389 protein-coding genes, 6 tRNA genes, 3 rRNA genes and 7 pseudogenes (2 of these 405 running past the window's edge) are annotated in these 461,373 nt (G+C 58.5%); 193 read left to right on the top strand and 212 right to left on the bottom strand.

Translation table 11 applies throughout. The annotated features are described in order from the left end of the window. Positions 1 to 593: the 5' portion of a hypothetical protein gene (locus KBP52_RS30620; protein ID WP_249122225.1), read on the bottom strand. It extends 97 nt beyond the left edge of the window; 593 of the gene's 690 nt are visible here — the first part of the coding sequence; its start codon is at positions 591 to 593; its stop codon lies off the left edge, out of view. 397 nt (positions 594 to 990) lie between these two features. On the opposite strand from KBP52_RS30620, the gene KBP52_RS28985 reads away from it, so the two are divergent. Then, a complete protein-coding gene (locus tag KBP52_RS28985) occupies positions 991 to 1,539 on the top strand; it encodes a cytochrome b (protein WP_077573681.1) in 549 nt (182 codons plus the stop codon). 3 nt (positions 1,540 to 1,542) lie between these two features. Here the strand turns inward: KBP52_RS28985 and KBP52_RS28980 are convergent, their stop codons facing one another. Both KBP52_RS28980 and KBP52_RS28975 read right to left on the bottom strand, forming a co-directional pair. Further along, positions 1,543 to 2,469, bottom strand: a complete 927-nt coding sequence (locus KBP52_RS28980; RefSeq protein WP_212621514.1) for a pyridoxal-phosphate dependent enzyme — start codon at positions 2,467 to 2,469, stop codon at positions 1,543 to 1,545. Between the two features lie 225 nt (positions 2,470 to 2,694). Continuing rightward, positions 2,695 to 4,734 (bottom strand): NADPH-dependent 2,4-dienoyl-CoA reductase, encoded by a 2,040-nt coding sequence (locus KBP52_RS28975; protein WP_212621513.1) that lies wholly within the window; start codon positions 4,732 to 4,734, stop codon positions 2,695 to 2,697. Between the two features lie 208 nt (positions 4,735 to 4,942). Between KBP52_RS28975 and KBP52_RS28970 the strand changes: the two genes are divergently transcribed. Next, the gene (locus tag KBP52_RS28970; protein ID WP_212621512.1) at positions 4,943 to 6,073 is read left to right on the top strand and encodes a nitrilase-related carbon-nitrogen hydrolase; all 1,131 of its coding nucleotides are present in this window, start codon (positions 4,943 to 4,945) and stop codon (positions 6,071 to 6,073) included. A gap of 3 nt (positions 6,074 to 6,076) precedes the next feature. Continuing rightward, the gene (locus KBP52_RS28965; protein ID WP_116030195.1) at positions 6,077 to 7,117 is read left to right on the top strand and encodes an AraC family transcriptional regulator; all 1,041 of its coding nucleotides are present in this window, start codon (positions 6,077 to 6,079) and stop codon (positions 7,115 to 7,117) included. Positions 7,118 to 7,474: 357 nt separating this feature from the next. Here the strand turns inward: KBP52_RS28965 and KBP52_RS28960 are convergent, their stop codons facing one another. Both KBP52_RS28960 and KBP52_RS28955 read right to left on the bottom strand, forming a co-directional pair. Then, complete coding sequence (locus tag KBP52_RS28960; protein ID WP_077573686.1) at positions 7,475 to 8,335, bottom strand: DUF2242 domain-containing protein; 861 nt, start codon at positions 8,333 to 8,335, stop codon at positions 7,475 to 7,477. A gap of 92 nt (positions 8,336 to 8,427) precedes the next feature. Continuing rightward, positions 8,428 to 9,327, bottom strand: coding sequence for a LysR family transcriptional regulator (locus KBP52_RS28955; protein ID WP_212621511.1), 900 nt, complete (start codon positions 9,325 to 9,327; stop codon positions 8,428 to 8,430). A gap of 118 nt (positions 9,328 to 9,445) precedes the next feature. Between KBP52_RS28955 and KBP52_RS28950 the strand changes: the two genes are divergently transcribed. Beyond that, positions 9,446 to 10,651 (top strand): MFS transporter, encoded by a 1,206-nt coding sequence (locus KBP52_RS28950; RefSeq protein ID WP_212621510.1) that lies wholly within the window; start codon positions 9,446 to 9,448, stop codon positions 10,649 to 10,651. Between the two features lie 339 nt (positions 10,652 to 10,990). On the opposite strand, the gene KBP52_RS28945 is transcribed toward KBP52_RS28950, so the two are convergent. The 12 genes from KBP52_RS28945 to KBP52_RS28890 all read right to left on the bottom strand — a co-directional run bounded on the left by KBP52_RS28945 (position 10,991) and on the right by KBP52_RS28890 (position 22,679). Further along, on the bottom strand, positions 10,991 to 11,362 hold the full coding sequence (locus KBP52_RS28945; protein WP_212621509.1) for a hypothetical protein: 372 nt from the start codon (positions 11,360 to 11,362) through the stop codon (positions 10,991 to 10,993). A gap of 351 nt (positions 11,363 to 11,713) precedes the next feature. Then, entirely contained in the window at positions 11,714 to 13,015 is a 1,302-nt protein-coding gene (locus tag KBP52_RS28940) for an IS4 family transposase (protein ID WP_077571455.1), read from the bottom strand. 268 nt (positions 13,016 to 13,283) lie between these two features. Next, complete coding sequence (locus tag KBP52_RS28935) at positions 13,284 to 15,155, bottom strand: SurA N-terminal domain-containing protein (RefSeq protein ID WP_116030197.1); 1,872 nt, start codon at positions 15,153 to 15,155, stop codon at positions 13,284 to 13,286. A gap of 228 nt (positions 15,156 to 15,383) precedes the next feature. Next, positions 15,384 to 15,656, bottom strand: a complete 273-nt coding sequence (locus tag KBP52_RS28930) for an HU family DNA-binding protein (RefSeq protein WP_003183171.1) — start codon at positions 15,654 to 15,656, stop codon at positions 15,384 to 15,386. 148 nt (positions 15,657 to 15,804) lie between these two features. Beyond that, positions 15,805 to 18,201, bottom strand: coding sequence for an endopeptidase La (gene lon, locus KBP52_RS28925; RefSeq protein ID WP_007917325.1), 2,397 nt, complete (start codon positions 18,199 to 18,201; stop codon positions 15,805 to 15,807). Positions 18,202 to 18,364: 163 nt separating this feature from the next. Then, entirely contained in the window at positions 18,365 to 19,648 is a 1,284-nt protein-coding gene (gene clpX, locus KBP52_RS28920) for an ATP-dependent Clp protease ATP-binding subunit ClpX (protein WP_003223632.1), read from the bottom strand. A 112-nt stretch (positions 19,649 to 19,760) separates the two neighbouring features. Next, on the bottom strand, positions 19,761 to 20,396 hold the full coding sequence (gene clpP / locus KBP52_RS28915) for an ATP-dependent Clp endopeptidase proteolytic subunit ClpP (RefSeq protein ID WP_007951559.1): 636 nt from the start codon (positions 20,394 to 20,396) through the stop codon (positions 19,761 to 19,763). Positions 20,397 to 20,489: 93 nt separating this feature from the next. Beyond that, positions 20,490 to 21,800, bottom strand: coding sequence for a trigger factor (gene tig, locus KBP52_RS28910; RefSeq protein ID WP_007917329.1), 1,311 nt, complete (start codon positions 21,798 to 21,800; stop codon positions 20,490 to 20,492). A 400-nt stretch (positions 21,801 to 22,200) separates the two neighbouring features. After that, positions 22,201 to 22,276 (bottom strand) — tRNA-His (locus KBP52_RS28905). Between the two features lie 77 nt (positions 22,277 to 22,353). Beyond that, a tRNA-Leu gene (locus KBP52_RS28900) sits at positions 22,354 to 22,438 on the bottom strand. Positions 22,439 to 22,494: 56 nt separating this feature from the next. Continuing rightward, positions 22,495 to 22,570: transfer RNA gene (locus KBP52_RS28895), tRNA-His, on the bottom strand. A 32-nt stretch (positions 22,571 to 22,602) separates the two neighbouring features. After that, positions 22,603 to 22,679, bottom strand: a tRNA-Arg gene (locus tag KBP52_RS28890). 275 nt (positions 22,680 to 22,954) lie between these two features. On the opposite strand from KBP52_RS28890, the gene folD reads away from it, so the two are divergent. Together folD and pbpG are read left to right on the top strand one after the other, a co-directional pair. Then, entirely contained in the window at positions 22,955 to 23,809 is an 855-nt protein-coding gene (folD, locus tag KBP52_RS28885; RefSeq protein ID WP_038362797.1) for a bifunctional methylenetetrahydrofolate dehydrogenase/methenyltetrahydrofolate cyclohydrolase FolD, read from the top strand. 230 nt (positions 23,810 to 24,039) lie between these two features. Continuing rightward, the gene (gene pbpG, locus KBP52_RS28880) at positions 24,040 to 24,978 is read left to right on the top strand and encodes a D-alanyl-D-alanine endopeptidase (protein WP_077573691.1); all 939 of its coding nucleotides are present in this window, start codon (positions 24,040 to 24,042) and stop codon (positions 24,976 to 24,978) included. A gap of 54 nt (positions 24,979 to 25,032) precedes the next feature. Here pbpG and KBP52_RS28875 read toward each other — a convergent pair whose 3' ends face one another. From KBP52_RS28875 to KBP52_RS28865, 3 genes are all read right to left on the bottom strand, one after another. Beyond that, entirely contained in the window at positions 25,033 to 25,239 is a 207-nt protein-coding gene (locus KBP52_RS28875; RefSeq protein ID WP_137219634.1) for a hypothetical protein, read from the bottom strand. A gap of 12 nt (positions 25,240 to 25,251) precedes the next feature. Next, positions 25,252 to 25,458 carry a DUF6021 family protein gene (locus KBP52_RS28870; protein ID WP_077573693.1) on the bottom strand — a complete coding sequence of 69 codons (207 nt, stop codon included), beginning with the start codon at positions 25,456 to 25,458 and terminating at the stop codon, positions 25,252 to 25,254. Between the two features lie 90 nt (positions 25,459 to 25,548). Next, positions 25,549 to 26,220, bottom strand: a complete 672-nt coding sequence (locus tag KBP52_RS28865) for a peptidase C39 family protein (RefSeq protein ID WP_077573694.1) — start codon at positions 26,218 to 26,220, stop codon at positions 25,549 to 25,551. Between the two features lie 234 nt (positions 26,221 to 26,454). On the opposite strand from KBP52_RS28865, the gene KBP52_RS28860 reads away from it, so the two are divergent. After that, entirely contained in the window at positions 26,455 to 26,625 is a 171-nt protein-coding gene (locus KBP52_RS28860; RefSeq protein WP_212621508.1) for a hypothetical protein, read from the top strand. A gap of 256 nt (positions 26,626 to 26,881) precedes the next feature. Here KBP52_RS28860 and KBP52_RS28855 read toward each other — a convergent pair whose 3' ends face one another. Then, positions 26,882 to 27,631 (bottom strand): TerC family protein, encoded by a 750-nt coding sequence (locus KBP52_RS28855; RefSeq protein WP_110719314.1) that lies wholly within the window; start codon positions 27,629 to 27,631, stop codon positions 26,882 to 26,884. Between the two features lie 29 nt (positions 27,632 to 27,660). Beyond that, complete coding sequence (locus KBP52_RS28850; protein WP_077573696.1) at positions 27,661 to 27,903, bottom strand: hypothetical protein; 243 nt, start codon at positions 27,901 to 27,903, stop codon at positions 27,661 to 27,663. 133 nt (positions 27,904 to 28,036) lie between these two features. Between KBP52_RS28850 and nhaR the strand changes: the two genes are divergently transcribed. Continuing rightward, complete coding sequence (nhaR, locus tag KBP52_RS28845) at positions 28,037 to 28,936, top strand: transcriptional activator NhaR (RefSeq protein WP_077573697.1); 900 nt, start codon at positions 28,037 to 28,039, stop codon at positions 28,934 to 28,936. Here nhaR and KBP52_RS28840 read toward each other — a convergent pair. Then, positions 28,931 to 30,094, bottom strand: coding sequence for an MFS transporter (locus KBP52_RS28840; RefSeq protein WP_077573698.1), 1,164 nt, complete (start codon positions 30,092 to 30,094; stop codon positions 28,931 to 28,933). The genes nhaR and KBP52_RS28840 overlap by 6 nt on opposite strands. A gap of 337 nt (positions 30,095 to 30,431) precedes the next feature. Between KBP52_RS28840 and sstT the strand changes: the two genes are divergently transcribed. Beyond that, positions 30,432 to 31,664 (top strand): serine/threonine transporter SstT, encoded by a 1,233-nt coding sequence (sstT, locus tag KBP52_RS28835; protein WP_077573699.1) that lies wholly within the window; start codon positions 30,432 to 30,434, stop codon positions 31,662 to 31,664. A 336-nt stretch (positions 31,665 to 32,000) separates the two neighbouring features. Here the strand turns inward: sstT and KBP52_RS28830 are convergent, their stop codons facing one another. Continuing rightward, on the bottom strand, positions 32,001 to 32,510 hold the full coding sequence (locus tag KBP52_RS28830) for a DUF1993 domain-containing protein (RefSeq protein WP_212621507.1): 510 nt from the start codon (positions 32,508 to 32,510) through the stop codon (positions 32,001 to 32,003). Positions 32,511 to 32,635: 125 nt separating this feature from the next. Between KBP52_RS28830 and KBP52_RS28825 the strand changes: the two genes are divergently transcribed. Further along, positions 32,636 to 33,283: a DUF480 domain-containing protein gene (locus KBP52_RS28825; protein WP_212621506.1), complete on the top strand. Its 648-nt coding sequence runs from the start codon at positions 32,636 to 32,638 to the stop codon at positions 33,281 to 33,283. Positions 33,284 to 33,399: 116 nt separating this feature from the next. On the opposite strand, the gene KBP52_RS28820 is transcribed toward KBP52_RS28825, so the two are convergent. Both KBP52_RS28820 and KBP52_RS28815 read right to left on the bottom strand, forming a co-directional pair. Further along, positions 33,400 to 33,918 carry a cupin domain-containing protein gene (locus tag KBP52_RS28820; RefSeq protein WP_212621505.1) on the bottom strand — a complete coding sequence of 173 codons (519 nt, stop codon included), beginning with the start codon at positions 33,916 to 33,918 and terminating at the stop codon, positions 33,400 to 33,402. A gap of 191 nt (positions 33,919 to 34,109) precedes the next feature. Beyond that, on the bottom strand, positions 34,110 to 34,928 hold the full coding sequence (locus KBP52_RS28815) for a shikimate 5-dehydrogenase (protein WP_212621504.1): 819 nt from the start codon (positions 34,926 to 34,928) through the stop codon (positions 34,110 to 34,112). Positions 34,929 to 35,184: 256 nt separating this feature from the next. Between KBP52_RS28815 and KBP52_RS28810 the strand changes: the two genes are divergently transcribed. The 3 genes from KBP52_RS28810 to KBP52_RS28800 all read left to right on the top strand — a co-directional run bounded on the left by KBP52_RS28810 (position 35,185) and on the right by KBP52_RS28800 (position 36,248). Continuing rightward, complete coding sequence (locus KBP52_RS28810) at positions 35,185 to 35,538, top strand: hypothetical protein (protein WP_077573703.1); 354 nt, start codon at positions 35,185 to 35,187, stop codon at positions 35,536 to 35,538. A 230-nt stretch (positions 35,539 to 35,768) separates the two neighbouring features. Next, on the top strand, positions 35,769 to 35,963 hold the full coding sequence (locus KBP52_RS28805) for a hypothetical protein (RefSeq protein ID WP_016984641.1): 195 nt from the start codon (positions 35,769 to 35,771) through the stop codon (positions 35,961 to 35,963). 102 nt (positions 35,964 to 36,065) lie between these two features. Beyond that, positions 36,066 to 36,248: a hypothetical protein gene (locus KBP52_RS28800; protein WP_016984642.1), complete on the top strand. Its 183-nt coding sequence runs from the start codon at positions 36,066 to 36,068 to the stop codon at positions 36,246 to 36,248. Here the strand turns inward: KBP52_RS28800 and KBP52_RS28795 are convergent. Continuing rightward, the gene (locus tag KBP52_RS28795; RefSeq protein ID WP_212621503.1) at positions 36,245 to 37,306 is read right to left on the bottom strand and encodes an AI-2E family transporter; all 1,062 of its coding nucleotides are present in this window, start codon (positions 37,304 to 37,306) and stop codon (positions 36,245 to 36,247) included. The two genes, KBP52_RS28800 and KBP52_RS28795, sit on opposite strands and share 4 nt — an antisense overlap. Positions 37,307 to 37,461: 155 nt before the next feature. Between KBP52_RS28795 and yegQ the strand changes: the two genes are divergently transcribed. Further along, positions 37,462 to 38,793, top strand: a complete 1,332-nt coding sequence (gene yegQ, locus KBP52_RS28790) for a tRNA 5-hydroxyuridine modification protein YegQ (RefSeq protein WP_212621502.1) — start codon at positions 37,462 to 37,464, stop codon at positions 38,791 to 38,793. A gap of 439 nt (positions 38,794 to 39,232) precedes the next feature. On the opposite strand, the gene KBP52_RS28785 is transcribed toward yegQ, so the two are convergent. Next, complete coding sequence (locus KBP52_RS28785) at positions 39,233 to 40,099, bottom strand: LysR substrate-binding domain-containing protein (protein WP_137219487.1); 867 nt, start codon at positions 40,097 to 40,099, stop codon at positions 39,233 to 39,235. A gap of 101 nt (positions 40,100 to 40,200) precedes the next feature. Here KBP52_RS28785 and KBP52_RS28780 point away from each other — a divergent pair, with 101 nt between their 5' ends. Beyond that, positions 40,201 to 41,097: a DMT family transporter gene (locus tag KBP52_RS28780; protein WP_212621501.1), complete on the top strand. Its 897-nt coding sequence runs from the start codon at positions 40,201 to 40,203 to the stop codon at positions 41,095 to 41,097. Between the two features lie 165 nt (positions 41,098 to 41,262). On the opposite strand, the gene KBP52_RS28775 is transcribed toward KBP52_RS28780, so the two are convergent. Together KBP52_RS28775 and KBP52_RS28770 are read right to left on the bottom strand one after the other, a co-directional pair. After that, the gene (locus KBP52_RS28775; protein WP_212621500.1) at positions 41,263 to 41,493 is read right to left on the bottom strand and encodes a hypothetical protein; all 231 of its coding nucleotides are present in this window, start codon (positions 41,491 to 41,493) and stop codon (positions 41,263 to 41,265) included. Positions 41,494 to 41,585: 92 nt separating this feature from the next. Beyond that, entirely contained in the window at positions 41,586 to 42,299 is a 714-nt protein-coding gene (locus KBP52_RS28770) for an FCD domain-containing protein (protein WP_212621499.1), read from the bottom strand. Positions 42,300 to 42,644: 345 nt separating this feature from the next. On the opposite strand from KBP52_RS28770, the gene KBP52_RS28765 reads away from it, so the two are divergent. Together KBP52_RS28765 and gudD are read left to right on the top strand one after the other, a co-directional pair. Further along, the gene (locus KBP52_RS28765) at positions 42,645 to 43,991 is read left to right on the top strand and encodes an MFS transporter (RefSeq protein ID WP_212621498.1); all 1,347 of its coding nucleotides are present in this window, start codon (positions 42,645 to 42,647) and stop codon (positions 43,989 to 43,991) included. A gap of 40 nt (positions 43,992 to 44,031) precedes the next feature. After that, on the top strand, positions 44,032 to 45,375 hold the full coding sequence (gene gudD / locus KBP52_RS28760; protein ID WP_102901669.1) for a glucarate dehydratase: 1,344 nt from the start codon (positions 44,032 to 44,034) through the stop codon (positions 45,373 to 45,375). Positions 45,376 to 45,503: 128 nt separating this feature from the next. Here the strand turns inward: gudD and KBP52_RS28755 are convergent, their stop codons facing one another. After that, entirely contained in the window at positions 45,504 to 46,376 is an 873-nt protein-coding gene (locus tag KBP52_RS28755; RefSeq protein ID WP_212621497.1) for a LysR family transcriptional regulator, read from the bottom strand. Positions 46,377 to 46,536: 160 nt separating this feature from the next. On the opposite strand from KBP52_RS28755, the gene ampC reads away from it, so the two are divergent. Beyond that, the gene (gene ampC, locus KBP52_RS28750; protein ID WP_212621496.1) at positions 46,537 to 47,703 is read left to right on the top strand and encodes a class C beta-lactamase; all 1,167 of its coding nucleotides are present in this window, start codon (positions 46,537 to 46,539) and stop codon (positions 47,701 to 47,703) included. 89 nt (positions 47,704 to 47,792) lie between these two features. Here ampC and KBP52_RS28745 read toward each other — a convergent pair whose 3' ends face one another. Next, a complete protein-coding gene (locus KBP52_RS28745; protein WP_007918666.1) occupies positions 47,793 to 48,059 on the bottom strand; it encodes a hypothetical protein in 267 nt (88 codons plus the stop codon). Positions 48,060 to 48,075: 16 nt separating this feature from the next. Then, entirely contained in the window at positions 48,076 to 48,402 is a 327-nt protein-coding gene (locus KBP52_RS28740) for a DUF6124 family protein (protein ID WP_077573717.1), read from the bottom strand. Positions 48,403 to 48,880: 478 nt separating this feature from the next. On the opposite strand from KBP52_RS28740, the gene KBP52_RS28735 reads away from it, so the two are divergent. Next, positions 48,881 to 50,014: an AAA family ATPase gene (locus KBP52_RS28735; protein ID WP_212621495.1), complete on the top strand. Its 1,134-nt coding sequence runs from the start codon at positions 48,881 to 48,883 to the stop codon at positions 50,012 to 50,014. Between the two features lie 176 nt (positions 50,015 to 50,190). On the opposite strand, the gene KBP52_RS28730 is transcribed toward KBP52_RS28735, so the two are convergent. Then, complete coding sequence (locus tag KBP52_RS28730) at positions 50,191 to 50,754, bottom strand: DUF4174 domain-containing protein (RefSeq protein ID WP_077573718.1); 564 nt, start codon at positions 50,752 to 50,754, stop codon at positions 50,191 to 50,193. 208 nt (positions 50,755 to 50,962) lie between these two features. Here KBP52_RS28730 and KBP52_RS28725 point away from each other — a divergent pair, with 208 nt between their 5' ends. Further along, positions 50,963 to 51,427 carry a GNAT family N-acetyltransferase gene (locus tag KBP52_RS28725; protein WP_212621494.1) on the top strand — a complete coding sequence of 155 codons (465 nt, stop codon included), beginning with the start codon at positions 50,963 to 50,965 and terminating at the stop codon, positions 51,425 to 51,427. 36 nt (positions 51,428 to 51,463) lie between these two features. Here KBP52_RS28725 and KBP52_RS28720 read toward each other — a convergent pair whose 3' ends face one another. The 4 genes from KBP52_RS28720 to KBP52_RS28705 form a co-directional block, all read right to left on the bottom strand. Further along, positions 51,464 to 51,790, bottom strand: a complete 327-nt coding sequence (locus KBP52_RS28720; protein WP_212621493.1) for a hypothetical protein — start codon at positions 51,788 to 51,790, stop codon at positions 51,464 to 51,466. A 7-nt stretch (positions 51,791 to 51,797) separates the two neighbouring features. Next, positions 51,798 to 52,583 carry a sulfite exporter TauE/SafE family protein gene (locus tag KBP52_RS28715; RefSeq protein WP_212621492.1) on the bottom strand — a complete coding sequence of 262 codons (786 nt, stop codon included), beginning with the start codon at positions 52,581 to 52,583 and terminating at the stop codon, positions 51,798 to 51,800. Positions 52,584 to 52,812: 229 nt separating this feature from the next. Further along, entirely contained in the window at positions 52,813 to 54,027 is a 1,215-nt protein-coding gene (locus KBP52_RS28710; protein ID WP_212621491.1) for an MFS transporter, read from the bottom strand. 176 nt (positions 54,028 to 54,203) lie between these two features. After that, complete coding sequence (locus tag KBP52_RS28705) at positions 54,204 to 54,953, bottom strand: hypothetical protein (protein ID WP_212621490.1); 750 nt, start codon at positions 54,951 to 54,953, stop codon at positions 54,204 to 54,206. Positions 54,954 to 55,231: 278 nt separating this feature from the next. Here KBP52_RS28705 and KBP52_RS28700 point away from each other — a divergent pair, with 278 nt between their 5' ends. The 3 genes from KBP52_RS28700 to KBP52_RS28690 all read left to right on the top strand — a co-directional run bounded on the left by KBP52_RS28700 (position 55,232) and on the right by KBP52_RS28690 (position 57,853). Further along, positions 55,232 to 56,380, top strand: a complete 1,149-nt coding sequence (locus tag KBP52_RS28700) for an aldose epimerase family protein (protein ID WP_137219499.1) — start codon at positions 55,232 to 55,234, stop codon at positions 56,378 to 56,380. Between the two features lie 155 nt (positions 56,381 to 56,535). Next, on the top strand, positions 56,536 to 57,357 hold the full coding sequence (locus tag KBP52_RS28695; protein WP_212621489.1) for an aldo/keto reductase: 822 nt from the start codon (positions 56,536 to 56,538) through the stop codon (positions 57,355 to 57,357). Positions 57,358 to 57,382: 25 nt separating this feature from the next. After that, complete coding sequence (locus KBP52_RS28690) at positions 57,383 to 57,853, top strand: DUF1810 domain-containing protein (protein ID WP_212621488.1); 471 nt, start codon at positions 57,383 to 57,385, stop codon at positions 57,851 to 57,853. Here the strand turns inward: KBP52_RS28690 and KBP52_RS28685 are convergent. Then, positions 57,818 to 60,178 (bottom strand): DNA polymerase II, encoded by a 2,361-nt coding sequence (locus tag KBP52_RS28685; protein ID WP_212621487.1) that lies wholly within the window; start codon positions 60,176 to 60,178, stop codon positions 57,818 to 57,820. The two genes, KBP52_RS28690 and KBP52_RS28685, sit on opposite strands and share 36 nt — an antisense overlap. Positions 60,179 to 60,376: 198 nt before the next feature. Here KBP52_RS28685 and KBP52_RS28680 point away from each other — a divergent pair, with 198 nt between their 5' ends. Further along, the gene (locus tag KBP52_RS28680; RefSeq protein ID WP_008084932.1) at positions 60,377 to 60,817 is read left to right on the top strand and encodes a CBS domain-containing protein; all 441 of its coding nucleotides are present in this window, start codon (positions 60,377 to 60,379) and stop codon (positions 60,815 to 60,817) included. Positions 60,818 to 60,949: 132 nt separating this feature from the next. Here the strand turns inward: KBP52_RS28680 and KBP52_RS28675 are convergent, their stop codons facing one another. Continuing rightward, positions 60,950 to 61,573 (bottom strand): glutathione S-transferase, encoded by a 624-nt coding sequence (locus KBP52_RS28675; RefSeq protein ID WP_095121155.1) that lies wholly within the window; start codon positions 61,571 to 61,573, stop codon positions 60,950 to 60,952. A 1,113-nt stretch (positions 61,574 to 62,686) separates the two neighbouring features. Between KBP52_RS28675 and KBP52_RS28670 the strand changes: the two genes are divergently transcribed. From KBP52_RS28670 to KBP52_RS28615, 12 genes are all read left to right on the top strand, one after another. Continuing rightward, the gene (locus KBP52_RS28670) at positions 62,687 to 63,493 is read left to right on the top strand and encodes an energy transducer TonB (RefSeq protein WP_212621486.1); all 807 of its coding nucleotides are present in this window, start codon (positions 62,687 to 62,689) and stop codon (positions 63,491 to 63,493) included. Between the two features lie 49 nt (positions 63,494 to 63,542). Next, positions 63,543 to 64,247: a MotA/TolQ/ExbB proton channel family protein gene (locus tag KBP52_RS28665; RefSeq protein ID WP_077573737.1), complete on the top strand. Its 705-nt coding sequence runs from the start codon at positions 63,543 to 63,545 to the stop codon at positions 64,245 to 64,247. Continuing rightward, positions 64,247 to 64,648: a biopolymer transporter ExbD gene (locus KBP52_RS28660; protein ID WP_007918272.1), complete on the top strand. Its 402-nt coding sequence runs from the start codon at positions 64,247 to 64,249 to the stop codon at positions 64,646 to 64,648. Before KBP52_RS28665 ends, KBP52_RS28660 begins: the two co-directional genes overlap by 1 nt. A gap of 206 nt (positions 64,649 to 64,854) precedes the next feature. Continuing rightward, entirely contained in the window at positions 64,855 to 67,566 is a 2,712-nt protein-coding gene (locus KBP52_RS28655) for a TonB-dependent receptor (protein ID WP_212621485.1), read from the top strand. Between the two features lie 148 nt (positions 67,567 to 67,714). Then, entirely contained in the window at positions 67,715 to 69,580 is a 1,866-nt protein-coding gene (locus KBP52_RS28650) for an extracellular solute-binding protein (protein WP_212621484.1), read from the top strand. A gap of 1 nt (position 69,581) precedes the next feature. Further along, a complete protein-coding gene (gene yejB, locus KBP52_RS28645) occupies positions 69,582 to 70,646 on the top strand; it encodes a microcin C ABC transporter permease YejB (protein WP_212621483.1) in 1,065 nt (354 codons plus the stop codon). Then, entirely contained in the window at positions 70,646 to 71,668 is a 1,023-nt protein-coding gene (locus tag KBP52_RS28640; protein WP_077573741.1) for an ABC transporter permease, read from the top strand. Before yejB ends, KBP52_RS28640 begins: the two co-directional genes overlap by 1 nt. 1 nt (position 71,669) lies before the next feature. Beyond that, positions 71,670 to 73,304, top strand: coding sequence for an ABC transporter ATP-binding protein (locus KBP52_RS28635; RefSeq protein ID WP_212621482.1), 1,635 nt, complete (start codon positions 71,670 to 71,672; stop codon positions 73,302 to 73,304). Between the two features lie 167 nt (positions 73,305 to 73,471). Beyond that, positions 73,472 to 73,993, top strand: coding sequence for a DUF3455 domain-containing protein (locus KBP52_RS28630; protein WP_077573743.1), 522 nt, complete (start codon positions 73,472 to 73,474; stop codon positions 73,991 to 73,993). Between the two features lie 164 nt (positions 73,994 to 74,157). Continuing rightward, the gene (locus KBP52_RS28625; RefSeq protein WP_212621481.1) at positions 74,158 to 74,691 is read left to right on the top strand and encodes a sigma-70 family RNA polymerase sigma factor; all 534 of its coding nucleotides are present in this window, start codon (positions 74,158 to 74,160) and stop codon (positions 74,689 to 74,691) included. Continuing rightward, the gene (locus KBP52_RS28620; RefSeq protein WP_212621480.1) at positions 74,688 to 75,380 is read left to right on the top strand and encodes an anti-sigma factor; all 693 of its coding nucleotides are present in this window, start codon (positions 74,688 to 74,690) and stop codon (positions 75,378 to 75,380) included. The genes KBP52_RS28625 and KBP52_RS28620 overlap by 4 nt, the downstream gene beginning before the upstream one ends. Before the next feature lie 132 nt (positions 75,381 to 75,512). Then, positions 75,513 to 76,031 carry a phage infection protein gene (locus tag KBP52_RS28615; protein WP_212621479.1) on the top strand — a complete coding sequence of 173 codons (519 nt, stop codon included), beginning with the start codon at positions 75,513 to 75,515 and terminating at the stop codon, positions 76,029 to 76,031. Between the two features lie 70 nt (positions 76,032 to 76,101). On the opposite strand, the gene KBP52_RS28610 is transcribed toward KBP52_RS28615, so the two are convergent. Continuing rightward, positions 76,102 to 77,193: a DUF1615 domain-containing protein gene (locus tag KBP52_RS28610; protein ID WP_212621478.1), complete on the bottom strand. Its 1,092-nt coding sequence runs from the start codon at positions 77,191 to 77,193 to the stop codon at positions 76,102 to 76,104. 292 nt (positions 77,194 to 77,485) lie between these two features. Between KBP52_RS28610 and KBP52_RS28605 the strand changes: the two genes are divergently transcribed. After that, a complete protein-coding gene (locus tag KBP52_RS28605) occupies positions 77,486 to 79,690 on the top strand; it encodes a TonB-dependent siderophore receptor (protein ID WP_212621477.1) in 2,205 nt (734 codons plus the stop codon). 283 nt (positions 79,691 to 79,973) lie between these two features. After that, positions 79,974 to 81,509 carry an FAD-dependent oxidoreductase gene (locus KBP52_RS28600; RefSeq protein ID WP_212621476.1) on the top strand — a complete coding sequence of 512 codons (1,536 nt, stop codon included), beginning with the start codon at positions 79,974 to 79,976 and terminating at the stop codon, positions 81,507 to 81,509. Between the two features lie 125 nt (positions 81,510 to 81,634). Here KBP52_RS28600 and hemB read toward each other — a convergent pair. Together hemB and KBP52_RS28590 are read right to left on the bottom strand one after the other, a co-directional pair. Then, a pseudogene (hemB, locus tag KBP52_RS28595) lies at positions 81,635 to 82,613 on the bottom strand (porphobilinogen synthase). Positions 82,614 to 82,863: 250 nt separating this feature from the next. Next, complete coding sequence (locus tag KBP52_RS28590) at positions 82,864 to 83,562, bottom strand: glutathione binding-like protein (RefSeq protein ID WP_212621475.1); 699 nt, start codon at positions 83,560 to 83,562, stop codon at positions 82,864 to 82,866. A gap of 315 nt (positions 83,563 to 83,877) precedes the next feature. On the opposite strand from KBP52_RS28590, the gene KBP52_RS28585 reads away from it, so the two are divergent. Then, on the top strand, positions 83,878 to 84,552 hold the full coding sequence (locus tag KBP52_RS28585) for a histidine phosphatase family protein (RefSeq protein ID WP_077573608.1): 675 nt from the start codon (positions 83,878 to 83,880) through the stop codon (positions 84,550 to 84,552). Positions 84,553 to 84,666: 114 nt separating this feature from the next. On the opposite strand, the gene mnmH is transcribed toward KBP52_RS28585, so the two are convergent. The 3 genes from mnmH to KBP52_RS28570 all read right to left on the bottom strand — a co-directional run bounded on the left by mnmH (position 84,667) and on the right by KBP52_RS28570 (position 97,568). Continuing rightward, entirely contained in the window at positions 84,667 to 85,770 is a 1,104-nt protein-coding gene (mnmH, locus tag KBP52_RS28580) for a tRNA 2-selenouridine(34) synthase MnmH (RefSeq protein WP_212621474.1), read from the bottom strand. Beyond that, the gene (gene selD, locus KBP52_RS28575; protein WP_212621473.1) at positions 85,770 to 86,804 is read right to left on the bottom strand and encodes a selenide, water dikinase SelD; all 1,035 of its coding nucleotides are present in this window, start codon (positions 86,802 to 86,804) and stop codon (positions 85,770 to 85,772) included. The genes mnmH and selD overlap by 1 nt, the downstream gene beginning before the upstream one ends. Positions 86,805 to 87,044: 240 nt before the next feature. Further along, the gene (locus KBP52_RS28570) at positions 87,045 to 97,568 is read right to left on the bottom strand and encodes an autotransporter-associated beta strand repeat-containing protein (protein ID WP_212621472.1); all 10,524 of its coding nucleotides are present in this window, start codon (positions 97,566 to 97,568) and stop codon (positions 87,045 to 87,047) included. A gap of 511 nt (positions 97,569 to 98,079) precedes the next feature. Between KBP52_RS28570 and KBP52_RS28565 the strand changes: the two genes are divergently transcribed. Together KBP52_RS28565 and KBP52_RS28560 are read left to right on the top strand one after the other, a co-directional pair. Continuing rightward, positions 98,080 to 99,039 carry a nucleoside-specific channel-forming protein Tsx gene (locus KBP52_RS28565; RefSeq protein ID WP_212621471.1) on the top strand — a complete coding sequence of 320 codons (960 nt, stop codon included), beginning with the start codon at positions 98,080 to 98,082 and terminating at the stop codon, positions 99,037 to 99,039. 15 nt (positions 99,040 to 99,054) lie between these two features. Then, positions 99,055 to 100,077, top strand: a complete 1,023-nt coding sequence (locus KBP52_RS28560; RefSeq protein ID WP_212621470.1) for a purine nucleoside permease — start codon at positions 99,055 to 99,057, stop codon at positions 100,075 to 100,077. Between the two features lie 122 nt (positions 100,078 to 100,199). Here KBP52_RS28560 and KBP52_RS28555 read toward each other — a convergent pair whose 3' ends face one another. The 3 genes from KBP52_RS28555 to KBP52_RS28545 all read right to left on the bottom strand — a co-directional run bounded on the left by KBP52_RS28555 (position 100,200) and on the right by KBP52_RS28545 (position 102,364). Continuing rightward, positions 100,200 to 101,156 (bottom strand): zinc-binding alcohol dehydrogenase family protein, encoded by a 957-nt coding sequence (locus KBP52_RS28555; RefSeq protein WP_212621469.1) that lies wholly within the window; start codon positions 101,154 to 101,156, stop codon positions 100,200 to 100,202. Between the two features lie 30 nt (positions 101,157 to 101,186). Beyond that, on the bottom strand, positions 101,187 to 101,360 hold the full coding sequence (locus KBP52_RS28550) for a DUF1427 family protein (RefSeq protein ID WP_007969534.1): 174 nt from the start codon (positions 101,358 to 101,360) through the stop codon (positions 101,187 to 101,189). A gap of 221 nt (positions 101,361 to 101,581) precedes the next feature. After that, a complete protein-coding gene (locus KBP52_RS28545) occupies positions 101,582 to 102,364 on the bottom strand; it encodes a helix-turn-helix transcriptional regulator (RefSeq protein WP_212621468.1) in 783 nt (260 codons plus the stop codon). A 136-nt stretch (positions 102,365 to 102,500) separates the two neighbouring features. Between KBP52_RS28545 and KBP52_RS28540 the strand changes: the two genes are divergently transcribed. After that, positions 102,501 to 102,728 carry a DUF6555 family protein gene (locus tag KBP52_RS28540; protein WP_034154602.1) on the top strand — a complete coding sequence of 76 codons (228 nt, stop codon included), beginning with the start codon at positions 102,501 to 102,503 and terminating at the stop codon, positions 102,726 to 102,728. Positions 102,729 to 102,767: 39 nt separating this feature from the next. After that, the gene (locus tag KBP52_RS28535) at positions 102,768 to 103,040 is read left to right on the top strand and encodes a hypothetical protein (protein WP_077573616.1); all 273 of its coding nucleotides are present in this window, start codon (positions 102,768 to 102,770) and stop codon (positions 103,038 to 103,040) included. Positions 103,041 to 103,065: 25 nt separating this feature from the next. Here the strand turns inward: KBP52_RS28535 and KBP52_RS28530 are convergent, their stop codons facing one another. The 4 genes from KBP52_RS28530 to KBP52_RS28515 form a co-directional block, all read right to left on the bottom strand. Next, positions 103,066 to 103,230: a metallothionein gene (locus tag KBP52_RS28530; protein WP_077573617.1), complete on the bottom strand. Its 165-nt coding sequence runs from the start codon at positions 103,228 to 103,230 to the stop codon at positions 103,066 to 103,068. 173 nt (positions 103,231 to 103,403) lie between these two features. After that, positions 103,404 to 104,705 carry an IS4 family transposase gene (locus tag KBP52_RS28525; protein WP_077571455.1) on the bottom strand — a complete coding sequence of 434 codons (1,302 nt, stop codon included), beginning with the start codon at positions 104,703 to 104,705 and terminating at the stop codon, positions 103,404 to 103,406. 1,296 nt (positions 104,706 to 106,001) lie between these two features. Then, the gene (locus tag KBP52_RS28520) at positions 106,002 to 106,454 is read right to left on the bottom strand and encodes a DMT family transporter (RefSeq protein WP_123595130.1); all 453 of its coding nucleotides are present in this window, start codon (positions 106,452 to 106,454) and stop codon (positions 106,002 to 106,004) included. A 3-nt stretch (positions 106,455 to 106,457) separates the two neighbouring features. Then, positions 106,458 to 106,943: a DMT family transporter gene (locus tag KBP52_RS28515; RefSeq protein ID WP_016987941.1), complete on the bottom strand. Its 486-nt coding sequence runs from the start codon at positions 106,941 to 106,943 to the stop codon at positions 106,458 to 106,460. Positions 106,944 to 107,056: 113 nt separating this feature from the next. Here KBP52_RS28515 and KBP52_RS28510 point away from each other — a divergent pair, with 113 nt between their 5' ends. Further along, a complete protein-coding gene (locus KBP52_RS28510; RefSeq protein ID WP_212621467.1) occupies positions 107,057 to 107,992 on the top strand; it encodes a LysR family transcriptional regulator in 936 nt (311 codons plus the stop codon). 208 nt (positions 107,993 to 108,200) lie between these two features. Here the strand turns inward: KBP52_RS28510 and KBP52_RS28505 are convergent, their stop codons facing one another. Together KBP52_RS28505 and KBP52_RS28500 are read right to left on the bottom strand one after the other, a co-directional pair. Beyond that, complete coding sequence (locus tag KBP52_RS28505) at positions 108,201 to 109,883, bottom strand: methyl-accepting chemotaxis protein (protein ID WP_123595127.1); 1,683 nt, start codon at positions 109,881 to 109,883, stop codon at positions 108,201 to 108,203. 197 nt (positions 109,884 to 110,080) lie between these two features. Next, the gene (locus KBP52_RS28500) at positions 110,081 to 111,397 is read right to left on the bottom strand and encodes a Na+/H+ antiporter NhaC family protein (protein WP_116030645.1); all 1,317 of its coding nucleotides are present in this window, start codon (positions 111,395 to 111,397) and stop codon (positions 110,081 to 110,083) included. Between the two features lie 255 nt (positions 111,398 to 111,652). Here KBP52_RS28500 and KBP52_RS28495 point away from each other — a divergent pair, with 255 nt between their 5' ends. Continuing rightward, on the top strand, positions 111,653 to 113,800 hold the full coding sequence (locus KBP52_RS28495) for a methyl-accepting chemotaxis protein (RefSeq protein ID WP_212621466.1): 2,148 nt from the start codon (positions 111,653 to 111,655) through the stop codon (positions 113,798 to 113,800). A 384-nt stretch (positions 113,801 to 114,184) separates the two neighbouring features. On the opposite strand, the gene KBP52_RS28490 is transcribed toward KBP52_RS28495, so the two are convergent. Genes KBP52_RS28490 through KBP52_RS28475 form a run of 4 tightly spaced genes read right to left on the bottom strand, consistent with a single transcriptional unit; the run spans position 114,185 to position 116,786 of the window. Further along, positions 114,185 to 115,498: a sensor histidine kinase gene (locus tag KBP52_RS28490; protein ID WP_212621465.1), complete on the bottom strand. Its 1,314-nt coding sequence runs from the start codon at positions 115,496 to 115,498 to the stop codon at positions 114,185 to 114,187. After that, the gene (locus KBP52_RS28485) at positions 115,495 to 116,163 is read right to left on the bottom strand and encodes a response regulator transcription factor (RefSeq protein ID WP_016986295.1); all 669 of its coding nucleotides are present in this window, start codon (positions 116,161 to 116,163) and stop codon (positions 115,495 to 115,497) included. The genes KBP52_RS28490 and KBP52_RS28485 overlap by 4 nt, the downstream gene beginning before the upstream one ends. A gap of 3 nt (positions 116,164 to 116,166) precedes the next feature. Beyond that, on the bottom strand, positions 116,167 to 116,478 hold the full coding sequence (locus KBP52_RS28480) for a PepSY domain-containing protein (RefSeq protein ID WP_064118601.1): 312 nt from the start codon (positions 116,476 to 116,478) through the stop codon (positions 116,167 to 116,169). After that, positions 116,478 to 116,786 (bottom strand): PepSY domain-containing protein, encoded by a 309-nt coding sequence (locus KBP52_RS28475; protein WP_137218751.1) that lies wholly within the window; start codon positions 116,784 to 116,786, stop codon positions 116,478 to 116,480. The genes KBP52_RS28480 and KBP52_RS28475 overlap by 1 nt, the downstream gene beginning before the upstream one ends. Before the next feature lie 246 nt (positions 116,787 to 117,032). Here KBP52_RS28475 and KBP52_RS28470 point away from each other — a divergent pair, with 246 nt between their 5' ends. The 8 genes from KBP52_RS28470 (at position 117,033) to KBP52_RS28435 (ending at position 129,776) form a co-directional block, all read left to right on the top strand. Next, entirely contained in the window at positions 117,033 to 118,112 is a 1,080-nt protein-coding gene (locus KBP52_RS28470; RefSeq protein WP_212621464.1) for a patatin-like phospholipase family protein, read from the top strand. An 85-nt stretch (positions 118,113 to 118,197) separates the two neighbouring features. Beyond that, positions 118,198 to 118,554 (top strand): 6-carboxytetrahydropterin synthase QueD, encoded by a 357-nt coding sequence (gene queD, locus KBP52_RS28465; RefSeq protein ID WP_007915588.1) that lies wholly within the window; start codon positions 118,198 to 118,200, stop codon positions 118,552 to 118,554. A 200-nt stretch (positions 118,555 to 118,754) separates the two neighbouring features. Then, positions 118,755 to 119,567: an alpha/beta hydrolase gene (locus tag KBP52_RS28460; RefSeq protein WP_212621463.1), complete on the top strand. Its 813-nt coding sequence runs from the start codon at positions 118,755 to 118,757 to the stop codon at positions 119,565 to 119,567. Positions 119,568 to 119,812: 245 nt separating this feature from the next. Then, a complete protein-coding gene (gene codB, locus KBP52_RS28455; protein WP_212621462.1) occupies positions 119,813 to 121,084 on the top strand; it encodes a cytosine permease in 1,272 nt (423 codons plus the stop codon). A gap of 15 nt (positions 121,085 to 121,099) precedes the next feature. Next, entirely contained in the window at positions 121,100 to 122,347 is a 1,248-nt protein-coding gene (gene codA, locus KBP52_RS28450; protein ID WP_212621461.1) for a cytosine deaminase, read from the top strand. Positions 122,348 to 122,578: 231 nt separating this feature from the next. Further along, positions 122,579 to 125,059, top strand: coding sequence for a type VI secretion system tip protein TssI/VgrG (gene tssI, locus KBP52_RS28445; protein ID WP_249122224.1), 2,481 nt, complete (start codon positions 122,579 to 122,581; stop codon positions 125,057 to 125,059). Next, entirely contained in the window at positions 125,056 to 128,460 is a 3,405-nt protein-coding gene (locus KBP52_RS28440) for a hypothetical protein (protein WP_212621460.1), read from the top strand. Before tssI ends, KBP52_RS28440 begins: the two co-directional genes overlap by 4 nt. After that, entirely contained in the window at positions 128,460 to 129,776 is a 1,317-nt protein-coding gene (locus KBP52_RS28435; RefSeq protein ID WP_077573768.1) for a T6SS immunity protein Tli4 family protein, read from the top strand. The genes KBP52_RS28440 and KBP52_RS28435 overlap by 1 nt, the downstream gene beginning before the upstream one ends. A gap of 15 nt (positions 129,777 to 129,791) precedes the next feature. Here the strand turns inward: KBP52_RS28435 and KBP52_RS28430 are convergent, their stop codons facing one another. Continuing rightward, positions 129,792 to 130,775: a diaminopimelate epimerase gene (locus tag KBP52_RS28430; RefSeq protein ID WP_212621459.1), complete on the bottom strand. Its 984-nt coding sequence runs from the start codon at positions 130,773 to 130,775 to the stop codon at positions 129,792 to 129,794. 236 nt (positions 130,776 to 131,011) lie between these two features. Between KBP52_RS28430 and KBP52_RS28425 the strand changes: the two genes are divergently transcribed. Continuing rightward, entirely contained in the window at positions 131,012 to 132,163 is a 1,152-nt protein-coding gene (locus KBP52_RS28425) for an MFS transporter (RefSeq protein WP_212621458.1), read from the top strand. An 85-nt stretch (positions 132,164 to 132,248) separates the two neighbouring features. Here KBP52_RS28425 and KBP52_RS28420 read toward each other — a convergent pair whose 3' ends face one another. The 14 genes from KBP52_RS28420 to KBP52_RS28355 form a co-directional block, all read right to left on the bottom strand. Then, complete coding sequence (locus KBP52_RS28420) at positions 132,249 to 134,675, bottom strand: TonB-dependent receptor (RefSeq protein ID WP_212621457.1); 2,427 nt, start codon at positions 134,673 to 134,675, stop codon at positions 132,249 to 132,251. A 98-nt stretch (positions 134,676 to 134,773) separates the two neighbouring features. Continuing rightward, complete coding sequence (locus KBP52_RS28415; protein WP_212621456.1) at positions 134,774 to 135,757, bottom strand: FecR family protein; 984 nt, start codon at positions 135,755 to 135,757, stop codon at positions 134,774 to 134,776. A gap of 88 nt (positions 135,758 to 135,845) precedes the next feature. Beyond that, positions 135,846 to 136,337: a sigma-70 family RNA polymerase sigma factor gene (locus tag KBP52_RS28410; protein WP_123595113.1), complete on the bottom strand. Its 492-nt coding sequence runs from the start codon at positions 136,335 to 136,337 to the stop codon at positions 135,846 to 135,848. A gap of 101 nt (positions 136,338 to 136,438) precedes the next feature. Continuing rightward, positions 136,439 to 137,044: an aminodeoxychorismate/anthranilate synthase component II gene (locus KBP52_RS28405; protein ID WP_212621455.1), complete on the bottom strand. Its 606-nt coding sequence runs from the start codon at positions 137,042 to 137,044 to the stop codon at positions 136,439 to 136,441. Next, positions 137,025 to 138,548 (bottom strand): chorismate-binding protein, encoded by a 1,524-nt coding sequence (locus tag KBP52_RS28400; RefSeq protein ID WP_212621454.1) that lies wholly within the window; start codon positions 138,546 to 138,548, stop codon positions 137,025 to 137,027. Before KBP52_RS28400 ends, KBP52_RS28405 begins: the two co-directional genes overlap by 20 nt. Positions 138,549 to 138,689: 141 nt before the next feature. Further along, positions 138,690 to 139,301 (bottom strand): glutathione S-transferase family protein, encoded by a 612-nt coding sequence (locus KBP52_RS28395; protein WP_137218740.1) that lies wholly within the window; start codon positions 139,299 to 139,301, stop codon positions 138,690 to 138,692. 91 nt (positions 139,302 to 139,392) lie between these two features. Beyond that, positions 139,393 to 140,274: a glutamate racemase gene (gene murI / locus KBP52_RS28390; RefSeq protein WP_212621453.1), complete on the bottom strand. Its 882-nt coding sequence runs from the start codon at positions 140,272 to 140,274 to the stop codon at positions 139,393 to 139,395. Then, positions 140,237 to 140,902: a LysE family translocator gene (locus KBP52_RS28385; protein WP_161986593.1), complete on the bottom strand. Its 666-nt coding sequence runs from the start codon at positions 140,900 to 140,902 to the stop codon at positions 140,237 to 140,239. The genes murI and KBP52_RS28385 overlap by 38 nt, the downstream gene beginning before the upstream one ends. 29 nt (positions 140,903 to 140,931) lie before the next feature. Next, positions 140,932 to 141,645, bottom strand: a complete 714-nt coding sequence (locus KBP52_RS28380) for a glutamine amidotransferase (protein ID WP_077573779.1) — start codon at positions 141,643 to 141,645, stop codon at positions 140,932 to 140,934. A 46-nt stretch (positions 141,646 to 141,691) separates the two neighbouring features. Then, positions 141,692 to 142,870, bottom strand: a complete 1,179-nt coding sequence (locus KBP52_RS28375; RefSeq protein WP_212621452.1) for a 4-hydroxybenzoate 3-monooxygenase — start codon at positions 142,868 to 142,870, stop codon at positions 141,692 to 141,694. A 117-nt stretch (positions 142,871 to 142,987) separates the two neighbouring features. Further along, the gene (locus KBP52_RS28370; RefSeq protein ID WP_116030947.1) at positions 142,988 to 143,362 is read right to left on the bottom strand and encodes a c-type cytochrome; all 375 of its coding nucleotides are present in this window, start codon (positions 143,360 to 143,362) and stop codon (positions 142,988 to 142,990) included. Positions 143,363 to 144,696: 1,334 nt separating this feature from the next. Beyond that, on the bottom strand, positions 144,697 to 149,166 hold the full coding sequence (locus tag KBP52_RS28365; RefSeq protein WP_212621451.1) for a hemagglutinin repeat-containing protein: 4,470 nt from the start codon (positions 149,164 to 149,166) through the stop codon (positions 144,697 to 144,699). Positions 149,167 to 149,275: 109 nt separating this feature from the next. Beyond that, the gene (locus KBP52_RS28360; protein ID WP_212621450.1) at positions 149,276 to 151,003 is read right to left on the bottom strand and encodes a ShlB/FhaC/HecB family hemolysin secretion/activation protein; all 1,728 of its coding nucleotides are present in this window, start codon (positions 151,001 to 151,003) and stop codon (positions 149,276 to 149,278) included. A gap of 108 nt (positions 151,004 to 151,111) precedes the next feature. After that, positions 151,112 to 152,245 (bottom strand): MFS transporter, encoded by a 1,134-nt coding sequence (locus KBP52_RS28355; RefSeq protein ID WP_212621449.1) that lies wholly within the window; start codon positions 152,243 to 152,245, stop codon positions 151,112 to 151,114. Between the two features lie 99 nt (positions 152,246 to 152,344). On the opposite strand from KBP52_RS28355, the gene KBP52_RS28350 reads away from it, so the two are divergent. From KBP52_RS28350 to KBP52_RS28340, 3 genes are all read left to right on the top strand, one after another. Further along, positions 152,345 to 153,109, top strand: coding sequence for a helix-turn-helix transcriptional regulator (locus KBP52_RS28350; protein ID WP_212621448.1), 765 nt, complete (start codon positions 152,345 to 152,347; stop codon positions 153,107 to 153,109). 96 nt (positions 153,110 to 153,205) lie between these two features. Next, the gene (locus KBP52_RS28345; protein WP_212621447.1) at positions 153,206 to 154,315 is read left to right on the top strand and encodes an HlyD family secretion protein; all 1,110 of its coding nucleotides are present in this window, start codon (positions 153,206 to 153,208) and stop codon (positions 154,313 to 154,315) included. After that, entirely contained in the window at positions 154,312 to 155,904 is a 1,593-nt protein-coding gene (locus tag KBP52_RS28340; protein WP_212621446.1) for a DHA2 family efflux MFS transporter permease subunit, read from the top strand. Before KBP52_RS28345 ends, KBP52_RS28340 begins: the two co-directional genes overlap by 4 nt. Positions 155,905 to 156,044: 140 nt before the next feature. Here the strand turns inward: KBP52_RS28340 and KBP52_RS28335 are convergent, their stop codons facing one another. Further along, complete coding sequence (locus tag KBP52_RS28335; RefSeq protein WP_212621445.1) at positions 156,045 to 156,485, bottom strand: carboxymuconolactone decarboxylase family protein; 441 nt, start codon at positions 156,483 to 156,485, stop codon at positions 156,045 to 156,047. 188 nt (positions 156,486 to 156,673) lie between these two features. Between KBP52_RS28335 and KBP52_RS28330 the strand changes: the two genes are divergently transcribed. Continuing rightward, on the top strand, positions 156,674 to 156,973 hold the full coding sequence (locus KBP52_RS28330) for a hypothetical protein (RefSeq protein ID WP_077573787.1): 300 nt from the start codon (positions 156,674 to 156,676) through the stop codon (positions 156,971 to 156,973). A gap of 142 nt (positions 156,974 to 157,115) precedes the next feature. On the opposite strand, the gene KBP52_RS28325 is transcribed toward KBP52_RS28330, so the two are convergent. Continuing rightward, positions 157,116 to 158,687 (bottom strand): diguanylate cyclase, encoded by a 1,572-nt coding sequence (locus KBP52_RS28325; protein WP_212621444.1) that lies wholly within the window; start codon positions 158,685 to 158,687, stop codon positions 157,116 to 157,118. Between the two features lie 273 nt (positions 158,688 to 158,960). Then, complete coding sequence (locus KBP52_RS28320; RefSeq protein WP_212621443.1) at positions 158,961 to 159,626, bottom strand: ribonuclease T2; 666 nt, start codon at positions 159,624 to 159,626, stop codon at positions 158,961 to 158,963. A 165-nt stretch (positions 159,627 to 159,791) separates the two neighbouring features. On the opposite strand from KBP52_RS28320, the gene KBP52_RS28315 reads away from it, so the two are divergent. Beyond that, positions 159,792 to 160,262 carry a hypothetical protein gene (locus tag KBP52_RS28315; protein ID WP_077573790.1) on the top strand — a complete coding sequence of 157 codons (471 nt, stop codon included), beginning with the start codon at positions 159,792 to 159,794 and terminating at the stop codon, positions 160,260 to 160,262. Between the two features lie 6 nt (positions 160,263 to 160,268). Here KBP52_RS28315 and KBP52_RS28310 read toward each other — a convergent pair whose 3' ends face one another. Then, the gene (locus tag KBP52_RS28310) at positions 160,269 to 161,123 is read right to left on the bottom strand and encodes a LysR family transcriptional regulator (RefSeq protein ID WP_212621442.1); all 855 of its coding nucleotides are present in this window, start codon (positions 161,121 to 161,123) and stop codon (positions 160,269 to 160,271) included. A 99-nt stretch (positions 161,124 to 161,222) separates the two neighbouring features. Between KBP52_RS28310 and KBP52_RS28305 the strand changes: the two genes are divergently transcribed. Both KBP52_RS28305 and KBP52_RS28300 read left to right on the top strand, forming a co-directional pair. Then, positions 161,223 to 161,864 (top strand): NAD(P)H-dependent oxidoreductase, encoded by a 642-nt coding sequence (locus KBP52_RS28305; RefSeq protein WP_212621441.1) that lies wholly within the window; start codon positions 161,223 to 161,225, stop codon positions 161,862 to 161,864. 103 nt (positions 161,865 to 161,967) lie between these two features. Beyond that, a complete protein-coding gene (locus KBP52_RS28300) occupies positions 161,968 to 162,759 on the top strand; it encodes a transporter substrate-binding domain-containing protein (protein ID WP_212621440.1) in 792 nt (263 codons plus the stop codon). Between the two features lie 3 nt (positions 162,760 to 162,762). On the opposite strand, the gene KBP52_RS28295 is transcribed toward KBP52_RS28300, so the two are convergent. After that, positions 162,763 to 162,975, bottom strand: a complete 213-nt coding sequence (locus tag KBP52_RS28295) for a hypothetical protein (protein ID WP_116030713.1) — start codon at positions 162,973 to 162,975, stop codon at positions 162,763 to 162,765. A gap of 178 nt (positions 162,976 to 163,153) precedes the next feature. Here KBP52_RS28295 and KBP52_RS28290 point away from each other — a divergent pair, with 178 nt between their 5' ends. Next, positions 163,154 to 163,522 (top strand): hypothetical protein, encoded by a 369-nt coding sequence (locus tag KBP52_RS28290; RefSeq protein WP_249122223.1) that lies wholly within the window; start codon positions 163,154 to 163,156, stop codon positions 163,520 to 163,522. 77 nt (positions 163,523 to 163,599) lie between these two features. Here KBP52_RS28290 and KBP52_RS28285 read toward each other — a convergent pair whose 3' ends face one another. Further along, positions 163,600 to 164,100, bottom strand: coding sequence for an Lrp/AsnC family transcriptional regulator (locus KBP52_RS28285; protein ID WP_093433799.1), 501 nt, complete (start codon positions 164,098 to 164,100; stop codon positions 163,600 to 163,602). Positions 164,101 to 164,219: 119 nt separating this feature from the next. Here KBP52_RS28285 and KBP52_RS28280 point away from each other — a divergent pair, with 119 nt between their 5' ends. The 3 genes from KBP52_RS28280 to KBP52_RS28270 all read left to right on the top strand — a co-directional run bounded on the left by KBP52_RS28280 (position 164,220) and on the right by KBP52_RS28270 (position 167,900). Further along, on the top strand, positions 164,220 to 165,254 hold the full coding sequence (locus KBP52_RS28280) for a histone deacetylase family protein (protein ID WP_212621439.1): 1,035 nt from the start codon (positions 164,220 to 164,222) through the stop codon (positions 165,252 to 165,254). A 50-nt stretch (positions 165,255 to 165,304) separates the two neighbouring features. Beyond that, positions 165,305 to 166,357, top strand: a complete 1,053-nt coding sequence (locus tag KBP52_RS28275; RefSeq protein ID WP_212621438.1) for an ornithine cyclodeaminase — start codon at positions 165,305 to 165,307, stop codon at positions 166,355 to 166,357. A 127-nt stretch (positions 166,358 to 166,484) separates the two neighbouring features. Next, a complete protein-coding gene (locus KBP52_RS28270) occupies positions 166,485 to 167,900 on the top strand; it encodes an amino acid permease (RefSeq protein WP_212621437.1) in 1,416 nt (471 codons plus the stop codon). 86 nt (positions 167,901 to 167,986) lie between these two features. Here the strand turns inward: KBP52_RS28270 and KBP52_RS28265 are convergent, their stop codons facing one another. Next, a complete protein-coding gene (locus tag KBP52_RS28265) occupies positions 167,987 to 168,343 on the bottom strand; it encodes a DUF6124 family protein (protein WP_212621436.1) in 357 nt (118 codons plus the stop codon). Positions 168,344 to 168,453: 110 nt separating this feature from the next. Here KBP52_RS28265 and KBP52_RS28260 point away from each other — a divergent pair, with 110 nt between their 5' ends. Next, positions 168,454 to 169,839 carry an IS4 family transposase gene (locus KBP52_RS28260; protein WP_212621435.1) on the top strand — a complete coding sequence of 462 codons (1,386 nt, stop codon included), beginning with the start codon at positions 168,454 to 168,456 and terminating at the stop codon, positions 169,837 to 169,839. 259 nt (positions 169,840 to 170,098) lie between these two features. Here the strand turns inward: KBP52_RS28260 and KBP52_RS28255 are convergent, their stop codons facing one another. Further along, positions 170,099 to 171,484, bottom strand: coding sequence for an IS4 family transposase (locus KBP52_RS28255; RefSeq protein WP_212621435.1), 1,386 nt, complete (start codon positions 171,482 to 171,484; stop codon positions 170,099 to 170,101). A gap of 209 nt (positions 171,485 to 171,693) precedes the next feature. Next, positions 171,694 to 172,395 (bottom strand): hypothetical protein, encoded by a 702-nt coding sequence (locus KBP52_RS28250; RefSeq protein WP_249122222.1) that lies wholly within the window; start codon positions 172,393 to 172,395, stop codon positions 171,694 to 171,696. A gap of 870 nt (positions 172,396 to 173,265) precedes the next feature. Here KBP52_RS28250 and KBP52_RS28245 point away from each other — a divergent pair. The 3 genes from KBP52_RS28245 (at position 173,266) to KBP52_RS28235 (ending at position 175,732) form a co-directional block, all read left to right on the top strand. Next, positions 173,266 to 173,481, top strand: a complete 216-nt coding sequence (locus KBP52_RS28245) for a hypothetical protein (RefSeq protein WP_212621434.1) — start codon at positions 173,266 to 173,268, stop codon at positions 173,479 to 173,481. A gap of 131 nt (positions 173,482 to 173,612) precedes the next feature. After that, entirely contained in the window at positions 173,613 to 174,614 is a 1,002-nt protein-coding gene (locus KBP52_RS28240) for a hypothetical protein (RefSeq protein ID WP_212621433.1), read from the top strand. Positions 174,615 to 174,811: 197 nt separating this feature from the next. Further along, complete coding sequence (locus tag KBP52_RS28235; protein WP_212621432.1) at positions 174,812 to 175,732, top strand: Cthe_2314 family HEPN domain-containing protein; 921 nt, start codon at positions 174,812 to 174,814, stop codon at positions 175,730 to 175,732. Between the two features lie 638 nt (positions 175,733 to 176,370). Here the strand turns inward: KBP52_RS28235 and KBP52_RS28230 are convergent. Then, on the bottom strand, positions 176,371 to 176,838 hold the full coding sequence (locus KBP52_RS28230; protein WP_212621431.1) for a DUF2441 domain-containing protein: 468 nt from the start codon (positions 176,836 to 176,838) through the stop codon (positions 176,371 to 176,373). Positions 176,839 to 177,428: 590 nt separating this feature from the next. Between KBP52_RS28230 and KBP52_RS28225 the strand changes: the two genes are divergently transcribed. The 11 genes and pseudogenes from KBP52_RS28225 (at position 177,429) to KBP52_RS28175 (ending at position 192,961) form a co-directional block, all read left to right on the top strand. Then, the gene (locus KBP52_RS28225; RefSeq protein ID WP_212621430.1) at positions 177,429 to 177,635 is read left to right on the top strand and encodes a hypothetical protein; all 207 of its coding nucleotides are present in this window, start codon (positions 177,429 to 177,431) and stop codon (positions 177,633 to 177,635) included. 422 nt (positions 177,636 to 178,057) lie between these two features. After that, positions 178,058 to 178,249, top strand: a complete 192-nt coding sequence (locus tag KBP52_RS28220; protein ID WP_212621429.1) for an ogr/Delta-like zinc finger family protein — start codon at positions 178,058 to 178,060, stop codon at positions 178,247 to 178,249. Between the two features lie 668 nt (positions 178,250 to 178,917). Continuing rightward, positions 178,918 to 179,889, top strand: a complete 972-nt coding sequence (locus tag KBP52_RS28215) for a DNA-processing protein DprA (RefSeq protein WP_212621428.1) — start codon at positions 178,918 to 178,920, stop codon at positions 179,887 to 179,889. A 41-nt stretch (positions 179,890 to 179,930) separates the two neighbouring features. Then, complete coding sequence (locus tag KBP52_RS28210; RefSeq protein ID WP_212621427.1) at positions 179,931 to 181,064, top strand: hypothetical protein; 1,134 nt, start codon at positions 179,931 to 179,933, stop codon at positions 181,062 to 181,064. 1,203 nt (positions 181,065 to 182,267) lie between these two features. After that, positions 182,268 to 183,521 (top strand): reverse transcriptase domain-containing protein, encoded by a 1,254-nt coding sequence (locus tag KBP52_RS28205; RefSeq protein WP_212621426.1) that lies wholly within the window; start codon positions 182,268 to 182,270, stop codon positions 183,519 to 183,521. A 196-nt stretch (positions 183,522 to 183,717) separates the two neighbouring features. Further along, a pseudogene (locus KBP52_RS28200) lies at positions 183,718 to 184,002 on the top strand (TolC family protein); the annotation flags it as partial. A gap of 144 nt (positions 184,003 to 184,146) precedes the next feature. Continuing rightward, the gene (locus tag KBP52_RS28195) at positions 184,147 to 185,517 is read left to right on the top strand and encodes an alpha/beta hydrolase (protein WP_212621425.1); all 1,371 of its coding nucleotides are present in this window, start codon (positions 184,147 to 184,149) and stop codon (positions 185,515 to 185,517) included. Between the two features lie 8 nt (positions 185,518 to 185,525). Next, positions 185,526 to 186,605 carry a serine protease gene (locus tag KBP52_RS28190; RefSeq protein ID WP_212621424.1) on the top strand — a complete coding sequence of 360 codons (1,080 nt, stop codon included), beginning with the start codon at positions 185,526 to 185,528 and terminating at the stop codon, positions 186,603 to 186,605. After that, positions 186,602 to 188,413, top strand: a complete 1,812-nt coding sequence (locus tag KBP52_RS28185) for a serine protease (RefSeq protein WP_212621423.1) — start codon at positions 186,602 to 186,604, stop codon at positions 188,411 to 188,413. The genes KBP52_RS28190 and KBP52_RS28185 overlap by 4 nt, the downstream gene beginning before the upstream one ends. Next, positions 188,410 to 191,514: an ATP-binding protein gene (locus tag KBP52_RS28180; protein WP_212621422.1), complete on the top strand. Its 3,105-nt coding sequence runs from the start codon at positions 188,410 to 188,412 to the stop codon at positions 191,512 to 191,514. The genes KBP52_RS28185 and KBP52_RS28180 overlap by 4 nt, the downstream gene beginning before the upstream one ends. 139 nt (positions 191,515 to 191,653) lie before the next feature. Next, positions 191,654 to 192,961, top strand: a complete 1,308-nt coding sequence (locus tag KBP52_RS28175; RefSeq protein WP_212621421.1) for an HNH endonuclease — start codon at positions 191,654 to 191,656, stop codon at positions 192,959 to 192,961. 337 nt (positions 192,962 to 193,298) lie between these two features. Here KBP52_RS28175 and KBP52_RS28170 read toward each other — a convergent pair. Together KBP52_RS28170 and KBP52_RS28165 are read right to left on the bottom strand one after the other, a co-directional pair. Next, positions 193,299 to 194,641 (bottom strand): annotated as a pseudogene (locus tag KBP52_RS28170) (IS1182 family transposase). A 185-nt stretch (positions 194,642 to 194,826) separates the two neighbouring features. Further along, entirely contained in the window at positions 194,827 to 195,528 is a 702-nt protein-coding gene (locus KBP52_RS28165) for a hypothetical protein (RefSeq protein ID WP_212621420.1), read from the bottom strand. 415 nt (positions 195,529 to 195,943) lie between these two features. On the opposite strand from KBP52_RS28165, the gene KBP52_RS28160 reads away from it, so the two are divergent. The 5 genes and pseudogenes from KBP52_RS28160 to KBP52_RS28145 all read left to right on the top strand — a co-directional run bounded on the left by KBP52_RS28160 (position 195,944) and on the right by KBP52_RS28145 (position 200,514). Beyond that, on the top strand, positions 195,944 to 197,212 hold the full coding sequence (locus tag KBP52_RS28160; RefSeq protein ID WP_212621419.1) for a phospholipase D-like domain-containing protein: 1,269 nt from the start codon (positions 195,944 to 195,946) through the stop codon (positions 197,210 to 197,212). Positions 197,213 to 197,428: 216 nt separating this feature from the next. Beyond that, the gene (locus tag KBP52_RS28155) at positions 197,429 to 197,779 is read left to right on the top strand and encodes a nucleotide pyrophosphohydrolase (protein WP_212621418.1); all 351 of its coding nucleotides are present in this window, start codon (positions 197,429 to 197,431) and stop codon (positions 197,777 to 197,779) included. Between the two features lie 10 nt (positions 197,780 to 197,789). Beyond that, entirely contained in the window at positions 197,790 to 198,986 is a 1,197-nt protein-coding gene (locus tag KBP52_RS28150; RefSeq protein WP_212621417.1) for a DUF3883 domain-containing protein, read from the top strand. 459 nt (positions 198,987 to 199,445) lie between these two features. Further along, positions 199,446 to 199,808, top strand: a pseudogene (locus KBP52_RS30615) (cupin domain-containing protein). A 250-nt stretch (positions 199,809 to 200,058) separates the two neighbouring features. Then, positions 200,059 to 200,514 carry a hypothetical protein gene (locus KBP52_RS28145; protein WP_212621416.1) on the top strand — a complete coding sequence of 152 codons (456 nt, stop codon included), beginning with the start codon at positions 200,059 to 200,061 and terminating at the stop codon, positions 200,512 to 200,514. A 324-nt stretch (positions 200,515 to 200,838) separates the two neighbouring features. On the opposite strand, the gene KBP52_RS28140 is transcribed toward KBP52_RS28145, so the two are convergent. After that, a complete protein-coding gene (locus tag KBP52_RS28140) occupies positions 200,839 to 201,963 on the bottom strand; it encodes a site-specific integrase (protein ID WP_212623172.1) in 1,125 nt (374 codons plus the stop codon). Between the two features lie 102 nt (positions 201,964 to 202,065). Here KBP52_RS28140 and dusA point away from each other — a divergent pair, with 102 nt between their 5' ends. Together dusA and KBP52_RS28130 are read left to right on the top strand one after the other, a co-directional pair. Continuing rightward, positions 202,066 to 203,076, top strand: a complete 1,011-nt coding sequence (gene dusA / locus KBP52_RS28135; RefSeq protein ID WP_212621415.1) for a tRNA dihydrouridine(20/20a) synthase DusA — start codon at positions 202,066 to 202,068, stop codon at positions 203,074 to 203,076. A gap of 75 nt (positions 203,077 to 203,151) precedes the next feature. Further along, a complete protein-coding gene (locus KBP52_RS28130; protein WP_212621414.1) occupies positions 203,152 to 203,523 on the top strand; it encodes a DUF2388 domain-containing protein in 372 nt (123 codons plus the stop codon). Here the strand turns inward: KBP52_RS28130 and KBP52_RS28125 are convergent, their stop codons facing one another. Then, positions 203,524 to 204,357, bottom strand: a complete 834-nt coding sequence (locus tag KBP52_RS28125) for an undecaprenyl-diphosphate phosphatase (RefSeq protein ID WP_110720582.1) — start codon at positions 204,355 to 204,357, stop codon at positions 203,524 to 203,526. 505 nt (positions 204,358 to 204,862) lie between these two features. On the opposite strand from KBP52_RS28125, the gene KBP52_RS28120 reads away from it, so the two are divergent. The 3 genes from KBP52_RS28120 (at position 204,863) to KBP52_RS28110 (ending at position 208,300) form a co-directional block, all read left to right on the top strand. Beyond that, a complete protein-coding gene (locus KBP52_RS28120; protein WP_116030854.1) occupies positions 204,863 to 205,603 on the top strand; it encodes a winged helix-turn-helix domain-containing protein in 741 nt (246 codons plus the stop codon). Between the two features lie 279 nt (positions 205,604 to 205,882). Then, a complete protein-coding gene (locus KBP52_RS28115) occupies positions 205,883 to 206,515 on the top strand; it encodes a helix-turn-helix domain-containing protein (protein WP_212621413.1) in 633 nt (210 codons plus the stop codon). 390 nt (positions 206,516 to 206,905) lie between these two features. Beyond that, positions 206,906 to 208,300, top strand: coding sequence for an undecaprenyl-phosphate glucose phosphotransferase (locus KBP52_RS28110; RefSeq protein WP_007950006.1), 1,395 nt, complete (start codon positions 206,906 to 206,908; stop codon positions 208,298 to 208,300). A gap of 1,430 nt (positions 208,301 to 209,730) precedes the next feature. On the opposite strand, the gene KBP52_RS28105 is transcribed toward KBP52_RS28110, so the two are convergent. The 6 genes from KBP52_RS28105 to galE all read right to left on the bottom strand — a co-directional run bounded on the left by KBP52_RS28105 (position 209,731) and on the right by galE (position 215,930). Further along, a complete protein-coding gene (locus KBP52_RS28105) occupies positions 209,731 to 211,809 on the bottom strand; it encodes a YjbH domain-containing protein (protein WP_212621412.1) in 2,079 nt (692 codons plus the stop codon). Further along, on the bottom strand, positions 211,806 to 212,564 hold the full coding sequence (locus tag KBP52_RS28100) for a capsule biosynthesis GfcC family protein (RefSeq protein ID WP_212623171.1): 759 nt from the start codon (positions 212,562 to 212,564) through the stop codon (positions 211,806 to 211,808). Before KBP52_RS28100 ends, KBP52_RS28105 begins: the two co-directional genes overlap by 4 nt. Beyond that, positions 212,564 to 213,229: a YjbF family lipoprotein gene (locus tag KBP52_RS28095; protein WP_123595040.1), complete on the bottom strand. Its 666-nt coding sequence runs from the start codon at positions 213,227 to 213,229 to the stop codon at positions 212,564 to 212,566. The genes KBP52_RS28100 and KBP52_RS28095 overlap by 1 nt, the downstream gene beginning before the upstream one ends. Positions 213,230 to 213,240: 11 nt before the next feature. Next, positions 213,241 to 214,302, bottom strand: coding sequence for a polysaccharide biosynthesis/export family protein (locus KBP52_RS28090; RefSeq protein WP_249122221.1), 1,062 nt, complete (start codon positions 214,300 to 214,302; stop codon positions 213,241 to 213,243). Positions 214,303 to 214,446: 144 nt separating this feature from the next. Beyond that, positions 214,447 to 214,683, bottom strand: coding sequence for a hypothetical protein (locus tag KBP52_RS28085; RefSeq protein ID WP_007910552.1), 237 nt, complete (start codon positions 214,681 to 214,683; stop codon positions 214,447 to 214,449). Between the two features lie 230 nt (positions 214,684 to 214,913). After that, positions 214,914 to 215,930, bottom strand: a complete 1,017-nt coding sequence (gene galE / locus KBP52_RS28080; RefSeq protein WP_212621410.1) for a UDP-glucose 4-epimerase GalE — start codon at positions 215,928 to 215,930, stop codon at positions 214,914 to 214,916. A 390-nt stretch (positions 215,931 to 216,320) separates the two neighbouring features. On the opposite strand from galE, the gene galU reads away from it, so the two are divergent. After that, positions 216,321 to 217,154, top strand: coding sequence for a UTP--glucose-1-phosphate uridylyltransferase GalU (gene galU / locus KBP52_RS28075; RefSeq protein ID WP_093433753.1), 834 nt, complete (start codon positions 216,321 to 216,323; stop codon positions 217,152 to 217,154). Positions 217,155 to 217,183: 29 nt separating this feature from the next. Beyond that, positions 217,184 to 217,588, top strand: coding sequence for a mannose-1-phosphate guanylyltransferase (locus KBP52_RS28070; protein ID WP_038362290.1), 405 nt, complete (start codon positions 217,184 to 217,186; stop codon positions 217,586 to 217,588). 142 nt (positions 217,589 to 217,730) lie between these two features. Here KBP52_RS28070 and KBP52_RS28065 read toward each other — a convergent pair whose 3' ends face one another. The 8 genes from KBP52_RS28065 to KBP52_RS28030 form a co-directional block, all read right to left on the bottom strand. Then, positions 217,731 to 218,861, bottom strand: coding sequence for a GDSL-type esterase/lipase family protein (locus KBP52_RS28065; protein WP_212621409.1), 1,131 nt, complete (start codon positions 218,859 to 218,861; stop codon positions 217,731 to 217,733). Positions 218,862 to 219,047: 186 nt separating this feature from the next. Then, a complete protein-coding gene (locus KBP52_RS28060) occupies positions 219,048 to 220,094 on the bottom strand; it encodes an acyltransferase (RefSeq protein ID WP_212621408.1) in 1,047 nt (348 codons plus the stop codon). Between the two features lie 12 nt (positions 220,095 to 220,106). Beyond that, on the bottom strand, positions 220,107 to 221,210 hold the full coding sequence (locus tag KBP52_RS28055) for a hypothetical protein (RefSeq protein WP_016986717.1): 1,104 nt from the start codon (positions 221,208 to 221,210) through the stop codon (positions 220,107 to 220,109). Beyond that, a complete protein-coding gene (locus KBP52_RS28050) occupies positions 221,201 to 222,433 on the bottom strand; it encodes a phosphoribosylaminoimidazole carboxylase (RefSeq protein ID WP_212621407.1) in 1,233 nt (410 codons plus the stop codon). The genes KBP52_RS28055 and KBP52_RS28050 overlap by 10 nt, the downstream gene beginning before the upstream one ends. Next, positions 222,430 to 223,542 (bottom strand): polysaccharide pyruvyl transferase family protein, encoded by a 1,113-nt coding sequence (locus KBP52_RS28045; protein WP_108225791.1) that lies wholly within the window; start codon positions 223,540 to 223,542, stop codon positions 222,430 to 222,432. The genes KBP52_RS28050 and KBP52_RS28045 overlap by 4 nt, the downstream gene beginning before the upstream one ends. 15 nt (positions 223,543 to 223,557) lie before the next feature. Next, the gene (locus KBP52_RS28040) at positions 223,558 to 224,640 is read right to left on the bottom strand and encodes a glycosyltransferase family 4 protein (RefSeq protein WP_095124333.1); all 1,083 of its coding nucleotides are present in this window, start codon (positions 224,638 to 224,640) and stop codon (positions 223,558 to 223,560) included. A gap of 40 nt (positions 224,641 to 224,680) precedes the next feature. Continuing rightward, the gene (locus KBP52_RS28035; RefSeq protein ID WP_077573817.1) at positions 224,681 to 226,909 is read right to left on the bottom strand and encodes a polysaccharide biosynthesis tyrosine autokinase; all 2,229 of its coding nucleotides are present in this window, start codon (positions 226,907 to 226,909) and stop codon (positions 224,681 to 224,683) included. A 39-nt stretch (positions 226,910 to 226,948) separates the two neighbouring features. Continuing rightward, on the bottom strand, positions 226,949 to 227,389 hold the full coding sequence (locus KBP52_RS28030) for a low molecular weight protein-tyrosine-phosphatase (RefSeq protein WP_077573818.1): 441 nt from the start codon (positions 227,387 to 227,389) through the stop codon (positions 226,949 to 226,951). Positions 227,390 to 227,682: 293 nt separating this feature from the next. On the opposite strand from KBP52_RS28030, the gene KBP52_RS28025 reads away from it, so the two are divergent. Together KBP52_RS28025 and tal are read left to right on the top strand one after the other, a co-directional pair. Continuing rightward, complete coding sequence (locus KBP52_RS28025; RefSeq protein ID WP_212621406.1) at positions 227,683 to 228,639, top strand: cellulase family glycosylhydrolase; 957 nt, start codon at positions 227,683 to 227,685, stop codon at positions 228,637 to 228,639. A gap of 202 nt (positions 228,640 to 228,841) precedes the next feature. After that, positions 228,842 to 229,768, top strand: a complete 927-nt coding sequence (gene tal / locus KBP52_RS28020) for a transaldolase (protein ID WP_038362268.1) — start codon at positions 228,842 to 228,844, stop codon at positions 229,766 to 229,768. 199 nt (positions 229,769 to 229,967) lie between these two features. Here tal and rssC read toward each other — a convergent pair whose 3' ends face one another. Both rssC and rssB read right to left on the bottom strand, forming a co-directional pair. Further along, on the bottom strand, positions 229,968 to 230,450 hold the full coding sequence (gene rssC / locus KBP52_RS28015; RefSeq protein WP_003226553.1) for an anti-sigma factor antagonist RssC: 483 nt from the start codon (positions 230,448 to 230,450) through the stop codon (positions 229,968 to 229,970). Beyond that, positions 230,450 to 231,631 carry a two-component system response regulator RssB gene (rssB, locus tag KBP52_RS28010; RefSeq protein ID WP_212621405.1) on the bottom strand — a complete coding sequence of 394 codons (1,182 nt, stop codon included), beginning with the start codon at positions 231,629 to 231,631 and terminating at the stop codon, positions 230,450 to 230,452. The genes rssC and rssB overlap by 1 nt, the downstream gene beginning before the upstream one ends. Before the next feature lie 275 nt (positions 231,632 to 231,906). On the opposite strand from rssB, the gene KBP52_RS28005 reads away from it, so the two are divergent. Beyond that, positions 231,907 to 232,206, top strand: coding sequence for a PilZ domain-containing protein (locus tag KBP52_RS28005; RefSeq protein ID WP_102902253.1), 300 nt, complete (start codon positions 231,907 to 231,909; stop codon positions 232,204 to 232,206). A 52-nt stretch (positions 232,207 to 232,258) separates the two neighbouring features. On the opposite strand, the gene KBP52_RS28000 is transcribed toward KBP52_RS28005, so the two are convergent. After that, complete coding sequence (locus KBP52_RS28000) at positions 232,259 to 232,948, bottom strand: VacJ family lipoprotein (protein ID WP_116030884.1); 690 nt, start codon at positions 232,946 to 232,948, stop codon at positions 232,259 to 232,261. Positions 232,949 to 233,146: 198 nt separating this feature from the next. Between KBP52_RS28000 and KBP52_RS27995 the strand changes: the two genes are divergently transcribed. After that, positions 233,147 to 233,767, top strand: a complete 621-nt coding sequence (locus KBP52_RS27995) for a phosphatase (protein WP_077573822.1) — start codon at positions 233,147 to 233,149, stop codon at positions 233,765 to 233,767. 108 nt (positions 233,768 to 233,875) lie between these two features. Beyond that, positions 233,876 to 234,139, top strand: coding sequence for a DUF4404 family protein (locus tag KBP52_RS27990; RefSeq protein WP_122596978.1), 264 nt, complete (start codon positions 233,876 to 233,878; stop codon positions 234,137 to 234,139). A gap of 173 nt (positions 234,140 to 234,312) precedes the next feature. Here the strand turns inward: KBP52_RS27990 and queF are convergent, their stop codons facing one another. Together queF and KBP52_RS27980 are read right to left on the bottom strand one after the other, a co-directional pair. Next, a complete protein-coding gene (gene queF, locus KBP52_RS27985; RefSeq protein ID WP_116030886.1) occupies positions 234,313 to 235,143 on the bottom strand; it encodes an NADPH-dependent 7-cyano-7-deazaguanine reductase QueF in 831 nt (276 codons plus the stop codon). A gap of 61 nt (positions 235,144 to 235,204) precedes the next feature. Continuing rightward, positions 235,205 to 235,732: a cupredoxin family protein gene (locus KBP52_RS27980; protein ID WP_116030888.1), complete on the bottom strand. Its 528-nt coding sequence runs from the start codon at positions 235,730 to 235,732 to the stop codon at positions 235,205 to 235,207. Positions 235,733 to 235,896: 164 nt separating this feature from the next. Between KBP52_RS27980 and KBP52_RS27975 the strand changes: the two genes are divergently transcribed. Together KBP52_RS27975 and KBP52_RS27970 are read left to right on the top strand one after the other, a co-directional pair. Beyond that, positions 235,897 to 236,577 carry a heavy metal response regulator transcription factor gene (locus KBP52_RS27975; RefSeq protein ID WP_212621404.1) on the top strand — a complete coding sequence of 227 codons (681 nt, stop codon included), beginning with the start codon at positions 235,897 to 235,899 and terminating at the stop codon, positions 236,575 to 236,577. Next, positions 236,577 to 237,926, top strand: a complete 1,350-nt coding sequence (locus KBP52_RS27970) for a heavy metal sensor histidine kinase (protein ID WP_212621403.1) — start codon at positions 236,577 to 236,579, stop codon at positions 237,924 to 237,926. Before KBP52_RS27975 ends, KBP52_RS27970 begins: the two co-directional genes overlap by 1 nt. Before the next feature lie 108 nt (positions 237,927 to 238,034). Here KBP52_RS27970 and KBP52_RS27965 read toward each other — a convergent pair whose 3' ends face one another. The 3 genes from KBP52_RS27965 to KBP52_RS27955 form a co-directional block, all read right to left on the bottom strand. Next, complete coding sequence (locus KBP52_RS27965; protein WP_077573828.1) at positions 238,035 to 239,279, bottom strand: lipoprotein-releasing ABC transporter permease subunit; 1,245 nt, start codon at positions 239,277 to 239,279, stop codon at positions 238,035 to 238,037. Between the two features lie 63 nt (positions 239,280 to 239,342). Further along, entirely contained in the window at positions 239,343 to 240,026 is a 684-nt protein-coding gene (gene lolD, locus KBP52_RS27960) for a lipoprotein-releasing ABC transporter ATP-binding protein LolD (protein ID WP_162835970.1), read from the bottom strand. Between the two features lie 7 nt (positions 240,027 to 240,033). Continuing rightward, entirely contained in the window at positions 240,034 to 241,284 is a 1,251-nt protein-coding gene (locus KBP52_RS27955; protein ID WP_077573829.1) for a lipoprotein-releasing ABC transporter permease subunit, read from the bottom strand. A 94-nt stretch (positions 241,285 to 241,378) separates the two neighbouring features. On the opposite strand from KBP52_RS27955, the gene KBP52_RS27950 reads away from it, so the two are divergent. Next, positions 241,379 to 241,960 (top strand): PilZ domain-containing protein, encoded by a 582-nt coding sequence (locus tag KBP52_RS27950; RefSeq protein ID WP_034156427.1) that lies wholly within the window; start codon positions 241,379 to 241,381, stop codon positions 241,958 to 241,960. 14 nt (positions 241,961 to 241,974) lie between these two features. Next, entirely contained in the window at positions 241,975 to 242,697 is a 723-nt protein-coding gene (locus KBP52_RS27945; protein ID WP_007910500.1) for a glycerophosphodiester phosphodiesterase, read from the top strand. A gap of 42 nt (positions 242,698 to 242,739) precedes the next feature. On the opposite strand, the gene sthA is transcribed toward KBP52_RS27945, so the two are convergent. Together sthA and KBP52_RS27935 are read right to left on the bottom strand one after the other, a co-directional pair. Further along, positions 242,740 to 244,134: a Si-specific NAD(P)(+) transhydrogenase gene (gene sthA, locus KBP52_RS27940; protein WP_007984277.1), complete on the bottom strand. Its 1,395-nt coding sequence runs from the start codon at positions 244,132 to 244,134 to the stop codon at positions 242,740 to 242,742. A gap of 197 nt (positions 244,135 to 244,331) precedes the next feature. Further along, positions 244,332 to 245,276 carry an FAD:protein FMN transferase gene (locus tag KBP52_RS27935; RefSeq protein ID WP_249122219.1) on the bottom strand — a complete coding sequence of 315 codons (945 nt, stop codon included), beginning with the start codon at positions 245,274 to 245,276 and terminating at the stop codon, positions 244,332 to 244,334. Between the two features lie 162 nt (positions 245,277 to 245,438). Between KBP52_RS27935 and KBP52_RS27930 the strand changes: the two genes are divergently transcribed. After that, positions 245,439 to 246,740 carry an MFS transporter gene (locus tag KBP52_RS27930; RefSeq protein ID WP_016986740.1) on the top strand — a complete coding sequence of 434 codons (1,302 nt, stop codon included), beginning with the start codon at positions 245,439 to 245,441 and terminating at the stop codon, positions 246,738 to 246,740. Positions 246,741 to 246,910: 170 nt separating this feature from the next. On the opposite strand, the gene KBP52_RS27925 is transcribed toward KBP52_RS27930, so the two are convergent. Next, positions 246,911 to 248,374, bottom strand: coding sequence for a glyceraldehyde-3-phosphate dehydrogenase (locus KBP52_RS27925; protein ID WP_077573831.1), 1,464 nt, complete (start codon positions 248,372 to 248,374; stop codon positions 246,911 to 246,913). Positions 248,375 to 248,728: 354 nt separating this feature from the next. On the opposite strand from KBP52_RS27925, the gene mfd reads away from it, so the two are divergent. From mfd to KBP52_RS27910, 3 genes are read left to right on the top strand one after another with little or no spacing between them, the layout of a single operon-like run. Then, positions 248,729 to 252,178: a transcription-repair coupling factor gene (gene mfd / locus KBP52_RS27920; RefSeq protein WP_212621402.1), complete on the top strand. Its 3,450-nt coding sequence runs from the start codon at positions 248,729 to 248,731 to the stop codon at positions 252,176 to 252,178. A 10-nt stretch (positions 252,179 to 252,188) separates the two neighbouring features. After that, positions 252,189 to 252,755, top strand: coding sequence for a CsiV family protein (locus KBP52_RS27915; RefSeq protein ID WP_077573833.1), 567 nt, complete (start codon positions 252,189 to 252,191; stop codon positions 252,753 to 252,755). An 11-nt stretch (positions 252,756 to 252,766) separates the two neighbouring features. Beyond that, a complete protein-coding gene (locus tag KBP52_RS27910; protein WP_077573834.1) occupies positions 252,767 to 255,457 on the top strand; it encodes a DEAD/DEAH box helicase in 2,691 nt (896 codons plus the stop codon). A 169-nt stretch (positions 255,458 to 255,626) separates the two neighbouring features. On the opposite strand, the gene KBP52_RS27905 is transcribed toward KBP52_RS27910, so the two are convergent. The 4 genes from KBP52_RS27905 to KBP52_RS27890 all read right to left on the bottom strand — a co-directional run bounded on the left by KBP52_RS27905 (position 255,627) and on the right by KBP52_RS27890 (position 261,556). Then, a complete protein-coding gene (locus KBP52_RS27905) occupies positions 255,627 to 258,920 on the bottom strand; it encodes a DEAD/DEAH box helicase (protein WP_212621401.1) in 3,294 nt (1,097 codons plus the stop codon). A 9-nt stretch (positions 258,921 to 258,929) separates the two neighbouring features. After that, complete coding sequence (locus KBP52_RS27900; RefSeq protein ID WP_212621400.1) at positions 258,930 to 259,667, bottom strand: S-methyl-5'-thioinosine phosphorylase; 738 nt, start codon at positions 259,665 to 259,667, stop codon at positions 258,930 to 258,932. 12 nt (positions 259,668 to 259,679) lie between these two features. Next, positions 259,680 to 260,690 (bottom strand): beta-N-acetylhexosaminidase, encoded by a 1,011-nt coding sequence (nagZ, locus tag KBP52_RS27895; RefSeq protein WP_007910482.1) that lies wholly within the window; start codon positions 260,688 to 260,690, stop codon positions 259,680 to 259,682. A 158-nt stretch (positions 260,691 to 260,848) separates the two neighbouring features. After that, the gene (locus KBP52_RS27890) at positions 260,849 to 261,556 is read right to left on the bottom strand and encodes a TetR/AcrR family transcriptional regulator (RefSeq protein WP_007910473.1); all 708 of its coding nucleotides are present in this window, start codon (positions 261,554 to 261,556) and stop codon (positions 260,849 to 260,851) included. 229 nt (positions 261,557 to 261,785) lie between these two features. Here KBP52_RS27890 and lexA point away from each other — a divergent pair, with 229 nt between their 5' ends. Then, on the top strand, positions 261,786 to 262,394 hold the full coding sequence (gene lexA, locus KBP52_RS27885) for a transcriptional repressor LexA (protein WP_003226590.1): 609 nt from the start codon (positions 261,786 to 261,788) through the stop codon (positions 262,392 to 262,394). A gap of 10 nt (positions 262,395 to 262,404) precedes the next feature. After that, entirely contained in the window at positions 262,405 to 262,878 is a 474-nt protein-coding gene (gene sulA / locus KBP52_RS27880) for an SOS-induced cell division inhibitor SulA (RefSeq protein ID WP_016986749.1), read from the top strand. Between the two features lie 94 nt (positions 262,879 to 262,972). Here the strand turns inward: sulA and KBP52_RS27875 are convergent, their stop codons facing one another. The 7 genes from KBP52_RS27875 to KBP52_RS27845 all read right to left on the bottom strand — a co-directional run bounded on the left by KBP52_RS27875 (position 262,973) and on the right by KBP52_RS27845 (position 271,371). Continuing rightward, positions 262,973 to 263,206, bottom strand: a complete 234-nt coding sequence (locus KBP52_RS27875; RefSeq protein WP_003226592.1) for a hypothetical protein — start codon at positions 263,204 to 263,206, stop codon at positions 262,973 to 262,975. Positions 263,207 to 263,312: 106 nt separating this feature from the next. Then, positions 263,313 to 263,837, bottom strand: coding sequence for a DUF6586 family protein (locus KBP52_RS27870; RefSeq protein ID WP_007910470.1), 525 nt, complete (start codon positions 263,835 to 263,837; stop codon positions 263,313 to 263,315). A gap of 143 nt (positions 263,838 to 263,980) precedes the next feature. Beyond that, a complete protein-coding gene (topA, locus tag KBP52_RS27865) occupies positions 263,981 to 266,611 on the bottom strand; it encodes a type I DNA topoisomerase (RefSeq protein WP_077573837.1) in 2,631 nt (876 codons plus the stop codon). Positions 266,612 to 266,725: 114 nt separating this feature from the next. Beyond that, positions 266,726 to 266,962 (bottom strand): DUF1653 domain-containing protein, encoded by a 237-nt coding sequence (locus KBP52_RS27860; RefSeq protein ID WP_007910467.1) that lies wholly within the window; start codon positions 266,960 to 266,962, stop codon positions 266,726 to 266,728. 98 nt (positions 266,963 to 267,060) lie between these two features. After that, positions 267,061 to 268,236 (bottom strand): acetyl-CoA C-acyltransferase FadA, encoded by a 1,176-nt coding sequence (fadA, locus tag KBP52_RS27855; protein ID WP_007910465.1) that lies wholly within the window; start codon positions 268,234 to 268,236, stop codon positions 267,061 to 267,063. 32 nt (positions 268,237 to 268,268) lie between these two features. Next, positions 268,269 to 270,416, bottom strand: coding sequence for a fatty acid oxidation complex subunit alpha FadB (fadB, locus tag KBP52_RS27850; protein WP_034156439.1), 2,148 nt, complete (start codon positions 270,414 to 270,416; stop codon positions 268,269 to 268,271). A gap of 517 nt (positions 270,417 to 270,933) precedes the next feature. Then, entirely contained in the window at positions 270,934 to 271,371 is a 438-nt protein-coding gene (locus KBP52_RS27845; protein ID WP_077573838.1) for a hypothetical protein, read from the bottom strand. Between the two features lie 103 nt (positions 271,372 to 271,474). Between KBP52_RS27845 and KBP52_RS27840 the strand changes: the two genes are divergently transcribed. After that, positions 271,475 to 271,912 (top strand): universal stress protein, encoded by a 438-nt coding sequence (locus KBP52_RS27840; RefSeq protein WP_077573839.1) that lies wholly within the window; start codon positions 271,475 to 271,477, stop codon positions 271,910 to 271,912. A 174-nt stretch (positions 271,913 to 272,086) separates the two neighbouring features. Here KBP52_RS27840 and KBP52_RS27835 read toward each other — a convergent pair whose 3' ends face one another. Further along, positions 272,087 to 274,009: an ATP-binding cassette domain-containing protein gene (locus KBP52_RS27835; RefSeq protein WP_077573840.1), complete on the bottom strand. Its 1,923-nt coding sequence runs from the start codon at positions 274,007 to 274,009 to the stop codon at positions 272,087 to 272,089. 214 nt (positions 274,010 to 274,223) lie between these two features. Between KBP52_RS27835 and KBP52_RS27830 the strand changes: the two genes are divergently transcribed. Further along, entirely contained in the window at positions 274,224 to 276,152 is a 1,929-nt protein-coding gene (locus tag KBP52_RS27830; RefSeq protein ID WP_077573841.1) for a transglycosylase SLT domain-containing protein, read from the top strand. 80 nt (positions 276,153 to 276,232) lie between these two features. Here the strand turns inward: KBP52_RS27830 and KBP52_RS30770 are convergent, their stop codons facing one another. Together KBP52_RS30770 and KBP52_RS27825 are read right to left on the bottom strand one after the other, a co-directional pair. Further along, positions 276,233 to 276,535 (bottom strand): Fic family protein, encoded by a 303-nt coding sequence (locus KBP52_RS30770; protein WP_349251746.1) that lies wholly within the window; start codon positions 276,533 to 276,535, stop codon positions 276,233 to 276,235. Then, positions 276,535 to 278,319 carry an ABC transporter transmembrane domain-containing protein gene (locus KBP52_RS27825; protein ID WP_077573843.1) on the bottom strand — a complete coding sequence of 595 codons (1,785 nt, stop codon included), beginning with the start codon at positions 278,317 to 278,319 and terminating at the stop codon, positions 276,535 to 276,537. Before KBP52_RS27825 ends, KBP52_RS30770 begins: the two co-directional genes overlap by 1 nt. Before the next feature lie 254 nt (positions 278,320 to 278,573). Here KBP52_RS27825 and KBP52_RS27820 point away from each other — a divergent pair, with 254 nt between their 5' ends. Then, complete coding sequence (locus tag KBP52_RS27820) at positions 278,574 to 278,753, top strand: PA1571 family protein (protein WP_038369402.1); 180 nt, start codon at positions 278,574 to 278,576, stop codon at positions 278,751 to 278,753. A 167-nt stretch (positions 278,754 to 278,920) separates the two neighbouring features. Here the strand turns inward: KBP52_RS27820 and pdxB are convergent, their stop codons facing one another. Further along, positions 278,921 to 280,063 carry a 4-phosphoerythronate dehydrogenase PdxB gene (gene pdxB, locus KBP52_RS27815; RefSeq protein WP_212621399.1) on the bottom strand — a complete coding sequence of 381 codons (1,143 nt, stop codon included), beginning with the start codon at positions 280,061 to 280,063 and terminating at the stop codon, positions 278,921 to 278,923. Positions 280,064 to 280,222: 159 nt separating this feature from the next. Between pdxB and KBP52_RS27810 the strand changes: the two genes are divergently transcribed. After that, positions 280,223 to 281,632 carry an MATE family efflux transporter gene (locus KBP52_RS27810; RefSeq protein ID WP_007910428.1) on the top strand — a complete coding sequence of 470 codons (1,410 nt, stop codon included), beginning with the start codon at positions 280,223 to 280,225 and terminating at the stop codon, positions 281,630 to 281,632. Between the two features lie 137 nt (positions 281,633 to 281,769). Here the strand turns inward: KBP52_RS27810 and tusA are convergent, their stop codons facing one another. After that, a complete protein-coding gene (tusA, locus tag KBP52_RS27805; protein WP_007910424.1) occupies positions 281,770 to 282,021 on the bottom strand; it encodes a sulfurtransferase TusA in 252 nt (83 codons plus the stop codon). A gap of 181 nt (positions 282,022 to 282,202) precedes the next feature. Further along, on the bottom strand, positions 282,203 to 283,276 hold the full coding sequence (gene rlmM / locus KBP52_RS27800) for a 23S rRNA (cytidine(2498)-2'-O)-methyltransferase RlmM (RefSeq protein WP_116030921.1): 1,074 nt from the start codon (positions 283,274 to 283,276) through the stop codon (positions 282,203 to 282,205). 222 nt (positions 283,277 to 283,498) lie between these two features. Here rlmM and acnA point away from each other — a divergent pair, with 222 nt between their 5' ends. Next, the gene (gene acnA / locus KBP52_RS27795) at positions 283,499 to 286,240 is read left to right on the top strand and encodes an aconitate hydratase AcnA (protein ID WP_212621398.1); all 2,742 of its coding nucleotides are present in this window, start codon (positions 283,499 to 283,501) and stop codon (positions 286,238 to 286,240) included. A gap of 346 nt (positions 286,241 to 286,586) precedes the next feature. On the opposite strand, the gene KBP52_RS27790 is transcribed toward acnA, so the two are convergent. After that, positions 286,587 to 287,402, bottom strand: coding sequence for an aminoglycoside phosphotransferase family protein (locus KBP52_RS27790; RefSeq protein ID WP_212621397.1), 816 nt, complete (start codon positions 287,400 to 287,402; stop codon positions 286,587 to 286,589). Continuing rightward, positions 287,389 to 287,877, bottom strand: a complete 489-nt coding sequence (locus tag KBP52_RS27785; protein WP_137218658.1) for an SRPBCC family protein — start codon at positions 287,875 to 287,877, stop codon at positions 287,389 to 287,391. Before KBP52_RS27785 ends, KBP52_RS27790 begins: the two co-directional genes overlap by 14 nt. Before the next feature lie 196 nt (positions 287,878 to 288,073). On the opposite strand from KBP52_RS27785, the gene KBP52_RS27780 reads away from it, so the two are divergent. Further along, positions 288,074 to 288,994, top strand: a complete 921-nt coding sequence (locus KBP52_RS27780) for an ADP-ribosylglycohydrolase family protein (RefSeq protein ID WP_123595132.1) — start codon at positions 288,074 to 288,076, stop codon at positions 288,992 to 288,994. Between the two features lie 57 nt (positions 288,995 to 289,051). Beyond that, positions 289,052 to 289,456 (top strand): lysozyme inhibitor LprI family protein, encoded by a 405-nt coding sequence (locus KBP52_RS27775; RefSeq protein ID WP_116030929.1) that lies wholly within the window; start codon positions 289,052 to 289,054, stop codon positions 289,454 to 289,456. Between the two features lie 73 nt (positions 289,457 to 289,529). Here the strand turns inward: KBP52_RS27775 and KBP52_RS27770 are convergent. Next, positions 289,530 to 289,871 (bottom strand): annotated as a pseudogene (locus tag KBP52_RS27770) (MerR family DNA-binding protein); the annotation flags it as partial. 32 nt (positions 289,872 to 289,903) lie between these two features. Here KBP52_RS27770 and KBP52_RS27765 point away from each other — a divergent pair. The 4 genes and pseudogenes from KBP52_RS27765 to KBP52_RS27750 all read left to right on the top strand — a co-directional run. Next, positions 289,904 to 290,149, top strand: a pseudogene (locus KBP52_RS27765) (nitroreductase family protein); the annotation flags it as partial. Between the two features lie 310 nt (positions 290,150 to 290,459). Further along, on the top strand, positions 290,460 to 291,047 hold the full coding sequence (locus KBP52_RS27760) for a hypothetical protein (protein WP_249122216.1): 588 nt from the start codon (positions 290,460 to 290,462) through the stop codon (positions 291,045 to 291,047). 28 nt (positions 291,048 to 291,075) lie between these two features. Further along, entirely contained in the window at positions 291,076 to 291,282 is a 207-nt protein-coding gene (locus tag KBP52_RS27755; RefSeq protein ID WP_007910409.1) for a helix-turn-helix transcriptional regulator, read from the top strand. 85 nt (positions 291,283 to 291,367) lie between these two features. Continuing rightward, entirely contained in the window at positions 291,368 to 292,039 is a 672-nt protein-coding gene (locus KBP52_RS27750; protein WP_212621396.1) for a hypothetical protein, read from the top strand. A gap of 48 nt (positions 292,040 to 292,087) precedes the next feature. Here KBP52_RS27750 and mrdA read toward each other — a convergent pair whose 3' ends face one another. From mrdA to KBP52_RS27720, 6 genes are all read right to left on the bottom strand, one after another. Then, on the bottom strand, positions 292,088 to 293,980 hold the full coding sequence (gene mrdA / locus KBP52_RS27745) for a penicillin-binding protein 2 (protein WP_116030939.1): 1,893 nt from the start codon (positions 293,978 to 293,980) through the stop codon (positions 292,088 to 292,090). Between the two features lie 222 nt (positions 293,981 to 294,202). Then, positions 294,203 to 294,318: ribosomal RNA gene (gene rrf, locus KBP52_RS27740) — 5S ribosomal RNA — on the bottom strand. 165 nt (positions 294,319 to 294,483) lie between these two features. Continuing rightward, positions 294,484 to 297,377, bottom strand: a 23S ribosomal RNA gene (locus tag KBP52_RS27735). Between the two features lie 247 nt (positions 297,378 to 297,624). After that, positions 297,625 to 297,700 (bottom strand) — tRNA-Ala (locus KBP52_RS27730). A 30-nt stretch (positions 297,701 to 297,730) separates the two neighbouring features. After that, a tRNA-Ile gene (locus KBP52_RS27725) sits at positions 297,731 to 297,807 on the bottom strand. A 162-nt stretch (positions 297,808 to 297,969) separates the two neighbouring features. Continuing rightward, positions 297,970 to 299,506 (bottom strand): 16S ribosomal RNA (locus tag KBP52_RS27720). The 16S, 23S and 5S rRNA genes sit together here with 2 tRNA genes alongside, the layout of an rRNA operon. A gap of 612 nt (positions 299,507 to 300,118) precedes the next feature. Here KBP52_RS27720 and rhtA point away from each other — a divergent pair. Continuing rightward, on the top strand, positions 300,119 to 301,006 hold the full coding sequence (gene rhtA, locus KBP52_RS27715; RefSeq protein WP_212621395.1) for a threonine/homoserine exporter RhtA: 888 nt from the start codon (positions 300,119 to 300,121) through the stop codon (positions 301,004 to 301,006). A gap of 168 nt (positions 301,007 to 301,174) precedes the next feature. Next, positions 301,175 to 301,457, top strand: a pseudogene (locus KBP52_RS27710) (hypothetical protein). A 1-nt stretch (position 301,458) separates the two neighbouring features. Here KBP52_RS27710 and KBP52_RS27705 read toward each other — a convergent pair. Then, complete coding sequence (locus KBP52_RS27705) at positions 301,459 to 302,022, bottom strand: TetR/AcrR family transcriptional regulator (RefSeq protein WP_077573861.1); 564 nt, start codon at positions 302,020 to 302,022, stop codon at positions 301,459 to 301,461. 91 nt (positions 302,023 to 302,113) lie between these two features. Here KBP52_RS27705 and KBP52_RS27700 point away from each other — a divergent pair, with 91 nt between their 5' ends. Together KBP52_RS27700 and KBP52_RS27695 are read left to right on the top strand one after the other, a co-directional pair. Beyond that, positions 302,114 to 302,842: an SDR family oxidoreductase gene (locus KBP52_RS27700; RefSeq protein ID WP_077573862.1), complete on the top strand. Its 729-nt coding sequence runs from the start codon at positions 302,114 to 302,116 to the stop codon at positions 302,840 to 302,842. 36 nt (positions 302,843 to 302,878) lie between these two features. Next, positions 302,879 to 303,475, top strand: coding sequence for a 2-hydroxychromene-2-carboxylate isomerase (locus tag KBP52_RS27695; RefSeq protein ID WP_116030585.1), 597 nt, complete (start codon positions 302,879 to 302,881; stop codon positions 303,473 to 303,475). A 43-nt stretch (positions 303,476 to 303,518) separates the two neighbouring features. On the opposite strand, the gene KBP52_RS27690 is transcribed toward KBP52_RS27695, so the two are convergent. The 4 genes from KBP52_RS27690 to KBP52_RS27675 form a co-directional block, all read right to left on the bottom strand. After that, positions 303,519 to 305,327 (bottom strand): aminopeptidase P family protein, encoded by a 1,809-nt coding sequence (locus tag KBP52_RS27690; RefSeq protein ID WP_212621394.1) that lies wholly within the window; start codon positions 305,325 to 305,327, stop codon positions 303,519 to 303,521. Positions 305,328 to 305,383: 56 nt separating this feature from the next. After that, positions 305,384 to 306,550, bottom strand: a complete 1,167-nt coding sequence (locus tag KBP52_RS27685; RefSeq protein WP_212621393.1) for an aminotransferase class V-fold PLP-dependent enzyme — start codon at positions 306,548 to 306,550, stop codon at positions 305,384 to 305,386. Positions 306,551 to 306,754: 204 nt separating this feature from the next. Beyond that, on the bottom strand, positions 306,755 to 307,369 hold the full coding sequence (locus tag KBP52_RS27680; protein ID WP_077573866.1) for a LysE family translocator: 615 nt from the start codon (positions 307,367 to 307,369) through the stop codon (positions 306,755 to 306,757). A gap of 101 nt (positions 307,370 to 307,470) precedes the next feature. Beyond that, positions 307,471 to 307,728: a hypothetical protein gene (locus tag KBP52_RS27675; RefSeq protein ID WP_212621392.1), complete on the bottom strand. Its 258-nt coding sequence runs from the start codon at positions 307,726 to 307,728 to the stop codon at positions 307,471 to 307,473. 389 nt (positions 307,729 to 308,117) lie between these two features. Between KBP52_RS27675 and msuE the strand changes: the two genes are divergently transcribed. From msuE to KBP52_RS27655, 4 genes are all read left to right on the top strand, one after another. Beyond that, the gene (msuE, locus tag KBP52_RS27670; protein WP_016985421.1) at positions 308,118 to 308,681 is read left to right on the top strand and encodes an FMN reductase; all 564 of its coding nucleotides are present in this window, start codon (positions 308,118 to 308,120) and stop codon (positions 308,679 to 308,681) included. A gap of 10 nt (positions 308,682 to 308,691) precedes the next feature. Next, positions 308,692 to 309,837, top strand: coding sequence for an FMNH2-dependent alkanesulfonate monooxygenase (gene ssuD / locus KBP52_RS27665; RefSeq protein ID WP_095113068.1), 1,146 nt, complete (start codon positions 308,692 to 308,694; stop codon positions 309,835 to 309,837). Positions 309,838 to 309,968: 131 nt separating this feature from the next. Next, positions 309,969 to 311,156, top strand: coding sequence for an acyl-CoA dehydrogenase family protein (locus KBP52_RS27660; RefSeq protein ID WP_212621391.1), 1,188 nt, complete (start codon positions 309,969 to 309,971; stop codon positions 311,154 to 311,156). Positions 311,157 to 311,192: 36 nt separating this feature from the next. Beyond that, positions 311,193 to 312,296 (top strand): sigma-54 dependent transcriptional regulator, encoded by a 1,104-nt coding sequence (locus KBP52_RS27655; RefSeq protein ID WP_077573869.1) that lies wholly within the window; start codon positions 311,193 to 311,195, stop codon positions 312,294 to 312,296. Here KBP52_RS27655 and KBP52_RS27650 read toward each other — a convergent pair. Further along, positions 312,293 to 312,646 (bottom strand): antibiotic biosynthesis monooxygenase, encoded by a 354-nt coding sequence (locus tag KBP52_RS27650; protein ID WP_077573870.1) that lies wholly within the window; start codon positions 312,644 to 312,646, stop codon positions 312,293 to 312,295. The two genes, KBP52_RS27655 and KBP52_RS27650, sit on opposite strands and share 4 nt — an antisense overlap. Positions 312,647 to 312,739: 93 nt before the next feature. Here KBP52_RS27650 and soxR point away from each other — a divergent pair, with 93 nt between their 5' ends. From soxR to KBP52_RS27625, 5 genes are all read left to right on the top strand, one after another. After that, on the top strand, positions 312,740 to 313,192 hold the full coding sequence (gene soxR, locus KBP52_RS27645) for a redox-sensitive transcriptional activator SoxR (RefSeq protein WP_077573871.1): 453 nt from the start codon (positions 312,740 to 312,742) through the stop codon (positions 313,190 to 313,192). A 103-nt stretch (positions 313,193 to 313,295) separates the two neighbouring features. Then, the gene (locus KBP52_RS27640) at positions 313,296 to 313,754 is read left to right on the top strand and encodes a VOC family protein (protein ID WP_077573872.1); all 459 of its coding nucleotides are present in this window, start codon (positions 313,296 to 313,298) and stop codon (positions 313,752 to 313,754) included. Between the two features lie 245 nt (positions 313,755 to 313,999). After that, positions 314,000 to 314,947, top strand: coding sequence for an IS110 family transposase (locus KBP52_RS27635; RefSeq protein ID WP_116033343.1), 948 nt, complete (start codon positions 314,000 to 314,002; stop codon positions 314,945 to 314,947). A gap of 231 nt (positions 314,948 to 315,178) precedes the next feature. After that, entirely contained in the window at positions 315,179 to 316,054 is an 876-nt protein-coding gene (locus tag KBP52_RS27630) for an alpha/beta fold hydrolase (RefSeq protein ID WP_123595363.1), read from the top strand. Positions 316,055 to 316,078: 24 nt separating this feature from the next. Further along, the gene (locus KBP52_RS27625; RefSeq protein ID WP_212621390.1) at positions 316,079 to 317,029 is read left to right on the top strand and encodes a LysR substrate-binding domain-containing protein; all 951 of its coding nucleotides are present in this window, start codon (positions 316,079 to 316,081) and stop codon (positions 317,027 to 317,029) included. Between the two features lie 126 nt (positions 317,030 to 317,155). Here KBP52_RS27625 and leuD read toward each other — a convergent pair whose 3' ends face one another. Next, the gene (leuD, locus tag KBP52_RS27620) at positions 317,156 to 317,770 is read right to left on the bottom strand and encodes a 3-isopropylmalate dehydratase small subunit (RefSeq protein WP_212621389.1); all 615 of its coding nucleotides are present in this window, start codon (positions 317,768 to 317,770) and stop codon (positions 317,156 to 317,158) included. After that, positions 317,767 to 319,185, bottom strand: coding sequence for a 3-isopropylmalate dehydratase large subunit (gene leuC, locus KBP52_RS27615; RefSeq protein WP_116030573.1), 1,419 nt, complete (start codon positions 319,183 to 319,185; stop codon positions 317,767 to 317,769). Before leuC ends, leuD begins: the two co-directional genes overlap by 4 nt. A 404-nt stretch (positions 319,186 to 319,589) precedes the next feature. Here leuC and KBP52_RS27610 point away from each other — a divergent pair, with 404 nt between their 5' ends. From KBP52_RS27610 to KBP52_RS27575, 8 genes are read left to right on the top strand one after another with little or no spacing between them, the layout of a single operon-like run. Further along, the gene (locus KBP52_RS27610; protein ID WP_137217729.1) at positions 319,590 to 320,792 is read left to right on the top strand and encodes a PepSY domain-containing protein; all 1,203 of its coding nucleotides are present in this window, start codon (positions 319,590 to 319,592) and stop codon (positions 320,790 to 320,792) included. Next, positions 320,789 to 321,331 carry a thiamine pyrophosphate-binding protein gene (locus KBP52_RS27605; RefSeq protein WP_077573878.1) on the top strand — a complete coding sequence of 181 codons (543 nt, stop codon included), beginning with the start codon at positions 320,789 to 320,791 and terminating at the stop codon, positions 321,329 to 321,331. Before KBP52_RS27610 ends, KBP52_RS27605 begins: the two co-directional genes overlap by 4 nt. Then, positions 321,328 to 321,669, top strand: coding sequence for a hypothetical protein (locus KBP52_RS27600; protein WP_212621388.1), 342 nt, complete (start codon positions 321,328 to 321,330; stop codon positions 321,667 to 321,669). The genes KBP52_RS27605 and KBP52_RS27600 overlap by 4 nt, the downstream gene beginning before the upstream one ends. After that, a complete protein-coding gene (locus KBP52_RS27595) occupies positions 321,666 to 322,241 on the top strand; it encodes a DUF6162 family protein (protein WP_212621387.1) in 576 nt (191 codons plus the stop codon). Before KBP52_RS27600 ends, KBP52_RS27595 begins: the two co-directional genes overlap by 4 nt. A gap of 35 nt (positions 322,242 to 322,276) precedes the next feature. Next, positions 322,277 to 323,206, top strand: coding sequence for a metal ABC transporter substrate-binding protein (locus KBP52_RS27590; protein ID WP_212621386.1), 930 nt, complete (start codon positions 322,277 to 322,279; stop codon positions 323,204 to 323,206). Beyond that, entirely contained in the window at positions 323,203 to 324,051 is an 849-nt protein-coding gene (locus KBP52_RS27585; protein WP_249122215.1) for a metal ABC transporter ATP-binding protein, read from the top strand. Before KBP52_RS27590 ends, KBP52_RS27585 begins: the two co-directional genes overlap by 4 nt. Next, a complete protein-coding gene (locus KBP52_RS27580; protein ID WP_007917717.1) occupies positions 324,051 to 324,950 on the top strand; it encodes a metal ABC transporter permease in 900 nt (299 codons plus the stop codon). The genes KBP52_RS27585 and KBP52_RS27580 overlap by 1 nt, the downstream gene beginning before the upstream one ends. Further along, positions 324,951 to 325,856: a zinc ABC transporter substrate-binding protein gene (locus KBP52_RS27575; RefSeq protein WP_212621385.1), complete on the top strand. Its 906-nt coding sequence runs from the start codon at positions 324,951 to 324,953 to the stop codon at positions 325,854 to 325,856. A 178-nt stretch (positions 325,857 to 326,034) separates the two neighbouring features. Here KBP52_RS27575 and KBP52_RS27570 read toward each other — a convergent pair whose 3' ends face one another. The 5 genes from KBP52_RS27570 to KBP52_RS27550 form a co-directional block, all read right to left on the bottom strand. Then, positions 326,035 to 326,259, bottom strand: coding sequence for an MbtH family protein (locus tag KBP52_RS27570; protein WP_064391340.1), 225 nt, complete (start codon positions 326,257 to 326,259; stop codon positions 326,035 to 326,037). A gap of 83 nt (positions 326,260 to 326,342) precedes the next feature. Further along, positions 326,343 to 327,755: an aspartate aminotransferase family protein gene (locus KBP52_RS27565; RefSeq protein ID WP_123595338.1), complete on the bottom strand. Its 1,413-nt coding sequence runs from the start codon at positions 327,753 to 327,755 to the stop codon at positions 326,343 to 326,345. A gap of 141 nt (positions 327,756 to 327,896) precedes the next feature. Continuing rightward, the gene (locus tag KBP52_RS27560) at positions 327,897 to 328,382 is read right to left on the bottom strand and encodes a GNAT family N-acetyltransferase (protein WP_077573885.1); all 486 of its coding nucleotides are present in this window, start codon (positions 328,380 to 328,382) and stop codon (positions 327,897 to 327,899) included. A gap of 215 nt (positions 328,383 to 328,597) precedes the next feature. Beyond that, positions 328,598 to 329,920 (bottom strand): ATP-binding protein, encoded by a 1,323-nt coding sequence (locus tag KBP52_RS27555; RefSeq protein ID WP_137217735.1) that lies wholly within the window; start codon positions 329,918 to 329,920, stop codon positions 328,598 to 328,600. After that, on the bottom strand, positions 329,920 to 330,600 hold the full coding sequence (locus tag KBP52_RS27550; RefSeq protein WP_007908710.1) for a response regulator: 681 nt from the start codon (positions 330,598 to 330,600) through the stop codon (positions 329,920 to 329,922). Before KBP52_RS27550 ends, KBP52_RS27555 begins: the two co-directional genes overlap by 1 nt. A 237-nt stretch (positions 330,601 to 330,837) precedes the next feature. On the opposite strand from KBP52_RS27550, the gene KBP52_RS27545 reads away from it, so the two are divergent. The 4 genes from KBP52_RS27545 to dsbG all read left to right on the top strand — a co-directional run bounded on the left by KBP52_RS27545 (position 330,838) and on the right by dsbG (position 334,988). Continuing rightward, entirely contained in the window at positions 330,838 to 331,530 is a 693-nt protein-coding gene (locus KBP52_RS27545) for a hypothetical protein (protein WP_212621384.1), read from the top strand. A gap of 97 nt (positions 331,531 to 331,627) precedes the next feature. After that, entirely contained in the window at positions 331,628 to 333,361 is a 1,734-nt protein-coding gene (dsbD, locus tag KBP52_RS27540; protein ID WP_212621383.1) for a protein-disulfide reductase DsbD, read from the top strand. After that, positions 333,361 to 334,242, top strand: coding sequence for a TlpA disulfide reductase family protein (locus tag KBP52_RS27535; RefSeq protein ID WP_212621382.1), 882 nt, complete (start codon positions 333,361 to 333,363; stop codon positions 334,240 to 334,242). The genes dsbD and KBP52_RS27535 overlap by 1 nt, the downstream gene beginning before the upstream one ends. After that, positions 334,218 to 334,988 carry a thiol:disulfide interchange protein DsbG gene (gene dsbG / locus KBP52_RS27530; protein WP_212621381.1) on the top strand — a complete coding sequence of 257 codons (771 nt, stop codon included), beginning with the start codon at positions 334,218 to 334,220 and terminating at the stop codon, positions 334,986 to 334,988. The genes KBP52_RS27535 and dsbG overlap by 25 nt, the downstream gene beginning before the upstream one ends. A gap of 94 nt (positions 334,989 to 335,082) precedes the next feature. On the opposite strand, the gene KBP52_RS27525 is transcribed toward dsbG, so the two are convergent. Further along, positions 335,083 to 335,907: an alpha/beta fold hydrolase gene (locus KBP52_RS27525; protein ID WP_212621380.1), complete on the bottom strand. Its 825-nt coding sequence runs from the start codon at positions 335,905 to 335,907 to the stop codon at positions 335,083 to 335,085. A gap of 183 nt (positions 335,908 to 336,090) precedes the next feature. Next, positions 336,091 to 349,089, bottom strand: a complete 12,999-nt coding sequence (locus tag KBP52_RS27520; RefSeq protein ID WP_212621379.1) for a non-ribosomal peptide synthetase — start codon at positions 349,087 to 349,089, stop codon at positions 336,091 to 336,093. 371 nt (positions 349,090 to 349,460) lie between these two features. On the opposite strand from KBP52_RS27520, the gene KBP52_RS27515 reads away from it, so the two are divergent. Beyond that, on the top strand, positions 349,461 to 350,015 hold the full coding sequence (locus tag KBP52_RS27515) for an RNA polymerase factor sigma-70 (protein WP_016985448.1): 555 nt from the start codon (positions 349,461 to 349,463) through the stop codon (positions 350,013 to 350,015). Between the two features lie 136 nt (positions 350,016 to 350,151). On the opposite strand, the gene KBP52_RS27510 is transcribed toward KBP52_RS27515, so the two are convergent. From KBP52_RS27510 to KBP52_RS27500, 3 genes are all read right to left on the bottom strand, one after another. Then, the gene (locus KBP52_RS27510) at positions 350,152 to 351,165 is read right to left on the bottom strand and encodes a GNAT family N-acetyltransferase (protein WP_116030559.1); all 1,014 of its coding nucleotides are present in this window, start codon (positions 351,163 to 351,165) and stop codon (positions 350,152 to 350,154) included. Positions 351,166 to 351,252: 87 nt separating this feature from the next. Then, positions 351,253 to 352,050, bottom strand: coding sequence for a transporter substrate-binding domain-containing protein (locus KBP52_RS27505; protein WP_077573894.1), 798 nt, complete (start codon positions 352,048 to 352,050; stop codon positions 351,253 to 351,255). Between the two features lie 92 nt (positions 352,051 to 352,142). After that, positions 352,143 to 352,766, bottom strand: a complete 624-nt coding sequence (locus tag KBP52_RS27500; protein WP_116030558.1) for a TetR/AcrR family transcriptional regulator — start codon at positions 352,764 to 352,766, stop codon at positions 352,143 to 352,145. Positions 352,767 to 352,950: 184 nt separating this feature from the next. Here KBP52_RS27500 and KBP52_RS27495 point away from each other — a divergent pair, with 184 nt between their 5' ends. The 8 genes from KBP52_RS27495 to KBP52_RS27460 all read left to right on the top strand — a co-directional run bounded on the left by KBP52_RS27495 (position 352,951) and on the right by KBP52_RS27460 (position 362,296). Continuing rightward, positions 352,951 to 354,735, top strand: a complete 1,785-nt coding sequence (locus KBP52_RS27495) for an acyclic terpene utilization AtuA family protein (RefSeq protein WP_212621378.1) — start codon at positions 352,951 to 352,953, stop codon at positions 354,733 to 354,735. Between the two features lie 12 nt (positions 354,736 to 354,747). Then, positions 354,748 to 355,617 carry an SDR family oxidoreductase gene (locus KBP52_RS27490; protein ID WP_116030556.1) on the top strand — a complete coding sequence of 290 codons (870 nt, stop codon included), beginning with the start codon at positions 354,748 to 354,750 and terminating at the stop codon, positions 355,615 to 355,617. Between the two features lie 3 nt (positions 355,618 to 355,620). After that, the gene (atuC, locus tag KBP52_RS27485; protein WP_212621377.1) at positions 355,621 to 357,237 is read left to right on the top strand and encodes a geranyl-CoA carboxylase subunit beta; all 1,617 of its coding nucleotides are present in this window, start codon (positions 355,621 to 355,623) and stop codon (positions 357,235 to 357,237) included. 30 nt (positions 357,238 to 357,267) lie between these two features. After that, the gene (gene atuD / locus KBP52_RS27480; protein WP_007908685.1) at positions 357,268 to 358,425 is read left to right on the top strand and encodes a citronellyl-CoA dehydrogenase; all 1,158 of its coding nucleotides are present in this window, start codon (positions 357,268 to 357,270) and stop codon (positions 358,423 to 358,425) included. Next, positions 358,422 to 359,219: an enoyl-CoA hydratase-related protein gene (locus tag KBP52_RS27475; protein WP_212621376.1), complete on the top strand. Its 798-nt coding sequence runs from the start codon at positions 358,422 to 358,424 to the stop codon at positions 359,217 to 359,219. Before atuD ends, KBP52_RS27475 begins: the two co-directional genes overlap by 4 nt. A gap of 112 nt (positions 359,220 to 359,331) precedes the next feature. Next, the gene (locus tag KBP52_RS27470) at positions 359,332 to 361,293 is read left to right on the top strand and encodes an acetyl/propionyl/methylcrotonyl-CoA carboxylase subunit alpha (protein ID WP_212621375.1); all 1,962 of its coding nucleotides are present in this window, start codon (positions 359,332 to 359,334) and stop codon (positions 361,291 to 361,293) included. Positions 361,294 to 361,363: 70 nt separating this feature from the next. Then, positions 361,364 to 361,906, top strand: a complete 543-nt coding sequence (locus tag KBP52_RS27465) for an exonuclease domain-containing protein (protein ID WP_123595308.1) — start codon at positions 361,364 to 361,366, stop codon at positions 361,904 to 361,906. A 105-nt stretch (positions 361,907 to 362,011) separates the two neighbouring features. Continuing rightward, a complete protein-coding gene (locus tag KBP52_RS27460) occupies positions 362,012 to 362,296 on the top strand; it encodes a pyrimidine/purine nucleoside phosphorylase (protein WP_003226701.1) in 285 nt (94 codons plus the stop codon). Positions 362,297 to 362,366: 70 nt separating this feature from the next. Here KBP52_RS27460 and KBP52_RS27455 read toward each other — a convergent pair whose 3' ends face one another. Continuing rightward, positions 362,367 to 363,173, bottom strand: coding sequence for an MOSC domain-containing protein (locus tag KBP52_RS27455; protein ID WP_212621374.1), 807 nt, complete (start codon positions 363,171 to 363,173; stop codon positions 362,367 to 362,369). 167 nt (positions 363,174 to 363,340) lie between these two features. Beyond that, positions 363,341 to 364,276, bottom strand: a complete 936-nt coding sequence (locus KBP52_RS27450; protein WP_038364198.1) for a chemotaxis protein CheV — start codon at positions 364,274 to 364,276, stop codon at positions 363,341 to 363,343. Positions 364,277 to 364,730: 454 nt separating this feature from the next. On the opposite strand from KBP52_RS27450, the gene KBP52_RS27445 reads away from it, so the two are divergent. From KBP52_RS27445 to KBP52_RS27435, 3 genes are all read left to right on the top strand, one after another. Beyond that, entirely contained in the window at positions 364,731 to 365,198 is a 468-nt protein-coding gene (locus KBP52_RS27445) for a hypothetical protein (RefSeq protein WP_212621373.1), read from the top strand. 486 nt (positions 365,199 to 365,684) lie between these two features. Continuing rightward, the gene (locus KBP52_RS27440; RefSeq protein ID WP_077573905.1) at positions 365,685 to 366,578 is read left to right on the top strand and encodes a sensor histidine kinase; all 894 of its coding nucleotides are present in this window, start codon (positions 365,685 to 365,687) and stop codon (positions 366,576 to 366,578) included. Next, complete coding sequence (locus KBP52_RS27435) at positions 366,575 to 367,234, top strand: response regulator transcription factor (protein ID WP_116030550.1); 660 nt, start codon at positions 366,575 to 366,577, stop codon at positions 367,232 to 367,234. Before KBP52_RS27440 ends, KBP52_RS27435 begins: the two co-directional genes overlap by 4 nt. Here the strand turns inward: KBP52_RS27435 and yegS are convergent. Then, complete coding sequence (gene yegS, locus KBP52_RS27430; RefSeq protein ID WP_077573907.1) at positions 367,218 to 368,135, bottom strand: lipid kinase YegS; 918 nt, start codon at positions 368,133 to 368,135, stop codon at positions 367,218 to 367,220. The two genes, KBP52_RS27435 and yegS, sit on opposite strands and share 17 nt — an antisense overlap. 314 nt (positions 368,136 to 368,449) lie before the next feature. Here yegS and KBP52_RS27425 point away from each other — a divergent pair, with 314 nt between their 5' ends. After that, complete coding sequence (locus tag KBP52_RS27425) at positions 368,450 to 368,758, top strand: hypothetical protein (protein ID WP_177412579.1); 309 nt, start codon at positions 368,450 to 368,452, stop codon at positions 368,756 to 368,758. Positions 368,759 to 368,819: 61 nt separating this feature from the next. On the opposite strand, the gene glp is transcribed toward KBP52_RS27425, so the two are convergent. Together glp and moaB are read right to left on the bottom strand one after the other, a co-directional pair. Next, positions 368,820 to 370,046: a gephyrin-like molybdotransferase Glp gene (gene glp / locus KBP52_RS27420; protein ID WP_116030549.1), complete on the bottom strand. Its 1,227-nt coding sequence runs from the start codon at positions 370,044 to 370,046 to the stop codon at positions 368,820 to 368,822. Beyond that, complete coding sequence (moaB, locus tag KBP52_RS27415; protein ID WP_007908664.1) at positions 370,030 to 370,569, bottom strand: molybdenum cofactor biosynthesis protein B; 540 nt, start codon at positions 370,567 to 370,569, stop codon at positions 370,030 to 370,032. The genes glp and moaB overlap by 17 nt, the downstream gene beginning before the upstream one ends. An 81-nt stretch (positions 370,570 to 370,650) precedes the next feature. Between moaB and mobA the strand changes: the two genes are divergently transcribed. After that, positions 370,651 to 371,253 (top strand): molybdenum cofactor guanylyltransferase MobA, encoded by a 603-nt coding sequence (mobA, locus tag KBP52_RS27410; protein ID WP_123595298.1) that lies wholly within the window; start codon positions 370,651 to 370,653, stop codon positions 371,251 to 371,253. A 78-nt stretch (positions 371,254 to 371,331) separates the two neighbouring features. Further along, positions 371,332 to 371,553 carry a YgdI/YgdR family lipoprotein gene (locus KBP52_RS27405; protein ID WP_007908660.1) on the top strand — a complete coding sequence of 74 codons (222 nt, stop codon included), beginning with the start codon at positions 371,332 to 371,334 and terminating at the stop codon, positions 371,551 to 371,553. 78 nt (positions 371,554 to 371,631) lie between these two features. On the opposite strand, the gene KBP52_RS27400 is transcribed toward KBP52_RS27405, so the two are convergent. The 3 genes from KBP52_RS27400 to KBP52_RS27390 all read right to left on the bottom strand — a co-directional run bounded on the left by KBP52_RS27400 (position 371,632) and on the right by KBP52_RS27390 (position 373,259). Continuing rightward, on the bottom strand, positions 371,632 to 372,522 hold the full coding sequence (locus KBP52_RS27400; RefSeq protein ID WP_137217750.1) for a pseudouridine synthase: 891 nt from the start codon (positions 372,520 to 372,522) through the stop codon (positions 371,632 to 371,634). 70 nt (positions 372,523 to 372,592) lie between these two features. After that, a complete protein-coding gene (locus KBP52_RS27395; protein WP_123466484.1) occupies positions 372,593 to 372,910 on the bottom strand; it encodes a transcriptional regulator in 318 nt (105 codons plus the stop codon). A 112-nt stretch (positions 372,911 to 373,022) separates the two neighbouring features. Beyond that, a complete protein-coding gene (locus KBP52_RS27390) occupies positions 373,023 to 373,259 on the bottom strand; it encodes a glutaredoxin family protein (protein WP_116030546.1) in 237 nt (78 codons plus the stop codon). Between the two features lie 208 nt (positions 373,260 to 373,467). Here KBP52_RS27390 and KBP52_RS27385 point away from each other — a divergent pair, with 208 nt between their 5' ends. Next, on the top strand, positions 373,468 to 375,180 hold the full coding sequence (locus tag KBP52_RS27385) for a monovalent cation:proton antiporter-2 (CPA2) family protein (RefSeq protein WP_212621372.1): 1,713 nt from the start codon (positions 373,468 to 373,470) through the stop codon (positions 375,178 to 375,180). Here KBP52_RS27385 and KBP52_RS27380 read toward each other — a convergent pair. Continuing rightward, complete coding sequence (locus tag KBP52_RS27380; protein WP_016985472.1) at positions 375,177 to 376,385, bottom strand: ammonium transporter; 1,209 nt, start codon at positions 376,383 to 376,385, stop codon at positions 375,177 to 375,179. The two genes, KBP52_RS27385 and KBP52_RS27380, sit on opposite strands and share 4 nt — an antisense overlap. A gap of 304 nt (positions 376,386 to 376,689) precedes the next feature. On the opposite strand from KBP52_RS27380, the gene KBP52_RS27375 reads away from it, so the two are divergent. From KBP52_RS27375 to KBP52_RS27340, 8 genes are all read left to right on the top strand, one after another. Further along, on the top strand, positions 376,690 to 377,004 hold the full coding sequence (locus KBP52_RS27375) for a DUF883 family protein (RefSeq protein ID WP_007908653.1): 315 nt from the start codon (positions 376,690 to 376,692) through the stop codon (positions 377,002 to 377,004). Between the two features lie 2 nt (positions 377,005 to 377,006). Then, positions 377,007 to 377,393: a phage holin family protein gene (locus KBP52_RS27370; protein ID WP_007908652.1), complete on the top strand. Its 387-nt coding sequence runs from the start codon at positions 377,007 to 377,009 to the stop codon at positions 377,391 to 377,393. Further along, positions 377,390 to 377,728 (top strand): hypothetical protein, encoded by a 339-nt coding sequence (locus KBP52_RS27365; protein WP_212621371.1) that lies wholly within the window; start codon positions 377,390 to 377,392, stop codon positions 377,726 to 377,728. Before KBP52_RS27370 ends, KBP52_RS27365 begins: the two co-directional genes overlap by 4 nt. A 123-nt stretch (positions 377,729 to 377,851) precedes the next feature. After that, a complete protein-coding gene (locus KBP52_RS27360) occupies positions 377,852 to 379,015 on the top strand; it encodes an EAL domain-containing protein (protein WP_212621370.1) in 1,164 nt (387 codons plus the stop codon). A gap of 76 nt (positions 379,016 to 379,091) precedes the next feature. Further along, positions 379,092 to 380,420, top strand: coding sequence for a deoxyguanosinetriphosphate triphosphohydrolase (locus tag KBP52_RS27355; protein WP_137217754.1), 1,329 nt, complete (start codon positions 379,092 to 379,094; stop codon positions 380,418 to 380,420). Positions 380,421 to 380,778: 358 nt separating this feature from the next. Continuing rightward, positions 380,779 to 381,405 carry a response regulator transcription factor gene (locus KBP52_RS27350; RefSeq protein WP_038364238.1) on the top strand — a complete coding sequence of 209 codons (627 nt, stop codon included), beginning with the start codon at positions 380,779 to 380,781 and terminating at the stop codon, positions 381,403 to 381,405. An 8-nt stretch (positions 381,406 to 381,413) separates the two neighbouring features. Further along, complete coding sequence (locus KBP52_RS27345) at positions 381,414 to 385,061, top strand: transporter substrate-binding domain-containing protein (protein WP_212621369.1); 3,648 nt, start codon at positions 381,414 to 381,416, stop codon at positions 385,059 to 385,061. A 47-nt stretch (positions 385,062 to 385,108) separates the two neighbouring features. Beyond that, complete coding sequence (locus KBP52_RS27340) at positions 385,109 to 388,054, top strand: HD domain-containing phosphohydrolase (protein ID WP_212621368.1); 2,946 nt, start codon at positions 385,109 to 385,111, stop codon at positions 388,052 to 388,054. On the opposite strand, the gene KBP52_RS27335 is transcribed toward KBP52_RS27340, so the two are convergent. Next, positions 388,055 to 388,537 (bottom strand): GAF domain-containing protein, encoded by a 483-nt coding sequence (locus tag KBP52_RS27335; RefSeq protein WP_077573920.1) that lies wholly within the window; start codon positions 388,535 to 388,537, stop codon positions 388,055 to 388,057. It abuts the gene before it with no gap. Beyond that, on the bottom strand, positions 388,534 to 389,424 hold the full coding sequence (locus tag KBP52_RS27330; RefSeq protein ID WP_077573921.1) for an ATP-binding protein: 891 nt from the start codon (positions 389,422 to 389,424) through the stop codon (positions 388,534 to 388,536). The genes KBP52_RS27335 and KBP52_RS27330 overlap by 4 nt, the downstream gene beginning before the upstream one ends. A 167-nt stretch (positions 389,425 to 389,591) precedes the next feature. Here KBP52_RS27330 and KBP52_RS27325 point away from each other — a divergent pair, with 167 nt between their 5' ends. After that, positions 389,592 to 391,913: a response regulator gene (locus KBP52_RS27325; RefSeq protein ID WP_116030540.1), complete on the top strand. Its 2,322-nt coding sequence runs from the start codon at positions 389,592 to 389,594 to the stop codon at positions 391,911 to 391,913. Here the strand turns inward: KBP52_RS27325 and KBP52_RS27320 are convergent. The 3 genes from KBP52_RS27320 to msrB form a co-directional block, all read right to left on the bottom strand. Then, positions 391,897 to 392,358, bottom strand: coding sequence for a MarR family transcriptional regulator (locus KBP52_RS27320; RefSeq protein WP_123595287.1), 462 nt, complete (start codon positions 392,356 to 392,358; stop codon positions 391,897 to 391,899). The two genes, KBP52_RS27325 and KBP52_RS27320, sit on opposite strands and share 17 nt — an antisense overlap. Continuing rightward, entirely contained in the window at positions 392,355 to 392,840 is a 486-nt protein-coding gene (locus KBP52_RS27315) for a glutathione peroxidase (protein ID WP_034155230.1), read from the bottom strand. Before KBP52_RS27315 ends, KBP52_RS27320 begins: the two co-directional genes overlap by 4 nt. Before the next feature lie 109 nt (positions 392,841 to 392,949). Further along, positions 392,950 to 393,345 (bottom strand): peptide-methionine (R)-S-oxide reductase MsrB, encoded by a 396-nt coding sequence (msrB, locus tag KBP52_RS27310; RefSeq protein WP_034155231.1) that lies wholly within the window; start codon positions 393,343 to 393,345, stop codon positions 392,950 to 392,952. A 224-nt stretch (positions 393,346 to 393,569) separates the two neighbouring features. On the opposite strand from msrB, the gene KBP52_RS27305 reads away from it, so the two are divergent. Together KBP52_RS27305 and htpX are read left to right on the top strand one after the other, a co-directional pair. Beyond that, on the top strand, positions 393,570 to 394,781 hold the full coding sequence (locus KBP52_RS27305; RefSeq protein WP_007908620.1) for a pyridoxal phosphate-dependent aminotransferase: 1,212 nt from the start codon (positions 393,570 to 393,572) through the stop codon (positions 394,779 to 394,781). A gap of 303 nt (positions 394,782 to 395,084) precedes the next feature. Further along, the gene (htpX, locus tag KBP52_RS27300; RefSeq protein ID WP_007908619.1) at positions 395,085 to 395,972 is read left to right on the top strand and encodes a protease HtpX; all 888 of its coding nucleotides are present in this window, start codon (positions 395,085 to 395,087) and stop codon (positions 395,970 to 395,972) included. A 196-nt stretch (positions 395,973 to 396,168) separates the two neighbouring features. On the opposite strand, the gene KBP52_RS27295 is transcribed toward htpX, so the two are convergent. After that, on the bottom strand, positions 396,169 to 396,816 hold the full coding sequence (locus KBP52_RS27295) for a thiopurine S-methyltransferase (RefSeq protein ID WP_212621367.1): 648 nt from the start codon (positions 396,814 to 396,816) through the stop codon (positions 396,169 to 396,171). 103 nt (positions 396,817 to 396,919) lie between these two features. Between KBP52_RS27295 and KBP52_RS27290 the strand changes: the two genes are divergently transcribed. Then, on the top strand, positions 396,920 to 397,687 hold the full coding sequence (locus tag KBP52_RS27290; protein WP_212621366.1) for a class III extradiol ring-cleavage dioxygenase: 768 nt from the start codon (positions 396,920 to 396,922) through the stop codon (positions 397,685 to 397,687). Between the two features lie 105 nt (positions 397,688 to 397,792). On the opposite strand, the gene KBP52_RS27285 is transcribed toward KBP52_RS27290, so the two are convergent. Next, the gene (locus tag KBP52_RS27285; RefSeq protein WP_008088238.1) at positions 397,793 to 399,466 is read right to left on the bottom strand and encodes a DEAD/DEAH box helicase; all 1,674 of its coding nucleotides are present in this window, start codon (positions 399,464 to 399,466) and stop codon (positions 397,793 to 397,795) included. A gap of 423 nt (positions 399,467 to 399,889) precedes the next feature. Between KBP52_RS27285 and KBP52_RS27280 the strand changes: the two genes are divergently transcribed. Continuing rightward, positions 399,890 to 400,681, top strand: a complete 792-nt coding sequence (locus KBP52_RS27280) for a crotonase/enoyl-CoA hydratase family protein (RefSeq protein WP_212621365.1) — start codon at positions 399,890 to 399,892, stop codon at positions 400,679 to 400,681. 111 nt (positions 400,682 to 400,792) lie between these two features. On the opposite strand, the gene KBP52_RS27275 is transcribed toward KBP52_RS27280, so the two are convergent. Further along, the gene (locus tag KBP52_RS27275) at positions 400,793 to 401,548 is read right to left on the bottom strand and encodes a spermidine synthase (RefSeq protein ID WP_212621364.1); all 756 of its coding nucleotides are present in this window, start codon (positions 401,546 to 401,548) and stop codon (positions 400,793 to 400,795) included. 153 nt (positions 401,549 to 401,701) lie between these two features. Here KBP52_RS27275 and KBP52_RS27270 point away from each other — a divergent pair, with 153 nt between their 5' ends. Then, complete coding sequence (locus tag KBP52_RS27270) at positions 401,702 to 403,048, top strand: 3-deoxy-7-phosphoheptulonate synthase class II (RefSeq protein ID WP_077573929.1); 1,347 nt, start codon at positions 401,702 to 401,704, stop codon at positions 403,046 to 403,048. A 98-nt stretch (positions 403,049 to 403,146) separates the two neighbouring features. Here KBP52_RS27270 and KBP52_RS27265 read toward each other — a convergent pair whose 3' ends face one another. Continuing rightward, positions 403,147 to 404,373, bottom strand: a complete 1,227-nt coding sequence (locus KBP52_RS27265) for a winged helix-turn-helix domain-containing protein (protein WP_212621363.1) — start codon at positions 404,371 to 404,373, stop codon at positions 403,147 to 403,149. A 79-nt stretch (positions 404,374 to 404,452) separates the two neighbouring features. Then, positions 404,453 to 404,674: a DUF1127 domain-containing protein gene (locus tag KBP52_RS27260; RefSeq protein ID WP_123453015.1), complete on the bottom strand. Its 222-nt coding sequence runs from the start codon at positions 404,672 to 404,674 to the stop codon at positions 404,453 to 404,455. 96 nt (positions 404,675 to 404,770) lie between these two features. On the opposite strand from KBP52_RS27260, the gene KBP52_RS27255 reads away from it, so the two are divergent. Beyond that, positions 404,771 to 405,625: a LysR substrate-binding domain-containing protein gene (locus tag KBP52_RS27255; RefSeq protein WP_172680137.1), complete on the top strand. Its 855-nt coding sequence runs from the start codon at positions 404,771 to 404,773 to the stop codon at positions 405,623 to 405,625. On the opposite strand, the gene KBP52_RS27250 is transcribed toward KBP52_RS27255, so the two are convergent. Then, complete coding sequence (locus KBP52_RS27250; protein ID WP_185057890.1) at positions 405,615 to 406,364, bottom strand: sulfite exporter TauE/SafE family protein; 750 nt, start codon at positions 406,362 to 406,364, stop codon at positions 405,615 to 405,617. The two genes, KBP52_RS27255 and KBP52_RS27250, sit on opposite strands and share 11 nt — an antisense overlap. Positions 406,365 to 406,473: 109 nt before the next feature. Here KBP52_RS27250 and KBP52_RS27245 point away from each other — a divergent pair, with 109 nt between their 5' ends. The 3 genes from KBP52_RS27245 (at position 406,474) to KBP52_RS27235 (ending at position 408,703) form a co-directional block, all read left to right on the top strand. Beyond that, a complete protein-coding gene (locus KBP52_RS27245; RefSeq protein ID WP_077573933.1) occupies positions 406,474 to 407,430 on the top strand; it encodes a LysR family transcriptional regulator in 957 nt (318 codons plus the stop codon). Positions 407,431 to 407,502: 72 nt separating this feature from the next. Next, a complete protein-coding gene (locus tag KBP52_RS27240; protein WP_177412577.1) occupies positions 407,503 to 407,958 on the top strand; it encodes a MarR family transcriptional regulator in 456 nt (151 codons plus the stop codon). Positions 407,959 to 408,283: 325 nt separating this feature from the next. After that, complete coding sequence (locus KBP52_RS27235; protein WP_007940002.1) at positions 408,284 to 408,703, top strand: organic hydroperoxide resistance protein; 420 nt, start codon at positions 408,284 to 408,286, stop codon at positions 408,701 to 408,703. Between the two features lie 195 nt (positions 408,704 to 408,898). Here KBP52_RS27235 and KBP52_RS27230 read toward each other — a convergent pair whose 3' ends face one another. Next, a complete protein-coding gene (locus KBP52_RS27230) occupies positions 408,899 to 409,468 on the bottom strand; it encodes an elongation factor P (protein ID WP_007908599.1) in 570 nt (189 codons plus the stop codon). Between the two features lie 48 nt (positions 409,469 to 409,516). Beyond that, positions 409,517 to 410,659 (bottom strand): elongation factor P maturation arginine rhamnosyltransferase EarP, encoded by a 1,143-nt coding sequence (earP, locus tag KBP52_RS27225; RefSeq protein ID WP_212621362.1) that lies wholly within the window; start codon positions 410,657 to 410,659, stop codon positions 409,517 to 409,519. A gap of 124 nt (positions 410,660 to 410,783) precedes the next feature. Here earP and KBP52_RS27220 point away from each other — a divergent pair, with 124 nt between their 5' ends. Together KBP52_RS27220 and KBP52_RS27215 are read left to right on the top strand one after the other, a co-directional pair. Then, on the top strand, positions 410,784 to 411,191 hold the full coding sequence (locus KBP52_RS27220; protein WP_212621361.1) for a hypothetical protein: 408 nt from the start codon (positions 410,784 to 410,786) through the stop codon (positions 411,189 to 411,191). A 2-nt stretch (positions 411,192 to 411,193) separates the two neighbouring features. Further along, positions 411,194 to 411,676 carry a GreA/GreB family elongation factor gene (locus KBP52_RS27215; RefSeq protein ID WP_137217767.1) on the top strand — a complete coding sequence of 161 codons (483 nt, stop codon included), beginning with the start codon at positions 411,194 to 411,196 and terminating at the stop codon, positions 411,674 to 411,676. A 9-nt stretch (positions 411,677 to 411,685) separates the two neighbouring features. Here KBP52_RS27215 and cysB read toward each other — a convergent pair whose 3' ends face one another. From cysB to KBP52_RS27190, 5 genes are all read right to left on the bottom strand, one after another. Beyond that, entirely contained in the window at positions 411,686 to 412,660 is a 975-nt protein-coding gene (gene cysB, locus KBP52_RS27210; protein ID WP_007908591.1) for an HTH-type transcriptional regulator CysB, read from the bottom strand. A 113-nt stretch (positions 412,661 to 412,773) separates the two neighbouring features. Then, positions 412,774 to 413,277, bottom strand: coding sequence for a universal stress protein (locus KBP52_RS27205; RefSeq protein ID WP_016985500.1), 504 nt, complete (start codon positions 413,275 to 413,277; stop codon positions 412,774 to 412,776). Positions 413,278 to 413,374: 97 nt separating this feature from the next. After that, positions 413,375 to 414,280 carry a 5'-nucleotidase gene (locus KBP52_RS27200; protein ID WP_077573939.1) on the bottom strand — a complete coding sequence of 302 codons (906 nt, stop codon included), beginning with the start codon at positions 414,278 to 414,280 and terminating at the stop codon, positions 413,375 to 413,377. A 23-nt stretch (positions 414,281 to 414,303) separates the two neighbouring features. Then, complete coding sequence (locus tag KBP52_RS27195; protein ID WP_212621360.1) at positions 414,304 to 415,260, bottom strand: putative 2-dehydropantoate 2-reductase; 957 nt, start codon at positions 415,258 to 415,260, stop codon at positions 414,304 to 414,306. Beyond that, positions 415,257 to 415,643 carry a thioredoxin family protein gene (locus tag KBP52_RS27190; protein ID WP_077573941.1) on the bottom strand — a complete coding sequence of 129 codons (387 nt, stop codon included), beginning with the start codon at positions 415,641 to 415,643 and terminating at the stop codon, positions 415,257 to 415,259. Before KBP52_RS27190 ends, KBP52_RS27195 begins: the two co-directional genes overlap by 4 nt. Between KBP52_RS27190 and KBP52_RS27185 the strand changes: the two genes are divergently transcribed. Continuing rightward, positions 415,642 to 416,085 (top strand): PilZ domain-containing protein, encoded by a 444-nt coding sequence (locus KBP52_RS27185; RefSeq protein ID WP_034155250.1) that lies wholly within the window; start codon positions 415,642 to 415,644, stop codon positions 416,083 to 416,085. The genes KBP52_RS27190 and KBP52_RS27185 overlap by 2 nt on opposite strands. A gap of 143 nt (positions 416,086 to 416,228) precedes the next feature. Then, positions 416,229 to 417,305, top strand: coding sequence for a 3-deoxy-7-phosphoheptulonate synthase (locus KBP52_RS27180; RefSeq protein WP_016985505.1), 1,077 nt, complete (start codon positions 416,229 to 416,231; stop codon positions 417,303 to 417,305). A gap of 60 nt (positions 417,306 to 417,365) precedes the next feature. Here KBP52_RS27180 and KBP52_RS27175 read toward each other — a convergent pair whose 3' ends face one another. Then, positions 417,366 to 417,647 (bottom strand): GNAT family N-acetyltransferase, encoded by a 282-nt coding sequence (locus KBP52_RS27175; protein ID WP_003226804.1) that lies wholly within the window; start codon positions 417,645 to 417,647, stop codon positions 417,366 to 417,368. 639 nt (positions 417,648 to 418,286) lie between these two features. On the opposite strand from KBP52_RS27175, the gene oprI reads away from it, so the two are divergent. Then, positions 418,287 to 418,538 (top strand): outer membrane lipoprotei OprI, encoded by a 252-nt coding sequence (gene oprI / locus KBP52_RS27170; protein ID WP_003199355.1) that lies wholly within the window; start codon positions 418,287 to 418,289, stop codon positions 418,536 to 418,538. A 125-nt stretch (positions 418,539 to 418,663) separates the two neighbouring features. Here the strand turns inward: oprI and KBP52_RS27165 are convergent, their stop codons facing one another. The 3 genes from KBP52_RS27165 to KBP52_RS27155 form a co-directional block, all read right to left on the bottom strand. After that, positions 418,664 to 419,635 (bottom strand): L,D-transpeptidase family protein, encoded by a 972-nt coding sequence (locus KBP52_RS27165; RefSeq protein WP_212621359.1) that lies wholly within the window; start codon positions 419,633 to 419,635, stop codon positions 418,664 to 418,666. A gap of 198 nt (positions 419,636 to 419,833) precedes the next feature. After that, entirely contained in the window at positions 419,834 to 420,127 is a 294-nt protein-coding gene (locus KBP52_RS27160) for a hypothetical protein (RefSeq protein WP_007908575.1), read from the bottom strand. A gap of 57 nt (positions 420,128 to 420,184) precedes the next feature. Further along, positions 420,185 to 420,790 (bottom strand): arylesterase, encoded by a 606-nt coding sequence (locus tag KBP52_RS27155; protein WP_016985507.1) that lies wholly within the window; start codon positions 420,788 to 420,790, stop codon positions 420,185 to 420,187. A gap of 10 nt (positions 420,791 to 420,800) precedes the next feature. Between KBP52_RS27155 and KBP52_RS27150 the strand changes: the two genes are divergently transcribed. The 3 genes from KBP52_RS27150 to greB are packed head-to-tail and all read left to right on the top strand — an operon-like array spanning position 420,801 to position 424,523. Further along, on the top strand, positions 420,801 to 421,484 hold the full coding sequence (locus tag KBP52_RS27150; protein ID WP_007908572.1) for an ABC transporter ATP-binding protein: 684 nt from the start codon (positions 420,801 to 420,803) through the stop codon (positions 421,482 to 421,484). Next, complete coding sequence (locus tag KBP52_RS27145; protein WP_212621358.1) at positions 421,484 to 423,991, top strand: ABC transporter permease; 2,508 nt, start codon at positions 421,484 to 421,486, stop codon at positions 423,989 to 423,991. The genes KBP52_RS27150 and KBP52_RS27145 overlap by 1 nt, the downstream gene beginning before the upstream one ends. A gap of 34 nt (positions 423,992 to 424,025) precedes the next feature. After that, positions 424,026 to 424,523 (top strand): transcription elongation factor GreB, encoded by a 498-nt coding sequence (greB, locus tag KBP52_RS27140; protein ID WP_016985509.1) that lies wholly within the window; start codon positions 424,026 to 424,028, stop codon positions 424,521 to 424,523. A 6-nt stretch (positions 424,524 to 424,529) separates the two neighbouring features. On the opposite strand, the gene KBP52_RS27135 is transcribed toward greB, so the two are convergent. The 3 genes from KBP52_RS27135 to KBP52_RS27125 all read right to left on the bottom strand — a co-directional run bounded on the left by KBP52_RS27135 (position 424,530) and on the right by KBP52_RS27125 (position 427,056). Further along, positions 424,530 to 424,838: a class I SAM-dependent methyltransferase gene (locus tag KBP52_RS27135; RefSeq protein WP_116030521.1), complete on the bottom strand. Its 309-nt coding sequence runs from the start codon at positions 424,836 to 424,838 to the stop codon at positions 424,530 to 424,532. A gap of 248 nt (positions 424,839 to 425,086) precedes the next feature. Beyond that, entirely contained in the window at positions 425,087 to 425,521 is a 435-nt protein-coding gene (locus tag KBP52_RS27130) for a DoxX family protein (RefSeq protein WP_007908568.1), read from the bottom strand. 113 nt (positions 425,522 to 425,634) lie between these two features. Beyond that, entirely contained in the window at positions 425,635 to 427,056 is a 1,422-nt protein-coding gene (locus KBP52_RS27125) for a transglycosylase SLT domain-containing protein (RefSeq protein ID WP_212621357.1), read from the bottom strand. Between the two features lie 236 nt (positions 427,057 to 427,292). Between KBP52_RS27125 and KBP52_RS27120 the strand changes: the two genes are divergently transcribed. The 3 genes from KBP52_RS27120 (at position 427,293) to KBP52_RS27110 (ending at position 430,362) form a co-directional block, all read left to right on the top strand. Beyond that, the gene (locus tag KBP52_RS27120) at positions 427,293 to 428,099 is read left to right on the top strand and encodes a TatD family hydrolase (protein ID WP_077573985.1); all 807 of its coding nucleotides are present in this window, start codon (positions 427,293 to 427,295) and stop codon (positions 428,097 to 428,099) included. 212 nt (positions 428,100 to 428,311) lie between these two features. Further along, positions 428,312 to 429,793: a methyl-accepting chemotaxis protein gene (locus KBP52_RS27115; RefSeq protein WP_212621356.1), complete on the top strand. Its 1,482-nt coding sequence runs from the start codon at positions 428,312 to 428,314 to the stop codon at positions 429,791 to 429,793. Between the two features lie 203 nt (positions 429,794 to 429,996). Then, a complete protein-coding gene (locus KBP52_RS27110) occupies positions 429,997 to 430,362 on the top strand; it encodes a terminase (protein ID WP_034155260.1) in 366 nt (121 codons plus the stop codon). A gap of 1 nt (position 430,363) precedes the next feature. On the opposite strand, the gene KBP52_RS27105 is transcribed toward KBP52_RS27110, so the two are convergent. The 3 genes from KBP52_RS27105 to KBP52_RS27095 all read right to left on the bottom strand — a co-directional run bounded on the left by KBP52_RS27105 (position 430,364) and on the right by KBP52_RS27095 (position 432,523). Continuing rightward, on the bottom strand, positions 430,364 to 431,158 hold the full coding sequence (locus KBP52_RS27105) for a thioesterase family protein (protein ID WP_212621355.1): 795 nt from the start codon (positions 431,156 to 431,158) through the stop codon (positions 430,364 to 430,366). Between the two features lie 242 nt (positions 431,159 to 431,400). After that, a complete protein-coding gene (locus KBP52_RS27100) occupies positions 431,401 to 432,165 on the bottom strand; it encodes a CHAD domain-containing protein (protein ID WP_212621354.1) in 765 nt (254 codons plus the stop codon). Positions 432,166 to 432,244: 79 nt separating this feature from the next. Continuing rightward, on the bottom strand, positions 432,245 to 432,523 hold the full coding sequence (locus KBP52_RS27095; protein ID WP_007908543.1) for a hypothetical protein: 279 nt from the start codon (positions 432,521 to 432,523) through the stop codon (positions 432,245 to 432,247). 216 nt (positions 432,524 to 432,739) lie between these two features. On the opposite strand from KBP52_RS27095, the gene KBP52_RS27090 reads away from it, so the two are divergent. After that, on the top strand, positions 432,740 to 433,777 hold the full coding sequence (locus KBP52_RS27090) for a patatin-like phospholipase family protein (protein WP_212621353.1): 1,038 nt from the start codon (positions 432,740 to 432,742) through the stop codon (positions 433,775 to 433,777). A 127-nt stretch (positions 433,778 to 433,904) separates the two neighbouring features. Here KBP52_RS27090 and KBP52_RS27085 read toward each other — a convergent pair whose 3' ends face one another. The 6 genes from KBP52_RS27085 to kdpF all read right to left on the bottom strand — a co-directional run bounded on the left by KBP52_RS27085 (position 433,905) and on the right by kdpF (position 442,302). Continuing rightward, positions 433,905 to 434,603, bottom strand: a complete 699-nt coding sequence (locus KBP52_RS27085) for a response regulator (protein WP_212621352.1) — start codon at positions 434,601 to 434,603, stop codon at positions 433,905 to 433,907. A gap of 48 nt (positions 434,604 to 434,651) precedes the next feature. After that, entirely contained in the window at positions 434,652 to 437,303 is a 2,652-nt protein-coding gene (locus tag KBP52_RS27080; RefSeq protein ID WP_212621351.1) for a sensor histidine kinase KdpD, read from the bottom strand. 130 nt (positions 437,304 to 437,433) lie between these two features. Continuing rightward, positions 437,434 to 437,979, bottom strand: coding sequence for a potassium-transporting ATPase subunit KdpC (kdpC, locus tag KBP52_RS27075; RefSeq protein WP_116030512.1), 546 nt, complete (start codon positions 437,977 to 437,979; stop codon positions 437,434 to 437,436). 456 nt (positions 437,980 to 438,435) lie between these two features. Next, on the bottom strand, positions 438,436 to 440,499 hold the full coding sequence (gene kdpB, locus KBP52_RS27070) for a potassium-transporting ATPase subunit KdpB (RefSeq protein WP_212621350.1): 2,064 nt from the start codon (positions 440,497 to 440,499) through the stop codon (positions 438,436 to 438,438). A 10-nt stretch (positions 440,500 to 440,509) separates the two neighbouring features. After that, positions 440,510 to 442,204 carry a potassium-transporting ATPase subunit KdpA gene (kdpA, locus tag KBP52_RS27065; RefSeq protein WP_212621349.1) on the bottom strand — a complete coding sequence of 565 codons (1,695 nt, stop codon included), beginning with the start codon at positions 442,202 to 442,204 and terminating at the stop codon, positions 440,510 to 440,512. An 8-nt stretch (positions 442,205 to 442,212) separates the two neighbouring features. Next, positions 442,213 to 442,302: a K(+)-transporting ATPase subunit F gene (kdpF, locus tag KBP52_RS27060; RefSeq protein WP_032830911.1), complete on the bottom strand. Its 90-nt coding sequence runs from the start codon at positions 442,300 to 442,302 to the stop codon at positions 442,213 to 442,215. A gap of 415 nt (positions 442,303 to 442,717) precedes the next feature. On the opposite strand from kdpF, the gene eat reads away from it, so the two are divergent. From eat to KBP52_RS27045, 3 genes are all read left to right on the top strand, one after another. Next, positions 442,718 to 444,082 carry an ethanolamine permease gene (eat, locus tag KBP52_RS27055; RefSeq protein ID WP_212621348.1) on the top strand — a complete coding sequence of 455 codons (1,365 nt, stop codon included), beginning with the start codon at positions 442,718 to 442,720 and terminating at the stop codon, positions 444,080 to 444,082. 129 nt (positions 444,083 to 444,211) lie between these two features. Further along, on the top strand, positions 444,212 to 444,379 hold the full coding sequence (locus tag KBP52_RS27050) for a DUF2897 family protein (RefSeq protein WP_007908505.1): 168 nt from the start codon (positions 444,212 to 444,214) through the stop codon (positions 444,377 to 444,379). 137 nt (positions 444,380 to 444,516) lie between these two features. After that, positions 444,517 to 445,071 (top strand): TetR/AcrR family transcriptional regulator, encoded by a 555-nt coding sequence (locus KBP52_RS27045; protein ID WP_077573997.1) that lies wholly within the window; start codon positions 444,517 to 444,519, stop codon positions 445,069 to 445,071. Here KBP52_RS27045 and fabF read toward each other — a convergent pair. From fabF to KBP52_RS27025, 4 genes are all read right to left on the bottom strand, one after another. Next, complete coding sequence (gene fabF / locus KBP52_RS27040; RefSeq protein ID WP_212621347.1) at positions 445,068 to 446,342, bottom strand: beta-ketoacyl-ACP synthase II; 1,275 nt, start codon at positions 446,340 to 446,342, stop codon at positions 445,068 to 445,070. The genes KBP52_RS27045 and fabF overlap by 4 nt on opposite strands. A gap of 22 nt (positions 446,343 to 446,364) precedes the next feature. Continuing rightward, positions 446,365 to 447,168, bottom strand: a complete 804-nt coding sequence (locus KBP52_RS27035) for an SDR family oxidoreductase (protein ID WP_212621346.1) — start codon at positions 447,166 to 447,168, stop codon at positions 446,365 to 446,367. 217 nt (positions 447,169 to 447,385) lie between these two features. Next, positions 447,386 to 447,721 (bottom strand): ComEA family DNA-binding protein, encoded by a 336-nt coding sequence (locus KBP52_RS27030; RefSeq protein WP_077574000.1) that lies wholly within the window; start codon positions 447,719 to 447,721, stop codon positions 447,386 to 447,388. 110 nt (positions 447,722 to 447,831) lie between these two features. Beyond that, on the bottom strand, positions 447,832 to 449,826 hold the full coding sequence (locus KBP52_RS27025) for a nucleoside-diphosphate sugar epimerase/dehydratase (protein ID WP_077574001.1): 1,995 nt from the start codon (positions 449,824 to 449,826) through the stop codon (positions 447,832 to 447,834). A 288-nt stretch (positions 449,827 to 450,114) separates the two neighbouring features. Here KBP52_RS27025 and KBP52_RS27020 point away from each other — a divergent pair, with 288 nt between their 5' ends. Beyond that, complete coding sequence (locus tag KBP52_RS27020) at positions 450,115 to 451,110, top strand: glycosyltransferase family 2 protein (protein WP_249122214.1); 996 nt, start codon at positions 450,115 to 450,117, stop codon at positions 451,108 to 451,110. Positions 451,111 to 451,218: 108 nt separating this feature from the next. On the opposite strand, the gene KBP52_RS27015 is transcribed toward KBP52_RS27020, so the two are convergent. The 8 genes from KBP52_RS27015 to KBP52_RS26980 form a co-directional block, all read right to left on the bottom strand. After that, complete coding sequence (locus tag KBP52_RS27015; protein ID WP_212621345.1) at positions 451,219 to 452,400, bottom strand: hypothetical protein; 1,182 nt, start codon at positions 452,398 to 452,400, stop codon at positions 451,219 to 451,221. 86 nt (positions 452,401 to 452,486) lie between these two features. Further along, entirely contained in the window at positions 452,487 to 453,395 is a 909-nt protein-coding gene (locus KBP52_RS27010; protein ID WP_212621344.1) for a glycosyltransferase, read from the bottom strand. Positions 453,396 to 453,457: 62 nt separating this feature from the next. After that, positions 453,458 to 454,645 (bottom strand): ABC transporter ATP-binding protein, encoded by a 1,188-nt coding sequence (locus tag KBP52_RS27005; RefSeq protein ID WP_212621343.1) that lies wholly within the window; start codon positions 454,643 to 454,645, stop codon positions 453,458 to 453,460. Between the two features lie 3 nt (positions 454,646 to 454,648). Further along, the gene (locus KBP52_RS27000; RefSeq protein ID WP_077574005.1) at positions 454,649 to 455,437 is read right to left on the bottom strand and encodes an ABC transporter permease; all 789 of its coding nucleotides are present in this window, start codon (positions 455,435 to 455,437) and stop codon (positions 454,649 to 454,651) included. Positions 455,438 to 455,773: 336 nt separating this feature from the next. Beyond that, positions 455,774 to 456,901, bottom strand: a complete 1,128-nt coding sequence (locus KBP52_RS26995) for a glycosyltransferase (protein ID WP_077574006.1) — start codon at positions 456,899 to 456,901, stop codon at positions 455,774 to 455,776. Next, the gene (locus tag KBP52_RS26990; RefSeq protein WP_077574007.1) at positions 456,885 to 458,957 is read right to left on the bottom strand and encodes a hypothetical protein; all 2,073 of its coding nucleotides are present in this window, start codon (positions 458,955 to 458,957) and stop codon (positions 456,885 to 456,887) included. The genes KBP52_RS26995 and KBP52_RS26990 overlap by 17 nt, the downstream gene beginning before the upstream one ends. 94 nt (positions 458,958 to 459,051) lie before the next feature. After that, complete coding sequence (locus KBP52_RS26985; RefSeq protein WP_137217789.1) at positions 459,052 to 460,293, bottom strand: hypothetical protein; 1,242 nt, start codon at positions 460,291 to 460,293, stop codon at positions 459,052 to 459,054. Further along, a protein-coding gene (locus KBP52_RS26980) for an MBOAT family O-acyltransferase (RefSeq protein ID WP_077574009.1) crosses the window boundary here: on the bottom strand, positions 460,268 to 461,373 show its 3' portion. 295 nt of this gene lie beyond the right edge of the window; only the last 1,106 of its 1,401 coding nucleotides appear in the window; its start codon lies off the right edge, out of view — the gene reads right to left on this strand; its stop codon occupies positions 460,268 to 460,270. The genes KBP52_RS26985 and KBP52_RS26980 overlap by 26 nt, the downstream gene beginning before the upstream one ends.

Below are 461,373 nucleotides of genomic sequence, written 5' to 3'. Positions count from 1 at the left end.
ATACGCCCATCCGCATATTCGATCGTATCATCTGGCCACACGATTCGGCCATCGGGATACTCTACCCGACCATCTTCATATTGAATAATACCGTCGGGACGTGTTACCGATGTTTTATCCACATCGATCCGGCTGCCGTCCGGCAATGTCGTCGAGCCATCCTGGTGGGTTGTGGCACCGATGGTTTGAATCAGTGCAATCAAGGCAATCGGGTCGACATTGACGTTGACCGTTGGCCACGGCATCGGCGGTCGCTTGGTGTTGACTGGATCAGTCGGAAGGGTTGGCGCTACAGGCGTGGTTGGCGCCACCGGTTTGGTCGGGGCTACAGGCTTGGTCGGCACCACCGGTTTGATCGGGGCTACAGGCTTGGTCGGCACTACCGGTTTGGTCGGGGCTACAGGCTTGGTCGGCACCACCGGTTTGGTCGGGGCTACAGGCTTGGTCGGCACCACCGGTTTGGTCGGGGCTACAGGCTTGGTCGGCACCACCGGTTTGGTCGGAACTACAGGCTTGGTCGGCGTTACAGGCTTGGTCGGAGTGATGGAGGGCCGTGGTTTTGGTGTCGGTTTCGAGATCGGAGCCTTAGCCATATCTTTCTTTACGGCGTAGGTGTTTTTTTGCTGGGCAGCTACAGTAGTTTTTTTCATTTTCACAAACTCAACACAATAAAATCAGCACTAATTACAAACCTTAGAAAACAACTAAGGACCTGACAAAACAATAATCATCCCACCCCAACAATTCAAATCAAAGCAAACACAAGATATAAACAACAAACAGTTACACCAACAACTTCAAACCACCACCCAACAACTTCCCCAATACAACAACCCAACAACTTCAGAAATACGCCTTTTCGACAGCGCCACTCCGCCAGCAAAAAACATTGATTAACTCAGGCAAAAACATCACATCAGGTTTACAGTTGATACAGGCCGTCAAACAAGAAGCGGTACCTGTAAACCCTGACCGATGAGGAAACACCGTATGCCGTGGACAAGTTCCGAATCACGCTACAGCACCGTATCGGTGCTGCTGCACTGGCTGATGCTGGTGTTGTTGGTGCTGGTCTACGCCAGCATGGAATTACGTGGCCTGTTTCCCAAAGGCAGCGGCGGGCGCACGCTGATCCGCGAAGTGCACTACATGCTCGGCCTGACCGTGTTTGTGCTGGTGTGGTTTCGCCTGCTCGCGCGCAGCATTGGCCCGGCGCCGAAAATCTTCCCCGCCTCACCGCAATGGCAAACCGTACTGGCGCGGCTGATGCACTGGGCGTTGTACCTGTTCATGATCAGCATGCCGATTCTCGGCTGGCTGATTACCAGCGCCGAGGGGCATCAGGTGATGTTCTATGGTTTTGATCTGCCGCTGCTGGTCGCGGAGAACAAGGATTTCGCCAAGCAGGTCGAGCACTGGCATGTTCTGATTGCCACGATCGGTTACTGGCTGATCGGCCTGCATGCGCTGGCGGGGATCTATCACCACTATGTGGTGCGCGATAACACGCTGCTGCGGATGATGCCCAAGCGCGGTTGATTGTCAGGGGCTGGCGATAAAACCGCGCCGGCCCTGCAAGCCACCGGTATGAATGAAGATCAGCCGCGTGCCAGCTGCGAATCTGCCCGCCTCGACTTGCTGTTTGAGCGCCAGCAACGCCTTGCCGGTGTATAGCGGCTCCAGAGGAACGCCGCTGGCCTGCTCGGTCTGCTCAATGAACGTGAGCAGCAGCGGATCGACCTTGGCAAAGCCGCCGCGGCTGGCGTCGATCAGTTCATATCCCACGCAGCTCTGACCGGGCGACGGAACAATCGCCTCGACCTGCGGCGCCACGCCGTGATCCTCAGGTACCGCCAACGCGCCATAGGCCGGATGCGCACCGGCCTCGGCGAGAACCAGCCCGGCGAGTGTCGTCCCGGTGCCACAAGCCAGCCACCATCCGTGGTAATCACTCCAACCGAGCGTGGGTAATTGCGCTTGCGCCTGTTCCTTGATCGCGGCACAACCGAGCGCACCCGGTAAACCACCACCGCCCTCGGGCACTGCATGCAGTTGCGGATACAGCTCGTGCCAGGGCGCCCAGAATCCCGGTTCGTTTCGTGCGCGATAACCGCCGTAACCCAACCAATGCAGCTGCATGCCGAACGCCTGCAAATCCAGCACCGTCGGTGTCTCTTGCGCATGCCCGCGTAACAGGCCCACGGTTTTGAACCCCAGCCGCTTCCCCGCTGCCGCCAACGCGTGCAGATGATTGGAATGCGCGCCACCGAGGCTGATGATGCCTGCGGCCCCCGCACGATCGGCGGCTTTGAGGTGTTCGACGAGTTTGAACCATTTGTTGCCGCTGATCAGCGGGTCGATCTGGTCGAGGCGCAGGATCGCGACTTCAATGTCGGCGGTTGTCAGCCAGTCGAGGTGAAGGTGTTCGAGAGGGGCTTGGGGTAGCCAATCGGAGGGAGGCAAAAGCATGGGCGGCGATTCGATCTGGACAGAGCCGGCATTCTAGTCGCTCATCAGCAGCCATCGCGAGCAGGCTCACTCCTACATTGGTTTGTGGTGCTCACCGAATCTGAGAACAACAAAAAACCTGTGGGAGCGAGCCTGCTCGCGAAGGCGTCGTGTCAGTCGACATGTGTATTGGCTGACACTGCGCTTTCGCGAGCAGGCTCGCTCCCACAGGTTCAGCGGTGGAGCTTAGAGCTCAGCCGCCAGACGCGAACCTTGGTTGATCGCGCGCTTGGCATCCAGCTCGGCCGCGACATCGGCACCACCGATCAGGTGCACATTCTGCCCCGCTTCCACCAGACCGTCATGCAACTCACGCAGCGGATCCTGCCCTGCGCAAATCACGATGTTGTCCACCGCCAGCACTTGCGGCTCGCCGGTTTCGCCGATGCGGATGTGCAGGCCTTCATCATCGATGTTCAGATATTCAACGCTGTTGAGCATTTGTACCTGCTTGTTCTTCAGACCGGTCCGGTGAATCCAGCCTGTGGTTTTACCCAGACCATCACCGACCTTGGTTTTCTTGCGCTGCAACAGGAACACTTCACGGGCCGGCGCATGCGGTGCGGCTTTGATCCCGGCAACGCCACCGCGTGCCTCCAGCTGCGTATCGATGCCCCACTCTTTCCAGAACGCGGCTCGATCCTGACTGGTCGCTACGCCTTCGTGAACGAGGAACTCCGAGACGTCAAAACCGATACCACCGGCGCCGATCACCGCCACGCGTTTGCCAACCGGTTTGCGCTCGAGGATCACGTCCAGATAACTCAGCACCTTGGCGTTGTCGACGCCCGGAATCGCCGGCACACGCGGCGCAATGCCGGTGGCGAGGATGATTTCGTCATAACCGCCTTCAACCAGTTTCGCCACGTCGACGCGGGTGTTCAGGCACACCTCAACGTGAGTGGTCTGCAGTTTGCGTTTGAAGTAACGCAGGGTTTCGAAGAACTCTTCCTTGCCCGGCACACGTTTGGCGATGTTGAACTGGCCGCCGATTTCGCTGGCCGAATCAAACAGCGTCACCTGATGGCCACGTTCGGCAGCCACGGTCGCAGCAGACAAACCGGCAGGGCCGGCACCAACCACAGCGATTTTCTTGATCTGCTGCACGGGCAGGTAGTTGAGTTCGGTTTCGTGACAGGCACGCGGGTTGACCAGGCAACTGGTGAGCTTGCCGCCGAAGGTGTGATCTAAGCACGCCTGGTTGCAACCGATGCAGGTGTTGATTTCGTCGGCGCGGCCTTCGGCGGCCTTGTTGACGAAGTCCGGGTCGGCAAGAAACGGCCGCGCCATCGAGACCATGTCGGCATCGCCTTCAGCCAGAATCTGCTCGGCGATTTCCGGGGTGTTGATGCGGTTGGTGGTGATCAACGGAATCTTCACCGAGCCACGCAACTTGGCCGTGACCTTGCTGAACGCCGCGCGTGGCACTTTGGTGGCGATGGTCGGAATCCGCGCTTCGTGCCAGCCGATGCCGGTGTTGATGATGGTCGCGCCGGCCTGCTCGATGGCTTTGGCCAGGGTGACGATCTCGTCCCAGGTGCTGCCGCCCTCGACCAGATCGAGCATCGACAAACGGAAAATGATGATGAAATTCGGGCCGACCGCTTCGCGAACGCGACGAACGATTTCCACCGGCAGGCGCATGCGGTTTTCGTAGCTGCCGCCCCAACGGTCGGTGCGGTGGTTGGTGTGCGCGGCGAGGAACTGGTTAATGAAATAACCTTCCGAACCCATGATTTCGACGCCGTCGTATTCGGCGGTTTGCGCCAGTACCGAACAGGTGACGAAATCGCTGATCTGCTTCTCGATGCCTTCCTCGTCCAGCTCTTTGGGCTTGAACGGGTTGATTGGTGCCTGGATCGCACTCGGCGCTACTTGCTTGGGGCTGTAGGCATAACGCCCGGCGTGAAGGATCTGCATGCAGATCTTGCCGCCCGCCTCGTGCACCGCGCGGGTGACGATGCGGTGCTTGAGTGCTTCTTCCTCGGTGGTCAGCTTGGCCGCACCAGAATAAACGCCGCCCTCGTCGTTCGGACCAATGCCGCCAGTAACCATCAAGCCGACACCGCCACGCGCACGTTCGGCGAAGTACGCCGCCATGCGCTCGAAACCACCCGGTTTTTCTTCAAGGCCAGTGTGCATCGAGCCCATCAGGGTGCGGTTGCGCAGCGTGGTGAATCCCAAGTCCAGCGGGGCCAACAGGTGCGGGTAATGAGCGGCGGTCATCGGTAACTCCACAACGAGCAATCACGGAAAAGTTGCGGGCGCTCTGCGGCCCCCGTCAGTCATGTTCGACAGACTAAGAGTCGCATCGCTGTCACTCAATGACCGTAACTGACAACTTATTGATCCAAATGCGCAGTGCCCCTTGGCAACCGGAGCCATGGGCCCTACCCTAGTCGCCATACCCTGTACCCGGTAGTTGTTGGTTTTCATGCGCAAACTTTTGTACCTGTTCTTCTCCATGGCCCTCGTCGCCGCTTTGACCACCTACGCCATGTGGGCGGCGGACCGGCCGGCGGGGCACTACCTGTCGGACTTACGCATTAAAGTGGCGGTCGATCAGGGCACCCCAGCCGATCGCGGCAACCTGCTGGGCATCCAGCCCGAGCTGTTTCCCACCGACTATCAAAACCCCGAGCGCTTGCACCGCAAACTCGCTGCCTATTTGCAGCAAGCTCAGGATCAAGGCCTATTGAACGACAAAACCGTCGTGGTATTGCCGGAAAACGTCGGCACCTGGCTGCTGCTCAGCGGTGAAAAAGACGAGCTTTATCAGGCGCCGTCCCTTGCCGAGGCGATGAACTGGCTGGCGGCAAGCAATCCGCTGCTGTTCGCCCGCGCCTGGCTCAGCGCCAACGGCAGCGACCGCCTCAACGACGCGTACCTGCGCATGAAATCCAAGGCGATGGCCAAGGACTACCAGGCACTGTTCGGTGGTCTGGCCAAAGAGTTTCATGTGACGCTGGTAGCGGGCTCGATCGTGCTGCCGGAGCCAAGCATTCGCGACGGCCAGCTCAAACCCGGTAGCGGAGCGCTGTTCAACAGCAGCGTGGTGTTCGGCCGCGACGGCGTGCCGCTTGGCCAGCCACAGCGACAGATGCACCCGGTGTTCGATCAACGTGAAGTGATCGAAGGTGCGGACAAATATTCGCTCAACGTGGTCGATACCCCGGCCGGACGCCTCGGCGTGCTGATTGGCAGTGACAGTTGGTATCCGGACAACTACCGCCAACTCGACGAGCAACGCGTGCAATTGGTCGCGGTACCGGCACAGGTGCTCGGTCAGAGTACGTGGAACCAACCGTGGCGCGGCTATAAGGGTTCAAGTACGCCGGGATCGGTCAGCCTCAAACCCGGAGAGCTTACAGAAGGACAGGCCTGGCATCGGTTGACGCTGACCGCGCAACCGCCGAGCAGTCAAGCGATTGCCGGCATCAGTGTGTTTCTGCGCGGGCAGTTCTGGGAGAAGGCCAGTTCCGGCCAAAGTTTCCTCAGCAGCAACGGTCAGCAGTTCGCCGATGGCGAGGCTCGTGGCGCGCGCTTGCTGAACATCTGGTTGTAAGCCATGAAACCGCTACCGATGCGTCTTGGGGATCTGTCGGTGGGCTTCGTTCACAGCCTCGCCGATGCCGTGCGCAGCCATGCGGTCGATCCGCAGCCGCTGCTGGAGCAATATGGCCTCGACGCCGCGCGGTTGGCTGAGGCCGGGGCACGCTTGTCGATTCCGCGCTATATGCGTCTGGGCCACGCGGCGATTCAGCTGACCGGTAATTCGGCGCTGGGCTTGCGCATGGGCCAGCTTAGCCGCCTGAGCCAGGCCGGGCTGGCCGGTGTCACTGCCGCACAAGCGCCGACCGTGCGCGAAGCCGCACGCTGCCTGATCCGTTTCGAGGCGTTGTACGGTTCCAACTATCGCGGCCAGTCCAGTTTCCACGAAGATGCCCATGGCGCGTGGCTGCGTTTCTATTCGATCAGCCCGTACAACGCCTATAACCGTTTTGTCGTGGACTCGATCATTGCCGGGTGGCTGCATCAGCTCTCCAGTGTCAGCCGCGAACCGCTGCGCGCTGAACGCATCGACATCGAATTCGAAGCGCCGGATTACCGCGAGGCTTACAGCGTGCTGGGGGATTGCCCGATCCAGTTCGGTGCCGAGCGTAATCAACTGCGTCTGAACCTCAACAGTCTCGCACTGCGCAACCCCGAGCATTGCCCGAGTACCTGGCGGCATCTGCTGCAGTTGTGTGAGCGGGAACTTGAACAATTGACCCGCACCCGCAGCTTGCGCGAACGCATCACTCAGCTGTTGGGGCCGTTGCTCAATGGTGGCCGGGAACCCGACCTGGAAGAAGTGGCGACACGCCTGAAGCTGCCGACCTGGACCTTGCGGCGCAAACTGGCCGAGGAAGGCACGCAGTTTCGCGCGATCCTCAACGATACGCGCCGGGACCTGGCGATGACCTACATCCGTGACACCGAACTGGCCTTCGGCGAGATTGCCTACCTGCTGGGTTTCGCCTCAGCCGAAGCGTTCCAGCGAGCCTTCAAACGCTGGAGCGGTCAGACACCCGGCGAATTCCGCCGCAGCCACCGCAAAACGGCATAACAGCAGCTGCGAGCTACAAGCTTCAAGCTGCAAGTCAAAGCTCGGTGGCGTCTTCAGCGGGTTCCAGAGGATCCAGTTCAAAGGCCTGGTATTCGAGCAGCTCTTCTTGATATTCATCCATCGCGTAATCCCCCTGCTGCTCTCTTGAATGGGCCTGAGCAAATGCCCAGTGCCTCGAGCTTAACGTGCTCGTATGAAGGAAAAGTGAAACCCGGCCTTCATGAATAAAACGTAGCAGGTGGTCAGGAATTTATCGCGGGAATTTTGTCAGGGGAATGTAACGAAATTTTAAGTGCATCAGAAACCACTGTGGGAGCGAGCTGGCTCGCTCCCACAGGGATTTGCGGTGAGGCTGGTTTATTGGCCGGACGCTGGCATCGCCGGAATCGGCTCGGAGGGCGGCGGGATGTCCGGGTTGGCCGGTGGCGTGATGGTTTCGGTCGTCGATGCTGGCGCCGGTTCTGCGCTCGGGGCCGGAGTGATCGGCGCCGCCTCTGCCGGTGGCGCAACCGGTTCAGACGTCACTGGCGTCGCCTCAGCAGGTGCCGGCGCCGGTTCTGCGGCAGGCGCAGGTGTCGCAGCAGGCTCAGCCGCCGGAGTCGGTGTAGGCACCAGCGCTGCCGGAGCTGCCTTCGCCTCAGGCACACCCAAGTCAGCCTTCGGCTTCTCTTCAATGTGTGCAGCTTTCTTTGCTTCCGCCGGCAGGAACAATTCCACCAACGTGAAGAAGCGCTCATAGAACTTTTGCGACGTCACCGTCTCGCTGGCGACCTTGACCATCGAATCGTCGGACGAGCCGATCGGCATCGACACCGAGCCCAACACACCCACGCCGAGGCTGGCCGAGTTGTTGGTTTTCTTCAGCGCGTAGCGATCCTGCAAGGCGTTGGCGAACATCGTCGCATGGTGCCCGGCGCTGCCGTCATCGGCGCAGACCACGTTGAAGCTGATCTCCATGTGGGTGTCGCCGGTTTGCTGGAAGCTCTTGTGGCCGCTGACCAGTTTCGGGTCGCTGCTGGTGATGATGTAGCCCTGGCTGAGCAACGCACGCCGGGCGGCTTCGCAACTGACCGAATCGGTCACTGGATAATTACGCGAAAACGTACCGGAGTCATCGAAGTTCTCATGCTCATACATCGGCTTGTCTTTCGAACAGCCGGCAACAGCGGTCAACAACAGCGCCAACCCGACAACACGCATGGGAGTGGAAATCAACATTGAACATCCTGAGAGAAAACAGTCCGGGGCGTATTGTGCAACAGATCACGACCCCGCGGCGCATGGATTAGTGTCTTAAAGCAGTTACAACTCTATCGACCGTCAGTTGCGGGAAAAAGTCGCAACGCCAGATGATCGATGAACACGCGCAATTTCGCCGTCGCGTGGCGACTCGATGGCCATAGCACCCAAAACTGCCCGGTGTGCTCCAGATGCACATCGAGCACCCGCTGCAAGCGCCCTTGCGCCTCGGCCTCACGGGTCATGAAATCCGGCAGGCAGGCAATGCCCATGCCGGCCAGTGCCGCGTGGCTTACCGCCTCAATCGACGTGCTGACCAGCCGAGTCGGCAACGTCGGCTCGGCGGCGCCCTCTGTGCGAATCAGCGGCCAGGTTTCCAGTTTTCCAGTGGCATGAAAGGTGTGCCGAAGGCACGCATGAGTCGCCAGATCGCCCGGTGCTTGCGGCACGCCGCGCTGCGCCAGATAAGCCGGACTGGCCACCAGCACCATGTGAAACTCGCCCAACGGTCGCGCCATCAGTCGCGAATCCCGGGGTTTACCGGTGCGGATCACGGCATCGAAACCTTCTTCAACCACATCGACCATGCGATCGGTCAAATCCAGATCCAGTTCAATCTGCGGGTACAACGCCATGAACTCGGCCATGACCGGCATCACCAGGCCATGCACCTGCGGCAGGCTGATGCGCAACCTGCCATGGGGTTTCGCAGCCGCATCGCACAACTCGAACTCCGCCGCCTCGACCTCCGCGAGGATCTTGCGACAGCGCTCCAGAAACAGCGCCCCTTCACTGGTCAGCGTGACACTGCGAGTGGTGCGCTGAAACAGCCGCACGCCGAGTCGCGCTTCCAGCCGCGCGATACTTTTGCCCACCGCCGAGGATGACACCCCTTGCAGCCGTCCGGCTTCAGTGAAACTGCGCGTCTCGGCGACCTGAACGAACACCGAAATACTGCCCAGGCTATCCATACCAACCTCCCATTAACGACATCCGTGTCCGATATGTTCGGAACCTTAACCCGTTTTTCACCGATGTGCAGCGCCCTACCCTGTGCTCCTCGTCAACTTTGCACATGGATGCCGGCTCATGAACGATGCCCAACTCGGTTGCCCCGCACTTGAACACACTGTCGATCGCCACGAGCGATTACCCCTCGGCGCCCTTTTGGCACTGGCCACCGCCGGTTTCATCACGGTCATGACCGAAGCCATGCCCGCCGGCCTGTTGCCGCAGATGAGCAGCGGCCTGAATGTGTCCCCGGCACTGATCGGGCAATTGGTCACGCTGTATGCGATCGGCTCGATCCTGGCGGCGATCCCACTGACGATCGCCACCCGAGGCTGGCGACGCAGACCGCTGTTGCTGTCCGCCATCGGCGGCTTTGCCATCGCCAACAGCATCACCGCCCTGTCGGAGTGGTACTGGCTCACCCTGATCGCACGCTTTATCGCCGGGGTATTTGCCGGTTTGCTTTGGGCACTGCTGGCGGGATACGCGAGCCGCATGGTCGCCCCACACCTGCAAGGCCGCGCCATCACCGTAGCCATGCTCGGCGCGCCGCTTGCGCTGTCGCTGGGAATACCCGCAGGCACCCTGCTCGGCACCTTGGTCGGCTGGCGCCTGAGCTTTGCCATCATGACCGCACTGACCGTTGTGCTGGTGCTCTGGGTACGCTGGCAAGTGCCGGATTTCGCCGGCGAACGCGTAGGAAAGCGCATGCCGCTGCGTCAGGTGTTTACCTTGCCGGGCGTGCGATCGGTATTGCTGGTCACGCTCACCTACGTCGTTGCGCACAATTTGCTGTACACCTACATCGCACCCTTCCTGCAGCCTTCCGGACTTGATGCCAACGTCGACCGCGTGCTGCTGGTATTCGGCCTCGCCTCGGTGCTGAGCCTGTGGATCGTTGGCAGCCTGATTGACCGCTGGCTGCGCGAACTGGTGTTGATCAGTGCCGGGTTGTTCCTGCTGTCCGCAATAGCACTGGGCCTGTGGCGCGAATCGCCGAGCGTGGTGTACATCGCCACCGCTGTCTGGGGACTCGCGTTTGGTGCAATGCCATCACTGCTGCAAACCGCCTCGGCGAAAACCGCGAAAGAGGCTGCCGATACGGCGCAATCGATGTTGGTTACGCTGTGGAATGTCGGGATTGCAGGCGGTGGTTTGATGGGTGGTTTGTTGCTGGGGAACCTTGGAGTGGGGGCATTCCCGTGGATTGTTGCAGGATTGCTAGTACTGACCCTGTCAGTAGCGATCAAAGCTCGGGGACATGGTTTTCCAAGAGCCGAATGAGACCGAGTGCGCTGTAGGGTTGAGGCCAGACGGCTGGAAACTGATCGATTGACAGGGCGTCTTCGCGAGCAGGCTCGCTCCCACAATTGGATTGAGTACATCTGACAGAAGATTGCTCGGCTGGGAGGCCGCCATCGCGAGCAGGCTCACTCCTACAATGGGATTGAGTACATCTGACAGAAGATTGGTCGGCTGGCAGGCCGTCTTCGCGAGCAGGCTCGCTCCTACAATGGGATTGAGTACATCTGACAGAAGATTGGTCGGCTGGCAGGCCGTCTTCGAGAGCAGGCTCGCTTCTACAGTTGGATTGAGTATGTCTGACAGAAGATTGGTCGGCTGTCAGGCCGCCTTCGCGAGCAGGCTCGCTCCTACAATGGGATTGAGTACATCTGACAGAAGATTGGTCGGCTGGCAGGCCGTCTTCGAGAGCAGGCTCGCTACCACAATTGGATTGAGTACATCTGACAGAAGATTGGTTGGCTGGGAGGCCGTCTTCGCGAGCAGGCTCGCTCCTACAGTGGAACTGAGTACATCTGACAGAAGATTGGTCGGCTGTAAGGCCGCCATCGCGAGCAGGCTCGCTCCTACAGTGGAACTGAGTACATCTGACAGAAGATTGGTCGGCTGTAAGGCCGCCATCGCGAGCAGGCTCGCTCCTACAGTGGAACTGAGTACATCTGACAGAAGATTGGTCGGCTGTAAGGCCGCCATCGCGAGCAGGCTCGCTCCCACAGGTTTAATTCGTGTGCGGCCCACGCGGCAAAGCCGCCCCACTCAACAGGATGAGCGTTAGCTCGGCTGCAGCTCTTGATCTTGATCTGAAGGCCCGTCGGCAGGCTGAGTGGAGGGATTGATCCGGGGGGTGGGAGCGCAGCGACCGTTCGACGAAGTCGAACACATCGAGAGGAGGTGCAGCGAAGCAAACCGTAGGCGATGCCCCCGGATCGATCCCGGAGCGAAGGAACCCCGAGCCCCAGCGAGCGGGCCGAACGTCAGGGCAAAGCCTTTTGGGTTACCTTTTCGGCGTTTGGAAAAGGTGACTCGCTGTAAGAGCCATCCCTTTCAAGGTCTTTTCGTTTTGGCAGCCTTGATAACTCTGTCCGTTGAGACATGAGCATGGACCGCTGTACCTTGAACCCATGTCTTGGGTTTAGGCACCTTGGGGCCGCGGGGGCTTTTCGCAACTTGTTTGGGCTGGATGTTTCTGGCCAGCTCCAACAAGCGTTGGGCCAGTTGCTCCAGAGGGACAACGGGAAGATATTCCGAGGGCAGCGCAATCTGCATTCCCTCATAACCACTCCTGACCTGAACCGCCAAGTGATAGATGGAGGCTTCCCATCCTTCAGGCTGAGTCTCCCGGTGAGCTTGCTCGACACTTCGTTTGAGGACGGCCAGGACGTTGTAGGCCAATACCGCAGTGGCGAACCCGAGCAAGGCAGCCTTTGGGCTGCCAAGGGTTTCGATTTCACTTTCCAGAATCGCTTCCAGTCGCTGGAACATACCTTCAATGCTCCAGCGGCGGCGATAGAGCTCTGCGATCTGCTGTGCACTGACGCTTTGGGGTAGGTTGCTCCAGAACATCAAGCTGCTGTCTCCCGAGTCCGTTGGCGAATGAAGCGTCAGTTCGACACGCCGACATTGGTAACCGCCTCTGACCTGGATGATCTGCTCACGCACAGTGCCTGTTTCCACAGGCACCGGCTCTTGCCACTCACCTTCTTGAATCAAGCGTGGATGCTTGGCTTGCTGGCGAATGACAAAGGAGGTCTGGGCCTGCTCACAAGCTTCCATGACCGGGAGCGTGCAATAGAGTCGATCAGCCAACCACACTTGGCCCGGCTCGGCATCAGCCAACAGCGGCAGCACGCAAACACGCTCGCTTGCGTAGGCATCCTCACACGCCTGAAGGTCGATGACCTGATCGAGGTCGGGGTCGTAGGCCACCACCGAAAAACCGGGACGAGCGGCGCCGCGCTCGTGACGTAAAGCTCCCAGACGTTTCTCAGTGGATGCCAAGTGATTACCGTCCACTACCCGAACCTGCCAACCCGGCAGCATCGTCGTGCAACCCAGCTCTTTTATGGTTGGAGTCAGGCGTTGAGCGCAGCCCGTAACCAGGGCGCGCAACAGCGCCGGCTCGGTACGACTGATCTTGTCGTAGAGAGCCGCCAAACTGACAGGAAGATCTTCCAGTTGCCGCGCGGCGGCGTGCAGGGATGGCTTCAGGCCCAATGAAACAAGGGACATCAGCTTGATGATGGTCGAGAACAGCAGCTCACGAGAATACTGCCGTTGCCGATGCTCTTCGAAAACCTGATCGACCCACTCAGGGGCAATAGCCTGCTCCAGAGCCAATTTAGCCATGACACTGGCAGGTGCTTTTTTCTCGAAACGCGCTAGAACATCGGCCCACATCGTTTGGGGATCCCTGAATGAAATTTCAGGGGATTTTACCGAAGACCTTGAAAGGGATGGCTGTAAGAGCGAAACCGCCAGCGGCAGCACCCGCAGCAACGGATATCCCCCCAAAACCCCAAGAACATGGTCGGCCCAAAGGCCGCCACGACCCAACGCAAAAAAAAAGCCCCGACCTATACAGGCCGGGGCTTTCACATGACAGCTCAATCAACCATCAAAACCGCTTGATCTCAGCCTGAGCTTCCAACTGCTTGCGATACGCCGCAAAGTCCTGCTGCCCCTCACGCGAAGCAAGGAAACGACGGTACTGAACCTTCTCTTCATCCGTCGGCGCAGCCGCTTCGTTAACGCCGTTCAGACGCACAATCATCAGACTACCGTCCGGCAAAGTGACGCTGGTGAACGTCGGCTTGTCCTTCGCAGCCGGCTTCGGCATACGGAACAACGCTTGCAGCACCGCCGGATCAACACCTTCCTGACCACGAGTGGCCGCTTCGGTAGCTTTCCAGTTCTGCCCGTCAACCGCCTTGTCCAGAGGAGCCTTGCCATCACGCAGATCAGCAATCAGCTTCTCGGCCTTGGTCTTGGCAGCCGCGCTGGCGTGCTCTTTGGTCAACTGAGTGCGGATCGCCGCATTCACGCTTTCCAATGGCAGTTGCGCAGGCTTCAGGTGCTCCTTGGAGCGCAGCACGATCACGGTTTCCGGATCCAGTTCGATGGCGGTGCTGTTGGCACCTTCGTCGATCACTTCGGTGCTGAATGCAGCGGTGACCACAGCACGGTTGGCCGCAACACCTTCGCCACCTTCACGGCCGAACGGCTTGGAGGTGTGCACGGTCAGCTTCAGATCCGCCGCTGGCTGAGCCAAGTCAGACGCTTCGAACGCCGAGTCTTCCAGTTGCTTGGTCGCCTCGACGAAACGCTGCTCGACCTGCGCGGCTTTCAGCTCGCGGGTCAGCTTGTCTTTCAGGCTGGCCAGGGTCGGCACTTCAGGCGCTTCGACACCCAACAGCTTGATCAGGTGGTAACCGAAGTCGGTACGAATCGGCTCGGACACCTGGTCTTTCGACAAGGAGTACAAGGCTTTTTCAAACGCCGGGTCGTAAACACCAGGACCTGCGTAACCAAGGTCACCGCCATTGTTGGCCGAACCCGGGTCCTGCGAGAACTCTTTGGCCAGCGCTTCGAACTTCTCGCCCTTGGCCAGACGCGCCTGGACTTCGTCGATCTTCGCCTTGGCCTGAGCTTCAGTGGTCTTGTCGTTCACTTCGATCAGAATGTGCGCGGCACGACGCTGTTCCGACAGGTTGGCGATCTCTTTCTGATAAGCCGCCTGCAGGTCTTCGTCCTTGACGGCGACCTGATCGAAGAACGAAGACTTCTTCAGTTCTACGTAATCGATGATCACTTGATCCGGAGTCATGAACTCCTTGGCGTGCTCGTCGTAGTAGGCCTTGACCTCGTCGTCGGTCAGCTTGACCGCCGCCGGATCAGCCTTGACATTCAGGGTGGCGAAATCGCGGGTTTGTTTTTCCAGACGGGCAAATGCCAGCACTTCAGCGTCGGTGACGAAACCGCTGCCCGCCACACCGGCGCGCAGTTGGCCGATCAGCATTTCCTGAGCCAGCATCTGGCGGAATTGCATACGGCTGTAACCCAGTTGACGGATCACCTGGTCGAAGCGCTCGGAGCTGAACTTGCCGTCCACCTGGAATTCAGGTGTCTGCAGGATCACTTGGTCCAGTGCGCCTTCGGAGAAAGCGAATTTCGCTTGTTCGGCGCCTTGCAGCAGCAGCTTGCGATCGATCAGACCCTTGAGGGCCGATTCGCGGAGCATTTTTTCGTCGAGCAAGGAAGCATCGAAGTCTTTGCCCAACTGTTGCATCAGCTGACGGCGTTGCATATCAACGGCCTGGCTCAGCTCGTTCTGGCTGATTTCATCACCATTGACCTTGGCCGCCTCATTCTTGTGAGTCGTGGCCTGGAAAATGGCGTCGAAACCGGTCAGAGCCATCAGTGCAACGATGACCCCGATAATGGTCTTGGCAATCCAGCCTTGTGAATTGTCCCTGATATTCTGCAGCATGCGTCCCCCAGAAACGGTTGAACTTCAAAATTAGGCAACCGTGGAGCGTGGGTAGAATCCGGATAGAAGAAAGGCGCATCCGAGGATGCGCCTTCTCGTAACTGGCGGAGCGGACAGGGCTCGAACCCTCGATCCCGGCGTTACAGGCAACTGTTTCAGTGACCTGCTCTACCGCTCCGCTGCCAAGTCAGGCATGACCCCGACCCGGATGGGTAAAAACCTGAAAACTTAGTTAACAGCTTCTTTCAGTGCTTTACCGGCTTTGAAACCTGGCTTCTTGGCAGCCGGGATTTCCAGAGTCTTGCCGGTCTGCGGGTTACGACCGGTACGAGCCGGACGATCCGTCACGGAGAAAGTACCGAAACCAACCAGAACAACGGAGTCGCCAGCCTTCAGAGCGCCAGTGACGGATTCGATTACAGCGTCCAGCGCACGGCCAGCAGCAGCTTTCGGGATATCAGCGGATGCAGCGATAGCATCAATCAGTTCCGACTTGTTCACTCTAAGTCCCCTTATATCTATTTTGAGATGATTCTAAGTTTTTTGGTGAAAGCAAAAACGAGTGCTGAATGGCCTACAGACACTTAAGAGCCGCTTTATAACAAGGGCTCTAAAAAACTGTCAAGGAAGCCCCCCAGGCAAAAGCGTATTAATGCGTGCTAATTCTTTCCTTAGAGTCAGACTCACGTTTTTCGTCCTTGGCAACTATCTCCGGAGCCACATCCGGCAAGGGCTCCGGCGCGTATTGCAGCGCAATTTGCAGGACCTCGTCAATCCATTTAACCGGTTTAATCTGCAGATCCTGCTTGATATTGTCAGGAATCTCCTTCAGATCACGCACGTTCTCTTCCGGAATAATCACGATCTTGATTCCGCCGCGGTGAGCCGCCAGCAGTTTTTCCTTCAAACCACCAATCGCCAGTACCTGACCACGCAAGGTAATTTCACCGGTCATGGCGACATCGGCGCGCACCGGAATGCCGGTCAATGCCGACACCAGCGCCGTGCACATGCCTACACCAGCGCTAGGGCCGTCCTTCGGGGTCGCCCCTTCCGGCATGTGGATGTGCGTGTCGCGCTTCTCGTGGAAGTCCAGAGGAATGCCCAGGCTCTTGGCACGGCTGCGCACCACAGTCAGCGCGGCAGTGATCGATTCGACCATTACATCGCCCAGCGAACCGGTCTTGATCAGTTGACCCTTACCCGGCACAACTGCGGCTTCGATAGTCAGCAACTCGCCGCCCACCTGTGTCCAGGCAAGGCCGGTCACCTGACCGATCTGATCCTGCTGCTCGGCCAGACCGTAACGGAACTTGCGCACACCGAGGAAGTGCTCGAGCAGATCAGCTGTCACTTTCACCGAGAAACGTTTTTCCAGCGCGTGCTCTTTCACGGCCTTGCGGCAGACCTTGGCGATCTGACGTTCGAGGCCACGCACACCGGCTTCACGGGTGTAGTAACGGATGATGTCGCGGATCGCTTCTGCATCGAATTCCAGCTCGCCCTTTTTCAGACCGTTAGCGGCGATCTGCTTTGGCGAGAGGTATTTGACGGCGATGTTGATCTTCTCGTCTTCGGTGTAACCCGGCAGACGGATCACTTCCATCCGGTCGAGCAGCGCCGGCGGAATGTTCATCGAGTTCGAGGTGCACAGGAACATCACATCGGAAAGGTCGTAATCGACTTCCAGATAGTGGTCGTTGAAGTTGTGGTTCTGCTCTGGATCGAGCACTTCCAGCAACGCCGACGCCGGATCGCCACGCATATCGCTGCCCATTTTGTCGATTTCATCGAGCAGGAACAGCGGGTTGCGCACGCCCACCTTTGTCATCTTTTGAATCAATCTTCCCGGCATCGAACCGATGTAAGTCCGACGGTGACCACGAATTTCCGCTTCATCACGCACGCCACCGAGGGCCATGCGCACGAATTTGCGGTTGGTGGCGTGTGCGATCGACTCCGCCAGCGAGGTTTTACCCACGCCCGGAGGACCGACCAGGCACAACACCGGGCCCCGGATTTTCTTCACACGTTTTTGCACGGCGAGGTATTCAAGGATGCGTTCCTTGACCTCTTCGAGGCCGTAGTGATCGGCATCGAGAATGTCTTCTGCGCGCGCCAGGTCCAGGCGTACCTTGCTCTGCGCCTTCCACGGCACTTGCACCAGCCAGTCGATGTACGAGCGCACCACGGTGGCCTCAGCGGACATCGGCGACATTTGCTTGAGCTTGTTCAGCTCGGCAGTGGCTTTCGCCAACGCGTCTTTCGGTAGGCCGGCAGCGTCGATCCGCTTTTTCAGGTCTTCGATTTCGTTGTGGCCTTCGTCGCTGTCGCCGAGTTCTTTCTGAATGGCCTTCATCTGCTCATTCAGGTAGTACTCGCGCTGACTGCGCTCCATTTGCTTTTTGACACGGCCACGAATGCGTTTTTCGACTTGCAGCAGGTCGATCTCGGCATCCAGCAACGCCAGAACGTGCTCGACCCGGGCCGACAAATCGATGATTTCGAGGATTTCCTGCTTCTGCTCGATTTTCAGCGCCATGTGCGCCGCCATGGTGTCGACCAGACGACCCGGCTCATCGATGCTGTTGAGCGACGACAGGACTTCAGCCGGGACCTTCTTGCCCAACTGTACGTATTGTTCGAACTGCGACAGCAGTGTGCGCACGAACACTTCGGATTCGCGCTCGGCAGCGTCAACTTCTTCGATCAGCGACACTTCGGCACGGCAGTGGCCGTCGACTTCGCTGAAGCGCTCGACGGTACCGCGCTGTTCACCCTCGACCAACACTTTTACGGTGCCGTCAGGCAGCTTGAGCAGTTGCAGAACAGTGGCGATGGTACCTACGCGATAGAGAGCGTCTTCACCGGGATCGTCGTCAGCCGGGTTTCTCTGGGCCAGCAGGAGGATCTGCTTGTCGCCCGTCATCGCGGCCTCGAGGGCTTCGATGGATTTCTCGCGCCCCACGAACAGCGGGATAACCATGTGCGGATAAACCACGACATCACGCAATGGCAGGAGAGGCAATTCGATGGTTGTCTTCATGATTTCGCCTCTACGGCGGCCATATGGCCGTAATCAGATGGAATTGAGCTTGAAACCAAGATGGGGGCTGCCTTGAAAAAAAACAAGCGCTAAGCGGATGTAAAAAATGACATAAAAAAAAAGAGGCCCGAAGGCCCCTTCTTTATTCCAGCAGACTGGACACTTACGCGTCCGGTGCTGCCTTGGCGGTCGGCTCACTGTTTTCGTAGATATACAGTGGCTTGGACTTACCTTCGATCACGCTTTCATCGATCACGACTTTGCTCACCTCGGACTGCGAGGGGATTTCATACATCGTGTCGAGCAGTACACCTTCGAGAATCGAGCGCAGGCCACGGGCACCGGTTTTACGTTCCAGGGCACGCTTGGCGACCGATTTCAGCGCGTCTGTGCGGAACTCCAGATCCACGCCTTCCATCTCGAACAGCTTGGCATACTGTTTGGTCAGAGCATTTTTCGGCTCGGTGAGGATCTGCATCAGCGCAGCCTCATCCAGCTCGTCCAGCGTCGCGAGGACCGGCAGACGACCGACGAATTCCGGGATCAGACCGAACTTGACCAGATCGTCAGGCTCGACTTCACGCAGGGACTCACCAACTTTCTTGCCTTCTTCCTTGCTGCGCACTTCTGCGTTGAAGCCGATGCCGCCCTTGGTGGAACGGTTTTGGATAACCTTTTCCAGACCGGAGAACGCACCACCGCAGATGAACAGGATGTTACGGGTGTCGACCTGCAGGAATTCCTGCTGCGGGTGCTTGCGACCACCTTGCGGCGGTACGGAAGCGACCGTGCCTTCGATCAACTTCAGCAAGGCCTGTTGCACGCCTTCACCGGATACGTCCCGGGTGATCGACGGGTTGTCGGACTTGCGGGAAATCTTGTCGATTTCATCGATGTAGACAATACCCATCTGGGCCTTCTCTACGTCGTAATCGCACTTCTGCAGCAGCTTCTGAATGATGTTCTCGACATCTTCACCCACGTAACCCGCCTCGGTGAGGGTGGTTGCGTCGGCAATGGTGAACGGAACGTTCAGCAAGCGGGCCAGTGTTTCGGCCAGCAGGGTTTTACCGGAGCCTGTCGGGCCGATCAGCAGGATGTTGCTCTTGCCGAGTTCGACGTCGTCAGCCTTTTTGTCACGCTGGTTCAGGCGCTTGTAGTGGTTGTACACCGCTACGGCCAAAACCTTTTTCGCACGCTCCTGACCAATGACGTACTGGTCAAGGATGCCGCTGATTTCTTTAGGCGAAGGCAATTTATGCGCGCTGCTTTCGGCCTGGGCTTCCTGCACCTCCTCACGGATGATGTCATTGCACAGGTCGACGCACTCGTCGCAGATAAAGACCGAGGGGCCGGCAATCAATTTGCGCACTTCATGCTGGCTTTTGCCACAGAAGGAGCAATAGAGCAGCTTGCCGTTGTCCTCGCCGTTGCGGGTGTCAGTCATTCGTTCGATCCAAATCCGATAGGCTTGCAACACAAGATGAAGGCTATTGCGGGCTTTTTCAAGCCCGCCGCTGATCAGACAAGCCGACCAAGCCTATTTTGAGCTGCTTATTTTAAGCTGGGCGCTGGTTGATCACTTCGTCGATCAGACCATATTCCTTCGCAGCTTCTGCACTCATGAAGTTGTCGCGATTGGTATCGCGCTCGATTTCTTCCAGAGTACGCCCGCTGTGTTTGGCCATCAGCGTGTTCAGACGCTCGCGAATGAAGAGGATTTCCTTGGCGTGGATTTCGATGTCCGACGCCTGGCCCTGGAAACCGCCCAGTGGCTGGTGAATCATCACGCGCGAGTTCGGCAGGCAGAAACGCTTGCCCGGGGCACCTGCGGTCAGCAGGAATGCACCCATGCTGCAGGCCTGGCCGATGCAGGTGGTCGACACGTTCGGCTTGATGAACTGCATGGTGTCGTAGATCGACATGCCTGCTGTCACCGAACCGCCCGGGGAGTTGATGTAGAGATGGATGTCCTTGTCCGGGTTTTCCGCTTCAAGGAACAGCAGTTGCGCGCAGATCAGGTTGGCCATGTAGTCCTCTACCGGACCAACCAGAAAGATCACTCGCTCCTTGAGCAGGCGCGAATAGATGTCATAGGCGCGTTCGCCACGAGCAGATTGCTCGACAACCATCGGGACCAGGCCGCCGGCGGCCTGGATATCAGAGTTCTGCTGAATATAAGAATTACGGAACATGCTCTGCAGTCGCTCCCAAATAGTTATGTCTTGAATACGCATAAGCCAGCTCGAGAGCTGGCTTATGGTGTGTACTTCTTAACGCAAAATCAATCAGTCGGCTGTTGGAGCTTCTACCGGCTTGACTGCTTCTTCGTAAGAGACCGCTTTGTCGGTCACACTAGCTTTCTGCAGAACAGTATCCACAACTTGTTCTTCCAGCACAACCGAACGCACTTCGTTCAGCTGCTGCTCGTTTTTGTAGTACCACGACACAACCTGCTCAGGCTCCTGGTAAGCCGAGGCCATTTCCTGAATCATTTCGCGAACGCGAGCTTCGTCAGGCTTCAGATCGAACTGCTTGACCACTTCAGCAACGATCAGACCCAGCACAACGCGGCGCTTGGCTTGCTCTTCGAACAGCTCGGCCGGCAGTTGATCAGGCTTGATGTTGCCGCCGAACTGCTGAACAGCCTGCACGCGCAGACGGTCAACTTCGTTGGACAGCAGCGCCTTCGGCACTTCGATCGGGTTGGTGGCCAGCAGACCGTCCATTACCTGATTCTTGACCTTGGATTTGATCGCCTGACGCAGTTCGCGCTCCATGTTCTTGCGAACTTCGGTGCGGAAACCGTCGATGCCGCTTTCCTTGATGCCGAATTGAGCGAAGAACTCTTCGTTCAGCTCTGGCAGCTTAGGCTCGGAAACAGTGTTGACAGTCACGGTGAACTCGGCGGTTTTGCCAGCCAGGTCGAGGTTCTGATAGTCCTCTGGGAAGGTCAGGTTCAGAACGCGCTCTTCACCGGCTTTAGCGCCAACCAGGCCTTCTTCGAAGCCCGGAATCATGCGGCCGGAACCCAGCACCAGCTGAGTGCCTTTGGCGGAGCCGCCAGCGAACACTTCGCCGTCAACCTTGCCAACGAAATCGATGTTCAGTTGGTCTTCGTTCTGGGCGGCGCGATCGGCCACTTCAAAACGGGTGTTCTGCTTGCGCAGGATGTCGAGCATTTTGTCCAGGTCAGCGTCAGCCACGTCAGCGCTCAGGCGCTCAACGGTGATGCCGTCGAAACCGGCAACGGTGAACTCCGGGAACACTTCGAACACAGCAACGTATTCCAGATCCTTGCCAGCTTCGAGCGACTTAGGCTCGATCGAAGGCGAACCAGCCGGGTTCAGCTTCTGCTCAACCACAGCTTCGTAGAAGGAGGACTGGATCACGTCGCCTACAGCTTCCTGACGAGCATCAGCACCGAAACGGCGCTTGATTTCGCTCATTGGCACTTTGCCTGGACGGAAGCCAGCAATCTTGGCCTTTTGGGCGGTCTGCTGCAGACGCTTGTTGACCTGAGTCTCGATGCGCTCAGCCGGCACGGTGACGCTCATGCGGCGCTCGAGAGCAGTAGTATTTTCAACAGAAACTTGCATGGATATTCCTCGTTGCACAGACGTTAGCCGGCCGTTTCCGACCCCAGAATCAAGGGCATGCATTCTAGTGGGTCAAACTCAAGAAGTCACCCTACTGAAAACGGGTAAAAAAACAGCAGGCATGTTATCGGGACCGCTACACCAATGCAGCGCGCCCCACAGGCGAATACAACCAATCACGCCAGGGCTCTGCGCCAACCGCTTCTATATATAGAAGAGACTGCCAATCACTCCCTGACGGCCGTTCTTGCAAGCAAGCCCGGCGAGCAGTGCAGCATCATCGAGCAACATAAATACGACGAAGCGCCCTACTCCTGCGTCCGGAAACCGGCCATGCCGGTTTTCAAAACCGCAAAACAAAAAAGGCGCCAGACTGTTAAATCTGGCGCCTTTCGAAATATGGGGTGGACGATGGGGATCGAACCCACGACAACGGGAGTCACAATCCCGTGCTCTACCAACTGAGCTACGCCCACCATATTGCGTAACAAAAAAGCCAAACAACTTCTTTGTTGAAACCTCACCAGCCCGAAGACATGAATGAAGCTTTAATTGGTGCGGATGAAGAGACTCGAACTCTTACGCCTCGCGGCGCTGGAACCTAAATCCAGTGTGTCTACCAATTCCACCACATCCGCAGGTGAAGCTTTAAAGCAAAGGCGCCAGACTGTTACATCTGGCGCCTTTCGAAATATGGGGTGGACGATGGGGATCGAACCCACGACAACGGGAGTCACAATCCCGTGCTCTACCAACTGAGCTACGCCCACCATATCGCGCTACTTGTGCCAAAGCTGCCTAATGGCGCACCCGGCAGGACTCGAACCTGCGACCATCCGCTTAGAAGGCGGATGCTCTATCCAGCTGAGCTACGGGCGCCTTATTAATCTGTACTCTTAAAGGACTACAAACTAAGTGCTTTCCAGTGTCGCAGAACCTTGATTCCGCTTCACCTTCTTAACCAGTGCTAGGCTGTGCCCGACAAGTGCGACGAATAGTATAGAGCGCTCCAAAGGTCGTCAAATCCTTTTTGAAAAAAATTCATTTAATTAAAGGAGTTAGAGGAATTTGGTGACCAAGCGCCTTTGCCCTCACCGCTCGACATGCGAGAATGCGTTCTCATTTTTTCCCCTCTCGATGGTTAATCACGCGCAATGACTGCACAACTAATCGACGGCAAATCGATCGCCGCCAGCCTGCGCCAGCAGATCGCCCAACGAGTTGCCGAGCGTCGCCAGCAAGGCCTGCGCACTCCCGGCCTCGCGGTGATCCTGGTCGGCAGCGATCCTGCCTCTCAGGTTTATGTCTCGCACAAGCGTAAAGACTGTGAAGAGGTTGGCTTCCTCTCTCAAGCCTACGACCTGCCCTCCGACACCACGCAAGACGCGTTGACCGATCTGATCGATCGCCTCAACGACGACCCTGCAATCGACGGCATCCTGCTTCAGTTACCGCTGCCCGAGCACCTGGACGCCTCCAAATTGCTGGAGCGCATTCGCCCGGACAAAGACGTCGACGGGTTCCACCCTTATAACGTCGGCCGTCTGGCCCAACGCATTCCGCTGCTGCGCCCATGCACGCCTAAAGGCATCATGACGCTGCTGGAAAGCACCGGCGCTGACCTTTATGGCATGGACGCAGTGGTAGTCGGCGCCTCCAACATCGTCGGTCGCCCGATGGCGATGGAACTGTTGCTGGCCGGCTGCACCGTAACCGTGACTCACCGCTTCACCAAGGATCTGGCCGGCCATGTCGGTCGTGCCGATCTGGTGGTGGTGGCCGCCGGCAAGCCGGGCCTGGTCAAAGGCGAGTGGATCAAGGAAGGCGCGATCGTGATCGACGTCGGCATCAACCGTCAGGACGACGGCAAACTGGTCGGTGACGTTGTTTACGAAACCGCCCTGCCCCGCGCTGGCTGGATCACTCCAGTGCCAGGTGGCGTCGGTCCGATGACCCGCGCCTGCCTGCTGGAAAACACCCTGTATGCGGCAGAAACCCTGCACGCCTGATCGGTACTTTCAGCAATAAGAGAAACCCGCTTTGTGCGGGTTTTTTCATGCCTGAGAAAAAACTGTAACCGTTCGCCGGAAACCCCTCTTTTTACAGGCCTTTTCACGAGTTTTTCAGGTCATTCAAACAACCATCGACAGTTCTTCAGCCATACTCCTAAAATGCGACGCTTTGAAGAAATAACCCGTTACAAACTAACGGAATATCCAACCTTTATGAGTTCGCCCGCGTGAAAATTCGTCTCTCGATTCTGAGCCTGTTTTTTGCTTTTACAGGCACATTCATCACGCCAACGATCAACGCTGCGGAAACCACCGCTGCCCCACGTGACGCTTCGACCCTGAAGATCGCCTCCGGCAGTGCCCTGCTCATGGATATGCAGACCAACAAAGTCATCTACTCCAGCAACCCAGACGTGATCGTGCCGATTGCCTCTGTCAGCAAGTTGATGACCGGTTTGGTAGTGGTTGAAGCCCGGCAAAACATGGACGAATGGATCAATGTCGATATCAGCAACACGCCGGAAATGAGGGGTGTGTTCTCCCGAGTCAAACTCAAGAGTGAACTGCCGCGTCGCGAGATGTTGCTGATCGCCTTGATGTCGTCGGAGAACCGCGCGGCCGCCAGCCTCGCGCACCACTATCCGGGTGGCTACGCCGCCTTTATCGCGGCGATGAACGCCAAGGCCAAGGCACTGGGCATGACCAACACCCACTATGTCGAGCCGACTGGCTTGTCCGAACGCAACGTCTCTACCGCCCGTGACTTGAGCAAGTTGCTGGTCGCCGCGAGCAAGTACCCGATCCTCAGCGAACTCACGACCACCAAGGAAAAGACCGTGTCGTTCCGCAAACCCAATTACACCCTGGGTTTCCGCAACACCGATCACTTGGTCAACAAAGCCGACTGGGACATCAAGATCACCAAGACCGGCTTCACCAACCCCGCCGGTCACTGCCTGGTACTGGTAACGAAGATGGGCAACCGCCCGGTCGCGCTGGTGATCCTCGACGCGTTCGGCAAGTACACCCATTTTGCCGATGCCAGCCGTATTCGCAGTTGGGTAGAAACCGGGCGCAGCGCCAGCGTTCCGGCGGTGGCTCAGCAATACAAGGCCGAGAAAAACCTCAAGAATCGCCAAAGCGGCGTAGTCGAAGCGTCCAAGTAAGGCACCGCACAAGAAAAAGCCCCGAATCCCCGGGGCTTTTTTTCATCTGCTGCCTCAGTCATTGGGCAACGGCATCTGATCATCTTCAGGAATGCCATCCCCCGCACTCGGATCCCGCGAAGGTTCCGGTGTCATGACATTGGGTCGGGCCATCGGATCGCGCATCGGGCTGTCCGGGTCCAGCACCGGATCAATATCCGGCTCTGGCGTCGTCGGCACACTGTCCGGTTTATGGTCATCGAAGCTTGAATCGGTACTCATACGCACCTCGCATCAAGGTTTCAGATTGGCTAGCGGGTCATACGGCTTGGCCGGTTGCTTGTCGTCCTCGCCGGGCTTCACGTCTTTGGGGGCTTTCGCAGGGCCGACGGGATCGACTTGCGGATCATCAAGATCCGGCGAATCCGGATCAAAGCCCAGATCATGACCCGAAGAGTGCTCGGAAGAATGTGGGCCTTTCGGGGATTGGGGATCTGTCATGTTCGCCTCCTGATTCACCCGCAAACGACGGGCTATAGAGGTAAGAGGCGTGCCGGGCGCAGTCGTGCCCGGCAAATGACGAACGGAGACTCAGTGGGCGGCCAGCGCTTTCTTCGCCTGCGCCGCTTCGTTTTCCTGACCGGCCTGAGCCAGTTCATCAGCTGCTTTTAGCCAGCGTTGCCGGTCGACGGCTGCCGGAATCTGCGACGGCTTCTGAATCAGCACGGCCCAGCCACCAGACTTTTCCAGCGCCGATTCAAAGGAACTGAAACTCATCAATTCGCGGCGGTTCATGCCGGCGCGCAGCAGTACCTTCTGTTTGTTGCGGTCATAACCGGACAGGATCGCGTAACGCGGCTCGGCCCAGAATGCCGAGCCCTCGCTGAAGCGCACCATCACCGGATAACCCGCCGCAACTTGGGTCAGCAGCGCTGGCAGGTTGCTGTCCAGCGGATAAACCACCATGCCGTACTCACGGGCAAGGTTCTGGATATTCTGTTGCAGTTTGTCTTCGGCCCCCGGCAAGTGCAGTGGTTTTTCCAGTAAACCCGGGGTGATCACGATGCCCTGCTGCGACAACAGGCTGGCCAGCACTTGCGGCCCGCTCTGATTGGCTTCGCCGCGATAGAACGTGCCGCTGAGTTCGACCCGCTCCGGCAGACGCTTGACCTCAGGCGCGACACTGCCTGCACACCCGGCCAACATGGCCGCGCAACCGGCCACCAGCAGCGCCGCACGAATTCGAGAAAATACCTGCACCATCATCACTCTCTGTTCAGACGCCGGTCATCGTGTTCCGGCAACGCTTTCGATCATAGGGCCGCGCCAGTCTGCGGTATAGCCTTAAGCGGCAGACCCATCGCTTGCATAGAGCAAACTGATTGGTCACCACCGACCTTTGGTCAATAGTCTGCAACACCCCATTGTCTAGACTGTCACTGAAACAGAGCGAATTGAAAAAGTGGGCGCCCGAAGCAGGGCGAAGAGGAGGCACTGATGAGCCTGACCATGACGATTGTGATGTTGATTGCCGGCTGGCTGGCCGTGGCGGCTGCCATGTTGTGGGGGGTGCTACGGATTTCGCGGCGCCATCATCACCATTCGGTTCAGCCTGCTGCGGTTGCGAAGACCGAGAAGCAAAGCCCGCGTCACGCAGCTGCGCATTGAGGCCAAATTTTAAAAGCAAAAGCCCCTCACCCTAGCCCTCTCCCGGAGGGAGAGGGGACTGACCGAGTCGCTATTGAGAAGTACATCGACGTGAAATATCGAGCCGAACTCAGGTTTAAAAACCACGCAGATCGGCTCCCTCTCCCTCGGGAGAGGGCTGGGGTGAGGGGCTGGTTCTATTCCACACTGCAAATCTTGAATCAAAAAAAAACCGCCTGACCTCTAAGAGTTCAGGCGGTTTTTGTACTTTCAGCGGTTACGCCTGCTCAGCCAGCTTCTTCTGCCTCGCCCTGCGAGACATCATGTTCAGCACTTCAATCGAAGCCGAGAACGCCATCGCCGCATACACATAACCTTTCGGTACGTGGGCGCCGAAGCCCTCAGCGATCAAGGTCATACCGATCATGATCAGGAAGCCCAGCGCCAGCATCACCACGGTCGGGTTGTCGTTGATGAACTTGGCCAGCGGTTCAGCAGCAAACAACATCACCAGTACCGACACCACCACCGCGATGATCATGATCGGCAAGTGTTCGGTCATGCCGACCGCGGTAATGATGCTGTCGATCGAGAACACCATGTCGAGCATCAGGATCTGGCCAATGGCGGCGGCAAAACCCAGGGTAACCGTCGAGGTCGCCGACTTCGGATCTTCCGGTGCCGGGTCCATGCTGTGATGGATCTCGGTCGTGGCCTTCCAGACCAGGAACAGACCGCCGGCAATCAGGATCATGTCCTTCCAGGAGAACGCCTGGCCCAGAATCTCGATCACCGGCGCAGTCAGCTGCACGATGAAAGCGATGGTGCTCAACAGTGCCAGACGCAGGATCAACGCCATGCCGATACCGATGCGGCGCGCTTTCTGCTGGTATTGCTTAGGCAACTTGTTGGTCAGGATCGAGATAAAGATCAGGTTATCGATGCCGAGCACGATTTCCATCACCACCAATGTGGCCAAAGCAACCCAAGCGGTGGGGCTGGCGGCGAGCTGTAACAGATATTCCATGGGTCAGTCCTGACTCTGTGTAAGACGAATTAGATGGTCTTGGAGGAAGATTCGGAATTTCCCGCATCTTTTTCCGGTGTTTCTTTTTTCTCGATCAACCCGCCGGTGGCATCGCTGAGCGCCTGCTCGGCAGCTTTATGCGTGTCGTCAATCGCTTGCTTGGCGCTTTCGGCGGCTTTGCCCATCAGTTGCTGGGCGCTTTTCTCGGCCTGATCGCAACCGGCCAGAAGCAGTAAAGACGTAAACATCAATGCTGGGATTGTGTATTTCATAAGGTTTCCTTCGAATGAACAGACAGGCTCACAGACCGGCCGTCGATGGCTGGGCATTCTAGGGAGATGAACACTTCAGGAAAATTCGTATTTTTAGCGGCTATACTTCGGTTTTCACGAACTGTAGACCGTCATGCTCAATTACCGACAACTGCATTACTTCTGGGTCGTAGCCAAGACCGGCAGCATTGTGCGCGCCTGCGAGCAACTGAACCTGACCCCACAAACCATCAGCGGGCAGATTTCCCTGCTCGAACAGACGTATGGCATCGAGTTATTCAGACGCGTCGGACGGCAACTCGAATTGACCGAAGCCGGGCGACAAGCCCTGCCCTACGCCGAGCAGATGTTTCAACTGGGCGGTGAACTGGAGTTGATGCTGCGCGCCCAGCCCAACGAACAGCAGATTCTGTTCCGCGTTGGCGTGGCAGACGTGGTGCCGAAATCCATCGTTTATCGCCTGATTGCGCCGACGATGGAGCTCAACGAGCCGCTGCGCATCACCTGCCGCGAAGACAAGCTCGAACGCTTGCTCGCCGATCTGGCGATCCAGCGCCTCGATCTGGTGATCTCCGACAGCCCGATGCCCTCGCACCTCGATATCAAGGGCTACAGCCAGAAACTCGGAGAATGTGGGATCAGTTTCTTTGCCACCGCTGAACTGGCAGCAAAATACGGTCAGGACTTCCCGCGCAGTCTGCACGGCGCACCGCTGTTGATTCCCGGTGCGGAAACCGTGGTGCGCAGCCGCTTGCAGCGCTGGTTTGCCGAGCAGCAGATCCAGCCGCAAATCGTCGGCGAGTTTGATGACAGTGCGTTGATGCAGGCGTTCGGCCAATCCGGCAGCGGGATATTTATTGGCCCGAGCGTGATTGCCGATGAGGTGAAGCGCCAGTACGGCGTCGAGCTGATTGGCCAGACCGACGCGGTGACCGAGTCGTTCTACGCCATTTCGGTGGAGCGCAAGGTCAAGCACCCCGGCATCGTTGCGATTACCGAAGGTGCCCGACGCGAGCTTTTTACCGCGTTATGAGGCCTCGGCGCAGATTTCGCGCGGCTTGAGCGTCATCAGCACCATGGCGAGGAACACCGAGAGCAAAATGAACCCAGCGGCGGTAAAACCGAGGAAACCCAGACCCGCGCTGTCGATGACCCGACCACCGACGATGGCGCCCAGGCCGATCCCCAGATTGGCCCCGGCGATGTTCAACGAAGCGGCAAAGGCCGGCGCTTCCGGCGCGGCTTTCATCAGGCGCACATGGCTGACCAGGAACAGCGCGGCCTGGGTCACGCCCCAGATCCCCATCGCCACTGCGAGCCCCAGCGGCGAATGAATGTTCGGCACCAACGAGACCATGCCGGCAATCATGAACGCACAGAACAACACCGATGCCCCCAACGGATGGCGGTCGACCGCACGACCACCCAGCGAGTTGCCGATCAACCCGACCGCGCCGAAGGCCATCAGGCACCAACCGACCACGGTGCCGTTGAAGCCGGCGAGGCGCTCAAGAATGTCGGCCAGATACGTATAAGCGGTAAACATGCCGCTGAACACCAGAATCGACAGGACGATATGGCCGATCATCAACGGGCTGCGCAGGATCTTGAATTGCGAGCGGAAGCTGACCTGATGCTGGTGCAGACTGGTTTTCGGCAGGTAAACAAATAGCAGCAAGGCTTTGGCAAAAGCGATGACCGCCAGAATGCCAAAGGCACTGCGCCAGCCGAAAGCGTCAGAAATCAGCGTGCCGACCGGGATGCCAAACACCGTGGCGCAAACGATGCCGAAGCCAATCTTGGCGATCGCACGACCGGCAAAGTCCGGGCCGACAATGTCCACGGCCGTCTCACTGGCCAAGGCCCAGAACACTGGCAAGCCGAGCGCCGGGATCAACCGGGCAATCGCCATCACCCAGATGTTCGGCGCCAGCGCCGCCACGGTATTGGCCAGACCGAACATGATCAGGATGCTGATAAACAGCTTGCGCCGCTCGAAGCGGGCGAAGTAGGCGGTCAAAAACGGTCCGAACATCGCCACCGTGAAGGCGAACAGCGTCACCAGCAACCCGGCCTGCGGGATGGTGACTTCAAGGTCTCGGGCAATCGCCGGCAACAGGCCGACGATGACGAATTCCGTGGTCAGCACCGTGAATCCGGCGGCAGACAACAGAAGAATGGGCAACAGCATGCGCAACTCCAGCAAAACGACGACACCAGCGTTGACCCGAAGGCCCGCTGGCGAAATTTGAAAATAAGGATGCGCAATCTTAACAGAGTGTGTCCGGGCTGACTTGCACAAACCTGTCGACTTTGTTGCCTGATCCGGTGGCAGATCGTCACAGGCCTGAAGGATAAGGCCTACGCTGTGATAAAGTCCGCGCCCTGAAAAACGTACAGCCTATTCAGCGGCCTGTTTAATGGCGTTGATGTCGCGTCAACACTTTCGGTGCGTGCCGGTGGTCTGCCCCCGTTTTGCCATCGTTATCACGCAACCCTGCACCCTATAAAAAATCAGAGATGCCGCTATGACTGCTTCATCCCCTTCTCTATTGCAACGCCTGAAGAACCTGAGCCTGGTCGCACAGATCCTCATCGGCCTGATCGCCGGTATTGCCTTGGCGATGTTTGCCCCGCAAGTGGCAAAAGACACCGCGTTCATCGGCAAAGTGTTCGTGTCGGCGTTGAAAGCCGTCGCGCCGATTCTGGTGTTCGTGTTGGTAATGGCGTCGATTGCCAACCACAAGCACGGCCAGGAAACCCACATCCGTCCGATTCTGTTCCTCTATCTGCTGGGCACCTTCGCCGCAGCCGTGGTGGCCGTGATTGCCAGCATGGCATTCCCGTCGCATCTGGTGCTGTCCACCGAAAACGTCGCGGTGACCGCACCGGGTGGCATTGCAGAAGTGTTGCAGAGCCTGTTGCTGAGCGTCGTGGATAACCCGGTGAATGCACTGATCAACGCCAACTTCATCGGTATTCTGGCCTGGGCAATCGGCATGGGCGTCGCGATTCGCCATGCCGGTGACACTACCCGCGAAGTGCTCGGTGATCTGTCCAACGGCGTGACCCTGATCGTGCGTGTGGTGATTCGCTTTGCACCGCTGGGCATTTTCGGTCTGGTAGCGTCGACGCTGGCGACTTCGGGCTTCGGCGCGCTGATCGGTTATGCGCACCTGCTGGCCGTGCTGCTCGGCTGCATGTTGTTCGTGGCGCTGGTGATGAACCCGCTGATCGTATTCTGGAAACTGCGTCGCAACCCGTACCCGCTGACCCTCAAGTGCCTGCGTGAAAGTGGCATCACCGCGTTCTTCACCCGCAGTTCGGCGGCGAACATTCCGGTCAACCTGGAATTGAGCAAGCGCCTGGGCCTGCATGAAGACACCTATTCGGTGTCGATCCCGCTGGGCGCGACCATCAACATGGCCGGTGCAGCGATCACCATTACTGTGCTGACCCTGGCGGCCGTGCATACATTGGGTATTGCCGTGGACATTCCGACGGCGATTCTGCTCAGCGTTGTCGCCGCCATTTGCGCGTGTGGCGCTTCGGGTGTGGCGGGTGGGTCGCTATTGCTGATTCCGTTGGCTTGCAGCTTGTTCGGCATTCCGAGCGAGATTGCCATGCAGGTGGTGGCGGTCGGGTTCATTATTGGCGTGTTGCAGGATTCGGCGGAGACCGCGCTGAACTCGTCGACTGACGTGTTGTTTACCGCTGCGGCGTGTTTGGGTGAGGAAGCGAAAGCCCAACGTACCGCGTAACCGCCTTACCCTGTGGGAGCGAGCCTGCTCGCGAAGGGGGCGGGTCAATCGACATTGATGTCGCCTGACACACTGCATTCGCGAGCAGGCTCGCTCCCACAATGAAAAACGAAAAGCCCGCCATGGTGTGAACCTTGGCGGGCTTTTTTGTGGCTGAGATCTTTTCCCCCTCACGCCAACCCTCTCCCCCAGGGGGCGAGGGGGAAAGGGGGCAGACCGAGTGCTGTTCAAAACCTGAGTTCGACTTGATGTTTCAGGTCGGTGCATCTCGAACAAACAACGCGATCAGTCCCCTCTCCCTCCGGGAGAGGGCTAGGGTGAGGGGCTCTTGAAAAATCAGAACGCGCCCATGTAATCACGCTTGCCCACTTCAACACCGTTATGACGCAGCAACGCATAAGTGGTGGTGACGTGGAAGAAGAACTGCGGCAAGCCATAGGTCAGCAGGTAAGCCTGACCGCTGAAGCGCTTCTCTTTCGGCGTGCCCGGACGGGTGACGATTTCGATGCCTTCCTTGCCATCGATCTGCTCTGGCTTGATCTCGCCAATGTAGGCCAGCACCTTGGCGATCAGGGCTTGCAGCTCGGCGAAGGTGGTTTCTGTGTCGTCGTATTTCGGCACTTCGACTTCAGCCAGACGCGAGGAAACGCCTTTGGCGAAGTCCACGGCGATCTGCACCTGACGGGTCAGCGGGAACATGTCCGGGTACAGACGGGCCTGCAGGAACGCGTTCGGGTCGATGTTTTTCTCGGTGGCGTGGGCTTCAGCCTTTTTCAGCACATCGCTCAAAGCTTTGAGCATTTGTTGAAAAACCGGGACGGATGCGGCGTACAGGGAAATGGTCATGGCAGTCTCGTGTAGTGGCTGGGTGGAACAAGGAGGCGATTATAGCCATGCTTGATGACCACACGGCTTGCCTTTTGTTTGGCAAGGATTAGGCTAGGCGCCTTCGACTGCAGAGGGAACGCGCGATGACCACAGAACCAGAATCCACCTTCGACGAGCCACGGCTCAACGCCACGGAAATCCGCATCCTCGGCTCGTTGATCGAGAAACAGGCGACCAGCCCGGAAACCTATCCGCTGACCCTTAATGCGTTGGTCACGGCATGCAATCAGAAAACCAGCCGCGAACCGGTGATGAACCTGACTCCGGGCCAGGTCGGCCAGAGCCTGCGCGCACTGGAGGGTCGCGGTTTCGCCAAACTGGTGATGGGCAGTCGCGCCGACCGCTGGGAGCACAAGGTCGACAAGGCGCTGGAACTGGTGCCGGCGCAAGTGATTCTCAGTGGATTGATGTTTCTGCGCGGCCCGCAGACCGTCAATGAGCTGCTGACCCGCAGTGGGCGCATGCATGAATTTGAAGACACCGAGCAAGTGGTGCATCAGCTTGAGCGGTTGATTGCGCGCGGGCTGGCGGTGTTGATTCCGCGCCAGGCCGGGCAACGTGAAGATCGTTATACCCATGCGCTGGGTGATCCGGCGGATATCGAGGTTATCTTGGCGGCGCGGCAGAATCCGTCGGATCGCGGTGCAAACAGCGGCGTGTCAGTCGAGCGCATCGAAGAGCTCGAAGCGCGAATCGCCGCGCTGGAAGAACGCCTGGCCCGCCTCGAATAACCGCACAAAACCAATGTAGGAGTGAGCCTGCTCGCGATAGCGGTGTGTCAGTCAAATATGATGTGACTGACACACCGCTATCGCGAGCAGGCTCACTCCTACAAGGGATCTATGTTTTACTCGCCATCCCAGTAGTCAACGCCATCCGCCTGCCGTGCCACCGCCACAAAACCCGAGGCATTGCCCTCGGCATCGACGTTGAAGTTATCCATCACCGCATATTTGTTCGAATCCGGGTATTCGCAGATTTCCGGCTGTTGCTGCGTACTCACCGCCAGATAACGCAGTTCGGCCTGACTGGTATTGATGATCTGATGCGCCTTCTCCGGCCCACCCGGCGGACAGGCGATCACATCACCTTCGCGAATCGGAAAACGCTCGGTGCCGAGACGCACCTCGCCCTCCCCGGCCACCACGTAGAACATTTCTTCGTTGACCCGATGACTGTGAAACGGGCTGCCGCGCATGCCCGGCGGCAAGGCGTACAGGCGATAGCCGAGTTTTTGCGAACCCAGTTGCTGACCGACGCGGGCCATGCGCTGCTGATAGCGGCCGGCGGTTTCGCCTTCCGGGGCCAGGGCTTCGGGCAGGGGTTCGAGTTCGACCTGATGCAGATTGAGGATGGGCGGATGCATGGGGGCCTCGGTCACGGTTTTTGTGGTGGGCAAGTCTGGGCTTGCTGGGGGGGCAGTATAGGCAAGGTTCTGATCTGAATCCGTTGTGAGGCCATCGCGAGCAGGCTCACTCCTACAGGGTGAACGCATTCCACATGTAGGAGTGAGCCTGCTCGCGATGGGGCCGGTAAGGCTCTTACACAATTCGTTGATCAGCTCCGGGCAAACGCCACCGCCGCCGCAAACTGTTCTTCAGTCGGGCGCACACCGGTGTACAACACAAACTGCTCCAGCGCCTGAATCGCTATCACCTCAAGCCCGGTAATCACCCGCTTGCCCTCCGCGCGGCCAAGCACGATCAACGGCGTCTCCGACGGAATCGCCACCACATCAAACACCGTCTCGGCAGCCTTGATCACCTCAGGCGCAAACGCCAACTGCCCAGCCTCCGGCCCACCGTCCATGCCCACCGGCGTCACATTGATCAGCATCTGCGGGCGCTCATCACCCAGCTCAGCCTGCCAGCGATAATCCAGCGAATCCGCCAGCGCACGCCCGGCGCGCTCGTTACGGGCGACGATCAAACCGTTTTTATAACCGCCATCGCGTAAGGCGCTGGCCACAGCTTTGGCCATGCCGCCGCTGCCACGCAGGGCGAAGGTCGAGTCCTTGGGCACTGCATGGGTGTTCAGCAACTGCTCGATGGCAATGTAATCGGTGTTGTAAGCCTTGAGATGGCCGTCGGTGTTGACGATGGTGTTGATCGACTGGATCGCCGCCGCCGACGCGTCCAGCTCATCGACCAGCGCAATGCACGCTTCCTTGAACGGCATCGATACGCCGCAACCACGAATGCCCAAGGCGCGAATGCCGCCGACTGCGCCGGTCAGGTCCTGGCTGCTGAACGCTTTGTAATAGAAATTCAGGCCCAACTGCTCATACAAATGGTTATGAAAACGCAGACCGAAGTTGCCTGGGCGCCCCGATAGGGACATGCACAGCTGGGTGTCTTTGTTCGGGTTCATCTGCATGAAACTTCTCCTTCAAACGCACTTTCGGATAGACGGGATTAGCCAGCCCATCGGGTTCTGAACGATCATAGAGGCCTGTTTTAAACGTGTTCTGTGGCCCTTGCATGGCCCGGTAAAGAAGCCGGTACAGACCTTACACAAAATTTACCCAGCGGCTGTGCTGATTTTCAGAATTTCGCTGTCTTAGAAGTATCCCCGCGACAACTGTGGGCCTGGTGCAGGCCCTGCCGCCGGGTCGAAGAACCGAGGAATTATCATGATTCGTAAACTCCCTATCGTCGCCCTGCTGATCGGTGCTTTTGCTGTCACAGGGCAAGCAGAAGCCCACGGCGGTGGCTGGCAGGGTCCGGCGGTGTTTGGCGCAATCGTCGGCTCGGCCATCATCGGTTCGGCGCTTATCAACCAGGATCGCCCGGTCTATGTGCAACAGGCGCCGGTGTATGCCCCGCCACCGGTGTATGTGCAACAACCGCCGCCACCGGTCTACTACCAACCGGCACCGGTATATGTGCAACAACCGGTGTATATTCAACAGGCCCCCGTCTACTACGGCCCGCCTCGCGGTTATTACGGCCGGCCACATGGCTACTACGGTGGCCCACGCTGGTAATCGCAACACTGAGCCCTGCTTTTATAGCGGGGCTTTTTTATGACCGTTGGTCGGCCAGCGTCTGAAAAAATCTCGCCAAGGTCGCTGTGAGGACAGTTTCACCGGCTAAAGTCGGCATGATTGATTGAGCGTTATGGTCTTTTCCATAAAACGGTCATTTATTTGTCATGACGGAACCGCAATCTGAATCCGTCCGTAAACAACAGGTTGATAACAACAAGGACGACTGTATGCCAACACAAAACCCGCACCGCATTGTTGGTCTGTGCACCTCCAGCAAGGTGTACAGCGCGCTGACCGAGCTCAAGCATCTGGAAGGCCATCGCTGCGCCAAGTTTCTTTCGCTGCTGGCGGAAAACCTCGTGCACAAAGGTTTGCTCAACGAGCGAGAAGTCATGCACATGCTCGATCAAGTGGTCGATTGAGCCAGCCCTCAACGGCGTCAATGACTACTATCGAAAGCGTTGATTGTCCGTAGAAGCGGCGAATCTCTAAGGTAGCTCCATTGTTAGATGGAGGTACTCGTCATGGCTCAGGTTCAAATCATGTCCGTTATCGGCAGCGCCGTTCCCGCCTCGCTCAGAGCATCGGGTCTGCTCGCCTGCTGGTATCTGATGCGCGACGGCGAAGCGATCAGCGGCCCGCTCACTTCGCTGCCCGCGGCGCAGGCACTGTCGCAGAAGATCGTCAGCCAGCCGTTTCACGCTTAAGGCAGTTGCACCTTGGGCTTGGTCTCGGCGAACAGCGCCCAGCTCGACATGAACAGCGCCGCGATCAGCGGCCCGATCACAAAGCCATTCAGGCCGAATACCGCCAGACCACCCAGGGTCGAGATCAGAATCAGGTAATCGGGCATTTTGGTGTCCTTGCCCACCAGAATCGGCCGTAACACGTTGTCCACCAGCCCAATCACAAAGACCCCGAACAAGCCCAGCACCACGCCTTGCCAGATCATCCCGCTGAGCAGGAAATACACCGCCACCGGCGCCCAGACAATTCCCGCACCCACCGCTGGCAGCAACGACAGAAACCCCATCAAGACCGCCCACAGCAATGCGCTGGGGATGTCGAGAAACCAGAAAATCGCTCCGCCCAGCGCGCCTTGAGTCACCGCGACTACGAGATTGCCCTTCACCGTCGCCCGTACCACGCGGTTGAACTTCAACTGCAAGCGCCGCTTGTGGCCTTCCTCCAGTGGCACGGCAGTGCGCACCTTGCGCGCCAGTTCGGCGCCGTCACGCAGAAAGAAAAACAGCAAATACAGCATGATGAAAAAACTCACCACGAATTCGAATGTGCCCTGACCAAAACTGAATGCCTGGCTGGCCAGCACCTGGCTGCCCTGCATCGCCGATTTGACGATTTTCTCGCGTAGCGCATTGAGTTCGCCCATGCCGAAGCGGTCGAGCAAGTGCTGAAAGTACGGCGGCAAGCTGTGCTTGAACTGCGCCAGATACGCGGCAATGTCCAGCTCACCGCTTTCGATATTCTTGTAAACCGTCGCCCCTTCCTGCACCAGCAACACGCTGACGATGATCACCGGCAGAATCGCGATGACCAGACAGATGCTCAACGTGCACAGCGAGGTCAGGTTGCGTTGCCAGCCATATTTCGCCTGCAACTTGCGTTGCATCGGCGCAAACAGAATGCCGAGGATCACCGCCCAGAACACCGCACCGTAGAACGGCAACAGAATCCAGATGAAGGCCACCGTGACCAGCACCAGCAGCACGGTCAGGGATTTGAATTGAAGGCTTTTTTCGTTCATGTCCGGTCCATGTCAGTCAGGCGTCATGCACGCCCCGCTCCTTAGTCAGCCGCGGCGTGCACGAGTGCCATCTTTATTCATGGAGCATAGATCCAGATCAACAAACCCCCACCACTCCTGACTTACCCTGCTGCGCTTTTGCGACCGACACCGCCATGACCTCGACCTTCGCCGCCCCCGAACTGCTCGCTCCCGCCGGCACCCTGAAAAACATGCGTTACGCCTTCGCTTACGGCGCCGATGCGGTCTATGCCGGACAGCCGCGTTACAGCCTGCGGGTGCGCAACAATGAATTTGATCACGCCAATCTGGCGCTGGGCATTGGTGAAGCCCAGGCGCAGGGCAAACGCTTCTACGTGGTGGTCAACATCGCGCCGCACAACGCCAAACTGAAGACCTTCCTCAAGGATCTGGCACCGGTGATCGAGATGGCGCCGGATGCGCTGATCATGTCTGACCCGGGGCTGATCATGCTGGTGCGCCGACACTTCCCACAGATGCCGATTCACCTCTCGGTTCAGGCCAATACGGTGAACTGGGCGAGCGTCGAGTTCTGGCAGCAGATGGGGTTGAGCCGAATCATCCTGTCGCGAGAATTGTCGCTGGAAGAAATCGGTGAAATCCGCGAACAGGTGCCGGGCATGGAACTGGAAGTGTTCGTTCACGGCGCATTGTGCATGGCCTATTCCGGGCGCTGCCTGCTCTCCGGCTACATGAACAAACGCGACGCCAATCAGGGCAGCTGTACCAATGCCTGTCGCTGGAAATACTCGGCGCAAGAGGCCACGGAAAATCAGCTCGGCGAGATCGTCCAGACCTTCCAGCCCGAGCCGACCCGGGGCCTCGGCGCGCCGACTGATCAGGTGTTCCTGTTACAGGAAGCCAACCGCCCCGACCAATTGATGCCCGCTTTCGAAGACGAGCACGGCACCTACATCATGAACGCCAAGGACCTGCGCGCGGTGCAGCACGTCGAGCGCCTGACGCGCATGGGCGTGCATTCATTGAAGATCGAGGGCCGGACCAAATCGCACTTCTATTGCGCGCGCACCACGCAGGTGTATCGGCGAGCGATAGATGATGCGGTGGCCGGGCGTGAGTTTGATCGCAGCCTGATGACGGACTTGGAGTCACTGGCGCAGCGTGGCTACACCGAGGGTTTTCTGCGTCGGCATGTGCATGACGAGTATCAGAATTATCAGAATGGAAGTTCGGTATCGGAGCGTCAGCAGTTCGTTGGCGAGTTGACCGGCGAGCGGCGTGAGGGGCTGGCCGAGGTCAAGGTGAAGAATCGTTTTGGTCTTGGTGATCATCTGGAATTGATGACGCCCACGGGCAATTTTCATTTTGATTTGCATGAGTTGCAGAGTGTTAAGGGTGAGGCGATCGAGGTGGCACCGGGGGATGGGCATACGGTTTATGTGCCGATTCCGGAGGTTGTGGATTTGCGGTTTGGGTTGTTGATGCGGGATCTGCGGGGTGCCTGAGAAGCCCCTCACCCTAGCCCTCTCCCAGAGGGAGAGGGGACTGATTGGGGGATATTGGAGAGATCCACCGACCTGAAAATTCGTCGGTGAATCCACAATCGACTCTTCTGATCAAAAAAATCAGACTTGGCCGAATCCATAATCAACTCGGTTGTTCAGCTTGACCCAATCCATAATCGACTCGATTGTTCAGCTTGACCCAATCCATAATCGACTCGATTGTTCAGCTTGGCCCAATCCATAATCGACTCGGTTGTTCAGCTTGGCCCAATCCATAATCGACTCGATTGTTCAGCTTGGCCCAATCCATAATCGACTCGATTGTTCAGCTTGGCCCAATCCATAATCGACTCGATTGTTCAGGTCGACGTATAACGCATGACACCTCGGTCGGCCCCCTCTCCCTCCGGGAGAGGGCTGGGGTGAGGGTAAGCTTTTCCTACGCAACAAACTCCTCACGCAACATCGCCACAAACGCCTCCCGCGCCGGGTGCACCCCGGCGTTTTCATGCCAGTAAAACAAGTTATCGACGGCCGTCAGCTCCGCAAACTCATATCCCACACACCCAGCCCCTTTCGCGTACTGCTCAAACACGCCCTTGGGCACCAGCGCCACCCCTGCCCCGGCACTCACACAACCCACAATCGCACCATAACTGGCGAGACTGACGATCGGCAGCGACAACCCCTGACGCAACAACCAATGCTCCAGCGCCGCCCGATACGGACAACCCTGCGGCCACATGAACACGGTTTTGTCCTGCAGGTCTTCGATGCCGCGCACCGGCCCGAACGAGGTCGACGCGATCAGCAGCAGTTCCTCGCGATACATCGGCGTGCGCCTGAGCTGCGAACGCTCGACATCCACCGCAACAATCGCACCGTCGAGGCGATGGCTGACGGTGTCGTCGAGCAACTGCCCCCACGTGCCGGTGGTGAGTTCCAGCGCCACTTGTGGATAGCGCTGGTGAAACTTCGCCAACAAGCGCGGCAAGCGCCCGGTCGCTGATGATTCGATCGCGCCAATGCGCAGTGGCCCGGACGGCTCGGCCGAGGGATCAACAGCCCGTTTCGCTTCAGCGGTCAGCGCCAGGATCTTTTCCGCATAGGCGAGAAACGTCTGCCCCGCCGGACTGATGCGCAACCCGCGTCCCTCACGCAGAAACAGCGCAACGCCCAATTCCGCTTCCAGGGCCTTGATCCGCGCAGTGATATTCGACGGCACGCAAAACAGCTTTTCCGCCGCCCGCGCAATGCTACCGACCTCGGCCACGGTCTTGAACATACGGATTTGTGCCAGCTCCATATCCATCACTCTGAGTGAACATTCAGCGCAGTATAAGTCAGTTGTGGCGAATGATTACGCGCCCGGATACTCGACACATTCACACTTCTGAGCAGCCGATCATGCCGCCCCCTTCCCCACTGAAAATCCTTCTGGCGATGGCGTTTGTCGTCGGTTGCTGGGCGTATTCGCCGACCGGTATTCACATCGGCCTGCAAGCCTACGAGCCCGGACATCTGGCGTTGCTGCGGTTTCTGTTGGCGTCGTTGTTCATGGTGCTGATCGCTGCGTTCAAAGGCATTCGCCTGCCGCACTGGCGCGACGTGCCGCTGTTGTTCGCCCTGGGTTTCTTCGCCGTCAGCCTGCATCACGTCGCGTTGAACATTGGCCAGCAAAGCGTCAGTGCCGGGGCTTCCAGTGTGTTGGCGCAATCGAGTCCGCTGTTCAGCACGTTGCTGGCGCGGTTCTTGTTCAAGGATCAGGTCAGCGCCTGGCGTTGGGGTTGTGTGTTGCTCGGCTTTGTCGGCGTGGTGATCGTGGTCAGCGGCGATAAGGGCTTGGGCGCTATCGATGCGCATGCACTGCTGATCCTGTTGGCAGCGGTTTCATGGAGCGTTTACTTCGCCCTGCAAAAACACCATGCGCGGCGTTACGACGGCTTCAGTCTGGCGTGTTATGCGGTGTGGTCGGGGACGTTGATGCTGCTGATTTATTTACCGGGGCTGGGTCAAGCTGTGCTGAATGCGCCGTTGCGGGTGCAGTGGGCGGTGTTGGCCTTGGGCGTTTTTCCCAGTGCGCTGGCCTATCTGGCGTGGGGGTTTGTGCTCAAGCATGTGGATCTGAGCCGGGCGACGATGACGTTGTATTTGATACCGCCGACGGCGATGGGGATTGCTTCGGTTGGTTTGGGCGAGCGACCGACGTTGCTGGTGCTGGTGGGGTCGGTGGTGGTGTTTATCAGTGTGTTGGCGTTGAATCTGGAGCGACGGGTTGTGGGTGTTCGGGCAGTTGGGGTCTGATCTCGGATTTGGGTTGAAACCAATTCCGCAATCGCGAGCAGGCTCACTCCTACAATGGGCAGTGGGTGTACATAGAGTCTGTGCATGCCACAAAACCTTGTAGGAGTGAGCCTGCTCGCGATGAGGCCCTGAACAACGACGCATTAATCAAATGCCAATCACCGCTCAGCGCCGATCATCCGACAACGGCGTCGGCTCATCCGCTGGCGGCACATCTTCATCCGCACCCGGATCTTTCCAGTCGTCGGGCCGATCAGCATCGCTCAACGGATCACGCCCTGGACTCATCCCCGGCGGTGCATCGTGATCGGCCAGTGTCGGTTCATCGGTACCGGACATCGGCCGGGTTGGATCGGTCGGCAGCACACCGCCCTGAAACAGCAAATCATTAGCCATGACACACCTCACCAAGGAGGTCCGGAAAACCCGGGCCGTACAACTTGGAATCAGGCCTTGCAGCGGCGTGCTATCGAACAGACCGACGGCGCTCAACCCTGCGCGGAAAAGCGGTCGCGGCTGTTGGTCAGGTGCAGCCACATTGCAGCGCGCGCGGCATCCGCATCCTGACGCTTGATCGCGTTCAGAATCGCCTCGTGCTCCAGATGAGCCAGTTGCCCGAGCTTGCTCAGATCCGCCGCGCCACGTTCAGCTGCATTGAGCCGGTTACGCGGGATCATCGCACTGCCCAGGTGCTGCATGATCTCGCTGAAACAGACGTTACCCGTGGCTTCGGCGATCAGCAGATGAAAACGTCGATCGGCTTCGACGCAACTGTCGTTGTTGTCCAGCAGCCGTTGATAGTCATCCAGCGCCTGGCGCATTTGCAGCAGTTGCTGCTCGGTACGCCGTTGCGCCGCCAGTGCCGCCGCTTGGGTTTCCAGGCCCAGACGCAATTCAAGAATGCTGCGCACACCGAGCGCGGTATCGACATTCAGGCGCAAACCCTGCTCCGCCGCGCGCTCGATGACGAACGTGCCGATGCCGTGCCGGGTCTCCACCAGCCCGGAAGCCTGTAATTTGGAAATCGCCTCGCGCACCACCGTGCGGCTGACACCGTGCTCCTGAACGATGGAATTCTCCGAGGGCAGTTTGTCGCCGGGCGTCAGCTGACCGAGCAGGATGCTTTGGGTGAGCTTCTCCACCAGGTCATGGGCGAGGTTGTGCGCACGTTTGCGTGCAGGAGCGTCGAGGTCTTCTTGCATGGTCGGTTCCGGTGATCGGGGCTTGCCGATCGTAGCATTGCGAGGCTGGGTGACGGGATTGATTCTAGCGCCTCAACTTGTATGACAACACTCAAATAAATCGGGGAAAAGCAGGCCTCCCTGAAGGTTACTCGTGCGCAGCCGGATAAATTTATCGCGACCCTGAAAGTACAAAACCCAATAAACGCTAGGATAAAATACCAAAAAGCATAAGAAATCGACCTTCCAGATAAAATTAATCGGCCCTCCCCACTTGTAGGACAAAAAATCTCAGTTGTATGATGTCTATCAACAACGCAGCACCCGCCCTACCCCGCATAAAAATAATCAGTGGGAGAAAACCAAGTGAAAACCTCCGTCTCCGGGATGAACGAGGGCGTCGATTCGACACTCGCGTCGGCCATCTCGAAAGTGAAACGCCACGTCCTGCCGCTCTTCGTGATCATGTTCATCGTCAATTACATTGACCGGGTGAACATCGGTTTCGTCCGCACCCACATGGAACACGACCTGGGCATCGGTGCCGCCGCATACGGCTTCGGCGCCGGGCTGTTCTTCATCGGTTACGCGCTGTTCGAAGTCCCGTCGAACATGCTTCTGCAGAAAGTCGGCGCACGCATCTGGCTGACTCGCATCATGTTCACTTGGGGCCTGGTCGCCGCCGGTATGGCGTTCATCCAGAACGAAACCCACTTCTATGTGCTGCGCTTTTTGCTCGGTGTAGCCGAGGCCGGGTTCTTTCCCGGGGTGATCTACTACTTCACCCGCTGGCTGCCCGGCGCCGAACGCGGCAAGGCGATTGCAATTTTCCTCAGCGGCTCGGCCGTGGCTTCGTTGATCTCCGGCCCGCTGTCCGGCCTGCTCCTGCAAATCAACGGACTGGGCATGCACGGCTGGCAGTGGATGTACTTCATTGAGGGGATGTTCTCGGTGTGCCTGTGCGTGTTCGTCTGGTTCTGGCTCGACGCCAAACCCCACGACGCGAAATGGCTGAGCCGCGCCGAACAGAACGCACTGGTCAACGCCATCGATGCGGAACAGAAGGCCCGCGAAGCCGCGACACCGATCCGGCCATCGATGGGCAAACTGCTCAAGGATCGCCAGATCATCCTGTTCTGCCTGATCTACTTCTTCATTCAACTGACCATTTACGCAGCGACCTTCTGGCTGCCAAGCATCATCAAGAAAATGGGCGAGATGAGCGACTTCCAGGTCGGCCTGTTCAACTCGATTCCGTGGTTGTTGTCGATCATCGGCATGTACGCCTTCGCTTCGTTCTCGGCCAAGTGGAAACACCAGCAGGCGTGGGTCGCCACCGCCCTGTTGATCGCTGCTGCGGGGATGTTCATGTCCACCACCGGCGGGCCGATCTTCGCTTTCGTTGCGATCTGTTTTGCCGCGCTGGGTTTCAAATCCGCTTCGTCACTGTTCTGGCCGATCCCGCAGGCGTATCTGGATGCCCGCATTGCTGCGGCAGTGATCGCGCTGATCAACTCGGTCGGCAACCTTGGCGGCTTCGTTGCGCCGACCACGTTCGGCCTGCTCGAAGAACACACCGGCTCGATTCAGGGCGGCCTCTATGGCCTGGCCGCGACCTCGATCATCGCCGCGATCATCGTCTTCTTCGCGCGTACCACGCCGAAACCTGCTGCTGATTTCGCCGTGGCCGATGCCGCGCCAAAGCACGCCTGACGTCCATTTTTAAAGATTGCGAATAAGAAGGATAAAAACCATGACTGCACACGACACCGCCAAAGCCCCGATCATCACCGACATGCAAGTCATCCCAGTGGCCGGCCACGACGGCATGCTGCTCAATCTGAGCGGCGCCCACGGGCCGTTTTTCACCCGCAACATCGTCATTCTCAAAGACAACGCCGGCCACACCGGCGTCGGTGAAGTGCCCGGTGGCGAGCGTATCCGCCAGACCCTGGAAGATGCACGCAGCCTGGTGGTCGGCAGCCCGATCGGCACTTGGCAGAAGATTCTCAATCAAGTGCGCCAGACCTTCGCCGACCGCGATGCCGGCGGTCGTGGTCTGCAGACGTTCGATCTGCGCATCACCATTCACGCCGTGACCGGCCTTGAAGCCGCGCTGCTCGACCTGCTCGGTCAGCATCTCGACGTACCGGTGGCGGCATTGCTCGGCGAAGGTCAGCAACGCGATGAAGTGAAGATGCTCGGTTATCTGTTTTACGTTGGCGATCAGCGCGAAACCGATCTCGCCTATCGCAGCGAACCGGACGCCGACAATGACTGGTTCCGCGTGCGTCACGAGAAGGCCATGACCGCCGAAGCCGTGGTGCGCCTAGCCGAAGCGGCGCATGCCAAGTACGGTTTCAAGGACTTCAAACTCAAGGGCGGCGTGCTCAGCGGCGATGCGGAAATCGAAGCGGTGACAGCGCTGGCCGAACGCTTTCCTGATGCGCGGATTACCCTTGATCCGAATGGCGCCTGGTCACTGAAAGAAGCCATTCGTTTGTGCCGCGACCAGCATCAGGTGCTCGCCTATGCCGAAGACCCGTGCGGCGCGGAAAACGGTTATTCCGGCCGAGAGGTGATGGCCGAGTTTCGTCGTGCCACGGGGCTGAAAACCGCCACTAACATGATCGCCACTGACTGGCGTGAAATGGGTCATGCGATTCAGTTGCAGTCTGTGGACATTCCATTGGCCGACCCGCATTTCTGGACCATGCAGGGATCGGTGCGTGTGGCGCAAATGTGCCATGAGTGGGGCCTGACCTGGGGTTCGCACTCCAACAACCACTTCGACATCTCGCTGGCGATGTTCACCCATGTCGCCGCTGCTGCGCCGGGCGAGATCACCGCCATCGACACCCATTGGATCTGGCAGGACGGCCAGCGCCTGACCAAGGCGCCACTGCAAATCGTCGACGGTCTGGTGCAAGTGCCGAAAAAACCGGGGCTGGGTGTCGAGCTGGATATGGATCAGGTGGCCAAGGCTCACGAGCTATATAAAGGCATGGGCCTCGGCGCACGCGATGACAGCGTGGCGATGCAGTTTCTGATTCCGGGGTGGAAGTTCGATAACAAGCGGCCGTGTCTGGTGCGCTGAACCTGATCTCCAATCCACCACGGTCCCTGTAGGAGTGAGCCTGCTCGCGATAGCGGTGTGTCAGTTGATGTAAGTGTTGACTGAGACACCGCTATCGCGAGCAGGCTCACTCCTACAAGGGTTTTGCATTAACCAGAAATTTGCAGCAGCCAGGTTTTGAACGCTGTCATCGCCGCCGTTTCAGGGCGCGATTGCAACCGCGTCAACCAGTAACTCCCCGTCGTAATCTCGATCGCAAACGGCTGAAAAATCGCCTCCGCCGCCAGTTGCCGGGCGAACATCAGTGGCGGCGCCAATGCCACCCCACCGCCCTGTAACGCCGCCTCCATCATCGCCAACGACGAATCAAACACAATGCTCTGCGGCGGTGCCACCTGCGTCGCCAACCCGGCAGCCTGAAACCACTCCGGCCATTCATCGGTGCGATAGGAACGCAGCAGCGTCTGCTGCAACAAATCCCCCGGCGAATGCAATTGCCGAGCGATCTCCGGCACGCACAACACCGACAGCGGCGCATCGAGCAACCGCGTCGCCTCGATCCCGTGCCACGCACCAGCACCGAAGCGAATCGCGTAATCCAGCCCTTCCGCCGCGACATCCACGCGATTGTTGTTGGTCGACAGCCGCAAATCTATAAGCGGATGTTTCGCCCGGAAGTCCGCCAGCCGCGGCAACAGCCAACCCACGGCGAACGTACCGACCGCGCCGACCGTCAACATTTCGCGGTACTGTCCACCGGCGAGGCGTTCGAGTATCTGTGCGATGTGATCGAACGAGGTGCTCAGCACCGGCAGCAAGGTTTCGCCTTCGCTGGTCAGCATCAGCCCACGGGGCAGGCGTTTGAACAGCGTCACGTTGAGCTGCGCTTCCAGGCTTTTGACCTGATGGCTGACCGCAGCCTGAGTGACACACAGCTCCACGGCGGCGCGGGTGAAGCTCAAATGACGCGCCGATGCTTCAAAGGCGCGCAGTGCGTTGAGCGGCAATTGCGGTCGAATCATGCCCAGTCCCAAATTTTTCTAATGGCTCGTGCGAGTTTTCGTCGTTTGTCGATTGGCTTCGCACTAACTAGATTGGCGGCGCTGATCAGTCGCCCAACGAACGAATCGCCCGCAGTGTAGCGGGATAACATCATCAACACTCATGGAGAGTGGTTCATTCATGTCATCCATTCAATCGAGCAAAGTCATTTCCTGCGCCGCTTTCGGTCTGCTCTTCGGCGCAAATTCCTGTTTCGCCGCCGTGCCCGACGATGCGCAGTTGCAAGCGTTGGTCAACGCAGCGGTGACACCGGTGATGCAACAACAGAACATTCCCGGCCTGACCGTAGCGCTGACCGTAAACGGCAAGGCGCATTACTTTAACTACGGCATCGCCAGCAAAGACACCGGGCAAAAAGTCAGCGAAAACACCCTGTTCGAAATTGGCTCGGTGAGCAAAACCTTCACCGCCACCCTCGCCGGTTATGCCCAGGCGACTGGCAAGCTGGACCTGTCGACCAAGGCCAGCCTGCTCTGGCCTGAATTGAAAAGCAGTGCCTTCGACAACATCAGCGTGGTGCAACTGGGTACGTACAGTGCCGGCGGTTTGCCGCTACAGTTCCCGGACAACGCGGATTCGTCTGACAAGATGCTCGGCTATTTCCAGCAGTGGAAACCGGTTTATCCGGCAGGCAGCCATCGCCAGTATTCAAATCCAAGCCTTGGGCTGTTCGGTTATCTGGCGGCGAAAAGCCTCGGCCAGCCGTTTGATCAGGCAATGACGCAAACCCTGCTGCCGAAACTCGGTTTGCAGCACACCTACCTCAGCGTGCCTGCCGCACAAATGGACCTGTATGCGCAGGGTTACGACAAGAACGGCAAACCGGTGCGTGTCACGCCTGGTGCGCTGGACGAGCAGGCCTATGGCGTGAAAACCAGCGCGGTGGACATGCTGCGTTACGTTCAAACCAACCTGAAGCCTGAAACGCTTGAAGCGTCCCTGCAAAAAACCATCGCCAACACCCACACCGGTTACTACATGGTTGGCGACATGACCCAGGGCCTGGGTTGGGAAATGTACCGTTACCCGATCAGCCTCGACCGTTTGCTGGCGGGTAACTCGACGGAAATGGCCATAGAGGCGCACAAGGTGCAGTGGCTGCATCCGCCGCAACCGCAACCTGAAGATGTGTTGATCAACAAGACCGGCTCGACGGGTGGCTTCGGGACCTACGTGGCGTTTGTGCCGAGCAAAGACGTGGGCATCGTGATCATGGCCAACAAGAACTTCCCGATTCCTGAGCGGGTGAAGATCGCCCACAAAATCCTCAGCGCTGTCGCTGACTGAAAATCAAAAGATCGCAGCCTGCGGCAGCTACAGGATCGGGTTTTCACTCGGTCAATGTAGGAGCTGCCGCAGGCTGCGATCTTTTGTCTTTAAAGCTGCGCCTGCAACTTCCAGCCGATGACATCCATCAAGTCGCAACTGTCACGCAACGGGATCGCCATCACCCGGGCGAAATCCTGTAGCAGCAAGGCATCATGTCCCTTGCCATCTCCCAACGCCAAGGTCTCCATTAATTGCGTCACACAGCGCAAACGGTAAGCCGCCGTGCCATGCAGCACATCCACCGGTGCTTCGCGGTCGATCAGCAGAGCGGGAATCTTGCAGTCGATCCCGGTAAGCGGAATGTATCGCGTCATGTTTGAACCTCCCTGTTCAATGCTGCGTCGCCGCCGGTGGATCGAGATTGTCCAGCGCTCGGTTGACCAGCAACTCGCCAAGCACGGCCAACTGCTGAATCGACAAGGCAAGGCTGCGCGGTGAACCCTGCAGTTCAGAGGCGAGGTCAGTGGTCAGGACGTTCAGTGAAGCGAGGGTTTCGCAAGCGTGGCAGAGCAGCGTGGGCGTATCGATATCGGGCAGGATGGTGAAGAGATGGCTGATGGGATCGGGGTGATGCGGGTTGCGTAATCGGGGGTTGTTGGCGTCGAAGGATCCAGAATCGATGGGGGATTCGGGGGGATTTGGCGTTGGTTTTTTCATGTATGAAGTACCGTAGTGAATTGTAGGAAAAACTACCTTTCTCACTTCCACATGAGGGTGGCAGCTGTACGCAGGTGTGGAAGACCAGGCCAATCCACCAAAACCCGGCGCACTCGAAAGTGCCCCTGCGCACAGCCGCCAAAAACGCGGCGATGTTGACATAAATAACGTCGACATGCGCTTTTGAGACATTGATGGATGTAACCGACAACCGGACTTCCACGTCCGACCACTGTGTTTTGCAGCGGCCAACGAAGACTATCCCTCCTCTCAAAAACCCACCAGTTCCCCACCGCCGCCGCGACTTGCAGGAAAAATCCACGGGACTTGAAGGGGGTTTGTGTCAGACATTTCCGCCGGCACATGCTGCAACGACTTTGGGTTAGCGAATGAATTTGTTGTATCTACACTGCATCGAGTCAATCTTTGGACGAGGATGGCGTCGGGCAAAAAAAACAGTCATTCGAAGGGCGCAGTGATGGAAATCAAAAGTTTGAAGCTTACGGATGTCGGACAATTTAGAGACATGGATATTCAGTTTGCCCCTACCCTAACACACCGCTCGAACATCACGGTGCTGGTGGGAAACAACGGCAGCGGAAAAACCACCATTCTTAAATCCCTGAATATTTGTCTGAGCTGGCTGATCGCAAAAATTCGCGCCAATAAAGGCAATGGCAAATACCTTGTCGATGAAGACATTCGCAACGGCGCCTCAGGAGCCGTCCTTTCGATTGGCATCACCGACGTTTCGCACCCGCGCGCAACTGACAGTGATGCGGGTTCCGAAAACGAATTATTCGTATGGGGCGCTGCCCGAAGTCGCCAAGAAGGTGCAATCTCGGGTCGTGGATATTTGAACGAAGTCAAACTGCTTGCAGACCACTACCGCACTCAACTCACCGCCGACGATAGCGCCTCACTCCCACTGATCGCTTATTACCCAGCCGAACGTTGCGTTCTCGACATCCCGCTTGAAATCACCAGCAAACAAGCCTCTGATCAACTCGACGGCTACGACACCAGTTTCAACGGTGGCGCCGACTTTCGCGGTTTTTTCGAATGGTTCCGTGAACGCGAAGACAGCGAAAACGAAGACGGGATTTCCGACACCGCACTGGCTGAAGTCGCGGAAAAATTCGGTACTGACAGCGACGTTTATAAAACGCTCGCCAACGTGAAAGCCTCCTCCCGCGACCGCCAGTTGACTGCCGTGCGTTCGGCCATCGCCGCGTTCATGCCGGACTTCTCCAACCTGCGTGTGCAACGCAAACCACATCTGCATATGGCAGTCGACAAACATGGCGCGACATTCAATGTCACTCAGCTCTCGCTTGGCGAAAAGTCGATGATTGCGTTGGTGGGTGATATGGCCAGGCGTCTGGCGATGATGAACCCGTCGATGGACAACCCGCTGCACGGCGACGGCATTGTTCTAATCGACGAGGTGGAATTGCGCATGGATCCGCAATGGCAGCTCGGTCTGATTGCACAGTTAAGTACGACCTTTCCCAATTGCCAGTTCGTGTTGACCACGCATTCTCCACTGGTCGTAGGTGATACCAAAGGTGTGCTGGTTTACCTGCTTGATGAGGGCGATAGCCGTGGGTAGACAGGTTGCTGTGAGGGCTTCGGTGTTCGCAAATCTGCTGGCAACGCAATAAACATTGTAGGAGTGAGCCTGCTCGCGATAGCGGTGTATCAGTCAACGCTGATGGTGACTGATACACCGCTATCGCGAGCAGGCTCACTCCTACAGGGAGAGTGTTTTATTCAAAGAGTATGCGATCAGTCATCCGGCATTTCCGGCGGCTTGGCTGGTTTCGCAGGCTTGGTCGGCTTCGCGTTCTTCGCGCCTTTTGCCGGTTCCGGCGTAGCAGCAACCGGCGCCTGAGCCGCAGCGGCCGCTTCCTTCTCAGCCATTGGCATGGCATCGATGGTGTCGAAGATCTTCTTCAAATCCACCGCTTTCGCCTCCTCCCCCGAAGCCGAGAGTTTGGTCTCGCCGTCCTTGCCCACCAGGAACACTTTCGGATACGCCCCGGCGCCCAGCTTCAGCGAGCGCAGCAGCGCCATGGTGTCTTGCTGGCCCATGTCCTTGCCGTCTAGCTGGCCGGACATGTTGAGGATGGTGTAGACCTTGATGTTGCGGTCGGTGACGCCCTTTTTGTTGGCGGGATCCTCCAGCGATTTTTTCAGCGCTACCCACACGGGGTCGACCGTGCTTTGGGCGATCACGATCAGCGGTCGGGCGCGGCCCATGTCCCCGGCGATGGGCGAATCGTTGTCAGCGGCGAACAAGGGGCCGGCAATCGCCAGCAAGAGTGTCAGGGTCAATGACCTGATGAGCATGCGCATCTCCTTTTGATATCCACGCTCTAATGATTGCGCATCGTGGCGATTGTTCCGGGACAACCCGGCAAATATCTTCCGCCTAGTCAGAAGCTTAGGACAGGCGCGACATTGCGCAACATATCCGAGGTGATCACAACGCGGATTTGATTACCTTTTATGACCGCATTAGGGTGGTGGTTCTGCCCATGAAATGGAGTTCACCCGCATGCACATCGATTACCTGTGCGATCACCCCGAATTGATCGAAGAACTGGCCACGCTCAACTTCAAGGAGTGGGGCGAGTTTCGTCCCGGGCAAACCGTCGAGGACCGTATCGAACACATGCGCGAATCCTGCGGCAAAGGTGCCGTGCCCAGCGTGGTGGTGGCGCTTGAAGGTTCACGTTTACTGGGCGGCGCGCTGCTGATCGAAAGCGATCTGAAGCTGCGCCCGAACCTGACGCCATGGCTGGCAGGCGTTTATGTAAAAGCTGAGGAACGTGGGCGCGGGATTGCTTCGCAACTGGTCAATCGAGTGGTTGCAGAAGCGGCGGCGCTGGGCGTGCCCGAGTTGTATCTGTACACCGACACGTCGCAGTCGCTGTATGCGCGGCTGGGTTGGGAAGTGGTTGAGGAGCTGGTGTACGAAGAGTTGCCGGTGACGGTGATGAAATACGTCATTCTGCGTTAACCCGTGGTGAGGCGGCGCGCCGCAAGCTGTGCCGCCTCAGTCCAGCGCTGAATCGAGCGCCGAGAGCAATTGCGAAGGGGCGACGGGTTCTCCACCGAGCTTGAGTTCACCGCTGTCGAGTTCAACGCTCAACCTCACCGACGCCCGATCACCCGGGTATTTGCGCAACACCAGCTCGATGCCATTGGCCGTCTCGTCGGCGGTACTGAGCAAATCCCACTGGCTTTCGCTCAGATCCAGCAGCACCCGCTGGCGCTGCAGATCGACTACCCGCGGCGCATACAGCCAATGGCTCATGCGCATCTCACGCGGTTCGACGGTGATCGCGAGACGACCCTCGCAGTGGACAGTGGTTTCACTCATGGCCGGTTCAGAACGCCAGTTTGTAACCGATCAGCACCAGCATCGTCGCCAGGCACGGGCGCAGTACTTCATCGGAAATGCGTCCGGTCAGGTGGCTGCCGAGCCAGATGCCTGGCAGCGAGCCGACCAGCAAGAAGCCCAGCACACCCCAATCCATGTTGCCCATGCTCGCGTGGCCAAGGCCTGCGACCAGCGTCAGCGGAACGGCGTGGGCGATTTCGGTGCCAACCAGGCGACGGGTCGGCAGCAGCGGATAGAGGATAAACAGCGCGACAGTGCCGAGAGCGCCGGCACCGATCGAAGTCAGGGCAACCATGGTGCCGAGGATCAGACCGGTGATCACGGTCATCACGTTCAGGCGCGAACCGCTTGGGTTGTAGTTACCGCCGGCGCGTTTGTGGGCGAACTCGAGCAAGCGTTTCTTGAAGAAGATCGCCAGCGCGGTGGCGAACAGGACGAAACCCAGCGCCTGTTTGATGATGGCGTTCATCGCGTCCGGCGCGGTGTGCAAAGTGCTGAGAAACCACAGGGTCATGGCCACCGCCGGCACGCTGCCGAGGGTCAGCCAACCGGTGATGGCCCAGTCGATGTTCTTGTTTTTACGATGAACGACGACGCCACTGGATTTGGTTATGGCGGCGTACAACAGATCAGTGCCCACCGCCGTTGCCGGGTTGATGCCGAACCACAACAGGATCGGCGTCATCAACGAACCACCGCCGACACCGGTCATGCCGACAATAAACCCCACCACCAGCCCGGCAATCACCAGGCCGAAATTCGCCAATTCCATTAACACGTCCAGAAAAACGACAGGAAAAATCTGGCCCGCAGCATAGCGATTTTTCTTATAACCACATATATCGATGCGGTCTATCGTTATGCCATATCGAACTCACCATCGCTTTACTGTAGGAGTGAGCCTGCTCGCGATAGCGGTGTTTCAGTCACTGAGTTCGTCACTGATAGACCGCTATCGCGAGCAGGCTCACTCCTACAGGGGATTTTTGGTGAGCCTTAGATCAATGCACTCGCCGCCCCGGTTTGAAGCTGTGGTTTTTGTTGATCCACACCGTGGCCAGCGCGATCAGCGACAGAATCAGCAGCGCCCACGGAAACGACATCGCCCCGGCCCGATCCAGCAACAAGCCACCAAACAACCCGCCCCCGGCGATCGCCACGTTCCACGAAGTGGTGAGCATCGCCTGCACCACGTCAACGTGATCGCCAGCAGAGTCGGCCGCAGAGGTGAGCAATAAGGTTGCCGAGCCGCCAAACGACAATCCCCACACCGCCATGCAGGCGTAAATGATCAGCGGCGACGGCGCTGCCAACGCCAGAACCAGCGCCGTCAACGCAAACACTGCGAGGCTGATCAGCGTCAGCCAACGCAGCCAGCGATCCACCAGCATGCCAATAATCCAGATCCCCACCAGCGAACACAGGCCAAACACCAGCAGCACCAGATCGACCCGGTCAGCCAGCCCGGCCTGCATCAGAAATGGCGCAATGTAGGTGTAGAGAATGTTGTGCCCGAGCATCCACGTCAGCACCACAAATAACACCGGCCGCACACCCGGCAGGCGCATCGATTCGAGCAGCGGCAGACGTTCATCACTGGTTTGCCCCGGACGATCCGGCACGGCGATGACAATCCACGCCGCCAGCACCAGAGCCAGCGCCGACATGATCCCGAACGACGCGCGCCAGCCGATCAGATTGCCCAGCCACGTCCCCGCCGGTGTGCCCAACGACAACGCCACCGGCGTGCCGAGCATGGCAATCGCCAGCGCCCGCCCCTGTTGATGCACCGGCACGATGCCGCGCGCATAACCGGCCATGATCCCCCACGACAACCCCGCCGCCATCCCGGCGAGAAAGCGCGAGGCCAGGGTCAGGCCGTAATGACTGGAGAATGTGGTGACAGTGTTGAACAGCAGAAACCCGCCGACCGTCATCAATAACACCCGGCGCCGAGGCCAGCCACGCGTGGCGACGGTCAGCGGAATCGCCGCGACAATCGAACCCAGCGCATACAGCGTCACCAGTTGCCCGGCGAGCACTTCGCTGACGTCGAGCCCGGCGCCGATTTGCGGCAGCAACCCGGCGGGCAGGGTTTCGGTGAGGATGGCGATGAACCCGGTCATGGCAAACGCCAGCAACGCGGCATAGGGCAGTTTGTCCGCACGGGCGGTGCGGTCGACGCGAGTGAAATCGGCGCTGGCGGGGTCGGTCATGACGGGTGCGGCTCCATTTTGATCAATAGCGGTGACGGATTGTATACAAAAACAACCGTAGCTATTCGATCAATGTAGGAGCGAGCCTGCTCGCGAATGCGCTCTTTCAGGCAATGAAGTGTTGATTGATCCACCGCTTTCGCGAGCAGGCTCGCTCCCACATTGTTGCTTTGCACTCACTGCACCGGCAAGAAATTCAGGAACAGCAAACTCTGCGCGTAGTTAAGGCCGATCCGCCGGTAACGCTCATCGAGCATCTGCGTGATCAGGTCCAGTCGCGCGACGATTTTGCCGAACTCGGTAGCGAAACTCAGGTTGCTGCCCTCCTCCGAGATCTCGTTGGAAAACAGCAGCGGCTGACCTTCCTTGTTCTGTCGCTGGGACAAAATCCACGTGGCTTTTTCGATATTGCGTGCAGCGTTGTGAACGAACGTCGGGTTGATCGCGTCCGTCATATAGAACTCGGTGCGATTGCCGTGGGCGGTGACCAGCATGCTGCCGATCGCATAGATGAAGGCGCCGACGCGATCGCCAAGGAACTCCGGACTCATCGCATAGCTGAGCGCCGCCAGATCCTTGCGACCGCCAAGCACCGGCAACGGCTGTTGCTGCTCGATGGCCTGGCGCACCTGTTTCACGGCCGCATGGATGTTGAGAAAGCCTGACTTGCGCAGTTCTTCCGGGTTGCGCAAGTACAGCTTGCCCTGCAAGCGATAGAGACTGCTGAGGTTGTCGCGCATCGCCAGCGTGGCCATGCGGTCGACGCTGGTCTGCAGGAACTCCTGCGGCTTCCCTTCACGCATCTGGTTGAAGAAGCCGTTGCCGTCCTGGTGACTGCAACCGCTGAACAGCAGCAACGACAAACAGGCCAGAAACAGGCACGGGCGGCGGAAAAAAGCGGTGATCAGGGCAAAAACTCTCGGCATGAAATCTCGAACAGGCACATTCCTGTGCGGCGGGAGTCACCGCATCCTGGCCATGGATAGAGCCGCCGATTGCGAAAAAGTGCAGTGCGCCGAATGCCCGGTCGTCCTTCCACCTGCCACGACCTGCAATTTAGTCTGTCTTTATTGTTGAAATAAACGATTAATCAGCTATAAATTTTCACCTGATGAGTATTTAGTATGACTACTTTGTTTTTTCGGTGATTAACATACCGATAGAACGCCGCTTTCAAAAACAACAACAAAAAGGAAGGTCAACCATGCTTCAATCCCGTCACCTGCTCTCCGGCCTCGGACTGTCCCTGATGATCGCCACCCTCTCCGCCAACGCGGCCGGCCTCAGCGCCGAACACAAAGCCTTCGGCAAAACCAATGACGGCACGCCCGTCGAGCAATACATCCTGCGCAACAGCCACGGCATGCAAGCCACCGTCATCACCTACGGCGCGACCCTGCAATCGCTGAAAGTCGCCGACAAGCACGGCAAGTTCGACGACGTCGTGCTCGGCTTCGATGATGTGCAGGGCTACCAGAAAGGCACCGCCTATTTCGGCGCGACCATCGGCCGCTTCGGCAATCGCCTCGCCGAAGGTGCGTTCGAACTCGACGGCAAGCGCTATCAAGTGCCGCAGAACGACAAGACCAACGCGCTGCACGGCGGCACGCTGGGCTTCGACAAGAAAGTCTGGAAAGCCCAGGAAACCAAGGACAAGGATTCGGTCGGCGTGACCCTGACCTATCTCTCGGCCGACGGCGAAATGGGCTTCCCCGGCAACCTCACCACCGAAGTGACCTATCGCCTCACCGACAACAACGAACTGCGCATCGACTACAAGGCCAGCACCGACAAACCGACCGTGCTCAACCTGACCAACCACAGCTACTTCAACCTCGCCGGCGCCGGCAATGGCGATATCCTCAAACAGGTCGCCACCCTGCACGCCAGCCATTACACCCCGGTCACCGCCAAACTGATCCCGACCGGCGAACTGGCACCCGTGGCCGGCACGCCGATGGACTTCAGCAAACCGACCGCAATCGGCACGCACATCAAGGCTGATCATCCGCAGTTGAAATTCGCCGAGCCGAAACAGGGTGGATTTGATTTCAACTGGGCACTGGATACCAAGGGTGATATCGGCAAAGTTGCGACTGAGGTGAGCGATCCGCAATCCGGTCGCGTGCTGCAGTTGTTCACCACGGAACCGGGTGTGCAGTTCTATACCAGCAACTTCCTCGACGGCACGGTCAAGGGCAAGGGTGGCAAGGTTTATCCGCACTGGGGCGCGTTTACCCTGGAGACTCAGCACTATCCGGATTCGCCGAATCAGCCGAACTTCCCGAGCACTCGGCTTGATCCGGGGCAGGCTTACAGCCACAGCGTGGTGTTGAAGTTCTCCGCCAAGTAAAAACGAAGATCAAAAGATCGCAGCGTGCCGCATCTCCTACAGTTGATCGTTCCCCTGTAAGAGCTGCGGCACGCTGCGATCTCTTTGCTTTTTGAACCCCTGCGCTATCCTGCTGCCCACTAAAAGGTATCGACACATTCAGCAAGGAGGTTTGCATGCGTACCCTCGAACTGGCCGGCGTGCAGGTGCCGGTGATTGGCCAAGGCACCTGGCGCATGGGCGAAGACCGCTCGGCGCACAAGCGTGAAGTGGCAGCGCTGCGCACGGGGATCGAGCTGGGCATGACCCTGATCGACAGCGCCGAAATGTACGCCGAGGGCGGTGCCGAAATCGTGGTCGGTGAAGCCATTGCCGGCCTGCGCGATCAGGTGTTTCTGGTGAGCAAGGTCTACCCGCACAACGCCAGCCGCAAAGGCATCCCGCAAGCCTGCGAGCGCAGTCTGCGGCGGCTCGACACCGATTACATCGACCTCTATCTGTTGCATTGGCGCGGCCAGTATCCGCTGGAAGAAACCGTCGAGGCCTTCGAACGCCTGCGCGAGGACGGCAAGATCGGCCGTTGGGGCGTGTCGAATTTCGATGTCGATGATCTCGAAGAACTCTCCAGTTCGGCCTGCGCGACCAATCAGGTGCTCTACAACCTCGAAGAGCGCGGTATCGAATTCGACCTGCTGCCGTGGTGCCAACACCAGCGCCTGCCGCTGATGGCTTACTGTCCGATCGGCCAGGGCGGCGCGATGCTGGCTGAACCGGTGCTGAATGAGATTGCCGCTCGTCATGGTGTGACCCCCGCGCAGGTTTCGCTGGCGTGGATTCTGCGTCAGGATGGTGTGATTGCGATTCCCAAGGCTGTGCGACCGGAACACGTGCAACTCAATGCACAAGCCGCGCAACTGCAACTGGAGGCCGGGGATCTGGCGGCGCTGGACCAGGCGTTTCAAGCGCCACAACGCAAGCAGCGGCTGGCCATGGTTTGAGCCAGCGGCTGGCGAGGGCTTCGCGATGAGAAGCACTGATCAGTACGACCCGTTCAACCTGCAACGTTTTGTCCAGGCCCAGGATCCAGTGTTCGAGCGCGTGCAACGCGAGCTCGATGAGGGCCGCAAGCGCAGCCACTGGATGTGGTTTGTCTTCCCGCAATTTGCCGGTCTTGGCGGCAGTGAAATGTCCCGGCGCTACGCCATCGGTTCGGCCGAGGAGGCCCGGGCTTATCTGGCTCATGAACTGCTCGGCGCACGCCTGCGGACTTGCACGCAGTTAGTGCTGAAGGTGCAACAGCGCTCGATCGCGGAGGTTTTCGGCCATCCCGATGACCTGAAATTTCATTCCTCGATGACCCTGTTCGCTCAGTTTGCCGCTGAAGACAGCGTGTTCACCCAAGCGCTGGAGCGCTACTTTCACGGCATTCTCGATGAATGGACGCTGCAACTGCTCGACTCAAAACAGGCCCAGTTGCCCGCCGATCAGGGTTGAGAAATCGTCGTCGACAAACGGCAGAATAGCGTCCGCCACCGGTTGCAGTTGGCGGGTGATGTAGTGGTCGTAGTCGATGGCGGCGCGGCGCACTTCCAGCGGTTCGGGGCCGGCCAGAGTGATGACGTAGCTGATCCAGCCGCCATTCTGGTACTGCCGTGGGCGCCCGTGTTGCGCGTTGTAATCATCAGCCAAGCGCGCAGCGCGCACATGCGGCGGCACGTTGCGTTCGTAGTCGTCGAGAGTGCGGCGCAGGCGCTTGCGGTAGACCAAGCGATCATCGAATTCACCGGCGAGGGTTTTACGCACATAGTCGCGCACGTAATCCTGATACGGCTTGCGCTGGAAAATCCGCTCGTAGAGTTCCTGCTGAAATTGCCGGGCCAGCAGCGACCAATCGGTGCGCACGGTTTCCAGGCCTTTGTAGACCATTTCATCGCTGCCGTCAGCGCGGGTGACGAGGCCGGCGTAGCGCTTCTTGCTGCCCTCCTCCGCGCCGCGAATGGTCGGCATCAGAAAGCGTTTGTAGTGAATTTCGAATTGCAGTTCGAGGGCGCTTTCCAGGCCATATTCATCGCGCACATGCACGCGCCACCAATCGTTGACGTGCTTTACCAGCGCATGACCGATGTTCGCCGCTTCTTCCTGCCCGTGCGGGCGACGCAGCCAGACAAACGTCGAATCGGTGTCGCCATAGATCACCGCGTGGCCCTGCTCTTCGATCAGCTTGCGCGTGCGCAGCATGATTTCGTGACCGCGCAGGGTGATCGATGAGGCCAGCCGCGTATCGAAGAAGCGGCAACCGCTGGAGCCAAGCACACCGTAGAAAGCGTTCATGATGATCTTCAGTGCCTGCGACAGCGGTGCGTTATGTTCGCGCTTGGCGGTCTCGCGGCCCTCGGCAACGCGCGAGACAATCGACGGCAGGCAGTGACGGGTGCGCGAGAAACGCGCACCACGGAAGCCCGGCACCGAATCGTTATCGTCCGGGTGCTGCAAACCTTCGATCAACCCGACCGGGTCGATCAGAAAGGTACGAATAATCGACGGGTAAAGACTCTTGTAATCGAGTACCAGCACCGATTCGTAAAGCCCCGGTTGCGAGTCCATAACGAAACCGCCGGGGCTGGCCTGTGGCGGATTGGTGCCCAGGTTCGGCGCGACAAAGCCCTGTCGATGCATCAATGGCATATACAAATGCGTGAACGCCGCCACCGAACCGCCGCTTCTGTCCGCCGGTAGTCCGGTGACACTGGCGCGCTCCAGCAGGAAGGTCAGCAGTTCGGTCTTGGCGAAGATCCGCGTGACCAGTTCGCAGTCCTTGAGGTTGTACTTGGCCAGCGCCGGTTTGTCCTCGGCGAACATGCGGTTGATTTCGTCCATGCGCTGGTACGGGTTGTCGATGGACTTGCCTTCGCCGAGCAGGGTCTGCGCGACGTTCTCGAGACTGAACGAGGGGAAACTCCACGTTGCCGAGCGCAGGGATTCGATACCATCGATGATCAGCCGCCCCGCCGCCGAGGCGAAGTAGTGATTGCGGCTGCCATGTTCGCGCCATTGCATCTCTTCGCCGCCACGACCGATCTTCAGCGGCACACCAAGGCGCCGCGCGTGTTCGTGGAGGATGCGCAGATCGAACTGCACGACGTTCCAGCCGATGATCGCATCGGGATCGTGACGGGCGAACCAGTCGTTGAGTTTCTTCAGAATGACCGTGCGCGAGTCGCAGTATTCAAGGTCGAAGTCGACGATGCTGGCGTCGCCGTTCGGCGCACCGAGCATGTACACCTGACGTTCGCCGCAGCCTTCGAGGGCGATCGAATACAACTCGCCGGTTTCGGTGGTTTCGATGTCGAGCGAAACCAGCCGTAGTTTCGGTCGGTAATCGGGGTCGGGTTTGAGCTGGGCGTTGAGCAATACGCCGTCGGCATCGGGCGTGCCACTGAACCGCACCGGCGCGGTGATAAAACGCTCCATCAGGTAGCGTTCCGGCGGGCGTACGTCGGCTTCGTAGACGTCGACCCCGTTGCGGTTGAGCGCGGTTTCAAGGCGCATCAATTGGCCGTGTTGCTGGCAATACAGACCGAGCACCGGGCGATGTTCGAAATCCTGCAGGGCCAGCGGACGCAGTTCGACGTTCTTTTCGTCGTGCAGCAGGCGTTCGGCCACGGCACGCTGCTCGGCGGGGATAAACGCCACCGACGGCTGATGTGGCAGGCGCACACGGCGCGGCCCGGCGTCGGTCGCCAGCCAGAACTCGACTTCGGTGCCGGCCGGAGTATCGCGCCAATGCCGGGTCAGGACGAAGCCCTGCGGTAAATCCACCACTGCAACCTCAGGAATTGAAACAGAGGGGCATTCTACGCGGCATTGCCTGGGATGACCCTGACGATAAACAGCCGCCAGCCACGGAAAAACCCGGCAAATGACGTTTTTTGCGTGTTATCTGCCGCTTTGCCACCTTGCCCTGCGCGCTTGCGTCTACGATGCTTGGAGAACAACGACAACACCTGAGTAACCGCCATGAAGACCGTCGCCCAACTGCTCAAGCTCAAAGATCAGAAAAATCAGGAAGTGCACCAGATCAAGCCTGATCACATGGTGCTCGAAGCGCTGATGAAGATGGCCGAGAAAAACGTCGGCGCCTTGCTGGTGGTCGAAGATGACAAAGTGGTCGGCATCATCAGCGAACGCGATTACGCGCGCAAACTGGTGCTGCATGGCCGCTCATCCGTGGGCACACCGGTGCGCGACATCATGGTGGCGAACGTGATCACCGTGGACACCCATCAAACCGTCGACACCTGCCTGGGCATCATGTCGGATAAACGCCTGCGCCACTTGCCGGTGGTGGAGAACGGCAAGCTGATCGGCTTGCTGTCGATCGGTGACCTGGTCAAGGAAGCGATTGCCGAACAGGCGGAGTTGATCAAACAGCTGGAGCAGTACATTCGCGGGGAATAACCCCAAAAACACCGCCGCCCCCCCCTGTAGGAGTGAGCCTGCTCGCGATAGCGGTCTGTCAGCTAAAAACAAGGTGGCTGACAAACCGCTATCGCGAGCAGGCTCACTCCTACATTTGAATCTGCGGTGTGTTCAAGAAGGCCAATGCCGGGCGAAGACCGGTGCCAGCACCGGGTGCCGGTCAATCCGCTGCAACCACGCATAAAACCCCGGTCGTGTCTGACGCAAATGCTCGCGGCTGCCGGCCCAGCGCGTCACTACTGCCGCCAGCACATCCAGTGCCCCCGGCGTTTCGTCATCCAGGTACAGCTCGGCAGAAAACTGGTCGGCAAACACCTCCCAACTCCAGTGCAAGCGCTCACGCGCGCCAGCGATCAGATTCTGCCGCGAGGCTTCGTCGGGCATCAGCAGCCAGCGCTCCGGATAATCGATGACGCCGATCGCCGCGTAGCAATTGCTGACGATGTACACCAGGCCGCGAATCGCCTGATCGCGATCATCCGCCCTGACCGGCAGCAGGCCGGACTTGGGAAACGTCAGGCCCAGATGAATCAGGATCGCCGCGCTTTCGGTGATGGCGCTGCCGTCGGGCAGTTGCAAAGTCGGTATCTGCTTGAGTGGATTGAGTTGGGCCAGCGCCTCGGCGGCTTCGGTGCTGGCTTCGATATCAATGAAGCGGTAAGCGATCTGGCACAGTTCCAGCGCCGCTTCGATGGCGGCGGCGCCTGAGTTTCTGTGCCCGTAGAGCTGGTACATATCCAATCCCCCCGAAAAGGCCATTGCCACAGGGTAGATGGCTGTAGCGCGGATGTAGAAAAATTCTGTCTGTATATCGGTTTTGGCACGGTTTTCCCATGCACTCGCGACTTGCGAATTCAAACCTCGCAAAACAGCGCTGGCGGTGCCCATCCCGCACCAAGAGCAATCATCGAACGCTATCCGCGTTCTTGTAAGGTGCGATACCGAACCAAAAGTTCGCGTATCCGAGCTGGCAACAAGGAGTTCACCGCGTGAATCTTCAAACGCTCTGCCGCATCACAACCTCTTTGCATTTATCCGTTCGCCGCCGAGTTCATTCGAACAGTCCCGGCTGCCCTCACACTTACTTTATTACCTGACACCTCGACAGCGCACTGCGTTCGCCAATGAGTTATTGGCCGACGGCAGCGTGCTATTTATTTTTTAAATAAGACTTGGGCAGTTATTGCACAAACGCAGTGTGCATTGAACGACAGCAGGATTGTCGAACAATAACTTTCAGCGCCATTGCAAGTGCACCAAAACTGCTCCACAGGTTTTAACTATTCAGTAATTCAAACGGTGATTTCATTTAAACAACAACAAGGAACATGCCCCGTGAGCCGCTAAAACATTGACCTGCACCAAATCGGTCCGCCGCGCACCAGCAAGTGCCCGTGCCGCAAGTCACGACGCCGCTCTATCCCGCCATTCAGCGGAATACCGCGTACAGCCTGACTCGCCTCTGAAAAAGCTCCGCCAACAGGAGTAACGGGAGTCTGTGCGCCGGATAAAAACCACGGCAGTGGCGAAACTTATATAAATGCGACATGGGTAATACTCATGAAATACGCACTCTACATTTCAGCAACATGTGGCACAGCGGTTGCTATGTGTAACAAGCATGAGACACCGAACGTTGTCTTAAGCAATAGAAGAACAACCAGGGAATGGCCAATGAACACTCGAAGTCGATGACGCTAAGCCAGTAAGTTTGCACAAGCCTCGTTAACCGCATAGTTGAACTATCGGCTTCTGCACACCTTGAAGAAAGTTGCACCCACCCACTCGAACATCCCCCGGATGTTCGGACGGCACCTTATTGCCCTTCATCAACCCGAGGGAGCTTTAATGAACGATGCGGTAAAGCACAGAACCCTGCCGGGGTCGTTGCGGGAAGCGCCAGTCCCGCCGCCACCGGGCAGGCCGGCGTTTAAAGCCAATACCTCGCAACCTGGCGGGCTGAATAAACAGCAGATGGTGTTGCTGGTGGCTGTGTCGGCGCTGATACATGGCGGCGCCTGGTGGTTTCTCCAGCAATCCAAAACAGAGCCGCTGCCAACGCCACCGCAGATTCCGGAAATGACCGTCGAGCTGACCAGCCCGACGCCACCGGCACCGCCGACGCCGGAACCACCACCCCCGCCTCCTCCGCCGCCACCGCCGGAACCTGAACAACCGGTGGAAGACGAGGACGCGGTCAAGCCTCCGCCGAAACCGGTGGAGAAGCCCAAGCCGGTCGAGAAGCCGAAACCGGTGAAAAAGGTCGAGCCGTCGAAAGCTCCACCGGCCCCGGCACAACCGGCTGCACCCGCTGCCCCGGCCACCCCGAGCGCACCGCCGGCACCTGCCGCTGCACCGGGTCCGGTCAAGGAATCGGCGGCGATTTCCGGCCTCGCCAGTCTTGGCAACCCGCCACCGGAATACCCGTCGCTGGCCCTGCGGCGCAACTGGGAAGGCAGCGTGGTGCTGCGCATTCAGGTACTCGCCAACGGTCGCGCCGGCACGGTGACGGTGACCAAATCCAGCGGCAAGCCGCAACTGGATGACGCCGCCGTCGCAGCTGTGAAGAACTGGAAGTTTATTCCGGCCAAACGCGGTGACACGCCGATCGACGGCTTCGCCACCCAGACCATCGATTTCAAATTGCCGCAATAACCGAACGCTCAATCAACGCACAACCGAATAACGCAAGCGAGGTGTCACCATGAACGATTTGTCTTCGATGATTGTCCCCGGCGTGCTCTGGGGTCTGGTGCTGTTTTCCGTGGTCAGCTGGGCCATCCTGCTGGTCAAGTCGGCGCAGTACCTGCGGCAGAAAGCGCAGAACAAACAATTCACCAAGGCCTTCTGGGGCGCGCCGGATCTGCTCACCGCCGCCGAACACGCCAGCCAGTATCCGGGCGCTCTGGCGCGCATCGCCAGCAGCGGTTTCGAGGCGCTGCTGGTGGAAGATTCGCCGCGCACCACCCAGCAATTGGCGCACACCATCAACCGTTCGGATCGCCTGGAACGCAACCTGCGCCAGCAGATCCAGAAGGAACGCCGCTCGCTGGAAAACGGCCAGGCGATCCTCGCCAGTATCGGCAGCACCGCGCCGTTCATTGGCCTGTTCGGCACCGTGTGGGGAATCATGGAAGCGCTGAAAAGCATCGGCGAAACCGGTTCGGCCAGCCTTGAAGCAGTGGCTGGGCCGATCGGCCACGCGCTGATCGCCACCGGTGTCGGTATCGCTGTCGCGGTGCCGGCGGTGCTGATTTACAACTTCTTCCTGCGCCGCTTGAAACTGGCATCGGCAGACATGGATGACTTCGCCCACGACTTCGACGCCCTTGCCTCGCGCAGCGCGTTTTCCATCAGTCGTCAGGCCATCGCCAGCAAAACCACTGCCGCCGTGCGGGAGGCCAGCTGATGTCTTTTTCTACGCAAGACAGCGATGAAGTGCTCAGCGAAATGAACGTCACGCCACTGGTCGATGTGATGCTGGTGCTGCTGGTGGTGTTCATCGTCACCGCGCCGCTGATGACCAACGCAATCAAAGTCAACCTGCCGAAAACCGACGCCGTCGCCCCCGCCGAAAAGAAAGACCCGGTGGTGGTCAGCGTCGATCAGGACGGCAAGTTTTATCTGGCGAAGACCGAGCTGGCGCCGGAATCGCTGGAAGCCAGCCTCAAAGAGGTCAAGGCCAAGGACGCCGAGGTGCGCGTGCAGTTGCAGGCCGACTCCGCCGTCAATTACGGCCAGGTGGCCAAGGCCATGGCGTCGATCGAACGCTCGGGCATTACCAAAATATCGGTGATGACCACCCACTGAGTGCGGTGGCGGACGCGCCTGAGAGACGCGCCCGCCACCGCTCGCTGAATCCTGTCGCAATCGGCCGACCGAAAAAACGCCACGCGTCTTCGGAGGGGATCGGCTTGCTTGAAGAAAGTGGTTTTCCGCACGCGGTATCACCGAAAGCGGAGCAATGAGGGGCTCACAAGGCCAATTCGATAACGTCTAAAAAGTCGGAAATAACCATGCTGATGAACACTCCACGCTTCACGCTCAAACCCTTGGTGGCAACGATTTCTCGTCACCGTTTTGTTCCGTTGTATCTGGTGGCCATGGGGATGGGCGCCGGGACTGTGCAGGCGGCCGAGGACGACAACGCTAACGTCCCGGCAGCTGCGGCGGTGGTGGCGCCGACCACGCAACTGCAACGGGTGGAAGTGACCGGTTCGGCGATTCGCCGGGTCGATGCGGAAACGGCGGTGCCGATCACCATTCTCAAGGCCGATGAGCTGCGCAAACAGGGCGTGACCACCACCGCCGAACTGGTGCAGCGCATCACTGGCAGCCAGTCGATCAACAACAGCGCAGGCTCCGTGGGCGCGGCGACTGGCGGCGCCTCGTTCGCCGACATGCGCGGCATCGGCGCGAACAAGACGCTGGTGCTGCTCAACGGTCGACGCCTGGCCAACAACGCCTTGTCCGGCACCAACTCGGCCGGCGGCGCGGTGGATCTGAACATGATCCCGTTTGCCGCGATCGAGCGCGTCGAAGTGCTGCGCGACGGCGCCTCGGCCTTGTACGGTACCGACGCCATCGGCGGCGTGATCAACTTCATCACCAAGAAATCCCTGACCGACGGCCAGTTGACCCTCGGCGGCGAAACCCCGACCCACAGCGGTGGCGGCGCGACCAAAGACATGAGCGCCAGTTGGGGCTACGGCGACCTGGAAGAAGACCGCTTCAACGTCCTCGGCGTGTTCAACTACAACAAGCAGCAGAACCTCGACGCCAACGACCGCTCTTTTGCTACTGACTACGCCCCCGGTCGCGGTCTCGATCAGACCTCCGGCACCGCGTTCCCCGGCAACTACAGTCAGAACGGCAACGCCACCAACCCGTTGGCCAACAGCAATTGCAACGGGCCGAACCTGATCGCCCGCGACGGTTTGTGCCGCTTCAGCACCCGCGAATACATCGACCTGGTGCCGCAGACCGAGAAGACCTCGTTCTTCGGCAAGACCACCGGCAAACTCGGCGACGATCACAACGTCAACCTCGAATACTTCTGGTCGCGCAACAACAACGCCACGGCGATCGGCCCTGCGCCGTTGACCGGTCTGAGCCTCGACGGCTCATCGCCCTACTATCCCGGCAATGGCATCACCCCGGCGCCGACCGATTTCGCCCTCGACCCGACCCAACCGGTCGACGTCAACTGGCGGGAAACCGCTGCCGGCCCACGTGAATCGAAAGACCAGAACACCAGCCAGCGCTTCCTGCTCAGTTTCGATGGACTGGTCGGCGGTTGGGATTACAACGTCGGCGCCTCGTACAACCAGAACAAAATCGTCTCCAGCGTCACCAATGGCTTTGTCAGCGATCAGGCGATGATCAACGGTTTGGCCAGCGGTCTACTCAACCCGTTCGGCCCGCAATCGGCCGCAGGTCAGCAATACATCGATAACGCGGCGTACCACGGCGCCTACTCCACCGCTGTTGGCCGTGTGGCCGGTTTTGATGGACGTATCAGCCGTGAAATCGGCGATTGGTTCGGTGCCGGCCCGTCCGGTCTGGCCTTGGGCGGCGAGTACCGCAAAGAGAAATTCCACCAGGACTTCGAGTCGTTTGCCGGCGACATCCAGAGCCTCGGCATCGACCCCAACGGCAGTGTCGAGGGCGATCGCAGCGTCAAAGCCGCCTACGCGGAAATCAACGTGCCGGTGCTCGACAGCCTCGAACTGTCCGCCGCCGTGCGTCACGACAAATACAGCGACTTCGGCAGCACCACCAACCCGAAATACTCGTTCCGTTATCAGCCGTTGAAAGAGCTGGTGGTGCGTGGCGCCTACAGTGAAGGCTTCCGTGCGCCGTCGCTGTACGAGCTGTATTCACCGCGCAGCATCACTTTCACTCAGGGTTACTACAACGACCCGGTGCTGTGTACCGGCGGTGTGGTGCAACCGGGCGGCAACGGCGGCCGCGATTGCGGTCAGCAGTTCCTCAACCAGATTGGCGGCAACGAAGACCTGGCTCCGGAGAAGGCACGCAACGTGACCCTCGGCTTCGTCTATCAGCCGATCAACAACCTTTCGGTGGGTCTGGATTTCTGGTGGATTCACATCTCCAACCAGATCCAGCCGTTCCCGGAATCCACCGTGTTTGATCAGGCCGGTTCCTACCCCGATCGCTTCGTGCGCAATGCCGACGGCACGCTTAACTACATCGTCACCGGCAACGCCAACCTTGGCATCGTCGAAACCAACGGTGTCGATGTGTCGCTGGATTACCGCTTTCCGAACACGCCGTACGGTCAGTTCGGTCTGGGCCTGCAAGGCACCTACGTCGATGAATACGACTTCCAGAGCACCATCAAAGGCCCGTTCACCGACAAGGTCGGCGACTTTCAGGGTGACGGCGTGATCGCGCGCTGGAAGCACAACCTCACCGGCAGCTGGACCTTCGGCGCGGCGCGGGCGGCACTGACCAACCGCTTCACCACCGGCTACAACGACTACGACCGCGACACCCACGCGCGCGTGGCGTCGTATTCGGTGTGGGATCTGTCGGCCGGTTACACCTTCAACAAGGTGCTGGATGTCGATGCCGGGATGAAGAACGTGTTCGACCGCAACCCACCGTTCTCCAACCAGGCCTACAACTTCCAGAGCGGCTATGACCCGCGTTACACCGACCCGCTGGGGCGCACCTTGTTTGCGCGCATGACTTACCACTTCTAACCAAGAGCACCGCAACTCCTGTAGGAGTGAGCCTGCTCGCGATAGCGTTTTTTCAGTCAACCTTGCAGGGTCTGACTTGGCCTCATCGCGAGCAGGCTCACTCCTACAGTTTTGATTTGTGTGCATTCAGGAATTAAGGAGTGATTGCATGAGTTTTTTGCGCAACATGGCGGGCCTGCTTCTGGGCAGTGCGCTGCTATGCACCGGCACCTCGGCGCTGGCCGCTGGCAGTTATGCGCTGACGGTGTACGGCGAGGCGCCGAAGTATCCGGCGAATTTTCAGCACTTTGATTTCGTTGATCCCAAAGCGCCCAAGGGTGGTTCGCTCAGCCGCGCGTCGATGGAGATCGGTCAGTACAACTACATCAGCCCATACGCCGATCAGGGCATTTCCGTGGTGCAGGTCAACGACTGGGTGTACTCGCCATTGGCGTTCCGCTCGCTCGACGAGCCGTACACCGTCTACGCACTGGTCGCGCAACAGATCGAGCGCGATCCCGAAGGTATGTGGGTGCGTTTCACCCTCAATCCAAAAGCACGTTTCGCCGACGGCACGCCGATCACCGCCGAAGACGTGCGCTACACCTTCAACCTGTTGATGACCAAGGGCAGCCTGAGCTATCGCCAGCAATACGCCGACGTCCAGGACGTGCTGATCGAAGGCCCGCGACAAGTGCGTTTCACCTTCAAGAACAACCTCAACCGCACCCTCGCGCTGGATCTGGCGACGATGCGCGTGGTCCCCGAACACTGGTGGAAGACCCGCGACTTCGCCAATGGCGGCGGTTTCGAGCCACCGCTGGGCAGCGGCCCGTACCGGGTGAGCAAGGTCGACGCCGGGCGCAGCATCAGTTTCGAGCGCGATCCGGACTGGTGGGGCAAAGACCTGCCGGTCAGTCGCGGGATGTACAACTTCGACACGCTCACGGTGAATTTCTACGGTGACACCGACGTCGCCCGGCAACTGCTGCAGGCCGGCGCATTCGACTACAACCGCGAGTTCTCCTCGTCCGGTTATGTGGTCGGCTATGACAGCCCGGCACTGCGTGACGGTCGCTTGCAGCAGTCGATCCTCGCCCCGGACAAACCCACCGCCGCTCAGGGCTTCGTGTTCAACCTGCAAAACCCGTTCTTCAAGGATCGCCGCGTGCGTCAGGCGATCAGCCTGCTGTGGGATTTCGAGTGGACCAACAAACAGATGATGCGCGGCTTCTACGTGCGTCAGAACAGCTTCTGGCCGAAGAGTGAAATGGCCGCCACCGCGCTACCTGATGCCGAGGAATTGAAGATCCTCGAACCGCTGCGTGGGCAGATTCCCGACGAGGTCTTCACCGAGGTTTATCAGGCACCGAAAACCGATGGCAGCGGCTACATCCGCGACAAGCAACTGCAAGCGCTGAAGCTGCTCGCCGAGGCTGGCTGGACGCCGCAACACAATCGTCTGGTCAACGCTGCGGGCGAGCCGCTGGAGTTCACCTTTCTCGACGGTCAGGGCGGCTTCGACCGCATGTTGCTGCCGTTCAAACGCACCCTCGCGCAGATCGGCATCACCCTGAATTTGCGCCGGATCGATTCGGCGCAATACGTCAACCGCCTCAACGCCCGCGACTACGACATGATCGTCACCAGTTTCCCGCGCAGCGGCGATCCGATCGTCTCCCCCGGCCGCGAGTTGTACAGCCTGTACGCCTCGCAAAGCGCCACGCAAGTCGGCAGCTCGAACTCGATGGTGCTGGCCAACCCGGCGGTCGATCAACTGATCGACGGACTGGTCCAGGCCAACAGCCGCGAAGCCATGGTGCATTACGCCCGCGCCCTCGACCGGGTGCTGCAATGGGGTTACTACATGATTCCCAACTACTACTCCAAAGGCACACCAACGGTGTATCAGAACCGCTTCGGCATGCCAGCCGTGCAACCGGCGTACGACGAAGGCCTTAACACATGGTGGGAGGTATCGGCCAAGGCGCTGACCACGCAACAGATGCACAGCCAACTCGCGGGGGGCCAGTGACATGCTGCGTTATCTGAGTCGACGTTTGCTGCTGATCATCCCCACGCTGCTGTGCATTCTGGTGGTGAATTTTCTGATCGTGCAGGCCGCGCCGGGTGGCCCGGTCGAGCAGGCCATCGCCCGCTTGCAAGGCTTCGGCGGGCACAGCATGGGCGGTGGTGGCGAGGTTGCTGCGGTTGGCGGCGCGGGTCGCAGCAGCCGTGGTCTCGATCCGGCGCTGATCGAGGAGATCAAACACCATTACGGTTTCGACAAACCCATGCACGAACGCCTGTGGCTGATGCTGAAAAACTACGCGCAGCTGGATCTGGGCAGCAGTTTCTTTCGCGGCGCCAAGGTCACCGATCTGATTGCGCAGAAGCTGCCGGTATCGCTGTCGCTGGGCTTGTGGGCGACGTTGATCACCTACCTGATTTCGATCCCGCTGGGCATTCGCAAAGCGATCAGGAACGGCAGCGCGTTTGATGTCTGGAGCAGCACGGCGATCATCATCGGCTACGCGATGCCAGCGTTTCTCTTCGCAATTCTGCTGATCGTGGTGTTTGCCGGTGGCAGCTACGTCAACTGGTTTCCGGTGCAGGGGCTAGTCTCGGATAACTTCGACAGCCTGAGCACGCTGGGCAAGGTCGGCGACTACCTCTGGCATCTGGTGTTGCCGGTGACGGCGCTGGTGATCGGCGGCTTTGCCACGTTAACGATCCTGACCAAAAACAGCTTCCTCAACGAGATCAGCCGCCAGTACGTGATCACCGCCCGGGCCAAGGGTCTGACCGAGAGGCGCGTGCTCTACGGCCATGTGTTTCGCAACGCCATGTTGTTGGTGGTGGCCGGTGTGCCGTCGGCACTGATCGAGGTGTTTTTCGCCGGCTCCCTGCTGATCGAAACCATCTTCAATCTCGACGGCCTCGGGCGCATGAGTTACGAGGCAGCAGTGTCGCGGGATTACCCGGTGGTGTTCGGCGCGCTGTTTCTGTTCACCCTGTTCGGCCTGTTGATCAAGCTGATCGGCGACCTCTGCTACACCCTGCTCGACCCGCGCATCGACTTCTCGGCGAGGACTGCCTGATGTTCACACTTTCTCCTCTCGGCCAGCGCCGCGTGGCGCAGTTCAAAGCCAACCGGCGCGGACGCTGGTCGTTGTGGCTGTTTATCGGCCTGTGTCTGATTTGTCTGGGCGGTGAACTGATCGCCAACGACAAGCCGCTGGTGATCCGCTACCACGACGCCTTTTACTTCCCGATCCTCAGCGATTACCTGGAAACCGATTTCGGCGGCGAGTTGCCGTTTCAACCGGATTACGCCAGCAGCTATGTTCACAAGCTGATTGAGGATCAGGGCGGCTGGATGTTGTTTCCGCCGATCCCGTTCAGCTATGACACGGTCAATTACGACCTTAGCGAACCAGCGCCGAGCCCGCCGTCATCAAGCAATTGGCTGGGCACCGACGATCAGGCGCGCGACGTGTTGGCGCGGGTGATTTTCGGCACGCGGATTTCGATTCTGTTTGCGCTGATCCTTACCGGCATCAGTGCGTTGATCGGCATCGTTGCCGGGGCGTTGCAGGGTTACTACGGCGGTTGGGTCGACTTGCTCGGGCAGCGCGTGCTGGAGATCTGGTCGGGGTTGCCGGTGCTCTATCTGCTGATCATTTTGTCCGGTTTCGTCTCGCCGAGTTTCTGGTGGTTGCTGGGGATCATGGCGTTGTTTTCCTGGCTGGCGCTAGTTGATGTGGTGCGCGCCGAGTTCCTGCGTGGGCGCAATCTGGAATACGTCAAAGCTGCGCGAGCGCTGGGCCTGACCGACAACGAACTGATGTGCCGGCACATCCTGCCCAACGCGATGACCTCCACCCTCACCTATTTGCCGTTCATTTTGACCGGCGCTATCGCCACGCTGACTGCGCTGGATTTTCTTGGCTTCGGCATGCCGGCCGGTACCGCGTCGCTGGGCGAATTGATCGGTCAGGCCAAACGCAATCTGCAAGCGCCGTGGCTGGGGCTGACGGCGTTTTTTGCCCTGGCGCTGATTTTGTCGTTGTTGGTTTTCATCGGTGAGGCTTGCCGTGATGCGTTTGATCCAAGGAGCTGAGATGAACGACAACCTGATTGAAATTCGCGATCTGCGCGTGGCCTTCGCCGGGCAGGCAGTGGTGCACGGATTGAACCTGGATATTCGCCGGGGCGAATGCCTGGCACTGGTCGGTGAATCCGGCTCGGGCAAGTCGGTGACGGCGCATTCGATTCTGCGTTTGTTGCCGGGCAAGAACGTCAGCAGCAGCGGCGCGATCCGCTACAACGGCGTGGATTTATTGCACGCCAGCGAGCAGCAGATGCGCGGTTTGCGCTGCAACCGCATTGCGATGATATTCCAGGAACCGATGACCTCACTCAATCCGTTGCACACGGTAGAAAAGCAGGTCAGTGAAGTGCTGGAAATTCACAAAGGCCTCAAGGGCCGCGCTGCACGTGAACGGACGTTGGAGCTGCTGGAGCTGGTCGGCATCCGCCAACCGTTGCAGCGCTTGAAAGCCTATCCGCATCAGCTTTCGGGCGGGCAGCGGCAACGGGTGATGATTGCCATGGCGCTGGCCAACGAGCCGGAACTGTTGATCGCCGATGAGCCGACCACGGCGCTGGATGTGACGGTGCAGCAGAAGATTCTCGAGCTGCTGATCGAGCTTCAGCAACGCCTTGGTATGTCGCTGTTGCTGATCAGCCATGACCTCAATCTGGTGCGCCGTATCGCGCAACGGGTGTGCGTGATGCGTCACGGTGAGATCGTCGAACAGGCCGATTGCGAAACGCTGTTTCGGGCGCCGCAGCATCCTTACAGCCGCTTGTTGATCGAGGCGGAGCCCAGCGGTGCGCCAGTGCCCAATGAGTACGATCACAACCTGCTCGAAGTCGACGATTTGAAGGTGTGGTTTCCGTTGCCCAAAGCGTTGTTCAGTCGACAGCAGGATTACATCAAAGCGGTGGATGGCGTGAGCTTCACCCTGCAACGGGGCAAGACCTTGGGGATTGTCGGCGAGTCGGGTTCGGGCAAGTCGACGTTAGGTCAGGCGATCCTGCGGCTGGTCGAGTCCGAGGGCAATATCCGTTTCGGCAACAAGCAACTGAGCCTGCTCAACCAGCGTCTGATGCGGCCGTTACGGCGGCAAATTCAGGTGGTGTTTCAGGACCCGTTCGGCAGCCTCAGCCCACGGATGTCGGTGCAGCAGATCATTGCCGAAGGCTTGCTGACCCATGGCATCGGCACTGAAGCCGAGCGTGAGGTGGCGGTGATTCGCGTACTGGAGGAAGTTGGCCTCGATCCGCAGAGCCGGCATCGTTATCCCCACGAATTTTCCGGTGGGCAGCGCCAACGCATTTCCATCGCACGTGCGCTGGTGCTGGAACCGGCGCTGATTCTGCTTGATGAACCAACGTCGGCGCTGGATCGCACGGTGCAGAAGCAGGTGGTGGAGTTGTTGCGGCAATTACAGATCAAACATGGGCTGACGTATTTGTTCATCAGCCATGATCTGGCGGTGGTGCATGCGTTGGCGCATGACTTGATGGTGATCAAGGATGGCAAGGTGGTGGAGCAGGGTTCGTCACGCGAGATTTTCGCCACGCCCAAACACCCCTACACCCAGGAACTCCTGAAAGCCTCCGGCCTAAAGCCCGACACAAATCCCTGTAGGAGTGAGCCTGCTCGCGATAGCGGTATTCCAGTGACATGAGTGCTGCCTGACCTACCGCCATCGCGAGCAGGCTCACTCCTAAAGGGATGGTGGTGAGTCATTGAAATTTATTTTTCAGGCACTGCATCCAAACGCCTCCGTCACGGGTAGTCCTTATAACAGCCCTCTTCGGCTGTCAGCGGTCTACCCTTTCGGAGATAACACTGATGAACATCACCCAGCTGATTGGCCTTACCGGTTTGCTCGCCCTGTCGTCGACGACCTTCGCCCAAAGCAACTATCCCGACGCGATCAAAGTCCCGGACGGCCACAAGATCGCGATGGAAACCACCGGCGTCGGCGAGATCACTTACGAATGCCGTGACAAAGCCAATACTCCAGGGCAGACCGAGTGGACCTTCGTCGGCCCGAAAGCGGTGCTCAATGACCGCAGCGGCAAACAGGTCGGCACCTACTTTGGCCCGCCGGCCACCTGGCAGGCCAAGGACGGTTCGAAGGTCACCGGCACACAATTGGCCGTGGCGCCATCAAGCCCGGGCAACCTGCCCTATCAACTGGTCAAGGCCAATCCGGCCGAAGGCAAAGGCGCGATGAGCGGCGTGAGTTACATCCAGCGTGTCGCACTCAAGGGCGGCGTAGCGCCGGGCAGCGAATGCACGGCGGCGAACAAGGGCAAGCAGGAAGTGGTGAAGTATCAGGCCGACTACATTTTCTGGGCGGCGAACTGATCCCCGGATCCACCACAAGTCCCCTGTAGGAGTGAGCCTGCTCGCGATAGCGGTGTATCAGTGAAGAATATGCTGCTGACACACCGCTATCGCGAGCAGGCGAAGGCCTACAAGGGGAATTATGTGTTCTGGATGTTTGCGGAATGTAAGCTAGATTGCACGACATGCCTTTAGCCGAATCCACATTCGATTACGAAGCCCGCCTCGCTGCCTGTGCCCGTGGCGAGCGCTCGGCCCTGCGCGATTTGTATGTGCAGGAAGGCCCGCGTCTGCTCGGTGTGGCCAAGCGGCTGGTGCGCGACACGGCGCTGGCGGAGGACGTTGTTCATGAGGCCTTTATCAAGATCTGGAACGGTGCGGCGGGGTTTGACCCGGCGCGCGGTTCGGCGCGCGGCTGGATGTTCAGCGTGACCCGGCATCTGGCGCTGAATCTGCTGCGTGATCAGGGTCGTGAAACGCCGCTCGGGGTTGAGCACGAAACAGTCGGGGATGCTGACGACTTCGATGCCCATGCGCATTCGGCACGCATTCATCGTTGCCTCGAACAACTCGAGCCACAACGCCGCCACTGCATCCTGCATGCCTATGTCGACGGCTACAGCCACGCGCAGATTGCCGCGCGTTTAGACACGCCGCTGGGCACGGTCAAAGCGTGGATCAAACGCAGCCTCAATGCCTTGCGGGAGTGCATGAGATGACCAGCGAATCGGCGCAAGACCGCGATGAACTGGCCGGCGAATATGTGCTCGGCACGCTTTCTTTTGAACAGCGGATCGAGGTGCAACGACGCTTGCCCAACGACCCCGAACTGCGTGCAGCGGTGGATGCCTGGGAGCGGCGTCTGCTGGAGCTGACCGATCTGGCGCCCGCGCAACAACCCTCGGCGCTGTTGTGGCCACGGATCGAACGCAGCCTTGAACGACTCGCGCCAAAAGCGTCATCGACCTCATGGTGGAATCTACTGCCTCTCTGGCGCGGGCTGAGTGCTATCGGATTGGCCGCCACGTTGATTTTGGGTTCGATCCTGTTGAACCAGACCACGCCGAAACCAAGCTTTCTGGTGGTGCTGGTCGCGCCACAGGACAAGGTGCCGGGCTGGGTAATTCAGGCGAGCAATTCGCACGAGATTCAGCTGATTCCGCTCGGCGTGGTTGAGGTGCCAGCGGACAAGGCGCTGGAATTCTGGACCAAGGCTGACGGCTGGCAGGGGCCGGTGTCGCTGGGGCTGGTCAAACCCGGGCAGGCGTTGTCGGTGCCGCTGGACAAGTTGCCGCCGCTGCAACCGAATCAGCTGTTCGAGCTGACACTTGAGGGCGCCAATGGCTCGCCGATTGGCAAACCGACCGGGCCGATTCAGGCGATCGGGCGCGCGGTGAAGGTGCTGTGAGGCTCTGATCTGCGGGTTCCGGCAACCATCATCGGCATCGATGTTCACCATCACGGCAATGAAGTTCTCATAAAAAATCTCCGGCGTAACATCAGCTCCATACCAACCAACAACACCCCGGAGCACACCATCATGAAACGCCAAACTCTTCTCGGTATCGCTTTCTCGGTCTTCGCTATCAACGCTTTCGCCGCTACCCCGGCCCACACCCTGATCGCTGAGGGCGGTTCGGACAAACTGATCGAAAGCCGTGTGGCTGAAGGTGGCTCGGATCGTCTGATCGAACGTCGCGTTGCCGAAGGTGGCTCGGATCGTCTGATCGAACGTCGCGTTGCCGAGGGTGGCTCGGATCGTCTGATCGAACGCCGCGTCGCCGAAGGTGGTTCGGATCGTCTGCTTGAACGCCGCGTTGCTGAAGGTGGCTCGGATCGTCTGACCGAACGTCGCGTTGCTGAAGGTGGTTCGGATCGTCTGATCGAACGTCGCGTTGCCGAAGGTGGCTCGGATCGTCTGATCGAACGCCGCGTTGCTGAAGGTGGTTCGGATCGTCTGATCGAACGCCGCGTTGCTGAAGGTGGCTCGGACCGTCTGATCGAGCGCCGCGTTGCTGAAGGTGGCTCGGATCGTCTGATCGAACGCCGCGTTGCCTGATGATTGGCTGTAAGCGCAACACCCCAGAGAAACCCGGCTCCCTTGGCCGGGTTTTTTATGTCTGTCTGATTTATCCGGCCTTGGCCATGCAGCGCTTGTAGCGCTCGTCCACACGCTTGGCAAACCACGCCGTCGTCAGTTTGCGGGTGATCTTCGGGCTCTGCAGTACGATCCCCGGCAACACCGCACGCGGCAGCTTCTTCCCCTCCGCTTGCTCTGCCAGTTCGAACACCCGCTGATAGAGTCTGGTCTCTTCGAACTCCAGGGTTTTGCCCTTCTCCAGTTGATCGCGAATGGTCGGGTTGCGCATGCCCAATGACTTGCCGAGGGTGCGCACCGCCAGTTCCGTGCCGCCGGGCATGATCGAGTCGTAGCGGATCAGGTCGCCATCCAGCGCCAGCGGAATACCGGAGGCGCGGCTGACTGCATTCTGGAAAGCGGCATTACGGCTGGCGTACCAGCCGGCATTGAAATCAGCAAACCGATACAGCGGCTCGCGATAACTCACCGGATAGCCGAGCAAATGGGCGATACCGAAGTACATGCCACCGCGCCGGCTGAACACCTCACGGCGGATCGTGCCGTCCACCGGGTACGGATAATCCTTGGCGTGCTGTTCGGCAAATTCGATGCTGACCTGCATCGGCCCGCCGGTGTGCACCGGGTTGAAACCGCCGAACAGCGTACGGCCCATCGGCACCCGGCCGATGAAGTCGTCGAAAATGCCACTGAGTTCTTTTTCACTGCGCGCCGCGTTCAGGCGTTCGCTGTAGGTCTTGCCGTTGGTGGAACGCACTTGCAGAGCGCCGCTGACCAACAGGCTGGGGATGTGCACTTTAGCGGCACGACGATCGATTTCGTCGCGGGCGATCTTGCCCAGGCCGGGTACCGTGGGGTCAGCCTGGAAGGTCGATTCCTGTTCGGCAACGGCCAGCACCGAGCACAGGTTTTGCGTGGTCGGGCTGATGTTCTGCGCGGCAAATGCGGCGTAGATATCGGTGGCCCAGCCTTGGCGATCGGCAGTCTTGGCCGGCATCAGCCGTACGATCTCGGCCTTCACTTCAGCGGGTGCACGCGGCACCGGTTCCTGGCTGCGCTGCCCCGCGCAACCGGCGAGCGCCAGCAATGCGGCGAGCGTGATCGGTAATCGAAGGTTGTGCATGTTGCTCCATCCAGTCCATTAAGCCCGAACACCATACACAATCCGTGTAGGAGCTGCCGAAGGCTCGGGCCGCGATCGGACGATCTTTTGACTTTGATTTTAAAAACAAGATCAAAAGATCGCAGCCTGCGGCAGCTCCTACACAGGAATGCGGGTTTTGAAGGGGTGATGACAAACTGATTGCAAAACGTTACTGAGAAAAACTATCATTTGCACCTGGAGTCGCATTTGCGCAAGGAGTTCCCGCGCCGCCCTTATTTTTCTCACCGGCCGTGCGCCTCCAGGTACATACATGCCCGCTCCAGCTCGACTCGCCGTCCCGTTTCGCCCGACGCTTCTCGCCCTGCTGTGCTCCCTGACTGTCACCGCTCACGCCGCTGAAGGCGATACCAAAGCGCTGGTGCTGGACGACGTCAACGTCAATGCTCAAGCCCCGACGCCCAACGCCTTGCCCCCGGTTTACACGGGTGGTCAGGTTGCCCGGGGTGGCCAGCTCGGCGTGCTCGGCAATCAGGACATGATGGACGTGCCGTTCAGCGCCGCGTCCTACACCGAACAGCTGATTCAGGATCAACAGGCCGAAAACGTCGCCGACGTGTTGCTCAACGATTCGTCGGTGCGTCAGGCCTCGGGTTTCTCCAACCAGGCGCAGGTCTTCATGATCCGTGGCCTGCCGCTGAACGGCGACGATATTTCCTATAACGGCCTCTACGGCGTGTTGCCACGGCAGATCATTTCCACCGATGCCTTGGAGCGCGTGGAAGTGTTCAAAGGCCCCAACGCCTTTATCAACGGCGTGACCCCGACCGGTTCCGGCATCGGCGGTGGCGTCAACCTGCAACCGAAGCGCGCCGGCGACGTGCCGCTGCGTCGATACACCACCGACATCAACAGCGAAGGCCGTATCGGTCATCACTTCGACATCGGCCAGCGTTTCGGTGAAGACAACCGCTTTGGCGCCCGGATCAACCTGTCCCAGCGTGAAGGCGACACCGGTATCGATCACGAGAATCAACGCTCGAAACTGTTCGCCATCGGCCTCGATTATCGCGGTGACGCCCTGCGCCTCTCCGGTGACTTCGCCTACCAGAAAGAACGCGTCAACGGTGGCCGCAGCTCGGTCAACCTCGGCACCGCCACACACATTCCGGATGCGTCGTCGGCCGACACCAACTACGCGCCGAAGTGGGGCTATACCGACATCGAAGACACCTTCGGCATGCTCCGCGCCGAGTACGACCTGAACGACAACTGGACCGCTTATGCGGCCGGCGGCGCCAAGCACACCCGCGAAGTCGGGCGCTACAACTCGACCACTTTGGTTGGCAACAGCGGCGCGTCGTTTACCACGGGTTCGTTCGTCCCCCACGATGAAGACAACACCAGCGTCATGGCTGGCCTCAACGGCAAATTCAATACCGGCGCGATCAGTCACAAGGTCAATTTCGGGTTGACCGGTATCTGGGCCGAACAGCGCAGCGCATACGATTTCGATCTGACCCAATACGCCAACAACATCTATCACCCGGTGCAGACGCCGTCGCCAGTGGGCAACTTTGCCGGCGGCGACTTGAATGATCCGGGCATCGTCGGCAAGACCTTCAATCGCAGTATCGCGATTTCCGACACCCTCGGTTTCTTCGATGATCGCCTGCTGGTCACCGCCGGTCTGCGCCGTCAACAACTGGTAGTCCAGGGTTACAGCTACGCCAGTTATGGCAGCGGCCCGCGCTCCTCAAGCTACGACGAATCGATCACCACGCCGGTGTACGGCGTGGTGTTCAAGCCATGGGAACACGTGTCGTTCTACGCCAACCACATCGAAGGCCTGGCACAGGGCCCGACCTCGCCGACCAGCTCCGGCGGATTCCGTGTGACCAACGGAAACGAGGTTTACGCACCGGCCCGCTCCAAGCAAACCGAGGCCGGGGTGAAAGTCGACATGGGCACTTACGGCGCGAGCCTGGGTGTCTATCGCATCGAACAGCCGAGCGATGGTTACTGCGAAATCGACAGCGCCACCACCTGCACCTACGTACGTGAAGGCGAGCAGGTCAACAAAGGCGTGGAAATGAACGTGTTCGGCGAGCCGGTTCAGGGCCTGCGCCTGATCAGCGGCCTGACCCTGATGGACACCGAACTGAAGAACACCCTCAACGGCGCCAACGACGGCAATCGTGCGATCGGTGTGCCGACCTTCCAGTTCAACGCTGGCGCGGATTGGGACGTGCCGGGCCTGCAAGGCGTAGCGCTGAATGCGCGGATGCTGCGTACCGGCGGTCAATACGCCGATGCGGCGAACAATCTGAGCCTGCCGACCTGGAACCGCTTCGATGCCGGTGCGCGTTATGCGTTCAAGGTGTCGGAGAAGGACGTGACCGTGCGTCTGGGCGTGGAGAATCTGGCGAACAAGAAGTACTGGGAATCGGCTCAGGGTGGGTATCTGACTCAGGGTGAGCCGCGAGTGGCGAAGTTGTCCGGCACCATCGATTTCTAACGCTGAAAAGCCCCTCACCCTAGCCCTCTCCCGGAGGGAGAGGGGACTGATTGCGGTGTTCTTTCGAGTTACGCCGACGTGTGCCACCGAGTTGAACGCACACTTGAAAAGCCCACCAATCGGCTCCCTCTCCCTCGGGAGAGGGCTGGGGTGAGGGGCTACTATTTACGTCACACAACAGCACCCCAGCCGAACACCATCAAGACATCCCCGTCTGACCGATGAACTGGCCACCCTCTCCTTCTGATCCATACTTGCTGCACAGCAAACGGAGGACAGGCCCATGAACCGCAGCGACGTCCTGATCATCGGCGCTGGCCCGACCGGGCTGGTGCTGGCCCTGTGGCTGAGCAAACTCGGCGTGCGCGTGCGCATCATCGATAAAACCTCCGCGCCCGGCACCACTTCGCGAGCGCTGGCGGTGCAGGCACGCACCCTCGAGTTGTACCGGCAACTGGACCTCGCCGACACCGTGGTGCGCAACGGTCATCGGGTGGCGGCGGCGAATTTCTGGGTCAACGGCAAAGCGGTCGCGCAATTACCGCTGAACCGCATTGGCGAAGGCCTGACGCCCTATGCGTTCGTCGAAATATTCCCGCAGGACGAGCACGAACGGCTGCTGATCGAGCGCCTCGAGGACTACGGCGTCACGGTCGAACGCAACACCACGCTGGAAAGCTTCGAAGAAACCGGCGACGGCCTCACCGCGCATTTACGCCTGGCCGATGGCGAGCAGGAAATCTGCCAGGCCTGTTATCTGGCCGGCTGTGACGGCGCCCGCTCAGTGGTGCGCAAAACCCTCGACACCGGGTTCCCCGGCGGCACTTATCAGCAGATTTTCTATGTCGCGGACGTCAAGGCCAGCGGCCCGGCAATGAACGGCGAGCTGCACCTGGACCTGGATGAAGCAGACTTTCTCGCCGTGTTTCCTCTCGCCGGCGAAGGCCGCGCAAGGCTGATCGGCACCGTGCGTGACGAGCGTGCGGATCGCGCCGAAAGCCTGGAGTTTTCCGATGTCAGCAGCCGCGCCATCGAACACCTGAAAGTGCATATCGAAGACGTGCACTGGTTCTCGACCTACCGTGTGCATCACCGCGTGGCCGAGCATTTTCGCAGTGGCCGCGCGTTTCTGCTCGGCGATGCCGCACATGTGCACAGCCCGGCGGGCGGTCAGGGCATGAACACCGGCATCGGCGACGCGATCAATCTGGCGTGGAAACTTGCCGCCGTGCTTAGCGGCGCCGCCGAACCAGGCCTGCTCAACAGCTACGAAACCGAACGCATTGCCTTCGCCCGCCGATTGGTGTCGACCACCGATAAAGTCTTCAGCTTCGTCACTGCCGAGGGGCGCATGGCTGACTTGCTGCGCATGCGTGTGGCGCCATTTCTGATCCCGAAAATGGCTTCGTTCGAGGCCAGTCGCGAGTTCCTCTTTCGCACGGTGTCGCAAGTCACCCTCAACTACCGCGGCATGCCGCTGAGCCAGGGCGCAGCCGGCCACGTCCACGGCGGTGACCGTTTGCCCTGGGCGCATGATGGTGAGTGGGATAACTACGAACCGCTCAGACAGCCGTGTTGGCAAGTGCATGTATACGGCGACACCAGCGACGAAATGATTGCCTGGTGCCACGAACATCATTTGCCGCTGCATGTGTTCGACTGGCGTCCGGCGTTTGAAACGGCAGGATTGGGGCGTAATGGCTTTTATCTGCTGCGCCCGGATACGTATGTAGCGATTGCCGAGACCAGCGCGGATCCGAAAGTGATCGAACGCTACTTCCGCGATCACGGCATCCGGCCTTACTTCAACTGCCCCTGACCCACCACAAAACCCTGTAGGAGTGAGCCTGCTCGCGATAGCGGTGTATCAGCCGCCATTAATGCTGACTGACAAGACGCTATCGCGAGCAGGCTCACTCCTACAGTTTGGATTTGCGGTGTTGCTTAGATCCCGGCCAGGGCCAGATCCATCGCAAAGTAAGTGAAGATCAGATCCGCACCCGCCCGCTTGATCGCACCCAGGCTTTCACGCACCACACGATCCTCATCGATCGCCCCGGCCTGCGCGCCGAACTTGATCATCGCGTACTCGCCGCTGACCTGATACGCCGCCAGCGGCAGGTTCGAGGCTTCACGGATATCGCGGATGATGTCGAGGTAGGCGCCGGCTGGTTTGACCATCAGCGCATCGGCACCTTCCTGCTCGTCGAGCAGCGATTCACGCAGGGCTTCGCGGCGGTTCATCGGGTTCATCTGATAGCTTTTACGGTCGCCCTTCAGCGCGCTGCCACCGGCTTCGCGGAACGGGCCGTAGAGCGCCGAAGCAAATTTGGTCGAATAGGCCATGATCGGAATTTGAGTAAATCCGGCCGCATCCAGCGCCTGACGAATCGCCCGCACCTGACCGTCCATCGCCGCCGACGGCGCGATCACGTCCGCACCGGCGCGGGCTGCCGCCACGGCTTGTTTGCCGAGGTTGATCAGTGTCTGGTCGTTGTCGACCTCATGGTTGTGCATCACCCCGCAGTGGCCGTGATCGGTGTATTCGCAGAAGCAGGTGTCGGACATCACGATCATCTCCGGCACGGCATCTTTGGCAATGCGCGACATGCGCGAGACCAGACCGTCTTCGCGCCAGGTGTCGCTGCCGTTGCTGTCGAGATGGTGGGACACGCCGAAGGTCATCACCGACCGACTTGACGCCGGCACGGGCGTAACGCTCGATTTCGCTAGCCAGTTTGCGCTCGGGAATGCGCATCACCCCCGGCATGCTTTTGATCGGCACGAAGTCGTCGATTTCTTCCTCGACGAAAATCGGCAGCACCAGATCGTTCAGGCTGAACTCGGTTTCCTGGAACAGGCTGCGCAGGCTCGCATTGCGGCGCAGACGGCGGGGACGTGCTTCGGGGAACTGACTGGACATGAGGGCCTTTCCTGAAAACGGCAGATGAGACGAAAGTCGTAGGGGGCGAAGCTTATGCCTTGCGGGGGGCGGGATACAAACCTGGATCAATCAAGAGTGCATTACTGGGGGTGTAATAATCATCCGGATTTTGCACATTACCTTGTAGGAGTGAGCCTGCTCGCGATAGCGATGTGTCATTCGATATCAATGTTGACTGACTCACCGCTATCGCGAGCAGGCGAAGGCCTACAAGGGGTTATGTGTGTAGTCAGGAAGGGATGGTCAGGCCGCGAATGACCGCTGGACGGGCGAGGAATCGCTCCAGCACGCGGGTAACATTCGGGAAGTTGCTGATGCCCACCAGATCACCGGCCTCATAAAACCCGATCAAATTACGTACCCACGGAAACGTGGCGATATCGGCGATGGTGTAACGCTCGCCCATGATCCAGTCACGGCCCTCGAGCCGGCCGTCGAGCACCTTGAGCAGACGTTTGCTTTCATCGACGTAACGGTCACGCGGACGTTTGTCCTCATAATCCTTGCCGGCAAACTTGTTGAAGAAACCGAGCTGGCCGAACATCGGACCGATGCCGCCCATCTGGAACATCAGCCACTGAATGGTTTCGTAACGCAGCGCGCCTTCCTGCGCGAGCAACTGGCCGCTTTTGTCGGCCAGGTAAATCAGGATCGCCCCGGACTCGAACAGCGGCAGCGGCTTATCTTCGGGACCATGGGGATCGAGGATCGCCGGGATCTTGTTGTTCGGGTTCAGCGACAGAAACTCGGCAGACAACTGATCCTGGGTATCGAAAGCAACCTTGTGTGGCTCGTACGGCAGGCCGATTTCTTCGAGCATGATCGAGACTTTGACGCCGTTGGGCGTCGGCAGGGAATAGAGCTGAATCCAGTCAGGGTACTGCGCCGGCCATTTCTGGGTGATCGGGAACGCGGACAGATCGGTCATGGGAAGCATCCAGTCACAAATTAAAGTCCTGAGCATAATCCAGGATCACACGCTCTAGCGCGGGTTCTTTTTGCCAGCGTCGTTGCACCTACTTAAATCCGCAACATCCTGTCGTTAACCTGCCACCAGGCCGCTTAACGTTGCCGTTAGAGTGCTGCGCACTCGGGCGATCGAACCAATGGCCCTCAGGGGACTCTGAGCTATGCCTTTATTGCAAAGGAAGCCGTTAACGACAGGGAAAACACCCGGTGCTGGGAGCCCGTGGTGTAAAGGTTTGTCAGCCTTAATTGAATCAGCTGAAGAACTTTCTATTTCATGACGAACCTTATGCGATTCGCCAAACGCTTCAAACACCGTGCGTATGTGGCCCTGCCTTCCCTGCTGGCCGTCAGTGCGCTGTTCCTGTCGCTTGAGTCCAGCGAAAGCCGCGCGCAACCGGCGGACGGCACCCAGACGCTGGTGTTCCTGCGCCACGCGGAAAAACCCGAGGGCGGTCTCGGCCAGCTCAACTGCCAGGGCCTGAACCGCGCCATCGACCTGTCGACGCTGCTGCCGGAAAAATTCGGCAAGGCCGATTACGTGTTCGCCGCCAACCCGACGCGCAATGTCGAGGAAGGTGAGCTGGACAACTCCTACAGCTACATCCGCCCGTTGATGACCATCAGCCCCGCCGCGATCAAGCTCGGCCTGCCGGTGAACATCGAATTTTCGGCCAACGACACCAGCGATCTGGCCCGCGAGCTGCTGGAAGACAAGTATCACAACTCGACGATTTACACCGCGTGGTCCCACGGCTATCTGCCGGAGCTGATCAACAAGGTGGCGGGCAAAGCGCTCGGCGAAAAACAGAACATCACCGAGGACTGGGCGGGCAACGATTTTGACTCGCTGTATGTACTGACCCTGACCTGGCACAACGGCAAGGCCAGTCTGCAGAGCCACAGTTACAAGCAGGGGCTGGATCATGGCAAGGAAACCTGCCCGACCTGAGTCTTGTGTGGCCTGGCCCCTTCGCGAGCAGGCTCGCTCCCACATTGGATTTGCGTGAAATACAAATCCCCTGTGGGAGCGAGCCTGCTCGCGAAGAGGCCAGCCGCTACAACCTCAACCTTTCTGGCTGGCCCGCTCACGCAGATACTCAAGCACCGCCCCACGCTCCCCGGCAAACTCGATCCGTCCGCCCTTCTTCTCGCGCTGAAACACATACATCGGGTCGTAATACTCACGCAGCAACCCTTCGATCCAGCCGCGATGCAAGTCCACCGCCCCGCTTTGCCCCTGCTCGATCAACGCCTCTTCCATCAACAACAGCATCCGCCGATGACGCTCGCCTCCGAGGCGCTTTTGCACATTGTTGAGGCTTTCCAGCAGGCGCTCGGAGAACAAGGTAAAACCCTCCTCCCCATGCACGGCCACGAACTCCGCCGATAGATCCACCACATAATCCCGCAAAATCCGCTCGACGCGATCGTCAAAACTGTCTTCCAGCCAGACCATCGGGTACTGCTGCATGCCCTGATACAACGGCAGCGGCAAGGCGCAACTGCCCACCACCCGGCTCTCGTCTTCCAGTACAAACTGCGCGATACCCGCATCGCGTTTCTTCAGAATGTCGATGGCCAGGCGGTTTTCGAAATCGATGTTCGACGGCTGCCCGGTGGCGCGCTTGCCGAAGCTGGAGCCGCGATGGTTGGCGTGACCTTCAAGGTCCAGGCCATTTTGCAGTTGCACCAGCACTTCAGTCTTGCCAGTACCGGTCATGCCGCCGAGCAGGACGAAATCACACTGGGCGATGGCCTGCTCAAGGGTGTCGATAAGGAAGTTGCGCATCGCCTTGTAACCACCGCCGATACGCGGATAGTCGATCCCGGCTTCGTCACGCAGCCATTGCTGAGTAATCTGCGAGCGCAGACCACCGCGAAAACAATAGAGATACCCATCAGGATGGGCCCGAGCGAAATCGGCCCAGGCCTGGATGCGCTCGGCTTTCACCGCGCCCGACACCAGTTGATGACCCAGCTCGATAGCGGCCTGCTGGCCGTGCTGCTTGTAGCAGGTGCCGATCTTCTGCCGCTCGACATCGTTCATCAGCGGCAGATTGATCACACCGGGGAACGCGCCCTTGTGAAACTCGACAGGCGCACGGGCATCCATCAGCGGCCGGTCGTTGAGGAAAATGTCTCGGTAGTCAGTGCAGTCGCGGAGCATCAAATCACCTCGACTGCGTTCGTCTGTCGCTCAACCAGTTCGCCGATTGGCGCAAGGTTCAGGCCCAGTTCGGCGGCGACAGCAAGGAATTCTTCATTGCCTTCAGGCGTCACGGCGATTAGCAGACCACCGCTGGTTTGCGGGTCGCAGAGCACGCGTTTATGCAGCTCCTGCACACGGCCGACCTTGCTCGCATAGCTGTCGAAATTGCGCAGCGTACCGCCGGGCACGCAACCCTGATCGAGGTAATACTCGACGCTGTCCAGACGCGGCACCCGGTCATAAGCGATGCGTGCAGTGAGCTGGCTGCCATCGGCCATTTCCACCAGATGCCCGAGCAGACCAAAACCGGTGACGTCGGTCATCGCCGTAACGCCAGCGAGTTTGCCGAAGCGGCTGCCGGGTTTGTTCAGGGTGCACATCCAGTCGCGAGCCACGCCAACGTCGGCGGCGCGCAATTTGCCTTTTTTCTCGGCGGTGGTGAGGATGCCGATGCCCAGCGGTTTGGTCAGGTACAACAGGCAACCGGCGGTGGCGGTGTCGTTGCGCTTCATGTGGCGTTTTTCCACCAGACCGGTGACGGCGAGGCCGAAGATCGGCTCAGGCGCGTCGATCGAATGCCCGCCCGCCAGCGCAATGCCCGCCGCGTCGCAAACGGCACGGCCGCCGCGAATCACTTCACGCGCCACTTCCGGCGCCAGCACATTGACTGGCCAGCCGAGAATGGCAATAGCCATCAATGGATCACCGCCCATCGCATAGATATCGCTGATCGCATTGGTCGCGGCAATGCGGCCGAAGTCGAACGGGTCGTCGACGATCGGCATGAAAAAGTCCGTGGTCGAGACCACACCGCGCTCAGCATCGATCTCGTACACCGCCGCGTCATCGCGCGAGGCGTTGCCGACCCACAGTTTCGGATCAAGGTTCTGCGCACCGCTGCCGGCCAGAATCACTTCCAGCACCTGCGGGGAAATCTTGCAGCCGCAACCGGCGCCGTGGCTGTATTGGGTCAGACGAATCGGCTCGCTCATGGGGGAGTCTCAGGCTGTTGATGGGGGCGATTCTAGCAGAGCGCGACGCAGCAGATTTTTGCACTGACTGAGCGGCCCCTTCGCGAGCAGGCTCGCTCCCACATTTACACCGCACTCCCCTGTGGGAGCGAGCCTGCTCGCGAAGGCAATCGAACAGTCACCACAAGCATCGGGTTGCCAAAGAATATGCAGGCAAAAAAAACCGCCCTTACGGGCGGCTAAAAGTGCTTCGACCCTAAATCAGAAGCCAAGGCTGAAGCTGATGGTCATCGCATGGTCGTTGCTGTCGTTCGACAGTTGGCCCGAGTAGCCGACGCCGAGTTTGCCGGTCGGGCTGATCTGGAAGTCGACCCCCGCTTCAACAATCGCGCTGTCCTTGGCAATCGGCACACCCTGGGTGCTGAACGAGGCGCCGCCGTCGATGAAGGTCAGGTCAGCATCAGGCTTGGTGTCACCAAAGGCATGGCGCCAGCCGATGGCCGCGCGCGGGGTGAATTGCCCGCCGTTGGCTAAGGTGATGACTTTGCCGGCGCGCACACCGAGGGTCGAGAAGGTGATGTCTTGATCGGCATCCGCCTCCAGGCGCCCTACTCCGCCTTTCTCCTTGGCCTTGTCGGTGTCGTAGTTGACGTAGGCGAGCCCTGCGAACGGCTCGAGGGCAATGCCACCGGCTTCAATGGTGTAACCGACTTCACCGAACACCTGCGCGCTGCGCGCATCGTAATTGGCCTTCAAGCGATCGTTGTAGCTGCCGACGCTGACGTTGCGTTTGGTCTCGATGTCATGCCAGCTGTAAGCCGCGCCGAGGCGCACCGCCAAGGCATCGAACTGCGAGTTGAGGTACGCCGCCAGGTGGTAGCTTTCGACGGTGGCGTCCGAGCGACGATCATGCGCATCGAGATCGCTGCGGGTGTAACCGGCGGCCATGCCCACGCGCCACTGGTCATCGAGTTGCTTGTCGGTGCCGAGCATGAAGCCGCTGAGGTTACGGTCGAGTTTCGCCGCGTTGCTGTCGCCATCCGACTCGCCCCAGGCGCCGAGTGCCCGCGCCCAGCCGACCATTTCGCCATGGCAACCGTTGCTGCTCAGTTGGTTGCCACTTGGCGCCAGGGCACGGCGTGGATCATCCGCCGCGCTGCATGACGGTTGGCGCATGCGATCGTTGACTGCGTCACGCACATAGCGCGAATCCTCGAGGATGGCGCTGGCGGTGCTGGCGTGGATCTCACCGGACAGACTGTCGAAGGCGTTACGCGCACCGGCGACACTGAGGTTGACGATCTCGTTCTGCAACGCCGCGCCCGCCGGGCCGTTGTTCGACAGCGCGGTGGCGGTGCGGAACTGGTTGCCAGTGGCGGCGACATCGGCGAAGGAATTGCCGTTGCGGCTGACCACCAGCTTCACCGCATTAGCGTCATACACCAGTGCGCTGTTGAGGAACGCGTATTGCGGCAGGTCTGCGGCGCTGAAGGTGCCGTTCACGCCACCGCCCGCCGTGATCAGCGAGTACGTGGTGTTGCCGGTGAACGGTGCCAGCGAGTTCACTTGCAAGGCGCCGCCCAGCGTTGCGCTGCCGCCGATTGCCAGTGGCGTCGCGGTTGGCGAGCTGACCGTCAGCGCCAGCAGACCATCGCTGGCGTTGGTCAGGTTACCGGTCACGCTCAGGGTGCCTGCTTCGGAGCCCGAGGCGACAACGCCATGGTTGACCACCGAACCGACACTGCCGTTACCACTCAACCCTGCGCCATTGGCCACGGTGACTTGCCCACCCAACGAAGCCCGCGCCGCACGGCTGCCGACTTGCAGCACGCCTTGATCGACCGCGACCGTGCCGCTGAACGGATTATCACCGGTCAACAGCAAGGTGCCGGTGCCGCGTTTGAGCATCGCGCCGAGTCCGCGCAGCGATCCGTTGAACTGACCATTGAAGTTCTGCAAGAAGAGCAGCGATGCGTTGTTAAGGATGTTGCCCTGCAGGCTGGTGGTATTACCGACCAGCGTACCGCCGCTGACCGTGGTGCCACCGCTGTAGGTGTTGGCGCCGCTCAATACCAGCGTGCCGGAATCAAGCTTCTCGATGCCGCCCGTGCCCACTAGCGGTGCGGAGATTTCCGCACTCGCGCCGGCGTTGACGCGCACCGGTGCAAGGCTGCCGTCCGTGCCGTTGACCGGGGTCAGCGTACCGCCAGCCCCCGGAACCAGGCTGTAGCCGCCGGAGAGGAATTGCAGGCCGGTGAAGTTCTGATTGCCCTGCACGGTCACGTTACCTGCCTGACCGCCGAACACCGCGAACTGACCATTTGCAGCCAGGGCCTGAGTACCGCTCGGATCGGTCCAGTTGGTGCCCGGCCCCCACACGCCGCTGCCACCACCGATGCTGCCGTCCGGATTGGTGGTGCCACCGTTCCAGAACTGCACCTCACCCGGCGTGCCTTGCACCAGCAGGTTGATCTGATTGGCAATCGCGGTTTGCAGGGTCAGATTGGCCGCCGACACCGGCAGGCTGCCGTACACCAGACCGTTGTCGGTCAGGCTGCCGCCGTAGCTGAACAGTTGATAAACCCCGGTGCCGAAACCGCCGGCGTTGCTGATGTTCAGCGTACCGTCGAGGGTCAGGTTGCCGGCGACATTGACCACCGTGGTCGAACTGGCCGCCGAGCCGAGACTGAAGTCCAGATTGGTCCCCGACGACAGTGCCAGCGAACCGACTGACAATGGCGTTGCCGTAGCGCCACCCAGCAGCGTCGCGCCGCTGGCCAGTTGCACGACACCCCCAAACTGGCCACCGCCGCCGATGCCCGCACCGCTGGCAACGTCGACATTGGCGCTGTTGAGTACGCCGTTGACGATCAGGTTGCCCGCCTGCACCGAGGTGTTGCCGGTGAAGGTATTGTTGCCGGCCAGCAGCAGATCACCCGTGCCGGCTTTGTTCAGCGTACCGGCGCCGGTGAGATTGCCGGTGTAGCTGCCATCGGCGTTTTGCTCGAAGGTCAGGGTCGCGTTGTTGACGATCGCGCCTTGCAGGCTGCTGGTGTCACCGCGCGTCGTGCCGCCGTTCAGCGTGGTGCCACCGCTGTAGGTATTGGCACCACTGAGGACGAGATCGCCGCTACCGTTTTTCAGCAGACTACCGGTGCCGGTCACAGCCCCGATCAACGTGGTGTTCTGATTGCCGGCAAGGGTCAGTTGCGCGCCAAGGTTGATGGCGTTGGCCAGTTGCAGCGCCGAGGTGCTGTCGAGCGTGCCGTTGCCGGTCACGTTGAGCGCAGCGCTGCTGAGGGCACTGTTGTTGCCGAGGACCAGCGTACCGCCGGCGAGTTGAGTACCACCGGTGTAAGTGTTGCTGCCGTTGAGGGTCAGGCTCGATGCGCCGGCCTTGATCAGGCTGCCGCTGCCGCTGACCACGCCGCCGAGGGTCAAGGCATTAGAGCCAGCGACATTCAAGCCACCGTTGAGCACAACATCGTTGCCCAGACTGACGGCCGCGTTGCTGTCCAGCGCTGTGCCGTCGGCAGCAGTCAACAGGCCAGTGCCGAGCGCCGCGTCGTTACCGACCACGATCTTGCCGCCGTTCAGCGCCGTGCCACCGGTGTAGCCGTTGGCCGCGTTGAGCACCAGCGTACCGCTGTCGTATTTGCCCAGCGTGCCGCTGCCGTTGAGCGCGACACCGATGGTTGCCGTGGCGTTGGGGTCAACCCGCACCGAGGCATTGCCCAGCGAACCGTTGACCAGATTCAGCGAGCCCGCCGTGCCATTCACCAGGCTGTAGCCATCGGTGACGAACTGCAGACCGGTGATAGTTTGCGCGCCGTTGACGGTCACCGTGCCGGCCGCCCCCTGGAACACCGCAAAGCTGTTGGTCCAGGCTTGGTTTGTGGTGCCGTTGACGTCGGTCCAGTTGGTGGTGCCGGTGCCCCAGGTGCCGCTGCCACCCTCCACCGAACCGTTGGCCACCAGTTGATTGCCGTCCCAGAACTGCACGGTGACGCCCGGTGCAGTCACCAGCAGGTTGATCTGATTGGCCAGCGCGGTTTGCAGGGTCAGATCGCCCGGGCTGACGCTGCCCGGCAGTGTGCCAAAGAGCATGCCGTTGTCGGTCAGGCCGCCGGTGTAGTCGATCAGGCGATAGACGCCGCTGCCAAAACCACCGATGTCGCTGACATTGAGCGTGCCGTCGAGGGTCAGGTTGCCGCCGACATTGACCAGCGCATTGCCGCCACCGGACACCGGTGTGCCGAGGCCGACGTCGAAGTTGGAATTACCGTTGAACAGCAGCGAACTGACGCTCAGCGTACTGCCGGTGACGCCCGCCAGATGACCGCCATCGGCCACCGTCACGGCACCGCTCAAGGTGCCGCTGCCTCCGAGAGTGCCGCCGCTGTTGACCAGCACATTGCCGCTGGCCAGTGAGCCGTTGACCTGCAAGGTGCCGGCGGTGACGTTGGTGTCGCCAGTGAGGTCGCTGATGCCGCTGAGGATCAGGGTGCCGCTGCCGAGTTTGCTCAGGCTGCCGTCACCGCTGAGGATGCCGGCGAAAGTGCTGCTGACGTTGTTGCCGCCGAGGCTCAACGTATTGCCCGTGCCGATCAGCGCCGTGCCGCTGCCAGTGAGGCTGGCGAGGCTGGCCGATGCACCGAGATTCAACGCCGCGCCGCCGGCGAGATTGACCGTGGCGTTGTTGCCCAGCGCCGCGCCACTCAGCGTGGTCAGGCTGCCGGCGAGCACATCGAAGGTGCCGCTGAAGGTATTGCTGCCGCTCAGGGTCACGTCGGCCAGACCGTTCTTGGTCAACGTGCCGGCGCCGGCGATGATGCCGCCGAGGGTCAGGTTGTTGTTACCGGCCAGGACCAGATTCGCGTTGACGTTGAGGTTGTTGGCCAGCACCAGTGGCGCGGAATTGTCGAGGGTCGAAGCGCCGGCCACGGTCAGCGCGCCGCTGCCCAGAGACGCGCCCGTACCGAGGGTCAGCGTGCCGGCATTCAGCGTGGTACCGCCGGTGAAGGTGTTGATGCCGTTGAGTGTCAGGTTCGACGCGCCGTCCTTGATCAAGCCACCCGCGCCGCTGACCACACCTGCGAGGGTCAGGTTGTTGCTGCCGGTGTTGCTCAGATTGGCGTTGAGCACGACGTTGTTGCCCAGGCTCAGCGCACTGTTGCTGTCCAGCGCCGAGGCGCCGGCTACGGTGAGATTGCCCAGACCCAGTGCCGAGTTGCTGCCGGCGGTCAGCGTCCCGGCGTTGAGGGTGGTGCCGCCGAGGAAGTTGTTGTTGCCGCTGAGGGTCAGGTTGGCTGCGCCGTTTTTGCTCAGGCTGCCGGCGCCGTTGACCGTACCGGCCAGGGTCAGATCCGCCGTGCCGCCGATGCCGAGATTGCCAGCCAGGTTGACCGCGTTGTTAACCGACACCGCCGTGCTCGCATCCAGCGTGGTGCCGCCCGCCGCGTTCAACGTGCCGGAACCCAGCGCCGAGTTCGACGCCAGAATCAGTCCTCCGGCGTTCAAGGCTACCGGGCCAAGGAAGGCGTTGTTGCCGCCGAGGGTCAGGTTCGCCGTGCCGGTTTTGATCAGGCCACCCGTGCCGCCAAGCACACCGTTGAGGGTCAGCGCATTGCTGCCGACCACGGTGAGGTTGCCGTTGAGCGTCGCGGCGTTGGCCAGTGTCACCGCTGCGTTGCTGTCCAGTTGCGTACCGGCATTCGCCGTCAACGTGCCAGTGCCGAGCGCGGTGTTACTGCCGACGATGATCTTGCCGCCGTCCAGTTGCGTGCCGCCGGTATAGGTGTTGGCACCACCGAGCACCAGCGTGCCAGCGTCGAGTTTATTGAGGATGCCGCTGCCATCGATATTGGCACTGATGGTCGCCGTCACACCTGGATCGACGCGTAACGAAGTGGTGCCGCCGGTGCCATTGACCGCTGTGAGTTGTCCCGCTGCACCGTTGACCACGTTGTAGCCGTCGGTGAGGAACTGCATGCCAGTGAACGCCTGCGTGCCGTTCACCGTTACCGTGCCGGCGGTGCCCTGGAACACCGCGAAATCACCGGCCCACGGCTGATTGACCAAACCATTGGCATCGGTCCAGTTGGTGCCGACCGCATTCCACGTGCCGCTGCCGCCATCGACCACACCGTTGGCGATGGTCTGGCTGCCGTCCCAGTAACGGATGTTGCTGTTCGGCGCGGAGACTTGAATGTTGATCTGATTGGCGACGCCGGTTTGCACCAGCAGATCGCCGAGGCCGTAGCCGACCGGCACGCTGGCCACGTCCAGACCGAGGTTGGTCAGGGCACCGGTGTAGTTGAACAGGCGATACACACCAACGCCAAAACCGCCGGCATCGGTGACGTTGAGATTGCCGTCGAGGGTGAGGTTGCCACCGACATTCATCAGCGAAGTGGTCGACGGCGTGCCCAACGCCACATCGACATTGCTGCCGGCAGCGAGGGTCAGCGCACCGGCGGACAGCTGGTTGCCCGACGACAACGCCAGATGACCGCCGCTGTCGACGTTGACGCTACCAAGCGCTGAACCAGTGCCGGTGAGCGTGCCACCGGTGTTGACGTTGACCTGTGCACTGGCCAGCGAACCGCTGAGGTCGACGGTGCCGCCATTGATCGCGGTATTGCCGGTGATGCCGCTGATCCCGGTGAGGTTCAAGGTACCGGTGCCGACTTTGACCAGGCCGCCGCTGCCACTGAGATCGCCGTCAAAGGTGCTGGTGACGTTGCCGCCGCCGACGGTCAGGGTGTTACTGCCGGTCAGTTGCACACTGCCGCTGCCGGTCAGCGCGCCGAGGCTGGCGTCACTGCCCAGATTCAGCCCGGCGCCGGCGCTGATGTTGACCCCGGAAGTGCTACCCAGCGCATTGGTGTTGAGCGTGGTGACGCTACCGGACACGATATTCAGCGCACCGGTAAAGGTGTTGCTGCCAGCGAGGGTCAGGTCCGACAAACCGTTTTTGGTCAGGCTGCCGGCACCGTCAATGATGCCGTTCAAGCTCAAATCGTTGTTGCCGGCGACGGTCAGTCCGGCATTCAGCGTAATCGCGTTGCCGATGCCAAACGAAGCGCTGTTATCCAGCGTTGCCGCGCCGCCGACGACCAATGCACCGCTGCCCAGACCGTTGGCATTGCCCAATGTCAGCGTACCGGCGTTGAGCGTGGTGCCGCCGCTGAAGGTGTTGTTGCCATTGAGGGTGAGATTGGCCGCGCCGTCCTTGATCAACTGGCCAGTGCCGCTGGTGACGCCGCCGAGGGTGAGGTTCTGCGTGCCGCCAACGCTAAGCGCGGCATTCAGGGCGACGGCGTTGTTGAGGCTGACCAGCGGCGAATTACTGTCGAGTGTCGCCGCGCCGGCAACGGTCAATGCACCGGAACCGAGCGCCAAACTGTTGCCGACGGTCAGGGTGCCGGCGTTCAGCGTGGTGCCGCCGAGGTAGTTGTTGGCGGCGTTGAGAATCAGATTGGCCGCGCCGTCTTTCACCAGGCCGCCAGCACCGCTGACCAGACCGGTCAGGGTCATATTGGCGGTGCCGCCGATGTTCAAGGCACCGGCGAGTCCCACGGCATTATTCAGGCTGACCGCCGTGTTGGCGTCCAGCGTGGTGTTGGCGGCCGCGTTCAACGTGCCGGAGCCCAGCGCGGTGTTGCTGCCGACGGTCAGTTTGCCGGTGTTCAACGCCGTGTTGCCAAAATAAGTGTTGGCGCCGTTGAGGGTCAGATCGGCAGCGCCGTTCTTGGTCAGTCCACCGATACCGGCGACCACGCCGCCCAAGGTCAGCGCATTGCTGCCGCCCAAGGTCAGGGTGCCGCCGAGGTTGACGTTATTGGCCAGCGTTGCCGCAGTGCTGGCATCCAGGGTGGTGCCGTTCGAGGCGTTCAGTGTGCCGGTGCCGAGGGCCGTGCTGGAGCCGACCACCAGCGAACCGGCATTCAGCGCCGTGGTGCCGGTGTAGGTGTTATTGCCGTTGAGGGTCAGGCTCGATGCGCCGGTCTTGATCAAACCATTGCTGCCACTGATCACCCCGCCGAGGGTCAGCGCATTGGCGCCGCCAGCGGTGAGGTTGGCGTTGAGAATCACGTTGTTGTTCAGGGTCACGGTGGAGCTGCTGTTGAGCGTGCCCGCGCCTTCCACCGACAACGCGCCGGTGCCCAGTGCTGCGCCGTTGCCGACCGTCAGACTGCCGGCATTCAGCGTGGTGCCGCCGCTGTAGGTGTTGACGCCGCTGAGCGTGAGATTGGCTGCGCCGTTTTTTACCAATTGGCTGGCGCCGCTGATCACCCCGCCGAGGGTCAGCGCGTTGCTGCCGCCAATGCCCAGGCTGTTGTTGAGAATGACCGCATTGTTGAGTGTCACAGCGGCATTGCTGTCCAGAGTGGCCACGCCGCCGACGGTGATGTTGCCGCTGCCGAGCGCCGCGTTGGCGCCCGCGGTGATCGTGCCCGCGTTCAACGCGATCGCGCCGAGGAAGGTGTTGGTGCCGTTGAGAATCAGGTTGGCCGCGCCGTTTTTGGTCAGCCCGCCGCTGCCGCTGACAATCCCGCCCAAGGTCAGGTTGGCGCTGCCGCCGACGTTGAGGTTGCCACCCAGGGAGACCGCGTTAGCCAACGCCACTGCCGTGCTGGCGTCGAGGGTAGTGCCCGCCGCCGTGGTCAACGCGCCAGTGCCCAGCGCGGTGTTGGAACCGACAATCAGCGTGCCGGCATTCAGCGCGGTGCCGCCAGAGAAGGTGTTGTTGCCACTGAGACTCAGGTTTGCCGTGCCGTTCTTGATCAGGTTGCCGGCGCCGCTGACGACGCCGCTCAGGCCCAATGCCTGCGTGCCGCCAAGGGTCAGATCGCCTGCCAACGCGACGGCGTTGGCCAGGGTCACCGCCGTGGTCGCATCCAGTGTGGTACCCGCCGCCGCATTCAGCGCGCCAGTGCCCAGCGCGGTGTTGCTGCCGACCAACAGGCTGCCGGCATTGAGCAGCGTGTTGCCACTGTTGCTGTTGTTGCCGGTCAACGTCAGGCTGGCACTGCCGGATTTGGTGATGCCGCCGGTGCCGGACAACACGCCACCGAGGGTCAGCGCATTGCTGCCGAGCACGTTGAGCGCGCCGGTCATCGCGATGTTGTTGGCCAGGGTGACGTTGGCGGTGCTGTCGAGACTGGTACCGGTGGCCGTGTTCAGCGCGCCGCTACCCAGCGAGTTGTTGTTGGTCACCAGCAGGCTGCCGGCGCTGAGGGTGGTGGTGCCGGTGAAACCGGTATTGGCACCGCTGACGGTCAGGCTGCCGCTGCCGGTTTTGGTCAGGCCGCTGCTGCCGCTGATCAAGCCGCCGAGGGTCAGCGCACCAGTACCGCCGGCCGTCAAGGTGCCGCCGAGGCTGATGGCGTTGGCCAGGCTGATCGTGCCCGGCGCGCTCAGGGTCGTCGCGCCGGTGACGTTGAGCGCGCCGGTACTGAACGCCTGATTGTTACCCAACTGCACGGTGCCGCCATTGAGCGTGGTGTTGCCCAGATAGGTGTTGGCGGCGCTGAGGTTTAGCTGGCCGGTACCGGCCTTGGTGAAACCGCCGCTGCCGGAAATCACCCCGCTCAGGGTGGTCGCGTTGCTGCCTTGTAGCGTGACGCCGCCGGCGCCGAGGGAGATCAGATTGCTGATGTTCAACCCGGCGTTGCTGGCCTGCAAAACCCCGCCGTTGGAGGTGAGCACACCGCTGCCGAAGGTGGCGTTGTTGTTGAAATTCGCGATACCGCCGTTGAGCGTGGTCGCGCCGCTGACCAGAGGCCCCTGCAAGGTCCAGGTGCCGCTGTTAAGGGTCAGGTTGTTGAAGTTGACGTAGGTCGCGCTGGACGCCGTGCCAGTCTCGGCGATACCGCCGCCGACGCCGCCAGTATTTTGCAGGATCAGGCTGTTAGTACCGCCCGCGCCGCCATCGACCGTGCCGGTCGGGGCGAAGGTCAGGTTGATGCCGATCAAACCGCCGAGGCCGACGCTGATCTGTACACCGTCACCGACGTTGACACTGGAGCCGGTCACCGCAGTGAAGGTGTTGGTGCTCGCCGCCCCCATCGACACACCGCCGGTAATCGCACCGGCGTTGGTGAAAGTGTTGCCCGCCGCCGAGGTTTCGAAGGCGATCCGGCCGTTGATCACACCGGTGCTGCTGTTGGTCATGTTGACCTGCGAACCACCGTAGACGCCGACTACCGGAGTGTCGGCCAAGGTGATGCCGCCGATCGAGAGTCCTGTCGAGGTGATGGTGCCGTTGTTGGTGATGCTGGTGGTGCCGGTTGCCGCGTTGTTAACCGAAAGGGCCAGGCCGTCGATGCTGGTCAGGTTGAGCCCGAGCAGCATGCCCGTACCACGGATGATCCCGCTGGCGTTATTGAGCACACTGACCGTGCTCGTTGCACCGGTGCCGATGAACGCGCCGCCGCTCAACACCGAGACCAGGCCAAGCAACGCCGGGTCAATCGTGCCGGAGTTGTTCAGGGAGATGTTCACCCCGGTCAGGTCCATCACATGGCCGCCGAGGGTCGCATTCATCTGCGCCCCACTGTTGACGTTGACCGTCAGGCCACTGGTGGCACTGGAGAAATTGTTGAGAAACAGCGGCAGGCTGGGCACGCCGGTACAGGTCACCGTCGAACCCGCCGTGGAGCAAGTGGCCAACGCCGGTGCGCTGACCCCGCCGAACAACAGCCCGGCGACGCTCAGGTGCACAGCAAGGGATAGAGGGGAAAAACGCGAAACGAGGGCGACACCAAACCTTGCTTCCACGGGCTACTCCTTGTCGTGGCCAATTTCTTCCTTGAGGGCGCGCAGAGCCGTGCTTATTCCACACGCGAATCAAGACTGCGACGGTCATCACAAAACCGTTGATTGGGGACAAAGCTAGTAGACGCCCGGCAATGGGGCACGGATTAAATGGTGTTAATACTTTAATACTAGAGGGTTCTGGAATCAGCGTTTCAGCCCGTATCCATGGGTCTTCGGCCTGTCGCAGAACCTGTAGGAGTGAGCCTGCTCGCGATGGCGGTGTGTCAGTCAGCCCACGTTTTATTGATAAACCGCTATCGCGAGCAGGCGAAGGCCTACAGGGGTTTCGCGGTGAGCAGGCATACCTGATCAATCCGTCAGTTAAATTTGCGAATTCATCGATATTTCATGGCATTGAGAAAACTGGTACGCCTTGTGCAAACGTTTGCGTAACGTCAATACCAACGTTTTCGTAACAAAACCGTACAAGCCCACGGAATCCGGGCCCTGATCCGCAAAAAAAGGACTTTGAATGCCCATCGCATGCCCTTTTCGCGCACCTTTCCCGTGCACGCTCGCTGTTTCCCTGCTACTGACCGGCGTTACCGGACTTCTCAGCCCCAGCGCTCTGGCGCAACCGGTCGCCAAGGAAGAATCCGCCCAGGGCGAAGCCCTCAGCCCCGAAGCCAGCCCGCCGAAAAAAGGCGCGTACCTGTCGGACTGGTACAACCAGGACTTGATGTTGATTGGCAGCAAGGACATCAGCTTCGGCCCACAACCGGCCGACGACATCTATCTGGAATACGAGTACTTCGGCCGCAAAGGTCCGTTCGAGTTGTACGGCTACATCGACATCCCGAAGATCTTCAATATCGGCAACAGCCACGACAAAGGCGTGTGGGATCACGGCTCGCCGGTGTTCATGGAGCACGAACCACGCATCTCCATCGACTACCTTGCCGGCCGCAGCCTGGCCATCGGTCCGTTCAAGGAATGGTATGTGGCGTTCGACTGGATCTACGACCATGGCAGCCGCAAAGAGAACCGCGCCAACACCCTCTACAGCGGTTTCGGCACCGACATCGACACCCATTCGCGGGTCAATCTGTCGGCCAACCTCTACGGTCGTTATCAGTGGGAAAACTATGGCGCCAGCAACGAATATTCCTGGGACGGCTATCGCGCGCAACTGAAGTACATCGTGCCGATCGACAAATTCAGCAACGGCGCCTCGCTGACTTACATCGGTTTCACCAACTTCGATTTCGGCTCGGACATCCACAAGGACAACCCTGCGCGCACGGCCAACGCGACGGTGGCGACCAACGTCCTGCTCTACTCGTTCACCCACTTGCGCTTCACCCTGGTCGGCCGTTATTTCCACAACGGCGGCAACTGGGAGGACGGCAGCGAGCTGAATTTTGGCGATGGCAATTTCCGTGCGCGTTCCAACGGCTGGGGTTACTACGCCGGCGTCGGTTATCAGTTCTGAATCAAGGAGTTTTCCATGCAAGCAATGATGCGTTTGACCCTGGCCGGCGCGGCCCTGCTCTCTTCCACCGCGTGGGCCGCCGAGGCGCCGATTCAACCGAAAGTCGTGCTGATCACCATGTTCGCCCCCGAGGCACAACACTGGATTGATCGCCTGGAGTTGAAGCAGGAAATCCGCGTGCCGGGCCTGTCCGCCGAGTACCCGAGCATCCGCTGCAACGCGCAGCAGGTGTGCCTGCTGACCACCGGCATGGGTCAAACCAACGCGGCCGCTTCGACATTGGCGTTGGCGCTGTCGCCGAAATTCGACCTGCGCAAAAGCTACTTCCTGATCGCCGGCATTGCCGGGATCAGCCCGAAACACGGGACCATCGGCACCGCTGCATGGGCGCATTATCTGGTGGAGTTCGGCACGCAATGGGAGATCGATTCGCGCGATGCGCCGTCGAGCTGGCCGACCGGTTATCTGGGCATCAACACCAAAGGCCCGAACGAAAAACCGCCGCTGGACTACAAGACCGAAGTCTTTGAACTCAACCCGAAATTGCAGGCCAAGGCTTTCGCCCTGAGCCACAAGGTCGAGCTGAGCGAAAGCAAGGAGTCTGCCGCGTGGCGCCTGAAATATCCGTCGGCGCCGGCCAATCAACCACCGGTGGTGACGCGCTGCGACACACTGGCCGGCAACACCTGGTTTTCCGGCACGCGACTGAGCGAACGGGCCGAGGTCTGGACCAAACTGCTGACCGACAACAAGGGCGAATACTGCACGACGCAGCAGGAAGACAACTCGACCTATGAGGCCTTGCTGCGTGCCAGTCGCGAAGGTCTGGTCGACGTGCAACGCCTCGCCGTGGTGCGCGCCGGCTCCGACTTTGACCGTCCTGAGCCGGGCGGCAGTGAAGTGGACAACCTGCTCAAGTACGCCGATCAGGGCGGCTTTGTGCCGGCGCTGGAGAATCTTTATCGCGCGGGTAATCCGCTGGTGCAGGACATCCTGAAAAACTGGTCGGAGTGGGAAAACGGCGTCCCGCAATCCTGAGCTACACACCGATCTACTGTAGGAGTGAGCCTGCTCGCGATCGCGGTGTGTCAGTTGATGCATGGGTGACTGTTACACCGCTATCGCGAGCAGGCGAAGGCCTACAGGGGTTTTGCGGTGGGTCAGGGAATTAGGATGACCTTGTCACCGCTGCCCTGATTGACGTCGGCGTAGCGCGCCAGGCCTTCGGCCAACGGCGCTTCGACCAACCCTTGCGGCAACGGCAACAAGCCTTCATCAAAGAACCGCCCGAACTGCTCGAGCATCGCCGCACAGGCTGCAACGCCATACAGCAGCGAATTGATCCCGACCACCGAGCCACCCTTGCGATACAGCGCCAGTGCCGGCAGTTGCACATGCCCGTCCACCGGCGCCGCGATGATTGCGATCCGGCCGAACGTGGCCAATGCCGCCACCGACGCCGGCAACCAGAAACCGGTGGTGTCGAAGATCACATCGGCGCCGCCGCGATATACCGCGTTGACCTGCGCGCCGAGGTCTTCGGGCTTATCCAGCTGAATCGTTTGATAACCCTGCGTCTGCAAATCGGCCACCTGCTCCGGGCGCCGCGCGGCTGCCAGCAACTGCGCGCCGCGCACTTTCGCCAGCGCCAAAGCAGCGGTGGCCACCGCCCCGCCGCCGATCACCAGCAAACGGGTTTCGGCCGTTACCAGACTGCGTTCCAGCGCATCCCACGCTGTGGTGTAAGGCACGCCGAGGCTGGCCGCCTGGGTGAAACTCAGGTGCGAGGGTTTGTGCGCCACGCCATTGGCCGGCAGTTTGACGAACCCGGCATGGGTGCCATCGGCGAAAAAGCCGAGCTCACGGCCAGTGCCCCAGACTTCCTGACCGATCAACGCTTGCGGGCCTTCGACGACGACACCGGCGAAATCGCGACCGGGAATCCGTGGCAGCGTGGTGTAGGGGAAGCGGCCGAGGACGTTTTTCACATCGCTGGGATTCAGCCCGGCAGCCTTGATCTGCACCAGCACTTCTTCAGCGCCGGGGACCGGGGTCGGCACCTCGACACAGCGCAGGGAAGACAGGTCGCCGGTTTTATCGAATTGCAGTGCTTTCATGAGGACATCCACCGAAGGAAAAGAGGAAATTCAGGACAACCAACCGGCGACCAATTGCCGGCCCATCGGCCACAACTGTTCACCGGCCAACATGCCGAGCAAACCGACCAGCGCGATGGCCGGCGGTGCGGGAGAACGGAAATCCAGCGCGCCATAGAGCAGGCCGACGCCGAGACCGATGGCCAGCGAAATCAGGTAGTTCATGGGGAATCACTCCGCCGTTTGAAGGGAATGGACAGAGTTTAGGGAACCGGCCGGGATGGAATCGGCCAAGGACTTCTGAATTTCGGACAAACCTTTGGAGCCAACACAGTCCATTGTAGGAGTGAGCCTGCTCGCGATAGCGGTGTGTCAGCTGATGCATAGTTGAATGACACACCGCTATCGCGAGCAGGCGAAGGCCTACAGGTCTTAGGCCAGTCTAATCATCCGCTGTGAGTCATGAATTGCGAGGGCGCCACGCCCAATTCGCGGCGAAACATGTCACTGAAACTGCTGGGTGAATAGCCGAGTTCCCGGGCAATCACACTCACCGCCACGCCCTGAATCAGTTCCGCCACCGCCGTCGCCAGTTGCACCTGCCGCCGCCACTCGGCGAAGCCCATGCCGAGGCTGTCCTTGAACAACCGCGCTAACGTGCGCACGCTGGCTCCGGCATTTTGCGCATGCTGTTCGAAAGCAATCTCCAGCGACGGCGCCGCCATCACCGCCTGACACAGATTCATCAAGCGCCGGTCGGAGTCGTCCGGCATCGGGATTTTCAACTGCGAACGCCGTGCGCGTTTCAGCTCCAGCAAGGCCAACCCGACCAGCGCTTCGTAATACGCCGGATCACCGCTGTCGCCCTGCTCCACCAGCCCGACAATCAACTCGCGCAGCAAACCGCCGACCTCGATCACCTGCACCGTCTGATCGAGCGTCGCCGCCAGCGCCGGGCGCAGGTAGATATTGCGCATCTGCAGATCCGACACCACCCGAATCCCGTGCGGCACACCCGGCGGCAACCACACTGCGCGCTGCGGCGGTACCACCAGCGCTTCGTGCGGCGTCTCAACCCACATCACCCCGCTCATCGCATACAGCAACTGCCCCCAGACATGCTCATGCGGCTCGATAAACAAGCCGCGCGGATAGGTCCGCGCCACGCGTTGCACGGGCACGTCGGTATCACTGAGATCGGGCGGTGCGGCAAGGGCCATGGCGAGCATTCATTGGGGTTGGCGAAAGACCCATGGTACCCAGTGCGCCACGGCGTCGCCAACGATAGAGACCGTCGGACAATCCGAGTGAATTTTCCCGGTGCGCCGCGATCCCTCTATTACCACAGGGAGGAATACGGGCTTTATGAACAACGCAAAACTCTATGTCATCGACTACACCCTTCACGGCACGCCCAAGTCGTTCATTATCCGCTCGGACAAGATGGACAACGCCGAGGCGTGGCACTGGGCAAGCTGCGACGCCGGGGTCGGCCGCATCCCGCGTTTTGGCCGTGAGAAGGTGCAGAAGACCAGCAAACCGATGGCGGAAAAATTCGGCGTGGAAAACGTCGTGTGGCGACCGACCAGCTAAGCTCTGCCTGGCGATCGGCATCATTCGGGGGAATGCACCATGAGCAACATCAGCAGCCCGGCGCATCTGGACTACGGCCTCGATACGCTGTTCGGGCGGATCACCAAAAGCGTGGACTGCCGCGTTGGGCTGGAGGCGGTCGAAGATGATCCGTTTTGCTTTGCCCTGCGAGTGCCGGCACCGCTGCCGGAAGATCTCGACCAGGCGAAAACCGTGGTGGTCAGGGTTGAGGGCCGACGACTGCAGGGCACGGTGCGGCATACCGAGCGGCTGGAGGATGAAAGCCTGAAACTGGAAGTGGAGCCTGATTAGGCTCCACTTTTTTATGCGTCGTTGTTCATCCGTGGGCGCATTTACAGCCCTTGGTTGAACACTCTTCACCACTTTTGTGGTGGTGGGCGCAGGCCTCGCAGCAATAGTGTTTGCCGTGGACGGCGTAGGCATGATCGCCTTCTTTGATGGTGCACTTGCAGTTGGGACAATCGCATTTTCTATCGGGCATGGGACAGACTCCTTGGGTGGGGGTTGTCTGGGGCTTGAGGGGTAAGCCGTGATAACCAGTGTAGAAGCTGTCGGAGATTTGGGGGGTTGTGGGGCTGGGGGTTTGGGGGTTTGGGGGCATATCCGTTGCTGCGGTAACGGCTGCTTAGGGTTCCGCCCTTACGGCCATCCCTTTCAAGGTCTTTTCGTTTTGGCAGCCTTGATAACTCTGTCCGTTGAGACATGAGCATGGACCGCTGTACCTTGAACCCATGTCTTGGGTTTAGGCACCTTGGGACCGCGAGGGCTTTTCGCAACTTGTTTGGGCTGGATGTTTCTGGCCAGCTCCAACAAGCGTTGGGCCAGTTGCTCCAGAGGGACAACGGGAAGATATTCCGAGGGCAGCGCAATCTGCATTCCCTCATAACCACTCCTGACCTGAACCGCCAAGTGATAGATGGAGGCTTCCCATCCTTCAGGCTGAGTCTCCCGGTGAGCTTGCTCGACACTTCGTTTGAGGACGGCCAGGACGTTGTAGGCCAATACCGCAGTGGCGAACCCGAGCAAGGCAGCCTTTGGGCTGCCAAGGGTTTCGATTTCACTTTCCAGAATCGCTTCCAGTCGCTGGAACATACCTTCAATGCTCCAGCGGCGGCGATAGAGCTCTGCGATCTGCTGTGCACTGACGCTTTGGGGTAGGTTGCTCCAGAACATCAAGCTGCTGTCTCCCGAGTCCGTTGGCGAATGAAGCGTCAGTTCGACACGCCGACATTGGTAACCGCCTCTGACCTGGATGATCTGCTCACGCACAGTGCCTGTTTCCACAGGCACCGGCTCTTGCCACTCACCTTCTTGAATCAAGCGTGGATGCTTGGCTTGCTGGCGAATGACAAAGGAGGTCTGGGCCTGCTCACAAGCTTCCATGACCGGGAGCGTGCAATAGAGTCGATCAGCCAACCACACTTGGCCCGGCTCGGCATCAGCCAACAGCGGCAGCACGCAAACACGCTCGCTTGCGTAGGCATCCTCACACGCCTGAAGGTCGATGACCTGATCGAGGTCGGGGTCGTAGGCCACCACCGAAAAACCGGGACGAGCGGCGCCGCGCTCGTGACGTAAAGCTCCCAGACGTTTCTCAGTGGATGCCAAGTGATTACCGTCCACTACCCGAACCTGCCAACCCGGCAGCATCGTCGTGCAACCCAGCTCTTTTATGGTTGGAGTCAGGCGTTGAGCGCAGCCCGTAACCAGGGCGCGCAACAGCGCCGGCTCGGTACGACTGATCTTGTCGTAGAGAGCCGCCAAACTGACAGGAAGATCTTCCAGTTGCCGCGCGGCGGCGTGCAGGGATGGCTTCAGGCCCAATGAAACAAGGGACATCAGCTTGATGATGGTCGAGAACAGCAGCTCACGAGAATACTGCCGTTGCCGATGCTCTTCGAAAACCTGATCGACCCACTCAGGGGCAATAGCCTGCTCCAGAGCCAATTTAGCCATGACACTGGCAGGTGCTTTTTTCTCGAAACGCGCTAGAACATCGGCCCACATCGTTTGGGGATCCCTGAATGAAATTTCAGGGGATTTTACCGAAGACCTTGAAAGGGATGGCCCTTACGGCGGGTCACTTTTTCCAGACGCCGAAAAAGTAACCAAAAAGGCTTGCCCCGGCGTACGGCACTTCGCTGAGGCTCAGTGTTCCCTCGCTACGGTGTCCATCCGGGGGCATCGCCTACGGTTTGCTTCGCTGCACCTCCTCTCGATGTGTGCGGCTTCGCCGCACGGCGCTTCGCGCCCCCCCGGATGAACACCTCCGCTCGGCCTGCCGAAGGGGCAAAAGATCAAAAGCCGAAGCCAAAGCCAAAGCCAAAGCCAAAGCCAAAGCCAAAGCCAAAGCCAAAGCCAAAGCCAAAGCCAAAGCCAAAGCCAAAGCCAAAGCCAAAGCCAAAGCAAGATCACAAGCCAGATCAAGAGCCCCTCACCCTAGCCCTCTCCCGGAGGGAGAGGGGACTGATTGAGGTGTTTGGGAGAGATACGCCGACGTGCGATACCGCGGTGAACTCAGATTCTGAAAGGCCCACCATCGGCCCCCTCTCCCTCGGGAGAGGGGACTGATTGAGGTGTTTGGGAGAGATACGCCGACGTGCGATACCGCGGTGAACTCAGATTCTGAAAGGCCCACCATCGGCCCCCTCTCCCTCGGGAGAGGGGACTGATTGAGGTGTTTGGGAGAGATACGCCGACGTGCGCTACCGCGGTGAACGCAAATTCCGAAAAGCCCACCATCGGCTCCCTCTCCCTCGGGAGAGGGGACTGATTGAGGTGTTTGGGAGAGATACGCCGACGTGCGCTACCGCGGTGAACGCAAATTCCGAAAAGCCCACCATCGGCCCCCTCTCCCTCGGGAGAGGGCTGGGGTGAGGGGCAGCCCCACCACAAAACCAAAGCCGAACACCCGCTCCTCACCACTCAATAGGCCGAGTGTCAGCTCGCCTGCTCTTGATCTTGATCTGTAAGGCGACGTCGGAAGGCTGAGTGGAGGGATTGATCCGGGCGTGGGAGCGCAGCGACCGTTTGGCGCAGCCAAACACAGCGGGAGTAGGTGCAGCGAAGCAAACCGGAGACGCTGCGCCCGGATCGATCCCGGAGCGAAGGGACCCCGAGCCCCAGCGAGCGGGCCGCACGTAGGAGCAAGCCTTTTTGGTTACTTTTTCGGCGTCTGGAAAAAGTGACCCGCCGTAAGGGCGGAACCCTAAGTGGCCGTTACCGCAGCAACGGATATGTACTCACCTCAACTCACCCAGCCTGACGCGAACTCCTATACATAAACACCAAAGCCACCCCCAAACACACCATCGCCAAAATCCGCGAACCAGACAGCTCAATCGCCGGATTCCCCAACCAGCCAAAATTATCAATCAACATCCCCATCCCCAACTGCCCGACAATCACCGCCACCGTCGCCACAGCCGTCCCCACCACCGGCACCGCCCCGACCATCACCATCATGTACACCACACCAAACAACGCCCCGGTCAACTGCCACTTCGGCACATCCAACAGACTCACCGCATGCGCCGGCTCAAAAAACAAAATCAACAACCCCGTCGTCACGGCGCCCACAACAAACGTCAACAAACTACTGCGCAACACCCCAACCGACTCGCCCAGACGCCCATTGATCGCCGCCTGCACGCTCAACACCGCACCGGCCAACACCACCACCGCCAACAAAATAATCAGACTCATCACTCACCCCCGCGCAATCAAAACCAAAGCCACCACAATCAACCCCAACGCCAGCCAGCGCTCGGCATTAACCTTCTTGCGCGTCGCGCCGAACCAGCCGAAATGGTCGATCAGCACACTCTTGCCCACCTGACCGGACAGAATCGCGATCATGGTCATGGCAATGCCGATATGCGGCGTCGCCAACGTCAGCACCACCACATACATCGGCCCCAGAAACCCACCGATCAACTGCCAACGCGGCAGATCAGTCAGGGCCGGGCCTTTTTGCGGCCCCGCAAACAACAGCAGCAAAAACAGAATCGCCGAGCCAACCCCGAAGATGCTCAAGGTCGCCCACAGATGCCCGACCTGCACACCCAACGGCCCGAGCAATCCCGCCTCCACCGACAAGCCCATGCCCGCGAGAATCACCAGCGGCAGCAACAACAAGCGCAATCCCGATTTCGTCGCCGGCGCGCTAACGCTCACCTCATCCAACGTCTGCATAAACAACATTCCACTCAAGTAAACGATGGCGCGGATTATCGGCTGGTCAAGCTGTGCGATAAATGGGAGCATCCGGACAACACTTTTGCGCAACTCGCACAGCAGGACGAACGATGCACGGGCTCAACGAACTCGGATTCAAGGCGCTAAGGCTGTTTGTCGCCGTGCTCGATCACGGTAGTTTTTCCGAAGTCGCCCGCCGCGAAGGTGTGGCGCCCTCGTCGATTTCCCGGCAGATCCAATTGATGGAGCAGGCGTTGAACCAGCAATTGCTCTACCGCCACACCCGCGCGGTGACGCCGACTGAAGCCGGGCGCATGCTCGGTCATCATGCGCGGCTGGTACTGGTGCAACTGGAAGAAGCCGAACAAGCGTTGCAAGAACAGCAAAGCGAACCCACCGGCCTGGTGCGCATCAACGCCCCGGTGGTGTTCGGCCAGCGGCATCTGACGCCGTGGCTGGGCAAGTTATGTGCGCGTTATCCGAAGCTGCAACTGGATATCCAGCAGACCGACCATTACGTCGACCCGTTGCAGGAAGGCGCCGACCTGCTGTTTCGCATCGGCCCACTGCACGACTCGAGCATGCAGGCACGGATCCTGGCGCCGCACCGCTTTCAGGTCGCGGCCAGCCCGGCGTATCTCAAACGCCACGGTACACCGCAGAAACCCGAAGATCTGGCGCAACACCAATGCCTGGCCTACAAAGGCGCGACCGGCCAGCAGCGCTGGTTTTTCCGTCGTGATGGTGAGGAATGGACGCCGTACTCGGTAAAAGGCCCGATCACTGGCAACCACGCCGACACTCTCACCCAAGCCGCTGAACAGGGTTTGGGGCTGGTGATGTTTCCGTCCTGGCTGATTGGCGAAGCGGTGCGCGATGGCACGCTGGTGCCGGTGCTGGGGGACTATCAGGTGTCGAACAGCCTGGAGCCGCAGCAGATTGCGGTGTTGTGGCCGGGGAGCCGGCGGTTGTCGGTGAAGGTGCGGACGGTGATTGATTTCTTTGTCGAATGCTTTGGTGAAGTGCCCTATTGGGATCGACCTTGAGTCTTTGAAGATCAAAAGCCCCTCACCCTAGCCCTCTCCCGGAGGGAGAGGGGACTGACCGAGGTGTCTCGGGTCATCCATCGACCGGAAAGATTCTGTCGATTATGGATTCGGTAAAGCTGTTTCAGGTCGGCGTAGTTCCAAAGCATCCCCCAATCAGTCCCCTCTCCCTCCGGGAGAGGGTTAGGGTGAGGGGCTTTTCACGCTGTCAGATCCGGAACTGGCCCACAAGTTTGCCAAGGCGCTGCCCCAGCTCCGCCAGACTACGCGACGTCTGCGCACCCAACTGCGTTTCATCGGCCACGCTGTCCACCGCCACCGCAATCTGATGCACGCTGCGGTTGATCTCTTCGGCCACCGCCGTCTGCTCCTCCGCCGCGCTGGCAATCTGCGCGTTCATCGAGTTGATCGTCGCGATCAGCTCGGCCATCGCATCCAGCGAAGCCCCGGCCTGATTGGCCTGCTGCGAAGTGCCGTCACCCGCCTCGCTGGAGCGGCGCATCGCCTCGACCGCCGATTGCGTGCCCGCCTGCAAGCGATCGATCATGCCCTGAATCTCCTGGGTGCTGATCTGCGTTCGACTGGCCAACGCCCGTACTTCGTCCGCCACCACGGCAAACCCGCGCCCGGCTTCACCAGCCCGCGCCGCTTCAATCGCCGCGTTCAATGCCAGCAGGTTGGTCTGCTCGGCAATCGAACGAATCACCCCGAGCACGCCGACAATCGACGTCACGTCCTGCTGCAAGCTATCGAGCGACACGCCGCTGCTGCGGATGTCATCGACCAACGCATGAATCTGCTTGATGCTGCCGGCCACCACACGCTTGGCGCTCTGGCCTTCTTCGTCGGTCTGCTGAGCGGCGACGGCGGCGTTCTGCGCGCTCTTCGCTACTTCTTGTGCGGCGGCGGACATTTCATTGATCGCCGTGGCAACCTGATCGGTTTCGTGGCGCTGACGCTCCATCGCCTGATCCGAACGCTGGGCCTGATCCGACACCTGCGTCACCAGCCCGGTCAGTTGCGTGGTCATTTCGGTGATCTGCCGCACCAGGCCATGGATCTTGTCGACGAAGCGATTGAACGAGCCGGCCAGTTCGCCGAGTTCGTCCTGGCTGGTGATGTTCAGTCGACGGGTCAGATCGCCCTCGCCCGCCGCGATGTCATCGAGGTTGGCCTTCATCAAATTCAGCGGACGCAAAATGGTATTGGCCAGCAGCATCCCCGCTGCCGCAATCACCAACAACACCACCACCGCCACGCCGACGATGCTCAGCACCACGCCTTGCACACGTTCCTGCACCTGCGCTTCGACCAAAGCCACTTGTGCCTCGATGCCGTCGAGGTTGACCGAAGTACCGACGGCCATGTCCCACTTGGCCAGGTATTCGGTGTAGCCGAGTTTCGGCACCAGCACCTTGGCATTCCCCGGCAACGGCGAGCTGTATTGCAGATAGTGCGTGCCGTCCTTCGCCACTTTCACCAGACCGAGATTGACGTAGACGCCGTTCGGATCGCGGTTGTCCTTGAAGCTTTTGCCCACGCCTTCGGGGTCATTAGCCTTGAACAGGCGCACGGTCTCGGAGTCGTAGCCGAAGAAGTAGCCGTCCTTGCCGTAGCGAATACCCGACAGCAGTTTGATCGCCTGCGCTCGCGCCTCGTTATCACCGGGAGCCGCCGCGTCGTACAGCGGTTTGATCGTGGTCATGGCCACGGCGACGTAACTTTGCAAAGTGGCTTTGGCATCGCCGAGCAGGCGTTCGCGGGTCTGTTCGACCTCTTTGTGCGCCTGTTCCTGGAGGATGAACAGCGTGGTCAGGCTGATGACCAGCGCAAAGAGCAACACCGGGAGAACGGCGAGGGACAGGACTTTAGCCTTGAGGCTCAGGCGCATTGTGGGAGCTCACTCTTTTGGTTTTATTGGCGTGGTTAAAGGCTTTAACGGCACGCGCAAGCAAAAGTTGAGTCCGTGGTCACCCCATCCCCTGTAGGAGTGAGCCTGCTCGCGATAGCGGTGTATCAGTTGGCAGATGTACTGACAGATACACCGCTATCGCGAGCAGGCTCACTCCTACAGGGGAGACGTGGGGTTTAAAGAACCATCGCGGCCACCCAGCCGAACGCCAGCAGCGGCAGGTTGTAGTGCAGGAACGTCGGCACCACGGTGTCCCAGATGTGGTGATGCTGACCGTCGATATTCAGGCCGGAGGTCGGGCCCAGCGTCGAATCCGAAGCAGGCGAACCGGCGTCGCCCAACGCACCAGCGGTACCGACGATGCATACAATCGCGATCGGGCTGAAGCCAAGTTGCACGCACAGCGGCACGAAAATCGCTGCCAGAATCGGCACAGTGGAAAACGACGAACCGATGCCCATGGTCACCAGCAACCCGACCAGCAGCATCAATAGTGCACCGATGCCCTTGCTGTGATTGATCCACGACGCCGAGGATTCAACCAGCGTCTGCACTTCGCCAGTGGCCTTCATCACTTCGGCAAAACCAGACGCGGCGATCATGATGAAGCCGATCATCGCCATCATCTTCATGCCCTCGGTGAAGAGGTCATCGGTCTCGCGCCATTTCACGATGCCTGATGCCGAGAAGATCAGAAAACCGACCAGTGCCCCGATAATCATCGAGTCCAGCAGCAACTGCACAATGAACGCAGCGGCAATCGCCACACCGGCAATCATCAGGCTCAGCGGGTTGTACTGCACCGCGACTTGCTCGACCTGCTCGATCTTCGCCAGGTCGTACACGCGTTTCTTGCGGTAGCTGATAAACGCCATCGCCAGACCAAAGACCATGCCCAGCGCCGGAAGGCCCATGGCGTGGGTGACGTTGATGCCGCTGATGTCGACGCCGCTGCGCGCAACATTCGCCAACAAAATCTCGTTGAGGAAAATGTTACCGAAGCCCACCGGCAGGAACATGTACGGGGTGATCAGACCGAACGTCATGACGCAGGCGATCAAGCGGCGGTCGAGTTGCAGCTTGGTCAGTACATAGAGAAGCGGCGGCACCAGCAGCGGAATGAACGCGATGTGGATCGGCAGGATGTTCTGCGAAGCGATCGCCACCACCCACAACAGGCCGATCAGCAGCCATTTGACGCTGCCACCGCCAGTCGCATGCTGACGGTCGACCATCGCCAGGGCCTTGTCGGCTAGCGCATGGGCCAGGCCAGACTTGGCAATCGCCACGGCGAAAGCGCCGAGCAACGCGTAGGACAACGCCACCGTCGCCCCGCCGCCCAGGCCGCTGTTGAACGCCTTGAGCGTGGCATCGATGCCCAGACCACCGGTCAGGCCGCCGACCAGCGCGCCAACGATCAAGGCGATCACCACGTGCACGCGGGACAGGCTGAGAATCAGCATGACGCCGACTGCCGCTATGACTGCATTCATTTCACTACCTCAAAAAACACTGCGGTGGAAAACCGACCGCCAGACAGAAAGAGTCCGCCAAAGCTTAACCGGCGGATTTGCAAAGAGGGTCTTATTAGAAGGGCGCGCACTGTGCCGCAGAGTGGCCGCAGTGTCAAAGCGAGCGGGCGATTTCGGGTGCGGCAATCCGCCATATTGAGTTTCAAGGATAAAGAAAGCCGATTTGCGGCCGTTACAGTGCAAAGTCTCAGATATTTATCGAATAAGGACGTCTCCATGTCGCTCAGACAACTTTCCATCCAATGGAAAATCACCCTGCTCGCCGGCCTCTGCCTGGCCGGTGTCGTGACCCTGTTGGTGGGTCTTTCGCTGTATCGCATGGAGCACAGTTCTGCACTGGTGAAAGCTTCGAGCATGGAAATGCTCACCGAGTCGGCGCAAGCGCGCATCGAGTCGCAAGGTGAGGTGCAGGCTGCCGGCATCCGCCAGCAGTTCATGGACGCCTATCAGTACGGCCACGGTTTTTCGCGCCAGGTTTTGTTCCTGCGTGAACAGGCCGAGAAACGCTTCCTCGATGCCTTCGACCTGCGCGAAGACATGACTCGCCAGGTCAAATCGGCGCTGCAAGCCAACCCGGACTTGCTCGGCCTGTCGCTGGTGTTCGAAGCCAACGCGCTGGACGGCAAGGACGAATTGTTCGCCGGCCAAGCCGAATTGGGCAGCAATGACAAGGGCCGTTTCGCCCTGTACTGGTCGCAACCAACGCCAGGCAAAGTCACCTCGATGGCCCTGCCGGAAAGCGACATGGCCGACACCAGCACCGGCCCCAGCGGCCAAGCCGCGAACGCCTGGTTCACCTGCCCGCGCGCTACGCTCAAGCCGTGTGTGATCGAACCCTACTTCTATGTGATCGACGGGCAAAAAGTGCTGATGACCAGCATCGTCTTCCCGCTGATGGTCAATGGCAAAGTCATCGCCTCGCTGTCGGTCGACATCAACCTCAACAGTCTGCAAGCCATCAGTCAGGGCGCGAGCAAGAAGCTCTATGACGGCCAGACCGCCGTGAGCATCATCAGCCCCGCCGGCCTGCTCGCCGGTTACAGCCCGGATGCCGGCAAACTCAGTCAGCGTCTGGATGCCGTGGACAAAATCAGCGGCGCCGAACTGCTGAGCAAACTCGCTTCCAGCACAACCGTCAGCAGCCTGCACAGCAACGGCCAGTTGAAAGTGCTGTCGCCGTTCCCGCCGATTCCCGGGGGCCCGTCGTGGGGCGTGTTGCTCGACGTACCGGAAAAGGTCCTGGTCAGCCGCGCCGAGGCGCTCAAGCAACAACTGGATGCCAGCAATAACTCGGGCACTTTGATCGAACTGAGCCTTGGCGTGCTGGCGGCGTTGATCGGCTTGCTGCTGGTGTGGCTGATGGCGCGCAGCGTGACCAAACCGATCCTCGGCGTGGCGCACATGCTCGAAGACATCGCCAGCGGCGAAGGCGACCTGACCCGCCGTCTGGCCTACGACAAAAAGGACGAACTCGGTCAGTTGGCCGGTTGGTTCAACAAGTTCCTCGACAAGTTGCAGCCGATCATCGCCGAGGTGAAACGCTCGGTGCAGGATGCGCGCAACACCGCCGACCAGTCCTCAGCGATTGCCACCCAGACCAGCGCCGGCATGGAGCAGCAATATCGGCAGGTCGATCAGGTCGCCACCGCATCCCACGAAATGAGCGCCACTGCGCAAGACGTCGCCCGCAGCGCCGCGCAGGCTGCCGAGGCGGCCAAGGATGCCGATCGCGCTACCCGTCAGGGCCTGACCGTGATCGACCGCACCACCGCGAGCATCGACACCCTCGCCGCCGACATGAGCGCAGCGATGGTGCAGGTCGAAGGCCTCGCCGCCAACAGCGAGAAAATCGGCGCGGTGCTGGAAACCATTCGCGCGATTGCCGAGCAGACCAACCTGCTGGCGCTCAACGCCGCGATCGAAGCGGCACGTGCTGGTGAAGCCGGACGTGGTTTTGCCGTGGTCGCTGATGAGGTACGCAACCTCGCTCGCCGCACACAGGAATCGGTGGAAGAAACCCGTCAGGTCATCGAGCAGTTGCAGAGCGGTACGCAGGATGTGGTCGGGTCGATGGGCAACAGCCATCGTCAGGCTCAGGGCAGTGTCGAACAGGTTGGCCAAGCGGTGACCGCGCTGCGCCAGATTGGCGATGCGGTGACGGTGATCAGCGACATGAACCTGCAGATTGCCAGCGCCGCTGAAGAGCAAAGTGCGGTGGCTGAGGAGATCAACAATAACGTGGCGACGATTCGCGATGTCACCGAGTCGCTGTCCGGGCAGGCGAATGAGTCGGCGCGGGTGAGCCAGTCGCTCAATAGCCTGGCGAATCAGCAGCAGAGTTTGATGGATCAGTTTCGGGTGTGATCCGAAGGTTGTGGGGTGTCAGTTGAATTCCCCCCTCACCCCAGCCCTCTCCCCCCAAGGGGGCGAGGGGGAAAGGGAGCCGATCTCCGTGCCATTCAAAACCTGAGTTCGACTCCACATTTCAGATCACGATGATGCTTTCAAAACCTGAGTTCGGCTCGGCATTTCAGATCACGAGGATGCTTTCAAAACCTGAGTTCGGCTCGGCATTTCAGATCACGAGGATGCTTTCAAAATCTGAGTTCGGCTCGGTATCTCCGGTCACGGGGAGGCTTTCAAAACCTGAGTTCGACTCGGTATCTCACGTCGGTGTACCTCGAACAAACACCTCGGTCAGTCCCCTCTCCCTCCGGGAGAGGGTTAGGGTGAGGGGCTTTCAGAGGCTCACCGCCGAGGCAACTCGATCACCACCTTCAACCCACCCCACTCACTCTCGCCCAACACCAGCAACCCGCCCCAGGTCTCGACAATATCGCGGACAATCCCCAGCCCCAGGCCATGCCCATGGGTCTGTTCATCCAGCCGCGTGCCACGACTGAATACCTGAGCGCGCTGTTCTTCGGGAATCCCCGGGCCGTCATCTTCCACGCTCAGCGCAAAGCCATCCGTACGCTCAATCACACTCAGACGCACCTCGGCGTCCGCCCACTTGCAGGCGTTGTCCAAAAGATTGCCGAGCAACTCGAGCAAATCCTCTCGATCCCACGGTAACTGCAACCCCGCTGGCGCGACATAACTCAGCGCCAGATGCTCGCCATGAATCATGTTCAACGTCGCCAGCAATCCCGGCAGCTCCGCATCGCAATCAAACAGCGCCCCCGGCAGTGCATCACCGGACAGCCGTGCCCGGTTCAATTCACGATTGAGCCGCTGCTGCACCTGCTCCAGCTGTTCCTTGAGGACCTTACGCAGCTCAGGATGGGCATCGAGTTTTTCGCTGGACGCCAGGCTCAACAGCACGGCCAATGGCGTTTTCAACGCGTGCCCTAGGTTGCCCAAGGCATTGCGTGAACGCTTGAGGCTGTCCTCGGTGTGGGCAAGCAAATGGTTGATCTGCGCCACCAGCGGTTCCAGCTCCACCGGCACCTGATCATCGAGTTGCGAACGCTGGCCCTGCTGCAATTGCGCGATCTGTTCGCGGGCCTTTTCCAGCGGCTTCAACGCGCGGCGTACGGTCAAGCGCTGCAAGAACAGAATCAACAGCAACGCCGCCAGCCCAAGGCCGAGGCCGATCTGACGCATGCGCTGAAAGCTCTCGCGCACCGGCGTGTAATCCTGCGCGACGCTGATCGAAATCGACTGGCCCAAGCGTCGATAATCCGAGCGCAGCACCAGCAACTGCTGACCGTCCGGGCCCAGTTGCAGATTGCTGTGCAGCCCGGGATGGTCGAGCAGCGGCAGATCCTGATCCCACAACGAGCGCGAACGCCAATGGCTGTCGGCAAAATCGATGCGGAAGTAATGCCCGGAAAACGGCCGCTGATAGGCCGGTGACAAATGCCGCTCATCCAGTTGCAGGCCTTGCGGCCCACGCACCAATGCCACCAGCAAACTTTCGCTGTCGTTGCGCAAACCGGCTTCGAGATAACGCTGCAAACCCACTTCGAACAACCACAGACTGGTTTGCGCGACCACCACACCGACGACCACCATCACGCTGATCAAACCCAGGCTCAAACGGCGCTGGATCGACCTCACGAAGCTTGCCCGCCGAACAGGTAACCCTGGCCGCGACGGGTTTCGATCACGCTTTTGCCGAGCTTGCGCCGCAGATGATTGACGTGCACTTCGAGGACGTTGGAGTCGCGCTCGGTTTCACCGTCGTATAGGTGTTCGGCGAGGTGGCTTTTGGAGAGGATCTGCTCCGGGTGCAGCATGAAATACCGCAGCAGACGGAATTCGGCGGCGGTCAGTTGAATGTCGGCGCCATCGCGCACCACGCACTGGCGGCCCTCATCCAGATGCAGCCCGGCCGCCTGCAAGGTCGGCTGATTGGACTGGCCCTTGGAGCGGCGCAACAGCGATTGAATGCGCAACTGCAACTCTTCGGGGTGAAACGGTTTGGTCAGGTAATCATCGGCACCGGCCTTCAGGCCTTCGATGCGCTCGGCCCAGGAATCGCGCGCCGTGAGGATCAACACCGGAATCGCCAGACCACCGGCGCGCCACTGCGCCAGCACTTCAAGCCCCGGCACGCCGGGCAGGCCGAGGTCGAGAATGATCAGATCATACGGCTCGCTGCTGCCCTGATACAGCGCATCGCGCCCGTCCGCCAGCCAATCCACCGCGTAGCCCTGGCGTTGCAGGCCGGCGAGCAATTCGTCGGCCAACGGTACGTGGTCTTCCACCAATAGCAAACGCATCGATCAATCTTCCTTGTCTTTCACCAGTTCGCCGGTATCGGCCTTCAAGTGCAGCTCTCGGGCGACACCTTCGACGGTCAGCAACTCGACTTCATAAATGTAGACGTCGTGTTTTTCTTCCAGCTCGACTTCCAGCAGTTTCGCCCCGGGATAGCGATCCATCGCCTGCTGCAGCACTTGCTCCAGCGGCAGGATCACGCCCTGCTTGCGCAAATTGAGCGCTTCGTCCGGGCCGAGGTCGCGAGCCATCGCCGTCGAGCAACACATCACCAGCGCCAACGCCGTGCGGCGGGTGGCGCGAACATTAACCTTCATTACGTATCCTGATGATCCTTGAGAACCTGCCCAGTCACCGCGTCTAATTCCAGATCCCACTCCAGCCCCTGCGGATCGCGCATTTCGATCTGGTAGATGTACTTGCCGTACTGCTCTTCCAGCTCGGTGTCGGTGATCGTCGAGCCCGGATGTTTGGCCAGCGCGGTGGCGTTGAGCTTCTCGAAGGAGACGATAGTACCAGCGTCGCGCAGACGCAGGGCTTCGTCAGGGCCGAGATCGCGGGCGTGAACAGTGCTGGCAGTGAGACCGATGATCGAGGCAATGGACAGGGCAGTCAGGGTTTTCATGGTGTCTCCGTATTTTTATGTATTGCTTAACGGTGGGCACCTTAACGGGATCAACTTAACTGAAACTGAATTGCCATCATTGCTCTTAATCAACATACAACCCCTGTAGGAGTGAGCCTGCTCGCGATAGCGGTCTATCAGTCAAATAAGTGTTAACTGACACACCGCTATCGCGAGCAGGCTCACTCCTACAAGGTTTTGTAACATGTGCTTATAATTGTTCGCTTGCTAACGATCGAGACCGGTATGACCGCCATCCACATCAAATTCCCCGCCCTCACCCTCAAGGCCGGCCCACGCGCCATGGCGCGCATTCGTGCCCAGGGCTTGAACGCCGCCGACGTCGGCACCCTGCCCGGCGCTGCCGGTGGGCCGAAGGCGTTGGGGATTCAGGGGCTGGATCTGGCGTTGTTCGGCGAGTGGCTGCCGAGCGCACCGCGTGAACGCTCGCTGATTGGCGCCTCGGTCGGTTCCTGGCGCTTCGCCAGTGCCTGTCTGCCGGACGCCGCCGAAGGCATCCGTCGTCTCGGCCATCTGTACGCCGAGCAGAATTTCAACAAAGGCGTGACCATGGCCGAGATCAGTCAGAGCTCGCAACGCATGCTCAACGACCTGCTCGATGGCCGCGACGCGAGCATCCTCGACAACGCCCATTACCGCTTGAACATCATGGTGGTGAAAAGTCAGGGACGTCTGGCCGATGATCATCGCGGTCGCCTCGGTCTGGCGCTGGGCTCGGTGATCGCCGACAACCTGCGCGGTCGTGCACGGCTGTCGCGGCACTTCGAACGACTGATCATCCACGACCCGCGCCTCGCCCCACCGGTGAATGCGCTGAACGATTTTCCGTCACGCTTCGTCGCCCTGAATGCCAGCAACCTGCGTCAGGCCTTGTTGGCGTCGGGGTCGATTCCGATGGTCATGGAAGGCGTGCGCGACTTGCCGGGTGCTGGCGCCGGCACTTTCCGCGACGGTGGTCTGCTCGACTATCACCTCGACCTGCCCTACAGCGGCGACGGCATCGTGCTCTATCCACACTTCACCGACCGGGTGATTCCCGGCTGGTTCGACAAGACCCTGCCATGGCGCAAGGCCTCAGTGGAACGCTTGCAGGACGTGCTGCTGCTCGCGCCGTCGAAGGAATATCTGGCGCGCCTGCCCTACGGCAAACTGCCCGACCGCAACGACTTCAAACGCTTCATGGGTGATGCGCCGAGCCGGCAGAAATACTGGCACGCGGCGATGGACGAGAGCCGCCGCCTCGGCGATGAATTCCTCGAACTGACTGCCAATGGTCGCCTCGCCGAGCGCTTGCTGACCCTTTAGTCAGCACGGCCAAACACAAGCTGGTAAACTCGCCGCCTGCCCGAATCGCTGCGGCAAACGCCATCTGAACAGAGCCGAAAATACTGTGGAAATCTTCAAGGAATTTACTTTCGAATCCGCCCACCGCCTGCCGCACGTCCCGGACGGCCACAAGTGCGGGCGTCTGCACGGTCACTCGTTCAAAGTGGCGCTTCACCTCAGCGGCGACCTCGATCCGCATACCGGCTGGATCCGCGATTTCTCCGAGATCAAAGCGATCTTCAAGCCGCTGTACGAGCGTCTCGATCACAACTATTTGAACGACATTCCCGGTCTGGAAAACCCGACCAGCGAAGTGCTGGCCAAATTCATCTGGAATGAAATGAAGCCGTTGCTGCCGGAACTGAGCGCGATCCGTATTCACGAGACGTGCACCAGCGGTTGCATCTATCGCGGTGAATAACTTCTGACACCCCAACTATCCCGTGGGAGCGAGCCTGCTCGCGAAAGCGGTGTGTCAGCCGACATTGATATCGACTGATACGCCCTCTTCGCGAGCAGGCTCGCTCCCACAAGGAAACAGTGACTTGCCAGAGAACAGCCTTCACGGCTGTTTTTTTACGCCTATGCTTTTTGGCTCCCACCCGCCAAGAGGACAGGCCCATGACGGACTGGCTGCTGGATCAGGTCTTTGACTTCAACGGCCGACAGGTTCGCTACGCCGTGCGCGGCGATGGGCCGCCGCTGGTGTTCGTGCATGGCACGCCGTTTTCGTCGTACGTGTGGCACCGGATTGCACCGCACTTTTTCACGACTCATCGCGTGTATTACTTCGATCTGCTGGGCTACGGGCGCTCCGAGCAGCCCGACTCCGATGTTTCCCTCGGTGTGCAAAATCAACTCTTGGCGCAGTTACTCGACCATTGGAATATTCAAAACCCCGACGTCGTCGCTCACGACTTTGGCGGCGCCACTGTGCTGCGAGCGCATCTGCTCAACGGCAAGGATTATCGCAGCCTGACGCTGATCGATCCGGTGGCGCTGACGCCGTGGGGTTCGCCGTTCGTGCAGCATGTTCGTCAGCATGAAGCGGCCTTCAGCGGCCTGCCCGACTACATCCAGCGCGCCATCGTGCCGACCTATATTCGCGGGGCGATTCACCGGGATATTCCTGACGACGAACTCGCTCCCTATGTACAACCGTGGCTCGGCGATCCGGGGCAAGCGGCGTTCTATCGGCAGATTGCGCAGATGGACGAACGCTACACCCGCGAGGCCGAACCGCTGTACCCGACAATTCGCTGCCCGGTGCAGATTCTCTGGGGCGAAGACGATCAGTGGATTCCCATCGAGCGTGGCCGAGCGTTACATCAAATGATCCCGGGATCACAATTCCAGCCGATTGCCAACGCCGGCCATCTCGTCCAGGAAGACGCCCCCGAAGCCATCGTCGCCGCCCTGCTGCGCTTCCTCTGAGCCAACACCCTCCCCCTGTGGGAGCGAGCCTGCTCGCGAAAGCGCAATATCAGCCACTGCAGATGTCGCCTGACACACCGCCTTCGCGAGCAGGCTCGCTCCCACATTGGGCTTGAGTGCATTCAGGTGCACCGCTTTCGCGCCAATCCGCGCGACTCGTCTATACATAACCCGCGCCAACCGGCATTTGGCACGACCACTGCAACCCTCCCCCGCGTCTCCTCTCTTCCAGCAAGGACCGCCCCATGACGCAGAACGATCCCGGCAACGATTACCCCCTCAGCGAAGTCCCCATGCACGCGCGCAAAGGCCTCGCCTCCACGGCCATGGTGTTACTGGGCTTCACGTTTTTCACCGCGACCATGTTTGCCGGCGGCAAGCTCGGCGTGGCGTTCAGTTTTGGCGAGATGATGGCGGTGATCATCGTCGGCAATCTGCTGCTGGGTCTGTATGCGGCGGGCCTGGGCTACATCGCTTTCAAGAGCGGCCTCAACTCGGTACTGATGGGGCGTTTCTGTTTCGGCGAAGTCGGCAGCAAGCTCAGCGACCTGATCCTTGGTTTCACCCAGATCGGCTGGTACGCCTGGGGCACGGCGACGGCTGCGGTGGTGCTCGGTAAATATTTCGATCTCGATGAAGGCACGGTGCTCGGGCTGATGGTGTTGTTCGGCCTGATGTTCTGTGCCACGGCGTACGTCGGTTATCGCGGACTGGAGATTCTGTCGTACATCGCGGTGCCGGCGATGATGTTGCTGCTGATGCTGTCGATGTGGGTGGCGACGGTGAAAGTCGGTGGGTTCGAAGGCTTGCTCAGCGTGGTACCGAGCGGTTCGTTGGACTGGTCGACCGCGATCACACTGGTGTTCGGTACCTTCGTCAGTGGCGCCACTCAGGCGACCAACTGGACACGTTTTTCACGTTCGGCGCGGGTCGCGGTACTGGCCAGCCTGATCGGATTTTTCATCGGCAATGGCCTGATGGTATTGATCGGCGCGTACGGCGCCATCGTCTATCAGCAACCGGACGTGGTTGAAGTGCTGCTGTTGCAAGGTTTCGCCATGGCCGCGATGGCCATGCTGTTGCTGAACATCTGGAGCACCCAGGACAACACCATCTACAACTTCGCCGTCGCTGGTTGCAACCTGCTGCGCACCGACCGACGCAAAACCGTGACCCTCGCCGGCGCAGTGATCGGCACCCTGCTCGCCTTGCTCGGTATGTACGACATGCTGGTGCCGTACCTGATTCTGCTCGGCACGGTGATTCCGCCGATCGGCGGAGTGATCATGGCCGACTTTTTCTACCGCTGGCGCGGGCACTATCCGCGTCTGGCCGACGCACGGTTGCCGGCGTTCAACTGGCCGGGACTCGGGGCCTATGCGGTCGGCACCGTCGCCGCGTTCAACTCGCCGTGGGTTGCGCCGCTGGTAGGGATCGCCGCTGCCGCGCTAACGTATGTCATCGTTACCGGCGTGCTCGGCGCTCGCAGCGCGACCGCGCCACTACAAGACCTATAAAAAAGGATTCGCCTGATGCACATCATCAACGCCCGTTTGCGCAACCAGGAAGGTTTGCACGAATTGCACCTTGAAGACGGCCTGATCCGCAGCATCGCCCGCCAGACCGAAGCGCCGAGCCTCGGTCCGGATGACCTCGACGCCGGCGGCAATCTGGTGGTGCCGCCCTTCGTCGAGCCGCACATTCACCTCGACGCCACCCTTACCGCCGGCGAGCCGCGCTGGAACATGAGCGGCACGCTGTTCGAAGGCATCGAGTGCTGGGGCGAGCGCAAGGTCACCATCACCGAAGAAGACACCAAGACCCGCGCGAAAAAAACCATTCAAACGCTGGCCGCCCACGGCATCCAGCACGTGCGCACCCACGTCGACGTTACCGACCCGCAACTCACCGCACTGAAAGCCATGCTCGAAGTGCGCGAGGAAAGCCGCCACCTCATCGACCTGCAAATCGTCGCGTTCCCACAGGAAGGCATCGAGTCGTTCCGCAATGGCCGCGAGCTGATGGAAGAGTCGATCCGCATGGGCGCGGACGTGGTCGGCGGGATTCCGCATTTCGAGTACACCCGCGATCAGGGTGTCAGCTCGGTGAAGTTCCTGATGGACCTGGCCGAGCGCACCGGTTGCCTGGTCGACGTGCATTGCGATGAGACCGACGACCCGCATTCGCGCTTCCTCGAAGTGCTCGCCGAAGAAGCGCGCAGTCGCGACATGGGTGCCCTCGTCACCGCCAGTCACACCACGGCGATGGGCTCCTACGACAACGCCTACTGCGCGAAACTGTTCCGTCTGCTCGGGCATTCCGGGATCAGTTTTGTCTCCTGCCCGACCGAAAGCATTCACCTGCAAGGACGCTTCGACAACTTCCCGAAACGCCGTGGCGTCACCCGCGTGAATGAGCTGCTCGAAGCCGGGATGAACGTGTGTTTCGGCCAGGACTCGATCGTCGATCCGTGGTATCCGCTGGGCAACGGCAACATCCTCCGGGTACTCGAAGCCGGACTGCACATCTGCCACATGCTCGGTTACCGCAACCTGCAAAGTGCGCTGGATCTGGTCACCGACAACAGCGCTAAAGCCATGCATTTGGGCGAGCGATATGGCCTGGAACAGGGGCGTCCGGCGAATCTGCTGATTCTGTCGGCGGACAGCGATTACGAGGTGATCCGCAGTCAGGGCTTGCCTTTGTATTCGATTCGCGGTGGCAAGGTGTTGATGAAGCGGCAGATGCCGGTGGTGGAATTTGCCCCGCAACTGATCTGAACGGACTTACAGAATAAGCCCGAAAACCACGTCTTTTCGGGCTTAACTGATGGCACTTCGCCAAGAAACATTCTGAATCACTTCCTTTTTACCCTTATACACCGGGGACCTCCTCCCATGTGCGCAACTTTTTGCGCAACTTTTTCCCGTTAACATCCAGCTCCTGTCTGCGTTCTCCAGACCGATGCAAAACGCCCGTGGATGACCGGCGTAAATCTCAAGGAGCCTGAGATGTTCAACCCCGCTAACGAAACCCACTTCAGCCTCAAAGTGGAAGACTACGTCGGCGACCTGCAAGTGCTGTCGTTCACTGGCACCGAAGGCATCAGCCAGCCGTTTCGTTTCGACCTCGAACTGGTCAGCGAAAACCCTGATCTGGACCTCGAACAGCTGCTGCACAAGCAAGCTTTTCTGGCGTTCGACCCACAGGGCTCCGGCATCCACGGCCAGATCTACCGCGTTGCCCAAGGCGATGCCGGCAAGCGCCTGACCCGCTACAAAGTGTCGATGGTGCCGCAACTGCAATACCTGCATCACCGCACCAACCAGCGCATCTACCAGCAGATGTCGGCGCCGAAAATCATCGCGCTGATCCTCGAAGAACACGGCATCAAGGGCAACGCGTATAGCTTCCAGCTCAGTCAGCCATGCCCGGATCGCGACTATTGCGTGCAGTACGACGAGACCGACCTGCACTTCGTCCAGCGCCTGTGCGAAGAGGAAGGTATTCACTACCACTTCCAGCACAGCGAAAAGGCCCACCTGCTGGTGTTTGGCGACGACCAGACCGTGTTCCCCGACCTCGGCCAGCCAACTGCCTACGTGCAGGGCAGCGGCATGGTCGCCGAAGAGCCGGTGATCAAAGGCTTCAAACTGCGCCTGGAAACCCGCACCAGCCGCACCACACGCCGCGACTACGACTTCGAAAAACCGCGCCTGCAAATGGAAGCGGCTTATAAGCCCGATGGCGAGAGCACCGAGCCGGACCTCGAAGACTACGACTACCCCGGCCGCTTCATAGACCGCGCCCGCGGCAAGTTCCTCAGCCAGCGCGCCCTCGAACGCCACCGCGCCGACTACCGTCAGGCCGAAGGTCGCGGCGACCAGACCAAACTGGTCAGCGGCCACTTCATGGAAATGTCCGACCACCCGCGCAGCGAGTGGAACGACCTGTGGCTGCTCACCGAAATCGTCCACGAAGGCAAACAGCCGCAAGTCCTCGAAGAAGGCGTGACCAGCGACACCACCGACAACAAGGACGACTTCCACCAGGGCTACCGCAACACCTTCCTCGCCACCCCGTGGGACGTGTTCTACCGCCCGGCCCTCGAACACCCGAAACCACGCGTACTCGGCAGCCAGACCGCCATGGTCACCGGCCCCAAAGGCGAAGAAATCCACTGCGACCAGTACGGCCGCATCAAAGTGCAATTCCACTGGGACCGCGAAGGCCTCGCCGACGACAAAACCAGCTGCTGGCTGCGCGTCTCCAGCTCCTGGGCCGGCGACCGCTACGGCGCCATCTCCATCCCGCGCATCGGCATGGAAGTCCTCGTCACCTTCCTTGAAGGTGACCCCGACCAGCCCCTCGTCACCGGCTGCCTGTACCACAAGGAAAACCCGGTGCCGTATGCACTGCCGGCGAACAAGACCCGCAGCGTGTTCAAAACGCTTAGCTCACCGGGTGGCGGTGGGTACAACGAACTGCGCATCGAAGACAAAAAAGGCGCGGAGCAGATCTACATCCACGCCCAGCGCGATTGGGATGAAAACGTCGAGCATGACCAGAAGATTCGGGTCGGCAATGAACGTCACGACACGGTAGTTAAGAACACCTACACAGAGCTGAAGGCTGAAGAACACCGCACCACGATTTCCGACCGCAAGGTTGAGGTCAAAGCCAACGATCACCTGACCGTCGGCCAGAACCAGCACGTCAAACTCGGCACCGCCCAACTGACCAGCGCTGGCCAGGAAATCCATCTCAGGGCTGGCGATAAAATGGTGATTGAGGCCGGTACGGAGCTGACAATCAAGGCCGGTGGCAGCTTCATCAAACTCGATGGCGGCGGCATCACGGTGATCGGCCCAGTGGTGAAAATCAATGCCGGGGGTGCGGCTGGAAGTGGTTCGGGGATTGCGATACTGACACCCACCCTGCCGATTCCTGTGGATAAGGACAAGGCAGGCCACCTGATGGATCGCGCTCAGGGCAATGCGCAATCACCCGTCGCACCTGTCGAACAGAAAAACCTTCGTTTCGATATTCGTCTAGCGGACAGGCCAGGCGAGGGATCCTTCGCGCTGGCCAATACTGCGTGGCGAATCATCAAAATGAGTGAGCCCACCTGGAAGAAACTGGGCCGTGTACCCGAAAGTGATGTCATTGCCAAAGGCGAAACCGATGACGACGGCAGGGTCATTCTTTCCGAGGAGGCGCAGAAAAAACTCTCCCTCGAATACTCGCAGAATCCGGAACTGTTCTGGTTGGTTTACCCAGGCCAGTGTGTCGCCCTGAAAGCGCATACCGACACGGGGTGGTCAGAGGTTCAGCGTGAAATGCTGGCATTGGCCAGCATGGACTTCAGCAGCGAGCCCCACGCGAATCCAGATCATGCGCAAGCCAGCACCGACAAGCGCAGTGCCCTGGAGAACCTGACCATGGCTGACGGCATCGCACTGTTCGACAAGTTAAAGGAATTCAAGGCATGAGCCATTTGAACGGCATTCAGTCCAAACAACTGAACCAGCTGAACTCGAAAGACGGAGAAGCCTTCACTGCCACTTCTGCACCAGGTTGGTTCATCAAGGGTAACTCAACGTATGGCGAAGCCTTTTCACCAGAGCGCCCGGGCAACCTGGTCAAATTTTTCACTACCGGTAGCGATTACTTCAAAGACGTCGCCAGTGCGATTAAAAACGCCAAAAAGTCGATTTTCATTTCCGGTTGGCAAATCAACTACGAAGTCCGCCTTGAGGGTGACACCCGTCTTTGGGACTGCCTGAATCACGCTCTGCGAAAAAAAGGTGAGACGCCGGATATCTACCTCATGCCGTGGTTGTCCCCCAAGGCTGCCGTCGATACTGGCGACCTGGAAACCATGGTGGCTGCATTTATTCTGAACGCAGGTCTCAAGAAGAAAAAAGTCTGGTGTCTGCCAGCGATCCAGCAAAGTGATATGGGTAGTCTCGGGCTGTTCTTTTCTCACCATCAGAAAATGGTAGTGATCGACAACGAAGTTGCTTACGTCGGCGGAATCGACCTCGCCTATGGCCGTCGTGATGACAACAACTTTCGGCTTGCCGCCGATGGAAGAACTGCGAACGAGTTTTACAACCCTTGCATCCCTGCGCTCAAGGAAATCGATCCACACCAACAATACCCCTACATGACGACCGTCGAGTTGATCAGCGCAGCGTTGCTGGAAGGCGATGTGCTGAGCAAAGCCCAGCGCAAGCTGGCCTGGGCCATGGACAACAAAATGTTCAACGTACTCCGTCAGGCAAAAAAAGAGGTGGGTGAGTGGTTCTCGGACAAGGGCAAGGATGGCATGCGCTTGCTTGGCGCAGGCGCTGCGTACTCCACCGGAAGCGTCCTTTATATTGCCGAGTTTGTTAAAAGACAGATGACCGGTGACAACCTGGAAGCCTGGAAAAACACCCTGCGTCAATGGAAGGTCTCACTGGACGGCGCGGTTAACACTATCGATCAAGAAGCTCAGACTCTGAAAAAAACCGACAGTACCCTGACTGAATTGCGTCAGGAGGCAAAATCCATAAGTCTGGCGATCGGTGTGTGGCTGGAAAAACCGCAAGAAGCTTCAGCCATTCAGCAACGAGTCGAAGACTGGTTGGTACGCGCGCAACAGAAAGTTCCGATGCTGACGTCCATGACTCAATCGGGCCGCGCCAGACTGCAAAATCAGGTCGGCCAGCTCAAGAGTGAAGTCCAGATGTGGGTGCAAAGAGTCACTCCGCAGTTGGATCAACTGCAACAGGACCTGTCGACTTGGGCCACGCAAATCATAAAGTCTGGAGGGCAGCTCACGGACAAGTTGTTGAACGAGGGCAGCGAACTGACCAGTCTATGGATCCAGCAGACTGGACTGGGGGCTTTTTACGCCTGGATCAACAACACACCTTCTCCGATTCTTACTGCCAAAGCCCTGCAGGAACTTGAGCAGATCGCCACGCCATTCATCCTCTATCTGCATTCGGTACTTGATCGTTTGAGTGAGACTCAAAAGGACGAGCCCTATTCGTACCTGGCCGATCCAGCGACTCGCCTGCTGCCGCGTGGTGGGATGATGCTCGACGACAAAACGCAGCCGCGAATGCCTTGGCATGACGTCCACATGCGCCTGGAGGGCAGCTCTGTTTATGACTTGTCGCGCAACTTTATTGACCGATGGAACAGTTTGCAGGCTCGCTTTGATGGCAAGGTGCAAAAAATGCCAAGCGCGCTGATCGGTCTGCTGAAATTTGCGACGAAAAACCTCGAGCCTGTCCCTTTCAAGGCTCACTATCTTGCGCAACCCGAACGTGTCGCGCCCACGGGCGAAATGAACGTACAGGTTCTTCGCAGCGCCCCGATGCGCATGCGCAACGAAGAGCGACAAGGCGCTGCCAAGGCAGGGCATAACCTGACGTCTGCTGCCCCCAACGGCGTGCAAGCCAACTGCTTGCAGGCGATGCTTCAGGCTATCTCTGGCGCGCAGCACTTCATCTACATTGAAAACCAGTTTTTCCAGAGTGAATACGGTGCAGACAGTGCTGAAACTGCTGCTGTCACTGCGGGACCCATGCAAAGCCTGATGAAGATTGAAGGCCTTCCCGGCTACGAGATATACAAGGACAGGCTGCGGTTGGGGAATCTACAAGACAATCCCAAAAGCCTGGCCAATGTGGATTACTTCGAACTTGCCAGAATGATTCGCAACAAAGAGGCGGAGACGTTCACACAGGGAGTGATGCAGGTACTGAGCAACCAGTCCACCGTCGAAATACTCAAAGGCATGCAAACACCCCAAAATGCGATCAAGAACCCTCTCTGCGAGGCGCTCGCTGAGCGTATCGAACGGGCAATCGAAATGGGCGAGAACTTTCACGTTTACATGGTGCTTCCCGTTCATCCAGAAGGTCCATTGAATGCCCTGAACCTGATGACTCAAGTGCACTTGACCATGCAAAGTCTCTCTCTGGGAGAGCAGAGTCTGATCAAGCGTATCCAACGAGCGATGGCCATAAAAGCTCAAATGGACAGGGGCAAAACAGAGACTCAAGCCATAGAGTCCATCAAGTTTTTCAAAGACCGCACCGAAACGAAGAGAGTGTTTGAAGACGAAGACTGGAGCCGCTACCTGACCCTTTTGAATTTGCGCTCCTGGGAGGAAATCAATCAGCAACCGGTCACAGAACAGATCTACATTCACAGCAAATTGCTGATCGCTGATGATCGGATCGCCATTCTTGGCAGCGCCAACATAAATGATCGTAGTCAGATGGGAGATCGAGACTCGGAATTGGCTGTTGTCGTGGCTGGATCAACCTCACTTCCCACTTCGATCAATGGCCGCATGCAATATCCGGTATGCCCTCAAGTCAAACAATTGCGCACAGATTTATGGCGAAAAATTTTTGCCTTGAATGCACAACCACGAAAAAACTCGGTACAACCCGCCAGTGATCTGGAGAAAGTCATCGCAACCCCCGCAGCGGCCGCGACATGGCAAGCGATCCAGCGTCAGGCCTTCAGCAATGCAGAGGCCTATGAGCAGGCTTTTCGCCACGTCCCTCGCAACGACGCATCCATCTGGCCACTGTGGGGACAGGTATCGGTCGCACCGCCCTCTTCTAGCGCCGCGGTCAAAGGTGCAAGCAACGCCATGCCCTTTGAAAAAGAATTCTGGCTCAGCACCATGGCCGGCAAGCACCCGACCACAGTATGTGGATTCATCACCGCACTTCCGATCCATTGGACGAAATACGAAAACAATAACTCAGGGTTCAACCTTACGATCCTGGCGAAAATCGAACCCACGCGTGACAGAGCTGCAACATCTCAGCACTATGCCGTTTTAGCGCAAGACACTCAGAGCAAGGAAAGAACCTGATGCGCCATCTCCCCCTGATGCTGGCACTTTTGACGCCAGCTGAGGCTTGGGCAAATGCAGCCCCTGCAGATAACCCGAAATGGCGTACCGAGTGCCTCGGCCGGACGCTGTTCGATGTACCGGGAGACATTGAATGGCACGTCGCCGGCGGGCACTGGAACTATCCGGACTTTGGAATCTATTCGCCTAATATTGACCCCAGCGAAAAGCAACTGAGCTATGGCGACAGCCCTTTCCGGAAAAATGGCTATCTCTTCGATATCGAGGTCAGTCCACCGACAACACTGGCGGTTTTTCAGCAGTTGAAAGATCGCCACGGCCCTGACATGGAAGGCGCGCAAACACGCGCCATAGAAAAAAAAATAGACGCCATCAAACAAGCGCTGACATGGGAGCTGGAGCAGAGTAACCCAGAACAATTCAACGCCTTGAAAGCTGAACGGTATGCATTGGAAGACAAACGCGTACGCTTGAGCAAACTCTATTCAGAGACCGTCCTGCTCAGAGGCACCATCGCAGCGTTTACCGAAAGTGGGCGGCCCACCGAGAAACTCCAGTCAGAGCTTGAAACTTATCAAAAAGAGCTCGCCACCTATCCGTCTGATGCCCAATTTGAGCAAGAGCGTTATGTGGACTGGGACATAGCCGATGCACAGATTTCCTGGGCCCCCGGAAAACTGGTCGCATTGCTTTGGCGTGGCGACCACGTCTACCGTTTCACCGTCACTGACAGTACGCCAGGTAACCAAACTGACCAAGCGCTGGAAACACTGAAACCCAAAGTCCAGACAGTACTGGCAAATTTCCGCCCGCGAGCCCCATTCGAAATACCGCAAGAGCCGGGGTTTTGCTTGCCTTTCGGCTTTATTGCCGACAATGGCCGCGAGAATTACGCTGTTACGCTGGCATGGCATCCCACCAAAAATCCGCGCCTTCTTTACAGCCTGAACTTGAGCAATGAAAGTGATAAAGCGCTGAAGCTTTTACCCTTGTTAACCTCCACAATGTTTGCCAATCCGTTCGCGAACGCCGTTGAACGCAACAGGTTTGGCCCTGAACCTGCCAAAATCGGCGCTATTGACGGTGTTATTGGCGGTGCCCGCTATAGAGGTATTGATCCGGATAACGGCGAAAGAGAAACCGCGGAACGCTTCACTCTTACTGCCGGGCATACAAACTCCGAGAGCAGTCCTGCGCTGGTGCTGAAAGTCGAAAGCTTCGCGAATCATCAACCTTTGGGTTTTGAACAGGTAAAAACGCTGCTGATGCATACGCTGCAAAGCGTGCGCCCTCTTCCCGAGTCCACCCAGAAATAACCCCGTGCACGGCGTTCAGTGCGCCATCCGTCGCGCGGTGCCAAACAATCTGACGCCGCGCAATTGCCCGTGTTCTGCGTCAAGCAGGATCGGTGCTGTGCCGCCGGGCATCATCACCTGCACTTCACCGGCCGCCACCCAACCCACACGCCAGGCCGCGCAGGCCACCGCACTCGCGCTGGTGCCGGATGAGGCCGTCGGCCCTTCGCCGCGCTCGAACACCCGGGCGAGGATTTTCTGTGGTGATTCCAGCACTGCCCATTGCAGATTGACGCCTGCCGGGCATGGATCTCCGGCGCCGACGGGTGTGGCGTAGGCAATTTGGGTCAGGCCTTCGTTCAGTGGCGATTCACGCATCTGTTCATTGCTTGGCAACGCCGCTGCATCACCGAGCAGCGTGACGCAATGCGGATTGCCAATGCGCACGAATTGGCTGTGCGCCCAGTCGGGATCAAGTTGTGCCAAGGGCTGGACGTGGCTCACGTCCCGAGCATTGAACTCGATGTCTTGCACAGTCTGCGCAGCGACCGCACCCGGCCCGAAATCCGGTTGACCGAGATCAAGCCAGTAACCTTGAACACCTTCGACTTCAGCCGGTTTCACCGAGGTTTCTACCGCGTCACCCTTGTCATGATGCACGCGCAACAACGCGCCCTCCTCCGGCATCAAGCCTTGTTCGGTCAGCGCCTGCGAGAAAATCGTCAGGCCATTGCCACTGCGCTCGGCGAGCGTACCGTCGGTGTTGACGATCAATACGTCGAACGGTGCCGACGTCTGGAACGGGCCGATCAGCAGGCCGTCGCTGCGGTGGGATTTGCTGTTCGCCGGGCGTTGGCCTGCGGGCCAGTCGCAGCAGAGTTTGATTGCCGCTGCGCTCCAGGACTGACGCGACGATATGCATGCGGACGCGCGGGCAGGTAAATCAACGCCCGCCCTGCGCAATGCCTGGGGCGAAATCACACCATAGATATTGCCGCGCGCATCGTAGAATTGCGTCATCAACCTTAGTCCCTGCTACCGAAGAATCCCACTGTAAACCGAATCCCCTGTAGGAGTGAGCCTGCTCGCGATAGCGGTGTGTCAGACAAAAAATATCGACTGACAGTACGCTATCGCGAGCAGGCTCACTCCTACAGGGTAGGATGTTGCCTGTACTTCCCCGAATGGCCGGCGATCGAACCTCATCGCTGAATCACTGTCCTTCGGGGACGCGATGTTTTTTGCCAAGGATCGATATGACCAGCCTCAACCCTCAAGACAGCTTCGTCCCCGGACGCCTGCAACAGATGTCTACGCGCATCGCCTTTTTCATCGCCGGGCTCGGCATTGCCGCGTGGGCGCCCTTGGTGCCGTACGCCAAAGCGCGCGCCGGACTCGATGAAGGCACGTTGGGTTTGCTGTTGTTGTGCTTGGGGGTCGGTTCGATTCTGGCGATGCCGCTGGCGGGGATTCTGGCCACACGCTTCGGTTGTCGGCGTGTCGCTACCGGCGGCACCTTGTTGATCTGCGCGGCGCTGCCGTTACTGGCGACGGTGTCGTCGATACCGGCGCTGATCGCCACGCTGTTCATGTTTGGCGCCGGCCTCGGCACGGTGGATTCGACGGTGAACCTGCAAGCCGTGATCGTCGAGCGCGCCAGCGGCAAGAACATGATGTCGGGCTTTCACGGCTTGTTCAGTCTCGGCGGGATTGTCGGCGCGGCGGGTGTCAGTGCCTTGCTCGGCCTGGGTTTGACGCCACTGGCCGCCATGCTGGTGGTGGTCGTCGTGCTGATCGCGGCATTGTTCAAATGTGTTCCGCACATGCTGCCCTACGGCAGTGAAAGCTCGGGGCCTGCGTTCGCAGTACCGCACGGCATCGTGCTGTTTATCGGCGGGATGTGCTTCATCGTCTTTCTCACCGAAGGCGCGGCACTGGACTGGAGCGCAGTGTTTCTGGCACAGGAACGCGGGATCGACACGGCGTACGCGGGGTTGGGTTATGCGGCGTTTGCCCTGACCATGACGGCCGGACGTTTGATGGGTGACCGGATTGTGCGGATCGTCGGTGCAACGCGGATCATTCTGTTTGGTGGTCTGTTGGCAGCGGCCGGTTTGTTTCTGGCGACATTTGCACCGAGCTGGGAAGCGGCGCTGGTCGGTTATGCGCTGGTCGGCGCTGGCTGCTCGAACATCGTGCCGGTGCTGTACACGGCGGTGGGCAAGCAGACGGTGATGCCGGAGAGCATCGCGGTGCCGGCGATTACCACGCTCGGTTATGCCGGGATTCTGGCCGGGCCGGCGGTGATCGGCTTTGTCGCCCATGCCAGCAGTTTGAGTTTTGCCTTTGGTTTGATGGCGGTGCTGTTGGTTGCAGTAGCCATCGGCGGCAAAGTCCTTAAAGTCTAAAAGCTTCGCGAGCAGGCTCGCTCCCACAGGATCTCAGTGATCCATGTGGGAGCGAGCCTGCTCGCGAAGAAGCTGATGCGGTCTATCAGAACCCTACACTGGCCTGCACAAAGAACGTGCGTGGAGCGCCAACGTACATCCCCGAGTTGTTGTCGCTGGAGCGGGTGAAGTACTGCTTGTCGAAGACGTTTTTCACCCCGGCGCCCAGTTTCAAATTCGACACCTGCGGCCCGAAGTCATAACCGCCGCGCACGTTCCAGGTCACGTAACCCGGGATGTCGCCGTATTGCCCGTCCGCCGTGCCGTCAGTGATGTAGTTGCCGTTGAAGCTGCCGTCGGCATTCACACCGGTGCCCGGCGAGCGCTGTTTCGACTGAGCGAAACCGTCGATGTTGTAAGTCCAGCGGTTGATGTCGTAACGCAAACCGACGGTCGCCACCTGACGCGAATAGAACGGCAAATCACGACCCTTGAAGCCCGGTATCTCACCTTCGTACGTGGCGCGGGTGTAGGTGAAACCCGCGTTGGCGGTCAAGCCATCGAGACGCGGATCCAGCGCCGCCATGTCGTAATGCACCGACGCTTCGATGCCTTGGTGCTTGGTCGCGCCGAGGTTGGTCCAGCCGACGTCGTTGCTGATGTATTGCAACTCGTCGTCAAAGTCGATGTAGAACAGCGTCACTTCACCGCCCCACACGTCATCGTTGTAGCGTGTGCCGATCTCGTAGGTCTTGGCCTTTTCCGGCTCCAGACCGTTGGCAGTCTGGTCACCCGAACCGCCCTGGCCGAGCTGGAAATACTGCAGGCTGCCGAACGAGGTTTCGTAGTTGGCGAACAGTTTCCAGGCGTCCGACAGGTGATACATCACGCTCAGCGCTGGCAGCGGTTCATTGCTCTCGATGCTGCGGTTTTTCGCCTGCACCGGTTTGCCGGCCGTGTCGAGCACCGCGCGGTCATGCCAGTCGGTGCTGATGTGTTCGAAGCGAATGCCCGGAGTAATGGTCCAGTTGCCGACGTCGATCTTGTTGTCGATGTACACCGAGTTGGCCTCGGTGCCGCCGGTGCGGTCCTGGAATATATGGCCATCGGAGGTCGGTGTGAGCACCGGCTGGTTGTTGACCAGCGCCACACGGCTCGACGACTCGTGCATCGCCTCTTTCAGGTAGCGATAACCGACGCTGACTTCCTGGGTGGTCGGGCCGACATCGAATACCCGCGACACCCGTGGTTCGATGCCCAGCGTGTAATACGAGCGCGGGTATGAACTGAGGGTTTTCTGGTCGCGGGCGGCGATGGTGCTGCCACGGAAGCTGTCGGTGTAATACGTCAGAATTTCCGCTTGGGTACGCTCATCGATCTGGCGGATCCACTTGAACGACACGTCCTTGCGCCGCCCGGTGAACTGGTCGTAGTCACGCACCGAGTCATACGGTTTGTCATCGTATTGTTTCTGCGTCAGGCCGCCGGGCATGTCGGCCGTGGCGTCGTAGTAGTGGAAGTTGAGGCTAAAGTCGTCCTGCTCGGTCGGCGCCCAGTGAGTCTTGAGCAACACGTCGTCGATGTCGTTGCCGTTGTTGCGCTCGCGGTAACCGTTACCGTTGACGCCGGAATACAGCAACGCCACGCCCATGCCGTTATCGGCAGTGCCGCCGAGGAACGCGGTGTCGATGTGTTTCCAGCCACCGTACTGAGTGGTTTTCAGGGTGGTGCCGATTTCACCGGTGGCTTTTTCCGGAATCGCCCGGGTAACGAAGTTGATCACCCCGCCGACGTTCTGCGGCCCGTAACGCACGGAACCGGCGCCACGCACGACGTCGATGCTGTCGAGGTTGCCCGAGGAAATCGGCGCCATCGACAGTTGTGGCTGGCCATACGGGGCGAACGCCGCCGGCACGCCATCGATCAGCACGGTGGAGCGCGGCGACAGGCGCGAGGTCAGACCGCGCACGCCGACATTGAGGGAAATATCGCTGCCGCCGGTGCCGTTGGAATCCTGCACCTGCACGCCCGGCACACGCTTGAGCACGTCACTGACGTTCATCGCGCCCTGCTCGACCATCGCTTCGCGGCGGATCACCGTGCGCGCGCCCGGATGGTTCTGCACCACCGCAGCGTTGGCGTCACCGAGCCAGTCACCGACCACTTTGATGTCGGTGACGCCCAATTCCAGCGGGCCGTTGCTGGCGGCGGAAGTCGCGGCGGGCGACAGGGTCACCGAACCTTCGTTGATCTGATAATCCAGACCGCTGCCCTGCAGCAATTGGCGTAACGCCTGCTCCGGCGAGATATCACCATCGACTGCCGGGGCCTGTTTACCGGCGACCAGGTCGGGGCTGAAAAACACTTGCAGCGACGTCTGCTGACCCAGCTCGCTCAGGGCCTGGCCCAGCGCCTGCGCACGGATATGAATGGCTTCGCCAGCGAATGCCAGTGGCATCGCCGCGTTAACCGCCAGCGCAAGGGCCAGCGGTAACCAAGGGGATTTTTTGTTGTTGGCTGTGGTGTTTTTCACGTCGTACGTAGTCCTGTGGATCGCAAGAGTGTGCGGCTGTTAATGCAAACCAGTTGCAGTTGAACAGGAAGACGATGAACTCGAAAAAAACCTGAATTTTATTTTGAAATTATTTCCTTACTGCCATCCGCGAGCGTGCGCACGGCCACCGGCAGGATGCTCGGCAAGGCTTTGAGCAAAGCGTCGGTGTTGTCGGATTTGAACACGCTGGTCAGGCGCAGGCTGGCCACGGCGGGGTTGCCAACGGTCAGCGGTTTGTGGCGATAACGCGACACTTCGGCGGCGACTTCGCTGAGGCTGGCGTTGTTGAACACCAGTTTGCCGCCACGCCACGCCGTCAGTTCCGCCGCGTTGACCGCGTAGGCCGCGGCGACTTTGCCTTGCGCATCGACATAGGTGCCGAGGCCCGCGGTCAGGCTGATGAACTGATTATCCGGCGCATCGCGTCCCTGCACGTTGACTGTGCCCTGCTCCACCGCCACGCGGGTCTGCGCGACATCGCGGCGCACATCGAAACGCGTGCCGGTGACTGTGACTTTGCCGCTGCCCGCCTCGACCACGAACGGTCGCGCGGCATCGTGCGCGACGCTGAACATCGCCTCGCCTTCGCTCAACTCGATGACTCGGCGATCCTTTTCATAGCGCACCTGCAAGCGACTGCGGCTGTTCAGATCGATCACCGAACCGTCCGGCAGCGCCACATGTTTGCGCTCGCCCAACGCTGTGGCGAACTCGGCGCGGTAGCCGCCCGGATGATTCAAACCACTGAACAAACCCAGCCCGAGCGCCACCGCCAGCACACTCGCGGCCACGGCATAACGCAACAACGGACGGCGTTCACGGCGGGTTGGCGGCGTTTCAGCAAGCGCTTTGAGGCGTGGCGCTGGCAGCAAATCAGCCGCCGTCCACAGCCCCTGCAGCAACTGGAACTCATCACGGTGCTGCGGATGTTGATTCAGCCAAGTGTCGAAGCGCTGCTGCTCGTCGGCACTGACGGCCGGCTCCTGCAAACGCACAAACCAGCAAGCCGCGTCATCGCGCACCGTTGTTTGCCCGCACGCGCAATCACGCGTATCCATCATGGAATGTCCTGTTTGGCCGGGAATATAAAGACACACAGCCCTCTGTAGGAGCTGCCGAAGGCTGCGATCTTTTCGCCATGAAGCACATTCACGATTGCAGCCCGTCGAGGCGATCACGCAGATGCCGCAGGGTGCGGATCATATACTTTTCGACCATGTTCTTGGACAGCCCCAGACGTTCGGCGATTTCGGCCTGGGTCAGGCCTTCGATCTTCTGCCAGACGAAAATCTTCCGGCAATTGACCGGCAGCTCGCTGAGCGCCCGCTCGATCGAGTCGGCCAGCTGGATCGCCTGCATGTAATGCTCCGGGTCGCCGGACGACGACTCACTGTGATCGATTGCCTCCGACTCCATGGCGCCGCGCCGATCCTCACGCCGATAGCCGTCGACCGCAATATTGCGCGCGGTCTGATGCAAATACGCCCGTGGCTGCTGCACCGCTGCCGAATCGGACTCAAGCACCCGCACAAAGGTGTCGTGCGCCAGATCTTCGGCCTGCGAGCGATTGCGCAGGCGACGAGTCCAGGTGCCGATCAACTCTTCGTAATGCTCGAAAAAGCCGGGTCTGCGGGGACGCATGGGGGGTTGGCGACGTGCTGAGGAAAGGGGCGTGAATAGTAATGGTTACTATTAAGGCGAAGCAATGGATTCCTCAAACCGACCGTCCGGGCAGCAAGCGCTCAGGGCGCGCCCATGGTCAGACGGCCTCGCTCAACCAGTTGCAGGTAATTGGCCAACATCGCCAGACCTTGCGGCGTCATCAATGACTCGGGGTGAAACTGCACGCCATGGATCGGCCATTCGCGGTGCCGCAGCGCCATGATCTCACCCGGCATGCCGTCGTCATCCAGCACGTGCGCAGTAGCCAGCAATTCGTCGGGCAAGACACCGGCCACCAACGAGTGATACCGCGCGACTTGCAAGTTGTCAGGCAAGCCGTCGAACAGGTCACGACTGTCGTGACTGATAGGGGAAACCTTGCCATGCAGCACCTGCCGCGCCCTGCGCACCTCACCGCCGAAAGCAGCAGTGATGCATTGATGACCCAGACAGATGCCCAATATCGGCAAACGGCCTGCGAAACGATGGATGGCCGCAAGGGAAATGCCCGCTTCAGTTGGCGAGCACGGCCCAGGGGAGACAATCAAGGACTCTGGCGCCAGCGCCTCGATGTCGGCCAAGGTCACTTCGTCATTGCGACGCACCTCAACCTCAGCCCCGAGCATGCCCAGGTACTGCACGATGTTGTAGGTAAAGGAGTCGTAGTTATCGATCATTAAGTGCATACGGCAACTCCTGACGTTGGGCGATCGATTGACAGCGGCCGGCGGCAACCCGCAGCAACTGGCTTTTCTCCAGCGTTTCCTGCCACTCGCGATCGGCTACCGAATCCTGCACCACGCCGGCGCCGGCCTGGATGTAGAGTCGAGCGTCTTGCAGCAACCCGGTTCGAATGGCGATCGCCAGATCGGCGCGGCCGCGCCAGTCCAGATAACCGATCGCGCCGCCATACACCCCGCGAGAATGCGGTTCCAGTTCGGCAATGATTTCCAGTGCACGCACCTTCGACGCGCCACTCAGCGTGCCTGCGGGGAAAATGCTTTTGAGCAGATCCAGCCCGGTGACGTGGTCAGTTACGTCGCCGGTCACGGTTGAGACGATGTGCATGACATGGGAGAAATATTCCACATTGAGCAACTGCGTCACCTGCACACTGCCCACGCGGGCCAACCGGCCGAGGTCATTGCGCGACAGATCGACGAGCATCATATGCTCGGCAATTTCCTTCGGATCAGCGAGCAGTTCATCCCTGAGTCGATGGTCTTCGACCACCCCACTGCCCCGCCGGCGTGTACCTGCCATTGGCCGGGTGGTCACCGTTTGCTGATCCTGCCGAAACAACATTTCCGGAGAGGCGCCGACCACCTGGCAGTCGCCCAGATTCAACAAGTAGCGGTAGGGTGTGTGGCCCAGATCAGCCAGGGACCGGTACAGCGCGACAGCGTCCTCCTCGAAAGGCAGGCTCATGCGCTGGGATAAAACCACCTGCATCACATCGCCCGCCGCGATGTAGTCCTTGATCCGTGCCACGGCCTCCACGAACGCAGGCTGCGGGAACGCCGACTCGGCGGCCGGTGTTGTCACCTCAAACACGTGTCCGCCGGGTGCAGGCGGTACGAGCAGTGGACGCAGATGTGCGACGAGTCGATTGAGCCGGTCCTGGCCACCTTGATAATCGCCCAGCGCCTTCGGGCGTTCATGCACGATGCAATAAGCCAGGTGCGCGCGGTGGTCCAGCACGACCAGATCCATGCTGATCAATTGCAATACATCAGGCAGCTGAAAACCTGAGGGCTTGCGCGGCACTCGGCGCAGACGCGGTTCGATCAGCCGAGTCGTTTCGAAACCGAAATAGCCAAAGAACCCACCACTGAAAGAAGGCAGACCCGGGCATTGCGGGATACGAAAGTCCTGCTGCAACTTGCCCAGTTCTGCCAACGGATCAGCGCATTCAATCGTCGCCGAAATCTGCCCGTCGCGGTACACGCGCAAGACGCCCTCATCGAGTTCGACGCGTTGACTGCAAGGCAAGCCAATCACCGAGTACGCCTGCTCGAACACACCCTCGTGCCAGTGCCCGGTTTCGAACAGATAGTCTTGCCCGCAGTTGGCTAAAACCTGGTATAGCGCAATGGCTTCGACCCCTGTCGGCAACGGCAGGCTCTGCCAAAGCGGCACGTGGGTATACCCCGCTTCGCCGTAGGCAAAAAAATCTTCTAGGCTCAACATCCTTGTGTCTCCGGTTGATCACGCAGTAACCGATCGGCCAAGAGCGACAAAGCCTTGCGATCAGATTTGCCATTGCGATTGAGAGGGATTCTGTACGGTGCGGTGATACGGCCTGCCCCGACACCGGGGCAGGCACAGGGCTTATTTCAGCGGCGTAGCAACAAACTCCGGCAGTCGCTCGACCTGGTCAGCGTACGCGGCAAGCGCGGTATAACGTTGGACTTCGACCAGGTGGGACACCCTGAACTGGGTGAAGCGCCAGGCAGCGGCCACGGTGACATCGGCCTGAGACAGCTGTGCCGTTGCAAGCCAGGGATTGGCGCTGGCTGCAGCCTTTTCCAGAAGCGCCAGTGCGGCATGCAATTGCTCGGTGACGCGCGTTTGCCAAGGCTCATAGTGATACGCGACCGGTTTGTTGTACTCATATTCAAGCTGAACCGCTTTTTCGCAAACCGCGAGACCAAGGCCAATCAGTGAAAGTACCTTTTGATGCTCCGCCGAATCTTTCGGCATCAGACTGCGGTCCGGTGCGACCCGCGACTCCAGATAATCAAGGATCATCGATGAATCCATGATCATTTCGCCGTTTTCGCAAATCAGCGTCGGCGCCTTGACCACCGAATTGATGGTTCGAAACTCATCCGTATCGCGGAACACCGAGATCTGCCGATGCTCATGTTCCAGCCCCATCAGCCGCATCGAAACGGCCACGCGCCGAACATAGGGTGAGCCCATCATGCCAACCAGTTTCATCGCTTTCTCCTGAAGTATTGATTATCCGTTTTATCTAACCTTCCACTCCGTGTGCCACGGGGGGACAAAGAGCGAAACTTGCTGCGATCAGCTACACATCAATGCTTGAAAACGCCACCCTCGCCCCGTAGAACAAAGAAGCCCGTTGTGAAACTGTTTCAATGTCGCCGGTCGTCAAGAACGTGTTGCCGCCCGCTCTTGCACTGGAAAAACGAGGATTGCTTTTCAGGTACTCAACCAGGCTCTCAGCGGCGGCGTTGGACTGGGAAATCAGCCGCATGGAATCCGGCAGTTCGCTGCGCCATAGATGTTCAACAATCGGATAATGCGTACAGCCCAGTATGCAAACGTCCGGAACGTGTGGAGCAGCGTTCAGGAGCGCATTGATATGTTTACGAAGCTCCGTTCGCAGTACGTCCTCAGGCGCACCTTGCTCAATGAGCAACGCCAGGCCCTGACAGGCTTGTTGGTACACCTTTATAGCGGGGCGTCGATTGTTGATTTGCAGCGCAAAGATATTTGACTGAACCGTGTGCTGAGTCGCGAAAACCGCGACGCTCTGTTCCGGATAATCACCATCAGCCTTGGCGATCTGTTCGGCAACAGGTGCAACAACGCCGATCACTCTGCGATCGGGATAAATCTCAGGAAGCCATGTCCGCTGCAATTTTTCCAGGCTGATGGCTACCGCCGTGTTACAGGCGATGACCACCAATGAGCAGCCATACTTGAAAAGGCGCGTAATGGCGGCCTGGGTCAGATCATGGATATCGCCGGCGGCATCATTGCCATAGGGTGCGTTTCCATGATCGCCCAAATAGACGAACTGCTCATTGGGCAAAACCGACTCAAACGCGCGCATCACCGTTAAGCCACCGCTGCCGAAATCAAATACGCCAATCAATCTGAATCCCTCCTTGAATGCTCGTAAGTTTTCAGATGGTGGTCGCAATGGCCGCAGCGACGCCGACATATAAAACACCTGTCACCACACTCATTTGGCGTTTTGTACGAAGAATCTTCGCCGCATGCCCCGCCATCAGCATATACAGGGCATATACCGAGGTAGAGATGAATATCGCCGTCGCCACCAATGCAATGCACTGCGGGATATAGGGCAAGCCCTTATCGATGAACGTCGGGAACAAGATGATGTTGGTCAAAATACCCTTGGGATTTGTAAATGAAACAATCATGGCCCCGGTAAACATTTGCAGAGGGGTACGCTTGCGCGAAGTTGCAACTGCAACCTGGGAGTGCGAACGCAACGCTTTAAAAGCGAGGTAGAGCAAATAGACAACACCCAGCCATTTCAGCCAGAACAAAATACCGGGGTTATCTCTTACCAATATCCCCAGACCGGATAGAACTATAACGGCGTGCCCGCCACTGGCCAGGCCGAAACCAATGGCACCCGGAAATGATTCCTTGAAACCGTGATCCAGGGCTTGTGCCATGGAAAAGGCAACATTCGGCCCAGGCAGTATCGCGGCCGAAAGAAATACCACGCAAAACAATATCCAAAGTTGAAAGTCCATACTGCGCAATCCCCGCACACGTAGCGAATCCAGGATAATTAATTCATCACTGATGTTATTCATCCGGGTTTTGATACTCGGACACTCAGTTATCAAGCAGGCGAGCCGATCCATTTGGGAAGAAACGCTTTGATCCAGGTCGCCACCGCGGAGTCATGTTGATGCCAACCCGCAGTATGTTCGGCTGCAGGCTTGGTACCCGGTGCTTTGAGGCGTTCAGTGCCCAGCGTCGACCAACGATCGATCGTCTCGTAAGTCACTTCCGGGTGAAACTGCAGAGCGTAGGCGTTAGTTGCATATCGATAGGCTTGAACCGGAAAGGTCGAGCCTGCGGCAAGTTGCGTGGCGCCTGTCGGCAAATCGAAGCCTTCGCTGTGCCATTGATAAACATGGTCGGGAAAAGGTGCACAGGCGTCAGCCGTTATCTCGTGAGCAGCAGCCAGCGGTGTTATCGGGTAATAACCGGCCTCGGTTGTGCCGCTATCCAGTCGGTAGACGCGTGACCCCAAGTGTCGAGTCAGCATTTGCCCGCCCAGACAAAGCCCCAGCAACGGCTTGCCTTCCTTCAATGGCTTGGCTAACCAGTCGATCTCGTCGCGAATATACGTGTCGTTGTCATTGGCGCTCATCGGGCCGCCGTAAATGGCCACGCCGGCGTGCTCTGCCATGCACTGCGGAAGCGGATCACCGAATCGCGGCCGGCGGACATCCAGCTCAAATCCCATTTGACTCAGGAGGACACCTACCCGGCCAGGCGTAGAGTGTTCCTGATGCAAAATAATCAGGACCTTGCGTGTTTGATCCATTGCACAACTCCCTGTGTTCAGTTGATCAACTTGATCCCGGGTTGATTTAAATCGATGCGGCGAAGGGAGGATTGCCGACCCACAGTTCGGCGAAATTCTGCGCCGCCGGGCCAGACCCGAGAATGCGATCAAGTTCCGCGATCTGAAGTCGTCTGTGGAATTGAGCGTTGTCGTCGTAACGATGCAGCAACATCGCCATCGAATGGGAAAATTGCACATCCCGCCACACCTGCTTCAAGGCAATGTCGGAATACGACAGCAAGAGATCATCCTTGTCGTTGGCATAAAAATGCTCAAAGGCGCGAGCAAGAATGTTGGCATCGGAGACGGCCAGGTTCAGCCCCTTGGCTGCAGAAGGCGGCACGATGTGCGCGGCATCGCCCGCGAGGAACAACCTGCCCTTCTGCATCTTTTCAGCAACAAAACTTCTCAGCTGCACAATACTTTTTTCGATGATTGCCCCGCCGTTGACTTTCTCCGGCCGTCCTTCAATCCGTGATTGCAAAAGCTCCCAGATGCGCGTGGCAGACCACTCATTGGGATCTTCGTCCGGAGCACACTGCAGATAAATTCTTGAAACTTTCGGGGAGCGCATGGTGAACAATGCCAACCCGGTGTCATGACTGGAAAAGATCACATCCGGTGAAATGGGTGACATTTCGGCGAGAACCGCCAGCCAGGCAAAGGGATAGGTGTGCGAAAAACAGGTCAGCGCGTCAGCGATGTGTGGGCGGCAAATGCCGTGAAAGCCGTCGCAGCCGACAACAAAGTCGCACTCAAGCGTCTGTTGTCTGCCGTCATGCCTGAAGGAAACGGCAGGCGCGTTTCCATCGGTATTGTGAACCTGAACATCGGCAGCATCGAACAGCAGCGGCGACTCGCTTTTTAAACGGGCTGCTACCAGGTCCTTGATAATTTCCTGTTGTCCGTAAATGGTCACCGTGCGTCCGGTGAGCGCCTGGAAATCCAGCTCGCGTGTCGCTCCGTCATAATGAAACTGCAGCGCAGAATGCACCATTCCTTCAGAAGCAATCCTCGAACCGACACCACTTTCAGTGAGAATCTGCACCGTAGCGGGGGTTATCTGGCCGGCGCGACTGCGGCCTTCTACGTATGCTTTTGATCGACTCTCAACAACGACGTTGCTGATATTCATAAGCGTAAGAAGCTGCCCCAACATCAATCCGGCCGGGCCTGCTCCAACGATTGCAACCTTTGTCCGCATGGGTTTGTCCCTCTGAGTTATAAGGTCTGAAGCGAAAAGCTTTTCACTGAATAACGCGTTTGCAAACACCTTGAAGCGGCTCTTGGATTAACGTGTCCATCGCTCACTTCAAGATGGTCATTTCTTTGAAATCAATCCACTCATGTACTGATTCAAATCGCGCAGATCATTAATAGTCCAGGCATGTGGCGGGATCTTCACAGCATTCTCTCGCAAGGTTTTTGGAATCAGACTTCCACTTGGACGAAGTATGATCGACGAAACAATAACGCCCGGATAATCATTGAGGCGTTTCTTGAAAGCGGCAGTGGTCAGATCAGGTGTTGGGGGGGTGCTTTTTCTGGCCAGTGGCCCTGTACCCTTGATATCGGCTCCGTGGCATACGGCACATCGTTGTGAATAAAGGTTCTTGCCGTTGCCCATATCCGCAAAGGCAAGTGACGTTTGAATCAGTGTTAATACAGCTAATAAAGGAATTAATGTCTTTTTCATTTTGACTCTGGCCTTGCTGAACACATCAGCTCTTGATTTGCCGCTATTCCCCGCAAAGTCTCCAATCACCAGCATCAATTCAAAGACAAAACAAACCACACACAACTACGCACACAACCAAGGGTTGTGTCGCAGGTACTTTTTTATCGAGCAGTGGTAAACGGCAGAGAAACTATCTCGCAACCTGGACGTAATAAAACCTGTCACGGGAACGCCGTCGAGGAAAAATAAAAAATGCGCGGAGTGCCTTGGGGGAAAAGGCAAGCGGAGGTGAGTACGTATTTACAACGGAGGTATGAAACATGCCAATCCCTGTGCGCTTATAATTTTTATTGCCACGAGTACATCCTTACTCGTGGCCGGTAATCTCACACTTGTTTCCGAATATGTCAATATTCAAAAATTAAATTTGACAGTCCCATGTGCGATTTATGCACTGCCGAGTACGAATAGCAGCCTGCATTGTGGACGCCCAGCCTCTGAGACACAGAAGCTGACCGAGGTCTAACCTCTCACGCAAAACCAACGTGGGAACGAGCTTGCTCGCGAAGGCGCTACATCAGTCACTTATTGCATTGACTGAATGGACGCTTTCGCGAGCAGGCTCGCTCCCACAGTTTTTACCGGTGTTGAATCAGCCTTGGCGCTGAGACTCAGAAGCTGGTCGCGGTTAACCGACCGGCGCAAAACCAATGTGGGAGCGAGCCTGCTCGCGAAGGCGCTACACCAGTCACTTATTGCATTGACTGAATGGACGCTTTCGCGAGCAGGCTCGCTCCCACAGTTTTTACCGGTGTTGAATCAGCCTTAGCGCTGAGATTCAGAAGCTGGTCACGGTTAAACGACCGGCGCAAAACCAAAGTGGGAGCGAGCCTGCTCGCGAAGGCGCTACACCAGCCACTTACTGCATTGACTGAACGGACGCTTTCGCGAGCAGGCTCGCTCCCACAGTTTTTACCGGTGTTGAATCAGCCTTGGCGCTGAGATTCAGAAGCTGGTCACGGTTAAACGACCGGCGCAAAACCAAAGTGGGAGCGAGCCTGCTCGCGAAGGCGCTACACCAGCCACTTACTGCATTGACTGAACGGACGCTTTCGCGAGCAGGCTCGCTCCCACAGTTTTTACCGGTGTTGAATCAGCCTTGGCGCTGAGATTCAGAAGCTGGTCACGGTTAAACGACCGGCGCAAAACCAAAGTGGGAGCGAGCCTGCTCGCGAAGGCGCTACACCAGCCACTTACTGCATTGACTGAACGGACGCTTTCGCGAGCAGGCTCGCTCCCACAGGGTTTGGGGGTGGATGCAGGTTCAAGTGCATCCACCACGGGCCATTGGATCAGCCTTTTTCGTCGATCCCGGCTTGCAGGGTCTGGGTGTCCAGATGCCCGCTCAGGGTGACCGGACCGACTTTCAGGTTGCCGTTTTCCAGGGAAACCTTCGGTGCGTTTTCCTCGGTTTTATGCGGCAGATCCAAGCCCGCTTTCACACCGTAGTCACGGTTGCTCAGATCAGTGCTGCTGACCTTCGAACCACCCAGATCGACCTGCCCTTGCGTCGCCGAAATCCGAGCGCCGGTCAGTTGTGTCGCGCCGCCAACTGCGAGGCTCACGCCTTGGCTGGCATTGATCCCGGACGCCTGCGCCACGCTGTCCTTGTGCGCGTACTCACCCTGCGCTTTCAGTGTCGGTTTGTAATCAGTGCCGGCGAGCTTCTCTTTATCGCTCGGTGGATTTTTCTTCGCAGTCAGGCCCAGATCGACATCGACCTTGGCGTGGTTGCTCGCGTCCTGACGGCTTTCGACGCTCAGATCACCCGCGACCTTGCCGCTGACAGTTTTAGCGTCGATCCGCGCACCCGCCAGCTGTGCATCTCCACCGCTGTTCAGCACCACGCCGTCAGCCTTGACCTGGCTGTTCTGCTGCGTGCTGCCTTGCAAGTAATCCACACCGACTTTCGCCCCAGCATTGAAACCGTGATCGCTGCTGGCCTTCTCATCAGCGGCGGTCGGGGTTTTGCTGCTCAGGTTGCCGCCGGCATTCAGCGCGACATTCCAGTTATTGCGGTTGTCAGTGGACTGCGCCGACTCCTGCACATAGCCGCCGTTCTGCGCATCGATGCTGACGGTCGGTGCGCTGACTTGCGTGCCTTGCAGGTGAATGGAATCACCGCTCAGCGCGATGCCGTTCTGGCTGCTGAGTTGGCCACCGGTAAGGGTTTTCGAATCCTCGTTGACCCGACCGATATTGAAATTGCCGCTCAGATTACCGCCCTGATCACGGCTCTTTTCGCTGCTGGTTTTGCTGCCGCCACCCTTCAAGCCGCCGCCGAGGTTGCTGCCGGTGGCGGTGTGCGTATCGGTGGCTGCTTGCAGATCAAGTTTGCCGTCGGCGTGCAGATCGATGCCGCCCGCACTGTCGATTTTCGTGCCTTGCTGCAGCTGATTGCCGCCGCTGCTCAACTGCACCGGGCCGTTGCCGCTGATGCTCGCAACGTGAGCCTGGGTGTCAGCACTCTGCTTGCCGGTGTGATCGAGCTGGAACCCGGCGCCAAGGTCGACGTTGGTGCCATCGGTGCCCGGCAAGGTGCCGACCGTCAGCGAGCCATTGCCGCGCAGACTGCTGTCATTGCTGCTCTGCCGGTCGTTGGCCTGATTCAGCGCCAGATCACCGCCAGTCTTGATGCTTACACCGCCCTGCCCGCCGTCGAAACGGCTGCCTGCGAACTGCGCATCGCCACCGACCTTGATGTTCACACCCTGGCTGCCGGCATAAGCGCCGACCACGGCGCTGGTGCTGTCCTTGCTCGACGCACTGCTGCCACCCGCGCCACTGCCGGCGACGTTCACGTCTTCGCCGGTCTTGGTGTAGACGCGCACATCGACCTTGACATCCACCGCGTTAGCGCTGCTGTTGTGCGTGTTGCTCGCGGCATCGGCAAGCAGTTGGTCTGCGCTGATGTTCACTTGGCCGGCACTGGCGTTGTATTGCGTGCCTTGGTCGTGCAGCGTGCCAGTGGTCTTCACATCGACAGTGCCGCCATCAAAACGGCTGACTACGGCGTTGTGGTTTTGCTCGGTTTTGCTGGCGCTGCCATGACCGACCGCAACGTCGATCCCGACATTCGGCTGACCGAGATTGGCCAACGCATCCTTGTCCGGCACTTTGCCGTTGAGCACGTCCTTGACCGCGCCAGCAATTGGCCGAGCGATGTCCTTGTACTCGACGTTAGCGCCGATGTCCGCCGACCAGTTGCTGTCGTTGTGCGTGCTGCTTTCGCTGTTGCTGGCGGCACGGTTGTCGACCTCATTGGCGACAACATTCAGACCGTTGCCAGCCTTGAGTTGTGCGCCTTCGGTAGCGAGTTTGTCGGCATTGATCGTCAGGCCGCCGCTGCTCTGCACACTGGTGGTTTGCGCGGTGGTTTTGCTGGTCGAGTCCTGCGCCGTACTGTGGGCGAAATCGACGCCACTGCCGGCACGGTCGAGGCCGCCAGTGTAGTAGAAACCACCGCCGGTGCTGGACGTGTCGGAGGAGGTTTTGTGGCTGTCGGCTTCGGCCAACAACGAGACGTTTTTGCCGCTCAAGGTCGTGTCGCCAGCAGTGGATTTCACCTCTGCGCCTTTGAGCGTAACGTCACCGCCCGCCTTCACCTGCACGCTGCCGCCGCTGAGGCTGGAGCCTTGCTGAGTGACGTCGTTGCTAGTAACGGTTTGCTGTTTGTCTTCGTAGTGAACCCCGGCGCGATACTGCTCCGGCGTTTGCTCTTTGGCGTACGCATCGAAGCCACGAGTGTGCGTGGTGTCAGTGCTGTCGTGAGTGTTCTGCGTGGAATGCACATTTACGTCACCCACCGCGTCGGCAGTCAACGCGCCGTCAGCCTTGACCGTCGAGCCCGCCACTGCAATATCCTTGGCGCTTTTGAGCTTGAGGTTGCTGTCAGACACCAACTCACTGCGCACAGTGCTGCTGTCTTGGCTGTTCTGCCGCGACTCGTCCTTGCTGATGCCGAAGAACTTGCTGTCCTTGTCATGGTTGTTGCTGTGCGAGGTGTCCTGCACGCCATCTATGACCAGCGAACCTTTATCGCTGATCACGCTGGCGTCGCTGCCGCCGCGCACCTGGCTGCCGCTGATGCGCACGTCGTCAGCCTTGACGATCAGTTTGCCGCTGGCGTTGACCTTGCTGCCCTGATGCTGGGTCTTGCCCTTGTCGGCATCGCCGGTCTTGCCGAAGAAACCACCGCCAACCAAGTCGCCGGAGTAACGGTTGTCGCTGCTGCGATGGGTCCGTGTGGCGGTGGTTATTTCCACCTGTTTGCCGGCCAGTTGCACGTCGCCGGCGCTGCTCAATTCAGCGCCTTCGGAGCGCAACAACGCGGCGGTTTGCAGGGCGATATTGCCGGCCTTCAACTGGCTGGTGACGCTGCGCTGCTCTTCGCTGCTGCTGTTCCAGTCGGCTTTCCACAGGTGCTTGCGGTGGTTGCCTTGATCGGTCTGGGTGTGACTTTCGGTGGCGGCGGTCAGGCGCAGATCGCCGCCGCTTTGCACGTCGAGATTGTTCGCTGCTTCGACTTTGGCGGCTTTCAGTTCGGTGTCTTTGCCGGACGACAGTTTGGCGTCGCGGCTGGCGATAATCTGGCTGCCATGCTGACGCGATTCACTGTCGGTCTGGGTACGATCGTAGGTTTCCCAGGTGATGCCGATGGTGCTGTTGTTCCAGTTTTCACGCTTTTCCTGAAGCTTGCGGCTTTCGACCGTCGACAGGGTCAGGTTGCGTTTGGCGTCGAGTGTGACATCACGAGCGCTGACGTCAGTGGCGGCCAGAGTCAGGTCCTTGCCGCTGTGCAAAGCGACATCGCCCTGACTGCTGCGAATACCGGCACGGGTCACGTCGAGGCTGTTGGCCAGCGCTTCACCGCTGACACTCAAGTCACCGGCGGAACGAATCTGCACGCCGTCACGCCCGGCCACTTGCACCGCGCCCACCCGCACGCCGGCACCTTCGGCGGTGCTGACAATATTGATGCGCCCGGCCTGCATCGCGCCGAACAGGCTGGCGTCGATGCGCTGATCGGAAGTATTGCCCGATGGATCGACGTTGCTCACCTGACCGCTGGCGTAATCAACCTGATTGCGCCCGGCCGTAAGGTTCAACTGATCGCGTGCCCTGATCGCACCCTGGCTGTCGATGCGCGGCGCAATCAGGTTGATCGAGCCCTCCCCGTTACGCAGGCCACTGTTTTGAATCTGCAACTGACCACTGGCGTCGCGGGTATTCAGGCTTTGCAGTTTGCCGTCATTCAATTCCGGGCGACCGACCACCAGATTGGCATTCGGCGTGTTGATGAAACTGCCGCCATTGACCGAGATGCCGTTAGGGTTGGCCAGCACATAATCGGCGGGCCGACCGAAGATTTCCTGCGCGCCATTGATGGCGGACGGGTTGCGGCTGATCACTTCGTTGAGGATCACGCTCGCCGCCTGGCCTTGCAGTTGCGGGTTGGCCGCCAGTTGCCCGGCCAGTTGCGATTGCCCGGCCTGCAAGGCGTTGTTCAGCACCAGGCCCTGACGGTCGACGTTGTAGTCGAGGAACTGGTTGTGCGACAGGCCCGAACTGTTGGGCGCGACGATGTTGACGATGGGCACACCGCCCTGGGTCTGCAATTGCGCGGTGCCGCCGGGTCCCGGTGCGACCACGACGCCGCCGGCCATCGCGCTCGGCAGGTGCACGGCGAAGAACAGGCTGGCAATCGCCCAGCGCAATTTACCCCGAGGGGACAGATGAAAAGCAAAGGTGTGTGCTGGCATAAAAACGTCTCCATGTGAGTACGGCATCACGTTGCGCGTTTAGTCTTGGCCGTGGCTGACGCGCTCAGATCCGACGGCTGTTTGTTCACTGCTTTGTTCACTGCTTTGTTCAGATTTGCAGGCCGACGCGCATCAGCCAGGTTTCAGGCTCGTGCTGCAGACCGTTCGGGGTGTTGAGGGCGCGTTGGTAATCGACGTCCACTTGCAGATTCTTCCAGCCCAGATTCAGGCCGACACTGGCGCCACTCAGGCGTTGGCCCTGCGCGCCGTGATCGGCCTTGATCCAGCCGTGGTCGAGGCCCACGCGCGGGGTGATCTGCAGCGGCCATTCACTGCGTAACGGCAAGCGCAAGGTGTTGCGCCAGATCGCACCGCTGGCGCCGGAGGCACTGCTGACCCGGTAGCCACGCACCGCCGAATCGTCAGTGCCGAGCAACTGTTCAATCGCTGGCAGCGGGTCCGGGCTGTACTGCACATTGAGTTGGCTCTGCCACTGCCAGGCCTGCGCGCCGAACTGACCGTTACGCCATTGGCTGAGGCCGGCGCGGTACTTGCGGAACTGCGCCTTGGGCAGGTTGTTGATCTGCTGCTGCGAGTCGTCGTCGGCGCCAAACCAGCGCAGGCCCTGGGCGTAATTGACGTCGAGGTTCCACACCGCGCGGTCGAGCCAGAACAGATTGAGTCCAGCCTCGGCCACGGTCAGGGTCGGGCTTTGAATGCCGAGGCGAACGTCTTGCAAATAGCTGTCGACATCCTTGTGCGCCAGTTGCAGGTTAGCGCTGAGCTGACGGCTCTGGTCACGCCACAACACACGGTCGGCGCGCAGGCTGACTTGGTCGGTGATGCCGGTACTGTGGAAGGTCACGCTCGGCAGTTTGAACGGCGCGCGATATTCGGCGTGGCTGGCGAACACGCTATACGTCCAGTAGCCGTAAGGGATCGCGTAATACAGGCTGGCGTTGCGACTGTAGCGGTCGCCCTGATTGAGCGTGTCGCTGGCACTGATGCTCAACAAATCGTTGAGTTGCAGAGGGCTGTCGAGACTGAGGCTGACGGTGTCGCGATCACGTCCGGTGCTGGCGCTGCCGAGGTTGTCGATCCCGGCGTTCAAGGCCCAGCGCGAATGCGCGGAAGTGCGTGAACGCAGAATGATCCGTGAGGCGCCGGGCTGGCTGCCGGGGGCGATGTCGGCGGTGAGATCGATCGAGCGCAGGCGATTGAGTTGATCGAGGCCCTGCTCCAGATCGCGCAGGTTCAGCGGCTCGCCGAGCATGTTTGGAAACGCCCCGCCGAGGGACACCGGCAGGCTCTGATCGGCCAGCTCGATGGACTCGATGTAGCCTTCGTCAACGCGGATATCCAGCGACTGCCCGGCTGCCGGAGCGCTGACCAAGTATGGGCGGCTGGCGATGTAGCCCTTGTCGACGTAGCTCGCGGTGATGGTCGCCAGCAGATGATTGATCTGGCCGACGCCCATGCATGGCGCCAGCAGCGGTTTGATCCGCGCGTTGAGTGTGTCGCTGTCGATCAGCGTTACGCCGCCGATGCGCGTACCGCTCAACGGCCAGCAACGTTCATCGGGGGCAACGGTTTGCGGGATGGCCGGGATGATCGGCGTCGGGCCGAACGCGCCGCGCTCCAATTGCCGTTTTCTTTGCTCAAGTTGCAGTTGTTGCAGATCGCGCTGTTGCTGTTGCTGCTGGCGCAGCACTTCCTGGCCCGGCGCGACAGGTTCGGCGGCTTCAATCGAGGAGGCACAGACACTCAACACAAAGGCCGACAGCAGCGGGCAAAGCGCGGAACGACGGCGGAAAACAGCGCGAAACGGATACGGCACGCAACATCCTTGTGATCATAAAATGGCGTAATGCCATGTCATCAATGATCGTGATAGTCGGAGCCCTCCTACACAAATGCAAGACGCTTCCTACAGCGCTTACATTTCTTAAACAATTGCTTTGCCTGACTTTATTGTCAGCAGCAAGGCCACGGCACTGCACGCTATCAGGGTTTCCCCGAGGGCTTGAAACCAGCCCGCGAGCATCAGCCCGGCGCCGATCAGCAGGTAATAAAGCAAGCCCAATAACGCCCCGGCAGTGCCCAGCCGATCAGCGTAATCGGCCAGCGCCGAACCGAGAACGTTGGGGATCGCCAGGCCAAACGCCAATACCACCAGCAGCATCGGCAGGACGAACGCGACACTGTTCTGCAGCGACCACACGCCCACACCACCGAGCAACGCGATGCCACCCGCGAGGCGAATCAACTGCAATGCCTTGAACCCGGCCGTCAATAAACGCCGGTTGAGCCATGCTCCAAAACCTGAGCCCAGCGCGAGGATCACGCCGCTGTAACCGAACACACTGGCGTCCACCTCCAGCCGCTGAAACATGAACGGAGCGAGGCTGTAATAACTGAACAACGCCACGTTGAACGAGGCGATCCACAGCGCCGAGCGCCAGATTCCCGGGTCACGCAACATGCGCCCAAGGGTTTCGAACAAACCGACATGGCCGGTTGGCGCTGTCCGGGTTTCCGCCAGGGTGTAGCAACTCCACAGCCACAACAGCGTTGCCAGCAACAGCAACGCGCCAAGCACACCGCGATAACCGAAGGCCTGAACCAGACTGGCGCCGCTGAACAAGCCAATCGCCGGGCTGGCCGCCAGCGCGATGCCCACCAACGAAAACACCTGGGCCAGTTCGGCGCCTTTGAAGCGGTCGCGCAACACGGTTTGTGTGACCACCGAACCCACCGCCGCACCGAACGCCGCCAACATCTGCGCCAGCAACAAGCCGTTGAAACTGCTGACCCGCAGGCCGAAAAGCGTGGCAATTGCATAGATTGCCAAGCCCGCGAGCATCGCCGGGCGCCGACCAATGCGATCACACAAACGCCCCCACACCACTACCCCGACGGCAAACGCGAGGAAATACACCGACATCGTTTGCGCGGCGGCTTGCGGGCCAACGTTGAACACACGCCCGATATCACCGAGCGCCGGGCTGTAAAGGGTTTGTGCGATCTGCGGAAACATCAGCAGCGCAATCGCCAGCCACAGGAAATGTCTGTTGTTCATTGTTCATCACTCCTCGCATTAAGCCGCCGAGGAGTTTAAGAATCGGTGAGTGGCGTATTATCCGAATCCTGCCAATTTATCGATGAAATCGGACAACCCATGGCTTGGCTCGACGCCCACGCAACCTTTGACGCTGATCGCTTTCAGGTACAGGTGATCGGTATCGCCTCGACCTTGAGTGATCACGACTCCGGCTTGCACCGTCATCAACGCGGGCAATTGCTGTACACGCGACAAGGCTGCACGCGGATTACCCTGGCGCAGCAGCTGTGTCTGCTGCCGCCGTCGCGGGCGGCATGGATTCCACCGGGTGTCAGCCATCGCGCGGTGATGCAGCAGAGTGTCGATTACCGCTCCATCTACTTGATTCCCGAACTGTGCGCTGCACTGCCGCAGCAGGTCTGCGTGATCGAAGTCAGCCCGTTGTTGTGTGCGGTGCTGGAACCGATGGCGCTGGCGGCTTTCAACACCGATTGGCAGCTAGGCAAATTCGCCCACCTGCTCGGCTTGTGCCTGAGCGAAATCGCTGAAGCGGCGCAGCAACCGATGCTGTTGCCGTTACCTCAGGACAAGCGCCTGGCACCACTGTTGAAAACGCCTGAACGTCTGCCTCCAGAGTTGCAAGTACTGGAGCAGCAGGTCGGCGCCAGCAGTCGCACCATCGGGCGAATTTTCCAGCGCGAAACCGGCATGAGTTATCAGCAATGGCGCCAGCAGTGGCGCTTGATGCGCGCGATGGAATTGCTCGCCACCGGACGCAGCCTGAGTTACTGCGCTTTCGAAACGGGTTTTGCCAGCGACAGCGCCTTCATCGCCTTCTTCAAATCCATGACCGGCCACACACCGGGCCACTGGCTCAAGTGAACAACTGACGATCGGCGCCAGAAATCATTTGCGACTAAATATTACCTGCGTCATATTACAGACGTAATAACGACCCGTTCACGCAGGTAACCCGCCATGACCAGCATGCCCACCCTCGAACCTGTTGTGGTGAAGACCAAGCCGCCCCTGCTTAGACGATTGCTGCTTGCCGGCGCCGGATTGCTCGCGCTGATCTTCGCCGGCGTGTACGCCGTGCATTGGTGGGGCGCCGGGCGTTTTCTCGAAGAAACCGACGATGCCTATATTGGTGGCGATGTCACGGTGATCGGGCCGAAAGTCGCCGGTTACATCGATGAAGTGCTGGTCAGCGACAACCAGCATGTGAAGGCCGGCGATGTGTTGATCCGCCTCGACGCCCGCGACTACCGCGCCAACCTCGCCAAGGCCGAAGGTGCCGTCGCCGCCGAAGAAGCGCTGCTGGCCAACCTCGACGCCACCGAACAACTGCAACAAGCAGTGATCGGCCAAGCCCGCGCCGGCATCGACGCCGCCGGCGCAGAAACCGCGCGTTCGCGGGATGACAACGCGCGCTACAAACGCTTGGTGACCACCAATGCCGTGTCCGTGGAAAGCGCACAACGCGCCGACGCCACCTTCAAAACCGCACAAGCCCTGAGCGCCCGCGCCCAGGCCGAACTGCTTGCCGCGCAACGCCAACTCGCGGTGATCGACACCCAGAAACAACAGGCCCGCGCCGCCCTCCAGCAAGCCCGCGCCGAACGTGATCTGGCGCAACTGAACCTTGGCTACACCGAACTGCGCGCGCCGGTCGATGGTGTGGTCGGCAATCGCCGCGCGCGGGTCGGCGCCTACGCGCAGGCCGGTTCACAACAACTGTCAGTGGTGCCGGCCAGCGGCTTGTGGGTCGATGCCAACTTCAAGGAAGACCAACTGGCGCGGATGAAACCCGGGCAACGTGTGAGCATCCGCGCCGACGTGCTGTCCGGTCAGGAATTCCACGGTCGCCTCGATAGCCTCGCCCCCGCCACTGGCTCGCAATTCAGTGTGCTGCCGCCGGAAAACGCCACTGGCAACTTCACCAAAATCGTCCAGCGTGTGCCAGTACGAATCCTCCTCGACCCGGCTGATGGCGTGCTCGGTCACTTGCGCCCGGGCCTCTCGGTGACGGCGGAAGTCGACACCCGCGCGCAACCGGAAACCAGCGCCGTGGCCGTCGCGCCATGAGCACCGCCCTCGCCGCCCCTGCACAGCCATTCAACGCGGCAGACATGGCGACCGCGACCAAGGTATTCGCCTTCGCGACCATGTGCATCGGCATGTTCATCGCGCTGCTGGATATCCAGATTGTCTCGGCGTCGCTGCGCGATATCGGCGGCGGACTCTCCGCCGGCACCGACGAAACCGCGTGGGTGCAGACCAGTTACCTGATCGCCGAAATCATCGTGATTCCGCTGTCGGGCTGGCTGTCACGGGTGTTCTCGACGCGCTGGTTGTTCTGCGCGTCGGCGGTCGGTTTTACCTTGGCGAGTTTGCTCTGCGGCATCGCCTGGAACATCCAGAGCATGATTGCCTTTCGCGCGCTGCAAGGTTTTCTCGGCGGCTCGATGATTCCGCTGGTGTTCACCACGGCGTTCTTTTTCTTCACCGGCAAACAACGGGTGATCGCTGCGGCGACCATCGGTGCGGTCGCGTCATTGGCACCGACATTAGGGCCGGTGATCGGTGGCTGGATCACTGATATTTCCTCGTGGTACTGGTTGTTCTACATCAACCTGGTGCCGGGGATTTTCGTTGCTGTGGCAGTGCCGATGCTGGTGAAAATCGACCAGCCGGAATTGTCCCTGCTCAAAGGCGCGGATTATCTGAGCATGATCTTTCTTGCGCTGTTTCTCGGCTGCCTGGAATACACCCTCGAAGAAGGCCCGCGCTGGAACTGGTTCAGCGATCAGACCATTCTGACCACGGCGTGGATCAGTGGCCTCGCCGGGTTGGCCTTCATTGGCCGCACCTTGCACGTGGCCAATCCGATCGTCGATCTGCGCGCCTTGAAGGACCGCAATTTCGCCCTCGGCTGCTTCTTTTCATTCGTCACCGGCATCGGCCTGTTTGCGACGATTTACCTGACGCCGCTGTTCCTCGGCCGGGTGCGCGGCTACAGCGCGCTGGACATTGGTCTGGCGGTTTTCTCCACCGGTGTGTTCCAGATCATGGCGATTCCGCTGTATGCCTTTCTGGCCAATCGCATGGACCTGCGCTGGATCATGATGATCGGTCTGGGTTTGTTTGCGGTGTCGATGTGGGAGTTCAGCCCGATCACCCACGACTGGGGTGCCGGCGAGTTGATGCTGCCGCAAGCGTTGCGCGGGATTGCCCAGCAACTGGCGGTGCCGCCAGCGGTGACGTTGACCTTGGGTGGGTTGGCGCCGGCACGTTTGAAGCATGCGTCGGGGTTGTTCAATCTGATGCGCAATCTTGGCGGGGCGATTGGTATTGCGGCGTGCGCGACCATTCTCAATGACCGCACCAACCTGCACTTCACGCGATTGGCCGAGCATCTGAACAGCAGCAATGAAGCGATGAATCAGTGGCTGTCGCAGGTCGGCGGCAACCTTGCAGCGCTGGGCCAGAGCGGCGACGTCGGTGTTACCGCCAGCCTGCGCCAGTTGTGGCTGCTGACTTACCGCGAGGCGCAAACCCAGACCTACGGCGACACGTTTTTGATGATCGGGGCGTGCTTCGTCATCGCCACCGCGATGGTGCCCTTGATGCGCAAGGTGCAACCACCGGCGGCGCCGAGTGCGGATGGGCATTGATCCCTATTTTTGCAGACATCCACTTCCCCCTGTAGGAGTGAGCCTGCTCGCGATAGCGGTGTGTTAGCGAAGCAAATGTCGACTGACACATCGCCATCGCGAGCAGACATCCACTCCTACAGGGATTTGTGTGTGTTTACTCAGGCTTGTGGGGTTTTGCGGAATCCCACGGCCAAACGATTCCAGCTGTTGATCGTGCTGATCGCCACGGTCAGGTCGACCATTTCCTTCGGTGTGAACTGCGCCGCAACCACGTCGTAATCTTCATCCGGCGCGTGGGTCAGGCTCAGTTGCGTCAGCGATTCAGTCCACAGCAGCGCGGCGCGTTCGCGGTCGTTGAAGAACGGCGCTTCACGCCATGCCGTCACCGCGAACAAGCGGCGCGGGGTTTCGCCGCCCTTGATCGCGTCGCTGGTGTGCATGTCGATGCAGAATGCGCAGCCGTTGATTTGCGAGGCGCGCAGCTTGACCAGTTCGATCAGGTTTTTTTCCAGCGGCAGTTTGGACACCGCAGTTTCCAGGGCGATCATCGCTTTCAGGGCATCTGGGGAGGCGGTGTAGAAATCGGTACGAGGTTGCATGGTGGCTCCGGGCAGCAAGTGAATGTGTGGCTACGTTAGCCCTCACGCCCGGTTCGACAAATAGCCAATATTCCAGAAGATCAGGAGGCCACTTCGGTTTTCTCGGCTGACCACTCGTCAGCCAATCGGCACCAAGGGTTCTGCGCATCAGACCAATATCAGGTACATGCCCTTTCTGGAGACGGATCATGATCACGCGCAAACTCACCTCGTTATTGCTCGCCGGCCTGCTGGCCACCGCATCGGCCGCCAGCTTCGCCGCCAACGATGGCGCTGACGCCACCGGCACCAAATCCGGTGGCCCGACCAGCACCACCACGCCGCCAGACAACACCCCGGGCGCGCCTTCGGGTGGTAGCGGTTCTTCGGGTATGGGATCCGGGACCGGCACCAATGGCGGGGCTAGTGGTTCCGGCTCGGGGGCTGGCGGCGGTACCGGTTCGGCGGGTGGCGGAACTGGCGGTGCGGGCGGTGGCACGGGCGGCTGAACGAACAAGAGCCATCCCAAATAAGCACGCTATCCAATGTAGGAGTGAGCCTGCTCGCGAAGGCGGTTTGTCAGTTATGCAACTGTGTGCTGACACACCGACATCGCGAGCAGGCTCACTCCTACAGGGTACAACGTGTAGTTCAGCGATCAGAGCGCATCAGTTCGGCCAGGCCGCTGTCCAGCGACAACACTGCCGCGCGATTGCGCCCGGCATTTTTCGCCTGATACAGCGCCGCATCAGCGCGCTGGATAAACACTTCCGGGCTGTCATTGCCGCTCGGGATAAATGAATAACAACCCAGACTCACCGTCAGGTAACCGGTCGGCGAACCGCTGTGGATGATGTGCTTGTCGATCACACTGCGGCGGATCTGCCCGGCAATCGCCAGCGCGCCGTTGATATCGGTGTCCGGCAACAGCACCGCAAACTCCTCGCCACCGTAGCGTACCGCCAGATCGGACTTGCGCTGGCAGCACGTCTGCAGCACTTGGGCGACCTGCGTCAGACAATGATCGCCAGCGACATGACCATAGGCGTCGTTGTAGCGTTTGAAGAAATCGATATCGAGCATGATCAGACTGACCGGACTGACCTGCCGCGCGCCACGAGCGAATTCAACCTCCAGCGAACGCTCGAACAAACGTCGATTGGCCAGCCCGGTCAGGCTGTCATGGGTCGCGATCTGCTCCAGCGTACGCTGGGCCTTGCGCAGGTTTTTTTCGATCCGTTCACCATCGCGCACCTGATGAATGAACACCCAGCCAAACAGGCCGATGCCGAGAATCACCAAGGCGACGATCACACTCGACTGGAATGCGCGTGCGTACCAGCCCTCGAGAATCGTGTCGCGCGAGGTCGCCGCCGACACCACCAACGGATACGCCGACAAGCGTCGATAGCCGTACAAACGCACCACGCCATCGACCACCGAGTTGATCATCGCCGTGCCGGCCGCCGCCTCAGGCAGTAACGTGCGATAAATCCGCCCTTGCGCCAGCGAGGTGCCGATCAGGTTTTCATCAAACGGTCGGCGAGCGAGCAAGGTGCCGTCGCTCAGACCGAGAAACATGATGCCTTGGTCATCGAGGCTGAAACTTTCGAAGAAGCGATCGAAGTACGACATCTTGATCCCGGCCAGCAGCACGCCCTGGAAATTGCCGGCGTGATCATTGATGCGTTTGGAAATCGGGATGATCCACTCACCGTTCTCGCGGCTGCGAATCGCCGGGCCGATGTGCGCCAGCGTCGAGGCGTTCTGCTGGTGAAACTTGAAGTACTCGCGAGCGGCCACGCCATTGCCACGGGGCAGATCGGCGAACGAAGTAATCACCCACTGGCCCTGCGTATCGAAGAGAAACATGCCGTGCAACTGATCCAGTTGCTGCACGCGCCGGGCGAAAGTTTTCTGCAAGCGCGGCTTTTGCGCAGTGCCGTAGCCGTCGTCCTGAATCCAGTCGACCAGGCTGGTCATCACCAGATCGGCGGCGAGGAAGGTGTCCTCGGCCTGCTGCGCCATGGCCCGGGTCAGGTTGCTCGACGCCATTTTCGCCACCGCCAGATCCTGGCGTCGCGACTGCTCCAGTTGCAGGTAGAGCAAACCGGACAGGCACAACCCCACCGCAACGATAAACAGCACCGCCGCTTTGCGCAGCGGCAGGCGTTTAAGGGTGCCTCCGGGGGCCTGATGCGGATCGTGAATAGGGATAGGCAAAAGCAAGTCCTGGGCAGGTACGACAAGGGCGCCAGCGGGGAAACCCTTATGTTTGTGAGCGTAGCCCACCGGAATCTACGGGGCAAACGCCCCGCTTCCGCCCAGGTATATCGGCGCACAACGAGTTTGGATGATCGCTGTTCGCCGATTTATTTTCGATTGCCTCTTTCGGGTTAGTCAGTTGTGAAGGGCCAGACGCTGCATTTGTGGATTGGCGAGGAAGCAAGCCCCCTCGCCACAGAGTCAGTGTGGTCCTTTCGACCTCGAGTCAGATCAACGCGACGGCGGCACCCGGATATCCCCCGCGCGACACTGGGTTTTCACACCCTTGCCACAGGCGCCGAACTGCAGATCCTTGCCCATGCACACGCGCACTTCCGACAGTTCCGGGCCGCTGCAAATGACCGCGATGCCATCGGCCGGAATCCCCGGGTTGGCTTTACGGAACAAGTCGGCGATTTCCTGGGCCTCGAAGTAATACGAGGTGCTGAACGGTTGCAGCTCATCGGGGATTTTCACCGCCGCCACGGCTTTGTCCGCTTCATCCAGGTAGCCCATTGCACCGAGGCCGCTGCAGGTGCCGTGCTTGGACCATTCGTGGTCGAGCAGTTTTTTGGTCGGGAACAGCGTCAGGCCCTGGCTGGTTTGCGCCGCGTTCAGCGTGGTCAGCGGCGGGCAGGATTCCGGCCAGCCGCCCTTGGCGTATTGCGGCCACAAACCGTGCAGCACGAAGCCATAGCCCTTGCCCGTGCACTGCGAGTCATCCTTGTGCGTAAGGCAAAAGGTCGGCGACCAGGACAACGCCAGCAGGTAGTAATCGAACACCCCCGCCACCGATTCCGCCTGGGCCTTGCTCGACTGCGATTGGCGCGCCGAACTCAAACCGATGCTACCGGCCGTCAGCGCAATCACTGCCAAAGTTGTAAACAGCTTTTTCATCTACCCGCTCCTTGGGACGCCTGCGTCCGTGGTTTTCGATCCTGACCAGACTTGGCCAGCGCTGATTTCGACACGCTTGTGTTGCAAGCGCATGACGCAAGGCAACGCCGTACGCCGTTGAAAGGTCTACGATTAACAGGCAGACATCAAACCAAGGGATCCGAAATGAGTAAAGCAGACGAACTCGCCGCCAAACTCAAGCAAACCCGGCACACGCATGCGGATGCCGCGCTGGAGATCGATTGCTGGCCGGCGCAGGTGTACGACTTGTACCACCGCATCGAGACGTGGCTGCAGCCGGTCACCGAAGTCGGCCTGAAGATTCGCCGCAATCCGACCCACGTTTGCGAAACCTCACCCGATGGTGAATCCCACGATTACGCCATCGACCAACTGGTGATCGAAGCCAATCATCAAACCCTGACTTTTGATCCCATTGCGCGGTTTACCGAGGATGGCGCCGGCCGGGTGCAGATCATCCCGTCAGCCACGGACACCTATCTGCTGCGTACCGTGGATGAACACGGTGAAAGCCATTGGTGGGTGCAGTCGATTGAAACAGGCCAGCAACTGGATGCCATCGCACTGACCGAAAACAATCTGTTGCTGGCGGTGCAGGAAGGCCTCGGCCTCTAGCCCCGATTACTGCCGCCGCGCCGAGCAAAACTCGACGATCACCTGCGTTAGCGCATCGATCATCTGCGGCTCAGCGTGAGGCGCGACAAACAAGCGGAACTGCGCATCCGGTAAATCCGGCAAGCCCTGTTCCGCGCCGAGCGCCGTCAACCCCTGCCCCAACTGACTCGCAGGCATCGGCGCCACGGCAAATCCTGACTGCGCTGCCGCGCGCAACCCGGCAGTGCTCGAACACAGCATCGCGGTGCGCTGGGAAATGCCCGCCTGAGCCAAACGCGTCAGCGCCGCCTCACGATACGGACATGGCTCTGGAAACAGCGCCAGCGGCAATGGCGTTGGCAACTGTGTGACAGGCTGCGCGGCCCACGCCCACACCAGCGGTTCCTGCCAGAGCAATCGCCCCGACTCGCCGGTTTCGCACAGCGAGCCGATGACCATCTCCAGATCGCCCTGCTGCATCTGGCCCAGCAACGTCCCCGGAATATTCACCTGCACATCGAGCTCCATGCCGGGATGCTGCGCCGCGCAATCCTGCAACGCGCGCAACAAACGCGCCTCGACAAAATCCTCGGACACGCCAATCCGCATCCGCCCCTGAAACGGCGTGCGGGTGAGCTGCGCCCAGGCATCGCGGTTCAACGCCAGAATCGTCCGCGCATAGGCAATCAAACGCTCGCCGTCGGCGGTGAGTTGCTGAGAACGAGTAGTGCGCTTGAGCAGCGGCTTGCCGACTTGCTCTTCGAGTCGGCGCAGATGACCGCTGACCGCCGACTGCGTCAGATGCAGTTTTTCCGCAGCACGACTGAAGCCGTCCTCATCGACAACGGTGACAAAAGTCTTGAGCAACAGGGCGTCAAACATAGTGAGATACGTGATCAATGGCCGATTTATTCACGATTTATAGTTTGAAGCGCGCTATGTTGCAATGCCTCGCATTCCCCCCGACTGCCGAGGCTTATTGTGACCACCCTTCTGCACATTGAATGCTCACCGCGCAAACAACGCTCCGCGTCACTGCAAGTGGCCCGCAGCTTTATCGATCGCTATCTGCAGCATCATCCGCAGACCCACGTCGAAACCCTCGATCTATGGGGCACGCCGCTGCCAGAGTTCGGCGAAGAGGCAATGAACGCCAAATACGCCGGCCTCAGCGGTACGCCGCTGACGACCGCCCAGCAATCGGCGTGGAATGAACTCAAGCACCTCGCCGCGTATCTGCAGCGTGCCGATCTGATTGTGCTGTCGGTGCCGCTGTGGAATTTCAGCATTCCCTACAAACTCAAGCACTTCATCGACCTGGTGTCGCAGAAAGACATCCTCTTCAGCTTCGATCCGCAGCATGGCCTGCAAGGTCTGCTGAAAAACAAAATCGCCGTGGGCGCCTATGCCTGCGGGATGGATTTCTCTGCGCAGTCGACCACACCTGCCGAGCGCTTCGATTTTCAGAAACCGTATGTGGCTGCATGGCTCGAGTTTATCGGCATCAGCGATGTGCATGAATTGCGCGTCGAGAAGACCATTCTCGGCGAAGACGTCGACCGTGAGTCGCGGCTGGCTGCCTCACAACGGGCGCGGGATCTGGCCGATCAGCTCGCCTGCTGAAGCGGCCAAGACAGTCATCCGCCGATCAGCGACCCGTTCTGATGACACTCACTAAAGGCTTTTACTACACTGGGCCACCTTCCCTTTCAGAAGCCCCAGCTCAATGACAATTCTAAAAAGCACGATGACTCTCTGCGGTGCGCTGACATTGGCCACCGCCGTTCAGGCCCAGGAACCCCCTTCGCACCTCGACAGCATCCAGCAACAAGGCCAGTTGCGCGTCTGCACCACCGGCGACTACAAGCCCTACACTTTCAAACGCCCCGACGGCGATTTCGAAGGCATCGACATCGCCATGGCCCGCTCGCTGGCCGACAGCCTCGGGGTCAAAGTGCAATGGGTGCAAACCACCTGGAAAACCCTGATGCCGGACATGCAGGCCGGCAAGTGCGACATCGGCATGGGTGGTATCTCGGTGACCCTCGAAAGGCAGAAAAAAGCCTACTTCAGCAACACCCTCGACACCGACGGCAAGATCCCGCTGGTGCGCTGCGCCGATGTCAGCAAGTACCAGACGGTCGAGCAGATCAACCAGCCCAACGTGCGTCTGGTCGAACCTGCCGGCGGCACCAACGAAGCCTTCGTCCACGCGTTCCTGCCCAAAGCGCAACTGGCCCTGCACGACAACGTGACGATCTTCCAGCAACTGCTCGATAACAAGGCCGACGTGATGATCACCGACGCCTCGGAAGCGCTGTATCAGCAGAAACTCAAACCGGGCCTGTGCGCGGTGAATCCGCATCAGTACATGCAGTACGGCGAGAAAGCTTACTTGCTACCGCGCGATGACATCAGCTGGAAACTGTACGTCGATCAGTGGCTGCACTTAAGCAAAGTCACCGGCAAATATCAGCAAACCCTGAGCGAATGGATTGCCGTACCTGCCGCGCAGTAATCCTCAATCGTCATGCAACATCCCGGAGCTGTACTGATTGAGACTGCTGCCGATACTGTTGCCGCCGAACTTCAAGGTATTGGCGTTGCGCCCCTCCGGCGACTGACAGTCGCTGGAGAAACAACTGGTGGTGGTCAAACCACCCGCGCCGGAACAGGCACTCAACACCGATACTGCAGCAGCAATCAACAGCACTTTGACGACATTCCGGCGCATGGCACGATTCCCCTCAGGATGAACAGCGACGATCTTTTCTCAGCAGACTAGGCCTGCTTCGCACGCGGCAAGATGAAACTTTGCTGATCGACAGCGCGCGTTCAGAATCGACTAACCACCAGACAAGAACCGCCACGTGCAATTGGATCAGCGCAATTCAACGCCAGGAGGCCCAAGCTTGAGACGAGAACTGAGCCACGCCGATCTATACAAAATCCGCGCAGCCCTCTCCGATATTTTCGTCGACAGCGGCGTTGATTACCCCTACATCGCCCGGCAAATCGAAGGCTATGATCCGGAACAGGTTAAAGACATTCTGTATGCCGAAGTTGCCGTCGTCTGCGCCTGGAACCTGGAATGTGTACTCCCGCCGGTCTGGACAGGATTCGAACCTGACTCATTGAACCGGGATATCGAGCAGATGCTGCTCGCAAACAAGCACAGCTGGATTCGGCGGCAACTTCACAAGATCCACACCGCATGGTTGCGGTTTAGTTATCGGCAAGTCTGGGCAGAGATTACCGCTCACTGCAAAGGCTGGAGTTGATAAAGCCCTGCGTGGCAATGGCGCATCAACAACCTACAATGCGTTGAAACTGAAAAGATGATTGCCCCTCTGCCCACTCAGTCCTTTCCCGGTTTAGGAATCGCAATCCGGCTCCCGGTCTTGACCTCGCGCAACGCCAGGCTGGACTGAATCGAGGCAATCCCCACCTGACGCCTGAGCACCTGCTCAATGAAGTCGCTGTAGCTATCAAGATCCTCGGCCAATACCTGCAACACATAATCAGCATCGCCGGTGATCTTGTGGCAGGCCACCACCTGCGGCAATTGCGCAATCACCGCCTCGAAAGCGTCCGGCGCGTGGTCGGCGTGGGTGGAAAAGCGAATGTGCACAAACGCCATGATATCCAGCCCGAGCATCCGCCGATCAAGGTTGGCCTGATAGCCCTTGATCACCCCCGCCTCCTCCATGCGCTTGCGCCGCCGCCAGCATGGCGTAAGGCTCAGCGACAGCCGCTCGCTGAGTTCAGCGTTGGAAATGCTGGCGTCTTCCTGCAACAACTCAAGAATCGCCAGGTCGGTCTCGTCGAGGCTGATGCGTTTGGATATTTTTTTCTGCATGACGCCATTCCTGAGTAAAAACGCCCGAATAATCGACTGAATCACGAACACAAAGCAAAGAAAGCGCAACCAAGCCGGAACAGAATATTTGCACTGGCTAACAATAACGGATGCGCAGAATGTTTACAGTTTTCAGTGATTCCCACCGTTTGCACCACGGCACCGAATTGAAAGACGGCGTGCTCAAACCATCGTTCGAACAACCGAGTCGGGCCGACACCGTGCATAACCGCGTGAAACAGGTCGGCCTCGGGCAGATCGTCGAACCGCGCGCGTTTGACCGCTCGTGCTATGTCAACGCACACAGCGAGCGCTACGTCAGTTTTCTCGAAACTGCCTGGAGCGAATGGTGCGCCACCGGTCGCACTCACGACGCCTTGCCGCTGGTGTGGCCGGTGCGCGATCTGGCCGGTGAAGAGGTGCCGACATTCATCGACGGCAAGCTCGGCTTCTATGCCATGGATGCCGGCTCACCGATTACCGCGACGACCTGGCAAGCGGTGAAAACCAGCGCCGATATTGCCCTCACTGGTCTGGCCCTGCTCGATGAAGGCCACGACAGCGCCTTCGCCCTGTGCCGCCCGCCCGGCCATCACGCCGCACGGGAATACATGGGCGGTTATTGCTACCTCAACAACGCCGCGATTGCCGCGCAACAAGCCATCACCCAAGGCGCCAAACGCGTCGCAGTGCTGGACGTCGACTTCCATCACGGCAACGGCACGCAGAACATTTTTTACCAGCGCAGCGACGTCCTATTCGTGTCGCTGCATGGTGAGCCGGCGGTGTCCTATCCGTACTTCTCGGGCTACAGCCACGAAGTCGGCGCGGGTGTCGGCGAGGGTTACAACCTCAACTATCCCCTGCCGAAAAACACCACCTGGGAGAGCTACCGTAACGCCCTGCTCCACGCCTGCAAAAAGCTCCAGCAATTCGCGCCTGAAGTGCTGGTGATTTCCCTCGGTGTCGATACGTTCAAGGACGATCCCATTAGCCATTTCCTGCTGGAAAGCGAGGACTTCATCGGCATCGGTGAACTGATCGCCAGCGTCGGCTGCCCGACCCTGTTCGTCATGGAGGGCGGCTACATGGTCGATGAGATCGGCATCAATGCCGTCAACGTGCTGCACGGTTTCGAGAGCAAACGCAGCTGAGCCATCCCGCGCTCAACAGTCTTTCAATGTCTGGATCGGAGAATAAGACCATGACGCTTTTTATTGATGTCGATGATGCTGCACGCCTGTTCACCCAAGTCGGTATCCGCCGCGCCATTCGCGAAATGGCCGGCTACATCGAAGCGGATTACGCACGCTGGGCGCAGTTTGATAAATCGCCGCGCACGGCCAATCACTCGGCGGACGGCGTGATCGAGTTGATGCCCACCGACGACGGCCAGCAGTACTCGTTCAAATACGTGAATGGCCACCCGAACAACGGCCAGCAGAATTTGCTCACGGTCATGGCTTTCGGTCTGCTGGCCGATGTGCAAAGTGGCTATCCGACCCTGCTCAGCGAACTGACCCTGACTACCGCCGTGCGCACCGCCGCAACCTCGGTGCTGGTCGCGCAATCGCTGGCTCGCCCCGGTGCGACCTCGATGGCCCTGATCGGTAACGGCGCGCAAAGTGAATTTCAGGCGCTGGCCTTTCATGAAATGTTGGGCATCAACGAAATCCGTATCTTCGATATCGATCGCGACGCTTCACTCAAGTTGAAGCACAACCTCGCGGCGTTCCCTGACATCGACGTGATTCTGGCCAGCTCGGTGAAGGACGCGGTCAAGGGTGCGGACATCGTCACCACGGTCACCGCCGACAAAGCTTACGCAACCATTCTGACGCCCGAAATGATCGAGCCCGGCATGCACATCAATGCGGTCGGCGGTGACTGCCCGGGTAAAACCGAACTGCACGCCGACATCCTGCGCAACGCCCGGGTCATCGTCGAGTTCGAGCCGCAAACGCGCATTGAGGGCGACATTCAGCAACTGGAAGGCGATTCCCCGGTGATCGAATTTTTCCGGATTGTGCAGGGTGACGTCGCCGGGCGCGAGAACGATGCGCAGGTGACGGTGTTCGATTCGGTGGGTTTTGCCTTGGAAGATTTTTCGTCCCTGCGCTACCTGAAAGACCTGGCGCAGGCACAGCAAATCGGCCAGCGCATCCACCTGGTGCCGACGCCGGCCAACATCAAAAACCTCTTCCAACTGCTCGATCCGCAACCGGCCAAAGCCTCGCGTCTGCGCACCGTCAGTTGATCGGTCATGACCGCCCCCAAGCCACGGGGGGCGATTCACCTTGTGATTAGCCGCTGCACCTCTAACAAGAACGCTCGACACCTACTTTCTGCCAAAACTCAAAAACATAAAATCAAGAGGTTTTGCAATGAAATCGACCCCTTCCGGGCTGCCTGAACAGCCCGCGCTGCAGCGCACGCTCAGCAATCGTCATATCCAGTTAATGGCCATGGGCGGTGCCATCGGGACCGGACTGTTCATGGGCTCCGGGAAGATCATCGCGCTCTCCGGAACGTCGATCATCCTCATCTACATGATCATCGGCCTGTTCGTGTTTTTCGTCATGCGCGCCATGGGCGAAATGCTCCTGTCCAACCTCAACTTCAAAACCTTCGCCGACTTCGCCGGCGCCTACCTCGGCCCGCGCGCGGCGTTCTTCCTCGGCTGGTCGTACTGGCTGAGCTGGAGCGTGGCGGTGATCGGCGACGCCGTCGTGGTCGGCGGATTCTTCCAGTACTGGTTCCCCGACGTACCGGCGTGGATACCCGCCGTCGGCATGCTGGCGACCCTGTTCGCGCTAAACGTACTGACCGTCAGGCTGTTCGGTGAGGTGGAATTCTGGTTCGCGATCATCAAGATCATTGCCGTCGTAACCCTGATCGGCGTCAGCACCGTGCTGATCGCCAGCTCCTTCGTCTCGCCCAGTGGCGTCACCGCGTCCCTGAGTCACCTGGTGGACAAACAGGCGGCGTTCCCCAACGGCTTGTTCGGCTTCTTCGCCGGATTTCAAATGGCGATCTTCTCCTTCGCCGGCACCGAACTGATCGGCACCGCCGCCGCCGAAACCCGCTCGCCAGAGAAGACCCTGCCCAAAGCGATCAACTCGATTCCGCTGCGGATCATCCTGTTCTACGTCCTCGCGCTGACCTGCATTATTGCCGTGACCTCGTGGCAACAGGTTTCCCCGGTCAAAAGCCCGTTTGTCGAACTGTTCCTCGTCGCCGGATTTCCCGCAGCGGCCGGCATCGTCAACTTCGTGGTCCTGACCTCAGCCGCCTCCTCGGCCAACAGCGGCGTGTTCTCATCAAGCCGCATGCTGTTCGGACTGGCCAATCAGGACAACGCCCCCGGCCTATTCCGCCGACTGTCGAGCAACAGCGTGCCGCTGCTGAGTCTGGCGTTTACCACGCTATTGATGCTGGTCGGCGTGCTGGTGCTGTTCATCGTGCCGGAAGTCATGACCGCGTTCACCATCGTCTCTACCGTGTCGGCGATTCTGGTGATCTTCACCTGGTCGACCATCCTTGCGTCTTACATCGCCTACCGGAAAAAACGTCCGGATCTGCATGCGAAGTCGGCTTACAAGATGCCCGGCGGAGTGCCGATGGCTTGGTTCTCGTTGGCGTTTTTGGGGTTTGTGCTTGGGTTGCTGGCGTTGCGGCCTGATACGCGGATTGCGCTGATGGTCATGCCGGGGTGGTTTGTCTGGTTGGGGATTGCTTATCAGCTGACGCGGTTGAGGAAGCCGAAACCTGCGGTTGAGTCGGCGAGTCAGTTTGGCTAGATCTGCGAGAGAAAGCCGTCACCTGGAAGTGACGGCTTTTTGTTATCAATGAACGAGCATTTCACCTGCCCACGGCGGGACAGGCTTTACGCCTTCACCTCAACGTTATCCAACGCCTGATTCACCGCCAACTCACCCAACATCACCACCTGCGCAATGCCCAGCGCGGTTTTGCGGTGCGAGGGGTCGAGCACTGCGGCAAAGTTGTTGAGCATTTCCGAGGCGGAACTCAGCGTTTCACTGGCATTGGCCAGCAGGGATTCCGAGTCGTACTTTGGGTTGGCGAGGTACATGCGCTCGGGCTCGTTGACGCTGGCCATGATGTGGCCGGCGGGAAGGAGGTAGTGATCGAGCGCGCGTTCGGCGGCTTCGTGGAGCTTTTTGGAGTTGAGGGATTCGTAGGGGGATGCGGGATCGGTAAATAAATCTGTCCCGAATGGCACTTACTTAACAGCTAACCACCTGAGCTGAAAGCAAAAAATGAAGAGGGGCTGGTCTTGGTCTACGGTGATAGTTGCGAACACACCCCGACAAACCAAGGACACAGCCCCAAATGGATCGTAGACGTGAAATTCTTCAGCATCAACAGCAACGTTTTCATCGACACGCTTCGGACTGCGATGCCTATGCGTTTTTCAATCTCCTCACGTCTCCCGATCTCTTACAACGCGTCGAGTCTGAACTGCCAGAACATCGGGAACGCCTGTTTCCGCCAATTGAAACGTTGTCTATGTTTCTGGCTCAAGCAATGAGCGCCGACCGCTCCTGCCAGAATGCTGTGAACGACCTGTCGATTAAACGGTCATGTGGCGGCATGAAACCCAATAGCACTCGCACGGGCGCCTACTACAAAGCCAGAAAACGCCTGCCTGTGGAAATGGTTTCCACGCTGGTCAGGCACACCGGTGCTTCGATAAGTGATAACGCACCCTCGTCGTGGCGCTGGAGGGGACGGCCGGTGCGGCTGGTGGATGGCACGACGGTCAGCATGCCCGACACAGCGGCTAATCAGGACGCCTATCCGCAATCTCGCGGCCAGAAAGTCGGTCTTGGTTTTCCGTTGTGTCGAGTGGTGGGCATCGTCTGCCTCTCCAGCGGCGCCGTTTTAGATGCTGCCCTTGGGCGTTTCCGAGGCAAGGGCGGCGATGAACAGACACTGCTCAGATCAATGCTAGACACGTTGAAAACAGGTGACATTTTGTTGGGCGATGCTTACTACGCTACCTATTTCCTGCTGTGCGAGTTGCAACGAAGAGGTGTCGATGGCGTGTTCGAACAATATGGCGCTCGACGGCGCAGCACGGACTTTCGCTTGGGTCAAAGTCTCGGTTCGGAAGATCATCTGATCGAATTGAAAAAGCCTGCAAGAAGACCACTGTGGATGAGTCAGGCGCATTACGAAAAGGCGCCTGAAAGACTGACCGTGCGGGAGTTGAAGGCGGGTGGGAAAACTTTGGTCACCACGTTGCATTGCCCAAAGCAGACACCTAAAACAGCCCTGAAATCGCTGTACAAGGGGCGATGGCATGTTGAACTGGATCTGCGCAATCTCAAAGCTACGCTGGGGCTTGGAAAGTTAAGCTGCAAAACCCCAGGCATGGCAGTAAAGGAGTTATGGGTCTATCTGTTAGCTCACAATCTGATCCGAATGCTGATGGCACAATCGGCTCTGTTAGCTGACTGTTTACCTCGCGAACTGAGCTTCAAACACAGCCTTCAGCTATGGCTGGCGCTGCGACAATATGGCAGCCCCGAAGAAGAGGATGATCTGTCGAATTTATTGATTCTGATTGCTCAGAGGCGCGTCGGGAATCGGCCTGGTCGTATAGAGCCCCGAGCCATAAAACGAAGACCTCAAGCGTACCCCTTGCTGACCAAACCACGTCGGTCTGCAAGGGCAGATGTCAGAAAAAACGGGCACCCAAAACATATTAAGTAAGTGCCATTCGGGACAGATTTATTTATCGTCTAAAAATGAGCAAACAAATCTATCCCTTTCTACTGTTAGCGAGGCGTGTTAAACGCCGAAGTACCAAACTCAGAAAGATTCGACCGGTTTTTTGGTCTGCTCAACAAGCTTGTTCTCGTCAAGCTTCGGGAAAGAAAACTTGATCATGATGACCGATTCCTCGCCCTCGCCCGTGACAATCAGATCAGCCCCCCTGACATTGAACAATGGGGACAGATTTGAATGGCACTTACTTAATATGTTTTGGGTGCCCGTTTTTTCTGACATCTGCCCTTGCAGACCGACGTGGTTTGGTCAGCAAGGGGTACGCTTGAGGTCTTCGTTTTATGGCTCGGGGCTCTATACGACCAGGCCGATTCCCGACGCGCCTCTGAGCAATCAGAATCAATAAATTCGACAGATCATCCTCTTCTTCGGGGCTGCCATATTGTCGCAGCGCCAGCCATAGCTGAAGGCTGTGTTTGAAGCTCAGTTCGCGAGGTAAACAGTCAGCTAACAGAGCCGATTGTGCCATCAGCATTCGGATCAGATTGTGAGCTAACAGATAGACCCATAACTCCTTTACTGCCATGCCTGGGGTTTTGCAGCTTAACTTTCCAAGCCCCAGCGTAGCTTTGAGATTGCGCAGATCCAGTTCAACATGCCATCGCCCCTTGTACAGCGATTTCAGGGCTGTTTTAGGTGTCTGCTTTGGGCAATGCAACGTGGTGACCAAAGTTTTCCCACCCGCCTTCAACTCCCGCACGGTCAGTCTTTCAGGCGCCTTTTCGTAATGCGCCTGACTCATCCACAGTGGTCTTCTTGCAGGCTTTTTCAATTCGATCAGATGATCTTCCGAACCGAGACTTTGACCCAAGCGAAAGTCCGTGCTGCGCCGTCGAGCGCCATATTGTTCGAACACGCCATCGACACCTCTTCGTTGCAACTCGCACAGCAGGAAATAGGTAGCGTAGTAAGCATCGCCCAACAAAATGTCACCTGTTTTCAACGTGTCTAGCATTGATCTGAGCAGTGTCTGTTCATCGCCGCCCTTGCCTCGGAAACGCCCAAGGGCAGCATCTAAAACGGCGCCGCTGGAGAGGCAGACGATGCCCACCACTCGACACAACGGAAAACCAAGACCGACTTTCTGGCCGCGAGATTGCGGATAGGCGTCCTGATTAGCCGCTGTGTCGGGCATGCTGACCGTCGTGCCATCCACCAGCCGCACCGGCCGTCCCCTCCAGCGCCACGACGAGGGTGCGTTATCACTTATCGAAGCACCGGTGTGCCTGACCAGCGTGGAAACCATTTCCACAGGCAGGCGTTTTCTGGCTTTGTAGTAGGCGCCCGTGCGAGTGCTATTGGGTTTCATGCCGCCACATGACCGTTTAATCGACAGGTCGTTCACAGCATTCTGGCAGGAGCGGTCGGCGCTCATTGCTTGAGCCAGAAACATAGACAACGTTTCAATTGGCGGAAACAGGCGTTCCCGATGTTCTGGCAGTTCAGACTCGACGCGTTGTAAGAGATCGGGAGACGTGAGGAGATTGAAAAACGCATAGGCATCGCAGTCCGAAGCGTGTCGATGAAAACGTTGCTGTTGATGCTGAAGAATTTCACGTCTACGATCCATTTGGGGCTGTGTCCTTGGTTTGTCGGGGTGTGTTCGCAACTATCACCGTAGACCAAGACCAGCCCCTCTTCATTTTTTGCTTTCAGCTCAGGTGGTTAGCTGTTAAGTAAGTGCCATTCGGGACAGATTTATTTATCGTCTAAAAATGAGCAAACAAATCTATCCCTTTCTACTGTTAGCGAGGCGTGTTAAACGCCGAAGTACCAAACTCAGAAAGATTCGACCGGTTTTTTGGTCTGCTCAACAAGCTTGTTCTCGTCAAGTTTCGGGAAAGAAAACTTGATCATGATGACCGATTCCTCGCCCTCGCCCGTGACAATCAGATCAGCCCCCCTGACATTCGCAGGCGCGGCTGCCATCAAACCAGAAACGCTAGGTGTCCCTTTGATCGAGGCGGCGCCCTCGATAAACGAATAGGTCAGATTATTGGCGTTTAGAGCGACACTTTCGTAGTTGGTGAGTTTAGCGGTGTACTCATCCTTGCTTTTAGCTTTAGCCGCCAGATCGACGAGATCCAGCATCGACTTGCCGTCAGCCAGTGCGACCAGACCGAACGACTTGGCCAGCGCACCGATGGCACGCCCGAACAGTTCACGCTCATAGGGCGCGAACAGGGAAACCATAATCAGCTTGTCACCGCTGAACACCAAGCCAGCGGTGAATTTCTGATCAATGAAATCCACGTCATCAATACACCGGGCGGGCGCGCCCACCTCTTCCGAGCAATCATAGTAACCGCCAGCCTCGGTGTATTTCGTGATTGGCGTGTCGTAGCCGTAGCTCTTGAACAGGTTGTCAGCTGCAACGGCACTCTGTATAGCGCCAACGAGGCCGCCCAGGCAAAGCACTAACGCATGGATTTTTTTCGACATGGATTCCGTTCCTACAAGGATGTGAATATTGATAGCCACATGCTATCAATCCTGCATTGGATTTGTCTCGCTCAATCCAATGCAGGTTGAGCAAGCTCAGCAGGTCCAGAAGTAGAACGCTGTAAACCCACTCTGCCATTCCTGCCCCCAAGCCCCCTCCTCCCATTCCTGATAAACTCCCCCACCTCCCAGCCACACCGATTCCGTACCCCTAATGTCCCCTATTCCCGCCACACCCGCCCCACTCTCCCGCCGCTTCTCCGTCGCCCCGATGATGGATCGGACTGACCTCTCTCCTAGCTCCCACAAATAAAGGCCCAAACACCTCCCCTCCAAAACGCGTACCAGTTGCGTACCAGTTTTGTCTTCCTCCCTCTTCCTCCCACTCCTTCTGCCGACGGCTGTAGCAAATTTTAAGCATCGGTTTTCGGCTCCAATCCCGGCACTGTTCATCGTGGCTGTAGGCGACTTCGTGAGCGTTACACCAGGTTCATGGAAGACTAGCCACCGTCCCCGTGTGTGCTTAACCCCATTTTCAGGTTGACCCATGGGAAAAAGGTAATATTGGTAATGTCTATTTCAATTTCAGAAAAAACCTAATAGATACAATGACTTACAGATTTCCCACAAAGGTAATAATAAGGTAATGAAAAGGTTAGAAAATTACCTTTAGTCGTAGTAATTTCAGCCATCTATAAAACCCAATAAAATCAGACACTTGGCGAATTATTACCTCCAGCCTTACCAAATATTACCTTCAAAGGTAATACGTCTAAGCCACGGTTTGTAAGGGCTGCAGCCAATTTTTAGCACCGGCTTACCAAAATTACCTTTTTCCCAGCCTCGAACTGATATTAGCCTCCTCGGGGGCCCTGCTATGCTTCCTGCTTTCCGAATGGAGTCGAATGCATGGCCAGCGAATATTCCCTTACCGTCGTCCTCGAAAAAATGTACGAAAATCAGCTGGGCCTCGAAGCTGCGTTGATGGAATTGGTGCTGTTAGTCGAGCAGCAGGGGTACGAGGCCATAGGGGAGAATGCCCGCATGGCACTTGAGCGAATTGGGGAGAATGCGGGGTTTATCCATCAGGGCTTAGCACAATTAAGAAATCTGGAAAAAGACTAGTTCGCCCCCCCCCTCTTTCGATTGCAAATAGCGCCTTACGACACGAGTAGCAGGAAGACTGGGATCGTTGGAGCCCCCCCCAACTGTTAATTTCGATCATCGAGCCACCAAATGCGATATGGCAGGCACATATGAAACACTGGACTGAGCCAAACGGAGTACTTTTAATTCAGGTTCCAATTGATTGGCAGTACCTCAACTCTGGCATGAGCGACTATGAGGAGAAGTCGCCTTACAGCTTTCAACCTTATGAAGACTCCATAGGCTGCTTTCAGCTAAGTTGCTATCCGCTCAGTGAACTAGCTCCTAACATCGCGAAAGCCAATCCAAGTGGAGTCAAAAAATTAAACTGGAAAGAGTCCAGGGAAGATGATTCAAATTTCTGCACCCATCTTTTCTTCGGTGCTTATCATGATCAAGCATTAATTGGTAAATATATTTACGATGCGTGCCTTGAAGGCGACAATAGAATTACCGAACAGCTTGTTATCGTAAATCAAATCTTAAACTCGGTTACGATAGTCCCAGAGCGCGACCGTAAACTTGCTGCTGATCTTGATAAATTTGATCGATTTACAGGCTCTCTTGCGGCGTCATATGATCTTCTGTATACAGCAATAGAAGCAGAGGCATATATTGAAATCATTGCAATTACCGCAAATCAAATAGATGCACACTTAAGATTAAGCTTGGTAATTGCAAAACAGTTAGAGAGCAAAACCGACGACATTGAAACCAAATACCTTTTTCAAGCAGACGGGGAAAAGGGAATAATAGAGAGAAAAATCTTCGATGACGCTTTAAAACTTCAAGCAATCGACATAGAGACTTTCGATCATTTGAATGATCTCTACAATCTAAGAAACCGTGTTATCCATCGATATATTATCTCAGACATTAGAACGCGCGACCTCATAAAGATCGCTGAAAAATATTTAAACGCCTTGGAGAAAACACGTTTAATTCTTCGCGACTTTGAGCAGAAACAGGTAGTCGTACCTTATGGGGTATACGGAACGAAGTTTCATAAAACCCCTATTATGGAAGAAGCTATAAGACGATTGCATGCGAGTGCAAATGACAAGCACCTTCTCCAAAAATATAAAAGAAACGTTAGTGACAAAAAAAACTAACAAGTCACCACTGATCAACCGACGGTGATCGTACTCTGCGACAACGTGAGCCAGCACGGACTCGACCTGGAGCAGTGATCGCCAACGGCTACTTTATTGGGTTGAGCAGCCAGCGTTCTCCAAAACCGCTTTGTTCCGCGCCCTTCCCCAAAAAATGACCCGACGAGCTATGCTGCATTCAGTTTCAGGACGAAGAGATGAGTACCGACGACGAACATTCCATCACGAACGAAAAACTGGTCGAAGTTCTCAGCCATGCTGTGGCTTACGTTGCAAATGAGGCGGTTGTTCTAGGCCACTATGAACGAATCCAGCAAGGGCGATTCACTCAATTATGGCCTGCGGGTGGTAACAGTGATTACTTTGAAAAACGAGTTAATCGCGTCGTAGAGCATTTGGGCGGCCCGCCTGAGCTGTATATATTGCGAACCGGCGAAAGTCCCCCTCCTGCTGATGACTACCCGGCAAGCTCAATGCGTGAGGTATTCGACCTATTTCGGCGCGCTCGCAAATCAGTAATACGCGCTCATTTATTCATGACCGGTTCAAAGATGCTGGTCGAGCAACCGGATTTATTGCAAAAGCCTGAAAATCCGGACAGCGAGGAATTGTTTAAAAAGCATGCGCAGTCCGCTTTCTGGGAGCATGCAGAAGCCGCATACATTCGCCTCTTTTCGTTTTGGGATCGAATAGGCCAAGTCCTCGATTTCACGTTCTTCAACATACGGAAATTCGACCATAACGGCTTTCATGCTGTCATGGATCGCATCCATGCGAACGTGAGGCCGATGAATGAGCACCTCTGCAATAGCGGCTGCTGGAAGCGTCTGCGCGCGTTCCAGACGTCAAACAAAGACGACGGCCTACAGTTTCTTCTCCAGCGACGAAACCTTCTTGTGCACAGCCTCCACCTACATCCGCATAAGACCGACGACGATGAGATGTTCAAGTCTCAGTTTAATCACCTGGACGAAGCCCACCGCAAAAAACTGCAGCCACGAGAGCCAGAAGCTGAAGCCGAGCTTTTAGTTGGCCAGCTCAATAAGGCGTCGGCACTGTTCGAAGACTTTCTGGTATTGGTCGAATTTTCTCCGTCTCGTAAATCCAGTCGTTGGTGAACTACTGAAAAGCGCCAATGCCTCGAAAACGCCTGCTAGCTTAGGGTTGCAGGCGTTTCCAACCATCCCACACCCGCGCCTATAGGGATCCGAGTGGGAACCGTTCAAATCCCAAAAACAGACCGAAACTCAAATTTTTCAAGTCTTAGCCCAATTAAACTGGGCGCTTCAGCCCTTCTCTTTCTGTGATCATCTCGTGTGCCACTGTGCCACCGCGCTGCATTCCCTTTCAAAAAATTGCACCAAATGAAATGGCCCATGGCGTGCGCGGCTCCAGAGCCTGGCTGGTCTGAAGGTTTGTTTGCAATACATTCGGATTTGCACAAAAAACTGATACGAAGCCCGTCGGCGGGAGGGGGATAAGTGCTTTTTCAGATGTTTTTTTCTTCGCCTCACGTTTTGTCAACGATTGCCTGCGCTCAAACGGCCGTCATCCGTAACAGCCTTAGAAATTCGAGAGTGCGAACAAGTTGAAAACGAGAACCCCGTCGATGCAGGCTTTTTACGTCAATGGTTGTGCTTAATCACACCGATAGGCATATGTCTAGGTTATTATCAAGCCGAGCGCATCAGTTAAACCTATCCGAATCCCATCTATACGAGGCTCAATCATGGGTAATCACGATCACTCTGAGATGTTAGTGACGCGCAACAACCACCGCCGGACCAGGGAAGAGTATTTCGACGGTATTGGTAGGCTGTTCGGTCCAGTATTTGCGAGCGACCTCAGGCATGCCTTCCAAAAACTGGATGACCGAGACAGCCCCTCCGAAATCGTAATCACCAAAATGAACCTCAGCATTAGCTGTGTTCACCGCGACCTCGTAGATAAGACCAAGGTGTGATTCCGAATCGCGGTAACGCACAGCTTCTCGCAAGGTTCTAAGAAGAAAAATGCAGTTCAATCTGCTTGGCTTATCAGGAAACTCGCTGGCACGTATTTGCTCAAGTACGTACTCCCTTCCTAGTACTGAGTTCACCGCGTTACCCCGATACAGCTTGAGAATTCGCCCCCAGTTTCCAGGCTCTATGATGCTTCCCTCACCAAGCAGAATAGGTGCAACGTGAAAATAGCGGGGCCAGTCCCTGTGTTCGTTTTCTGACATCCGTATAGCCTCAACTGTCGTGGAAGGTGCAAAGCTATCACGGGTGAAAGGGCCGGAGGTTAGCTTGCACCATATCGGGGGTTGCATAAAAAGAGGGCGTAGTGCCCGTCAGCCGGAGGGGGATAGGTGATTATTCCAATTTTTCGCCGTTACCGATTTAATTGACGGCTAAGGCGTAGAGCCTTACTCTTTATGCGTTGCTGTCAGTTCAGCGACCGGGTTTGGCGACTCGTACAAATCAAGGCGCAACAGCGCCCACATCCAAACAGCAGGCGCTTTTTTTACGTCCGCCGTTTTATGTTATGGCAGCTGTGCGCGGGAGACCTTCGTGTCTGCCGGTTTCCTTGATTACCGGTTCGCCAACCTGCGCACAGCTGCCACCCTGATTGTTTGGCGACAATTGTTGGCAGCTCCTCTAAATCAAGGAGCTTTATTATGACCCCCCTCATACCTTCCAGGATCTGCGTCATGGCCCATCTCCGTATGGCCCTCGCCGCGCTACACGCCGCCGCCTCCATTTCAGTACACCTCATCCGCTACAACCATCGCATAGCACTCTTGCTCGCTTTGGAAGCTCAAGGAGGTGCGCTATGAGTAGGCCCTACAGCCTCACAGAAGATGAGCTCCATAAACTGCAACGGGCTAAGGATTCAATACAGTTGTTGACGATCCTGCTCGAAGAGGTGCAGCGTCCGAACTCACTAACCCCGCATATGATGGCGTCCTATTTATCACTGGTGGATGAGGACATGAGCGAGGTATTGCAGTCAATCAGTGGCAATTTTTCGTTGCGCTGAGCACTAACCAACTACGATCGCCACCCTCGAATACCGATCAACTGTTACCATAATTATCACAGTTGATCGGTGTCGGAAGGGTGTGAGATGTGAAACTAATTTATATCTGCCTTTATTATAAAGCAGGAAATCATGGCCTTAACAGGTCAAGCCCATGAAGCCGCGGGAGCAAAAAACCCGATCATGAATTATATACCAATAGCCAATAGCCAATAGCCAATAGCCAATAGCCAGCTAAACTTTTCGAGAAATCCAATATAACCGTGATAAAATTTTATAATTTAAAAACACTTTAGCTCCAAAGAAATTATATAACCACCTCCGCGCGACCTTACATATTCGCTCCAACAGACCAAGAAATGAACAAATACGAATAAAGTTGAATTACAATACGGAGCCATCTACAACCATTCGAGAGAGATATGCGAGTCAAATGCAGCTGCGGAAGCAAAGGTGCCATTCGAAACAGCAAGAAGGAGTCGCATGACCTATCTGCTTTGTACTGTCAATGCCTAGATGTCAATTGTGGCATGACGTGGGTATCCCATCTAACTTATTCGCATACCTTGAAAAAACCTTTGAAACCTTTCAAAGAACGAAATGAACCGACGTAACGTTTAGATTACTACACCCAACCGATAAGGCTTAGGGCAGGAGCAGTCGGTGAGCTAATTTTTCTCGAGCGACACGGCGACTCTTTCGTACAGTCCCACCTCCCTGCTCTATAATTTTCAGTAAACTTCAACGCATCTTAGTTTTGCGCCAGCAACTGCCAATAACGGGTACCGTTCGGAGGACTTGTTACACCTGCGCGGCCTATTGAAAGTCTAGTGGTCATCGCCAGCAGGCTCTTTCATGATTACGAGCGGTGAGCGAGTAGCTTGATCTCAGGCGCGAAGCCTGCGGCAAGACATCGAAATACTCCAGCGCTCATAGCACAGTCGAGTACCCAGTTTTGGCCAAAAGCAGCCTATTGTAAGACTACGCTTTCAGCCAGAAGCAGGCATCCGAGAATCGTACGCTCGCAGTCATGTTATGGTCAGGAACCGAAAAGTAACTCAACAAAATCAATTTGGATTTGGTTCGGCTCGCACCAGGAACACGCCGCACAACGGATAGCTCGGCTATCTGAGTGTGCTTTACTCACCCTAAAGGGCAGTCAAATCGGAAACATACCTATCAGTCAACATTATCCAGGCTGGCTGGCACTGCTAGCAGCTGATAAAGTCAACGATGGCCATTGGCGACCACCGCGGCGCCAGCTAATTCAGGACTTGAGATTATGGACAAAAACCAGGCCCCTCCAGAACAGCGAAGTTACTGGCGACACGAAAAAATCGCCTTTTTAGCCTTAAGCTCCATTGAAGGAATTGGCTTCTGGACGCTCCACAAAATCGCCTCCGCCGGCCTCGGCTTTAACAACGCACTCCGAAATCCAAGCGACGAACTCATCCAGGCTATATACAGCGGCGCCTTAGAAGAAACACAGCCTCCGAACCTCGAGTCTGCTCAGGAAAAACTTTGGCTGAAGGGCCTTGAGCTAGCACGACAACTCAAAGAGTCTGGTGCAACTCTCGTCTTCAAACACGAAGATGGGTTTCCTCTTAAGCTCCGGGCAACAAAGGATTCACCAGAGTGGATTTTCATCCAAGGCAACCCCCATTGTCTTTATGAATACTCTATTGCCATTGTTGGAACAAGAGATGCAACCGAAGACGGGGCACTCCTTACCAGAATTCTTGTTTCTGCGCTGAGCGAGAGCAATATCGCAACTATCAGCGGGCTGGCTGCGGGGATCGACCAGCTCGCGCATTTAGAATCAATCCGATATGGGATCAAAACTATCGCAGTGCTTGGCACTGGTATTTTTCTCAATTATCCAAAAGGTTCAGAGAAAGTTCGCCAACGCATAATCGAAAGCGGAGGATGTATTGTAAGCGAATACTTACCACATCAACGTTCAAGCGCTGAAACATTTGTTAGAAGAAATCGTATTCAAGCCGCGCTTTGTGACACGCTTATACCAGTTGAGTGGAAGATTAAAAGTGGCACAGCCCACACCGTAGGGTTCGCTAAAAAATACAACAAAAACATTGCTAATATTTTCCTACCGCAAACCTACCACCTCAGACCCGAACTAGCATTTTCGGAAAAGGAGTACGAAGCGCTCTCTTTTGAAATGCCAATCAACATTGCAAGCTTAATAAGCTTTGCATTCACCCCAAAAGAAACCATACAAAAACAACTTATATAAGCCGAACTTTAGTTCACCAGCACATCGCAAGGGACTCAATGATGCTAGTACTTATCGCTTCACCAAGCTCTCTTTTAGATATAAGCCTTAATGTCAACCAGGCTGTCGTCGGCGCAATGACTGAAATTGCGAAAAACAACCCAGTCATTATAGTTTCCAATAAACCACAACCCGACTGGTTCGACACAGCGTTCAATGGGTCCAATGTTAAATTTCAACAGGTGATGGGTCGTCAAAGCGGACAATACCTAAAGGATATTTCCAAATCAAACAACGTAGCCACATCAAATTTCCTTTGCCTAACAGCCTCAGACGAAGACTATATGATGGGGAAAAATGGCCAAGCAATTTTGATTGCAGCTGGCTGGTCGAACAATGCCAAAGCCAGAGAGCTTGGCATTCAAGTCGCAGACGCCAGCGAACTCAGGGAGGTATTCGAGCTTACGAATAATTGGCCTGGCAGTTGGTGGTTCTCTGGATCTGGCCCAAATTACGGAGTCCGCGCGCTAGCCGACCTGTCCAGTTATGGTGCTGGTACTACTCAAGTCCTTTTTTCCCAAAAGGTTACTGCTGCAGTAAAACAAGGTGGCGGCCCCCTCAATGCACTCCTAGCAATCACCTCGAGATCCCTTCTACATGAGTGGGGTGGTGAAAAAAAGGGAGTGTTTTTCAGTGTATTCCCTTCATCTAACCCAGCCAACTACAATAATGAAGTACTCACCGACTTCACTCACCGACTTCGTACAACAGTTTCGCGCGTACGCTTCGAAAGCCGCGACGAGCCTCTATTCGTTAGGCATTCACCCTCGCCCAAAAGATCACACGGCCAGGGTGGCGACCGCACAGACCCTACCTCCCAGATTATTACCCTGCATCTCAACCCAAGATATGCGACAAACATTAAAGGGAAAGATGTTATCCTAATTGACGATTGTACTACCTACGGTCTTTCATTTGGCGTAGCAGCAGCCTTCCTTAAAGCTGCCGGTGCAGCATCGATGACAGGCATAGCATTAGGCAAGTTTGGCTCACGGCTTGAACATTATGAAATTATACTTTCTGGGAATCCTTACAAACCGCTGAAATCCACTGACTTCAAGCTAGTTACACATAACTCGCTACTCGGCACAACAGCTTCCAGCGCACAAAACATCTTGCACAAACTAATTCCTTAAGACACAGCATGCGCTCGCACTAAAAGCTCGAGCGCCCTTTTTCCATTCTATTAAAAAAAGCAAAAAAAGAACAACGCTGTATTTTTCTGGCCGCAAGCTGCCGCTTATAGAGAGACACAAAAAATATGAGGTGAAAGGTATAGCTTAAAAGCCCTTTGAAATAGTTTCACTGACTAGAGGAGTTGAAAGCTTTCGACTCTAATAGGCATATTGGTTCGAGCTCCATCGTCTCCGCCATTTTATGTACGACAAATCCCTGATTATTCAGGGCTTTGTCGTTTTTTAGGTTTGGAGATTCCGTAACACGTTCCAAGGATCTTTTTCACATCTTTTCAACTATTTCCGCAACCTTCGATCTCGGCCCTATAGCGTTAGAATCTAGCGCCTGATTGGGGGAATCCACTTTCGCGATATTTTTCAAACGAGCAATCGTACGATACTAATTTTCATCCTGTGGTTTTCCTATAAACGAGCCGTCAAATAGATAGCTTTTGGTCGTATGGGTGATTAACATCGGGTTGCCTCGCCTGCTTGCTGGTGCAGCCGCCTCACAGCACTGAACCAAGTTTGACAGACGCCAGCCATCTCACTTCGGAGGTTGCTGTCCGGGTCGCGACCAAGATCGCCGTTAAGGCTGCGCGGTCTCCCGAAGGTAAAGGGCACCGCTCGACTGCTGCGTCAATAACCGTAACTCTATCTGTACGTTGGGATCACCAGACGGTTAGCAGCTTTATTTTCAGCGCAGTGTTCGATGTTCAGCCGCACAGCGTGCGCTTGACCGCGAAACCCAAAAAGGTACGATTTGCACCTTGGCGGGGCCTTCGGAGGTCAATGTGCGATCGTGCAAAAACGTGCCAACCTGGCGCATGGCGCGAGCTTAACCGCAAGGCCCAAAAAGCTACGATTTATCGTGTTTTGACGGAATCTATGGGGGTAATCATGCGTTTATGCAAAAACGTGCCAGCTTGGCGCTCGCCGCATCACGGAGTTTCGTGACTGCGATCAGCCTCGCCTGCTTGCTGGTGCAGCCGCCTCACAGCACTGAACCAAGTTTGACAGACGCCAGCCATCTCTCTTCGGAGGTTGCTGTCCGGGTCGCGACCAAGATCGCCGTTAAGGCTTCGCGGTCTCCCGAAGGTTGAAGGTCCCCTGTAGCAGTTGGGTGAGAGTTCACTGGTGTCTCCCGACAAACAAGGAGTTTTTGTGGCCTCGTCGCTTTACCGTAGGATCTATAGTGGGGATTCGTTGTATTCGGCTTGGAGGAAGGTCAAAGAAAGTGCCTTTGCCTCATCATCCGAAACTATCCGAAACGAAGCCAAGGATTTCGAGAGCCAACTCCCCCGGTCGCTTTCAGAAATCCAACGCGCGCTATCCAAGAAGACCTTTACCTTCCAGAAGCAGACCGGCGTGGCGAAAACTAAAATCAACGGAAACTCTCGCCCGATTGTGCTTTCACCCATACCCAACCGGATCGTCCAGCGGGCTCTACTTGACGCCTTATCCCGTATCAAGTTTGTGAAGGAAGCGCTGTCTACCCCTACGAGCTACGGAGGCATAAAAAATAAACGGGTCTCGATGGCGATAGCCGATACCAAAGCAGCCATTGCCAAAGGAGCAGCCTTCCATATCCGGTCGGATATCGCTGAGTTCTTCACTAGAATTGACAAGGCCCGCGTGATGAAACTCATGGCCCCTCACATCATATGCCCTGACACGATTGCATTATTCCGAGCAGCGATCACGACAGACCTCGCGAATATTGACGAGCTTCGACGACAGGGCCTGGATGAGATTTTTCCCATCGGGATAGACGGTGTAGCTCAAGGGTCTCCCTTATCCCCACTCATAGCCAATTTGTACCTGCATGACTTTGACAGGGCGATGAACGATGGTGAGGTCACTTGTCTTCGATATATCGATGACTTCCTAATCCTCGGAAAGGACATGGGCTGTGTGGATCGTGCTTTTAGCAAAGCGCAGGCTGAGCTCGAAAAACTCTCGCTTGAAGCATACCGACCGTCAGCAACAAGCGACAAAGCTTCGAGGGGTCTTACAGCTAAAGGATTCGATTTCTTGGGCTGCTTCGTCTCGGCAGGATTGGTCCAGCCATCTACAGCTACGAGGGAGCGATTCAAGAAACGGATCAGATCCGATTTAGACGCATCGATGCGCATGATGAAATTCAGTGTCGAAGCTGGAAATATATCCCCAAAGGGATCCTACTCTGGCGCGCTACAGAATCTCGACCGAGTAATCATGGGTTGGGGAAAAGCTTTTTCCTTTTGCAGCAATGGCCAATGGATAAAGAGCTTGGATGACTACATCACAAGTTCATTGACGCAGTATGAAATAGAGAAAGCGAATCTCTTTCAAAAAACAAATGGTACGGCCCAGCGTAGGATGTTGGGGGTAAGGCTGCTTGCAGCGGTCCACTCGGAGCGCAGAGAGCCCAAGTAACCGCTTTTTGGTCGATTGCTGTCTTCACGAATGGCTGCTAATTGGCTGCAGAATCAACCGATCGATACAACAGAGTGGCCGTCTGCCGCCTATAGCTGACAGCCATAACGGGCTGCAATCAATTAAAAGCTGCTGGTTAGGAATTTAAGATGCTGGCCACAGCCACAGCGAAAAACAGCTAGCCACCCACTAATACATCTGAATAGTCAAATACGAAAAGGCCATTCAAGGCGCGTTCCAGGAAGTCGCCGACGGGCTGGCGGCACGTGCCACCTACCAACGGCAGCTACAGGCACAACGCGACCTGGTGGTATCGAACCGGCGATACTACAACCTGGCCGAACACCTTTACTGTATTGGCGTGGACAGCGGCCTGAAGTTACTCGATGCGCAACGTTCGCTGTTCACCGCGCAGCGGGGCTTGATCAGTGACCTGCTGGCGCAGTTGATAGCGGAGAACCTGTATGCGGCGCTGGGTTGAGGGTGGCAAGAACATAGCACTGATAAGAGCAACGAACCCGCCAGTTCACATGGTCATAAATGGCAATTTGCAATCACTCAGCTATTTAGCTAGCTTCACTTTACCCCGAGCAAGCACTGCTCGAAATCCGACAAGGAGGTTGAAGTGGATATCGTCATTCTGGTTCCTGGCATCATGGGCACTACGCTGCTGACGACCGATTCGCACGGCAACCCAGATGAGGTCTGGCCACCAACGCCCTACGAAGTGGTAACGGGTTACAAACGCCTTCACCTGCTAACCAAGCCAGACCTCACATTTGGTGACCCCATCAACAAGGTTGCCTGCTACAACTTCTACAGCCTGCTGCGCGAGCACCTTGACGACTTGGGGTTCAAACAATCCGCACATGGTAAACGCCGAATTGAGTTCGGTTATGACTGGCGACAAGACAATTTCCATACTGCGCAAAAGCTCGCCGAGCTTCTCGAAAAGCTGCATAGCCAGGAGCCAGGTGCACGAGTTACGCTGGTCGGCCACTCGATGGGCGGCCTGGTCTCACGACTGCTGCTTGAACAAACCCAATACCAACAACAGCCGTGGTTCGCCAGCATAACTCAGCTGATAACTTTGGGTACTCCGCATCTGGGTGCGCCGTTGGCGCTGGCGCGCATCTTCGGACTGGACAGCACGGCTGGGGTCAGTGCCGAAGACGTCAAGCGCCTCGCCAACGACCCGCGATATCCTTCGGCCTACCAATTGCTTCCCGCACCTGGCGAGGCCGCAGTATGGGCTCTTAACAGCGCAGACCTCAGGGCCGTCGACATTTACGAGCAACAGTCGGCCAAGGACTTGGGGCTAGACTTGAGTTTGGTAGCGAATGCGCAGCGGATGCATCAAGTACTCGCCATCGGCAATCGCCCAGAAGGGGTGCGCTACTTCTACTTTGCAGGAAGTGGTCACCAGACCGTCACTCGCATAAATGTCAACCACACTGCCGGGCAGTCAGTGAAACATGCCCAATCAGTGATCACCAAGACCAACGATGCCGGTGACGGCACAGTTCCCCTGTACAGCTCGTTACCGACCATTGGTCAGCGTCAGATAGTAATCAACGAGCATGCCACGGTATTTAAAGGTGAACCGTTCCGTCGTGCCTTCTTCCGCCTGCTTGGCGGGAATGTCGGTCCCGCCATCGAGGCTGCAGGCGCGGAGCCAAGGCTCGCAGGTTCGCTTGACCGCACGGTCTACGAGCAAGGTGAACCGATCGAAGTGACCTTGGAAATCCTTAACCTCAAAGCCGCTGACGGGAAAGGGCGCACTGATCGGATCGAGGGTGAACTTTCACTCGTCGACGCGCGTGGAGGTGCCAAACAGCTATCGCGAGCGCACAGAGTGAACTACTCGGGTCCCCTGCTCGATCGCCTCAGCCTTATCATCGAATCCGACGGCCTCGCGCCTGGCCTGTATGAAGTCAACTTCAAAGGCCAGCCTGCTCTAAGCGAACCGTTGCACTTCGCGATCACCACGGCATGAACATGAGCATGAACGTAGCGAAACAGCTGCGCAGTCGACTGCGCGGTCATGGGAATATGCGCGGTGGCGAAAGTCTTGTGGCGGATGTTCTGACTGTGCACGCGCGTGAACAGGCGCTCGCCTGCCTGGCGGCGCAGGTTGATGAAGGTGATCCTGAGGCAAGAAAACTGCTCGAGAGTGCTCGCTTGGGCCTCGACTATTTACGCACTGAAAGCGGAATTCTCACGCCGGCGATGCGTGTTGGTATTGAGGCCATCATCCTTGCCGACGGCTCGCGACCGGCGTTACTGGTTAGTAACGACAGCATCGACTTTGAGGACCCACTGATCGGCAGTTGGCTCAGTCGTCTGTCAAAGAGCAAGCCTTTGTTAAGGGAAGCGTTGAGCAAGATCGGCCGCATCTCCATGCCACTGGTAAATGGCACCGTCCAGACACTTGGCACGGGTTTTCTTATTGGGAATGGCTTGCTCGCGACCAATCGCCATGTGTTGCAGGAGATGGCCGTCCTTAACGAGACAGGTACATGGCGATTCAAGGACGATCTGATCATCGACTTTGGCGGTGAGTACCAACGCACCCATGCACCAGCGGCGCTGGCCCGCCCGGTGACCGTCGTACGGTGCAGTACCGAGCAGGTTCAACAGTTGGGCGAGCCGCGGCACCTGGACTTCGCCTTGATCGAGATTCAGGCGTTTGCGAACCATCGATTGCCGACTCCGTTGCAAGTCTGCGAGGATCCGGATACACAAGCCTTCAAGTCAGGTGCGCCATTGGTGACCATTGGCTTTCCGGCCAAACCATCGTTTGGCATGGAAGATCCCAAGGTTCTCTACAAAATGTTCAAAGGCGTTTTCGACGTCAAACGCCTCTCCCCCGGGCTAGTGGGCAACTCGCTTGGCCAAGTACCCGGCGACAGCCAACCACCGCGCTGCTTCAGCCATGACGCGTCGACTCTCGGCGGCAACTCCGGCGGCTGCGTGATCGGTCTGGACGATACTTGGCAGGTTATAGGCCTTCATTTCGGCGGCCGGTCTGGCGAGTACAACCTGGCCCATGACATACGCGCGGTACTGGAGATCGATTCATGACTGAGGCGGATCTGCGCCTGGCCAATTTAGTGGTAGATAGTGAGCCGGCGTTTGCCGAGCTTTTCCTTGCTGTGCAGCAAGGTGATGAAACGAAGACATACTATGACACTTTGGTTCAAGCCAATGACGTGCGACAGGAGCGCCTGGCCAAAGGTTTCGCTCACGCCCGAAAAAGCGGCTGGCTGAGCGAGCTCTGCACCAGCTGTGTGAGCGCAAGGCTCGTGACTCGTGACTTCCTCGATGAGGCAGTCAAGCAGACTGCATCGCCCTGGATGGTCAAAGCCCAGGCCTTGATTGAGGCAAATTCACCCTTCCTGAACAGTGCCTTACATGCCAAGGGGTTACTGCATGTCACAGACTATGTATGCCGAATCGAGATCGACGGTCTGCATGCGGGCACTGGCTGGCTTGTGCCCCCCGACCTGGTGGTTACGGCAGGCCATGTGCTTACCTCAGTACGACCGAATGGCCCCTTGGTCGACTTGAGTAAACCGGAGGAAGCTGACCCGCAAAGGGTCATGGTCTGCTTCGACGATAAGTTGGACCTCTTCGGTGGCCGGCGGATACGCCGCAGGCCACGTCAATTTTTGCTGGCCGAACAATGGAAAGTAGCACTCAGCTCACCGCCCATACAGCCCGACGGCATCATTGTGCATGGGTTGAAGGGCCAGGACTACGCGATTATTCGCCTGGCCGAAGCGCCTTTGCCGATGGCACCACCGATTGAGATGAGCGCAGCCCTGCCGTATAGCGAAGATTATCTTCTGGTAGTACAGCATCCCGAAGGGCAAGCGATGTGCCACCAGCAAGGCAAGGTCACAACACTGCACGTAGATCCTGGACTATTCCAGCATTCGGTCAACTCCGAGCCTGGTAGTTCAGGTGCGCCCTGCTTCGACGTCAGTTTCAAGGTAGTCGGAGTGCACACTGGCGAAATGCTTGGCGCGAAGCCCGCCAGCAACGTCGCCACTGCCATCGATCAAGTCGCCGCCGCCATTGCACAGTTACCTGCAACGTTACCGTCGAACTGGCCTTATAGCTTCGATGATGCGGATGGGCTCTCACGCCCGATCGTCGACCGTGAGCAGACTCTAGCTTGGATTAGGGAGGCCTGTACTGGCGACTCCCAGCGTGGATTGGTCATCCGTCCATGCATGCAAATGCCAGCTGGCATGACGTTTACGGCGGACCTGATCAAGTCCTTGCTTCCCGCTCAGCAGCATCGCGTAGTGCGCATGTCTGCGTTGGATATCCATACCCTTGACGCAGAAGCGTTCGCACTGCGGTTGCTGGCTGCAGCGGGTATGAGCGAGCCTCCTCCATTCACCCCTCTGCGGGGTGAAACCACCACTGTGGCCTATTTGCGTAACACGTTGGTTCCTGAGTTGTTGACCAGACTCGACCGAGCGCGCATGGATCGCTACATATGGTTAGTGCTAGATGACCTGAAACGCCCGGACTCCAGCCATGTACCACTGGGGGATGGTAATGCGCTTCGCGAATGCCTTGAACTCCTCTATGAAGCACTTGCCGGATATGGTTGGCTACGCATCGTGTTGCTCGGATATGACGGCGAACTTCCCAGAACCTCTGCTGCGTATTGGAGCGAGCAGGTTTTACCCGAGCTTACGCCCGCAAAATTCTCGCAGTACATGGACAGAACGTTCGGTGGCATACCTGACATCAAATCCCGCACGGCGTTGAGCAAGCGTTACCAAGCGCTGGTTGGTGGCCTCACTGCCAGTTACGATCTGCGCAACATGGCCATGACGTGCGGCTTGTTCCTCGACATCATGAGGTCCCAATGACTGCCTCCGACGACGATGCACTTAACAGGCGACTCGCCGCGCTGGAAGAACGCCTGTCCGTTCAGCGGGCGCCGACGCTCGCAGCTTTCACCCCCTCGTCACGCGAGCTGATCGCCAATGTCGCTTTGACCGGTGTATTTGATCTCGGCCAACTGGCGCGCCAAGCTATTCCTGGCGAACGAGAGGCGCTAGTTGCTCACCTGAGCGATATCTCAGAATTGGTAATCGAAAGCGGGGGGCTGCACCGGCGCCTATTTATCGGCCCCCGACGCCAGACCCTGGAAGCGCTGTTGGCCGACAACGTGTTGACACGCAAGGTGCTGGAGCATTACAAGCCCGAAAAGAATGACCTCGAAGGGCAATTTTCGGCCCAGCTATTGCGTGGTTGGCAGCCTCAATTATCGATGCTGTCAAATACCGAGTTGCAATCACTGGCGATGGTAGCAGGATGGTTTCAGGGATTGACCGGTACAGACCTGCAGATCGAGTTGCCTGACGCACAGCAGGTCCAGTACGAGATAGCTAATCGTACCCGCGAGCAGGAACTGCAGACCTTGTTGGGCGAAGGCCTGATAGGCCGAGAGAAAGAACTGCGTGAACTGCAGTTTTTTGCAATCGATCCTCAGAATGCGCGGCGCATCACTACCATCAGCGGTGAAGGAGGGATCGGAAAATCCAGCTTGCTCGCAGCACTGACCCAGGCGCTCTCAACCCACAACCCGTCTATGCCAATCGTCCATTTCGATTTCGATCGACCCTCGCTCGACCCTGAAGGGCCTGGCCTATCCCTAGAGTTGACGAGGCAGTTGGCCCGCTACTTCCCCACCGCGCAAAATATACTCAGTGAATTAAGAAGCCACTTTAAGCGATCTTTCCGCGAACGCGCTGGCCGCCGATATGGTATGGGCTCGACCCGGGAACATACGTTGTCTTCAAACATGGAGAGCAGCTCATCAGCTAAGTCGATTATCCATCAATTGAAGCTGCACGAACGCCCGATGCTCATGATACTCGATACCTTCGAAATGCTCACCGGCCGTGGTGATGAGTCAGTGCGGGCGCTTGTCGAATGGCTCGACATAGCCTGGGACGACTTCGACATGCGGGGCATGCGTGTGCTGGTCGCCGGGCGCGCAGCAGAGAACGTGACGCGGCCCTTGGTTGGCTGGGCCACAGAACAACTCAACCTGTCACCGTTGGCGTTGCATCATGCTTGCGCGCTGTTGACACGCGAAGGCTTGGACCCTACCAAAGCAGTGAGTGTGGCCAAAGTCCTGGACGGTAACCCCCTGGTGCTGCGACTAGTGGGCCGTTATCTCACAGCCCATCCCGAGCAAATCGAGGGCTTCGTGAAAGAGGCTGCCGGGCTCGACAAAGCGCTTGGCCCAGGCATTCTTTACTCTCGGATTCTCAATCGCATAGGAGTCGGCGAGAACGATCCACTACGCAAGTTAGCGTATCCGGGACTGATACTCCGGGTTGTTACGCCGGGGCTGTTGCAAGACGTACTGGCGCCAAATGTACTGCGTACAGAGCTAGAGCATGATGAGGTGGAGAACCTGTTCAAACGCCTCAGGCAACAGGCCTGGTTGGTGGATGAGCAATCGGAACGGCTGGTGCGTCATCGAAAAGATCTGCGCAAAGTTACGCTAGAACTACTGCGCAAGGATCCACTGCTGGGACCTCTAGCGCAGATGCTACATCGCGAAGCCATCGAATACCTTCTCGAGGACTGCGATCCAGACCTGTCTACTGAACAGGCTAATCAGGAAATCGTCTACCATCGCTTGATGACGTTACAGAGCCCCAACCAACTGGACCAGCAGGAGCAACCTCTGGTCAAGCAGGCCATGGCCGGCGATTTTTCCGAACTGACATCCTACGCTGCGGCGCTGGCGCGCGCTTATTGCCAGATGCCACCACTGCTGGAAGATCTCGCTGTGCTGCCAGGCGAACTAGGCCGGGTGGCAACCGCAGAACGCGCCTGGGCGCTAATCGATGCTGACCGCCCTGAAGAAGCACTGGCGTTGCCAACACCGGGCTTCGCGCCGGTATGGTGGCTCACGGCGCAGCATGACCTCGTCAGGTGGAATGCCCCTGCTGAGACCAAAAAGCTTGCCCAGTTCGACAAGGCCTTCCGGGGTATACCGTCTAGCAGCCGCGAGCACCATCAACTTGCCTTCGCTGTCAGTTCATTCCTCAAGTTGTGGCGCCAGGAATTCCTCAGCATCCCAAAACCATCGGAAATACTACGCATGCTTGAGCAACGACGTGGCTTGCGCACTGCAGGTTGGCTCAGGGCAATGGTCGCCTGGGGCATTGGCGCGTTGCAGCAAGGCGAGAGCATGGATCAGGAATGGGCAGTGATGTACTCATTCTTGACTCATACGCCGGATGACTCTCCGCCCGCTGCCTATGAGAAGGCTCGTCTCTGGATACTATTGTGGGCTGCGGGCCACACCAGCAGGGACGACGCTTTCGTGGTACACGGCGATGCTTTGTCATTGGACAATCATTCGCTATCCAAGCTGGAGAGGTTGTGCAATGTAGTGCCGGGTAGCTACGAACTGCGCTCTTGTCTGCGCGAGATCCGCTCGCAAGATATCGAACTGGAACAGGTCGCTTTTTACACACGCCAACTGGCCGACGCCATCACCCAATGCCAGGCCAACCGATTAGGATTCTTCATGATCGCGGGGTTCAGTCCCAACGATCTGCTATCTGGCCTGATGGGGGAGTTACGCACGCCAACCCGACAACTGATCAGTACCGCCCTTGCCGACCCCCATCAGCGTCAGGCCGCCCATGACTACTTCAACAAGCTAATTGCCGAGGTACTGGACAAGCCCGCGAGACTGAAAATCGATCTGTGGTTCACCAAACGCCGGAAAGGCAGCAGCGTTCGAGTTCTGATCCCTTTCGTCGAGTGGCTCGGGCGTATGCACTTGGCCAGCGAGGTTTGCTCCATGTTCGAACACATCTGCACAGGGGCGTCTTCAAGGCAGTTTCATCAACTAGCGCAGGCCTGGCAACAGGTCGAGATGCTCGAGGGCTCGCCCTCCCCGTCGAAGCCTGAAAGGTTTCAGGGGCCAAGCTTCTGATAAGTCGTAGTGTGGCCTGAGAGGCTTTGTAGCCAATATGTAAATTGCGAAACCATTCAGATGTTTCGGCGCTCATCGCCCACCTGCTCTGTAGCCCCGACCAGTGGGCATATCTACTATTTTTACGTATTAACTGAATATGAAATTAAAGCCACTGCAGATCAATGTGCTTCTTGAATGCTTAGGGTTTACCGTCGTTAGCGATAACGATAAAAAACACATCTGGAGGTATGAAAACGGTGAGCTTCTGTTCGTGAATATGAAGAACAGCTCAGGGAAATCTGCCCTAGTAATTGACCCTGGCTGGATGGAGCGAGTCTCGGAGCTCCGAAATATTCGCGGGGTAATTCCCGGGGACGAGTACGTTCACCATAGCAATATGAACGTATTTCCAAAGCATTTGAATGGAGGGGACGAACCGATTCACTATGGCTTACCTGTCACGTTAGAAGATGAAAATTCGCTGCTTGGGCTTTTGGGCGTTCTGTACCCATCGCTTGGTACTAAGGGGACTGGCTTGGTGACGCCTTCATTTGCGAGCAAAACTCCGCTAAAGAAAAGTCAAATTAGCCATTCGCAGTTGTTGGCTTGGTTTGAACAGTACACTGGGCAAGTGCTTACCTGGGAGCAGCTCCAGCAAGCTCCCAGTACCGTTGCAATCACGGCCAAGGGCATCTACAAACCAAAGGAACTCGTTTACGCGCTATCGATTAGCCAACGGCTGGATAGTTCCTATGACGATGAAAAGCCGGTTTATCAACAGAACGGAAGCTGGCACTACTCCTACGCTCAAGAGAAGGCCAAACGAGGTGATTCCGCGAAGCTTTTTACAAATCAGGGGCTGAAAAAGTGCATGGATGATGGAGTGCCTGTAGCAGTTCTGGTGCAGCTCTCACAGAAACCTCAGGTCACGACATACCGGGTGCTAGGACTGGCCAAGGTAATTTCGTGGGAGGATGGCTTTTTCAGCCTTGAGAGCACTACGTTGGCGGTAGATGGCTCAGCAAGCCCAACTGCCGAAAACTCGTCCACCTATTCACCGAAAGGAGTTGAAGATAATCGCGAACGCACTCTTAGGGAGATCACCAAACGTCAGGGGCAGGGAGCGTTTCGAAGTGGATTGCTGACCGCTTATGAGGGACGCTGCGCCATTACTGGCTCCGCGGTTAAGCAGGTGTTGGAAGCCGCGCATATCACCCCCTTTTTAGGGCCAGAAACCAATCATATTAGTAATGGGATTTTACTACGCAGCGATCTACACACTCTATGGGATAGAGGTTTGATCTATCTTTGCGACGATCTCAAGTTGCAGCTCAAACCAAGTCTGGAAACCTCTGAGTATTTCGGACTCGCGGGCGAGAAAGTTAGGGCTAGAACGAGCGGTGCTCCAGGGCTGTCTATGGATGCAATCCGAGCGCATCGAGAATGGTGTTGCAAGACCGATTGAGCCCAGTGGTGGATCTTATCGAGGTTCCGTTGATACTGATTTGGCTTCTGTGATTATTCGAGGAGTGCAAGTCAGCTATCGTCTGTGGCTGAGTGATCACCGCTGTGGAGTGACGTTTTTCTGGGTCGGGTAGTATTGCCGCTACGGAGACCGGCATTGTCTCAAGCGTCCGCTATTGGTCCAGAATGTGCAAAAACGCGCTGATGCACTGTTGGCGCGCAACTCTGACGGTTGTTAGCTGAGTAATTGCTCACGACAAGTCCTGCGGATCATCACAAGGGCCTAAGAGCCCCTAGCGCCACTTCTACCTTGGTTGGTGAGCAAAATACAGACCTCTTCAGGCCGACAGCGCCTTCATTAAACCGCTGGTACCGAGAATTTTCATGACTCGTTTCAAGTTGTAGGCGAGTACGCTCAAGCTCATCTCCGCACTTACTCCGTTCAGCTTTCCTGTCGGGAAATGCGTGGCGCCCATCCATTGTTTGAGCGTCCAGAAGGGATGCTCAAACATACGCTTTCGGACTCGCATCATCTCCGGTACTTTGCTCAGCCGGGCCTGCATTTTCTCCAGCACAGCTTCATGTTCCCAGCGTCGAATTCGTCGTTCCGTGCTCGGGGCACACTGCGATTTCAACGCGCAGCCCCGGCATTTCGAACTCCAGTAACGATGCAATCTCAGGCCTTTTTCAACGTAGGAATAGTGCCAGATCAGCGCCTCTCCAGCCGGGCAAATATATTCGTTGTTTGCCGCTTCATAGATGAAGGCATCGTTACTGAAACACCCGTCAGCTTTGGCTCCAGAGGTCATCGGCTTGGGCACATAGGCGGTGATGTCGGCATCGTGACAAGCCAGGATTTGTTCGCTCTTGAAATAACCTCGGTCCGCCACTACCGACAACGTATCTGACGCCGTCGCCTTACGGGCCTGCTTAGCCATCGAGCTGAGTTGATCACGGTCGGAACCGACGTTGGTCACCTCATGCGCAACGATCAAATGGTGCTGCGTATCGACCACTGTCTGCACGTTGTAGCCAACGATTTCCGTGCCGCGCCTCATCATGGAGCGGCTGTCTGGATCGGTCAGTGAGACCTGCTTATCCGGCGATTCATTGAGCTGGATTTCGATAGCCAAGCTGTTGGTTCTTGCCGATCAGCAGCATCGAGTGCCGTCAGGTAACGGTTGATGCTCGATTCAATTTCTTCCATTCGCCGCTTCAGTTTGGCGCCGGTGAAATTGCAGTCGAGGTTGTTGACTGCTTTGAATTTTCTGCCATCGATGGCGACCAGATGTTCTCCGAACAGTCCCAACTGCTGATACAGCACAACGAACTGGCGGCAGACGCTTCTGATGGCTTTGCTGTTGTCTTTTCGGAAGTTGGCGATGGTCTTAAAATCCGGCGTCAGATGCCCGGTCAACCACATCAGCTCGACGTTGCGCTGGGCTTCTCGCTCCAAACATCGGCTCGACTGGATGCGGTTGAGATAACCGTAGATGTAGATCTTCAGCAAGATCACGGGGTGGTAAGCAGGCCGGCCAGCATCGGCCGGAATGCCCCCTTCAAAACCCAGATTGACCAGGCCGACTACGCGGACCGAATTGGTATCGCTGACGTAGTCATCGAGGCTCTCGGGAAGTAAGGTGCCTTGGCCTCGATGTACACCTTGGATAAAGCGCTTCATGGGCGATGCCGGCGATGAAATCCTCAGAATCATAGCAAGTGTTCGCGAAGGCGTTTTTACATACTCTGGGCCGAATGCAGCCGTTCAAGGATGGCGCCTATCTGCCAGAAGCGGGCCCGAATCGAACTTATCGTGGAGGAGCATGGAATCCGGATAAGCGGCCGACTTTATAGCGCGATGCAGGCTTAGGACGGCATCATTAAAATGTGCGTAGCGCCGATTCGCTCCAGATAATCCTCCCCGACCAGCTGCGGGTGATACTGCATATCGGCCGTCATATCATCCGGATGCATGAAGCACATACGGCCAATAACGCTCGGTATTTGGTTCACCACGCCGTACGTGGTGCCGAATGTCATATCAATCACCTCGTAGCTTGGCAGCGTGAGCCACGCATGCAGGTTTAGCGCTGGGGAAGGCACTCCTTTTTTCAACATCATCTTGAGCTCCCGGTGATTGCTATGAAAAACATTGTAGCCGTTGTATTCGACGTACCCTAAGGTGAAGGTAAGCGGTATCCCCAGTGCCTCTTCCAATGGGGCTTTCAGCATTAAAGTTACAGCGAAGCACTGCTGCGAAACTTCTTCAGCGCGGTAATGGCATAGATGCGCTCCCACCACTTGCTGGAAAACCTGGAGGTTGTGCTCGCTGGTAAACCGCTCTTGGGTACGACTGAAGCCCGAGGACGCCAGTCCCCAAACTTTGCTTCGCTTTAAGGCTTGGTCAAATCGCTCTTCGTAATTGCGGGCTTGTTGGCCGACAAACTGCCTAATCCATGAAAACAATGGAGATCCCTTGTACAGATGGAAAGCCGGAAGCTTCGGGCCAGATGGGTAGGAAATCAAGGGATACGCGTTGTGCGTTTTGCCAAGCCACCAACTCCGCATGATTTAGTTCCTATTGGCGACCTAGAAGTCCGCCACCAAGATCATAGGCAGTCGACCATCGGCAGCTATCGCCCCATCCTGATCAATCAAACTTTTATCCCGTAACTGCAGTCTGCATCTGTGGCGTGTGGCGGAGCCGTGGCTCGGGTGGAAATGCACGTTATGGCCGATAGGCGACTGTCGTAAATGGTACAGTTGTTAATAGCAGTGGAGCCTGCAATAGCCTTACAGAACTACGTTGAGGCGTGGAGGTGTCTTCGAAATCTCGAGCGATTCAAATCGCCACCCCCTGTTCAAATGAAAGTTGGTGTAGCTTGGCAATGCACTTTTCTCAGTGCAACGAACAAAGGTCGCCCGTTGGTCTCCAGCAAAACTGGTGCCAGCCTGTAGGCCTCCAAATGGAATGGAAGCCTGCATGAGCAACTCGAGCATCTACACTAATAGCCCTGGCCAAGATCAGGTGCTGCGGCCATACACACGATTGATGGCTAATGCGTCGCACATCCGTTTGGCAGCACCCTACTTCACTCGTGCTCACGAAATTGTCGAAGCAGTGCGTCGGGGCGCCAGCGTTCAGTTATTGGTGGGCCTTAACGCTTCCACACAACCCGACGCGCTGAGTCAGGTACTGAATGCCGGGAACTGCGCAGTCCGCTATTTCACAGACGATTTCCACGCAAAGGTTTATCTGTTCGACGGCGTGGTCATGCTCGGGTCTTCGAACCTGACCGGGGGTGGTCTGATCAATAACCGCGAAGCAGTAATTCTCCTAGACCAACCGGGTGATGAAGAGCGGGTCCAGGACGTTGAGGAGTTCTTCACTCAGATCTGGGATAGCGCCGAGGTGCTGACACAACAGGTTTATCAGCAGTTCAAAGCTGCCTGGAATCAGTCCAGCTGTATGGCAAACCGCGACGAACCATTCAATAAGCTGGAAGCGGTGGTTCCACCCACCGTTACGGTGGGCAGCGCTCAAAAAACAAGCCAGCAGCTCTACCTAGGCGAGTTGCAAAAAACGATCTACGAGGAGTACATGCCCGCGTTTGAGGAAATCTCGGCGATCTTGGTGGAACAGCATTACCGCCGGCCTGAATTCATAGGCGTACCGGTGGAAGTCGAAACCAACCGTTTCCTCAACTGGGTTCGCCTGGAGCACGCCATAGGTGACGAGTCATGGCAAAGCGCAACTCTTCGAATGCAAGATGATCGGAAGGTCCTAATCAAGGACCTGGGAGCTGAATGGACGGCCACCAGCACTCCCCGCATACCCGATAACTACCTTCAACTTATCGATAGCCTCCAGCGAGGCCTCGGATCCCCAGAAGCGATTCGCGCTTGCAGTCGCAAGGATTTGGTTGAGGCCTTAATGTGCGTACACGCATTCCTTGAGCAGCTCCGGTTTACCAAAGGAGGGGCCGACGCACTCCCAGCGAAGTTTTGGCAGAAAAATGACAACAACTTGCAGCGCGTTCAAAATACATTGATCCATTTGATTCATGGCAGTGACGACTTCGCAGCTCGAATTTGCTCTGTTATCTACGATCCCAAGTACAGAATCAGAGTGTTTGGTCGTTTCTGCGCCCTAGAACTGGTGGGTACGCTCCACCCTCATGAGGTACCTCCCATTAATGGCCGAATGGCCAAAGCACTCCGCTTCCTCGGATTCGACGTTAGGGCCACTTAAAAGCTAACTCCCTCCCAAAGCCATGAGGAGTCACTAAATTGATGCTGACGAAATGCTATCGATTTTTGCCACCGGAGCATTTGGGCGCCGCAGTGAAGCAGAGCCACTGGCACGAAAAGTCCCGCCTTCACTGATGTCTGCAGCGTTTATTTCTAGTTTGGAGGCAGCGCTTCTGAGACGATATAGACCTAATGCTATAAGTTATCGGGGCAGTCAATGAACATCGAGCAGGTTCAACAGAGATTGCGTGTCTTTGCGCAAGAGCGAAATTGGGAGCAATTCCACACACCAAAAAATCTTGCTTCAGCTTTAGCTGTAGAAGCATCGGAGCTACTCGAAATCTTCCAGTGGTTGACCGAATCCCAAGCCGTTGCCATCAAGGGCGATGTAGGACGTATGCGCAAGGTTGAAGAAGAAATGGCCGACGTCACCTTGTATTTGCTGCGTCTGGCGGATGTTCTTTCTGTTGATCTGCAGCAGGCAGTAGATCGGAAGTTGCGTAGCAATGCGGAAAAATATCCGATTGAAAAAGCTCGCGGGAACGCCAAGAAATACAATGAGTTGTGAGTAATTAGATATGGATGTCATTTCGCACGTTGTAGGTGCTGTTTCAAGAGGCGAGGCTGTAAAGGCCAACGGCCCCATTGAACATTGGCTAACCACTCTGGCCACGGGGTTTTGGGGGTTTGACGATAGCAAAGAGACCCTGTGGTCCGAACTTCAAAAAGGGGATGTTTTAATTTTTCAAGCAGGCCCTCCAAACTGGTACTTTGTCGATAAATACAAGCCGAAGCCAGAGGTTAGTGGTTTTATTGGCGCTGGAATTGTTGAGCGAATTTCTAAAAAGATTGAGCCGCGTTGGCTTTCGGAGGTAATCGAGAGCCGGGTTCATGGAAGCGTCACACCGAAGCTCTGGCCCAACCTCGTTCACTTTTCCGATGTGGTGTGGTTTGGAAACGTCAACAGTATCCCTGCGCCTGCAGTGCAGGAACTCATTGAAAGCTGTAAGTCCGAAACCTTGGACTTGAGTATCAATATTGAGCGCTTAGCGCAAAATAAACTGTCCTTCAAGGCTATGACGAAAGCAGGTTTTACCTGTGCCCCAATGGGAACTGGCGGACGTCTTATCAAGAACTCTGAAATCCTTGCCCGACTATTCCTGTCTCAGACCTCGGCTGCAACACATCGAGTGTATTCGGGCGGAGTAGCCGCGATAGCCGCTGATCCCCATATGCCAGAAGTGTCCCATTACAAGTGCCTAGGTAATGTGGCACCCACCACGCGTCTAGGCCCCTCGACCAAGCCTCCTTCACGAAGAAGAAGTGTGAAAAAGAGGGACTATCTCCAAGAAGCGGTCGACAATCAGAAGCTGGGCTTACTGGGGGAACTCATCGTTATGAGGAGGGAACGACAACGAGTACTGCTTGAGTTGGGAGAGGAGCATGTGTCCAGTGTTATCCACGTCTCGCGCCAAGAAGGAGATGGTGCTGGCTACGACATTCGCACGTTGAGGCTGGGGCACGCGGGAATCACCGAGCACTATCTTGAGGTGAAAACTACAACTGGCGATGCCAATACCGCCTTCTTCATCTCGGAAAATGAGCTGACATGTGCTGCTACCCAGCTGGATCGCTATGAGGTCGTGCGGCTGCATTCCTTGGATCAAATCAAGGGTGAGTATCTGGAATATCGGCTTACAGCGCGTGAGCTGCTGGGGAAAGATATGACCCCAGTGAGCTATCGGGTGAACGTAAATCTCAAGGTAGATCAATGAAGCACCTAATTTTTTAGGCGCATCCTAGCGGCTGCTTTTGGCCGAAAGTAGGAGCTCAGCTTGGTTGAAAAAGATATAGCAGGACCTGTCCAGGCATGCTCCCAGAGCCACGTCCAGTACTGAGGCCCAACTGGTCACCGCTAGGTTTGCAAAGACCGCACGACACGAGTCAACGCAGGTTTTGGTGGTGGGACTGAATGGCGCCAGTGGCTATCTTTTCGAGCAAGTTCTCACCGACGCGTTGAACACACGCTGGGATGTTAGAGGGAGTTCAATTGACAAATCACCAACGCTATCACTCGAAAATACTGGATGCGCTAGCAACGGAAATCAACAACGCCCAAGTCGGCGTACATCAGCCTACGTTCAGATCTCTTTTTGACATGCAACCCTACACCGAAGATTCAAAACTTGGCTAAGTCCCACTTCGCAGTTAAGTGCTGGAAAACCGCGAGAGACATGCGTGCCAACCATGCAGGTGCCCAGCCTTCGCGTATGTGAGCAGCGGAAACTTCACGGAAATCGTGCGGTTCGACGGCTTATCCAAGGCCCAGCCCCCAGCCCCCAGCCAACGCCGGCGGCAAGGTGACGTTCGAGCTCGTGCACGCACGGCCTGGCATGCCCAACCGCTGGGGCAAACGCTGATCGTTACCGCCGGCGTCGGCTATGTACAGGAACAGATGCCCTGCGTCAGAAATCCGCCCAGGAATTACTGCCTAGATCCCGAGGCGTTCGCCATTGACCTGCTGCTACCGCGACCATCAGCGTGACCCACATCGCTATCGCCGAAACCGAGAGCGGCAAATCCGTCACGCGGAGTAGGTTTCAGACTCGGAATATGCATTCGGTGTAGCAATGCTATTAATGACATACATTAAGCCGATGTCGAACACCTTGCTAGGAAGGCTTAGGCGATTCCGTTGATCGCCGGCGCCATTACCGTGAGCGACCTGCCCTAGCATAAAACGTCCCTAAACAGTGTGTGGTTGTCGCTCTGACGATCAGCGAAACTCTTGTGCAGTCGTACGCGAATGTCGGCTTCTTGCGCTGCCTCAATGTGTTGAATGAGCTTATGAACCAGGTGCAGTCGCGCAAGCAGCGTGGCATCGCCGATATGCAGGGACACGAGACGATTCGTGCCATTCCAACCGACAGTGCCTTGCTGACAGCCGGCGCGACGAATCAGATGCGCATCTCGGGCGAGCCGGTACAGAGGCCGGTGATCAATCAACTACTGCAAGCCCATCTGTTCGGCGACATCTTCGAACGCGACAACCTCGACTGGCAGAGCCTGGAGTTGACGAACGTCGGTGCGCTGGCAACTAAGCTGGGCGCTGAAGCGCAGTTGTGCTCACATCTACGCGCGGGCCTGCGGCCCCGGCTCAGTCCAGCACAGTTGCAACAAGTGATCGAGTGTTGGACGAGCACGCGCGCAGCGTTTCAGTGCAGTCCTTACGCAGGCGCACGCAGCGCCCGGAGGTTGATAATGAATATTGCAAAAAGCATGTTGGGCATCGCCCTGCTCTGAACACTGACGGCCTTCGGCATATAGGGCAGCCCAGACAGCAAGGGCCCTTTGCCGATTCAGCAACAAGGTAGTTTCGCCGCTGGCGGGACAATAAAAGTCGCGCTCGGTACGTTCGATCGGCGCAAGCGGCTGGCACCGCACAGTGTCGACACGCCGAAAATGGTATCGAAGACATCCACGGCATGAACGATTTCGTCACGTAATATGCAGGCGTCGGTTACAAGCGTCTAGGCTCGCTAGACACCTGTGGCGGCGGTTGATACCGCCATTGGCTCACCTCTTCCTCAGCACGAATCAGGAGCTGCATGTTTCGCGGTTGCCACTTCACTTCAACGTTTTGGCGCCCAGTTTTACGGGCGCCTGCAGGATGCGCTCGAACCAATCCCAAGTTGCATAAACATCCCCTCGCCCGCGCAAGTGGGTATAGCGGCGCATCGAGTTCCAATCTCGATGTCCCGACACACTTGCTACACGTGGAATGTCCCAATCCATTTCAAAAAGACGACTGACGCCTTCGTGGCGCAGATCGTGAAAGTGCAGATCTTCAATACCCAAGATTTTGCAGGCCCTTGTCCAGGACGTCGAAACTGATTCAGCGCTGTAAGGAAATATCTCGGGCAACATTTTAGGCATTGTCTGAAGTATCGCCCATGCTTCTGGCGGCAAATGACACCAGACGTCGTTACCAATCTTTTGCCCTGGATTCTTCATGTCACGAACCAGCACCCGCTGGCCAGCTTCATCTAAGTCATCCCACCGGATCCGGGTAATCTCTTCTTGTCTACGCGTGGAAAACAGGGCAAAGCCAGTCAGCTTGAGCATGTTGATTGAAGTCGGGCGGCGGCTTTGGATACTTCGAAAATGTTCCAGTAATTTGTCCAGTTCACCGAGGGTGGGCCGACGATCGCGCTCGCGGCTTTTCATGTTGTAGCCCAGCTTTTTCAAAACTCGGCGCGCATCTGCCATCGCATGAGGATCCACCTCATAACCCCAAGCAGGCCGAGCAATCGAGAGAACAGCGCCCAAGTGTGCGAGATCGTTACCGGCCGTCTGAGGCTGTACGTCCCCACCTTCCTTACCCATGCGCCATAACGCATATTCGACCAGTTGCTGGCTGTTAATATCTTTGTCGGTCAGCTTTCCCAGGTAAGACTCGCTGATCGCTTTCAATGTAGCGAGCTTCGTTTTCCCGAGCGGCCGCACCTTGTTCATCTCAGCCAGGTAGCGATCAATCATTTCTTTTACTGTCGCACCGGGGCGATTTGCCCGCTCGATCGCGCCAGGCTCGTCCAGTTCGGTTTCCCTTTTACGGACCCAGGCCTGCGCCGCCTGTTTTCGGGCGAAGGTCTGACTCTCTTGGTAAACTTGCGCCCCATCGCGAAACAGGCGTATCTGTGCCGTGTAACTGGTGCTGCCGTCGGTGCGTTTCCGTGCTCTGATCGTGGCCATAGTCAACTGGTACAATTTGAAAAGTGGTTGGTACATTGTACCAACCAACCTCAGAAAATGCCTATTTACCCCCTGAAACCGGCTTAGAACACGTAGAGCAAAATGGTACAGAAATCAGCTACATACCCAACAAACACCGGCTCCACGCTGTCTAGAAGGTTCTCCGTTGCGCCCATGATGGATTGGACCGACCGCCATTGCCGCTTCTTCCTACGCCTCCTGTCGAAGAACGCTCTGCTCTACACCGAAATGGTCACCACCGGCGCGCTACTCAACGGGGATCACGAACGTTTCCTCCGTCACAACGAAGCCGAGCACCCTCTCGCCTTGCAGTTGGGCGGTAGCGTTCCGTTGGATCTGGCAGCCTGCGCCCGCATGGCTCAGGAACACGGCTACGACGAGGTAAACCTCAACGTCGGCTGCCCAAGCGATCGTGTGCAAAACAACATGATCGGCGCGTGTCTGATGGGTCATCCACAGTTAGTGGCGGATTGTGTGAAGGCAATGCAAGACGCAGTGACAATCCCGGTGACGGTGAAACATCGCATCGGCATCAACGGTCGGGACAGTTACGCGGAGCTGTGTGATTTCGTCGGCACCGTCCGCGATGCCGGCTGCACCAGTTTTACCGTGCATGCGCGGATTGCGATTCTGGAGGGGTTGTCGCCGAAGGAGAATCGCGACATTCCGCCGTTGCGCTATGACGTGGCGGCGCAGCTGAAGGCGGATTTTCCGGCGTTGGAGATTGTGCTGAATGGCGGGATCAAGACGATGGAGGCTTGCCATGAGCATTTGCAGACGTTCGACGGTGTGATGTTGGGGCGTGAGGCTTATCACAATCCGTATTTGCTGGCGGAGGTGGATCAGCAGTTGTTCGGCAGTTCGGCGCCGGTGATCAGTCGGGCTGAGGCGTTGGCGCAGTTGCGTCCTTATATAGCTGAGCATTTGCTGGCTGGTGGGGCGATGCATCACATCACGCGCCATGTGCTGGGCCTGGGCACGGGGTTCCCGGGGGCGCGGAAATTCCGTCAGTTGTTGTCGGTGGATATTCACAAGGCCAAGGATCCGCTGGCGTTGCTGGATCAGGCGGCCGAGTTACTTGAAGGTCGTTGATTGATGGTTTGAGTGTGCGGGCGACGCATGAGCGTTGCCCGGCGTTTTGATGTACTGACAGGATGTCTTTCATTTATGCCCGCGTTTACTTTTTCTGCTTTCAAGCGCTTCACCCTCCTCGCCTTGTTCAGCTTCAATTCCGACGTTTATGCGCACTGCGATGGCTTTTGTATGGGCCGTACCGATACGCCGTGGGAGGTGACGCAGATTTCCGGGCTAACCTTGGTGTCTTTATTTCTCGCACCTATTTCGTCTAGCCAGGAAACGACTGACAGTCACAAGCGTGTTTACTCCGCCGAGGAGCAGGAAGACGCGCGACTCTATCTGGCCAGCGACGGCATGCTGCAGGCCGCGTATTTCACCTCGGCCTTGCAGCGCTACCGCCAGGAGTCGTCGGATTCGGCGTTAAACGATCTCGCCGTTGCGGCGTTGATCAGCGCTCAGTGATCAGGCTGCCGCTGCTGCGGTCCAGTTGACCCAGCCAAACAGCCACGTTGCCAGAATCAACAAGCCAAACGCGATCCGATACCAGGCGAACGCGGCGTAGCTGTGGTTGGCAATAAACTTGAGCAGGCCGCGTACGGCGATCATCGCGAAGATGAACGCGGTGACGAAGCCGAGGGCGAAGACTGGCAGGTCGTTGGGCTGGAACAGGTCGCGGTATTTGTAGCCGGAGTAGACGGCGGCGCCGACCATGGTCGGCATGGCGAGGAAGAACGAGAACTCGGTGGCGGCTTTGCGCGACAGGCCGAACAGCAGACCGCCGATGATGGTCGAGCCGGAGCGCGAGGTGCCGGGAATCATTGCCAGGCATTGTACGAATCCGACTTTCAGTGCGTGAGACCAGCGCATGTCGTCGACGTGCTCGACGCTGATCACATGGCTGCGCTGTTCGGCCCACAACATAATGATGCCGCCGACGACCAGTGCCACGGCGACGGTGATCGGGTTAAACAGGTATTCGTGAATCGCGTCGGCGAACAACACGCCCAAGACCACGGCGGGCAGAAAGGCGATCAGCAAGTTGAGGGTGAAGCGTTGTGCATTGCGTTGAGTTGGCAGACCTTTGACGATTTCAAAGATCTTCGGTCGAAACTCCCAGACGACGGCAAGAATGGCACCCAGTTGAATAATGATGTTGAACGCCATGGCGCGCTCACCGCCGAATTCCAGCAAGTCGGCGACGATGATCTGGTGGCCGGTACTCGAGATCGGCAAGAACTCGGTCAGGCCTTCTACCGCACCTAATATCAACACCTGGAAAAGGGTCCAGAAATCCATTAATCCTCCGTCAGAGCGCTCTTGGCGAGCGACCGGGTAATAACACTCAGGGGTTGAGTATCTGCAGTGAGACCATTGACATACACAAACGCAAAAATTCATCAGCCATAAAGATTACGTCTTATTAAAAGACACACTCAAGCCATGTTAGTAATCGTCGGCTGACGAACTACGCAGAAAATATTTAGGCCTTTTTGCAGAAAAAAGTTGCTCTGGTAATAAAGCGTGATCAATATCACATTATTCAGGGATGGCCAGACAGTGGCAATTAGACATGGACATGGCTATCGCAATAAGCTCAAAATAGTGGCACCATTGCATATCGCCATCATCTAAGCAGTAGTTCACCCCTCCGAGAAAATCAACTAAAAGCTTGAAAAGCTTAATTATTGTTAGAAAACTCGGGAGCCACGTCTAAAAATCGCGTGAATGTTACCAATTGTCAGTCACAGATGAGAACCGGTGCTTTAACATCCCGATGTCAGCACTTAATTCGAGTCAATGCATGATGCTCTCAGGGAACTTAGCGACTAGAAGTCCGCGCCCGACAAACGACGAACCCGGTGTTCTTACTCTGGGTCGTACCCGTGGCGTGGCTGAACATTTCAAAGCGCTAGTCGCCCAGCATTTACGCACTGATGTGGCGCTCGAAGCCGATGCGTACACTAGTTCATATCAGTTGAATGAACAGTCTGGTTCGTATCGAGCGATCTTCCTGGTTATCGACAGCCCACAGGCCCTCGAAGACAATCTTGCGCTGGTCGAGAACCTGCGCAGCGACAACTTGAAGCCGATCATTTGCGCGGTCATCACCGGTCGCGGCGCCTTCAACAAGATCAAATATTATCTGGCTGGCGCGGATGTTTGTATCAAGCTTAATACCCTTTCAGACGATGGCGCCGAGTTACTGGGCGAGTTCTTCAACAGTGAAGAATGGCAACGCGATATCGATCTGACGCTTGATCCGACCCGTATCTGCCTGATGGGCACCAGCAAGAAACTCGATATCTCGTTTGCCGAAATGAAGATCCTCGAAGCCTTCGCGCAAACCAGCAATCACATTCTGAGCCATGATGAAATTGCCAGCATCATGGGCCTCAATACCAATTTCTACGACCCTCGCGCACTGGAGAAATCAATCAGTCGCTTGCGTGGAAAAATCAAGGACATGTATGGTACAAACGCGATTCAGAGCATTCGCGGCTATGGCTATCGCCTGCTGCGGGGTCTGATATCGACTGCCTGACTCTCGGGCAGCCATCCCTTTTGCATACGTACGAAGGATCGTCTGATGCAACCATATCGTTCCAATTCTGCTTCACGCCTGTTTGAAATCAAGCAATTGAATGAGCGCGACAACACGACCCATAACAATAAAACTCCATAACATAGCAGCAGATCGAGTGGAATTTATCGAGGGCCATTCTTGGGCCCAGACCCTGCCTATCGATTACTTCCGAGGAAGTCATTGCTCGCCTGCCGATTTATCTTTTAGCCAATTTTGGTGTGTATTTAGGAGAGAGACATGGAAACTAGTACAACCCTCCCAAGGAAATATTTTGTTGTCGTGACTCACAGTACAACGTCGCAACGTGAATTGGAGAGCATGCTGTCCAGTGAACGTTTCAATTCGTTTGAAGGGGTTGATTCGCCCTCTTCCGCTCCAATGGTGATGGAGTTCACATATCCAAACATCAGTCGAAAAAATGTTGCGCGCAGTATTGAACACGATACTCAGCGGATATTGGCCACACTTGAGTCCGAATGGCGCGCAGCGCAATCGGCCAATCCCTTCCAGAATGTCCCGGCGATAAGCACGGAAACCCGCAATATGCCGCCCGCCATTGAAGGTGATACGCCTGTCAATGAAACCTGGCATCTCCACCCTGATCAGGGTGCACTGGTCAAAGAAGGTGTTGAAATCAACCTGACGGGCCTGGAAACAGCATTGGTCAGAAAAATGCTCAGCCATGAAGAGCGTGTTGTCAGTCGTGACGAGCTGATCCTCAGCATCGGTCGAGAACCGGAACAATATCGCGGTCTGGAAATGTGCCTGAGTCGCCTGCAAGACAAATTCAAAAGCGCCAGTAATGGAGAGCGACTGTTTCGTGCCGTCAGAAACCGCGGTTATTGCCTGATTCAGGAAGTCGTCGCGTAACCCGCAAGACCTCTACGAACAGAACAAACAGAAAAAGTGCGATTACAAAAACAACAAGAGCACTCTGTTTGGCTTCATCTTCCTCCCTGAATTAAACATTCCCTGCCTCCACCCCTCCAACAGTAACAAATACAACATCATTTATTCACCCCCTCCTCTGCGACCTTTTCTAACACTGCTCTATTTAATTATTAAAAAGTTGGCACTGTGCCATCTTGTTAGAACTCGTCAGACACCATTCCAGCCAATAACTTAGTCTATTGACTGACGACAGTTCGGCATATCGATGTTGTTACCTCAGGACACTCGTTAGAACAAAAACAATAAGTCTGCATAACAACTCGGATTTCAACTGTTGAAACCTGAATGGACGTCTTTTGGGGATACCGTATGGATCTTTCTTTAAGTATCAATCGAAGCACAGGCCTCAAGGGACTGACCTTTTGGGGCCAATGGGCGCTGGCACAAGGCTTTGTGGTGACGCTGTTGTTCATACTCGCCGAGCAGCACACCGGGACGGTCGCGTTCTACTACCGGATGTGTGCAACGCTGGCAGTACTGGCGTCGGTGCCGGCTTATACGTTTAGCGGTGTGTATCGCAAGCGTGACAATTACCTGACCGGTCTCGGTCGGCTGTTCATGGGTTGGTCGATGACCATGGCGGCGCTGGCGTGCATCGCCTTTGTCTGCCAGGCCGATGAACTGTTTTCGCGGCAGGTGATTCTGAGCTGGGCGGTGTATGGCTTCCTCGGTCAGGCGTTTCTCTACGCGCCGCTGCATGCGTTTTCCAAGTACTACCAGCGCTCGCGTAAAAGCGAGCACAAGACGCTGATCGTCGGCACCGGCGAACTGGCGTTGGGTCTGGCGAAGAAGCTCAGCCAACTGGAAAATCTGCCGTTGGTAGGTTTGGTCAGCAATGGTGATGTGTCTGCACTGGGTTCCGATGCACCGCGCGTGGTTGGCGATCAGGAACAGTTGCTGGAGCTGATCGAAGCGCATGACATTCGTCGTTTGTACATCACCCTGCCGTTGTGTGAAGCAGCGAAAATCGAGGCGATTTATGGTGACTTGCTAGGGGCCAACGTTGATGTGGTGTGGGTGCCGGACTTGAACAGTCTGACGCTGCTCAATCACTCGGTGAAGGTTGTGGACGGCCTGCCGGCGATCTACTTGAACGAGAGCCCGCTGACCAGCCGCCCTACCGCTGCTTTGAGCAAGAGTCTGGTCGAGAAAACTGTGGCATTTCTGGCGATCATCGCGCTGAGTCCGATCCTGCTGATCATTGCGCTGGCGGTGAAGATCAACTCGCCTGGCCCGGTGTTCTTCAAGCAGGATCGCCATGGCTGGAATGGCAAGGTGATCAAGGTCTGGAAGTTCCGCTCGATGCGTGTTCACGATGACCGTGACGTGAAGCAAGCCAGCCGTAATGACTCGCGCATTACCGCAGTCGGGCGCTTTATTCGCCGCACTTCGCTCGATGAACTGCCGCAACTGTTCAACGTGTTGCAGGGGCATATGGCCCTGGTCGGCCCACGCCCGCACGCCGTCGCGCACAACAATTACTACTCGGGGAAAATCCTCGCGTACATGGCGCGCCACCGGATTAAACCGGGGATCACCGGCCTGGCCCAGATCAGCGGCTGCCGCGGTGAGACGGACACCATCGACAAGATGCAGAAACGTGTCGAGATTGACCTGCAGTACATCAACAGCTGGTCGTTGTGGCTGGATCTGAAGATCCTGGTGAAGACGCCGTTTACGTTGTTGTCGAAGGATATTTACTGAGGTTCGAAGCTGGATACCGCAAGGGGACGAAAGTCCCCTTTTTTGTGCGTGGGATTTGGGAACGGCGCTGGATTGCGGGTGAATGCAAAAACTGTGGGAGCGAGCCTGCTCGCGAAAGCGGTAGGTCAGGCAATATTGATGTTGGATGTGCTGACGCTTTCGCGAGCAAGCTCGCTCCCACAGGATTAGGGAATGGCTCGGGATCTGTGGTGTGACAAATAACCAATGTGGGAGTGAGCCTGCTCGCGATGGCGGTGGGTCAGGCAACAGGATGTCGACTGTACGGGCGCTATCGCGAGCAGGCTCACTCCTACAGGGGATTTGTGTTTGGTTTGGGATCTGTGCTGTGGCGAATATCCAATGTGGGAGCGAGCCTGCTCGCGAAAGCGGTGGGTCAGGCAATGATGATGCTGACTGTGCTGACGCCTTCGCGAGCAGGCTCGCTCCCACAGGGATTTGTGGTTGGCTCGGGATTTGTGGCGTGACAAATAGCCAATGTGGCAGTGAGCCTGCTCGCGAAAGCGGTGGGTCAGGTAACGGGGATGCTGACTGTGCCGACGCCTTCGCGAGCAGGCGCGCTCCCACAGGGGATTTGTGGTTGGCTCGGGATTTGTGGTGTGACAGATAACCATTGTAGGAGTGAGCCTGCTCGCGATGGCGGTGGGTCAGGCAACGGGGATGTCGACTGTACGGACGCTATCGCGAGCAGGCTCACTCCTACAGGGGGTTTGTGGTTGGCTTGGGATTTGTGGTGTGACAAATAGCCAATGTGGGAGCGAGCCTGCTCGCGAAGACGGTGGGTCAGGCAACATTGATGTTGGATGTGCTGACGCTTTCGCGAGCAAGCTCGCTCCCACAGGGGATTTGTGGTTGGCTCGGGATTTGTGGTGTGACAAATAGCCAATGTGGGAGCGAGCCTGCTCGCGAAGGCGGTGGGTCAGGCAACATTGATGTTGGATGTGCTGACGCTTTCGCGAGCAGGCTCGCTCCCACAGGAATTTGTGGTTGGCTCGGGATCTGTGGTGTGACAGATAGCCAATGTGGGAGTGAGCCTGCTCGCGATGGCGGTGGGTCAGGCAACGGGGATGTCGACTGTACGGACGCTATCGCGAGCAGGCTCACTCCTACAGGGGATTTGTGGTTGGTTCGGGATTTGTGGCGTGACAGATAACCAATGTAGGAGCGAGCCTGCTCGCGAAGGGGGTGGGTCAGGCAATGATGATTCTGACTGTGCTGACGCTCTCGCGAGCAGGCTCGCTCCCACAGGGATTTGGGATGGCATCGGGATTTTTTGGCGTGACAAATAGCCAATGTGGGAGCGAGCTTGCTCGCGAAAGCGGTGGGTCAGGCAACGGGGATGTCGACTGGTCGGACGCTATCGCGAGCAGGCTCACTCCCACAGGTTTGCGGGGTGTTCGGGAGATCTGCGCTTACTCCGTGATCTTCTCGAAATTACGATAAAACATATCCCCTTCCCGGCTATCGGTCATCGAGTGCAGTTGGTAGCTGCGGCTGAGTCGCGCGCCACCGTCACGGGTCAGCGGGGCCCAGACCAGGTTGGCGCGGCGCATGGTCGACATGCTCATCATTTCGTCGAACGGGATCGACAGGTAGATGCCTTTGTCGAAACTACCTTCGCCATACTCCGCGCTCCCCGCCGTGGTGATCGTCGCCCACGCGCCAAAGCGCACGCCATTGAAAAACTCGCGCGAGATGTCCAGCGTGCCGCCCCAGTCTCCGGCCAGATAACGCCCGACGCTCACCGCCGCCAACGTATCGAACGGCAGATCGGTATACGCCGTGACATGCCCGGTCACCACCGAGTAATCACGCAAGGCAAAACCCTGATCGAAATCACGCTGACGCACCCAGTTCAGGTCCGCGCCCACCGACCAGCGCTCACCGGTCGGGCGGAACAACACTTCACCGCCGACACCGGCAAACATCGACTCCAGATATCCGCCATACACCATGCCGTACCAGTCTTTATCCAACTGCTCGGCATGGCTGACCTGGAACAACGGCATGGTGGTGTTAGACGTGGTCAGGTACTGACGCAAATCCGTGCGCACACGCGGCAAACCGCTCGGCGCGTCGTAGCTGAATTTGTCGAAGTTGTTGGCCAGGTTGGCGCTGAGCAAACCGCTCCACCAGGTGTTGCGGTTGAAGCGATATTCGGCGTCGGCATCAGCACTCAATTGATAGAGCAAGCCGTCCGGACCGCCGACGTTCTGCTTGAAGCCCAGCCCCACGCCATAGCTGAAATGCTGCGGTGCTTCGGTGTAGAGGGTTTTCTCGTTGTGCGGCATCGCCGGGTTGATCTCGGTGGTGCGGTGCAGCGATTCAAGTGGCTCTTCGTTGTTGATCACTTCGCGGAAGGTCTGACGCGGCACGCTGGTTTCTTCCAGCGGCAAGTCGTAGCGCTTGTTGACCACGGTGAACCAGTCGATGTCGTCGTTGACGCTGTTGTCGAGAATCCGGCTCGCCCTGCCCACAGCCTTGGACGAATGGAAGTAGCGCTGCTGCTCGCCATACACGATCAGCTCGGAATCACGCTGGGTGATGCGCTCGACCTTGTAGCCGGCATTCTGCTGCAAACGCTGCGAGACGTTGGCCCAGTTGACCTGATCCATCGCCGTGGTCGGCGCCTTCGCCGGCAGCGGTTCCGGGGTCGGGTCGTAAGTCTTCGCCGGTGCCTTGCGGCTGACAAAATTGGTGTGGAAGGTCACGCCAAACATCGCCGTATTACCGCGCTCCCACGCCGCGCTGACATCGACCGAATCGGTCACCTTGAACACCGCGCCGAGGTTGATCGGCGAGTCCTGTTTGATCTCGTTGTCCTTCGGCTCGTGCTTGTAGTCGTTGCCTTCGAATTCGAGTTTCAGGCTGAGACGATCCCACGGCGTCTGATAGCTCACGCCACCGAAGAACGACGGCCGGCCACGAAAGTACGAACCCGAGTTAACGTCACCGGTGCCTTCCAGGGCCGGCCGGGTATCGAAGCGATCGCTGACGTAGCCCAACGGGTTGTCGATATCGCCGCGATTACCCAGGTAACCCCAGGCAATACCGGCGCTGAAATCGAAGTTGTCGTAGCGTTTGTTGGCGACGAAAAATTCACTGGAGAACAAACCCGTACCGCCGACGTCTCGGAAGCCCAGCGCCACGTCGGGCAACCAGTGACTTTCCTGCCACAGCCGGACTTTGACGTCGACCGCCTTGTCCTTATAGCTTTGGCTGCCGCTGAGGGCCTCCGAGCCGTACGGCCGGTTGGTGATCGCGGTGTAGCGAAACGAGCCTTCGAGCCAGTCCAGCGGCTGCAACGACACACTGTAGCGACTGTACGGATCGGTGCGGTTGGCGTTGACGCTCAACTCGCCGGCCGGGGCCATGCGCGCGGTCGGCGTCTGCAACAGACCGGTGCCACCGAAGTCATTCTGGGTAATGCGCGGCTCGGCATGCGCCAGCCCGCAGGGCAATAACAACACAGCTGCAAAACGTAACTTCAACGAACCACCTCGGCCAGCTGCGTGGCAATAAATTCGGCCAACTGCTGATTCAGTTCAGGTAGAGGCGGATCAAGATCATCATTTTTCACCGGCACCAGAATCTTGCTGCCGGCCACGGGAAAGTGCCCGCTCTCGCGATTCCAGTGGGCGATGCCGACACGTTGCGACGCGCCGTTGGGCTGGATCAGCCACAGGTAATCGGCTTCGGCATCGGCCAGAATCGAACAGCCTTGCAGGTATTCACGGGCTTCCTGCAACGGCTGATACGGCAAGTGGCACGGCTCGGCGACGGCACCGAGCACTTGCACTTCATCGACGCGCTTCGGATAAACCAAACGATCGCCGTCATCGAGACGAATGTTGCGCGCGAAGCCGACTTCCAATGCGACCGGATCGAGATCGGCGATCTGCCGTCCGGTCACCGGCATCCGCCGCACTTCTTCGGCAATGCGTTGCGCCAGTGCCGCCCGACTCGGCCGGTCAAACAGCATCGACATGCGTTGCAGCACATCCAGATCAAACAGCACACCGACCTTGAGCCGTGTCTGCTCCTCGATCAGCGACTGCCGCAGCAAGCCGCCCGCCAGCCAATAACCTTCGGCATTCGGCACCGCTTCGCTGATCACATCGAGTAAACGCCCGCCGGGTGGCAACTTGACCGGCCCGGGATTGGCGACATCACCCGACACCGTGACCGCCGCCTGACTCACACTCGCGACCAGCAACAAGCTCGCCGACAACATTTTCAGGCGCATCACGGCAGGTGCCTGCGATCTGGGGTCAGCTGCACAACCTTGACGCGCAATTGCGAGGTCAATTGCTGCTCGCTCTGCAAAATGAAACCGTCACGCGGGTCGACCCAGTAACGATTGGTCGCGCTCAGGCCGATGGCCGGGGCGTCAATGTGTTCATCGACACGCAGCACGGTGTATTCCTTGTCGAGAATCTTCAGGGTCTGTTCGGAGCGGCGCGAGAAGCGGCTGTTGACGATCACCCCGACTTCCTGCCCCTTGTAGAGGTCGATCCAGCGCCGCGTGGTGAAACCGTCGGCGACGTGATGCAGGCCTTGTTTGAACGGCGAGTCATCGGCCAGCCGCGTGCCATCGAGATCGCCTTCCAGGCCCAGGCCAATGGTGCGCACGGCGAGGCCATTGCGCAGCAGCAGAACCTGTTTGCCCGAGGCGACCCAGAACTGCAGGTCTTCGCGCTCGCGCACCAGCGCTAGCACCCCGGAGCCGGACGGCGTGGTCAGTTTCATTTGCGGATAATTGACCCCGGCCACTTCGGCCGCCGACACGTCGACTTCATCCGGGCCGACGACTGCCGCTTTAAGGTTGTTCAACGAAGCGCTCATCAACGGGTTACAGCCGCACAGCAACGAGGCCGCCATCAGGCATAGGCCAACTTTCAAAATGTTCAAAGTCGGCGACCTTATTTGCTGTTGTTACTGTATTCGCTCCAGTTCTTCGCAGCGGAAGCGCCAGTGCCGACAATCGATGCCGACGGCACCAATTGGCTGATCAAGCGGTTCCAGCGAGTCACGTTGGCAGGCCCGACATACACCACGTCCTGCGGGCGCACTTCGAAGTGCGAGGCGAGCGCCATGGCGGTCGGCGATTCGGCTTCCAGCTGGTAGATCTTCGCCGGTTCGACATCGAGGTTTTCCACGCCACGAATGACATAGACCGCGTTGCCATTGGAGGTGGTCTGGGCCAGGCCGCCAACCGAACCGAGCACGTCGGTGAGGTTCATTGTCGCGGTCTTGAAACTCAGTGCACGCGGTTGGTTGACCTCACCCATCACGTAGATGCGCTTGTTGTCGTTGTACGGCAGATACAGCTGATCGCCACCCTTGAGGTAGACGTTCTGCAACTCGGAATCCTGCTGATTGAGCGAGTCGAGATTGAGCGGATAAGTGCGGCCCTTACGCGTCAGCAACAGTCCGGACAAATCGGCGTTGTTGGTGTCGATGCCGGCCGAACCGAGGGCTTCGACCACACTCAGCGGATTGGTGGAAATCGCTTGCGAGCCGGCCTTGGCCACCGCGCCGGTGACCACGACTTTCTGGCTGGCGAAACGCAACACCGCGACATCTACTTGCGGCTCGGCGATAAACGCCGACAGCCGTTGTTCAATGTCCGAGCGCAGTTGCTGGATGGTCCGGCCAGTGGCCTGGACTTCCTTGATGAACGGGTAATAGAGCGTGCCATCGGAGCGCACCAGACGGCCGTTGGCATCGATCTGTTGTTGCGCGCCGGACGGGGCCGTCAGCTCAGGGTGATCCCACACGGTGATGTACAGAACATCGTTGTTGCCGATGCGGTATTCGGCCGGGGTCGCCAGCAGCTCCGGCGGCAGCGACTCACGCTTTTGCGTGGCGCGGTTCATGGCGATCAGCTTGGGCGTGATCGGAATCAGCTCGACCCGGCTGCTTTCGCTGGCACCCTGGCGGGTGATGTCACTGGTGCTGAGGTATTGACCGGGGGAAAACATGCAACCTTGCAAAGCGAGACTTGCCAACATTAAAAGATAAACACTACGAGTCATAATGGCACTACGCTATTCAAGGGCGAATCCAAAAACAAAGTCACCCGACTTGCGTCGGGCGACCCTGTACTGCACTAACAGAACTTCCTGTTAGTTATGCGTGCCGGTTGTACCGGTGGTACCCGTCGTACCGGTGGTACCGCCGTTGGCACTGCCACCGCTGTTAGACGCCGCTACAGCACTGGCAACCATTGCAGTACTGGCTGCGGGCGCTTGAGAAGCCGCCACGTTGCCACCTACATTGGTTACCGCTGTCAGCGGTGCTTCAGCGGCGGCAGCCCAGTTGCTCAACATCGTCAACAGGGCAACTGCCATCACTTTTTTCATATCAACTCCTTTCTAACATTCGACCTGTTAAAAAACCGGCCTGAGTTAGCGGTGGTGAGTTCAAGTCCGCAAAAAGCGCGGACAAGATCCGTTGTTCTTTCACAGTCTTACCCAACTGATAAAAGTCGAACGGCAGGTTTATATCTACGGACTTGCAAAAGGCATTGCCAGTGTAATTTCCCGACGTTATCTAACAAGCTGACTGAAAATAACATTGGGTTAAATGGCCATCATCGCAAGTAGCCTTGGGGATGGTTCGATTGCCAGCGCCAAGTGTCGGTGACCATATCCTGCAAGTTGCGCGTGGCTTTCCAACCAAGTTCCTTCGCAGCCTTGGAAGCATCGGCCCAGCTCTCGGCGATATCCCCGGAGCGACGTGGCATCATCCGGTATGGCACCGGTTGCCCGCAGGCCTGTTCGAAGGCGTGCAGTACTTGCAGCACGCTGTAGCCATCGCCAGTGCCGAGGTTCCAGGTATGAATGCCGGTGCGTTCGGAAATCGACTGCAGCGCCTTCAAATGGCCGTCGGCCAGATCGACGACGTGGATGTAATCGCGCACCCCGGTACCGTCGATGGTCGGGTAATCGTTGCCGAAGATCGATAACTCCTGAAGGCTGCCGACCGCGACCTGGCTGATGTAAGGCACCAGATTATTCGGGATGCCGTTGGGGTCTTCGCCCATATGGCCACTATGGTGGGCGCCGATCGGGTTGAAGTAGCGCAGCAAGGCGATGCTCCAGCGCGGCTGGGCCAGGCTCAGGTCGCGCAGGACGTTTTCGACGATCAGCTTGGACTGGCCGTAGGGATTGGTCGGATTGCCGGTGGGGAAATCCTCACGGATCGGCATCTGCTCAGGCTCGCCATACACCGTGGCCGACGAACTGAACACCAGCCGGAACACCCCCGCCGCCGCCATTGCCTGGCACAGATTGATGCTGCCGCTGACGTTGGTCTCGTAGTACTCGAGCGGCTTGCGCACACTCTCGCCGACCGCTTTCAGGCCGGCAAAATGCAGCACCGCTTCGATGTTGTGCTCGCGGAAAATCCGGTCGAGCAGTGCGCGGTCACAGACATCGCCGCGGATCATCCAGGCACTCTTGCCACAAATGCCCTCAACGGCGTGCAACGCGGCTTCACTGCTGTTGCAAAGATTATCCAGTACAACAACTTCATAACCTGCTTCAAGCAATGCAAGTGTGGTATGCGAGCCGATATAGCCGGCACCACCCGTTACCAGAATCTTCATAGTGCTATCCGTCTTTGGATGAGTGACAAGTAGCGTGTCAAGCCTGATTTATTGAAGATGTGTCACAATCCACACAAACAGGCGACAACAACCGAAAACAAAACTAGTTCAATGACTGGCAATAAATATTTTTGCAGGTCACACTGTATTGCTTGGTACTTATTAGCACTCCCTGTGCACTCATCACTATCAACAGATACCGACTAAAAATAACCAATAACGCACTTACCGACATCTCATAACATTGTCGTGTTTTACCGTCACTCGCATTTGCCATTAATAACCTGACTCAGGTATTAAAGTAAGCCTTCAATCCAACATTGAACTTGCACGCCCTTTATTAGTGCGCGCATCTGTCGCCTGTGTTCCATGACTGTCCAGGATACTTCTATGATTCGTAAATGTTTGTTCCCCGCTGCCGGCTACGGCACGCGTTTCTTGCCGGCCACCAAAGCCATGCCGAAAGAGATGCTGCCAATCGTCAACAAGCCGTTGATCGAGTACGCCGTTGAAGAAGCGCGGGACGCCGGTCTGCAGCACATGGCCATCGTCACCGGTCGCGGCAAGCGTGCGCTGGAAGACCATTTCGACATCAGCTACGAACTCGAACACCAGATCCGTGGCACAGAGAAAGAGAAATTCCTCGCAGGCACCCGCGAGCTGATCGACACCTGCACCTTCTCCTACACCCGTCAGGTGGAAATGAAAGGTCTGGGCCACGCGATTCTCAGCGGTCGCCCACTGATCGGCGACGAGCCGTTTGCCGTGGTGCTGGCCGACGACCTGTGCCTGAACCTCGAGGGTGACGGCGTACTTACCCAGATGATTGAGCTGTACAAGAAATTCCGCTGCTCGATCGTCGCCATTCAGGAAGTCCCGGCCGACCAGACCCACAAGTACGGGGTGATTGCCGGCGAGCTGATGTCCGACGGCATTTACCGGGTCAACAACATGGTGGAAAAACCGGCCCCACAGGACGCGCCGTCGAACCTGGCGATCATCGGCCGCTACATCCTCACCCCGGACATCTTCGACCTGATCGCCGACACCCAACCGGGCAAGGGCGGCGAGATCCAGATCACCGACGCGCTGATGAAACAGGCGCAGAACGGTTGCGTGCTGGCCTACCAATTCAAAGGTCTGCGCTTTGACTGCGGTGACGCCGAGGGTTACTTGCAGGCAACCAATTTCTGCTACGAAAACGTTTACCTCAAAGGCCGCTGAGACGGCTCCCTTCACCCAACGAGGCCACCATGAACATTGCACAACATTCCGTAGAGATTGAACGCGAGGTGGGTAACCTCGGGGTGATGAGCTGGTTGTCCCGCCATCAGCCGTTGCCCAGCGCCAACGAAACCTGGCTGGGCACGATTCTGCTGGTGGAGCGGATCGGCGTGTTTCCGGCGTCCGGTGATATCCGCCGGCCGTTGCGCGATCCGTATCCGCTGCTCGCGCATTTGAAAAAGCTCTATGGCGAGCAGGCGTTGGAGATGGATGACCAGGATGGCTTGAAAGTGATTTTCAGCGACTGGCGTTTTCGCGTGCGTATCTGCTGCAACGACCCGGCGATCATCATTAACGTTGAGACACGGTGTGATACGCGCTTGATGCCGCAGAAGATTGCGGAATTGCTCGAGCAAGTAGACGCCTTCGAGTAACGCCCCTCAACTGATCGTTCCCACGCTCCGCGTGGGAATGCATCCAGTGACGCTCTGCGTCACCCAGCGAAGGGACGCGGAGCGTCCCGGGCGGCATTCCCACGCGGAGCGTGGGAACGATCACCGCTCTGGGGTTTGCGTGTTATTTAGGGGCGGCGTCGCAACGATCCTTGGCGCCCATGATCCAGCCATAAAAGTAATCAGCAATCACCTTCCCGCCCGTGGCCGGCAGCGGATGAATCTTGTCCGGGCCGATCATCGCGGCCGCGTAGCGTTTGACGTCCGGCCCGAACGCACATTGCAGATTGGCGTACCCCAGATGCTGCTCACGCGCCCACGGTTCAAGTACCTGCGCGTATGCCGACATCGGATACGCACTGGAGCGTGTGGTGTCCTGGCGCATGATCAAGTTAATGCTCGCCTGAGGTTGAATCTCACGCAGCATGCCCACCAACCCCTGAACGTTCTGCAGATACTGCGCGGGCTTCACGCCGAAGCCCTGATCGTTGCCACCGAGCATGATCAGGTAAACATCCGCGGGGATCTTCGACACCGCAGCTTTCCACTGCACCTGCCATTGCGGATCCTGGTGATAGAAATCCGCAGACGCCGCGCCGGATGCCGCCAGTTTCGAGACCCGCACGCCGTTCTGATCGTTGCTCATCCACAGGCCGAACAACGTCGGCGCGCCCTTCACGACCTCGAGTTTGAAGGACCAGTCTTTCGCTGCCGAAAGACCTGTCAGCGCGACTTCCTGAACCCCTGATCCTTCAAGCTTGAGGGGGTGCCAGTCTTGCGCGGGAGACCAGCGATAGCGGATCTCGCTGGATTCGCCGTTGCCCAGATAAAGCAGTTTCGCCTGAGTGACAGCGGTATCGATGCGCGGCGTCGGACTCGCATCCACTTGCAACCATGCGCCGGGCCGGCCTGTCACCGTGCGACTGTCCGGGCTCGCCTGGCCCAAGTCTGAAACCTTCCAGTCGCCGCCGAAGTACTTGTCACTGCTGCGGGTGTATTTGAAATGCGTGCCGCCCAGCGCCGCGCCGTGGTTGAAGCCGACGTAACCCGGCCCGGCAAACCCCACCTCCCCGGCCACGCGCTGCACCAGTTTGTTCAGGTAGAAATCCTGCCCGGCGCTGTAGCTGTCGCCGATCACCGAGACCGACAAAACCTTGCCGGCCTTGCCTTCACGCCACTGCGCAAAACGCTCACGGGCATCGCCCACCTGAACCACCGACGCTGCGACGGGTTGAGCGTCATCTACTGCCAACATGCAAAATTTCCTTCAGTCTGAAATGGCCCACTGAATACCGGGATGTACACAGATCAATTGTAGGAGTGAGCCTGCTCGCGATAGCGTTGGGTCAGGTAATGAAATGCTGACTGACAGACCGCTATCGCGAGCAGGCTCACTCCTACAGGAATTGTGTACGACAAAGATCCGCTGCTCGCGAAGCTCTTAGCTGCTGTGGGTTTGCGGCACCGGAGTGATGGGCACCAACGGTTTCTTCTTCGCCGCCCGCTCACCTAGGAACAACACCGAAGTGAAATTGAACCGACTGAAAACTATCGACAACACCACCGGCCCGAGCAAGCCACAACTCAGCCCGCCGAGCACCAGCAAGCTCTCATCCTTCACCCCCAACCGCCCCAGGACAAACCGCGACGTCGCCGCGAACAGCACATGAAACAGGAAAATCGCATACGAATAACCACCGAGCCACGTCAGCGCCTTCGAGCGCATATCACTCGACAGCAAGGCGATGCAAGACACGCAACCCACGGTCAAACCAATCAGACTGCGACGATCAACAATCAGCTCGCGATCAATCGCCGCGACATACAACAACGTCAGCGAGATCAACACAAACACCAGCGGCCCGATCACTTTGAACGTCTGCTTCAACCGGTCGACATTCTCCTGGCCAATCATCCCCGCGACAAAAAACGGCAGCAGATAAATCGCGCCGTTGATCCCGAACGCATCGAACTTGAATGGCGGCAACAGAAACAACACAGCCGCAAACACAAACACCCCATACAACCGCGTCGCCGAGCGCAGCATCCCGCGCCACTCCAACAGCCCGACGAACATGAAAATGATGAACACCGCCTGCAGGAACCAGAAGTGGTTGATCGGCACCCAGAACGACAACAACGCATCGATCACACCAACGTCCTTGTTCACCCCCGGCCCCACCGCTTGCAACACCGAGAACGGCACGCCGACGCAAAACAGCGGCACGATCAAACGGCGCACCTTGCCGCTGAAGAACGCGGAAAAGTCGTTGCCACGGATTTTGTAGATCGAATAGATGTATCCGGAGATGAAGGTGAACAACGGCATACGAACGTACACCATCGAATCGGCGATCACCCGGAACGGCGAGCCGATATCGATCTTCAACCCGCCGCCCAATGGGCCGATGACGTGATAGAGCACCAGCAACAGGCACGCCAGGCCACGCAGGGTTTCAATCTCCAGGGACTTTTTCTTGCTCGACATAAAGCACCTGCCTCAATTCAGAATTCTTGATTCAACCTGCACCGGTTTGTTCGCCCGCAGCATCAAGCCCAGGCCAACGAACAACACCGGCACCACCATCGAGAAGTGCCGGGCGAAGGAGCCGAAGTCCGGCTCGAACAGCCCTTGCACCAGTAGAAACGCCAGCGGAATGGCGATCAGTTCCTTGGGTTTGGTCTGGATCGGCGCGCCTTTGTAATCAGTCGAGGTGATGACTTTGAACAGCAGCAACGCGGTCATGATCATCAACGCCACGAAGATCACCTGACCCGGGCCGGACAGCAGAATCAGCTCTACCGGGAACGACAACCGGAAGAAGATGATCATCGAGTCCAGCGCCTGCGAAACGAAGTCGCTGCCACTGAGCCACGACACGATCAAGGATTTCGAGCCCTCCTCGCCCGCCGTGCGCAGTTCGTTGTTACTGGCGCGAATCGATGACACCGGAAAGCCCAGTGCGAGCTGGATCGACATCGCCACCGCGAGATAAAACAAGAACAGCATCAGGAAGAACGTCGTGCGCGACACGTACTTTTTCATCACACAGACGCCCACCCACGACAGCGAAAACAGAATCCAGTAGGGCCGAATCAGCACGCCGTAGATCACTGCCGACAGGAAAAACCCACCGCGATATTTACGCGTCAGCGAGCTGAGCAGAATGCTCAACACCGCCACCGACACAATGATTTCCTTGGTCAGGTTCTCCAGGAAGAACGAGCGCACAATCCCCCACAGACACAGGGTGCCGAAGATCGCCAACGGCATGCGCCGAAACACCACCACCGGAATCGCCGTGAGGAAAAAATTACAGAACATGCCGTAGGCCCAGGCATTGGTCAGGTTGATCCCGGTGGGCCGTAGCAGGAACGCCGAACACTCGTAGGACGAGCGATCGGGCGAGAACGGGTTCCAGAAATTGCAGTTGTCGGCACGCGCGTAGGACGACCACAAGGTCATCGCATCCGGCCCCGGATCACGCGGGATCAACAGCGGCATCGCCACCGAGAGAAACAGCCCGGTGAACAGGATCAGGAACGAGACATACGAATCGAGTCGCTTGCCACGAAACTCGATGCACGGCAGCTTCAGGCCCATGACACGGCAGCCTTCTTCGCACCGGTCACGCGGGTCAGTACGGCGATTACACCGAGCTGCACGATGATCGCGAAGACATTGCCCCACGCCGCGCCGTAGATCGAATAATGCTTGATCAGCACCCAGCTCACCGGCACTGAAACCAACAGGCAGATCGCCGCACTGGCGAGCGATACGCGACTGTTTCTCGAGGCAATCAACCCGCCCCAGACGATGTCGCCAATCGCGCGCAAGGCGAAGGAGAAAATCAGTACGCCGAGGATCGCGTTGTCCGGACGCGGAACGCTGGTGGCGACGTAATCGAGCACCACGTTGAAAAACACATAGATCGCCACCGCCACCGCAGCCGACACGACCAGCGAGCGCATCACCCACTTGTTGATGAACAGTTGCTTGACCGTGAATGCCTGCTGATCAGCCTGAAAACGCTTGGCCAGTACCGGAATCCCGACCACCGCCACCACCGCATACGACAACGCCTGCAAGGTATTCGCCGCCGACCACGCGTAGACGTATTTACCGAGGCTGGCGTAGGGCTCCAGATCGATGATCAGAAAGCGCTCGGCGTACTGACTCAGCGCGATCAAACCGGTGCCGAGGTAAAACGGCAACCCGGCCTTCCACACGGTGGCCGTGGCCAACGTGCCGGCGACCCGGCCCTTGTGCACGTTCACCACGATCAGGTAACCGGCGATGATCACCAGCACGTTGGCGGCGACCCACAGCCACAACACACTGGCGATGCCTGACACCCAATCGAGCATCATCCCGCCCACCGCCAACACCGCCCACAGGCCGGTCTTGACGAAGAACAGCAACGCGCCCGCCGTGGCTTTCTGCGCGGAAAACACGAACGAGTTGATCTCGAACGACAGGTGTTCGGTGAGCAACACCAGCGTCACGCAAAGGATCAGCGCGGCCGGCGCTTCAACTGTCTGGAACAGTGAATAAATCAGCACCGTCGCTACCGACAGCACCAGTCCGACCGCCAGATACAGCAGCAAAACCCTGTCGACAACCCGGCGCGAACTGCCGCCAACGCTGATCAAGCGATTGATCTCGGAACTGAAACCAACGCTGTAGAACTTCGACGCAATCAGCGAGGCCGCAACCACCACGCCGTAAAAACCCAGCGCCTCATACCCGAGGTAATGGGTGATCGCCAACACCAGCAAAAACTTCGCGCCCAAGGCTCCGCCGCGAAGCAGTAGCCGAAATATCATCGAACGACACCCTTGATGATCTCGTCCATGGCCACGGTTTTTGCTTCGATTTCACGGCAGGTGTCGGTCAGGCGTTTGCCGAAATTTGACAGCGCATTCGGCGCATAAACCGTGTCGATGATGGTGTCGACATTGATGTCGCCGCCATTGATCACCCAGTCGTCGACGCCCATGTCCTGATAGGCGCCGAAGCCTTTGCGCTCGTAGCTGATGTGGTACGCCGGCACGCCGGAAAGCAGCGATTCGATGGCGCCGTGCAGACGCACGGAAATCACCAGGTCCGGCTGATATTTGGCAATCGTTGCTTTCAACGACAGCAAGTCTTCGGTGATGCCCAACTCGCGATAGAACGCGCCGTCATCGTTGCCGCGCACCGCGCTCTGTACAGCGCAGACCACTTTGCTTTTGTTCTTCAAACGCTGCAGCAGCAACTTCAGATTGGCCACGTAAGCGACTTTCTTTTCCTTGCTCCACTCCGGCGGCTTGCGCAGTACCACGCACACGGTGGCTGGCGAAGACGCGCAGCGAGTGAATTTCGCTTGCTGAAGAATTTTGCTCGCCAACGACTGCACCGCCAGATCCGGCGCGCGGTAGACGTTGGCGCAGGCATCGAAAATCGCCGAGGAGCGGTTGTCACGCACGAACACCGCGTCGGCGCTGGCGTAGTGCTCGACGATCTTGCTGCTCTCGCCATGGAACGGGCCGATGCTTTGCGGCAGGTACACCGACGGCACTTTGCTGAGGATCGCGGTTTCCAGTTGCTTGGCGTGGCCGAGTTTCAACTTGATGTGTTCGAAGGCACTTTTCGAGCGCATGTAGCCGCCGCCGACACCGACGATCAGGTCGGTTTTCTTCAACAGATCCGCCAGCCCGGCGTAGGACTGATTGAGAAACACCGCTTGCTTGACCCGGCCCAAGCCCTTGGCCGCCATCACCGGCGCGTCGAAGCGCGGGTGCGGCAAGTAGCTGAAAGAGTCCGGATCGGAAGCGACCACGCTGATCGCGGTGTCTTCACCAAAGTTGCGCTGCACCAGCGCGATGGCCAGATCGACGAGCAAGCCGTCACCGGAGTTGGACGCACTGTAGCCATGCAAAATCGTTACGTTCATATGCTTGAGTTCTACTTAAAAAGTGGGAGCGCGATACAGGTCGTAGGTCTGGCGAATCATCAACGCGGCGCTGAAACGCTCGCGGACGATGCTCCGTCCTTCGTTGCCGAGGTCGAGCAGGCGCGGCTTCTGGATGATCGTCAGCACGTCGGCCAATGCCTGGTGATCACCGGACGGGAAGACATAACCGGAGACTTCATTGGTGACCAGTTCCGGCAGCGAGGTGCAGTTGCTGGCAATCACCGGCAAACCCATGGCCATGCCTTCCAGCGGCACCATGGCGAAACCTTCCCAGCGACTCGGCACGATCAGCGCATCGGCTTTCTGGTACAGCGCCTGCACTTCGCTCGGCGTGACCCATGGCAGGTATTCAACAGAGTCCATCGGCGGGCACTCCACCGCGTCCTCGTTCACCGCGCTGCCGACCACGGTCAGCTTCAAGTCTTTGCGTTGCACGTTGGCGAAGGCCTTGAGCAGCACGTCGAAGCCTTTCTGATAATCGAGGCGACCGACGAAGAGCAGATGAATCGGCTCGGGACTCGCCGCTTTCGGCGCGTCGTCCTTGCGGTGAATGCCGTTATAGATCAGCTTCATGCGCTTGCGCTCGATGCCGAAGCGCGCGGCTTTGTCGAGTTCGTACTGGCTGACGCAAATGATCACGTCGGTGACTTTCTGCAGTACTCGCTCGATCCACGCATAGACTTTCTGCTTGGTCGGCGAGCTTTCCATCAGGAACGAAAACGCGTGTGGGCAGTAGACGATTTTCGGCTTGCGCCACGGTCGCAACAGCACACACACGCACCGGCCGATGACTCCGGAAAAGGTGCTGTGCAAATGCACCACGTCGGGTTTTTCCTTGAGCATCACCTGGGTCAGGCGCCAGGCAAAACGCAGTAGCGACGGCACATTGCGCCCGGTACGCGGGAAGGTGCGGATCTGTTGCGCGCCGATGCCGTGCAACTCTTTGGCCTGATCATCCGGAACCAGATACACCAGCTCGTAGTTCGCCGCATCGCCTTCAGGCGAAGCCGAAATCGTCCGGATCACCGTCGCGACGCCACCTTTGATCGTCTCTGCCACGTGCAGTATTTTCTTCACAAATCACCCACTTCAAACAGGAAAAAACAGTCGCTGACAGTCAGGATTTGTCGGACGCGTATTCGTAGTTGTAATAGCCGTAACCACCATTGCCGTAGTAGCTGGCGGCACGCTTCTCGACGCCGTTGAACACCGCGCCTTTGAGCTCGATGCCGTTCTGCGCGAAGCGGCGAATGGTCAGTTCGATCTCTTTGGCCGGGTTCACCCCGAAGCGCGTGACGATCAGGCTGATCCCGGCTTCACGGCCAACAATCGCCGCATCGGTCACCGCCAGCAGCGGCGGCGTATCGATGATCACTAGGTCGTAGCGTTCGCTCAGTTCCGCCAATAGCTCGCGGAAGTTGGCGTGCATCAATAGCTCGGAAGGATTCGGCGGTACCTGACCACGGCTGATGAAGTGCAGGTTGTCGATTTCGACTTTGTTGATCGCCTGGTCGATGCTGCAGCGCTTGACCAGCAGGTCGGACAAGCCGTTGGTGATCGGCGTGTTGAGGGTTTTGTGCAGATGACCTTTGCGCATGTCGGCATCGATCAGCACCACGCGCTGGCCGCTCAAAGCCATGACCGCGGCGAGGTTGGACGAGACGAACGTCTTGCCGACCTGCGGGCTCGGCCCGGAAATCATGATGCGGTTGTTGGTCGAATCGAGCCCGGCGAAATGCAGGCAGGTGCGCAGGCTGCGGATCGATTCGATCGACAGGTCGGTCGGGTTACGCAGGGCCAACAGATACGCCGGCTTGTCGACACCGTCGCGGGCGCGGCCTTTTTTGTTGTCTTCTTCATCCTGCAAGGCGCTGTACGGAATCGACGCGTACACCGGCAAACCGAGTTGTTCGATAGCTTCCGGGCCTTCCAGACCCCGGCTCAGGGATTTGCGCAGCAGCACCAGAGCGACGCCGACGAAGGCGCCGAGGAAGGTCGCAATCAACACAATCAGAGCTTTTTTCGGTTTGACCGGACTGGTCAGGTCGACGTCCGCTGCGTCGACCAGACGCACGTTACCCACGGCACCGGCGCGGACGATGTCCAGTTCCTGGGATTTGTTCAGCAACTGCGTGTAGATCTGCGAGGCCACTTCAACATCGCGGGTCAGGTTGAGCAATTCCTGCTGGGTCGCGGGCAGATCGCCGACCTTGCCTTCCAGCGACTTCTGTTGCTGGGTCAACTCGCCGATCTGGCTCATCAACGCGCGATAGGCCGGATGCTGTTTGGTGAACTTGCGGTCCATCTCCGCCTGCTGCATTTTCAGCTCGGAGATCCGCGTTTCCAGCGCCACCGACTGACCGAGCACCGACTGGGTTTCCAGCGAGATGTTCACGGTCTTGCCGTGGGTCTGGTAGGCGTTCAGCGCATCGCTGGCCTTGGCCAGATCACGTTTGACCTGCGGCAACTGGCTCTGCAGGAAAGCCAGACTCTGCGCCGCTTCCGCCGAGGTGCGGCGTACGTTCTGATCGACATAAAGCGCGGCGATCTTGTTGAGAATTTTCACCGCCTCAGCGGCGTCGCTGCTGGCCAGCGCCAGTTTGATAATCCCTGATTCCTTGCCCTGCTCGGAGATATCCAGCGCGTCCTGATAACCCTGAATGGTCACGATTCGCGGGTTGCGCACCACTTCGAAACGCGTGCCGGGGTTGGCCAGCAACTGGCTGATCTGCCCTTCTACACCGTCCTGCGCGAACGCTTCGCCGGCGACGCCTTCGACCAGCAGGTTGTCGTTGTCATCGAGCAACTGGAAGTGCTTCTGTTCGCCGGCGATCAGGGTGAGTTTCTTGCCCAACAGTTCTTTCGGCAGATTGAGCCGGGCAAACTCCAGGCGCTCACCGCCCCAGGCGTAACTGTTCAGGCCAAAACGCGGTGCGGCGACGCTGGTTTCGGTCTGGCCGCGATAACGCCGGGCGAGAAAGCCACCAATCATCGGGAAGGTGTTGGGGGTGACATCGATGTCCAGGCGCAAGTCGTCGACGGTTTTGCCGATCACTGCGCGGGATTTGATGATGCCGATTTCGGTCACCGACGGCGATTGCCCACCGAGCATGCTGTTGAGGTCGGAGAACCCGAGCATGTCGTTCTTTTTCGGCTCGACCTGCACCAGCGCATTCGCCAGGTACACGGGCGTGGCCAACACTGCGTAGGCCACACCGGTAACCATGAAGGCGCCGGTGAGCGCGCCGATCAACCATTTCTGGTCGATCAAACTGCCAAATATGCCGAGAAGATCAATACTGTCTTGATCATTGTCGCGGGTGCCGATGACGGACGGTAACTGCATAAGTCTGTTCTTACCATTCATTGATCTGAAGAATATTCATCAACGCGCGAGGCGTTGTGCCCATGAGCTGACAGCATCTTCAATCAATGCATGGGCATGAATAAAAGCGGCCTTGCCTTGACGATACGGATCTTGTATTTCGCGCTCGCTCTGCCACTTGCCGAGCAGAAATACTTTGCCTCTGGCATGAGAGGCAATCTTCAATACTTGATTAACATGCTGTTTTTCCATGACCAGAATCAGGTCTGATTCATTGACGATGTCTGCGGTCAGTTGCCGTGCGATGAAGCCTTCGGCGTTATGGCCATGGTCTTCGAGCACTTGGCGGGCGGACGCTTCGACGCCCTCGCCCACCCGTGCCGACAGGCCTGCGGAGGAGACGGTGATCGCTGAGGGGGCCAGCGCGTTACGCAGCATCAGTTCTGCCGTCGGGCTACGGCATATATTGCCCACGCAAACGACAAGGATCTTTCTGAACAAGGTTTTACTTTCCTGTGTAATGTCAAACGGCCAACATCCCGAGAGCAATTTAATGAACCCTCAGATCTTTGTTCACTCGGAAATAGATTCGCCCTGTTAGTACCGAAGCATTAAGTACCACAGCGTTTAAAAGCCCCCCAACCACTATTAACGGACTAAAAATAACTGTGATTTTCGGCTGATTGTTTTCCGACAAAAAATAACATTCGTGCACTTAGTGCCATCACCTCACTCGAAAATTGAGCAACGAGATCATTTATTCGCAGTTGTCACTTCTCTTCGGGAGAGCAGACATGAAAACAACACATCTCAAAAAACTCGGCGCGTTGGCACTGATGATGGCCGGGGCTGCAACTCAGGTTCACGCCAGCGAACTGTTTCCAAACCTTCCGGCGAAGAACATCGGCGTGCAGGTGAAGATCCAGAACTTCACGGCCGCCGACGCCGCGCAGATCAAATCGGCCGGATTCGGTTTTGTCCGCTTCGGTGTGTGGAGCGACAGCCTGACGGCCAAGGCTTATCAGAAACAGGTCAGCGATGCCTTTGCGGCGGCGCAATCTGCGGGCCTGCCGGTGTTGCTGACGGTCCGCGCGATCAAGGCGTTGCCCGCCACATCGAGCGCCGAGCTGACCACTGCCGGTGAAGGCTTCGCCAAAGCCGTGACGGGGCTTCAACAGTCGTACGGCGTGCAACTGGTGGCGATCGAGTTATGGAATGAACCGGACCTGGAAACCTACTGGCCGACGCGCAATTTCGACACCACGTTTGTGCCGTTCATGAGCGGCGTGTGCAAGGCGCTGCAAGAACAGCCGCCATCGACGCCGGTGATCGGTTACGGTTTCGCCCGCCCACCTAGCGCAGGTTCTGCTTCAACGGTGGCGCTGAGCCGCATCGTCAGCGAATACCCCAAATGCCTGAGCGCCGTGTCCTATCACCCCTACGGCATGACGGCTACGCAGATCAGCAACGCGCAGAACTTCATTCAGCAGAACTTTCATGTGCCCGGGATCATCAGTGAATGGGGTATCTCGGCACTGGCCTCCAACGGCGGGCCTGAAGGCCAAGCGAGCAAGATCAACGCGTTTATCGGCGATGTTAAAAAACTCAACATCCCGCTGACGTCCATTTATGAATGGAAGAACAGTGATTCCGGCAGTAACGACCGCGAGAAGAACTTCGGCCTGCTGACCTCCGACGGTCAGCCGAAACCGGCGCGCATGTCGGTCGAAGCCCTGTTGAACGCTCAATAGTGCGTGTACAACCGACCTGTACGCAGGTCGGTTGCTTTGAACCTGTTGGCCGTTTTGGCATCGTATTCATCGATACCGCGCCCCGCCTTTCAAACAATCGTTTTCAGGTTGTTGCCGCAGGGGCCATCGATACACGCACCTACCCTTGAGTGGCCGTCAGCGCTCGGGTAATGTCATCAGACCCATAGGACAGAGCACGCCCATGACTTCCAAGCTGGAACAACTCAAACAATTCACCACCGTTGTTGCCGACACCGGCGACTTCGAAGCGATCTCCCGGGTCAAACCGGTCGACGCCACCACCAACCCTTCCCTGCTGCTCAAAGCGGCGGCCATTCCGGCCTACGCCGAGCTGCTGAACGCCTGCGTCAGCGACTGCAAGGGCGATGTAGGCCTGGCCAGCGACCGTTTCGGCGTCGCAGTGGGTCAGGAAATTCTCAAAGTGATTCCGGGCCGTATCTCCACTGAAGTGGATGCACGCCTGTCGTTCGACAAGGACGCCGTGCTGAAACGCGCGCATCGCTTGATCGAGCTGTACGACAAGGCCGGCATTGGCCGTGATCGCGTATTGATCAAGATCGCTTCGACCTGGGAAGGCATCCGCGCCGCCGAAGTGCTGGAGAAGGAAGGCATCCAGACCAACCTGACCCTGCTGTTCTCCTTCGCTCAGGCCGCCGCTTGCGCTGACGCTGGCGTGTTCCTGATTTCGCCATTCGTTGGCCGCATCTACGACTGGTACAAGAAGGCCAACGGCAACGACTACACCGGTGCTGATGATCCGGGCGTACAGTCGGTTACCCGCATCTACAACTACTACAAGGCCAATGACTACAAGACCGTGGTCATGGGCGCGAGCTTCCGCAACCTCAATCAGATCGAGCAACTGGCCGGCTGCGACCGCCTGACCATCAGCCCGGACCTGATCGATAAACTGGCCGCCGACACCGGCAAGCTGGAGCGCAAACTGGCCCCGGGCAACGCCGGTGAAGCCCGTCTGAGCCTCAACGAAGCGCAGTTCCGCTGGTTGTCCAACGAAGACGCGATGGCCACTGAGAAACTGGCTGAGGGCATTCGTCAGTTTGCCCGCGACCAGGAGAAGCTTGAGGCGCTGCTGCAGGCCAAGCTGTGATGTGATTTTCTGAAATGCAAAAAGGGCGAACCTGTGAGGGTTCGCCCTTTTTTGTGGCTGCTGGGAAATTCCTGGTGATCTTGCGGCCGCTTTCGCGAGCAGGCTCGCTCCCACAGGGGGATTTGTGATCGACGCCGGGTCAGTGTGGGAGCGAGCCTGCTCGCGAAGGGGCCAGCCCAGACAACATCACGTCATGAGATCAATGCCGCTCGAGGGCATTCACCAGGTCATGAAACGCTTCACGATTGGAGTCGTTGAGGCCCATGAGGATCTTGTGCGCTTCGAGCACCTTGATCCGCACCACTTCTTCCGACTGGTCCTGATCCGGCAGATCGTCCAGGCACTCCGGGCATGGCACCGGGTGGTTGACGATGTTGAACACCTGCTCGAAACCCATCGATTGCAACAGACGGGTGATGTCTTCGTGGGTGGTGACGACAGTCGGCAGCAGGCCGACCTTCTGCCGCGACAGGATCGACAGTTTGGCCAACAGGCCCAACGTCGTGCTGTCGATGCTGCGGGTTTCGGTCAAATCGATCACGATCGCGTTGAAATTCAGCGCGGTGAAGATTTTCTCAATAGTCGCATCCAACGCCGAACACAGGGTCAGGCGAACTTCACCGACGAACTTCAGGACGAAGGTGCCGTCCTGCTCGGCGAACTGGATTCTACCGGTACTCATTAAAGATTCCTGCTCAACACCAACAGGGCGATATCATCCGGCATCTCCCCTAGCGTGGCCAATCCAAACACTTGCCGCAGACCATCCAGGCTGCCGCCCGCCGACTTCACCCGTTGAGGCAAAGCGGCTTCTTTTTCTTTGAGCGTAGGTTCTGGCAAAAGATCCAGAATGCCATCGGACATCAGCGTCAGGCTGAACGTCGGCGGCAGCTCAAGCACGCGGTCTTCGTAGGTGGCTTCATTGAAGAGCCCCACCGGCAGACCACGCCCTTCGAGATAACGAACACTGTCAGGCGTGTACAACACAGGCAACGGCAGATGGCCGCCGATGCTATAGGTCAACAAACCGGTCTCCTCGTCGATGACTCCACCGACCATTGTGACGTGTTTACCCAGCTTACAACTGATCAGCCCCCGGTTGATATGACCAAGGACTTCCGAAGGCTTGAATTCCGGCAAAGTGCCGTTGCGCTTGGATTCGAACAGCAAGCGCGTGGTCATGAACTTCAGCAGCACAGTGACGAAGGCTGAAGAGGCGCCATGACCGGAGACATCAGCCAGGTAAAACGCGACCCGGCGCTCGTCGACACGGAAATAGTCGACAAAATCACCCGACAGATACAACGACGGGATGATCTGGTGCGCGAACTTGAACTCGTCGATGCTCCACGGGCTTTCCGGCAGCATGTTCATCTGCACCTGGCGACCGGCGTTCTGGTCTTCCTGGAGCAGGTTCAGGCTGGCCTCAAGCTCGCGGTTGGCCTTTTCCAGCTTCTCGCGGTAGCGCTGGTTTTCCAGCAGCAGGCGCGCACGATCCAGGGCCCGGCGCACAGAGTGCTCGAGCACAGCCAGATCTTCGAGAGGCTTGATCAGGTAGTCCGCTGCGCCCAGGCGCAGGGCTTCGACCGCGTCGTTCATCACGCCGGCACCCGACACCACGATCACCGGCGTCTGCGGTGACCGCTCGGTGACCTGACGGATCAGTTCGAGACCGCCCATCTGCGGCATGCGCAGATCGCAGATGACCAGGTCGGGCGTGTCTTGCTCGAATACCTGAAGACCCTGTTGGCCGTTGCTGGCCTGCAGGACGCTGAAACCACTGTCTTCCAAATAGGCCGCGAGGCTCGCGCGCACTACTTCGTCATCATCGATTATCAGCAGCGTGGCACTGGTTTTTGGCATGTGGGCAAACGGCGCCAGAATTAGGTTGGCGTAGTTGGCGGGGCATCGGGCCCTGCGCAGACTACTGGATTCGCTTTCTAGCCTCTCTGCTGCACCGCTTTCGAGCATTGGCTACAAACGCGGTTACACCAGAGGTGCCCTTCTAAGGCGCAGACGGTACTCCCATCCGCAGAGCGTTTCAAGCATGCGCCGATGGTCGCTTGACGACTTTACTTGTCAAATCACCGAGAGTTATAAGAACAGCTCAAACCGTAACCCAATGGAAGGACGAACCTATGAGTCAAACCAGTCGGGACTACAGCGAAAAGCGCGATTTCATCCGCATGCGGGTCGATGCCGATGTCGTGTTGATTCATGAAGGCGATGAGGTTTCAGGTGTGTGCATCGACCTCTCCAGCAGTGGCATGCAGGTCGAAGCGCCGCGCCAGTTCGCGGTTGGCGACCGTTTGAGCGTACGCATCGACTCCGATCACGCCGCACTCAGCGGCCTTGAGGCCGAGACCGAAGTGGTCTGGATTCGAGCACAGGATGGCGGCGGCCAGAAACTCGGTCTGACCATTCTGAAGATGAAATAGCTACACACAAAAAAGGCGACCCTGAGGTCGCCTTCCTTTTTACCGGTCGCGATTAAAAATCGTCTTCGACCTGGCCATCCTTCACTTTGAACTCGCGGTTCTGCAAGTAAGCGTTGCGGATGAAGGTGTACTTGTCGCCGCTGATCAGCTTTTCGCTCGACAGCAGGCTGGCGCGGGTGTCGACGATGTTCAGGCCGAAGATCGAGTTACGGGTAGGCACGTGGTCGATGTAGCGGTACATACCGGTGTAGCTGTCGACGTACTTGGAAGGCGCATCACGCAAAGTGCTCGGCCCCATCAGCGGCAGCATCACGTATGGACCGCTACCTACGCCCCAGTAACCGAGGGTCTGACCGAAGTCTTCGTCGCTGCGGTTCAGGCCCATTTTGGTGCCGACATCAAAGAAGCCGAGCAGACCAAACGTGGTGTTGAAGATCAGACGCGCAGTGTCAACGCCAGCAGCGGCCGGTTTGGCCTGCAGGATGTTGTTGGCAAGGTTGGTGACATCACCGACGTTGCGGAACATGTTGTGAATGCCGTCTTCGAGGAACTGCGGAGTCACGAACTCGTAACCCTGCGCCAGTGGCTTCAGCGCGTAGGTGTCAACAAAGTCGTTGAACTCGAAGATAGGACGGTTGACGCTTTCCCAAGGGTCTTCTTCCGTTGCCGCCTGAGTGGCGAACGGAGCCAGCAACAGGCCGGCACATACACAAAGCTGAGCGAGCGGATTGCTCCAGCGCATAGAAAAACTCCTTGGATTTGTACTGTCGCGGACATCTGGGTCCGGGTGTTCAGGCCGCTAGTATAAGCGTAAAAGGCCGTTTGGGCAGTCGGCCAATTGTGCAAAGTTGTAGGACGCCTCCCACGCCGCGTTTCACATAGCCGTCACGCAACTGTCACCTGGAATGACTAGCCTTATCGCTATTTCAAGGACGCTGCCATGACACACGCCGAAACCTTGCCCGTCGCCGCGCCGAGCCTGACCGCTGTACTGTTTGGACTCAGCGGTTGTCTGGTGGATTTCGGTGCTCGCGCTCGTCTGAATACCGTCGCCCGGCCCGAATATGCCGAGGCCACGCCGGGCGCGCTCGACAGTCTGCACATTTTGCAGCGCCAGCAGATTCCCTGCGCCTGGCTGGATGAACTGCCCCCTGCCCTCGCCCAATCGTTATCAAACTCGCTACCGGCCTGGATCAAACCCGCGCAATATTCGGCAACAATCAATCCATGGCCTGCGCCGAACGCTTGCTGGCAGGCCCTGATGGATCTGAACGTCAGCAGTCTGGACGGTTGCGTATTGGTCAGCGGTGAGCCGCGCCTGTTGCAGGCCGGCCTGAATGCCGGGCTGTGGACCATCGGCCTCGCCTCCTGCGGCTCGCTGTGCGGCCTGGCGCCGGGGGAATGGCAAGCGCTGAGCCAGAAAGAACGCGAACAACTGCGTGGCAAGGCGACGATGCAACTATTCGGCCTCGGCGTGCATTCGGTCATCGATCATCTGGGCGAGCTCGACACCTGTCTCGCCGACATCAGCCTGCGCCGGCTCAAAGGCGAAAAGCCCTGATCGGGATCATGCAGGTTTGCCGGGAGTGGATTAATCTAAAGGTCAGCCATAGACCTTTGGCGCGCGGCTGCGGTCAATGCCAGTGCCTATTGATAAAAGGAAACCACCATGCCCGCCCAAGAACTGCAAAAACAGCTGAATGCCCTGCGCGAGCAACTGGAGCAGAATCCGCCGCTGTCGGAAGTTGAGCGTGAAGACCTGCGTGTGCTGATGGCGCAAATTGAGTCCGAAATTCAACTGGAAAATGCCACTCAAGACGCCAGCATCGCCGATGGCGTGAATCTGGCGGTTGAACGCTTCGAAGTCGAACACCCAGCGATTGCCGGCACCCTGCGCAATATCGTCAACGCGCTGGGCAGCATGGGGATCTGATTCCCCCCGAAACGCAAAAAGCCCTGCCATCACTGGCAGGGCTTTTTCATGTCTACGATTTGCAATGCATTCCCCTGTGGGAGTGAGCCTGCTCGCGATAGCGGTGTGTCAGTTAACACCATCTTCAACTGACACACCGCTATCGCGAGCAGGCTCACTCCTACAGTTGATCTTTATTGACGCACCAGCCGATGGTTCGGCAGCTGTACGCTTTCAGTGCTGCGATACGGGTTGATATCCAGACCGCCACGACGCACGTAACGTGCAAACACCGTCAGTTTCTCAGGCTTCAGCAAGCGCTGCAGATCGAGAAAAATCCGCTCCACACACTGCTCATGGAAGTCCGAGTGCTGACGGAAGCTGACGATATATTCCAGCAGACTCGCATGATCCAGCGCCGAGCCACGATATTCCACCACCACAGTGCCCCAGTCCGGCTGACTGGTCACCGGGCAGTTGGATTTGAGCAGATGGCTATACACCGTCTCTTCAACAATCCGCGATTCATCGCAACGCAGCAGTTCCGGGCGCGGATGCTCATAGTTGCTGACACTGATATCCAGATCGTCGATGCACACGCCGGGCAACGCCACGACGCCCTCCGCTTCAACGTCCTTCAGGCTGCGAACCCGCACGCCCACCGGTTTGCCGGCGGCGGCAGACAAATCCTTGACCAGCGTCGCTTCCAATGTCGCGATGTCGGCAAACGCCGTCTGGTTCAGCGAGTTCAGGTACAGCTTGAACGACTTCGACTCGATGATATTCGGCGAGTCCGCCGGAATGCTGAATTCGCCAATCGCCACCACCGGTTTGCCCGACGGCAACAGCCACGACAGCTCGAAGCAGTTCCAGAAATCCACACCTTTATACGGCAGGGTTTCGGCGGTCAGACCCAGCTCGGCCCATTTCGCGGTGCGCGGAATCGGGAACAGCAGGGACGGCGTGTACGTGGCGATGTATTCGCTGGATTTGCCCAGCGGCGAGTGTTCGGCTGCGGGATGCATGGCGGAAACCTGACTGAATAATCAGCGGATTCTACCAGCCTTTGCCCGCGCCTTTGAGTGCTTACTGACTGACAGTCAGTTTGCCGACCATGCCCGCCTGATAATGCCCGGGAATATTGCAGGCGAATTCCAGGCTGGTGGCCTTGCTGAAGGTCCAGGTCAGCTCGGCAGTCTTGCCCGGCTCGACCAGCACGCTGTTGGGGTCGTCGTGCTTCATGCCATGGCCCATCGCTGCGTGATCCATCCCCGCCATATCGTGGGACATTTCTTTCATGCCGGTAGGCGTAAGCATGCCGCTCTGCTGCATTTGCAACATTTCCTGCTGGTGTCTGGCGTGCATCGCCGCGTCGCCGAGGTTGAATTCGTGCAACAACTGGCCTTTATTCACCAGCACAAAGCGAACGGTCTCACCGGCCTTGATCTGAATGGCTTTCGGATCAAACGACATATCACCCATCACCACTTCGATGCTGCGCGTGGCTTTGGCGGCAGGCGCTGGCTGGCCGAAGTCATAGGTGTGCGCGGGAGCTGCAAACGCCGACGAACTCATTGCCAACAAACAGAAGGCCAAGGATTGGCGTAAAAACATGGTCGTTCTCCAACAAGATAAGGTTCAGCCTGTGGGAAACTTTAGCCGGCCTGCGCTGGCATCTACCTGACAGGCAGATTACAACTTTGTCAGGTTGGCGCCTGTCGCCTGCTCTCAAGGTATAAAGCTTTCCTTTCTACACCCCGAACAAAACCGAGTCGCCCATGAAACTGTTGATCGTCGAAGACCAAGCGAAAACCGGCCAATACCTGCGCCAGGGCCTGACCGAGGCCGGGTTCAATACGGAGCTGGTGGCCGACGGCAACAGCGGTCAGCAACTGGCATTGAGCGGTGATTACGCGCTGTTGATTCTCGACGTGATGCTGCCGGGCCGCAGCGGCTGGCAGATTCTGCACGCGGTGCGCAGCGCCGGGCTGGATACGCCGGTACTTTTTCTGACGGCCAAAGACGCGGTGGAGGACAGGGTTCACGGCCTCGAACTCGGCGCCGACGACTACCTCGTCAAACCGTTCGCTTTCTCCGAACTACTGGCGCGGGTGCGCAGCCTGTTGCGACGCGGCAGCGCCACACCGCAGGAAACCAGCCTGCAACTGGCCGACCTGCGTCTGGATCTGATCCGCCGCCGCGTGGAGCGCAGCAGCCAGCGTATCGACCTGACCGCCAAGGAGTTTGCCCTTCTGGAAATGCTCCTTCGCCGTCAGGGTGAGGTGCTGCCGAAATCGCTGATCGCCTCACAGGTCTGGGACATGAATTTCGACAGCGACACCAATGTCATCGAAGTGGCGATCCGCCGATTGCGTCTGAAAATCGATGACGAATTCCCCAACAAACTGATCCACACCGTGCGCGGCATGGGTTACGTGCTCGAAGAGCGTGGCGCCTGATGCGTCGGTTGTCCCTCAGTTCGCGCCTGGCCTTGTTGTTTGCTGCGTGCACCGCCGTGGTTTCACTGTTCGCCGGCGTGCTGTTCAATCGCGCCAGCGAGGCGCACTTCATTGAACTCGACCAGCAGCAACTGGACGGCAAGCTGATCGGCCTGCGCCGCGCTTTGCAGGATCTTCAACCCGGCCAACGTGAAGCACGGCTGGCGGATGAGCTGAGTCGCCAGGCCGATCTGTCGTTGCGCATTACCGGCGCCGACGGCCAGCGCTGGTATGACAGTTCGACGCAAATCCCCAAGGATTTACCGCAGCAAACCGGTCTGTCGACGATCAGCAACGACGGTACCGATTACCGCGTACTCAACGCCCCGCTCTACCCGGAAAAACCCGACTCGCCGCAATTGTCCTTGTTGCTGGACATCACCCATCACCAGCACTTCCTGCAGCGCATGCAACATCTGATCTGGCTGACCGTCGGCCTCTCGGCGCTTGCCACTGCTTTGCTCGGTGCCTGGGCCGCACGCAGCGGCTTGCGGCCATTGCGGCGCATGAGTGCAGTCGCCCGTGGGATTTCCGCACAATCGCTGAATGCCCGACTACCAGAAGAACAAATCCCGCCAGAGCTTGCGGAAATGGCCCACAGCTTCAACGCCATGCTCGCACGCCTCGACGACTCGTTTCAGCGGCTCTCGGCGTTTTCCGCCGACATCGCCCATGAACTGCGCACCCCACTGTCGAACCTGCTGACCCACACTCAGGTCACCCTCACCCGCCCACGGCCGATCGAGGATTACCGCGAAGCGCTGCACAGCAACCTCGAAGAGCTGCAATGGATGGCGCAACTGGTCAACGACATGTTGTACCTGGCCAAGGCTGACCACGGTTTGCTGATGCCCAAGCGTGAACCGCTGGAGTTGGCGGACGAGACCGATGTGCTTTTGGAGTTTTTTGCACCGTTGGCGGAGGACGCCGGGATCAAACTACGTCGTGAGGGCAACGCGCGGATTGAGGGTGATCGCAGCATGTTGCGCCGAGCCTTGTCGAATTTGCTGGATAACGCGCTGCGCTTTACCCCGGCTGAAGGCTATGTGAGTTTACGGATCGTTGATCAACCGAGCGCTGTGCGCATTTCAGTCGAGAACAGTGGCGAGGGAGTTTCTGCGCAGTTGCTGCCGCGGCTGTTCGACCGGTTTTATCGGGCCAATCCGGCGCGGCAGGAAGGCAGCAGTGAGCATGCGGGGTTGGGGTTGGCGATTACTCAATCCATCGTCCGCGCTCATGGTGGGCAGATTCGTTGCGAATCTGAAGCGGGATGGACGCGGTTTGTGATTGAGTTGCCCAAGGGAGATTGAGGCCAGCAGTTCCGGCCCCTTCGCGAGCAGGCTCGCTCCCACATTGGATCTGCGTCGTTCACAAATCCCCTGTGGGAGCGAGCCTGCTCGCGAAAGCGGTCTAAAGGTTTACGAATATCTCAGGGCGTGAGCCGGCTCGATCTTCGCCGCCCGCCAGGCCGGATACACCGTCGCCAGGAAGCTGAGAATAAAGCCCGCCGAGCAGATCAACAGCACATCCCCAGCCTGCAATTCCGACGGCAAATTGCTGACGAAATACACATCCGAACTGAAGATGTGTTGCCCGCTGACTCGCTCGATCCAGCCCACGATCTGACTGACATTCAGTGCCGCAATCACGCCGAGCACACCGCCAATGATCGTACCGACAATGCCGATCACCGTGCCCTGCACCATGAAGATCGCCATGATCTGCCGTGGCGTGGCGCCGATGGTACGGAGGATCGCGATATCCGCGCCCTTGTCATTCACCACCATGATCAGGGTCGCGATGATGTTGAACGCCGCCACCGCGACGATCATCAGCAACAACAGGCCGATCATGGTTTTTTCCATTTTCATCGCGCTGAACAGGCTGCCCTGGGTGTGGGTCCAGTCATCAGCCTTGAACTCGGCGCCCAACCCGGCAGCGATGTCCGAGGAGACTTTCGGCGCGGCGTACAGGTCTTTCACCGCCAGGCGCACGCTCTGCACCTGATTCGGTTCCCAATGCTGCATGGTCGCGGCATCGGCGACGTGGATCAGGCCCATCGAGCCGTCCAGTTCAGCACCAACCTTGAACACGCCGACCACGTTCAGTCGCTGCATACGCGGGGTGATGCCACCCGGCGCGGTGCTGACTTCCGGGACGATCAGGGTGATTTTGTCGCCGACATTGAGGCGGAAACGTCGTGCGGTGATTTCACCAATCACCACGCCGAACTCGCCCGGTTTCAAGGCATCCAGACGCCCCTGCACAATGTGCTGGGCAACGATCGACACCTTGCCTTCCTGCGCCGGATCGACGCCACTGATCTGGATCGGCTGCATCAGGCCCTTATAGGAGAGCATGCCTTCCATCTCGGTGAACGGCACGGCGGCAGTCACTTCAGGATTCTTCATCGCGGCGGCAGCCACTGGCTGCCAGTCATCAATCGGCTTTACACCAACGATGGTCGCGTGCGGCACCATGCCGAGGATGCGCGAGCTCATTTCGCGCTGGAAGCCGTTCATCACCGACAACACCACGATCATCGCCAGCACGCCGAGGGCGAGGCCGATCATCGAGGTCATCGAAATGAACGAAACAAAGCGATTGCGGCGCTTGGCGCGGGTATAGCGCGTGCCGATAAAGATCGATAACGGTCTGAACATTCGCTGGGGCACCGTATAAAAATAAAAGACCCGACGCCTTTGCAGGCGCCGGGTTTCAGCCAATCAGATAGGCGTGAGGCAACCTTCTTGCAGGTGCAGCACACGGTCCATCTGGCGAGCCAGGTTCATGTCGTGGGTCACCACCAGGAACGCCGTGCGCATGGAGGTGCTGAGTTCCAGCATCAAATCCTGAATGCCTTGCGCGGTGTGGGAGTCGAGGTTGCCAGTCGGCTCATCGAGCATCACCAGACCCGGCTTGTTCACCAAGGCTCGGGCGATGGCCACACGTTGACGCTCACCACCGGACAGTTCCGCCGGTTTGTGCTCCAGACGATGGCCGAGGCCGACGCGCTCGAGCAACGCGGTGGCGCGCTGACGGGCTTCCGGAATTGGCGTCTTGCCGATCAGCAGCGGCATGCAGACGTTTTCCAGCGCGGTGAATTCCGGCAGCAAGTGGTGGAACTGGTAAACGAAACCGAGGGCACGGTTACGCAGCAGGCCACGCTTCTTCTCACTCAGTGCCGACAGTTCTTCACCGTCGAGCCAGACGCTGCCCTTGGTCGGTGTGTCCAGACCACCGAGCAGGTTGAGCAAAGTACTTTTGCCGGAACCCGAGGTGCCGACGATCGCCACTCGCTCGCCCGGGTGCAACTCCAGTTGCAAGCCGGCCAGCACTTCTACCGATTCCGGGCCTTCCTCGTAGGATTTGCCCAGGTTGCGGCAGCTCAAGATTGCTTGTTCACTCATGCCCGACTCACTCATAACGTAGCGCCTCCGCCGGCTGGGTGCGCGCGGCACGCCAGGCGGGATACAGGGTGGCGAGGAAACTCAGAACCAACGCCGCCGCACAGACCATGACCACGTCCTGGCTCTGCACCTGCGACGGAAGATAATCAATGAAATACACGTCAGCATTAAGGAATTTGTGGCCGATCAGGCCTTCCAGCGCCGAGATCGCCGCGCTGACATTAAGCGCCGCGAGAATCCCGAGCACCGCGCCAATCGCCGTGCCGACCACACCGATCACCGTGCCTTGCACCATGAACGTGCGCATGATCGTGCCCGGCGTCGCGCCCAACGTACGCAGAATGGCGATGTCGCCCTTTTTGTCGTTGACCACCATCACCAGCGTGGAAATGATGTTGAACGCAGCGACAGCGACGATCAGCAGCAACAGCAGGCCGATCATGGCTTTTTCCATGCGGATCGCCTGATACAGATTGCCATGGGTGCGGGTCCAGTCTCGGGCGTAATAATGGTCTTCGCCAAGCTGCTGGGCGATGTTCCACGCCACACGCGGTGCCTGGAACAAGTCATCGAACTTCAGGCGGATGCCCTGCACCTGATCCGGCTTCCAGCGGTGCATCTTCGCCAGATCCTGCAGGTTGGTGACGCCCAGATAGCCGTCGAGCTCGCCGGCGCCGACATGGAAGATGCCGACCACGGTGAAGCGCTTCATGCGCGGAAACATCCCGGCCGGGGTCACGCTGACCTCCGGCGCGACGAAGGTGACCTTGTCACCGATGCCCACGCCGAGCTTGGTCGCGGCCTTGTCGCCGATGACGATGCCGAAGCTGCCCGGCGTCAAATCGTCGAGTTTGCCCTGCTTCATGAAGTTGTCGATGATCGACACGTTACGCTCAAGCGCAGGGTCGATGGCGTTGAGCAACACCTTGGACACCTGACCGTTATTGGTCAGCAGGCCCTGCATCTGGGTGAACGGCGCAACCGCCGTCACCTGCGGGTTCTGCTTAACCTGGGTCGCCAGGCTTTGCCAATCGTTGATCGGCTCAGTGGATTCAATGGTCGCGTGGGGCACCATGCCCAGCACGCGGGTGCGCATCTCATGATCGAAGCCATTCATCACCGAGAGCACGACGATCATCACGACCACGCCAAGGGCGAGCCCGATCATCGAAGTCAGGGAAATGAATGACACAAAATGATTGCGACGCTTTGCACGGGTATAACGCGTGCCGATAAATACGAAGAGAGGTCTGAACATGTCGGGGCTTGTTCGGAGGGAAAAGGAACGTCCTTGTGGCGGGGGTCGATAACCAGCTTTACACTCAGACCACCGCCGCTACCATGGGTTCGCCATGTCGACATTAGATGAAGAAGATCGCCGCGAATACTACCGTATCGAGGACACGATCGCACTGGAAATTCGGCCCCTGTCCGCTCCCGAAGCCGCAGGCCAGGAAGTGTTGCAGGATGCTTCCCCACTCTTCAACCTGCTCAGCGAACTGCACCTGAGCGAATTCGAGTCGCAGCACCTGTTGCGCCAGATCAGCGAGCGCGACCGGGCCATCGCCGCGTTCCTGAAATCCCAGAACAAGCGCATCGACCTGCTCAGCCAGGTGGTCGCCCTGACCGTGCTCGGCCATATCGGCGAGCCGCAACCGGTGATCATCTCCGAAGGCGGGATCGACTTTCAGCACCCGACACCGATTGCCACCGGTGCACACCTGTCGGTGAAACTGGTGCTGATGCCGCAAGCGCTGGGCCTGTTGCTGCGCGCACGCGTCACCCATTGCGACCGCAAGGGCGAGGGGTACGACGTTGGCACCGAGTTCGAACACTTGACCGACGCCCAGCGCCAATTGCTCGCCCGCTATATCTTGCAGAAGCAGGCCCAGGAACGACGTCTGGCCCGCGAACAGAACGAATCTGGCATTTAACTTAAGGAAGCACCGTGACCCTCATCTATGGCCACCGCGGCGCCAAGGGCGAAGCACCGGAAAACACCCTGAGCAGTTTTCAGGAATGCCTCAAGCACGGCGTGCGCCGCTGTGAACTCGATCTGCACCTGTCCAAGGACGGCGAGTTGATGGTCATCCACGACCCGACCCTCAAACGCACCACGGAACGCCGCGGCAAGGTCGTCGAGCACACGGCCGCCGAACTGGTCACTTACGACGCGCGCAAGGGCGGCCCCGGCTGGATCAAGCCGTGCCCGATTCCGACGCTGGAAGAGTTGTTCGAGAAGTGCGATTTCGAGCACTGGCAGCTGGAAGTCAAAAGCGCTTCACGCACTCGCGCGGCAACCACGGTGCTGGCGATTCGTGAAATGGCCCAACGGCATGGCCTGCTCGACAAGGTGACCATTACCTCGAGTTCGCGGGAAGTGCTGAAAGCAGCGCTGGATCTGGTGCCGGATGTGTCGCGCGGACTGGTCGCCGAATATGCCTGGCTCGATCCGTTGAAGGTCGCCGCCAGCTATGGCTGTGAGATTCTTGCGCTGAACTGGACGCTGTGTACGCCGGAACGCCTGCAGAAGGCGCAGCGTCAGGGGCTGCATGTGTCGGTGTGGACCGTCAACGAGCCTGCGCTGATGCGCAGACTCGCCGACTTCGGCGTTGACAGCCTGATTACAGACTTTCCCGGTTTGGCCACTGCCACCCTCGAGAATTGCTGAAATCGGTCTCCCCGGCCGGCTCAGGCCACCGGCCGGAGCCCGTCAAAAAAGCCGGTTGAGGCCGTCGTACGCCGCTACCCGATAGGCTTCGGCCATGGTCGGGTAGTTGAACGTCGTATTGACGAAATACTTCAGGGTGTTCAGTTCGCCCGGCTGGTTCATGATCGCCTGACCGATGTGGACGATCTCCGACGCCTGATAACCGAAGCAGTGAACGCCGAGCACTTCCAGGGTTTCACGGTGGAACAGGATCTTCAGCATGCCTTGCGGCTCACCGGCGATCTGCGCACGCGCCATGCTCTTGAAGAACGCTTTGCCGACTTCATACGGCACTTTGGCCTGGGTCAGCTCCTGCTCGTTCTTGCCGATCGAGCTGATCTCCGGAATGGTGTAAATGCCGGTCGGCACGTCATTCACAAAGCGCCAGCTACCGTTATCGACAATGCTGCCAGCGGCCGAACGACCCTGGTCGTGGGCGGCACTGGCCAGGCTCGGCCAGCCAATCACGTCGCCGGCACCGTAGATGTTCGGCACGCAGGTGCGGTAAGCCTCATCGACTTCGATCTGGCCACGGCTGTTGACCTTGACGCCGATGTTTTCCAGACCCAATTGATCGGTGTTACCGGTACGGCCGTTGCACCAGAGCAAGGCGTCGGCCTTGATCTTCTTGCCGGACTTGAGGTGCAGGATCACGCCGTTGTCGACGCCTTCAACGCGATCGTAATCTTCGTTGTGGCGCACGGTGATGTTGTTGTTGCTGAAGTGGTAGCTCAACGCCTGGGAGATTTCCGAGTCGAGGAAGCTCAGCAACTGACCACGGTTATCGACCAGTTCAACCAGTACACCCAGACCACTGAAGATCGACGCGTATTCACAACCGATCACGCCGGCGCCGTAAACAATCAGTTTGCGCGGGGTGTGGCCGAGGCTGAGGATGGTGTCGCTATCGTAGATACGCGGGTGGTGGAAATCGATATCCGCCGGGCGATACGGGCGCGAGCCGGTGGCGATGATGATGTGCTTGGCCACCAGTTTCTCGACCACACCGTTGGCGCAGACCACTTCGATGGTTTGTTCGTCGGCGAAGCTGCCGGTGCCGAAGAACACGTCGACGCGGTTACGGGCGTAGTAGCCGGTACGCGAAGCGACTTGTTTGGAAATGACTTTCTCGGCGCTTTTCAACACGTCCGGGAAGGAGAACCAGCGCGGCTCGCCGATCGCCCGGAACATGGGATTGGTGTTGAACTGCATGATCTGCCGCACCGAGTGACGCAGTGCCTTGGACGGGATGGTGCCGAGGTGGGTGCAGTTGCCGCCGACCTGGCGACGGCTGTCGACCATCGCGACCTTGCGCCCTGCTTTGGCGGCGTTCATTGCCGCGCCTTCTCCCGCCGGGCCGGAACCCAGCACCACCACGTCGTAGTTGTAGACAGCCATGCGTACTCCTCAGAACAGGCCGCGGTGCCAGCAGCACCGGCGGCTAAATCACGCCGAACGGCGGCGCGAAGGAACAATTGGGGGTCAATCAAGAACCCGGACACAGTCTATAGAAGCGTCAACGCCGCGCACATTAACCCTTGGTCGCGTCGTAGGCTACTTTTGCCTGCACTACAACGCCAGCTTTCGTATTGTTCTCAGTCAGTTTTCTTGCCACTGAGGCGTTCGAAAGCCGCGTTGATGCGGACGACAAAACCTGTATCGGCACGAATCACAAAGAATGCACCAATGTCATGTTTTTCGGCATAGTCCCACGCCCTTTCGGGGCCGAGAATCAGCAACAGCGTCGATAGTCCATCGGCCATCAGCGCTGAAGGATGAATTACCGTGACTGACGCCAGGTCGTGTAGGACCGGTGCCCCCGTGCGGGCATCAAAGGTGTGGGAATAGCGCCGGCCGTCCTGCAGGAAATAGTTGCGGTAGTCGCCGGAGGTGGAAACGCCATAGCCGTCGACATCGATGATGCGCTCGGCGACTTGTTGATCGTCGCGGGGTTCTTCCAGGGCGATGCGCCACGATGAGCCGTCAAGCTTGCGACCCTTTGCCTTTAACTCACCCGTCGCTTCAGCGAGGTAATCGTGAATGCCCAATGCGTCGAGCCTGGCGGCGATGGTGTCGACGGCATAACCGGCGGCGATGCTGTTGAAGTCGACCTCGACGGCGGCATCCTTGCACAACTGATCGCCACTGATATGCAGATGCTGGTGACCGACTCGCTGCATCACTTCGGCCAGCGCAGCGGCGTCAGGGACTTTCTCTTCGCGGCCTTGTGGGCCAAAGCCCCAGAGGTTCATCAGCGGTTCAACGGTCAGGTCGTAGGAGCCTTCGCTTTGCGCTGACAGCTGTTCGCCTGTGCGGACCAATTCGAGTACCGACGCAGGCATTTTCTGACAGCTGTTGGCGGGCAAAGCGTCGAAGCGCTCGATGTCCGAATCATTGCGATAGGTGGACAACTGCCGATCGACTTCGCCGAGGATGCCCTCCACTTCACTGCGAACCTGCTTCACCCCAGGCATGCCAGCGTGACGCACGTACTTGATTGAATACGTGCTGCCCATGGTCGGCCCACCGAAATTCTCCATGGAATCGCCATTGCCGCAGCCCACCAAAAGACCTGCCAACACCACAAGCCAAAGCCATCGTCCAGTGAACAATTATTCATCTCCCTGCAAAACCGCGACGGCCATTATGAATTAAAGGATCTGCAACATCTTTATACAAAATCCAATAGCGAGTACCTGAACATGTCCTCCACCACGGGCAAAGGCAAAGCGATCTTTCGCGTTGTCAGCGGCAACTTTCTCGAAATGTTCGACTTCATGGTCTATGGCTTTTACGCCACGGCCATCGCCAAAACCTTCTTCCCCACCGACAGTGCCTTCGCCTCGCTGATGCTTTCGCTGGCGACCTTCGGCGCGGGCTTCCTGATGCGTCCGCTGGGGGCGATTTTCCTCGGCGCCTACATCGACCGTCATGGCCGCCGCCAAGGCTTGATCATCACCCTCGCGCTGATGGCTGCCGGTACGGTACTGATTGCCTGCGTTCCGGGCTACGCCACCCTCGGCGTCGCCGCGCCGCTGATCGTACTGTTCGGTCGTTTGCTGCAAGGCTTCTCGGCCGGCGTGGAGCTGGGTGGCGTGTCAGTGTATCTGGCTGAGATTGCCACACCGGGCCGCAAGGGCTTCTTCGTCAGCTGGCAGTCTGCGAGCCAGCAAGCGGCAGTGGTCTTCGCCGGCCTGCTGGGCGTCGGCCTCAACCACTGGCTGAGTCCGGAACAAATGGGTGATTGGGGCTGGCGTGTGCCGTTCCTGATCGGCTGCATGATTGTGCCGGTGATCTTCGTCATTCGCCGCTCGCTGGAGGAAACCCCGGAATTCCAGGCGCGGAAACACCGCCCTACCCTGCGGGAAATTGTCCGCTCGATCGGGCAGAACTTTGGCATTGTCATCGCCGGCATGGCGTTGGTGGTGATGACCACGGTGTCGTTCTACCTGATCACCGCGTACACCCCGACCTTCGGCAAAGCCGAGCTGCACCTGTCGGATTTCGACGCATTGCTGGTGACGGTGTGCATCGGCCTGTCGAACTTCTTCTGGTTGCCGGTGATGGGCTCGGTGTCTGACAAGATCGGCCGAAAACCCTTACTGCTGGCAGCGACGATTCTGGCGATCCTGACCGCTTACCCTGCCCTGTCGTGGCTGGTGGCGAACCCGAGCTTCAGCCATTTGCTGATCGTCGAGTTGTGGTTGTCGTTCCTGTACGGCTCATACAACGGCGCGATGGTGGTGGCGCTGACCGAGATCATGCCGGTGGAAGTGCGTACGACCGGGTTTTCGCTGGCCTATAGCCTGGCGACGGCAACCTTCGGCGGGTTTACCCCGGCGGCGTGCACGTATCTGATTCATGTGCTGGATAACAAGGCTGCTCCGGGGATCTGGCTCAGTGGCGCGGCGGTGTTGGGGCTGATTGCGACGCTGGTGTTGTTCCGTGGCAATAAACATGAACTGCGCACGGCGCAGGCGGCTATACCCGGCGGCGCCCGATAAATCGCTTTCGCGAGCAGGCTCGCTCCCACAGGGGATTTTCTGAGCGACACAGATCCAGTGTGGGAGCGAGCCTGCTCGCGAAGGGGCCGGTACTGACAACACAGCTCTAAAAGGCACACAAACAAAAACGCCCCGACCAAAGCCGGGGCGTTTTCATGTGTAGCTATCGCTTAGCGCGGGAACGCTGGCGGGTTTACACCGGCCATGTCTTCCATCACACGGATAACCTGGCAGCTGTAACCGAACTCGTTGTCGTACCAGACGTACAGAACAACGCGGTTGTCCTGAACGATGGTCGCTTCAGCGTCGACCACACCGGCGTGGCGCGAGCCGACGAAGTCGGTCGAAACCACTTCCTGCGAATTGACGAAGTCGATTTGCTTGTGCAGATCGGAGTGCAACGCCATGTAGCGCAGGTACTCGTTCATCTCTTCACGGGTGGCGGCTTTCTCAAGGTTGAGGTTGAGAATGGCCATCGACACGTTTGGCGTCGGAACACGAATCGCGTTACCGGTCAGCTTGCCGGCCAGTTCAGGCAGGGCTTTGGCAGCAGCGGTGGCAGCACCGGTCTCGGTGATGACCATGTTCAGCGCGGCGCTACGACCACGGCGATCGCCCTTGTGGAAGTTGTCGATCAGGTTCTGGTCGTTGGTGTACGAGTGAACGGTTTCGACGTGACCGTTGATGATGCCGAACTTGTCATTCACAGCTTTCAGCACCGGCACGATGGCGTTGGTGGTGCAGGAAGCGGCGGACACGATCTTGTCTTCAGCGGTGATTTCACCGTGGTTGATGCCGTGAACGATGTTCTTCAGTTTGCCCTTGCCAGGCGCGGTCAGAACAACGCGGTCGATACCCGGGCACTGCAAGTGCTGACCCAAGCCATCGGCGTCACGCCATACACCGGTGTTGTCCACCAGCAGCGCGTCTTTGATGCCGTACTGGGTGTAATCCACTTCAGTCGGGTTCTTCGCGTAGATCACCTGGATCAGGTTACCGTTGGCGGTGATGGTGTTGTTTTCTTCGTCGATGGTGATGGTGCCATTGAACGAACCATGTACCGAATCGCGACGCAGCAGGCTGGCGCGTTTGGTCAGGTCGTTGTCGGCGCCTTTGCGCACGACGATGGCACGCAGACGCAGGCCGTCGCCACCACCGGTTTTCTCGATCAGGATGCGCGCCAGCAGACGGCCGATACGACCGAAGCCGTACAGCACAACGTCGGTGCCTTTACGTGCGGAAGCGTTTTGCTGGCCAACCACGTCAGCCATCTCTTCACGAACGAACTGCTCGGCGCTGCGGCCATTGCCTTCGTTACGGAATTTGAACGCCAACTTGCCCAGATCCACCGAAGCCGCGCCGAGCTTGAGCTCGCTCATGGCTTTGAGCAGTGGGAATGTTTCGTGGACGGAGAGTTCGCTGTCGTCGGAAGAACGGTGGCGCGCAAAGCGGTGAGCTTTGAGAATCGCGATGACAGACTGGTTGATCAGGCTGCGGCCATAGATCGAGCTCACCACGTTGTTATTGCGGTAGAGCTGACCGATAAGCGGAATCATCGCTTCTGCGAGTGCTTCACGGTCGATCCATTCACCAAGACACTGGTCGGGCTTCTGAGTCACGGTAACCTTCCACATGTAGGGGCAGAAAAAAGGGGCTACATTATGCCGCCGACAACCTCATTCAGCAATGCGCGCTTGTCGCGAAATCGGTAACAAAATCCCTTTCAAAAAAATCACGCCTCGCGCCAGCCCAGTAAATACGCGGCTTCCAGCGCTGTCAATTTTTCGACGACTGTTAGACGATGTCTGTAACCCTCCGTAACACCAGCCTCTTTTGGCACTACATAACCACAAAAAAACGGCTGGTTTTTATGGTTACCACTACATTTCGTCCAAACAGCGAAGATAGACGTAGTCTGCAACTGACAGGCGGCACCGGACGCCGCTACAATTACCGACTTTGTCGCAAAGCCTGGAGCTCAACCTTCCGTGCCCGTTCTGCGTCTACCGCTACTCCCTGCCGAGGCAGGTAAACAGCATTGGGGCAATCTGCCCGGTGCTGCCCTCAGCCTGGCGATTGCCGAGGCTGCCAGCGCTGCCAAGCGCTTCACCCTGCTACTGACCGCCGACAGCCAGAGCGCTGAACGACTGGAACAGGAGCTGAGTTTCTTCGCCCCGGATTTGCCCGTGCTGCATTTCCCCGACTGGGAAACCCTGCCCTACGACCTGTTCTCGCCGCACCAGGACATCATTTCCCAGCGCATCGCCAGCCTATATAGGCTGCCGGAGCTGGAACATGGCGTGCTGGTGGTGCCGATCACCACAGCGTTGCACCGCCTGGCGCCGACCAAGTTTTTGCTCGGCAGCAGCCTGGTACTGGATGTCGGCCAGAAGCTCGACGTTGAACAGATGCGCTCGCGACTCGAAGCCAGCGGCTATCGCTACGTCGACACCGTTTATGAGCACGGCGAGTTCACCGTACGCGGCGCGCTGATCGATCTGTTCCCGATGGGCAGCAAACTGCCCTATCGCATCGACTTGTTCGATGACGAAATCGAGACCCTGCGCACCTTCGACCCGGAAAACCAGCGTTCCATCGACAAGGTCGATTCGGTCAAGCTGCTGCCGGCCCGTGAGTTTCCGCTGCAGAAAGACGCGGTCACTCGTTTCAAGGCACGCTTCCGCGAGCGTTTCGACGTCGACTTCCGGCGCTGCCCGATCTTTCAGGATCTGAGCAGCGGCATCACCCCAGCCGGTATCGAGTACTACCTGCCGCTGTTCTTCGACGAAACCTCGACGCTGTTCGATTACCTGCCGCAGGACACCCAGGTGTTCTCGCTGCCGGGCATCGAGCAAGCGGCGGAGAATTTCTGGAACGATGTGCGCAATCGCTATGAAGAGCGCCGCGTCGATCCATCGCGTCCTTTATTGCCACCCGCCGAATTGTTCCTGCCGGTGGAAGACTGCTTTGCTCGCTTGAAGAGCTGGCCACGCGTGGTCGCCAGCCAGCAAGACGTGGAAACCGGCGTCGGCCGCGAGCGCTTCCCCGCGCAGGCTCTGCCTAATCTGGCGATTGAAGCCAAAGCCACGCAACCGCTGGCAGCGCTGTCGGCATTTCTCGATGAGTTCCCCGGTCGCGTGCTGTTCACCGCCGAATCCGCGGGCCGTCGCGAAGTGCTGCTGGAGTTGCTCGAACGTCTGAAGCTGCGGCCGAAAACCGTCGACAGTTGGCCCGACTTCGTCACGAGCAAGGATCGTCTGGCGATCACCATTGCCCCGCTCGACGAAGGCCTGATGCTCGATGACCCGGCGCTGGCGCTGGTCGCGGAAAGTCCGCTGTTCGGCCAGCGCGTGATGCAACGTCGTCGCCGCGAGAAGCGCAGCGACGTCAGCAATGATGCGGTGATCAAGAACCTCACCGAGCTGCGTGAAGGCGCGCCGGTGGTGCACATCGATCATGGTGTCGGCCGTTATCTGGGCCTGACGATTCTGGAAATCGACAATCAGGCTGCCGAATTCCTCACCCTCGAATACGCCGAGAACGCCAAGCTTTACGTGCCGGTGGCCAACCTGCATTTGATTGCGCGCTACACCGGCAGCGACGATGCCCTGGCCCCGCTGCACCGCCTCGGCTCCGAGGTTTGGCAGAAAGCCAAACGCAAAGCCGCCGAACAGGTGCGCGACGTTGCCGCTGAATTGCTCGACATCTATGCCCGCCGCGCTGCTCGCGAAGGCTACGCATTTGCCGACCCGAAAGCCGATTACGCAACGTTCAGCGCCGGTTTCCCGTTCGAAGAAACCCCGGATCAGCAGTCGACCATCGAAGCCGTGCGCGAAGACATGCTCGCGCCGAAACCGATGGATCGACTGGTCTGCGGCGACGTCGGTTTCGGCAAGACCGAAGTGGCCATGCGTGCAGCGTTCATCGCCGTACACGGTGGCCGTCAAGTGGCGATCCTGGTGCCGACCACCCTGCTCGCCCAGCAGCACTACAACAGCTTCCGCGACCGCTTCGCCGACTGGCCGGTGACTGTAGAAGTGATGAGCCGCTTCAAATCGGCCAAGGAAGTGAACGCAGCGATCGCCGATCTGGCGGAAGGCAAGATCGACATCGTCATCGGCACGCACAAGTTGCTGTCCGACGACGTCAAGATCAAAAACCTCGGGTTGGTGATCATCGACGAAGAGCACCGTTTCGGTGTCCGTCAGAAAGAACAGCTCAAAGCCCTGCGCAGCGAAGTCGACATTCTTACGCTGACCGCGACGCCGATTCCGCGCACGCTGAACATGGCGGTGTCGGGCATGCGCGACCTGTCGATCATCGCCACGCCGCCGGCGCGACGCTTGTCCGTGCGCACCTTCGTCATGGAGCAGAACAAGAGCACGGTCAAAGAGGCCCTGCTCCGCGAACTGCTGCGTGGCGGTCAGGTTTACTACCTGCACAACGACGTGAAAACCATCGATAAATGCGCCGCCGATCTCGCCGAACTGGTACCGGAAGCACGTATCGGCATCGGTCACGGGCAGATGCGCGAACGCGAACTCGAACAGGTGATGAGCGACTTCTATCACAAGCGCTTCAACGTGCTGATCGCCTCGACCATCATCGAGACCGGCATTGACGTGCCGAGCGCCAACACCATCATCATCGAGCGCGCCGACAAATTCGGTCTGGCGCAACTGCACCAGTTGCGTGGTCGGGTCGGCCGTAGTCACCACCAGGCTTACGCGTACCTGCTGACGCCGCCGCGCCAGCAAATCACTTCGGACGCGGAAAAGCGTCTGGAAGCAATCGCCAATACGCAGGATCTCGGCGCCGGTTTCGTCCTGGCGACCAACGACCTGGAAATCCGTGGCGCCGGCGAACTGCTCGGCGATGGCCAGAGCGGGCAGATTCAGGCTGTGGGTTTCACGCTGTACATGGAGATGCTCGAACGCGCGGTGAAGTCGATCCGCAAGGGCGAGCAACCGAACCTCGATCAACCGCTGGGCGGTGGCCCGGAAGTCAACCTGCGGGTGCCGGCGCTGATTCCGGAAGACTATCTGCCGGACGTTCACGCGCGCCTGATCCTGTACAAGCGCATCGCTTCGGCTACCGACGAGGAAGGCCTGAAGGATCTGCAAGTCGAGATGATCGACCGCTTTGGCTTGCTGCCGGAACCGACAAAGAATCTGGTGCGCATCACGGCATTGAAGCTGCAGGCTGAGCAGTTGGGCATCAAGAAAGTCGATGGCGGCCCGCAAGGTGGACGCATCGAATTCGAAGCGCAAACGCCGGTCGATCCGATGACGCTGATCAAGCTGATCCAGAGCCAGCCGAAACGCTACAAATTCGAAGGTGCGACGATGTTCAAGTTCCAGGTGCCGATGGAACGCCCGGAAGAGCGCTTTAATACTGTAGAGGCGCTGTTTGAGCGCCTCCTCCCGAAATCTGTTTGAAGGACGCCCAATGCGCCTGTTTCGTTCGCTGACTTTGCTGCTGACTTTGGCAGTCCCTTCGGTTTATGCCGATGACCTGTATCAGGTCGAAATGATTCTGGTCCGGCAGAACGCCGTGCCGGCGATCGTCAGCCGTGCCGCGCCGGAAGACTGGGCCGCTGGCGCCCAGCGCCTGGCCGATGACAGCCAGCGCACACCTGCGCTGAATGATGTGGTCACCAAGCTCACCGCCAGCGGCGACTACAGCGTGCTGATGCACAAGGCCTGGCAGCAAACCCTCGGCGAAGCACCGGCGAAAGTCGCGGTCAGCGACGGTCAGGAGCAGTTCGGCCAGTTCCCGATCGAGGGCACGCTGGAAATGAAACTGGGGCGTTTCACCGATGTGAACGCCGACTTCTGGGTCAATCAGATCGACGCCAATGGCCTGGTCACCGCCAGTGAGCGCCTGAAACAGGACAGCCACACCAAGAACGGCCAACTCAACTATCTCGACAACGGCCATCTGGCCCTGCTGATCAAGATCACTTCCCTGACCGCGCCTGCGCCACGGGAAGCACCTGAAGCGATTCCGGACTGATCGAAGTCCTTATGAACCCGCCGCTGAGTAAACCGTTGGCGCCCTCCTGGGTCAGCCGATTCAAGGAACAGAGCCTAGAGCGTGGCCGCCGCTACGCCCTGGAAAACCGGGTACGCATCGCGCAAGTCGGCGATGCGACCATCACCGCCAGTTGCGAAGGCTCTGGCGGTAACGTTTACCGTCAGACCATTCACCTGCGCGAGTCAGCCAAAGGCACCTTGCTGCTGGTCGATGCCGGCTGCACCTGCCCGGTTCGCAGCAATTGCAAACACTGCGCAGCAGTGCTGCTGAAAGTGCAGGAAACCCTCGACTACCCCGCCGCTGCCAAAGACGCCGAACTCTTGGAAAAACTGCAAGCCGTGCTGGAAAACCGCAGCCCGAAAGCGCCACCGCAAGTGTTGGTCGATAACGTGCAGCCGTTGCCACGTCTGTGGCTGGCCAGTGTCGAGTTCAGCGCTTTCGAACCGCGCAACGGCAAGATGCAGCGCTACATTCAGCATCGCGCGGCGCTATCGTTCAGTTATCTCGACGAATACGTCAGCGGACAGAAGAACAGCGACATCCTGATTCGCCAGGAAACCCAGACGCTGCGGATAAAACGTCACCCGGAAGTCGAACAGTCCTACCGTGAACAGTTAAGAATCCTCGGTTTTCGCATCGCCACACGCCAGAGCAAAGCCCTGCCGGAAAGCGCGGGCGAACTGTATGAGATGGTCAATGACAGCGCCTGGCTGACCTTCACTCTTAACGATCTGCCGAAACTGCGAACCCAAGGCTGGGAACTGCAGATCGACGAGGAATTCGGTTTTGACCTGACCGCTGTTGATGACTGGTACGCCACGGTCGAACAGGTGCCGGAGCGCGACTGGTTTGATCTGGAACTGGGGATCATCGTTAACGGTGAGCGCCTGAGCCTGTTGCCGATACTGCTCAATCTGATGCGTTCACACGCGGAGATCCTCAACCCGGAACGCCTCGCGCGCCGTCGCGATGACGAGTTGATTCTGGTCAATATTCCGCAGCGCAACACCGAGCACGGGCCACTGCAGGTGGCGTTGCCGCTAGGCCGGTTGAAACCAGTGCTGATGACGCTCGGCGAGTTCTATTTGCAGGAGCCGGGCGAAACCACCCTGCGCCTGAGCAAGGCGGATGCCACGCGGCTCAACTCGCTGGAAGGCCTGCCGCTGCTGTGGGAGGGCGGCGAGCAGATCCGCACGTTGGCTCAGCGCCTGCGCGATATTCGTGATTTCAGCGTTGAAGCGCCGCAAGGCCTGAACGCGACGCTGCGCCCGTATCAACTTGAAGGCTTGAGCTGGATGCAATCGCTACGGCAACTGGAAGTCGGCGGGATTCTCGCGGATGACATGGGTTTGGGTAAAACCCTACAGACCCTGGCGCATATTCTCAGCGAGAAAAACGCCGGGCGTCTGGATCGGCCGTGCATGGTGGTGATGCCAACCAGTCTGATCCCCAACTGGCTCGATGAGGCGGCGCACTTCACCCCGCAACTGAAAGTGGTCGCGCTGTACGGCGCCACGCGCAAAAAACACTTCGACAATCTGGCGGATTACGACCTGATCCTCACCACTTACGCGCTGCTGCCCAAAGACGTCGAACGTCTGGCCAGGCAGCCGCTGCATGTGTTGGTGCTGGATGAAGCGCAGTACATCAAGAACCCCAACAGCAAAGCCGCTCAAGCCGCCCGTGAGCTGAATGCGCGCCAGCGTCTGTGCCTGAGCGGTACGCCGCTGGAAAACCACCTGGGCGAGCTGTGGTCGCTGTTTCATTTCCTGCTGCCGGGCTGGCTGGGTGACGTGAAAAGCTTCAACGCCGATTACCGCGTGCCGATTGAAAAGCGCGGCAGTGAAGTCAGACTTCAACACCTTAACGGTAGGATAAAACCGTTTCTGCTGCGCCGGACCAAGGAACAGGTTGCCACCGAGTTGCCGCCGAAAACCGAGATCATCCATTGGGTCGATCTCAACGAAGCGCAGCGCGATGTGTACGAAACCATGCGTTTGGCGATGGACAAGAAAGTCCGCGACGAGATCACCCGCAAAGGCGTGGCGCGCAGTCAGATCATCATTCTTGAGGCGTTGCTCAAGCTGCGTCAGGTTTGCTGCGATCTGCGTCTGGTCAACGACGCCACCCTGCCCGCTCGCGGCAGCACCTCGGGCAAGCTCGACAGCCTGATGGAAATGCTCGAGGAGCTGTTCGAGGAAGGCCGGCGGATTCTGTTGTTTTCACAGTTCACGTCGATGCTGTCCTTGATCGAAGACGAGCTGAAAAAACGCAATGTCGCCTATGCGCTACTGACCGGCCAGACCCGCGATCGACGCACGCCGGTGAAGGAATTCCAGAGTGGCAAGCGTCAGATATTTCTGATCAGCTTGAAGGCTGGTGGTGTCGGTTTGAACCTGACCGAGGCGGACACGGTGATTCACTACGACCCGTGGTGGAACCCGGCCACCGAAAATCAGGCGACGGATCGCGCCTATCGGATCGGCCAGGAAAAACCGGTGTTCGTCTACAAGATGATTGCCCGGGGCACTGTGGAAGAAAAGATTCAGCACCTGCAGAAGGAAAAATCCGACTTGGCGGCCGGCGTGCTGGATGGGCGCAAGGCCGGGGACTGGAAGTTGCAGAGTGATGACATTGAAGCGTTGTTTGCGCCGTTGCCGGACAAGCTCGATAAGCGTTGAAATCTTTTTCGTCTGTTAAATAGCTTTCGCGAGCAGGCTCGCTCCCACACTGGATCTGTGGCACTCACCAATCCAGTGTTCACAGGGATTTTGTGAATCACACAAATCTAATGTGGGAGCGAGCCTGCTCGCGAATGGCTCACCTCGGTCTAACGGTTAAAACCCAGGCTCAATCCTTGGATACAGGCAACGGCGCAAACAGCGCCTCAATGTCACTCTGCTCCAGCTTCCAGCCACCCGTCGTCCCGCCCTCAAGCACCGCCCCGGCCAACGCAGCTTTCTCCTGCTGCAACGCCTGGATTTTTTCCTCTACCGTGCCGCGAGCGATCAGCTTGTAAACAAACACCGGATTGTTTTGCCCGATTCGATACGCACGATCGGTGGCCTGATTTTCCACCGCCGGGTTCCACCAAGGGTCGAAGTGGATCACCGTGTCCGCAGCGGTCAGGTTCAAACCGGTCCCCCCGGCCTTCAGACTGATCAGAAACAACGGCACCTTGCCGCCCTGAAAATCCTTCACCGGTGTGCGCCGATCCGTGGTGTCACCGGTCAGCAGCGAATAGGCAATATCACGTTGCTGCAATTCTTCCTCGATCAAGGCGAGCATCGAAGTGAACTGGGAAAACAGCAGGATCCGGCGACCTTCGCCCAGCAACTCCTCGAGCATCTCCATCAAGCTGACCAGCTTGCCACTGCCGGAACGCAGTGCCTTCGCCGTTATCGGCATGTTGATCAGGCGCAAGTCGCAACAGACCTGACGCAGCTTGAGCAAGGCATCAAGAATGATGATCTGACTGCGCGCCACGCCACTGCGGGCAATTTCGTCGCGGACTTTTTTATCCATCGCCACGCGCACCGTTTCATAGACATCACGCTGACCGTCGCTGAGATCAACCCAATGGACAATTTCGGTTTTCGGCGGCAGTTCGGTGGCCACCTGATCCTTTTTGCGGCGCAGCAAAAACGGCTTGATGCGCGCTGTCAGGTGCTGCATACGCTGAACATTGCCGTGCTTTTCGATTGGCGTGCGGTAATCGCGATTGAAGGACTTGCTGTCGCCAAGCCAACCGGGCATCAGGAAGTGGAACTGCGACCAAAGCTCGCCCAGGTGGTTTTCCAATGGCGTGCCGCTCAGGCACAAGCGCTGGCGGGCCTGCAGGTCACGGGCCGCTTGCGCCGCTTTGCTGATCGGGTTCTTGATGTTCTGCGCTTCGTCGAGAATCAGTACGCTCCACAGCTGCGGCTGCAAGGTCTCCAAATCCCTTGGCAGCAACGCGTAAGTGGTTAGCACCAGATCGTACTCAGCCAGATTAGCGAAATCCTTTTGCCGCCCCGTGCCGTGCAGCGCCAATACTTTCAACTGGGGGGTGAAACGCTCGGCCTCGTCGAGCCAGTTGGGAATCAGGCTGGTCGGCATCACCGCCAGTGCCGGGCAATCGAGGCGCCCGGCGTGTTTTTCCGTGAGCAGATGCGCCAGGGTTTGCAGCGTTTTGCCCAGCCCCATGTCATCGCCCAGAATGCCGCCGACCTCAAGCTCGCGCAGTGTCTGCATCCAGTTCAGGCCTTCGAGCTGATACGGGCGCAGTTGCGCGTTAAGGCCGGCCGGCGCAGCGACGTGGGTGTGACTGGAATTCTGCAAGCGCTTGGCGAAGGTGCGCAGCCGCTCGCCACCCTGCCAATCCAGCGGCACGCCATCGAGCATACTCAAGCGCGCGGCATCCGGGACACTCAAACGCAGTGCATCGCCCTGATGACCACCCAGGTACAACTCGCCCAGCGTGGCCATCAGCGGCTTGACCCGACTCAGCGGCAGCGCGACCTTGGCGCCCGAAGAGTCACCAAAGCCGCTGGGCTTCAGTTCGATCAAGAGCTTTTCGTCATCGCTGCGCTGTGCCAGATTGACCGGGTCAAGCAAGCGCGGCTGGGTGCGCAACAAGTGCAGAAGGATCGGCAGCAAACTGTAGCGCTGGCCATTGACGACGATACCCAACTGCAAATCAAACCACTGATGCCCAGCCTCTTCTTCGACCTCGGCGTACCAGTGCTCAACCGGTTGCACATTGAAATGAAAGCCGGGACTGACCTCGACTTGCCAGTCCGAGGCGCGCAACGTGGCAAGCCCTTCGTGCATAAACCCGAGCCAGGCGGAATCATCCGGCAACGTGAACATCTCGCCGGGACGATCCAGCGAGCTCTTGCGCGTGGCTTTCTTGAAACCGAGCTTTTGCAGGATCTGGCGCAGTTTCTTTTCCACCGCAGGCTGGCGTTGAATGCGCTGGGTTTCGGTACCGTTGAGGATCATCACTTCCGGGTTGCGATCCACCGTCGGCTGGCCGTTGTAGGTAAACACCAGGGCGGCGCGGTGCTCAAGAATGTATTCCCAGCGCGAGCGCTCCCGACCGCTGACGAGGGTGAGTTGCGGCTGCGGAAGTACGTCGTCGATGACTCGTTCGGTCAATTGGTGGGGCGGCGGGATTCTCGTCGCGGCGCTCATGCGGTGGCTGAACTGCATCGCCTGACGCGCCGGAATATCCGGTGCCAGCGTCAAATGGCTGGCCAGTTTTTCTTCCAGTTCATTGAACAGAGGGCCAATCTGCCGCTGTTCACGATCCAGGTAATAAAGCGGCTCCAGCGCCAGCACGGTCTCCTGCTCAGCCTCGGCACTGCTCCACTGCGCACGGAAACCGCCGTCTGCCTGCTCGGCCCAAGCGAACTGGCCGATGCGCTTCGCGCCCGGCACCAACGGTCGCAGATCCTCGAAATCGAGGAACAGCCGCGAGGTGCGCAGGAGCATTTCCAGCAGTTCGGCGCCGCTGCTACCTTCCAGCGGATAGCCGCTGTAATAGGCGTGGTGGGAGTGCATGGCAACCAGCAGCCTGGCGACGCGCAGATCCAGCTCGGACAGGTAGCCGGGCTGACGCATGAGCATTTCCGCTAGCGAATACATCGGTTTGACTTCGCGTAACTCGCCGCTCTTGAGCTGGGAAACCTTGAAAATATCGAGCAGCCACTTGCCGCTCACAGGCGTTGGCTTGAGCTTGTAAAACAGGCGCGTGCCTGCGGTTTGCGCGCCTTCTTCAGCAGGCTTGGCCGGCACGGGAATGGTCGAAAGCCAATGCTCCAGCGCCCGCCCCAAAGGGATCTGTGCGTCACTTTCAGACGCATCATCAGCACTGCCCTGCAGGTGATAGAGCACCGCAGCGCAGTGCTTGCAGTCGATTACAACAGGACAGCTGCACAGGCAACGCAAGTTGACGGAACCCAGCCGATCTTCGGACAGGTAAATGCTTTGTTCATACGCCTGATTTTCCGAACCGACGCAGAACGCCTCGATCTTTTTGTCATTGATCTCGATGATCTCTACCCGATCATCGGCGGCATAAGCGCGAGCCTTGGCCAGCGCCTTGCTACTGAATGCCTGAGTCCAGGCCAACGACTTGAGCTGCTCGATGAAAATGCTCATGGGCAGCCCTTAGCCGGCCAACACCCGCGCCAACGCCGATTTCACCTTGCCCATCCCGTCATGCAACGCTTGCTCGATCTCGGCCATGGTGATCACTTGCGTGGTCTTGCCAGCTGCCGGGTTGACCACCAGCGCCAGACAGGCGTAATCCAGATCCAGCTCGCGGGCCAGTGCCGCTTCCGGCATGCCGGTCATGCCGACGATGTCGCAGCCATCACGTTCCAGACGCACGATCTCGGCCACTGTTTCCAGACGCGGACCCTGGGTGCAGGCGTAAACGCCCTGATCGCTGTATTCGCAGCCCTCAGCGGCCACGGCGGCAATCAGTTGCTGACGCAACGGTTCGCTGTAGGGAAAGCTGAAGTCGATGTGGGTGACATGCTCAAGATCATCGGCGAAAAACGTGTGCTCGCGCCCACTGGTGTAGTCAACGATCTGGTGCGGCACGCAGAAATGCCCGGTGCCCATGGCCGAATGAATGCCGCCCACCGCGTTAACGGCAATGATCGCTTCGGCACCGGCCTGCTTCAACGCCCACAGGTTGGCGCGGTAGTTGACCTTATGCGGCGGGAAGCGATGCGGGTGGCCATGACGGGCGAGGAACAGCACTTCCTTGCCAGCGTATTCGCCAATTTGCACGTCGGCCGATGGCGCGCCGTAGGGCGTGTCTACCGCCAGCGATTGGCGAATGGTCAGGCCTTCGAGTTGGGTCAGGCCGGTGCCACCGATGATTGCGTAAACCGTCATAGCGAAAAATCCTTAATCGATCAGTTGAGCGTCTTTGAGCGCGCCGATGGCGGTGAGCCAGCGCGGATCCTGACGATAATCGGTACTGGCGAATGCCTGACCGCGCATACGGGCAATTCGGGCCGATGGCTTGACCTTCATGCGTTGTGCGGCGCTCAAGGCGAGCTCTGCGGCAGCGCGGTCGTTGCAGACCAGGCCCATGTCGCAACCGGCAGTCAGTGCGGCTTCAATGCGACTGGCGGCGTCGCCGACCACGTGAGCACCGGCCATCGACAGGTCGTCGCTGAAAATCACGCCGTCGAACTGCAACTCGCCGCGCAGGATGTCCTGCAACCAGCGGCGAGAGAAGCCGGCGGGCTGCGAATCGACCTGCGGATAGATGACGTGCGCCGGCATGATCGCGGCCAATTGTTTGCTGAGTTTGGCGAAGGGTACGAGATCGTTGGCGCGGATCTCGTCGAGGCTGCGCTCATCATTCGGGATCGCAACGTGGGAATCGGCTTCGGCCCAGCCGTGGCCGGGGAAATGCTTACCGGTCGCAGCCATACCGGCGCTGTTCATGCCGCGAATGAACGCTCCGGCGAGCAGTGCCGCGCGCTCGGGATCACCTTCGAACGAACGGGTGCCAACGACGGCGCTGCGCTGGTAATCCAGATCGAGCACCGGGGCGAAGCTCAGGTCGAGCCCGACCGCGAGTACTTCGGTGGCCATGATCCAGCCGCATTGCTCGGCGAGGTATTCGGCATTCGGGTTATCGGCGATGGCACGCATGGCCGGCAGACGCACAAAGCCCTGACGCAGACGCTGCACGCGACCGCCCTCTTGATCCACTGCCAACAGCAGATCCGGGCGAATCGCGCGAATCGATGCGCTGAGTTCACGCACCTGACGTGGATGCTCGATGTTACGCGCGAAAATGATCAGGCCGCCCACTTCGGGCTGACGCAACAATTGGCGATCTTCGGCCGTCAGCCAGGTACCGGCGACGTCCACCATCAACGAGCCTTGCAGGCCAGCAGTCATAGAGATTCCTTGAAAACGAAAAACCCGACCCGCAGGAAATCGCTACCGTGAGCCATGCTCGGCAGGTTGGCAATTTCTATGGATTTCGGGTTCAGAACGAGAGTCGGCATGGGCGGCTAGCTTAGCGGATACAAGCTGCCGCGCCCACCCGTGTGCGGTTAAACCTTGGCGGCGACCGGCGTTGATTTGCTACGCGGACGCAGTTGCGCGGTGGCCATGGCGGCATCGGTGACGCCGGTTTCGGCGCGCATGCCTGCAGCGAGGAACGGCACCATCAGACGCATCACTTGTTCGATGGAAGTGTTGACGCCGAAGTCGGTCTCGGCGATCGCGCGCAGGGCCTTGATACCGGACATGCTGAACGCGGCAGCGCCGAGCATGAAGTGCACGCGCCAGAACAGTTCGATCGGCGGAATGCGTGGCGCGGCTTCGTTGACCAGCAACATGTAGCGACGGAAAACCTTGCCGTACATGTCTTCCAGATAACGACGCAAGTGGCCCTGGCTCTGGCTGAACGCGAGGCCGAGCAAACGCATGAAGATCGACAAGTCGTTGCCGCTGCGTGGCTGAACCACGAGGGCTTGCTCGACGAGGATTTCCAGAAGCTCTTCAAGAGTTGGCTTGTTTTCAGGCTTGGCCTGACGCCGCTCCAGCTCTTTATCGAGGCTGATGCAGAACGGCCCGAGGAAGCGCGAAAAAACCGCCTGGATCAGGGCTTTTTTCGAGCCGAAATGATAGTTCACTGCTGCCAGGTTGACGCCAGCCTTGCTGGTGATCAAACGCAACGAGGTTTCAGCGAAACCTTTCTCCGCGAACAACTGCTCGGCAGCATCAAGAATGCGTTCAACGGTTTCCGACTGGGCCATGGCTACTCCGCCTGACAAACACTTGTTTGAAACATACGTTTCAGCCTGTGCCTTGTCAAGCCTGCCGGTTCGTTTTGGGAATGGTCGGTCAGCTATTTAACCACACAAGACCGATGCATTAATAAGCAAGGCTGCCGACCGTCTGGCGGCCGGCAAAAAAACGGGCATTGCCAAGGACGCTTCACTGTATATAATCCCAGTCACTGTATAAAAAGACAGAGCGATCAATATGCTAAAGCTGACGCCACGCCAAGCCGAGATTCTGGCCTTCATCAAACGTTGCCTCGAAGACAACGGCTACCCGCCAACCCGCGCGGAAATCGCTCAGGAACTGGGCTTCAAGTCGCCGAACGCGGCAGAAGAACATCTCAAGGCACTGGCCCGCAAAGGCGCCATCGAGATGACCCCAGGGGCTTCGCGCGGTATTCGCATTCCCGGCTTCGAAGCCAAGGCCGACGACTCTACCCTGCCGATCATTGGCCGGGTCGCTGCCGGCGCGCCGATCCTCGCCCAGCAGCACATCGAAGAGTCCTGCAATATAAACCCGGCCTTCTTCCATCCGCGCGCCGACTATCTGTTGCGCGTGCACGGCATGAGCATGAAGGACATCGGCATTTTCGACGGTGACCTCCTCGCCGTGCACACCACCCGCGAAGCGCGTAATGGCCAGGTCGTCGTCGCTCGCATCGGCGATGAAGTGACCGTCAAACGCTTCAAGCGTGAAGGCAGCAAGGTCTGGCTGATTGCCGAAAACCCTGAGTTCGCCCCTATCGAAGTCGACCTGAAAGATCAGGAACTGGTGATCGAAGGCTTGAGTGTCGGCGTCATTCGCCGCTAAAGGAGGCTTTATGCAGTTCCCACACCCCCCTCAGCAAACACAACTGCCTTTATTCGAAGCGTTTCTGGCACAACCGATGGCGCCGATCCTCAAAGAGGTCGTCGAGCGCCCGTGGATTGCTGAACCTGAAGTATTCAGCGAGCTGTCACTGCGCGGTGCTACCGGGAACTGCCTGAACCTGCTTGCCCCGATCCTTCGCGAACTCAGTGAAGATCAGGACGCACGCTGGCTGACGCTGATAGCGCCTCCTGCGAGCCTGACCCAGACATGGCTGCGGGATGCCGGCTTGAATCGCGAGCGTATTCTGCTGCTGCAACCAAGAGGCGCTCAAAGCGCTCAGCAACTGGCATGCGAAGCCCTGAAACTGGGTCGCAGTCACACCGTAGTCACTTGGCTCAACCCGCTGAACGCAAATTCACGGCAACAACTGATCAACGCCGCACGCACGGGCGATGCTCAGAGCCTGAATATTCGTTTGGGTTGATTGGTGCTTATACGCGCTGTGTGAAGCGCAGGGCTTCTCCAGGGACAGAGAAGCCGATCTGAAGCGGTAACGTCAAAAAGTAAAAAGACGGGGATCAATGAAGAACCCGCGGCCCTTCTTCCTTATCAAACTCGCCTTCGACCATGCGACCGGCCATTTGCACGCCGACGCTTAACATCGCCTTGGCGATCTCCACATGCTGACCTTGCAGGAACGCCTTGGCATCCTCGGAGAAATCCAGCGTCACCAGAGAACCCTCGTCCTCGGCCCTGCGCAGCTCGATTCGGCCGTCGGGTAACTCGACAATTTCTAGAAAGGACGTTGGCATAAAGGTCTGTTCTCCACGAAAGGCAGGGATTATATAGACATCATTCAGGCTTCGCTCGGGATCTTGACCAGCAGCATGTTTCAGATTGCCACCGTGTCAATCGCCCTCAGCATTCGTTCAAGCCTTCGCGGAAACGTATCGCCAGACCTTTCAAGTTCTGCCGCCAGCTCTCCAGCTCCTCTCGACTCAACTCCTCTGGCGCTTCTTCTTCATCCAGATTAATCGCCTGAATCAACGGTTGCGTCACATCACCCTTCGGCTTGTGCGGCACTCGTGGCGGTTGAAACAGCGCCGAATGCGCTGCCAGCAGTTTCGCCAACCAGGTTTCAGAATTGCCCGCCAACTCAACCATTTCGGCCAATTCGGGAATTGCGATCGACTCCAGCACTTCACGCGTCAGCAGCATCTCCGCCCGCGGCGCATTGGCCTGCGGCAGACGATAGAAACCCGCGATCTCATGACAAAGCCCCAGCAAGGCCCCGTACAGGTGAAACAGCGCCGATTCACGCCCAGCCTGAATCAACGCCAGAGAATTCATCGCACGCCCTTCTTCAGCACGAGCCAAGGCTTCGAGCGACAGGCCGGCGAAATAGATCTTCTGATTGGTACGGGTATAGAGTTCGTGAGCCATGACGGCGCTCTCCACAACGAAATAATTGCTTCACACAGGCCGGACAGTGTCGTGGATCAGCCAATCCCACCGCAAGCACAAAACAAAAAGGCCGCCTGAAAACCCAAGGGTTCTCATGCGGCCTTTCAGTATCAGGCTAAGGCTTACTCAGCTTTTGGCTTCGTACGCTTGTCTTCAACCGTCCACTTGCCGCCGTCGAAGTACGCTTTCCAACCGGTAGGCTTGCCGTCGACTTCGGTCTGCACGTATTGCTCCTTGGTCTTGCGGCTGTAGCGGATGACCGCTGGCAGACCATCAGGATCCTTCTTCGGCGCGTCGCAGAGGAAGTGGTACTTCGGATCGATTTCGTCCTTGTGCGGCACAATCTCGATCACCAGCGGAGCACGGGTCTCACGGTTTTTCGGGAACTGGCTGGCGGCCAGGAACAGACCGGAGGCACCGTCACGCAGGATGTAAGTGTCGTTGACCTTTTCGCATTTCAACTCAGGCATCTTCACCGGATCCATCTTCGGCGGCGCTGCATCACCGCTTTTCAACAGCTTGCGGGTGTTCTTGCACTCAGGGTTGGTGCAACCGAAGAACTTGCCAAAACGGCCGGTCTTGAGCTGCATCTCGCTGCCGCACTTGTCGCATTCCAGGCTCGGACCTTCGTAGCCCTTGATGCGATAGCTGCCCTCTTCGATTTCGTAGCCCGCGCAATCCGGGTTGTTACCGCAGATGTGCAGCTTGCGCTTCTCGTCGAGCAGATAAGCGTCCATCGCCGTGCTGCAGATCGGGCAGCGATGCTTGCCGCGCAGTACCAGCGATTCCGACTCACCTTCGTCGTCCGCAGCGATTTCGTCGCCCGGCACCAGGTTGACGGTGGCCTTGCAGCGCTCTTTCGGCGGCAGGCTGTAACCCGAGCAACCGAGGAACACGCCAGTCGACGCAGTACGAATCTGCATCGGACGACCACAGGTCGTGCACGGAATGTCGGTCATGACCGGCTGGTTGGCGCGCATGCCGCTTTCCGGGTTTTCGGCTACTTCGAGTTTCTTTTTGAAATCGCCGTAGAACTCGTCCAGCACGCTTTTCCAGTCGCGTTCGCCCTGCGCCACGTCATCGAGGTTCTCTTCCATGCCGGCGGTGAAGCCGTAGTCCATGAGGTTCGAGAAACTTTCCGACAGACGCTCGGTGACGATGTCGCCCATCTTTTCCGAGTAGAAACGACGGTTGTGCAAGGTCACGTAACCGCGATCCTGAATGGTCGAAATGATCGCAGCGTAAGTCGAAGGACGACCGATGCCACGTTTTTCCATTTCTTTAACCAGGCTGGCTTCCGAGTAGCGCGCCGGTGGCTTGGTGAAGTGCTGCGATGGATCAAGCTTGATCAGCTTCATCACATCGCCCTGCGCCATATCAGGCAGAACGTCGTCGTCGCCTGGCTTGGCAATTTGCGGCATAACACGAGTGTAACCGTCGAATTTGAGGATACGGCCCTTGGCGCGCAGCTCGAAATCGCCAGCGCCGACGCTGACGGTGGTCGACAGATATTGCGCCGGCAGCATCTGGCAAGCGAGGAACTGGCGCCAGATCAGCTCGTAGAGGCGCTCAGCGTCACGCTCCATGCCTGCGAGCTTGCTCGGCGTGGTGTTGGCGTCGGAAGGACGGATCGCTTCGTGAGCCTCTTGCGCGCCTTCTTTGCTGCTGTAGACGTTTGGCGTTTCCGGCAGGTACTTCTTGCCGAACTCGTCTTCGATGTAAGTGCGCGCCATTGCCACGGCATCGGCCGAGAGGTTGGTCGAGTCGGTACGCATATAAGTGATGTAGCCGGCTTCGTACAGACGCTGAGCCATCATCATGGTTTTCTTCACGCCGAAGCCCAGGCGGTTACTCGCAGCCTGTTGCAGGGTCGACGTGATGAATGGCGCCGAAGGCTTGCTGCTGGTCGGTTTGTCTTCGCGTTTGACGATGCTGTAGCTGGAAGACTTGAGCTTCTCCAGCGCGGCCATGGCCTGAGCTTCGTTGAGCGGCTTGAAGGCTTCGCCTTTCTCGCGAGCTACTTCGAAACGCACGGTCGAGCCTTTGGTGGTGCCGAGATCGGCATGCACTTCCCAGTACTCTTCCGGGTTGAACGCACGAATTTCGCGCTCACGCTCGACCACCAGCTTCACAGCAACCGATTGCACACGGCCAGCGGACAGGCCACGGGCAATCTTTGCCCACAGCAGCGGCGAAACCATGTAGCCCACAACGCGGTCGAGGAAACGACGCGCCTGTTGAGCGTTGACTCGATCGATGTCCAGCTCGCCCGGCTCCGAGAAGGCTTCCTGAATCGCCTTCTTGGTGATTTCGTTGAACACCACGCGCTTGTAGCGGCTGTCGTCACCACCGATGGCTTCGCGCAGGTGCCAGGCAATGGCTTCCCCCTCGCGATCCAAGTCGGTTGCGAGATAGATGGTGTCAGCATCTTTGGCGAGCCGGCGCAGCTCTTCGATCACCTTCTCTTTACCCGGGAGGATCTCGTACTTGGCTTTCCAGCCATGATCGGGATCGACACCCATACGCGAGACCAGCTGCTTGCGCGCTTTCTCTTTCGGCGAGAGCACCGGACCTTCGCCCGCAGCAGCCTTGCCGCGCTTGGCGGCTGGCTCTTTGCTGGCGCTAGCCGAACCGCTGGTGGGCAGGTCTCGGATATGGCCGATACTCGACTTCACCACGTATTGGTTACCCAGATACTTGTTGATGGTCTTGGCCTTAGCCGGGGATTCCACAATGACCAGCGATTTGCCCATGGATCAGAAAATTCCTGAATTCTAGAAGTGAAAGGCGGTTGGCGCCTGACGCGGCACCGCTATATATAGTTGATACAAGGTGAGGTCAAGCACAGGGTTCTGCGCGCACTCGCCTTATGCCTTGGAAAAAAGGCTCGGTTCGGCTTGCACCAAAGCAAAGCGTGGCACCTGCTCGCCGTCAACCTCGACTGACTCGAGAAACATGCTCAGAGGGCGTACCCAAAAGCCGTAATCGCCATACAGGGCTTGGTAAAAGACCACTTCTTCTTCGGTCTCGGAATGCCGCGCAACACTGAATACGCGGTACTGCGGACCTTTGTAATGTTGGTAGAGCCCAGGTTGTATCGGCATGGTTTGGCCCTCACTCAAATTTTTTCAAAATAAAAACAAAATAAATCCACAAAAACAAAAACCGGGGCACTTGGCCCCGGCTTCCATCAACGAGACGCTTAGACGCGTTCGAAGACGGTGGAGATGCCTTGGCCGAGACCAATGCACATAGTAGCCACCCCGAAGGTGCCGCTATTCTGCTTCATCACGTTCAGCAAGGTGCCGGAAATACGGGCACCGGAGCAACCGAACGGGTGACCCAGGGCGATCGCGCCGCCGTGCAGGTTAACCTTCTCGTTCATCTTGTCGAGCACTTTCAGATCTTTCAGCACTGGCAGGGCCTGTGCGGCGAAAGCTTCGTTGAGTTCGAAGAAGTCGATATCGTTGATGCCAAGGCCCGCACGCTTCAGGGCTTTTTGTGTTGCCGGAACTGGACCATAGCCCATGATTGCCGGATCCACACCCGCCACTGCCATCGAACGGATCACCGCCATTGGCTGGATACCCAGGTCCTGTGCACGCTGCGCCGACATCACGATCATGCACGAAGCACCATCGGTGATCTGCGACGAAGTACCGGCTGTCACGGTGCCGCCCTTTGGATTGAAGGCTGGCTTGAGAGCCGCCAGACTTTCCAGGGTGGTTTCCGGACGAATGGTTTCGTCGTAATCGAACAGTTTCAGGAAACCGTTCTCGTCGTAGCCCTGCATCGGGATGATTTCATCTTTGAACTTGCCTTCCACGGTTGCCTTGTGGGCCAACTGGTGGGAACGCACGCCAAAAGCGTCCTGCTGTTCGCGAGTGATGCCGTGCATTTTGCCGAGCATTTCCGCGGTCAGGCCCATCATGCCCGAGGCTTTCGCCGCGTACAGCGACATGTGCGGGTTCGGATCGACACCGTGCATCATGCTCACGTGGCCCATATGCTCGACGCCGCCAACCACGAACACGTCACCGTTGCCGGTCATGATCGCTTGCGCAGCAGTGTGCAGTGCACTCATCGACGAGCCACACAGACGGCTGACGGTCTGGCCAGCCGAAGTGTGCGGGATCTGGGTCATCAGCGACGCCATGCGCGCGATGTTCCAGCCCTGCTCCAGGGTCTGGTTGACGCAGCCCCAGATCACGTCCTCGACTTCAGCAGGATCGACCTTGGCGTTGCGTTCCAGCAATTTGCTGATCAGGTGCGCCGACATGTCTTCGGCGCGGGTGTTGCGGTGCATGCCGCCCTTGGAGCGGCCCATCGGAGTACGACCGAAGTCGACAATCACGACGTCTCTTGGATTCAAGCTCATAAAATTTCACTCTCGCTCAAAAGTTGGGACGCTTAACCGAAGAACCGTTGGCCGGTTTTGGCCATTTCACGCAGTTTCGCGGTCGGGTGGTACAGCGCGCCCAAATCAGCGTACTGGTCAGCCAGGGCAACGAACTCGGCAACACCGATCGAATCGATGTAGCGCAGCGCACCGCCACGGAATGGAGGGAAACCGATACCGTAGACCAGACCCATGTCGGCTTCGGCGGCAGTTTCAACGATGCCGTCTTCCAGGCAACGCACGGTTTCCAGGCACAGCGGGATCATCATCCAGTTGATGATGTCTTCGTCAGTGACTTCGCGCTGCTCGTAAACGATCGGCTTGAGCACTTCCAGTACCGATGGATCGGCGACTTTCTTCTGCTTGCCTTTCTTGTCGGCCTCATAGGCGTAGAAGCCCTTGCCGTTTTTCTGGCCCAGGCGCTTGGCTTCGTACAGCACGTCAATGGCCGAACGACGGTCATCCTTCATGCGGTCGGGGAAGCCTTCAGCCATGACGTCACGACCGTGGTGACCGGTGTCGATGCCGACCACGTCCATCAGGTATGCCGGGCCCATCGGCCAGCCGAATTTTTCCATGACCTTGTCGATACGGACGAAGTCCACACCGGCGCTGACCAGCTTGGCGAAACCGCCGAAGTACGGGAACAGCACGCGGTTGACCAGGAAGCCCGGGCAGTCGTTGACGACGATCGGGTTCTTGCCCATTTTCTTGGCGTAGGCAACGGTGGTGGCAACCGCCAGCTCACTCGACTTCTCGCCACGGATCACTTCCACCAGCGGCATCATGTGCACCGGGTTGAAGAAGTGCATGCCGACGAAGTTTTCCGGACGCTTGAGGGCCTTGGCCAGCAGGCTGATGGAAATGGTCGAGGTGTTGGACGCGAGGATGGTGTCCTCTTTGACCTGACCTTCGACTTCAGCCAGCACGGCTTGCTTGACCTTCGGGTTTTCGACGACAGCTTCGACAACCAGATCGACGTGACCGAAGTCGCCGTAGGACAGGGTCGGACGAATGGCGTTGAGCACTTCAGCCATTTTCGCAGCGGTCATGCGACCTTTATCAACGCGGCCAACCAGCAGTTTGGCGGCTTCGGCCAAACCCTGCTCGATACCGTGCTCATTGATGTCCTTCATCAGGATCGGCGTACCTTTGGAGGCCGACTGATAAGCGATACCGCCACCCATGATGCCGGCGCCGAGTACAGCAGCCTGCTTCACGTCTTTGGCGATTTCGTCGTAGGCCTTGGCCTTTTTCTTCAGTTCCTGATCGTTCAGGAACAGACCGATCAAGCTCTGCGCGGCAGAGGTCTTGGCCAGTTTGACGAAACCTGCAGCTTCGACTTCCAGCGCCTTGTCACGACCGAAGTTCGCGGCTTTCTGGATGGTCTTGATCGCTTCAACCGGCGCCGGGTAGTTCGGGCCAGCTTGACCGGCGACGAAACCTTTGGCGGTTTCGAAAGCCATCATTTGTTCAATGGCGTTCAGCTTGAGTTTTTCAAGTTTCGGCTGACGTTTGGCCTTGAAGTCGAACTCGCCGGAGATGGCGCGCTTGATCAGTTCAAGGGCAGCTTCCTGCAGCTTCTCCGGAGCAACCACGGCGTCGACAGCGCTGACTTTCAGCGCGTCTTCAGGGCGGTTTTCCTTACCGGAGGCAATCCATTCGATGGCGTTGTCGACACCGATCAGACGCGGCAGACGCACGGTGCCGCCGAAGCCTGGGTAGATGCCCAGTTTGACTTCCGGCAGACCGATCTTGGCCTTGGTCGACATGACGCGATAGTCAGCCGCCAGGCACATTTCCAGACCGCCGCCCAGTGCGATGCCATTGATGGCAACTACGGTTGGGACGTTGAGGTCTTCGAAATCGCTGAAGATCTTGTTGGCTTCGAGATTGCCAGCAACCAGCTCGGCATCCGGCAGCTTGAAGTTGTCGACAAATTCGGTGATGTCGGCGCCGACGATGAACACGTCCTTGCCACTGCTGACGATCACGCCCTTGATCGAAGCATCTGCCTTGATGGTGTCTACGGCCTGACGGAGTTCGTTCAGGGTTAGACGGTTGAACTTGTTGACGGACTCACCCTTGAGGTCGAATTTCAATTCGACGATGCCACTTTCAAGAGCTTTAACCGTGATGGCTTTACCTTCGTAAATCATCAACTGATCTCCACGATATGGAAGCTGAACAGTACACGTCGGACGCAGGCGAATGGCTCGGCAGGACGCTTTTTCGTCGATGCTAACGCCAATCCACCCGGCACACCCGCCAACGCGATAGTCGGGATTCTGTAGGAGCAGTCTGTAAGACAAACGCTCAATTCATACGCCCGTTTGATTTGGGTACGTCACCTTCACGGAATTTCCGACAATTGTCAATCGCCCAAAATACGGGTTGAAATGCGACTTTGCGGTCATTTCTGTAAGACGAAGACCCGCAACACGCGTCTGCATGTGAAGCCATTCATAGAATCAATAGTTAGAAAAGTCGCCCTAATTCGCGGCAGCCCTTGTTTAAAGGGCTACGCTGGGTGGACGACAGAGAAATGCGCTGACTGACTCAGCATCAAAAAGATTTCCGGCCTGCCTGGCCACCCCAGCCCGATGAATCATGTCGGGCTTTTTATTGCGCGTCTGCCGGACGTTCCCCACCGTTGCAGTGGGAAAAGTCCGCGCGTCATGCCAGCGCTTTCAGAGTGGCATCGATATCCAGCAAAACCGTGGCGTCGCCCTTCTCGCCCCAATACAAGGCGATCATCTGCTTGTCTGCCTCGACTTTGAAAACGTTGCCCGGCAACTTTTCGAAATGATTGAGCAGCGCCCGATCTTCGCAGACTTCCTGCCACTGATTAACCCAGATACCCGGCGTTTTCTGCCAGTAAGTCCAGCAGGCAGGCGACTTGCCACGGCGCGGCCGATGATACTGTGCGCACGGGTTTGGTGGCTCTTGCGCCAGCCAGTGTGGCCATTCCTGAGGTGCCAACTGCATGGCCAGACCGATGCGTCGTGCCTCCATACGCAGGGCGATGCGACCGCTTTGCGCGCGCGATGGGCGCAACCACGCCAGCGGACTTAAAACCACCAGCAGGATTGACACCACCAACCAGACCGTCATATCTCTATTCCCAATTCTCGGTGAGCGCATTGTGTCACTTTGGAACCAATGCGCTTGAAACCAGCCATACTTAACAATATTGAAACCTCACGAGGAGCACCTCATGCCCTACCACCACATCCTGGTCGCCGTAGATCTGACCGAAGAGTGCGACCCTGTGATTCACCGCGCCCGCGAGCTGTCGGTAAGCAATGGCGCCAAGCTTTCGCTGGTGCATATCGTCGAGCCGATGGCCATGGCATTCGGCGGCGACGTGCCGATGGATCTGTCACAACTGCAACAACAGCAGTTCGATCAGGCCAAGGAACGCCTGGAGCGCCTGAAAGCCAAATACTCAGAGCTTGAGGGCGCCAACTGCCATCTGACCTATGGCCAGCCACGCCAGGAAATCCATCATTTCGCCAAAGAACAAACGTGCGATCTGATCGTGGTCGGCAGTCATGGCCGACATGGTCTGGCGCTGTTGCTCGGCTCGACCGCGAATGACGTGCTGCACGGCGCGCCATGCGACGTCCTCGCCGTCCACCTGGTCAAACGCTGAAACACCTTTCCATGTAGGAGTGAGCCTGCTCGCGATAGCGCTCTGACAGTCGACGAATCCGTTGAATGCCAAACCGCTATCGCGAGCAGGCTCACTCCTACAAGGGAACTGCGTTTACATATGAAAAGCCCGGCGTTCATCACTGAACGCCGGGCTTTTTCACATCCGGATCAATCAGGCATCCAGCTCGGCCCAACGCTCCATCAACGCATCCAGCTCAGCCTGCAACTGCTCCAGCGAAGCAATCACCTTGGCTGTTTCAGCCGGTGGACGCTGATAGAAACCGCCTTCAGCCATCTCGGCCTCCACTGCGGCGATCTGCTGTTCCTTGGCGTCGATATCGCCCGGCAACGCTTCCAGCTCACGCTGCAGTTTGTAGCTCAGCTTTTTCTTCGCCGCCGGAGCCGCTGCCGCAGGCGCTGCAGCCACTGCTGGCTCGGCAGTGACCACCGCCGAATTCAGGTCAGCCTTGCCCGACTTGCTTTCAGTCACGCCCAACAGACGCGGCGAACCGCCCTGACGGATCCAGTCCTGATAGCCGCCGACGTATTCACGCACCTTGCCTTCACCCTCGAAGACCAGGGTGCTGGTGACCACGTTGTCGAGGAATGCCCGGTCGTGGCTGACCATCAGCACGGTGCCGTTGAAGGTCAGCAGCACTTCTTCGAGCAGCTCGAGGGTTTCCACGTCGAGGTCGTTGGTCGGTTCGTCGAGTACCAGCAGGTTCGCCGGTTTGCTGAACAGTTTGGCCAGCAACAGACGCGCACGCTCGCCACCCGACAGCGCCTTGACCGGCGTGCGGGCACGCTGCGGGCTGAACAGGAAATCGCCGAGGTAGCTCAGCACGTGACGGCTCTGGCCGTCGATATCGATAAAGTCGCGACCTTCGGCAACGTTATCGATCACGGTCTTTTCCAGATCCAGTTGATGGCGCAACTGGTCGAAGTACGCCACGTCGATCCGCGTGCCCTCTTCCACTTTGCCGCTGGTCGGTTGCAGACCGCTGAGCATCAGTTTCAACAGAGTGGTCTTGCCGGTACCGTTGGCGCCGAGCAGACCGATACGGTCGCCGCGCGTCAGCACCATCGAGAAGTCCTTGATCAGGAACGGGCCGCCCGGGTGCGCGAAACTCACGTTCTCGAGGACCATCACCTGCTTGCCGGACTTGTCGGCAGTGTCCAACTGAATGTTGGCCTTGCCAGTCCGTTCACGACGCTCGCTGCGCTCAACGCGCAGGGCTTTCAGGGCGCGGACGCGGCCTTCGTTACGGGTGCGGCGCGCCTTGATGCCCTGGCGGATCCAGACTTCTTCCTGGGCCAGTTTCTTGTCGAACAGCGCGTTGGCGGTCTCTTCAGCGGCCAGTGCAGCTTCTTTGTGCACGAGGAAACTGGCGTAGTCGCCGTTCCAGTCGATCAGGCCGCCGCGATCCAGTTCGAGAATGCGCGTGGCGAGGTTTTGCAGGAAAGAACGGTCGTGCGTGATGAACAGCACGGCGCCCTGGAAATCTTTCAGTGCCTCTTCGAGCCAGGCAATCGCACCGATGTCCAGGTGGTTGGTCGGTTCGTCGAGCAGCAGCAGATCCGGCTCGGACACCAGCGCCTGTGCCAGCAGCACGCGACGACGCCAGCCGCCGGACAACTGGGCGAGGGTCTTGTCGGCCGGCAGTTGCAGACGGCTCAAGGTGCTTTCGACCAGCGTCTGCAAACGCCAGCCATCACGGGCTTCGAGGTCTTGCTGAACGTGCATCAGCTTGTTCAGGTCTTCTTCAGTGACGCAGTTCTGCGCGAGGTGATGGTACTCGGCGAGCAACGCGCCCACGCCATCGAGGCCTTCAGCGACCACGTCGAACACCGTCCGATCGTCGGCCACTGGCAGTTCTTGCGGCAATTCGCCGATTTTCAGACCGGGGGCACGCCACACCGAGCCTTCATCGGGCTTCTGGTCGCCCTTGACCAGTTTCATCATGCTGGACTTGCCAGTGCCGTTGCGGCCGATGATGCACACCCGCTCACCACGGGCGATCTGCCAGGACACCTTGTCCAACAACGGCATAGCGCCGAACGCAAGGGACACATCGCTGAATTTGAGCAGGGTCATGAGCTTCTCCAAAAACCGGGCGCGCATTCTACCTGAGTTAGGGCTTCAGCAGGCCGGCAATTTGTCTGTCGAAGCACTCTGCACAACAATTGTTGCGAACTTGTGCTGCGAGGCCCGCAAAGCTTTCGCCGCTTGCTGGCAAAAGGCTAAGCTACAGACAATTCAGTGCTGATTCGTGTCGGCACTTGTCATGATTTCTCTGCCCGGATGTCTCATGCGCAGTCGCCTTTTCAGTGTCTTGTCCTGTTTGCTACTTACCGCCGCTGCCGCTCAATCCGCCCAGGCGGTGGACCTGTCCACCCAACGCCAGTATTACGATGAAGCCAAGCGCGCCTTGGCCAAGGGTGATACCGGCCCGTACTTGCGCTACAGCCAGGCGCTGGCCGATTACCCGCTGGAACCGTATCTGGCCTACGACGAACTGACCGCGCGTCTGAAGACCGCGAGCAATGCGGAAATCGAAAAATTCCTCGCCGAACACGGTGACCTGCCCCAGGCCAACTGGATGAAACTGCGCTGGTTGCGCTGGCTCGCCGACCGAGGCGACTGGGCGACCTTCGTCAAGTACTACGACCCGAAACTCAACTTCACTGAACTGGACTGCCTCAACGCGCAGTACCAGATCAGCAGCAACCACAAGGCCGAGGGTTACGCCAACGCCGACAAGCTCTGGCTGACCGGCAAATCGCAACCCGCTGCGTGCGACGCGCTGTTCGGCATCTGGGCTGCCGACGGCCAGCTCACCGAGCAGAAACGCTGGGAGCGCACCAAACTCGCCGCTCAGACGCGCAACTATCCACTGGCCAACAGTCTGGTCAACGGCTTGACTACCCTCGCCCCGCGCGGTCGTTTGCTGGTCGATGTCGCGCAGAAACCGGAGCTGCTCAATCAGCCTTCACGTTTCACCCCGGCCGATGAGCCGATGTCCGACGTGGTCAGCCTCGGCCTGCGCCGTTTGGCGCGCCAGGATCCGGACAAGGCCATGGCCTTGCTCGACGGTTACGCCAGCAGCATGCATTTCTCTCGCGATGAAAAAGTCGCGATCGCCCGGGAAATCGGCCTGACTCTCGCTCGTCGTTTCGACAGCCGCGCGCTGGATGTGATGACCAAGTACGACCCGGAACTGCGCGACAACACCGTCTCGGAATGGCGTCTGCGCCTGTTGCTGCGTCTGGCCCGTTGGGACGATGCGTATCAGTTGACTCGCCGTCTGCCGCAGGATCTGGCCACCACCAACCGCTGGCGCTACTGGCAGGCGCGCAGTCTGGAACTGGCCCAACCGCAAAACCCGGAAGCACAGACGCTGTACAAAGGCCTCGCGCGCGAACGTGACTTCTACGGTTTCCTCGCCGCCGACCGCTCGCAATCGCCGTACTCGCTGAACAACAAGCCATTGGTGCTCAGTCAGGCGCTGATCAACAAGGTGCGCAACACCCCCGGTGTTCGCCGCGCGCTGGAGTTCCATGCTCGCGGGCAGATCGTCGACGGTCGTCGCGAGTGGTATCACGTCAGCCGCCATTTCAATCGCGATGAAATGGTTGCCCAGGCGAAACTGGCTTACGACCTGAAATGGTACTTCCCGGCGATCCGCACCATCAGTCAGGCGCAGTACTGGGACGATCTGGATATCCGCTTCCCGATGGCCCACCGCGAAACTCTCGTGCGTGAAGCCAAGGTGCGTGGTCTGCATTCGAGCTGGGTGTTCGCCATCACCCGCCAGGAAAGCGCCTTCATGGACGACGCCCGCTCCGGCGTCGGCGCCAGCGGCCTGATGCAGTTGATGCCCGGCACCGCCAAGGAAACCGCGCGCAAGTTCAGCATCCCGCTGGCCTCGCCGCAGCAGGTGCTGGATCCGGACAAGAACATACAGCTCGGCGCCGCTTACCTGAGTCAGGTGCACAGCCAGTTCAACGGCAACCGCGTCCTCGCCTCCGCCGCCTACAACGCCGGCCCCGGCCGTGTGCGCCAATGGCTGCGCGGTGCCGATCATCTGAGCTTCGACGTCTGGGTGGAAAGCATCCCGTTCGATGAAACCCGTCAGTACGTGCAGAACGTGTTGTCTTATTCGGTGATCTACGGCCAGAAGCTCAACTCACCGCAGCCGCTGGTGGATTGGCATGAACGGTATTTTGATGATCAGTAATCCAGCGCTTAAGGCCGGATAACGAAAAATGCCCATATCGCGAGATACGGGCATTTTTTATTGAGCTGTCGGCTGCCAAATTAACACTTCAACTTTTTAACCATCATTTTGCCAAGTTGAGTAAGCCGATATTTCTGGGTTGGATTCTTGGGTGATTGAGGATCGGTCATTTCGATCATTCCAGCGGTTAAGGCCGGCTTGAGATAGTTGGATCTGAACGTAGCCTTGTGGACCAGGCTCATCTCTGCCATCAGATCACTGATCCTCAGAGAACGGGGCCCCAGCGTTAACAATAATCTCGCTACTAGGTCGGTTACTAAGTCGGTTACTAGGTCGCTTGCTGACTCATTAGCGCCATAATGCCCGATACGAGCAGTGTCCATCAGACTTGATCAACCGTTACTTTTCCATCATTGAACTGCAACGCCGCCAACCGCGCATACAGCGGATTGCTGGCAATCAGTTCCTGATGAGTACCAATGGCCACAAGCTTGCCCTGATCCATCACTGCAATCCGGTCAGCGTTTTTCACAGTGGCCAGTCGATGCGCGATCACCAGCGTGGTGCGGTTCTGCATCAGGCTCGGCAGGGCTTCCTGAATCAGGTGTTCGCTCTGCGCATCGAGGGCACTGGTGGCTTCGTCCAGCAGCAGGATCGGTGCGTCGACCAGCAATGCCCGGGCGATCGCCAGACGCTGACGCTGACCACCGGACAGGCCGAGGCCACCATCGCCGAGATGGGTCTGATAACCGTTGGGCATTTTCTCGATGAAGTCGTGGGCGTGAGCAATTTTTGCCGCGTCCTTGACTTGCTCCAGCGTCGCCCCCGGATTGCCGTAACGAATATTTTCTTCAACGCTGCCGAAAAACAGCGCCGGCGACTGCGAGACCAAGGCGAAGTGACGGCGCAGGTCCAGCGGATCAAGGCTGGTCAGCGGCACACCATCAATCAGGATCCGCCCTTCCACGGGGTCATAAAAGCGCAATAGCAAATCGTACACCGTGGACTTGCCGGCGCCGGATGGCCCCACCAGCGCCAGCGTCTCACCGGCCCGGATGGTCAGGTTCAAGCCGTTGACGGCATAGCTTTCAGGCCGCGACGGATAGGAAAAACGTACTTCCTGCAATTGCAATTCACCCCGCACGCGCTGCGGCAGGGTCACCAGTCCGGTAGTGGGCGGTTGAATGATATTTTCCGAACCCAACAGCTCAGCGATTCGTTCGGCGGCACCCGCCGCGCGTTGCAGCTCACCGATCACCTCACTCAAGGTGCCGATCGCACTGCCGACGATCAGACTGTAAAAGACAAACGCCGCCAGTTCACCTCCAGTGATGCGCCCGGCGATCACGTCCATGCCACCGACCCACAACATCACCGCCACCGCGCCGAGCACCAGCACGATCACCATGGTGATCATCCATGAACGCTGAAAGATGCGTTTGCGCGCCGTGTCGAACGCGTCCTCGACCGTCGTCGCAAAACGCCGCTCGTCCTGCACCTGATGGTTGTAGGCCTGCACGGTTTTGATCTGGCCGAGAGTCTCGGAAACATAGCTGCCGATATCGGCGACCCGGTCCTGGCTCAACCGCGACAGATTGCGTACGCGCCTGCCGAAAATCAGAATCGGTGCCACCACGAACGGCAAGGCAATTACCACGATGCTGGTGAGTTTCGCATTGGTCACGAACAACAGAATGACACCACCAATGACCATCAGCAGATTGCGCAGGAACATCGACAGCGACGAGCCGATCACCGATTGCAGGAGTGTCGTGTCGGCCGTCAGCCGCGACTGAATCTCCGAACTGCGGTTGTTCTCGTAAAAGCCCGGATGCAGATAGACCAGATGGTTGAACACTTCACGACGAATATCGGCCACGCAGCGCTCGCCGATCCACGATACCCAGTAGAACCGCGCGAACGTGCCGACCGCCAGCCCCAGCACCATCAACATGAAGATGCCAATGCTCTGATTGAGCTGATGCGGCGACTGAGTCATGAAGCCGCGGTCGACCAACAGTTTGATGCCCTGCCCCATCGACAACGTAACGGCGGCGGTGACGATCAATGCCAGCAGCGCAGCGATGACTTGCCAGCGGTAAGGGGCCAGAAATCGAGTGGTCAGACGCAGGGCCCGACGGTGTCGTGAAGAAAGCTTCGGGGTCATTCAGGTACACATCCGTGTTGGTGAAAGGGCTAGCCTAAACCTTCTTGGAGCGGAACTCTGTAAATCACAATGAGTCAGGTTAAATATGCCCCCAAAGACTAGGCCATAGTTACTATTGGTCTAAAGTCCCGGTTGAGACGAGCGGTCGTTTCTGTTTGAGTGGAGATGCCCCACTGACAGACCGCAGGGAGTTGTCACAGCCCGGTCACGTGGCGGTTTTACCCTAGGCACACAACCTGATGAGGAGACAGGCCATGTCCTTGCAACACAGCAGCGAAGACAAAATTGAAGTGATCCGCACCAAGCCCGGCCAATCTCTGGGTTGCTCGATACTGGATAAGGATGGGCGTGAAGTACCGATCACTGAAGAAATGATCCAGCAAGCGTGCAGCGAACTGGAGAAGCGATTGGTCAAGCCTGCCGAACAAGAGTGATATAGCCACCGTCTTCATGACCCGGTCCTTTTGACCGGGTTTTTTCTGTCTGCAGATCAGGTATTTGTGGCGCGGCCTTCGCGAGCAGGCTCGCTCCCACATGGACCTTTATTCGCTGAAGATCTCCTGTGGGAGCGAGCCTGCTCGCGAAAGGGCCGACCCGGTATCTAGACGGCCACCGCCCCCAGCGCCGCCACAATTCTCGCCAACGCCAGCGACTCCCCTTCAATCCGCACCTTCAGCCCTTCAATCTCGCGTCGCACCGGATATTGCTTGCGCAACATGTCGAACGCCGCCCGCTGCTCACCGACATTGCCTACGAGGCTGCGGCGAAAATCCGCGTCATCGCGGCGCGGGTCGTACACCCCACGGCACAACATCGCCAGCGCCCAGGCCGGATCGCTGTCAGCATGCAGGGTCACTTCAGACAACCACGGTGCCGGCAACAGATCACTGAGTTGGATAACTGCCGGTTGGCCGCTGAATGCGCAATACGCCTGATAAATCTGCGCCGTTCCGCGCTGTTTGCCGTCGAGGCTGTAACCGGCGATGTGCGGCGTGGCCAATACGCAGAGTTCGGCCAGCGCCGTGTCAACCTCAGGCTCGGCTTCCCAGACGTCGAGAACGGCTTGCAGGTCTTCACGTTCCAACAGCACTTTGCGCAACGCGGCGTTATCCACAACCGGACCACGCGCTGCGTTGATCAACCAAGCGCCGGGTTTGAGTTGCTGCAAACGCTGCTGATCGAACAGATGCCAAGTGGCCCCGCCGCCGCTGCGGGTCAACGGCGTGTGCAGACTGATCACGTCGCACTGCTCAATGATTTGCTCGAGGCTGACGTACTCACCGCCCTCGGCAGCCTGACGCGGCGGATCGCAGACTTTGACGTTCCAGCCCAGGCCCTTCAGGACCTTGATCAGGCGCCCGCCTACCTCGCCGGCACCAACGACACCGTAGGTCCGTTGAGTGAGATCGAGACCTTCTATTTCGGCAAGCGTCATCAGACTGCCCAGCACGTAATCAACCACGCCGCGGGCGTTGCAGCCGGGCGCACTGGACCAGGTAATGCCGGCCTCATTGAAGTACTCGAGATCCAGATGATCAGTGCCAATGGTGCAGGTGCCGACAAAGCGCACCTTGCTGCCCTCGAGCAACGCACGATTGACGTTGGTCACCGAGCGCACGAGCAACACGTCGGCCTGCTCGACCGTCGCGCGGTCGATGGAACGGCCCGGTACCCGGCGGATCTCGCCGAAACCGGCAAAAAAGGCATCGAGCAGCGGGATATTTTCGTCGGCAACAATCAGCATGGCGGGCTCCTTAGGCGGATCGGCAGTTTAGGTGCAGATCGGTTGCCGGGCCAGCGGGCTTTGCGCTTACAAATCCGCAACAGAGGATTTTTCCTGACTGTAACGTCAGCGGCGTAGAATGCGGCGCCTTGCGCATCAACACCTGTGGACGCTTTGCCTGTGAATTCTGTAACTGATCAACCTGTCGCTGTTTCCCTGACCCGCCCCGCGCGGATTCGCCTGGAGTTCAAGAACCTTCTCGCCCTGGCGTTGCCGATCATCATCGCGCAATTGGCGACCACGGCCATGGGCTTCGTCGATGCGGTGATGGCTGGCCGCGTCGGGCCCAAGGATCTGGCGGCCGTGGCGCTGGGCAACTCGATCTGGGTGCCGGTGTTTCTGCTGATGACCGGCACCCTGCTGGCGACCACACCGAAAGTCGCTCAGCGCTTCGGCGCCGGTACGCACAGCGAAATCGGTCCACTCGTGCGTCAGGCATTGTGGCTGGCACTGGTGGTCGGGCTGATCGCGACAGCGATGCTGGTCGCCGCCGAGCCGGTGCTGCACTTGATGAAGGTCGATCCCGAGTTGATCGGCCCGTGCATGCAATACCTGCATGGCATCGCCAGCGGCCTGCCGGCGGTGGCGTTCTATCACGTGCTGCGCTGCACCAGTGACGGCATCGGTCGTACGCGTCCGGCGATGGTGCTGGGCCTGTGTGGTCTGGCGCTGAACATTCCGCTGAACTACATCTTTATTTATGGCCACTTCGGTGTGCCGGCGATGGGCGGGGTCGGCTGCGGCTGGGCCACGGCGATCGTTATGTGGGTGATGGCGCTGGGTCTGGCTGGTTATGAGCGCTGGGCTCCGGCCTATCGTTCGAGCGAGATTTTCAGCCGTTTCGACTGGCCGCAATGGGCGGTGATCAAACGCCTGCTGGCGATTGGTCTGCCGATCGGCATCGCGGTGTTTGCCGAGTCGAGCATTTTTGCCGTGATCGCCCTGCTGATCGGCAGCCTCGGCGCCACCGTAGTGGCCGGGCATCAGATTGCGCTGAACGTCAGCTCGCTGGTGTTCATGATTCCCTACTCGTTGGGCATGGCCGTTACCGTGCGTGTCGGTCAGGCGCTGGGCCGCGAAGAACCACGCGAGGCGCGGTTTGCTGCCGGTGTCGGCATGGGCACCGCACTGGCTTACGCCTGCCTGTCGGCGAGCATGATGCTGTTGCTGCGCGAGCCGATTGCGGCGATCTACACCGCTGACCCGACGGTGATTCACATCGCGGCGATGCTGATCGTGTATTCGGCGCTGTTCCAGTTTTCCGATGCTATTCAGGTGACCGCTGCCGGCGCTCTGCGTGGTTATCAGGACACGCGGGTGACGATGATCCTGACCCTGTTCGCTTATTGGGGGATTGGTTTGCCGGTGGGTTACGCCCTCGGCCTGACCGACTGGCTCGGCGAGCCACGCGGCCCGAGCGGTTTGTGGCAGGGTTTGATCGTTGGCCTGAGCTGCGCAGCGTTGATGCTGTCGATTCGCCTGACGCGCAGTGCGCGCAAGCGTATTCGGATCAGTCGCTCGGCAGGCTAAGTCCTTTAAACCGGGACAAAAAATGTGGGAGCCAGCCTGCTGGCGAATGCGGTGTATCAGTCGCCATCAATAGTGACTGAGATACCGCTTTCGCGAGCAAGCTCGCTCCCACATTTGGTTTTGCGTTCGCTTGGGATTCAGGCGTGTTTCTTGCGGATCCAGTACAGGTAAGTACCGGCCTCTTCGTGCTGGCTGACCAGTTCATGGTCGAGAAACACGCAGAATTTGGGGATATCGCGTTTGGTCGATGGATCGGTGGCAATCACCTTGAGCAGGCCGCCGGGTACCAGGTCACGGATGTGCTGGTGCAGCATCATCACCGGTTCCGGGCAATTGAGGCCGGTGGCGTCGAGGGTGCCGTCGACCGGGGTATCGATCATTTCACTCATGATTCACTCCTGAAACTGGCCGGCATTGTCGCGCATTGCCGGGTGTTCGGTCATCTGTGGCGTTACGCCACCCCCCTGTGGGAGCGAGCCTGCTCGCGAAGGCGTCGTATCAGCCAACATCATTGCTGGATCGGATTGCGCTTTCGCGAGCAGGCTCGCTCCCACAGGGTTTTGCTGTGTGTCAGCGGGACTTGGCTTTCTTGATGTCATGCCGGCGCAAATGGCAGGTCACTTCCTCGCGGTCGTGATACAGCTGTTTGCAGCCGATATCGACCTTGATCCCGCGCGCTTTGAAGCCATCGGCAATGCGCTCAAGCAAGCGCTTCACTTCGGCGTAACGCTGCTTCATCGGCAACTTCAGGTTGACCACCGCCTCGCGGCAATGCCCTTCGCCGATCCACTCTTCGAGCATCGCGGCGTTACGCGCCGGTTTCTCGACGATGTCGCAGACCATCCAGTCCACCGGTTGCTTGGGTTTGAAGGTAAAACCGTCGGCCATCAAATGCTGGACCAGACCGGTGTCCATCAGGCTTTCGGCCATCGGGCCGTTGTCGATGGCGGTCACCAGCATGCCGCGGTTGACCAGTTGCCAGGTCCAGCCACCCGGCGCGGCACCGAGGTCAACGCCAGTCATGTCGCTGTGCAGACGATCTTCCCACTGATCACGCGGAATGAAGTGGTGCCACGCCTCTTCCAGCTTCAGCGTCGAACGGCTCGGTGCCTCACGCGGAAACTTCAGGCGCGGAATGCCCATCGGCCACATCGCCGAGTTACCGGCATCGGCCATACCCAGAAACACTTCACGACCGCTCTTGAAGGTCAGCAGCAGACGCGGCTTGCTGGCGTCCTCCACCAGTTTGCCGGCGCCGGTCAGCGCCTTGCGCAGCGGGCCCTCGAATTTCTTGCAGAAGTTCGACAGTTCTTTGCCGTCATTGGTATCGACGACTTCCAGCCAGAGACTGCCGCACACCGGGAATTCGGCCATGTGCGCGAGGATCACGCTGATGCGATCGGTTTCCGGCAGATCAATGAAAACCCCGCGCGCCCATTGGCGCGGGAAGATCAGTTCGGCGAAACGCTGACCGCGCATCAGGCGCTCGGCGCCATCTTCTTCGGTGCAGACAAACTCGGCGCACGCGGTGGCCGCTTTGGCCTTGGCGTAGCCGGCCACATTGAGTTGCGCGGCGAGGTCGGAAATCTCCGAACAGACTTCGCCTTCGAAGCCTGGCCGGCAATGCATGAATAGGGTGTTCATTCTTACTCCTGGGCAGAGGGCGGTGATTCGGCCCCTGCGCGATGCTCAGGCCTTGCGTTGCAGCAAAGCCTGTCACGAAAACCGGCGCATGATAGCCGATGTCGGAACCTTGGACTTACCCATAGAGTCCAGTTATTAGCCAGCTAATGAAAACAGGGCTACGTTGATAGCTCTGCCCGTCCCCTCAATCCGTAGCCGTGCGGATTCAAAGGAGTGATCGTAATGCCGTCCCTCGATAGTCTGAAGACCCTTAAAACACTGCAAATCGACGACAAGACCTACCACTATTTCAGCCTGCCGGATGCCGCCAAAAGCCTGGGCGACCTCGACAAGTTACCGATGTCACTGAAAGTCCTGCTGGAAAACCTGCTGCGCTGGGAAGATGAAAAAACTGTCACCGGCGCCGACCTCAAGGCGATCGCCGCGTGGCTCAAGGAGCGTCGCTCCGACCGCGAAATCCAGTACCGCCCTGCCCGCGTCCTGATGCAGGATTTTACCGGCGTGCCCGCCGTGGTCGACCTTGCCGCCATGCGTGCGGCGATGGCCAAGGCCGGCGGCGATCCGCAGCGAATCAATCCGTTATCGCCGGTGGACCTGGTGATCGACCACTCGGTGATGGTCGACAAATTCGCCACGCCCAGCGCTTTCGAGCAGAACGTCGACATCGAAATGCAGCGCAACGGCGAACGTTATGCCTTCCTGCGTTGGGGCCAAAGCGCCTTCGACAACTTCAGCGTGGTGCCGCCGGGCACCGGCATCTGCCATCAGGTCAACCTCGAATACCTCGGCCGCACCGTGTGGACCAAGGATGAAGACGGCCGCACCTATGCGTTCCCCGACACGCTGGTCGGCACCGACTCGCACACCACCATGATCAACGGTCTCGGTGTACTCGGCTGGGGTGTCGGCGGGATCGAGGCAGAAGCGGCAATGCTCGGGCAACCGGTGTCGATGCTGATTCCGGAAGTGATCGGTTTCAAACTGACCGGCAAGCTCAAGGAAGGCATCACGGCCACCGACCTGGTCCTGACGGTGACACAGATGCTGCGCAAGAAAGGCGTAGTGGGCAAGTTCGTCGAATTCTACGGTGACGGCCTCGCTGATCTGCCGCTCGCCGACCGCGCGACCATCGCCAACATGGCCCCGGAATACGGCGCGACTTGCGGCTTCTTCCCGGTTGATGACGTGACACTCGAATATCTGCGCCTTTCCGGGCGGCCACCGCAAGTGGTGAAACTGGTTGAGGCGTACACCAAGGCTCAGGGCTTGTGGCGTCTGCCCGGTCAGGAACCGGTATTCACCGACAGCCTGGCGCTGGACATGGGCAGCGTCGAAGCGAGTCTGGCGGGACCGAAACGCCCGCAGGATCGTGTGTCGCTGCCGAATGTGCCGCAAGCCTTCAGCGACTTCATCGATCTGCAATTCAAACCCACCAGCAAAGAAGAAGGACGCCTGGAAAGTGAGGGCGGTGGCGGGGTCGCGGTGGGCAATGCCGATCTGGTCGGGGAAACCGAATATGAATATGAAGGCCACACCTATCGCCTGAAAAACGGCGCAGTGGTTATCGCCGCGATCACCTCCTGCACCAACACCTCCAACCCGAGCGTGATGATGGCCGCCGGGTTGTTGGCGAAGAAAGCCGTGGAGAAGGGCCTGACCCGCAAACCGTGGGTGAAGAGTTCGCTGGCGCCGGGCTCGAAAGTTGTCACCGACTACTACAAGGCTGCGGGCTTGACGCAATACCTTGATCAGCTCGGGTTTTCCTTGGTCGGTTATGGCTGCACCACCTGCATCGGCAACTCGGGACCGCTGCCCGAGCCGATCGAGAAAGCCATCCAGAAAGCCGACCTCACTGTCGCTTCGGTGTTGTCCGGTAACCGCAACTTCGAGGGCCGCGTGCATCCACTGGTAAAAACCAACTGGCTGGCCTCGCCGCCGCTGGTGGTCGCCTATGCCTTGGCCGGTAGCGTGCGCAGCGACATCAGCAGCGAACCGCTGGGCGAAGATCAGCAAGGCAATCCGGTATACCTGCGCGACATCTGGCCTTCGAGTAAAGAGATCGCCGATGCGGTCAGTCAGGTCAACACTGCGATGTTCCACAAGGAATACGCCGAAGTGTTTGCCGGCGACGAGCAGTGGCAGGCGATCGAGGTGCCGCAAGCGGCGACTTACGTGTGGCAGGACGACTCTACTTACATCCAGCATCCGCCGTTCTTCGACGATATTTCCGGCCCGCTGCCGGAAATCAAAGACGTCAAAGGCGCGCGGGGGTTGGCCCTGCTCGGTGATTCGGTGACCACCGACCACATCTCCCCTGCCGGCAACATCAAGGCTGACAGTCCGGCCGGTCGTTATCTGCGCGAAAAAGGCGTGGAACCACGGGACTTCAACTCTTACGGCTCACGGCGCGGCAACCATGAAGTGATGATGCGCGGCACCTTCGCCAATATCCGTATTCGCAATGAAATGCTCGGCGGTGAAGAAGGTGGCAACACGATCTACATTCCAACCGGCGAGAAACTGGCGATCTACGACGCGGCGATGAAGTACCAGGCTTCGGGCACGCCGCTGGTGGTGATTGCCGGGCAAGAATACGGCACCGGTTCCAGCCGTGACTGGGCGGCCAAGGGCACCAATCTGCTGGGCGTGAAAGCGGTGATCGCGGAAAGCTTCGAGCGGATCCACCGCTCCAATCTGGTCGGCATGGGCGTGTTGCCGCTGCAGTTCAAGCTTGATCAGAACCGCAAGAGCCTCAACCTCACCGGCAAGGAAACCTTTGAAATCCAGGGTCTCACCGGCGTCGAGCTGACACCGCGAATGAACTTGCCGTTGGTGATTACCCGTGAGGATGGCAAGCAGGAGAAAATCGAAGTGTTGTGCCGGATCGATACGTTGAATGAAGTGGAATACTTCAAATCGGGCGGGATTTTGCATTATGTCCTGCGCCAGTTGATCGCCTCATGACGAATCACGCATAACCGATGTAGGAGCTGCCGCAGGCTGCGATCTTTTGATCTTGATCTTTAAAACCAGATCAAAAGATCGCAGCCTGCGGCAGCTCCTACAAAGGGGTACACTTTTCCATGGACGAAAAAAAACCCGCCGAAGCGGGTTTTTCCCAAGACCATTATCGACTCCCTGTCGGCAGCGATCCTTGCAAATGGTCGATCATCCGTGATCCTGAAACACTCCCTGTGTCTCAGTTGATGTGTGTAGATTACGCAGTGGATCCAATCAGCAATAGTCGTAAAAGCTACCAGCGCGTGTAAGACATTCGCCATAGCAACCCTTCCGAAAACCCTTAGTCCTGTCAGGCATCGAGCATGGAAGCCGCGATCTGCGCGACTTTCAACTGCCCTGAGGCCTGTTCCAGCGCGTCATCCTCGAGAAACCACGCAGCCGACAAACCGGCGAACGCCAGCACCCATTGCAGCAGTCTTCGGTGATCAAGCCCGGCACCTTCGACAATCACATCCAGCTGCCGGCGAAAACGCGCGGGATCCGTGGCCGTCGGCAAGTCCGGATTACACATCAGGTTGGCGTAGTCAAAACCGCGCTCGCCCCTGACCCGCTTCGGATCGATTGCCAGCCAGCCACGCTCGCCGAAATCCAGAACGTTGTCGTGATGCATGTCGCCGTGCAGCACCACGACATCCTGTGGGTTGGCGAGCAAGTTTTCGGCGGTTTGCAGGCTCAGGGCGTAGAGGCCGCCATGTTGCGCGGTCGCGATGCGCAGCGAAGCAAACCATGGCCCCAACTCCACCAGCGGCGGAGGCGGCGTTTCACGCGGTGCATGCAATCGCGCCAGCGCCGAGCACAGAATCCGGCTCGCCTCGTCGTCTTCGCCATTCATTGCCATGTGCATCAGCGAGCGGCTGCCCATGGCGCGCTCCAGCAGCAGACCATCCTCGTGATGCGCCAACACCTGCGCGGCACCGTCACCGTCCCACCAGGTCATCAGCCGATTGCCGTACTTTTCATCGACATCCAGCGCCACCTTGAGCATGGCCGGTCTATCGTTCAGGCGTACCGGTAACAAACGGCTGCCGGGCGTGATGATCGGCGCGCCGTCCGGCACCAGTGCCCAGCGCTTCAGCCAAGGTTCGAAAATGTCAGCCACCGTCACGCTCGCGGGCCTTGGCGCTTTCGAAAAGAAACAGTTCGAGACGGCTCAACTGTTCTTCCCAGCCACGGCTGTCCATGAAGTAGGCCTCTTTCTGGCGAACATCGGGAATATGCGCGAAGCCTGACTCGGAGACCTTGAGCAGTGTGCCCTCCTCGTAATCCTGCAGCTCGAACTTGACCAGCGTGGTCGGCTCCTGGGAATAGTCGATATTCGGATTGACCGCATACGGATGCCAGCGAAACGAAAACAACTGCTGCGGCTCGACCCGCTCGATCAGCACATTCCACAACACATGTTCATAACCCGGATACGTGACCTGCCCTTGCGTCCATTCGCCGGCAATAAACCGCCTGCCCTCAAGCGCCACCCCAAACCACTGGCCAAACGCCTCGGCATCGACCAATGCACGCCAGACATGCGAACGCGGCGCCTTGAGCGTGATCTTGCGTTCGAAACTATTGGGTACTGGTTTCATACGTCACCTCCTGTTCTGAACACTAGGCCTGTATGACCACATGTCCAATGTGAAGTTGTATCAGAGCGGTGCAGTCATTCATCAGCAAGGACAAATCAAGCTGCACTTTTTGACCGGTGCCGTGATGGACCAAGGCACCTTCAGCCCAACGAAACTGGTACCTTTTCCAGCGAATCTGAATCCACAAGGACGAATCATGCCGCCATCCCTCGCTGAACGTTACCGCGGTGCCCTGCTCGGTCTTGCATGCGGCGACGCTGTCGGTACTACGGTTGAGTTCAAACCACGGGGATCATTCCAACCGTTGACCGATATGGTCGGCGGTGGCCCGTTCCACCTCAAGCCAGGGCAGTGGACCGATGACACCTCGATGGCCCTGTGTCTGGCAGAAAGCCTGCTGAACAAGAATGGATTCAATGCTGCCGATCAGATGGGCCGCTATCTCAACTGGTGGCAATGGGGTTACCTCAGTTCGACCGGTGAATGTTTCGATATCGGCATGACCGTCAGTCAGGCGCTGGCGCAATATCAGCAAACCGCAGAACCCTTCGCTGGCTCTGCAGACCCTTATAGCGCCGGCAACGGTTCACTGATGCGTTTGGCTCCGGTGGTGCTGTTCTACTTTCCCGACGCCCGGCAAATCCAGAGCTTTGCCGCCGACAGTTCGCGAACCACCCACGCCGCACCAGAAGCCATCGAATGCTGCCAATTGTTGGCCGGGTTGATTGCCAGCGCGCTTGAAGGCGCGAGCAAAGCAGAACTGCGTCAACTGCCCCTTGCCAGCTTCTCGCAACCCAAGGTCGCTTCAATTGGGCGTGGCGATTTCCTCGGTCTGTCCGAGGCAGACATCAAAGGCAGTGGCTACAGCGTGCAGTCGCTGGAAGCAGCGTTGTGGTGCTTTCACCACACGGACAGCTTCGAAGCGGCCATTTTGCGAGCGGCCAACCTGGGCGATGACGCCGATACCACTGCCGCGATCACCGGCCAGTTGGCCGGCGCCTATTACGGCGTGCGGGGGATTCCTGAACACTGGCTGGAAAAGCTGCACGACGGTGAAGAGATTGCGGCGACAGCCGACCGTTTGCTCGACGCCTCCCGACTGCGCCTGCCTGAATAAGCGCGAAGCAGACGCTACACTGCTCGGCACTTATCTTCGATACAGCGAGACTTGACCATGTCCCCACGCCTGCTTCTGACTCTGATGCCCTTCCTGTTTACCCCCCTCGCCGATGCCGCCATCGACTGCGCCAATGCCAGCGACCAGGCGACGATGAATCAGTGCGCCGGGCAGGACTTCAAAGCGGCGGACAAAGAGTTGAACACGGTGTACCAGCAGATCAGCGGGCGTTTGAAGGACAACCCGGATGGCAAGAAGCTGTTGGTCAGCGCGCAGCGGGCGTGGCTCGGATTTCGGGATGCCGAGTGCAAGTTTTCATCGTCCGGGGTAACTGGCGGGAGCGTTTATCCGTGGGTTTACAGCAGTTGTCTGACGGGGGTGACCAAGGTGCGGGTTGAGGCGTTGAAACAGTATTTGAAGTGTGAAGAAGGTGACATGAGCTGCCCGGTGCCTGGGGCCTGATTTTTTGCGGCGGTATTGAGGGATCTTTCGCGAGCAGACTCGCTCCCATATTGGAATGTATTTCAAATGTGGGTCAACGCCCGTTCAACGCGTTGCGCGTGATCATGTTTTGCTCAGGCCGATACGACTCGGCCCTGTGCACACTCGCGCACACGACAGGAGCACCACTGCGCAGACTTTCCTCCAGCACATGCCTTAGCCGTAACAATCCCTCACGTTGCATCGCCAGGTTGGCCTCGATCTGGCGTATCTCATCCATACGGATATCGATTTGCTCAATGGTCAGCGACTTCGAACAACTGCCATCCTGCAGGAACAGACCGCGAATGGTGTCGAGAGAAAAACCGAGCCGCTGCGCGTCGCGTACCAGTATCAATCGGGCAACAGCCGCCTCTGCGTAATGGCGATATCCATTGGCGTCACGGGTAGAAGGCTAATTATCAGGCGGCTGCGCGGCAGGCTTATATCGGTTTGGGCTCTGCTTTGATCGCCGCGGCGTTTGAAGAAGTCGATGCCACACCGATGGAAGGTTTTGACCCGGCGGCGATCGACGAAATCCTCGGACTCGAGGCCCGCAACCTGCGTAGCGTGGTGATTCTGCCACTGGGGCATCGAGCCACTGAGGGAGACTGGTTGGTCAACTTGAAAAAGGTTCGCCGCTCGCGGGAAAACTTCGTTACCGAAATCAAATAAACCCGGTAAGAGCGGGCGACTCAAACATGCCTCTGGCGTGTGTCCCCCCGCTCTAATCAATTCCAGACCCCATCATCGATACCAGCGGCCACCGAGTGGGTCGCTTCCCTCCCCTGCGCTCGACTTGTTTCGAATTTCGAGAGCCTATCGACATTGAAATCCCCCCAAAGCGATTGAACTGACCTCCACTCTGTGGAGCTCACCTCCGATGCGAGCGTTGCCCTTCACAAAACAAGAACAATTTATTATTGCCATTCGATAATTTAACATCGAGAATTAGTCATTCCCAATGACACCGCAAGGATTTTTCATGAGTACTCGCAACAACGGATTGGCACTGCAGCGCATGCATTGGGTCGGACTACTGGCAGCGATTCTTGTCTGGGTTCTGGGGGTGACCGAGGTCGGTGGCAACGCTTCGATCTGGTTCTTCAAAACCGATGAAATGCTCGCAGCTCTGCTCTACGCCTTCGCCGAAAATTCGCCGCAATTACTTGACCCGTTTGTCGAAGGTGCGCTGCTTGCCCCTGAAACATGGCTCTCGCCAATCGTCACTGGGTTGCTCGTCGTTCTGGATTTCCTGCCCGTTCTGCTTTCGACCTACGTGCTCTGGCTGACAGGGTTGTTTTTCCTGCGCTTGTCGCGCGGTGAAACCTGGACCGAGCGCAACATCAAGGTGCTATGGCGAGTGGGGATTCTGTGCATCATTTCCCCGGCCGCCTACCCGCTGGTAGAAACGTTGCAAGGTTTGGCCCTGTCTATCGATTCTGCCGCCAGGGGATCGTATTTTTCAGTTCTCGGTCGGCCTGTCTTCCACTTCTGCCTACGAGATTGTCAAAGGCGTATTGCTCTGTTTGTTTTCAATTATCATGCGCGATGCAAAAGTACTCAGCGATGAGCAAAGCCAATACATATAGAACAATACAATGACCATTATCGTCCGCCTTGACGTTGTCATGGCCACGCAAAAAATTCGCTCGAAGGAGTTGGCCAGCCTGCTGGGCATCACTGAGGCCAACCTGTCGTTACTGAAAAATGGCAAGGTCAAGGGCGTGAAAATGGCCACCCTGGACAAGCTCTGCGCAGCACTCGATTGCCAACCCGGCGATTTGCTGGAATACCAGAAAGACTGAACCTTGCGCATCCACGCGAGTTAATTGTCGTCAGTCCACACCGTTTAACTCTTATTCAATCCTTAGTTTGTAAGGCGGCTTTGTCATGACCCGGTTTTTATTCTGCGCGCTGTTTTTACTGACAGCGTTGATCAGCGGCTGCGCCACACAAATGGACGTAGCGCTAAATGCCACACCTGATCCGGACTATCAATTTGATCGAAAGGCAACTGTGCTGGTGACGTCTGTAGGCGGCAGTGACGAAAATGCGCTTAATGCCCGCTACTATCTTCGCGACATGGTTAATGCGTTGAAAGACAAGGGCTACCAGGAGGTTTATACCGACGCCAGTCTGCCGAAGAACCACGCGCCGATAAAAATGACCGTCAGCCTCGATGTCGGAAGCCGACAGGTGACTTACCGATATACCGCGACCGAGTATGGGCAAGTGCCGACCAGCACCTCTACCGTGTGCAAGAACAGCAAGAAAAAGGACGACCGACTGACCTGCACCAGTACACCCAACACGACCTACGGCCCGATAGGTACCTCGGAGCGAACCGGTTACACCACGCTCAGTACATTCAATGCCACGGCCCGGGATGAAGCCAGCAAACGCACGGTCTACCTGCTTCGCGCCTCGTCGTATAACGAGGACTGCCAGTCCGCCAAGGTCGAAGACTTTCTAGTGGAGCAAGGCTTGCAGAACCTGAACTTCGAGGATCGTGTGCAGCGCAACTACACCGTCACGATGCCCGAGGGGTACCGCTGCAAATAGGGCAACTCACAGCCTCGGCTCATCCAGCAGAGCCGGGGCTGCGAACCGTTAGACGTGCGGGTCTCCAGGCGCCTTGGTCGGCGCCGCGTATTGCGGCTTGAGATGGCCGTCCTGATCAAGTAGCCAGGCATCCATGATCTGCCGCACCACAGGGCCGGCAACACGACCTCCGGCCTCGCCGTTTTCGATCATCACCGAAATCGCAATCTTCGGATGCTCGGCCGGCGCGAAGCCAACGAACAAGGCGTTATCGCGGTGGCGCTCGAGGGTTTTTTCGCGGTTGTAGCGCTCGCCTTGCTTGATCGCCACCACTTGCGCCGTACCACTCTTACCGGCGATACGGTATTGCGCGCCTGCCGCTGCCGCCCGAGCGATGCCGCGGGCATCGTGCATCACCATCTGCATGCCATGGTTGACCTGTTCCCAATCACGCGGATCCTTGAGCAGGATGTTCGGCATCGGATGCTCATCGACCGGGGCGACGCCATCGACGGTCTTGGCCAGGTGCGGCCGGTTCCATACACCTTTGTTGGCAATCAATGCCGTGGCCTGAGCCAGTTGCAGTGGCGTGACCTGCATGTAGCCCTGACCAATGCCGAGGATGACCGTTTCGCCCGGGAACCAGGCTTGACGGCGAGTCGCGCGTTTCCACGCTTGCGATGGCATCAAGCCGGGCGACTCTTCAAACATGTCCAGCGAGACTTTCTCGCCGAGCCCGAACATGGCCATGTAATCGTGCAGGCGATCGATGCCGAGTTTATGCGCGAGGTCGTAAAAATAGGTGTCATTGGAACGCATGATCGCCGCGTCCATGTCCACCCATCCATCGCCGCTGTGGTTCCAGTTGCGATACTTGTGATCGAAGTCCGGGAGCTGGTAGTAACCGGGGTCGAAGACGCGGGTCTGCGGCGTCACAACACCAGCGTCGAGGCCGGCGATGGCCACCTCTGGTTTGATCGTCGAGCCAGGCGCGTAGAGCCCGCGCAGTACGCGGTTGAACAGCGGACGGTCGATCGAATCGCGCAGTGCCGAGTATTCCTTGGAGCTGATCCCGGTGACGAACAGATTCGGATCGAAGCTGGGATTGCTGACCATGGCCAACACTTCACCGGTCGACGGATCGAGCGCTACCACTGAGCCGCGACGATCACCCAGTGCGGCTTCGGCAGCTTCCTGCAGTTTGATGTCGAGGCTCAGGACGATATTCTGGCCAGGAACCGGATCGGTATGTTTGAGCACACGCAGTACGCGTCCCTGGGCGTTGGTTTCCACCTCTTCATAACCGACATGGCCGTGCAGCTGCGCTTCGTAGAAACGCTCGATGCCGGTTTTACCGATGGATTGAGTACCCCGGTATTCCACCGAGTCGAGGCTCTTGGATTCTTTTTCGTTGATACGGCCAACGTAACCGATCGAGTGGGCGAAGTGCGCGCCGAGCGGGTAATGGCGAACGAACTGCGGCTCGACATCCAGACCCGGGAGGCGGAACTCGTTGACGGCCAGTACGGCAATTTGCTCTTCCGTCAGCTCATAGAACAGCGTCACCGGTGTAAACGGGTGGCGAGACTGCTTCATGGCTTTATCGAAGACTGTGCGATCTTCTGCAGGCAGGTGCAGGAGATTGATGACTTCGTCCAGTTCCTGATTGACGTCAGTGGCGCGTTCGCGGGTGATGGTCAGGTTGAAACTGGGACGGTTATCCGCGAGCAGCACGCCATTACGGTCGTAGATCAAACCGCGTGTCGGCGGGATCGGCAAGACATGGACGCGATTGTTCTCAGAGATAGTCGAGTGGTAGTCGAATTCCACCACTTGCAGGATGTACAGGCGCACGACCAGAGCGCAGCTGACAGCAAAGACGAACATGGCGCAGGCGATCAACCGCTTGTTGACCAGACGCGTCTCTTTCTCGTGATCCTTGATCGGGATGGGTTCAGGCATTTCTACAGCAACTCTTTGACATAAATGATTGCCGATCCGTGGGCATGACATCAGTCCTTGAAAAACGAGCTGCACCATACCAAAAAGTGCCCGGTCACTTCAGAAGGAATTTCCCCAATGGCCACTCTTGCGACGGTTGGGGCGGATCAATGCGTTGGAAGTACTTTCCTGCGGGCAAAACAAAACCCCAACTGCTTTCGCAATTGGGGTTTCGGAATTTAATCTTGACGATGACCTACTCTCACATGGGGAAACCCCACACTACCATCGGCGATGCATCGTTTCACTGCTGAGTTCGGGATGGGATCAGGTGGTTCCAACGCTCTATGGTCGTCAAGAAATTCGGGTACTGAGTCGTGGCCAGTTGGCCTCGCTTCAGCAAATTGGGTATGTGGTAGTTTTCGGTGTTTTGTGCTGCTTTTTTAAGTGCAGTCGAACTTTCGGTTCGTTTCGTCTTCACACACCGCAACTTGGCCTTTCGACGCAAATTGCTTGGGTGTTATATGGTCAAGCCTCACGGGCAATTAGTATTGGTTAGCTCAACGCCTCACAGCGCTTACACACCCAACCTATCAACGTCGTAGTCTTCGACGGCCCTTCAGGGAACTCAAGGTTCCAGTGAGATCTCATCTTGAGGCAAGTTTCCCGCTTAGATGCTTTCAGCGGTTATCTTTCCCGAACATAGCTACCCGGCAATGCCACTGGCGTGACAACCGGAACACCAGAGGTTCGTCCACTCCGGTCCTCTCGTACTAGGAGCAGCCCCTCTCAAATCTCAAACGTCCACGGCAGATAGGGACCGAACTGTCTCACGACGTTCTAAACCCAGCTCGCGTACCACTTTAAATGGCGAACAGCCATACCCTTGGGACCGGCTTCAGCCCCAGGATGTGATGAGCCGACATCGAGGTGCCAAACACCGCCGTCGATATGAACTCTTGGGCGGTATCAGCCTGTTATCCCCGGAGTACCTTTTATCCGTTGAGCGATGGCCCTTCCATACAGAACCACCGGATCACTAAGACCTACTTTCGTACCTGCTCGACGTGTCTGTCTCGCAGTCAAGCGCGCTTTTGCCTTTATACTCTACGACCGATTTCCGACCGGTCTGAGCGCACCTTCGTACTCCTCCGTTACTCTTTAGGAGGAGACCGCCCCAGTCAAACTACCCACCATACACTGTCCTCGATCCGGATAACGGACCTGAGTTAGAACCTCAAAGTTGCCAGGGTGGTATTTCAAGGATGGCTCCACGCGAACTGGCGTCCACGCTTCAAAGCCTCCCACCTATCCTACACAAGCAAATTCAAAGTCCAGTGCAAAGCTATAGTAAAGGTTCACGGGGTCTTTCCGTCTAGCCGCGGATACACTGCATCTTCACAGCGATTTCAATTTCACTGAGTCTCGGGTGGAGACAGCGCCGCCATCGTTACGCCATTCGTGCAGGTCGGAACTTACCCGACAAGGAATTTCGCTACCTTAGGACCGTTATAGTTACGGCCGCCGTTTACCGGGGCTTCGATCAAGAGCTTCGCGTTAGCTAACCCCATCAATTAACCTTCCGGCACCGGGCAGGCGTCACACCCTATACGTCCACTTTCGTGTTTGCAGAGTGCTGTGTTTTTAATAAACAGTCGCAGCGGCCTGGTATCTTCGACCGGCATGAGCTTACGGAGCAAGTCCTTCACCCTCACCGGCGCACCTTCTCCCGAAGTTACGGTGCCATTTTGCCTAGTTCCTTCACCCGAGTTCTCTCAAGCGCCTTGGTATTCTCTACCCAACCACCTGTGTCGGTTTGGGGTACGGTTCCTGGTTACCTGAAGCTTAGAAGCTTTTCTTGGAAGCATGGCATCAACCACTTCGTGTTCTAAAAGAACACTCGTCATCAGCTCTCGGCCTTAAGATCCCGGATTTACCTAAGATCTCAGCCTACCACCTTAAACTTGGACAACCAACGCCAAGCTGGCCTAGCCTTCTCCGTCCCTCCATCGCAATAACCAGAAGTACAGGAATATTAACCTGTTTTCCATCGACTACGCTTTTCAGCCTCGCCTTAGGGACCGACTAACCCTGCGTCGATTAACGTTGCGCAGGAAACCTTGGTCTTTCGGCGTGGGTGTTTTTCACACCCATTGTCGTTACTCATGTCAGCATTCGCACTTCTGATACCTCCAGCAAGCTTCTCAACTCACCTTCACAGGCTTACAGAACGCTCCTCTACCGCATCACCCGAAGGTGATACCCGTAGCTTCGGTGTATGGTTTGAGCCCCGTTACATCTTCCGCGCAGGCCGACTCGACTAGTGAGCTATTACGCTTTCTTTAAAGGGTGGCTGCTTCTAAGCCAACCTCCTAGCTGTCTAAGCCTTCCCACATCGTTTCCCACTTAACCATAACTTTGGGACCTTAGCTGACGGTCTGGGTTGTTTCCCTTTTCACGACGGACGTTAGCACCCGCCGTGTGTCTCCCATGCTCGGCACTTGTAGGTATTCGGAGTTTGCATCGGTTTGGTAAGTCGGGATGACCCCCTAGCCGAAACAGTGCTCTACCCCCTACAGTGATACATGAGGCGCTACCTAAATAGCTTTCGAGGAGAACCAGCTATCTCCGAGCTTGATTAGCCTTTCACTCCGATCCACAGGTCATCCGCTAACTTTTCAACGGTAGTCGGTTCGGTCCTCCAGTTAGTGTTACCCAACCTTCAACCTGCCCATGGATAGATCGCCCGGTTTCGGGTCTATTCCCAGCGACTAGACGCCCTATTAAGACTCGCTTTCGCTACGCCTCCCCTATTCGGTTAAGCTCGCCACTGAAAATAAGTCGCTGACCCATTATACAAAAGGTACGCAGTCACAGAACAAAGTCTGCTCCCACTGCTTGTACGCATACGGTTTCAGGATCTATTTCACTCCCCTCTCCGGGGTTCTTTTCGCCTTTCCCTCACGGTACTAGTTCACTATCGGTCAGTCAGTAGTATTTAGCCTTGGAGGATGGTCCCCCCATATTCAGACAAAGTTTCTCGTGCTCCGTCCTACTCGATTTCATGACTAAGAGATTTTCGCGTACAGGGCTATCACCCACTATGGCCGCACTTTCCAGAGCGTTCCGCTAATCTCAAAGCCACTTAAGGGCTAGTCCCCGTTCGCTCGCCACTACTAAGGGAATCTCGGTTGATTTCTTTTCCTCAGGGTACTTAGATGTTTCAGTTCCCCTGGTTCGCCTCTTGCACCTATGTATTCAGTACAAGATAACCATCTTATGATGGCTGGGTTCCCCCATTCAGACATCTCCGGATCAAAGTCTGTTTGCCGACTCCCCGAAGCTTTTCGCAGGCTACCACGTCTTTCATCGCCTCTGACTGCCAAGGCATCCACCGTATGCGCTTCTTCACTTGACCATATAACCCCAAGCAATCTGGTTATACTGTGAAGACGACATTCGCCGAAAATTCGAATTTCTCAACTAAGAGAACTCACAAATTTTACCTTAGCCTGATCCGTTACCAGTGAAAGTAACGTTCAGTCTATCTTTCTATCACATACCCAAATTTTTAAAGAACGAACTAGTCAAAGACTAGAAATCAACATTCATCATCACAACGATGGAATGCTCATTTCTAAGCTTTCAAACTTCAGAAGCAGTAGTGGTGGAGCCAAGCGGGATCGAACCGCTGACCTCCTGCGTGCAAGGCAGGCGCTCTCCCAGCTGAGCTATGGCCCCGTATTTCTACAGGCGTTTCCCACACAAAATTGGTGGGTCTGGGCAGATTCGAACTGCCGACCTCACCCTTATCAGGGGTGCGCTCTAACCAACTGAGCTACAGACCCAATTTCGAGCTACTAAGGCCGACCTCACCCTGCTCTTAACCACAAAGCATGGGGTACGCTCTAACCAACTCAGCTACAAACCGATACAGGCTGCTTCTTTCGTCTTCTTCAATGAATCAAGCAATTCGTGTGGGAACTTATGGAGCAGCTGATGTCGTCGATTAAGGAGGTGATCCAGCCGCAGGTTCCCCTACGGCTACCTTGTTACGACTTCACCCCAGTCATGAATCACACCGTGGTAACCGTCCTCCCGAAGGTTAGACTAGCTACTTCTGGTGCAACCCACTCCCATGGTGTGACGGGCGGTGTGTACAAGGCCCGGGAACGTATTCACCGTGACATTCTGATTCACGATTACTAGCGATTCCGACTTCACGCAGTCGAGTTGCAGACTGCGATCCGGACTACGATCGGTTTTATGGGATTAGCTCCACCTCGCGGCTTGGCAACCCTTTGTACCGACCATTGTAGCACGTGTGTAGCCCAGGCCGTAAGGGCCATGATGACTTGACGTCATCCCCACCTTCCTCCGGTTTGTCACCGGCAGTCTCCTTAGAGTGCCCACCATAACGTGCTGGTAACTAAGGACAAGGGTTGCGCTCGTTACGGGACTTAACCCAACATCTCACGACACGAGCTGACGACAGCCATGCAGCACCTGTCTCAATGTTCCCGAAGGCACCAATCCATCTCTGGAAAGTTCATTGGATGTCAAGGCCTGGTAAGGTTCTTCGCGTTGCTTCGAATTAAACCACATGCTCCACCGCTTGTGCGGGCCCCCGTCAATTCATTTGAGTTTTAACCTTGCGGCCGTACTCCCCAGGCGGTCAACTTAATGCGTTAGCTGCGCCACTAAGAGCTCAAGGCTCCCAACGGCTAGTTGACATCGTTTACGGCGTGGACTACCAGGGTATCTAATCCTGTTTGCTCCCCACGCTTTCGCACCTCAGTGTCAGTATCAGTCCAGGTGGTCGCCTTCGCCACTGGTGTTCCTTCCTATATCTACGCATTTCACCGCTACACAGGAAATTCCACCACCCTCTACCATACTCTAGCTCGACAGTTTTGAATGCAGTTCCCAGGTTGAGCCCGGGGATTTCACATCCAACTTAACGAACCACCTACGCGCGCTTTACGCCCAGTAATTCCGATTAACGCTTGCACCCTCTGTATTACCGCGGCTGCTGGCACAGAGTTAGCCGGTGCTTATTCTGTCGGTAACGTCAAAATTGCAGAGTATTAATCTACAACCCTTCCTCCCAACTTAAAGTGCTTTACAATCCGAAGACCTTCTTCACACACGCGGCATGGCTGGATCAGGCTTTCGCCCATTGTCCAATATTCCCCACTGCTGCCTCCCGTAGGAGTCTGGACCGTGTCTCAGTTCCAGTGTGACTGATCATCCTCTCAGACCAGTTACGGATCGTCGCCTTGGTGAGCCATTACCTCACCAACTAGCTAATCCGACCTAGGCTCATCTGATAGCGCAAGGCCCGAAGGTCCCCTGCTTTCTCCCGTAGGACGTATGCGGTATTAGCGTTCCTTTCGAAACGTTGTCCCCCACTACCAGGCAGATTCCTAGGCATTACTCACCCGTCCGCCGCTGAATTCAGGAGCAAGCTCCTGTCATCCGCTCGACTTGCATGTGTTAGGCCTGCCGCCAGCGTTCAATCTGAGCCATGATCAAACTCTTCAGTTCAAACATCTTTGGGTTTTTAAGAAACCCTAAACTTGGCCCAGCAATCGTTGGTTACATCTTTGATTTCTCGCGGAGTAACTTGTGATGCTGATAATCTTGTTGACTATCAGTCTGACTCCACAAGCACCCACACGAATTGCTTGATTCAGTTGTTAAAGAGCGGTTGGTTAAGATCTTTCGTCTCAACCGAGGCGCGCATTCTACAGCAGCCTCATTTGCTGTCAAGTGATTATTTTCAGAAGTTTTCGAAGAATTCTTCAACAACTTCAACCACTTGCGCTTCAGATCTCTCCGAAGCGGGAGGCGAATTCTACAGCGTTACACGCTGCTGTCAACACCTCTTTTTCAACTTCCTTTCGGCTTCGATGAACTGAAGCAACTCACTGCCGAAACCTACATAACTCATTGAATCTCAAGGAGTTTTCCGTTTCGACTGCGCCGGAAGTGGGGCGAATTATAGACATCTGAAATCTGCCGTCAACTGTTAATTTAGCTTTTCTATCGATCAGTGGAAAAAGGCCTCTTCTATATAGACGTAACTCGATCGAGTGCGCAGTATATTGCCCAACACCAACAATAAAGCCTTGCTCTCACCTTGGACGACGCCACGTAATGAATGACCAGCCACGATCTCTTGCCTCAATGCTGTTCCCGGTTGGTCTGCTATTAATAGCCATGGCGTCGATCCAGTCCGGCGCTTCTCTGGCCAAAAGCATGTTCCCCATCATTGGCGCTCAGGGAACCACCACGCTGCGCCTGATCTTCGCCAGCGTGATCATGCTGTTGATACTGCGTCCATGGCGCGCTAGGTTAACCGCCAAATCATTGCGCACGGTCATTGTCTATGGCATGGCATTGGGCGGCATGAACTTCCTCTTCTATATGTCATTGCGCACGGTGCCGTTGGGAATTGCCGTCGCCCTCGAATTCACCGGGCCACTGGCCGTGGCCATCTATGCCTCCCGCCGCGCCATCGACTTTCTCTGGATCGCCTTGGCCGCCGCAGGCTTGATGCTGCTCATTCCTACAGGCGCAACCAGCGCTGGTATCGATCTGGTAGGCGCCGGGTATGCGCTGGGAGCCGGTGTCTGCTGGGCGCTGTACATTCTGTTCGGTCAGAAGGCCGGCGCCGATAACGGAGTGACGACCGCAGCATTAGGAGTAATGATCGCAGCACTGTTCGTCGCCCCTATCGGCATCGTGCATGCAGGTGCAGCCCTTTTGACCCCTTCGCTGATCCCGATTGCCATTGCCGTCGCCATCCTGTCCACCGCCCTGCCCTACACACTGGAGATGGTCGCCCTCACACGCCTGCCGGCACGCACTTTCGGAACATTGATGAGTATCGAACCGGCCTTCGGAGCGTTATCGGGCCTTCTGTTTCTGCATGAATTCCTCATGCTGTCACAATGGATGGCGATCCTGTGCATTATTCTGGCATCCGTCGGCGCCACCATGACCATGGGTAGCGCTGCGAAACCCGCCATCGCGGCTGATTGAAAGAGGTTTTTACGAAGGTCTGGCAATTGGCGCGCATTTAGGCCATGTTTAGACCCGTAACCCAATGCCAGACATGGATTTTTTCGGACAGGGATTTCAAAACGCTTAAAGCGCAAGCGAACACAGGCAAACCCGAGCGTCAGACTCGTGGCCGCTATAAGGACGGTAATGAAACGAATTTTGATACTGATCGCCATACTGGCTGTTGCGGGTTGTGCGGCGACTTCGGAAACTCAGGTAAAACGCGGAAAAAAAAGGGCTGCACATCAACTGTTCGGGGCTATCGTCCTCCTGGGACAAGTGCTACACCAGTGCCGCCAACGCCTGCTTGCCGAAAGGCTACAAGGTTATCGCCAAATCCGGTGACGCCGTGGAAGAGCCCGGCGATTACCCGTTCGGTCTCAATCCTGCGGGTTACACCAGTCGCAGCATGATCGTCATCTGTAAATAGATCAGCGCTGCCCGGCAATCTGCCGGCCAATCTCTTCATGGCTGGACTTCAGCACCGCTTGCTGAATGTCCGGCGTCGCCAGCATGCGCGCCACCACCAATGCTCCGACGCATTGCGACAGCACCGACCACGCCAGGGTCTCGCTCTCAAGTATCTGTGCCCAGCGCTGTTGAAGCCGACAAATCCACAGCTCGGCCTGTTCGCGCACCTGCACATCCGATCGGGCAATTTCTGCCCCCAGCGCCGGCAACGCGCAACCGGCTTCAGGTTGTTCTACGTGGGCCATGCTCAGATAGTGTTTGAGACACCGCGCCAGTCGCTCACGATCCTGCGTACCCTCGCCTCCCAGTCGCTCAAGGCTTTGCCCCAGCTCTCGTTCGACGATGGCGGTGAACAACGCATCCTTTGACGAAAAGTGACTGTAGAACGCCGCACCACTCAATCCGATAGCCTTCATCAAACCATCGACGCCCACTGTGGAGAAACCGGAGCGCTTTGCTGACAGCGCGCTGCTCTGCAGTAGCTTTTCCCGTGTTTCCAGCTTGTGACTGGCGGAGTAACGCATGTGTTTGCCCTCGAATCGACTGTCTTGACGTTGCCTGGATCCTAGCATAACGTTCGTTCACTTAACGATCGTTTAATAAAGGGATTCACCCATGAATAATAAGAAGGTCGTATTGGTCGTCGGCGCCGGCGATGCCACGGGCGGAGCGATTGCCAAGCGTTTTGCCAGAGAAGGATTCGTCGCCTGCGTCACCCGACGCAGCGCCGACAAACTGCAACCGCTGGTGGACGCGATCAAGGCTGAAGGCGGCGATGCCCACGGCTTTGCCTGCGATGCGCGCAAGGAAGAAGATGTCATCGCGCTTATTGAAGACATTGAAACCCGCGTCGGTCCGATCGAAGCCTTTGTGTTCAACATCGGCGCCAACGTGCCGTGCAGCATCCTTGAGGAAACCGCGCGCAAGTATTTCAAGATCTGGGAGATGGCCTGTTTCTCAGGATTTCTCAATGCCCGTGAAGTGGCCAAACGCATGGTCACGCGCAATCGCGGCACGATTCTCTTCACCGGCGCCACCGCCGGACTTCGCGGCGCTTCAGGGTTTGCTGCATTCGCCGGAGCCAAACACGGTATCCGCGCGCTGGCGCAAAGCATGGCGCGGGAACTGGGGCCGATGAACATCCACGTCGCCCATGTGGTGGTCGATGGTGCGATCGACACCGATTTCATTCGCAACAGTTTCCCCGAGAAGTACGCCACCAAAGATCAGGATGGCATCCTCAATCCCGAGCACATCGCCGAGAACTACTGGTATCTGCACAGTCAGCCACGGGACGCGTGGACGTTCGAGCTGGATCTGCGCCCCTGGAACGAACGCTGGTAAGCCCCCCGCCATAACAATAACGACAGAGACGCGAAAATGACGAAAACCGTGGAGTTCTATTTCGACCTCGGCAGCCCTGCCACCTATCTGGCCTACACCCAGTTACCGAAGATTTGCGCCGAAACCAACAGTGAACTGATCTACATCCCGATGTTGCTCGGTGGCGTCTTCAAGGCAACCGGCAACGCATCGCCAGCGATGATTCCGGCGAAGGGTCGGTATATGTTCGAGGATCTGGACCGCTACGCGAAACGCTACGGGGTGCCGCTGACATTCAATCCGCACTTCCCGATCAACACACTGATGTTGATGCGTGCCGTCACTGGCATCCAGTTGCGTCAGCCAGAACGCTTCCAGGCGTTTATCGATTGTCTGTTCACAGCGCTGTGGGTTGATGGACGCAGTCTGGACGAGCCCGCGACTGTCGCCGCCGTGCTGAGCGAACACGGTTTCGATCCGCTTGAAGTGCTGGCACTGACTAACGACGAGTCCGTCAAAGCCGTACTCAAGGACAACACCGAGACCGCGGTTAAACGCGGCGTGTTCGGCGCGCCGAGCATGTTCATCGGCAATCAGCTGTTCTTCGGCCAGGATCGGCTCGACTTTGTTGAAGAGGCTTTGCGCCAAAGCTAGGCGATCATTCAGGCGCTGGTAACAGCGCCTGAATTCCACCTGATCAGATGGCGGCAGTGCGGCTGTTCAGCCATTCCAGCGCGGCACCTTCAAGCAACGGGCTCAGGCGCTCACGCACTTGCGCGTGATAGTCGTTGAACCACTGCTTCTCTTCCTCCGTCAGCAGCGCTGGCAGCAGGCAACGCGTGTCGATCGGGCACAGCGTCAAGGTTTCAAACTTGAGGAATTCACCGAATTCGCTGCTGCCCGCCTCGCGGTTCATCGCCAGGTTCTCGATGCGCACGCCCCAACGACCCGGACGGTAAGTGCCCGGCTCGATCGAAGTGATCATCCCCGGCTGCATGGCCGTTTGCGGTGCAGGCGCGGCCTGATACGCAATCACTTGCGGGCCTTCATGAACGTTGAGGAAATAGCCAACGCCATGACCCGTACCGTGACCGTAATCCACGCTGTCGGCCCAGATCGGCGCGCGGGCAATGGCGTCGAGCAGCGGCGAGAGAATGCCTTTCGGGAACTGCGCACGCGACAGCGCAATCACGCCTTTCAACACGCGCGTGCAATCGCGCTTCTGCTCTTCGCTCGGCGTGCCGACTGGCACCATTCGCGTGATGTCCGTGGTGCCGCCGAGGTATTGTCCACCCGAGTCGATCAGCAGCAAGCCGTCACCCTCGATGACCGCGTGCTCTTCTTCGGTCGCGTGGTAATGCGGCATCGCGCCATTGGCGTTGAACGCGGCAATGGTGTTGAAACTCAGCGATACGTAATCCGGACGACGCTCACGGGCAGCGGTGAGCTTTTCGTCGATGGTCAGTTCGGTAATGCGTTCGCGACCCCAAGCCGATTCCAGCCAAGCGAAGAATTCGCACAGCGCCGCACCGTCCTGCTCCATGGCTTGGCGAATGTGCCGAGCATCGGCTTCACTTTTCTGCGACTTGGCCAACGTGGTCGGGTTCAAGCCTTCGACCAGCTTCACGCCGCTGTCGAGGTTATCCAGCAAGCCGCTGGTAACGCGCGCCGGATCAACCAGCAAGCTCGCACCGCTCGGCACGGAGCGCAGCGCGTCGGTGACTTCGCTGTAATCGCGCAGCGTCACGCCATCCTGTTCCAGCACCGCGCGCAATTGAGCATCAACCTTGCTCAGCGCCACGAACAGCGTGGCTTGCTGTTGATCGATCAAGGCAAACGATACAAACACCGGGTTGAACGACACATCGCCGCCACGCAGGTTGAACAGCCAGGCGATGTCGTCGAGGGTGGCGATGAAATGCCAGTCCGCCCCGCGCTCTTGCAAGGTTTCGCGCAGTTTGGCGAGTTTCTCGCCACGGCTGACGGTCGCTTGCGGTGGCAGATGCTGATAAATCGGTGCATTCGGCAGGCTCGGGCGATCGCTCCAGACTTCCTGCAGCAGATCGATGTCGGTACGCAGACGCGCACCGCGTGCCTCCAGCTTGCTGCTCAGGGTACGCGCCGAGGCCACGGCCATCACCGCACCGTCAACCGCGACCACGCCACCTTCCGGCGTCTGCTCGGCTAGCCAGTCCAGCGGGCTCGGCTGACCCGGTTGCAACTTGACCAGTTCGATGCCGCTGCCGTTGAGTTCTTTGCTCGCCTGTTCCCAGTAACGACTGTCGGCCCAGACGCCGGCGAAATCAGCAGTGACAATCAAAGTGCCCACCGAACCATGAAAGCCCGACAGCCACTGCCGGCCCTGCCAGTAACCCGGCAGGTATTCCGACAAATGCGGGTCGGCGGACGGCACCAGCAATGCGTGAATGCCTTCGCGGCGCATCAGTTCACGGGTGTGCGCCAGGCGCTGGGGCACCGATCCTTCGGTCGAGGTCTGGGTACTCATCATGTCTCCTGCTAATCACTTCATCGTTATTGTTCGTAGCCGTGAGGTCGGCTCGTTTAAAGCCCTGTCGCCCAGAATGCCGGAGCACTGGCGCAGGCGGTCTTGATCAGTTGAACAGCCTTGTCGATATCTTCGGCAGTGGTGAAGCGGCCGAGGCTCAGGCGAATGGTGCGCCCGGCCAGATGCGCGTCATGCCCCAACGCCAACAGCACGTGGGACGGCGCGTTACTCGCCGAATTGCAGGCCGACGTCGCGGAAAAGGCAATCGAATGGCTCAACGCCGCGCTGTTGAATTCACCTTCGCTGAAGGTCAGGCTCAAGGTGTGCGGAATGCGCTGAGTGGCACAACCATTGAGGCGTACACCCGGCAGGCTGAGCAGTTGTTCGAGCAAGCGTTCGCGCAGCGCGACGATGGTCTTTTTCTCGGCATCGAACGCCTCGGCGGCCAAGGCAAATGCGGCGCCCATGCCGGCAATCTGGTGCGTCGCCAAGGTTCCGGAGCGCAAGCCGCCTTCATGCCCGCCGCCGTGAATCTGCGCCTGCAAACGCTGCTGCGCCCGTGGACCGACGTACAACGCGCCGATGCCTTTCGGGCCGTAGAGTTTGTGCGCCGAAAACGACATCAGATCCACCGGCCATTGCGCCAGATCGATCGCGACCTTGCCGGCGCCCTGTGCCGCATCAACATGGAACAACGCCTCACGACTGCGCACCACTTCGCCAATTGCTTGAACATCATTGACGGTGCCCAACTCGTTGTTCACCAGCATCAACGACACCAGAAAGGTGTCCTCACGCATGGCTTCACTGACCGCTTGCGGCGTGATCAGGCCATCGGCGTCCGGCACCAGATAGGTCACGGCGATGCCGGCGTCCTGCAATTGGCGGGCGGTATCGAGGATGGCTTTGTGTTCGATCTGACTGGTAATGATGTGGCCGCCGGACACACCGCGGGCCTGCGCCACACCTTTGAGGGCGAGGTTGTTGGACTCGGTGGCACCGGAGGTCCAGACAATCTGTTCGGCATTGGCGCCGACCAGATCGGCAACCTGGCGGCGGGCCTGCTCGACCGTCTGCCGGGCCTGCTGGCCGTAAGCATGGGAGCTGGAAGCCGGGTTACCAAAGTTACCGTGAAACCCCAGACACTCGATCATCACCTGGATGACCCGCTCGTCGACCGGGGTGGTGGCGGCGTAATCGAAATACAACGGACGTGTGTTCATAAAAGACTCGCAGAGCGTGTTCCGGGATCAGGAGGCTCGTGTCTGCAAACGGTACGGCGCAGCCTTGTGAGCTGCGCGTCGGTTCGAGAGCGTCATCAATACCTGATCGGATGCCGTTAAAGAAGAACAACTTCATTCAAAGTGCGTAGGAACGCTCCTGAAGTCGAGCTTAACAGGCATCCGGCCTGCGGTTGAAGCGATGCGTCAGCTAAAGCTTTCGAGAAGTAACGGGTACAGCGAAAGCACCAACAGCGCCGCCATGCCCCAGTTGAACACGCGCAACCAACGCGGATCCTTCAGCACATTGCGCAACAACGTGCCGCAGGCGGCCCAGACGCCGACACTTGGCAGGTTGATGATGGCAAACACCGCAGCAATCACCACGACATTGGTGAAATAGCCCTGCATCGGCGTGTAGGTGCTGATGGCGCCGATGGCCATGATCCACGCCTTGGGATTGACCCACTGAAACGCGGCGGCGCCAAGGTAGCTGATCGGCTTCGCCTCGCCTTCGGCGCTGTCGCCGACAGGTCCCGAATGCGCGATTTTCCACGCCAGATACAGCAGATACGCCGCGCCGACATAGCGCAGAACCGTATAGAGAATCGGATAGCTCTGAAACACCGCGCCGAGGCCGAAGCCCACTGCGACAACCAGAACGAAGAAACCGCAAGTAATCCCGAGCATGTGCGGGATGGTGCGATTGAAGCCAAAGTTCACCCCCGATGCCAGCAACATGGTGTTGTTCGGTCCAGGTGTAATCGAGGTGACAAGGGCAAACAGGGCAAAGCCCAACAGCAGGTCAAGCGAAAGGTTCATGGCAGGCAATCCATCAGGGTCATTCAGGTGTTGACCCTATCCCACACCGCCCGGCAAGCCCACGGACAGTTGGGTAAAACTTCCACCAGTACAGTTTGTTTTCAGCTAGGACGACCGTGCAGCTGTATGGCACGTTCGGCACTCATTTCAGCTTTTTTGTCGAACCGGGTCTGACCGAGCAATTGCGCTTTTTTCGCGTGGTATTCGTCGAAAGACAAGCCGCTGCGATTCAGTGCTTCCATCGCCAATTCGCGGGATTCTTCATCGGTGTAAGGGCGCAGTTCCGGCGAAACGTGTCCGGCACAACCGGCGAGTACGGAAACAGCGAGCAACAGGGAAACAGTCAGTAAACGATTCATGGGAGCGTCCTGGCGAGCAATGGGAGTCGATGGACAAAGGCTACGCCCGGGCACGCTCGCGCAGAAATCAACGCTCTCAATAGTGGCTATCAGGAATTCGACACAAACTGCCGCATATCTCCTAACGATCTATAAATATCAATTAAGGTTCTTTTACGGAATAACAAACTGCCTTTATAACTCCATCCATGCGCTGAGCACTGTTGCTCCAGCAACTGTTGCTCAGCCAACACCGATTCAACAAAGCGCCCCGCTAGTCACAGGGGCGACCGTCACGCTAACGCTCAACGCCTTGTAAACCGGGGCTTGCAGGAATTGGTACAGCGCTTGCTCAGACCCGGTGACTCATTCACTGCTCGCTGAGCAACTGTTGAAAAAAGGAACTGATCATGTCGCGTCCCCTGAAAGTCGTCGCCCTCTCCGGCGGCACCTGGCGTCCGTCCCGTACTCTGGTGCTGACCCAAGCCTTGCTCGCCGAACTCGCCGGGCACCTGACCATCGAAAGCCATTTGATCGAACTCGGTGATATCGCTCGCCCGCTCGGCGGCGCGCTGTCGCGTCAGGAACTCAGTGCCGAGGTTGAAGCCGAGTTGCAGGCCATTGAGCAAGCCGATCTGCTGATCGTTGCCGCGCCGGTTTATCGCGGTTCCTACCCGGGTCTGCTCAAGCACCTGTTCGACCTGATCGACCTCAACGCGCTGATCGACACGCCGGTGCTGCTGGCCGCAACCGGCGGCAGCGAACGCCATGCGTTGGTCCTCGATCACCAGTTGCGCCCGCTGTTCAGCTTCTTCCAGGCCATGACGTTGCCGATCGGCGTGTACGCCACCGAAGCCGACTTCGCCGATTACCAGATCACCAGCGAATTGTTGAAAGCGCGCATCCGCCTCGCCGCCGAACGCGCCGCGCCGCTGTTCGCCACCCAAATCAAACCCTTGCTGAAAATCGCCTGAGGAGCCGTTCATGGATGTTTTCTGGTTCCTGCCGACCCACGGCGACGGCCACTATCTGGGCACCACCCAAGGCGCGCGCCCGGTCACGCTCAATTATCTGAAACAAGTGGCGCAGGCCGCTGACAGCCTGGGCTACCACGGCGTGCTGATTCCCACCGGGCGCTCCTGCGAAGACTCGTGGGTGATCGCCTCGGCACTGGTGCCGTTGACCGAGCGTCTGCGTTATCTGGTGGCGATCCGTCCGGGGATCATCTCGCCGACAGTCTCGGCGCGCATGGCTGCGACCCTCGATCGCCTGTCCAACGGCCGCTTGTTGATCAACGTGGTGACCGGCGGCGATCCGGATGAAAACCGTGGCGACGGCAGTTTCCTCAGCCACGCCGAGCGCTATGAAGTCACCGATGAATTCCTGAAGATCTGGCGACGCGTGTTGCAAGGTGAAGCGGTGGATTTCGACGGCAAACACCTGAAGGTGCAGAACGCCAAAGCGCTGTATCCGCCGGTGCAGAAACCCTATCCGCCGCTGTACTTTGGTGGTTCCTCCGATGCCGCGCATGATCTGGCTGCCGAACAGGTCGATGTCTATCTGACCTGGGGCGAACCGCCGGCCGCGGTTGCGGAAAAACTCGCCGATGTGCGCGAACGTGCGGCGCGACATGGGCGCAAGGTGAAGTTCGGTATTCGCTTGCATGTGATCGTGCGCGAGACCGCCGAAGAGGCCTGGAAAGCCGCGGACAAACTGATCGAACACATCAGCGACGAGACTATTGAGGCGGCACAGAAATCCTTCTCGCGCTTCGACTCCGAAGGTCAACGGCGCATGGCGGCGTTGCACGATGGCCGTCGCGACAACCTCGAAATTGCCCCGAATCTATGGGCCGGTGTCGGTCTGGTGCGCGGTGGTGCCGGTACGGCGCTGGTGGGTGATCCGCAGCAAGTGGCGGCGCGGATCAAGGAATACGCGGATCTGGGCATAGAGAGTTTCATCTTCTCCGGTTATCCACACCTGGAAGAGGCTTACCGCTTTGCCGAGCTGGTGTTCCCGCTGCTGCCCGAGCCTTACGCCAGTCTGGCCGGGCGTGGCGTGACCAATCTGACCGGGCCGTTTGGCGAAATGATTGCCAACGATGTGTTGCCCACAAAAGCCACTGCCTGAAACAAATCCTTTGTGGGAGCGAGCTTGCTCGCGAATGCGTTGTGTCAGCCAACGATGATGCCGGCTGTTCCGCCCCTTCGCGAGCAAGCTCGCTCCCACAGGGGCTGAGTTGATTCTTTGAGGAACACCGCGTGACCGCCAAACCGCAAAGTACTTTGATATCCCCGCTGCAGACCGCCCGCCAACTGGCCGCCGAGTTTGCCCTCACCGCTGTCGAACGCGACGAACGCGGTGGCACGCCGAAAGCCGAGCGCGATGCCCTGCGTGACAGCGGCCTGTTGGCCCTGAGCATTCCCACCCGCTACGGCGGCCTCGGCGCGAGCTGGAGCGAAACCCTGCAAGTCGTTCGCGAGTTCGCCAAAGTCGACAGCTCGATCGCCCACGTGTTCGGTTTTCATCACTTGATGCTCGCCACCGTGCGCCTGTTTTCCCGGCCGGAACAATGGCAGCCGTGGTTCGAACAGACCGCGCGGCAGAACTGGTTCTGGGGCAACGCGCTGAACCCGCTCGACACCCGCACCGTGGTCAAGGATCTCGGCGGCTGGCGCGAATTTTCCGGGAAGAAAAGCTTCTGTTCCGGCGCCAGCGACTCACAGATGCTGATCGCTTCGGCCGTCGATGAAAGTGCTGGCGGCAAGTTGCTGATCGCGGCGATTCCCAGCGGACGCAGTGGCATCACCCTGCACAACGACTGGAACAACATCGGCCAGCGCCAGACCGACAGCGGCAGCGCCACGTTTGAACGGGTGCGCGTCGAAGAGTCGGAACTGCTCCTCGATCCCGGCCCGCTGAGTACACCGTTCGCCTGCTTGCGACCATTGATCGCGCAGCTGACTTTCACGCATATGTTTCTCGGGATTGCCGAAGGTGCTTTCGAAGAGGCGCGGCAATACACCCTCAGCGAAACCCGGCTCTGGCATAAATCCACGGCGCGCGATGTACGTGAAGACCCGTACGTACTCGCGCATTACGGCGAGTTCTGGGTGGCGCTGGAAGGCATTCGTCTGCTGGTCGAACGCGCGGCGGCGTTGCTCGATGAGGCCTGGGCCAAAGGCGCGAACCTCAGCGCCGAAGAGCGCGGGCATGTCGCCACGGCGATTGCCACGGCCAAAGTCGCGGCCAGCCGTCAGGGCCTGGAGATTTGCAGCCGTTTGTTCGAAGTGACCGGCGCGCGCTCGACCCATGCCTCCCTGCGTCTCGACCGCCACTGGCGCAACCTGCGCACGCAAACCCTGCACGACCCGCTGGATTACAAACTCCATGAGCTAGGCGACTGGGCGCTGAATCAGTCGCTGCCGGTGCCGACTTTCTATTCCTGACCTGCCTGCATTTGAACTAAAAAGAAGGACGAGCCCATGCAACTGCTGACCCTACCGCCCTCCCCCGCGCTCGCCACGTCGATCCGCGCCACTGCGCAGGTCTTCGAGGATCCTAAATCCCAGGCCCTGCTCGCGCATTTGCAACAGGTCGCGCCGAGCGAAGCGAGTGTGCTGATCATCGGCGAGACCGGCACCGGCAAAGAGCTGGTAGCGCGGCATATTCATAACCTCAGCAATCGCCGTCATCGGCCGTTTATCGCGGTCAATTGCGGGGCGTTTTCCGAATCGCTGGTAGAGGCGGAATTGTTCGGTCATGAAAAAGGTGCGTTCACCGGCGCACTGAGCGCCAAGGCCGGCTGGTTCGAGGAAGCGGATGGCGGCACGTTGTTTCTCGATGAGATCGGCGATCTGCCGATGGCGATTCAGGTCAAGTTGTTGCGTGTTTTGCAGGAGCGCGAGGTGGTGCGGCTTGGCTCGCGCAAAAGCATTCCTATCGATGTGCGGGTGCTGGCGGCGACCAATGTGCAGCTGGAAAAAGCCATCAATGCCGGCCATTTCCGCGAGGATCTGTATTACCGCCTCAACGTGGTCAATCTCGAACTGAGTCCGTTGCGCGACCGTCCCGGCGACATACTGCCGCTCACGCGCCACTTCATCGAGGCCTACAGCCAGCGCCTCGGTTATGGCCGCGTCAGTATCAGCCCCGGCGCCGAGCACAAACTGCGTGCCTACAGTTGGCCGGGCAATATTCGTGAGCTGGAAAACGTCATCCACCACACCTTGCTGATCTGCCGCAATGGCGTGATCGAACGCGATGACTTGCGCCTGTCGAATCTGCGCATCGATCGCCCGGACGATCATCACAGCAGTGCCGATGATTCACCGGAGGCGTTGCTGGAACAGGCCTTTCAAAAACTCTTCGCGCAACAGGCCGGCGCGTTACACGAAAAAGTCGAAGACGCCTTGTTGCGCGCAGCTTATCGCTTCTGCCATTACAACCAGGTGCACACCGCCGCGTTGCTTGGTCTGAGCCGCAACGTCACCCGCACGCGACTGATCAAGATCGGCGAACTGGCGGTGAACAAGCGGCGACTGACGGAAAATCTGCAAGGCGAGCGCTTGATCCAGCTGTCGATCTAGCCCACCAGGTGGCAGTGCAGCGCATCGTCGTGACTGCGGGCGATGCTGCTCAGCACCTGGAACGAATTGAAGGTGATGGTTTTCGCCTGATGGGTGTGAATCAGTTGCCAGAAGTCCTGTTCGCCGCTCTCGAAGCTGCGAAACGCCGCCTCCCCCGCCTCGCGGGACTGCCATTGGAGAAAACTCAGTACACGCCGGCCGTCATCACTGGCCTGCACACTGGCGCTGACGAAACCGTCGTAACGCTGCGCCAGACGCTCGGTTTGCCTCGACAGTGCGGTGACCAGCGCAGGTTGTTGGCGTGGTTCGATTTCAAATTCGATCAATTGGGTAAAACTGCGGTTGTTCATGGAAAGCCCCCACTCAGCGTAAGACGAGCCTTGCGACTCGAAGACCTGCAGGGTAAAACCTCTAGTTAAGTCAAGGTCAAGAGCTGTCTTCAAATGATCAGCAAAGAAAACGTGCACAAACAGTTAACCGTCGGCGAAGTCGCAGCGCGCAGTGGCGTCGCCGTCACCGCTCTGCACTTTTATGAATCCAAAGGCCTGATCAAGAGCCAGCGCAATGCCGGCAATCAGCGGCGCTATCCGCGCGAAGTGCTGCGCCGGGTCGCGTTGATCAAAGTCGCGCAGCGGCTGGGGATTCCGCTGGCGGAGATTGGCGAGGCACTGAAAATCCTCCCGCAGGATCGGGCGCCCAGCGCGGCCGACTGGAAAATCCTCTCGCAGCAATGGCGGCGCGAGTTGGATGAACGGATCGAACAACTGACGCTACTGCGCGATCGGCTCAATGGCTGCATCGGTTGCGGCTGTTTGTCGATGGAGGCCTGCCCGCTGCGCAATCAGGGCGATGTGCTGGGTGAACAGGGACCGGGGCCGCACTTTCCCGAAGACTGACGCTCGTCGGGCAAAAATCTGCATGGCGAAGACGGTTCTATAGTGAATCTTCCACAAATCCGGTGGAGCCACATCTCATAGAACAAAAATCAGGGAGAACGTCATGAGCGTCAAACCCATTCCCGAGGGGTATCACAGCATCACCCCATATCTCGGCATCCACAAAGCCGCCGAGGCCATCGATTTCTATAAAAAAGCCTTCGGCGCCACCGAAGTCATGCGCCTGGCCATGCCCGACGGCGGCATCGGCCACGCCGAGCTGCGCATTGGCGACAGCGCGATCATGCTCGGTTCACCGTGTGATCAGGGGCCGTTGAGTAATCCGGATCAAGCCGTGTCGGTTGGTTTGCATTTGTATGTGACCGATGTCGACAAGTCGTTTCAGCGAGCACTGGATGCCGGGGCGACGACGGTGTCCGAGGTCAAGGATCAGTTTTACGGTGATCGCAGCGGGACGTTGAAGGATCCGTATGGGCATCTGTGGTTTCTGGCCTCGCGCAAGGAGGATCTGACTGAAGAGCAGATCAAGCAGCGGGCGATGGAGATGTTTCAGCAGGGTTGAGCATTTCAGTGTCTGGACTGGCCTCTTCGCGAGCAGGCTCGCTTGTATGGTAGGACTTGAAGGGAGGAGGAGGGACAAGGCTCGATTCTGACTGTTAGCGCAGTACAGACCGTGGGAGATTTCACCCTCCTCCTTTCACCCAAGCGCCGATAAAGAATGCATCTGGCCTAGACCGACGATAGGAACAAGCCTGCGCCTCTGGGTGAACCCTTCAAGTGTTCAAACCTTAGCCCGGAGGATTTCTCATGGCAATGCCCGTCGTTACTACTCAGTCGATCATCGGGGTTGATGTCGCCAAGGATGAACTGGTGATTTATTGCACCGAATCAGATCAACTCGAGACAATCTCTAACACCAAAGCAGCAATCAAAAAATGGCTCAAAACTGTAGCCAAGCCAGTGGCTATCGCCATCGAAGCCACCAATATCTATCACCAGGAATTTGCTGATCTGGCGTATGCCAATGGTTGCGTGATCTATATGGTTGGCGGTTATGAGCTCAGCCATTACCGCAAAGGCGTGAACGTTCGCGCTAAAACTGATGCGCTGGATGCCCGATTACTGGCCCGTTATCTGACAAACGAAGGGGACCACTTACGCCCTTGGACACCGCCGTCGCCCTTGTATTGCCGGCTCATCAGTCTTTTCCGGCGCCGTGCGGCTCTGGTCCAGGCTCGTGTCAGCCTCAAGCAGAGTTGGGAGAATGAGCCGTTGCTCAAAACCGCTTTCAAAAATCAGATAAACGCCATGCAAAGACTGGAAATCCTGCTGGAGAAAACGATCCTGACGCAGATAGACGAAGCTGGTTTAGGCGCTCAGCTCAAGCGTTGCATGAAGGTAGAAGGCATCGGTACGTTGACCGGCGCCCGCTTGCTCGCATCCTTTCAGCGTGGGGATTTCAGGAATGCCGACGCTTTCATCGCCTTTCTAGGCCTGGATCTGCGCATATCTGACTCAGGCAAAAAGAAAGGCCGTCGCTGCCTGACCAAACGAGGCGACTCAGAGGCGCGTCGGTTGCTGCACAACGCTGCAATGGCGGCGAGCCGGACCTCGGCGTGGAAAGGATTTTATGAGGCTTTGAGAGAGCGCGGATTGAGCACTACCCAAGCACTGGTCGCACTAGCCCGCAAGCTTGCTCGGGTGGTATTTGCTCTGTTGAAAAACCAGAGCGAATACTCACCTAAAGCCGTTTAGGGGCTAGGCATGAACCATAGAATCTCCCACAGGGTTTCGTTAGGTGGCATAGATAGTGGTCACACCGAAAATTCCTGTGGGAGCGAGCCTGCTCGCGAAGGGGCCTTTACATACAACGCAGAACCTCATCAACACACTTCATGAACCCGCCCACCACGCTTTGCCCCTTGCCGTAAACGCCGAACGATTTCAGGATGCAGCCAACCAGAACCCTGAACAAGGATCAGCCCGATGTTTGCCGGATTCCGCAAAGACCAGCGCCACGTCAACGGCGTCGACATTGCCTACCGCCTCGGCGGCAGCGGCCCGGGACTGTTGCTGTTGCACGGGCACCCGCAGACCCACGTGATCTGGCACAAGATTGCCGAACAACTGGCCGAACACTTCACCGTGGTCGCCGCCGACCTGCGCGGTTACGGTGACAGCAGCCGCCCGGCTGCCGATGAGTTGCACGTTAATTACTCGAAACGCGAAATGGCCCGCGACAATGTCGAGTTGATGCAGTCGCTGGGCTTCGAGCAGTTTTCGATCCTCGCTCACGACCGTGGCGCGCGGGTCGCCCATCGCCTGGCGCTCGATCACCGCGCCGCCGTGCAACGGATGATGCTGCTCGACATCGCGCCGACCCTGTCGATGTATGCGCAAACCAACGAAGCCTTCGCCCGCGCGTATTGGCATTGGTTCTTTCTGATCCGCCCGGCGCCACTGCCGGAAACCTTGCTCGAAGCCGATCCCGAAAGCTATCTGCGCAGCGTGATGGGCAGTCGCAGCGCCGGACTCAAGCCGTTTACCGATGCAGCCTTCGGCGAATACCTGCGCTGCCTGCAACAACCTGGCAGCGCGCGCGGTATCTGCGAAGACTATCGCGCCAGCGCCAGCATCGATCTTGAGCACGACCGCGCCGACATCGCCGCCGGGCATCATCTGAATCTGCCATTGCGCGTGTTGTGGGGCGCCGAAGGCACGGTCGGACGCTGCTTCGATCCGCTCAAGGAATGGCAGCAAGTGGCGAGCAACGTCAGCGGCCAAGCGCTGCCCGCCGGCCATTACCTTGCCGAAGAAGTCCCCGAACCGTTGCTCGCTGAAGCACTGGCCTTTTTGCGCTGAGCCGAGCCGCCGGATCTCGGTGCTATGCTGGCGGCTTCTGCCGCCAGTGTTCGTTTTGACATGTCCCAGAAGAAAGACACCGTGCCTCTGCCCGAAGACCTGCGTGTGCTGCTCACCGTGATCCGCAAAAACGGCTTTGCCGCTGCGGCCGATGAGTTGGGCCTGTCACCGGCCTACGTCAGCAAACGCATCCAGATTTTAGAAACCACCCTAGGCACTCGCCTCCTGCACCGCACCAGCCGGCGCGTCTCGCTGACCCAGGACGGTGAACGCGTGCAACGCTGGGCGTTGCGCATTCTCGATGATTTCCAGCAACTGCACGACGAATTGTCCGACGCCCACGACAGCCCGCGTGGGCGTTTGCACATTTGCAGCAGTTTCGGTTTCGGTCGCAATCACGTCGCCCCGGCGGTGTCGTTGCTGGCCGAACGTTATCCAGAACTGGAGATTCGCCTCGACCTGTTTGACCGGGTGGTGGACATCATCAATGAAGGCTTCGACCTGGAGATCCGCGTCGGCGACGACATTCCCGGTCAGCACATTGGTCGGCGTCTGGTCAGCAATCGGCGCGTGCTGTGCGCCGCCCCGGGTTATCTGCAACGCCGCGGTACGCCGCAAACGCTCGACGAACTTCAACAACACGATTGCCTGGTGATCAAGGAGCGCGACAACGCCTTCGGTATCTGGAATCTGGTTCGCGACGGTGGGCAAGAGAGCGTGCGGGTCAGCGGGCCGTTGTCGTCCAACAACGGCGAGATTGTTTTGCAGTGGGCGCTGGACGGGCGTGGGGTGTTGTTGCGTTCGCTGTGGGATGTGAAGCCGTTGCTGGAACTAGGACGCTTGGTGCAGGTGCTGGACGATTACAGCCAGAGCGCCAACGTCTGGGCGGTGTACCCGACGCGGCTGGCGCATTCGGGGAAGTTGCGCGCGTGTGTGGAGTTTTTGCAGGCGCATTTCAAAGGATTGTCGCTGTAGTCCAGACACCACTAATCCCCTTGTAGGAGTGAGCCTGCTCGCGATAGCGGTGTGTCAGATACGACAACTCTGACTGATCCACCGCTATCACGAGCAGGCGAAGGCCTACAGGGGATCAGTGGTGTGTCAGCAAAGCCACGGGTTGTTGGCCAGGTGCTGGCGCTCGAAAGCCTTGATCTGTTCGCGCCGTTGCAGGGTGCTGCCGATGGCATCCAGGCCGAGCAGCAGCGCGGTTTTACGCAGCGTATCGATCTGGAAATCGATCACCGTGCCATCCGCCAGACTAATCCGCTGAGTCTCCAGATCAATATTGACCCGCGCCGTTTCAGCCTGACCGACAAGCTGTCCGATGCGTTGCACCTGCGCCTCTTCCAGGGTGATCAACAAGACCCCGTTACGCTGGCAATTGTCGTAGAAGATCCCGGCAAAACTGCTGCCGATCAACGCGCGGATGCCCATCTGCTGCAAGCCCCAGACCGCATGTTCGCGGCTCGATCCGCAGCCGAAATTCGGCCCGACCAGCAGAAAACTTGCGCCCTGCCACGCTGGTTGGTTCAAAACGAAATCGGGGTTGGGGCTGCCATCGCGCAGAAACCGCAGATCGAAAAACAAGCCGCGATCGAGTCCCTGACGATCAATGCCTTTGAGGAACTGCTTGGGCATGATCACGTCCGTGTCGACATTGGCCGCCAGCAACGGCGCGGCCTGGCCACTGACTTGCGTGAAGGGCTGCAGGCTCATGGGCGTTCTCCAAAGTGGCGGATATCGGTGAGTCGACCGCTGATCGCTGCTGCGGCGACCATTGCCGGGCTCATCAGATGAGTACGGGCGCCAGCGCCCTGACGGCCTTCGAAGTTGCGGTTGGTGCTGGATGCGCAACGGTCACCGGGTGCGAGGACGTCGTCGTTCATCGCCAGGCACATCGAGCAGCCGGACTGTCGCCATTCGAAACCGGCATCGATAAAGATCTGCGCCAGCCCTTCGGCCTCGGCCTGCGCGCGAACTTCGCTGGAGCCGGGGACGATCATCGCCCGCACATGCTCTGCCACTTGCTGCCCGCGCACGACGCTGGCGGCATCACGCAGGTCTTCGATTCGCGCATTGGTGCACGAACCGATAAAGGCATGGCTGATGACGATATCGCTGAGCGCCATGCCCGCTTCGAGGCCCATGTAGTTGAGGGCGCGGCGCATGTCCTGACGCAGGATCGGATCGCTGATCGCTTGTGGGTCCGGCACTCGCGCACCGATCGCGGCGGCCTGATCAGGGCTAGTGCCCCAGGTGACCATCGGCTCCAGGACGCTGGCGGCGAGGTGAATCTCGCGGTCAAACACCGCGCCCGGATCACTGCGTAATTCGCGCCACTTCTCCACGCCCCGCTCCCACAACTCGCCTTGCGGCGCACGCGGCTTGCCTTTGAGATAGGCGAAGACCTTGTCATCCGGCGCCATGAACGCCCCGCGCGCGCCGGCCTCGACCGCCATATTGCAGATGGTCATGCGCGCTTCAACGCTGAGGGCGTCGATGGTCGAGCCGCAGAACTCGATCGCGTAACCGCTGGCCCCGGACGCACCGATGCGGCCGATCAGGGCCATGATCACGTCTTTGGAGGTCAGGCCCGGCGCCAGATCGCCGTCGACAGTCACGCGCAGGCTTTTCAGACGTTTGTAGACCAGGGTCTGCGAGGCCAGCAAATGCTCGATCTCGGACGTGCCGATGCCGAAACCGAAGGCGCCAAGCGCGCCATAGGTGGTGGTATGGCTGTCGCCAGCGGCGATGACCATGCCGGGCAGAATGAAACCCTGCTCGGGAGCGATCACGTGTTCGATGCCCTGACGTTTGTCGAGGATGTCCAGCAACTCGATGCCGAAATCGCGGCAGTTCTGCGCCAGATACGACACTTGCCGCGCGCCGCCCGCATCAGGCATTGCCGCGATGCGCACAGGCGTGGTCGGGTTGACGTGATCGACCACCGCCAGCGCCGTGCCCGGCCGCCAGACCTCGCGCCCGGCCGCGCGCAAACCGCTGAAGGCCTGCGGGCTGGTGTATTCGTTGATCACCTGACGATCGATATACAACAGGACATGGCCCTGATCGTCGAGGCGGCACACCGTGTGCGAATCGATGTGTTTGTCGTAGAGGGTTCTGGCGGTCATCAAGGCGCTCACTCAGGGAATCGGGTGATTCCCATCATAGGGAGCGCGGGTCGGCCATCAATTGGCAGAGAGTGATGGCGTGGATCATGAATCGTGTTTGATCCCCTGCACGCAGCAAAACCCTGTGGGAGCGAGCCTGCTCGCGAAAGCGGTGGATCAGGCAACGGATGAAGTGACTGACCCGGCGCTTTCGCGAGCAGGCTCGCTCCCACAAGGGGATTCGTGGTGACCGGGGAACTGGGAAACATTTGCTTTCATATCACCTTTCAGGATTTGCCCCACTCATCCGTCCTATATAGATGCAGGCCGTTCGCGTAGGCAAAAGCCACGAGCGCCTTTCGGGGACTGCTGTGCTGCGAAGCCCGTAGCCACGTGCCCTTTCACCGAAAACAAGACGCACAATCATGTCGAAGAAATCCCGCTCCAAACTGTGGTTCCTCGTTCATAGCTGGCTGGCGTTACCGATCTGGTTCTTTGTGCTGATCGTCTGTGTCACGGGCACTCTGGCGGTGGTCAGCCAGGAAATCGTCTGGCTGGCCAACCCGCAGATGCGCGCCAGTCAGCCCGCCGACGATGCACCGCTGCTCAGCTTTGAGCAGGTGCTGGCCGCCATCAAAAAAGCCGAACCGCAAACACTGGTAGAAAGCATCAGCCGACCGGACGAATCACACTTCGCCCTCGACGTCAGCGTCAGTTATCCGGACGGACGCTCGCAGACCGTTTACGTCAACCCGTACACCGGCGTGATACAAGGCAGCGCTCCCGACTTCAACTTCCAGGCTTTTACCCGCGCCCTGCATGGCTGGTGGCTGGTGCCCTTTACCAACGGTTACAGCTGGGGCTGGTATCTGGTGTCGTTCCTCGGTTTGCCGATGCTCGCCTCGCTGGTAACCGGCCTTGTGGTGTACAAGCGTTTCTGGAAAGGCTTTCTGCGCCCGACCTTGCGCATTCGCCACGGCGCACGGATTTTCTGGGGCGACTTCCACCGCCTCAGCGGGATCTGGTCGATCTGGTTTATCGCGGTGATTTCGATAACCGGTACCTGGTTCCTGATTCAGGCTTTCCTGTTCGACAACCAGGTGTCGATTTCGACCGAGCCCATTATTCCGGCCATGGCGCGTGAAAGCGTGCCAATCTCGGCTGATGCTTCGCCGCCGCCACGGATCAGCCTGGATCGCGCGGTGGAGATCGCCGAACAGAAAATCCCCGGCCTCGAAGTCAGCTTCATCAGCATGCCCGGCAATGCCTACAGCCACATGAGCGTCGGCGGTCGCGGCTGGTATCCGCTGATGTTCCAGACAGCCACGCTGAATCCGTTCAACGGTGACATGGCCGCCTCGCGACTGATCAGCGACCGCTCTTCCCTGGAATTTGTCACCGAATCCATGCGGCCGCTGCACACCGGTGATTTCGGTGGACTGTGGATCAAGCTGATCTGGTTCTTCTTCGGCTTGCTGTTGAGCATGATGGTGCTCAGCGGTCTGCTGATCTGGACCAAACGCACCGCTCTGGCCACCGCCAACGCGCTCAAGCGCGAAAGCAAGAAGGCCCGCAGCGCCCCGGCACAACCGGCCTTCGCCCGTGAAACTTCGGAGGCAAACCTGTGAGCCAGTCCAGCACCGCCACCCCACCGTCGCGCCTGAGCCGTTTCTGGCACAAATGGCGCTTCCACATCAATGCGCTGCTGTTGCTGATCCCGTTGGGATTCATGCCCAAGTACTTCGCCGACGTGTCGCTGTTTCGCGGCGACAGCGGCCTGGGCGAGCGCGAAATAGGTGACGTTCAGGTCGGCCCCTGGAGTTTGCGTCTGGCCGAACTGCGCAACGAAGCCCCGCATCTGAGCGGTCCAGCCGGCTACATGAAGGACTTCAACGCAGCGCTGTGCGATGCCTGCGTTGAACAGGTCAAGGCCACTTATCTGCGCATCGGCAAACCGCGCAGCCTGCGTGCCGCAGGGGTGATTTTCTTCGGTACACCGTATCGCATGGGCAGCCAACTGCCGGTTCCGGAAAAAACCAAAGCCGACGCCGAACTGTGGATCACCATGGAAGGCTGGGACGGCAGCATGCATCAGGCTTCGATCCCTCTGAGTCAGGCCTCCCCCGCCACCATTGCCTGGTTGAACAAACAAGGAGCCAAACCATGACTTGCTCGCAACGCCTTTCCCGCCTGCGGTTGAATACCGCGCTGCTGGTGCTGTGCGCCGGCTTCAGTGCCGGTGCGCTGGCACACAACCCGATGTGCGAATGCAAAGCCATCGACGCCGAGCAGATCAAATGCACCGGTGGTTTCTCTGACGGCAGCGGCGCGCCAGGCGTGACCCTTGATGTGATCGGTTATGACGAAACTGTTCTGGTGCCGGGCAAGCTCGGCGCCGATTCCACGCTGACGTTCAAGAAGCCTGGCGCCGAGTTTTACGTACTGTTCGACGCCGGTCCAGGCCACGTAGTGGAAATCGACCAAGCGGATATCGAAGCCCCATGAGTACGCCCACCCAACAAATCGTGCGTCCGGCCGGTGCCGGTCATGAAACCCTCAATGTGCTGCTGTTGTGCCTGTTGATCCTCGCGGTCGCAGGTTCTGTGGTCGCGTGGCGCGGGGTCTCCCATGAACCGGAGCCGGTGGCGACAAATCAACTCGACGCGCGCCGCGACCTCAGCGCTTCGGAACAAGGCATCTACGCCGACCTGCGGGTGACCCTCGACGAAATCCGCTTGCTGCGCGAAGAACAGCAAGCCCTGCCGACACCGCAATATCTGGCCGACGAAGGCTTTGCGCCGTTTGCCCAGGATGCGAGTTCGGTCAGCCGTGGCGGTCATGCCTGGCAGATGCTGGCGAATACCGCCTATTTCGGCCGTAGCCAAAGCACAGCGGTTGCCGGTTCGTTCGTGATGTTGCTGAGCGCCGACGACAAGGCTGCGCCCGATATCTGGCTCAACCGCGACGCCAATCTGACAGCGCCGACCGAACTGACTGAAGCCGCCCTGTCCGCCGCTGGCTGGAAACAGATCGTCGCGCAATACGATGCCGGGGTTACCCGCGAACATCGCCATTGATTCCTCGCCCTCATTCGAGAGAAGACCGTTTGCCCATGTCTATTTCATCGTCTCGCCGTCCATTGTTGCGTCTGTTTCTGCTCGGCCTCTGCGCCTGCCTGCTCAGCCCATTGGCCATTGCCGATCAGGCCAAACGCCTGCGCATCGGCATCACCCTGCACCCGTATTACAGCTATGTGGCGAACATCGTCGGCGACAAGGCCGAGGTGGTGCCGCTGATCCCGGCCGGTTTCAATCCGCATGCCTACGAACCGCGGGCCGAGGACATCAAACGCATCAGCGGGCTGGACGTGATCGTGCTCAACGGTGTCGGCCATGACGACTTCGCCGACCGCATGATCGCCGCCAGCGATACGCCCGACATCAAAACCATCGAAGCCAACGAAAACGTGCCGCTGCTGGCCGCCACCGGGGTTGCCGCACGCGGCGCCGGCAAAGTGGTGAATCCGCACACATTCCTGTCGATCAGCGCCTCCATCGCCCAGGTCAACAACATCGCGCGCGAACTGGGCAAACTCGATCCGGACAACGCCAAGACCTACACCCAGAACGCCCGCGCCTACGGCAAACGCCTGCGGCAGATGCGCGCCGACGCGCTGGCCAAACTGACGCAAGCACCGAACGCAGAACTGCGCGTGGCCACGGTGCACGCCGCTTATGACTATTTGCTGCGTGAGTTCGGCCTGGAAGTGACCGCCGTGGTCGAGCCGGCCCACGGCATCGAGCCGAGCCCAAACCAATTGAAGAAGACCATCGACCAGTTGCGTGAACTGGACGTGAAGGTGATCTTCTCGGAGATGGATTTCCCCTCCACTTACGTCGAAACGATTCAGCGTGAGTCCGGCGTGAAACTGTATCCGCTGTCGCACATTTCCTACGGCGAATACACCGCCGACAAGTACGAAAAGGAAATGACCGGCAACCTCAACACCGTGGTGCGGGCGATTCAGGAGTCCGGCGCATGACTTCCAGAGAGATCCTTTCCCCCGAAAACACCGAGTCCCCTGTGGCAGCGAGCCTGCTCGCGAAGGCGTCGGTCCAGGCAACATCTTCGTTGGATGACATACCGCTATCGCGAGCAGGCTCACTCCTACAGGTTTCGGGGCCGACTCTGAATTTTGCGGGGATTTGTCTGACGCTGGGGCGCACGACGATTCTCGACAAGGTCACCTTCCAGGTGCAGCCCGGCAGCGTGCATGCGCTGGTCGGCCCCAACGGTGGCGGCAAGAGTTCGCTGATCAAAACCTTGCTCGGGCAAATGCCGCATCAGGGCCATCTCAGCCTGCAATGGCCCGGCGAACCCGGGACCATCGGTTATGTGCCACAGGCGCTGGAGTTCGATCGCGGTTTGCCTTTGACCGTCGACGATTTCATGGCCGCGATGTGTCAGCGACGCCCGGCGTTTCTCGGTTTGAGCAAGCGTTACGCCGGCGCCATTGGCGATGCGCTGGAACGCGTCGGCATGCAGGACAAACGCAAGCGGCGCATGGGTGCGCTGTCCGGCGGGGAACGGCAGCGGGTGCTGCTCGCACAAGGCTTGATTCCGGCGCCGCAATTGCTGGTGCTGGATGAACCGATGTCGGCCCTTGATGAAGCCGGAATTCAGGTGTTCGAGCGCCTGCTCAATGACTGGCGCGCGACGGGCATCACCGTGCTGTGGATCGAGCACGATCTGGAAGCGGTCGGGCGTCTGGCCGATCGGGTCACCGGCCTTAACCGTCGTGTGCTGTTCGACGCCACGCCACAACAGGCGCTGACCCCGGAACGTCTGCTCACGCTGTTTTCTACCCATCCACGGAGCGCTGCCTGATGAGTTACGAAGCCTTTCGTTTGATGGTGCAAGGCTGGGCCTCGTCCGGCTATCTGCCGGAAGCACTGGCCTACGGCTTTGTGGTCAATGCATTGCTTGCCGGCCTGCTGATCGGCCCGGTACTCGGCGGCCTCGGCACGCTGGTGGTGGTCAAGCGCTTCGCGTTTTTCTCCGAAGCGGTGGGCCACGCGGCGCTGACCGGCGTGGCCATCGGCATCCTGCTCGGCGAACCCTACACCGGTCCGTACGGCAGCCTGTTCGGTTACTGCCTGCTGTTCGGCATCCTGCTCAATTACCTGCGCAACCGCACCGGTCTGGCGCCGGACACTCTGATCGGCGTGTTTCTGTCGGTGTCGCTGGCACTCGGCGCGAGTCTGCTGTTGATCCTGGCGGGCAAGATCAACGTGCACATTCTCGAAAACGTACTGTTCGGCTCAGTGCTGACGGTCAACGGCAACGATCTGGCGGTGCTGGCCATCGTCGGTTCGCTGGTCATGGCGCTGGCCTTGCCGCTGTACAACCGCATCATGCTCGCCAGCTTCAATCCGCAACTGGCAGCGGTGCGCGGGGTGGCGGTGAAAACCCTGGATTATCTGTTCGTGATTCTGGTGACGCTGATCACCGTGGCCGCGGTGAAAGTCATCGGTGCGATTCTGGTCGGCGCGCTGCTGGTGATTCCAGCAGCAGCGGCGCGTTTGCTCAGTCAGTCGCTCAAGGGCTTCTTCTGGTGCTCGGTGCTGATCGCCACGGTCAGCACGTTGTGCGGGATTCTTGCGCCGATCGTGTTTGACCTGCCGATTCCATCCGGCGCCGCGATCATTCTGGTCGCCGGCATAGCCTTCGCCCTCGCTGCCATTGCGCGCGGGGTTGTCCCGAGTCTGAAAGGGAATCTTGGATAAATGACTTTTTCACTGCGAAAACTGACCTTGGCCATGACCCTCTGCGGTGTGGTCTGCACGCCGTTGATGGCCGCCGAAAAAGCTAAACCGCTGCAGGTACTCGCCTCGTTGCCCATCACCTTTGGCTTGGCAGAAGCGCTGCTCAAGGGCACTGATGTCAATCTCGAACGCGCGGCGCCGGCGAACCTGCCGGGCAGTCGTCAGAGTGCCTACTTCACCGGGCGTGGCGCTCCGGCCCTGAGCAAACTGGCAACCGGTGCCGATGCCGTCATTGGCGTGCGCTCGCTATGGCTGGATGATCAGTTGTACCCGATCGCCCGCCGCAGCAATATCCGCATTGTCGAAGTCGACGCCGCGCGTCCGGTCGACGGCGCCCTGCCGGGCATTGCCGTGCAACCGGATCTGAAGGTTGATGGCTTGAACAGTCAACCGTGGCTGGCGAGCAACAACATGGGACGCATGGCGGATGTGATGGCGGCGGATCTGGTGCGCCTGGCACCGAGCGCAAAGCCTGCGATCGAGGCGAATCTGGCGACGTTGAAGCAGCGTCTGTTGAAGCTCAGCGCCGATAGCGAAGCGCGTCTGGCCAACGCCGACAATCTGAGTGTGTTGAGTTTGAGCGATCACTTCGGCTATTTGATCGGCAGCCTCAATCTGGAGCTGATCGGTCAGGATCCACGCCCTGATGCCGAGTGGACGGCTGAGGATCTGAAAAAACTGACGGCAACGCTAAAGGACAATGATGTCGCGGTGGTGCTGCATCATCGGCAGCCGTCAGAGCCGGTGAAAGCGGCGATTGCCGAATCGGGTAGTCGTCTGGTGGTGTTGAGCACCGATGCGGCGGATCCGGTGGCGGAGCTGGAAGGCAATGTGGATTTGCTGTTGAAGGGTTTGAGCGGGGCTTAGTTTTAGCCGAAACCGCGTTATCGTTCATCGCGAGCAGGCTCACTCCTACAGGGGGAGCGCATTCCAAATGTAGGAGTGAGCCTGCTCGCGATGAGGCCAGCCCGGACTACACAAATCCAAGGCAAGAAAAAACCCGCTGACTGTCACCAGTCCAGCGGGTTTTCTTTTGCCCGGCCGCTTATTGCGCGGCGGCCTGCCCTTCCATCTTCTGGCGCAGGCTCAGCGGACGCATGTCAGTCCAGGTTTCTTCAATGTAGGCCAGGCATTCCTTTTTCAGGCCGCTCTTGCCCACAGTGCGCCAGCCTTCCGGCACGGCTTTGTAATCCGGCCAGATCGAGTATTGCTCTTCGTGGTTGACCACGACCTGAAAGAGGATGTCCTCGCGGTCGAATACTGACGTCATGCTGGTTCTCCATCGTTGTAAGGGTGGGCTGCACGAAGGGTGCAACCGGGTATGTAGAAAGAACGTTCGGCGCGGCGAAAAATTTACAGCGACGCGGTGGCGGCGGCCAAAGCGCGACCAAAGATTTGCGCAACACGGTCGATTTCGGCAGCGGTAATCACCAGCGGCGGCAGGAAACGCACTACCGCGCCATGGCGACCGCCCAGCTCCAGAATCAGCCCACGCTTGAGGCATTCGCGCTGGACCAGCGGCGCCAGTCGCGCAAACGCCGGCGGATGGCCGAGCGCATCCGGCGTGCCGTTCGGCTCGACCAGCTCTACCCCGAGCATCAGGCCACGACCACGAATATCACCCAGTTGCGGGAAGTCGCGTTGCAGGATGCGCAGGTGCTCGCTGAGGCGCTCGCCCATGGCAGCAGCGTGTTCGCAGACCTTGTGCTCAACCAGATAACGCATCACCGCGGAACCTGCCGCCATGGCCATCTGATTGCCACGGAAGGTGCCGGCGTGCGCACCTGGCTGCCAGGTGTCGAGCCAGTCACGGTAGACCACCACAGCCAACGGCAAGCTGCCGCCGATGGCTTTGGACAACACCACCACATCCGGGGTGATGTCGGCGTGTTCGAAGGCAAACATCTTGCCGGTACGGGCGAAACCGCTCTGGATCTCGTCGACGATCAGCGCCACACCGGCCTGCTCGGTGATCCGGCGCAAACCGCGCAACCACTCGATGTCCGCCGGAATCACGCCGCCTTCGCCCTGCACCGCTTCGACGATCACCGCTGCGGGCAGTTGCACGCCAGCCTCGGGATCGTTGAGCAGGTTTTCCAGGTAACTCAGGTTAGCCTTCACGCCAGCTGCGCCACCGAGGCCGAACGGGCAGCGGTAGTCATACGGGAACGGCATGAACTGCACGCCATTACTGAGCAAGGCGCCCAAGGGCTTTTTCGGCCCCAGGCTGCCCATCAGACTCAGCGCGCCCTGGCTCATGCCGTGATAACCGCCGGAAAACGACAGCACGGTACTGCGCCCGGTCGCCGTGCGTACCAGCTTCAACGCCGCTTCCACAGCATCGGTACCGGTCGGGCCGCAGAACTGGATTTTCGCTTCAGCCGCGAGGGCCGATGGCAGCAGACCGAACAGATCCTGGACAAACTGATCCTTGACCGGTGTGGTCAGGTCGAGGGTGTGCAGCGGCAATTCATCGGCCAGCACCTGTTGGATCGCTTCGATCACCACCGGGTGGTTATGCCCCAGCGCCAGCGTGCCGGCACCGGCCAGACAGTCGATGAACGTGCGTCCTTCAACGTCTTCGACATACAGGCCTTTGGCGCGCTTCAGAGCCAATGGAATACGTCGTGGATAGCTGCGCGCGTTGGATTCCTGGCGGGCCTGACGGGCCAGCAGTGGCGACTCATTGAACTGGTACAGCGTTTCGGCCGGGGCCGAAGTAACCCGGGCCGACGACTCTTCGATAAGGCTGGTGGCGACTGACATCTCTCGACCCCTCAATTGGCTATGGATAGTGACCAAAACAGCACACCGGACAGTGCGCATTCCGATCGCGGGGCGCACTTGCAGGTTTTCCTGTTCTGGAAACGCTTAAGGGGCCTGAGGATTTAGCCCGTGATCGAGTTGTCAGCCCGGCGCTGCCATCGGCTTGTGCATGGGCAGGGTCTGCAAGCCTTGGTATTCGAGGGGCGGCGCTGATTCGCGATAGCCCAAACGCCGATAAAATGCCTGGCCGGTGCGCGTGCTGTTGAGATCAGCGTGAGAAACACCGCGAACCCGTAACCAGCCTTCCAGATCCAACATCAGCGCTCGCCCGACGCCCCGGCGAAATGACTCTGGCTGGACGTAACACAGCAAAATGCCGCCGCTGGCCTGCGCCATGCCGACACCGGCCGGTTTGTTCGCCAACAGCGCGATGCAGAGATAGAAGTGCGGATCGGCCAGTCGTGCACTGATGAAATCGGCGGATTGCAGGCCGATCCATTGGCTGACGAGTGATGGATCGTTACGGTGATCGAGCGCACATCCGATGCGAATCGAACGTTCGATGATGCGGCTGATGATACCGGCGTCGGCCAGTGTGGCCGGACGAATACAGATGGTTGCTTCCATGGCGCAGTTCCCTCAATCCATTGAGTCAAAGCTGCGTCGAACTTACCCCCACTTCAGCCGGATAGCGAACGCCGAGAGGTTACATTTGATGTGCCACAACACCTTTCCGTGTGGGAGCGAGCCTGCTCGCGAAAGCGATTTGGCAGCCACACTGATGTTGAGTGTGCCGCCGTCTTCGCGAGCAGGCTCGCTCCCACAGGGGATTTGCGGTGGAATCAGACCGGTTGCAACGGCATGGTCAGTTCGACGCGCAGGCCATCCGGGCGGCTGTCGAAATGCAGCGCGCAGTCACAACGCTGAACAATTGCCTGAACAATCGCCAGGCCGAGGCCGCAACCGGTGCTCTGGCCGTTGCGCCAGAAACGCTGGGTCAGGTGTTGCAGGTCATCCGGCGCAATCCCCGGGCCATGGTCGCGCACGACAAAACGCACGCGGTTGCCAATGGTTTCCAGGCTCAGCTCAACCGCGCAGTCTTCGGGCGTATGGCGCAGGGCGTTGTCGAGCAGATTGCGCAGCGCCGCAATCGACAGCACGGCCGGCATTTGCAGCGGCGCAGCGCAAAGCTCGGTCGGCAGTTGCAGTTTGATGCGCAGGCGCTCGCCACCGGTGGCGTCCTGAATCGCCAGGCGTGCCACTTGCTCGGCGCTGCATTGCGAACCGTCATCGAACGACAGACTGCCCTCGACCCGCGCCAGCAACAGCAGTTGCTCAAGGGTTCGATGCAGACGATCGGCGCCTTCCTCGGCCCGCGCCAGCGACTGATCGCGGGCGCTGCCATCGGTCATGCGCGCGACTTGCAGGTGCGTTTTGATCGCCGTCAGCGGGCTGCGCAGTTCATGCGCCGCGTCACCGGTCAGACGGCGCTCACGCTCGATGGTCTTGCCGATGCGTTGAAACAACTGATTTTGCGTTTCCAGCAGCGGCTTCAATTCGCTGGGGAAGGTCTGGATCTGCAACGGCTCAAGCGAGTCGGCATTGCGCCGCATCAGCGCTTCCCGCAGGCGGTTGAGCGGCGCCAGCCCCTGGCCGATGCCCAGCCACAACAGGCACAGGCAGCCGAGCAGCGCCACGCCCACCGGCACCGATGCCGCCAGCAGGATCGACATGTTCAGGGCTTCGCGCTCGATCTGCCGATCGGCGGTGGTAATCCGCACATCTCCGCGGGCCAGGGTGAAGCTGCGCCACGGTGCACCGTCGATCATCTGGTCATGGAAGCCCATCTTCTCGGCTTCCAGCGCCTGTTCGGGATTGTTGTGGCTGCGCGCGAGAATTTCCCCGCGCAACGAACTGACCTGACAAGCCATGCCACCGGGGATATTCAGTTGTTCGGCACTGAAATGCGTGCCCTCGCCTTTGCTCGGCAAAGTCGGCAACTGTTCCAGCAGCCCGGCTACCATGCGCGCCGAGGCTACCAGACGCTGGTCGAGGGAAAACATCATCTGATTGCGCAGGTCACTGAGCATCCAGGCCGCCGCCAGCGCCCAGATCAGCGCAAACGCGGCGCCGAGGGTCAGGCTCAGGCGCAGTCGCAGGCTCATCACTTGCCTTGATCTCCACCGTCAGCCGGGCCGAGGCGATAGCCCAGGCCGCGCACGGTTTCGACGATGCCTTTACCCAGTTTGCTGCGCAGGTGATGGATGTGCACGTTCAACGCGTTGCTTTCCAGTTCATCGTTGAAGCCGTAGACACTGTCTTTCAACTGCTCGGTGGACAGCACCCGGCCGCGATTGTGCAGCAGTGCCTGCAACAGCGATTGCTCACGCCGCGACAAGTCCACCGGTTGCCCGGCCAGGGTGGTTTCGCGACTGCTCGGATCGTAGGTCAGCGCGCCGTGCTCGATCAGGTTGACGCTGCGTCCGGCGACCCGGCGCAACAGGGTTTGCAGACGGGCGAACAGTTCACGCAGATCGAACGGTTTGAGCAGGTAATCGTCAGCCCCGGCCTGCAAGCCGTCGACACGGTCGGTCACCGAGTCGCGCGCGGTCAGAATCAGCACCGGAATCTCCAGGCCGCTCTGCCGCAATTGTTGCAGCAATTTGAGGCCATCTTCGTCGGGCAGGCCGAGATCGAGCACCATCACGTCGAATTCGGCGACCTTGAGCATCGCCCGCGCCTTCGACGCAGTGTTGACGTGCTCAACGGTCAAACCCTGAGCCGTGAGACCGGCAACGATGCCGCTGGCGATCAGCTCATCGTCTTCGCAAACCAGTACGTGCATGGGTGCTCCGTGGATAAAAAAGGCGAGTGAAGCAGGCGAGGATTAAGCGGCAATTATGGCCGTCACCGGCGTTTACGGAAAGCCGGGCAAAAACATCGGGGCGCCACCCGACGCAGGGATCCACCCGGCGCTTAAATTTCCCACTGATAAAGAAACAGTTTCTGCCTATGTAATAACCCTTCGATCATTTAGTTTTCGACTGGCAACCACCGACAACTTTAAAGGGACTTAATAAACATGCCTCAACTGAAAAACTTCGTCGCGATCGATTGGCGCTCCGGCCCTGACCGTATTTATTTCTTTTTCAAGGACAGCGACACCTATTCCCGATTCGATCTCGGTGACAACAAGGTATCCACCAACTACCCCGCCCCGGTTACCGATAGCTGGGACAGCTTTGGTTCTTATGCCAAAGACTTGCGTTTCGGACTGACAACCACTTCATTCGGCTGGAACACCTCGTCCGATGAAGATATTGCCTGGTTGTTCTTCTATCAGGGAACCACACCCGTGGTGTGTAAATACAATCAAGACAAAGACAAGGTCGATGCCTTCTATAAAATTGCCGATTCAATCTGGAAGCCAATACTGCCCTACTTCGACAAAATCATCGCCGGCACCTGGTTCCAACTAACCGGCCACCCGTTCCTGTTTAGATTCATCCTCAACGATGGGCACTATCTATCGTTTAACTACAAGGCAAAGACCCTGACTTACAAATCCTTCGGGGATTATCAACTAGGCGCGCTGAGACCGTACAAGGACCGCATCATCACGGCAGCGCAAAATGACCGGACTTTCGCCGACAGCTACTGGTACATCTTCCTGACCGACAACCAGTACCTGACTTACAACATTCAGTCCGACCGTCTGGTCGCCGGACCGCAAACCATCAATGACCAGAACTGGCCAGGACTGCTGCGCGGCTGATTGGCCGAAACCGGAGGGCCTTGTAGGATATGGTTAATTATCGGTTAATCGCCGCCGCCCATTCTGCACCTCACTTGCACAGGGACAAGGCTCCTCCATGCGTCATTTTTTTCTTTTGTTTGCTCTGCTGATTTCCAGCCTGGCCCAGGCCGGGAACAATCCATTTGATACCAAGCCGGAGTTTCTGCCGGTCGACAAGGCGTTCGTGCTCACCTCCGAACGTCTTGAATCCGGTGAAACCCAGCTGTTCTGGCAAATCACCGACGGCTATTACCTGTATCAGAAACGCCTGAAATTCGATGGCCTGAGCGCAGAGCAGCAACCCGCGCTGCCTGAAGGCGAATCCCACAGCGACGAGTTCTTCGGTGAACAACCGGTCTATCGCCAAGGGCTGGAAGTGAAAATCCCGGCGACAGCCACAGGCCAGATCAAGGTCAGCTATCAGGGCTGTGCCGATGCGGGTCTGTGCTATCCGCCGCAAACCCGGGTCATTGACCTGGGCGGCAAAGCGGCAGTGGCCGCAAGCGCTGAAGCGCCGGATCAGGCCTTGGCCAGCAGCTTGCAACAACGGGCACTGGGCTGGAGTTTGCTGGTGTTTTTCGGCCTCGGTCTGTTGCTAGCCTTCACCCCATGCACATTGCCGATGCTGCCGATTCTGGCCGGCATGGTGGTCGGCAGTGGTGCCACCCCGCGTCGCGGTTTCGCACTGGCCGGCAGTTATGTGATCTGCATGGCGCTGGTCTATGCGGCGATGGGTGTGATTGCTGCGCTACTCGGCGCCAACCTGCAGGCGTGGTTGCAGAATCCGTGGCTGCTCGGCACGTTTGCCGCGATCTTCGTGGTGCTGGCCTTGCCGATGTTCGGTTTCTTTGAACTGCAATTGCCGGTGGCCCTGCGCGATCGTCTTGAACACGCCTCGCGCAGTCGCAGCGGTGGCAGTCTGATTGGCGCCGGGGTGCTCGGAGCGTTGTCCGGTCTGCTGGTCGGCCCGTGCATGACCGCGCCGCTGGCAGGTGCGTTGCTGTACATCGCGCAGAGCGGCAATGCGCTGCACGGTGGCTTGATTCTGTTCTCGCTGGGCATCGGCATCGGTGTGCCGTTGTTGTTGCTGGTGACCGTGGGCAATCGCTTCCTGCCCAAACCCGGCGCCTGGATGAACCTGCTCAAGGGCGTATTCGGTTTCCTCTTCCTCGCCACGGCGCTGTTGATGTTGCGTCCGGTGCTCGATGCTTCGTTGTGGCTGGGCCTGTGCGGTGCATTGCTGTTGATCGCAGCGTTCTGTGCCTGGAAACAGTCCGAAGGTTTTGGCCGCGCTGCCCAACTGTTCGGCGCGACCTCGCTGTTGCTCGGCCTGTGGGGCAGTTTGCTGGTGATTGGTGCGGCGGGCGGCAGCGATGATCCGTATCAGCCGTTGCAGGTCTACAGCGCCGGCCGCTCCAGCGCAGCGCTGCCATCGGCTCATGACGCGTTCACCACGATCAAGGAGCCGGCGGCGCTGCAACGCGAACTCGATGCCGCCAAGGCTCAGGGTCAGTGGGTGCTGCTCGATTACTACGCCGACTGGTGTGTGTCGTGCAAAGTCATGGAGAAGCAGGTGTTCGGCAAGGACAAGGTCATGCAGGCGTTGAATGACGTACGCCTGCTGCGCCTCGATGTCACTGCCGACAATGCCGCCAGCCGTGAACTGCTCAGCCGCTACAAAGTGCCGGGGCCACCGAGCTTCGTCTGGATCGGCACGGATGGCGAAGAACGCCGCAGCCAGCGCATCACCGGCGAAGTCGATGCCGAGACGTTTCTGCAACGCTGGGCCACCACCCGGGACGCCAATTAATGCTGACGTTAACCCTCGGCACCTTTGCCATCGCACTTAACCACCTGCTGCTGATCAGTGCCCTGGCGCTGGCGACCTTTGTCGGCTGGCGGGTGGCCAAGCGCGGCGGCGATAACCCCGAGTCGGCATTGTTCAGCCTGTTTCTGCTCGGGATGCTCGCGGCGCGGGTGGCATTTGTGCTGCTTTACTGGTCGCACTATCGCAATGACCCGTGGCAGATCATCGATTTGCGTGACGGTGGTTTCCTCGCCTGGCCGGGTGTGATTGTGTTGCTGCTGGCGGCGCTGTATCGCGGCTGGCGTCGTCCAGGACTGCGTCGCCCGTTGGGTTTTGGCGTGGCCAGCGGTGTGGCGTTCTGGCTGTTGGCGACGTTGTCGTTAAACATCTATGAACAAGGCACCCGGCTGCCGGACATCTCCCTGCGCAACGCGGCCGGGGAAACCATCCAGCTCAGCGACTATCAGGGCGGCCCGCTGGTGATCAACCTGTGGGCGACCTGGTGTCCACCGTGCCGGCGCGAGATGCCGGTGCTGGAAAGCGCTCAGCAACAACGCCCCGACCTGACCTTCCTGTTCGTCAATCAGGCTGAAAGCATGCAGAGCGTGGCGACGTTTCTCGAAACCCAGGGCCTGAGCCTCAATAACGTGCTGTTCGACCGCAGTGGTCGGCTGGGTCAGGCCGTCGGTTCGATGGCATTGCCGACTACGCTGTTCTATAGCCCTGACGGTCGCCTGCTGACCAGCCACTTGGGCGAGCTGTCCAATGCCAGCCTGGCGCGTGCGCTGGAAAACTTTGACACCCCGACCCCGAATTCGAACCCGGCCACCGCACCGGCCACCTCTGCAAGGAAACTGCCATGCCCCGCCTCCGCCACCTGCTGACGCTGACTCTGGGCAGCACCCTGCTGCACTTGCCGTCGGTGCAGGCTGCTGAAGAGTTGCCTGCGGCGATCAAACAGATCGAAGCCAAAGGCGCGAAAATCGTCGGCCAGTTCGACGCCCCCGATGGCTTGCGCGGCTATGCGGCGCAGTATCAGAACCGCGGCATGGCGATGTACCTGACCCCGGACGGCAAACACGTGTTGCTCGGTAATCTGTACGACGCCGATGGCAAAGACCTGAGCAGCGAGCCCCTGCAAAAACTGGTCTACGCGCCGATGGCCAAGGAAGTCTGGGCGAAGTTCGAGGCGAGCAACTGGATTCAGGACGGCAACAAGGATGCACCGCGCACCGTGTACCTGTTCAGCGACCCGAACTGCCCTTACTGCAACATGTTCTGGGAACAGGCGCGGCCATGGGTCAAGGCCGGCAAGGTGCAACTGCGGCACATCATGGTCGGAATTATCCGTGAAGACAGCCCGGGCAAATCGGCGGCGCTGCTCGCTGCGAAGGATCCGGCCAAGGCCCTGGAAGATCATGAAAAGGCTGGCAAGGGCAGCTCGCTCAAAGCCTTGAAAGAGATTCCGGTGGCGGTGCAGAGCAAACTGGCGGCGAACATGCAGTTGATGGAAGACCTGGATTTGCAGGCCACGCCGGCGATTTTCTACATGGATGACAAGGGTGAGTTGCAACAGCAGCAAGGTGCGCCTTCGCCGGACAAGTTGGTGAAGATTCTCGGGCCTAAATAATCTTCGGCGCTTGGGCTGGCCCTATCGCGAGCAGGCTCACTCCTACATTTGGAATGCATTCTCCTGTAGGAGTGAGCCTGCTCGCGATTGAAGATTACTCGGTGTGTCGGTTGCGCTCGCTGAGGAAGGTAAACAACACCTCGGTGACAAACTCGGGATTCTCCAGATTGGAGATATGCCCCGCCTCCGGCACCAACACCCACGGGCAACCGATCAACTCGGCCATTTCCTGTGCTTCCGAGGGTGGTCGCGGTTTGTCCTGATCGCCGCACAGCACCAGCGTGGTCGCTGCGTTCAATTCCCCCAGACGTGGCAACAAATCATCGCGACCAAAGGTGATACGCCCCATCGGCACGATGCTTTCGCGCAGTCGATCCGAGGAGTACGCCGCCAGTTTCGCGCGGAAATCCTGATACAGCGCCGACTGCGGATCGATGCCCGGACGGAAGAAGATCGGCACGACGATGTCCAGTAATTGCTCGGAGATTTCGCCGGTTTCTTCAATCTGCTTGAACAGCGAGAAATAGTACTGACGAGTCGGCTCCGGTTCGACGCCAACGTAGGTGTCCATCAGCACCAGACCGTTGAGCCGCTGCGGTGCCGACAACGCCAGACGTACGCCCCACATGCCGCCGACCGACAGCCCGACGAGGGTGACCTGATCGATGTCGAGATGGTCGAGCAAGGCCTGCGCCTGACGAGCGATGTCGTCCAGCGACGCCGTGCCTTCAGGCAACCGCCCCGACTCGCCATGGCCCCACAGATCCAGCGCAATCACCCGATAGTGCGGCGACAAAGCGGCAATCTGCGGCGCCCACATGGCCTGATCCCACAGGTAGCTGCCAGCCAGCAACACCGCCGGGCCTGTGCCTTGATCAATGTAATGCAGCGCTTGTCCGTCAACCGTGAAAAAAGGCATCGACCACCCCCGCGACAAAAAAAGAGAACCGGCAGACTGAGCTGCCGGTTGCTGGTCGTCAACCTTGGAAATGTAGGTGAATGTACGGACGCCAATCGCGAGCAGGCTCACTCCTACAGGGGAACGCATTCCAAATGTAGGAGTGAGCCTGCTCGCGATGAGGCCATTGCAGGCGCTAAAGAACTAGAAGCCCTCCAGCTCCGCCATCAGATCATTCAACCGATCAACCTTCTCCTCAGAGATATCACTCGCCGCCAGTCCATCAATGTACTCAGCCAGTTCCTCCACCGTGCTGCACTCGAACATCGCTCGCAGCGGCACGTCACGTTGCAAGGATTTCTGCACCCGCGAGGCGATCTGCGTGGCCAGCAACGAATGCCCGCCGAGCTCGAAGAAGTTGTCGCGCACACCGACCTTCTCGACCTTCAGCACCTCGGCCCAAATATCAGCCAAAGTCTGTTCAAGATCATTGCGCGGAGCCAGATAGTCCTGGCTCTGCAACTGGCCGATCTCCAGCGCCGGCAGGGCTTTGCGATCGAGTTTGCCGTTGGCATTCAGCGGCATTTGGTCGAGCCACAACCAGTGCAGCGGCACCATGTATTCCGGCAGTTCGGCGCGCAGGCGCTGCTTGATCCGCTCAAGGCGTTCGCTCGGATTGAGTGCTGAATCAGCAGCAACCAGATAGCCGACCAAGTGTTTACCGTTGACGCCTTCCTGCACACCGACCGCGCCATCGCGCACTTCCGGTTGTTCGTGCAGGCGCGCTTCGATCTCACCCAACTCGATGCGGTAACCGCGAATCTTCACTTGATGGTCGACGCGGCCAACATACTCCAGCACTCCGTCGCTACGACGCCGCGCCAGGTCACCGGTGCGATACAGACGCTCGCCCGGCGCACCGAACGGGTTCGGCACAAACACCGGCGCGGTGCGCAGCGGATCGCTGACATAACCGCGACCGACACCCGTGCCCGCCACGCACAACTCACCGACCGCGCCCAACGGCACCAAGTCCAGCGCGCCGTCGACCAAATACAGCAAGTTGTTGTCGGTCGGCGTGCCGATCGGCAAGTAACTGCCGCGCGTCGACGCCATGTCGACACGGAAGAACGCCACGTCATCCGAGCATTCCGCCGGGCCGTAAGCATTGACCAGACCGATGTCCGGGTAACGCAGCAGCCATTGGTGCGCCAGTTCCGGCGGCATCGCTTCACCGGTCGGCAACATCCAGCGCAAGCCATCGAGACTCAAGCGATCCGAGGCGAGCATGCCCTGAATCAGCGACGGCACGCTCTCCAGCACGGTGATGCCCTGCGCTTGCACATGCACCAGCAACCCTTGCGGATCGTGGGCGATGGTGTTCGGCACGATGTCCACCCGCGCGCCGAACAACGGTGCGGCAAGGAACTGCCAGACCGAAATATCGAAGCTTTGCGAAGCGGTCTGCGCGATCACGTCGGCGTCGCTCAAATTCAAGTACGGCACCTTGCTCAACTGGTTGTTGAGCATGCCGCGCTGCTCGACCATCACGCCTTTCGGCAGGCCGGTCGAGCCCGAGGTGTAGATCACGTAAGCGAGATTGTCCGGGCCGCTGTAAATACCCAGATCCTGCGCCGCCGTCGCCGCCGCTTGTATCTCTTCCCACACCAGCAAGCGTGGGCGATTGGCGCAGCTGAATTCATCCAGCAACGTCTGCGCTTGTTCAAAGCATGCTTTGGAGCAGACCAGCACCGGCGTGCGACTCAGCTCGATGATGCGTTGCAGACGCTGACTCGGCAGACCTGGATCCAGCGGCAGATAACCCGCGCCAGCCTTGAAGCTGCCGATGATCATGCCGAGCAGATCGAGATTGCGTTCGCCGAGCAGCGCCACCGGTTGATCCATCTGCACACCGGCGGCGACCAGGGCATGACCGAGACGGTTGGCGCTGAGGTTCAACTCGGCATAGCTCTGTTGCTGATCCAGGCACGTCGCGGCGATACGCTGCGGATGCGCAGCGACCTGCGCTTCGAACAGCGCAACGTAACTTTGCTCCAGCGGATAATCGTGGGCACTCTGGTTGCAACCGTGCAGCAGGAAGTCCTGTTCCTCGACGCCCAGCAGCGGCAGGTCGGCCATGTCGCCATGGAAGCCGTCGACCAGCGCCAGCAGCAGACGCTTGAACTCGCCGAGCATGCGCTCGATGGTCGATTCGTCGAAATAACGCTGGTCGTATGACAGGTGAAGACCAAGGTCATCGCCCGGGTAGCACACCGCCGTCAGCGGGAAGTTGGTGTGCGTACGGCCGGAGTCCGAAGTCGCATTCAGGCTCTGCGCCCGATCCAGTACCGACACTTCCACCGGGGCGTTTTCGAAGACGAACAGGCTGTCGAACAGCGGCTGGCCTTTCGGCAATTCGCTCTGTTCCTGAATGTTCACCAGCGGCAGGTATTCGTACTCGCGCAGCTGCATGTTGCTGTCGAGCAAGCCACTGAGCCACTGACGCACGCTGCTGCGCTGATCGTCCTCAGGCATCTGCACCCGCAGCGCAATACTGTTGATGAACAGGCCGACAGTACGTTGCATCTCCGGCATTTCCACCGGGCGCCCGGCCACGGTCACGCCGAACAGCACGTCACGATCGCCGCTCATACGGCGCAGCACCAAGGCCCACGCCGCTTGGGCGAAGGTGTTGATGGTCAGTTGATGGGCCTGCGCCAGTTCACGCAGACGCGCACCGTCCTCGACATTGAGGCGCGTGTAGCGGTCGCCGACGATCATGCCGCCGCTTTCACCGGCGTGTTCACGCAGGAACGGCCGGTCGCTCGGGATCGGCGTGGTGCGCTCGAACCCTTGCAGATTCTGCTGCCACCACTGCCGCGCTTCGGCCAGGCTCTGGCGTTGCAGCCAGCCGATGTAATCGCGATAACGCGGCGGCACGCTCAATTGCGCTTCGCGACCTTCACCCAGAGCGGTGTAGATTTCGAAGAAGTCGTTCATCAGCAACGAACGGCACCAGGCATCGATAAGGATGTGGTGGTTGCTCATCATGAACCAGTAACGCGCCGCGCCGACCTTGATCAGACGCAGGTGGAACGGTGCCTGATTGAGCAGATCGAAACCGGCTTCGCGCTCGCTTTTCAGCAAGGCTTGCAGCTGCGGTTCCTGCTCGGTTTCGGCGATCGCGCTCCAGTCCAGATACTCGATCGGCGTGCGACCCGGCGTGTGAATCACTTGCAGCATGTCTTCGCCGACGTTCCAGCAGAACGACGCGCGCAGCGCTTCGTGACGGGCGATCACCGCTTGCCACGCCTGGGCGAAACGCTCGGCGTCGAGTTCGCTGTTGATGCGGTAGCGATCCTGCATGTAGTACAGACCGGTGCCCGGTTCGAGCAAGGTGTGCAGCAACATGCCTTCCTGCATCGGCGTCAGCGGATAGACGTCTTCGATGTGCGCGGCCGGCACCGGCAAGGCATCCAGTTGTGTCTGAGTCAATTTCGCCAACGGGAAGTCCGACGGCGTCAGGCCGCCGGCCTCGTCTTGCAGGCAATGGGCGATCAGGCTTTGCAGCTCGCCGAGGTAGGCATCGGCCAGATCGTTGATGGTTTGCGCCTCGTAACGCTCGGCGCTGAAGGTCCAGCGCAGGAGCAATTCACCGCCGTAGACCTGACTGTCGATGCTCAGTTCGTTCGGCAATGGCGCCTGCGGATCGTGGGCGGCACCGACCGACTCATCGAGCGGACGGAACAGGGCATCGCTGCCGAAGCTCTGGTCGAACTGGCCGAGGTAGTTGAAGGTGACCGGCGCGTTCGGCAGCGCGGCCATGCTGCGCTGGCTGAGGTCATCGGCGAGATATCGCAGCACGCCATAACCGAGGCCTTTGTGCGGCACGGCACGCAGTTGCTCCTTGATCGCCTTGATCGAAGCGCCCTGCCCGGCGGCTTCTTCGATGTTGTGCGGGGTCAGGCGCAATGGATAGGCGCTGGTGAACCAGCCGACGGTGCGAGTCAGGTCGATCTCGTCGAACAGGGTTTCGCGACCGTGGCCTTCCAGTTGAATCAGCGCAGACGGCTGGCCACTCCAGCGGCAGAGTACGCGGGCCAGTGCAGTCAGCAGCAAGTCGTTAACTTGCGTGCGGTACGCGACTGGCGCCTGTTGCAGCAACTGTTTGGTGTACTCGGCATCGAGGCGCACGCTGACGGTTTGTGCGTGACGATTCTGCTGACCGCCCTGCGGGTTTTCGCACGGCAGATCGGCACTTGGGCCGGCCAGTTGGGTCTGCCACCAGTCGAGTTCTTCGCGCAGGGACTCGCTGCCGGCGTAGGCCTGCAGGCGTGCCGTCCAGTCCTTGAAGGCACTGGTTTTCGCCGGCAGTTTCACCGCTTGGTCGGCGTCGAGTTGGCGGTAAACGGTTTGCACATCGTCGAGCAATACGCGCCACGACACGCCGTCGACCACCAAGTGATGAATCGCGATAAACAGGCGTTGCTGACCTTGCGGGCCATCGACCAGTACGGCGCGCACCAACGGCCCTTGTTCAAGGTCGAGACTGCGCTGGGCATCGGCGAACAGCGCTTCGCACTGGTCCATCGAGGTCACGCGCACTTGCCACAACACCGCCGCATCGGAGACCGGTTGGTGGGTCGCTTGCCACTGGCCGTCGACCTCGATGAAACGCAGACGCAAGGCGTCATGCTGCTCGATCACCGCCAGCAGCGCCTGCTCCAGACGATGCGATTCGAGGGTTGCGGTCGGCTCCAGCAACAACGCCTGGTTCCAGTGCTGACGCTGAGGAATATCGGTGTCGAAGAACCAATGCTGAATCGGCGTCAGCGCCGATTCGCCAACCACCAGACCTTGCTCGGCCGTCACCTGCTCGGTGCGGCTGGCCACGGCGGCGAGGGTCTGCACGGTCTGATGCTGGAACAGATCACGCGGGCTGAAATGAATGCCTTGCTGACGTGCGCGACTGACCACCTGGATCGACAGAATCGAGTCGCCGCCGAGTTCGAAGAAGTTGTCGTTGAGGCCGACCTGTTCGACGTTGAGCACCTCGCACCAGATCTGCGCCAGGGTCTGCTCCAGCTCGTTGCTCGGCGCGACGTAGTCCTGACGATTGAGCTCAGGATCCGGCGCCGGCAAGGCGCGGCGGTCGAGTTTGCCGTTGGCGGTCAGCGGCATGCTCGCCAGCAGAATCAGGTGCGTCGGCACCATGTAATCCGGCAGTTGCGCCTTGAGGTGCACCTTGAGCGCGTCGCGCAGTTCAGCCTGATTCGCTTCGCTTTGTTCGGCAATCTCGGTCACCAGATAGCCAACCAGTTGTTTGCCGCTCGGCGCATCCAGTGCGAGCACCACGGCTTCACGGATTGAATGGTGATCGAGCAGGCGGGTTTCGATTTCGCCCAACTCGATACGGAATCCACGGATTTTTACCTGATGGTCGATCCGGCCCAAGTATTCCACCAAGCCATCGGCACGCTGGCGCACCAGGTCGCCGGTGCGATACATGCGCCCGCCATCAGTGGCAAACGGGTCAGCGACAAAGCGCTCGGCGGTGATGCCCGGGCGATCGTGATAAGCCTGGGCCAGACCGGCTCCGCCGACGAACAACTCACCGGTCGCGCCTTGCGGTACCAGCGCCAGATTGGCGTCAAGAATGTACGCGACACGCGCGCCAATCACGCTGCCAATCGGCACACTGCCGGCGCCCTCCTCCAGCACCTCCGGCGCCAGACTGGCCAGTGGCATGACCACGGTTTCGGTCGGGCCATAGGCGTTGAAAAACATCGCCGGTTTGAACGCTGCACGAATCCGTTGCAGGTGTTCACCGGTCAATGCTTCGCCGCCAGTGATGATCATCCGCACCGGAAGGATTTCGTTTTGCGTCGAGAGGAACTGTGCCAACTGGCTGCCGTAACTCGGGGTGAAACCGAGCACGTTGATTTTATGCGTGCGGATCAAACCGCAGATTTCTTCCGCGTCCCACTGACCTTGCGCACGCAGCACCACTTGCGCGCCGCTGAGCAACGGCACCAACAAACGCTCAGTTGCCGCATCGAAGTTGATCGAATAGAAGTGCAGTTCGCAGTCGTCCGGGCGCATGCCAAACCGCTCGATCACGGCCTGACAGTGCATGGCGATTTCGCCGTGGGAGACCACCACGCCTTTCGGCTTGCCGGTCGAGCCCGAGGTGTAAATCAGGTAAGCCTGATGTTGTGGCAGGCTGGTAAACGGCAGCTCACTGGCCGGGTAAGCGGCGAGTGCCGCGCTGTCCTCTTCCAGGCACCAGCGCGCCACGCTTGGTGGGAGATCGCCGAGGGCTTTGAACATTGCGCGATCACTGAGCAGCAAGCCGATGCGGCTGTCTTCGATCATGTAATGCAGACGGTCGAGCGGGTATTCCGGGTCCAGCGGCACATACGCACCGCCAGCCTTGAGGATCGCCAGCAGGCCGATGACCATCTCCAGCGAACGCTCAAGCGCCAGACCAACGCGCACCTGTGGGCCAACGCCGCGCTCACGCAGGGCCCAGGCCAGGCGATTGGCGCGGGCGTCGAGTTCGGCGTAGCTCAGGGTCTGCCCGGCGAAGGTCAGGGCCGGTGCGTCTTTACGCGCCAGCGCTTGTTCGGCAAACAGGTGATGGATGCACTGGTCGAGACGATGCTCGCCCGGCTCGATGCCGAGGCTGTCGAGCAGTTGCTGTTGCTCGGGTTGATCGAGCAGCGGCAATTCGCTGAGGCGCTGTTGCGGATCGGCGATCAGCGCTTCAAGCAGATTGCGCCAATGTCTGGCCATGCGCGCGATGGTCGGCTCGTCGAACAGATCGGTGCTGTAAGTCAGGCAGCAACCGAGGCGATGGTCGAGGTCGGTGACTTCCAGATTGAGGTCGAACTTGGTCGCTCGCGCATCGTTGGCCAGGTACTCGACGGTCATGCCGGCGAGCATGCGGCTCTGCTGAAATTCCCAGCGCTGCACGTTGCACATCACCTGGAACAGCGGGTTGTACGCGGCGCTGCGCGGCGGCTGCAACGCTTCGACCAGATGATCGAACGGCAGATCCTGATGCGACTGACCTTCGATCACGGTGTGGCGCACCTGCTCGAACAGTTCGCCGACCGACATCATGCCGTCGAGCTGGCAACGCAGAACCTGGGTGTTGAGGAACGCACCGATCAGCCCTTCGCTTTCCGGACGGATGCGGTTGGCCACCGGCGCACCGATGCGCAAATCGGTCTGGCCGCTGTAGCGGTAAAGCAGCGTCGCGAGCGCGGCAGTCATGGTCATGAACAGGGTCAGACCGTGTTGCGCATTGAACGCACGAACCCGCGCGGCGAGATCGTCGCTCAGGTCGAAACGGAACAGTTCGCCCTGATGGCTTTGCACCGGCGGGCGCGGACGGTCGCCCGGCAATTCCAGCAGTGGATGTTCACGGCCGAGCTGTGCGGTCCAGTAGTCGAGTTGACGCTGACGCTCGCCGGACTCCAGCCAGTTGCGCTGCCAAACGCTGTAGTCGAGGTACTGCACCGGCAGCGGCTCAAGCGGCGAATCACGATCGTCAACAAACGCTTCGTACAGCGCACTGAGTTCCCGGGCGAAGATGTCCATCGCCCAGCCTTCGGTGACGATGTGGTGCAGGGTCAGGACGAAGTAATGCTCGTGCTCGGCGGTCTTCACCAGGCAGGCGCGCAGCAGCGGACCGGTTTCCAGATCGAACGGCAGATGCGCTTCTTCGTCGGCCAGTTGCTGAACCTTTTGTTCACGCACATCAGCGGCGAACTTGGAGAAATCCTTCCAACCCATGCGCACGCCCGTCTCGGCATGCACCTGTTGACGGGCGACGCCGTCGACGCTCGGAAAGGTGGTGCGCAGGGTTTCGTGACGCAGAATCAGCGCTTGCAACGCGGCCTCGAAACGCTCGACGTGCAATACGCCACGCAGACGCGCCATGCCGCCGACGTTGTACGCCGGGCTGTCCGGCTCCATCTGCCAGAGGAACCACATGCGCTGTTGCGAGTACGACAGCGGCACCGGTTTGCTGCGATCAACCTTGTCGATCGGTGGCTGTTTGTTGGTGCGGCCGCTGGCCTGGATCAGGCGGATCTGTTCGGCGAAATCACCGAGTTCGCTGTGCTCGAACAAGGCGCGCAACGGCAGTTCGACGTCACAGGCCTGACGGGTGCGCGAGATGATTTGCGTGGCCAGCAGCGAATGACCGCCGAGGGCGAAGAAGTCGTCGCGCAGGCCGACTTGCGCCAGACCGAGCACTTCACGCCAGATCGCGGCGATCTGTTGTTCCAGTTCGGTGACCGGCTCGACGTGCTCACGCACTTGCCATTGCGGCTCGGGCAAGGCGCGGCGGTCGAGTTTGCCGCTCGGGCTCAGGGGCATTGCGTCCAGACGCATCAGTTGCGCCGGGACCATGTATTCCGGCAGCTCGGCGGCCAGCGCGGTTTTCAGGCGCGTGATTTGTTCGTCTGCAACTTCGCTGGCATCGGATGCGGTGTAGTAGCCGATCAATTGCGCGCCGGCAGCGGTTTCGCGCACCAGCACCACGGCTTGGGCGACGCCATCCTGGGCGAGCAGACGCGCTTCGATTTCTTCCGGTTCAACGCGGAAGCCACGCAGTTTGACCTGCTGATCGAGACGGCCGAGGTATTCGATCACGCCATCGGCGGTCCAGCGCGCACGGTCGCCGGTGCGGTACAAACGTGCGCCCTGCTCGCCCAGCGGATCGACGACAAAACGCTCTGCGGTCAACGATGGACGGCCGAGGTAGCCGCGAGCCAGACCGATACCGCTGATGCACAGCTCACCCGGCACACCGGCCGGCACTGGATTGAGATCGGCGTCGAGCACGCGGCAAATCACGTTGCCCAGCGGACGGCCGATCGGCGAACGTTCGCCATCGGCAGAGGTGCAGTGCCAATGGGTGACGTTGATTGCGGTTTCAGTCGGGCCGTAACGGTTGTGCAATTGCACCGCCGGCAGTTGCGCCAGCACGCGGTTACGCAGTTCGGCCGGCAACGCTTCACCGCCGGAGAAGACCCGGCGCAGGCTGGTGCATTCGGCGCTCAGCGGTTCGTCAATGAACAGCGAAAGCAGCGGCGGCACAAAGTGCAACGTGGTCACGCCATGTTCTTGAACCAGTTGGGCGATGCGATGCGGATCGCGGTGTTCACCGGGACCTGCAATCAGCAGGCGTGCGCCGGTGATCAGCGGCCAGAAGCATTCCCACACCGACACGTCGAAACTGATCGGCGCCTTTTGCATCAGCACATCGGTTTCGTTGAGCGCGTAAGCGTTCTGCATCCATTGCAGACGTTCGGCCAGCGCGACGTGAGTGTTGCCGACGCCTTTCGGTTGGCCGGTGGAGCCCGAGGTGTAAATCACATAGGCGAGGTTGTCGCCGTGCAAGTGCAGACCAGGTGCCTGGCTCGGCCAGTTTTCCAGGTGCAGCGCGTCCATGGCGATCACGCTGACGCCATCGCTGGCCGGCAAACGCTCGAGCAATTCGGTCTGGGTCAGGAGCAATTCGACGCCGCTGTCGCTGAGCATGTAGGCCAGTCGATCGGCCGGGTAATCCGGGTCCAGCGGTACATAGGCGCCGCCGGCCTTGATGATCGCCAGCAGGCCGATCAGCAGTTGCGGCGAACGCTCGGCGGCAATGGCCACGCAAACGTCCGGGCCGACGCCTTTGTCGCGCAGATAGTGCGCGAGACGGTTGGATTGCGCGTGCAGTTCAGCGAAGTCGAGGCTGCCACCGTCCCACACCAGCGCGGTGCGCTCCGGGGTCAGACGCGCCTGTTCGTTGAGCAGTTCCGGCAACCACTGTTGCGCCGGGGTGCACGGTGCGACGCTCCAGTTTTTTTGCTGAGCGTGCTCGCTGGTGTTCAGCAATTGCAGGTCGCCGATGGCTTGCTCCGGGCGTTCGCAGACTTCGCGCAACAGGTTGCTGAAGTGCTCGGCCAGACGTTCGATGGTCGCGGCGTCAAACAATTCGCTGGCGTAGTCGAAGGACAAAGTCAGGCGACCGTTGCGGTCTTCCTCGCTGTGCAATTGCAGGTCGAACTTGGCTTCGCGGCTGTGCCACGGCAGTTCTTCGGCGAGCAGTCCCGGCAGACGTTTGAGCGCACTCAGATCACGCTGCTGGTGGTTGAACATGACCTGGAACAAGCCTTGTTCGCGGGCCTGCGGAAAGGCTTCGAGCAGCTGTTCAAAGGGCAGATCCTGATTCGCCTGCGCACCGAGCGCGGCTTGACGGGTCTGGGCCAGCAACTCGACAAACGACAGGCGCGAATCGATTTGCGCACGCAGCACTTGAGTGTTGATGAAGAAGCCGATCAGGCCCTGGGTTTCCAGGCGCAGACGGTTGGCGTTGGGTACGCCGATGCGAATGTCGCGCTGACCGCTGTAGCGATGCAGCAGGCTCTGCAATGCCGAAAGTAACAGCATGAACGGTGTCGATTGGTGAGCCTGCGCCGTGTGGCGGATCGCATCGCTGAGGCTGCCGGCCAGACGCACGGTATGGCGTGCTGCGCTATGAGTTTGCTTAGCGGACCGTGGGTAATCGGTGGCCAATTCCAGCGCTGGATGCTCGTCACCCAACTGCGCTTTCCAGTACGCCAGTTGCCGCTCGCCTTCACCTTGCGCCAGCCATTGGCGCTGCCAGCTGCCGTAGTCGGCGTACTGGGTTGGCAGTGACGCGAGGTTGGCCGTCGCGCCTTGCGAGGCGGCGGCGTACAGGCGCGAGAACTCGTCGATCAATATGTTCAGCGACCAGCCGTCAGCGATGATGTGGTGCAGCGTCACCAGCAACTGGTGATCTTCGTCGTCGAGACGCACCAGCGTCACCCACAGCAACGGACCTTTCTCCAGGTCGAACTGAGTGCGTGCTTCGTCTTCGCGGATTTGTTGCGCACGGGCTTCACGCTCAGCCGCCGGCAAGTCGCTGATGTCGATCAGTTGCAGGTTGAGTTCGGCGGCGGCAGCGACTTGTTGCAGGGCCACGCCGTCCCGCTCGAAGAAACGTGTGCGCAGGGATTCGTGGCGCTCGATCAATTGCTGGAAGCTGATGCGCAACGCGTCTTCGTCGAGCTCGCCGCGCAGACGCAGGGCACCAGGAATGTTGTAGGCGCTGCTCTGCGGGTCGAGTTGCCAGGTGATCCACAAACGGTTTTGCGCCAGCGATTGCGGCATTGGCTCGCTGCGCGACAAAGCGGTGATTGCACCTTGGGCGCTGCCGCCGTCCTGTTGCTGTTGCGCTACTGCAGCCGCAAATGCGCACAGGGTCGGTGCTTCGAACAGCAGGCGCAGGCTCAGCTCAAGCGCGAGTTCTTCGCGAACCCGGGCGATGACTTGTGTGGCGGCGATCGAGTTGCCGCCGAGCAGGAAGAAGTGATCGTCGGCGCTGACCTGTTTGACGTTGAGTTGTTCGGCCCAGATGTTGCCGATCAACGCTTCGAGTTCGGAGGCGCTGGTGGTCGATTCTTGGCTTTCGGATGCCGTCGACGGGAATACTGCGTAGCTGTCGAGGCTGCCATCGGCCAGACGATTGCGACACGCCGAACGCTGCAGTTTGCCGCTGGAGGTTTTCGGTAGCGCGCCGGGATTGAGCAGCACCACCACGCTCGGCGCTTCCTGATAAGCCTCGGCCACCGCTTGGCGAATGGCTTTGATCAACGCTTCCGGTGGCAGGATTTTCTGCACGCTGCGGCTGATTTCCGCGGCGATGCCGATGCCCTCTTCGCCATTCTGGCTGACGGCGAATGCAGCGACGCGGCCCTTGCGCACCACTTCCACTTCGTTCTCAACGGTCTTCTCGATGTCCTGCGGATAGAGGTTGTGACCGCGCACGATCAGCATGTCTTTCAGGCGACCCGTGATGAACAGTTCACCGTCGCGGATAAAGCCCAGATCACCGGTGCGCAACCAGGTACGACCGGCGTGCTGGACGAAGGTCTTGGCGCTGGCTTCGGGGTTGCGCCAGTAGCCGAGAGCGATACTCGGGCCGGCGGCCCAGACTTCGCCCACCGCGTTATCGGCGAGTTCGTCGAGACTGCTCGGCTCGACGATCAGCACAGCGTGTTCCGGCTGGCTGATGCCGCAACTCATGATCGGACTGCCCTCGCCCGGCTCGGCGCGGTTTTGCGCCAGCGCCTGATCGTCCACACGCAGTGCCGGGATGCCGGTGCCGCGCGGGGTGCCGGCGACGAACAATGTGGCTTCGGCCAGACCGTACGAGGCCATGAAATTGTCTGCGCTGAAACCGCACGCGGTGAACTTCTCGGCGAAGCGTTCGAGGGTGTCGAGACGGATCGGTTCGGAACCGGAATACGCCACGCGCCAACGGCTCAGATCGAGACGTTCGAGGGCCGACTCACTCACTCGTTCGCTGCACAGGCGATAGGCAAAATCCGGCCCGCCGCTGATGGTGCCGCCGTATTCGCTGATCGCTTCCAGCCAACGCAACGGCCGGCCGAGGAAGTAGGCCGGTGACATGAGAATGCACGGCACGCCGCTGAAAATCGGCTGCAGCAGACCACCGATCAAACCCATGTCGTGATACAGCGGTAGCCAACTGACGATCACATCATCCGGATTTACATCGATGCCGAAACCGTGACGGATCAGCAGTTCATTGGCGACCAGATTGCCGTGGCTGACCTGCACGCCTTTGGGCAGTGCGGTAGAGCCGGAGGTGTATTGCAGGAACGCGATGTGGTCTTGCGGCAGGACCGGTTCAACCCATCGTTCGGCGAGCGTACGGTCGAGGGTATCGACGCACAACAGCAGCGGCGCGCCTTCGATCTGCTGCAACGCGTCGCGCAGGTCGGCACTGGTCAGCAGCAGACGCGGTTCGGCGTCGGCAATGATCGACAGCAAACGCTCCTGATGGTGACGACGCGCGGATTCCGGCGGATAGGCTGGCACCGCGATGACGCCGGCGTACAGGCAGCCAAAGAACGCCGCGACATAGTCCGGGCCGCTCGGGAACAGCAGCACCGCGCGATCACCGAATTCAGCCTCAGCCTGCAACGCGGCAGCAATCGTACGCGCGCGCTGATCCAGTTCGCGATAACTCAGTACCACAGCCTGCTCTTCGCTTTCGGCAAGAAAACGCAAAGCCAGTCGATCCGGCGTCAGAGCCGCGCGGCGCTGGAGGGCTTGGACCAGGGTGCTGGGGAGTTCGAACGCGTCGGTCATGAGGTTTCCTGCCTGAATTCGGCTTGCTAATGGAATCGGGTTGCTGCGTCACACCCCTCGAAGGGCATGCAGGGCGCGGTCTGTGCCGACCGCGCAAGGCATCGGAATGCTGTCTGGCCGGGGATGTGTACCCGGAACCATTCACCAATGAGAACGGATGACGTCTTGAAATAATTAGTCGGCAGGCTGGATAGCCAATGGGGCTGGGGTGTGGCGGCGTGTCGCAGGTCTCAGAATGCACCGTTGTGGATCATTAGTTCTCTTTCTCAATTGACAATCATTATCATTCAACATAATTTGTCGCTCGATGTGTAGGACGGCCCCGTCCCCCCAGGCGTCCCACTAACCTATTTGGCAGCAAGGTGATTTCCATGACGGAACAAGTATCCACAAGCAGGTGCGATTCACCGCTACTTCAGGCATTCGTCGACAATCGACTGATTCTGGTCAAGATTGCAGCCCGTATTACCGGCTGCCGCTCACGTGCCGAAGACGTGGTGCAGGATGCGTTTTTCCGATTGCAGTCGGCGCCACCGATCACGTCGTCGATCAAGGCTCAACTGAGCTATCTGTTCCAGATCGTGCGCAACCTCGCCATCGATCACTACCGCAAACAGGCGCTGGAACAGAAGTACTCCGGCCCTGAAGAGGAAGGGCTGAACGTGGTCATTCAGGGTGCTTCGCCGGAAACCTCGCACATCAATTTCTCGACCCTGGAAAACATCGCCGATGCACTGACCGAGCTGCCTAGCCGCACTCGCTATGCGTTCGAAATGTACCGCCTGCACGGCGTGCCGCAAAAGGACATCGCCAAAGAACTCGGCGTATCGCCAACCCTGGTCAACTTCATGATTCGTGATGCACTGGTGCACTGCCGCAAGGTCTCGGGCAGTCGTCGGGATGCGGTGATTGCCGGTCGTCGCTAAGATTCAGATTTTGCGTCAAGCCATTCGCGAGCAGGCTCGCTCCCACATGGAATTTGTGAGTGCCACAAAACCCATGTGGGAGCGAGCCTGCTCGCGAAGGCGGCCTCAAGATCACATAAATCCTGAAGCCAGATCATCACGCCAGCTTGCACCGATCAAAAAACCGCTCACGCCCCAGCATCATCAGCGCCGCGCGCTTGTGCGGGAAGTCGAACTCTTTCTCACAGTGAAAGCACTGATTCTGCATATGGCCGATCATCTTCGCGTTGTCGGCCCGAGGCTCAGCGACCACACGCTGCGTGCGCGGATCATCCAGAAACAGGTAATGCACCAGCGCCGATAACCAGCTCGCCACTTTGTGCGGGCCGCGGTGATCTTCTTCGCCGACCAGCATGTGAATGCCGCGATCGTAATTGTCGGCATCGTAGAACGGCGCGATGCGATCTTCCTTGGCCCAATAGGCTTCGAAATAGGCAAACGGCTGATCATCGAAACAGCCAATCAGCGTCAGCGTATGCGGGTCAGCATCGAGCTTGCTCAGGTATTCGCGATGCTTCTCGATGCTGCCCTCTTCCTGCCAGAAACTGGCGACGCGCGGGCTGTTCTGCCAGCGGTTGAAACGCGGCAAATCTTCTTCGATCTCGACCGTACGCAAGGAAATCCACGCACCAAGGCGCGCATCGAAACGCCGATACACTTCGCCCCGCGGCTTCACCGGGCGCAGCGGATGACGCTTGCCCTGGCTGATGACCATTTGCTGCGGATAGCTGCCTGCCAGCGAAGTGCCGAGCCACGGTTGTGGCAACTGCCAGAACAGCGTGCGCTCGCAGCGATATTCGCCAGCCACTTCGGTGCTCACCAGCAAGCCACTGAGCAACGCTTCGGTCGGCGGCTGATCCAGTTGCCAGGTCAACTGCTGGCACGCCGGATCCCGCGCGAACAACCAGTAACAGGCCGCCCACAGCGCCTGCCCGGGCGGCAAAGCGAAGCGCTCATCGATCTGGATCGGCCCCTTGGCCTCCCGATCAAGGCGCAAGCGGATCAGCGGTTGCCCGTCCAGGCTCAGGCTCAGACGGCTTTCGGTTGCATCAGCGATCAGTTGACTGCCCGAAGGCAAGGCCAGGGCAGTCAGGTCATTCAGATTGGACATGGGTCGGGCTCACGATAATCGTCGACAGTTCAACGATGTGACGTGATCCGGGAAGGAAAATTTAGGCTTTATCGGGAAATCGGTGCCTCAGTGATGAGGCACCGGCACTACGGCAATCTTGTACGGATCAAAGATTTTCAGCATTTCGCCGTTATCGCGCAGGCCTTGCAGCAACTTGCCAAACGCAGCACCGGTAATCGGCGCCGTCGGGCGAAGAATGGCGTAATGGTGATAGACCTGATCAATGCGCTGCGACACCAGCAATTCATCGCGCACCTTCTCGTTACGCAGCAGGTAATCGAACAGATAGGAACGCGTCACCAGGGCGATATCCGCCCGCGAACGCAGGACCATCAGCAGATTGCTGTCGTGGGAATAGGTCAGCGTGGCGTTGAAATTCTGCGCGAGGAATTTTGGGTCGGCGTTGAAGTTGGCGAACTCGTAGTGGTAACCGCTGAACAGCGCCAGACGCTTGCCGGTGAGGTCGGCGAAATAGTTCTGCTGACGGCCGTCTTCGCGTTGCGCGACGAAAATCTCCGCGTCCTCAAGGCCCATGTCGACATCCGCGTGGGGAATCTCCTTCCAGCCCCAGTCGGGATTCTCGAAAATCGCCATGTCGATCCGACCCTGCTTGAAATCCCCGAAGCGCCGCGGAATCGAGGTCGGCACAAGGACGAACTGATAGTCGCTTTGCAGACGATTGAGGGCCTCGACCAACTGCGGCAGGAGGCCTGTGTCAGCGCCGTTTTCCGGGCGAATGGTGTAAGGCGGAAAATGCGCCGCGCCGACCCGAACCAATTGCGCTGCCTGAGCGGGCAATACCCAGAATGCAGCCAGCGCTGCGAGCATCAACCCCGCGGCCGTCCGAATTGGCAAAGACTTCAAAACACCCCACTCCCCGAAAAAATACCGATCAATGCATTCAAGCTAGGCGGTTTCGCCCAGTTAGCCAGTTTCCCGGCTGGATAGAAAGTGCTTCAACGCGCTTCGAGGACCAGAATCAATGCCTCATCGGCCAACTGATCGAGGCTCAAACTGCCGCCGGCACGGAACCAGGTGGTCGTCCACGACAGTGCACCAGTGAGGAAACGTCGGGTAATAAATACATCGCCACGGATAAATCCAGCGTCCTTGGCTTCACCCAGCACTTGCAGCCAGATGTCCTCGTAGACATCACGCAGCGCCAGCACTTTGGCCTGACCGTCTTCGGACAGCGAGCGCCACTCATAAACCAACACCGCCATGGCTTCACCGCTGCCGCCCATGATCGACTGCAGTTCGCAGCGGATCAGCGCCAGCACCCGTTCGCGTACATTCGTCGCGTCGGCGAGCGCCGCACGCATCAACGCGGTGTTGTAACGGATGGTTTCTTCCATCACCGCGCGGAGGATTTCATCCTTGCTTTTGAAGTGATGAAAAATGCTGCCTGACTGGATGCCGACAGCACCGGCCAAATCGCGCACCGTAGTGCGTTCGTAGCCTTTGTTGCGAAACAGGTGAGCCGCCACTTGCAGCAATTTGCCGCGGGCGCTGTCGGGGTCGGTCAATTGGCCTTCATCAACCAAATCGCGCATGACCCTCAGGGCTTTTTGCTCGTCCACCCGTTCTCTCCTACAGTCGATCAGTCTGTTGCCCCCTGAAACCGCAGGGTTGCGCGCAATTTAAGCCGCCAGCGGCAACCAAGCAAGCGCTTGGGCAGAAGATAGTTTCAACTGTTTACAAACCAAGCGCTTGCTTGGTAGCCTCCAGACACTTCTGTCGCAGGTCGCTGAGTCGGAGATAAAAATGCCCACCACCGTTCGCATCGGATGCGCCAGTGCATTCTGGGGAGATACGTCCACCGCCGCCGCGCAGTTGGTGGAGGGCGGCAAGCTCGACTATCTGGTGTTCGATTATCTGGCCGAAATCACTATGTCGATCATGGCCGGCGCCCGCATGAAGGACCCGCAGGCGGGATTTGCCAGCGACTTCATCGAAATCCTTACGCCGCTGCTGCCGCAGTTGGCCAAGCAGAACATCCGTGTGATCAGCAATGCCGGCGGCGTCAATCCGCAGGCCTGCGCCAACGCCTTGCAAGCGGCCTGTGACAAGGCCGGCATCGACCTGAAAATCGCCGTACTAATCGGCGATGACCTGCAACCGCAATTCAAACAACTCAACGGCGTCACCGAGATGTTCAGCGGCGCCCCGCTGCCACCGATGTGCGTATCCACCAACGCCTACCTCGGCGCGCCGGGCATTGTCGAAGCGCTGCGATTGGGTGTCGACATTGTCATCACCGGGCGCGTCGTCGACAGCGCCGTGGTCAGCGCCGCGCTGGTGCATGAATTCGGCTGGTCGTGGCACGACTACGACAAACTCGCCCAGGCCGCGCTGGCCGGGCACATTATCGAATGCGGCGCGCAATGCACCGGCGGCAACTTCACCGATTGGCGCGACGTGCCGGATTACGAGCACATTGGTTTTCCAATTGTTGAAGTCAACGCCGACAGCCAATTCATCGTCAGCAAACCCGAAGGTTCCGGTGGACTGGTCACACCACTGACCGTCGGCGAGCAGATGCTGTATGAAATCGGCGATCCGCAGGCGTATCTGTTGCCCGATGTGGTCTGCGACTTCACTCAGGTCAAACTTCAGCAACAAGGCAAAAACGTGGTGCACGTGCACGGCGCCAAAGGCCTGCCACCCAGCGACAAGTACAAGGTCAGCGCCACGTACCCGGACGGCTTCCGCTGCACCGCCAGTTGTCTGATCGCCGGTATCGATGCGGTGGACAAGGCGCGGCGCGTCAGTCAGGCAATCATCGCCAAAACGGCGGAGATGTTCAGCCAGCGCGGTTGGCCGCCCTACAGCGAAACCGACATCGAACTGCTCGGCAGCGAAGCCACTTACGGCCCCCATGGCCAGCGCCACGACAGCCGTGAAGTGGTGATCAAACTCGCCGTGCGTCACCCGAATAAACAGGCACTGGTGCTGTTCTCCCGGGAAATCGCCCAGGCCGCCACCGGCATGGCACCAGGCCTGACCGGTATCGTCGGCGGGCGGCCGACGGTGTATCCGCTGATTCGTCTGTTTTCATTCCTGATCGATAAAAGCGCCTGCACCTTGCAGATTGATCTGGCCGGCGTTCGCCATCCTTGTGCCCTGCCCTCATTGGCAGCGCTCGACAGCGAAGATTTGCCGATTCCCCAGCAACCGCCGAAACCTCAGGGCCGCGCCGATGCCAGTGTGGCGCTGGTGAAACTGGCCGTGGCGCGCTCCGGTGACAAAGGCAATCACAGCAACATCGGCGTGCTGCCGCGCAAACCCGAATACCTGCCGTGGATCGCCGAAGCGCTGACCCCGGCCGTCATTGTCGACTGGATGAGCCACGTGCTCGACCCGATCCACGGCCGGGTCGAACGCTGGTATCTGCCCGGCACCCACAGTCTGAATTTTCTCTTGGAAAACGCTCTCGGCGGTGGCGGCGTGGCGAGTCTGCGCATCGACCCGCAAGGCAAAGCCTTCGCCCAGCAACTGCTGGAAATCCAGATCCCGGTGCCGCAGAGCATCGCCGAACAGCTCGACTAGAGGATTGTTTGCATGGCTTACGCGTCGATTTTCAACGCCGATCTGTTCAGCGGCCAGACCATCATCGTCACTGGCGGCGGCAGCGGCATCGGCCGTTGCACCGCGCATGAACTGGCAGCGCTCGGCGCGAATGTGCTGCTGGTCGGGCGCAAGCCGGAAAAGCTCGAAAAAGTCGCCGCCGAAATCGCCGAGGACGGTGGCCGCGCGCACTGGAAGGCTTGCGATATCCGTGATGAAGAAGCGGTCAAACAACTGGTCAAGGAGCTGATCGCCGAGCACGGGCCGATTCATGGTCTGGTCAACAATGCCGGTGGCCAGTACCCGTCGCCATTGGCCTCGATCAATCAGAAAGGTTTCGAAACCGTATTGCGCACCAATCTGGTCGGCGGTTTTCTGATGGCGCGGGAAGTGTTCAATCAGTCGATGAGCAAACACGGCGGCAACATCGTCAACATGCTCGCCGACATGTGGGGCGGCATGCCCGGCATGGGCCACTCGGGCGCGGCGCGGTCGGGCATGGACAACTTCACCAAGACTGCCGCGTTCGAATGGGGTTATGCCGGCGTGCGGGTCAACGCGGTGGCGCCGGGCTGGATCGCCTCCAGCGGCATGGACACTTACGAAGGCGCGTTCAAAGCGGTGATTCCAACCCTGCGTGAACATGTGCCGCTCAAGCGCATCGGCACCGAGTCGGAAGTCAGCGCCGCGATCGTGTTTCTGCTCAGCCCGGCGGCGGCATTCATCAGTGGCAGCACGCTGAAAATCGATGGCGCAGCCAGCCTCGGCAGCCGTGCATGGCCACTGCACAAGGCCACTCACAGTGAGTCGTTCAACGGCTTTCACCGGGCCTACCTTCCCGATGTCCTCAAGGACAAGGAGTAAGCCATGCCGCAGATCCAGTCCCGACTCGACCCGCACAGCGAAGCGTTTGCCCGCAACCGTGCGGCAATGCTCACGGCCATCGAGCAAGTCCAGCAGCTCGAACAGAACCTGCTGAACAAGGCTGCCGAAGCCAAAGCGAAATTCGACAAGCGCGGGCAATTGCTGCCGCGCGAACGCCTGAACCTGTTGCTCGATCCCGGTGCACCGTTTCTCGAACTGGCCAGCCTCGCCGGCTACAAGTTGCACGACGACAAGGACGGCAGCTCGGCCGGTGGCGGGCTGATCGCCGGTATCGGTTACGTCTGTGGCATTCGCGCGATGGTGGTGGCGAACAACAGCGCGATCAAGGGTGGCACCATTTCACCGAGCGGTCTGAAAAAATCCCTGCGCCTGCAACAGATCGCTCAGGAAAACAAACTCCCGGTGATTACCCTCGCCGAAAGCGGTGGCGCCAACCTCAATTACGCGGCGGAGATTTTCGTCGAAGGCGCACGCAGTTTTGCCAATCAGGCGCGGATGTCGGCAATGGGTTTGCCGCAGATCACCGTGGTGCACGGCTCGGCCACGGCGGGCGGCGCTTATCAACCGGGGTTGTCGGATTACGTGGTGGTGGTGCGCGGCAAAGCCAAGCTGTTTCTCGCCGGTCCCCCGCTGCTAAAAGCCGCCACCGGTGAAGTCGCCACCGATGAAGAACTGGGCGGTGCCGAGATGCACGCGCAGGTTGCCGGGACCGCTGAATACCTCGCAGAGAACGATGCCGATGGCGTGCGTCAGGTCCGTGAAATCCTCCGCATGCTGCCGTGGAACGAACAACTGCCGTGGCTACCGGAGCCGCAATACAAAGAGCCGCTCTACCCGATCGACGAGTTGCTCGGGCTGATCCCCGACGATCCGAAAAAACCCTATGACGTGCGCGAAATCATCGCGCGTATTGCCGATGAGTCCTGCTTCGTCGAATTCAAGGGCGAGTTCGATCAGCAGACCGTTTGCGGCCAGTTGAAAATTCAGGGCCGCGCCTGCGGTTTCATCGGCAACAACGGCCCGATTACACCGAACGGTGCGAGCAAGGCAGCGCAGTTCATTCAGTTGTGCGATCAGAGCCAGACGCCGCTGCTGTTTTTCCACAACACCACCGGCTTCATGGTCGGCACCGAATCGGAACAGCAAGGCGTGATCAAACACGGCTCGAAACTGATTCAAGCGGTGGCCAATGCACGAGTGCCTAAACTGACCATCGTGGTCGGCGGCTCATACGGCGCCGGCAACTATGCGATGTGCGGCCGCGGACTCGATCCGCGCTTCATCTTCGCCTGGCCGAACAGCCGTACGGCGGTGATGGGCGGTGCGCAGGCCGGCAAAGTCTTGCGCATCGTGACCGAAGCCAAGCAGCTCAAGGACGGCCTGACGCCAGACGCGAAAATGCTCGACATGCTCGAACAGGTCACAGCGCAGAAACTCGACAGCCAGTCCACCGCGCTCTACGCCAGCGCCAACCTGTGGGATGACGGGCTGATTGATCCGCGCGATACGCGCACCCTGCTCGGCTATTTGCTCGATATCTGCCACGAAGCCGACATTCGCACGCTGCAACCCAACAGCTTCGGCGTCAGCCGGTTCTGACCGCCACGGATTCTACGGAGAACAAGAACAATGATCTTCACCCCGGAACACGAAGCCCTGCGCCGTACCGTCCGCCAGTTCGTCGAGCACGAGATCAATCCGCACGTGGATGAATGGGAAAAGGCCGGACGCTTCCCGATCCACGAGATTTTCCGCAAGGCCGGCGACCTCGGTTTGCTGGGCATTTCCAAACCGGAAAAATTCGGCGGTATGGGCCTCGATTACAGCTATTCGATTGTCGCTGCCGAAGAGTTCGGCACCATTCATTGCGGCGGCATTCCGATGTCGATCGGCGTGCAAACCGACATGTGCACGCCCGCCCTCGCCCGCTTCGGCTCCGATGAACTGCGCGAAGAATTCCTGCGCCCGGCAATCACTGGCGAGCAGGTCGGCTGCATCGGCGTCTCCGAAGTTGGCGCCGGATCTGATGTGGCCGGGCTGAAAACCACCGCGCGCAAGGACGGCGACGACTATGTGATCAACGGCAGCAAGATGTGGATCACCAACTCGCCGAGTGCCGACTTCATCTGCCTGCTGGCCAACACCTCGGACGACAAACCGCACATCAACAAGTCGCTGATCATGGTGCCGATGAACACGCCGGGGATCAGCCTCAGCTCGCACCTGGACAAGCTCGGCATGCGCAGCTCGGAAACCGCCCAGGTGTTTTTCGACAACGTGCGCGTGCCCCAGCGCAATCGCATCGGTCATGAAGGCGCCGGGTTCATGATGCAGATGTTGCAGTTTCAGGAGGAACGCCTGTTCGGCGCGGCAAACATGATCAAAGGCCTGGAATATTGCGTCGACAGCACCATCGAGTACTGCAAGGAGCGCAAGACCTTTGGCAATGCGCTGATCGACAACCAGGTGATCCACTTCCGCCTCGCCGAATTGCAGACCGAAATCGAATGCCTGCGCGCATTGGTTTACCAGGCCACCGAGCAATACGTGAAAGGTCAGGATGTCACACGGCTGGCGTCGATGGCCAAGCTCAAGGCCGGGCGTCTCGGTCGCGAAGTCAGCGACAGCTGCCTGCAATATTGGGGCGGCATGGGCTTCATGTGGGACAACCCGGTGGCCCGCGCCTATCGCGATGTGCGGCTGGTATCGATTGGCGGCGGCGCCGACGAAATCATGCTGGGGATCATCTGCAAACTGATGGGCATCCTCCCGGGGAAAAAGAAATGAGCAACCTGCCGCAATGCCAGACGCTGTTGCTGGAGCTGCATGGCGGCGTGCTGCACATCACCCTCAATCGGCCAGATAGCCGCAATGCGATGAGCCTGCAGATGGTTGGCGAACTGCGCGCGGTGCTGACGGCTGTGCGCGATGACCGTGCGGTTCGGGCGTTGGTGCTCAGCGGTGCCGGTGGGCATTTCTGTGCCGGCGGCGATATCAAGGACATGGCCAGCGCGCGCGCTCAGGGCGCTGATGCTTACCGTGATATGAATCGCGCCTTCGGGGCTCTGCTGGAAGAAGCGCAGCACGCGCCGCAAGTGCTGATCACGGTGCTGCAAGGCGCGGTGCTTGGCGGCGGTTTCGGTCTGGCCTGTGTCAGCGATATCGCGATTGCCGACCATCAGGCGCAATTCGGTTTGCCGGAAACCAGCCTCGGCTTGCTGCCGGCGCAGATTGCGCCGTTTGTGGTGCAGCGCATCGGCCTGACCGAAACCCGCCGATTGGCGCTGACGGCTGCACGTTTCGACGGGCATCAGGCACGGCGTCTGGGGTTGGTGCATTTTGTCGAGCAGGATGCGCAGGCGTTGGCCGAGCGGCTCGATGAGGTGCTGCAACATGTGTTGTGTTGCGCGCCGGAGGCGAATGCGATGACCAAGAAATTGTTGTTGGCGAGTGCCGGGCAGCCTTCGAGTGAACTGCTTGATCAGGCGGCGCAGTGGTTTAGCGAAGCGGTGACTGGCGACGAAGGAATCGAGGGCACCATGGCATTTGTGCAAAAGCGGAAACCTCGGTGGGCCACTTAAAAGCATCGCGAGCAGGCTCACTCCTACAGGGGAAATGCATTCCAAATGTAGGAGTGAGCCTGCTCGCGATGAGGCCATCACATTCACCGCCAAAACCTCAGGAAACCTCACCATGCCCGCCATCCAAAAAATCCTGATCGCCAACCGCGGTGAAATCGCCTGCCGCATCCAGCGCACCGCCCAGGCGCTGGGCTACCGCACCGTCGCCATCTTCAGCGACGCCGACGCCGAGGCCCTGCACGTCAAAATGGCCGATCAAGCCGTGCACATTGGCCCCGCCCCCGTGCAGCAGTCGTATCTGAACATCCCGGCGATCCTCGACGCCGCCCGCCACAGCGGCGCCGACGCCATCCACCCCGGCTACGGTTTTCTCTCGGAAAACGCCGAATTCGCCCGAGCCTGCGAACAGGCCGGACTGATCTTCATCGGCCCCAGCGTCGAAGCCATCGAGTTGATGGGCAGCAAACGCCAGTCAAAAATCGCCATGCTCGAAGCCGGTGTGCCGTGCATCGCCGGTTATCAAGGCACCAAACAGGACGATGCAACCCTGCAGCGTGAAGCTGAACGCATCGGCTACCCACTGATGATCAAGGCCAGTGCCGGCGGAGGTGGACGCGGCATGCGTCTGCTGCACAACGCCGTTGATTTGCCGGCGCAACTGCGCACCGCACGCTCCGAAGCATTGAACGGTTTCGGCAGCGACGAATTGATCCTCGAACAAGCGTTGATCGAGCCACGGCATGTCGAAGTACAGCTGTTCGGCGATCAACACGGCAACCTGATCTACCTCGGCGAACGCGACTGTTCGATCCAGCGTCGCCATCAAAAAGTCATCGAAGAGGCGCCCTGCCCGGTGATGACCGCCGAACTGCGCCAGGCCATGGGTGAAGCCGCGCTGAAAGCCGGGCGTGCAGTGAATTACGTCGGTGCCGGCACCGTGGAGTTTTTGCTCGATGCACGTGGGCAGTTCTACTTTCTGGAGATGAACACGCGCCTGCAGGTCGAACACCCGGTGACCGAACTGATCACCGGGCTGGATCTGGTGGCGTGGCAAATATTGGTTGCCGAAGGTCAGCCATTGCCGCTGACTCAGGATCAGGTCCAACTCAACGGGCATGCAATGGAGGTGCGCCTCTACGCCGAAGATCCCGCACAGGATTTCCTCCCGCAAACAGGCCGTGTCGAGGCGTGGGCACCAGCGCTGCAGCAGGGTGCGCGAATCGATCATGGCTTGCTGGAAGGACAATCGATCAGCCCGTTCTACGACCCGATGCTGGGCAAACTCATCGCCTTTGGCGCCACTCGCGAAGAGGCTCGGCGCAAACTGTTGCGCGCAGTACAGGACACGGTGTTATTGGGCGTGCAAAGCAATCAGCGCCTGCTCGCCGGCCTGCTGCAACATCCGCAATTCATCAGTGGTGACTTCAGTACCGCGTTCATTGCCAAGCACTTCAGTGAACACCCTTGCTTGCACCGCTACATTCCCGATGCCGAGGAACTGGCCATTGCAGCGCTGCTTTTCTATCAGGCCAGCGCCCTCTCCCACCGCGCACCGCTCACCGGCTGGCGCAACAACGCCAGCGTCCCACTGCATTATCGCCTCGGGCTTGATGATCAGAACTGGACAGTGCAACTGCTCGCTCACGCGCAAGGCGCCTTCACCGTGCAGGTTGCCGAACGCACGCTCGAGTTAACACTCATCGATCAGGACGCGCAGTCGCTGACACTGGAAATCGACGGTTTGCGCCAGCGTCACGCGTATCGACTGGATAGCGGGCACCTCTGGCTGTTCACCCGTCCCGGCAGTCTGCGCCTGGAGGATCGAACTCACGCCGTGATCGACAGTCAGACCAGCGTCAGCTCCGGTACCCTGAAAGCGCCGATGGACGGTGCCATTGTCGACGTACTGGTCAGCGAAGGCAGCCCGGTCAGCAAAGGTCAGTTGCTGGTGGTACTGGAGGCAATGAAAATGGAGCACCCGCTCAAGGCCGGCATCGACGGCGTGCTCAAGCGGGTGCAGGTCAAGGTTGGCGATCAGGTAAAAAATCGTCAGGTTCTGTTGCAGGTCGAGTAGTCGCCCACACACCCATGCGGGTTTTGACTACGCTCTGAGTTATCAGAACGCGGAAATCAGGAACCCTGCGATGCCTCACTGGCTGGTCATAGATCTGGAAGCCACCACCGATGAGGGTGGCTGGCCGGTCACCGAAATGGAAATTATCGAGATCGGCGCCACCCTGGTCGATCGCGCCGGGCGCGAGCAGGATCACTTCCAGCGCTTCGTCAAACCGACACGACGGCCGTTACTGACGCCATTTTGTCGTGAACTGACGCACATCACCCAGGCCAATATCGACTCGGCGCAGCCGTTGACCGAAGTCTGGCCGGCGTTCGAACGCTGGCTCGCGCAGCATCAGACGCGCCTCGAAGGCTGGGCCAGCTGGGGCGATTACGACCGCAAGCAGTTGTTGCAGGAATGGCAGCGTCTGCAAATCGACAGTGGATTGAGCAAGGTGCCGCACATGAACCTCAAACAGCGTTTCGCCAAGGCCCGACGCCTGGAACGACCGCTGGGTCTCAACGGCGCGCTGCAACTGGCCGGCATGCAGTTCAACGGTCAGCAGCATCGGGCGCTGGAGGATGCGCGCAACACTGCGCGGCTATTGCCACTGGTCTTGCCACTCTAGGGTCAATTCGAGAACTCAGCGGACAGACGCCGGGCAGGTGACGGCGTTGAAAGCCTTGTGCATACTGGCCGCCTCCATTTTTCAGCCCTTTTCGAGGAATCGCCCATGTTTAAAGTCAACGAGTACTTCGACGGCACCGTCAAGTCGATCGCCTTTGGCACCGCTGAAGGTCCGGCGACCATCGGCGTCATGGCCCCGGGCGAATACGAATTCGGCACCGCTCAGCGTGAAATCATGCACGTGGTGTCTGGCGCGCTGACCGTCAAACTGCCAGACAGCAGCGACTGGGAAACCTTCGCCGCCGGCAGCCAGTTCAACGTTCCGGCCAACAGCAAGTTCCAGCTGAAGGTGGCGGTCGACACCGCTTACCTGTGCGAATACCGCGGCTAAAACCACGGTTTCACTGCGATAAAAAAATGCCCGTGTCCAAGGACACGGGCATTTTCGTTTCAGGCTTGGGTTACTCGAGGATTTCCACCGGCATGCCGACTTCGAGTCGACCATTACTGTCATTCACCAGATTCTGCCCAAACATCGCGCCATCGGCTTCGGCGCGATATTTCTGCAACGTTGCCAGCGGCTCACGATCGGCACTGCGCTCGCCGGTCTGCGGGTCAATCGTGGTGAGGATGCAGCGCGAGCATGGCTTGACCACGCGGAACTCGACATCGCCAATGCGAATGCGCTTCCAACTGTCTTCGGCATAGGCCTCGCTGCCTTCGATGACCAGATTGGGTCGAAAGCGCAGCATTTCCAGCGGACGACCGACTCTTTCCGAGAGATCCTGCAGGGACGCTTCGCCGATCAACAGCAGGGGAAATCCGTCGGCGAATGCGACCTGATCATCATCCTTGCCGAAACCTGCCTGAGTCGTGCGGGCACGATCCAGCGGCACCTGCACCAGGCGGGTCGGTTTGCCGATGAAATCGCTGACCCAGCGCGCGGCCTCATCACCGGCATCGGGCACACGCAAGGTGTCGCGCCAGATCGTCACGCCGCGCAGTTCGGCGTCGCTGCCCGGCAAGGCGATTTCTAGGGAGGACTGTTCAGGTGCGCTCAGGGTCAGCCCGCCCTGCGCATTCCACAGCGCCGACAACTGGCTCATCTTGGCTTCGGCGCGCTGGGTCAGGAAGCGGCCGCTGGCTTCGTCCACGAGCATCCAGCGTCGGTCGCCATCAAGGCCCAGCTTGTCGAGGTCGGCGCTTTTTAGAACGTCGACTTTGCCGGATTTCAACGGGTAACGATAAAGCGCACTCAGACGCAGCATGGCCAGCTCCCTGGAGGATAAAAACGCCACCCTATACGAGCTTGATCAGGAATCAAAGAGCAATAACTGTAGGAGTGAGCCTGCTCGCGATAGCGGTATGTCAGGTAATGATTCGGGGCTGACACACCGCTATCGCGAGCAGGCTCACTCCTACAATGGGTGTGTGGTCAGGCCGGGACTTCGTCGAGCATCAGGCGCTGGCGCACCACGTCGACCAGTTTGTCCGGCTGGAACTTGGAGAGGAAGTTGTCGCAGCCGACCTTCTTCACCATCGAGTCGTTGAAACTGCCCGACAACGAGGTATGCAGCACCACGTACAAGCCACGCAGACGCGGGTCGTTGCGAATTTCGGTAGTCAGGCGATAGCCGTCCATTTCCGGCATTTCCGCATCAGTGAAGATCATCAGCAGCTTGTCGGTCATGTTCACGCCGGTATCAGCCCAGCCCTTGAGCATGTTCAGCGCCTTCAGGCCATCGCTGGCAATGTGCATTTTCACGCCGAGCTGGCCGAGCGTATCGCGCAATTGCGAAAGCGCCACATTGGAGTCGTCGACCAGCAGCACTTCACGGCCACGGGCGCGCTCCAGCACCGGATCGTCAAGTTTGTCGCGCGAGACCTTGGCGTTGTACGGAACGATTTCAGCGAGCACTTTCTCGACGTCGATGATTTCCACCAGTTGATCGTCGACCTTGCTGATCGCGGTCAGGTAATGCTGACGCCCGGCGCTGGTCGGCGGCGGCAGAATGGCTTCCCAGTTCATGTTGACGATGCGATCGACACCACCGACGAGGAAGGCCTGCACCGAGCGGTTGTATTCGGTGACGATGATCGTGCTGTTCGGCCCCGGCACCAATGGACGCATGCCGATCGCCTGCGACAGATCGATCACCGGCAAGGTCTGACCGCGCAGATTGACCACGCCGCAGACAAACGGGTGACGCTGCGGCATCAAGGTCAGCTTCGGCAGTTGCAGCACTTCCTGAACCTTGAACACGTTGATTGCGAACAACTGACGCCCGGCCAATCGAAACATGAGAATTTCCAGGCGATTCTCACCCACCAGTTGCGTGCGTTGGTCTACCGTGTCGAGAATGCCGGCCATCAATGACTCCTGGGCTTGTTCTGATGAATTCACTATGTGAGGTTATCGGCGGCAAATGGCAGTTCTTGATTGCCAAGCCAGACCCCGTCAAAAATGCCATGATCGGGCATTGATGTCACATTAACATCATGCTTTACTGGCGCAGTGATTTTCATCTGCTACATTCTCTGCGGCGCGACCTCGGTTTGCACGGTAGGTTCCCGCGCCTAAGGGATTCCCCTAGTAACAATCAGGCCCAACCTGATATTCGCAATATCCAATAGCCATTAATGTGACGCCATTCTCATTGCATGAACGGAGTCAGGCTATTGTGTGCGATCGCAATTCAGCGGAAACAAGCCCTCTGGACCCCCCCAGTCTGTGCACCTGCACGTCTGGGCGCGATCTCCCGACGATTCATGATCGTCGCCACACACGGCATTCCCTCATCAGACATGACGTGGTGGAGATAAGCATGCCAATGGACCGCAAAGAGTGGGTAGAGCGCTTCCCAGAATTCCTTGCCGAGGCGGAAAAACTCCTGGCCAAGTCCGAAGAATGCCTCAGCCATTTGCAATTGATCAGCAATGACAAGGACGCTATCGAGTGCATGCTCGGCACCCTCCTCAAACTTGCACGCAGGGCTGAAGCCCTGGCGCTAGAAGCGATCTCCGAATTCTCGCTGCACATTTACAGCCTGCTCAACCTGCCCCAGGATCGTATCGACCTTCACGAGCAGGCTCTGCAAGCACTGCAGGATTGCTTCACGCTGATGGCGTGGCAGCTTGAACTGATCGACCAGAAGACCGGGCAACTGAGTCTGGATGAAAGTGAGCAGGCCTCGTTGATCGAAGCATTCGCCTTCCAGGTCGGCCAAAGCCAGCTTCAGCAGCCCCTTGCGAGCAAACGTTTGCCCCAATTGCCCTACTCAGGACAAGCCTGATCACCTCGCTGTATCCGCCCTGGCGTTTGAAACGAATACGTTGAATGTCGTAATTGAATAGCTCATACCTGCCAGCGACAAATCCAAATAAATAATCAGCGACGACAGACACTCATGTTTTCTGCCGGCCTCAGGGTTTGCCTGTGTGTTAAGAAGCACAACTTCAGGCAACACCTACATCTATCGAACTCAATAAATCGACTTTTCCATTATGGAACTTGCGTCCAATACCACGTAATTCCTGACTCATTGGACATATATAGCGAGCGCGACCAACGGTATCTTAAGTGGTATTATGCCGCCCATTAGTTGCTTTCAAATTAATGGCACAGTGACTTCAGCGACAGCTATCCACTGATAGTTGGCGGTCAACACATTCACTGAACCGCGCTGAAATCAATAACATACTTGACAGCTTTTTCAGACAGAGACCCGCCAGCCTCAGGCCGGTCTGCCCGCAGCGAACATCCATTGGCTCCATCCGTTATGTACGCCAGCCTCAAGTCAATCACTACATGGCCACCCTCCCGGGAAAATGCACGCCGGTTCACACTCATACTGTGTGTCGCGGCAACGCTCGGCAGCCTGCTGACCTACGGTTTTTCGACACCACTTAGCCTCGGACTGCTACTGCTCGACATCGCCGCTACCGCGTGTGTCTGGGTGCAATATCGGCTGTCACGCAAATCGATCAAGTTTCAGCCGCAGGAACTCGCTGACCGCTTGCTGGAAGTCCAGGAAAACGAGCGTCATCGCCTCAGCCGCGAACTGCACGATGATATCGGCCAGTTACTGACGGCCGCCAAACTGCAGAGCGAATGGCTCAAGCGACGCCTGCCGGATGACTTGCAGGAACACTGCACCGCGCTGTGCGACACCCTGGAAGAAACCCTCAACAAGGTGCGCGACGTTTCGGCCATTCTTAATCCACGCCAGCTGACCAGCCTGGGGCTTGAAGCCAGCCTGCGCGCACATCTGCTCAAGACATTGACCAACACCAGCGTGCACTGGAGCCTCGATTGCCAGCAGCGTCTTAACGGTATTCCTGAAGAAATGGCGGTCGCGGCCTTTCGTATTACCCAGGAGGCTGTTACCAATATCCTGCGTCACGCCCAGGCGAAAAACCTGGTGATACGCGTACAACGTCTACCCAAAGGTCTGACGTTGCTGATCAGCGATGACGGTCTGGGCTTCGCCCCGGCTGCCAACCCGGGTCGTGAAGGACAACGAGGCATGGCCGGGATGGCCGAACGAATCGAGCAACTGGGTGGCACCCTGAACGTCATCAGCGAGCCGGGCAAAGGCACTCAAATCGAAGCACTCTTCCCCTGGGCGCCTCGCGCACTCGAACGGGCCAGTACGAATAAGGTTATGCGTTGACTTGCAACTTACTTCTGGTGGATGACCACTCGCTGATCAGGGCCGGCGTGCGCGCTCTGGTGCTGGATATTCCCGGTTACGCGGTGATTGGCGAAGCCAATGACGGTTCGCAGTTGCTCGAAATGGTCGAGCAACTGAGTCCGGATATCGTGTTGCTGGATATCTCCATGAAAGAAACCAGTGGCCTCGAAGCGCTGCAACGGCTCAAGCGAGTACGCCCGCAGAGCAAGGTGCTGATCCTGTCGATGCACACCGATCCGGCGCTGATCATGCAGGCCCTGGAATCCGGCGCCCATGGCTACCTGCTCAAAGACACCACGGCCACTGAACTCGAACATGCACTGGAAGCCTTGCGCAACAACGAGCGCTACCTGAGCCCGGCCATCGCCCATACCGTGATCAATCAGGCCCTGACCCGTAATCAGAAGCAGCAGCCGGAAATCGCCGACTCGCATAATCTGACCGCCCGCCAACTGGAAATCCTGCGCTTGATCGTGCGGGGCAAATCCACCCGGGAAATCGCCAATGGCCTCGGGCTGAGCATCAAGACTGTCGAAACCCACCGCTCACAGATCATGAAGCGCCTGCAAATCTACGACGTGGCAGGCCTGGTGCTGTTCGCCGTACGCGAACAGATCATCAGTCTGGACGACTGACCGATCCGGCTCCGCCCAACAATGGAGAGTGCTCCGGCAAATGCACACGCAACGCTGCCGGACGCGCTTCAAATCGCAAGCTGTCACCTTCCAATGGTTCGCCATCCAGATTGATGCAGAGCCCCTCGGCCACTTTGATTTCGACCCATGGCAAACGGGCTCGGACAAACATGTTATCGATGCCGAAACCATCGCTGAGCAGCGTCTTCAGCGTGCCCACCAGTTCCTGTGGCGCCGGCAGGATGCTGATATCCAGCAAACCGTCATCGGCCAGCGCCTCTGGGCAGAGTACGTGCCCGCCACCGGCCTGACGGCCATTGCCGATACCCAGCGCGAGCATTTCGCCACTCCAGTGAAAGTCCGGCCCCTGAAGTTCGCCGTAAGCGGCATGCAGCTCGCTGAACCGTGACAAACCGGTGAACAGATAAGCCGCACCACCGAGAACTTTTTTCAAGTCCTCGGAGGTATTGGCCGTGACCTGACTGCCGAAACCACCGGTGGCCATATTGAGGAAAATCTGCCCGCCCACTTCACCCAGATCGATGTCGCGCGGCGGTACATCAAGTAGCTCGAGTGCCTCGGCGGGCTCCAGTGGCACACCGGCTGCGCGAGAAAAATCGTTGGCGGTGCCCAAAGGTAAAAGCACCAGGCTGGCTTTACCCGGATGCGCCGCGAGCGCTTCGGCAATGTCGCGCAAGGTGCCATCGCCACCGCCGGCAATGATCTTCGTGTAGCCATCCGCCAATGCCTGCTCCACCCAACGCTGAGCGTCCCCTGCCTCCCAGGTCAGCCGCACGGCCAGCTCCCAGCCTTGTTTGCGTTTGTCCTCGACGGCGGTGCGAACCGCCTCGTTGAGTGCCTGCTTGCCATGCAGAATCAATAGCGCCCGGCGCTCACTCATCACGTCACTCCCAAAATCGAATCAGTTGAGACATCTTGACCGCTGCAGCACGCAAAAAAGCCGTCCGCCCCCTTAATTAATTCAACCTTCTGGCGCGGGCGTCCTACACAGCGGTATTTTTTCTTACAAAACATACGGAATCGGCTTAATTGACCCGGTTCGAGCATTGGAGCACCGTGTGCTGGCGGTATCGATCTTCAATCCAATACACAAGGACGTGCATGTAATGAGTGGATACACCCCCAGGGCTTTTGCCACTTTGAGAGCTGGAAAAGGTTGCAATCGAGCTTTTGAAACAACCGGCGGATGCTTCCATGCCAAGTCATGAAGCCAGAATGCCAGTGACTCCGGTTGCCCCCCTCGTCGAAAGTCGCGCGAATCACAAGTCTGATTTCAAAAACAGCGCCAGAACCACTGGAGAAGTTGATATGGAACCCCGAGTGACCGAGCTGGAAACCCATCTCAAATACCTTCGGCGGGACATGGACGAAGTCCGCAGTGATGTCAGAACGATCAAACACCGGCTCGCCTACTCGGCCGGTGCAACAGCAGTAATACTGGGTCTTCTGGGTTGGGTGGCCAATAGCCGATTCGACCAGCTTGTGACATTGATCAGCAATTAAGTGAATGAGTCATTGCAGGCGCCGCCTGATACAGCCGACGCCTGCATTTGCACGACAGTGATCAGCCCAGCAAGTCACTCAGCGGAATGAACACCACGGGGTCTCCCGCGCTCAGCGTGCGACCTTCCAGCACTTCGACCAATCCATCTGCCCACGCCGCGCTACGTAGCACACCTGAGCTCTGGTTGCGGTAAACAGTCGCCTGCCCTTGCTCCAGACGACCTCGCAGGTACTCACGCCGATTGCCTGCCACCGGCCAGTCAAAACCAGCCGGTACGGTGAACTTCAGCGGCTCGACGTCCCGCACGCCCTGCCGGCGTAACAGGTAAGGTCGAGTGAGCAGCGCAAAGGTCACCAACGTCGACGCCGGATTACCCGGCAAGCCAATGACCGGCACGTTGCGGAAATGCCCAAACGTCAGCGGTTTACCGGGTTTTATCGCCAGTTTCCACAGGGCAAGCTCGCCCTCCTCGCGCAGGGCAACGCCGAGAAAATCCGCCTCACCCACTGACACGCCACCCGTGGAAAGAATCAGATCAACATCCTGCAACTCGCCTAGGCGGGCACGAGTCGTGGCCAGATTATCCGGAAGAATACCGGCATCAATCACCTCACAACCCAGACGTTGCAGCCAACTGCACAGCAATACCCGATTACTGTTGTATATCTGGCCCGGCCCCAATGCCTGTCCCGGTTCGACCAATTCATCGCCGGTGGAAATCACCGCCACCCGAACCTTGCGTACGACCTTAAGCCCGGCGCAGCCCAACGATGCCGCCAGCCCCTGCTCGATCGGACCCAGCCGGGTTCCGGCAGGCAGGATCAGTTCACCGACAGTGGTTTCCTGACCTTGCGGGCGAATGTTCTGCCCAACCTTCAGCGGCTCGAGGAAGCGCACCTTTTCATCGATTTGAACCTCCGCGTTTTCCTGCATTTCCACGCAATCGGCGCCTGCCGGTACAGGAGCGCCGGTGAAAATCCGGGCACAGGTGCCCGCTTTCAGAGGCTCCGGGGATTGCCCGGCGAACACCTTCTGACTGACCGGCATGGGGTCGCCGGTCCAGTCGGCCAGGTTCAGTGCATAACCATCCATGGCACTGTTCGGCCAGGGCGGCAGATCCAGCGTCGAAATCAGATCTTCGCTCAGCACCCGCCCCTCAACCTGAGCCAGCGGCAAATATTCATGCTCGACAATGGGCGAGGCTTCGGCCATGTCGAGCAGGCGCGCCAGCGCCACCTCGACCGGCATCAGGGCCCCGCTCTTGCCCGGCTTACCCACGGGATTCACAAGGCGCCGCCTGCTTCAAATGAGTGACGAAATTGCACGGGCGGTGACGAGCATCCAACTGCTCACCCAGAATGCCATCCCAACCGGTGCGTACGGCATTGGTCGAACCCGGCAGGCAGCAAACCAGCGTGCCATTGGCCAGGCCGGCCAGCGCACGGGACTGCACCGTCGAGGTGCCGATGTCGGCTACCGATATCTGCCGGAACAACTCACCAAACCCGTCGACCTGCTTGTCGAGCAGGCAGGCAACCGCTTCAGGTGTGCTGTCGCGGCCAGTGAAACCGGTCCCGCCGGTAATCAACACAACCTGCACGACATCGTCGGCAATCCAGGTGGCGACTTGCGCGCGAATTTTGTAGAGGTCATCTTTGAGCAAAACCCGTTGCGCCAAAAAATGGCCCGCAGCGGTCAAGCGGTCGACGAAGACCTGACCTGAGGTATCGGTTTCCAGAGTTCGGGTGTCACTGACTGTCAGCACCGCAATATTGAGCGGTACGAAAGGTACATCAGCCTTGGCTTTCATAGGCTCGTCCAGTTGTAGGAGAAACAGCCCGGTGTTATATCACAGCGCCTCATTTTTTCGCCGCCCCTCTGGAGAGCTGCCATGACCCTCGAAACGCAATTGCCCCCGTGCTCCATTCTGCTCCTGGCAGGTGGACGCGGCCAACGCATGGGCGGTCAGGACAAAGGCTTGGTCGAGTGGCTGGGCGAGCCATTGATTGCACATTTACAGCGCAAGGTTCGTGCACTGACTGACGACCTGATCATCTCCTGCAACCGTAATCGCGAACGTTACGCGCCGTTTGCCGATCAATTGGTGGTCGATGACGAAGGCGATTTTCCGGGGCCATTGGCCGGCATTCGTGCGGGCCTGAAAGCGGCGCGCCATTCGCACCTGCTGGTCTTGCCCTGTGATGTCCCGCGCATTGACGCAACGTTGCTGCAAAGCATGCGCGAGACCGCCAATCAGAATCCTGAAAAACCTTTAATGTTGCGCCATGACGGGCATTGGGAACCGCTACTGTGCGTGATTCCGGTGGCCCTTCGACCGGCCTTTGAAGAGGCCTGGAACGCCGGTGAACGTAGCCCCGGCCGGATCATGCGCGAGCTCGGTGCCAGTGCCCTGCAATGCCCGGACAACGACCCGCGGCTGGCTAACCTGAACACCCCCGAACTGTTAAATGCCCACAACACTGTGTCAGACTGACACCACTCAAGGAACTCTCACGCCTTGTATACGTCTCAAGCTCAGTAACCAAAAGAATTCCCATTCGGAGACACACCCATGACTCAACGGACCCTCGCCACTTTCATGCTCGCACTGGGCCTGGCTACCCTCGCCGGTTGCTCGTCGCCTACAGTGATCACCTTGAATGACGGTCGCGAAATCCAGGCCGTCGACACCCCGAAATACGATGACGATTCGGGCTTCTACGAGTTCAAACAGCTGGACGGCAAAGAAACTCGCATCAACAAGGATCAGGTTCGTACCGTTAAAGAGCTGTAAGCTCTGGGTCGACACCGGATACAGAAAAGCCCGCATTAATGCGGGCTTTTTCATGGGTGCTCGAAAAGTGAGGCGGTGTCACCACTGCAGCGTAATCCGGCTCTCGAATTCGCGAACTTCACCGGTTACCGGGTCGATAAACCGTAGACCTTGCGCCAGCAGCTTCAGAGGATTGGCGTAGTCATCCTCGACGTCTTTCAACACATCCGGATAAAACGGATCGTTGCAGATGCTCGCCCCCAGCGCAGTCATGTGGACACGCAGCTGATGTTTCTTGCCAGTCACCGGAAACAACCCATAGCGCCATAGATCGCCATGCTTTTCCCGGACTTCCACCGCCGTTTCGGTATTGCTGGCACCGGCGCCTTCCTGCATGCGGAAAAACGGCTCGCCATCCACCAGACGGCTTTTGTGCACCAGCGGAAATTTCAGATCTGGCAGCGCCGGGGCGATGGCTTCATAGCGCTTGTCGATCTGCCGGGTCGGGAACAGCGACTGATAGGCCGAACGAGTTTGCGGATTGGCCGAGAAAATCACCAGTCCCGCCGTATGCCGGTCGATACGGTGCAAGGGCACCAGATGGGGATTGTCCAGGCGACGAATCAGCCTGCGCAACAAAGTTTGCTCAACGTATTCGCCGGCGGGCGTCACCGGCAGAAAATGCGGTTTGTCAGCCACCACCAAATGTTCGTCGGCATAGAGAATCGACTCGACCACCGGGATCGGCTTTTCGTCCGGCACTTCGCGAAAATAATGAATCCGCAGACCTTCCTTGTAAGGCAAGTCCACCGAGATCGGCTGACCATGGCCATCCAGCACTCGCCCCCGGGCGATCCGGTCCAGCCATTGCGCGCGATCGATGGCGCGGAAATGCTCGCACAGGCAATCGAGTACAGTCAGCCATTTACCGGGCGGCAGATAAAGCGTGCTCGCCTGATTCTGCGCAGCAGAGAATGTAGATGTGGACATACGGCAATCAAACCCTCAATACAGGGCGGCATTATCCAGCACTGAGGGAAACGAACCTAGCGCAGAATGCTCAGGCCGGGATCGTTTTGAGCGCTGCAGCCTCAGTGAATTCCTTGAGCCAGCGCAGCACATCGACGGCCTCCCAGCGGCCCGGGTCATACAAGGCGTAAAGCAAACCCTGATAACCAACCACATCCAGTTGCTTGTGATAACCAGCACGCTGAAACAAGGCCTCGATCTCGGCAAAACAGGTGTTGAAATGCAATTTGTTGAAGGGCGTCTTGCCTTCCGTGACCAACCCGTCCAGGCGCAATTCGAGAACGGCCTCGCGCACCACGTCAACCGACATCCGGTTCACGCTGTTTTTCAACTGTTCGACATTGACCACGGTTCATCCCTCTGACGCATTTACTGTATGAACATACAGTAACCGAACAATCCGCAAAATGCCAAGCAATGGATGGCAGCGGCGACCGGCGGGATGAACGGGAAAATACTGATTAACCCAGAAACGCTACGATTTCATCGGAGCTGAATGGCCAGCCTAATTCCGCCCCTGTGTCGACGCGACGCAACACCGGAATCCTTAGGCTGTAAGCCTCAAACCACATTTCGTCGTCAGCAATATCGACCAGTTCAACCAGCAGGCCATGCTCAACGAAAGGCATCAACTCGGCCTCGGCGACTTCACACAAATGGCATCCAAGGGTGCCGAACAGCTGACATTCAGGAAGCATGAGCGCTCAACCAGAAAATGAGTGGGCCTATTCTAGGCCGCAGCTGAAAACCCGTCGAGCCACCGCCGCCCAAAGGCTTCAGCGCCCCGACAAAGGCTCACAGGCAAAACCCTGACGCAAATCAGTCCGCAGAAAAGCCAATTACGCGATCCTCCCGGTCTTTTTGCCTCTACGCTTGAAAAGCCTGAATCTGACATCGGAGTGTCCAGTGTTTGCCAACCTGTTGATCATCCTCGCCTCGTCCCTCGTGGTGATTGCCCTGTTCCGTCGCCTGCGCTTGCCGCCGGTGCTGGGTTATCTGTGCGTCGGACTGCTGGTCGGGCCGAGTGCCTTCGACTGGGTCAACGAAAGCGAACACCTGCCCGATGTCGCCGAACTGGGCGTGGTGTTTCTGTTGTTTTCACTGGGACTGGAGTTCTCCCTGTCGAAGATGATCGCCTTGCGCCAGGTGGTGTTCCGTCTCGGTAGTCAGCAGGTGCTGATCAGCACCGCGCTGCTCGGTCTGCTGCTGATGCTGCTGGGCATGCCGACGACGCCAGCGCTGTTGCTCGGCGCCGGGCTTTCGCTGTCATCGACGGCAATTGTGACCAAAGAGTTGGGCAGCCTCGGCGAGGTGTTCAGCAGTCACGGGCAGAATGCCGTTGGCGTTCTGCTGTTTCAGGACGTGGTCGCGGTATTGCTGCTGACGTTGGTGCCAGTGTTTGCCGGCAGCAGCGAGCAAGCCTGGTACTGGGCGCTGCCACTGACGCTGGCAAAAACCGTGGTGCTGTTTGTCGGTCTGCTGCTGGCCAGTCGCTGGTTACTGCCGCGGCTGTTTCATGAAGTGGCCGCCTCGCGCTCGGCAGAATTGTTCGTACTGCTGGCGCTGGTGATTGTGCTGTTGACCGCGTGGCTGACTCACCTGCTGGGCCTGTCCCCTGCCCTCGGTGCATTTCTGGCCGGCATGTTGCTCGGTGAAAGCCACTATCGGCATCAGATCGAGGCCGACATCCGACCGTTTCGCGACATCCTGCTCGGGGTGTTTTTCGTCAGCATCGGCATGCTCATCGACCTGCAACTGTTCGTCAGTCACAGCCTGCTGATCCTCGGGCTCACCGTCGGTTTGATGGTGATCAAGGGCATCGTTGTGGCCTTGTTGGTGAAGTGGCGCGGCAGCGACAGCGAAACGGCGTGGCGCAGCGGCCTGGCGTTGGCTCAGGGTGGCGAGTTCTGCTTTGCACTGATGGCGCAGATGCAGCAACACAGCATGATGCCCGAAGCGTTGAGCGATCTTCTGCTCGCCGCAACGTTCTGCTCGATGCTGCTGACGCCACTGTTGCTGCGCGCAGCACCCCGCATCGCGGCCGCCTTGCACCGCAAGCCCAATCAGGAAGCACAGATCGAGGAAATCAGCGCACTCAACGCCGACCTTAACCAGCATGTGGTGATTTGCGGCTACGGCCGCGTCGGTCAATCCATCGGGCGTTTCCTGCGCAATGCCAAACAGCCTTACATCGCCCTGGACAGTGATCCGGTTCGCGTACAGGAAGCCGCCAGTGGAGAAAGTGACGTGCATTATGGCGACTCGTCACGCGGCGAGCTGCTGACCGCCGTGGGCCTGCGGCGCGCAAAACTGCTGGTGGTCGCCGTGGATCAGAGTGACATTGCCCTGCGCATCCTCAAGGAAGCGCGCCGGCTCAACGCCCACGTGCCGATTCTGGTGCGCACCCGCGACGACAGCCAATGGGCCGAATTGAAAGCCGCCGGCGCCACCGAAGTGGTGCCGGAGCTGTTGGAATCGAGCCTGATGCTCGCCTCCCACGCCTTGATCATGCTCGGTCTGCCAGCGCATCAGGTGCAGGAAAAAGTCGATCAGGTGCGCATCGACCGCTATCGTCTGCTCCACGGCTTTTATCCCGGTAGCGACGATGCCGAAACTTAGTCCTGGCTCACCGCGCCGATCTTGTGCAGTGACAGATCCGCGCCGTAATACTCTTGTTCCTGACTCAGGCGCAGCCCGTGCAGCGCCTTGATCACGCCGTAGACGACGAAGCCACCGATCAGCGCCACCGCGACGCCGAGTGCGGTGCCGATCAACTGGCTGATCAGGCTGACGCCGCCGATCCCGCCAAGCGCAGTCTGGCCGAAGATCCCGCAGGCAATCCCGCCCCACACACCGCACAAGCCGTGCAGTGGCCAAACACCCAACACATCATCGATGCGCCATTTCACCTGTGCGGCGGTAAAACACCAGACAAACAGTGCGCCAGCGATCGCGCCAGTCACCAGGGCACCCACCGGATGCATCAGATCGGAGCCGGCACAGATCGCCACCAGACCGGCCAATGGGCCGTTGTGCAGGAAGCCCGGGTCATTGCGCCCGACGAGCAGCGCTGCCATCGTGCCGCCGACCATCGCCATCAACGAATTGACCGCCACCAGACCGCTGACGCCCTGCAGTGTTTGCGCGCTCATCACGTTGAAGCCGAACCAGCCGACAATCAGAATCCACGAGCCCAGCGCCAGAAAGGGAATGCTCGACGGTGCGAATGCCACCAAGCGACCGTCGCGATAACGACCATTGCGCGGCCCCAGCAGCAATACCGCCGCCAGCGCCAGCCAGCCGCCCATGGCATGCACCACCACGGAGCCGGCGAAGTCATGAAAAGCGGCACCGAATTGCGCTGTCAGCCACGCTTGCAGACCGTAGTTGCCGTTCCAGATCATGCCTTCAAAAAACGGATAGATGAACGCAACGATCAACGCGGTGGCACACAACTGCGGCACAAAACGCGCGCGCTCGGCGATGCCGCCGGAAATGATCGCCGGGATCGCAGCGGCAAAGGTCAGCAGGAAGAAAAACTTCACCAGTCCATAACCGTGATCGGCGCTCAATACCGCCGCCGGCTGCATGAAGGTCACGCCGTAAGAGATCCAATAGCCTATAAAGAAATAGGCCAGGGTCGAGACAGCGAAATCACTGAGAATCTTCGACAGCGCATTGACCTGGTTTTTCTGGCGGACGGTACCGACTTCCAGAAAGGCGAAACCGGCGTGCATCGCCAGCACCATCACCGCACCGATCAGAATGAACAAGGTATTGGAGCTGTGAACCAGGGTGTCCACAGCGCTTTGCAGATTTTCCATAAGCAGGCAGACCTAAAGGCGAAAAAGGCACCAAAGCGGTTCATGCGCACATTTCATGCACCAAGTTGCGACCGCGCAGTCACGAATCCGGATGCCCGGCGAACTGCTTTGGCGCACAAGGTCGATGTCCTGACACGAACCGGGCTTGTTTGGGATAAGGTTTCTTAATGCGAGCGCCCGGCAACAGCGCACAGCGGTCGGGCGACGCACCACGACACAGCAAAAGTTGTACCAGTCATTTGTACTGAACCTTCGCGCAAGGCTCATACTCGAACGCTTCAGACGTCACTTACGGAGATCCACCATGGCCAGCATCAAGGCAAAGACTGCTCAAGAAATCCTCATGAACGACTTCCAGACTTTGGTCGCCGACACCGAACGGTTGCTCGAGCACACCGCCACTCTGGCCGGCGATCAGGCTGATGAGCTGCGCGAGCAGATCCACGACAGCCTGCTGCGCGCCCGCGAAACGCTGAAACTGACCGAAGAAACCCTGCGCGATCGCGGTCAGGCGGCTGTTACCGCCACTGAAGATTATGTGTCGGCAAACCCTTGGCAGTCCGTCGGCATCGCTGCCGGTGTCGGTTTCCTGATCGGCCTGCTGGCCACTCGGCGCTGATTATGTCGATCGGTGAATCCGGCCCGACTGCGGGCACCGCCTCTTCCACGCGACGCCTGGGCGCCGCCGTTCTCGGTCTGCTGCACAGCCACGTCGAATTGTTCGGCATCGAATTGCAGGAGCAGAAATCACGTACCGTCAGCCTGTTGCTGTTCGCCGGCCTGGCCCTGGTCTTTGCCCTGTTGTTGCTGGTGGGGTTATCGACCTTGGTGATGATCGTGTTCTGGGACACCTACCGTCTCGCCGCGATCATCGGCCTGTGCGTCTTCTATACCCTGGCCTCGATCTTCTGCGCGCTGCGCCTCAAGGCGGCGATCTTCGATGAGTCCTCGCCTTTCCACGGCACGCTCGAAGAGCTGGCCAACGACCGGGAGCGCCTGCTGCCATGAGCCTGCCTGAACTGCCACACAACAGCTCGCGTCGGGAAATGCGCAAGGCCTTGATCCGCCTGCGCATGGAAATGCATCGCCAGGAAATCCGCCATGAAGCCGGGCAAGTCCTGCAACCCCTGCATCGCATGCGCGGCATGACGCAAAACCTGCAAGGTGGCTTCGGCATCAAACACGCGCCATTGTGGGGCGTGGCCGCCGTTACGCTGCTGGGCTTTATCACCGGCAAAGGCGCGAAAAGCGGCGGCGCTGGCGGGTTAAGCCGTTTAATCCGGCTCGGCACCAGCCTCGGGCCGTTGATCAGACTGGTCATGCAGAGTTCGGCAAAACGCTAAACAGATACATCTGGCTACATTCTTGCACTATCGGCGGGATGAACCTCTTTATCCGGAGGTTCAATCCCGTGCGCCTATCCGGTCGACGGGGTTCACCAGAACAAGAACCACTAAGGAGGCCCCGTGATCGACGGGCAACCGCTTGCCTGCTTTCAGCCTTTCATCGATACCGCCACGGGACGCATTGCCGGCGTTGAAGCGCTGGGTCGCCTGCGCCAGGCTGACGGTCAATTGAATTCGGTCGGGCCATTGTTTGCCGATCCACGAACGTCCGCCATTGCCCTGCGCCGTCTCGACCGGCAGATCCGCGACAACGCCTTGAGCCGCTTGCATGAAGCGCCGGCTGACTGGTTTCTCAGCCTGAACATGTCGCCGCGCTGGATCAGTCGCCTGCGCGCCGATCAAGCCCTGCCCAGCCTCAAGCAATTGGCACGCTACAACATCGATCCGCAACGCATCGTCTTCGAGATCACCGAACTGGCTGGCAATGGTCAACGCCTGGCCGAAGTCGTCGCGCGCTATCGCGAGGCGGGAGCGAGAATCGCCATCGACGACTTTGGCGCCGGCTACTCGCAACTGGATCGGGTGCTGGCGTTGCAACCGGACATTCTCAAACTCGATATGCGTCTGTTTCAGGCCGCGGCACTGGGCGGGCCGAGCAGCGACGTGGTCAAGGCACTCGCGCAGATGGCCGAGAAGACCGGCTGCTGGATCATTGCCGAAGGCGTCGAGACCGAAGCACAATTGAATTTCGCCCTCGAATGCGGATCGCGCTATGTACAGGGATTCCTGTTCGCACGGGCACAGGAAGCTTTTTTCCCCACTGACGCGTTTGTGCAACGCTTCGCCGAACTGCGCCAGCGCTATGTCCGGCAGAAACTCGCCGAGCGCGGGCGGCTGATGCAAATGCGCCAGCAACTCGCTGAACTGATGTCGATCCTGCAAGCCTGGGCTCAGGCCCATGCGCCGTTGAGTGCATTGCCACAATTGGACGCCTTCCCCTGGCTGCTGCGCTTTTATCAATGCGATCGTCACGGCACGCAACTGACCCCCAACCTCGAATGGCGCCAGCACGGCTGGGTCGCCGACAATCGTTATCTGGGGCACAACTGGTCGTGGCGCCCGTATTTCTATCATTTGCTCGCCGAGGGTTGGGAGGAGCGGCGTTTGACGCTTTCCAATACCTACCGCGATGCCACCAGCAATCAGTACTGCCTGACGGCCGGGCAGTTTTTCGACAACGGCGAGCGTTTGCTGTTGATCGACATCGACGCGGCGGGACTGTAGTTCCGCTTGCAGGGATGGGTGTGAACCGGGAAGCTAGCGGTCAACGCCCCCAGTCACCTGACGGAGAGAATCAGCCTTGGATTGGCACACCCTGCTCAACCGCGAACGCCTCGGCAAGCCACTGCACAGCCCGCAAGAACTTGGCCGCAGCCCTTTCCACAAAGACCATGACCGCATCATTTTCTCCGGCGCCTTCCGCCGCCTCGGACGCAAGACCCAGGTACACCCGGTCACCAGCAACGATCACATACACACGCGCCTGACCCACTCGCTGGAAGTCAGTTGCGTCGGCCGATCGCTGGGCATGCGGGTGGGCGAAACCCTGCGCGGTGCCTTGCCCGAATGGTGTGACCCGGCCGATCTCGGCATGGTCGTGCAGTCGGCGTGTCTGGCCCACGACATCGGCAATCCGCCGTTCGGCCATTCCGGTGAAGATGCCATTCGCCACTGGTTCCAGCAGGCGGCCGGGCGTGGCTGGCTCGATGGCATGAGCGAAGCCGAACGCGCTGACTTCCTCAACTTCGAAGGCAATGCCCAGGGTTTCCGCGTCCTGACTCAGTTGGAGTACCACCAGTTCGATGGCGGCACGCGGCTGACCTACGCGACCCTTGGCACCTATCTGAAATACCCGTGGACCGCGCGCCACGCCGATTCCCTGGGCTACAAGAAACACAAGTTCGGCTGCTATCAGAGCGAGCTGCCGTTGCTTGAACAGATCGCCCATAAACTGGGTCTGCCGCAAATCGAAGACCAGCGCTGGGCGCGTCACCCGCTGGTGTACCTGATGGAGGCCGCTGACGACATCTGCTACGCGCTGATCGATCTCGAGGACGGCCTAGAAATGGAGCTGCTGGAGTACGCCGAAGTCGAATCGCTGCTGCTCGGGCTGGTGGGCGATGATCTGCCGGAAACCTATCGTCAGCTCGGCCCGCAGGATTCGCGCCGACGCAAACTGGCGATCCTGCGCGGCAAGGCCATCGAGCATTTGACCAACGCCGCCGCACGCGCATTTGTCGAGCAACAGGACGCGCTGCTTGCCGGCACGCTGCACGGCGATCTGGTTGAGCACATGCACGGCCCGGCCAAGCGTTGCGTGTTGAATGCCAAGGACATCGCCCGCAAGAAGATCTTTCAGGACAAACGCAAAACCCTGCATGAAATCGGTGCGTATACCACGCTGGAAATCCTGCTCAATTCGTTCTGCGGCGCGGCGCTGGAACAACACAACGGTCGTACGCCGTCGTTCAAAAGCCGACGTATTCTCGATCTGCTGGGTAGCAATGCGCCGGATCCGCAGGGTTCGTTACACACCTCGTTTTTGCGCATGATCGATTTCATTGCCGGGATGACCGACAGCTACGCCAGCGACATGGCACTGGAAATGACCGGCCGCTCCAGTCACTGACCCAGGCACATGCGGGTGGCCATCACATGGGTCACCCGCATGCACGCCTGCTGTTATTGTCGTTTTTGACGAGTGACTGTTATCACAGGGAACGCCACTGCTCCCAAGCGTTGGATCAGCAACTTTAAACATCTATAAAAACCCATTGACAACCAGCACTTGCAAATCAATGAAGTCAAACTATAAGCCCGTTCAAATCCTGCACTTCCTTACGTCAAACCTAGTTTGAACGTAGTCCGTTTCCTCATTAATTGTAGGAATAATCCGATAACGTGACTGGAGCCATGTCACTCCATGCGAGTGCTCATTCATCTGAGCTAAGGTGCGCGCTTTATTCGTGCTTGCATGGGACTTGATTATGAACTCCGTTTTTATTGTCGACGATCACCCGGTCATCCGTCTCGCCGTTCGAATGCTGCTGGAGCATGAAGGTTACAAGGTCGTTGGTGAGACCGATAACGGGGTCGATGCCATGCAAATGGTGCGCGAGTGCATGCCCGACCTGGTCATTCTCGATGTGAGCATTCCCAAGCTCGACGGGCTGGAAGTGCTGGCGCGCTTCAATGCCATGGGCTCCCCCCTGAAAATCCTGATTCTGACGGCACAGTGCCCGACACTGTTCGGCATTCGCTGCATGCAATCCGGCGCATCGGGTTATGTCTGTAAACAGGAGGAACTGAGCGAACTGGTCAGCGCAATAAAAGCGGTACTTTCCGGTTACAACTATTTCCCCAGCCAAGCATTGAATCCAGTTCGCAGCGACGATATCCGTTTTGCCGAACTGGAACTTTTCAAATCCGTAAATGATCGCGAATTAATGGTCTTGCAACTGTTCGCCCAAGGTCGAACCAACAAGGAAATCGCCAAAGGCATGTTTCTCAGTAACAAGACCGTCAGCACCTACAAAAAACGCCTGATGCAAAAACTCAAGGCCAAATCCCTTGTAGAACTTATCGAGATGGCCAAACGAAACGCACTCGTGTGAGAGCCCGCATGCCCAGCCGTTTAAAGGACTATTTAATTGCGTTGAGCGCAGGTCTTTACCTGAGCAGCAACGTGTTCGCCATGCCCGGCACTTCACCGGACTATGCCTTGCTCAGCCGGTCGGCGAGCGAATCGATGCCAGTCACCTTCGAACGGTCCCAACGGCAGTGGCTGCTTGAGCGTCACGAACTGGTTCTGGGCACCTCCGCGCCCGACTACCCGCCTTTTGACATGACGGTCAGTGGCAAGGATTACGAAGGCCTGACGGCCGACTACGCCGGACTCCTCGGCCAAGCCACTGGTTTGCTGATCCGGGTGCAACGTTTCCCCTCTCGGGATGCGGCGATTCGCGCGCTCCTCGATGGCCAGGTCGACCTGCTGGGTACTGCGAACGGGTTTGAAGCGAGCAATGCCAACCTGGCACTGTCGACACCCTATGCCATTGACCAGCCGGTGCTGGTCACCCGCGAAGACGAAACCCGCTCCCTCACCGAAGGCCTCGCCGGGCTGCGGTTGAGCATGGTCTATCACTACTTGCCGTTGCCCGAAGTCAAAGCGCTGTATCCCAAAGCACTCATCACCTGCTACCCCTCCTACCAGAATGCGATCAACGCCGTTGCATTCGACCAGGCCGATGTCTTTCTCGGCGACACCCTGTCCACGCACTACATGATCAACAAGGGCTACCTGAACAAAGTGCGCATGGCCAATTTCGGCAAGCAGGAAGCCCAGGGATTCAGCTTCGCCGTGCGCCGCAACAACCCACAGCTGCTAGGCGTCATCGACTCCGTGCTCAAGGCTGTGCCGGCCAGCGAACGCGAGAACATTGCCAAACGCTGGAGCGCCGGCAGCGATCTGTTGCTCACTGACCAGAAACTGCAACTGACCCAACGCGAAGAGTCCTGGCTCAAACAACACCCGGTGGTCAGCGTGGTGGTCAATGAAGCGTTCGCGCCGCTGACGTTTTTTGACAACGACGGCAATTTTCGCGGTATCAGTGCCGACCTGCTCGAGCTGATCCGTCTGCGCACCGGCCTGCGTTTCGAGGTCCGTCGCAGCCGCAACGATGCGGAAATGATCCAGCAGATAGACCGTCATCAGGCCGATCTGATCGCCGCCTTACTGCCGACGGCGGAGCGCGAAAAAGCCCTCAACTTCAGTCGTCCTTACCTGGAAAACTCCTACGTTCTGCTGACCCGCAAAAGCGCCGATGGCCCGACCAATCTTGGCCAGCTCAAAGACAAACAACTGGCGATTGCTCAGGGCAATCCGATGGTCGAGTACCTGCGCCGCGAGTATCCACGCATCCATTTGATCGAAACGGCGGATACCTTCAGCGCGGTGTCGCTGCTCGCTGAAGGCCAGGTCGACGGCGCGGTGAACTCGCTGGTGATTGCCAACTACTTCATTTCTTCGCGGATTTTCAACCAGCCATTGCAAATCACCACCACCATCGGCACCGGCCAGGCTGCGTTTTCCCTGGCGACCGCCCGCGACAGCACGGAACTGGCGTCGATCATCAACAAAGCTTTGTTGAGCATCGCGCCGGATGAATTGGGCGTGATCAATGGCCGCTGGCGCGGTTACTCCACGGCATCGCAGAACATCTGGCACAACTACCAGCGCTTGTTCTATCAAGTAATCATCGGCGCGTGCCTGTTATTACTGTTGCTATTGGCGTGGAACGCCTACATGCGCAACCAGATCAAACAACGCCAGGCTGCCGAACGTGCGCTGAACGACCAGTTCGAATTCATGCGCTCGCTGGTCGACGGCACACCGCATCCGATTTATGTGCGCGACCGCCAGGGTCTCTTGCAAAGTTGCAATGAAAGCTATCTCGAAGCGTTCAATGCCAAACGCGAAGACGTCATCGGCAAAAGCGTTATCGAGGGTGGTTCCCTGAGCAACGCGTTCGAAGCCCAGGCCTTTCAGGCCGATTACCTGCGCGTCATTACCGAAGGCACCCCGATGGTTGTCGACCGGCCATTACACATCGGCAACCGACGCCTGACGATCTATCACTGGATACTTCCATACCGTGATTCCAGAGGCGACGTGAAAGGCATCATTGGTGGCTGGATCGACATCAGCGAGCGCCGCCAGTTATTCGAGGAGTTGCGCACGGCCAAAGAACAGGCCGATGAGGCCAATCGGGCGAAAAGCACCTTTCTCGCGACCATGAGTCACGAAATCCGTACACCGATGAATGCGGTCATCGGCATGCTCGAACTGACGCTCAAACGCATGGATCAACAACACCCGGATCGCTCTTCGATCGACACCGCCTACCATTCGGCCAAGGACTTGCTGGGGCTGATCGGCGATATTCTCGATATCGCCCGCATCGAATCCGGGCGCCTGAGCCTTTGTCCGGAACGGGTCAATCTGGTCGACACCGTAACGTCAGTGGCAAGGATCTTCGACGGCCTCGCCCGGCAGAAAAACCTCAGCCTGCAAGTCATCTTCAATCCGCCGGATCTGGCCGTCGATGTGTATCTGGACCCACTGCGTTTCAAGCAGATACTGTCGAATCTGGTCAGCAATGCCATCAAGTTCACCGAACAAGGCCAGGTACGGATCACTCTGGATCTGATGAACACCGATGTACCAGCCCGCGCCCTGATGCAACTGACCGTACAGGACAGCGGCGTCGGCATCAGTGCCGAAGATCAGCAGCGTTTGTTCGAACCGTTTGCCCAGGCGGAAAACAGTAGCCAGCAAGGCAGAAGCGGCGCTGGCCTGGGGCTGGTGATCAGTCGCAACCTGTGCGAAATGATGGGCGGACAACTGCAATTGAGCAGTCAGCCGGGCATCGGCACGCAGGTCTGCATCTCCCTGGCCCTGGAAACACTGCCGATACAAGTGAGCACGGTGAAAAGTGAACCTGCGATCAAGACCTCACAGGCACCTCTGCGCGTGCTGGTGGTCGATGACCATCCGGCCAATCGCTTGTTGATGTGTCAGCAACTGGAGTTTCTCGGCCATCGCTTCAGCATTGCCGAGAACGGCTGCGATGGCCTGGAGCTATGGAAGCACGGCCACTTCGATCTGGTGATTGTCGACTGCAACATGCCCTTGATGAATGGCTATGAACTGACCCGCGCCATTCGCCAGCATGAACTGCAGTCCCGTTGTCCGCCCTGCACCGTGCTGGCCTTCACGGCCAATGCGCAGCCCGAGGAAATCCAGCGCTGCAAACAGGCCGGCATGAACGATTGCCTGTTCAAACCCCTGAGCCTGAGCCTGCTCAGCCACTGGGTCGATGGCATCACGCCGACATCAGCGCCACCGGTCTTCAACCTGCAAAGCATGAACATGCTGACCGGTGGCAACCCTGCGCAGGCTCGTCGTCTGCTGGCCGAATTGCTCAAAAGCAGCAGGCTGGACCGCCAGGAATTGCTCGCGCTGTCGCCCGAACATGACCGCGGCGCGCTGGCGGTGGTCGCTCACAAGATCAAAGGGGCCGCGCGTATCGCTCAGGCAACGCGCGTGATCGAGTGTTGCGATGCCCTTGAACAGGCTTGCGCCGAGGCCATGTCGACAGACCAGGTCGCCCGCCGTTGCGAGGCGAGCAACCAGGCGATGCTCGATCTCGAACATGCCTTGCAGCAGCAATTGGCCGTGTCGGATCAGAGCACAATGAGCTTGCCTTAACTATGCTTGGCGCTGAGCAGTGAGTTAAACATCATGGAGAGCCAGAAATGCCCAGCCCACTGCGCCCGGAGCAACGCCGGTTGCCGCTGCACGTGCACATCAGCGTCATGTTCACATTCCTCCTGCTGCTCACCGGGGTCGTGTTGGGGCTGTTCAATTACCGCCAGACCACGCAGATCATCCTGTCGAGCAGCGAGAAGCTGTTCGAGCGGATCGAACAGGACGTACGGCTGGACATGTCCGCCACCTATCAGCCGATCCGCCACCTGCTGAGTTTGCTGGCCGAAAATCCCGCCACTCAGGCCGCACGCCTTGAGCAACGCTTGCCCTTGCTCCGACCGTTCAGCCAGTCGCTCGTCGACAATCCCAATCTGGCCTCGCTGTATCTGGGTTATGCCAATGGCGATTTCTTCATGGTGCGTCCGCTGCGCAGTGCTGCGCTGAAGACGCTGCTCAAGGCCCCTGAAGCGGCGGCGTATCAGGTCTGGAGTATCGAACATGACCCGCAGGGCGCGGTGCGCTCGCAATCGCTGTTCTTCGATCAGGCACTGACGCCGATCAGCCGCCAGGACAACCCCGATGACCGCTACGATCCGCGTAGCCGCGCGTGGTTCAACGATGCTCGCCAGCAAAACCAGCAAATCACCACCGAACCCTACGTGTTTTTTTCCACGCACAACGTCGGCACCACGTTGGCCCGCCGCAGTGGCGAGAACGCCGTGATCGGCGCTGACCTGACGCTGGTCGCCCTGTCGGCGGCGCTGAGCAAACATGTTGTCACACCCTCCACCGAGATTGCCCTGTTCGATGCCGACGGCAACGCCGTGGCCTATCCCGACAGCGAGCGCCTGATCGTCGACAGTAGCAGCGCGCACCTGGCCAAAGCGGCGGATCTGAGTCCGGGCTTGCATGCGCTGTTGTCCGGTGCAGCCACGGGCAATCGCCTGGAGGCCGATGGTCGTCAGTGGATCGTCGCCCGCAGCAGCATTCAGGAGGGTGGTCCGAAAGGCTTGCAGTTGGCGCTGCTGGTGCCGGAAGACGAATTGCTGGTCGATGCCTACCGCTTGCGCTGGCAAGGCGCTCTGATCACCTTGGCGACCCTGCTGTTGTGCCTGCCGCTGGGCTGGGTGATTTCGCGGATTCTGGTCAAGCCGCTGCATGCGCTGGTCAAGGAAGCCGACGCGATTCGCAGTTTCGACTTCAATTTTCCCTTGGCCCGGCGCTCGCCGGTGCTGGAAGTCGACCAGTTGAGCGTGTCGATGGCGCGGATGAAGGACACCCTGGCGAGCTTCTTCCGGATCACCGACACCCTCGGCGCCGAAACCCGCTTCGCCCCGCTGCTGCAACGGGTGCTGTTCGAAACAGTGCAGATCGCCCAGGCGCAGGCAGGGCTGATCTATCTGCGTGAAAGCGACAGCAGCCGCATGGAGCCTTACGGGCTGGTGATCGACGGCACGTCTCAGGCCTTGGAAGCGTTCGACATTCAGGGCCACGACCTGCAACAGAACAAAGGACCGGCGTGGTTCGAACAATTGGTCGGCGCCAACAACGTGGTCAGCAACTTCGGCGTCGATCAGGCCGGGGATCTGCAGAAGGTTCTGTTGGCGATGCAATCGCCACGCATCCATCTGATCGGTATCCGCCTGCACAATCGCCACGACGAAACCATCGGTCTGCTGATTCTGCTGGTGAACGACAGCGGCGCCGCAGCCGACCTGGAAAAACTTCGCCCCGACCGTATCGCTTTCCTCCAGGCGGTGTCCGGCGCGGCGGCAGTGAGCATCGAGAGTCAGCGCCTGCAAGCCCGCCAGAAACAACTGCTCGACGCTTTCATTCAATTGCTCGCCGGCGCCATCGACGCCAAAAGCCCTTACACCGGCGGGCATTGTCAGCGCGTGCCAGAGCTGACGCTGATGCTCGCCCAGGCTGCGGCAGCCAGTCAGGCGCCCGCCTTTCGCGCCTACCAGCCGAACGAGGATGAATGGGAAGCCTTGCACATTGCCGCGTGGCTGCACGATTGCGGCAAGGTCACGACGCCGGAATACGTGGTCGACAAAGCCACCAAACTGGAAACCATCAACGACCGTATTCATGAAATTCGCACCCGTTTCGAAGTGCTCAAGCGTGATGCCTGGATCAGTTACTGGCAGGCGCGGGCCTTGGGCGGCGACGAGGGCGCACTGGCCGAGCTGCGCGACGCCACACTGACCGCGCTGGACGATGACTTTGCGTTTGTCGCCCGCTGCAATCTGGGCAGTGAGGCCATGGCCGAAGCGGATCTGCAACGTCTTGATCATCTGGCGCAACGCACCTGGCTGCGCACCCTTGACGACCGCTTGGGCGTGTCATGGGAAGAAAACCGGCGTCAGTCGCGCACGCCGGCACCGGGTTTACCGGTCAGTGAAAAGCTTCTGGCAGACAAGCCCGAGCATTTGCTTGAACGGGACCCGAACGAGTTGATCCCCGAAGACAATCCGTGGGGCTTCAAGCTGGATGTGCCGCGCTACAAATACAATCGTGGCGAGCTGTACAACCTGAGTATCAGCCGCGGCACGCTGACTCGCGAAGAGCGTTACGTGATCAATCACCACATGGTGCAGACGATCATGATGCTCAGCCACCTGCCCTTCCCCGGCCACCTCGACAGCATTGCCGAGATCGCCGGCGGTCATCATGAAAAAATGGACGGCACCGGTTACCCGAAACGCCTGAAGCGTGAAGACATGAGCCTGCCGGCGCGGATGATGGCGATTGCCGATATCTTCGAGGCGCTGACCGCCGCCGATCGCCCATACAAGAAAGCCAAAACCTTGAATGAAGCGTTGGCGATCATGGCGACCATGTGCCGCGAAGCGCACATTGATGCCCAGCTGTTTGGCTTGTTCATCAATGAGGGCGTGTACATGCAGTACGCCGTACGCTTTCTCGATCCCGGGCAAATCGACAACGTGGATCCGGCCAGCCTGTTGCACAAGGCTGGCCTCACCGCGTGATCAGCAGTCGGTCAGACGCAGGAAAATCGCCGCCAGTTGCTCGATGCCGGCCTGATCCTGCGCGGTAAAACGCGACAGTTTCGGGCTGTCGAGGTCGAGGACACCGATCAGGCGCCCGTCCTTGACCAGCGGCACGACCAGCTCACTGTTCGAAGCGCTGTCGCAGGCGATATGCCCCGGGAACGCGTGCACGTCTTCAACGCGCTGGGTTTGCAAAGTGGCCGCCGCCGCACCGCACACGCCACGCCCGAAAGGAATGCGTACGCAAGCGATCTGCCCCTGGAACGGACCAAGCACCAGTTCTTCATTGCGATTGAGGTAAAAACCCGCCCAGTTCAAGTCATCAAGCTGGTTGAACAGGAACGCCGAAAACTGCGCGGCGTTGGCGATGAAATCGCGCTCGTCCGCCAGCAGCGATTCCAGTTGTGCGGCCAACATGCCATAGCCTTCGAGGCCCTGGCCGCTTTGTTGCAAATCAATCATGCCTTGTGCTCCAACAATTTCAGTCCCACCCAGTAACGGGCGAATTGGTACGCGCAACGTCCGTTGCGATTACCGCGGCCGGTGGCCCAACGCACGGCGAGGATGTCCAGTTCTTCGTCGCGCTGCCAGCTCAGGCCGGCCTTGGCAGCCAATTGGCCAACCCAGTGTTCAACGACGTTGAGGAAGTGTTCTTGGGTAAACGGGTAGAACGACAGCCACAGACCGAAACGGTCCGACAGCGCGATCTTGTCTTCAACGGCTTCGCTGGGGTGCAGTTCGCCGTCGACGCGTTTCCAGTTTTCGTTATCGCTTTCCTTCTCCGGCACCAGGTGGCGACGGTTGGAAGTGGCGTACAGCAAGACGTTGTCCGGGGCCTGCTCAAGCGAGCCGTCGAGCACGCTTTTGAGCACGCGGTAATCGCCTTCACCGGATTCGAACGACAAGTCATCGCAAAACAGCACGAAACGCTGCGGCAGTTTGCCGATCTGCTCGACCACTCGTGGCAGATCCGCCAGATGGTCGCGCTCGATCTCGATCAGGCGCAGGCCCGCGGCGGCGTGTTCCGCCAGCAACGCGCGCACCAGCGACGACTTGCCGGTACCGCGCGAGCCCCAGAGCAATGCATGGTTGGCCGGCATGCCATCGAGAAATTGCTGGGTGTTGCGCCCCAGTTGTTCGAGCTGACGGTCGACACCGATCAGGTCGGACAGGCGCATATCGAGGCTGACTTCCAGCGGCAACAGATAGCCGCTGCGCCCGTCGCGCTGCCAGCGCGCCGCCAGACAAGTGCCCCAGTCGATCACCGGCCGTGGTGCCGGCAACAACGGTTCGATCCGCGCCAGAACCGACTCGGCGCGTTCAAGAAAAGCATTCAATCGGGAATCCACGTCTTCTCCTCGGGCACGTTCACAGTGATGATGGCGATTGCTGCGACGACACACAGATGAAATTCACCCTACCAAGCCTTGTTACAAGGCGATTCGGGAACCTCGGTATCCATACATGATCGACTATGCTTGAGCAGCGAAGGGAAACGGAAGTGGTTCAACACCCCATGGATATCAAATTCACCCACCGGCTGTCTTACAAGCAAGCCAGGCTTACCGTGCTGGTCGGGTTCATTCTGGGCACGCTGCTCAGCCTGCTGCAAATCGGCATCGATTATGCCAGTGAAGACGCCTCCATCAACCGTGAAATCCTGTCTTTGCTGGAAATCAGCCATAACCCGGCCTCACGGATCGCCTACAACATCGACGCCGAACTGGCGCAGGAACTGACCCTGGGCCTGCTGCGCTCGCCGGCGATCATTTCGGCGCAACTGATCGACAACAACAGCACGGTGCTGGCCAGCGTCAAACGCCCGGAACTGCAAAGCGGTTATCGGGTGATCAGCGACTTCCTGTTTGGCGCCAAACGCCAGTTCGAGGATCGTCTGTACCTGGATCATCTGCCCAACGAATCGCTCGGGGTGTTGAGCCTTGAGGTCGACACCTATGCCTTTGGCAGCCGTTTTCTGCGCCGGGCCGAGGTGACCCTGCTCAATGGCTTCGCCCGCAGCCTGATTCTCACCGGCATCCTGTTGGCGCTGTTCTACGTGATGCTGACCAAACCGTTGGTGCGGGTGATCCGCGAACTCAGTGGACGCGACCCGCGCAGCGCCGAGCCGACCACACTGGAGTGCCCGTCCGGCCACGGCAACGATGAAATCGGTGTGCTGGTCAAAGTCGCCAATCAGCAATTCGAGAACATTGCCACCGAGATCCAGCAGCGGCGCAACGCCGAAAACCGTCTGACCGACTACCTCGGGCAACTGGAAAACATCGTCTCGGCGCGCACCGCCGAACTCAAGGCAATCAACGCGCGGCTCAGCCAGTCCAATCAGGAACTCGAAGTCGCCCGCAGCACCGCGCTGGAAATGGCCGAGGCCCGCTCAGCGTTCCTCGCCAACATGAGCCATGAGATCCGCACGCCGCTCAACGGCCTGCTGGGGATGATCGCGCTGTCACTCGACGGCCCGTTGAATGCCGAACAACAGCAACAGCTGTCGATCGCCCACGATTCGGGCAAGGTGCTGGTCGAGTTGCTCAACGATATTCTCGACCTGTCGAAATTCGATGCCGGGCAACTGGAGCTTGAGCACATCCCGTTCGATCTCGGCTCATTGATCGAAGACACCGCCAACCTGCTGTCGCAGAATGCCGCGCCGAGCGTCGAGCTGACCTGCCTGATCGATCCGCACTTCCCGGCACTGGTGCTGGGCGATCCGACCCGCGTGCGGCAGATCGTCAGCAACCTGCTGTCCAACGCGCTGAAATTCACCCGCTTCGGCCGCGTGGATGTGCGCTTGTCGACCGACAAGGATGGCGTGCGCATCGAGGTCTGCGACACCGGCATCGGTATCGCCCAGGACGCGCAGCTGAAAATCTTCCAGCCGTTCACTCAAGCGGGTGCCGGCATCACTCGACAGTACGGCGGCACCGGACTGGGGCTGGCGCTGACCTACAACCTCTGCGAAGCGATGCAGGGGCGCCTGACCATCAGTTCCGAGACCGGGTTTGGCAGTCAGTTCTGTGCCGAGCTACCTCTGCCCTGCCATACCCGCGCGCTCGCCCCGGCGCCGCTGCACGGGAAAGTCCTCGCCATCACTGCAGCCAGCAGCGGTCTGGCGGAACTGTTGCAGAGTCTGCTGCCGGTCTGGGGCCTGGCGTATGAGCAGCGCACCATCGATGACTCACTGCTGGGTCTGACGCCGGACGTGGTGATTACCGATTGTCCTGAATGCCTGTTCGGATTACGCCCGACCCAAGGTGCGCCGATTTTGCTGGTGACCGCCTACGGCAGTTTTCTGCCGAGCGAAGAAGCGGCCGCCCTCGCCCCTCTGCAACAACAGGCACGGCCGTTGGCGCGCAACGCGCTCTACCAGAACCTGCGGCGCACTCTGCAACCGGACGTGGTCGCCATCAACGATGCACAACTCGAAACGTCGCCCTCGGTGCGCCGCGGGCGGGTGTTGCTGGTCGAGGACAACCCGGTCAATCAACTGGTGGCCAAAGGCATGCTCGGCAAACTCGGCTGCGAGGTCATCGTCGCCGCCCACGGTGCCGAAGCGCTGGATCAATTGGAGTATCACGAATTCGATCTGGTGCTGATGGACTGCAATATGCCCGTCATGGACGGCTACGAAGCCAGCCGGCAGATTCGCCAGAGCGGGCGCTGGCCGCACCTGCCCATCGTCGCCCTGACTGCCAACGCCATGTCCGAGGAACGTGAGCGCTGTCGCGCCGCCGGCATGAGTGACTATCTGGCCAAGCCGTTCCGCCGAGAAGAACTGGCGGCACTGCTCGATCAATGGATCCCGACTACGACAGCGCTTTGATCTGCCCCAACAAATGATCGAGGCCATCACGCAAGTCATTGAGCCGATCCAGATCCACCCCGCTGTCACACAGCAGACGGGCCTTGAGCGGCCCGACCTGCTCGCGCAAGGCTTGGCCGGCCGGTGTCAGGCTCAGGTGCACTTCCCGTTCGTCACGCGTCGAACGCTGGCGCTGCACCCACTGCAATTGCTGCAGACGCTTGAGCAACGGCGTCAGCGTGCCCGAGTCCAGCGCCAGGCGCTCGCCCAAGGCCTTGACGGTCGGTTGCTCCGGCGCGGCGTCCTGCCATTCCCACAACACCAGCATCGCCAGATACTGCGGGTAGGTCAGACCGAGCTGATCGAGCATCGGCTTGTAGGCACGAATCACCGCCCGGGAGGCGGCGTACAACTTGAAGCACAACTGGTTGTCGAGCTTCAGTGAATCGACCGGCAGGCTGTTCATTTGAGCAGAGCTTCGATCTCGCGGCTCAAGTCCTGCGGCTTGGTGGCCGGGGCGAAGCGCTTGACCAACTGGCCGTCCTTGCCGATGAGGAACTTGGTGAAATTCCACTTGATGCCTTGGGAGCCGAGTACGCCCGGGGCGCGTTTCTTCAACTGCACGAACAATGGATGTGCGCCGGCGCCGTTGACTTCGATCTTCTTGAACAGCGGGAAGCTGACACCAAAGTTCAGCTCGCAGAACTCGCTGATCGCCCCTTCGTTACCCGGCTCTTGCTTGCCGAACTGATTGCACGGAAAGCCCAGAACCACCAGGCCCTGGTCCTTGTAGGTCTGCCACAGTTCTTCGAGACCTTTGTATTGCGGGGTGAAACCACATTTGCTCGCGGTGTTGACCACCAGAACCGCTTTGCCGGCGAAATCGGCCAGGGTCTTTTGCTCACCTTTGATCGTGGTGCAGGGGATGTTCAGCAGGTTGTCGCTCATGGCATGGGGCTCCGCAGACAGTCGGGAAAGGCCAAACATAGCGAGCAATTAAATTGCGTGCAATTTAATTATCGAATAACAAGGCGACCCAAAGGTCGCCTTCGATCGTTTATGCGCGCGGTTCGAGGTTCAGGCACACCGAATTGATGCAATAACGCAGTCCGGTCGGCGGTGGACCGTCGGGGAACACATGGCCCAGATGCGCATCACAGCGCGCGCACTTCACTTCCGTGCGAATCATGCCGTGAGTGGTATCACGGATTTCGGTCATCGCGCTTTCGCCAATCGGCGCGTAGAAGCTCGGCCAGCCGCAGCCGGAGTCGAATTTGGTCTTGGAATCGAACAGCGGCTCATTGCAGCAAACGCAGTGGTAGACACCGTCGGTCTTGGTGTCGTTGTATTTGCCGGAGAACGGCCGCTCGGTCGCACTCAGACGACAAACGTTGTATTGCTCGGGGTCGAGCATCGCCCGCCATTCTTCCAGGGTTTTTTCCAACTTTTCCATCATCACACCTCAGCGGCTGAAAAAGCCCGATCTGTACCTTTTCCACGGATCGGGCGGCACGTATGATTGCGCCTCGTCACGCACCAGTCTGGCAGCCAGACCGGGCGCATTCAAACGGATTATGGGAGCCACGGCTCAAGACGTCCGCCTGTGTGAAAACACAGGAATCCCAGCACGGTTGTCCATTCGCCGCCTGGATCGTTCATTTTCGGGATCACATCGCCATGCAGTTCAGCAAATCGAACAAGCTCGCCAACGTCTGCTACGACATTCGCGGCCCGGTGCTCAAGCACGCCAAACGACTGGAAGAGGAAGGCCAGCGCATCCTCAAGCTGAACATCGGCAACCCGGCGCCGTTTGGTTTCGAAGCGCCGGACGAAATTCTTCAGGATGTGATCCGCAACCTGCCGACCGCGCAAGGCTACAGCGACTCCAAAGGCCTGTTCAGCGCGCGCAAAGCGGTGATGCAGTACTACCAGCAGAAGAATGTCGAAGGTGTCGGCATCGAAGACATCTACCTGGGCAACGGCGTGTCCGAGCTGATCGTGATGTCGCTGCAGGCGCTGCTCAACAACGGCGACGAAGTGCTGGTGCCCGCCCCGGACTATCCGCTGTGGACTGCCGCCGTCAGCCTCGCTGGCGGTAACGCCGTGCATTACCTGTGCGACGAAGGCGCCGACTGGTTCCCGGATCTGGCCGACATCAAGGCCAAGATCACCCCGAACACCAAAGCCATGGTGATCATCAACCCGAACAACCCGACCGGCGCGGTGTATTCGAAGGAAGTGTTGCTGGGCATGCTGGAAATTGCTCGCGCGCACAACCTGGTGGTGTTCTCCGACGAAATCTACGACAAGATTCTGTACGACGACGCCGTGCACATCTGCACCGCGTCACTGGCGCCAGATCTGCTGTGCCTGACCTTCAACGGTCTGTCGAAGTCGTATCGCGTGGCCGGTTTCCGTTCCGGCTGGATCGCCATCTCCGGGCCGAAGCACAACGCGCAAAGCTACATCGAAGGCATCGACATGCTGGCCAACATGCGTCTGTGCGCCAACGTGCCGAGTCAGCATGCGATCCAGACCGCTCTGGGCGGCTACCAGAGCATCAACGATCTGGTGCTGCCGCAGGGTCGTCTGCTGGAACAGCGTAATCGCACCTGGGAGTTGCTCAACGACATTCCGGGCGTGAGCTGCGTCAAGCCGATGGGCGCGCTGTATGCGTTCCCGAAAATCGATCCGAAAGTCTGCCCGATCCACAACGACGAGAAGTTCGTCCTCGACCTGCTGCTCTCCGAGAAGCTGCTGGTGGTGCAAGGCACGGCCTTCAACTGGCCGTGGCCGGATCACTTCCGCGTGGTCACCCTGCCTCGCGTCGATGATCTGGAAATGGCCATCGGCCGTATCGGCAACTTCCTCAAGTCCTACCGCCAGTAACTGGCCAGCAGTGCGCAACGGCCAAACGTTGCGCACTGTCTGATTCAGCAACACTTCTGCATTCCACCTCCGCGCACGCCTTCTACACTTGCGATTCATACCGCTTACCTGCGTCCGGCGTAATGGCGACGGGTCGCGGCTGGCCGTCATCCCTATCGTTTTCTGTCGTGGGAAATATGCCGAGCACCGAAGAATCCGCTGTAGGACACAGTTTGAAATAGTCACTCAGTTGAATAGCCCGGTGCGGCACCTTATATACCCCGCAGTACGCTACATCTTTAGCTTGAGGAGATTTCTACAACCATGATGCGCATCCTGCTGTTTTTGGCCACTAACCTGGCGGTCGTGCTGATAGCCAGCATCACCCTGAGCCTGTTCGGCTTCAACGGGTTCATGGCGGCCAACGGGGTTGATCTCGACCTTAGTCAGCTGCTGGTTTTCTGTGCAGTCTTTGGTTTCGCCGGCTCGCTGTTCTCGCTGTTCATCTCCAAGTGGATGGCGAAGATGAGCACCGGTACCCAGATCATCAGCCAGCCACGCACCCGGCATGAGCAATGGCTGCTGCAAACCGTCGAGCAACTGTCCCGCGAAGCCGGGATCAAGATGCCCGAAGTCGGCATTTTCCCGGCCTACGAAGCAAACGCCTTCGCCACCGGCTGGAACAAGAACGACGCGCTGGTCGCGGTCAGCCAGGGCTTGCTCGAGCGTTTCTCGCCCGATGAAGTGAAAGCTGTACTGGCCCACGAAATCGGTCACGTGGCCAATGGTGACATGGTCACCCTGGCGCTGATTCAAGGCGTGGTGAACACCTTCGTGATGTTCTTTGCGCGGATCATTGGCAATTTCGTCGACAAGGTGATTTTCAAGAACGAAGAAGGCCAGGGCATCGCTTACTACGTGGCGACCATCTTCGCCGAACTGGTACTGGGCATTCTCGCCAGTGCGATCGTCATGTGGTTCTCGCGCAAGCGCGAATTCCGTGCCGACGAAGCCGGCGCCCGTCTGGCCGGCACCAGCGCGATGATCGGTGCACTGCAACGTCTGCGCGCCGAACAGGGCCTGCCGGTGCACATGCCGGACACCCTGAACGCCTTTGGCATCAACGGTGGCATCAAACAGGGCTTCGCCCGCATGTTCATGAGCCACCCGCCGCTGGAAGAGCGTATCGACGCGCTGCGTCGTCGCGGTTGATCAGATTGGCGTAAAAACAAGAGGCCCGCAGTGATGCGGGCCTTTTTTTGCCTTGATCAATTGGCTGTTCTCACTGGCCTCATCGCGAGCAGGCTCACTCTTACAGGGTTCTGTGGCGGTCACACAATCTGCGATTCAGCACAAATCACTGTAGGAGTGAGCCTGCTCGCGATGAGGCCAGAAAATCCCACGCTATTTATCGGGAAGACACGCGGTACACCCGCTCCTCCAGCCGCGTCACGCCTGCCTGAAGGAACTTCCCGCTCTCGCCGAGCACATCCTGCCCCTCCAGCACCAGCACCTGCCAGGCATCCCCCAGCAACCGCTTGACCTCATCATCCCCCACCGCAAACGGCGGCCCCGGCATCTGCGCCTGATCGTAATCCAGCGTAATCAACAGCCCTTGCACACCCAACGGCAGGATCCGCTGAAGATGCGCCGCATAACGCTCACGCATCGGCGCTGGCAAGGCAATCAGTGCGGCACGGTCGTATATCGCCGTGCAATCGGCCACATCGCTCGCCGTCAGCGCAAAAAAATCCCCGCACCACAATTCGAAGGCATCGCTGCGATAGACCTTGAACGCGCCCTTCTCGCTGATCTGTGGCTGCACCTGATGCTCACTGAAAAAGTCTTCGATAGCCTTCTCCGACAACTCGATCCCGAGCACCTGATGACCGCGGCCTGCCAGCCACGCCAGATCCAGACTTTTCCCACACAAAGGCACGAGCACCCGCGCCGATGCCGGGGCCGCCCAGTGCCGCTGCAGATACGGGTTCACCTCGGGCAGATGAAAACCAATCTGCCCCGAAGCCCACTTCTTGTGCCAAAACTCAGGCTGCATGTATCACTCCCAATAATTCGATCAAAAAGCGTTAAAACTTATATTAGATTTAGATCAATGATCTGACTGAAGATGAGGCCATCTTAACGCTCAGGAACCCATCATGTTTCCCAGCCTGTTTATTTCCCACGGTTCGCCCATGCTGGCGCTGGAGCCCGGCGCCAGTGGCCCGGCGCTGGCGCGTCTGGCCGCCGAATTACCGAAACCCAAAGCCATCGTGATCGTCTCCGCCCATTGGGAAAGCCACGAACTGCTCGTCAGCAGCCATGCGCAACCGGAAACCTGGCACGACTTCGGCGGCTTTCCCCGCGCGCTGTTTGAAGTGCAGTACCCGGCGCCGGGCAATCCGCAGTTGGCCGCTGAGGTGGCCGATCTGTTGACTGCCAACAATCTGCCAGCGCGCCTTGATCCGCAACGTCCGTTCGATCACGGTGTCTGGGTGCCACTGTCGTTGATGTACCCGCTGGCGGATATCCCGGTGGTGCAAGTCTCGCTGCCGAGTCGCGCGGGCCCGGCGCTGCAAACCCGGGTCGGCCGAGCGCTGGCGAGCCTGCGTGATCAGGGTATTTTGCTCATTGGTTCCGGCAGCATCACCCACAACCTGCGTGAACTCGACTGGCACGCCGGCCCGGAAAGTGTCGAGCCGTGGGCGCGGGATTTTCGTGACTGGGTGATCGAGAAGTTGGCGGCCGACGATGAGGCGGCGCTGCATGATTATCGCCAGCAGGCGCCGCATGCGGTGCGCAGTCATCCGAGTGATGAGCATTTGTTGCCGCTGTATTTTGCCCGGGGCGCGGGCGGTGAGTTCAGCGTGGCGCACAAGGGCTTCACGATGGGTGCGTTAGGGATGGACATCTATCGTTTCGGTTGACGCTTTCGCGAGCAGGCTCGCTCCTACAAAGGCAAAAGGCAGGCAAAAAAAATCCCCGAACCAGTCGGGGATTTTTTATGTGCGATCAATCAGCCCAAGGGCGGATCAATCTTCGCGATAGCGACGCAGTTTCAGCTGCTTACCGGCAACGCGAGTGTCCTTCAGCTTGGTCAGGAGTTTGTCCAGACCATCTTCCGGCAGCTCGACGAGGCTGAAGCTGTCACGCACCTGGATGCGACCGATCGCTTCACGGGCCAGACCGCCTTCGTTGAGGATGGCGCCCAGCAGGTTCTTCGCAGCGATACCGTCACGCGCACCCAGCGCGGTACGGCAACGAGCACGGCCTTCGCCCAGAGGCATTGGCGCGCGACGCTCGCGGTCACCACGATCAGGACGATCACCGGTGCGCTCAGGACGGTCGCCACGCGGTGCGTTGTTCGGCACCAGTGGACGTTCCTTCTCGATCGCGGCCAGGTTCAGCGCTTGACCGTTGGTGGCTTTGCGCAGCAGCGCAGCAGCCAGAGCACGCGGAGTGCAGCCGATGTCTGCAGTCAGACGATCGAGCAGCTCACCGTGAGTCGACTCGGCATCAGCGACCAGCGGCGACAGGCTGTTGGTCAGTTTCTTGATGCGCGCATCGAGAACGGCTTGAGCGTCCGGCAGGCGTACTTCGGCAACTTTCTGACCGGTTACACGCTCGATCACTTGCAGCATGCGGCGCTCACGTGGAGTCACCAGCAGCAGTGCACGACCTTCGCGACCGGCACGGCCAGTACGGCCGATACGGTGAACGTAGGATTCCGGGTCGTACGGCATGTCAACGTTGAACACGTGAGTGATGCGCGGAACGTCCAGACCACGAGCAGCAACGTCGGTCGCAACAACGATGTCCAGACGGCCATCTTTCAGCGAGTCAATAACGCGCTCACGCTGGTTCTGGGCGATGTCACCGTTCAGCGCTGCGGCTTTGTAGCCTTTGGCGTCGAGGGCGCTGGCCAGATCCAGGGTCGCTTGCTTGGTGCGCACGAACATGATCAGAGCGTCGAAATCTTCCACTTCCAGCAAGCTGAGAACGGCCGAAGTCTTCTGGTCAGCGTGAACCAACAGGTGAGCCTGTTCGATCGCGGTAACGGTCTGGGTCTTGGTCTGGATCTTCACGTGTTGCGGATCGCGCAGGTGGCGTTCGGCAATGGCGCGGATCGACTGCGGCAGGGTAGCCGAGAACAAAACAGTCTGACGGGTCGCTGGCAGAGCCTTGAAGATGACTTCCAGGTCATCCATGAAGCCCAGTTTCAACATTTCGTCAGCTTCGTCGAGAACCAGGTGGTTCACGGTCGACAGAACTTTTTCGTCGCGACGCAGGTGGTCGCACAGACGGCCCGGAGTGGCGACAACGATCTGTGCGCCATTACGGATTGCTTTCAGTTGCGGGCCCATCGGCGCGCCGCCGTAAACGGCCACAACGGTAACGCCCGGCATTTGCTTGGCGTAGGTTTCAAAAGCGGTTGCTACTTGCAGCGCCAACTCACGAGTTGGCGCCAGGATCAGGGCTTGCGGTTCGCGCTTGGCAGGATCGATGCGGTGCAGGATAGGCAGTGCGAACGCGGCGGTTTTACCGGTACCGGTTTGCGCCTGGCCAATCATGTCCTGGCCGGCCATGATGATCGGGATCGATTGCTGCTGAATCGCCGAAGGCTCTTCGTAGCCGGTCGCTGCGACGGCTGCAAGAATATTCGGATTAAGATTAAAAGCGGCGAATCCGCCGGTTTCCTGGGTCATGGGTCTGCCTCTAAGTGCATCCGCAAAGACCCATGCTCCAAAGCTGCGCATGCCGTGTTGAGACTCAAGAGTCGCCCTGGCAGCTTTGTCGGCGGGGATTTGCGAAAACGAATGAATGAAAAAAAGAATCGTCCGGGAAGAGCCCGCAATGCGGACGTGCAGCCGAAGCTGACTTCGGGAAATTGCGCTACCTAAACGCGGCCCGGTTAAAGGCCGGCGCGCACTATACCGGATTTTGCCCAAAAAGGGAGCTTTTTTTATCGTCAAAATACCTGTGTCACCGCTGTGTAACGGGGTTTTGCGGATAATCGCGCCAAGGTCTATTTTTCAAAGGCCCGGCCCTGCGGGCGATGACGCTAAAACGATTCACCGACGTGCGGCATACCGTCGCTGCACCCGCCCTTCCCGCTCGAGGATTTCGCCATGAATCAGCCCTGCCCCGGCCGCGTCAGCCGAGAACGCCGTGGTCACGTCCATCTGATTGGCCTGGATCGAGCGGCCAAGCGCAATGCTTTCGACCTCGACCTGCTCAATGACCTGAGCCTGGCCTACGGCGAGTTCGAGGCCGACAGTGAAGCGCGGGTAGCGGTGGTGTTTGGCCACGGCGAACACTTTACCGCCGGTCTGGATCTGATCAATGCCAGCTCCGCTCTCGCCCAAGGCTGGCAGGTTCCGACCGGCGGTTGCGATCCGTGGGGTGTTTTCGTCGGACCACGGTTAAGCAAACCGGTGATTGTCGCCGCTCAGGGCTACTGCCTGACCATCGGCATCGAGCTGATGCTAGCGGCGGATATCAACCTGTGTGCGAGCAATACCCGCTTCGCGCAGATGGAAGTGCAGCGTGGGATTTTTCCTTTTGGTGGCGCGACTTTACGTTTTCAGCAGATCGCCGGATGGGGCAATGCGATGCGCTGGCTGCTGACCGGCGATGAGTTCGATGCGCACGAGGCGTTGCATCTGGGCCTGGTGCAGGAAGTCATGGCCAGTGAGGACCTGTTGCCGCGGGCGATTGAATTGGCTGAGCGGATTGCCCGGCAAGCGCCGTTGGGGGTGCAGGCGACGTTGATGTCGGCGCGGCAGGCGCGGTATGAGGGTGAGACGGCGGCGGCGCAAGGGCTGCCGGCGCTGGTGAAGAAGTTGTTGGCCAGTGAGGATGCCAAGGAAGGGGTGAGGTCGCTGGTGGAGCGGCGACCTGGAGTCTTCAAGGGGATCTGAAAAATTTGGCGCCTGCCATGACGCCATCGCGAGCAGGCTCACTCCTACAAGGGAACGCATTTCAATGTAGGAGTGAGCCTGCTCGCGATAGGGCCAGCAAGGCCAGCAGCCTCAGGTGGCCGGGCGAATACTGTTGATCAACGACTGCAACGAATACCCCAACCGCGGTGCCAAGGCTTCAGCCCGGGCAGTCAACGCCTGCATATCCAGTTCCTGATCGAGGTCCGCCGGCACCAGCAAAATCACATTGCCCTCCTTCACCGGCAACTCCCAGTAATGCCGGTGATAGAGCCCACGCAACAACGCCGCACCCAATGGTCTGCCATCATCGGTGGCCCACTGATTGATTACCAGCCAGCCCCCCGGATTCAGGCGCTTCTGACAGTCGCCGAGAAAACTCCAGGCCAGATGGCCGACACCCGGGCCGACATCGGTATACAGGTCGACAAAGATCAGATCCGCAGGCTCGGCGGTCGGCAGCAGTTCCAGCGCATCGCCGACGCGAATGTACAGCCGTGGATCATCGTCCAGCCCAAGGTATTCGATCGCCAGACGCGGCACATCCGGACGCAGTTCAATGGCTTCGACATCGTCCAGCGGCAGGAACTTGAGACAGGCCTGCGTCAGCGTACCGGCACCCAGCCCGAGGAACAGCGCACTCTCCGGCTGCTCATGGCACAACGCACCGATCAGCATCGCCCGGGTGTAATCGTATTCGAGCCAGCTCGGGTCGGCGGTGAAAACGCAGCTCTGCTCGATGGCATCGCCGAACTCGAGAAAGCGGTAGTCAGCCACTTCCAGCACGCGAATCACGCCGAACTCATCCTGTACTTCGGCGAGCAGATGCTCGACGCGCTCCTCAGTCATTTCGTCTCCTGATGGTCACCGGGCGCGGTGACGCGATGGCACCGCTGTGGCGCCGTGGCAAAGCGGCGATTGTCGGCGATGGGGCGGGAGCAGGTCACGCACTAATTGCTGCTACCATGGGCTTCCCGTGCGTAGAACCAATTAGAGACCGTGATGAGCCAACCGTGGAGCCCTGACAGCTGGCGCGCCCTGCCGATCCAGCAACAACCGCAATACCCCGACGCCGCGCACCTGCGCCAGGTCGAGCAAACCCTGGCCAGTTATCCGCCGCTGGTGTTTGCCGGTGAGGCGCGCGAACTGCGTCGACAGTTTGCCGAGGTCACCCAGGGCCGGGCGTTCTTGCTGCAGGGCGGCGATTGCGCGGAAAGCTTTGCTGAATTCTCCGCGGCAAAAATTCGCGACACTTTTAAAGTGTTGCTGCAGATGGCGATCGTCATGACCTTCGCCGCCGGTTGCCCGGTGGTCAAGGTCGGGCGCATGGCCGGTCAGTTCGCCAAGCCGCGCTCGGCCAATGACGAGACCATCGACGGCGTGACACTGCCGGCTTATCGCGGCGACATCGTCAACGGCATCGGCTTCGACGAAAAGAGCCGCGTGCCGGATCCCGAGCGTCTGCTGCAGTCCTATCACCAGTCCACCGCGACCCTGAACCTGCTGCGCGCATTCGCTCAGGGCGGCTTTGCCGATCTGCATCAGGTGCACAAGTGGAACCTCGATTTCATCGCCAACTCGGCGCTGGCCGAGAAGTACAGCCACCTCGCCGACCGCATCGATGAAACCCTGGCGTTCATGCGCGCCTGTGGCATGGACAGCTCGCCGCAACTGCGCGAAACCAGTTTCTTCACCGCCCACGAAGCGTTGCTGCTGAACTACGAAGAAGCCTTCGTGCGTCGCGACAGCCTGACCAACGATTACTACGATTGCTCGGCGCACATGCTGTGGATCGGCGACCGCACCCGTCAGCTCGACGGCGCGCATGTCGAATTCCTCCGTGGCGTGAACAACCCGATCGGCGTGAAGGTCGGCCCGAGCATGGACCCCGACGATCTGATCCGCCTGATCGATGTGCTCAACCCGGACAACGATCCGGGGCGCTTGAACCTGATTGCGCGGATGGGCGCGAACAAGGTCGGCGATCATCTGCCAGCGCTGATCCGCGCGGTGCAGCGTGAAGGCAAGCAAGTGCTGTGGAGTTCCGACCCGATGCACGGCAACACCATCAAGGCCAGCAGCGGTTACAAGACCCGCGACTTCGCGCAGATCCTTGGCGAGGTGAAGCAGTTCTTCCAGGTGCACGAAGCCGAAGGCAGTTATGCCGGCGGCATTCATATTGAAATGACCGGGCAGAATGTCACCGAGTGTATAGGTGGCGCACGGCCGATTACCGAAGATGGCTTGTCGGATCGCTATCACACCCACTGTGATCCGCGGATGAATGCCGATCAGTCGCTTGAGTTGGCGTTTTTGATTGCCGAAACCCTCAAGCAGGTTCGCCGCTAGACTGCGTCGCCTCTTTCGCAAGCAGGCTCGCTCCCACACTGGATCTGTGTCGTACACACAACCCATGTGGGAGCGAGCCTGCTCGCGAAGAGGCCAACTCAGACACCACCAATCTCTGCCAATGCCACCCGCAACCGCGCCGCACTCTCGCGCTGACAATTCAACTGCACCCGCGCCAGCCCGAGCCAATCTGCCATCTGCCGCAAATTCACGGCCAGCGCCAACATCCCTTCTTCATCCAGCCCCGGCTCTTCCTCGTGCACCGCATGCACCGCCAACTGCCCCGCCGCCCGCTCGGCGCGCAAATCAACCCGCGCAGCAATCCGCTCGTTGTGCAAAAACGGCAACACGTAATAGCCGTAAACCCGCTTGTCCTGCGGCGTGTAAATCTCCAGCCGATAGCGAAAATCAAACAACCGCTCAGTCCGGCTGCGCTCCCAGATCAATGAATCGAAGGGCGACAACAATGCACTGGCCGCCACCTTGCGCGGGACTTTCGGTTCCGGCAGGCAATAGGCGATCTGTCGCCAACCAGCAACTTCGCACATTTGCAATTGCCCCGCCTCGACCAGCTCAGCCAGTCGCGGCCGTGCATCCGCCGGATTCAGACGGAAGTAATCACGCAGGTCCTTTTCAGTGCCGACGCCCAAGGCCTGCGCCGCATGCAACAGCAATCCTCGCTGCGCCTCGGTTTCATCCGGCAACGCTTGCTGCAAAATAGAAGACGGGATCACCCGCTCCGGCAAATCATACAAACGCTCAAAACCACGCCGCCCCGCTACCGTCACTTCGCCCGCCGCAAACAACCATTCCAGTGCATGTTTTTCCGCGCTCCAGTCCCACCATGGCCCGGCCTTGTCTTCGCGAGTCGACAAGCTGCCGGCGCCCAGCGCGCCCTGCTCTTCCACCGAACTCAACACCCGGCGAACAACGTCCTGCTGCTCGCGACCGAATTTCGCCAGTTGCTGATAAATATCCTCGCCGCGCCTGGCTCGCTGCATCCGCCAAGCCATCAACGGATACATCAACAGCGGCAGCAATGACGCTTCATGTCCCCAGTATTCAAACAGCGTCCGACGTCGCCCCGAACTCCAGGCAGCCTGGTCGAGCAAATCAGAAGAATAGGAACCGAGACGGGAAAACAGCGGCAGGTAGTGCGAGCGCACCACGGCGTTGACGGAATCGATTTGCAGCAAGCCCAGCCGTTCGATCAGCCCGTTGACGTGAGCGGCTTTGACCGTCGGCGGCTGGCGCCCGTTGAAGCCTTGGGCTGCCAGCGCCAGTCGTCGCGCCTGTTTGAGGGAAAAGGATACTGTTGCGGGCATGAGCATCTCCTTGTCTGCTCGCAACCTACCTCACTGGAAGTGGGTTTGTGTAGCGCTCTGCTCATCATTTATGCAGCGGTCATTTATGCATCGGGTCATCCCAGAACGGCCGCACGGCTTCGTGTTCAACGTCGGCACGACTGACGCCGATGTCCTTCAACGCTTCGTCGCTCAGACTGGCGAGCAACTCGCGTTCACGGTGCAGTTCGTACCAGCGGCTAAACTTGTGCAGCAGGTCGGAAACGATATGGCCGTGGCCGGAAAATTTTGCGTCGTCTACATACTCTCTTTGACCTTTCATCGTGTTGCCTCCTTTGTGGATGGCTCAAGTCTCGCGCCAGCGCTAAGATCAATCCAACGAATGTTTCTGATGACATGCATCACGGAGATTCATCAATTGTCGGCCTACCCCAGTATCGATACCGATGTCCTGCGCACCTTCGTCGCCATTGCCGATCAGGGCGGTTTCACCCGCGCCGGCGAAATGGTCAACCGCACGCAATCGGCGGTGAGCATGCAGATGAAGCGTCTGGAAGAAGACGTGTTGCAGCGTCAGTTGTTCGAGCGCGACGGCCGTCAGGTGCGCCTGACCGCTGAGGGCCAGGTGCTGCTCGGTTACGCGCGGCGCATCCTCAAGTTGCACAGCGAAGTGTTCAACACCTTGCGCGAACCACACATGGTCGGCACGGTCCGCATCGGTACGCCGGATGATTACGTGATGCGTTTTCTGCCGGGGATTCTGTCGCGGTTCGCGCAGTTCTATCCGTTGATCCAGATCGAAGTGCATTGCGAGTCGACCAAACAACTGCTGCAGCGCACCGACCTGGACTTGTCGATCGTTACTCGTGAGCCCGGCAACGAGATCGGCCAGTTGCTGCGCAAGGAGCGGTTTGTCTGGGCCGAGGCGCAGAATTTCAGCGCCCACGAACAAACACCGCTGCCCCTGGCGATGTTCAACAGTGATTGCTTCTGCCGCTTGTGGGCGTGCAATGCGCTGGATGCGATGGGCCGCGATTACCGCATCGCTTACAACAGCACCAGCCTTTCAGCATTGATGGCGGTGGTGAGCGCCGGTCTGGCGATCACCGCGCAACTGGAAAGCCTGATCACCCCGGACATGCGCATTCTCGGCGCCGACCAAGACCTGCCGTTGTTGCCGGAGGCCAGCATCATGCTGGTGCGCAACCTGAACAATCCGTCACCGATCACCGAGTGCCTGGCCGAGCACATCGTCGAAGGCTTCAAACTTTAAACGCGAGCATCACCGCACACAGCACCAGGAAACCGCAGAACAGCCCGCGCAGGAGTTTTTCCGGCATGGCGTGGGCGACTTTCACTCCCCAACTGATGCTGGCCAGACCGCCGATCGCCAGTGGCAGACCGATCATCCAGTCGACTTCGTGGTGCACCGCGTAGGTCACCAGGGTCACGCCAGTGCTTGGCAAGGCCAGCGCCAGCGACAGACCTTGAGCGACGACTTGCGTGGTGCCAAACAGGCTGGTCAGCACTGGCGTCGCGACCACCGCCCCGCCCACCCCGAACAATCCGCCCATGGTGCCGGACGCCGCGCCAAGCACGCCAAGCCAAGGCCAGGAATAACGCATTTCAGACGTCGCAGCGGGTTGCTTGCCGAACATCTTTAGCAGGTTGTACACCGAGAGCACCACGAGGAAAGCGACAAAGCCGATGCGCATGGTTTGCGCATCGATGCCCACCGCCCAGATCGAACCGATCCAGGCAAAGCAGAAGCCCATCACCGCCAAAGGCAACGCATGCCGCAGTTCGATGCGATTGCGCTGGTGATAACGCCACAGCGCCAGCATCACGTTCGGCACCACCATGACCAGCGCGGTGCCTTGGGCGATCTGCTGATCCAAGCCAAACCATACGCCAAGCAACGGAATCGCGATCAAACCACCACCGATACCGAATATTCCGCCGAGTGTGCCGAGGGCGGCGCCAAACAGCAGGTACAACACAAACTCCATCACGGCCAATTCCTCTTACGTCAGGCGAATCATCCTACGCAGTCGCGGCTGGCGGGGAAACGCACAGCAACGCACAATGGCTATGCCGATTTCGCACAAGCGTTGAGCCGATATGAATCCCAATCAATTGACCGATCAACTCGGACTGTTTCTCGATGTGCTGGAGAGTGGCAGTTTTTCCGCCGCCTCGCGCCGTCATCCGCTGACACCGTCGGCCGTCGCTCGACGGATCGACAGTCTGGAAAGCGCGGTCGGCAGCCAGCTGTTTGTTCGCAGCACCCATGCCGTACGCGCGACGCCAGCCGGTCTGGCGTTCGCCGAACGCGCCCGGCGCATTGTCGCCGAGTTGCAACTGGCGCGGGCAGAAGCCGTATCCCTGAGCAGTGCACCGGAAGGCCTGATCCGCATCGACGCCCCCGCCGCGTTCGGACGCCGGCATCTGGCGCCGGTGATCGCCGACTTTCTCGTGCTCTACCCGGGGCTGGATGTGCAACTGCACCTGATCGACAGTTTCGTCGACATGGGCGGTTCGAATCTGGGCAAAGTCGATCTGGTGCTGCGCGCCGGACAAATGGCTGACACGCGATTGGTGGCCACGCCCTTGGCGAGCATGGTGCGTATTGCCTGTGCCAGTCCGGACTACCTCAAACGCCGTGGTGTGCCCGGCAGTCCGGCGCAACTGAGTGAGCATGATGGCCTCGACTGGGAAGGCCTGGCCCCGCCCTTCGCCTGGCGCTTCGAGCAGGACGGGCAGATGCAATTGCACCGCCCGGCGCGCATCCGCATGAGCGCCAACAATGCCGAGGCCTTGGTCTGCGGCGCCTTGGCTGGCTTGGGCATCGCACATCTGCCGACATGGCTGGCCAGCGAATACCTGCTGCGCGGCGAATTGCTGCCGCTGTTCTGCGAAAACGGCCTGCCGAAACCGGAGTCCACCGGGATCTACGCGCTGCGTATGGAGCAACAAACCAACTCGCGCAGCCGCCTGCTTCTGGAATATCTAAAAACCCGTTTCAGTCCGGTGCCGCCCTGGGATCTGGCGTTGCAACGGGACTTGGAACGACATTAGATCCAGAGAATTATCTGGCGCATTAAAGATTCGAGCGCTAGATTCATGGCCATCACCGATCAAGGCTTTGACATGACTTCCGAACGCGACACCTGCGACGACCTGCTCCTCGACAATCAGGCGTGCTTTGCCCTGCACTCCACTTCGCTGATGATGACCAAGGTCTACAAGCCATTGCTACAAGCCTTGAACCTGACTTATCCGCAATATCTGGCGATGATGGTGTTGTGGGAGAAGGATGGTTTGACCGTCGGAGAAATCAGCTCGCGGTTGCTGACCGATCCCGGCTCGCTGACGCCGCTGCTCAAACGGCTGGAGGCTGAAGGCTTACTGAGTCGCACGCGCAGCCGTGAGGATGAGCGCGTGGTGATTGTCGAGCTGACCGAACAAGGCCGCGCGTTGAAAGAAAAAGCCCAGACCGTTCCGCAATGCATTCTCGGCGCCAGCGGCTTCTCTCTGGAACGCCTGCAAAACCTGCAAGCAGAGTTGCAGGCACTGCGCAGCCATCTACAGAACAGCCTGATCTAAGACCCACCAACCCCTGTAGGAGTGAGCCTGCTCGCGATAACGGTGTGCCAGTCAACTCAGAAGTCTACTGAACCACCGCTATCGCGAGCAGGCTCACTCCTACATATGATCTCGTCGTCTGAAGAATATTTTTCAACGCCTGATCTCCCCGCCATCCCCTCTAAATCGCACTTTTCAGGCTGACAGAGCGATTCGCCGTTTTGTCGAAACGCAGATCTCTCAAAAATTTATCTTGCGCACTAAATATTCGCACGATACATTCATCTCGCACTTACTTAGCGCGCAAACAATTAGCGCAACAAATCACACCGACGAGGCTCACACCATGCAAACTCTCTACACCGCAATCGCAACCTCCACTGGCGGCCGTGATGGTCGTGCGATCTCCAGCGACAACGTTCTCGACGTCAAACTCGCCACCCCGAAAGAACTCGGCGGTGCCGGCGGCGCGGCGACCAACCCAGAGCAACTGTTCGCGGCTGGCTACTCGGCCTGCTTCATCGGCGCTCTGAAATTCGTCGCCAGCCAGACCAAACGCAAAATCCCTGACGACGCCTCGATCACCGCTCATGTCGGTATCGGTCAGATCCCTGGCGGTTTCGGTCTGGACATCGACTTGCACATCAGTCTGCCGGGGCTGGAACAGGCCGACGCGCAATCGCTGGTCGATGCGGCCCACCAAGTCTGCCCGTATTCCAACGCCACCCGTGGCAACGTTGATGTGCGCCTGCACGTCACCGTCTGAAGCCATACGCAAATTCCAATGTAGGAGTGAGCCTGCTCGCGATAGCGGTTGAGTCAGTCAATGTAGATGTCGACTGGAATGACGCTATCGCGAGCAGGCTCACTCCTACAGGGGATCCTGCGGCGTGACACATATCGCAGGCACAAAAAAGCCCGACTCAATGGTCGGGCTTTTTCTTTCCGCAAAAACCGCTGCTTATTTGGCACGGCCTTTGTAGGAACCGCCTTCGCGGGTGTCGATTTCGATCTTGTCACCGATTTCGATGAAGTCGGCAACTTGCAGCTCGGTACCGTTAGCCAGCTTGGCTGGCTTCATGACTTTGCCGGAAGTGTCGCCGCGAGCCGAACCTTCGGTGTAGTCAACTACGCGCACGATGGTGGTCGGCAGCTCTACGGAAACCAGACGCTCTTCGAAGAAGATCGCTTCGCAAACATCGGTCATGCCTTCTTCAACGAAAGGCAGAACAGCTTCGATGTCTTCTGCGTTCAGCTCGTACATGGTGTAGTCAGTGGTGTCCATGAACGTGTAGGTGTCGCCGCTGATGAAGGACAGGGTCGCTTCTTTGCGGTCGAGGATTACGTCGTCCAGTTTGTCGTCAGCGCTGTAAACGATCTCGGTCTTGTAACCGGTCAGCAGGTTTTTCAGCTTGGTCTTCATGATCGCGCTGTTACGGCCCGACTTGGTGAATTCAGCTTTCTGAACCAGCCAAGGATCGTTCTCGAGACGGATCACGGTACCGGGTTTCAGTTCTTTACCAGTTTTCATTGCGAATATCCGAATTTGGATGGGATTTACAAAAATCTAGGCCGCGTATCATATCCAATTTAGGTAAAACTGTACCAGCGCTGCGGCAAGATCGGCCTGCAAGCCTTGTTCCAGACACCACGCTTCGGCGTTTTTCTGCAGTTCTGGCCAATGATTACGGGCGGCGAGCCAGTGTTCGCCGATGGGCTGACCGGCGCTCCACGCGCGCCAGAGGCCGTTCATCGCCTCGGCAGCGGCCGGTGACAGGCCTTTTGTGTAGAGCGCGAGGAAGGCGTCGAGCTTGTCCAGATGGATGTCTTCGTCCTGCTGATAGATGTGCCAGAGCATCGGCCGCCCCGCCCATTGCGCACGAACGAATGAATCTTCACCGCGCACCGCGTTGAAATCGCAGCACCAGAGCAAGTGATCATATTGATCCTGTCGGACGAACGGCAGCACCTGCACGGTGAGCGACTGACGCACATGAATCGCACCAACCGCCAGGGCTTCCACCTCGAGCCAGCGCGCCACATCGCCAAGAATCCGCCCTTCCGGCACCAGCAGATGGGTCGGCGCGGTGTCCGCGGCCAACACGTCCAGCCAACTGGCCAGCCCGGCATTCTCGTAGGCAAACAGCGAAATCAGCTGCGCCTCGGGCGCGCGATCGATGCCCAGGCCTTGCAGGAATTGTCGCTGCGCATCGGGATCCTGTTGAAACTGCCGACGCTGCTCAAGCAATCCACGCTCACGCAGCAAACCGCCAGTACCGGGCTGGAAGCCGGGGAAAAAAAAGATTTTTTGCACCGATTTGTATTTCACCGACGGCAGACCGTGGCACCCGACAACCCAGTCCTCGGCGCTGAGGTAGTCGAGGTTCATCCACAGCGGCGGCTGTTCACGCCCGGCCATCGCGTCCATGTAATCACTGGGTAACTGACAGGCAAACGCGGCGATCACCACATCCGCCGCATCTGTGTGCAGCCACTCAGCCGGCCAGTGCCGCACTTCGACACCTTGCTGCCATTGCTGCGCGGCGTTGATATCGATCGCCGGGCAAATGCGTTCGAATGCGCGCAGATCATCGACCCACAAGCGCACCGCCAGACCGTGCTCGGCCGCCAATTGTCGGGCCAGACGCCAGGTCACGCCGATATCGCCAAAGTTGTCGACCACGGTGCAGAAAATATCCCAGCGGGGTTTCAATTGCGGCATCCAAGACTCCCGTTGGCAAAAGCAGCGATTGTCCGCATAAATGACCTCGCGCAGAAGAGCCGACGGCGATTAATCTTCGTGCGACAATCGCCACTTGCCCGCAATCACCCGCCAGGAGGCAGCCATGCCCTACCGTCCCAATCCGCGCCGTCCTTTGCCTGTTCAGCTTAGTGCGCTGCATTTGACCGGCAGCATTGCCTTGGGCCTGTGGCTGGGCTTTGTCGCCATTGCGCTGACCTGCTGGCTGCTGTCGCAGTTTGTCTTCAAAGAACAACTGGCACCGGTTGCTCAGGCGGTGCAACAACTGGCTAATCCGCCGGCCGTGCAGGTGCAGCCGGATATTCCGCCGCCAAGCCCAATGTTCGAACAGTACGAAGAAAACCTGCGCAAGAACGAACAGCAGGCGCGTCTGGATCAGGCACGCGGCAGCACGCGTAATCTGTCCAATCCAAAATGCCAGTTCTGGTTGCAACAGGATCAGACGGCTCCAAGCGAAAAATCCCGCGCCAACGTTTTGCAATTCTGCGATTGATCATGAACAAACACACGGTTCACCAGCTGATTCTCGACAAACTGCGCGTCGATCTCGACATCGCCGAACGTGCCGCGCAAACCGCTTACGAAACCGCGACTCACGAAGAAAACATCGCCGAAAACAAGTACGACACGCTGGGTCTGGAGGCGTCGTACCTGGCAGCCGGGCAAGCGAAACGGGTCGAGGAAATTCGTCAGTCACTGGCGCTGTGTCAGAACCTGACGCTGCGTGCCTATGACGAAAATCGCGGCATTGAAGTCGGCGCCCTGCTCGGCCTGGAAGACGAAAAGGGTCGCGAGCAATGGCTGTTTCTGGCGCCGGATGCGGCAGGACTGAAAGTCGATGTGGTCGGTCAGCCGATAACCGTCATCACCCCGCGCTCGCCGCTGGGCAAAGGTCTGCTGGGCAAGTGCGAAGGCGATGAGGTGGAGATTCTGGTGGCGGGCACCCGGCAACAGTTTGCTGTCACCGAGGTGCTTTGATTCAACGAATCAGTGAACCGGCAGTTCGACGCCGTCGAACAGTTCTTCCAGTTCCTGCTTGTTGTGGCACTGAATGGCTTTGGCCATGACTTCGCGGGTCAGGTGCGGGGCGAACTTCTCGATGAAGTCGCACATGAAACCACGCAGGAAAGTGCCGCGACGGAAACCGATTTTGGTAATGCTCGATTCGAACAGCTCGCTGGCATCCAGCACCACCAGGTCGTTGTCGAGTTTGGTGTCGACCGCCATTTTAGCGACGATGCCCACACCCAGGCCCAGACGTACGTAGGTTTTGATCACGTCGGCGTCGGCCGCGGTAAACACCACTTTCGGTGTCAGACCACGATGACTGAAAGCTTCGTCGAGTTTCGAACGACCGGTAAAACCAAATACATAAGTCACGATCGGGTATTCGGCCAGTGCTTCCAGGGTCAGCTTCGGCAGTTTGGTCAGCGGGTGGCCCTGCGGCACGACCACGCAACGGTTCCAGCGGTAGCACGGCATCATCACCAGATCGCCAAACAGCTCCAGCGCTTCGGTGGCAATGGCAAAATCGACGGTGCCGTCAGCGGCCATTTCGGCGATCTGCATCGGCGAACCCTGGTGCATGTGCAGCGCTACGTCAGGGTATTGCTTGATGAAATTGCTGATCACCGGCGGCAGTGCATAACGTGCCTGGGTGTGGGTGGTGGCGATCGACAGGGTGCCTTTTTTCTCGTTGGAGAATTCCTGGGCGATCTGTTTGATGCTTTCGACCTTGCGCAGAATCTCACCGGCAGTGGTGATGATGCGCTCGCCGGCCGGGGTCACGCGGGTCAGGTGCTTGCCGCTGCGGGCGAACACTTCGACGCCGAGTTCGTCTTCCAGCAGGCGGATTTGTTTACTGATGCCCGGTTGCGAGGTGTAAAGGCTTTGGGCTGTAGCGGAAACGTTGAGGTCGTGGTGCGCCACTTCCCAGATGTAGCGCAATTGTTGAAGCTTCATATGTATCCCTCAAAGCAGGTAGACGCCACGGGCATCAGCGACGGTATATAACTATATTAATGGTTTGGAGAATAAATCTAGAACTTTTTTATCAAAGCGCCATTATTCCTGCCTTAGCGATCCTCCCGCCGCCGACGCTCCACTAACGGCACCAGATAAACCGGCACCTTGGCCAATTGCAGGACCCGCGCCGCCGTGCGCCCCAACGGCGTTTCCGCGCCGACCCCGTGGCTGTGACTGCCGACGATCAGCAGATCGACAGAGAGTTTCTGCACCTGGTCGAGAATCACCTGCGACGGATCGCCCTGCAGCACGCGCACGGCGCGAATGCGCTGCAGATCCTGCTCGCCTTCATCCCCCAGTTCTTCGCGAAAACTGTCCAGCACCCGCTGCTCGATATTGGCAATGACAGTTTTCAGACCCTGGCTATGAAATTCGTTCAATGCCTGCTCGTCGAGATAGCTCTGCAACACCGATTCGGCAAACAGCCCCATCGGCTCCACCGCGTGCACCACGTACAGATCGGCATTGAACGTTCGCGCCAACGCCAGGGCATGCTGCATCACTAACGGTGCGTACAGACCGAGGTCAGTGGCATACAGCATCGAACGAATCATATGACCTCCTCGCGTGCCAACATGGCGGAGATTTGATTCAGCTTAGCAGTGCCTTGGCGACTACGACGGGCGACGCAACGTCTTGAACCAAAGGGCTTTAGACCGACGGTTCGTTGCTGATGCCGTGCGGCACGTGGCCGGTGGCAACGACTTCGCGGGCGAGTTCGCAGTGGCCGGCCTGATCGTCGAAAAACACGTCGGCGGCAAACGCTTCGAGGAATGCCGATTTGGTCAGGCCGCCGAGGAACAGTGACTCGTCGAGGCGAATGTCCCACTCACGCAAGGTGCGGATCACCCGCTCATGCGCTGGCGCCGAACGCGCGGTGACCAGCGCCGTACGGATCGGGCAATCATCGTCGGGGAATTCCCGCTGGAGCAAATTGAGCGCCGCCAGAAAGCCTTTGAACGGCCCACCGCGCAAAGGCTCACGAGCTGCTTCGCGCTCTTTGGCCTGAAATGCTTCCAGCCCGCCGGACTGATAAACGCGCTCCGACTCGTCGGAAAAAATCACTGCGTCACCGTCGAAGGCGATGCGCAATTCGTCACTGGCCGCGCGACTGGCGCCACCGGACAGAATCGTTGCGGCGGCGAATCCGGCGTCCAGCGCCGCGCGCACGTCTTCGGCATGGGTCGAAAGAAACAGGTCGCAACCAAACGCTTTCAAATAAGGATACGGACTGCGCCCGCCGACAAACGCCGCGCGGGAAATCGCCAGACCGTAATGGTGAATCGAGTTGAACACGCGCAGGCCGGTGTCGGCGCTGTTGCGCGAGACCAGAATCACCTCGACCCGCGCACGGCCGAGGCGACTGTTCAGGCTGAGGAGTTTTTCCACCAGCGGGAAGGCGTCGCCGGGCGCCAGGATCTCGTCTTCGTGTTCGATCTGATATTGCCGATAGGCTTCGACGCCGCCCGACAGATAGACCTTGTGGCTCTCGCTCAGGTCGAACAAGGCGCGCGACGAAATCGCCAGCACCAGTTTGTCATCGATGTTCTTGGCCATGCCTTCCCCCCAGAGCGACCGGCTTAAACGTTGCGCCGGTCGATAAAACTCAAATTGCGATACAACGCTTCGATTCGCGGCAACTCACAACCCGCGGCTTTCGCTGCCGCCAGCGGCCGAGCGTAGATCGCTTGCAGCTCCAGCGGGCGTTTGTGTAAAAAGTCGTGGTACATGCTCGGCCAGTAGTCGGGCATTTTCTCGGTCATCATGAACAGATAGTCGGCGTATCCCGGCGGCACGTCATGGCCGCACGCCTTGGCGCCCTGCACCACTTCGGCCATCAACGCCTGGATCAACGCGCGGCTGTCGGCATCGGCCATCAACGGTGTGGTGCTGGCGCCGAGCAGAACCGAAAGCCCGTTGTAGGGAATATTCCACACCAGTTTCTGCCAGCGCGCCTGCCGCAGATTGGGCATTGCCTGGGAATCGATCCCGGCAGCGCGGAACGACCCGGAACCCTCCTCGACAATCGCCATACGTGCGGCGTCATCGCTGGAAGGACCGCTGTGATAACCGACGTTCACCGCGCCCAAGGCTTGGTGGGTGACTTGTCCAGGCCCCTCGCGATGCACACAGATCAGGCACAAACCGCCCAGCAGGTGCAGGGAATCGGGGAGCAGATCACGCAAGCTGTCTTCGACGTCGAGACCGTTTTGCAGGACCAGCACTTTCGCATCGGGTTTGGCCGCTTGAATGATCGACGGGGCCAGGCCGGCGTTGCTGGTGGTTTTTGCCCCCACCAACAGCCAGTCGCATTTGGGCATGTCTTCGGCCGACGAATAGGCCTGCGCCGGATGCAACGTCAGCGGGCCATGCACCGCGCTGTTGATGTGCAAACCGCGCTCGGCCACCGCTGAAAACTCGCTGCGCAACAGAAAGTGCACATCGAAACCGGCACGCGCCAGCATCACACCGTAAAACCCCCCAATTGCGCCGGTACCGATAATCCCTACGACCGGTTTATTCACTGCCCCCATCATGGCAACTCCTCTGCAATTCGATCCAGTGCCTGCGCCAGCGCTGCGTTCAGCGCATCGGCCGTCAGGCGCGTGTGCAATGCCCCAAAGAACTCACCGTCGCGCACCACAAACAGCGCCGGCAAATGAAAGACCTGATAGCGCTCGACCAACCCGCCGTTGTCACCGGCATCGATCCAGCACAGGCGATCGATGGCCAACGCCATAGCCGGCAACACTTCGCGGGCATAACGGCAACTGGCGCAGCCGACACTGGTGAAAATCACCAGCGAAACGCCGCTCATCGCCAATAGCCGTTGATCGGCGTCGAAATCGGTCAGTTCGGAATCGACCACTATACTGGGGGAAACAATGTCAAATGACCGACACAGGGAGTCTGTGCTCATGGGACGTTTCATTCCTCATCCGGACGAGGTGCCGGTTGAATTAACCTTGCTCAAGCCTGAGTGTATTTCCAGGCAACAGCTGCACACTATCAGCCTCGGCGGCATTGCTTGCAATTACCACCGTGCCTGGCGCCATGGCACAGCCCTGCAGGTGCGCATGCCGTCATTGAATGCCGACATTTGTTACCCGGGCTACGTGGCGTGGTGTCTGCGGCGCAAAAAAGGCTATCTGGTGGGCATCGCCTTCACCGATGAGCAGACGCTGTTCAGTGCGCGAATGGGTGAGCAAGTGTGTCAGATCGAGCGCTACTGCCGCATGCACGATACCCACGATGACCTGCAAGAAATTCAGGCGGTGGCCCTGCAATGGGTCGAGCAACACGCCGACGAGTTCTCCCACGACAGCGTGCGCAAGGCTTTCGCCCAGCCAGTGCTGGACTGACCGTCTTCTCTAAACCGTTACATGCCCATTGTCGAGCAGGCGCTTTACGCGCTAAGGTTCCGCTCCCCGACGCGCTTAAATCTGCTGTGCTCCGCCGCGCGGGGATCGCTGGCGGCCGGCACCCGTGACCTGACGAGTAAACGATGGCTGATTTACCGATCAACGACCTAAACGTCGCCTCTAACGAGACCCTGATCACTCCCGATCAGCTCAAGCGTGATATCCCTCTGAGCGATGCTGCCCTGCGCACCGTCACCAAGGGCCGCGAAGTCATTCGCAACATTCTTGATGGCACCGACCACCGTCTGTTCGTAGTGATCGGCCCATGCTCGATCCACGATATCAAGGCTGCCCACGAGTACGCCGATCGCCTGAAGGTGCTGGCGGCGGAAGTCTCCGACACCCTGTATCTGGTCATGCGCGTGTATTTCGAGAAGCCACGCACCACCGTTGGCTGGAAAGGCCTGATCAACGATCCGTACCTGGACGACTCGTTCAAGATCCAGGACGGTCTGCACATCGGTCGTCAGTTGCTGCTGGATCTGGCCGAAAAAGGCCTGCCAACCGCCACCGAAGCCCTCGACCCGATCTCCCCGCAGTATCTGCAGGACCTGATCAGTTGGTCGGCGATCGGCGCACGTACCACCGAATCGCAGACTCACCGGGAAATGGCTTCCGGCCTGTCCTCGGCCGTCGGCTTCAAGAACGGCACTGACGGCGGTCTGACTGTGGCGATCAACGCCTTGCAGTCGGTGTCCAGCCCACACCGTTTCCTCGGTATCAACCAGGAAGGTGGCGTGTCGATCGTCACCACCAAAGGCAACGCCTACGGTCACGTGGTGCTGCGCGGTGGCAACGGCAAGCCGAACTACGATTCGGTCAGCGTGGCCCTGTGCGAACAGGCGCTGGACAAGGCGAAGATCAAGCCGAACATCATGGTCGATTGCAGCCACGCCAACTCCAACAAGGACCCGGCCCTGCAACCGCTGGTGATGGAGAACGTCGCCAACCAGATCCTCGAAGGCAACCAGTCGATCATCGGCCTGATGGTCGAAAGTCACCTGAACTGGGGCTGCCAGGCGATTCCGAAAGACCTCGCCGACCTGCAATACGGCGTGTCGATCACCGATGCCTGCATCGACTGGTCCGCCACCGAGAACACCCTGCGCAGCATGCACGCCAAGCTCAAGGATGTTCTGCCGAAACGCCAGCGCAGTTGATCAGCGTTTTACAGGCATAAAAAAACGCCGGGCAATGCCCGGCGTTTTTGTGTGTGCGATTCAGATCTTGGCGGCGCGACGCTGATGGCGCTCCATGTAGCGCTCGACGTAGGAGCACGACGGGATCACCGTGTAGCCCATTTCTTCGGCGTACTGCAGCGCGCTCTCGGTCAGCGCTGCAGCAATGCCACGGCCACGCAGGGCGTTGGGCACAAACGTGCGATAAATATCCAGGGTCTGTTTTCCCAGATCCATATAGGTCAGGTAGGCACGATGACCGTCCACATTGGTCTCGAACTGATGACCAGCCTGGTCATGGTGGATGGACAACGCCTCGCTCATCACTACTCCTCGCGGGTCTTGAGTTCTGACCCCTACCTTACCGATGTTTTTCCGGCGAAGGAACATCTACGCCACCCCGTGCCTGATGGACACCGAGAAGAGCCACACCGATCTCGCGCAACCTGGCACCTGATAAATAGTAGGCACCATTGGCAAAAATGCTCAAGGTACGCTCGTCATCAAGCGGGTTGACGGGGGTTGCTCCGAGGGACGCAGAGGTGACTGGGGAGAAGATCTTCCCGGGCCACTCACCTGAACATTGCCGGATGTTGAGACTTAAGACGTGCAGCCTTTTTTAAAGTCACCTCAACATGCACAAAGATAAGCGAAGCAGCGCGCAAAATCGGAACAAAAGTGTGGACGAATTCATCTAGACAGACTTTAGCCAAGACTGCAAAAACAGCACGTGGCAACGGGAACTTTTTCTCATTAACTCGCTCAGCTCGGGGCTTGCAGCTGGGTATTTTTTAAACAGTGCAGTTAAAAGTTGCTCGAAAAAGAATCAACGCCTACAATTTTTTTTGCTTCTTGCCTTACGTCAGTTTACTTACTACAAGTAATGGGTAGTATGTACGCCGGCTATTTCCTCAATCGTGAGGAGACAGTCACTTAATTTGAAAGTCCTTGAAGGGGAACACGATGAACAACGTTCTGAAATTCTCTGCTCTGGCTCTGGCCGCAGTTCTGGCTACCGGTTGCAGCAGCGCATCGAAAGAAACCGAAGCACGTCTGACCGCTACTGAAGACGCAGCTGCTCGCTCCCAGGCTCGTGCAGACGAAGCTTACCGTAAAGCTGATGAAGCTCTGGCTGCTGCTCAAAAAGCACAACAGACTGCTGACGAAGCTAACGAGCGTGCTCTGCGCATGCTGGACAAAGCTAGCCGCAAGTAATAATCCCTCGGGATTGTTATCAAGCCGATCCGATGTCTGGGTCGGCTTTTTTGTGCCTGAAACTTTTGTCCGGGCAATAAAAAACCCGCCGACGCTTTACGCATTGGCGGGTTCTGAACGCCGACTTACTGCTGCAAATCGATCGGTGTGTTCGAGACCATCGGCGCCGAGGTACTCGGTGTACCGATTTCCGTCGGCAGGCCATCTTCGGCCGCAACTACATCCCGTACCACATCCCAGTTCACGCGCAGGTTGCTGGTGACGTCTTCACGCTTGAGCATCGCGTTGATCACTGCGGTGTGCTTGTCGACCACCGACGGGTTGCCCTTGTCGTCGATCGGCGTGTGCGCTTCCAGATAAACCTTGCCGCCACTGCTGCCGAACTTGTAGGCATCGTTGAGGATGCGCACCGACGTACCGACCGGGACCATGCCGGCCATTTCCAGCACGTTGTTGTTGAACATGCGGAAGCAGCCGTGGCTGGTGCGCATGCCGATACCGAATTTCTTGTTCGAGCCGTGGATCAGGTAGCCCGGGGTGCCTAAAGTGAACTTGAACGGGCCCAGCGGATTGTCCGGGCCGGCCGGCACTACGTTTGGCAGCGGGTCGCCATCAGCGGCGTGTTCCGCCTTGATCGACGCTGGAGGCGTCCAGGTCGGGTTTGGCGTCTTGGCGGTGATCGAAGTGTGCGCGATCGGCGAACCCCAACCTTCACGACCGATACCCAGCGGGAACGTGTACACCACGTTCTTGCCTTTCGGGAAGTAGTAGAGGCGGTATTCGGCGAGGTTGATCACGATGCCTTCGCGCGGGCCCGGCGGCAGAATGAAACGGGTCGGCAAAACGATTTCGGTGCCGGCGCCCGGCAACCAGGCATCGACGCCCGGGTTGGCCGCGACCATCTCCGAGTAACCCAGATCGTACTTGGTGCCCAGATCGGCGAAGGTGTCTTCGTACTTGGCTTTGATCACCTGCACCTGACCGATGATGTCTTCACCAGGTGGTGGCAGGGGAAACTCCAATGCAGCAACGGGACCGGCCACACACAGGGCGGCAAGTGACAGGCAGCGGGTGACGGCAGGAAAGCGCGGCAACATCCGGAAAATCCTTCGCATGATCAACAAGGGTATAAGAGCGCGATTGTACACCGCGCTTTGAATATTCGGGGAGATCACCCCATTGCAGGCGACAAGGTGTTCCAGGTGGGAGCGAGCTTGCTCGCGAAAGCGGTGGGTCAGTCGCCAAAAATGTTAACTGACATGGCTTCTTCGCGAGCAAGCTCGGCTCCCACAGAATCAGAGCTCGAAACGCAACTCCGGCCAGATCGGCGAGGTGCCGCGCTTTTGCGACTCCAGAATCGCCCGGCACAGCGAACACAGACGCTGATCCTGAAACACCCGGCGATCCACACTCGACCAGCGCGGCTGCGCTGGCAACAGGCTGCCGCACAGAGTGCGATCGGCCGAGCCACCGAGTTCGAGTTGCCGCGTCACCAGATGCACCCGCACTTCCTGGCAGGCGAACAGATCCAGCTGCTCGTCAGGCTCGATCAGTTGGTAGGCAAACAGGGACCAGGCAGAACGCGACATCGGGGGCTCCAAATAAGGGGGCGCCACATTAGCCGAAAGCCTGCCCTTAGAAAAGCCTCATAACAGCGGTTTTAGCGTCGGCCAGACATTTTCCAGCAACTTGCCCTGAGCCCCGGCCGCCGGGTGCAGACCATCGGCCTGCATCAAGTCCGGATGACCGCCGACGCCGTCGAGGAAAAACGGTACCAGCGGGATTTTTTTATCGTCGGCGAGTTTGCCGTAGACCTCGGCGAAGGCATCGGTGTAACGCTTGCCGTAGTTGGGTGGCAGTTGCATGCCGAGCAACAGCACCTTGGCCCCGCTCTGACGCGAGCTGTCGATCATCGAGGCAAGATTTTGTTGCAATTGAGTTGGCGGCATTCCGCGCAAGCCATCGTTGCCGCCGAGTTCAAGGATCACCAGCTCAGGCTTATGCTCTGCAAGCAGCGCGGGCAGCCGCGCCTGGCCTCCGGCACTGGTGTCGCCGCTGATGGAGGCATTGACCACTTTGTCGTCGAAACCCTCCTGTTTGAGCCGTTGTTCGAGCAACGACACCCACCCCAAGCGGGTATCCAGTCCGAAACCGGCGCTGATACTATCGCCAACGATCAGGACAGTACCCGCCGCTGCGTTCTGGGCCATGCACATCAAGGCCAGGCCAGCACTCAAAAACCACACACGCATCGGATTCTCCATGGGCGCAAGCATTCTCACCGCGAAGAACCTCAGCAAAGTGGTTCCCAGCGCGGAAGGTGAACTGACTATCCTGCACGAACTCAGCCTGGAACTGAACAAGGGCGATAGCCTGGCCATCGTCGGCGCATCCGGTTCGGGCAAATCCACCCTCCTCGGCCTGCTCGCCGGTCTCGACCTGCCGAGCAGCGGCGAAGTCATTCTCGCCGGCCAGGGCCTGAGCAATCTTGATGAAGACCAGCGCGCACGCATTCGTGCCGAGCATGTCGGTTTCGTCTTCCAGTCCTTTCAGTTGCTCGACAGTCTCAACGCACTGGAAAACGTCATGCTGCCGCTGGAACTTGATGGCCGCAAAGATGCCCGTGAACGTGCGACTGAATTGCTCCAGCGCGTCGGCCTCGGCCAGCGTCTGACTCACTCGCCACGTCAACTCTCCGGTGGTGAGCAGCAGCGCGTGGCAATCGCCCGTGCCTTTGCTGCCGAGCCCGACGTGCTGTTCGCCGACGAACCCACCGGCAATCTCGACAGCCACACCGGCGAGCGCATCAGCGATCTGCTTTTCGAATTGAACAAGGAACGCGGCACCACCCTGGTGCTGGTGACCCACGACGAACGCCTGGCCCATCGCTGCCGGCGCCTGATCCGTCTTGAAGCCGGGCTGTTGGTCGCCCCTCTGGAGCCTTGATGGCACGTTTGCCGCTGTTGCGTCTGTTCAGTCTCGCCATACGCCAACTCATGCGCGATGCCCGCGCCGGTGAATTGCGCGTGTTGTTCTTTGCGCTGGTCGTGGCGGTGGCGGCGAGTACCGCCATCGGTTATTTCGGCGCCCGCCTGAACGGCGCCATGATGCTGCGCGCGACCGAATTTCTCGGCGCCGATCTGGTTCTCGAAGGCAGCTCTCCGGCCCGTGAAGAACAGATTCGCAGCGGCACAGAACTTCGCCTGAATCATGCGCAGGTGGTGGAGTTTTCCAGCGTCATCGCCACTGACAGCGGCATTCAGCTGTCGAGCATCAAAGCCGTCGACCGCGCCTATCCGTTGCGCGGCGAACTGAAGAGCGCGCCAGCGCCTTTCGCCACCGAAGAAACCGGCGGTGAACCGCAACCCGGCGAAGCCTGGGTCGAGGCACGCCTGCTGACCGCACTGGATCTGAAGATCGGCGACAGCATCGATGTCGGCATGAAGACGTTGAAACTGTCCCGCGTGCTGACGTATGAACCGGATCGCGCCGGCAACTTCTATAGCCTCACGCCCCGAGTGATGATCAACATTGATGACCTCGCTGCTACCGGCGTGGTGCAACCCGGCAGCCGCGTGAGTTACCGCGAACTGTGGCGCGGTGAACCGCAGGCGCTGGAAACCTATCGGCAACTGATCAAGCCTGGGCTCGCCGCGAATCAGCGGATTCAGGATGCCCGCGATGGCAACCGGCAGATTGGCGGCGCACTCGGTAAGGCCGAGCGTTATCTGAACATGGCCAGTCTGGTCGCCGTGCTGTTGGCCGGGGTCGCGGTGGCGTTGTCGGCCAACCGTTTTGCCAGTCGCCGCTTTGATGCCAGCGCCTTGCTACGCTGCCTCGGCCTATCGCGCCGGGAAACCATGGTGCTGTTCAGTTTGCAGTTGACCGTGCTCGGCTTGTTCGCCGCGCTCAGCGGGGCGTTGCTCGGCTGGCTGGCACAACTGGGCTTGTTCGCACTGCTGCATGATTTGTTGCCAAGCGACGTGCCACCGGGCGGTCTGTTTCCAGCGATCGCCGGGATCGGCACCGGGCTGGTGGCCTTGGCCGGTTTCGCCTTGCCGCCGCTGGCCGCATTGGGTCGCGTGCCGCCGCTGCGTGTGCTGCGCCGGGACATGTTGCCGATTCCGTCGAGTACGTGGATGGTTTACGGCGCAGCCTTGGGTGCGCTCGGCCTGATCATGTGGCGCCTGAGCCTCGATCTGCTGCTGACATTCGCCTTGCTCGGTGGTGGTGGTGTAGTTGCCGCGTTGGTGTTGGGCGGTCTGCTGTTGTTACTGCTGCAAAGCCTGCGGCGGATGCTCGCCCGTGCTTCGCTGCCGTGGCGGTTGGGTCTGGGCCAGTTGCTGCGCCATCCCTTGGCAGCGGCTGGTCAGTCGCTGGCATTCGGCCTGATTCTGCTGTCGATGGCCTTGATCGCCCTGCTGCGTGGCGAACTGCTCGACACCTGGCAAAACCAGCTACCGAAAAACGCTCCCAACTATTTTGCCCTGAACATTCTGCCGGCAGACAAACAGGCCTTCACCGATCACCTGATCAAGGTCTCCGCGCAAGCGGCGCCACTGTATCCGGTGGTACCGGGACGGCTGATCAGCATCAACGGCGACGCCGTGCAGCAAATTGTCAGCAAGGATTCGGCGGGCGACCGCGCCATTCAAAGAGATTTGAGTCTGACCTGGGCCGCTGATTTACCGGCGGGCAACAAGCTCACTGCGGGTGAATGGTGGAAGGATCAGCCAACCGACGGCGTTCCCGGCGTATCGGTGGAAGGCAAAGTCGCCGAAAGCCTCAAGCTCAAACTCGGCGATCACATGGTGTTCAGTGTCGGCGGGGTCAATCGCGAGGCGAAGGTCACCAGCCTGCGCGAGATCAACTGGGACAATTTTCAGCCAAACTTCTTCATGATCTTCCAGCCCGGCACGTTGAAGGATCTGCCGGCGACTTATCTGACCAGCTTCTATCTGGCGCCAGGTCATGACCAGCAGATCGTCGAACTGTCACGCACGTTCCCGGCGGTGACCATTCTTCAGGTCGAAGCGCTGCTCGAGCAGTTGCGCAGCATCCTCGCCCAAGTCACCCTGGCGGTCGAATATGTGCTGTTGTTTGTTTTGGCTGCGGGCATGGCCGTACTGTTTTCCGGCTTGCAGTCGACGCTCGATGAACGTATTCGCCAAGGTGCGCTGTTGCGGGCCTTGGGTGCGGAGCGGCAGTTGCTGATCAAGGCGCGGCGCATCGAGTTCGGCTTGCTCGGTGCGGTCAGCGGCTTGCTCGCGGCGATCGGCTCGGAAGTGGTGAGTCTGGTGTTGTATCGCTACGCGTTCGATCTGCCGTGGCATCCGCATCCGTGGTTGTTGGTGCTGCCGTTGATTGGCGCGGCGCTGATTGGTGGTGCCGGCGTATTCGGTACGCGTCGGGCGCTCAACGCAAGTCCACTGACAGTGTTGCGTGAGGGTTGATAGACTCAGGCGGTCTTAATCACAAGAAGTTGCCATGAGCCGTTATCGCCCTCCACGCCCCGCCGGCACCGCGCTGATCACCCCCGAAGGTGAAGCGCGGATGCGCGCCGAATTCCATGAGCTGTGGCATGTGCGCCGCCCGCAAGTCACGCAATCGGTGAGCGAAGCGGCGGCTCAGGGTGATCGTTCGGAGAACGCCGAGTACACCTACGGCAAGAAGATGCTGCGCGAGATCGACAGTCGCGTGCGCTTTCTCACTAAACGTCTGGAAGCGTTGAAAGTCGTCAGTGAAAAACCCAGTGATCCGAACAAAGTCTATTTCGGCGCGTGGGTGACCATCGAAGACGAAGACGGCAAGCAATCGCGCTACCGTATCGTCGGTCCGGATGAACTGGATCTGAAACTGGGTCTGATCAGCATCGACTCGCCACTGGCCCGCGCCTTGATCGGCAAGGCGCTGGATGCAGAAGTCAGGGTGCAGACGCCAACCGGTGAGCAGTTCGTTTACATCGTCGCTATCGACTATCCGTAAAGCGTATCAGCGACGAGTGATCAAACCCTGCCGCGCAACGCGGACCAGTTGTTTGATCATCTCTGGCGCATCTTCGACAGTCGGGGCCTGAATCACCGCGAGATCAAAACTGTCAGTGGCGAAACGCGCCAGCGACTCGCCGTCTTCAACGAACTGGATCAGGAACGCGGCAGGACCGCCGCTGCGACGTGGCCAGCCATCGAGATAACGCAACAGCGTCGGCTGATGTTTGCCGCCAAGGAGAATTTTCGGGTTGCGCTGGGTGATATGTGCCGTGATCGGCGCGGGACGTGCTGGAGGGCGTAGTGCATTCATCGTGTCGTGTCTCTGCCTCAAAAGTCTGCATGGCAGGTGAGAGGCAACACCGAACCAGCGCTTTAGCGGTATTTCGAAGCCCTGTTCCGGCTTCTGACGGCAACTGTTGAAGTCACCTGGCGCCCCGCAAGTAGCTGTTTAAATCGGCGCATGGGCAACATCCTAGAGAACGTGACCGATCAGTGTCAAGAATCAGCCGCAACAAAAAAGGCCCGCACAATGCGGGCCTATTCCTTGAGCCAGAGCGCTCAACCGGCGATGGCGCGATCCACCGAGAGCTTGCCCGCGCCTTCGATCAGCACGGCGAGGCTGCCACCGAGCAGGGCCAGGGCGAACTCGTAACCGTTGTTGGCCATGAACAAACCGTTGCTGATGTGTACGGTGAAGATCGCCACCAGCGACAGGAAGGTCAGACCCAATGCTGCCGGACGTACCAGCAGGCCGATGATCAACGCCAGGCCAGCGAAGAACTCAGTACCGCCCGCCAGCGTCGCCATCAGGTAACCCGGGTGCAGACCGATGCTGTCCATGTACTGCGCCGTCCCCGCCAGACCATAACCACCGAACAGACCGAAAAGCTTTTGCGAACCGTGCGCCGCGAAGATCACGCCGACAGCGATGCGCAGGATGGTCAGACCGTAGCCAGCGCGGGTGAACAGTACTTTGTTGATCAGAGAGCTCATGGGGCATTCCTTGTTTTGCGAGAAGTTGTGTGTGTGTTGGTTGGCCGCTATATTAATCAGTAAATTTCATGTTAAAAGCGCAAATATTCCGCCATAACAATCGACTTATTAGATCATTTCCGTGAGACGACTTTTTGCGCCCCGGGCTCCAACGACTCCCGCTCCCGGTCGAACGCCAAGTAATACTTGTTCACGCTATTAACATAGCTGACCGGCCCCATTCCTACCTGCTCCATGGCGATGCGCTCGACCTGGAAGAACCACTGATTTGGGTTTAACCCGCGCCGCCGGGCCTCAGCGCGCATGCCCTGCACGCGCTCGGGGCCTATGTTGTAGGCCGCCAGCGTAAACGCCATGCGCTCGCGCTCATTGAGTTTGGGGCTGTTGAAGAACTTGCGGCGGATCATCGCCAGATATTTGGCCCCGGCCTGCACATTCGCATCAAGATTCTGAATGTTGCTCACGCCGACTCGCTGAGCGGCGGAAGGCGTGATCTGCATCAGCCCGGTCGGGCCACTGCCGCTGCGGGCATTGGGTTGCAGGCGTGATTCCTTGAACGCCAGTGCGGCCAGATTGAGCCAGTCCATGTTCTGCGCCTGGGCGTGCTTTTGCAGGGTCGGGCGCAGTTTTTCCAGGCGCTGGCGGTCAGCCTTGGCCAATGGATAGTGGACTTGATAGAGACGGCGATAGATGCGCAGAAACGCGGCATCTTCGTTGGACGGTTTCTTGTAACCACCGAGGAAGCGATCAATGCTCGCACGCAACATCGCAGCATCGCGGCGTACAAACCAGTATTCCTCGCCCGGCTCGCTGATCATCAGTTGCCGGTCAAAACGCAGTTTCGGCAGGATCTTGCCCCAGCGTTCGGCAATCGGCTGCTCAACGATGGTCAGGTGAAAAATCCCGCCCTGAACCATTTCCAGCACATCTTCGACCGCCAGCGTCGGATCAACCCATTCGATCTTGATCGGCGCCAGTTTGTGCAACGCCAGTTTCTGATTGAGCTGACTGACCGCCTCCCCCGCCGCACTGCCGGTCGGCAACGCCAGGGTTTTGCCGGAAAGCTGCTCGACTTTGGTGTAGCGCCGCTCACCTTTGATCCCGACCAGCACCAGCGGTATGTTGCTGGCGATCGGTTCGCTGCTGGCCACGGCATAACCAGGTTGCAGATCGAGCAATTCACCCGGTGCGACCAGATCACCTTCGCCACGCTGCAAGGCGCCGAGCAATTGGTCCTTGGCTTTGGGAATGATCTTGAGGGTGATTTCCTGGCCATCACGGGCGTGGCCATTGAGGTATTGCTCGAACGCGCGCAGGCGATGGTATTCGACGCCGATGGCCTGACCCTGCACTTCGCCGGAGCTGTTGCGACTCTGGTTGACCAGCACCCGCAACACACGGCTGCTGCGAATCTCGGACAAGTCCCGCACCTTGGCCGCCGGCACGGCTTGCAGTGGCCCGGGCAGGCGCGCGACCGCCGTCATCGGCAGCAGCAACGATCCACACAACAGCAGCAAAACCGAGGGACGAACCATCCACTCTCCGGAAAGAATACGGGGCAATTTCATCCCTGAAAGATCGAAATCACCGACGAAAACAGAGCGCTTGGAGCGCTGGCAAAGTGCGAGAGACTGGCACAGTAATGGCACTCCTGCCAAACCGGGCTGCGTCGCGGCATCAAAAGACAGCTATAACTCGTTGTAGTTCTTGGCTTTTCTTATGAATCTACAGCTCTGGTATGCTTTCCGGCCTTCGGCCCGAGGTAGCAACCATGCAACTCATCGATATCGGCGTCAACCTGACCAACCCCAGTTTCGCCGACAAACATCAGGCCGTGCTTGATCGCGCCTATGCCGCCGGGGTTTGCCAGCTGGTGCTGACCGGCACCAGCGTCGAGGGCAGCGAACAGGCTCTGGAGCTGTGCCAGCAACTGGATGAGAGCGGTCAACGGCTGTTCGCCACCGCCGGTATTCATCCGCATTCGGCCAGTGACTGGAACGCGGACAGTGCCCGTCGTTTGCGTAGCCTGTTGCACGAAAAAAACGTAGTCGCCGTGGGTGAATGCGGGCTGGATTTCAACCGTGATTTCTCGCCGCGCCCACAGCAGGAAAAAGTCCTCGAAGAACACCTGGCGCTGGCCGTTGAACTGCAACTGCCGGTGTTCCTGCACGAGCGCGATGCCAGCCAGCGTTTGCTGGAAATCCTCAAAGGCTTCCGCGATCAACTGCCTGCCGCTGTGGTGCATTGCTTCACCGGCGAGCAAAAGGCGTTGTTCAGCTATCTCGACCTGGATCTGCACATCGGCATCACTGGCTGGATCTGCGACGAACGCCGTGGCACGCATTTGCATCCGCTGGTGAAAGAGATCCAACGCGGGCGCTTGATGCTGGAAAGCGACGCGCCCTATTTGCTACCGCGCACATTGCGACCGAAACCGAAGAACGGGCGCAATGAACCGGCGTATCTGACTGAAGTCCTGCGTGAAGTGGCCTTGCATCGTGGCGAAACCGAGGAGGATCTGGCGGCACACACCACCGCGTGTGCCCGCGCGTTCTACAACCTCCCCGCCCTCTCCTGACACACTAGAATCCAATGTAGGAGTGAGCCTGCTCGCGATTGCGGTAGATCAGTTGAAATCGTTGTCGACTGGCACGCCGCCATCGCGAGCAGGCTCACTCCTACAAGGGCGGACCGCATCGTCTGTTGACTCACATCAAAATGTCTATATCTGCATAGCGGCACAATGCTGGCACCTTGCCAAAACTGTTTCCGCTATCAGAGAAGACCTCCATGGGTGCCTGGCTTAGCAATATCTCGCTGAAATACAAATTCTGGGCGGTCAATGCGGTCGCCTTCGTCACCACCCTGCTGTTGGTGTTGTACGCCGTGCAACTCGAACAGCAGGCGCGCAGTCACGCCTCACAGGCCTCGGCGCAGGCCCAGGCGCAATTGCTCAAGGCCTGGCCGGCCGGGCAGGCATTGCCGAAAACCGATCAGGTGTTGACCTTCAAGCGCGGCGAAGCACCGCGCCTGAATGATCAACCCTTGCTGGAAATCACTGAAAGCAACGGCTGGAACGAAATCAATCATCTGCCGCTGTTCGGCGAAAACCCGTTGATGGGCGCTGAGGTGTTCAGCCGTGCCGATGGCCAGCAGGTCGCGGTGCTTGCCTATGGCCCGAGTCTCAGTCAGGTGTTCAGCGAGCGTTTCGCCAACTATGCCGTGGCGGTGTTCATCCTGATGTTCGCCATGCTCTGTGCCTCGCAATTGCTGATCCGCTTCCTGCTCAGCCAGCTCAACACCTTGAAAGATGTGATGCTGCACGTTGAGAAAAGCGGCGATCTCTCGGCTCGTGTGCCATTGGCGGGCAAAGACGAAGTCGGGCAAATGGCCAACGCGTTCAACGCGATGCAGGCCGGTTACCAGCGCGTTGTGACGACCGTCGCCAACACCGCACGGCAACTGGATGTCGGCGCGGCGCGACTGGCATCGAGCATGAACGAAGTGCGCCACGGCATGCTTGGTCAGCAGAGCGAAACTGATCAGGCCGCCACCGCGATCAACGAAATGACTGCCACGGTTTATCACATCGCCCAACACGCCGGCGCCACTCGCGACTTGTCGCAGACCGCCGATGGCCTCGCTGGCAGCGGTCAGCAAGTGGTCGCGCGGGTGCAACAGTCGATTGCCGGGCTGTCCAGCGGCGTGCAGCAGACCGCCGAGATGATTCAACGGCTTGCCGAGGACAGTCAGAAGATCAACGGCGTGGTCAGCGTGATTCACAGCATTGCCGAGCAAACCAACCTGTTGGCACTGAACGCCGCCATCGAGGCCGCCCGCGCCGGTGAAATGGGCCGCGGCTTTGCGGTGGTCGCCGATGAGGTGCGCAATCTGGCCAAACGCGTGCAGACCTCGACCGACGAGATCACCACGATGGTCTCGGCCTTGCAGGCTGGGACCCGCGATGCGGTGGATTTCATGCAGGAAAGTTCGTACAAGGCCGACGACTGCGTGCAGCAAGCGCAAGAGGCCGGCGCGGCGCTGGCGGAAATCACCGGGGCGGTGGCGCAGATGCGTGAAAGCAATACGCAGATTGCCGTGGCGGCGGAGCAGCAAAGCCAGGTCGCCGAGGAGATGAACCGGGCGGTGGTGAGTATTCGTGATGTGACCGAGAACACCGTGCAGCAGACGGTGGATTCGGCGACCACGAGTAATGAGTTGGCGACGTTGGCTGGGGAACTCAACAAGGCTATAGGTCAGCTCAAGCTTTGAGGGACTCATCGCGAGCAGGCTCACTCCTACAGGGGAATGCATTCCAAATGTAGGAGCGAGCCTGCTCGCGAAGGCGTCAGATGGGGCGACATCGAATCCTGCGATGACGCCTATCACTTCAATAGCCAACCTTGATTCGCCACCCTCCCTGCCCGGGCCTATTCTTCAACCATGAGTTCAACATGGATCGAGGAGTAGAAAACATGGGCAAACGTCACCCCAACCTTCCCGCATGGCAATGGCGCGCGTACCCGGGCAATCACCAGCACCCGACCAATCTGGTGCTGCACCTGATCGCCGTGCCGTTGTTCATCGTCGCGTTTCTGCTGATTGTCTCGGGGGTGTTCAGCCTGAGTCTGGCCAGTGTGGCCATCGGCGTGATCGGCATCATCGCGGCGCTGGGTTTGCAGCGCCACGGCCACAGCCTGGAGGCGCAAGCCTCCGAGCCGTTCAGTGATCGTAAAGATGCGGTGTCGCGGTTACTGGTCGAGCAGTTCCTGACCTTTCCGCGTTTCTTTCTCAGTGGCGGCTGGTGGCGCGCCTGGCGTGAGCGCCACCGTCGGCATTGAGTCAGGCGAAGATCGTTACCGTCTGGCGACTCATCGCAATCAGCTCACCTTCTGCGCTCCATAGCTTGGCGGCGACATGGCCGTAGCCGTCGGCGGCGTATTCGATATCGGCCAGATATTGGCACCAGTCCAGCGTGCTCAAGTCCCGTAGTGGCTGCACGAATTCGATGGTCCAGGTCAGCGTGCTGCCCGGCGCAGGCTTCTTCAGATACGGCAACAGCGCCGGCGGCCATGCGTCCACCAGAGCCAACAGATGCGTCTCATTGACCGGCTCTTCTTTGACATCGCCACGCAACCGCACCCAGCCGCCCATCAGCCGCGATTGATTGCCGGTGAACGGCATTCCACCGACACTCCAGCGCATTGCCAGATGACGCATGAATTCCGGGGTCACGCCTTTGATGTAGGGTAACTCCTGGCATTCATCCCAGCGTTTCATTGCTGGCGCCGGATACGCTTCGACGGCAACCTCCGACGGCCGCGAGGCACCAAAGCTGCCTTGGACGATCGTCACCACCTGACCATTCTGCATCGCCCGGCCCATGACCTGACTGACGGCTTTGCCTTCGCGCAGCACCTCCACTTCGAAGCTCACCGGGACTTCAGGCTCAACCGGGCCGACGAAGGTAATTGCCAGCGAACGCACCGGGCGATCCGCCGGGACTTTCGCACGCATGGCTTCGTATTGCAGCGCGGCCACCAGACCACCGAAACTGGCACGGCCCTGACCCCATTCGGCAGGAATCGTCAGTTCCGGTTGGCGGCGGACCGCATCGAGCAGATCGCTAAAGCGCATGGGGCAACCTCAGAAAACGAGAAAGGAATGCAGGGATCTTAACCAGACCTGCAGAGCGCCGCAGCGTCTATTCCGGTCAAATGGGCTGACAGAAAGGCCTTAAACCAATATCAGCCACACTGAAATCTCTTGTAGGAGTGAGCCTGCTCGCGATAGCGGTCTGACAGCCAACACATGTGTTGAATGTCTGACCGCTATCGCGAGCAGGCTCACTCCTACAGGGAATTTGTGGTGATTCAGGATTATTTGAAACAGGCTGAACTGAGTTTTTCCAGCACGCGATCAGCCTTGGTTTCGGCTTTGATCATGGTCGCCTGCCAAATGGCGACGCAGGGCTGCAGATCCGCCTCCAGCTCGGCTTTCGCCAGCCACTGCCAGCAATCGTGCCAGTCGCCCAACGCGCCTTGGGCTGACTTCAACCGCGCCAGCGCCGCTTCGGGCAAACGATCCAGCTCGGGATAGGCTTCGATGCCGTAGCGCACGCGCTTGATTAGCAGGCGCAGGCGATGGCGGTCGTGAGCCGGATCGTGCAACGCCTCATCGAGTTTCTGCCATTGCTTGCCCAAGCGTTTTTCGATGCGTTTGGCCAAGCCCTTGAGCAAGCCCTGACGCTGGGAGGCGCGCAGGAAACGTGGGAAAGCGTCGAGAATCATCAGCAACGAAGCCACCTCGGCGCTCGCCGCCAGCGCCGGATAGGCCTCGGCCATTTGCGCCATGCGGCGTTGAGCAGCTTCCGGCTGATCATGCTGGAGCAGATATGCCGCCAACACCTCGCGATCACGCCACGGCGTGGTCAATTGGCCGACTGCCGAAGCGGCGTCTTCCAGTTGTTCGACACCCGGTAAACCGCGCAATGGCCGCAACAGGCTGCGCAAGCGCCGCACCGTGGTGCGCAGATCATGCAGCGCCTCGGGGTCGGTACGTGCCGTCAATCGCGCCTGACAGGCCAGCAGCCGCACCTCCAGACTCAGGACATGAGCCACCAACCGGTCAACCAACGCAGACATCACTTGCTCCTGATTCAAATGGCTCCGAAGAACATTCTGCCGTCCAGTGAACGCAGCCTCCTTGCTTCACGTCAGCAGCTTAGCGGCCGGCGCGGGATTCGCGAATGTAGAAACGCGCCTTCTCGGCTTTCTTGCTGCAGCCTTCAAACCCCTCGAATTGCTGCTGGGTCTTCGCGGCGGTCAGCAGCGACAACGCTTTGGAGTAGCTGACGGTGCCGGCAAAGCCTTCAGCCTTGGCCAGATCCAGTTCATGCCAAGCCGCGTCGAGCTGGCTGCCGCAGCTGTCGCGGTAAGCGGTTTTACCGGCGCAACCGGCCAATGCCAGAGCCATCAACGGCACACAGATCCAGGCTTTCATCACTCACACCTCAAAATAGGTCAACAGTCGTGCAGGTAAGACGGCTTGGCTGCGAAAAAGTGCCTCGCCGGCGGGTGAAACCGCGCAACTGAGAAGGATATAGCCGAAGGGTCATGCAGTATCGAAAAAACGACGTCACTGGCGCACTCAACGACCTCGGCGATTGAGCCAGCCCGGCGATGGGTGCATTGTGCAACCTTGTCGGGAGGAAGTTTGATGAAAAAGCGTGTCGCACTGGTGCTGGGCTCCGGTGGCGCCCGGGGTTATGCCCATATCGGAGTCATTGAAGAGATCGAACGACGCGGTTACGACATCGCCTGCATTGCCGGGTGTTCGATGGGCGCGGTAGTCGGCGGGATCTACGCCGCCGGCAAACTCGACGTTTACAAGAACTGGATCGAAAGTCTCGACTATCTGGATGTGCTGCGGCTGGTCGACGTGAGTTTCCGCCTCGGCGCAATTCGCGGCGAAAAGGTCTTCGGGCAGATCCGCAAGATCGTCGGCGAAATCAACATCGAAGACTTGCGCATCCCCTACACCGCCGTCGCCGCCGACCTCACCAACCAGCAGGAAATCTGGTTTCAGGAAGGCTGCCTGCATCAGGCGATGCGCGCCTCGGCGGCGATTCCCAGCCTGTTCACCCCGGTGATGCAGGGCAATCGCATGCTGGTCGACGGCGGCATTCTCAACCCGTTGCCGATCGTGCCGGTGGTGTCGAGCCACTGTGATCTGATCATTGCGGTCAATCTCAACTCGACCAATCAGCGTCACTACAAATTGCCGGTGATCCAGCGCCCGGCCGCATTTCGCTCACGCTTTGACAGCCTGCTCAGTTCGCTGGGATCGAAGATGCCGTTCCGCCGTACACAGGCCGAGCAACTGTTGCGGCTCGAACAGGAAGCGCTGCGCGCCGAAGCGGCAGACATCAACCCTTGGCTGGAAGGCGCCGAGCCGGAAAGCCAGCAACCCGCCGCCGCGCCCGAGCGTGAAGGCGCACCGAAATCGGCGACCGGTTCGTTCATCATCGATAACGTCGGGCCGGCGTCGTTGCTGGATTTGATCAACCAGAGTTTCGAGGTGATGCAGACCTCGCTGGCGCAATACAAGATTGCCGGGTATCCGCCGGATATCCTGATCAACGTGCCGAAGCGGGTGTGCCGGTTTTTCGAGTTTTACAAGGCACCGGAGTTGATCGCGTTGGGGCGCGAGATTGCCCGGGATACGCTGGATCGGTATGAGAGTGAGCAGGGTTGATCGACTGAAAAATCTCGATTGAATGCAATGCCCTCATCGCGAGCAGGCTCACTCCTACAAGGGGAATGCATTCCAAATGTAGGAGTGAGCCTGCTCGCGATGAGGCCAGAAAAGACAACACAACTACCTACAGGCTGTTCTCACTCAACAGCCGATACCCAACCCCGGCTTCAGTGACGATAAACCGCGGCCGCGTCGGATCATCCGCCAGCTTCTGGCGCAAATGCCCCACCACAATCCGCAGATAATGACTGTCCTCGGTGTGCGTCGGTCCCCAGATATCCTTGAGCAATTGCTGCTGGGTAATCACTCGCCCCGGATGCCGCGCCAGTTGCGCCAGCACCGCGTATTCCTTGCGCGTCAGCGCCACTTCGACACCGTCGAGCAGCACGCGCCGATAGGCCAGATCAACCGTCAACGGACCAAAGCTCAGCGCCGCCTGCTGCGCCTCCCCCGCCGGCGCCTGACGCAACAAGGCGCGAACCCGCGCGAGAAATTCCTGAATGCCGAACGGCTTGGTCACGTAGTCATTGGCGCCGCCATCCAGCGCCTGGACTTTCTGCCCTTCGCTGGCGCGCACCGACAGCACCAGCACCGGCGTCGTGGCCCATTCGCGAAACTCGCGCAGCACTTGCTGGCCGTCCATGTCCGGCAGGCCTAAATCGAGCACCAGCAAGTCCGGCTTGTTCAGTGCGGCCTGCGCCAACCCCTCGGCACCGGTGCCGGCCTCAAGCACTTTGTAGCCCTGGGAAGCGAGGCTGATGCGCAGGAATTTGCGGATCTGCGGTTCGTCGTCGATGACCAAAATGGTCGCGGTCTGGCTCATGAATTCACATCAACACAAAAGAGTGGCAAGAGAGTAGCGCAGTCGCAATCAGGCTTCATCGTCCATTCCCGGCTGTGTCTGCAACGGCAAGTGCAAGGTGATGCAAGTGCCGCGTCCATCGATGCCGTTGGCGACGCTGATCCGCCCGCCGTGCGCACCGACCATGCCCTGACAGATCGCCAGCCCGAGGCCGGTGCCCTGCCCCCCGCGATCTCCCCGGGCAGCGGTGTAGAACATGTCGAAAATCTTCGCCCGTTCCTCTTCGGGAATCCCCGGTCCTTCGTCACTGACCGAGAAGAAAATCTCTTGGTCATTCGCGCCTGCGTTCAGTTGCAGTCGACCGTGAGCTGGCGAAAAGCGCGCCGCGTTTTCCATCACATTGACCAATGCCTGTTCGATCAACGCGGCATGGACGAACAACAACGGCAACTCGCCCGGCACATCGGTGCTGACTTGCAGCGGCGCCAGCACTGCACGCAATCGGTTGAGCGAGCTGCCAACGATGTCGGCCGGCGACACCCAGTCCCGCGCCAGCTTCAACGCACCATGGCCGAGGCGGGTCATGTCGAGCAGATTCTGAATGTAGCGATCGAGGCGTTCGGCTTCGTCGCGAGTGCCTTCGAGCAGTTCACGACGATCCTCCAGCGGGATCGCTTCGCCGAGGGCCAACAGGCTGTCGATGCTGCCGCGCATGGCGGTCAGCGGCGTGCGCAAGTCGTGGGATACCGACGCCAGCAAGGCACTGCGCAGTTGTTCGGTTTCACCGTGCAGGCGCGCAGCTTCCAGATCATCGGCCAACTGTGCGCGCGCCAGCGCTTGCGCCAACGGCTGACTCAACGCGGTGAGCAAACGACGGCGCTGGCCACTCAAAGTCTGGCCCTCTTTCGCACAGACACCGAGCAGCGCCAACGGCCCATCCTCGACCGACAGCGGCCACCACCACCAACGCCCGAACGGCAACGTGCCGGTGCCCATGCCTGCGGGTTGATCGTGTTGCCAGGCCCAATCGGCGGCGGCGCGTTCGGCTTCGGTGAATTGCAGCGGGCCGCCGGTTTCGACTTTCCAGCCGCCCTGGCCGTCGCGGTTGAGCAGGCACAGTTGCAGATCGCTCCAGCCATTGAGGTGTTGCGCGGCGGCGCTGATTACCGCTTGGCGGTCGGTCGCGGCGGTTAGTTTGCGCGACAGGTCGAGCAGTTCGGTGGTCTCTTCCTGGGTGTCGCGCAGGGCCTGCAATTGCCGACGCTGACGCGCCGCAAGGTTACCCGTGAGCGCTGCCATCAGCAGGAAAAACAGCAAGGTCAGTACGTCTTCTTCGCGCTGAATGCTGAAAGAAAAATTCGGCGGGATGAACAAAAAGTCATAGGTCAGAAACGACAACGCGGCACAGGCCAGCGCCGGACCGAGACTGCTACGCACCGCGACCAGCAACACCGCCGCGAGGAACACCAACGAGATGTTCGGCAGTGGCAACACACTCGACACCGCCCACGCCAGAGCACTGGCCAACACAGTGGCGACCAGCGCCAGCGCATAGTCGAACCACACCAAGGTCAGAGCATTGCGCGGGCGCGGTTGATGCTGTTGCTGATCGCTGTCGAGGACGTTGATTTCCAGCCCATGGGCCTGACGTAACAAACGCGCCGCGAGTCCGCCGCCAAACAAACGACGGCGCAGACGTGGCCGGGACTGGCCGACCAGGACCAGGCTCGCGCGGCGCTCGGCGGCATGCTGGATCAGGGTTTTGGCGACCTCACCGGCGCGCAGTAAAACCACCTCGCCGCCAAGACGCTCGGCCAGTTGCTGAGCGCTTTGCAGGCGCAGACGCGATTGCTCGTCGCGTACGGTGCCGTTGTCGACGTGCACCAGACTCCACGGCAGATGCCGACGCTGGGCGACGCGACTGGCGTGGCGGACCAGGCGTTCGGCCTGCGCATCACCATCGACGCCGACCAGCAATCGCCCGCGCACTGCCGGGGCGGCCTGGCCGAGTTGGCGATAGCCTTGGGCGAGATCATTGTCGACCTGCGCGGCGGCGGTTTGCATCGCCAGTTCGCGCAATGCGGTGAGGTTGGTCTGGGTGAAAAACGCATCGATCGCCGCGCGCGCCTGCTCCGGCACATAGACCTTGCCTTCGCGCAGACGCTCGAGCAATTCACGCGGCGGCAGGTCGATCAGCAGCAGTTCGTAGGCTTCTTGCAGCACCCAGTCCGGCAGGGTTTCGCGCACTTGCACACCGGTGATGCCGCGCACCTGATCGTTGAGACTTTCCAGGTGCTGGACGTTGACCGTGGTGAACACGTCGATGCCGGCGGCGAGCAGTTCCTGAATGTCTTGCCAGCGCTTGGCGTGGCGGCTGCCGGGCGCGTTGCTGTGGGCCAGTTCATCGACCAGCACAAGCTTGGGCCTGGCGGCGAGAATGCCGTCGAGGTCCATTTCTTCGAGCATCACGCCACGGTATTCCGAGCGCACCAGCGGCTGCTGCGGCAAGCCGCCGAGCAGCGCTTCGGTTTCAGCGCGGCCGTGGGTTTCGACGACGCCGGCGAGGACTTTCACTCCTTGGCGCAACTGGGTGTGGGCGGCCTGAAGCATGGCGTAGGTCTTGCCGACACCGGGGGCGGCGCCGAGGAATACTTTCAACCGGCCACGGCCGTCACGGGGCAAGTCTGCTAACAGTGCGTCGGCGCGGCCGGAGTCGCTCATGCTTGATGCTCTCTCTTGCTGATAGTTATGCAGTGTTCTTTCGGCCCTCTTCGCGAGCAGGCTCGCTCCCACATTTTGAACGCGTATCCCTGTGGGAGCGAGCCTGCTCGCGAATGGCCGCGCCACCGATCTACAATTTTTCCAGTGCCATGTTCAACGCCAGCACATTCACTACCGGCGGCCCCACCAGCGGCTGTTCGATGTGCGCATCGAGCAGTTGCTGCAAGGTCGACACCGGCAGGTTTCGCGCCGCTGCAACACGCGCCAGTTGATAGGCAATCGCCGCCGGAGGCAAGTGTGGATCAAGGCCGCTGCCGGAGGTGGTCAGCAAGGCCAATGGCACCGGGCCTTGGCCGGGAACCTGGAGTTTGTTGGCGTCGTCGATCACCCGCGTGGCGAGTGCCGGATTGCTCGGCGCCAGGTTGCTTGCGCTGCTGGAAACCGTAGCAAACGCACCGGCGGAGGGACGTGGATGGAACCAGGCATCGCCGACAAAATCCTGGGCGATCAGTGACGAACCACGGACCTTGCCGTCGGCGTCGTGCACCAGGCTGCCGTTGGCTTGCGCGGGGAATGCGACTTGCGCGACACCGGTTACCACCAGTGGATAGGCGACGCCGGTGACCAGGGTCATCAGCACCAGCAGGCTCAGGGCCGGACGTATCATTGTGGACATTGCAAAATCCTCGAATTCGTTGGGCAAACTTTGGTGGAGTGTCAGGGGGATCTCTTCCCCCTCACCCCAGCCCTCTCCCCCAAGGGGGCGAGGGGGAAAGGGAGCCGATCTTTGTACTTTTCAAAACTTGCGTTCGGCTCGGTATTTCTGGCCGATGTACCTTTGATTAACCACTCGGTCAGTCCCTCTCCCCCAAAGTCGCCAAGGGGTAAGGGAGCCGGTTTTTGTGCTGTTCAAAACCTGAGTTCGGCTCGGTATTTCAGGTCGATGTACCTCTCCCAATCACCTCGGTCAGTCCCCTCTCCCACGAAGGTGACAAAAGGAAAGGGAGCCGATCTTTGTGCAGTTCAAACCTGAGTTCGGCTCGGTATTTCAGGTCGGTGTAGCTCCCGTAATCACCTCGGTCAGTCCCCTCTCCCTCCGGGAGAGGGTTAGGGTGAGGGGTTCTTTCCCGCCTCACACCAGATGCAGCGCCGTGAGCAGCATGTCGATCGCCTTGATCCCCACGAACGGCACCAGAATCCCGCCCAATCCATAGATCAACAGATTGCGTCGCAGCAACGCCGCCGCACTCGCCGCCTGCACGCGAACCCCGCGCAGCGCCAGCGGAATCAGCACAACGATGATCAAGGCGTTGAAGACAATCGCCGAGAGAATCGCACTCTGCGGACTGGTCAGCTGCATGATGTTCAGCACACCCAGTTGCGGATAAATCGAGGCGAACAGTGCCGGCAGAATCGCGAAGTATTTGGCCACGTCGTTGGCGATGGAAAAGGTCGTCAGCGCGCCACGGGTCACCAGCAATTCCTTGCCGATCTGCACCACATCGAGCAGCTTGGTCGGGTCGCTGTCGAGGTCGACCATGTTCGCCGCTTCGCGTGCAGCCTGGGTGCCGTCGTTCATCGCCATGCCGACGTCTGCCTGAGCCAGCGCCGGCGCGTCGTTGGCGCCATCGCCGCACATCGCGACCAGGCGACCGTCGTTCTGCTCGTGACGAATACGCGCGAGTTTCTTCTCCGGCGTGGCTTCGGCGAGAACATCATCGACGCCCGCTTCAGCGGCGATGGCAGCGGCGGTCAGCGGGTTGTCACCGGTGACCATTACGGTGCGAATGCCGAGTTTGCGCAGTTCGGCGAAACGCTCACGAATGCCCGGTTTGACCACGTCTTTGAGGTGAATCGCGCCAAGCAATTTACCGTCGGCGCAGACCAGTAACGGGGTACCGCCGCTCTGCGCAATCTTGTCGATTTCCCGCGACAGGGCTGGGGCCAGATCCGAGCGTTTTTGCCCGAGAAAACTCAGCAGCGAGTCCACCGCGCCTTTGCGATAGACACGGCCCTGATAGTCGACACCGGACAAGCGGGTTTCAGCGCTGAACGGCACGGCGGTCAGGGTTTCCAGCGCCGGCTCAGGTTGCGGATGCAGACCACGCAGGTATTCAACGATGGATTTACCTTCAGCGGTTTCATCGGCCAGCGAAGCGAACAACGCACCTTCGGCCAGCTCGCGACCGCTGACACCCGGTGCAGCGTAGACCGCACTGCAACGACGATTACCGAAGGTGATGGTGCCGGTCTTGTCCAGCAGCAGTACATGCACGTCACCCGCTGCTTCCACCGCACGACCGGACTTGGCGATCACGTTCAGACGCACCAGACGATCCATCCCGGCGATACCGATCGCCGACAGCAAACCGCCAATAGTGGTCGGGATCAGCGTGACCAGCAGCGCCACCAGAAACACCAGCGGCAGGCTGCCATTGGCGAAATGGGCGAACGGTTGCAGGGTCACCACCACCAGCAGGAAGATCAGGGTCAGGCCAATCAGCAGGATGTCCAACGCCACTTCGTTCGGGGTCTTCTGGCGTTTGGCGCCTTCGACCAGGGCGATCATGCGATCCAGAGTCGACTCACCCGGATTGACGGTGATCTGCACCAGCAACCAGTCAGACACCAGTCGCGTGTTGCCAGTGACCGCCGAACGATCGCCGCCGGACTCACGAATCACCGGCGCCGATTCACCGGTGATCGCCGCTTCGTTGACCGCCGCGATGCCTTCGATGACCTCACCGTCACCGGGGATCATCTCCCCGGCTTCGACGCGCACCACATCACCTTTGCGCAGGCTCGCCGCCGGCACGACCTGAAAGCTGCCGTTGGCCAGTTTGCGTCGCGCGCTGAGGCCTTCGCTGCCGGCCTTGAGGCTATCGGCGCGCGCCTTGCCGCGACCTTCGGCCAAGGCTTCGGCGAAGTTGGCGAACAGCACGGTGAACCACAGCCACAGGGCGATTTGCGCGGCGACAAAGGTCGGCACATCGGCGTCGGGAATGAAGCACAGCACGGTGGTGAAAATCGCGGTCAGTTCGACCACCAGCATCACCGGCGAACGCTTCAACTGCCGAGGGTCGAGCTTGACGAAAGCTTGCAGCAGCGCCGGCCGCCACAGGGCCGAGATCGCGGTTTTCGGTGCTTCTGCCGACTTGGTCGGCTCTGCAGGTTTTGCAGGAACGTGCATATTCATGATGGATTCCTTAGAAGCCCATACTTAAATGTTCGGCAATCGGGCCGAGCGCCAGAGTCGGCAGAAAGGTCAGGCCGCCTACAAGCAAAATGGTCACGGTCAACAGGGTCACGAACAGCGGGCCGTGAGTCGGGAAACTGTTCTGGCCGATCGGTGCGGTTTTCTTCATCGCCAGGCTGCCGGCCAAGGCCAGTACCGGAAGGATGTAACCGAAGCGACCGATCAACATGCCCAGGCCCAGCATCAGGTTATGGAAAGGCGTGTTCGCGCTCAGGCCACCGAACGCCGAGCCGTTGTTGGCACTCGCCGAGGTGTAGGCGTAAAGCAACTGGCTGAAACCGTGCGGGCCAGGGTTGCTGATGGTCGCCGCAGCACTGGGAACCGCGGCGGCAATTGCACCGAGCACCAGCACGCCGACCGGCATCACCAGCAGGGTCACCACCAGTAATTGCACCTCTCGCGCCTGGAGTTTCTTGCCGAGGTATTCCGGCGTACGCCCGATCATCAGACCGGCGAGGAACACTGCGATCAACACGTTGAGCAACATGCCGTAAAGCCCGGCACCGACGCCGCCGAAGATCACTTCGCCAACCATCATGTTGACCAGTGCAACCATGCCGCTGAGCGGATTGAGGCTGTCGTGCATGCCGTTGACCGAGCCGTTCGAGGCGGCCGTCGTCGTCACCGACCACAGCACCGTGGCGGTGGTGCCGAAGCGTGCTTCCTTGCCTTCCAGCGGCGCAGCCTGTTCGACGGCAGCGTTGTTCAGCGTCGGGTTCGGCTGATATTCGGCCCACAGCGAGGTCGCGCCGCCGATCAGGAACAGCGCGAGCATGCAGGCGATGATCGCGCGGCTCTGGCGCAGGTCTTTGACGTAGTGGCCGAAAGTGAACACCAGCGCCACCGGGATCAGAATGATCGAAGCGACTTCAAACAAGTTGCTCCACGCGGTCGGGTTCTCGAACGGATGCGCCGAGTTGACGCCGAAGAAACCACCGCCGTTGGTGCCCAGTTGTTTGATCGCAATCTGACTGGCGGCCGGGCCGAGCGGGATCACTTGATCAACGCCTTGCATCGTCACCGCGTTCACATACTGCGCAAAGGTCTGTGGCACGCCCTGCCAGACCAGATACAGTGCCAACAACAGGCACAGCGGCAGCAGGCCGTAGAGGGTGGCGCGGGTCATGTCGACCCAGAAGTTGCCAAGGGTTTTCGTCGATTTGCGGCCGATGCCACGGCACAGCGCAACCAGCACGGCGAGGCCGGTGGCGGCGCTGACGAAGTTCTGCACGGTGAGGCCGACCATCTGGCTCAGGTAGCTGAGCGTCGCTTCACCGCTGTAGGACTGCCAGTTGGTGTTGGTCATGAAGCTGACCGCGGTGTTGAACGCTTGGGTCCATTCCTGGCCCGGCAGATTTTGCGGGTTCAGCGGCAAGTGATCCTGAAACAACAGAATCGCGAACAACAGCAGGAAACCGGCAAGGTTGAACGCCAGCAGTGCCAGCGTGTATTTCTGCCAGCTCTGTTCAGCCTGGGGATCGACCCCGGCGATGCGGTAGCAACCGCGCTCGACCGCGCCGAGAACCGGCGTCAGCCAGGTGCGCTGACCTTCCATTACCTTGTAGTAAAAGCGCCCGAGGAACGGCGCCGGCAACAGAACCACCGCGAAAAACGCGAGGATCAGCCAATAGTCATAACTGTGCATAGCCGCTCCTAGCTCCGATCCGCGCGCAACAGCGCAACCAACAGATAAATGAACAGCCCCACTGCCAATAGCAGTGACACCCCGTCCAGAACGCTCATGGAGATCTCCGTGTTACGGCGTATTGCCGTGTGTGCAGGCATTGTCGGAAAGGAGGCTGTAAAGGAACGAGAGCGAGGGTGTTGGCTGGGCATAAAGAAAGCGTAAAGAGTGGGTTTATGCAGGCTTTACAGGTGGGTTTTGCGCTGTATGGGCGGGCCTCTTCGCGAGCAGGCTCGCTCCCACATTTTGAAATGCGCAGGTCCAGACACCGGTGATACCTGTGGGAGCGAGCCTGCTCGCGAAGACGGCATAACCGCCAACATCGCACCCAACTGGCGCACAAAAAACACCCATCCAGCCGCGAACATCCCCGATACGACAGCTTTCAACTCATTACGACTTGTTTCAGCGCACTGGCACGCCCACTGCAAACGCCCTCCCCCGAGCTTTCCAAACCGTTCAGGGAGCAACCGCATGAACACACAACTCAAACCCACACTGGGCACGTTGCATCTGTGGGGCATTGCCGTAGGGCTGGTGATTTCCGGGGAATACTTCGGCTGGAGTTACGGCTGGGGCGTGGCCGGGACACTGGGGTTCCTGGTGACCTCGTTCATGGTCGCGACCATGTACACCTGCTTTATCTTCAGCTTCACCGAACTGACCACCGCGATTCCCCATGCCGGCGGGCCGTTTGCCTACAGCCGTCGCGCCTTCGGTGAAAAAGGTGGATTGATCGCAGGCCTGGCGACGCTGATCGAATTCGTCTTCGCCCCGCCGGCCATTGCCCTGGCGATTGGCGCCTACCTTAATGTGCAGTTTCCGGCACTCGATCCGAAACACGCGGCGGTCGGCGCCTACATCGTATTCATGGGCCTGAACATTCTGGGCGTGAAACTGGCGGCGACGTTCGAGCTGATCGTCTGCGTGCTAGCCGTTGCCGAACTGCTGGTGTTCATGGGCGTGGTTGCGCCGGCGTTCAGTTTCAGCAACTTCGCCCTGAATGGCTGGGCGGGGTCGGATGTGTTTGGTGCACCAGCGATCGCCGGGATGTTCGCGGCCATTCCGTTTGCGATCTGGTTCTTCCTCGCCATCGAAGGCGCCGCCATGGCCGCTGAAGAAGCCAAGGATCCGAAACGCACGATTCCCAAGGCCTACATCAGCGGCATTCTGACCCTGGTGTTGCTGGCGATGGGGGTGATGTTCTTTGCCGGCGGCGTTGGCGACTGGCGTACCCTGGCCAACATCAACGACCCGCTGCCGCAGGCGATGAAAACCGTGGTCGGCGACAACTCGGGCTGGCTGCACATGCTGGTGTGGATCGGCCTGTTCGGTCTGGTCGCCAGTTTCCACGGGATCATCCTCGGCTACTCGCGGCAGTTCTTCGCTCTGGCCCGCGCCGGGTATCTTCCAGCGTCACTGGCGAAACTCTCGCGCTTCCAGACACCACACCGCGCCATCATTGCCGGCGGCATCATCGGCATCGCGGCGATTTACAGCGACGGCCTGATCAACCTCGGTGGCATGACCCTCACCGCAGCGATGATCACCATGGCCGTATTCGGCGCCATCGTGATGTACATCATGAGCATGCTCAGCCTGTTCAAACTGCGTAAATCGGAACCCAATCTCGAGCGTACTTTCCGCGCGCCGTGCTATCCGTTGATTCCGCTGATTGCCTTGGTGCTGGCGGTGGTGTGTCTGGTGGCGATGGCGTGGTTCAACGCGCTGATCGGGTTGATCTTCCTCGGTTTCATGGCGGTCGGTTTCGGCTACTTCCTGCTCACCGGGCAACTGCGCGCCAACGCACCGGCCGATGCGATGCTGACGGGCAATTGAGGGATTTCGGGTGAACCCGGTGCAAGCGGCCTAGAATGGAACCACTGCGAAGTCACTTCGCTCAAACGTGGTATGCAGCGTCGCACGGCGAAATCCTCGCCCGTCGACCTGCCCTTAAGGAGAGCCGTTATGCCCTGGTATGCCTGGTTGATTCTGGTCGTTGCAATCGGCTCGATCGTCGGCGGATTAATGATGTTGCGCGACACCGCCAACAAGGTCGATCTGACCGATGAAGAACGCCGACGCGTTGCCCAACGCAATGCCGAAGCCGACGCCAAAGACGCCCAAGATCGCTGAACACAACCCCGCCTGATCGGCGGGGTTTGTGCTTTTTATAGCCATTGGACCTATCTGCACGCTTTTAAGAAGTAGAAGTACAGTCACCATCTAATTTTCCTTGGTTAAGATGGGGACATTGTTGCGGAGAGTTCCAGATGCGTTATTCGCAGGACCATAAAGCCCAGACCCATCAGCGCATTATCAAGGAGGCTTCGGCACGCTTTCGCAAGGACGGAATCGGCGCTACGGGCCTGCAACCCCTGATGAAAGCGCTGGGTCTGACCCATGGCGGTTTCTACTCACATTTCAAGTCCAAGGACGAGTTGGTCGAGAAAGCCTTGCAAGAGGCCGGCAACCAGGTTGACGGGTTATGTGCAGAGATTTTTTCGCAGGATAATCCGCTTGATGCCTTTATCGAGACGTACCTGTCGGAATGGCATCAAACGTCGCCGCATGAAGGCTGCCCGTTGCTGACCATTTCTTCCGAACTGGGCCTGCGTGGACAACCGAGTCCTACCAGCGACGCGGTGTTGAATGCACGGCTGGAGCAGATCGAAAACAGCCTCGAAGGCGAAAACAGCGCAGACCGCGCCATCGTCATAATGTCGACACTGGTCGGTGCACTGCTGCTGTCACGTAGTGTCGCGGATGCCGAGTTTGCGCAACGCATCCTCGATGTCACCCGCGATCACCTCAAGGACCGGGATTAAGCCTGCCAGCGCTTGAACAGCACGCTGGCATTGACCCCGCCGAACCCGAAACCGTTGGACAGTGCATATTCGATCGCCATCGGTCGCGCCTGGCCGTGGACGATATCTACACCTGCGCTCGCCGGATCGGGATTGTCGAAATTCAGCGTCGGCGGCACCACCTGATCACGAATCGCCAGCAGCGTGAAAATGGCTTCAAGCCCACCGGCAGCGCCGAGCAAATGACCGGTGGCGGACTTGGTCGAGGTCACGGCGATTTTATTTTGCGTGCCGAACAACGCTTTGATCGCCGCCAACTCGCCGAGGTCGCCCACCGGGGTCGAGGTCGCATGAGCGTTGAGGTGCTGCACCTGATCCGGCGTGATACCCGCCTGCGCCAATGCCAGCGTCATCGCGCGCCGCGCACCACTGCCATCTTCCGGCCCGGCAGTCAGGTGATAGGCATCGGCGCTGGTGCCATAACCGACCAGTTCCCCCAGCGGCGTCGCGCCACGCGCCAAGGCGTGTTCCAGGGATTCAATCACCAACAGCCCCGCACCCTCACCCATCACGAAGCCGTCGCGACCGCTGTCGAACGGCCGAGAGGCGCGCTGCGGGGTGTCGTTGTAGCCGCTGGATAACGCCCGCGCTGCCGCAAAACCGGCAAGACTGACGCGGTCGATGCAAGCTTCCGCGCCGCCACACACGGCAATATCCGCTTCACCGGCGCGGATCAAGCGCGCCGCATCGCCAATCGCTTGAACACCCGCAGCGCACGCCGTCACGGGTGCGCCCAAAGGCCCCTTGAGGCCGTGTTGAATCGACACGTGCCCTGCCGCGAGATTGACCAGGAACGACGGAATGGTGAATGGCGACAAACGCCGAGGACCGCGACTGTCGGTGGTGCGTACAGCGTCGGCAATCGCGCCGAAACCGCCGACACCGGAGCCGATGATCGTAGCTGTACGCTCCTGGCTTTTGCTTTCCGAGGGGTGCCAGTCAGCCTGTTCCAATGCCTGCCGGGCAGCTTCCATGGCGAACAGAATAAAGCGGTCCATCTTCTTCTGTTCCTTGGGTGGCGTGGCGCGATCCGGATCAAATCCTGCCTCAGCGTCTTCTTCCAGCGTTGGCACCGCGCCGCCGACTCGCGTGGGCAAATCAGCGACCGTTGCTTCAGGCAAGTTACGCAAACCAGAACGCCCGGCCAGCAAACGCTGCCATACGACTTCGAGATCGCTGCCCAAGGGTGAAACCAGGCCCATGCCCGTGACGACTATTCGACGCGAATCCATACCGTGGTGACCTCTGATCAATTCAATTGCCGGACTTGTAGCGTTGGGCTGCGGAACTGCGGGAAAGGTTCGGTGCCATGACATGGCGAGCCGCAACAAAGGCGTGCCATTCGCCTGCGTCAGGCAGCGAAGGAATGGTGATCAACTCGCCCTGATCCAGACCGGCCAGCGCCGCATCGACCATCTCGCCTGCGTCCATGACCATTTCTGCCGGAATGCCACTGGCATCGATGCCGGAGCGCTCCCAGATTTCGGTGCGAGTCACACCCGGCAGCACGGCCTGGATCTGCACGCCGGTGCCTTCGAGTTCAGTGTTCAGCGACTGGGTCAGGCTCAGTACATAAGCTTTGCTAGCGCTGTAGGTGGCGTTGAAGCGTTCCGGAAACAGCGCCACCACCGAGGCGATATTGATGATCGTGCCACGCCCGGCCTTAGCGAAACTCGCGGCCGCGGCCGAGGCAAGGCGCGTGACGGCGGTGATGTTCAACTGGATCAAGCGCTCCAACTGGTCCATATCGGCGTTGGCCAACAAACCGTCCGACGCCACACCGGCGTTATTCACCAGCAAACTGATGCTGGAATCGCTGCGCAGGCGTTGCTCGAGTTTGAGTACGTCATCCTTTTGCGTCAGGTCTGCTTTCAGCACTTCGACCTGAACACCATGGGCATCGCGCAACTGACTCGCGGCGCTTTCCAGACGATCCTTGTCACGGGCAACCAGCAGCAGATCAAAACCACGCGCCGCCAGGCGCTGAGCGTAAATCGCACCGATACCGGACGATGCACCGGTAACCAGAGCAGTACCTTTAGATTGTGCGGAATTCATGAGAATGCTCCTGGAATGCTTGATGAAGGACGTTGCCGATGAGACGTGTTGGCTTGACGCACCGGCAAATTATTATAGGCATAATCCAAACGCAATATGATAGCCGTAATTTTAAATCGTCCGACGGGTGCCCTCTCCACTGTTATCCGCAGCCAAGCACTGCGCCAAATGAAAAAGGCCGGTCTAAGACCGGCCCCCTTGGCGTTGAACAGTAAGCTTAGTTGACTTCCAGCTTGTCGCGATTGCGATCCAGGATCGCCTTGCCAATTCCTTTCACTTCCAGCAATTCATCCACGGAGGCGAAAGGACCGTTTGTTTCACGATATGCAACAATCGCTTTGGCTTTGGCCTCACCGACTCCGGCCAGCTCTTTTTGCAGCGTCGCTGCGTCAGCACCGTTGAGATCGATTTTTGCACCTTGGGAAGGCGCCGCTGTATCCATTACGATCGGCGCCCTGGCTGACTCCGCTGGCGCAACAGGTGCGGCAATAGCGGCAATCGATGCACTGGTGAGGAAGGCAAAAATCAGGGAATAGAAGTAACCGGTACGCATTAGTGACGCTCCATCATCGTTTGAGAAAGCAGCTTTTCCGAAGCTGCTCTTCAAACGTAGGTCATGCTGGAGCTATGTCAAAAATGCGTGCGTTACAGGATGTGAAACAATCAAGGCTCGAGACGGCGCTGCTGGTAGATCCAGTCGACGATTTCGCCGTCGGGGGTGTAACCGCTGACGGTTTCACGCAGGAGTTGACGGACGCGGGCATAGTCATCTTTCTCGACAGCAATCAGCAGATCACTCAAACGCCCTTTCAACACATCCCATGGCAAATGGTCCTCGCTAGCCGTCATGATCATCGGATGTGGGGTGGCGGCTACGTTATCGCCGATCAACAGTTCCTCGAAGAGCTTTTCGCCCGGGCGCAATCCAGTGAACTCAATGGAGATATCTCCTTGAGGATTGCGATCGGAACGAATGCTCAGGCCCGAGAGGTGAATCATCTTTTCTGCCAGCTCGACAATCCTTACCGGTTCGCCCATGTCCAGCACGAATACGTCGCCGCCTTGTCCCATGGAGCCAGCCTGGATCACCAATTGAGCGGCTTCGGGGATGGTCATGAAGTAGCGGGTGATTTTCGGGTGAGTGACCGTCAGCGGGCCGCCGGACTTGATTTGCCTGTGAAACAGAGGGATCACTGAACCGGACGAACCTAATACATTGCCGAAACGAACCATGGTAAATCGAGTTTTGTTGACTCGAGAGACATTGGCCTTATCACCGAACAATACCGGGGCGATCTCGCGACTGAGCGCTTGCAGCGTCAGCTCGGCAAGTCGTTTGGTACTGCCCATGACATTGGTGGGACGTACGGCCTTGTCGGTAGAAATCAGAACGAAGTTTGAGACACCTGACTGCAGCGCTGCCTGAGCAGTGTTTAGTGTGCCGATAACATTATTCAGCACACCCTCCGCGATATTGTGCTCCACCATCGGTACGTGTTTGTAAGCCGCCGCGTGATAGACAGTGTCGACCTTCCAGGTCTTCATCACGTCGAGCAGTTTTTCCTGGTGACGGATGGAACCGAGGATCGGCAGCAGGCGAACGTCCACCGCATCACGGCAGCCACGCTGCTCGAGCTCGGAGAGAATGCTGTAAAGATTGAACTCACTATGTTCAAACAGAAGCAATGTTGTCGGGCCCAGCAAAAATATCTGCCGGCATAACTCCGAACCGATGGAACCACCGGCCCCAGTTACCATGACTGTCTTGCCTTTGATACAGCGCTCGAGTAAATCAGGCTGAGCCGGGACAGCGTCTCGCCCGAGCAAATCTGCGATATCGATTTCCTGAATGTCTTCGACTTTGACCCGGCCGCTTGCCAGATCGGTGAAGTTTGGAACGCTGCGCACATGAAGGGGGAAACCTTCCAGCAAGTTGAGAATCTCGCGACGCCGCGCACGAGTCGATGATGGCAGCGCAAGCAGGATCTCCTGCGCTCCGGTGACATCGATCATTTGCTGTATATGTTTTGGTTTGTAGACTTGCAGACCGGAAATGGAGCGATCAGCAATGCTTGCATCATCATCGATAAACGCCACAGGCCGCATCACGCGCCCCATCCGCAGCGCAGCAACCAGTTGATTACCAGCCACTCCCGCGCCGTACACTGCGACCTTGGTGAGGCCGTCGTCGCGACTCGTAAACGGGACATGCTTGGCCGCCATGAACCAGTCGCCCATGAAATACTGGCGCATGCATAAGCGCAGTCCCCCGATGATCACCAGGCTTAACCACCAGTAATTGAAGATGATGGAACGCGGCACCACAGTCTTGTGGTTGCTGTACCAGAAGACGACTAAAGCGAGGATGAGCGCAGACAGACTGACCGCTTTGATAATGGCGATTAGCGCATCGTTGCCAAAATAACGCATCACGGCACGATACATGCCGAAACGAATGAACAATGGAATGGCAATCAGCGGCGCGCTGATAAAGAGCCAGAGATGCGTCTCAATGGGCTGGGTAACATTTTCGATTCCCAAACGAACCACGAACGATCCCCATAGCGATATCCACACCAGGAATACGTCCATGATTACCTGAATCAGACGTTTTCTTTGGCGAGGCATTCCAAGCAGGAATAATCGCATTTTATCCATTAACCATCCGTCCATTTCATATCGGCCACCCCAAGCGGGCAGGGATCACGCCAGAGACCAAATACTTTGGCAGGTAAATTGCCACCTTCGTGCCAATCCCAGTGAACCCCTGGCTGCAGTCTGTATTAAAACGCAAAAGAGTAGAGATTAAACCTGCTGCACAGATAAAATACACCTCCTGTGCGCATCCCGTTTGCCGCTCTGCGATCACCGGGCGATATCACTAAGCCATCAGGTCTGTTTTTTAACTGCATCTGAAGCATTATTTAACTCAAAACGCGAGGACGCATGGAGCCGCAACCGCCCCGAGCCGGTCAACCAGATTCTGATCTATCCGTCGAAGCCCAGATGAAATTGCCCTCCCAGTGTAAAGTCGCAATCCTGATGTGCACGTACAATGGCCAGGCATACCTGAAAGAACAGATCGATTCGCTCATATCCCAGACTCATCAAAACTGGACGCTGTACATATCCGATGATGGTTCTACCGACGGCACACTTGCGCTACTGGAAACCTACCGGGAATTGATCGATTCACAGCGCATTCATTTATTCAGCGGACCCCGCGAGGGATTTGCCAAAAACTTTATGTCGCTTGTTAGAAATGAGAATGTCGAGGGAGACTTTTTCGCATTCAGCGATCAGGACGATATCTGGCACAACGACAAGCTGGAAAGAAGCATCCGCCAATTGCAGTCGTTCCCCGGAAATCAGCCCGCTCTATACTGCTCGCGCACTCGCCTTATCAACGAAAATCGCAAAGTCATCGGGTTTTCACCCAAATTCAACCGACCGCCCCTATTCCAAAATGCGCTAATACAGAGTATTGCAGGCGCCAATACGATGCTTCTGAATGGCGCGGCACGAGACTTGTTGAACAGAACTTCACCCGACATTCCTGTTGTCGCACATGACTGGCTTGCCTATCTTTTAACGACAGCGTGCGGTGGAAAGGTCATCTACGATTCGGAGCCAACGCTCGATTACCGCCAACACGGTGGCAATGTGATCGGTTCCAACTCCAGTATCAAAGAACGCATACTTCGTTTGGGAAAACTTATCGACGGACGATTTAGCCGCTGGAGCGATGTCAATCTGAGCATCCTTGAACCACTTGAAGAAGATCTGACACCCAGCAACAGACAGACAGTGCATGACTTCAAAAAGGCAAGGCAAAGCACATTGCTTCAGAGGTTTCGTCTAATGAGAAGTTCAGGAATTTATCGTCAGACCTTGATGGGCAATATAAGCCTTATTCTAGCCATCTATCTGAACAAGATTTAAGTCAGTCCAGCACGCACGGTTAGCGCCTCTTCAAAAAGGCGCTTACCGGCGTTATTAACAACTTGAGTGCGTTCGCACATTCACATCCAGCTCGGCGCGATCAGAAGCTCATGCTGCAGACTTGACCAGCTTGGCAGCCGTGTCTAGAACATCAAGCACTTGACGCTGCAGGCGATCAACGGAGTAGTCTTCCCTGAGTCGGTTTTGAGCATTCAAAACCTGCGTTAAGCGTCTCTCACTGCCACCAATCAACAGTTCAAGAGCATCCACCCATTGCGCAGTCGTTGTTGCCAATGTGCCACATCCCCCTGAACAGCAGGCGTCATAAATTGTATCGGCACTCGCGACGACCGCTGTACCAACCGAAGTATATTCGACCCACTTGGTATTGGCTTTGACAGCATTGAAATCCGTATTAGCTAGCGGGCAGATGCCAATATCCCAGTTCAGCGAAGAAAACTTGGCAAGAAACTCTTCGTAGTTGGGTACCGGAGGGATGACATTGACCCTGTCACCAAACTCCTCAAGTACTGCTGGTTTTGGTATTGAACCAAACAATTCAAATTCAACGTCAGAGTCATTTCTTAGTACTTGAATCAGTGCTGGCAAGACCGTTTCCAGATCATGGGCGTGGTCAAAACCCATATAGCCGATTTTCTTTGTCGATCGTTTTACTGCCGGAACCAATACATTGCCAGAGCAATAAATGGTACCCACTTTAAAGTTTGACTCTAATCCATAGGAAACAAAGCGCTGTTTCAGCGCTTCAGTCGAGCAGTAGACAAGATCGACATTCTCAAGCAGGTACCGCACAGCTTCGAGGCGAGCGGGATGATTATGGTACTCATATTTTTTCTGTCCAATTTCAACAGGTACATGCAGAAGATCATCGTCGACATGAAAAACTGTAGGAATGCCCGCCGCTTTAGCCAGTTGAGTCAGATAGGCCGTATGCGGCCCACTGTAACGACAAAAAACGATCGCAGTAGGCTTAAACTTCTCCACCCGCTCACTTATCCAACTCTCCACTTCGGATTCGCGCAGACGTTTGCCAAACAGCTCTTTCATCTGCTGTTCACTTAACAAGTCCGTGGTCAGATTACCCTGTTCAATATTGGCTGCGAGCGGTTTCAAAAAGCTCAATTGCAATGTTGGAATAAGTGCATTAGCTACAAAAAGCACGCGTGCGGAAACACCGCCTTGCACTTTCACCTCCGCGTCTTTACCACCAAAAATCCGAGCGAATGCGTCGCTGATAGTTTTTTTAATCTTCTCTACGTGGCTAAGCATTTTAGTTCCTGACCTTGCTCTTCATTGATTTTACGCTCGAATCCCTGTTGATTTATTCCCAAACCCGCTGACCCTGGAGACCTTCGCTACCGAAGTAAGGGCCGCAATATCAGACGAAACGCACGAGATAACCTGGACAAACCCGCGTACAGCTTTCCGCGGCGTGATGCGGCGATGGAATAATAGGGTGGGGTATATAATGCGTCGGCTAACAGATCACCAAAAGCCGGCTTCCAATTGCCTTTGGAATTTGAAAACGCCTCAGCAAGGAGCGAGGGCCGGACGTGACCCTGCTCTATCTCTCGCACTAACTCATCACGAGAAATAAAACCCTTTTGTAGCGCCCTACGCAAACACGAAACCCATAAACCTCTGTTAGGATTATCCAGGGACACCCATGGTTGGGTGTTCATATCTGTATAATGCAGCAAACTTGTTTCCCCCTCAGCGTAGCTCTCTAGAGAGTTCCACAACTCCGGAACTGAGAACGAAATCTCACTGGCCAGTTTCATTTCATACATAAGTTCGTGATAACTGATTTCGCCTTTATCGAGCTGGTTGATAATGCTATCAATGTTCCAACCCAATTGAGCACAGTCCATCAGCATCACGCTGAACTGAGAGCGGCGCCCTCCCCCTGCACTACCGACCGTTTGCAAAACACTTCCCTGAAACGGCCGATTCCATAAACCCGCTATATCCTGAAATACTTGCATATCCGCATCGAGATATATCGCTTTACCTTCATACCCACATAGTTCAGGGATTAAAAAACGCTGGAATGAGAAAGGCGTTCTTGCCTTGTTAGCAGCGTCCTTAGGTAATGGTATCGTTCGCTGATGTGTATAAATAGCTGACAGCTGAACAGGCAAGTCTGTAGTTTCAAGAATCGAGAACTCAAGAACCTTCATCGGCAGCCATTCAGCGGGAGTGGCTGCCACGAATACGCGGACTGTATCTATGGGGTCGTTGGAGATGCCTTTAACATCCGTCATATATTAGACCTTAATAAGATATGAGACTTGCAACTGACTCCCCAACGACACAACGCCCCCTATCACTCTGGGAATTGCCATGTCGCGGTTTTCTGAATGGCTACGGCATTTAAATAAGAGCCGCCAATCCTGAAGGGCGTAGACTCTGACAGTGAAATATGTTCGACCCCATCAGGACTCATCACTTCAATTGAAATCGAATACGCACCGGGTGCCAACTCCGCACTCCCGAGATCCGCTTTTAAGCGGGTCCGTCCGGCAGGCCAAGACAAATTCGAACGTACAGAGTTCCAATCCGCCAGAACACCTTGGGAGCCATCCCGCAGTAGTGGTCTTATAACTGCATTCTCGGGCAACTTGCTAATATCTATATCAAGACTCAGATTAGCCCCATAAGGAAGCGATTGACCTGGAACAAGCTGGCAACCATTTGCCATCAAACTGAATGAAATCAGCTCCGGATGAAGTGTGTGACCACGCTTTCTCTCATTTTGATCACCCAGCTTGTCCTGATAGAGGGAAATGGCATTCTGAACCCCTCCCTCATATAGCACTTTACCCTTTTCCAGGAATATGGCTCGATTACAAAGTCGAGCTACCTGACCGATAGAGTGCGATACGAAAATGACTGCCGCATTCCGCGCGAGCTCGTTTACGCGTTCGTAACAACGCAGCCGGAAAGAAAGGTCTCCTACGGCAAGAACCTCATCGATAATAAGAATATCAGGCCGAATGACGGAGGAAGCAGCGAAACCAAGCCTCGACTTCATACCTGAACTATAAAACTGTACAGGTGAGTCAAAAAACGTATCAAGCTCAGAGAAATCTTTAACTTCATCAATATAGGCAGCTAACGCTTTGCCATTCATGCCCATCAAACGACCGCGCACCGTGACATTGTCACGACCCGTCATGGTAGGCGAAAAACCCGCGCTCATTTCCAGCAGGTAACCCAGCTCACCGTTTCGGATCACACTGCCTCGATCAGCTGCCAGTTTCCCGGCAATACATTTGAGCAGTGTGCTTTTTCCTGCGCCGTTATGTCCCAGTACGCCAAGTACTTCACCACGGCGAAGGGAGAAATTCATACCTCTAATCGCCCAAAACTCGGAATCGCGAAGGTCTTTGTGATCGTTTTGCCCACCGCTTACAGCGCCACGCAAAATATCTCGAGCCGCATACTTCACAGATGACTTCAAGTCACGTGAATACTTTTTCCATAAATCGTTTACTTCTAGCAGTACAGTCATAAGTTACCCCATGCGCTCAAGCAGAATCGGTACTTGACGATGGAGCTGTTTGAGCGACCAACTCAAAATTAAGGTAAACACCACCGTACTGATAATCAATGGAAGCATGTAAACAGATTCCAAATCGTGTAAGGACTTCGCCAATATAGCCAATGGAGCAGCTAAAGGGTTGATACAGTTCAACCAGAACAAAGGCCCGGAAGTTTGTTCAAAAGCCGGGTAAAAAATCGGTGATATGAGTATCACTGGTAAACTGACGGACGAGAGCCCTTTACGAACATCCGCGTACAGCACCGCCCATGGCGCAAGTATAGTTCCGATGGTGACCGCTGAAATCAGCAAAGCCATCAAGGAAATTATAATTGACAGCCAGGAGAAAGGTTGCGTAGGGAACGACAGACCCAACAAAGGTATTGCGATCAATATCAATACCACTCTGATCAGCAAACCAATCAACCCTTCAAATAAAACTGATAGAACGAAAGGAATTGGCCCGACGTTAATACCTCGCAAAAGACCTCTATTCTTTCGAATAAAATCAGACATCTCTTGAACGATATGCATCCACCATTGAAAAATCGTTACTCCGGCAAACGCTCGTAGTATGTCCCAGCCGGAGTCTGCCGAATGTGCGGCACCACCATTCAATTGACCCTTGATAAAGATATAGCAAGCAGCATAAAGCATGGGCGTTATTAGTGCCCATGCGTAACCCAAAGCGTGTTGTTTTATCTGAATGGAAATACTGCGCTTCGCAAGCGCAACACTGGAGTTAATGGTTTGTCGCCACATGTAATAATCAGCCTTCTACGAGTTCAATTGTGGCACTTTTCTCAGCCATCTCAACGAAAATGACGGAGCAAACCAGTCTTGTCCACATTCGTTCATATCTTATCCTTCGCTGCAGTGTCCCTTCACCGCAGCAATCTATCACATATCGGGGAGTAGACCTACGCCTACCCGGGTCTCAAGGGCCATCCTTGCGTAAACGCCGGCGGGTCATCCTTTTGTCAGCGCGATCAGCCTGAGTCGTGATCACTGGCTTCTAGATAAGGTAACCCCACCCAGAATAAATCCTAAGCATATATTGATTAAACAATTAAACTCTTGACCTACCCCGAGCAAACTTTAAATCAAGCCATTGATCAAAGTGACCAATTGATCTTGCAAGCGCTTTTCCGAAAAATTACTTACACAATACTCGTGTGCATTCTTAACCATTGACGCTCTAAGCCCGGAATCCTTCAACAATGCGTCTATAGCGTCGTACCATTCATCCTGAACTAGAACCGCACAACCTGGCATTGCGAAAGGACTGTAAACTTGAATATCCGATGCAATAACCGGGATGCCTGCCGCAGTATATTCAACGAACTTGGTTGGAGCCTTGCACAAATTGAATTTTTCATCCACCAAAGGGGCTAGCCCAACATCCCAACCCAAGGTATTAAGTTTATTCAAAAAACCGACATAATCCTTACAAACCTCATGAGCCTTTACTCTTTCTCCGAACCTAAGAAGCTCGTCAGGCATTTTAATGCTACCAAACACCTCAAACCTTATACTCGCATTATCATCCAGCAAGCGTACTAGTGAAGGTACGACCAGATCCAGATCTTCCTGATGCCCTCTTGACCCCATATAGCCGATAATAGGTTGATCATTACCTGGTTTTCTTTCTGTGCGGATGTGTTCAACCATATAAGGCGCATACATACCGCTAAATATCTTTTGCTGCGGAAACAAGCCTTGCAAGTGCTGGGCGAGATACTGCGTGGATGCATATATTAAATCGCAATTCTCAAGCAAATAACGCCGCGCCTCGATGACATCCGAGGCTCCGTGACTTTTGCCAATTACCTCCCCAAGAGACGCGGGTATATCTAATAAATTGTCGTCAATATGATAAACGACGGGAACTTTCTTCCCCCGGAAATATTCAAGTATTTCAGTTCCGTACGGTAACCCGTAGCGCGTAAAAATGACAATTTGCGGTCGAAATGCAGCATCCCATTCTTTCCAAACACCAACGCCCTTCCTGCTGACCTTAGACTGCGAGACAACAGAATAATTAATTGCACCGTTGCGACTAAGCTCTTTAAATGGAATATCAAAACTAATGTAGTAGGTTGCATTGAGATGCTCAGTAAGTATCAGCACCCTCGGACTCTTATCATGCCCAGCGCTAAGCCGATCAAACTTTTTCGATCGAACCAACTCAAACTTTCTAGCAAGATAATTAATCACCTTTAACATCGGAATCCCTTCCACAGCCCGGAATCATTGACAAAACTTTCGCTACAATCTCATCAAGTCTTACTTTAGCTATTTGCGGTTGAGACATATCCACCGCGTAGCATTCAAGAAACCAATCGACGAAACCTTTATACTTTACTTCCAACTCAGCTGCGTTATTGGTCTGGACATAAGCCCAAGCCTCATCAAGTGTGTTCACACTGGCGTTGAACGTAACGCAATCATATTCGACACGACCAAACGTAACGACAGGTTTTACCTGCAGAATCGCCTCGAAGCCCACACCGCTATTGATTGTATAAACTGCCACTGCATGCGAAATCAAATCCTGGACATTCGCTTGACTGTAAAAAACATGCGTATTATCGACCAGTTTTTCAAAAGGCTTCATGCTTTTCATATTTGCAGGATGAGGCTTGATCACTACTGCTACGTCGTTCTCTTTCGCCCAAGTCACCAGCGCCTCGAGTATCGTCAACTCTGACAAGTCGGAAAACAACTGTATTGATTGATCCGAAGGCACCTGTAAGGGGAAAAAGATATAAGGACGAACACTGCTTTTACTGAACCAACCGCCACTAACCTCCGACGGCAAACAACCTTCAGCAATCAACTGCTTCGTGGACTTCGTGGCTTGCTGGGAGAACTTACTGTTCAAACGTCCATCCGCGAGACGCTTCCGGTATTCCGTGAAGGACACCCCTGCCTTGCTTGATTGGACATCGCGGTCTACCGGGTAAACGCTCGATGCAGCGCTCCATCCCCGAGAGTCAACCACAAAGGCCCAGCGGAAAAACTCTTGCATATAAAACAACACTGGAGTTTTTCCAGTGGGGAAGTTCAAATAACAACGATGAGGAACAAATGCCAAATCATAGGCATCTTCATCGACTCTCTGCCGCTCGATTTCCCAACCTGGCACTTCAATGACGTCCACGGGTATACCAACGCGCTCAAGCGCATTAGCCATGCGTATACCAAATTCTTTCCAGTGTAAGCGTAGATCTATCGTGTCATCGCTGACCTCTGGAAACTTAGAGCCGGTCGAGGCCATTTTTTTCCAGGGAAGGTCGAGCCGTGGAACATAGAATGCGACGGCAACCTTTCTCGCCGAATCAGACTGCGTTACAACTTTTGCTGATTGAGTCTCGGCTTTTACAACAAGATTATTTTCGCTTTTTCCTGTTATTGCCTTGGTGATACGCGAACGGGTCGACTCATCGACAAGCGAGTTTTCATCAGTAAAAAACTCCTCCGCTAACAGTTCGGCGATATCTCGCTTTTTTGCATCATCGCAAAGTAAATTCTGTAGCAGGAAAAAACGCAAATCATAGAGTTTAAGGCCGCCCTTACCCGCCCATAGAATGCTCGAAGCAGAGAATGTCCAATCGGCGTATTTCCGCTTCAGATTATAGAATCTGAGCCGGCGAGAGTATTCGTTCATACCATAGAAGAAAAGTTTCTGGTCGACGAACCATTCAAGAGAACGTTCTTCTAAACGCTTATCTATTTCAGCAGCAATTCCGCCAAGGAAACGGAGAATCTCTTCAGAAGGTTTGAACCAGATAGACCCGGTTGCGACAGCCAAGTGATCGGGCTGATCTTCAGCCAGATTACGCCGCACGATTACTACATCCGCGTCTGTTTTGTTAGTAAAATCAAAATCAAAAGCATTCACAACCAACGAATCAGCATCAACACTGAAAACAGGAATCGAGTATGTAGATAGAATATTTGAAACTTGCAAAAAGCGCGCACTGGCGTAATAAGCACGCCGCTGATCGACATTCAGAGCTGTCAGATCGATCGTTTCGAATGAAATACTGACATTTGTCACTTCCAGGCTATCAGCCAAATGCCTCAAACGTTCGACCGCCTCCGCATCAGGATTGATCACGTGTAAAAAAAACGTAGCGCCGGGCGAATACAACTCTACGCTTTTTATTAAAGAAATGGCAAAACCAAGATAGCCCGCATCACAAGCAGAAAAAAGTATTAGAGACTCACTACCATTTAAGTTAGGAGGCATAAACCACTGTACCAATCGATTTACCATTCTCAAAATACCTGACAAAACAAAATTTCAAAAACCTGCAATACAAAACAACAAAATACAAGAACTACTGAATCGCCCACATCCACTTACCCTGCTACTTTTTGCATGAACTTAAACGTAGCATACTATCACCTTCCAAAGGTGACCGTTCGATTACAGGGGTAAGATCATGTTTCTGCTCAAACCGATTAACGCCCGCCTCAAGCGCCAGTAATAGCAAACCGCTACCAACGCAAGTTGCCATGTGATCCTCATCACTAAAAAGACTCCAGTCACTCATATATCCGAGTTCCGGTCTGTTTAGATCTACAAATGGGATCTGATACTTATCAGATACTCGCAATAAGTCATCGACGTGCTGCTTGAGGCCATACTTCACTTGATATGCATAAAGATCTGAGCGTACCGGCGGTTGAAATAGCACGACTTGAATACCGTGCTCGCGCCCCCAGAGTGCAAACATGTCGAACAAGCCATCCCAAGGAGCATTACTTGTAATATCCCTCAGGCGCTGAGCCTTGATGTTGTCATTGCTTATCTCTGGACGCATTTCGGATTTATCGGTCAGCGCTCTGAAATGACCTTTGGTCTCCCCATTTGCTTCAAGCTGCCCGAGTAACGGGTCAGATTTGACAGGGATAGAATCCTGCGCCCCTGGCAACAAAGAGGAGAATCGAAACTCACTTCTGTGACGACGCATTTCCGGCTTCCAGCCTGTCGTAGAGCTGTTGGTCAGACTGCCTGCTTGCACAAATACATCATGACAACCTGGAACATCGCTCGCCTTCGAGCAGAGCGGCGTCAATGTTTTAAGCAATGGAAGATACTTGAGGTGGTCGGTCTCAACCATCAAACGACCAGGGCGGCGTAGCAGGAAAGAACTTTCGACATACACACGCTTCAGGTTTGGAAATTTCAAGCGCAGGATTTCTGCCTGAAGCAACAGACCATAAGTTATTTCGTTGTATGTGTTACCTGCACCTACCACCGCATGGGGGACGCCAAATTGGCTAGGGTGCAGGATTTTACTTCGTGAAGTCCCCACATAAGCAGAAGTTATCTCGACCGGATCAGGATATTGACTAAACAAGGCAACGTTCTGAATCAGCATCTGATTACCCAACTCGCGACCCGATATCGACATATTGGGCAGCGCAGCCATCAGATCCGATGCGCTTTGCATCACATCTGGCTGTTTGAGCGATTCGCGATAGCGAACGGTAACTTCCAGGCAAACAAAACCGAAAACAACCAATACCGCCGTCAGCACGTAGAGCTTGAGCAGTCGCGACCGCGTCAGCCTCAAACTATTAGAATTGAAAGTATATGAAGTCATTGCCGTCTACATAATAAATATAGGAGAAAAGTACCAACGATGCGAAGCCCAGGGCGGCTTGCCAAGGAATGGCATTGGTGATGTCACGCTGGTATGTCGTGCGATGTACGAACCACTGCAGCGGCAGATACAGTATCAACAGTTCGAAAAACAGTGGCGCGAGCTTCGTCTGCGTCCAATCAGAGGCAGGAACTACGATTCGCTCAATCATCATCATCGCATCCCCGACGTTTGTGGCCCGGAAGAAAATCCACGCAACAAATACCACAGTCATCGTCAACAGCCATGCGATCGGCAGCCATTGGAATAACCGCTTCAAACCGGTGGGCAGACTACTATTTTCAAACCACCGATTGACTGCCAGCGCGCCACCATGGATCCCACCCCAAATAATGAAATTCCAGCTGGCACCGTGCCACAATCCCCCCAGCAACATGGTGAGGATGAGATTTCGCTGAATTTTCCATTTCGCCTGAGTACGCGAACCACCGAGCGCTATATAAAGATAATCGCGCAACCAATTGCTTAACGTGATGTGCCAGCGCCGCCAGAAATCCTTGATGGACAAGGAAGAGTATGGAGCATTGAAATTGTAGGGCAGCACATAGCCAAAAAGCAGTGCTGCGCCCAGAGCCATCAACGAATAGCCCCAGAAATCACACAAAATCTGCACGCCAAATCCGATGACGGCGAACAAATTATCAAGCCCTGAATATTGATCAGGCGCTTTGAAGATGACATTGATAAAGGGTGCAATGCCATCAGCGATACCACACTTGAGTGCAAGTCCCGCGATGAAATAGTACAAACCGTTATAGCAATGCGCCCCATCCAGTCGCTGCTTTACATGAATCTGCGGCATGAACTGGCTTGCACGGCAGATAGGACCTGCAATCAGATGCGGGAAAAACAATACGAAAATAGCGAAAACTACCGGATTTTTCTCGTGTTTGAATTTCCCCTGATACACGTCGACCTGATAGGAAATCAATTCAAAAACATAAAACGAAATGCCTAGCGGCAATATGACTTTCAGTAAACCGATTTCAAACGCTGGATCCTTGAGTCTCGCGACATACT

The organism is Pseudomonas sp. SCA2728.1_7, assembly GCF_018138145.1.
Lineage (GTDB): Bacteria > Pseudomonadota > Gammaproteobacteria > Pseudomonadales > Pseudomonadaceae > Aquipseudomonas > Aquipseudomonas koreensis_A.
The sequence above is the reverse complement of the archived record's forward strand: the minus strand, read 5'-3'. Positions and strand labels throughout refer to the sequence as shown.

Bases quoted from the DNA above. Each gene is read 5' to 3' on its own strand.
- KBP52_RS28985 (WP_077573681.1), top strand. From the start codon at position 991: ATGCCGTGGACAAGTTCCGAATCACGCTACAGCACCGTATCGGTGCTG.
- KBP52_RS28980 (WP_212621514.1), bottom strand. From the start codon at position 2,469: ATGCTTTTGCCTCCCTCCGATTGGCTACCCCAAGCCCCTCTCGAACAC.
- KBP52_RS28975 (WP_212621513.1), bottom strand. From the start codon at position 4,734: ATGACCGCCGCTCATTACCCGCACCTGTTGGCCCCGCTGGACTTGGGA.
- KBP52_RS28970 (WP_212621512.1), top strand. From the start codon at position 4,943: ATGCGCAAACTTTTGTACCTGTTCTTCTCCATGGCCCTCGTCGCCGCT.
- KBP52_RS28965 (WP_116030195.1), top strand. From the start codon at position 6,077: ATGAAACCGCTACCGATGCGTCTTGGGGATCTGTCGGTGGGCTTCGTT.
- KBP52_RS28960 (WP_077573686.1), bottom strand. From the start codon at position 8,335: ATGTTGATTTCCACTCCCATGCGTGTTGTCGGGTTGGCGCTGTTGTTG.
- KBP52_RS28955 (WP_212621511.1), bottom strand. From the start codon at position 9,327: ATGGATAGCCTGGGCAGTATTTCGGTGTTCGTTCAGGTCGCCGAGACG.
- KBP52_RS28950 (WP_212621510.1), top strand. From the start codon at position 9,446: ATGAACGATGCCCAACTCGGTTGCCCCGCACTTGAACACACTGTCGAT.
- KBP52_RS28945 (WP_212621509.1), bottom strand. From the start codon at position 11,362: ATGGCGGCCTTACAGCCGACCAATCTTCTGTCAGATGTACTCAGTTCC.
- KBP52_RS28940 (WP_077571455.1), bottom strand. From the start codon at position 13,015: ATGGCTAAATTGGCTCTGGAGCAGGCTATTGCCCCTGAGTGGGTCGAT.
- KBP52_RS28935 (WP_116030197.1), bottom strand. From the start codon at position 15,155: ATGCTGCAGAATATCAGGGACAATTCACAAGGCTGGATTGCCAAGACC.
- lon (WP_007917325.1), bottom strand. From the start codon at position 18,201: ATGAAGACAACCATCGAATTGCCTCTCCTGCCATTGCGTGATGTCGTG.
- clpX (WP_003223632.1), bottom strand. From the start codon at position 19,648: ATGACTGACACCCGCAACGGCGAGGACAACGGCAAGCTGCTCTATTGC.
- clpP (WP_007951559.1), bottom strand. From the start codon at position 20,396: ATGTTCCGTAATTCTTATATTCAGCAGAACTCTGATATCCAGGCCGCC.
- tig (WP_007917329.1), bottom strand. From the start codon at position 21,800: ATGCAAGTTTCTGTTGAAAATACTACTGCTCTCGAGCGCCGCATGAGC.
- folD (WP_038362797.1), top strand. From the start codon at position 22,955: ATGACTGCACAACTAATCGACGGCAAATCGATCGCCGCCAGCCTGCGC.
- KBP52_RS28875 (WP_137219634.1), bottom strand. From the start codon at position 25,239: ATGAGTACCGATTCAAGCTTCGATGACCATAAACCGGACAGTGTGCCG.
- KBP52_RS28870 (WP_077573693.1), bottom strand. From the start codon at position 25,458: ATGACAGATCCCCAATCCCCGAAAGGCCCACATTCTTCCGAGCACTCT.
- KBP52_RS28865 (WP_077573694.1), bottom strand. From the start codon at position 26,220: ATGGTGCAGGTATTTTCTCGAATTCGTGCGGCGCTGCTGGTGGCCGGT.
- KBP52_RS28860 (WP_212621508.1), top strand. From the start codon at position 26,455: ATGAGCCTGACCATGACGATTGTGATGTTGATTGCCGGCTGGCTGGCC.
- KBP52_RS28855 (WP_110719314.1), bottom strand. From the start codon at position 27,631: ATGGAATATCTGTTACAGCTCGCCGCCAGCCCCACCGCTTGGGTTGCT.
- KBP52_RS28850 (WP_077573696.1), bottom strand. From the start codon at position 27,903: ATGAAATACACAATCCCAGCATTGATGTTTACGTCTTTACTGCTTCTG.
- nhaR (WP_077573697.1), top strand. From the start codon at position 28,037: ATGCTCAATTACCGACAACTGCATTACTTCTGGGTCGTAGCCAAGACC.
- KBP52_RS28840 (WP_077573698.1), bottom strand. From the start codon at position 30,094: ATGCTGTTGCCCATTCTTCTGTTGTCTGCCGCCGGATTCACGGTGCTG.
- sstT (WP_077573699.1), top strand. From the start codon at position 30,432: ATGACTGCTTCATCCCCTTCTCTATTGCAACGCCTGAAGAACCTGAGC.
- KBP52_RS28830 (WP_212621507.1), bottom strand. From the start codon at position 32,510: ATGACCATTTCCCTGTACGCCGCATCCGTCCCGGTTTTTCAACAAATG.
- KBP52_RS28825 (WP_212621506.1), top strand. From the start codon at position 32,636: ATGACCACAGAACCAGAATCCACCTTCGACGAGCCACGGCTCAACGCC.
- KBP52_RS28820 (WP_212621505.1), bottom strand. From the start codon at position 33,918: ATGCATCCGCCCATCCTCAATCTGCATCAGGTCGAACTCGAACCCCTG.
- KBP52_RS28815 (WP_212621504.1), bottom strand. From the start codon at position 34,928: ATGCAGATGAACCCGAACAAAGACACCCAGCTGTGCATGTCCCTATCG.
- KBP52_RS28810 (WP_077573703.1), top strand. From the start codon at position 35,185: ATGATTCGTAAACTCCCTATCGTCGCCCTGCTGATCGGTGCTTTTGCT.
- KBP52_RS28805 (WP_016984641.1), top strand. From the start codon at position 35,769: ATGCCAACACAAAACCCGCACCGCATTGTTGGTCTGTGCACCTCCAGC.
- KBP52_RS28800 (WP_016984642.1), top strand. From the start codon at position 36,066: ATGGCTCAGGTTCAAATCATGTCCGTTATCGGCAGCGCCGTTCCCGCC.
- KBP52_RS28795 (WP_212621503.1), bottom strand. From the start codon at position 37,306: ATGAACGAAAAAAGCCTTCAATTCAAATCCCTGACCGTGCTGCTGGTG.
- yegQ (WP_212621502.1), top strand. From the start codon at position 37,462: ATGACCTCGACCTTCGCCGCCCCCGAACTGCTCGCTCCCGCCGGCACC.
- KBP52_RS28785 (WP_137219487.1), bottom strand. From the start codon at position 40,099: ATGGAGCTGGCACAAATCCGTATGTTCAAGACCGTGGCCGAGGTCGGT.
- KBP52_RS28780 (WP_212621501.1), top strand. From the start codon at position 40,201: ATGCCGCCCCCTTCCCCACTGAAAATCCTTCTGGCGATGGCGTTTGTC.
- KBP52_RS28775 (WP_212621500.1), bottom strand. From the start codon at position 41,493: ATGGCTAATGATTTGCTGTTTCAGGGCGGTGTGCTGCCGACCGATCCA.
- KBP52_RS28770 (WP_212621499.1), bottom strand. From the start codon at position 42,299: ATGCAAGAAGACCTCGACGCTCCTGCACGCAAACGTGCGCACAACCTC.
- gudD (WP_102901669.1), top strand. From the start codon at position 44,032: ATGACTGCACACGACACCGCCAAAGCCCCGATCATCACCGACATGCAA.
- KBP52_RS28755 (WP_212621497.1), bottom strand. From the start codon at position 46,376: ATGATTCGACCGCAATTGCCGCTCAACGCACTGCGCGCCTTTGAAGCA.
- ampC (WP_212621496.1), top strand. From the start codon at position 46,537: ATGTCATCCATTCAATCGAGCAAAGTCATTTCCTGCGCCGCTTTCGGT.
- KBP52_RS28745 (WP_007918666.1), bottom strand. From the start codon at position 48,059: ATGACGCGATACATTCCGCTTACCGGGATCGACTGCAAGATTCCCGCT.
- KBP52_RS28740 (WP_077573717.1), bottom strand. From the start codon at position 48,402: ATGAAAAAACCAACGCCAAATCCCCCCGAATCCCCCATCGATTCTGGA.
- KBP52_RS28735 (WP_212621495.1), top strand. From the start codon at position 48,881: ATGGAAATCAAAAGTTTGAAGCTTACGGATGTCGGACAATTTAGAGAC.
- KBP52_RS28730 (WP_077573718.1), bottom strand. From the start codon at position 50,754: ATGCTCATCAGGTCATTGACCCTGACACTCTTGCTGGCGATTGCCGGC.
- KBP52_RS28725 (WP_212621494.1), top strand. From the start codon at position 50,963: ATGCACATCGATTACCTGTGCGATCACCCCGAATTGATCGAAGAACTG.
- KBP52_RS28720 (WP_212621493.1), bottom strand. From the start codon at position 51,790: ATGAGTGAAACCACTGTCCACTGCGAGGGTCGTCTCGCGATCACCGTC.
- KBP52_RS28715 (WP_212621492.1), bottom strand. From the start codon at position 52,583: ATGGAATTGGCGAATTTCGGCCTGGTGATTGCCGGGCTGGTGGTGGGG.
- KBP52_RS28710 (WP_212621491.1), bottom strand. From the start codon at position 54,027: ATGACCGACCCCGCCAGCGCCGATTTCACTCGCGTCGACCGCACCGCC.
- KBP52_RS28705 (WP_212621490.1), bottom strand. From the start codon at position 54,953: ATGCCGAGAGTTTTTGCCCTGATCACCGCTTTTTTCCGCCGCCCGTGC.
- KBP52_RS28700 (WP_137219499.1), top strand. From the start codon at position 55,232: ATGCTTCAATCCCGTCACCTGCTCTCCGGCCTCGGACTGTCCCTGATG.
- KBP52_RS28695 (WP_212621489.1), top strand. From the start codon at position 56,536: ATGCGTACCCTCGAACTGGCCGGCGTGCAGGTGCCGGTGATTGGCCAA.
- KBP52_RS28690 (WP_212621488.1), top strand. From the start codon at position 57,383: ATGAGAAGCACTGATCAGTACGACCCGTTCAACCTGCAACGTTTTGTC.
- KBP52_RS28680 (WP_008084932.1), top strand. From the start codon at position 60,377: ATGAAGACCGTCGCCCAACTGCTCAAGCTCAAAGATCAGAAAAATCAG.
- KBP52_RS28675 (WP_095121155.1), bottom strand. From the start codon at position 61,573: ATGTACCAGCTCTACGGGCACAGAAACTCAGGCGCCGCCGCCATCGAA.
- KBP52_RS28670 (WP_212621486.1), top strand. From the start codon at position 62,687: ATGAACGATGCGGTAAAGCACAGAACCCTGCCGGGGTCGTTGCGGGAA.
- KBP52_RS28665 (WP_077573737.1), top strand. From the start codon at position 63,543: ATGAACGATTTGTCTTCGATGATTGTCCCCGGCGTGCTCTGGGGTCTG.
- KBP52_RS28660 (WP_007918272.1), top strand. From the start codon at position 64,247: ATGTCTTTTTCTACGCAAGACAGCGATGAAGTGCTCAGCGAAATGAAC.
- KBP52_RS28655 (WP_212621485.1), top strand. From the start codon at position 64,855: ATGCTGATGAACACTCCACGCTTCACGCTCAAACCCTTGGTGGCAACG.
- KBP52_RS28650 (WP_212621484.1), top strand. From the start codon at position 67,715: ATGAGTTTTTTGCGCAACATGGCGGGCCTGCTTCTGGGCAGTGCGCTG.
- yejB (WP_212621483.1), top strand. From the start codon at position 69,582: ATGCTGCGTTATCTGAGTCGACGTTTGCTGCTGATCATCCCCACGCTG.
- KBP52_RS28640 (WP_077573741.1), top strand. From the start codon at position 70,646: ATGTTCACACTTTCTCCTCTCGGCCAGCGCCGCGTGGCGCAGTTCAAA.
- KBP52_RS28635 (WP_212621482.1), top strand. From the start codon at position 71,670: ATGAACGACAACCTGATTGAAATTCGCGATCTGCGCGTGGCCTTCGCC.
- KBP52_RS28630 (WP_077573743.1), top strand. From the start codon at position 73,472: ATGAACATCACCCAGCTGATTGGCCTTACCGGTTTGCTCGCCCTGTCG.
- KBP52_RS28625 (WP_212621481.1), top strand. From the start codon at position 74,158: ATGCCTTTAGCCGAATCCACATTCGATTACGAAGCCCGCCTCGCTGCC.
- KBP52_RS28620 (WP_212621480.1), top strand. From the start codon at position 74,688: ATGACCAGCGAATCGGCGCAAGACCGCGATGAACTGGCCGGCGAATAT.
- KBP52_RS28615 (WP_212621479.1), top strand. From the start codon at position 75,513: ATGAAACGCCAAACTCTTCTCGGTATCGCTTTCTCGGTCTTCGCTATC.
- KBP52_RS28610 (WP_212621478.1), bottom strand. From the start codon at position 77,193: ATGCACAACCTTCGATTACCGATCACGCTCGCCGCATTGCTGGCGCTC.
- KBP52_RS28605 (WP_212621477.1), top strand. From the start codon at position 77,486: ATGCCCGCTCCAGCTCGACTCGCCGTCCCGTTTCGCCCGACGCTTCTC.
- KBP52_RS28600 (WP_212621476.1), top strand. From the start codon at position 79,974: ATGAACCGCAGCGACGTCCTGATCATCGGCGCTGGCCCGACCGGGCTG.
- KBP52_RS28590 (WP_212621475.1), bottom strand. From the start codon at position 83,562: ATGACCGATCTGTCCGCGTTCCCGATCACCCAGAAATGGCCGGCGCAG.
- KBP52_RS28585 (WP_077573608.1), top strand. From the start codon at position 83,878: ATGACGAACCTTATGCGATTCGCCAAACGCTTCAAACACCGTGCGTAT.
- mnmH (WP_212621474.1), bottom strand. From the start codon at position 85,770: ATGCTCCGCGACTGCACTGACTACCGAGACATTTTCCTCAACGACCGG.
- selD (WP_212621473.1), bottom strand. From the start codon at position 86,804: ATGAGCGAGCCGATTCGTCTGACCCAATACAGCCACGGCGCCGGTTGC.
- KBP52_RS28565 (WP_212621471.1), top strand. From the start codon at position 98,080: ATGCCCATCGCATGCCCTTTTCGCGCACCTTTCCCGTGCACGCTCGCT.
- KBP52_RS28560 (WP_212621470.1), top strand. From the start codon at position 99,055: ATGCAAGCAATGATGCGTTTGACCCTGGCCGGCGCGGCCCTGCTCTCT.
- KBP52_RS28555 (WP_212621469.1), bottom strand. From the start codon at position 101,156: ATGAAAGCACTGCAATTCGATAAAACCGGCGACCTGTCTTCCCTGCGC.
- KBP52_RS28550 (WP_007969534.1), bottom strand. From the start codon at position 101,360: ATGAACTACCTGATTTCGCTGGCCATCGGTCTCGGCGTCGGCCTGCTC.
- KBP52_RS28545 (WP_212621468.1), bottom strand. From the start codon at position 102,364: ATGCTCGCCATGGCCCTTGCCGCACCGCCCGATCTCAGTGATACCGAC.
- KBP52_RS28540 (WP_034154602.1), top strand. From the start codon at position 102,501: ATGAACAACGCAAAACTCTATGTCATCGACTACACCCTTCACGGCACG.
- KBP52_RS28535 (WP_077573616.1), top strand. From the start codon at position 102,768: ATGAGCAACATCAGCAGCCCGGCGCATCTGGACTACGGCCTCGATACG.
- KBP52_RS28530 (WP_077573617.1), bottom strand. From the start codon at position 103,230: ATGCCCGATAGAAAATGCGATTGTCCCAACTGCAAGTGCACCATCAAA.
- KBP52_RS28525 (WP_077571455.1), bottom strand. From the start codon at position 104,705: ATGGCTAAATTGGCTCTGGAGCAGGCTATTGCCCCTGAGTGGGTCGAT.
- KBP52_RS28520 (WP_123595130.1), bottom strand. From the start codon at position 106,454: ATGAGTCTGATTATTTTGTTGGCGGTGGTGGTGTTGGCCGGTGCGGTG.
- KBP52_RS28515 (WP_016987941.1), bottom strand. From the start codon at position 106,943: ATGCAGACGTTGGATGAGGTGAGCGTTAGCGCGCCGGCGACGAAATCG.
- KBP52_RS28510 (WP_212621467.1), top strand. From the start codon at position 107,057: ATGCACGGGCTCAACGAACTCGGATTCAAGGCGCTAAGGCTGTTTGTC.
- KBP52_RS28505 (WP_123595127.1), bottom strand. From the start codon at position 109,883: ATGCGCCTGAGCCTCAAGGCTAAAGTCCTGTCCCTCGCCGTTCTCCCG.
- KBP52_RS28500 (WP_116030645.1), bottom strand. From the start codon at position 111,397: ATGAATGCAGTCATAGCGGCAGTCGGCGTCATGCTGATTCTCAGCCTG.
- KBP52_RS28495 (WP_212621466.1), top strand. From the start codon at position 111,653: ATGTCGCTCAGACAACTTTCCATCCAATGGAAAATCACCCTGCTCGCC.
- KBP52_RS28485 (WP_016986295.1), bottom strand. From the start codon at position 116,163: ATGCGTTTGCTATTGGTGGAAGACCACGTACCGTTGGCCGACGAATTG.
- KBP52_RS28480 (WP_064118601.1), bottom strand. From the start codon at position 116,478: ATGAAGGTTAATGTTCGCGCCACCCGCCGCACGGCGTTGGCGCTGGTG.
- KBP52_RS28475 (WP_137218751.1), bottom strand. From the start codon at position 116,786: ATGAAAACCCTGACTGCCCTGTCCATTGCCTCGATCATCGGTCTCACT.
- KBP52_RS28470 (WP_212621464.1), top strand. From the start codon at position 117,033: ATGACCGCCATCCACATCAAATTCCCCGCCCTCACCCTCAAGGCCGGC.
- KBP52_RS28460 (WP_212621463.1), top strand. From the start codon at position 118,755: ATGACGGACTGGCTGCTGGATCAGGTCTTTGACTTCAACGGCCGACAG.
- codB (WP_212621462.1), top strand. From the start codon at position 119,813: ATGACGCAGAACGATCCCGGCAACGATTACCCCCTCAGCGAAGTCCCC.
- codA (WP_212621461.1), top strand. From the start codon at position 121,100: ATGCACATCATCAACGCCCGTTTGCGCAACCAGGAAGGTTTGCACGAA.
- tssI (WP_249122224.1), top strand. From the start codon at position 122,579: ATGTTCAACCCCGCTAACGAAACCCACTTCAGCCTCAAAGTGGAAGAC.
- KBP52_RS28440 (WP_212621460.1), top strand. From the start codon at position 125,056: ATGAGCCATTTGAACGGCATTCAGTCCAAACAACTGAACCAGCTGAAC.
- KBP52_RS28435 (WP_077573768.1), top strand. From the start codon at position 128,460: ATGCGCCATCTCCCCCTGATGCTGGCACTTTTGACGCCAGCTGAGGCT.
- KBP52_RS28430 (WP_212621459.1), bottom strand. From the start codon at position 130,775: ATGACGCAATTCTACGATGCGCGCGGCAATATCTATGGTGTGATTTCG.
- KBP52_RS28425 (WP_212621458.1), top strand. From the start codon at position 131,012: ATGACCAGCCTCAACCCTCAAGACAGCTTCGTCCCCGGACGCCTGCAA.
- KBP52_RS28415 (WP_212621456.1), bottom strand. From the start codon at position 135,757: ATGATGGATACGCGTGATTGCGCGTGCGGGCAAACAACGGTGCGCGAT.
- KBP52_RS28410 (WP_123595113.1), bottom strand. From the start codon at position 136,337: ATGCGTCCCCGCAGACCCGGCTTTTTCGAGCATTACGAAGAGTTGATC.
- KBP52_RS28405 (WP_212621455.1), bottom strand. From the start codon at position 137,044: ATGCACTTAATGATCGATAACTACGACTCCTTTACCTACAACATCGTG.
- KBP52_RS28400 (WP_212621454.1), bottom strand. From the start codon at position 138,548: ATGTTGAGCCTAGAAGATTTTTTTGCCTACGGCGAAGCGGGGTATACC.
- KBP52_RS28395 (WP_137218740.1), bottom strand. From the start codon at position 139,301: ATGAAACTGGTTGGCATGATGGGCTCACCCTATGTTCGGCGCGTGGCC.
- murI (WP_212621453.1), bottom strand. From the start codon at position 140,274: ATGTCGGCGTCGCTGCGGCCATTGCGACCACCATCTGAAAACTTACGA.
- KBP52_RS28385 (WP_161986593.1), bottom strand. From the start codon at position 140,902: ATGAATAACATCAGTGATGAATTAATTATCCTGGATTCGCTACGTGTG.
- KBP52_RS28380 (WP_077573779.1), bottom strand. From the start codon at position 141,645: ATGGATCAAACACGCAAGGTCCTGATTATTTTGCATCAGGAACACTCT.
- KBP52_RS28375 (WP_212621452.1), bottom strand. From the start codon at position 142,870: ATGCGGACAAAGGTTGCAATCGTTGGAGCAGGCCCGGCCGGATTGATG.
- KBP52_RS28370 (WP_116030947.1), bottom strand. From the start codon at position 143,362: ATGAAAAAGACATTAATTCCTTTATTAGCTGTATTAACACTGATTCAA.
- KBP52_RS28365 (WP_212621451.1), bottom strand. From the start codon at position 149,166: ATGCCAGCACACACCTTTGCTTTTCATCTGTCCCCTCGGGGTAAATTG.
- KBP52_RS28355 (WP_212621449.1), bottom strand. From the start codon at position 152,245: ATGAACAACAGACATTTCCTGTGGCTGGCGATTGCGCTGCTGATGTTT.
- KBP52_RS28350 (WP_212621448.1), top strand. From the start codon at position 152,345: ATGGCTTGGCTCGACGCCCACGCAACCTTTGACGCTGATCGCTTTCAG.
- KBP52_RS28345 (WP_212621447.1), top strand. From the start codon at position 153,206: ATGACCAGCATGCCCACCCTCGAACCTGTTGTGGTGAAGACCAAGCCG.
- KBP52_RS28340 (WP_212621446.1), top strand. From the start codon at position 154,312: ATGAGCACCGCCCTCGCCGCCCCTGCACAGCCATTCAACGCGGCAGAC.
- KBP52_RS28335 (WP_212621445.1), bottom strand. From the start codon at position 156,485: ATGCAACCTCGTACCGATTTCTACACCGCCTCCCCAGATGCCCTGAAA.
- KBP52_RS28330 (WP_077573787.1), top strand. From the start codon at position 156,674: ATGATCACGCGCAAACTCACCTCGTTATTGCTCGCCGGCCTGCTGGCC.
- KBP52_RS28320 (WP_212621443.1), bottom strand. From the start codon at position 159,626: ATGAAAAAGCTGTTTACAACTTTGGCAGTGATTGCGCTGACGGCCGGT.
- KBP52_RS28315 (WP_077573790.1), top strand. From the start codon at position 159,792: ATGAGTAAAGCAGACGAACTCGCCGCCAAACTCAAGCAAACCCGGCAC.
- KBP52_RS28310 (WP_212621442.1), bottom strand. From the start codon at position 161,123: ATGTTTGACGCCCTGTTGCTCAAGACTTTTGTCACCGTTGTCGATGAG.
- KBP52_RS28300 (WP_212621440.1), top strand. From the start codon at position 161,968: ATGACAATTCTAAAAAGCACGATGACTCTCTGCGGTGCGCTGACATTG.
- KBP52_RS28295 (WP_116030713.1), bottom strand. From the start codon at position 162,975: ATGCGCCGGAATGTCGTCAAAGTGCTGTTGATTGCTGCTGCAGTATCG.
- KBP52_RS28285 (WP_093433799.1), bottom strand. From the start codon at position 164,100: ATGCAGAAAAAAATATCCAAACGCATCAGCCTCGACGAGACCGACCTG.
- KBP52_RS28280 (WP_212621439.1), top strand. From the start codon at position 164,220: ATGTTTACAGTTTTCAGTGATTCCCACCGTTTGCACCACGGCACCGAA.
- KBP52_RS28275 (WP_212621438.1), top strand. From the start codon at position 165,305: ATGACGCTTTTTATTGATGTCGATGATGCTGCACGCCTGTTCACCCAA.
- KBP52_RS28270 (WP_212621437.1), top strand. From the start codon at position 166,485: ATGAAATCGACCCCTTCCGGGCTGCCTGAACAGCCCGCGCTGCAGCGC.
- KBP52_RS28260 (WP_212621435.1), top strand. From the start codon at position 168,454: ATGGATCGTAGACGTGAAATTCTTCAGCATCAACAGCAACGTTTTCAT.
- KBP52_RS28255 (WP_212621435.1), bottom strand. From the start codon at position 171,484: ATGGATCGTAGACGTGAAATTCTTCAGCATCAACAGCAACGTTTTCAT.
- KBP52_RS28245 (WP_212621434.1), top strand. From the start codon at position 173,266: ATGGCCAGCGAATATTCCCTTACCGTCGTCCTCGAAAAAATGTACGAA.
- KBP52_RS28240 (WP_212621433.1), top strand. From the start codon at position 173,613: ATGAAACACTGGACTGAGCCAAACGGAGTACTTTTAATTCAGGTTCCA.
- KBP52_RS28235 (WP_212621432.1), top strand. From the start codon at position 174,812: ATGAGTACCGACGACGAACATTCCATCACGAACGAAAAACTGGTCGAA.
- KBP52_RS28230 (WP_212621431.1), bottom strand. From the start codon at position 176,838: ATGTCAGAAAACGAACACAGGGACTGGCCCCGCTATTTTCACGTTGCA.
- KBP52_RS28225 (WP_212621430.1), top strand. From the start codon at position 177,429: ATGAGTAGGCCCTACAGCCTCACAGAAGATGAGCTCCATAAACTGCAA.
- KBP52_RS28220 (WP_212621429.1), top strand. From the start codon at position 178,058: ATGCGAGTCAAATGCAGCTGCGGAAGCAAAGGTGCCATTCGAAACAGC.
- KBP52_RS28215 (WP_212621428.1), top strand. From the start codon at position 178,918: ATGGACAAAAACCAGGCCCCTCCAGAACAGCGAAGTTACTGGCGACAC.
- KBP52_RS28210 (WP_212621427.1), top strand. From the start codon at position 179,931: ATGCTAGTACTTATCGCTTCACCAAGCTCTCTTTTAGATATAAGCCTT.
- KBP52_RS28190 (WP_212621424.1), top strand. From the start codon at position 185,526: ATGAACGTAGCGAAACAGCTGCGCAGTCGACTGCGCGGTCATGGGAAT.
- KBP52_RS28185 (WP_212621423.1), top strand. From the start codon at position 186,602: ATGACTGAGGCGGATCTGCGCCTGGCCAATTTAGTGGTAGATAGTGAG.
- KBP52_RS28180 (WP_212621422.1), top strand. From the start codon at position 188,410: ATGACTGCCTCCGACGACGATGCACTTAACAGGCGACTCGCCGCGCTG.
- KBP52_RS28175 (WP_212621421.1), top strand. From the start codon at position 191,654: ATGAAATTAAAGCCACTGCAGATCAATGTGCTTCTTGAATGCTTAGGG.
- KBP52_RS28165 (WP_212621420.1), bottom strand. From the start codon at position 195,528: ATGCGGAGTTGGTGGCTTGGCAAAACGCACAACGCGTATCCCTTGATT.
- KBP52_RS28160 (WP_212621419.1), top strand. From the start codon at position 195,944: ATGAGCAACTCGAGCATCTACACTAATAGCCCTGGCCAAGATCAGGTG.
- KBP52_RS28155 (WP_212621418.1), top strand. From the start codon at position 197,429: ATGAACATCGAGCAGGTTCAACAGAGATTGCGTGTCTTTGCGCAAGAG.
- KBP52_RS28150 (WP_212621417.1), top strand. From the start codon at position 197,790: ATGGATGTCATTTCGCACGTTGTAGGTGCTGTTTCAAGAGGCGAGGCT.
- KBP52_RS28145 (WP_212621416.1), top strand. From the start codon at position 200,059: ATGAACCAGGTGCAGTCGCGCAAGCAGCGTGGCATCGCCGATATGCAG.
- KBP52_RS28140 (WP_212623172.1), bottom strand. From the start codon at position 201,963: ATGGCCACGATCAGAGCACGGAAACGCACCGACGGCAGCACCAGTTAC.
- dusA (WP_212621415.1), top strand. From the start codon at position 202,066: ATGGTACAGAAATCAGCTACATACCCAACAAACACCGGCTCCACGCTG.
- KBP52_RS28130 (WP_212621414.1), top strand. From the start codon at position 203,152: ATGCCCGCGTTTACTTTTTCTGCTTTCAAGCGCTTCACCCTCCTCGCC.
- KBP52_RS28125 (WP_110720582.1), bottom strand. From the start codon at position 204,357: ATGGATTTCTGGACCCTTTTCCAGGTGTTGATATTAGGTGCGGTAGAA.
- KBP52_RS28120 (WP_116030854.1), top strand. From the start codon at position 204,863: ATGATGCTCTCAGGGAACTTAGCGACTAGAAGTCCGCGCCCGACAAAC.
- KBP52_RS28115 (WP_212621413.1), top strand. From the start codon at position 205,883: ATGGAAACTAGTACAACCCTCCCAAGGAAATATTTTGTTGTCGTGACT.
- KBP52_RS28110 (WP_007950006.1), top strand. From the start codon at position 206,906: ATGGATCTTTCTTTAAGTATCAATCGAAGCACAGGCCTCAAGGGACTG.
- KBP52_RS28100 (WP_212623171.1), bottom strand. From the start codon at position 212,564: ATGCGCCTGAAAATGTTGTCGGCGAGCTTGTTGCTGGTCGCGAGTGTG.
- KBP52_RS28090 (WP_249122221.1), bottom strand. From the start codon at position 214,302: ATGTTTTCCCCCGGTCAATACCTCAGCACCAGTGACATCACCCGCCAG.
- KBP52_RS28085 (WP_007910552.1), bottom strand. From the start codon at position 214,683: ATGAAAAAAGTGATGGCAGTTGCCCTGTTGACGATGTTGAGCAACTGG.
- galE (WP_212621410.1), bottom strand. From the start codon at position 215,930: ATGAAGATTCTGGTAACGGGTGGTGCCGGCTATATCGGCTCGCATACC.
- galU (WP_093433753.1), top strand. From the start codon at position 216,321: ATGATTCGTAAATGTTTGTTCCCCGCTGCCGGCTACGGCACGCGTTTC.
- KBP52_RS28070 (WP_038362290.1), top strand. From the start codon at position 217,184: ATGAACATTGCACAACATTCCGTAGAGATTGAACGCGAGGTGGGTAAC.
- KBP52_RS28065 (WP_212621409.1), bottom strand. From the start codon at position 218,861: ATGTTGGCAGTAGATGACGCTCAACCCGTCGCAGCGTCGGTGGTTCAG.
- KBP52_RS28060 (WP_212621408.1), bottom strand. From the start codon at position 220,094: ATGTCGAGCAAGAAAAAGTCCCTGGAGATTGAAACCCTGCGTGGCCTG.
- KBP52_RS28055 (WP_016986717.1), bottom strand. From the start codon at position 221,210: ATGGGCCTGAAGCTGCCGTGCATCGAGTTTCGTGGCAAGCGACTCGAT.
- KBP52_RS28050 (WP_212621407.1), bottom strand. From the start codon at position 222,433: ATGATATTTCGGCTACTGCTTCGCGGCGGAGCCTTGGGCGCGAAGTTT.
- KBP52_RS28045 (WP_108225791.1), bottom strand. From the start codon at position 223,542: ATGAACGTAACGATTTTGCATGGCTACAGTGCGTCCAACTCCGGTGAC.
- KBP52_RS28035 (WP_077573817.1), bottom strand. From the start codon at position 226,909: ATGCAGTTACCGTCCGTCATCGGCACCCGCGACAATGATCAAGACAGT.
- KBP52_RS28025 (WP_212621406.1), top strand. From the start codon at position 227,683: ATGAAAACAACACATCTCAAAAAACTCGGCGCGTTGGCACTGATGATG.
- tal (WP_038362268.1), top strand. From the start codon at position 228,842: ATGACTTCCAAGCTGGAACAACTCAAACAATTCACCACCGTTGTTGCC.
- rssC (WP_003226553.1), bottom strand. From the start codon at position 230,450: ATGAGTACCGGTAGAATCCAGTTCGCCGAGCAGGACGGCACCTTCGTC.
- rssB (WP_212621405.1), bottom strand. From the start codon at position 231,631: ATGCCAAAAACCAGTGCCACGCTGCTGATAATCGATGATGACGAAGTA.
- KBP52_RS28005 (WP_102902253.1), top strand. From the start codon at position 231,907: ATGAGTCAAACCAGTCGGGACTACAGCGAAAAGCGCGATTTCATCCGC.
- KBP52_RS28000 (WP_116030884.1), bottom strand. From the start codon at position 232,948: ATGCGCTGGAGCAATCCGCTCGCTCAGCTTTGTGTATGTGCCGGCCTG.
- KBP52_RS27995 (WP_077573822.1), top strand. From the start codon at position 233,147: ATGACACACGCCGAAACCTTGCCCGTCGCCGCGCCGAGCCTGACCGCT.
- KBP52_RS27990 (WP_122596978.1), top strand. From the start codon at position 233,876: ATGCCCGCCCAAGAACTGCAAAAACAGCTGAATGCCCTGCGCGAGCAA.
- queF (WP_116030886.1), bottom strand. From the start codon at position 235,143: ATGCATCCCGCAGCCGAACACTCGCCGCTGGGCAAATCCAGCGAATAC.
- KBP52_RS27980 (WP_116030888.1), bottom strand. From the start codon at position 235,732: ATGTTTTTACGCCAATCCTTGGCCTTCTGTTTGTTGGCAATGAGTTCG.
- KBP52_RS27975 (WP_212621404.1), top strand. From the start codon at position 235,897: ATGAAACTGTTGATCGTCGAAGACCAAGCGAAAACCGGCCAATACCTG.
- KBP52_RS27970 (WP_212621403.1), top strand. From the start codon at position 236,577: ATGCGTCGGTTGTCCCTCAGTTCGCGCCTGGCCTTGTTGTTTGCTGCG.
- KBP52_RS27965 (WP_077573828.1), bottom strand. From the start codon at position 239,279: ATGTTCAGACCGTTATCGATCTTTATCGGCACGCGCTATACCCGCGCC.
- lolD (WP_162835970.1), bottom strand. From the start codon at position 240,026: ATGAGTGAACAAGCAATCTTGAGCTGCCGCAACCTGGGCAAATCCTAC.
- KBP52_RS27955 (WP_077573829.1), bottom strand. From the start codon at position 241,284: ATGTTCAGACCTCTCTTCGTATTTATCGGCACGCGTTATACCCGTGCA.
- KBP52_RS27950 (WP_034156427.1), top strand. From the start codon at position 241,379: ATGTCGACATTAGATGAAGAAGATCGCCGCGAATACTACCGTATCGAG.
- sthA (WP_007984277.1), bottom strand. From the start codon at position 244,134: ATGGCTGTCTACAACTACGACGTGGTGGTGCTGGGTTCCGGCCCGGCG.
- KBP52_RS27935 (WP_249122219.1), bottom strand. From the start codon at position 245,276: ATGGAGAATTTCGGTGGGCCGACCATGGGCAGCACGTATTCAATCAAG.
- KBP52_RS27930 (WP_016986740.1), top strand. From the start codon at position 245,439: ATGTCCTCCACCACGGGCAAAGGCAAAGCGATCTTTCGCGTTGTCAGC.
- KBP52_RS27925 (WP_077573831.1), bottom strand. From the start codon at position 248,374: ATGTGGAAGGTTACCGTGACTCAGAAGCCCGACCAGTGTCTTGGTGAA.
- KBP52_RS27915 (WP_077573833.1), top strand. From the start codon at position 252,189: ATGCGCCTGTTTCGTTCGCTGACTTTGCTGCTGACTTTGGCAGTCCCT.
- KBP52_RS27910 (WP_077573834.1), top strand. From the start codon at position 252,767: ATGAACCCGCCGCTGAGTAAACCGTTGGCGCCCTCCTGGGTCAGCCGA.
- KBP52_RS27905 (WP_212621401.1), bottom strand. From the start codon at position 258,920: ATGAGCATTTTCATCGAGCAGCTCAAGTCGTTGGCCTGGACTCAGGCA.
- KBP52_RS27900 (WP_212621400.1), bottom strand. From the start codon at position 259,667: ATGACGGTTTACGCAATCATCGGTGGCACCGGCCTGACCCAACTCGAA.
- nagZ (WP_007910482.1), bottom strand. From the start codon at position 260,690: ATGACTGCTGGCCTGCAAGGCTCGTTGATGGTGGACGTCGCCGGTACC.
- KBP52_RS27890 (WP_007910473.1), bottom strand. From the start codon at position 261,556: ATGGCCCAGTCGGAAACCGTTGAACGCATTCTTGATGCTGCCGAGCAG.
- lexA (WP_003226590.1), top strand. From the start codon at position 261,786: ATGCTAAAGCTGACGCCACGCCAAGCCGAGATTCTGGCCTTCATCAAA.
- sulA (WP_016986749.1), top strand. From the start codon at position 262,405: ATGCAGTTCCCACACCCCCCTCAGCAAACACAACTGCCTTTATTCGAA.
- KBP52_RS27875 (WP_003226592.1), bottom strand. From the start codon at position 263,206: ATGCCAACGTCCTTTCTAGAAATTGTCGAGTTACCCGACGGCCGAATC.
- KBP52_RS27870 (WP_007910470.1), bottom strand. From the start codon at position 263,837: ATGGCTCACGAACTCTATACCCGTACCAATCAGAAGATCTATTTCGCC.
- topA (WP_077573837.1), bottom strand. From the start codon at position 266,611: ATGGGCAAATCGCTGGTCATTGTGGAATCCCCGGCTAAGGCCAAGACC.
- KBP52_RS27860 (WP_007910467.1), bottom strand. From the start codon at position 266,962: ATGCCGATACAACCTGGGCTCTACCAACATTACAAAGGTCCGCAGTAC.
- fadA (WP_007910465.1), bottom strand. From the start codon at position 268,236: ATGAGCTTGAATCCAAGAGACGTCGTGATTGTCGACTTCGGTCGTACT.
- fadB (WP_034156439.1), bottom strand. From the start codon at position 270,416: ATGATTTACGAAGGTAAAGCCATCACGGTTAAAGCTCTTGAAAGTGGC.
- KBP52_RS27845 (WP_077573838.1), bottom strand. From the start codon at position 271,371: ATGACGGTCTGGTTGGTGGTGTCAATCCTGCTGGTGGTTTTAAGTCCG.
- KBP52_RS27840 (WP_077573839.1), top strand. From the start codon at position 271,475: ATGCCCTACCACCACATCCTGGTCGCCGTAGATCTGACCGAAGAGTGC.
- KBP52_RS27835 (WP_077573840.1), bottom strand. From the start codon at position 274,009: ATGACCCTGCTCAAATTCAGCGATGTGTCCCTTGCGTTCGGCGCTATG.
- KBP52_RS27830 (WP_077573841.1), top strand. From the start codon at position 274,224: ATGCGCAGTCGCCTTTTCAGTGTCTTGTCCTGTTTGCTACTTACCGCC.
- KBP52_RS30770 (WP_349251746.1), bottom strand. From the start codon at position 276,535: ATGGACACTGCTCGTATCGGGCATTATGGCGCTAATGAGTCAGCAAGC.
- KBP52_RS27825 (WP_077573843.1), bottom strand. From the start codon at position 278,319: ATGACCCCGAAGCTTTCTTCACGACACCGTCGGGCCCTGCGTCTGACC.
- KBP52_RS27820 (WP_038369402.1), top strand. From the start codon at position 278,574: ATGTCCTTGCAACACAGCAGCGAAGACAAAATTGAAGTGATCCGCACC.
- pdxB (WP_212621399.1), bottom strand. From the start codon at position 280,063: ATGCTGATTGTTGCCGACGAAAATATCCCGCTGCTCGATGCCTTTTTT.
- tusA (WP_007910424.1), bottom strand. From the start codon at position 282,021: ATGAGTGAAATGATCGATACCCCGGTCGACGGCACCCTCGACGCCACC.
- rlmM (WP_116030921.1), bottom strand. From the start codon at position 283,276: ATGAACACCCTATTCATGCATTGCCGGCCAGGCTTCGAAGGCGAAGTC.
- acnA (WP_212621398.1), top strand. From the start codon at position 283,499: ATGCCGTCCCTCGATAGTCTGAAGACCCTTAAAACACTGCAAATCGAC.
- KBP52_RS27785 (WP_137218658.1), bottom strand. From the start codon at position 287,877: ATGAAACCAGTACCCAATAGTTTCGAACGCAAGATCACGCTCAAGGCG.
- KBP52_RS27780 (WP_123595132.1), top strand. From the start codon at position 288,074: ATGCCGCCATCCCTCGCTGAACGTTACCGCGGTGCCCTGCTCGGTCTT.
- KBP52_RS27775 (WP_116030929.1), top strand. From the start codon at position 289,052: ATGTCCCCACGCCTGCTTCTGACTCTGATGCCCTTCCTGTTTACCCCC.
- KBP52_RS27760 (WP_249122216.1), top strand. From the start codon at position 290,460: ATGAGTACTCGCAACAACGGATTGGCACTGCAGCGCATGCATTGGGTC.
- KBP52_RS27755 (WP_007910409.1), top strand. From the start codon at position 291,076: ATGACCATTATCGTCCGCCTTGACGTTGTCATGGCCACGCAAAAAATT.
- KBP52_RS27750 (WP_212621396.1), top strand. From the start codon at position 291,368: ATGACCCGGTTTTTATTCTGCGCGCTGTTTTTACTGACAGCGTTGATC.
- mrdA (WP_116030939.1), bottom strand. From the start codon at position 293,980: ATGCCTGAACCCATCCCGATCAAGGATCACGAGAAAGAGACGCGTCTG.
- rhtA (WP_212621395.1), top strand. From the start codon at position 300,119: ATGAATGACCAGCCACGATCTCTTGCCTCAATGCTGTTCCCGGTTGGT.
- KBP52_RS27705 (WP_077573861.1), bottom strand. From the start codon at position 302,022: ATGCGTTACTCCGCCAGTCACAAGCTGGAAACACGGGAAAAGCTACTG.
- KBP52_RS27700 (WP_077573862.1), top strand. From the start codon at position 302,114: ATGAATAATAAGAAGGTCGTATTGGTCGTCGGCGCCGGCGATGCCACG.
- KBP52_RS27695 (WP_116030585.1), top strand. From the start codon at position 302,879: ATGACGAAAACCGTGGAGTTCTATTTCGACCTCGGCAGCCCTGCCACC.
- KBP52_RS27690 (WP_212621394.1), bottom strand. From the start codon at position 305,327: ATGAGTACCCAGACCTCGACCGAAGGATCGGTGCCCCAGCGCCTGGCG.
- KBP52_RS27685 (WP_212621393.1), bottom strand. From the start codon at position 306,550: ATGAACACACGTCCGTTGTATTTCGATTACGCCGCCACCACCCCGGTC.
- KBP52_RS27680 (WP_077573866.1), bottom strand. From the start codon at position 307,369: ATGAACCTTTCGCTTGACCTGCTGTTGGGCTTTGCCCTGTTTGCCCTT.
- KBP52_RS27675 (WP_212621392.1), bottom strand. From the start codon at position 307,728: ATGAATCGTTTACTGACTGTTTCCCTGTTGCTCGCTGTTTCCGTACTC.
- msuE (WP_016985421.1), top strand. From the start codon at position 308,118: ATGTCGCGTCCCCTGAAAGTCGTCGCCCTCTCCGGCGGCACCTGGCGT.
- ssuD (WP_095113068.1), top strand. From the start codon at position 308,692: ATGGATGTTTTCTGGTTCCTGCCGACCCACGGCGACGGCCACTATCTG.
- KBP52_RS27655 (WP_077573869.1), top strand. From the start codon at position 311,193: ATGCAACTGCTGACCCTACCGCCCTCCCCCGCGCTCGCCACGTCGATC.
- KBP52_RS27650 (WP_077573870.1), bottom strand. From the start codon at position 312,646: ATGAACAACCGCAGTTTTACCCAATTGATCGAATTTGAAATCGAACCA.
- soxR (WP_077573871.1), top strand. From the start codon at position 312,740: ATGATCAGCAAAGAAAACGTGCACAAACAGTTAACCGTCGGCGAAGTC.
- KBP52_RS27640 (WP_077573872.1), top strand. From the start codon at position 313,296: ATGAGCGTCAAACCCATTCCCGAGGGGTATCACAGCATCACCCCATAT.
- KBP52_RS27635 (WP_116033343.1), top strand. From the start codon at position 314,000: ATGGCAATGCCCGTCGTTACTACTCAGTCGATCATCGGGGTTGATGTC.
- KBP52_RS27630 (WP_123595363.1), top strand. From the start codon at position 315,179: ATGTTTGCCGGATTCCGCAAAGACCAGCGCCACGTCAACGGCGTCGAC.
- KBP52_RS27625 (WP_212621390.1), top strand. From the start codon at position 316,079: ATGCTGGCGGCTTCTGCCGCCAGTGTTCGTTTTGACATGTCCCAGAAG.
- leuD (WP_212621389.1), bottom strand. From the start codon at position 317,770: ATGAGCCTGCAGCCCTTCACGCAAGTCAGTGGCCAGGCCGCGCCGTTG.
- leuC (WP_116030573.1), bottom strand. From the start codon at position 319,185: ATGACCGCCAGAACCCTCTACGACAAACACATCGATTCGCACACGGTG.
- KBP52_RS27610 (WP_137217729.1), top strand. From the start codon at position 319,590: ATGTCGAAGAAATCCCGCTCCAAACTGTGGTTCCTCGTTCATAGCTGG.
- KBP52_RS27600 (WP_212621388.1), top strand. From the start codon at position 321,328: ATGACTTGCTCGCAACGCCTTTCCCGCCTGCGGTTGAATACCGCGCTG.
- KBP52_RS27595 (WP_212621387.1), top strand. From the start codon at position 321,666: ATGAGTACGCCCACCCAACAAATCGTGCGTCCGGCCGGTGCCGGTCAT.
- KBP52_RS27590 (WP_212621386.1), top strand. From the start codon at position 322,277: ATGTCTATTTCATCGTCTCGCCGTCCATTGTTGCGTCTGTTTCTGCTC.
- KBP52_RS27585 (WP_249122215.1), top strand. From the start codon at position 323,203: ATGACTTCCAGAGAGATCCTTTCCCCCGAAAACACCGAGTCCCCTGTG.
- KBP52_RS27580 (WP_007917717.1), top strand. From the start codon at position 324,051: ATGAGTTACGAAGCCTTTCGTTTGATGGTGCAAGGCTGGGCCTCGTCC.
- KBP52_RS27575 (WP_212621385.1), top strand. From the start codon at position 324,951: ATGACTTTTTCACTGCGAAAACTGACCTTGGCCATGACCCTCTGCGGT.
- KBP52_RS27570 (WP_064391340.1), bottom strand. From the start codon at position 326,259: ATGACGTCAGTATTCGACCGCGAGGACATCCTCTTTCAGGTCGTGGTC.
- KBP52_RS27565 (WP_123595338.1), bottom strand. From the start codon at position 327,755: ATGTCAGTCGCCACCAGCCTTATCGAAGAGTCGTCGGCCCGGGTTACT.
- KBP52_RS27560 (WP_077573885.1), bottom strand. From the start codon at position 328,382: ATGGAAGCAACCATCTGTATTCGTCCGGCCACACTGGCCGACGCCGGT.
- KBP52_RS27555 (WP_137217735.1), bottom strand. From the start codon at position 329,920: ATGAGCCTGCGACTGCGCCTGAGCCTGACCCTCGGCGCCGCGTTTGCG.
- KBP52_RS27550 (WP_007908710.1), bottom strand. From the start codon at position 330,600: ATGCACGTACTGGTTTGCGAAGACGATGAGCTGATCGCCAGCGGCATC.
- KBP52_RS27545 (WP_212621384.1), top strand. From the start codon at position 330,838: ATGCCTCAACTGAAAAACTTCGTCGCGATCGATTGGCGCTCCGGCCCT.
- dsbD (WP_212621383.1), top strand. From the start codon at position 331,628: ATGCGTCATTTTTTTCTTTTGTTTGCTCTGCTGATTTCCAGCCTGGCC.
- KBP52_RS27535 (WP_212621382.1), top strand. From the start codon at position 333,361: ATGCTGACGTTAACCCTCGGCACCTTTGCCATCGCACTTAACCACCTG.
- dsbG (WP_212621381.1), top strand. From the start codon at position 334,218: ATGCCCCGCCTCCGCCACCTGCTGACGCTGACTCTGGGCAGCACCCTG.
- KBP52_RS27525 (WP_212621380.1), bottom strand. From the start codon at position 335,907: ATGCCTTTTTTCACGGTTGACGGACAAGCGCTGCATTACATTGATCAA.
- KBP52_RS27520 (WP_212621379.1), bottom strand. From the start codon at position 349,089: ATGACCGACGCGTTCGAACTCCCCAGCACCCTGGTCCAAGCCCTCCAG.
- KBP52_RS27515 (WP_016985448.1), top strand. From the start codon at position 349,461: ATGACGGAACAAGTATCCACAAGCAGGTGCGATTCACCGCTACTTCAG.
- KBP52_RS27510 (WP_116030559.1), bottom strand. From the start codon at position 351,165: ATGTCCAATCTGAATGACCTGACTGCCCTGGCCTTGCCTTCGGGCAGT.
- KBP52_RS27495 (WP_212621378.1), top strand. From the start codon at position 352,951: ATGCCCACCACCGTTCGCATCGGATGCGCCAGTGCATTCTGGGGAGAT.
- KBP52_RS27490 (WP_116030556.1), top strand. From the start codon at position 354,748: ATGGCTTACGCGTCGATTTTCAACGCCGATCTGTTCAGCGGCCAGACC.
- atuC (WP_212621377.1), top strand. From the start codon at position 355,621: ATGCCGCAGATCCAGTCCCGACTCGACCCGCACAGCGAAGCGTTTGCC.
- atuD (WP_007908685.1), top strand. From the start codon at position 357,268: ATGATCTTCACCCCGGAACACGAAGCCCTGCGCCGTACCGTCCGCCAG.
- KBP52_RS27475 (WP_212621376.1), top strand. From the start codon at position 358,422: ATGAGCAACCTGCCGCAATGCCAGACGCTGTTGCTGGAGCTGCATGGC.
- KBP52_RS27470 (WP_212621375.1), top strand. From the start codon at position 359,332: ATGCCCGCCATCCAAAAAATCCTGATCGCCAACCGCGGTGAAATCGCC.
- KBP52_RS27465 (WP_123595308.1), top strand. From the start codon at position 361,364: ATGCCTCACTGGCTGGTCATAGATCTGGAAGCCACCACCGATGAGGGT.
- KBP52_RS27460 (WP_003226701.1), top strand. From the start codon at position 362,012: ATGTTTAAAGTCAACGAGTACTTCGACGGCACCGTCAAGTCGATCGCC.
- KBP52_RS27455 (WP_212621374.1), bottom strand. From the start codon at position 363,173: ATGCTGCGTCTGAGTGCGCTTTATCGTTACCCGTTGAAATCCGGCAAA.
- KBP52_RS27450 (WP_038364198.1), bottom strand. From the start codon at position 364,276: ATGGCCGGCATTCTCGACACGGTAGACCAACGCACGCAACTGGTGGGT.
- KBP52_RS27445 (WP_212621373.1), top strand. From the start codon at position 364,731: ATGCCAATGGACCGCAAAGAGTGGGTAGAGCGCTTCCCAGAATTCCTT.
- KBP52_RS27440 (WP_077573905.1), top strand. From the start codon at position 365,685: ATGTACGCCAGCCTCAAGTCAATCACTACATGGCCACCCTCCCGGGAA.
- yegS (WP_077573907.1), bottom strand. From the start codon at position 368,135: ATGAGTGAGCGCCGGGCGCTATTGATTCTGCATGGCAAGCAGGCACTC.
- KBP52_RS27425 (WP_177412579.1), top strand. From the start codon at position 368,450: ATGCCAAGTCATGAAGCCAGAATGCCAGTGACTCCGGTTGCCCCCCTC.
- moaB (WP_007908664.1), bottom strand. From the start codon at position 370,569: ATGAAAGCCAAGGCTGATGTACCTTTCGTACCGCTCAATATTGCGGTG.
- mobA (WP_123595298.1), top strand. From the start codon at position 370,651: ATGACCCTCGAAACGCAATTGCCCCCGTGCTCCATTCTGCTCCTGGCA.
- KBP52_RS27405 (WP_007908660.1), top strand. From the start codon at position 371,332: ATGACTCAACGGACCCTCGCCACTTTCATGCTCGCACTGGGCCTGGCT.
- KBP52_RS27400 (WP_137217750.1), bottom strand. From the start codon at position 372,522: ATGTCCACATCTACATTCTCTGCTGCGCAGAATCAGGCGAGCACGCTT.
- KBP52_RS27390 (WP_116030546.1), bottom strand. From the start codon at position 373,259: ATGCTTCCTGAATGTCAGCTGTTCGGCACCCTTGGATGCCATTTGTGT.
- KBP52_RS27380 (WP_016985472.1), bottom strand. From the start codon at position 376,385: ATGGAAAATCTGCAAAGCGCTGTGGACACCCTGGTTCACAGCTCCAAT.
- KBP52_RS27375 (WP_007908653.1), top strand. From the start codon at position 376,690: ATGGCCAGCATCAAGGCAAAGACTGCTCAAGAAATCCTCATGAACGAC.
- KBP52_RS27370 (WP_007908652.1), top strand. From the start codon at position 377,007: ATGTCGATCGGTGAATCCGGCCCGACTGCGGGCACCGCCTCTTCCACG.
- KBP52_RS27365 (WP_212621371.1), top strand. From the start codon at position 377,390: ATGAGCCTGCCTGAACTGCCACACAACAGCTCGCGTCGGGAAATGCGC.
- KBP52_RS27350 (WP_038364238.1), top strand. From the start codon at position 380,779: ATGAACTCCGTTTTTATTGTCGACGATCACCCGGTCATCCGTCTCGCC.
- KBP52_RS27345 (WP_212621369.1), top strand. From the start codon at position 381,414: ATGCCCAGCCGTTTAAAGGACTATTTAATTGCGTTGAGCGCAGGTCTT.
- KBP52_RS27340 (WP_212621368.1), top strand. From the start codon at position 385,109: ATGCCCAGCCCACTGCGCCCGGAGCAACGCCGGTTGCCGCTGCACGTG.
- KBP52_RS27335 (WP_077573920.1), bottom strand. From the start codon at position 388,537: ATGATTGATTTGCAACAAAGCGGCCAGGGCCTCGAAGGCTATGGCATG.
- KBP52_RS27325 (WP_116030540.1), top strand. From the start codon at position 389,592: ATGGATATCAAATTCACCCACCGGCTGTCTTACAAGCAAGCCAGGCTT.
- KBP52_RS27320 (WP_123595287.1), bottom strand. From the start codon at position 392,358: ATGAACAGCCTGCCGGTCGATTCACTGAAGCTCGACAACCAGTTGTGC.
- KBP52_RS27315 (WP_034155230.1), bottom strand. From the start codon at position 392,840: ATGAGCGACAACCTGCTGAACATCCCCTGCACCACGATCAAAGGTGAG.
- msrB (WP_034155231.1), bottom strand. From the start codon at position 393,345: ATGGAAAAGTTGGAAAAAACCCTGGAAGAATGGCGGGCGATGCTCGAC.
- KBP52_RS27305 (WP_007908620.1), top strand. From the start codon at position 393,570: ATGCAGTTCAGCAAATCGAACAAGCTCGCCAACGTCTGCTACGACATT.
- htpX (WP_007908619.1), top strand. From the start codon at position 395,085: ATGATGCGCATCCTGCTGTTTTTGGCCACTAACCTGGCGGTCGTGCTG.
- KBP52_RS27295 (WP_212621367.1), bottom strand. From the start codon at position 396,816: ATGCAGCCTGAGTTTTGGCACAAGAAGTGGGCTTCGGGGCAGATTGGT.
- KBP52_RS27290 (WP_212621366.1), top strand. From the start codon at position 396,920: ATGTTTCCCAGCCTGTTTATTTCCCACGGTTCGCCCATGCTGGCGCTG.
- KBP52_RS27285 (WP_008088238.1), bottom strand. From the start codon at position 399,466: ATGACCCAGGAAACCGGCGGATTCGCCGCTTTTAATCTTAATCCGAAT.
- KBP52_RS27280 (WP_212621365.1), top strand. From the start codon at position 399,890: ATGAATCAGCCCTGCCCCGGCCGCGTCAGCCGAGAACGCCGTGGTCAC.
- KBP52_RS27275 (WP_212621364.1), bottom strand. From the start codon at position 401,548: ATGACTGAGGAGCGCGTCGAGCATCTGCTCGCCGAAGTACAGGATGAG.
- KBP52_RS27270 (WP_077573929.1), top strand. From the start codon at position 401,702: ATGAGCCAACCGTGGAGCCCTGACAGCTGGCGCGCCCTGCCGATCCAG.
- KBP52_RS27265 (WP_212621363.1), bottom strand. From the start codon at position 404,373: ATGCCCGCAACAGTATCCTTTTCCCTCAAACAGGCGCGACGACTGGCG.
- KBP52_RS27260 (WP_123453015.1), bottom strand. From the start codon at position 404,674: ATGAAAGGTCAAAGAGAGTATGTAGACGACGCAAAATTTTCCGGCCAC.
- KBP52_RS27245 (WP_077573933.1), top strand. From the start codon at position 406,474: ATGAATCCCAATCAATTGACCGATCAACTCGGACTGTTTCTCGATGTG.
- KBP52_RS27240 (WP_177412577.1), top strand. From the start codon at position 407,503: ATGACTTCCGAACGCGACACCTGCGACGACCTGCTCCTCGACAATCAG.
- KBP52_RS27235 (WP_007940002.1), top strand. From the start codon at position 408,284: ATGCAAACTCTCTACACCGCAATCGCAACCTCCACTGGCGGCCGTGAT.
- KBP52_RS27230 (WP_007908599.1), bottom strand. From the start codon at position 409,468: ATGAAAACTGGTAAAGAACTGAAACCCGGTACCGTGATCCGTCTCGAG.
- earP (WP_212621362.1), bottom strand. From the start codon at position 410,659: ATGCCGCAATTGAAACCCCGCTGGGATATTTTCTGCACCGTGGTCGAC.
- KBP52_RS27220 (WP_212621361.1), top strand. From the start codon at position 410,784: ATGCCCTACCGTCCCAATCCGCGCCGTCCTTTGCCTGTTCAGCTTAGT.
- KBP52_RS27215 (WP_137217767.1), top strand. From the start codon at position 411,194: ATGAACAAACACACGGTTCACCAGCTGATTCTCGACAAACTGCGCGTC.
- cysB (WP_007908591.1), bottom strand. From the start codon at position 412,660: ATGAAGCTTCAACAATTGCGCTACATCTGGGAAGTGGCGCACCACGAC.
- KBP52_RS27205 (WP_016985500.1), bottom strand. From the start codon at position 413,277: ATGATTCGTTCGATGCTGTATGCCACTGACCTCGGTCTGTACGCACCG.
- KBP52_RS27200 (WP_077573939.1), bottom strand. From the start codon at position 414,280: ATGGCCAAGAACATCGATGACAAACTGGTGCTGGCGATTTCGTCGCGC.
- KBP52_RS27195 (WP_212621360.1), bottom strand. From the start codon at position 415,260: ATGATGGGGGCAGTGAATAAACCGGTCGTAGGGATTATCGGTACCGGC.
- KBP52_RS27185 (WP_034155250.1), top strand. From the start codon at position 415,642: ATGGGACGTTTCATTCCTCATCCGGACGAGGTGCCGGTTGAATTAACC.
- KBP52_RS27190 (WP_077573941.1), bottom strand. From the start codon at position 415,643: ATGAGCACAGACTCCCTGTGTCGGTCATTTGACATTGTTTCCCCCAGT.
- KBP52_RS27180 (WP_016985505.1), top strand. From the start codon at position 416,229: ATGGCTGATTTACCGATCAACGACCTAAACGTCGCCTCTAACGAGACC.
- KBP52_RS27175 (WP_003226804.1), bottom strand. From the start codon at position 417,647: ATGAGCGAGGCGTTGTCCATCCACCATGACCAGGCTGGTCATCAGTTC.
- oprI (WP_003199355.1), top strand. From the start codon at position 418,287: ATGAACAACGTTCTGAAATTCTCTGCTCTGGCTCTGGCCGCAGTTCTG.
- KBP52_RS27165 (WP_212621359.1), bottom strand. From the start codon at position 419,635: ATGTTGCCGCGCTTTCCTGCCGTCACCCGCTGCCTGTCACTTGCCGCC.
- KBP52_RS27160 (WP_007908575.1), bottom strand. From the start codon at position 420,127: ATGTCGCGTTCTGCCTGGTCCCTGTTTGCCTACCAACTGATCGAGCCT.
- KBP52_RS27155 (WP_016985507.1), bottom strand. From the start codon at position 420,790: ATGCGTGTGTGGTTTTTGAGTGCTGGCCTGGCCTTGATGTGCATGGCC.
- KBP52_RS27150 (WP_007908572.1), top strand. From the start codon at position 420,801: ATGGGCGCAAGCATTCTCACCGCGAAGAACCTCAGCAAAGTGGTTCCC.
- KBP52_RS27145 (WP_212621358.1), top strand. From the start codon at position 421,484: ATGGCACGTTTGCCGCTGTTGCGTCTGTTCAGTCTCGCCATACGCCAA.
- greB (WP_016985509.1), top strand. From the start codon at position 424,026: ATGAGCCGTTATCGCCCTCCACGCCCCGCCGGCACCGCGCTGATCACC.
- KBP52_RS27135 (WP_116030521.1), bottom strand. From the start codon at position 424,838: ATGAATGCACTACGCCCTCCAGCACGTCCCGCGCCGATCACGGCACAT.
- KBP52_RS27130 (WP_007908568.1), bottom strand. From the start codon at position 425,521: ATGAGCTCTCTGATCAACAAAGTACTGTTCACCCGCGCTGGCTACGGT.
- KBP52_RS27125 (WP_212621357.1), bottom strand. From the start codon at position 427,056: ATGGTTCGTCCCTCGGTTTTGCTGCTGTTGTGTGGATCGTTGCTGCTG.
- KBP52_RS27120 (WP_077573985.1), top strand. From the start codon at position 427,293: ATGCAACTCATCGATATCGGCGTCAACCTGACCAACCCCAGTTTCGCC.
- KBP52_RS27115 (WP_212621356.1), top strand. From the start codon at position 428,312: ATGGGTGCCTGGCTTAGCAATATCTCGCTGAAATACAAATTCTGGGCG.
- KBP52_RS27110 (WP_034155260.1), top strand. From the start codon at position 429,997: ATGGGCAAACGTCACCCCAACCTTCCCGCATGGCAATGGCGCGCGTAC.
- KBP52_RS27105 (WP_212621355.1), bottom strand. From the start codon at position 431,158: ATGCGCTTTAGCGATCTGCTCGATGCGGTCCGCCGCCAACCGGAACTG.
- KBP52_RS27100 (WP_212621354.1), bottom strand. From the start codon at position 432,165: ATGTCTGCGTTGGTTGACCGGTTGGTGGCTCATGTCCTGAGTCTGGAG.
- KBP52_RS27095 (WP_007908543.1), bottom strand. From the start codon at position 432,523: ATGAAAGCCTGGATCTGTGTGCCGTTGATGGCTCTGGCATTGGCCGGT.
- KBP52_RS27090 (WP_212621353.1), top strand. From the start codon at position 432,740: ATGAAAAAGCGTGTCGCACTGGTGCTGGGCTCCGGTGGCGCCCGGGGT.
- KBP52_RS27085 (WP_212621352.1), bottom strand. From the start codon at position 434,603: ATGAGCCAGACCGCGACCATTTTGGTCATCGACGACGAACCGCAGATC.
- KBP52_RS27080 (WP_212621351.1), bottom strand. From the start codon at position 437,303: ATGAGCGACTCCGGCCGCGCCGACGCACTGTTAGCAGACTTGCCCCGT.
- kdpC (WP_116030512.1), bottom strand. From the start codon at position 437,979: ATGTCCACAATGATACGTCCGGCCCTGAGCCTGCTGGTGCTGATGACC.
- kdpB (WP_212621350.1), bottom strand. From the start codon at position 440,499: ATGAATATGCACGTTCCTGCAAAACCTGCAGAGCCGACCAAGTCGGCA.
- kdpA (WP_212621349.1), bottom strand. From the start codon at position 442,204: ATGCACAGTTATGACTATTGGCTGATCCTCGCGTTTTTCGCGGTGGTT.
- kdpF (WP_032830911.1), bottom strand. From the start codon at position 442,302: ATGAGCGTTCTGGACGGGGTGTCACTGCTATTGGCAGTGGGGCTGTTC.
- eat (WP_212621348.1), top strand. From the start codon at position 442,718: ATGAACACACAACTCAAACCCACACTGGGCACGTTGCATCTGTGGGGC.
- KBP52_RS27050 (WP_007908505.1), top strand. From the start codon at position 444,212: ATGCCCTGGTATGCCTGGTTGATTCTGGTCGTTGCAATCGGCTCGATC.
- KBP52_RS27045 (WP_077573997.1), top strand. From the start codon at position 444,517: ATGCGTTATTCGCAGGACCATAAAGCCCAGACCCATCAGCGCATTATC.
- fabF (WP_212621347.1), bottom strand. From the start codon at position 446,342: ATGGATTCGCGTCGAATAGTCGTCACGGGCATGGGCCTGGTTTCACCC.
- KBP52_RS27035 (WP_212621346.1), bottom strand. From the start codon at position 447,168: ATGAATTCCGCACAATCTAAAGGTACTGCTCTGGTTACCGGTGCATCG.
- KBP52_RS27030 (WP_077574000.1), bottom strand. From the start codon at position 447,721: ATGCGTACCGGTTACTTCTATTCCCTGATTTTTGCCTTCCTCACCAGT.
- KBP52_RS27025 (WP_077574001.1), bottom strand. From the start codon at position 449,826: ATGGATAAAATGCGATTATTCCTGCTTGGAATGCCTCGCCAAAGAAAA.
- KBP52_RS27020 (WP_249122214.1), top strand. From the start codon at position 450,115: ATGGAGCCGCAACCGCCCCGAGCCGGTCAACCAGATTCTGATCTATCC.
- KBP52_RS27015 (WP_212621345.1), bottom strand. From the start codon at position 452,400: ATGCTTAGCCACGTAGAGAAGATTAAAAAAACTATCAGCGACGCATTC.
- KBP52_RS27010 (WP_212621344.1), bottom strand. From the start codon at position 453,395: ATGACGGATGTTAAAGGCATCTCCAACGACCCCATAGATACAGTCCGC.
- KBP52_RS27005 (WP_212621343.1), bottom strand. From the start codon at position 454,645: ATGACTGTACTGCTAGAAGTAAACGATTTATGGAAAAAGTATTCACGT.
- KBP52_RS27000 (WP_077574005.1), bottom strand. From the start codon at position 455,437: ATGTGGCGACAAACCATTAACTCCAGTGTTGCGCTTGCGAAGCGCAGT.
- KBP52_RS26995 (WP_077574006.1), bottom strand. From the start codon at position 456,901: ATGTTAAAGGTGATTAATTATCTTGCTAGAAAGTTTGAGTTGGTTCGA.
- KBP52_RS26990 (WP_077574007.1), bottom strand. From the start codon at position 458,957: ATGGTAAATCGATTGGTACAGTGGTTTATGCCTCCTAACTTAAATGGT.
- KBP52_RS26985 (WP_137217789.1), bottom strand. From the start codon at position 460,293: ATGACTTCATATACTTTCAATTCTAATAGTTTGAGGCTGACGCGGTCG.